This window comes from Neisseria sp. RH3002v2g, assembly GCF_014596425.2.
Classification (GTDB): domain Bacteria; phylum Pseudomonadota; class Gammaproteobacteria; order Burkholderiales; family Neisseriaceae; genus Neisseria.
In genome coordinates this window covers 1,726,321-2,187,693 of record NZ_CP110721.1, presented here as the reverse complement: position 1 = coordinate 2,187,693, position 461,373 = coordinate 1,726,321, and the positions used below count along the sequence as shown (strand labels likewise).

Annotated in this window: 421 protein-coding genes, 13 tRNA genes, 6 rRNA genes, 2 other RNA genes, 6 pseudogenes and 1 riboswitch (1 of these 449 only partly in view); of the genes and pseudogenes, 212 read left to right on the top strand and 236 right to left on the bottom strand. The window is 50.5% G+C overall.

Annotated elements, in window-relative coordinates:
- Positions 1-413 precede the first annotated feature (413 nt).
- The 24 genes from BBP27_RS10420 to murU all read left to right on the top strand — a co-directional run bounded on the left by BBP27_RS10420 (position 414) and on the right by murU (position 22,843).
- The gene (locus BBP27_RS10420) at positions 414-1,721 is read left to right on the top strand and encodes a nucleotide sugar dehydrogenase (RefSeq protein WP_036492804.1); all 1,308 of its coding nucleotides are present in this window, start codon (positions 414-416) and stop codon (positions 1,719-1,721) included.
- A gap of 168 nt (positions 1,722-1,889) precedes the next feature.
- A complete protein-coding gene (locus BBP27_RS10415) occupies positions 1,890-3,317 on the top strand; it encodes an oligosaccharide flippase family protein (RefSeq protein WP_188212272.1) in 1,428 nt (475 codons plus the stop codon).
- A gap of 42 nt (positions 3,318-3,359) precedes the next feature.
- Positions 3,360-4,670, top strand: a complete 1,311-nt coding sequence (locus BBP27_RS10410; protein WP_188212273.1) for an O-antigen ligase family protein — start codon at positions 3,360-3,362, stop codon at positions 4,668-4,670.
- A complete protein-coding gene (locus BBP27_RS10405) occupies positions 4,667-5,737 on the top strand; it encodes a glycosyltransferase family 4 protein (protein WP_070836776.1) in 1,071 nt (356 codons plus the stop codon). The genes BBP27_RS10410 and BBP27_RS10405 overlap by 4 nt, the downstream gene beginning before the upstream one ends.
- A gap of 13 nt (positions 5,738-5,750) precedes the next feature.
- Complete coding sequence (locus tag BBP27_RS10400) at positions 5,751-6,923, top strand: glycosyltransferase (protein ID WP_188212274.1); 1,173 nt, start codon at positions 5,751-5,753, stop codon at positions 6,921-6,923.
- Complete coding sequence (locus tag BBP27_RS10395; protein ID WP_036492790.1) at positions 6,916-7,533, top strand: sugar transferase; 618 nt, start codon at positions 6,916-6,918, stop codon at positions 7,531-7,533. The genes BBP27_RS10400 and BBP27_RS10395 overlap by 8 nt, the downstream gene beginning before the upstream one ends.
- A complete protein-coding gene (locus BBP27_RS10390) occupies positions 7,520-8,494 on the top strand; it encodes an ATP-grasp domain-containing protein (protein WP_188212275.1) in 975 nt (324 codons plus the stop codon). Before BBP27_RS10395 ends, BBP27_RS10390 begins: the two co-directional genes overlap by 14 nt.
- Entirely contained in the window at positions 8,487-9,179 is a 693-nt protein-coding gene (locus BBP27_RS10385; protein ID WP_036492784.1) for an HAD family hydrolase, read from the top strand. The genes BBP27_RS10390 and BBP27_RS10385 overlap by 8 nt, the downstream gene beginning before the upstream one ends.
- A 13-nt stretch (positions 9,180-9,192) precedes the next feature.
- On the top strand, positions 9,193-9,972 hold the full coding sequence (locus tag BBP27_RS10380; protein WP_049322614.1) for a methionyl-tRNA formyltransferase: 780 nt from the start codon (positions 9,193-9,195) through the stop codon (positions 9,970-9,972).
- On the top strand, positions 9,965-11,140 hold the full coding sequence (locus tag BBP27_RS10375; RefSeq protein ID WP_188212276.1) for a DegT/DnrJ/EryC1/StrS family aminotransferase: 1,176 nt from the start codon (positions 9,965-9,967) through the stop codon (positions 11,138-11,140). The genes BBP27_RS10380 and BBP27_RS10375 overlap by 8 nt, the downstream gene beginning before the upstream one ends.
- 111 nt (positions 11,141-11,251) lie before the next feature.
- Positions 11,252-13,153 carry a polysaccharide biosynthesis protein gene (locus tag BBP27_RS10370; RefSeq protein WP_188212277.1) on the top strand — a complete coding sequence of 634 codons (1,902 nt, stop codon included), beginning with the start codon at positions 11,252-11,254 and terminating at the stop codon, positions 13,151-13,153.
- Positions 13,154-13,196: 43 nt separating this feature from the next.
- A complete protein-coding gene (locus tag BBP27_RS10365; RefSeq protein ID WP_070836772.1) occupies positions 13,197-14,324 on the top strand; it encodes a polysaccharide export protein in 1,128 nt (375 codons plus the stop codon).
- 169 nt (positions 14,325-14,493) lie between these two features.
- Positions 14,494-14,943: a low molecular weight protein-tyrosine-phosphatase gene (locus BBP27_RS10360; protein ID WP_188212278.1), complete on the top strand. Its 450-nt coding sequence runs from the start codon at positions 14,494-14,496 to the stop codon at positions 14,941-14,943.
- A gap of 26 nt (positions 14,944-14,969) precedes the next feature.
- The gene (locus BBP27_RS10355) at positions 14,970-17,129 is read left to right on the top strand and encodes a polysaccharide biosynthesis tyrosine autokinase (protein WP_188212279.1); all 2,160 of its coding nucleotides are present in this window, start codon (positions 14,970-14,972) and stop codon (positions 17,127-17,129) included.
- A gap of 135 nt (positions 17,130-17,264) precedes the next feature.
- Positions 17,265-18,254 (top strand): NAD(P)H-dependent glycerol-3-phosphate dehydrogenase, encoded by a 990-nt coding sequence (locus tag BBP27_RS10350; protein WP_188212280.1) that lies wholly within the window; start codon positions 17,265-17,267, stop codon positions 18,252-18,254.
- A 74-nt stretch (positions 18,255-18,328) separates the two neighbouring features.
- A complete protein-coding gene (locus tag BBP27_RS10345) occupies positions 18,329-18,652 on the top strand; it encodes a hypothetical protein (RefSeq protein WP_036492772.1) in 324 nt (107 codons plus the stop codon).
- 11 nt (positions 18,653-18,663) lie between these two features.
- Positions 18,664-18,966, top strand: coding sequence for a cell division protein ZapA (locus BBP27_RS10340; protein ID WP_188212281.1), 303 nt, complete (start codon positions 18,664-18,666; stop codon positions 18,964-18,966).
- Positions 18,967-18,973: 7 nt separating this feature from the next.
- Positions 18,974-19,154, top strand: a non-coding RNA gene (ssrS, locus tag BBP27_RS10335) — 6S RNA.
- Positions 19,155-19,332: 178 nt separating this feature from the next.
- Positions 19,333-19,764, top strand: coding sequence for a 50S ribosomal protein L13 (rplM, locus tag BBP27_RS10330; RefSeq protein WP_003684605.1), 432 nt, complete (start codon positions 19,333-19,335; stop codon positions 19,762-19,764).
- A gap of 12 nt (positions 19,765-19,776) precedes the next feature.
- The gene (gene rpsI / locus BBP27_RS10325; protein WP_003681515.1) at positions 19,777-20,169 is read left to right on the top strand and encodes a 30S ribosomal protein S9; all 393 of its coding nucleotides are present in this window, start codon (positions 19,777-19,779) and stop codon (positions 20,167-20,169) included.
- Positions 20,170-20,261: 92 nt separating this feature from the next.
- Positions 20,262-20,771 carry a protein disulfide oxidoreductase gene (locus BBP27_RS10320; protein WP_188212282.1) on the top strand — a complete coding sequence of 170 codons (510 nt, stop codon included), beginning with the start codon at positions 20,262-20,264 and terminating at the stop codon, positions 20,769-20,771.
- Positions 20,772-21,111: 340 nt separating this feature from the next.
- Positions 21,112-21,549: a homoprotocatechuate degradation operon regulator HpaR gene (hpaR, locus tag BBP27_RS10315; RefSeq protein WP_003681518.1), complete on the top strand. Its 438-nt coding sequence runs from the start codon at positions 21,112-21,114 to the stop codon at positions 21,547-21,549.
- 10 nt (positions 21,550-21,559) lie between these two features.
- On the top strand, positions 21,560-22,060 hold the full coding sequence (gene hpaC, locus BBP27_RS10310; RefSeq protein ID WP_049322621.1) for a 4-hydroxyphenylacetate 3-monooxygenase, reductase component: 501 nt from the start codon (positions 21,560-21,562) through the stop codon (positions 22,058-22,060).
- 87 nt (positions 22,061-22,147) lie between these two features.
- A complete protein-coding gene (murU, locus tag BBP27_RS10305) occupies positions 22,148-22,843 on the top strand; it encodes an N-acetylmuramate alpha-1-phosphate uridylyltransferase MurU (protein ID WP_188212283.1) in 696 nt (231 codons plus the stop codon).
- Between the two features lie 89 nt (positions 22,844-22,932).
- Here murU and rarD read toward each other — a convergent pair whose 3' ends face one another.
- From rarD to BBP27_RS10280, 5 genes are all read right to left on the bottom strand, one after another.
- Positions 22,933-23,838, bottom strand: coding sequence for an EamA family transporter RarD (rarD, locus tag BBP27_RS10300; RefSeq protein WP_188212284.1), 906 nt, complete (start codon positions 23,836-23,838; stop codon positions 22,933-22,935).
- Positions 23,839-24,014: 176 nt separating this feature from the next.
- On the bottom strand, positions 24,015-25,085 hold the full coding sequence (tsaD, locus tag BBP27_RS10295) for a tRNA (adenosine(37)-N6)-threonylcarbamoyltransferase complex transferase subunit TsaD (RefSeq protein WP_188212285.1): 1,071 nt from the start codon (positions 25,083-25,085) through the stop codon (positions 24,015-24,017).
- Between the two features lie 99 nt (positions 25,086-25,184).
- A complete protein-coding gene (gene ccsB / locus BBP27_RS10290) occupies positions 25,185-26,372 on the bottom strand; it encodes a c-type cytochrome biogenesis protein CcsB (RefSeq protein WP_188212286.1) in 1,188 nt (395 codons plus the stop codon).
- Positions 26,365-28,317: a cytochrome c biogenesis protein ResB gene (locus BBP27_RS10285; protein WP_036492749.1), complete on the bottom strand. Its 1,953-nt coding sequence runs from the start codon at positions 28,315-28,317 to the stop codon at positions 26,365-26,367. The genes ccsB and BBP27_RS10285 overlap by 8 nt, the downstream gene beginning before the upstream one ends.
- A 268-nt stretch (positions 28,318-28,585) precedes the next feature.
- Positions 28,586-29,209 (bottom strand): c-type cytochrome, encoded by a 624-nt coding sequence (locus tag BBP27_RS10280; protein WP_004520892.1) that lies wholly within the window; start codon positions 29,207-29,209, stop codon positions 28,586-28,588.
- A gap of 215 nt (positions 29,210-29,424) precedes the next feature.
- Here BBP27_RS10280 and yihA point away from each other — a divergent pair, with 215 nt between their 5' ends.
- Both yihA and BBP27_RS10270 read left to right on the top strand, forming a co-directional pair.
- On the top strand, positions 29,425-30,066 hold the full coding sequence (gene yihA, locus BBP27_RS10275; RefSeq protein WP_049347869.1) for a ribosome biogenesis GTP-binding protein YihA/YsxC: 642 nt from the start codon (positions 29,425-29,427) through the stop codon (positions 30,064-30,066).
- Positions 30,067-30,410: 344 nt separating this feature from the next.
- Positions 30,411-30,872, top strand: a complete 462-nt coding sequence (locus BBP27_RS10270; protein WP_223168976.1) for a PepSY domain-containing protein — start codon at positions 30,411-30,413, stop codon at positions 30,870-30,872.
- Between the two features lie 104 nt (positions 30,873-30,976).
- Here BBP27_RS10270 and BBP27_RS10265 read toward each other — a convergent pair whose 3' ends face one another.
- Positions 30,977-31,195, bottom strand: a complete 219-nt coding sequence (locus BBP27_RS10265; RefSeq protein WP_036492735.1) for a hypothetical protein — start codon at positions 31,193-31,195, stop codon at positions 30,977-30,979.
- Positions 31,173-31,406 (bottom strand): RNA-binding S4 domain-containing protein, encoded by a 234-nt coding sequence (locus BBP27_RS10260; protein WP_188212338.1) that lies wholly within the window; start codon positions 31,404-31,406, stop codon positions 31,173-31,175. Before BBP27_RS10260 ends, BBP27_RS10265 begins: the two co-directional genes overlap by 23 nt.
- Before the next feature lie 165 nt (positions 31,407-31,571).
- On the opposite strand from BBP27_RS10260, the gene dnaE reads away from it, so the two are divergent.
- Positions 31,572-35,006, top strand: coding sequence for a DNA polymerase III subunit alpha (dnaE, locus tag BBP27_RS10255; RefSeq protein WP_188212288.1), 3,435 nt, complete (start codon positions 31,572-31,574; stop codon positions 35,004-35,006).
- Positions 35,007-35,276: 270 nt separating this feature from the next.
- On the opposite strand, the gene BBP27_RS10250 is transcribed toward dnaE, so the two are convergent.
- Positions 35,277-37,007, bottom strand: coding sequence for a potassium/proton antiporter (locus BBP27_RS10250; protein ID WP_223168977.1), 1,731 nt, complete (start codon positions 37,005-37,007; stop codon positions 35,277-35,279).
- A gap of 449 nt (positions 37,008-37,456) precedes the next feature.
- Positions 37,457-37,792, bottom strand: a complete 336-nt coding sequence (locus BBP27_RS10245; RefSeq protein WP_063068286.1) for a hypothetical protein — start codon at positions 37,790-37,792, stop codon at positions 37,457-37,459.
- A gap of 288 nt (positions 37,793-38,080) precedes the next feature.
- Between BBP27_RS10245 and BBP27_RS10240 the strand changes: the two genes are divergently transcribed.
- From BBP27_RS10240 to BBP27_RS10225, 4 genes are all read left to right on the top strand, one after another.
- Complete coding sequence (locus BBP27_RS10240; RefSeq protein ID WP_188212290.1) at positions 38,081-38,575, top strand: restriction endonuclease; 495 nt, start codon at positions 38,081-38,083, stop codon at positions 38,573-38,575.
- A 21-nt stretch (positions 38,576-38,596) separates the two neighbouring features.
- Positions 38,597-39,460 (top strand): mechanosensitive ion channel family protein, encoded by an 864-nt coding sequence (locus BBP27_RS10235; RefSeq protein ID WP_188212291.1) that lies wholly within the window; start codon positions 38,597-38,599, stop codon positions 39,458-39,460.
- Between the two features lie 71 nt (positions 39,461-39,531).
- Complete coding sequence (locus BBP27_RS10230) at positions 39,532-40,398, top strand: trafficking protein particle complex subunit (protein WP_070615877.1); 867 nt, start codon at positions 39,532-39,534, stop codon at positions 40,396-40,398.
- Positions 40,399-40,519: 121 nt separating this feature from the next.
- Positions 40,520-42,556 carry a M3 family metallopeptidase gene (locus BBP27_RS10225; protein ID WP_188212292.1) on the top strand — a complete coding sequence of 679 codons (2,037 nt, stop codon included), beginning with the start codon at positions 40,520-40,522 and terminating at the stop codon, positions 42,554-42,556.
- 360 nt (positions 42,557-42,916) lie between these two features.
- Here BBP27_RS10225 and BBP27_RS10220 read toward each other — a convergent pair whose 3' ends face one another.
- Positions 42,917-43,180, bottom strand: coding sequence for a hypothetical protein (locus BBP27_RS10220; RefSeq protein WP_188212293.1), 264 nt, complete (start codon positions 43,178-43,180; stop codon positions 42,917-42,919).
- A 234-nt stretch (positions 43,181-43,414) separates the two neighbouring features.
- Here BBP27_RS10220 and BBP27_RS10215 point away from each other — a divergent pair, with 234 nt between their 5' ends.
- On the top strand, positions 43,415-43,834 hold the full coding sequence (locus BBP27_RS10215) for a CopD family protein (protein WP_188212294.1): 420 nt from the start codon (positions 43,415-43,417) through the stop codon (positions 43,832-43,834).
- Positions 43,835-43,872: 38 nt separating this feature from the next.
- Positions 43,873-44,343 carry a CYTH domain-containing protein gene (locus tag BBP27_RS10210; protein WP_003681591.1) on the top strand — a complete coding sequence of 157 codons (471 nt, stop codon included), beginning with the start codon at positions 43,873-43,875 and terminating at the stop codon, positions 44,341-44,343.
- Between the two features lie 157 nt (positions 44,344-44,500).
- Here the strand turns inward: BBP27_RS10210 and ubiG are convergent, their stop codons facing one another.
- From ubiG to BBP27_RS10190, 4 genes are all read right to left on the bottom strand, one after another.
- The gene (gene ubiG / locus BBP27_RS10205) at positions 44,501-45,214 is read right to left on the bottom strand and encodes a bifunctional 2-polyprenyl-6-hydroxyphenol methylase/3-demethylubiquinol 3-O-methyltransferase UbiG (RefSeq protein ID WP_188212295.1); all 714 of its coding nucleotides are present in this window, start codon (positions 45,212-45,214) and stop codon (positions 44,501-44,503) included.
- A gap of 162 nt (positions 45,215-45,376) precedes the next feature.
- Positions 45,377-45,892: a c-type cytochrome gene (locus BBP27_RS10200; RefSeq protein WP_188212296.1), complete on the bottom strand. Its 516-nt coding sequence runs from the start codon at positions 45,890-45,892 to the stop codon at positions 45,377-45,379.
- A 463-nt stretch (positions 45,893-46,355) separates the two neighbouring features.
- Positions 46,356-46,628 (bottom strand): GIY-YIG nuclease family protein, encoded by a 273-nt coding sequence (locus BBP27_RS10195; protein WP_188212297.1) that lies wholly within the window; start codon positions 46,626-46,628, stop codon positions 46,356-46,358.
- Positions 46,625-47,515: a LysR family transcriptional regulator gene (locus tag BBP27_RS10190; RefSeq protein ID WP_188212298.1), complete on the bottom strand. Its 891-nt coding sequence runs from the start codon at positions 47,513-47,515 to the stop codon at positions 46,625-46,627. Before BBP27_RS10190 ends, BBP27_RS10195 begins: the two co-directional genes overlap by 4 nt.
- Before the next feature lie 119 nt (positions 47,516-47,634).
- Here BBP27_RS10190 and BBP27_RS10185 point away from each other — a divergent pair, with 119 nt between their 5' ends.
- The 4 genes from BBP27_RS10185 (at position 47,635) to BBP27_RS10170 (ending at position 53,412) form a co-directional block, all read left to right on the top strand.
- Entirely contained in the window at positions 47,635-48,291 is a 657-nt protein-coding gene (locus tag BBP27_RS10185) for an NAD(P)-dependent oxidoreductase (RefSeq protein ID WP_188212299.1), read from the top strand.
- A gap of 91 nt (positions 48,292-48,382) precedes the next feature.
- Entirely contained in the window at positions 48,383-49,747 is a 1,365-nt protein-coding gene (mnmE, locus tag BBP27_RS10180; RefSeq protein ID WP_188212300.1) for a tRNA uridine-5-carboxymethylaminomethyl(34) synthesis GTPase MnmE, read from the top strand.
- Positions 49,748-50,777: 1,030 nt separating this feature from the next.
- On the top strand, positions 50,778-52,580 hold the full coding sequence (locus tag BBP27_RS10175) for a DNA recombination protein RmuC (protein WP_188212301.1): 1,803 nt from the start codon (positions 50,778-50,780) through the stop codon (positions 52,578-52,580).
- A gap of 37 nt (positions 52,581-52,617) precedes the next feature.
- Positions 52,618-53,412 (top strand): glycosyltransferase family 8 protein, encoded by a 795-nt coding sequence (locus BBP27_RS10170; protein WP_188212302.1) that lies wholly within the window; start codon positions 52,618-52,620, stop codon positions 53,410-53,412.
- A 192-nt stretch (positions 53,413-53,604) separates the two neighbouring features.
- Here the strand turns inward: BBP27_RS10170 and dapD are convergent, their stop codons facing one another.
- From dapD to fur, 3 genes are all read right to left on the bottom strand, one after another.
- Positions 53,605-54,426, bottom strand: a complete 822-nt coding sequence (gene dapD / locus BBP27_RS10165; RefSeq protein ID WP_188212303.1) for a 2,3,4,5-tetrahydropyridine-2,6-dicarboxylate N-succinyltransferase — start codon at positions 54,424-54,426, stop codon at positions 53,605-53,607.
- A 262-nt stretch (positions 54,427-54,688) separates the two neighbouring features.
- The gene (gene aat, locus BBP27_RS10160; protein ID WP_188212304.1) at positions 54,689-55,435 is read right to left on the bottom strand and encodes a leucyl/phenylalanyl-tRNA--protein transferase; all 747 of its coding nucleotides are present in this window, start codon (positions 55,433-55,435) and stop codon (positions 54,689-54,691) included.
- Between the two features lie 77 nt (positions 55,436-55,512).
- On the bottom strand, positions 55,513-56,010 hold the full coding sequence (gene fur / locus BBP27_RS10155; protein ID WP_079453813.1) for a ferric iron uptake transcriptional regulator: 498 nt from the start codon (positions 56,008-56,010) through the stop codon (positions 55,513-55,515).
- Between the two features lie 151 nt (positions 56,011-56,161).
- Here fur and BBP27_RS10150 point away from each other — a divergent pair, with 151 nt between their 5' ends.
- From BBP27_RS10150 to gyrB, 4 genes are all read left to right on the top strand, one after another.
- A complete protein-coding gene (locus BBP27_RS10150; RefSeq protein WP_049333683.1) occupies positions 56,162-56,557 on the top strand; it encodes an outer membrane protein assembly factor BamE in 396 nt (131 codons plus the stop codon).
- Positions 56,558-56,566: 9 nt separating this feature from the next.
- On the top strand, positions 56,567-57,376 hold the full coding sequence (dapB, locus tag BBP27_RS10145) for a 4-hydroxy-tetrahydrodipicolinate reductase (protein ID WP_036492678.1): 810 nt from the start codon (positions 56,567-56,569) through the stop codon (positions 57,374-57,376).
- A gap of 89 nt (positions 57,377-57,465) precedes the next feature.
- Positions 57,466-58,353: a 50S ribosomal protein L11 methyltransferase gene (gene prmA, locus BBP27_RS10140; protein WP_188212305.1), complete on the top strand. Its 888-nt coding sequence runs from the start codon at positions 57,466-57,468 to the stop codon at positions 58,351-58,353.
- A 194-nt stretch (positions 58,354-58,547) separates the two neighbouring features.
- Positions 58,548-60,938 (top strand): DNA topoisomerase (ATP-hydrolyzing) subunit B, encoded by a 2,391-nt coding sequence (gene gyrB, locus BBP27_RS10135; protein ID WP_003749083.1) that lies wholly within the window; start codon positions 58,548-58,550, stop codon positions 60,936-60,938.
- An 82-nt stretch (positions 60,939-61,020) separates the two neighbouring features.
- Here gyrB and BBP27_RS10130 read toward each other — a convergent pair whose 3' ends face one another.
- A complete protein-coding gene (locus BBP27_RS10130) occupies positions 61,021-61,650 on the bottom strand; it encodes a hypothetical protein (protein WP_188212306.1) in 630 nt (209 codons plus the stop codon).
- Between the two features lie 115 nt (positions 61,651-61,765).
- Complete coding sequence (queA, locus tag BBP27_RS10125; RefSeq protein WP_188212307.1) at positions 61,766-62,794, bottom strand: tRNA preQ1(34) S-adenosylmethionine ribosyltransferase-isomerase QueA; 1,029 nt, start codon at positions 62,792-62,794, stop codon at positions 61,766-61,768.
- Positions 62,795-63,149: 355 nt separating this feature from the next.
- On the opposite strand from queA, the gene accB reads away from it, so the two are divergent.
- The 4 genes from accB (at position 63,150) to katA (ending at position 67,074) form a co-directional block, all read left to right on the top strand.
- Positions 63,150-63,611 carry an acetyl-CoA carboxylase biotin carboxyl carrier protein gene (gene accB, locus BBP27_RS10120; protein ID WP_188212308.1) on the top strand — a complete coding sequence of 154 codons (462 nt, stop codon included), beginning with the start codon at positions 63,150-63,152 and terminating at the stop codon, positions 63,609-63,611.
- A gap of 71 nt (positions 63,612-63,682) precedes the next feature.
- Positions 63,683-63,874 (top strand): YqaE/Pmp3 family membrane protein, encoded by a 192-nt coding sequence (locus tag BBP27_RS10115; RefSeq protein WP_003680299.1) that lies wholly within the window; start codon positions 63,683-63,685, stop codon positions 63,872-63,874.
- Between the two features lie 29 nt (positions 63,875-63,903).
- The gene (gene accC / locus BBP27_RS10110) at positions 63,904-65,265 is read left to right on the top strand and encodes an acetyl-CoA carboxylase biotin carboxylase subunit (RefSeq protein WP_188212309.1); all 1,362 of its coding nucleotides are present in this window, start codon (positions 63,904-63,906) and stop codon (positions 65,263-65,265) included.
- Positions 65,266-65,559: 294 nt separating this feature from the next.
- Positions 65,560-67,074: a catalase KatA gene (gene katA, locus BBP27_RS10105; protein ID WP_188212310.1), complete on the top strand. Its 1,515-nt coding sequence runs from the start codon at positions 65,560-65,562 to the stop codon at positions 67,072-67,074.
- A gap of 307 nt (positions 67,075-67,381) precedes the next feature.
- On the opposite strand, the gene groL is transcribed toward katA, so the two are convergent.
- On the bottom strand, positions 67,382-69,016 hold the full coding sequence (gene groL, locus BBP27_RS10100) for a chaperonin GroEL (protein ID WP_188212311.1): 1,635 nt from the start codon (positions 69,014-69,016) through the stop codon (positions 67,382-67,384).
- 99 nt (positions 69,017-69,115) lie between these two features.
- The gene (groES, locus tag BBP27_RS10095) at positions 69,116-69,403 is read right to left on the bottom strand and encodes a co-chaperone GroES (protein WP_003744509.1); all 288 of its coding nucleotides are present in this window, start codon (positions 69,401-69,403) and stop codon (positions 69,116-69,118) included.
- Positions 69,404-69,828: 425 nt separating this feature from the next.
- On the opposite strand from groES, the gene BBP27_RS10090 reads away from it, so the two are divergent.
- The 7 genes from BBP27_RS10090 to BBP27_RS10060 all read left to right on the top strand — a co-directional run bounded on the left by BBP27_RS10090 (position 69,829) and on the right by BBP27_RS10060 (position 78,563).
- Entirely contained in the window at positions 69,829-71,844 is a 2,016-nt protein-coding gene (locus BBP27_RS10090) for a TonB-dependent receptor plug domain-containing protein (RefSeq protein ID WP_188212312.1), read from the top strand.
- Positions 71,845-71,958: 114 nt separating this feature from the next.
- Positions 71,959-72,921, top strand: coding sequence for a siderophore ABC transporter substrate-binding protein (locus BBP27_RS10085; RefSeq protein ID WP_188212313.1), 963 nt, complete (start codon positions 71,959-71,961; stop codon positions 72,919-72,921).
- Between the two features lie 181 nt (positions 72,922-73,102).
- Positions 73,103-74,071: an ABC transporter permease gene (locus BBP27_RS10080; RefSeq protein WP_188212314.1), complete on the top strand. Its 969-nt coding sequence runs from the start codon at positions 73,103-73,105 to the stop codon at positions 74,069-74,071.
- A complete protein-coding gene (locus BBP27_RS10075) occupies positions 74,061-75,032 on the top strand; it encodes an iron chelate uptake ABC transporter family permease subunit (protein WP_070695157.1) in 972 nt (323 codons plus the stop codon). Before BBP27_RS10080 ends, BBP27_RS10075 begins: the two co-directional genes overlap by 11 nt.
- A gap of 129 nt (positions 75,033-75,161) precedes the next feature.
- Positions 75,162-77,027 carry an acyltransferase family protein gene (locus tag BBP27_RS10070; protein WP_188212315.1) on the top strand — a complete coding sequence of 622 codons (1,866 nt, stop codon included), beginning with the start codon at positions 75,162-75,164 and terminating at the stop codon, positions 77,025-77,027.
- Positions 77,028-77,092: 65 nt separating this feature from the next.
- Positions 77,093-77,719, top strand: coding sequence for an FmdE family protein (locus BBP27_RS10065; RefSeq protein WP_188212316.1), 627 nt, complete (start codon positions 77,093-77,095; stop codon positions 77,717-77,719).
- Positions 77,720-77,804: 85 nt separating this feature from the next.
- Positions 77,805-78,563, top strand: coding sequence for an iron ABC transporter ATP-binding protein (locus tag BBP27_RS10060; RefSeq protein ID WP_101756200.1), 759 nt, complete (start codon positions 77,805-77,807; stop codon positions 78,561-78,563).
- A 69-nt stretch (positions 78,564-78,632) separates the two neighbouring features.
- Here BBP27_RS10060 and BBP27_RS10055 read toward each other — a convergent pair whose 3' ends face one another.
- Together BBP27_RS10055 and BBP27_RS10050 are read right to left on the bottom strand one after the other, a co-directional pair.
- Positions 78,633-79,925, bottom strand: coding sequence for a valine--pyruvate transaminase (locus BBP27_RS10055; RefSeq protein ID WP_188212317.1), 1,293 nt, complete (start codon positions 79,923-79,925; stop codon positions 78,633-78,635).
- Between the two features lie 114 nt (positions 79,926-80,039).
- Positions 80,040-80,339, bottom strand: coding sequence for a porin (locus BBP27_RS10050; protein WP_188212318.1), 300 nt, complete (start codon positions 80,337-80,339; stop codon positions 80,040-80,042).
- Between the two features lie 95 nt (positions 80,340-80,434).
- Between BBP27_RS10050 and BBP27_RS10045 the strand changes: the two genes are divergently transcribed.
- The 4 genes from BBP27_RS10045 to BBP27_RS10030 all read left to right on the top strand — a co-directional run bounded on the left by BBP27_RS10045 (position 80,435) and on the right by BBP27_RS10030 (position 84,348).
- The gene (locus BBP27_RS10045; RefSeq protein WP_188212319.1) at positions 80,435-81,265 is read left to right on the top strand and encodes a carbon-nitrogen hydrolase family protein; all 831 of its coding nucleotides are present in this window, start codon (positions 80,435-80,437) and stop codon (positions 81,263-81,265) included.
- Positions 81,266-81,274: 9 nt separating this feature from the next.
- Positions 81,275-81,820: a crossover junction endodeoxyribonuclease RuvC gene (gene ruvC, locus BBP27_RS10040; protein ID WP_188212320.1), complete on the top strand. Its 546-nt coding sequence runs from the start codon at positions 81,275-81,277 to the stop codon at positions 81,818-81,820.
- 93 nt (positions 81,821-81,913) lie between these two features.
- Entirely contained in the window at positions 81,914-82,783 is an 870-nt protein-coding gene (locus BBP27_RS10035; protein WP_003749124.1) for a lipid A biosynthesis lauroyl acyltransferase, read from the top strand.
- 770 nt (positions 82,784-83,553) lie between these two features.
- Positions 83,554-84,348 (top strand): 3'-5' exonuclease, encoded by a 795-nt coding sequence (locus BBP27_RS10030; protein WP_003749126.1) that lies wholly within the window; start codon positions 83,554-83,556, stop codon positions 84,346-84,348.
- A gap of 85 nt (positions 84,349-84,433) precedes the next feature.
- Here BBP27_RS10030 and prmC read toward each other — a convergent pair whose 3' ends face one another.
- From prmC to tldD, 3 genes are read right to left on the bottom strand one after another with little or no spacing between them, the layout of a single operon-like run.
- Positions 84,434-85,246: a peptide chain release factor N(5)-glutamine methyltransferase gene (prmC, locus tag BBP27_RS10025; protein WP_188212339.1), complete on the bottom strand. Its 813-nt coding sequence runs from the start codon at positions 85,244-85,246 to the stop codon at positions 84,434-84,436.
- Positions 85,236-85,697 carry a hypothetical protein gene (locus BBP27_RS10020; protein ID WP_188212321.1) on the bottom strand — a complete coding sequence of 154 codons (462 nt, stop codon included), beginning with the start codon at positions 85,695-85,697 and terminating at the stop codon, positions 85,236-85,238. Before BBP27_RS10020 ends, prmC begins: the two co-directional genes overlap by 11 nt.
- 52 nt (positions 85,698-85,749) lie before the next feature.
- Positions 85,750-87,192: a metalloprotease TldD gene (tldD, locus tag BBP27_RS10015; RefSeq protein ID WP_188212322.1), complete on the bottom strand. Its 1,443-nt coding sequence runs from the start codon at positions 87,190-87,192 to the stop codon at positions 85,750-85,752.
- A 261-nt stretch (positions 87,193-87,453) separates the two neighbouring features.
- On the opposite strand from tldD, the pseudogene BBP27_RS10010 reads away from it, so the two are divergent.
- A pseudogene (locus tag BBP27_RS10010) lies at positions 87,454-87,965 on the top strand (DUF4189 domain-containing protein).
- Between the two features lie 376 nt (positions 87,966-88,341).
- Here the strand turns inward: BBP27_RS10010 and BBP27_RS10005 are convergent.
- The 6 genes from BBP27_RS10005 to BBP27_RS09980 form a co-directional block, all read right to left on the bottom strand.
- The gene (locus tag BBP27_RS10005; RefSeq protein WP_188212323.1) at positions 88,342-89,184 is read right to left on the bottom strand and encodes a cell division protein; all 843 of its coding nucleotides are present in this window, start codon (positions 89,182-89,184) and stop codon (positions 88,342-88,344) included.
- Between the two features lie 15 nt (positions 89,185-89,199).
- Positions 89,200-90,960, bottom strand: a complete 1,761-nt coding sequence (locus BBP27_RS10000; protein ID WP_188212324.1) for a bifunctional biotin--[acetyl-CoA-carboxylase] ligase/type III pantothenate kinase — start codon at positions 90,958-90,960, stop codon at positions 89,200-89,202.
- Positions 90,957-91,460: an adenylyltransferase/cytidyltransferase family protein gene (locus BBP27_RS09995; RefSeq protein WP_004520955.1), complete on the bottom strand. Its 504-nt coding sequence runs from the start codon at positions 91,458-91,460 to the stop codon at positions 90,957-90,959. Before BBP27_RS09995 ends, BBP27_RS10000 begins: the two co-directional genes overlap by 4 nt.
- 263 nt (positions 91,461-91,723) lie before the next feature.
- A tRNA-His gene (locus BBP27_RS09990) sits at positions 91,724-91,799 on the bottom strand.
- A 9-nt stretch (positions 91,800-91,808) separates the two neighbouring features.
- Positions 91,809-91,885: transfer RNA gene (locus tag BBP27_RS09985), tRNA-Arg, on the bottom strand.
- A gap of 27 nt (positions 91,886-91,912) precedes the next feature.
- Positions 91,913-91,990, bottom strand: a tRNA-Pro gene (locus tag BBP27_RS09980).
- A gap of 200 nt (positions 91,991-92,190) precedes the next feature.
- Between BBP27_RS09980 and folD the strand changes: the two genes are divergently transcribed.
- The 11 genes from folD (at position 92,191) to aroG (ending at position 103,559) form a co-directional block, all read left to right on the top strand.
- Entirely contained in the window at positions 92,191-93,042 is an 852-nt protein-coding gene (gene folD / locus BBP27_RS09975) for a bifunctional methylenetetrahydrofolate dehydrogenase/methenyltetrahydrofolate cyclohydrolase FolD (RefSeq protein WP_188212325.1), read from the top strand.
- A gap of 84 nt (positions 93,043-93,126) precedes the next feature.
- Positions 93,127-94,200 (top strand): AI-2E family transporter, encoded by a 1,074-nt coding sequence (locus tag BBP27_RS09970; protein WP_188212326.1) that lies wholly within the window; start codon positions 93,127-93,129, stop codon positions 94,198-94,200.
- A gap of 129 nt (positions 94,201-94,329) precedes the next feature.
- On the top strand, positions 94,330-95,571 hold the full coding sequence (locus tag BBP27_RS09965) for an aromatic amino acid transporter (protein ID WP_036492597.1): 1,242 nt from the start codon (positions 94,330-94,332) through the stop codon (positions 95,569-95,571).
- Positions 95,572-95,664: 93 nt separating this feature from the next.
- Complete coding sequence (locus BBP27_RS09960) at positions 95,665-96,117, top strand: DUF7832 domain-containing protein (RefSeq protein ID WP_003749149.1); 453 nt, start codon at positions 95,665-95,667, stop codon at positions 96,115-96,117.
- A gap of 11 nt (positions 96,118-96,128) precedes the next feature.
- Positions 96,129-96,707, top strand: coding sequence for a D-glycero-beta-D-manno-heptose 1,7-bisphosphate 7-phosphatase (gene gmhB / locus BBP27_RS09955; protein WP_003749152.1), 579 nt, complete (start codon positions 96,129-96,131; stop codon positions 96,705-96,707).
- Positions 96,708-96,782: 75 nt separating this feature from the next.
- A complete protein-coding gene (locus BBP27_RS09950) occupies positions 96,783-97,514 on the top strand; it encodes a lysophospholipid acyltransferase family protein (protein ID WP_188212327.1) in 732 nt (243 codons plus the stop codon).
- Positions 97,515-97,563: 49 nt separating this feature from the next.
- Positions 97,564-98,259 (top strand): M48 family metallopeptidase, encoded by a 696-nt coding sequence (locus BBP27_RS09945; RefSeq protein ID WP_188212328.1) that lies wholly within the window; start codon positions 97,564-97,566, stop codon positions 98,257-98,259.
- 172 nt (positions 98,260-98,431) lie between these two features.
- Positions 98,432-98,803, top strand: coding sequence for a hypothetical protein (locus BBP27_RS09940; RefSeq protein WP_070822032.1), 372 nt, complete (start codon positions 98,432-98,434; stop codon positions 98,801-98,803).
- 156 nt (positions 98,804-98,959) lie between these two features.
- Positions 98,960-100,435: a surface lipoprotein assembly modifier gene (locus BBP27_RS09935; protein ID WP_502887257.1), complete on the top strand. Its 1,476-nt coding sequence runs from the start codon at positions 98,960-98,962 to the stop codon at positions 100,433-100,435.
- A gap of 289 nt (positions 100,436-100,724) precedes the next feature.
- A complete protein-coding gene (locus BBP27_RS09930) occupies positions 100,725-102,221 on the top strand; it encodes a subtype B tannase (RefSeq protein ID WP_188212341.1) in 1,497 nt (498 codons plus the stop codon).
- Positions 102,222-102,515: 294 nt separating this feature from the next.
- The gene (aroG, locus tag BBP27_RS09925) at positions 102,516-103,559 is read left to right on the top strand and encodes a 3-deoxy-7-phosphoheptulonate synthase AroG (RefSeq protein ID WP_188212330.1); all 1,044 of its coding nucleotides are present in this window, start codon (positions 102,516-102,518) and stop codon (positions 103,557-103,559) included.
- A gap of 186 nt (positions 103,560-103,745) precedes the next feature.
- Here the strand turns inward: aroG and BBP27_RS09920 are convergent, their stop codons facing one another.
- Both BBP27_RS09920 and wrbA read right to left on the bottom strand, forming a co-directional pair.
- Entirely contained in the window at positions 103,746-105,923 is a 2,178-nt protein-coding gene (locus BBP27_RS09920; RefSeq protein WP_188212331.1) for a TonB-dependent siderophore receptor, read from the bottom strand.
- Positions 105,924-106,132: 209 nt separating this feature from the next.
- On the bottom strand, positions 106,133-106,738 hold the full coding sequence (gene wrbA, locus BBP27_RS09915) for an NAD(P)H:quinone oxidoreductase (protein ID WP_188212332.1): 606 nt from the start codon (positions 106,736-106,738) through the stop codon (positions 106,133-106,135).
- Positions 106,739-106,836: 98 nt separating this feature from the next.
- Between wrbA and BBP27_RS09910 the strand changes: the two genes are divergently transcribed.
- The 4 genes from BBP27_RS09910 to xth all read left to right on the top strand — a co-directional run bounded on the left by BBP27_RS09910 (position 106,837) and on the right by xth (position 111,540).
- Positions 106,837-108,039, top strand: a complete 1,203-nt coding sequence (locus BBP27_RS09910) for a YihY family inner membrane protein (protein WP_003749170.1) — start codon at positions 106,837-106,839, stop codon at positions 108,037-108,039.
- Between the two features lie 99 nt (positions 108,040-108,138).
- Complete coding sequence (locus BBP27_RS09905) at positions 108,139-109,920, top strand: extracellular solute-binding protein (protein ID WP_188212333.1); 1,782 nt, start codon at positions 108,139-108,141, stop codon at positions 109,918-109,920.
- A gap of 404 nt (positions 109,921-110,324) precedes the next feature.
- Positions 110,325-110,603 carry an ArsR/SmtB family transcription factor gene (locus BBP27_RS09900; protein WP_070625266.1) on the top strand — a complete coding sequence of 93 codons (279 nt, stop codon included), beginning with the start codon at positions 110,325-110,327 and terminating at the stop codon, positions 110,601-110,603.
- A gap of 166 nt (positions 110,604-110,769) precedes the next feature.
- Positions 110,770-111,540 (top strand): exodeoxyribonuclease III, encoded by a 771-nt coding sequence (gene xth, locus BBP27_RS09895; protein ID WP_188212334.1) that lies wholly within the window; start codon positions 110,770-110,772, stop codon positions 111,538-111,540.
- 453 nt (positions 111,541-111,993) lie between these two features.
- On the opposite strand, the gene BBP27_RS09890 is transcribed toward xth, so the two are convergent.
- The 11 genes from BBP27_RS09890 to BBP27_RS09840 form a co-directional block, all read right to left on the bottom strand.
- Positions 111,994-112,350: a hypothetical protein gene (locus BBP27_RS09890; protein WP_188212335.1), complete on the bottom strand. Its 357-nt coding sequence runs from the start codon at positions 112,348-112,350 to the stop codon at positions 111,994-111,996.
- Positions 112,351-112,366: 16 nt separating this feature from the next.
- A complete protein-coding gene (locus BBP27_RS09885) occupies positions 112,367-113,173 on the bottom strand; it encodes a hypothetical protein (RefSeq protein ID WP_188212336.1) in 807 nt (268 codons plus the stop codon).
- Positions 113,174-113,264: 91 nt separating this feature from the next.
- The gene (uvrB, locus tag BBP27_RS09880; protein WP_188212337.1) at positions 113,265-115,292 is read right to left on the bottom strand and encodes an excinuclease ABC subunit UvrB; all 2,028 of its coding nucleotides are present in this window, start codon (positions 115,290-115,292) and stop codon (positions 113,265-113,267) included.
- Positions 115,293-115,441: 149 nt separating this feature from the next.
- Positions 115,442-115,936, bottom strand: coding sequence for a type IV pilin protein (locus BBP27_RS09875; protein ID WP_081456519.1), 495 nt, complete (start codon positions 115,934-115,936; stop codon positions 115,442-115,444).
- A 178-nt stretch (positions 115,937-116,114) separates the two neighbouring features.
- The gene (locus BBP27_RS09870) at positions 116,115-116,402 is read right to left on the bottom strand and encodes a ComEA family DNA-binding protein (protein WP_188211820.1); all 288 of its coding nucleotides are present in this window, start codon (positions 116,400-116,402) and stop codon (positions 116,115-116,117) included.
- A gap of 380 nt (positions 116,403-116,782) precedes the next feature.
- Positions 116,783-116,896, bottom strand: a 5S ribosomal RNA gene (rrf, locus tag BBP27_RS09865).
- Between the two features lie 95 nt (positions 116,897-116,991).
- A 23S ribosomal RNA gene (locus BBP27_RS09860) occupies positions 116,992-119,880 on the bottom strand.
- A gap of 347 nt (positions 119,881-120,227) precedes the next feature.
- Positions 120,228-120,303 (bottom strand) — tRNA-Ala (locus BBP27_RS09855).
- A gap of 5 nt (positions 120,304-120,308) precedes the next feature.
- Positions 120,309-120,385, bottom strand: a tRNA-Ile gene (locus BBP27_RS09850).
- A gap of 105 nt (positions 120,386-120,490) precedes the next feature.
- Positions 120,491-122,031 (bottom strand): 16S ribosomal RNA (locus BBP27_RS09845).
- The 16S, 23S and 5S rRNA genes sit together here with 2 tRNA genes alongside, the layout of an rRNA operon.
- 450 nt (positions 122,032-122,481) lie before the next feature.
- Positions 122,482-123,294, bottom strand: a complete 813-nt coding sequence (locus BBP27_RS09840; RefSeq protein WP_003749434.1) for a cytochrome C assembly family protein — start codon at positions 123,292-123,294, stop codon at positions 122,482-122,484.
- A gap of 182 nt (positions 123,295-123,476) precedes the next feature.
- On the opposite strand from BBP27_RS09840, the gene ffh reads away from it, so the two are divergent.
- Entirely contained in the window at positions 123,477-124,847 is a 1,371-nt protein-coding gene (gene ffh / locus BBP27_RS09835) for a signal recognition particle protein (RefSeq protein ID WP_003684000.1), read from the top strand.
- Positions 124,848-125,014: 167 nt separating this feature from the next.
- Here the strand turns inward: ffh and BBP27_RS09830 are convergent, their stop codons facing one another.
- The 13 genes from BBP27_RS09830 to BBP27_RS09770 all read right to left on the bottom strand — a co-directional run bounded on the left by BBP27_RS09830 (position 125,015) and on the right by BBP27_RS09770 (position 136,166).
- Positions 125,015-125,710 carry a thiol:disulfide interchange protein DsbA/DsbL gene (locus BBP27_RS09830; RefSeq protein ID WP_188211551.1) on the bottom strand — a complete coding sequence of 232 codons (696 nt, stop codon included), beginning with the start codon at positions 125,708-125,710 and terminating at the stop codon, positions 125,015-125,017.
- A gap of 169 nt (positions 125,711-125,879) precedes the next feature.
- The gene (locus BBP27_RS09825; protein ID WP_188211550.1) at positions 125,880-127,991 is read right to left on the bottom strand and encodes a TonB-dependent receptor; all 2,112 of its coding nucleotides are present in this window, start codon (positions 127,989-127,991) and stop codon (positions 125,880-125,882) included.
- A gap of 159 nt (positions 127,992-128,150) precedes the next feature.
- The gene (locus BBP27_RS09820; RefSeq protein WP_188211549.1) at positions 128,151-128,684 is read right to left on the bottom strand and encodes an alpha/beta hydrolase; all 534 of its coding nucleotides are present in this window, start codon (positions 128,682-128,684) and stop codon (positions 128,151-128,153) included.
- Between the two features lie 10 nt (positions 128,685-128,694).
- Complete coding sequence (locus BBP27_RS09815) at positions 128,695-129,039, bottom strand: hypothetical protein (RefSeq protein ID WP_070608462.1); 345 nt, start codon at positions 129,037-129,039, stop codon at positions 128,695-128,697.
- The gene (locus BBP27_RS09810) at positions 129,026-129,805 is read right to left on the bottom strand and encodes an exodeoxyribonuclease III (RefSeq protein ID WP_003684015.1); all 780 of its coding nucleotides are present in this window, start codon (positions 129,803-129,805) and stop codon (positions 129,026-129,028) included. Before BBP27_RS09810 ends, BBP27_RS09815 begins: the two co-directional genes overlap by 14 nt.
- A 44-nt stretch (positions 129,806-129,849) precedes the next feature.
- The gene (gene argA / locus BBP27_RS09805; RefSeq protein ID WP_188211548.1) at positions 129,850-131,163 is read right to left on the bottom strand and encodes an amino-acid N-acetyltransferase; all 1,314 of its coding nucleotides are present in this window, start codon (positions 131,161-131,163) and stop codon (positions 129,850-129,852) included.
- The gene (locus BBP27_RS09800; protein WP_039862294.1) at positions 131,160-131,555 is read right to left on the bottom strand and encodes an MJ0042-type zinc finger domain-containing protein; all 396 of its coding nucleotides are present in this window, start codon (positions 131,553-131,555) and stop codon (positions 131,160-131,162) included. Before BBP27_RS09800 ends, argA begins: the two co-directional genes overlap by 4 nt.
- Before the next feature lie 99 nt (positions 131,556-131,654).
- Complete coding sequence (pyrE, locus tag BBP27_RS09795; protein WP_003682682.1) at positions 131,655-132,296, bottom strand: orotate phosphoribosyltransferase; 642 nt, start codon at positions 132,294-132,296, stop codon at positions 131,655-131,657.
- A 170-nt stretch (positions 132,297-132,466) separates the two neighbouring features.
- A complete protein-coding gene (gene rlmH, locus BBP27_RS09790) occupies positions 132,467-132,937 on the bottom strand; it encodes a 23S rRNA (pseudouridine(1915)-N(3))-methyltransferase RlmH (RefSeq protein ID WP_036493712.1) in 471 nt (156 codons plus the stop codon).
- A gap of 162 nt (positions 132,938-133,099) precedes the next feature.
- Positions 133,100-133,819, bottom strand: coding sequence for a UMP kinase (gene pyrH, locus BBP27_RS09785; protein ID WP_003708812.1), 720 nt, complete (start codon positions 133,817-133,819; stop codon positions 133,100-133,102).
- A 220-nt stretch (positions 133,820-134,039) separates the two neighbouring features.
- On the bottom strand, positions 134,040-134,894 hold the full coding sequence (tsf, locus tag BBP27_RS09780) for a translation elongation factor Ts (protein WP_002223203.1): 855 nt from the start codon (positions 134,892-134,894) through the stop codon (positions 134,040-134,042).
- Between the two features lie 123 nt (positions 134,895-135,017).
- Complete coding sequence (rpsB, locus tag BBP27_RS09775) at positions 135,018-135,746, bottom strand: 30S ribosomal protein S2 (protein ID WP_002230071.1); 729 nt, start codon at positions 135,744-135,746, stop codon at positions 135,018-135,020.
- 177 nt (positions 135,747-135,923) lie between these two features.
- A complete protein-coding gene (locus BBP27_RS09770; protein WP_070461230.1) occupies positions 135,924-136,166 on the bottom strand; it encodes a hypothetical protein in 243 nt (80 codons plus the stop codon).
- Between the two features lie 78 nt (positions 136,167-136,244).
- Between BBP27_RS09770 and BBP27_RS09765 the strand changes: the two genes are divergently transcribed.
- The gene (locus BBP27_RS09765) at positions 136,245-136,838 is read left to right on the top strand and encodes a 5-formyltetrahydrofolate cyclo-ligase (RefSeq protein WP_070461231.1); all 594 of its coding nucleotides are present in this window, start codon (positions 136,245-136,247) and stop codon (positions 136,836-136,838) included.
- 74 nt (positions 136,839-136,912) lie between these two features.
- On the opposite strand, the gene BBP27_RS09760 is transcribed toward BBP27_RS09765, so the two are convergent.
- The 3 genes from BBP27_RS09760 to amgK form a co-directional block, all read right to left on the bottom strand.
- Entirely contained in the window at positions 136,913-138,358 is a 1,446-nt protein-coding gene (locus BBP27_RS09760) for a KAP family P-loop NTPase fold protein (protein WP_070461232.1), read from the bottom strand.
- A 140-nt stretch (positions 138,359-138,498) separates the two neighbouring features.
- A complete protein-coding gene (mnmG, locus tag BBP27_RS09755; RefSeq protein WP_070461233.1) occupies positions 138,499-140,394 on the bottom strand; it encodes a tRNA uridine-5-carboxymethylaminomethyl(34) synthesis enzyme MnmG in 1,896 nt (631 codons plus the stop codon).
- Between the two features lie 84 nt (positions 140,395-140,478).
- Entirely contained in the window at positions 140,479-141,483 is a 1,005-nt protein-coding gene (amgK, locus tag BBP27_RS09750; RefSeq protein WP_188211547.1) for an N-acetylmuramate/N-acetylglucosamine kinase AmgK, read from the bottom strand.
- Between the two features lie 69 nt (positions 141,484-141,552).
- Here amgK and BBP27_RS09745 point away from each other — a divergent pair, with 69 nt between their 5' ends.
- The 3 genes from BBP27_RS09745 to BBP27_RS09735 all read left to right on the top strand — a co-directional run bounded on the left by BBP27_RS09745 (position 141,553) and on the right by BBP27_RS09735 (position 145,854).
- Positions 141,553-143,952 (top strand): LPS-assembly protein LptD, encoded by a 2,400-nt coding sequence (locus BBP27_RS09745; protein ID WP_349306393.1) that lies wholly within the window; start codon positions 141,553-141,555, stop codon positions 143,950-143,952.
- Complete coding sequence (locus BBP27_RS09740) at positions 143,949-144,938, top strand: peptidylprolyl isomerase (RefSeq protein ID WP_188211546.1); 990 nt, start codon at positions 143,949-143,951, stop codon at positions 144,936-144,938. Before BBP27_RS09745 ends, BBP27_RS09740 begins: the two co-directional genes overlap by 4 nt.
- A 106-nt stretch (positions 144,939-145,044) precedes the next feature.
- A complete protein-coding gene (locus BBP27_RS09735) occupies positions 145,045-145,854 on the top strand; it encodes an alpha/beta hydrolase (protein ID WP_188211545.1) in 810 nt (269 codons plus the stop codon).
- A gap of 156 nt (positions 145,855-146,010) precedes the next feature.
- Here BBP27_RS09735 and rsmI read toward each other — a convergent pair whose 3' ends face one another.
- A complete protein-coding gene (rsmI, locus tag BBP27_RS09730; RefSeq protein WP_188211544.1) occupies positions 146,011-146,889 on the bottom strand; it encodes a 16S rRNA (cytidine(1402)-2'-O)-methyltransferase in 879 nt (292 codons plus the stop codon).
- A gap of 65 nt (positions 146,890-146,954) precedes the next feature.
- On the opposite strand from rsmI, the gene BBP27_RS09725 reads away from it, so the two are divergent.
- The 6 genes from BBP27_RS09725 (at position 146,955) to BBP27_RS09700 (ending at position 150,802) form a co-directional block, all read left to right on the top strand.
- A complete protein-coding gene (locus BBP27_RS09725) occupies positions 146,955-147,302 on the top strand; it encodes a YraN family protein (protein WP_049322470.1) in 348 nt (115 codons plus the stop codon).
- 4 nt (positions 147,303-147,306) lie between these two features.
- Positions 147,307-147,900 (top strand): phosphoheptose isomerase, encoded by a 594-nt coding sequence (locus BBP27_RS09720; RefSeq protein ID WP_003749391.1) that lies wholly within the window; start codon positions 147,307-147,309, stop codon positions 147,898-147,900.
- A gap of 73 nt (positions 147,901-147,973) precedes the next feature.
- A complete protein-coding gene (locus tag BBP27_RS09715; RefSeq protein WP_036493677.1) occupies positions 147,974-148,585 on the top strand; it encodes a BON domain-containing protein in 612 nt (203 codons plus the stop codon).
- 67 nt (positions 148,586-148,652) lie between these two features.
- The gene (locus tag BBP27_RS09710) at positions 148,653-149,258 is read left to right on the top strand and encodes a prolipoprotein diacylglyceryl transferase (protein ID WP_188211543.1); all 606 of its coding nucleotides are present in this window, start codon (positions 148,653-148,655) and stop codon (positions 149,256-149,258) included.
- 63 nt (positions 149,259-149,321) lie between these two features.
- Entirely contained in the window at positions 149,322-150,101 is a 780-nt protein-coding gene (gene map, locus BBP27_RS09705) for a type I methionyl aminopeptidase (RefSeq protein WP_036493672.1), read from the top strand.
- Between the two features lie 404 nt (positions 150,102-150,505).
- Positions 150,506-150,802, top strand: a complete 297-nt coding sequence (locus BBP27_RS09700) for a helix-turn-helix domain-containing protein (RefSeq protein ID WP_003680641.1) — start codon at positions 150,506-150,508, stop codon at positions 150,800-150,802.
- A gap of 94 nt (positions 150,803-150,896) precedes the next feature.
- Here the strand turns inward: BBP27_RS09700 and BBP27_RS09695 are convergent, their stop codons facing one another.
- The 3 genes from BBP27_RS09695 to BBP27_RS09685 are packed head-to-tail and all read right to left on the bottom strand — an operon-like array spanning position 150,897 to position 153,285.
- Entirely contained in the window at positions 150,897-151,847 is a 951-nt protein-coding gene (locus BBP27_RS09695) for a YheT family hydrolase (protein ID WP_188211542.1), read from the bottom strand.
- Between the two features lie 11 nt (positions 151,848-151,858).
- A complete protein-coding gene (locus BBP27_RS09690; RefSeq protein ID WP_188211541.1) occupies positions 151,859-152,485 on the bottom strand; it encodes a phosphatase PAP2 family protein in 627 nt (208 codons plus the stop codon).
- Complete coding sequence (locus tag BBP27_RS09685) at positions 152,485-153,285, bottom strand: competence/damage-inducible protein A (RefSeq protein WP_188211540.1); 801 nt, start codon at positions 153,283-153,285, stop codon at positions 152,485-152,487. The genes BBP27_RS09690 and BBP27_RS09685 overlap by 1 nt, the downstream gene beginning before the upstream one ends.
- A gap of 109 nt (positions 153,286-153,394) precedes the next feature.
- Between BBP27_RS09685 and argG the strand changes: the two genes are divergently transcribed.
- From argG to BBP27_RS09660, 5 genes are all read left to right on the top strand, one after another.
- Complete coding sequence (gene argG / locus BBP27_RS09680) at positions 153,395-154,738, top strand: argininosuccinate synthase (protein WP_036493659.1); 1,344 nt, start codon at positions 153,395-153,397, stop codon at positions 154,736-154,738.
- Positions 154,739-154,781: 43 nt separating this feature from the next.
- Positions 154,782-154,997 carry a DUF4177 domain-containing protein gene (locus BBP27_RS09675; protein WP_036493650.1) on the top strand — a complete coding sequence of 72 codons (216 nt, stop codon included), beginning with the start codon at positions 154,782-154,784 and terminating at the stop codon, positions 154,995-154,997.
- 45 nt (positions 154,998-155,042) lie between these two features.
- Entirely contained in the window at positions 155,043-155,639 is a 597-nt protein-coding gene (locus tag BBP27_RS09670; protein ID WP_003749374.1) for a DUF4240 domain-containing protein, read from the top strand.
- A gap of 187 nt (positions 155,640-155,826) precedes the next feature.
- On the top strand, positions 155,827-156,276 hold the full coding sequence (locus BBP27_RS09665) for a DUF3290 domain-containing protein (protein WP_188211539.1): 450 nt from the start codon (positions 155,827-155,829) through the stop codon (positions 156,274-156,276).
- A gap of 14 nt (positions 156,277-156,290) precedes the next feature.
- Entirely contained in the window at positions 156,291-156,923 is a 633-nt protein-coding gene (locus tag BBP27_RS09660) for a DUF421 domain-containing protein (protein WP_188211538.1), read from the top strand.
- A gap of 71 nt (positions 156,924-156,994) precedes the next feature.
- Here the strand turns inward: BBP27_RS09660 and BBP27_RS09655 are convergent, their stop codons facing one another.
- From BBP27_RS09655 to BBP27_RS09645, 3 genes are all read right to left on the bottom strand, one after another.
- The gene (locus BBP27_RS09655; protein ID WP_188211537.1) at positions 156,995-157,366 is read right to left on the bottom strand and encodes a DUF488 domain-containing protein; all 372 of its coding nucleotides are present in this window, start codon (positions 157,364-157,366) and stop codon (positions 156,995-156,997) included.
- A 62-nt stretch (positions 157,367-157,428) separates the two neighbouring features.
- Positions 157,429-158,211 carry an indole-3-glycerol phosphate synthase TrpC gene (trpC, locus tag BBP27_RS09650; protein ID WP_188211536.1) on the bottom strand — a complete coding sequence of 261 codons (783 nt, stop codon included), beginning with the start codon at positions 158,209-158,211 and terminating at the stop codon, positions 157,429-157,431.
- Positions 158,212-158,352: 141 nt separating this feature from the next.
- Complete coding sequence (locus tag BBP27_RS09645; protein ID WP_188211535.1) at positions 158,353-159,825, bottom strand: malate:quinone oxidoreductase; 1,473 nt, start codon at positions 159,823-159,825, stop codon at positions 158,353-158,355.
- A gap of 431 nt (positions 159,826-160,256) precedes the next feature.
- Here BBP27_RS09645 and BBP27_RS09640 point away from each other — a divergent pair, with 431 nt between their 5' ends.
- The 3 genes from BBP27_RS09640 (at position 160,257) to BBP27_RS09630 (ending at position 162,301) form a co-directional block, all read left to right on the top strand.
- Positions 160,257-160,751, top strand: a complete 495-nt coding sequence (locus BBP27_RS09640; protein ID WP_188211534.1) for a hypothetical protein — start codon at positions 160,257-160,259, stop codon at positions 160,749-160,751.
- Between the two features lie 82 nt (positions 160,752-160,833).
- On the top strand, positions 160,834-161,463 hold the full coding sequence (rsmG, locus tag BBP27_RS09635) for a 16S rRNA (guanine(527)-N(7))-methyltransferase RsmG (RefSeq protein ID WP_188211533.1): 630 nt from the start codon (positions 160,834-160,836) through the stop codon (positions 161,461-161,463).
- A gap of 67 nt (positions 161,464-161,530) precedes the next feature.
- Positions 161,531-162,301 carry a ParA family protein gene (locus BBP27_RS09630; RefSeq protein WP_188211532.1) on the top strand — a complete coding sequence of 257 codons (771 nt, stop codon included), beginning with the start codon at positions 161,531-161,533 and terminating at the stop codon, positions 162,299-162,301.
- A 199-nt stretch (positions 162,302-162,500) separates the two neighbouring features.
- On the opposite strand, the gene BBP27_RS09625 is transcribed toward BBP27_RS09630, so the two are convergent.
- From BBP27_RS09625 to BBP27_RS09590, 8 genes are all read right to left on the bottom strand, one after another.
- Positions 162,501-163,178, bottom strand: a complete 678-nt coding sequence (locus BBP27_RS09625; RefSeq protein WP_188211531.1) for a hypothetical protein — start codon at positions 163,176-163,178, stop codon at positions 162,501-162,503.
- Positions 163,175-164,020 carry a GTPase domain-containing protein gene (locus tag BBP27_RS09620; RefSeq protein WP_265511124.1) on the bottom strand — a complete coding sequence of 282 codons (846 nt, stop codon included), beginning with the start codon at positions 164,018-164,020 and terminating at the stop codon, positions 163,175-163,177. The genes BBP27_RS09625 and BBP27_RS09620 overlap by 4 nt, the downstream gene beginning before the upstream one ends.
- Positions 164,021-164,253: 233 nt before the next feature.
- Positions 164,254-167,205: a DUF3418 domain-containing protein gene (locus tag BBP27_RS09615; RefSeq protein ID WP_188212386.1), complete on the bottom strand. Its 2,952-nt coding sequence runs from the start codon at positions 167,203-167,205 to the stop codon at positions 164,254-164,256.
- A gap of 65 nt (positions 167,206-167,270) precedes the next feature.
- On the bottom strand, positions 167,271-168,848 hold the full coding sequence (gene lpt3, locus BBP27_RS09610) for a lipooligosaccharide phosphoethanolamine transferase (protein WP_188212387.1): 1,578 nt from the start codon (positions 168,846-168,848) through the stop codon (positions 167,271-167,273).
- Positions 168,849-168,986: 138 nt separating this feature from the next.
- Positions 168,987-170,381, bottom strand: a complete 1,395-nt coding sequence (hrpA, locus tag BBP27_RS09605) for an ATP-dependent RNA helicase HrpA (RefSeq protein WP_188212388.1) — start codon at positions 170,379-170,381, stop codon at positions 168,987-168,989.
- 108 nt (positions 170,382-170,489) lie between these two features.
- Positions 170,490-170,876, bottom strand: coding sequence for a ribosome silencing factor (gene rsfS, locus BBP27_RS09600; RefSeq protein ID WP_188212389.1), 387 nt, complete (start codon positions 170,874-170,876; stop codon positions 170,490-170,492).
- Between the two features lie 58 nt (positions 170,877-170,934).
- Positions 170,935-171,540 carry a nicotinate-nucleotide adenylyltransferase gene (gene nadD / locus BBP27_RS09595; protein WP_188212390.1) on the bottom strand — a complete coding sequence of 202 codons (606 nt, stop codon included), beginning with the start codon at positions 171,538-171,540 and terminating at the stop codon, positions 170,935-170,937.
- An 18-nt stretch (positions 171,541-171,558) separates the two neighbouring features.
- Positions 171,559-172,143 carry a beta-class carbonic anhydrase gene (locus tag BBP27_RS09590; RefSeq protein ID WP_049322449.1) on the bottom strand — a complete coding sequence of 195 codons (585 nt, stop codon included), beginning with the start codon at positions 172,141-172,143 and terminating at the stop codon, positions 171,559-171,561.
- Between the two features lie 120 nt (positions 172,144-172,263).
- Here BBP27_RS09590 and BBP27_RS09585 point away from each other — a divergent pair, with 120 nt between their 5' ends.
- Together BBP27_RS09585 and BBP27_RS09580 are read left to right on the top strand one after the other, a co-directional pair.
- The gene (locus BBP27_RS09585; protein ID WP_049322448.1) at positions 172,264-173,154 is read left to right on the top strand and encodes an NUDIX hydrolase; all 891 of its coding nucleotides are present in this window, start codon (positions 172,264-172,266) and stop codon (positions 173,152-173,154) included.
- 15 nt (positions 173,155-173,169) lie between these two features.
- On the top strand, positions 173,170-174,111 hold the full coding sequence (locus BBP27_RS09580; protein ID WP_188212391.1) for an ABC transporter ATP-binding protein: 942 nt from the start codon (positions 173,170-173,172) through the stop codon (positions 174,109-174,111).
- A gap of 76 nt (positions 174,112-174,187) precedes the next feature.
- Here BBP27_RS09580 and BBP27_RS09575 read toward each other — a convergent pair whose 3' ends face one another.
- The 6 genes from BBP27_RS09575 to BBP27_RS09550 form a co-directional block, all read right to left on the bottom strand.
- Positions 174,188-174,760, bottom strand: coding sequence for a hypothetical protein (locus tag BBP27_RS09575; RefSeq protein ID WP_188212392.1), 573 nt, complete (start codon positions 174,758-174,760; stop codon positions 174,188-174,190).
- Positions 174,761-174,829: 69 nt separating this feature from the next.
- Positions 174,830-177,661: a valine--tRNA ligase gene (locus tag BBP27_RS09570; protein ID WP_188212393.1), complete on the bottom strand. Its 2,832-nt coding sequence runs from the start codon at positions 177,659-177,661 to the stop codon at positions 174,830-174,832.
- A gap of 96 nt (positions 177,662-177,757) precedes the next feature.
- Entirely contained in the window at positions 177,758-178,567 is an 810-nt protein-coding gene (zupT, locus tag BBP27_RS09565; RefSeq protein ID WP_002224778.1) for a zinc transporter ZupT, read from the bottom strand.
- Between the two features lie 180 nt (positions 178,568-178,747).
- A complete protein-coding gene (locus tag BBP27_RS09560) occupies positions 178,748-180,004 on the bottom strand; it encodes a D-amino acid dehydrogenase (RefSeq protein WP_188212394.1) in 1,257 nt (418 codons plus the stop codon).
- A gap of 81 nt (positions 180,005-180,085) precedes the next feature.
- Positions 180,086-181,477 (bottom strand): alanine/glycine:cation symporter family protein, encoded by a 1,392-nt coding sequence (locus BBP27_RS09555; RefSeq protein WP_049322442.1) that lies wholly within the window; start codon positions 181,475-181,477, stop codon positions 180,086-180,088.
- A gap of 304 nt (positions 181,478-181,781) precedes the next feature.
- A complete protein-coding gene (locus BBP27_RS09550) occupies positions 181,782-182,624 on the bottom strand; it encodes an ATP-grasp domain-containing protein (protein WP_188212395.1) in 843 nt (280 codons plus the stop codon).
- Between the two features lie 124 nt (positions 182,625-182,748).
- Between BBP27_RS09550 and BBP27_RS09545 the strand changes: the two genes are divergently transcribed.
- From BBP27_RS09545 to BBP27_RS09525, 5 genes are all read left to right on the top strand, one after another.
- The gene (locus BBP27_RS09545) at positions 182,749-183,984 is read left to right on the top strand and encodes an FAD-binding domain-containing protein (RefSeq protein WP_223168981.1); all 1,236 of its coding nucleotides are present in this window, start codon (positions 182,749-182,751) and stop codon (positions 183,982-183,984) included.
- Positions 183,985-184,131: 147 nt separating this feature from the next.
- On the top strand, positions 184,132-184,851 hold the full coding sequence (minC, locus tag BBP27_RS09540) for a septum site-determining protein MinC (protein WP_188212397.1): 720 nt from the start codon (positions 184,132-184,134) through the stop codon (positions 184,849-184,851).
- A 26-nt stretch (positions 184,852-184,877) separates the two neighbouring features.
- A complete protein-coding gene (gene minD, locus BBP27_RS09535; protein ID WP_188212398.1) occupies positions 184,878-185,693 on the top strand; it encodes a septum site-determining protein MinD in 816 nt (271 codons plus the stop codon).
- A gap of 3 nt (positions 185,694-185,696) precedes the next feature.
- Positions 185,697-185,960, top strand: coding sequence for a cell division topological specificity factor MinE (gene minE, locus BBP27_RS09530; protein WP_003680625.1), 264 nt, complete (start codon positions 185,697-185,699; stop codon positions 185,958-185,960).
- Positions 185,961-185,963: 3 nt separating this feature from the next.
- Positions 185,964-186,884 (top strand): hydrogen peroxide-inducible genes activator, encoded by a 921-nt coding sequence (locus BBP27_RS09525; protein ID WP_003749313.1) that lies wholly within the window; start codon positions 185,964-185,966, stop codon positions 186,882-186,884.
- Positions 186,885-186,947: 63 nt separating this feature from the next.
- Here BBP27_RS09525 and BBP27_RS09520 read toward each other — a convergent pair whose 3' ends face one another.
- Positions 186,948-187,160, bottom strand: coding sequence for a YMGG-like glycine zipper-containing protein (locus BBP27_RS09520; RefSeq protein ID WP_003684747.1), 213 nt, complete (start codon positions 187,158-187,160; stop codon positions 186,948-186,950).
- A 254-nt stretch (positions 187,161-187,414) separates the two neighbouring features.
- Here BBP27_RS09520 and BBP27_RS09515 point away from each other — a divergent pair, with 254 nt between their 5' ends.
- Together BBP27_RS09515 and BBP27_RS09510 are read left to right on the top strand one after the other, a co-directional pair.
- Positions 187,415-187,864 (top strand): CopD family copper resistance protein, encoded by a 450-nt coding sequence (locus tag BBP27_RS09515; RefSeq protein WP_128581381.1) that lies wholly within the window; start codon positions 187,415-187,417, stop codon positions 187,862-187,864.
- Positions 187,865-187,897: 33 nt separating this feature from the next.
- Positions 187,898-188,872 carry a TerC family protein gene (locus BBP27_RS09510; RefSeq protein WP_188212399.1) on the top strand — a complete coding sequence of 325 codons (975 nt, stop codon included), beginning with the start codon at positions 187,898-187,900 and terminating at the stop codon, positions 188,870-188,872.
- Between the two features lie 63 nt (positions 188,873-188,935).
- Here the strand turns inward: BBP27_RS09510 and BBP27_RS09505 are convergent, their stop codons facing one another.
- Positions 188,936-189,367 (bottom strand): Ag473 family lipoprotein, encoded by a 432-nt coding sequence (locus tag BBP27_RS09505; RefSeq protein WP_108700193.1) that lies wholly within the window; start codon positions 189,365-189,367, stop codon positions 188,936-188,938.
- 182 nt (positions 189,368-189,549) lie between these two features.
- Between BBP27_RS09505 and BBP27_RS09500 the strand changes: the two genes are divergently transcribed.
- From BBP27_RS09500 to cas2, 7 genes and pseudogenes are all read left to right on the top strand, one after another.
- A tRNA-Lys gene (locus BBP27_RS09500) sits at positions 189,550-189,625 on the top strand.
- 311 nt (positions 189,626-189,936) lie between these two features.
- Positions 189,937-191,379 (top strand): aldehyde dehydrogenase, encoded by a 1,443-nt coding sequence (aldA, locus tag BBP27_RS09495; RefSeq protein ID WP_188212400.1) that lies wholly within the window; start codon positions 189,937-189,939, stop codon positions 191,377-191,379.
- 179 nt (positions 191,380-191,558) lie between these two features.
- A complete protein-coding gene (lysS, locus tag BBP27_RS09490; RefSeq protein ID WP_049331866.1) occupies positions 191,559-193,070 on the top strand; it encodes a lysine--tRNA ligase in 1,512 nt (503 codons plus the stop codon).
- Between the two features lie 262 nt (positions 193,071-193,332).
- The gene (locus BBP27_RS09485; RefSeq protein ID WP_188212401.1) at positions 193,333-194,757 is read left to right on the top strand and encodes an alanine/glycine:cation symporter family protein; all 1,425 of its coding nucleotides are present in this window, start codon (positions 193,333-193,335) and stop codon (positions 194,755-194,757) included.
- A gap of 111 nt (positions 194,758-194,868) precedes the next feature.
- Positions 194,869-195,132 (top strand): annotated as a pseudogene (locus BBP27_RS09480) (type II CRISPR RNA-guided endonuclease Cas9); the annotation flags it as partial.
- A 236-nt stretch (positions 195,133-195,368) separates the two neighbouring features.
- Positions 195,369-196,283 carry a type II CRISPR-associated endonuclease Cas1 gene (cas1, locus tag BBP27_RS09475; RefSeq protein ID WP_188212402.1) on the top strand — a complete coding sequence of 305 codons (915 nt, stop codon included), beginning with the start codon at positions 195,369-195,371 and terminating at the stop codon, positions 196,281-196,283.
- Positions 196,276-196,602 (top strand): annotated as a pseudogene (cas2, locus tag BBP27_RS09470) (CRISPR-associated endonuclease Cas2). The gene cas1 and the pseudogene cas2 overlap by 8 nt, the downstream one beginning before the upstream one ends.
- A gap of 212 nt (positions 196,603-196,814) precedes the next feature.
- Here the strand turns inward: cas2 and rplQ are convergent.
- From rplQ to rsmD, 48 genes are all read right to left on the bottom strand, one after another.
- On the bottom strand, positions 196,815-197,189 hold the full coding sequence (gene rplQ / locus BBP27_RS09465; RefSeq protein ID WP_036493502.1) for a 50S ribosomal protein L17: 375 nt from the start codon (positions 197,187-197,189) through the stop codon (positions 196,815-196,817).
- A gap of 24 nt (positions 197,190-197,213) precedes the next feature.
- Positions 197,214-198,200, bottom strand: a complete 987-nt coding sequence (locus BBP27_RS09460; protein ID WP_003749298.1) for a DNA-directed RNA polymerase subunit alpha — start codon at positions 198,198-198,200, stop codon at positions 197,214-197,216.
- Between the two features lie 25 nt (positions 198,201-198,225).
- Positions 198,226-198,846: a 30S ribosomal protein S4 gene (gene rpsD / locus BBP27_RS09455; RefSeq protein ID WP_003749296.1), complete on the bottom strand. Its 621-nt coding sequence runs from the start codon at positions 198,844-198,846 to the stop codon at positions 198,226-198,228.
- 19 nt (positions 198,847-198,865) lie between these two features.
- Positions 198,866-199,261, bottom strand: a complete 396-nt coding sequence (rpsK, locus tag BBP27_RS09450) for a 30S ribosomal protein S11 (RefSeq protein WP_002216249.1) — start codon at positions 199,259-199,261, stop codon at positions 198,866-198,868.
- Positions 199,262-199,280: 19 nt separating this feature from the next.
- Positions 199,281-199,643 (bottom strand): 30S ribosomal protein S13, encoded by a 363-nt coding sequence (gene rpsM / locus BBP27_RS09445; protein WP_003749295.1) that lies wholly within the window; start codon positions 199,641-199,643, stop codon positions 199,281-199,283.
- 67 nt (positions 199,644-199,710) lie between these two features.
- Positions 199,711-199,824: a 50S ribosomal protein L36 gene (gene rpmJ, locus BBP27_RS09440; protein ID WP_003697674.1), complete on the bottom strand. Its 114-nt coding sequence runs from the start codon at positions 199,822-199,824 to the stop codon at positions 199,711-199,713.
- Positions 199,825-199,842: 18 nt separating this feature from the next.
- On the bottom strand, positions 199,843-200,061 hold the full coding sequence (gene infA, locus BBP27_RS09435; protein WP_003684714.1) for a translation initiation factor IF-1: 219 nt from the start codon (positions 200,059-200,061) through the stop codon (positions 199,843-199,845).
- A gap of 4 nt (positions 200,062-200,065) precedes the next feature.
- The gene (gene secY / locus BBP27_RS09430; protein WP_188212403.1) at positions 200,066-201,379 is read right to left on the bottom strand and encodes a preprotein translocase subunit SecY; all 1,314 of its coding nucleotides are present in this window, start codon (positions 201,377-201,379) and stop codon (positions 200,066-200,068) included.
- Positions 201,380-201,392: 13 nt separating this feature from the next.
- On the bottom strand, positions 201,393-201,827 hold the full coding sequence (gene rplO / locus BBP27_RS09425) for a 50S ribosomal protein L15 (protein WP_188212404.1): 435 nt from the start codon (positions 201,825-201,827) through the stop codon (positions 201,393-201,395).
- A 1-nt stretch (position 201,828) separates the two neighbouring features.
- The gene (gene rpmD, locus BBP27_RS09420) at positions 201,829-202,014 is read right to left on the bottom strand and encodes a 50S ribosomal protein L30 (RefSeq protein WP_003684808.1); all 186 of its coding nucleotides are present in this window, start codon (positions 202,012-202,014) and stop codon (positions 201,829-201,831) included.
- Positions 202,007-202,525, bottom strand: coding sequence for a 30S ribosomal protein S5 (gene rpsE / locus BBP27_RS09415; RefSeq protein ID WP_003684704.1), 519 nt, complete (start codon positions 202,523-202,525; stop codon positions 202,007-202,009). The genes rpmD and rpsE overlap by 8 nt, the downstream gene beginning before the upstream one ends.
- 17 nt (positions 202,526-202,542) lie before the next feature.
- Positions 202,543-202,896 (bottom strand): 50S ribosomal protein L18, encoded by a 354-nt coding sequence (gene rplR / locus BBP27_RS09410; RefSeq protein ID WP_003749287.1) that lies wholly within the window; start codon positions 202,894-202,896, stop codon positions 202,543-202,545.
- Between the two features lie 13 nt (positions 202,897-202,909).
- Positions 202,910-203,443 (bottom strand): 50S ribosomal protein L6, encoded by a 534-nt coding sequence (rplF, locus tag BBP27_RS09405; protein WP_003749285.1) that lies wholly within the window; start codon positions 203,441-203,443, stop codon positions 202,910-202,912.
- A gap of 13 nt (positions 203,444-203,456) precedes the next feature.
- Positions 203,457-203,849 carry a 30S ribosomal protein S8 gene (gene rpsH, locus BBP27_RS09400; protein WP_003749283.1) on the bottom strand — a complete coding sequence of 131 codons (393 nt, stop codon included), beginning with the start codon at positions 203,847-203,849 and terminating at the stop codon, positions 203,457-203,459.
- Positions 203,850-203,863: 14 nt separating this feature from the next.
- A complete protein-coding gene (gene rpsN / locus BBP27_RS09395; RefSeq protein WP_003684736.1) occupies positions 203,864-204,169 on the bottom strand; it encodes a 30S ribosomal protein S14 in 306 nt (101 codons plus the stop codon).
- A 2-nt stretch (positions 204,170-204,171) separates the two neighbouring features.
- Positions 204,172-204,711, bottom strand: coding sequence for a 50S ribosomal protein L5 (gene rplE, locus BBP27_RS09390; protein WP_003759725.1), 540 nt, complete (start codon positions 204,709-204,711; stop codon positions 204,172-204,174).
- Between the two features lie 9 nt (positions 204,712-204,720).
- A complete protein-coding gene (rplX, locus tag BBP27_RS09385; RefSeq protein WP_188212405.1) occupies positions 204,721-205,044 on the bottom strand; it encodes a 50S ribosomal protein L24 in 324 nt (107 codons plus the stop codon).
- An 11-nt stretch (positions 205,045-205,055) separates the two neighbouring features.
- Positions 205,056-205,424, bottom strand: coding sequence for a 50S ribosomal protein L14 (rplN, locus tag BBP27_RS09380; protein ID WP_002215434.1), 369 nt, complete (start codon positions 205,422-205,424; stop codon positions 205,056-205,058).
- 227 nt (positions 205,425-205,651) lie between these two features.
- Entirely contained in the window at positions 205,652-205,915 is a 264-nt protein-coding gene (gene rpsQ, locus BBP27_RS09375) for a 30S ribosomal protein S17 (protein WP_003749281.1), read from the bottom strand.
- Positions 205,915-206,106 carry a 50S ribosomal protein L29 gene (gene rpmC, locus BBP27_RS09370; protein WP_003684705.1) on the bottom strand — a complete coding sequence of 64 codons (192 nt, stop codon included), beginning with the start codon at positions 206,104-206,106 and terminating at the stop codon, positions 205,915-205,917. The genes rpsQ and rpmC overlap by 1 nt, the downstream gene beginning before the upstream one ends.
- Positions 206,106-206,522: a 50S ribosomal protein L16 gene (gene rplP / locus BBP27_RS09365; protein WP_003749279.1), complete on the bottom strand. Its 417-nt coding sequence runs from the start codon at positions 206,520-206,522 to the stop codon at positions 206,106-206,108. Before rplP ends, rpmC begins: the two co-directional genes overlap by 1 nt.
- Positions 206,506-207,198: a 30S ribosomal protein S3 gene (gene rpsC / locus BBP27_RS09360; RefSeq protein WP_036493507.1), complete on the bottom strand. Its 693-nt coding sequence runs from the start codon at positions 207,196-207,198 to the stop codon at positions 206,506-206,508. The genes rplP and rpsC overlap by 17 nt, the downstream gene beginning before the upstream one ends.
- A 9-nt stretch (positions 207,199-207,207) precedes the next feature.
- Positions 207,208-207,537 (bottom strand): 50S ribosomal protein L22, encoded by a 330-nt coding sequence (gene rplV, locus BBP27_RS09355; RefSeq protein ID WP_003749277.1) that lies wholly within the window; start codon positions 207,535-207,537, stop codon positions 207,208-207,210.
- An 8-nt stretch (positions 207,538-207,545) separates the two neighbouring features.
- Positions 207,546-207,824, bottom strand: coding sequence for a 30S ribosomal protein S19 (gene rpsS / locus BBP27_RS09350; protein ID WP_002215422.1), 279 nt, complete (start codon positions 207,822-207,824; stop codon positions 207,546-207,548).
- 5 nt (positions 207,825-207,829) lie between these two features.
- Positions 207,830-208,663: a 50S ribosomal protein L2 gene (gene rplB, locus BBP27_RS09345; protein ID WP_003684813.1), complete on the bottom strand. Its 834-nt coding sequence runs from the start codon at positions 208,661-208,663 to the stop codon at positions 207,830-207,832.
- Between the two features lie 5 nt (positions 208,664-208,668).
- Positions 208,669-208,983 (bottom strand): 50S ribosomal protein L23, encoded by a 315-nt coding sequence (rplW, locus tag BBP27_RS09340; RefSeq protein ID WP_188212406.1) that lies wholly within the window; start codon positions 208,981-208,983, stop codon positions 208,669-208,671.
- Positions 208,980-209,600, bottom strand: a complete 621-nt coding sequence (gene rplD / locus BBP27_RS09335; protein WP_003684798.1) for a 50S ribosomal protein L4 — start codon at positions 209,598-209,600, stop codon at positions 208,980-208,982. Before rplD ends, rplW begins: the two co-directional genes overlap by 4 nt.
- On the bottom strand, positions 209,600-210,244 hold the full coding sequence (rplC, locus tag BBP27_RS09330) for a 50S ribosomal protein L3 (RefSeq protein ID WP_003749272.1): 645 nt from the start codon (positions 210,242-210,244) through the stop codon (positions 209,600-209,602). Before rplC ends, rplD begins: the two co-directional genes overlap by 1 nt.
- A gap of 249 nt (positions 210,245-210,493) precedes the next feature.
- Complete coding sequence (rpsJ, locus tag BBP27_RS09325; protein ID WP_002642322.1) at positions 210,494-210,805, bottom strand: 30S ribosomal protein S10; 312 nt, start codon at positions 210,803-210,805, stop codon at positions 210,494-210,496.
- A gap of 17 nt (positions 210,806-210,822) precedes the next feature.
- Positions 210,823-212,007 (bottom strand): elongation factor Tu, encoded by a 1,185-nt coding sequence (tuf, locus tag BBP27_RS09320; protein ID WP_003684779.1) that lies wholly within the window; start codon positions 212,005-212,007, stop codon positions 210,823-210,825.
- 85 nt (positions 212,008-212,092) lie between these two features.
- Positions 212,093-214,198, bottom strand: a complete 2,106-nt coding sequence (fusA, locus tag BBP27_RS09315) for an elongation factor G (RefSeq protein WP_188212407.1) — start codon at positions 214,196-214,198, stop codon at positions 212,093-212,095.
- A gap of 18 nt (positions 214,199-214,216) precedes the next feature.
- Entirely contained in the window at positions 214,217-214,687 is a 471-nt protein-coding gene (rpsG, locus tag BBP27_RS09310) for a 30S ribosomal protein S7 (protein ID WP_002240962.1), read from the bottom strand.
- A 117-nt stretch (positions 214,688-214,804) separates the two neighbouring features.
- Positions 214,805-215,176: a 30S ribosomal protein S12 gene (gene rpsL, locus BBP27_RS09305; protein WP_002218431.1), complete on the bottom strand. Its 372-nt coding sequence runs from the start codon at positions 215,174-215,176 to the stop codon at positions 214,805-214,807.
- A 252-nt stretch (positions 215,177-215,428) separates the two neighbouring features.
- Positions 215,429-219,604, bottom strand: a complete 4,176-nt coding sequence (rpoC, locus tag BBP27_RS09300; protein WP_188212408.1) for a DNA-directed RNA polymerase subunit beta' — start codon at positions 219,602-219,604, stop codon at positions 215,429-215,431.
- Between the two features lie 155 nt (positions 219,605-219,759).
- Positions 219,760-223,938: a DNA-directed RNA polymerase subunit beta gene (gene rpoB / locus BBP27_RS09295; RefSeq protein WP_188212409.1), complete on the bottom strand. Its 4,179-nt coding sequence runs from the start codon at positions 223,936-223,938 to the stop codon at positions 219,760-219,762.
- Positions 223,939-224,127: 189 nt separating this feature from the next.
- Positions 224,128-224,499, bottom strand: coding sequence for a 50S ribosomal protein L7/L12 (rplL, locus tag BBP27_RS09290; RefSeq protein WP_003677916.1), 372 nt, complete (start codon positions 224,497-224,499; stop codon positions 224,128-224,130).
- Between the two features lie 57 nt (positions 224,500-224,556).
- Complete coding sequence (rplJ, locus tag BBP27_RS09285; RefSeq protein WP_003680699.1) at positions 224,557-225,057, bottom strand: 50S ribosomal protein L10; 501 nt, start codon at positions 225,055-225,057, stop codon at positions 224,557-224,559.
- A gap of 223 nt (positions 225,058-225,280) precedes the next feature.
- Entirely contained in the window at positions 225,281-225,976 is a 696-nt protein-coding gene (gene rplA, locus BBP27_RS09280; protein ID WP_188212410.1) for a 50S ribosomal protein L1, read from the bottom strand.
- Positions 225,976-226,410 (bottom strand): 50S ribosomal protein L11, encoded by a 435-nt coding sequence (rplK, locus tag BBP27_RS09275; protein ID WP_002220151.1) that lies wholly within the window; start codon positions 226,408-226,410, stop codon positions 225,976-225,978. Before rplK ends, rplA begins: the two co-directional genes overlap by 1 nt.
- A 105-nt stretch (positions 226,411-226,515) precedes the next feature.
- Positions 226,516-227,049, bottom strand: a complete 534-nt coding sequence (gene nusG, locus BBP27_RS09270) for a transcription termination/antitermination protein NusG (RefSeq protein ID WP_003749258.1) — start codon at positions 227,047-227,049, stop codon at positions 226,516-226,518.
- A gap of 2 nt (positions 227,050-227,051) precedes the next feature.
- On the bottom strand, positions 227,052-227,327 hold the full coding sequence (gene secE / locus BBP27_RS09265; protein ID WP_049323750.1) for a preprotein translocase subunit SecE: 276 nt from the start codon (positions 227,325-227,327) through the stop codon (positions 227,052-227,054).
- Positions 227,328-227,460: 133 nt separating this feature from the next.
- Positions 227,461-227,536: transfer RNA gene (locus tag BBP27_RS09260), tRNA-Trp, on the bottom strand.
- Between the two features lie 6 nt (positions 227,537-227,542).
- Positions 227,543-228,727: an elongation factor Tu gene (gene tuf / locus BBP27_RS09255; protein ID WP_003684779.1), complete on the bottom strand. Its 1,185-nt coding sequence runs from the start codon at positions 228,725-228,727 to the stop codon at positions 227,543-227,545.
- 48 nt (positions 228,728-228,775) lie between these two features.
- Positions 228,776-228,850: transfer RNA gene (locus BBP27_RS09250), tRNA-Thr, on the bottom strand.
- Positions 228,851-228,859: 9 nt separating this feature from the next.
- A tRNA-Gly gene (locus BBP27_RS09245) sits at positions 228,860-228,933 on the bottom strand.
- A 31-nt stretch (positions 228,934-228,964) separates the two neighbouring features.
- Positions 228,965-229,048, bottom strand: a tRNA-Tyr gene (locus BBP27_RS09240).
- A gap of 98 nt (positions 229,049-229,146) precedes the next feature.
- Positions 229,147-229,398 (bottom strand): YfhL family 4Fe-4S dicluster ferredoxin, encoded by a 252-nt coding sequence (locus BBP27_RS09235; RefSeq protein ID WP_003679513.1) that lies wholly within the window; start codon positions 229,396-229,398, stop codon positions 229,147-229,149.
- Positions 229,399-229,520: 122 nt separating this feature from the next.
- On the bottom strand, positions 229,521-230,093 hold the full coding sequence (rsmD, locus tag BBP27_RS09230) for a 16S rRNA (guanine(966)-N(2))-methyltransferase RsmD (RefSeq protein ID WP_188212411.1): 573 nt from the start codon (positions 230,091-230,093) through the stop codon (positions 229,521-229,523).
- 268 nt (positions 230,094-230,361) lie between these two features.
- On the opposite strand from rsmD, the gene BBP27_RS09225 reads away from it, so the two are divergent.
- Positions 230,362-231,057 (top strand): hypothetical protein, encoded by a 696-nt coding sequence (locus BBP27_RS09225; RefSeq protein ID WP_188212426.1) that lies wholly within the window; start codon positions 230,362-230,364, stop codon positions 231,055-231,057.
- A 74-nt stretch (positions 231,058-231,131) separates the two neighbouring features.
- On the opposite strand, the gene topA is transcribed toward BBP27_RS09225, so the two are convergent.
- From topA to def, 10 genes are all read right to left on the bottom strand, one after another.
- The gene (topA, locus tag BBP27_RS09220; RefSeq protein ID WP_188212412.1) at positions 231,132-233,438 is read right to left on the bottom strand and encodes a type I DNA topoisomerase; all 2,307 of its coding nucleotides are present in this window, start codon (positions 233,436-233,438) and stop codon (positions 231,132-231,134) included.
- A 79-nt stretch (positions 233,439-233,517) separates the two neighbouring features.
- Positions 233,518-233,973 carry a Smg family protein gene (locus BBP27_RS09215; protein WP_003749244.1) on the bottom strand — a complete coding sequence of 152 codons (456 nt, stop codon included), beginning with the start codon at positions 233,971-233,973 and terminating at the stop codon, positions 233,518-233,520.
- A gap of 24 nt (positions 233,974-233,997) precedes the next feature.
- Positions 233,998-235,188 (bottom strand): DNA-processing protein DprA, encoded by a 1,191-nt coding sequence (gene dprA, locus BBP27_RS09210; protein WP_188212413.1) that lies wholly within the window; start codon positions 235,186-235,188, stop codon positions 233,998-234,000.
- A 234-nt stretch (positions 235,189-235,422) separates the two neighbouring features.
- A complete protein-coding gene (locus tag BBP27_RS09205) occupies positions 235,423-236,697 on the bottom strand; it encodes a sigma-54-dependent transcriptional regulator (protein ID WP_188212414.1) in 1,275 nt (424 codons plus the stop codon).
- A complete protein-coding gene (locus tag BBP27_RS09200) occupies positions 236,684-238,810 on the bottom strand; it encodes a sensor histidine kinase (protein WP_188212415.1) in 2,127 nt (708 codons plus the stop codon). Before BBP27_RS09200 ends, BBP27_RS09205 begins: the two co-directional genes overlap by 14 nt.
- Before the next feature lie 3 nt (positions 238,811-238,813).
- The gene (locus tag BBP27_RS09195; protein ID WP_188212416.1) at positions 238,814-239,407 is read right to left on the bottom strand and encodes a DUF4390 domain-containing protein; all 594 of its coding nucleotides are present in this window, start codon (positions 239,405-239,407) and stop codon (positions 238,814-238,816) included.
- Positions 239,373-240,632: a 16S rRNA (cytosine(967)-C(5))-methyltransferase RsmB gene (gene rsmB, locus BBP27_RS09190; RefSeq protein WP_188212417.1), complete on the bottom strand. Its 1,260-nt coding sequence runs from the start codon at positions 240,630-240,632 to the stop codon at positions 239,373-239,375. Before rsmB ends, BBP27_RS09195 begins: the two co-directional genes overlap by 35 nt.
- Before the next feature lie 47 nt (positions 240,633-240,679).
- Entirely contained in the window at positions 240,680-241,198 is a 519-nt protein-coding gene (locus tag BBP27_RS09185; protein WP_188212418.1) for an O-acetyl-ADP-ribose deacetylase, read from the bottom strand.
- A 33-nt stretch (positions 241,199-241,231) separates the two neighbouring features.
- A complete protein-coding gene (fmt, locus tag BBP27_RS09180) occupies positions 241,232-242,158 on the bottom strand; it encodes a methionyl-tRNA formyltransferase (protein ID WP_188212419.1) in 927 nt (308 codons plus the stop codon).
- Positions 242,159-242,293: 135 nt separating this feature from the next.
- On the bottom strand, positions 242,294-242,797 hold the full coding sequence (gene def / locus BBP27_RS09175) for a peptide deformylase (RefSeq protein ID WP_003678675.1): 504 nt from the start codon (positions 242,795-242,797) through the stop codon (positions 242,294-242,296).
- A 234-nt stretch (positions 242,798-243,031) separates the two neighbouring features.
- Between def and BBP27_RS09170 the strand changes: the two genes are divergently transcribed.
- Positions 243,032-244,297 (top strand): LysM peptidoglycan-binding domain-containing protein, encoded by a 1,266-nt coding sequence (locus BBP27_RS09170; RefSeq protein ID WP_188212420.1) that lies wholly within the window; start codon positions 243,032-243,034, stop codon positions 244,295-244,297.
- A gap of 307 nt (positions 244,298-244,604) precedes the next feature.
- On the opposite strand, the gene BBP27_RS09165 is transcribed toward BBP27_RS09170, so the two are convergent.
- Together BBP27_RS09165 and pyk are read right to left on the bottom strand one after the other, a co-directional pair.
- Positions 244,605-246,020 carry an OmpP1/FadL family transporter gene (locus tag BBP27_RS09165; protein WP_188212421.1) on the bottom strand — a complete coding sequence of 472 codons (1,416 nt, stop codon included), beginning with the start codon at positions 246,018-246,020 and terminating at the stop codon, positions 244,605-244,607.
- Between the two features lie 176 nt (positions 246,021-246,196).
- The gene (gene pyk, locus BBP27_RS09160) at positions 246,197-247,669 is read right to left on the bottom strand and encodes a pyruvate kinase (protein ID WP_049322224.1); all 1,473 of its coding nucleotides are present in this window, start codon (positions 247,667-247,669) and stop codon (positions 246,197-246,199) included.
- A 221-nt stretch (positions 247,670-247,890) separates the two neighbouring features.
- Here pyk and BBP27_RS09155 point away from each other — a divergent pair, with 221 nt between their 5' ends.
- Positions 247,891-248,394 carry a hypothetical protein gene (locus tag BBP27_RS09155; RefSeq protein ID WP_188212422.1) on the top strand — a complete coding sequence of 168 codons (504 nt, stop codon included), beginning with the start codon at positions 247,891-247,893 and terminating at the stop codon, positions 248,392-248,394.
- Between the two features lie 66 nt (positions 248,395-248,460).
- On the opposite strand, the gene BBP27_RS09150 is transcribed toward BBP27_RS09155, so the two are convergent.
- The 16 genes from BBP27_RS09150 to BBP27_RS09075 all read right to left on the bottom strand — a co-directional run bounded on the left by BBP27_RS09150 (position 248,461) and on the right by BBP27_RS09075 (position 262,870).
- Entirely contained in the window at positions 248,461-248,586 is a 126-nt protein-coding gene (locus BBP27_RS09150; protein ID WP_265511080.1) for a hypothetical protein, read from the bottom strand.
- A gap of 23 nt (positions 248,587-248,609) precedes the next feature.
- The gene (locus tag BBP27_RS09145; RefSeq protein ID WP_188212423.1) at positions 248,610-249,473 is read right to left on the bottom strand and encodes a GNAT family N-acetyltransferase; all 864 of its coding nucleotides are present in this window, start codon (positions 249,471-249,473) and stop codon (positions 248,610-248,612) included.
- A 275-nt stretch (positions 249,474-249,748) separates the two neighbouring features.
- A complete protein-coding gene (locus BBP27_RS09140; protein WP_188212424.1) occupies positions 249,749-250,414 on the bottom strand; it encodes a DUF8453 domain-containing protein in 666 nt (221 codons plus the stop codon).
- 193 nt (positions 250,415-250,607) lie between these two features.
- A complete protein-coding gene (gene pyrI, locus BBP27_RS09135) occupies positions 250,608-251,066 on the bottom strand; it encodes an aspartate carbamoyltransferase regulatory subunit (protein ID WP_003749219.1) in 459 nt (152 codons plus the stop codon).
- Between the two features lie 10 nt (positions 251,067-251,076).
- Positions 251,077-251,997 (bottom strand): aspartate carbamoyltransferase, encoded by a 921-nt coding sequence (pyrB, locus tag BBP27_RS09130; RefSeq protein ID WP_003749217.1) that lies wholly within the window; start codon positions 251,995-251,997, stop codon positions 251,077-251,079.
- Positions 251,998-253,041: 1,044 nt separating this feature from the next.
- On the bottom strand, positions 253,042-253,536 hold the full coding sequence (locus BBP27_RS09125; RefSeq protein WP_265511079.1) for a type IV pilin protein: 495 nt from the start codon (positions 253,534-253,536) through the stop codon (positions 253,042-253,044).
- 178 nt (positions 253,537-253,714) lie between these two features.
- Complete coding sequence (locus tag BBP27_RS09120) at positions 253,715-254,002, bottom strand: ComEA family DNA-binding protein (protein WP_188211820.1); 288 nt, start codon at positions 254,000-254,002, stop codon at positions 253,715-253,717.
- A 380-nt stretch (positions 254,003-254,382) separates the two neighbouring features.
- Positions 254,383-254,496 (bottom strand): 5S ribosomal RNA (gene rrf / locus BBP27_RS09115).
- Positions 254,497-254,591: 95 nt separating this feature from the next.
- Positions 254,592-257,480: ribosomal RNA gene (locus BBP27_RS09110) — 23S ribosomal RNA — on the bottom strand.
- Positions 257,481-257,827: 347 nt separating this feature from the next.
- A tRNA-Ala gene (locus BBP27_RS09105) sits at positions 257,828-257,903 on the bottom strand.
- 5 nt (positions 257,904-257,908) lie between these two features.
- Positions 257,909-257,985 (bottom strand) — tRNA-Ile (locus tag BBP27_RS09100).
- 105 nt (positions 257,986-258,090) lie between these two features.
- Positions 258,091-259,631 (bottom strand): 16S ribosomal RNA (locus BBP27_RS09095).
- A 457-nt stretch (positions 259,632-260,088) separates the two neighbouring features.
- Complete coding sequence (dksA, locus tag BBP27_RS09090) at positions 260,089-260,505, bottom strand: RNA polymerase-binding protein DksA (RefSeq protein WP_003747644.1); 417 nt, start codon at positions 260,503-260,505, stop codon at positions 260,089-260,091.
- Between the two features lie 232 nt (positions 260,506-260,737).
- Positions 260,738-261,295, bottom strand: a complete 558-nt coding sequence (locus tag BBP27_RS09085; protein ID WP_188211797.1) for a YggT family protein — start codon at positions 261,293-261,295, stop codon at positions 260,738-260,740.
- 2 nt (positions 261,296-261,297) lie between these two features.
- A complete protein-coding gene (gene proC, locus BBP27_RS09080) occupies positions 261,298-262,095 on the bottom strand; it encodes a pyrroline-5-carboxylate reductase (protein ID WP_188211798.1) in 798 nt (265 codons plus the stop codon).
- 76 nt (positions 262,096-262,171) lie between these two features.
- On the bottom strand, positions 262,172-262,870 hold the full coding sequence (locus BBP27_RS09075; protein ID WP_188211799.1) for a YggS family pyridoxal phosphate-dependent enzyme: 699 nt from the start codon (positions 262,868-262,870) through the stop codon (positions 262,172-262,174).
- 117 nt (positions 262,871-262,987) lie between these two features.
- On the opposite strand from BBP27_RS09075, the gene BBP27_RS09070 reads away from it, so the two are divergent.
- The 3 genes from BBP27_RS09070 (at position 262,988) to yccS (ending at position 267,649) form a co-directional block, all read left to right on the top strand.
- Positions 262,988-264,034, top strand: coding sequence for a type IV pilus twitching motility protein PilT (locus tag BBP27_RS09070; RefSeq protein ID WP_003747652.1), 1,047 nt, complete (start codon positions 262,988-262,990; stop codon positions 264,032-264,034).
- Positions 264,035-264,120: 86 nt separating this feature from the next.
- Positions 264,121-265,350: a PilT/PilU family type 4a pilus ATPase gene (locus tag BBP27_RS09065; RefSeq protein WP_003747654.1), complete on the top strand. Its 1,230-nt coding sequence runs from the start codon at positions 264,121-264,123 to the stop codon at positions 265,348-265,350.
- A gap of 163 nt (positions 265,351-265,513) precedes the next feature.
- Complete coding sequence (gene yccS / locus BBP27_RS09060; protein WP_188211800.1) at positions 265,514-267,649, top strand: YccS family putative transporter; 2,136 nt, start codon at positions 265,514-265,516, stop codon at positions 267,647-267,649.
- 95 nt (positions 267,650-267,744) lie between these two features.
- On the opposite strand, the gene BBP27_RS09055 is transcribed toward yccS, so the two are convergent.
- Positions 267,745-268,923, bottom strand: coding sequence for a phosphoglycerate kinase (locus BBP27_RS09055; protein WP_036493913.1), 1,179 nt, complete (start codon positions 268,921-268,923; stop codon positions 267,745-267,747).
- Between the two features lie 195 nt (positions 268,924-269,118).
- Here BBP27_RS09055 and BBP27_RS09050 point away from each other — a divergent pair, with 195 nt between their 5' ends.
- From BBP27_RS09050 to BBP27_RS09040, 3 genes are all read left to right on the top strand, one after another.
- Positions 269,119-270,468: a M16 family metallopeptidase gene (locus BBP27_RS09050; protein WP_188211801.1), complete on the top strand. Its 1,350-nt coding sequence runs from the start codon at positions 269,119-269,121 to the stop codon at positions 270,466-270,468.
- A 58-nt stretch (positions 270,469-270,526) separates the two neighbouring features.
- Positions 270,527-271,825 carry a M16 family metallopeptidase gene (locus BBP27_RS09045; protein ID WP_188211802.1) on the top strand — a complete coding sequence of 433 codons (1,299 nt, stop codon included), beginning with the start codon at positions 270,527-270,529 and terminating at the stop codon, positions 271,823-271,825.
- A gap of 131 nt (positions 271,826-271,956) precedes the next feature.
- Positions 271,957-272,316, top strand: a complete 360-nt coding sequence (locus BBP27_RS09040) for a DUF2628 domain-containing protein (protein WP_188211803.1) — start codon at positions 271,957-271,959, stop codon at positions 272,314-272,316.
- Between the two features lie 78 nt (positions 272,317-272,394).
- Here BBP27_RS09040 and glmS read toward each other — a convergent pair whose 3' ends face one another.
- The 5 genes from glmS to BBP27_RS09015 form a co-directional block, all read right to left on the bottom strand.
- The gene (glmS, locus tag BBP27_RS09035; protein ID WP_049349140.1) at positions 272,395-274,233 is read right to left on the bottom strand and encodes a glutamine--fructose-6-phosphate transaminase (isomerizing); all 1,839 of its coding nucleotides are present in this window, start codon (positions 274,231-274,233) and stop codon (positions 272,395-272,397) included.
- 159 nt (positions 274,234-274,392) lie between these two features.
- Entirely contained in the window at positions 274,393-274,788 is a 396-nt protein-coding gene (locus BBP27_RS09030; RefSeq protein ID WP_223168930.1) for a hypothetical protein, read from the bottom strand.
- A 302-nt stretch (positions 274,789-275,090) separates the two neighbouring features.
- On the bottom strand, positions 275,091-276,464 hold the full coding sequence (gene glmU, locus BBP27_RS09025; RefSeq protein WP_188211804.1) for a bifunctional UDP-N-acetylglucosamine diphosphorylase/glucosamine-1-phosphate N-acetyltransferase GlmU: 1,374 nt from the start codon (positions 276,462-276,464) through the stop codon (positions 275,091-275,093).
- Between the two features lie 64 nt (positions 276,465-276,528).
- Positions 276,529-276,804, bottom strand: coding sequence for a membrane lipoprotein lipid attachment site-containing protein (locus tag BBP27_RS09020; protein WP_039861930.1), 276 nt, complete (start codon positions 276,802-276,804; stop codon positions 276,529-276,531).
- 61 nt (positions 276,805-276,865) lie between these two features.
- Complete coding sequence (locus BBP27_RS09015) at positions 276,866-277,513, bottom strand: pyrimidine 5'-nucleotidase (RefSeq protein ID WP_188211805.1); 648 nt, start codon at positions 277,511-277,513, stop codon at positions 276,866-276,868.
- Positions 277,514-277,577: 64 nt separating this feature from the next.
- Between BBP27_RS09015 and BBP27_RS09010 the strand changes: the two genes are divergently transcribed.
- From BBP27_RS09010 to BBP27_RS09000, 3 genes are all read left to right on the top strand, one after another.
- Positions 277,578-278,579: a thiamine ABC transporter substrate-binding protein gene (locus BBP27_RS09010; RefSeq protein WP_188211806.1), complete on the top strand. Its 1,002-nt coding sequence runs from the start codon at positions 277,578-277,580 to the stop codon at positions 278,577-278,579.
- 112 nt (positions 278,580-278,691) lie between these two features.
- On the top strand, positions 278,692-279,537 hold the full coding sequence (locus BBP27_RS09005) for a mechanosensitive ion channel family protein (protein WP_150537089.1): 846 nt from the start codon (positions 278,692-278,694) through the stop codon (positions 279,535-279,537).
- 76 nt (positions 279,538-279,613) lie between these two features.
- Positions 279,614-280,081, top strand: a complete 468-nt coding sequence (locus BBP27_RS09000) for a CinA family protein (protein ID WP_070504075.1) — start codon at positions 279,614-279,616, stop codon at positions 280,079-280,081.
- 78 nt (positions 280,082-280,159) lie between these two features.
- Here BBP27_RS09000 and efeB read toward each other — a convergent pair whose 3' ends face one another.
- The 3 genes from efeB to efeU form a co-directional block, all read right to left on the bottom strand.
- On the bottom strand, positions 280,160-281,425 hold the full coding sequence (gene efeB / locus BBP27_RS08995) for an iron uptake transporter deferrochelatase/peroxidase subunit (RefSeq protein WP_063068633.1): 1,266 nt from the start codon (positions 281,423-281,425) through the stop codon (positions 280,160-280,162).
- A 135-nt stretch (positions 281,426-281,560) separates the two neighbouring features.
- A complete protein-coding gene (gene efeO / locus BBP27_RS08990; RefSeq protein WP_049335642.1) occupies positions 281,561-282,727 on the bottom strand; it encodes an iron uptake system protein EfeO in 1,167 nt (388 codons plus the stop codon).
- A 12-nt stretch (positions 282,728-282,739) separates the two neighbouring features.
- Positions 282,740-283,564, bottom strand: coding sequence for an iron uptake transporter permease EfeU (gene efeU / locus BBP27_RS08985; RefSeq protein ID WP_036492490.1), 825 nt, complete (start codon positions 283,562-283,564; stop codon positions 282,740-282,742).
- A gap of 395 nt (positions 283,565-283,959) precedes the next feature.
- Between efeU and BBP27_RS08980 the strand changes: the two genes are divergently transcribed.
- From BBP27_RS08980 to BBP27_RS08970, 3 genes are all read left to right on the top strand, one after another.
- The gene (locus tag BBP27_RS08980; RefSeq protein WP_188211320.1) at positions 283,960-285,135 is read left to right on the top strand and encodes a cytochrome-c peroxidase; all 1,176 of its coding nucleotides are present in this window, start codon (positions 283,960-283,962) and stop codon (positions 285,133-285,135) included.
- Between the two features lie 139 nt (positions 285,136-285,274).
- A complete protein-coding gene (locus BBP27_RS08975; protein ID WP_188211359.1) occupies positions 285,275-285,604 on the top strand; it encodes an FKBP-type peptidyl-prolyl cis-trans isomerase in 330 nt (109 codons plus the stop codon).
- A gap of 125 nt (positions 285,605-285,729) precedes the next feature.
- A complete protein-coding gene (locus tag BBP27_RS08970; RefSeq protein WP_003686612.1) occupies positions 285,730-285,978 on the top strand; it encodes a BolA family protein in 249 nt (82 codons plus the stop codon).
- Positions 285,979-286,047: 69 nt separating this feature from the next.
- Here the strand turns inward: BBP27_RS08970 and BBP27_RS08965 are convergent, their stop codons facing one another.
- Both BBP27_RS08965 and bioH read right to left on the bottom strand, forming a co-directional pair.
- Positions 286,048-286,854 carry a class I SAM-dependent methyltransferase gene (locus tag BBP27_RS08965; RefSeq protein WP_188211321.1) on the bottom strand — a complete coding sequence of 269 codons (807 nt, stop codon included), beginning with the start codon at positions 286,852-286,854 and terminating at the stop codon, positions 286,048-286,050.
- A gap of 60 nt (positions 286,855-286,914) precedes the next feature.
- Positions 286,915-287,661, bottom strand: coding sequence for a pimeloyl-ACP methyl ester esterase BioH (bioH, locus tag BBP27_RS08960; protein WP_188211322.1), 747 nt, complete (start codon positions 287,659-287,661; stop codon positions 286,915-286,917).
- Between bioH and BBP27_RS08955 the strand changes: the two genes are divergently transcribed.
- From BBP27_RS08955 to rnpB, 7 genes are all read left to right on the top strand, one after another.
- Entirely contained in the window at positions 287,660-288,376 is a 717-nt protein-coding gene (locus BBP27_RS08955) for a ComFC family protein (RefSeq protein WP_049335652.1), read from the top strand. The two genes, bioH and BBP27_RS08955, sit on opposite strands and share 2 nt — an antisense overlap.
- Before the next feature lie 64 nt (positions 288,377-288,440).
- The gene (gene trmL / locus BBP27_RS08950; protein ID WP_049329344.1) at positions 288,441-288,905 is read left to right on the top strand and encodes a tRNA (uridine(34)/cytosine(34)/5-carboxymethylaminomethyluridine(34)-2'-O)-methyltransferase TrmL; all 465 of its coding nucleotides are present in this window, start codon (positions 288,441-288,443) and stop codon (positions 288,903-288,905) included.
- Between the two features lie 48 nt (positions 288,906-288,953).
- Complete coding sequence (locus BBP27_RS08945; RefSeq protein WP_188211323.1) at positions 288,954-289,673, top strand: septal ring lytic transglycosylase RlpA family protein; 720 nt, start codon at positions 288,954-288,956, stop codon at positions 289,671-289,673.
- 98 nt (positions 289,674-289,771) lie between these two features.
- Complete coding sequence (gene ruvA / locus BBP27_RS08940) at positions 289,772-290,356, top strand: Holliday junction branch migration protein RuvA (RefSeq protein ID WP_188211324.1); 585 nt, start codon at positions 289,772-289,774, stop codon at positions 290,354-290,356.
- Between the two features lie 13 nt (positions 290,357-290,369).
- Positions 290,370-290,603: a methionine-binding protein gene (locus tag BBP27_RS08935; RefSeq protein WP_070587853.1), complete on the top strand. Its 234-nt coding sequence runs from the start codon at positions 290,370-290,372 to the stop codon at positions 290,601-290,603.
- Positions 290,604-290,657: 54 nt separating this feature from the next.
- Positions 290,658-291,365: a hypothetical protein gene (locus tag BBP27_RS08930; protein WP_070587856.1), complete on the top strand. Its 708-nt coding sequence runs from the start codon at positions 290,658-290,660 to the stop codon at positions 291,363-291,365.
- Between the two features lie 53 nt (positions 291,366-291,418).
- Positions 291,419-291,780: RNase P RNA component class A (gene rnpB, locus BBP27_RS08925), an RNA gene on the top strand.
- Positions 291,781-291,887: 107 nt separating this feature from the next.
- On the opposite strand, the gene mltA is transcribed toward rnpB, so the two are convergent.
- The 4 genes and pseudogenes from mltA to BBP27_RS08905 form a co-directional block, all read right to left on the bottom strand.
- Positions 291,888-293,210 (bottom strand): murein transglycosylase A, encoded by a 1,323-nt coding sequence (gene mltA, locus BBP27_RS08920; RefSeq protein WP_070606572.1) that lies wholly within the window; start codon positions 293,208-293,210, stop codon positions 291,888-291,890.
- A gap of 91 nt (positions 293,211-293,301) precedes the next feature.
- A complete protein-coding gene (gene tet(M), locus BBP27_RS08915; RefSeq protein WP_063856397.1) occupies positions 293,302-295,221 on the bottom strand; it encodes a tetracycline resistance ribosomal protection protein Tet(M) in 1,920 nt (639 codons plus the stop codon).
- Positions 295,222-295,236: 15 nt separating this feature from the next.
- Positions 295,237-295,284: pseudogene (locus BBP27_RS10650) on the bottom strand (hypothetical protein); the annotation flags it as partial.
- A 276-nt stretch (positions 295,285-295,560) separates the two neighbouring features.
- The gene (locus BBP27_RS08905) at positions 295,561-296,133 is read right to left on the bottom strand and encodes an RDD family protein (protein ID WP_070587859.1); all 573 of its coding nucleotides are present in this window, start codon (positions 296,131-296,133) and stop codon (positions 295,561-295,563) included.
- Between the two features lie 240 nt (positions 296,134-296,373).
- Here BBP27_RS08905 and asd point away from each other — a divergent pair, with 240 nt between their 5' ends.
- Positions 296,374-297,489, top strand: a complete 1,116-nt coding sequence (gene asd, locus BBP27_RS08900) for an aspartate-semialdehyde dehydrogenase (RefSeq protein WP_049344926.1) — start codon at positions 296,374-296,376, stop codon at positions 297,487-297,489.
- A gap of 89 nt (positions 297,490-297,578) precedes the next feature.
- On the opposite strand, the gene BBP27_RS08895 is transcribed toward asd, so the two are convergent.
- Entirely contained in the window at positions 297,579-298,376 is a 798-nt protein-coding gene (locus BBP27_RS08895; protein ID WP_188211360.1) for a factor H-binding protein, read from the bottom strand.
- 196 nt (positions 298,377-298,572) lie between these two features.
- On the opposite strand from BBP27_RS08895, the gene BBP27_RS08890 reads away from it, so the two are divergent.
- Entirely contained in the window at positions 298,573-299,055 is a 483-nt protein-coding gene (locus BBP27_RS08890; RefSeq protein WP_188211325.1) for a dihydrofolate reductase, read from the top strand.
- 83 nt (positions 299,056-299,138) lie between these two features.
- On the opposite strand, the gene BBP27_RS08885 is transcribed toward BBP27_RS08890, so the two are convergent.
- Positions 299,139-299,405 carry a DUF3079 domain-containing protein gene (locus BBP27_RS08885; RefSeq protein ID WP_003686685.1) on the bottom strand — a complete coding sequence of 89 codons (267 nt, stop codon included), beginning with the start codon at positions 299,403-299,405 and terminating at the stop codon, positions 299,139-299,141.
- Positions 299,406-299,572: 167 nt separating this feature from the next.
- On the opposite strand from BBP27_RS08885, the gene BBP27_RS08880 reads away from it, so the two are divergent.
- On the top strand, positions 299,573-300,028 hold the full coding sequence (locus BBP27_RS08880; protein ID WP_188211326.1) for a GNAT family N-acetyltransferase: 456 nt from the start codon (positions 299,573-299,575) through the stop codon (positions 300,026-300,028).
- Positions 300,029-300,096: 68 nt separating this feature from the next.
- Here BBP27_RS08880 and dinG read toward each other — a convergent pair whose 3' ends face one another.
- Positions 300,097-302,247, bottom strand: coding sequence for an ATP-dependent DNA helicase DinG (gene dinG, locus BBP27_RS08875; protein WP_188211327.1), 2,151 nt, complete (start codon positions 302,245-302,247; stop codon positions 300,097-300,099).
- A gap of 164 nt (positions 302,248-302,411) precedes the next feature.
- Positions 302,412-302,630 (bottom strand): DUF2061 domain-containing protein, encoded by a 219-nt coding sequence (locus tag BBP27_RS08870; protein WP_070826381.1) that lies wholly within the window; start codon positions 302,628-302,630, stop codon positions 302,412-302,414.
- Positions 302,631-302,758: 128 nt separating this feature from the next.
- On the opposite strand from BBP27_RS08870, the gene BBP27_RS08865 reads away from it, so the two are divergent.
- A complete protein-coding gene (locus BBP27_RS08865; RefSeq protein ID WP_188211328.1) occupies positions 302,759-303,709 on the top strand; it encodes a D-2-hydroxyacid dehydrogenase in 951 nt (316 codons plus the stop codon).
- Between the two features lie 195 nt (positions 303,710-303,904).
- Here the strand turns inward: BBP27_RS08865 and gnd are convergent, their stop codons facing one another.
- Positions 303,905-305,353, bottom strand: a complete 1,449-nt coding sequence (gene gnd, locus BBP27_RS08860; RefSeq protein WP_188211329.1) for a decarboxylating NADP(+)-dependent phosphogluconate dehydrogenase — start codon at positions 305,351-305,353, stop codon at positions 303,905-303,907.
- Positions 305,354-305,835: 482 nt separating this feature from the next.
- Between gnd and ggt the strand changes: the two genes are divergently transcribed.
- On the top strand, positions 305,836-307,605 hold the full coding sequence (ggt, locus tag BBP27_RS08855; protein WP_188211330.1) for a gamma-glutamyltransferase: 1,770 nt from the start codon (positions 305,836-305,838) through the stop codon (positions 307,603-307,605).
- A gap of 237 nt (positions 307,606-307,842) precedes the next feature.
- On the opposite strand, the gene lpxC is transcribed toward ggt, so the two are convergent.
- Positions 307,843-308,757, bottom strand: coding sequence for a UDP-3-O-acyl-N-acetylglucosamine deacetylase (lpxC, locus tag BBP27_RS08850; RefSeq protein ID WP_049349184.1), 915 nt, complete (start codon positions 308,755-308,757; stop codon positions 307,843-307,845).
- Positions 308,758-309,407: 650 nt separating this feature from the next.
- On the opposite strand from lpxC, the gene gap reads away from it, so the two are divergent.
- A complete protein-coding gene (gene gap / locus BBP27_RS08845) occupies positions 309,408-310,412 on the top strand; it encodes a type I glyceraldehyde-3-phosphate dehydrogenase (RefSeq protein ID WP_003747744.1) in 1,005 nt (334 codons plus the stop codon).
- Positions 310,413-310,507: 95 nt separating this feature from the next.
- Here the strand turns inward: gap and tsaA are convergent, their stop codons facing one another.
- Positions 310,508-311,182, bottom strand: a complete 675-nt coding sequence (gene tsaA, locus BBP27_RS08840; protein ID WP_188211331.1) for a tRNA (N6-threonylcarbamoyladenosine(37)-N6)-methyltransferase TrmO — start codon at positions 311,180-311,182, stop codon at positions 310,508-310,510.
- Between the two features lie 170 nt (positions 311,183-311,352).
- On the opposite strand from tsaA, the gene BBP27_RS08835 reads away from it, so the two are divergent.
- The 5 genes from BBP27_RS08835 to BBP27_RS08815 all read left to right on the top strand — a co-directional run bounded on the left by BBP27_RS08835 (position 311,353) and on the right by BBP27_RS08815 (position 315,553).
- On the top strand, positions 311,353-311,988 hold the full coding sequence (locus BBP27_RS08835; protein WP_070624873.1) for a nicotinamidase: 636 nt from the start codon (positions 311,353-311,355) through the stop codon (positions 311,986-311,988).
- Positions 311,989-312,034: 46 nt separating this feature from the next.
- Entirely contained in the window at positions 312,035-313,003 is a 969-nt protein-coding gene (waaC, locus tag BBP27_RS08830; RefSeq protein ID WP_188211332.1) for a lipopolysaccharide heptosyltransferase I, read from the top strand.
- Between the two features lie 184 nt (positions 313,004-313,187).
- Positions 313,188-313,937: an electron transfer flavoprotein subunit beta/FixA family protein gene (locus BBP27_RS08825; RefSeq protein WP_003686610.1), complete on the top strand. Its 750-nt coding sequence runs from the start codon at positions 313,188-313,190 to the stop codon at positions 313,935-313,937.
- A 10-nt stretch (positions 313,938-313,947) separates the two neighbouring features.
- On the top strand, positions 313,948-314,880 hold the full coding sequence (locus BBP27_RS08820; protein WP_188211333.1) for an electron transfer flavoprotein subunit alpha/FixB family protein: 933 nt from the start codon (positions 313,948-313,950) through the stop codon (positions 314,878-314,880).
- 61 nt (positions 314,881-314,941) lie between these two features.
- Positions 314,942-315,553: an IMPACT family protein gene (locus tag BBP27_RS08815; protein WP_188211334.1), complete on the top strand. Its 612-nt coding sequence runs from the start codon at positions 314,942-314,944 to the stop codon at positions 315,551-315,553.
- A 54-nt stretch (positions 315,554-315,607) separates the two neighbouring features.
- Here BBP27_RS08815 and BBP27_RS08810 read toward each other — a convergent pair whose 3' ends face one another.
- Entirely contained in the window at positions 315,608-315,919 is a 312-nt protein-coding gene (locus tag BBP27_RS08810; RefSeq protein WP_049323009.1) for a DUF4298 domain-containing protein, read from the bottom strand.
- Positions 315,920-316,059: 140 nt separating this feature from the next.
- Between BBP27_RS08810 and purD the strand changes: the two genes are divergently transcribed.
- Together purD and BBP27_RS08800 are read left to right on the top strand one after the other, a co-directional pair.
- Positions 316,060-317,331: a phosphoribosylamine--glycine ligase gene (purD, locus tag BBP27_RS08805; RefSeq protein ID WP_188211335.1), complete on the top strand. Its 1,272-nt coding sequence runs from the start codon at positions 316,060-316,062 to the stop codon at positions 317,329-317,331.
- Between the two features lie 71 nt (positions 317,332-317,402).
- Positions 317,403-317,972 carry an L-threonylcarbamoyladenylate synthase gene (locus BBP27_RS08800; RefSeq protein WP_188211361.1) on the top strand — a complete coding sequence of 190 codons (570 nt, stop codon included), beginning with the start codon at positions 317,403-317,405 and terminating at the stop codon, positions 317,970-317,972.
- A gap of 333 nt (positions 317,973-318,305) precedes the next feature.
- On the opposite strand, the gene BBP27_RS08795 is transcribed toward BBP27_RS08800, so the two are convergent.
- Positions 318,306-318,746 (bottom strand): surface-adhesin E family protein, encoded by a 441-nt coding sequence (locus tag BBP27_RS08795; protein ID WP_049323011.1) that lies wholly within the window; start codon positions 318,744-318,746, stop codon positions 318,306-318,308.
- A gap of 210 nt (positions 318,747-318,956) precedes the next feature.
- On the opposite strand from BBP27_RS08795, the gene purB reads away from it, so the two are divergent.
- Complete coding sequence (gene purB, locus BBP27_RS08790) at positions 318,957-320,327, top strand: adenylosuccinate lyase (protein ID WP_036492421.1); 1,371 nt, start codon at positions 318,957-318,959, stop codon at positions 320,325-320,327.
- A 130-nt stretch (positions 320,328-320,457) separates the two neighbouring features.
- Here the strand turns inward: purB and msrAB are convergent, their stop codons facing one another.
- Entirely contained in the window at positions 320,458-322,026 is a 1,569-nt protein-coding gene (gene msrAB / locus BBP27_RS08785; protein WP_188211336.1) for a bifunctional peptide-methionine (S)-S-oxide reductase MsrA/peptide-methionine (R)-S-oxide reductase MsrB, read from the bottom strand.
- 145 nt (positions 322,027-322,171) lie between these two features.
- Here msrAB and ftsY point away from each other — a divergent pair, with 145 nt between their 5' ends.
- Positions 322,172-323,704: a signal recognition particle-docking protein FtsY gene (ftsY, locus tag BBP27_RS08780; RefSeq protein WP_188211337.1), complete on the top strand. Its 1,533-nt coding sequence runs from the start codon at positions 322,172-322,174 to the stop codon at positions 323,702-323,704.
- Positions 323,705-323,861: 157 nt separating this feature from the next.
- On the opposite strand, the gene BBP27_RS08775 is transcribed toward ftsY, so the two are convergent.
- From BBP27_RS08775 to BBP27_RS08755, 5 genes are all read right to left on the bottom strand, one after another.
- Entirely contained in the window at positions 323,862-324,758 is an 897-nt protein-coding gene (locus BBP27_RS08775; RefSeq protein ID WP_188211338.1) for a polyprenyl synthetase family protein, read from the bottom strand.
- Positions 324,742-324,969 carry an exodeoxyribonuclease VII small subunit gene (locus BBP27_RS08770; RefSeq protein ID WP_003681131.1) on the bottom strand — a complete coding sequence of 76 codons (228 nt, stop codon included), beginning with the start codon at positions 324,967-324,969 and terminating at the stop codon, positions 324,742-324,744. Before BBP27_RS08770 ends, BBP27_RS08775 begins: the two co-directional genes overlap by 17 nt.
- A 135-nt stretch (positions 324,970-325,104) precedes the next feature.
- Positions 325,105-326,961 (bottom strand): ribonuclease catalytic domain-containing protein, encoded by a 1,857-nt coding sequence (locus BBP27_RS08765; protein ID WP_188211339.1) that lies wholly within the window; start codon positions 326,959-326,961, stop codon positions 325,105-325,107.
- Between the two features lie 108 nt (positions 326,962-327,069).
- Positions 327,070-327,990, bottom strand: coding sequence for a patatin-like phospholipase family protein (locus BBP27_RS08760; protein ID WP_188211340.1), 921 nt, complete (start codon positions 327,988-327,990; stop codon positions 327,070-327,072).
- Positions 327,991-328,089: 99 nt separating this feature from the next.
- Positions 328,090-328,707, bottom strand: a complete 618-nt coding sequence (locus BBP27_RS08755) for a tellurite resistance TerB family protein (protein ID WP_188211341.1) — start codon at positions 328,705-328,707, stop codon at positions 328,090-328,092.
- Positions 328,708-328,858: 151 nt separating this feature from the next.
- Here BBP27_RS08755 and rsgA point away from each other — a divergent pair, with 151 nt between their 5' ends.
- Complete coding sequence (gene rsgA, locus BBP27_RS08750) at positions 328,859-329,725, top strand: ribosome small subunit-dependent GTPase A (protein WP_188211342.1); 867 nt, start codon at positions 328,859-328,861, stop codon at positions 329,723-329,725.
- Between the two features lie 108 nt (positions 329,726-329,833).
- Here rsgA and BBP27_RS08745 read toward each other — a convergent pair whose 3' ends face one another.
- The 6 genes from BBP27_RS08745 to BBP27_RS08720 all read right to left on the bottom strand — a co-directional run bounded on the left by BBP27_RS08745 (position 329,834) and on the right by BBP27_RS08720 (position 336,402).
- Positions 329,834-330,028: a hypothetical protein gene (locus BBP27_RS08745; RefSeq protein WP_049349216.1), complete on the bottom strand. Its 195-nt coding sequence runs from the start codon at positions 330,026-330,028 to the stop codon at positions 329,834-329,836.
- Positions 330,029-330,051: 23 nt separating this feature from the next.
- Positions 330,052-332,529: a methionine--tRNA ligase gene (gene metG, locus BBP27_RS08740; RefSeq protein ID WP_265511069.1), complete on the bottom strand. Its 2,478-nt coding sequence runs from the start codon at positions 332,527-332,529 to the stop codon at positions 330,052-330,054.
- A 127-nt stretch (positions 332,530-332,656) separates the two neighbouring features.
- Positions 332,657-333,910 (bottom strand): UDP-N-acetylglucosamine 1-carboxyvinyltransferase, encoded by a 1,254-nt coding sequence (gene murA / locus BBP27_RS08735; protein ID WP_049333045.1) that lies wholly within the window; start codon positions 333,908-333,910, stop codon positions 332,657-332,659.
- Positions 333,911-334,106: 196 nt separating this feature from the next.
- On the bottom strand, positions 334,107-335,024 hold the full coding sequence (gene ftsX, locus BBP27_RS08730) for a permease-like cell division protein FtsX (protein ID WP_188211343.1): 918 nt from the start codon (positions 335,022-335,024) through the stop codon (positions 334,107-334,109).
- Entirely contained in the window at positions 335,021-335,671 is a 651-nt protein-coding gene (gene ftsE, locus BBP27_RS08725) for a cell division ATP-binding protein FtsE (protein WP_004519169.1), read from the bottom strand. The genes ftsX and ftsE overlap by 4 nt, the downstream gene beginning before the upstream one ends.
- A gap of 248 nt (positions 335,672-335,919) precedes the next feature.
- On the bottom strand, positions 335,920-336,402 hold the full coding sequence (locus BBP27_RS08720) for a TlpA disulfide reductase family protein (RefSeq protein ID WP_188211344.1): 483 nt from the start codon (positions 336,400-336,402) through the stop codon (positions 335,920-335,922).
- Positions 336,403-336,571: 169 nt separating this feature from the next.
- On the opposite strand from BBP27_RS08720, the gene arsC reads away from it, so the two are divergent.
- Both arsC and BBP27_RS08710 read left to right on the top strand, forming a co-directional pair.
- Entirely contained in the window at positions 336,572-336,931 is a 360-nt protein-coding gene (gene arsC, locus BBP27_RS08715) for an arsenate reductase (glutaredoxin) (protein ID WP_049352482.1), read from the top strand.
- 25 nt (positions 336,932-336,956) lie between these two features.
- Positions 336,957-337,613, top strand: a complete 657-nt coding sequence (locus BBP27_RS08710; RefSeq protein WP_049352480.1) for a YdcF family protein — start codon at positions 336,957-336,959, stop codon at positions 337,611-337,613.
- Between the two features lie 70 nt (positions 337,614-337,683).
- Here the strand turns inward: BBP27_RS08710 and BBP27_RS08705 are convergent, their stop codons facing one another.
- Positions 337,684-337,941, bottom strand: coding sequence for a hypothetical protein (locus BBP27_RS08705; RefSeq protein ID WP_003686739.1), 258 nt, complete (start codon positions 337,939-337,941; stop codon positions 337,684-337,686).
- Between the two features lie 117 nt (positions 337,942-338,058).
- Positions 338,059-339,153 (bottom strand): ABC transporter substrate-binding protein, encoded by a 1,095-nt coding sequence (locus BBP27_RS08700; RefSeq protein ID WP_049352478.1) that lies wholly within the window; start codon positions 339,151-339,153, stop codon positions 338,059-338,061.
- Positions 339,154-339,316: 163 nt separating this feature from the next.
- On the opposite strand from BBP27_RS08700, the gene gltX reads away from it, so the two are divergent.
- The 10 genes from gltX (at position 339,317) to BBP27_RS08650 (ending at position 347,798) form a co-directional block, all read left to right on the top strand.
- Positions 339,317-340,711 (top strand): glutamate--tRNA ligase, encoded by a 1,395-nt coding sequence (gene gltX, locus BBP27_RS08695; RefSeq protein WP_188211345.1) that lies wholly within the window; start codon positions 339,317-339,319, stop codon positions 340,709-340,711.
- 272 nt (positions 340,712-340,983) lie between these two features.
- The gene (locus tag BBP27_RS08690) at positions 340,984-341,322 is read left to right on the top strand and encodes a hypothetical protein (RefSeq protein WP_049335715.1); all 339 of its coding nucleotides are present in this window, start codon (positions 340,984-340,986) and stop codon (positions 341,320-341,322) included.
- Between the two features lie 59 nt (positions 341,323-341,381).
- Entirely contained in the window at positions 341,382-341,717 is a 336-nt protein-coding gene (locus tag BBP27_RS08685) for a zinc ribbon domain-containing protein YjdM (RefSeq protein WP_108699916.1), read from the top strand.
- A gap of 216 nt (positions 341,718-341,933) precedes the next feature.
- A complete protein-coding gene (gene recQ / locus BBP27_RS08680; RefSeq protein WP_188211346.1) occupies positions 341,934-344,243 on the top strand; it encodes a DNA helicase RecQ in 2,310 nt (769 codons plus the stop codon).
- A gap of 223 nt (positions 344,244-344,466) precedes the next feature.
- The gene (locus BBP27_RS08675) at positions 344,467-344,916 is read left to right on the top strand and encodes an HvfX family Cu-binding RiPP maturation protein (protein ID WP_188211347.1); all 450 of its coding nucleotides are present in this window, start codon (positions 344,467-344,469) and stop codon (positions 344,914-344,916) included.
- Positions 344,917-345,012: 96 nt separating this feature from the next.
- Entirely contained in the window at positions 345,013-345,285 is a 273-nt protein-coding gene (locus BBP27_RS08670; RefSeq protein ID WP_049333024.1) for a hypothetical protein, read from the top strand.
- Between the two features lie 86 nt (positions 345,286-345,371).
- Positions 345,372-346,214, top strand: a complete 843-nt coding sequence (locus BBP27_RS08665; RefSeq protein ID WP_188211348.1) for an HvfB family MNIO-type RiPP peptide maturase — start codon at positions 345,372-345,374, stop codon at positions 346,212-346,214.
- The gene (locus tag BBP27_RS08660; RefSeq protein ID WP_188211349.1) at positions 346,204-346,890 is read left to right on the top strand and encodes an HvfC family RiPP maturation protein; all 687 of its coding nucleotides are present in this window, start codon (positions 346,204-346,206) and stop codon (positions 346,888-346,890) included. Before BBP27_RS08665 ends, BBP27_RS08660 begins: the two co-directional genes overlap by 11 nt.
- Before the next feature lie 143 nt (positions 346,891-347,033).
- A complete protein-coding gene (locus BBP27_RS08655) occupies positions 347,034-347,612 on the top strand; it encodes a sigma-70 family RNA polymerase sigma factor (protein WP_188211350.1) in 579 nt (192 codons plus the stop codon).
- A 12-nt stretch (positions 347,613-347,624) separates the two neighbouring features.
- Positions 347,625-347,798 (top strand): anti-sigma factor family protein, encoded by a 174-nt coding sequence (locus tag BBP27_RS08650; protein WP_049323681.1) that lies wholly within the window; start codon positions 347,625-347,627, stop codon positions 347,796-347,798.
- A 240-nt stretch (positions 347,799-348,038) separates the two neighbouring features.
- Here BBP27_RS08650 and BBP27_RS08645 read toward each other — a convergent pair whose 3' ends face one another.
- Both BBP27_RS08645 and BBP27_RS08640 read right to left on the bottom strand, forming a co-directional pair.
- Entirely contained in the window at positions 348,039-352,187 is a 4,149-nt protein-coding gene (locus BBP27_RS08645; RefSeq protein WP_188211351.1) for a translocation/assembly module TamB domain-containing protein, read from the bottom strand.
- Positions 352,188-352,265: 78 nt separating this feature from the next.
- Positions 352,266-354,107 (bottom strand): autotransporter assembly complex protein TamA, encoded by a 1,842-nt coding sequence (locus BBP27_RS08640; protein ID WP_188211352.1) that lies wholly within the window; start codon positions 354,105-354,107, stop codon positions 352,266-352,268.
- A gap of 449 nt (positions 354,108-354,556) precedes the next feature.
- Here BBP27_RS08640 and sstT point away from each other — a divergent pair, with 449 nt between their 5' ends.
- Positions 354,557-355,780 (top strand): serine/threonine transporter SstT, encoded by a 1,224-nt coding sequence (sstT, locus tag BBP27_RS08635; protein ID WP_188211353.1) that lies wholly within the window; start codon positions 354,557-354,559, stop codon positions 355,778-355,780.
- A gap of 229 nt (positions 355,781-356,009) precedes the next feature.
- The gene (locus tag BBP27_RS08630; protein WP_188211354.1) at positions 356,010-357,866 is read left to right on the top strand and encodes an ABC transporter ATP-binding protein; all 1,857 of its coding nucleotides are present in this window, start codon (positions 356,010-356,012) and stop codon (positions 357,864-357,866) included.
- 110 nt (positions 357,867-357,976) lie between these two features.
- Here the strand turns inward: BBP27_RS08630 and BBP27_RS08625 are convergent, their stop codons facing one another.
- Entirely contained in the window at positions 357,977-358,705 is a 729-nt protein-coding gene (locus BBP27_RS08625) for an LOG family protein (protein WP_188211355.1), read from the bottom strand.
- 140 nt (positions 358,706-358,845) lie between these two features.
- Between BBP27_RS08625 and truC the strand changes: the two genes are divergently transcribed.
- The 34 genes from truC to murJ all read left to right on the top strand — a co-directional run bounded on the left by truC (position 358,846) and on the right by murJ (position 393,921).
- Positions 358,846-359,562, top strand: coding sequence for a tRNA pseudouridine(65) synthase TruC (gene truC, locus BBP27_RS08620; RefSeq protein ID WP_188211356.1), 717 nt, complete (start codon positions 358,846-358,848; stop codon positions 359,560-359,562).
- A gap of 97 nt (positions 359,563-359,659) precedes the next feature.
- Positions 359,660-360,763 carry a peptide chain release factor 2 gene (gene prfB, locus BBP27_RS08615; protein WP_188211357.1) on the top strand — a complete coding sequence of 368 codons (1,104 nt, stop codon included), beginning with the start codon at positions 359,660-359,662 and terminating at the stop codon, positions 360,761-360,763.
- Between the two features lie 708 nt (positions 360,764-361,471).
- A complete protein-coding gene (locus BBP27_RS08610; protein WP_188211358.1) occupies positions 361,472-362,929 on the top strand; it encodes an oligopeptide:H+ symporter in 1,458 nt (485 codons plus the stop codon).
- A 325-nt stretch (positions 362,930-363,254) separates the two neighbouring features.
- On the top strand, positions 363,255-363,611 hold the full coding sequence (locus tag BBP27_RS08605) for an NADH-quinone oxidoreductase subunit A (protein ID WP_003708115.1): 357 nt from the start codon (positions 363,255-363,257) through the stop codon (positions 363,609-363,611).
- On the top strand, positions 363,602-364,084 hold the full coding sequence (locus tag BBP27_RS08600) for a NuoB/complex I 20 kDa subunit family protein (protein ID WP_002215610.1): 483 nt from the start codon (positions 363,602-363,604) through the stop codon (positions 364,082-364,084). The genes BBP27_RS08605 and BBP27_RS08600 overlap by 10 nt, the downstream gene beginning before the upstream one ends.
- Before the next feature lie 12 nt (positions 364,085-364,096).
- The gene (locus BBP27_RS08595) at positions 364,097-364,690 is read left to right on the top strand and encodes an NADH-quinone oxidoreductase subunit C (protein WP_188211758.1); all 594 of its coding nucleotides are present in this window, start codon (positions 364,097-364,099) and stop codon (positions 364,688-364,690) included.
- Positions 364,680-365,936, top strand: coding sequence for an NADH dehydrogenase (quinone) subunit D (gene nuoD / locus BBP27_RS08590; RefSeq protein WP_049332998.1), 1,257 nt, complete (start codon positions 364,680-364,682; stop codon positions 365,934-365,936). The genes BBP27_RS08595 and nuoD overlap by 11 nt, the downstream gene beginning before the upstream one ends.
- Positions 365,936-366,409, top strand: a complete 474-nt coding sequence (gene nuoE / locus BBP27_RS08585; RefSeq protein WP_049332996.1) for an NADH-quinone oxidoreductase subunit NuoE — start codon at positions 365,936-365,938, stop codon at positions 366,407-366,409. Before nuoD ends, nuoE begins: the two co-directional genes overlap by 1 nt.
- A 57-nt stretch (positions 366,410-366,466) precedes the next feature.
- A complete protein-coding gene (gene nuoF, locus BBP27_RS08580; RefSeq protein ID WP_188211757.1) occupies positions 366,467-367,762 on the top strand; it encodes an NADH-quinone oxidoreductase subunit NuoF in 1,296 nt (431 codons plus the stop codon).
- Between the two features lie 58 nt (positions 367,763-367,820).
- A complete protein-coding gene (gene nuoG / locus BBP27_RS08575; RefSeq protein ID WP_188211756.1) occupies positions 367,821-370,082 on the top strand; it encodes an NADH-quinone oxidoreductase subunit NuoG in 2,262 nt (753 codons plus the stop codon).
- A 2-nt stretch (positions 370,083-370,084) separates the two neighbouring features.
- Positions 370,085-371,161, top strand: coding sequence for an NADH-quinone oxidoreductase subunit NuoH (gene nuoH, locus BBP27_RS08570; protein WP_188211755.1), 1,077 nt, complete (start codon positions 370,085-370,087; stop codon positions 371,159-371,161).
- Positions 371,162-371,236: 75 nt separating this feature from the next.
- Positions 371,237-371,632, top strand: a complete 396-nt coding sequence (locus tag BBP27_RS08565; protein ID WP_003676990.1) for a GFA family protein — start codon at positions 371,237-371,239, stop codon at positions 371,630-371,632.
- A 55-nt stretch (positions 371,633-371,687) separates the two neighbouring features.
- A complete protein-coding gene (gene nuoI, locus BBP27_RS08560; protein WP_070837200.1) occupies positions 371,688-372,167 on the top strand; it encodes an NADH-quinone oxidoreductase subunit NuoI in 480 nt (159 codons plus the stop codon).
- Positions 372,168-372,178: 11 nt separating this feature from the next.
- Positions 372,179-372,850 (top strand): NADH-quinone oxidoreductase subunit J, encoded by a 672-nt coding sequence (locus tag BBP27_RS08555; RefSeq protein WP_003747879.1) that lies wholly within the window; start codon positions 372,179-372,181, stop codon positions 372,848-372,850.
- The gene (nuoK, locus tag BBP27_RS08550) at positions 372,847-373,152 is read left to right on the top strand and encodes an NADH-quinone oxidoreductase subunit NuoK (RefSeq protein WP_003747881.1); all 306 of its coding nucleotides are present in this window, start codon (positions 372,847-372,849) and stop codon (positions 373,150-373,152) included. Before BBP27_RS08555 ends, nuoK begins: the two co-directional genes overlap by 4 nt.
- A 2-nt stretch (positions 373,153-373,154) precedes the next feature.
- Positions 373,155-375,179, top strand: a complete 2,025-nt coding sequence (gene nuoL, locus BBP27_RS08545; RefSeq protein ID WP_188211754.1) for an NADH-quinone oxidoreductase subunit L — start codon at positions 373,155-373,157, stop codon at positions 375,177-375,179.
- A 70-nt stretch (positions 375,180-375,249) separates the two neighbouring features.
- Entirely contained in the window at positions 375,250-375,555 is a 306-nt protein-coding gene (locus BBP27_RS08540; protein ID WP_003747884.1) for a chorismate mutase, read from the top strand.
- Between the two features lie 76 nt (positions 375,556-375,631).
- Positions 375,632-375,952, top strand: a complete 321-nt coding sequence (locus BBP27_RS08535) for a cupin domain-containing protein (RefSeq protein WP_188211753.1) — start codon at positions 375,632-375,634, stop codon at positions 375,950-375,952.
- A gap of 178 nt (positions 375,953-376,130) precedes the next feature.
- Positions 376,131-377,627, top strand: coding sequence for an NADH-quinone oxidoreductase subunit M (locus BBP27_RS08530; RefSeq protein WP_003747888.1), 1,497 nt, complete (start codon positions 376,131-376,133; stop codon positions 377,625-377,627).
- 9 nt (positions 377,628-377,636) lie between these two features.
- Positions 377,637-379,079: an NADH-quinone oxidoreductase subunit NuoN gene (gene nuoN / locus BBP27_RS08525; protein ID WP_188211752.1), complete on the top strand. Its 1,443-nt coding sequence runs from the start codon at positions 377,637-377,639 to the stop codon at positions 379,077-379,079.
- A gap of 220 nt (positions 379,080-379,299) precedes the next feature.
- Positions 379,300-379,599, top strand: a complete 300-nt coding sequence (locus tag BBP27_RS08520) for a DUF2818 family protein (RefSeq protein WP_188211751.1) — start codon at positions 379,300-379,302, stop codon at positions 379,597-379,599.
- A gap of 181 nt (positions 379,600-379,780) precedes the next feature.
- Entirely contained in the window at positions 379,781-380,338 is a 558-nt protein-coding gene (frr, locus tag BBP27_RS08515; RefSeq protein ID WP_003747893.1) for a ribosome recycling factor, read from the top strand.
- Positions 380,339-380,395: 57 nt separating this feature from the next.
- Positions 380,396-381,142, top strand: coding sequence for an undecaprenyl pyrophosphate synthase (gene uppS / locus BBP27_RS08510; protein WP_188211750.1), 747 nt, complete (start codon positions 380,396-380,398; stop codon positions 381,140-381,142).
- 5 nt (positions 381,143-381,147) lie between these two features.
- Positions 381,148-381,942: a phosphatidate cytidylyltransferase gene (locus BBP27_RS08505; RefSeq protein WP_070606405.1), complete on the top strand. Its 795-nt coding sequence runs from the start codon at positions 381,148-381,150 to the stop codon at positions 381,940-381,942.
- A 33-nt stretch (positions 381,943-381,975) separates the two neighbouring features.
- A complete protein-coding gene (locus BBP27_RS08500) occupies positions 381,976-382,725 on the top strand; it encodes an SIMPL domain-containing protein (protein ID WP_003747899.1) in 750 nt (249 codons plus the stop codon).
- A 117-nt stretch (positions 382,726-382,842) separates the two neighbouring features.
- Positions 382,843-384,024 carry a 1-deoxy-D-xylulose-5-phosphate reductoisomerase gene (ispC, locus tag BBP27_RS08495; RefSeq protein WP_188211749.1) on the top strand — a complete coding sequence of 394 codons (1,182 nt, stop codon included), beginning with the start codon at positions 382,843-382,845 and terminating at the stop codon, positions 384,022-384,024.
- A 131-nt stretch (positions 384,025-384,155) separates the two neighbouring features.
- Entirely contained in the window at positions 384,156-385,496 is a 1,341-nt protein-coding gene (gene rseP, locus BBP27_RS08490; RefSeq protein WP_188211748.1) for an RIP metalloprotease RseP, read from the top strand.
- 3 nt (positions 385,497-385,499) lie between these two features.
- Entirely contained in the window at positions 385,500-387,902 is a 2,403-nt protein-coding gene (gene bamA, locus BBP27_RS08485) for an outer membrane protein assembly factor BamA (protein ID WP_188211747.1), read from the top strand.
- A 111-nt stretch (positions 387,903-388,013) separates the two neighbouring features.
- Positions 388,014-388,523, top strand: a complete 510-nt coding sequence (locus BBP27_RS08480; RefSeq protein ID WP_049349275.1) for an OmpH/Skp family outer membrane protein — start codon at positions 388,014-388,016, stop codon at positions 388,521-388,523.
- Between the two features lie 101 nt (positions 388,524-388,624).
- On the top strand, positions 388,625-389,665 hold the full coding sequence (gene lpxD / locus BBP27_RS08475; RefSeq protein WP_188211746.1) for a UDP-3-O-(3-hydroxymyristoyl)glucosamine N-acyltransferase: 1,041 nt from the start codon (positions 388,625-388,627) through the stop codon (positions 389,663-389,665).
- 73 nt (positions 389,666-389,738) lie between these two features.
- Complete coding sequence (gene fabZ / locus BBP27_RS08470; protein WP_003681704.1) at positions 389,739-390,188, top strand: 3-hydroxyacyl-ACP dehydratase FabZ; 450 nt, start codon at positions 389,739-389,741, stop codon at positions 390,186-390,188.
- Positions 390,189-390,262: 74 nt separating this feature from the next.
- Entirely contained in the window at positions 390,263-391,039 is a 777-nt protein-coding gene (lpxA, locus tag BBP27_RS08465; RefSeq protein ID WP_070822635.1) for an acyl-ACP--UDP-N-acetylglucosamine O-acyltransferase, read from the top strand.
- 158 nt (positions 391,040-391,197) lie between these two features.
- Positions 391,198-392,373 carry a lipid-A-disaccharide synthase gene (gene lpxB / locus BBP27_RS08460; RefSeq protein ID WP_188211745.1) on the top strand — a complete coding sequence of 392 codons (1,176 nt, stop codon included), beginning with the start codon at positions 391,198-391,200 and terminating at the stop codon, positions 392,371-392,373.
- A gap of 9 nt (positions 392,374-392,382) precedes the next feature.
- Positions 392,383-393,921, top strand: a complete 1,539-nt coding sequence (murJ, locus tag BBP27_RS08455) for a murein biosynthesis integral membrane protein MurJ (protein WP_188211744.1) — start codon at positions 392,383-392,385, stop codon at positions 393,919-393,921.
- A gap of 91 nt (positions 393,922-394,012) precedes the next feature.
- On the opposite strand, the gene thiC is transcribed toward murJ, so the two are convergent.
- Positions 394,013-395,902: a phosphomethylpyrimidine synthase ThiC gene (gene thiC, locus BBP27_RS08450; RefSeq protein WP_188211743.1), complete on the bottom strand. Its 1,890-nt coding sequence runs from the start codon at positions 395,900-395,902 to the stop codon at positions 394,013-394,015.
- A 93-nt stretch (positions 395,903-395,995) separates the two neighbouring features.
- Positions 395,996-396,095: riboswitch (TPP riboswitch) on the bottom strand.
- A gap of 109 nt (positions 396,096-396,204) precedes the next feature.
- On the opposite strand from thiC, the gene BBP27_RS08445 reads away from it, so the two are divergent.
- Positions 396,205-396,281: transfer RNA gene (locus BBP27_RS08445), tRNA-Met, on the top strand.
- Positions 396,282-396,593: 312 nt separating this feature from the next.
- Positions 396,594-396,773: an Arm DNA-binding domain-containing protein gene (locus BBP27_RS10630; protein WP_254324298.1), complete on the top strand. Its 180-nt coding sequence runs from the start codon at positions 396,594-396,596 to the stop codon at positions 396,771-396,773.
- A 66-nt stretch (positions 396,774-396,839) separates the two neighbouring features.
- Here BBP27_RS10630 and BBP27_RS08440 read toward each other — a convergent pair whose 3' ends face one another.
- Both BBP27_RS08440 and BBP27_RS08435 read right to left on the bottom strand, forming a co-directional pair.
- Complete coding sequence (locus BBP27_RS08440) at positions 396,840-398,330, bottom strand: hypothetical protein (RefSeq protein ID WP_188211742.1); 1,491 nt, start codon at positions 398,328-398,330, stop codon at positions 396,840-396,842.
- A gap of 16 nt (positions 398,331-398,346) precedes the next feature.
- Positions 398,347-400,023, bottom strand: coding sequence for a hypothetical protein (locus tag BBP27_RS08435; protein WP_265511065.1), 1,677 nt, complete (start codon positions 400,021-400,023; stop codon positions 398,347-398,349).
- A 708-nt stretch (positions 400,024-400,731) separates the two neighbouring features.
- On the opposite strand from BBP27_RS08435, the pseudogene BBP27_RS08430 reads away from it, so the two are divergent.
- Positions 400,732-400,957: pseudogene (locus tag BBP27_RS08430) on the top strand (IS5/IS1182 family transposase); the annotation flags it as partial.
- 243 nt (positions 400,958-401,200) lie between these two features.
- On the opposite strand, the gene BBP27_RS08425 reads toward BBP27_RS08430, so the two are convergent.
- Entirely contained in the window at positions 401,201-402,346 is a 1,146-nt protein-coding gene (locus tag BBP27_RS08425) for an FUSC family protein (RefSeq protein WP_188212266.1), read from the bottom strand.
- Between the two features lie 154 nt (positions 402,347-402,500).
- Here BBP27_RS08425 and rnhB point away from each other — a divergent pair, with 154 nt between their 5' ends.
- Positions 402,501-403,094 carry a ribonuclease HII gene (rnhB, locus tag BBP27_RS08420; protein ID WP_188212271.1) on the top strand — a complete coding sequence of 198 codons (594 nt, stop codon included), beginning with the start codon at positions 402,501-402,503 and terminating at the stop codon, positions 403,092-403,094.
- Positions 403,095-403,150: 56 nt separating this feature from the next.
- Here the strand turns inward: rnhB and BBP27_RS08415 are convergent, their stop codons facing one another.
- From BBP27_RS08415 to BBP27_RS08395, 5 genes are all read right to left on the bottom strand, one after another.
- Complete coding sequence (locus BBP27_RS08415) at positions 403,151-404,155, bottom strand: quinone-dependent dihydroorotate dehydrogenase (RefSeq protein ID WP_188212265.1); 1,005 nt, start codon at positions 404,153-404,155, stop codon at positions 403,151-403,153.
- Positions 404,156-404,230: 75 nt separating this feature from the next.
- Positions 404,231-407,398 carry a type I restriction endonuclease subunit R gene (locus BBP27_RS08410; RefSeq protein WP_188212264.1) on the bottom strand — a complete coding sequence of 1,056 codons (3,168 nt, stop codon included), beginning with the start codon at positions 407,396-407,398 and terminating at the stop codon, positions 404,231-404,233.
- An 89-nt stretch (positions 407,399-407,487) separates the two neighbouring features.
- Positions 407,488-408,330 (bottom strand): FRG domain-containing protein, encoded by an 843-nt coding sequence (locus BBP27_RS08405; RefSeq protein ID WP_188212263.1) that lies wholly within the window; start codon positions 408,328-408,330, stop codon positions 407,488-407,490.
- Entirely contained in the window at positions 408,306-409,706 is a 1,401-nt protein-coding gene (locus BBP27_RS08400) for a restriction endonuclease subunit S (protein ID WP_188212262.1), read from the bottom strand. The genes BBP27_RS08405 and BBP27_RS08400 overlap by 25 nt, the downstream gene beginning before the upstream one ends.
- Complete coding sequence (locus BBP27_RS08395) at positions 409,699-411,351, bottom strand: class I SAM-dependent DNA methyltransferase (protein WP_188212261.1); 1,653 nt, start codon at positions 411,349-411,351, stop codon at positions 409,699-409,701. The genes BBP27_RS08400 and BBP27_RS08395 overlap by 8 nt, the downstream gene beginning before the upstream one ends.
- Before the next feature lie 242 nt (positions 411,352-411,593).
- Here BBP27_RS08395 and BBP27_RS08390 point away from each other — a divergent pair, with 242 nt between their 5' ends.
- Positions 411,594-413,603: an OPT family oligopeptide transporter gene (locus BBP27_RS08390; RefSeq protein WP_188212260.1), complete on the top strand. Its 2,010-nt coding sequence runs from the start codon at positions 411,594-411,596 to the stop codon at positions 413,601-413,603.
- A 348-nt stretch (positions 413,604-413,951) separates the two neighbouring features.
- On the opposite strand, the gene waaA is transcribed toward BBP27_RS08390, so the two are convergent.
- From waaA to BBP27_RS08340, 10 genes are all read right to left on the bottom strand, one after another.
- Positions 413,952-415,214: a lipid IV(A) 3-deoxy-D-manno-octulosonic acid transferase gene (gene waaA, locus BBP27_RS08385; protein ID WP_188212259.1), complete on the bottom strand. Its 1,263-nt coding sequence runs from the start codon at positions 415,212-415,214 to the stop codon at positions 413,952-413,954.
- 138 nt (positions 415,215-415,352) lie between these two features.
- The gene (locus BBP27_RS08380; RefSeq protein WP_049323637.1) at positions 415,353-415,784 is read right to left on the bottom strand and encodes a plastocyanin/azurin family copper-binding protein; all 432 of its coding nucleotides are present in this window, start codon (positions 415,782-415,784) and stop codon (positions 415,353-415,355) included.
- A gap of 231 nt (positions 415,785-416,015) precedes the next feature.
- Positions 416,016-416,783, bottom strand: coding sequence for an ABC transporter ATP-binding protein (locus BBP27_RS08375; RefSeq protein ID WP_188212258.1), 768 nt, complete (start codon positions 416,781-416,783; stop codon positions 416,016-416,018).
- A 10-nt stretch (positions 416,784-416,793) separates the two neighbouring features.
- On the bottom strand, positions 416,794-417,840 hold the full coding sequence (locus tag BBP27_RS08370) for a FecCD family ABC transporter permease (protein ID WP_188212257.1): 1,047 nt from the start codon (positions 417,838-417,840) through the stop codon (positions 416,794-416,796).
- A 116-nt stretch (positions 417,841-417,956) separates the two neighbouring features.
- Positions 417,957-419,072 (bottom strand): ABC transporter substrate-binding protein, encoded by a 1,116-nt coding sequence (locus BBP27_RS08365; protein ID WP_188212256.1) that lies wholly within the window; start codon positions 419,070-419,072, stop codon positions 417,957-417,959.
- Between the two features lie 526 nt (positions 419,073-419,598).
- Positions 419,599-421,362, bottom strand: coding sequence for a phosphoenolpyruvate--protein phosphotransferase (ptsP, locus tag BBP27_RS08360; RefSeq protein ID WP_188212255.1), 1,764 nt, complete (start codon positions 421,360-421,362; stop codon positions 419,599-419,601).
- Positions 421,362-421,631, bottom strand: a complete 270-nt coding sequence (locus BBP27_RS08355; RefSeq protein WP_003683718.1) for an HPr family phosphocarrier protein — start codon at positions 421,629-421,631, stop codon at positions 421,362-421,364. Before BBP27_RS08355 ends, ptsP begins: the two co-directional genes overlap by 1 nt.
- A gap of 44 nt (positions 421,632-421,675) precedes the next feature.
- Complete coding sequence (locus BBP27_RS08350; protein WP_188212254.1) at positions 421,676-422,104, bottom strand: PTS sugar transporter subunit IIA; 429 nt, start codon at positions 422,102-422,104, stop codon at positions 421,676-421,678.
- A gap of 57 nt (positions 422,105-422,161) precedes the next feature.
- Positions 422,162-422,725, bottom strand: coding sequence for a hypoxanthine-guanine phosphoribosyltransferase (locus tag BBP27_RS08345; RefSeq protein WP_003747943.1), 564 nt, complete (start codon positions 422,723-422,725; stop codon positions 422,162-422,164).
- A 110-nt stretch (positions 422,726-422,835) separates the two neighbouring features.
- Positions 422,836-424,365, bottom strand: coding sequence for an ABC transporter permease (locus BBP27_RS08340; protein ID WP_188212253.1), 1,530 nt, complete (start codon positions 424,363-424,365; stop codon positions 422,836-422,838).
- 232 nt (positions 424,366-424,597) lie between these two features.
- On the opposite strand from BBP27_RS08340, the gene BBP27_RS08335 reads away from it, so the two are divergent.
- Together BBP27_RS08335 and pdxA are read left to right on the top strand one after the other, a co-directional pair.
- Entirely contained in the window at positions 424,598-425,128 is a 531-nt protein-coding gene (locus BBP27_RS08335; RefSeq protein WP_188212252.1) for a cytochrome b, read from the top strand.
- A 157-nt stretch (positions 425,129-425,285) separates the two neighbouring features.
- The gene (gene pdxA / locus BBP27_RS08330; RefSeq protein WP_188212251.1) at positions 425,286-426,290 is read left to right on the top strand and encodes a 4-hydroxythreonine-4-phosphate dehydrogenase PdxA; all 1,005 of its coding nucleotides are present in this window, start codon (positions 425,286-425,288) and stop codon (positions 426,288-426,290) included.
- A 191-nt stretch (positions 426,291-426,481) separates the two neighbouring features.
- On the opposite strand, the gene BBP27_RS08325 is transcribed toward pdxA, so the two are convergent.
- From BBP27_RS08325 to galE, 10 genes are all read right to left on the bottom strand, one after another.
- A complete protein-coding gene (locus tag BBP27_RS08325; protein ID WP_188212250.1) occupies positions 426,482-427,477 on the bottom strand; it encodes a S49 family peptidase in 996 nt (331 codons plus the stop codon).
- Positions 427,478-427,531: 54 nt separating this feature from the next.
- Entirely contained in the window at positions 427,532-428,554 is a 1,023-nt protein-coding gene (locus BBP27_RS08320; protein ID WP_188212249.1) for a lysozyme inhibitor LprI family protein, read from the bottom strand.
- A 105-nt stretch (positions 428,555-428,659) separates the two neighbouring features.
- Complete coding sequence (gltS, locus tag BBP27_RS08315; RefSeq protein ID WP_101755737.1) at positions 428,660-429,874, bottom strand: sodium/glutamate symporter; 1,215 nt, start codon at positions 429,872-429,874, stop codon at positions 428,660-428,662.
- Positions 429,875-430,090: 216 nt separating this feature from the next.
- Positions 430,091-431,497 (bottom strand): tetratricopeptide repeat protein, encoded by a 1,407-nt coding sequence (locus tag BBP27_RS08310; protein ID WP_188212270.1) that lies wholly within the window; start codon positions 431,495-431,497, stop codon positions 430,091-430,093.
- A 360-nt stretch (positions 431,498-431,857) separates the two neighbouring features.
- Positions 431,858-433,117: a capsule polysaccharide biogenesis protein gene (locus BBP27_RS08305; RefSeq protein ID WP_188212248.1), complete on the bottom strand. Its 1,260-nt coding sequence runs from the start codon at positions 433,115-433,117 to the stop codon at positions 431,858-431,860.
- Positions 433,118-433,253: 136 nt separating this feature from the next.
- Positions 433,254-435,368, bottom strand: a complete 2,115-nt coding sequence (locus BBP27_RS08300) for a capsule polysaccharide biogenesis protein (RefSeq protein ID WP_188212247.1) — start codon at positions 435,366-435,368, stop codon at positions 433,254-433,256.
- 35 nt (positions 435,369-435,403) lie between these two features.
- The gene (gene rfbC / locus BBP27_RS08295; RefSeq protein ID WP_185079641.1) at positions 435,404-435,943 is read right to left on the bottom strand and encodes a dTDP-4-dehydrorhamnose 3,5-epimerase; all 540 of its coding nucleotides are present in this window, start codon (positions 435,941-435,943) and stop codon (positions 435,404-435,406) included.
- 53 nt (positions 435,944-435,996) lie between these two features.
- Complete coding sequence (rfbA, locus tag BBP27_RS08290; RefSeq protein ID WP_188212246.1) at positions 435,997-436,863, bottom strand: glucose-1-phosphate thymidylyltransferase RfbA; 867 nt, start codon at positions 436,861-436,863, stop codon at positions 435,997-435,999.
- Positions 436,864-436,936: 73 nt separating this feature from the next.
- On the bottom strand, positions 436,937-438,004 hold the full coding sequence (gene rfbB / locus BBP27_RS08285) for a dTDP-glucose 4,6-dehydratase (RefSeq protein WP_188212245.1): 1,068 nt from the start codon (positions 438,002-438,004) through the stop codon (positions 436,937-436,939).
- 116 nt (positions 438,005-438,120) lie between these two features.
- Entirely contained in the window at positions 438,121-439,137 is a 1,017-nt protein-coding gene (galE, locus tag BBP27_RS08280) for a UDP-glucose 4-epimerase GalE (protein ID WP_188212244.1), read from the bottom strand.
- Positions 439,138-439,360: 223 nt separating this feature from the next.
- Between galE and BBP27_RS08275 the strand changes: the two genes are divergently transcribed.
- The 4 genes from BBP27_RS08275 to BBP27_RS08260 all read left to right on the top strand — a co-directional run bounded on the left by BBP27_RS08275 (position 439,361) and on the right by BBP27_RS08260 (position 443,541).
- Positions 439,361-439,591, top strand: a complete 231-nt coding sequence (locus tag BBP27_RS08275; RefSeq protein WP_003747973.1) for an acyl carrier protein — start codon at positions 439,361-439,363, stop codon at positions 439,589-439,591.
- Between the two features lie 3 nt (positions 439,592-439,594).
- On the top strand, positions 439,595-441,034 hold the full coding sequence (locus tag BBP27_RS08270) for an AMP-binding protein (protein WP_107737291.1): 1,440 nt from the start codon (positions 439,595-439,597) through the stop codon (positions 441,032-441,034).
- 1 nt (position 441,035) lies between these two features.
- Positions 441,036-442,406: an XcbB/CpsF family capsular polysaccharide biosynthesis protein gene (locus tag BBP27_RS08265; protein WP_049349324.1), complete on the top strand. Its 1,371-nt coding sequence runs from the start codon at positions 441,036-441,038 to the stop codon at positions 442,404-442,406.
- Positions 442,407-442,491: 85 nt separating this feature from the next.
- A complete protein-coding gene (locus BBP27_RS08260; RefSeq protein WP_070606302.1) occupies positions 442,492-443,541 on the top strand; it encodes an acyltransferase in 1,050 nt (349 codons plus the stop codon).
- Positions 443,542-443,613: 72 nt separating this feature from the next.
- Here BBP27_RS08260 and BBP27_RS08255 read toward each other — a convergent pair whose 3' ends face one another.
- Complete coding sequence (locus BBP27_RS08255) at positions 443,614-447,282, bottom strand: CDP-glycerol glycerophosphotransferase family protein (RefSeq protein WP_188212243.1); 3,669 nt, start codon at positions 447,280-447,282, stop codon at positions 443,614-443,616.
- Between the two features lie 17 nt (positions 447,283-447,299).
- Complete coding sequence (locus tag BBP27_RS08250; protein ID WP_188212242.1) at positions 447,300-448,403, bottom strand: stealth family protein; 1,104 nt, start codon at positions 448,401-448,403, stop codon at positions 447,300-447,302.
- Positions 448,404-448,521: 118 nt separating this feature from the next.
- Here BBP27_RS08250 and BBP27_RS08245 point away from each other — a divergent pair, with 118 nt between their 5' ends.
- The 6 genes from BBP27_RS08245 to BBP27_RS08220 all read left to right on the top strand — a co-directional run bounded on the left by BBP27_RS08245 (position 448,522) and on the right by BBP27_RS08220 (position 455,205).
- Positions 448,522-449,700, top strand: coding sequence for a polysaccharide biosynthesis/export family protein (locus BBP27_RS08245; protein WP_188212241.1), 1,179 nt, complete (start codon positions 448,522-448,524; stop codon positions 449,698-449,700).
- Between the two features lie 11 nt (positions 449,701-449,711).
- Complete coding sequence (locus BBP27_RS08240; protein WP_188212240.1) at positions 449,712-450,881, top strand: capsule biosynthesis protein; 1,170 nt, start codon at positions 449,712-449,714, stop codon at positions 450,879-450,881.
- Complete coding sequence (locus BBP27_RS08235) at positions 450,881-451,678, top strand: ABC transporter permease (RefSeq protein ID WP_070606293.1); 798 nt, start codon at positions 450,881-450,883, stop codon at positions 451,676-451,678. Before BBP27_RS08240 ends, BBP27_RS08235 begins: the two co-directional genes overlap by 1 nt.
- Positions 451,675-452,325 (top strand): ABC transporter ATP-binding protein, encoded by a 651-nt coding sequence (locus BBP27_RS08230; RefSeq protein ID WP_003747991.1) that lies wholly within the window; start codon positions 451,675-451,677, stop codon positions 452,323-452,325. Before BBP27_RS08235 ends, BBP27_RS08230 begins: the two co-directional genes overlap by 4 nt.
- Before the next feature lie 64 nt (positions 452,326-452,389).
- The gene (locus tag BBP27_RS08225; protein ID WP_188212239.1) at positions 452,390-454,663 is read left to right on the top strand and encodes a Tex family protein; all 2,274 of its coding nucleotides are present in this window, start codon (positions 452,390-452,392) and stop codon (positions 454,661-454,663) included.
- A gap of 200 nt (positions 454,664-454,863) precedes the next feature.
- Positions 454,864-455,205, top strand: a complete 342-nt coding sequence (locus BBP27_RS08220) for a hypothetical protein (protein ID WP_049329464.1) — start codon at positions 454,864-454,866, stop codon at positions 455,203-455,205.
- A 57-nt stretch (positions 455,206-455,262) separates the two neighbouring features.
- On the opposite strand, the pseudogene BBP27_RS08215 reads toward BBP27_RS08220, so the two are convergent.
- Positions 455,263-456,154: pseudogene (locus tag BBP27_RS08215) on the bottom strand (LysR family transcriptional regulator).
- A 129-nt stretch (positions 456,155-456,283) separates the two neighbouring features.
- Here BBP27_RS08215 and BBP27_RS08210 point away from each other — a divergent pair.
- Entirely contained in the window at positions 456,284-456,679 is a 396-nt protein-coding gene (locus tag BBP27_RS08210; RefSeq protein WP_188212238.1) for a DoxX family protein, read from the top strand.
- Positions 456,680-456,694: 15 nt separating this feature from the next.
- Positions 456,695-457,300, top strand: a complete 606-nt coding sequence (locus tag BBP27_RS08205) for a nitroreductase family protein (RefSeq protein ID WP_188212237.1) — start codon at positions 456,695-456,697, stop codon at positions 457,298-457,300.
- Between the two features lie 113 nt (positions 457,301-457,413).
- Here BBP27_RS08205 and cysS read toward each other — a convergent pair whose 3' ends face one another.
- The 3 genes from cysS to obgE form a co-directional block, all read right to left on the bottom strand.
- On the bottom strand, positions 457,414-458,835 hold the full coding sequence (cysS, locus tag BBP27_RS08200) for a cysteine--tRNA ligase (RefSeq protein WP_188212236.1): 1,422 nt from the start codon (positions 458,833-458,835) through the stop codon (positions 457,414-457,416).
- A gap of 681 nt (positions 458,836-459,516) precedes the next feature.
- The gene (locus tag BBP27_RS08195) at positions 459,517-460,566 is read right to left on the bottom strand and encodes an AAA family ATPase (RefSeq protein WP_188212235.1); all 1,050 of its coding nucleotides are present in this window, start codon (positions 460,564-460,566) and stop codon (positions 459,517-459,519) included.
- Positions 460,567-460,648: 82 nt separating this feature from the next.
- Positions 460,649-461,373: the 3' portion of a GTPase ObgE gene (gene obgE, locus BBP27_RS08190; protein WP_188212234.1), read on the bottom strand. The gene runs 430 nt beyond the window's last position; 725 of the gene's 1,155 nt are visible here — the last part of the coding sequence; its start codon lies beyond the right edge, outside the window; the stop codon is at positions 460,649-460,651.

Sequence of the window (461,373 nt, the reverse complement as noted above, 5' to 3'; positions counted from 1 at the left end):
TAATTAACCTGATTGTCAACAAAATTCTTTTTCTTCACGAAATAATAAACTTTTAAAATAAGTTAAGCCGAGAAAATTTATTAAAAGTTTTTATTCTAGAAGGGTTTTAAACGGCATAACCGACAGCTTGATTTCATGAACTAAGCATTTGACAGGAAAATATCCAAAATTAAAACATGTAGTTGCATAAAACCTTTTAAAATTAAATATTCGAAAATACCGTTTCCATACCTCAGAGGTCGTCTGAACGACCGTTAAACTTTTTTGATTGAGACGAATCTGATAAATGCTTATGATTTCGTCTGCTGGGATTATAAGTACGGTTTTGAGGCTTCACACGATACGGCAGCAGCAAACAACTCAGGCATCGGGCAAACACTCCCGATTTACTCATTCATTACACGAAAGACATCATGAAAAACATTACGATACAAAAATTTGCCGATAAGACCGCAAAAATCGGCATCGTCGGCTTAGGCTACGTTGGTTTACCACTGATGCTGCGCTATGTGGACATCGGTTACCAAGTTTTGGGTTTCGACATCGACAAAACCAAAGTCGACAAGCTCAACAAAGGCGAAAGCTACATCGAGCATATTCCTTCCGACAAAATTGCCGCCGCTTCAAACAGCCTGTTTGAAGCCACCACCGACTTCTCCCGCATCGGCGAAGTAGAAGCCGTGATTTTGTGCGTACCGACTCCGCTGAACAAATACCGCGAGCCGGACATGAGCTTCGTTATCGACACTACCGACGCGGTCAAACCTTACCTGCGCGCCGGTCAAGTGCTGTCTTTGGAATCCACCACCTACCCCGGTACTACCGAAGAAGAATTGCTGCCGCGCATGGAAGAAGGCGGCTTGAAAGTCGGTCAAGACGTGTTCTTGGTTTACTCTCCCGAGCGCGAAGACCCGGGTAACCCTAACTTCGAAACCCGTACCATCCCCAAAGTCATCGGCGGCCATACCCCTGCTTGTTTGGAAGTCGGCCTGGCACTGTACCAACCTGCCATCGATAAAGTTGTTCCGGTAAGCTCCACCAAAGCGGCCGAGCTGACCAAACTTCTGGAAAACATCCACCGCGCCGTAAATATCGGCCTGGTAAACGAGATGAAAATCGTTGCCGACAAAATGGGCATCGACATTCACGAAGTCATCAATGCCGCCGCAACCAAACCGTTCGGCTTCGTTGCTTATTACCCGGGCCCCGGCTTGGGCGGCCACTGTATCCCTATCGACCCGTTCTACCTGACTTGGAAAGCCCGCGAATACGGCGTAAACACCCGCTTCATCGAGCTGGCAGGCGAAGTGAACTCCCATATGCCCGACTACGTTATCGAAAAAGTCGGCCTGGCTTTGAACGACCACAACCGTTCCATCAAAGACAGCAAAATCTTGGTATTGGGTATCGCCTACAAGAAAAACGTGGACGATATGCGTGAAAGCCCGTCTGTGGAAGTGATGGACCGCCTGCACAAACTGGGCGCAGTGGTTTCCTACTCCGACCCGCACGTTCCAGAGTTCCCACACATCCCAGGCCACCACTACTTCGACTTGAAGAGTGAAGCGCTGACCCCTGAAACTGTCGCCCAATACGACTGCGTGGTTCTGACCACCGATCACGACAAATTCGACTATGACATGATTACCGAACATGCCAAACTGATTGTCGATACGCGTGGCAAATTCCCAGTGAAAAATCCTAAAGTCATCAAAGCATAATCTTGCTTCAGACGCATCCGGCTGCCTCCGGTTTCCCCGACCGGGACGGCGGCCGGTTTCCCAAGGCCATTTGTTTTTTCAGACGGCCTTGGGAAACCGGCAACGGTAAAACGCATCTCTTACGAAAAACGCTCAGCTCGAACTTCCGGCCGTCTGAAAACAAATAATATGAACGCGAAAAAAATCCTCGGCTACGCATTGGGCCCGATAGGAAGCGCCGCTTTCGGCCTGCTTTCCCTGCCGCTCATCTCATGGTACTTCCCTGCGGAAGACATCGGCCGTATCGTACTCTTGCAGACCATTGCCGGACTGAGCATCCTGTTGCTGGGCCTGGGGTTGGACCAATCCTATATTCGCGACTATTACGCCGTTAAAGACAAGGCCGCGCTGTTCAAATCCGTTTTTTTATCGCCATTGATTCTGACGGTGGCGGTTGTGGTTTTAGTATTGCTGATAAACGCATCATGGCCGTCTGAAATCATTTTCGACATCCCCAGCGCGAATTTGGGGATTCTCTTCCTGATTTTCTTGGCCACCACACTGATTATCCGTTTTTTAGCCTTGATTTTGCGGATGAAAGAGCAGGCATTAGCTTTTTCCGTCAGCCAACTTGCGCCGAAATTTTTGATTTTGGTGTTGGTTTTTGCCGTGATTGCTTCCAGCTTGCCCGCCAATACCACTTCGCTGGTTTTTGCCTACACCGCCGCCCAAGTGCTGACCGTTGCGCTGTTGATCTATCAACTGCGCCGAGACCTGCAAGCTGTTTCCCATGCGAAATGGTCGCCCGAGCTGCATCGGGACGGATTACGCTACGGCCTGCCGCTGGCATTCGGCAACTTGGCCTATTGGGGTTTGACTTCGATTGACCGTTTTGTCCTCAAGAATATCTCGGGCTTGGACGAGTTGGGTATTTATTCGATGGCAGTCAGCTTTGGCGCCGTCGCCTTGATTTTCCAAAGCGTGTTCTCCACCATTTGGGCGCCTTTGGTGTTCAAATGGGTGGAAGAAAAAACCAATCTGGACAAAATCGGCGACATCACGCTTTCCATGACCGTCCTTATCAGCGCAATGATTTGCCTCATCGGGATTTTCTCACCGATGGCGACTTGGATACTGCCGGAAAAATACACGCAGGTTCAATTTATCCTGCTCTCGTGTATGCTCTTCCCCCTGTTTTACACGCTGACCGAAGTCAGCGGCATCGGTTTGAACGTCGTCCGCTCGACTTGGCTGATTACCGCCATCAACATCGTTGCCTTTATCGCCAATACCGCCCTGCTCTATCTGCTGGTGCCGAAATTCGGTGCAAAAGGTGCAGCTATGGCCAGCGCAACGGCTTTTTGGCTGTTTTTCATCTTGAAAACCGAATTCTCTTCACGCCTGTGGCAGCCTTTGCCGCGCCTGAAGATTTATACCAACTCAACGCTCTGCCTGATAATCTGCCTTGCCTACACTTGGCTGGGTACGCGCGACAACTACATTTGGTTTGCGCTGGCATGGGCAGTGGGACTGGGTTTCCTGTTCCTAAAATACAAACACGCACTATTTGCCGCGACCGAAAAAATCAAAGCCAAATTAAACCGTTCGGCAAAATAGCCAACCTGAGATTCATGTCTCTACGATAACAACAGCACGACTATGAAAATAAAACGTCTGAACTTATACACTTACATCCTCTACATCATGCTCGCAGCCTATATGCTGGGGCCCGCGCTGTCCTTTAAGGTCGGCGTGCCGCGTATCGACAACCCCTTGACCCTGATATTTGTACTGCTTGGTTTTGTCGTATTTTTTCTGGAAAGCAAGCATATTCCGCGCAAGATTTTCGCTATGCTCTGCGCCCTGACTGCCATGTGCATCTGGCCTGCCATCCACATGGGCATTACGTCGCTGACGCCGACGCAGTACATGGATATTTTGTTTTTTATGGCGGTTCCGGCTTTCTTCTACTTGTTTTACCAAGTATTGAAGCGCGCCGACGACCCTTTGAGGACAATTCAGAAGTTCCTCGTCGTATTTACGCTGTTTATCGCCGTGCCGCCGTTTGCAGAGCTGGCCACCGGTATTCAGTTTGTGAGTGCCAGCGATGAGTTGGCCATTGACGAAGGTTCGCTCAAAGGCTTGTTCTTTAACCCGAACAACCTTGCCGCCACCGCAGTCTGCCTTGCGCCTGCCATTTTGTTTTTCTTCCAACTCCAAGGACGGAAACACAAAGAAAAACTGCTGGGCTGGGGCTTGTTCCTGCTGTTGGGCATGGCCATTTTCGCCAGCGTATCGCGTACCGCCATCGGCTGTTACCTGTTGATTTTGCTGGTTTATACGGCCTATCGCAAAAACGGTTTTATTACGGTCGGCGTAGCTGGTTTGCTGGCGTTGGTGTTGTCGATGATTCCGTCACGCGCGATTGCGGAATTTTTGCTCTCACTCAACGGCAACCAGTTTTTGGAACGCTTTTCCAGCCGCGTGTACCTCTTCCTGTACGACTTGGGCAGCGACAACTCCGTGTCCTACCGTCAGGAGATTTACAACTACTTTTGGAACAATCCGCCCCTGCTGCTGACCGGCTACGGTCCTAAAAACTTCCGCGAATATTTCGGCGGCCATTTGAGCGACAGCTTGGGCTTTGAAAACCCGCACAGCTTCATCATTGAGCTGTATTTGGGTTTCGGCATGATTTCCCTGCTCGGCTTTATTGCATTTGTGGCGTGTTATTTCCTCTACACCGCTTCAAACCGCGCAGTAACCGGCAAATCACGCGTTTTGGCTTGGGTTGCCTTAGGCATTTTCCTCCTGGCCGGTTTTATTCCGTCCACCATTTTGCGTATGCCGTTTATCTGGCTGCCCTGCCTGCTGATTTTTATTTACAGCGTATTTGTTGCGCCCAAGCTGAAAGATATGGCCACTTACGCATACAACGAAACACTATACGATACGAAGAAACCATCATGAAAATCATCCTGACTACCTCCATGTCCGGCCTCGGTGGCACTGAAAACGCCACTTTCCGCCTCGGCCGCCTGCTCAAACAACGCGGACACGATATCGTATTGGCCTCTTCAGACGGCCCTTTGATTCAGGAAGCGCAAGCATTGGGCATCCGTTGGCAGCCGATTGATTTTTACCAAGGCGGTCTTTTGGGTTACATCAAAGGCATGTTTGCCTACATGAAACTGCTGAAAAAAGAGAAACCTGATGTGATTCACTGCCAAATGGCGCGTATCGTTCCGGCCTGCGCCATTGCGGCCAAGTTTGCCTCGCCAAAAACCAAAGTGTTCTACCACGCGCGCGGCCTTGATCCGGAAACTTATCCGAAAATTGCCAAGCTTTTCGACAAGCTGGGCGTGTACATCATCGGCAACTGCAAACACGAACGCGAAAAACTCATCCGTTACGGTTTCCCTGCCAACCGCATCACCTACACTTACAACGCCCTGCACAAAGCGGATTACGTTCCTGAAAAAACAGTCAAAGACTATGTCCAACTGGGCACGCTTTCCCGTTTGGACACCGTCCGCGCCGTGCATCTGATGTTGGACATTCTCAAGAAAATGGTTGACCGCGGTATGCCTGTACGCCTCAACGTTGCAGGCATCGGCGAAGAAATGGACAACCTCAAAGCCCAAGCCAAACGTTTGGGCATCGAAGACAAAGTTACCTTCCTCGGCGGCGTCCGCGACTTGACCGGCTACTTCAAAGAAGTCGATATTTTGGTGAACACGCCTCATTGCGTAGGTGACCACGGCGCAGGCGTCGGCAACAATATTTTGGAAGCCGGCCTTTACGACACACCCGTCGTGACCTACAACATGGCGGGTATTTCCGAAATGGTCATCACCGGCCAAACCGGCTACTGCATTCCTTTCGGCGATGAAGAAGCATTTATCGAAGCCGTCGATACACTCATCAAGCATCCAGAGTTGCGCGGTCAAATGGGCAAAGCCCTGCACAAACACGTCGAAACTTTATGCTCCGACGACGAAATCTACCGCACCACCATGGCTGCGTACGAAATGTAAGGCCATCTGAAACATGAACATTACCATCGTCGCCCCTTATTGCTCGCTGCCGTCCGAGCCGCATTTCAACCGCTTCTGGTATCTTGCCGAGCTGTTGTCGCAGTCGCATGACGTATTGCTGATTACCAGCAATTTCAAACACTACGACAAATCTTTCAGACGGCCCGAAGATGCAAAGGCCGCCTCACAAGGCCGTCTGAAAGTGATGTTGTTGGAAGAAAGCGGATACAGCAAAAACGTGTCTTTAGGGCGCGTGACCAGTCATCACCGCTTCGTCAAACATTTTGAAAAATGGTTGGAAAACTGCCGTCCGGGCGAACAAGACGTCGTCTTTTCCGCCTATCCGCTGATTGCCACCAACCTGCTCTTGGGCAAACATAAAGCGCGTTTGGGCTACAAGCTGATTGTCGATGTGCAGGACGTATGGCCGGAGTCCTTCTCCTCGGTCGTACCGTTTTTGAAAAAAGTACCGCACAACCTGCTGCCCTTTGCTTCACGCGCCAACCAAGCCTACCGCTACGCCGACGCGCTGGTTGCCGTATCGCAGACTTATCTCGACCGCGCCAAAGAAGCCAATCCGAACGTACCCGGCGAAGTCGTCTATATCGGTGCCGACTTTCCCAAACTTGATGCCGCGCCTGCCAAAGATTTCGGCGACGACAAAACCCGATTCTTCTACTTGGGCACGCTCAGTTACAGCTATGACGTGGAAACCGTGTGCAAAGGCATTCGCAAGCTGTTGGATGCCGGCGAAAACGTCGAATTGCATATCATGGGCGGCGGCCCTGATTTAGACAGGCTCAAACAATATGCCTGCGACGGCATCAAATTCTACGGCTACATTCCTTACGCCGAAATGATGTCGGTCGCCAAAGGCTGCGACATTTCCGTCAACGCCATCCACTCTTACGCCATGCAGTCGATTACCAACAAACTGTCCGACTATATGGCTTTGCAAAAACCGATTCTGAATAGCCAGGTCAACGACGAAGTTGCCGAAGTCCTCACCCTGCTGCCGCATGCGAACTACCGTTCCGGCGATGTGGACAGCTTCGTTCAAGCCGCCAAAGATATTTTGAAGCGCAAAGACGATCCTGTTCAGTCCAAAGAAATCGTCCGCCGCTTCAAGCGCGACGTTGCCTATCAAAAAATCGTCAACCTGATTGAAAGATTAGCTCATGAATAAATTTTTCAAACGCCTGTTTGACATTGTTGCCTCCGCCTCGGGGCTGATTATCCTGTCGCCTGTGTTTTTGATTTTGGTGTACCTCATCCGCAAAAACTTAGGCTCGCCCGTGTTCTTCATCCAAGAGCGGCCGGGCAAGGATGGCAAGCCGTTTAAAATGATTAAATTCCGCTCCATGCGCGATGCAATCGATAAAGACGGCAACCCGCTACCGGACAGCGAACGCCTGACCGATTTCGGCAAAAAATTACGTGCCACCAGCTTGGACGAACTTCCTGAATTATGGAATGTCTTAAAAGGCGAGATGAGTTTGGTTGGCCCTCGTCCGCTGCTGATGCACTACCTGCCGTTGTACAACGACTTCCAAAACCGCCGCCACGAAATGAAACCGGGCGTAACCGGTTGGGCGCAAGTCAATGGCCGCAACGCCATTTCATGGGACGAAAAGTTCGCCCACGATGTTTGGTACATCGACCACTTCAGCTTCTGGCTGGATATTAAAATTTTGTTCCTGACGGTTAAAAAAGTCTTCGTCAAAGAAGGCATCTCAGCCGAAGGAGAAGCCACTATGCCTTATTTCACGGGTAATAAAACTGATGAAAAAAAATAACATACTGATTCTGTCGGCAGGCCGCCGCGTCGAATTGGTGCAGGACTTCCAAACCGAAGCCGCACGTTTTTCAGACGGCATCGGCGTGTTTGCCACTGACCTCAATCCCCACATGTCTTCAGCCTGTCATGTCGCCGACCGCGCTTTCAGCGTACCGCGCATCGACGCAGCCGAATACATCGACAACATTTTCGAACTGGCCAAACAACACAACATCGGCCTGATTGTGCCGACCATCGATACCGAACTGCTCAAGCTGGCCGAAGCACGCGACCGTTTTGAAGCCGAAGGAATACACATCGTCATTTCCGACGCCAAACTGATTACCCTGTGCCGCGACAAGCGCCTGACCGCAGGCCTGTTTGCACAATACGGCATCCGTTCGCCTGAAATTTACGAACGGGACAGCCTGGCCTTCCCGTGTTTTGCCAAGCCTTATGACGGCAGCCGCGCCATCGGTGCGAAAAAAATCAACACTCCGGCCGATCTGACCGCCGACATTGCCGAAGATCCGAAAATGATGTTCGCCCAATACATCGATATTGAAAATGCTTTTTCCGAGTTTACCGTCGATATGTATTACGACCGTCAAGGCCGTCTGAAATGCGCCATTCCTCGCGAACGTTTGGAAGTACGCACCGGCGAAGTCAGCAAAGGCGCGACCCGGCGCAATGCCCTGTATGAAGAGTTGGTTGAAAAAATGGCCGTATTGGAAGGCGCACGCGGCTGCATTACCGCTCAATTCTTCGTCAGCAAAACCGACAATACGACCTACGGCGTGGAAATCAACCCGCGTTTCGGCGGCGGTTTCCCACTGACCTACGCTGCAGGCGGCAACTATCCGGGCTGGCTGATTCAAGAATACATCGGCGGCCAAGACATTCCCTTCTCCAACGACTGGGAAAACAATTTAATCATGCTTCGTTATGATGCTAAGGTTTTGGTAAGAGAACATGATTAAGCCGGAAGAATCCGTCATCGTTTTTGACCTTGACGATACGCTTTACTCCGAACATGACTACAAATGCTCCGGAATACGGGCAGTTGTAGAAATGATTACGTCGCTTTATCCGCAATACAATGCCGGCGTACTATATGAAATTGCCGACAATAAAAGTAAAGACTGGCTCGACAATTTGTGTCATCATTGCAAATTAAACGAATCAGAGAAACAATCACTCTTGTGGCAATATCGACTGCATCGGCCTGCCATCCGACCCTATGTCGAACCGTCTTTTTTACGGAAGCTAATGCGCCCTTTTGCCGCACGCGCCCTGATTACAGACGGCCGCAGCCTGACACAGCGGTTGAAAATACAGGCCTTGGGCCTGACCGATTTGTTTGACGACATTTTGATTTCGGAAGCCATGCAATCGGAAAAGCCCGACGACAAGCGTTTCGTTTTCCTGCAAAACAAATATCCGGCCGCAAAACGTTTTATTTACATCGGCGACAACATCAAAAAAGATTTTGTCGCACCCAACAAACTGGGTTGGCTCTCCATAGGCATCATGCCTAAGCCGCACAATATTCATCAAGCCGAGCCCGAGCAATACGGCCGTGAATACCAGCCCACCCTTTGGATAAACACCCTGGAAGAATTGACTACACTGACAACTTCCGCCACCGAAAAAGCAAATGCATAAGGGACATTTCTCCATGAAAATCTTATTTATGGGTCGTAAACAGGTTTCCGCCAACCTGCTTCGTTTTTTGACCAAACAAGACCATATCGAAATCGTCGGCGTTTTGACCGACAGTCATCTGCAAGGCTCGCCGACCACGGCTGCCGCGCAGGAATTGGGCCTGCCCCTGTACACCTTCGATACGGCTTTGGAAGCAATGCGTGAAGGCCGTCTGAAATACGATTTGGGCTTGTCCGTCCTTTACTGGCGCAAGCTGCGTGATGAATTCCTGAGCATTCCGACTTTGGGCACGATCAACTTCCACCCTGCGCTGTTGCCCGAATACAAAGGCACAGGCGGCTACAACCTGGCCATCATGGACGAGCTGAACGAATGGGGCAACACCGCCCACTACGTCGATGCCTCCATCGATACCGGCGAAATCATCGAAGTGGACCGCTTCCCCATCGACGCCGAAACAGAAACCGCCCAATCGCTCGAACGCAAAACCATGCAGGCGCTGGAGCCGTTCGCACAACGCATCATCGCCCGCGCCATCGAGTCGAAAACCAAATTGCCGACCACGCCCAACATCGGCGGCCGCTACGTCAGCCGCGACGAAATGGAAGCCATGAAGCAAATCCTCGACGGCGACAATATCGAGAAGAAAATCCGCGCCTTCTGGTTCCCTCCTTACGACGGCGCATACGTCGAAATCAACGGTCAGAAATACACCCTGATCAACCGCCAACTGCTGGAAGAAATCGCCCCCAAAGGCTCAACCAGTCTTTTTGCAGGAAAAACAAATGCTTAATACATCACTCTCCCCATGGCCAAGCTTTACTCAAGAAGAAGCCGATGCCGTTTCCAAAGTCCTGCTGTCCAACAAAGTCAACTACTGGACAGGTACGGAATGTCGCGAATTTGAAAAAGAATTTGCTGCCTTTGTCGGCACGCAATACGCCGTCGCCCTTTCCAACGGTACGTTGGCTTTGGACGTAGCCCTCAAAGCAATGGGCATCGGCCAAGGCGATGATGTGATTGTCACTTCGCGCACCTTCTTGGCTTCCGCATCCTGCATCGTAACCGCCGGTGCCAATCCGGTTTTCGCCGATGTCGATTTGAACAGCCAAAACATCAGCGCCGAAACCATCAAAGCCGCACTGACGCCAAACACTAAAGCCATCATCGTGGTTCACCTTGCCGGCATGCCTGCCGAAATGGACGACATCATGGCGTTGGCCAAAGAACATAACTTGTGGGTTATCGAAGACTGCGCCCAAGCACACGGCGCGAAATACAAAGGCAAATCCGTCGGTTCTATCGGCCATGTCGGCGCATGGTCGTTCTGCCAAGACAAAATCATGACCACCGGCGGCGAAGGCGGCATGGTGACCACCAACGACAAAGAGCTGTGGAGCAAAATGTGGTCGTACAAAGACCACGGCAAAAGCTACGATGCCGTGTACCACCGCGAACACGCACCCGGTTTCCGCTGGCTGCACGAAAGCTTCGGTACCAACTGGCGCATGTTGGAAATGCAGGCGGTCATCGGCCGCATCCAGCTCAAACGCATGCCCGAATGGACGGCGCGCCGCCAAGAAAACGCTGCCAAACTGGCTGAAAGCTTGGGCAAATTCGCCAGCATCCGTTTGGTTAAAGTGGCTGACTACATCGAACACGCGCAATACAAGTTCTACGCCTTCGTCAAACCCGAACACCTGAAAGACGGCTGGACGCGCGACCGCATCGTCAGCGAACTAAACGCGCGCAAAGTCCCCTGCTATCAAGGCAGCTGCTCCGAAGTGTATTTGGAAAAAGCCTTTGACAACACGCCTTGGCGTCCGAAAGAGCGACTGAAAAACGCTGTCCAACTGGGCGACACCAGCCTGATGTTCTTGGTGCATCCGACCCTGACCGATGAAGAAATTGCGTTCTGCAAAGAAAACATAGAAGCCGTATTGACTGAAGCCACGGCATAATCATTTTCAGACGGCCTGCAACTTCAGGCCGTCTGAAAAAAGCAAAACAGCCTGCTTCAAACAATCCGTACCAAGCCACATTACAACACTCAGACACACGTAAAAAATAAAATGAACTTGGAAACCCTGCTGGCTCTGCCGCGCAATCTAAAAAAAACCTTCTTCGTCATTCACGATATCTTGATGATCTTCGTGGCGTTTTGGTTTGCCCAAAGCCTTAAAGTGCAATACTCCGACGAATGGTTGAGTATCGCCAACTGGCTGGCTTTCGGCAGCACCGCGTTGCTGACCATCATCCTTTTTATCCGTATCGGCCTCTACCGTGCCGTTACGCGCTTCGTCAGCGTCCGCGTCCTGACCGCCGCCGCATTCGGCAGCATTATTTCAGCGGTCTTGTTCTGCCTGACCACCCTGGTTTTTGAGCAAAAACTGCACCTTGCCCTGCCCATCGTCTATTTCTTGGTCTTGGTGGTCGGCGTAACCAGCTCGCGCATGATCCTGCGCGCGATTCTGACCGACCACCACCGCAAACAGATGACCCCCGTCATCATCTACGGCGCAGGCCAATCCGGCCGCCAATTGCTGGAAGCCATCAAACAGGTTAACGAATATTCGGCCATCGCCTTTGTCGATGACAACCCGAAAATCCAACGCACCGTCATCTATGACCTTGCCGTCTACAACCCCAATGAAATCCCGATGCTGATCAGCCGCTACGGCGTCCGCAAAATTCTGCTGGCGATTCCAAGTTCTACGCCTGAAGAACGCAAAGACATCATCCGCCGCCTCGAAGCATACAAATGCGAAGTCCTGACCATTCCGGGCATGAAGGATTTGGTGGACGGCAAAATCAGCGTCAGCTCATTGAAAAAAATCTCCGTGGTCGATTTGCTCGGCCGCGCCCCTGTGGCACCGCGCCCTGAATTGATGAGTGCCGACATCAGCGACAAAGTCGTGATGGTGACCGGCGCAGGCGGCTCTATCGGCTCCGAACTTTGCCGTCAAATTCTCAACTGCCGTCCGACCAAACTGTTGTTGTTTGAATTGTCCGAATTCGCCCTGTACAGCATAGACAAAGAATTGCGCGAAACCCAAGCCGCGCAAGGCAGCCAAGTCGAAGTCGTACCGCTTCTGGGTTCGGTTCAAAACAAAGAACGCCTCAGCAGCGTCATGAAGGCCTATCACGTCGATACCGTCTATCATGCCGCAGCCTATAAACACGTCCCTATGGTCGAATTCAACACCATCGAAGGCATTCAAAACAACGTGTTCGGCACACTCTGCTGCGCGCAGGCTGCCGTAGATGCGGGTGTTTCCACCTTTGTTTTGATTTCCACCGACAAAGCTGTCCGCCCGACCAATACCATGGGCGCCAGCAAACGTATGGCCGAACTCTGCCTGCAAGCCCTTGCCGCCGAGCCGGAACAAAAAACACGCTTCTGCATGGTGCGTTTCGGCAATGTATTGGGTTCGTCCGGCTCCGTTGTCCCGGTATTTGAAAAACAAATTGCCGAAGGCGGCCCGATTACCCTGACCCACCAAGACATTACCCGCTACTTCATGACCATTCCCGAAGCGGCGCAACTGGTTATCCAAGCCGGCGCAATGGGTAAAGGCGGCGACGTCTTCGTCCTCGACATGGGCGAATCCGTCAAAATCATCGACCTTGCCCGTCAAATGATTGTCCTCAGCGGCCTCAAAGTCAAAGACGAGCAACACCCGCACGGCGACATCGAAATCAAGATTACCGGCCTGCGCCCGGGCGAGAAACTTTATGAAGAATTGCTCATCGGCGACGAGGTGCAAAAAACCACTCATCCCCGGATTATGACCGCCAGTGAAGTAATGCTTCCATGGACGCAATTATCTGACATACTGTCGGAACTCCAAACCGCTTGTCTCCAAAGCGACCAAAACAGCCTGCGCCAGCTTCTGTTGCGCGCACCGACAGGCTTCGTACCTAAAGACGGTATCTGCGACTTGGTTTGGCAACAAAACAACAAGGCCGTCTGAACATTTTCAGACGGCCCGGACACCATACTGCAAGGACTACTACATGAAAAAAACGCTCTCCCTGCTTACTCTATTTGCACTGGCTGCCTGTAACAGCACGACAGTCATTCCCGGTTCGACCATCAAAACCCGAACCAAAACCATTGTTTACACCGACAACGACACCGCAGCCGATACCAACCTCGACAGCCGCGTTGCCGTTTACCCCATCACGCCCAACCTGATTGAAAAAATGCGTACGCCACCCGTACTTTCCCAAGCCAACCAAGGCTTGGAGCAAAGCAAAAGCGCTTACCGCTACCGCATCGGCAGCGGCGACGTCCTCAACATCATGGTTTGGGCGCACTCCGACCTCAACTCCCCCATCCAACAAAGCAACCCGCAAACCAACCAAGTCAGCCGCGGCGCCTGGGTGGATGAGGGCGGTTACATCACTTACCCGTTGGCAGGCAAAATTCAAGCCAAAGGCAAAACTTTGGACGAATTGCAAAACATCTTGACCAACCTTTTAAGACGCTACATCAAAAACCCTCAAGTCGCCATCAACGTTACCGAGTTCCGCTCGCAACGCGTTTCCGTTTCCGGCGCCATCAACCAAGCCGGCCAATTGCCGATTACCAATATCCCGATGACCATTTTGGATGCCATCAACCAAGCCGGCGGCGTTACCCAAAGCGCCGACACCCAGCACATCAAATGGACGCACAACGGCGTCGACCGCACCATTTCCCTGCAAAATATGCTGCAATACGGCGATATGTCGCAAAACCACCTCCTCAGCCATGGCGACATCGTTTACGTTCCTAACAGCAGCAACAACAAAATCTACATCATGGGCGAAGTCGGCAAACAAGCGACCCTGCCGATCGGCAACCACGGCCTCAACCTGACCCAAGCGCTCGGCGAAGTAGGCGGCATGAACCAAGCCTATGCGGATGCAACCGGCGTATTCGTGATCCGCCGCGTACCTGAAGATGCGGCCAAACCTATCCACATCTACCAGCTCAACCTGAAAGATGCGACCTCTTACGCACTGGGCAGCGAATTCAAACTGCGTTCCGAAGACACCGTTTACGTTACCTCCGCCCCGGTTACCCGTTGGAACCGCGTAATGTCACAAATTACCAACTCCATCAGCAACGTCAACACCCTCGACAATACGTTTAAATAAGCAGTGGTTCCTGCTGTCAGACCCCGTTTGACAGCAGGATACAAAATCACGCACAATCCGACCAAATTACATAAACGGCATATAAAAGCCGTACACACCGCACAAACGGAAAAGCAGTACCTTATAGTCTGACTCACGCTTTTTTCAGACCATAAACCGAAACAATATCATGTACCACAACATACTCATCGTCTGCCTAGGCAACATCTGCCGCTCCCCCACCGCAGAGCGGATTATGCAGAAAAAACTACCCGGTTACCGCATCAGCAGCGCCGGCATAAAAGCACTGGCAGGTAAGGATGCCAATTTCCAAGCCATCAAAACCGCACTCAAACACGGCGTTATCGTTGCAGGCCATACGGCACGCCAACTGACCGCCCAAATGTGCGAACAGGCCGATTTGATTCTCGTCATGGAACCCTGTCAAATCGACATGGTGGCCGACATCCATCCGCCGGCACGCAGCAAAACCATGCTGTTTGCCCAATGGTTGCCGAAGAAAACCGTACCTGACCCATACAAACAAAGCAGCGAAATGTTTGAAGCCGTTTTCGAACAGCTCAATGCTGCCGCAGACACTTGGAAAACCAAACTAAACGGAAAAACTCAACCGGTATAAAACTGGCATGAACAAGAAAGCAAGCAATGAAAAAAACGACCTACACACCTTATAGCGCAGACAACGACGAAATCGACTTCGGCCAACAGCTCCGCGTCATTTGGATGCACAAATACAAAATCCTCGCCGCCCTGCTTGCAGGCGGCATACTCGGCGCAGCCTTCAGCCTGGCATCCACCCCGCAATACCGCGCCGACGCCATGCTGGAAATCGAAACGCGGCAAAACCAAATCCTGACCGAAATCAACAGCATCTTCAACAACCAAACCACGCCGTCTGAAGCAGAAGTCGAGCTGGTTCAATCACGTCTGGTGCTGGGTAAAACCGTTGACGACCTCCAACTCGACCAAGAAGTCAAAGCCAAATACACGCCTGTTATCGGCAGCCTGATGCACAATCTCAGCGGCGACCCCGATCCCAAACTGACCGTCGGCAACTTTACCGTACAAGAAGAATGGTTCAACAAAACCTTCACGCTGACCGCCAAGAGCAACAAAGCCTATACTCTTACCCTGCCTGACAAACGCGTCGTCGAAGGCAAGGTCGGCGTACCTCTGAAAATCAACAATCAAACCACCCTCAAAATCGATCAAATCCTGGCTAATCCGGGTCAAGAATTTGCGTTGACCAAGTTCTCCCGCATCAGCGCCATCGAAAACATCCAAAACAAACTGGCGGTCATCAGCAAAGGTAAAACCAGCCCCATCATCAACCTTACCTTTACCGGCACCGACCCTAAACGCACCAGCGTCATCCTCAACAGCATTGCCGACAACTACGTTGCGCAAAACCGCGAACGTGACGTCCAAGTTGCATCCAGCGGTCTGGCCTTCATCAGTGAAGAATTACCACGCTTGAAAGAAACCTTGCAAGACGCTGAAAACAAACTCAATGCCTACCGTCAACAATCAGGCTCCCTCGACATTCCGCTCGAGTCCAAAGGCGCATTGGAAAGCCTGACCGGCATCGAGACCCAAATTACCCTGCTCAAAACCGAAGAAGCAGGTTTGGCCGAGCTGTACACGCCGGAACACCCTTCCTATAAAGCCGTATTGGACAAACTCTCCGTCCTCGAACGCGCCAAAAACAAAATCAACCAACAAATCGCCGAGTTGCCCAATACCCAACAAGAAGTCATCCGCCTGACCCGCGACGTAGAAACCAACCAAGCAACCTACGTCCAACTGTTGAGCAAACAACAAGAGCTCAACATCATGAAAGCCAGTGCGCAAGGCAATGTCCGCATCGTCGATTATGCCTACGTTCCTGAAAACCCGGTTGCACCGCGCAAAGCCGTCATCACGCTCCTGAGCGCACTTGCCGCAGGCTCGTTGACCGCTTTGTGGCTGATGATCCGCAACCGCATGAAAAACGGCATCACTTCATCCGAAGAAATCGAAAACCTTAATTTGGAAGTCGTCGCTCTTGTTCCGCACTCCAAAACCCAGCAAAAACGTGACTTCTTCAAAAACAAATTCAAGAAGACCGGCGGCCGTTCCAACTATCTGCTGGCCAGCGAAGACCGTACCGATACGGCCGTCGAAGCCATCCGCGCCCTGCGCACCAATATCTACTTCTCCATGCTGGACGCGCCCAACAACGTCCTCATGATTACTGGCGCCGCGCCTGAAGCAGGCAAGTCCTTTATCTCCGCCAACCTTGCCGCTGTAATGGCGCAGTCGGGCAAACGCGTCCTGCTTATCGATACCGATATGCGCAAAGGCTATCTTGACCGACTCTTCGGCCTTACCCCCGAGTTCGGCTTGTCCGACATCCTAAGCGGCAAAGCGGCTCCGGCCAAAGCCGTACAAGAGACCGGCATTGAAAACCTCCACCTCATCAGCAGCGGCAGCTATCCCAGCAATCCGTCTGAGCTTTTGATGGACAACCGCTTCAACGAGTTGCTCGCCCACGCGCGCCAACGCTACGACTACGTCATTTTGGACACGCCGCCCGTATTGGCCGTTACCGACGCCGTCATCATCGGCCAACATGCCGGCACCGTCCTGATGATCAGCCGTTATGCGCACACCCGTGCACGAGAGCTTGAGGCCAGTGTCGAACGCCTCAAACAAAACCACATCAACATCAAAGGTGTCGTCCTCAACGGCATGAAGCGCGAAGCCAACAACAGCTACGACTACTACGCCTACGATGCCTACCATTCCGGCAACAATAAATCATAAACCGAAGCAGGCCGTCTGAACTTTCAGACGGCCTGAGGCTTTTTAAACGGCACAAAATGTTTTTCACAAACGCCGCCCTTGCACCCCAAAGCCGTTTGTTTTAAAGTAAGCCCCGTTCCCATATGGAAGAGAAACATGAAAATTACCGTCATCGGCGCAGGTTCGTGGGGTACAGCTCTCGCGTTGCACTTTGCGCACCACAACAATGAAGTCGCCCTTTGGACACGCAATCCCGACCAAATCCGCACCCTGCAAGCAGACCGCGAAAACAAACGTGGCCTGCCCGGCTTCCCTTTCCCTGAGTCCCTGACCGTTTATGCCGATTTGGGTGAAGCGCTGAAAGACAGCCAACTTGCCCTGATCGTTACCTCCGTAGCCGGCCTCAGAAGCAGCGCCGAGCTGCTCAAACAGCATAACGCCGCCGACATTCCCGTTCTCGCAGCCTGCAAAGGTTTTGAACAAGATACCGGCCTTTTGACTTTCCAAGTACTGAAAGAAGTCCTGCCAAACAATAAAAAAATCGGCGTTCTCTCAGGCCCGAGCTTTGCCCAAGAACTGGCCGCCCAACTGCCTTGCGCCGTCGTACTTGCCTCCGAAAACAAAGAATGGGTGGAAGAAACCACCACCCAACTGAACACCAACGTAATGCGCCTGTACGGCAGCACCGACGTCATCGGCGTTGCCGTGGGCGGTGCCGTTAAAAACGTCATGGCGATTGCCACCGGCCTTTCAGACGGCCTCGAATACGGCCTCAATGCACGCGCAGCCCTAGTAACGCGCGGCCTTGCCGAAATCACCCGCCTTGCCATCGCCATGGGCGCGCAACCCAAAACCATGATGGGTTTGGCCGGCATCGGCGACCTTATCCTGACCTGTACCGGCGCACTCTCGCGCAACCGCCGTGTCGGCCTCGGCCTTGCAGAAGGCAAAGAATTGCATCAAGTACTTGTCGAAATCGGCCACGTTTCCGAAGGTGTCAGCACCATCGAAGAAGTCTTCAATACCGCCGCCAAATACCAAATCGATATGCCCATCACCCAAACCCTGCTGCAACTCATCCGCAAAGAAATGACCCCGCAGCAAGTTGTTGAACGACTGATGGAACGAAGCGCGCGCTTCGAATAAACGGTCGCGCCGTCTGCCATTCAGACGGCCTGACGCACAATATGACGGCCATCAGGCCGTCTGAAGGGAAACACATGAACCAATCACTGAACAATCTGGAAATCAACGTTTACCAACTTGTCCAAAAATTTGAAACGCTGGTTTCAGAAAACCGCCGTCTCAACGAAGAAATCGACAGACTCAAACTCGAGCAAGAGCAACAAAAACGCCAACACGACGCAGCCATTGACGAACTCAGCGAAGCCTTGCTGGTTCAAGTCGGCAAACTCAAAGAAGACCTGCAAAGCAAAATTGACAGCCTGACCGTCGAAAAAGAAAACTACCGCAACGCACTGGCCCAAAGTGCAGACCAAATCCGCAGCCTCATTGCCCGACTGCCCCAAGAAACACAACAATAAAAGGACGCCCCGTGAGTATCGAACAAGTCAATCTCGACATCATGAATGTCAACTTCACCATCAACACGCCGAGTGAAGAAAAAGCCACCCTGCTGCAAGCCGTTGAAATGCTCAACAAGAAAAGCGACGTGATTAAAGAAAGCGGCCGCATCGTCGGTACGGACAAAATCGTCGTCATGGCAGCCCTTAACGTCGTACACGACCTCTTGAAAACCACCCTCAACGATGATTTGGCAATCGGTGAATTTGAGCGTAAAATAACCGACATGAGCAACGCGTGCCAAAAAGCACTGGCGCGCTTGGAGCAAAACTAATTTCCCCTTTTCCCTGCGGTGTTCGCGAAGGCATATATTCCTTTGAACCAATACGTTCGCTTTAGGTTGCCGGGAGCTGTAGTGGGCGCGAGTGTCCGTTTATCGGACGCACCCGAAACTACCCGAGGTGACCGCCTTGTCAGCAAGGTTCAAGCGGATTCAGCCCAAACGGCACTCGTGGGGATTCCCTAAAAAAGCCATACCGAAAGGTGTGGCTTTCCCCTTTCCGAGTAAAGACTTTCGTAAAGATTTCCGGCCGTCTGAAAAAACCGCATATTCATGCATCAAACACGCTCAATTAAGATTGACAAAAACCAATCTCCTCTTTAAAATCCATAACTTTCTATATATATCTGGATTCCAACCATGAAAACCTTCTCTGCAAAACCCCATGAGGTGAAGCGCGAATGGTTCGTCATTGACGCAGAAGACAAAGTTCTGGGTCGTGTCGCAGCCGAAGTCGCACACCGTCTGCGCGGCAAACACAAACCCGAATACACCCCTCACGTTGATACCGGTGACTACATCATCGTCATCAATGCAGACAAACTGCGCGTGACCGGTGCTAAATTCGAAGACAAAAAATACTTCCGTCACTCTGGTTTCCCAGGCGGCATCTACGAGCGCACTTTCCGCGAAATGCAAGAGCAATTCCCTGGCCGCGCTTTGGAACAAGCCGTAAAAGGCATGTTGCCTAAAGGTCCTCTGGGCTACGCCATGATCAAAAAACTGAAAGTGTACGCCGGTGCCGAACACGGCCACGCTGCACAACAACCTAAAGTTTTGGAACTGAAATAATAAGGACACGACATGAACGGTAAATACTACTACGGCACAGGCCGCCGCAAAAGTTCAGTGGCTCGTGTATTCTTGACTAAAGGTACCGGCCAAATCATCGTAAACGGCCGTCCCGTTGACGAATTCTTCGCACGTGAAACCAGCCGCATGGTTGTACGTCAACCTCTGGTTCTGACTGAAAATGCCGAATCTTTCGACATCAAAGTTAACGTAACCGGCGGCGGCGAAACCGGTCAATCCGGCGCTATCCGTCACGGCATTACCCGCGCCCTGATCGACTTCGACGCAGCCCTGAAACCAGCTCTGTCTCAAGCAGGCTTCGTTACTCGCGATGCTCGTGAAGTTGAACGTAAAAAACCAGGTTTGCGCAAAGCACGTCGTGCAAAACAATTCTCCAAACGTTAATACGTTTTCAGAATCGAATCAAAAGCCTTGCTCTGCAAGGCTTTTTTCATTTATCAAATAAACAATCATTCAATCTTTTTCACGGCAAATACATGACGAAAACCCTGCTCCACTACGCCAAATCATTGCTTCAGGCCGCGATTATTTTCATCTTTCTCTCTTTGATTGTCGACTGGGTACGCAAACCCGACCAACCCTTACAATCAGCAGCGCAAACCCTCACGCTAACCAACGGACAAACCACCTCCCTCCAATCCTTCAGCCAGAACCGTGTTGCCGTTGTTTACTTCTGGGGTAGCTGGTGTGGTATTTGCTCGTACACATCGCCGACCATAGAAAAACTACATCAAGACAATATTCCGACTTTGGGCGTAGCCTTACGCTCTGGAAGCGACCATGATATTGCCCGCCATATGCAAGAAAACAATCTATCCTTTCCAAACGTCAACGATTCAGACGGCCTGATGGCCCAAAAATGGAATATCGCCGTTACACCGACCATTATCATATTAAAAGATGGAAAAATGATTCATCACACATCCGGACTTTCCAGCTACATCGGCTTAAAAATCAGAATTTACTTAGCAGACATCTTCGGCTAAATTCATTGAAAATCCACTAAAAATAGAAAATCCAAAGAATCATCTCCGCCGAATATATTTACCCTATTCCATTTCATAAATAAATAAACTATCTCTTTCCCGATAACATATGATTTTGTTGAGATTATAAAGAAAATAGACTAAGATATAACCATAAGAACAATTGGAAACATTATTATCAAAACAAACTGTTAGAGATCTTCATCTAATATTGTGGCCGTGATGCTTTTGTTCCCATAGACCCGGTTGCCGACGGCAGCCTTAAAACAGCAATATTCGCCTTTATTAATTTACCTCACGCTTCAACGGTTTGATTTTTGATAACCCCGGAGACTTAGTAATGCCCAACCAATCTAAACATGCATCTATCAATATCGGTCTGATTCAGGCAAGGGAAGCATTGATGACCCAATTCCGCCCTATTCTGAACCAAGCCAATATTACTGACCAGCAATGGCGTATCATCCGGCTCTTAGCGGAAAACGGCACACTCGACTTTCAAGATTTGGCCAATCAGGCCTGCATCCTCCGTCCCAGCCTGACCGGCATTCTGACCCGCTTGGAAAAAGCAGGTTTGGCCGTGCGCCTGAAGCCTTCCAACGACCAACGCCGCGTTTATCTGAAACTGACGCCCGAAGGCGAGAAACTCTATGAGTCCACCGGCGCATTGGTTGACGAGCGCTATGACGCAATTGAAAAAGTCCTTTCCAAAGAAAAAATGGCACAACTCAAAGAACTCTTGGCAGAGCTGGCAAAAATCGAACAGGCATTAAAATAAAGCGAGCCGGATGACAGATTCAACACACACACTCAAGAGATCCTTCCGAGATGCCATGGCCTCCTGTGCCGCCGGTGTACACGTTATCACGACAGACGGTGAAGCAGGGCGCTATGGCATTACCATGACTGCCGTCACTGCCGTTACCGACGAGCCGCCGACAGTCATGCTGTGCATCAACCGCCAATCCGCCATCATCCCCATCCTGCAGGGCAACCGCGATTTGTGTATCAACACGCTCAACGACAGCCAGCAGGATGTCGCCGAACACTTTGCTGGACTGACCGACCTCTCGCCCGAAGAACGCTTCGAATACCATATTTGGCATAGAGGGCAAACCGGACAGCTCGAAGTCGAAGGTGCGCTGGCGCACCTGCACGGCAGTATTGTCGATCAACGCGAAATCGGCACACATTACGTCTTTTTCGTTCAGATCAACGAAATCCGCAATACCGACGCACAAGCGCCGGCATTGTTGTATTTCCGTAGGCAATTCAAATCTTTGGCATAAATAAAGGTCTCAGGCCGTCTGAAACATCGGTTTCATTTTTTCAGACGGCCTGAGACTTTTTCTGTTTCACACATTATAGGCACACCCATGAAAGCAATGATATTGGCCGCCGGTCGCGGCGAGCGTATGCGCCCGCTGACCGACCACACGCCCAAACCTTTACTCGAAGTAGCAGGCACGCCGCTTATCGGCTGGCACTTACGCCGCCTGCGGCAGGCCGGATTTACTGAAATCGTCATCAACCATGCCTGGCTTGGCCAACAAATTGAAGACACCTTGAAAGACGGTGCGGACTACGGCGTGTGCATTGCCTATTCTCCCGAGCGTGCCGGAGGCCTGGAAACCGCCGGCGGCATTGCCACCGCCCTGCCGCTTTTGGGCAACGAGCCGTTTTTGGTCGTCAATGGCGACGTGTTGACCGACATTGATTTCCAAGCTGCACGACTGGCAGCCCAGCGCATACAGGAACACAACCTTCTTGCCCATTTGTGGCTGGTGGACAATCCGCCCCATCATCCCGAAGGCGACTTCGGCCTGCTTTCAGACGGCCTGGTATCCGCCTCATCCGCAGACGGCCAAGCCCTGACTTTCAGCGGCGTGGGCGTTTATCATCCTGCGCTTTTCAAAGATACTCCGGCACACCAGGCTGCCAAGCTTGCCCCTCTGTTGCGTCAAGCCATGAGCCAAAACCAAATCAGCGGCGAACACCATAACGGCCTTTGGTTGGACGTCGGTACAGTCGAGCGCCTGCAAGAAGCCGACCGTATCGCCCAAAGCTGGTAAAACAAAAGGGACGTATCCGATACGCCCCTTTTAATACTCAAGGCCGTCTGAAAACACTGATCAAACCATTTTCAGACGACCTCAATCCATCAATCAAATTTTGCCCATTTCTTTTCTTTCTTCATTCCCAACAGGCCATTGGCAATCATCACGCACAATCCCGACCAAATCAGTCCGTAGCCGATCAATGCGCCGCCCTGTACCGGCTCGTCCAGCCATACAATCGACACAATAAAAAGCAATACAGGCTCCAAATAGCTCAACATGCCGAACACTGCCACCGGCAACAACTGATTCGCCTTCAAATTCAAATGCATGGATATTGCACTATTAAAACCCAGCAACACAATAAAAAAGATTAAAACCGGTTTGGCCGCAATCATCGCCGGCGTATCCGTTGCCAGCACAATATACGCCAACGCAAACGGCGTAATCATCATCAAATCAAAGGTCAGCCCAATTAAGGAAGGCACGCCCAGCTTGCGGCGCAGCAGATAATAAAACGGATAAGTACCGAACACCCATACAGTCGTCCACGAAAACGCGCCCGACCGCACCAATTCGCATGCCACGCCTGCACACGCCAAGATTACCGCCACCCTCTGCAACCGGTTCAAACGCTCTTTAAACCAAATCCGTCCGCCCAGCATCATCGCCAAAGGAAACAGGAAATAACCCATGGCAATGTTTACCCCTTCTCCATTGACCGGCCCCCAAACAAACAGCCACAACTGGCTGGCAAATATCGGCGTCGGCAATACAATCAGCAGCCATCGTTTCCAATCCCGGCCAACGCCATAAGCAAAACGCATTGCCGCCTGCCAACCGTTGACCATGGTCATCAGCACGCACAAAGCCGACAGCATGGCAACCATGCGCCAGGCAAACACCTCCGTCCCCGTCATCGGCCGCATCCACATACCGTACAGAAACAGCATGGAAAACAACAAATTGGACGCTACCGCAGCCAGCAAACCTTTGGATAAATTCGTCATTTCAGACGGCCTTTTGCAATCAATCAAAGTTAATATTGTAAAAAAACGGATGAAAAAAATTACTCATCTTTTTGAATGAAGTTTTACCGCAAATATCTATTTCATTAAAGGCCGTCTGAAAACCATATTTTCAGGTTTTCAGACGGCCTTTCATTGCATCGAAGCAGTCTAATGCATCAACCCTGCTTCACAATATCCGACAGCGGCCAGCGCGGCTTGACATTGAATGCACCGACAGCCTGACGTTCGGCAAGACGCATCGCGCCGGCAAAGGCAATCATTGCGCCGTTATCGGTGCAATATGCCATCGGTGGGAAATAGACGTTGATTTTTTCTTCCTGCGGCTTAGGTTTGCCTTTTTCAGACGGCATTTTGACGGTCAAGCGCGAAAATTCATCGCGCAGTTTCCAGTTTGCACCCACACCGCCGGCAACCACCAAAGTTCTGAAACCGGTATCCAACAATGCTTTTTTGGCTTTAGCCGCCAACACATCGACTACCGCATCTTGGAAAGCGCGGCAAATGTTGTTGCGTGTTTGTTCCGGAATTTCATCGCAACCCGTTTCGGCGCGGACTTTTTCAACAGCAGTCAAAACGGCGGTTTTCAAACCGGAAAAGCTCATCTGCAAATCGTGTGAATGCAGCATGGGGCGTGGGAACGTGAAGGCATCAGGCGTGCCGAGTTTGGCCAACTCGGATAATTTGGCACCGCCGGGATAAGGCAGCCCCAACAGCTTGGCCGTTTTGTCGAACGCTTCGCCTGCTGCGTCGTCCACGCTTTCCCCCAGCAAGGTGTAATCACCGATACCGCGTACGGCCATAAATTGCGTATGTCCGCCCGACACCAGCAAAGCGACAAATGGAAATTCAGGCTTGTCGTCTGCCAACAAAGGCGAGAGCAAATGGCCTTCAAGATGGTGGACAGGGATAACGGGCTTGCCGATAGCAAATGCCAACGCATTGGCAAAGCCCGAACCGGCCAGCAATGCGCCGCCCAAGCCCGGGCCTTGCGTAAAGGCAACCGCGTCGATGTCGGTATAGCCTACGCCTGCTTCCTTCAAGCAACCTTGCGTCAACGGCACCACACGGCGGATATGGTCGCGGCTGGCCAATTCGGGGACAACGCCGCCGTATTCGGCGTGCATCGCCATTTGTGTGTGCAAATGATGCGCCAACAGGCCGCGCTCGGTGTCGTAGAGCGCAACGCCGGTTTCGTCGCAAGATGATTCAATTCCTAATACCAACATGGTTCGAGGCCGTCTGAAAAAATGATTAAAAACGATTCAGACGGCGTTTTCTCCGAAAACGGAAAAAGGCCGTCTGAAATAAAGTGCTGAATAAGCGGTTTACAAAGTGCCGTAAGAGTGCAGGCCGCTCAAGAACATATTCACGCCGATAAAGGCAAAGGCGGTAATGACCAGGCCGATGACCGCCCACCAAGCCAACACTTTGCCGCGCCAGCCTGCCACCAGCCGCAAATGCAACCAGACCGCGTAATTCAGCCAAACGATGAATGCCCAAGTTTCTTTCGGGTCCCAGCTCCAATAGCGGCCCCACGCATCGGCCGCCCACAATGCGCCGAGAATGGTGGCAATCGTGAAGAACAGGAAACCGACGGCAATCGCTTTGTACATGACTTCTTCAATGACTTGAGATTGCGGCAGCCATGATTTTTTGCCCGCATCTTCTTTTCTGAGCGCCAGCAGTTCGGCAATACCCAGCATGGCGGCGATACAGAATGCGCCGTAGCCGATAAAGTTGGCCGGAACGTGGATTTTCATCCACCAAGACTGCAAAGCAGGAATCAGCGGCTGAATGGTATGCGCCTCGCGTGAAACGCTGTACCACAAGACAAATCCGACCACAATCGCCATAAAGCTGAAGACAAAGCCACCCAGTTTTTGTACGGCAAAACGGCCTTCGTAGTAGAGGTACATCAGCGCCGTAATGACCAAGAACAAGATGAATACTTCATAAAGGTTGGAAACCGGAATATGGCCGGCATCGGGACGCAGCAGATAGCTTTCATGCCAGCGCACCAGCAGGCCGACAAAGCCCGCCATCGCGGAAACCCACGCAAACACGCTCCCCATGCCCAAAAGCGTATTGGTTGGCACATTCTTGCGCACCGCCGCTATCGCGCCGACGATATAGGCAAACAAGGCAAAGAATACAAACGCGCATTGCCACATAATCGCCGACTGGCTGCTTAGCAGGTATTTGAGCAGGAAGCCGTCTGCGCGTTTGATATCGCCGCCATACAAATCAACGGCAAAATACGCCAGGCACACGCCCACAGGGATAAACCAGCGCATCGGTTTGAAAAACCAACCCAGAAAAACGGCAATACCGGCACTCGCCCACAAAATCACCATTTCGTAGATGTCCATGTGCAGACCGACCTGGGTTTGGGCAATAAACGCACCGATGGCAATCAGCAGTGCGAATGCCCAGTCGAAGAGGTTGAGATTTCGGATAAATGATTTGTGTGTCAGAAGCTCATGCTCGGGCAAGGCCTGATGTTTGTTATTCATGGTTCAAATCCTTGGCAAGCTGCTGCAATTGCCGTGTGTGTTGCGGAAATTCTTTCTGCAAGTCGCGTTCGTTGCGGCTGGAAGACATGGCAAAACGGATACGGCCGTCTGAAAACAGCAGCCAAGCGCGTTTTTCACGAATATAGAACATAAACACCGTACCCAACACCAGCAATACCGAACCCAGATACACCAAGAATGCGCCCGGCGAACGGGTCATCTGCAATCCGGAAGAGCGCACTTCGGAATAGCCGTCCAATTGCAGCAACATCGGCGCAGGATACTCGGTCAAGCCAGTGTACGCGTCCATTGCATGCAGCAGGAAGCGGTTGCGCTTTTCGTCTTGCGGCCAAGCCGGCAGATTGTATGTACTGATCGTGTCTTCCAAAGCGGCATTCATCACACCATAGAGCATCTCGTAGAAATAGCCCTGCATTTTTTCCTGCTGGTCTTTGGGAATATTGGTGGTAACAAATTTGTCCAAAGCCAAATAGCCGCCTTTGGCAAAAATCGACAAAGTATTTTCCGCCGCCGCCATGAATTGCTCGCGGATTTCGGCGGGCGCGCCTTTGACGGCATTGGCAACGGTTTTACGGCGTGCCGCATCGTCTTTCAAATATTGGCGCAAAGCCATAAAGGTATCGATTTTACCGTTTTTATCCATCGGAATGCGCAACCAGCGGTATTGCTGCGCCAAGCCGCTGCGCGTGCCGGTAATGAAGAAATAGTCTTCATCTTGTTTCAGCGGCAACATATAGTTTTTATATTCGACCGCCTGCCCCGCTTTATCGCGGATACGGTAAACGATAGACGGGCCGATATTGGTGTATTTTTTGTCCTCCTGACGGACGGAGCGAACATCGTTGAGGGCGGATTTCAGGTTTTGCTCTTTTTCAGACGGCTCGCTCATGTCTTCGACGTTCATCGAAGTAAACTGGTCGAATTCCAGTTTATAAGAGGTCTTGCCCAAATCCAGCGGAAACTCGCGCATGGAAGTTGCTTTGAGTTTGACCGGAGTGCGGTCGGCATCGGCCAAATTCCACGCTTTAAACGTCAAGTCCGAGCCGCCGTCGGCGAAACTTGCCTGATAAACCGTAATACCATGCAGCGTCAAAGGATGGTTGACGCGGATGGTGTGTTCGCTGACTTTGCCGGTCGCCTTGTCCGTGACTTCCAAGTCGCTGGCGAAATCGCGCGGCATACCGGTATCGTAAAAGTCGATATGGAATTTCTTCAATTTGACGGAAAACGGCAAGTCTTGCACCAGCATGCCGTTATCCGCATTCAGAAACACTACGTCCGCGCTCTGCCCTTCCGAAATATTGACATTGCCCCTAAACGACAAATTGGACGCACCCAACACGCTTTCGGGCTTAAAGTCTTTGGCGTAAACCGCCGTATTGTCCGGCACGACCCGGCCGGTGAGCATACCGATTTTCAGCAGGATATTGCTGTCTATCAAACCGCCCAAACAAATCACAATCAGCGCAGCATGGGCAAAGATATAGCCCCATTTGTTCATTGCACCTTTTTTCGCCGCCACCAAAACCGAACCGTCTTCACGCGTAACGGTTTTGCAGCCGTAACCCTGCACTTCCAAATAACGTTGCGCGACTTCGGGCGTTACCTGTCCGTCTAAAACGATGGAATGGCGCATTGCCGCCAGCGATTTTTCCTTGGCGTTTTCACGGAAGGAACGAATCTCGCGCAAAAACGGCGGAACATTGCGAATCAGGCACAATCCGGTGGAAATCACCAAAAACATCATGATGACAACGAACCACGCCGAGGCGTACACGTCGTACAGGCCCAAAAAGCCGAAAATCTGCGACCAAAACGGGCCGAATTTCACCAAATAATCGACTTGCGGCTGGTTTTGTTGCAAGACCGTACCGATAATCGAAGCCACGCCCAACAGGCTGAGCAGGGCGACGGCAAAACGCATGGAGCTGAAAAAGGCAAACCACGGTCTGCGGATGAGTGGGACGGATGATGAAGATTTACTCATGTCTCAAATGTCGGCTTGGGGCAACCCGATCGATGGAACGGACTGCTATGACGTGTGATGCGAAAGGAAGAATACTGCATATTGCAGTAAAAATCTTGCCGTCGCTATTTGAAAAAACCAATCAGGCTTATCGGTTTATATTGGCTAAGGCCGTCTGAAGGGTTTTCAGACGGCCTGTATCAATAAACTCGTTTCAGAACGAAATTTAGTGCAAACCTTGAATAAAGTTGGCTACTGCGTTCAACTCTTCTTCGCTCAGGCGGTTGGCAATATCGGCCATAATGGCGTTTTTACGTTGGCCGGATTGGTAAGCTTTCATTTGCTCGACAACGTACGCTTTGTGTTGACCGCCCAAACGAGGGTAGGCTTGGATTTCAGTACCGCCGCCCGGGATACCTGCGCCGCTAGGACCATGGCAAGACATACATGCCGGCAGTTTTTTAGCGCTCAGGCCGCCGCGATAGATTTTCGCGCCCAGCTCCGGGTTTTCTTTAGGATTGGCTTCGCCCGGTTTGCCTTGTTGTTTGGCGTAGTAGGCGGCAGCGTCGCGGATGTCTTGTTCGGACAAGTTCATCACCATCGGTTTCATCACGCCGGCGGCACCATGCGAACGGGTACCGTCTTTGATGGCCATGGTTTGACCGTAGGTGTAGGCCGCGGCCTGACCTGCCAGTTTAGGATAAGTTGCGATACCGCTGTTACCATCGGCTGCGTGACACGCCGCACAGATAGTAGTCGCTACCTGTTTGCCTTTTTCAGCATCTGCTTTAGGGGCAGCGGAAACCGCACCGGCAGCCAATACCAAGGCCAATAAAGTCAATCGTTTCATGGAGTGCTCCTGATTACAGCATTGCGTACCGCGTCAATGCCTTTTTTATACTCAAATACCGGGGAATTTTCCCGATTAAAACCGATAATTCTATAAACGTGCTATTCTATACCAAGTTTACATTAAATTACTACTCAAATTACCAAACTGCTGCAACATAAATGCCCGATACAAATTATGATGTTGCAGTTTTGTTTCCATGTAAGGAAATACTGATGAACCTTTTTCAAAACGCCAAATTCTTTACGACGGTCAACCATCTGAAAGACCTGCCCGACACGCCGGCCGAGATTGCCTTTGTCGGCCGAAGCAATGCCGGCAAATCCAGCGCCATCAATACCTTAACCAATCATGTGCGCCTTGCCTATGTTTCCAAAACACCGGGCCGCACCCAACACATTAATTTCTTTGAGCTGGAAAACGGCAATTTCATGGTCGACTTGCCCGGCTACGGCTACGCGCAAGTACCGGAGGCCATCCGTGCGCACTGGGTCAAACTCTTGGGCGACTACCTGCAACAACGCCGCCAGCTGATCGGCCTGATTTTGATTATGGACTCGCGCCATCCGCTCAAGGCTTTAGACATTCAAATGCTGGACTTTTTCCACATTACCGGCCGTCCTGTGCATATCCTGCTGTCAAAAGCAGACAAGCTGTCTAAAAACGACCAGATTAAAACTTTGGCGGCGGTAAAAAAATCACTGAAACCCTACACCGAACGCCAAAAAATCAGCGTTCAACTGTTCTCCAGCCTGAAAAAGCAAGGTATGGACGAAGTCAATCAAGTGGTCGGCTCATGGTTTGACGCGCATCGCGAAGAAATCGAGAATTTTGCAGGAGAAACATCACCTGAATGATTGTAAAACAAGGAGGAATAAGATAAGTTGACCAACCGCAAATCTTATTCCGTCATTTGGTTTCTCAACATCGCGTTTACCATTTAATTCGGGGCATGTCTCACACATGCCCTTTTTTTCATCACGCTTTTTTGTTTTCACACGCAAACCACAATCTCCACCAAATATACCATCACAATATATCAGCAAGACCGTCTGAAAGCGCGGCTTCAATCTCCATTATTATTAAAGTGTTAATTTTAGTATTGCAACTAATTACACATCTTAGCATTTTGCTCATATTCAGCTAATTGTTGAGGCATAGAATGCATTCATCGTTCAACAACACAGTAGGAAAGAAAATCATGAAACGCATTAATGCTTTTATTTCAAAAAAACTCATCATTGCCGGTATTATTGCTTCAAGTTTGGGCGTTGCCGGTGCTGCGGGTGCCGTGGCTTTTAAAGAAGGCATGTTTGCGCAGGTTTCCGGTCAGCAAGCGGCAGCAACGGCAGTGGCGCAAGTTGGCGGCATGGCCAAAGATGTTGATTATAAATACAAACAGCATTTGGGTGGCCGTTATAAGGTGGAAATTTTAAAAGACGGGGTCGAATATGAGGCTCTGGTTGATGCTCAAAGCGGCAAAGTATTGGCGGTAGCGCAAGATAACGATCAAGACAAACGACACTTTGATAAGTATGATAAGCATCATAAACATGACAATGCTGAGCCCTCTTCATCGCAAAATACAGATTATCAGGCTCCTGCCGATGCTGCACCTGGCACACCTGAAAATGCAACCGCTTCCGAGGTAGCAAAATCTTAATTTATTTAAACTTTAAAAAAGCCAATGCCGTCTGAAACTTTCAGACGGCATTGGCTTTAATGCAGCATTGTTTGAAACACAGCTCCTATCAAGCCCAATCGTTTTCAGACGGCCTTTGCCTCATCTTCGCCATCAGTCCAACCCGCTTCTTTCAATTTCCGCTGTTGCGCATCATATCTAGCTTTTTCCGCCCAATACATTGTCTGGATACAGGCATCGCCGCACTCGCTGCCGCAACATTCCCACGACTCGGGACGGACGGGTTCGTCTAAAAGCGGCTCGCCCAAGATGGCTTCGGCCTTATTCTTCAGGGTCGTATCCATCGGCGATTTCCAAGCGCGCACCGTCAAACTCAATCACTTCGCCGCCGCGTATTTTGGCGGTTTTACGGGTTTCGGTTTCGCCGTTACGCAACACCAGCCCTTCGGCGATAAACGCTTTTGCCTGTCCGCCGCTTTCGACAAGACCGGCCAGTTTCAACAGGTCGCATAAGGCGATGTATTCGTTGTCTTCAAGATAGACGGTTGCTTCCATCATTTAATCCTTTTCAATAATGGCGATATTTTAACATGGCCGTCTGAAAGAAAGCCCACTTCTGTTTTATTTGCTTTATCCAACCCCATTACATTTGGTTTTCAGACGGCCTTTCGCTGCCAACCCTGCTACAATACGCCTTTTATTGTTCACGCCGATTTTGTCATGACCGAGCCGACCTACATCCCCCTGCGCCTGCATACCGAGTTTTCGATTACCGACGGTATGGTACGGATTAAAAAACTGATCGCCAAAGCGCAGGAATACGGTTTGCCTGCTTTGGGCATCAGCGATTTGATGAACGAATTCGGCTTGGTGAAATTCTATAAAGCCTGCCGCGGCGCAGGGATTAAGCCCATCGGGGCGGCGGATGTGTGGATAGGCAATCCGAATGCGCCCGACAAACCGTTTCGCGCCATGCTGATTATCCGCAACGATGCGGGCTATCTGCGCTTGAGCGAGCTTTTGACGGCGGCTTATGTCGGCAAAGACCGCAATATCCATCATGCGGAACTCAATCCCGAATGGCTGGAAAACGGCGACAACAGCGGCTTGATTTGTTTGAGCGGCGCGCATTACGGCGAAGTGGGTGTAAATCTCTTAAACGGCAATGAAGACGCGGCGCGTGCGGCGGCGTTGAAGTATGCGGCGTGGTTTCCCGATGCGTTTTATCTGGAGCTGCAACGCCTGCCCGAACGTCCCGAATGGGAGGCTTGCGTTTCGGGCAGCGTGAAGCTGGCGGAGGAATTGGGTTTGCCGGTGGTGGCGACGCATCCGACGCAGTTTATGAGCCGCGACGATTTCAACGCACACGAGGCGCGGGTGTGCATCGCGGGCGGCTGGGTGCTGACGGACAAAAAACGTCCGCGTGATTTTACGCCGAGCCAGTTTTTCATTCCGCCGGAAACGATGCTGGAGCGTTTCGCCGATTTGCCCGAGGCCCTAGAAAACACGGTGGAAATCGCCAAACGCTGTAATCTGCACATCATATTGGGCAAAAACTTCCTGCCGCTCTTCCCTACTCCCGACGGCCTGTCGCTGGATGATTATTTGGTGAAACTGTCCAACGAAGGTTTGCAGGAACGCATGGTTCAGCTTTATCCCGACGAGGCAGAGCGTGCGGCAAAAATGCCGGAATATCAGGAACGGCTGGATTTTGAGCTGAACATCATCATCCAGATGAAATTCCCCGGCTATTTCCTTATTGTACAAGACTTTATCAACTGGGCGAAAACGCACGGCTGTCCGGTGGGACCGGGACGCGGCTCGGGCGCGGGTTCGCTGGTGGCGTATTCGCTGAAAATTACCGACCTTGATCCGCTCAAATACGCGCTGCTGTTCGAACGTTTCTTAAACCCCGAACGCGTCTCCATGCCTGACTTCGATGTCGACTTCTGTCAGGCAAACCGCGGCCGCGTGATTGAATATGTCCGCGAAAAATACGGCGCGGATGCGGTAAGCCAGATTGTGACTTTCGGCACGATGTCGTCCAAAGCGGTGATCCGCGACGTAGGGCGCGTGCTGGAACTGCCGTTTATGCTGTGCGACAAACTGTCCAAGCTGATTCCGTTGGAAGCCAACAAACCCCTGAGTTTGGAAAAAGCCATGGAGGCCGAGCCACAGATTCAGGAATTGATCGAAGCAGAAGAAGCGGACGAACTGATTACGCTGGCGAAAAAGCTGGAAGATTTGACGCGCGGTTTGGGTATGCACGCGGGCGGCGTGTTGATTGCGCCGGGCAAGATTTCCGATTACAGCCCCGTGTATCAGGCGGACGAATCCGCCTCGCCCGTATCCATGTACGACAAGGGCGACGTGGAAGACGTGGGTTTGGTGAAGTTCGACTTTTTGGGTCTGCGCAACCTGACCATTATCGAAATGGCGCAGAACAACATTAAAAACACCACCGGCGATATTGTCGATGTCGGCAAAATCCCGCTGGACGACCAGGCCGCCTACCAAATCTTCCGCGATGCGAACACCACCGCCGTCTTCCAGTTCGAGTCGACCGGCATGAAAAAAATGCTGAAAACGGCGCACACCACCAAGTTTGAAGAACTCATCGCCTTCGTATCGCTCTACCGCCCCGGCCCGATGGACAACATCCCCGATTTCGTCGCTCGCATGAAGGGGCAGGAATTCCAATACATCCACCCGCTGCTCGAAGGCATCCTCGCGCCGACCTACGGCATTATGGTGTATCAGGAACAAGTGATGCAGGCGGCGCAGATTATCGGCGGCTACTCGCTCGGCGGCGCGGACTTGCTGCGCCGCGCCATGGGTAAGAAAAAGCCTGAAGAAATGGTGAAACACCGCGAAATCTTCGCCGAAGGCGCGGCAAAACAAGGCATTTCGCGCGAAAAATCCGACGAAATCTTCAACTACATGGAAAAATTCGCCGGCTACGGTTTCAATAAATCCCACGCCGCCGCCTACGCCCTGATTTCCTACCAGACCGCATGGCTCAAAGCCCATTACCCTGCTGAATTTATGGCGGCGACCATGTCGTCTGAATTGGACAACACCGACCAACTCAAGCATTTCTATGACGACTGCCGCGCCAACGGCATCGAGTTCCTGCCGCCCGACATCAACGAATCCGACTACCGCTTCACACCGTATCCGAACATGAAAATCCGCTACGCACTCGGCGCGATTAAAGGCACGGGCGAAGCCGCCGTCGAATCCATCATCGCCGCGCGGCAAAGCGGCGGCAAGTTTACCGGCCTGTTGGACTTCTGCGAGCGCGTCGGCAAAGAACACATGAACCGCCGCACCCTCGAAGCCCTGATACGCGGCGGCGCGTTCGACAGCATCGAACCCAACCGCGCCATGCTCTTGGCAAACATCGACCTCGCCATGAACAACGCCGACCAAAAAGCCGCCAACGCCAATCAGGGCGGGCTGTTTGACATGATGGAAGACGCCATCGAACCGGTGCAGCTCATCGATGCGCCCATGTGGAGCGAATCGGAAAAACTCGCCGAAGAAAAAACCGTCATCGGCTTTTACCTGTCCGGCCACCCGTTCGGCCCGTATGCCCAAGAAGTCCGCCAAATCGCCCCGACCAAATTAGGCCGTCTGAAACCGCAAGACAGCGTGCGCCTCGCCGGATTCGTTACCGCCGTGCGTACCATGATGGGCAAACGCGGCAAAATCGCCTTCGTCAGCCTCGAAGATTTGAGCGGGCAGATTGAAATCATGGTCAGCGGCCAGACGCTGGAAAACTGCGCCGACTACCTCAAGTCCGACCAAGTGCTGATTATCGAATCCAAAGTCAGCCGCGACGACTACGGCGGTGGCGACGGTCTGCGCATCATGGCAAACCAAGTCATGACCCTGCAAATGGCGCGCGAACGCTACGCCCGCAGCCTCAGCCTCGCCCTCGCCCCCGGCCACGACATCGAACGCCTCGCCGCCATCCTCACCGTCCACCGCCTGCCCGATACGGCGCACATCCCACTGCAACTGTCGTACAGCAACGGCAAAGCATCAGGCAAATTGAAAATTGCGCCCAAATGGATGGTAACGCCAAGCACTGCTTTGTTTGAAGAACTGGAAACACTGCTCGGCAGCAGGGCAGTCCGCGTGAATTGGTAACACTAAAGGCCGTCTGAAACCATACGTTCAGACGGCCTTTTTCAATTTCATTACAAAAGCTATTTTCCTTTATGATTTTTCTAGAATGAAAGTATTGCCATAAAATAAATACCCTGTAGTTTTAACAAATTCTATCCGGCGTATTCATTCCTAAATCAAAATATTGTGCCCAAACATAAGGCTATACCATCACTGCAATAAATGTTGCAAGCACCAATATACAAAAAATCTGTCGTCGTTTGGTTTTTTGTGTAGAAATCACGACATAGCCTAGCTTTCCCGACGTGGTACTTTCAACCCCATACTCTTCACGACACCGTTCTGATCGGTTTCTTTAACCGTCAATGAAAACCCGTCAACGACAATGCGGTCGCCCTCGACGGGCTGCGCGCTGCCTCCTCTGGATTGAAACCATTCGAGCAGGCTCATACCGGCTTCGCCGTCTTCCAGCTTCAACCCGTACGCCGCTGCCAAATCGCCGGTATTGACATACGGGTCGACGGCAAATTCGCCGAAGAAATTAAAATTTTCGCGCACATTCTGCCCGGTTTCACTGAAGTATTTCGCCATTTTGTCCACTTGGCTGTCAGGCAGGATATACCAAGCCGTATCGCCTTCCCTCAAAACCGTATCATTCTGCATTTCGATTTTCCGCCCGTCACGTATCAGCGCGAAACAGCGCAAGTCAAACGACTCCGAAATGGGGGTGACGGCATCGGGATGCTTGCCTTCCGCCTCAGATTCCTTCGTTACCTTAAAAGAAAACAAAGCCACGGCTTCGTGTTCCGACAGCCAAATGTCGTGCATTCCTTCCGGCTCGGGTTTGGGCGGCATGGCGACCTTGAGCAGACGCGCCATGACGGGTATCGTCGTTCCTTGAATCAGCAGGGAAAGTACGACGACGGCAAAGGCGACATTGAACAACAGTTCAGAATTCGGCACGCCCATGACCAAAGGCATCATCGCCAAAGAAATCGGTACTGCGCCGCGCAACCCGAGCCAACTGATGTAGGCTTTTTCACGCACACTGTATCCAAATTTCCACAAGCCGCTGAAAACGGCAAGCGGACGGGCGACCAGCATGAGGAATACGGCGATAACCAAGGCATCGACGCTTTTTTCCCAAACGCTGCTGGGCGTTACCAACAAACCCAGTACGACGAACAAAGTCGCCTGCGCCAGCCACGCCAGGCCATCCATCACACGCCAAACGTGTTCGGTTGCGCGGGTATGCTGGTTGCCGACGATAATCCCCGCCAGATAAACCGCCAAGAAGCCGCTGCCACCGATGGTATTGGTAAATGCGAATACCCACAGGCCGCCTGACACAATCATCAGCGCGTACAATCCTTCCGCAAGGTTCAGACGACGTACGAGTTTCGCCAACACCATTCCGCCCGCCCACCCCATCAGCAGGCCGAAGCCGATTTGGAGCAGCAGCATCCATAAAAACGCCAACACACCTGATTGTTCGGGGTTGGTAATCATGGTAATCAGGGCGGTAACTAAAAAAATCGCCATCGGATCGTTCGCACCGGATTCGATTTCCAAAGTCGCCTGCACCCTGTCATTCAGGCGCACGCCGCTGTGGCGCAGCAGGCTGAACACGGCCCCCGCATCGGTTGAGCCGACAATCGCCGCCATCAGTACACCGAATTTCCAATCCAAACCCAAATAGAACGTGGCGAACAATCCTAAAGGCAACACGGTGGCAAACACGCCCCATGTCGCTAATACCGCAGAAGGCTTCAATGCAATTCGGAAACTTGAAAGCTGGGTCCGCAACCCGCCATCAAGCAAAATGACGGCTAACGCAAGCTGGCTGATGACGTTGGCCAAAACGAAATTGTCAAAATCGATGCGCCCGATACCGTCCTCACCCGCCAACATTCCAACCGCCAGAAACACCAACAAAAGCGGCATCCCCAGCCTTGCCGACAAAGTGGTCGAAACCACGCTTAAAAACAATAACGCCCCGCCGAGCAAAAACAGATTGTTCATCCAGTCCACGTTGCAAAAGTCCTACCGTTAATAAAAACGAGGCGAAATTGTATCATAAAATCAATAAGATTTACTGAAGGCCTACCCATTATACAGAAATAAAAAACCGTCTGAAAGACGGCTTCGTTCATACAACAAACCGCTTTACCCAAACGGCTTTTTCTGCCAATAAAACTTACCCCTTCTCAGACGGCCTTATTGAATAGAGCAATTATCTGAAAAGCTTATTGCATAAAACCTTTGACTAATAAGGAAAGATAACCCATAACAAAGGGGAACGACAATGCCGAAACAATGCCAAGCACCCAGTAAATACATTGGTTCAGTACAGTTTTTGAGGCGGTAAGCCGCAGCAGTTTGAAATTTAGGGAAAACCAAGCAAAAGGGGGTGAAAATACACCCCCTTTCCCTACAGATGCCCCATATCAAAGGCCGTCTGAAAAACAGTTTTATTTAACGATTTCAACCGGGCCGTGGTCGTCGCAGTGATCTCCGTGTTGGTGATGCAGACGGCCGTTGACGATGTAGTCGACGTGATCGCCGTGCGGTACAGCTTCGTGGCCGCAACCTTCGCCGTGAATGTGGCCGTGGCAGGTATCAACCGGATGGCAGCCGTCAGGGTTGGTTTCATTGACGCTCAGAGCATGCTCGTCGTAGTGGCCGTTGTGCTCATGGTGCAGGTGGCCGTCGTGCAGATAATCGACGTGGCCTTCGTGTTTGATGGCAGTGTGGCCGCAGTTTGCGCCGTGAACGTGGTCATGATGTTCGTGGGTTTTACAGGTCATTTTTCTCTCCTAATGTTCAGTGAATGGCAATCTTTCTCGATTGATTATTCCATCTTATCTTTTTTTGATGCAACCGTAAAAAAATTTACAGTTATTAATATATTGTTACGATATATCATCTATTGATATATCAACCTATTTTGTTTTTCAGACGGCCTTTTATTTATCATTCATTTATTTTCAGCGGGTAATTTAACCCTTTCCGCCTATGTTGAATATCGAATTTTTCAGCCGTAACGGGTAATATTGAAACCAAGGGATGAATCCTTCAAACAAACAGGTACTGCAATGGGAAAGCAAGCCAGACTTTATATGGTTCGCAGCACGCAAGGTGCGCTTTATGATGTATTTTTTGAACGCGGTGTGGCGGCATTGGCCTGGCCTATGCTGGCCGAAGCGGCGGCCAAGGGTTTTGGCCGTGAGGAGCTGACGGATATTTACCGTTCGGCCGTGCCGGATGTGAAGTTGAGAACGGCGCAATCGGGTGCGGCTCAGATGTGGCGGTTTGTCAACGAGTTGGCCGATGGAGATGCCGTACTGACCTACTCGCCTGCCCTGCGCCGTTATCGGGTCGGCAGGATTACGGGCAGCGCGGTGCATTGTCCGCAATGGGACGATGAAAAAATGTCGCTGGTGCGGCCGGTTGAGTGGCTGGGCGAAGTGTGCCGCGACGATTTGAGTGTGGCGGCGCAACGGGCTTTGGGCAGCGTAGCAACTTTGTTTGCGGTATCGGAAGCGTGTGCGGCAGAAATTTTTGAACGCATGGGTTTTCAGACGGCCTAAGAAGGGAAAGGAAACAGGATTATGTGGAACACCATGCATGAATGGCTGAACGCTTTGCCTGTCAGTGAAGAAATCATCAAATCGGCATTGATGTCGGTATTGATGATTGTGGCCGTCATTGCCGGGCGCAGCATCTTGCTCTCGGCGCATTTTCGCAGCCATCCGGATTTGAGCATTGAAAACAAACGCCGCTCGCTGGTGTTCAGCCGCAACGTAACCATGTTGCTGATCCTGCTTGGGCTGGCGATGATTTGGGCGGCGCAGATTCAAACTTTGGCCTTGTCGATGTTTGCAGTGGCCGCGGCGATTGTGGTGGCAACCAAAGAGCTGATTATGTGTTTGTCCGGCAGCATCCTGCGCTCGGTAACCAAACAATACTCCATCGGCGACTACATCGAAATCAACGGCCTGCGCGGACGGGTGGTCGATATCAATATGCTGAACACGCTGATGATGCAAATCGGCCCTAATCCGTTGATCGGCCAGCTTTCCGGCAAAACGCTCTCGTTTCCCAACAGCCTGCTTTTGAGCCATACCGTACGCCGCGACAATATTTTGGGCAATTATGTGATTCATACGGTGGAAATCCCCGTGCCGATTCATTTGGATTCGGACGAAATCACAGGCCGTCTGAAAGCCGTGCTTGAGCCGTTGTGCGCGGCCTATGTTCCCGTTATCCAACAATATTTGGAAAACGTTCAAGCGCAAAAACTCTTTATTACCCCCGCCGCCCAGCCGCGCGTGTCCCGCGTGCCGCACGATGATAAGGTGTACCACATCATCGTACGCTTCGCCTCCCCCGTTTCCAAACGGCTGGAAATACAACAGGCCGTCTTAGACGAATTTTTGCGCACGCAATACCGACTGATCAACCAAACAAAATAGTACGGTGTGTTTATTGATACAATCAAATCCCTTACAATAATAAAGTTCACAATCAACAATAAGGAAAAGTCATGTTACCCGAATCAGCCCTTGCCGAAATGTACCCCGTCATTATGACCCCCAGCCATGACGGCAAATATTTCCACAACTACACCCTCTCGCTTCTGAACATCGTCCACACCAACGCCTCCCTCGGCCTGCCGCTGCAAGTAATGATGCAGCGCGGCGAAAGCCTGATTACGCGCGCGCGCAACAACTGCGTGGCCAAATTTTTGGAAAACAAAGAATGGACGCATTTATTCTGGATTGACTCCGACATCGGCTTCTCTCCCGACTCATTCTACCGCCTGCTCTTGGCCGATAAAGACGTTGTGGCCGGCGTTTATCCGCTCAAACGCGAAAACTGGCCCCAAGCAGGCCTTCCTGCCGGCATGACCCAAGCCGATTTCGAGCGCATGTACACTTCTTACACCGTCAATACCAACGACAAAAATGAAAACGGCGAAATCGTCCTGAAAGTCGATGAAGAAGGCTTTATGAAGGTTCATGACGCGCCAACCGGCTTCATGGTTATCAAGCGCAGCGTATTTGAAAAAATGATAGAGGCCTATCCCGAGTTGAACTACGTCTCCGACAGCGACTACAGCCCGGAAAACAAAGGCCTGCACTACCGCTTCTTCGACTGCATGGTCGATCCCGAAAGCAAACGCTACCTGTCCGAAGACTACACCTTCTGCCACCTTTGGCGACAAATCGGCGGCGAAGTGTACGTCGATGTACAATCCAACCTGACCCACCAAGGCGCAAAAGTGTATCACGGCTCGTTTGCCGAATCCCTGCAAACCAATGTTGCCAATGCGGTTTACGCCCCCGAAGGCACCACCATGCGCCTCGAACTGGCCGCCCCGTTGCACGCCAATCCGCGCGGTCCGGAATAAGGCTGACCGACAGGCAGGCAAAACACTTTAATTCTGCCTGTCTGCCACCATATAACGCCTATCGTTTTCTTTTCAGACGGCCCCAAGGCCGTCTGAAACCATCTTATTCAGGAGAAACCATATGAGCGACAACGTCCTGCTCCACTTGGGCGAAGAACCCCGTTTCGACCAAATCAAAACCGAAGACATCAAACCCGCCCTGCAAACCGCCATTACCGAAGCGCGCGAACAAATCGCCGCCATCAAAGCGCAAACGCACACCGACTGGGCAAACACTGTCGAAAAACTGACCGACATTACCGAACGCGTCGGCCGCATTTGGAGCGTGGTTTCCCATCTCAACTCCGTGGTCGATACGCCCGAATTGCGTGCCGCATACAACGAATTGATGCCAGAAATCACCATCTTCTTCACCGAAATCGGCCAAGACATCGAGTTGTACAACCGCTTTAAAATCATCAAAAACTCTGCCGAATTCGACACCCTCTCCCCGGCGCAGCAAACCAAGCTCAACCACGACTTGCGCGATTTCGTCCTCAGCGGTGCCGAATTGCCGCCCGAACAGCAGGCAGAACTGGCGCAACTGCAAACCGAAGGCGCGCAACTGGGTGCCAAATTCGCACAAAACATCCAAGACGCAACCGACGCTTTCGGCATTTACTTTGACGATGCCGCGCCGCTTGCCGGCATTCCCGAAGACTCCCTCGCCATGTTTGCCGCCGCCGCGCAAAGCGAAGGTAAAACAGGCTACAAAATCGGCCTGCAGATTCCGCACTACCTCGCCGTCATCCAATACGCCGACAACCGCGAACTGCGCGAACAAATCTACCGCGCCTACGTTACCCGCGCCAGCGAATTGTCCGACGACGGCAAATTCGACAATACGGCCAACATCGACCGTACCCTCGAAAACGCATTGAAAACCGCCAAACTGCTCGGTTTCAAAAACTACGCCGAGCTGTCGCTGGCAACCAAAATGGCCGACACGCCCGAACAGGTTTTAAACTTCCTGCACGACCTTGCCCGCCGCGCCAAACCGTTTGCCGAAAAAGACTTTGCCGAAATCAAGGCCTTTGCGCGCGAAAACCTGAATATCGAAGACCCGCAATCGTGGGATTTGAGCTACGCCGCCGAAAAACTGCGCCAAGCCAAATACGCCTTCAGCGAAGCCGAAGTGAAAAAATACTTCCCTATCAGCAAAGTATTGGCAGGCCTGTTTGCCCAAATCAAAAAACTCTACGGCATCGAGCTGGCTGAAAAAACTGTCCCCGTTTGGCACAAAGACGTGCGCTATTTCGAGCTGAAACAAGACGGCCAAACCATCGGCGGCGTTTACATGGACTTGTACGCACGCGAAGGCAAACGCGGCGGCGCATGGATGGACGGCTACAAAAGCCGCCGCCGTTTCGCCGACGGTACGCTGCAACTGCCGACCGCCTACCTCGTCTGCAACTTCACCCCGCCTGTAGGCGACAAAGAAGCGCGTTTGAGCCACGATGAAATCATCACCCTCTTCCACGAAACCGGCCACGGCCTGCACCACTTGTTGACCCAAGTTGACGAAGTGGGCGTATCCGGCATCAACGGCGTCGAGTGGGACGCAGTCGAGCTGCCCAGCCAATTCATGGAAAACTTCGTCTGGGAATACGACGTATTGGCGCAAATGTCCTCGCACGAAGAAACCGGCGCAGTATTGCCGAAAGAGCTGTTCGACAAAATGCACGCGGCTAAAAACTTCCAACGCGGTATGTTCCTCGTCCGTCAAATGGAATTTGCCCTCTTCGACATGGAAATCTACCATCAGGAAGATGAAGGCCGTCTGAAAGAATGGCCGCAAATCTTAGACAAAGTGCGTCAAGAAGTCGCCGTGACCCAACCGCCGGCATACAACCGCTTTGCCTTGAGCTTCAGCCACATCTTCGCTGGCGGCTACGCCGCAGGCTATTACAGCTACGCATGGGCGGAAGTTTTGAGCGCAGACGCTTACGCAGCGTTTGAAGAAAGCGACGACGTTGCCGAAACCGGCCGCCGCTTCTGGAAAGAAGTGCTGGCCGTCGGTGGTTCGCGCAGCGCAGCCGAATCCTTCAAAGCCTTCCGCGGCCGCGAACCAAGCCTGGATGCCCTGCTCCGCCACAGCGGTTTCGACAACGCAGCTTGATTTGAAAATCCGCCGTTTTAAACAGAACGGTTGCTGATTCAACACTAAAGGCCGTCTGAAATGTTTCAGACGGCCTTTTTATAATTAATTCAATATTTTCAGCAAAACAAATAAAACCATTCAGCCGATAAAACCACCCGGCGCGGAACGCCGCAGCGGTTGCCATGCTCAATATTTTCCCAATGCGGAAACCGCCCATAAAAACAGGGCATGTTCCCATGCCCTATCATTTGGATTTCAGACGGCCTTTCGGTTGTCAAAATTTATTAGGAACAATGAGCAAGCCCTATCCCTAACAAGACTTCGAGGAAACAGAAGTCCAGATTTCAAACTTCTATCTCCCCCGGCCCATCGCTCAAATCAATTTTTGCCCTTTTTATCGCCGGCTGCCAAACGCATATTGATAAATTCCATCATCAAATCTTTTTTCGTCCAGAAAAAGGTTTTCATTTTTTCCAAAGAATAGATTTTCCGAATCATCGCCGGCAATCCTGCGTGAACGATGGCCGCGACTTCGCCATTGGTTGTTTCGTTGTCCATGGCGGCTTTGAGGTTTAGATTGCGCGTATTCAAGTAGTCGCAAAGCGCTTTTCTGACGCTGCTGCTGATTTCAAATTGTTTCATGTTTTCCGTCCATAATGCTTTTATAGTTAAATAGCATAGGATTCTAGCAAGTTTTTTGCATTATGCATATCTCAATGTGTATATTATTGCGAAATTTACAATTTGGCTTTTGGGTAAAATCATGCCTGCAACACATTGTTGCGGCGCACCCTGTCGGATTGTTTTGACTATTTTGTTTCGGCTTGGGCCGTATTGCGGATAAAATAACGGTTTTAGGTGTTGAGGCCGTCTGAAATGTATTTGTGGTTTAAGCTGTTGCACATATTTTTTGTGATTTCTTGGTTTGCAGGACTGTTTTATCTGCCGCGGATTTATGTGAATCTGGCGCAATTGAAACCCGGCAGCGCGGAATATGTACGGCTGACGGATATGTCGCGGCGGCTGTACCGCTTTATGTCGCCTTTGGGCTGGGGAACGCTGATATTCGGTGCGGCCATCGGGTTTGTCAACAATTGGTGGGGCAACGGCTGGCTGGCGGTTAAATTATTGTGCGGCCTGCTGCTCTTGGCTTATCAGCTTTATTGCGGCCTGCTGCTGCGCCATTTTCAAAACGGCAGCAATGTGTATTCGCACCGCTGGTATCGGGTATTCAACGAACTCCCCGTTTTGATGATGGTGGCCGCGCTTTATATGGTGGTTTTCAAGCCGTTTTGATCTTCAGACGGCCTGTTTGGTAAATAAGGAAAGAATTCATGACGGTTGAAATCGAACGCCGCTTTTTGCTGGCGGATGACAGTTGGCGCGAAGCGGCAAGCGAGCCGCTGGTATTGCAACAGGGCTATTTGAGCGTGGAAAAAGAGCGCACCATCCGTGTGCGGATTATCGGTTCGCAAGCCTGGCTGACCCTGAAAGGCTATATTTCCGACATGACGCGCAGCGAGTTTGAATACGAAATCCCGCTGGCTCACGCGCAGGCGATGATGGCGGATATGTGCCCGTTTAAAATGGAAAAATACCGCTATCGTGTCGAATTTGAAGGCTTTGTGTATGAAATCGACGAATATTTCGGCGACAATGCGCCCTTGATTGTGGCGGAAATCGAATTGCCGTCTGAAGATACCGAGTTTCCCAAACCGTCTTGGCTGGGCAAGGAAATCACGGCAGACGGAAAATTCACCAATGCGTATTTGAGCAAACATCCGTATTCGTCTTGGACGGAATAAAGGCGACAACTGCACTACACATACAAAAAAGGCATGTATCGCACATGCCTTTTTTCTTTTCAGACGGCCTGATTTGCCTTACCGATATTTGCATCGAGCTGCTTTCGACATACCGTTTCAAATATCGGGCAAGTCCGTGTGTTTTATCCGTGTAGCCTTACGCCGGACGGCAGGCCACCATGTAGTTGACTTCGGTTGAGTCGCATAAGGAATAACGGCCGCTCAACAAATTGTAGGTCATGCCCTTGCTGCCGACGGTATCCAATCCGGCTTGGCGGCACATGCGCGCGAGTTCTGCCGGCGTGATGAATTTTTTCCAATCGTGTGTGCCTTTGGGGACGAATTTCAACAGATATTCCGCACCGACTATCAGATACAGATAAGATTTGGGATTGCGGTTGATGGTGGAAAAAAACACCATGCCGTCTGGTTTGACCAGTTTCGCGCAGGCTTGAACGATGGCGGCCGGATCGGGAACGTGTTCCATCATTTCCATACACGTTACCACATCGAAGCTGTGCGGCTGCTCGGCGGCGAGGTCTTCGACGCGGATGCAGCGGTAATCGATATTGGCAACGTGTTGAGCGGCCGCATGGGCAGCGGCGGTTTGCAGGGATTTTTCCGCCATATCTATGCCGGTAACGTGTTCTGCGCCGCGTTTGGCCATGCTTTCGGATAAAATACCGCCGCCGCAGCCTACATCCAGCACGCGTTTGCCTGCCAATCCGGCATAGCCGTCGATATAGTCGAGGCGCAAGGGGTTGATGTCATGCAGGGGCTTGAATTCGCCGTTTTTATCCCACCATTTGTCGGCGATTTGGCTGAACTTGGCGATTTCGCCGGCATCTACGTTGTCGTGTTGATTGCTCATGGTTTGCTCCTGCATAAAATCATTCGCCTGATTTTAGCCGATTGCGCTTCAAAATAAAATGTTTCAGACGGCCTTTGCCCGTTTATCGGCCCTATTTCAACTTTCATCCGCCTGCCCATAAAAAACGCACCTTGTGGCAAGGTGCGTTTCAATCGGCATGATTTAGAATTTAGCGCCGGATTCGTTGGCCATGTAGTCAACTGCGGCTTTCACTTCGTCGTCGCTCAAGCTGCTGTTGCCGCCTTTGGCAGGCATGGAATTAAAGCCTTCGAGGGCGTGTTTGTGCAAGGTGTCTTTGCCTTGTTTAATGCGAGGCGCCCAGTCTTCTTTTTTGCCTACGGCCGGAGCACCGGGAATCAAGCCGCCGTGGCATGCTTTACAGTTCGCTTCAAAAACGGCTTTGCCGTCCACTTTGGCGGATTCGGCAGGCTTGGCTTCAGCGGCAGGCGCTTCGGCTTTCTCTTCGGGCTTGGCAGCTTCCTCTGCTTTGCTGGCGGCGGCTTCAACCTTATCGGCTGCTTCTTGAGCGGCAGATGCAGTCGCATCGGCAGCAGAAGCGGCTTCGGTTTTCACTTCAGATGCAACGGCTTGAGCAGTCTCTTGTGTCTCCTGTTTAGCCTCTTGGGAACAAGCTGTCAAACCAGCCATCATCATTACGGCAATCAGTAATTTGTTCATGTTCTGTCTTTCCTTAATTTTATTTAAATCACTGTTTTATATAAACAGCTCAAAAATTCTAACACAGAAACTAATACTTTCGACCTACACTATAATAAATATTGGTATAAATCAGATTTTGTCACAAAAACTGAAAAACATATTGACACCACCTCTCTACTCGGATAGAAATTCACCCCATTTGTCATGAAGCGCGATAACTTTCATTTTATTGTTCAAGCAGTTACTCATCTTATTTTCAAAGTTTCTTTTAGAATTCAACTTTTTACCGACTTCTCCATGAATAGCGTCAACCTGAAAGCCATCCCCATCCCAACCAGGCCGTCCGAATCCCAATCAGGTTTCAGACGGCCTGTTTGAATCATGTTAATAAACATTTGCCGCTTGGCCATGCAAAAGACACCGGCAGGCTTACTTGTTTATAGAGGTTTTCATATTCCGACTACAATTTAATCCAATGCCATTAGCCTTTTGCCAAGGTTTCAGCTTCAGCCCACAAGCCCCGCTTCTGCTCCGCCGTCAATTTCTTAATCCCGATTTCCCGTTTCAGCGCCTCACTTTTAGTCAGGCCGTCTGAAACGATGCGCATCTCGACAGGCTTGTTCAAACGCGTGTATTTCGCGCCTTTTCCTGACAAATGCGCGGCAAAACGCTCTTGCGGACGGTTGCTGATGCCGCAATAAAACGCGCCGTTTTCGCACAAAATCAGGTAAACGCTCCAATTTTCCGCGCTCATAAATCCCTTTCCTTGGCAAAACTCTCAGTAAAAATGCGCACGGCAGCCTCGGTTTTGGCAGACTGCACACGATAAGGCGTGACCAAATAGAGGCTGACCGGCGGCAATGTCCATTCGGGTAAAACCACTTTCAGACGGCCTTGGGCAATTTTTTCCCGAACTTCGCCGCCCACTTGCAAAGACAAACCGAAACCGCTTTCGGTCAGGCTGCACACGGCGGCAAGATGCGTGCAGGCAATGCTGTCGGCAACGTCGAGGAAATAGCTTTCTTCACCATTTTGCAAGGTGGTGCGGACAGGTAAAAAATGCAGCCAGCGGTGCGCATGAAGCTGCGCGGGATGGGTAATGGGCGGATGACGGTCGAGATAATCGGGCGCGGCGCAAATGGTGTACGGCCAGGTAACGAGATGGCGCGCGACCAGATTAGGATCGTCCAAAGCACGGTCGCCGCCGCGTATGGCAATGTCGGTCTGATTGTGTTGCAGGTCGTCCAAAGTATCGCTGAAATTAAGGATAGGACGGATTTTAGGGAACTCGGTTTGCAATCTTGCAAACGCCGTCTGAAAAGCGCGGGAACCGATGACGCTGGAAGTCAGGGAAATCCGCAATTCGCCGACAGGTTCGGTTTTCAGATTGTCGATAACGGTACGCGTATCGGACAAGGTAGCGGCGAGGCGGCGGCAGTATTCGCCCAAGGCACGGCCGGCATCGGTGGGCGAAAGGCTGCGCGTGCTGCGGTTTAACAGCTTGATGCCGTGCAGGGTTTCGAGGCGGTTGATGTGCTGACTGACCGCCGACGGCGTCATGCCCAGCGCGGCAGCGGCGGCGTTCATGCTGCCGTGTTCGAGGACGGCGGCGAAAACGAGCAGGGGTTTAATGTCTTGCATTTCGACTGATTATGTAGTTCAACTTCACAATCATAACAGTAAAACAGGGATTATCAAGCGTTTCAGACGGCCTTACAATGCACTCATCTAATCAATCACATCCCAACAAGGAGTTAAACATGAAAATCGCAGTCATCGGCGCAACAGGTTATGTCGGCAACGCAGTCGTTCAAGAACTGGCAGGCCGCGGTCATGAAGTAACCGCTTTCGCCCGCAATACAGACAAAGTGTTCCAAGCGCAAAATATTGCCGCCGTCTCCGCAGATGTCAACGCGGCGGACTTCGCCGACAAACTGGCAGGCTTTGATGCCGTGGTCAGCGCGTTCAATCCCGGCTGGACCAATCCCAACATCGGCGCGGATTTTACACGCGGCGCAAACAGCATCGTCGAAGCGGCAAAAGCGGCGCAAGTGCCGTATCTCTTGATTGTCGGCGGCGCGGGCAGCCTGTATGTCGCGCCCGGTTTGCAAGTTATCGATACGCCCGATTTCCCGAAAGAAATTTACGACGGCGCCAATGCCGCACGCCATCTCTTGGCAGAACTCCTGCCGCGCCGCGACGTGAACTGGTCTTTCGTTTCCCCTCCGGCACGACTGGGCGCGGACGGCGGTTTCAACGAAGACAAAACCGGCAAATACCGCTTGGGCAAAGACGATTTGCTGATGGACGGTGAAATTCCGGCAGGCATCAGCGTGGCCGATTTAGCAGTCGCCATCGCCGACGATGCGGAAAACAAAGCGCATTTGTTTGAACGCTTTACCGTTGCCGCCGCTTAACCGCCTTCATTTAAAGGCCGTCTGAAATCCAAAGTTTCAGACGGCCTTTTGCTATAATACGCCCATTAAATTTACCTATACGCGAGTTCCCATGTCCGCATCCCAACCCACCATCGCCGCCATCGCCACCGCACCCGGACGCGGCGGCGTCGGCGTGATCCGTCTTTCCGGCAAAAACCTGCTGCCTTTGGCGCAAACTCTCAGCGGCGGTAAAACACCCAAACCGCGCACCGCGCTTTACACCGACTTTCTCGGCGGCGACGGACAGCCGATAGACAACGGCATCCTGCTCTACTTCGCCGCCCCCGCCAGCTTTACCGGCGAAGACGTGATTGAATTGCAGGGACACGGCGGCCCCGTCGTGATGGATATGCTGCTTTCGCGCTGCCTCGAACTGGGCGCGCGCATGGCGGAGCCGGGCGAATTTACCAAACGCGCCTTCCTCAACAACAAACTCGACCTTGCCCAAGCCGAAAGCGTCGCCGACCTCATCGACGCCTCCAGTAAGTCCGCCGCACGTATGGCGTTGCGTTCGCTCAAAGGCGCGTTTTCCCAACACATACACGAGCTGGTGGACGACCTTATTACCTTGCGGATGTTGGTCGAAGCTACGCTGGACTTCCCTGAAGAAGACATCGACTTTCTCGAAGCCGCCGACGCGCGCGGCAAGCTCCAAGCCCTGCAAGGTAGTCTGAAAACCGTCCTCGCCAGCGCGGAACAAGGCGCGATTTTGCGCGAAGGCATGAACGTCGTCCTCGTCGGCGCGCCCAACGTCGGCAAATCCAGCCTGCTCAACGCCTTGGCGGGCGACGACATCGCCATCGTAACCGACATCGCCGGCACCACCCGCGACACCGTGCGCGAACAAATCACCCTCGACGGCGTGCCCGTCCACATCATCGACACCGCCGGCCTGCGCGAAACCGACGACGTGGTCGAACAAATCGGCATCGAACGCAGCCGCAAAGCCGTCTCCGAAGCCGATGTCGCCCTGATTCTGATTGACCCGCGCGAAGGCGTAAACGCCAAAACCCAAGCCATTTTGAACAGCCTGCCCGAAGGTTTGAAAAAAATCGAAATCCACAACAAAGCCGACCTGACCGGCGAACCCGTCGCCGTCCGTTCAGACGGCCTCGCTCAAACCGGCGCAGACACCGTCATCAGCCTGTCCGCCAAAACCGGCGCGGGTCTTGACTTGCTCAAACACGCGCTCTTGCAGGAAGTCGGTTGGCAGGGTGAAAGCGAAAGCCTGTTCCTCGCCCGCAGCCGCCACCTCAACGCCTTGCACGAAGCCGAAGCCGAGCTGGAAAACGCCGCCCTCTGCGACAACAACCAAATCGAGCTTTTCGCCGAACACCTGCGCCTTGCCCAAAACGCGTGCAGCGAAATCACCGGCGAATTCACCGCTGACGATTTGCTGGGCGTGATTTTCTCGCGCTTCTGTATCGGCAAATAAAACGGTTTACCATCAAATACAAAGGCCGTCTGAATGTTCAGACGGCCTTTTTTATCACCAAAACAAGCTTAATTTCACTTGCATTTATTTATTGGCAGCTTCTGCCATATTTTTTGCGATATTGGTCGCACCCACTGTCAAACCGGACATGCCGATCAGAGAAGCCGCGGCCAATTTGATTAATGTTTTCATTCTGACTCTTTTCTGTGTATTAATTTGAGGAAGCGTTGTGTGTTTTTATTTGTCGGCATCAGCCATATTGTGGGCAATATTGGTTGCACCGACGGTCAGGCCGGACATGCCGATTAAAGAGGCTGCAGCCAGTTTGATTAAAGTTTTCATTGTTTGTCTCACTTTCTTGTCTGTCGGCCGAAAAACGGCCTAAGTTGCGTTTTCTAAGGTATTGTAATTGATTCGTTTATAATTGAATTATTTGTGTACAGCCGTTTCAATATTACGGGAGATACCGATAGCAGAAGCGGATATTCCGGACATACCGATTAAAGAAGCGGCAGCAAGCGTTATTAAATATCCCATTTTCATTAATCCTTTTTCATAGAAACAAAATGTTATTTAACAACATACACATTTTTTCATCGGCATCTGCGCTACCGACAGGGCGAATCATACCGTTTTAAATGTAAACTAATACAGCTTAATCGTAAATATATAGCGCAAAAATCAAACATACAGATATTTTTTGTTAATTTTCATTATTTTTTGAAAATGACACCGATGTCTTACCAAATGACACCGATGTCTTGATTACATACGCACTACAAACGTGTTTCATTCCCCCCATAAAATCGCGCCTTTTTTGTTGCAAAATTGCACTCTAAATAAAATATATTTTAAAATTCAATATCTTATAAATTTATATTTTTTACAACAAAAATATTCAATTAGTCAAAACCAATACCTTTGATAGCTTCTTTTAAAGAAAACACACGTTTCTAGCGCATATCCGACCATAAAATGCGTTGCAAATATATGATATAGTGAAACATTCCGCGTATTGACTATTTCCAGCATGAACACCACCCTAATCTTGACCGGCGCGGCCGCATTTTTTATCGGCGCGCTGTTTGCTTGGCTGATAACACGCTACCAAGCCCAAAGCCGACACTTTATTGTTTTGCAAGAATTGGCCGAAAGCCGCCGCCTGCATGAGTTTTCCGAACAGGTGCAGGCTCAAACTGCGGCGGATTTGGCGCAAAGCCGCCATACCGTGCAGGAATTGCAAGACGAATTGCAGGAGACAGGCAACCGCTTTGCCGCGGCCGAAAAACAAATTGCCTATCTGCAAGATTGCGAGGCCGAAGCCGAAGCTTTAAAACACGAATGTGCAAAATGGCAGCAAAGCGCGCAAAACCTGCAAATCAACAACGAACGCCTAAACACGCAGCTGGTTCAAGAGCAGGCCTTGAGTGCGGATAAAAATACGCTTTTGCAACAACAAGAAGCAGAAAAAGGCCGTCTGAAACAAGAATACGACATGCTGTTAGAGCAAAACCATGCGCTGCAAGTCCAAAACGAACGCCTCTCCACACAACTGGCGCAAGAAAAAGCCAATATCGACGACAAAAACAGCCTTTTACAGCAACAGGAAGCCGAAAAAGGCCGTCTGAAACAAGAATACGCTGCCCTTTTGGAGCAAAACCACGCGCTTCAAGTCCAAAACGAGCGCCTCAACACCCAATCGGAAAAAGACCGTCAGGCTGCCGAAGAAAAGCTGGCACTGCTGGCAGATGCGCGTAAAAACCTGAGCGACCAGTTCCAAAACCTCGCCAACACTATTTTGGAAGAGAAAAGCCGCCGCTTTACCGAACAAAACCACGACCATCTCCAACAACTGCTCAATCCGCTCAACGAACGCATACACGGCTTCAGCGAGCTGGTTCAGCAGACTTATGAAAAAGAAGCCAAAGAACGCCTGACCATCGAAAACGAGCTCAAACGCCTGCAAACCCTCAACACCCAGCTCCACCATGATGCCAAAGCGCTGACCACCGCGCTGACCGGCACGCAAAACAAAACCCAAGGCAACTGGGGCGAGATGATTTTGGAAAGCGTATTGGAAAACTCCGGCCTGCAAAAAGGCCGCGAATACATCGTCCAAGCTTCCAGCGTCCGCCATGAAGCAGACGGCACCCAACGCCGCCTTCAGCCCGACGTCCTCATCAATCTGCCCGACAACAAACAAATCGTCATCGACTCCAAAGTATCGCTGACCGCCTACGTCCGCTATACGCAAAGCACCGGCGCAGAAGCAGAACGCGAGCTTGCCAACCACGTCGCCAGCATCCGCGCCCACATCAAAAGCTTGGCAGCAAAAGATTACACCGACCTTGAAGGCGTCAAAACGCTGGACTTCGTCTTTATGTTCGTCCCTGTCGAACCGGCCTACCTCCTCGCCCTGCAACACGATCCGAACCTCTTCCAAGAGTGTTTTGACAAACGCATCATGCTGACCGGCCCCAGCACCCTGCTCGCCACCCTGCGGACCGTTGCCAACATCTGGCGCAACGAGCAGCAAAACCAAAACGCGCTGGCGATTGCCGAAGCAGGCAGTAAACTCTATGATAAATTTGTCGGCTTTGTCGAAAGCATGGACGGCATCAATAAAGCGCTCAGCCAGGCACAATCCCAGTTTCAGACGGCCTACAGCCGTTTGGTTTCCGGCAGGGGTAACCTCATCAGCAGCACTGAAAAACTGCGCAAATTGGGCATCAAAGCCGGCAAACAACTGCAACGGGATTTAGTAGAAAAGGCCGTATCGGAAACCGAAGACCATGCCGCTTTACCCACCACGCAAAATCAAGAAAATAACTGACCAACTCCAAAACATTGTAAAAAAGGGAATTTAACCAATGAGCAACATCACCATCGTCCTTGCCGCCGACACCGGCTACGCCGAGCAGGTTCATACCCTGATGAAATCCGTCTGTACGCACAATACAGGTGTCAATTTCTACCTTATGCATAACACTTTCAGGAAAGAATGGATTAACTATACCAACCAAAAACTCGCTGCCAGCGGCAACCGTCTGAATGACGTCAAAATCGAAATGGACTTCAGCCAATATCGCCGCCTGTCCCATATTTCGGATGCCGCATTTTTCCGCCTGATGATGCAGCACCTGCCCGTCGACCGCGCCCTTTATCTCGACAGCGATATGGTGGTTACCCAATCCCTGCACGATTTGTTCAACCTCGATATGCGCGGCTATCCCGTCGCCGCCGTACAAGATTCCTATCTCGCCCGTACCGATTGGAACCATCCGACCGGCCTGCACACCACGCCCTATTTCAATTCCGGCATGCTGCTGGCCGATTTGGGTCAATGGCGCAAACACAATATCGCAGCGCAACTGCTGCAAACCGCCGCCACCATTGATAAAGCCGTCCCCTATGGTGACCAATGCTTTCTAAACACCGTATTTCAAGAAAACTGGCTGCAACTAGAAGAATCTTGGAACTTCCAGACCGGCGCAGTCGAATATTTCCAAAAACGAAACCTCAGCGAAGTATTCCCCAAACCCGACACCGTTCCGCCCGTTATCCACTACACCACACGCGCCAAACCGTGGTTGTGCGATTATGGCGAGATTCCTTTTATCGAAATCTATTGGCAATACTATTGCTCCGACTGGCCGAAAGCATAATTTCAGGCAAAGCCCCTCTCCTTCGATGACTCTTAAACAACCCATCATTAAAAACAAAAGGCCGTCTGAAACGATTTCATACGGCCTTTAAGCCATAAAAAAACAGGCAGAATATTCTGCCTGTTTTGTGTTCAACACCGACCGTAAGGCAGGCTTTTCCACCCACCCTCAGCCGGCGTCATCGTTATCCGATTAAATACCACGCAACAATTCGTTCACGCTGGTTTTCGCACGGGTTTGCGCGTCCACGCGTTTGACGATAACTGCGCAGTAGAGGCTGTGGCTGCCGTCTTTGGAAGGCATACTGCCGGATACGACAACCGAACCTGCCGGTACGCGGCCTTGATAGATTTCGCCGGTAGTGCGGTCAAGGATTTTGGTGGATTGACCGATGAACACGCCCATAGAAATCACGCTGCCTTCTTCGACAATCACGCCTTCGACGATTTCGGAACGCGCGCCGATGAAGCAGTTGTCTTCAATAATGGTCGGGCTGGCTTGCAAGGGTTCGAGTACGCCGCCGATGCCGACGCCGCCGCTCAAGTGGACGTTTTTACCGATTTGCGCGCAAGAGCCGACAGTCGCCCAAGTATCGACCATCGCACCTTCGTCAACGTATGCGCCGATGTTGACATAAGAAGGCATCAACACGACATTTTTCGCTACAAAGCTGCCGCGGCGGGCAACCGCACCCGGAACTGCGCGGAAACCTGCGCTGCGGAATTCGTCTTCAGACCAATCGGCAAATTTAGTCGGCACTTTGTCAAAGTATTTGTTCACACCGTCGTTAAGGATTTCATTGTCCTGAATGCGGAAAGACAGCAATACGGCTTTTTTCGCCCATTCGTTGACTTTCCATTCGCCCACACCCAAACGCTCGGCAACGCGCAGTTTGCCGGAGTCGAGTTGATGAATGGTTTCCAAAACCGCTTCACGCACTTCCTGGGTAACGGTATTCGGATTGATTTCGGCACGGTTTTCAAAAGCCGTTTCAATGATGTTTTGCAAAGACATGTTGATTCCTTCAAGAGATCAGGGCCGTCTGAAACCTATTCAGGCCACCCTATTACAAATTTTTAACTCGTTATTTTGCCATGTAAAAGCGATTTCGTCAGCTATTAACATGATGAGCGCCGCGCGTTACACGGCCAGATTTCGGCTAAGCCAAGATTTTCAGACGGCCTGTTCAAGAGAATGGAATGACATTTATTTTCTAACTGATTTTCCAGCTAAGATATGCAAGCTGCCCATTCTGCCAACACGTCGTGCCGATAAATCAATCTTTGCCGCCAATCTTTTGCAGCAGATTTTCAGCCACCGCGCAGCATTCAATATTCCGCTTTAACGGTTTTGCGTTCCAATCCTTCAAGGCCGTCTGAAAGTCGGCAAAACCCATCAACTGCGAACCGAAACGGCGCATATGTTCGGTATCCTGCTGACAGTCTATCAGCGCAACGCCCAAATCCGCCAAAAACGGGACGGCGCGGGCAAACGCAATCTTGGACGCATCGGGACGCAAAGCAAACATCGACTCGCCATAAAACACGCAGCCGATTTGCACGCCGTAAAACCCGCCAGCCAACTGCATTTCGCCTTGTTCATCCGGTAGCCAACATTCAAACGAATGCGCATGCCCCTGATGGTGCAGCTTCAAATAGGCCGTCTGAAACGCAGGCTCTATCCACGTTCCGTCCTGTTCCGGACGCGGCACATCGGCACAATGGGCAATCACTTTTTCAAAACAGCGGTTGACCGTTACCCGATACGGCTTGTTGCGCAAAGTTTTGGCTAGCGATCGGCCGATATGCAGGCTTTCCGGCACAATCACGGCACGCGGCGCAACCGCATACCAAAAAAACCAACCGTCGCGGCTAAACCACGGAAAAATCCCCTGCCGATACGCCGACAACAGCCGCCCCGTATCCAAATCGCCGCTGACGCCGACCAAGCCGTCGCATTCGGCCAAAGCGTAAGACGGGTCGGGGAAACGATAATCCTGTGGCGCAAGTAAAGGAATCTTCATCGCAAAGCCCATAAAGTTTCAGACGGCCTCAAGCTGAAAATGCCCAAGGCCGTCTGAAAAATCAACATCCAAACTGATTAACGTTTGGTTTTGGTTTGGCAATCGCCGCATACGCCGTACATATACAGCGCGTGGTCGACGATGCGGTAGCCGTTTTCTTCGGCGATTTTGTCTTGCAGCGCTTCGATTTCCGGATTGTGGAATTCGGTTACTTCGCCGCATTTCACGCAGACGATGTGGTCGTGGTGGTCGCCTTTGTCCAATTCGTAAACTGCTTTGCCGGTTTCAAAATGGTGGCGTTGCAAAATGCCGGCCTGTTCAAACTGGGTCAGCACACGGTAAATCGTCGCCACGCCAATTTCCACACCCTCTTCCAACAGGATACGGTACACATCTTCCGCACTCAAATGCTCCTCGGCATGAGTTTCAAACAAGTCCAAAATTTTCAAACGCGGACCCGTAACTTTCAAACCACTGTCTTTCAATTGCGCAATGTTGCTGAATTTTTCCATAATATTCAATATCCCTGTAAGGTAATAACCGTTATAATACGCACTTTCCGCCCGTTTGCCCACTATTGGGCCGTTAAAGGACGGCAATCTGCCGCCGGTCTTGCAATTGAAAATCGGCGAAAAGAAAAATTAAGAAGATGATTATCGTTTGCTTTTTAAAAATATTCAAGCGATGATAAACATCTTTCCCGAAATGACACAGAAAGGTAAGCCCGTGAATAAAGCCTTATGCCTTGCCATCGCCGCTATTTTAGGTCTGGCCTCATGCAGTGCCGAGCGCGTATCCAACTTTCCATCCTACAAACTCAAAATCATTCAAGGTAACGAGCTCAATCCCCGCGCCGTGGTTTCCCTCCGCCAAGGTATGACCCGCGACCAAGTCCAACTGCTGCTCGGTACGCCGCTCCTGCGCGACGCCTTCCATGCCGACCGCTGGGATTACACTTTCAACACCAGCCGCAACGGCATCATCAAAGAACAAAGCAACCTGACCCTGTACTTTGAAAATGACGTCCTCGCACGCGCCGAAGGCGATGCCATTCAAAAATCCATCGAAGCGGTTCAAGCCGGACAAAACATCGTTCCGACCACCGAAACCAAGCCGCAATAAGGAAGCCCCATGAGCGCATTGAAAATCGCCATTGCCGGCGTCAACGGCCGCATGGGCCGCGTCTTGGTTGAAGCGGTCAACAACCATCCCGACACCGTCCTCTCCGGCGCACTCGAGCATTCTGGTTCGGAAGTATTGGGTTTGGATGCAGGCTTCGCCTCCGGCCTCAAAACCGGCGTTGCCATTTCAGACGACGTGGATGCCGTACTGGCTCAAAGCGATGTCCTCATCGACTTTACCCGCCCCGAGCCAACCCTGAAACACCTGCAAAAATGCGTGGAAAAAGGCGTCAACATCATCATCGGCACAACCGGTTTTGACGACGCAGGCAAAGCCGCCATCCAAGCCGCAGGCGAAAAAATAGGCGTTGTCTTCGCCGCCAACTTCAGCGTCGGCGTCAACCTCACCTTCCACATTCTCGACACCGTTGCCCGCGTGTTGAACGAAGGCTACGACATCGAAATCATCGAAGGCCACCACCGCCACAAAGTCGATGCCCCAAGCGGCACCGCGTTGCGTATGGGTGAAGTCATTGCCGACGCCCTCGGCCGCGACCTCAAAGAATGCGCCGTTTACGGCCGCGAAGGCCACACCGGCCCGCGCGATCCGTCCACCATCGGTTTTGCCACCGTCCGCGCAGGCGACATCGTCGGAGACCACACCGCACTCTTCGCCACCGACGGAGAACGCGTGGAAATTACCCACAAAGCCAGCAGCCGCATGACCTTCGCCGCCGGTGCCGTACGCGCCGCAGTTTGGGCAAACGGCAAAAAAGGCCTGTACGATATGCAAGACGTATTGGGTTTGAAAAACCGATAAACCCGCATCATCAGGTTTCATCCCTGACAAGGCCGTCTGAAAGCACAACGTCGATTTTCAGACGGCCTTATTAAAAAGAAAGCCCCACCATGTCCTATCAACAAATCACCATCAACGTCAACGATGCCGTCGCCGAACGCCTTGCCGACGCGCTGATGGAACACGGCGCATTGTCCGCCGCCATTGAAGATGCCTACGCCGGTACAGAAAACGAGCAGGCCATTTTCGGCGAGCCGGGCATGCCGACCGAGCAAATCTGGCAACAAAGCAAAGTCATCGCCCTTTTCGGCGAAAGCGACGACGCCGCTTCCATTATCGAAGCCGCCGCGCAAGAATGCGGTTTGAGCGATTTGAAATACACCGGCGAAATCCTTGAAGATCAAGACTGGGTACGCCTGACCCAAGCGCAATTCGACCCGATTCAAATTTCCGACCGCCTATGGATTACCCCGTCTTGGCACGAAGCACCCAACGGCAACGCCGTCAACCTGCAACTCGACCCGGGCCTTGCCTTCGGCACCGGCAGCCATCCGACCACCCGCCTCTGCCTCAAATGGCTCGACACGCAGCTCAAAGGCGGCGAAAGCGTATTGGACTACGGCTGCGGCTCCGGCATTTTGGCCATTGCCGCCCTCAAACTCGGCGCAGGTTCCGCCATCGGCGTAGACATTGACGAACAAGCTATCCGCGCCAGCAAAGACAATGCCGCACAAAACAACGTCGACGCGCAGTTCTACCTGCCGGACGGCCTGCCGCAAGGCCAATTTGATGTCGTTGTCGCCAACATTCTGGCCAATCCCCTGCGTATGCTCGGCGAAATGCTTGCCGCGCGTACCAAACAAGGCGGCCGCATTGTCTTGTCCGGCCTTTTGGACGAACAAGTCGAAGAACTCAGCGGCATTTACAGCCAATGGTTCGACATCGAGCCTGCCGAAATCGAAGAAGGCTGGGCGCGATTGAGCGGCGTCAAACGCTAAACCTGTTTTCCGATACAAAGGCCGTCTGAAATTTCATCTTTCAGACGGCCTTTTTGCACTTAAAACGCTGAATATTCCAGCAAAATCAGGTATAATTGCCTATTATTTTGACCTTTCGGAACACATCCGCCGCGCCCGTTTGACATTTCATTGCGCGCACGGAAAATTTCCTTGAAATTCAGCAAGAAAAGACCATGACTGACCAAAAACACGAAGAATACGGCGCCGACAGCATACAAGTGCTGGAAGGCTTGGAAGCGGTACGCAAACGCCCCGGTATGTATATCGGCGACACGCAGGACGGCAGCGGCCTGCACCACATGGTGTTCGAGGTGCTCGACAACGCCATTGACGAAGCGCTCGCCGGACATTGCGACAAAATCACCGTAACCATCCATGCCGACAATTCCGTCAGCGTGGCCGACAACGGCCGCGGCATGCCGACCGGCATCCATCCGAAAGAAGGCCGCTCCGCCGCCGAAGTCATCATGACCGTCTTGCACGCAGGCGGCAAATTCGACAACAACAGCTACAAAATCTCCGGCGGCCTGCACGGCGTAGGCGTCTCCGTCGTCAACGCACTGTCCGACTGGGTAACGCTGACCATCTACCGCGACGGCAAAGAACACTTCGTCCGCTTCGTACGCGGCGAAACCGAAGAGCCGTTGAAGGTTGTCGGCGATTCCGACAAAAAAGGCACGACCGTGCGCTTCCTCGCCAGCGCGGAAACCTTCGGCAATGTCGAATACAGCTTCGACATCCTCGCCAAACGCATCCGCGAACTTTCCTTCCTGAATAACGGCGTGGACATCGAACTGACCGACGAACGCGACGGCAAACACGAAAGCTTCGCCCTCTCCGGCGGCGTGGCCGGCTTCGTGCAATACATGAACCGTAAAAAAACACCGTTGCACGAAAAAATCTTCTACGCGTTCGGTGAAAAAGACGGCATGAGCGTCGAATGCGCGATGCAATGGAACGACAGCTACCAAGAAAGCGTGCAATGTTTCACCAACAACATTCCGCAACGCGACGGCGGTACGCACCTGACCGCATTGCGCCAAGTCATGACGCGCACCATCAACAACTATATCGAAGCCAACGAAGTGGCTAAAAAAGCCAAAGTGGAAACCGCCGGCGACGATATGCGCGAAGGCCTGACCTGCGTTTTGTCCGTCAAACTGCCCGATCCGAAATTCTCATCGCAAACCAAAGACAAACTGGTTTCCAGCGAAATCGGCCCCGTCGTCAACGAAGTCATCAACCAAGCCCTGACCGACTTCCTTGAAGAAAACCCGACCGAAGCCAAAATCATCACCAGCAAAATCGTCGATGCCGCCCGCGCGCGCGAAGCCGCACGCAAAGCACGCGAAATTACCCGCCGCAAAGGCGTGATGGACGGTTTGGGCCTGCCGGGCAAACTAGCCGACTGCCAAGAAAAAGACCCTGCCCTGTCCGAACTCTACCTCGTCGAGGGCGACTCCGCAGGCGGTTCCGCCATGCAGGGCCGCGACCGCAAATTCCAAGCGATTTTGCCGCTCAAAGGTAAAATTTTGAACGTCGAAAAAGCACGTTTTGAAAAAATGCTGGCCAGCCAAGAAGTCGCCACGCTGATTACCGCTCTAGGCGCTGGCATCGGCAAAGAAGAATTCAATGCCGAAAAACTGCGCTACCACCGCATCATCATCATGACCGATGCCGACGTGGACGGTGCGCACATCCGCACCCTGCTCCTGACCTTCTTCTACCGCCAAATGCCCGAGCTGGTCGAACGCGGCTACATCTACATCGCCCAGCCGCCTTTGTACAAAGCCAAATACGGCAAACAAGAGCGCTATCTCAAAGACGAATTGGAAAAAGACCAATGGCTGCTCGGTTTGGCCTTGGAAAAAGCCAAAATCGTTTCAGACGGCCGTACCATCGAAGGCGAAGAGCTTGCCAATACCGCCAAACAATTCCTGTTGGCCAAAACGGTTATCGAGCAAGAAAGCCGCATCATTGACGAACTCGTCCTGCACGCCATGTTGCACGCTTCGCCGGTCGACCTCAGCACGGCAGAAAGCGCAGACCGCGCCGTTGCCGAATTGAGTGGCCTCTTGGATGAAAAAGAAGTCGCGCTCGAACGCATCGAAGGCCACGAAGGACACCAGTTCATCAAAATCACACGCAAGCTGCACGGCAATGTGATGGTGAGCTACCTCGAGCCTAAGTTCCTCAACAGCAAAGCCTACCAAACCCTTACCCAAACCGCCGCCGCACTCAAAGGCATGGTCGGCAAAGGGGCGAAGCTCTACAAAGGCGACAACGAATACGACATCGACAGCTTTGAAGCCGCTTTGGACATCTTGATGAGCGTTGCCCAAAAAGGCATGTCCATCCAACGATACAAAGGCTTGGGCGAGATGAACCCGGAACAACTTTGGGAAACCACGATGGATCCTACCGTCCGCCGCCTCCTGAAAGTCCGCATCGAAGACGCCATCGCCGCCGACGAAGTGTTCGTCACCCTGATGGGAGACGAAGTCGAACCGCGCCGCGCCTTCATCGAAAACAACGCCCTGCTGGCACAAAACATTGACGCCTAAGCATGGAAAGATAAAAGGCCGTCTGAAAAACGATTTTCAGACGGCCTTTTTGTTTTTTTGTATTTTATTCACAATATTCTTTTTATAATCCAAAGTCCGATAACTTTTTGTTTTTACTTTCAAGTAAATCATGAATAAATTGCGGTTCTATTTCTAATAATGATTTTACAGTATCATGGATTTCCCAATACCGTTTACTTGGATAGTCAATAATATGCTGTAGATACTCCTTAACGAGTGGCACATACTCTATAAACTGCATTTTCGTGACCAGCCAAAACAACTCACTGATAGAAAAATCTGCCGATGATGCTTTACGAATAATTCTAGCCACAGGAGGAAAGATTTTCTGACGTGCATCATCACCTTTTTGCTGACTCTGATCTGCTTTAGATGCCCAGTAACTGATAAAAGCAGACAAGATATGCCGATCTGTATCATCATAACCATGTAAACGATGATCAATCATTCCCTCTGCCTCCCCTTTCTCAAACATCAAAACCAAAGTATCAAAGCCTTCATCAATACCCCAGTGAGCAAGCAGGCGCGCTGAATCAAATTGCAATACCTCATTTTCATTGGATAGCAATTCGATTAATCCATCTATCCTCTCTTGCGGCACATCCTCCAAGTCAAGCTCTTCAGGAATCGTCGTATAGTCCACATTTTCCGGTACGCTATACAGCAAAAAATCTATTTTTTTCTCATCCATTAATTTGACCCTTAGGCAACTTACTTAAGCCGCCTATTCTAGTAGAGCGTTCCAACTGATTCGGATTCGAGACAATCCAAATACCCCGTTTGAAACGCTCCAATCCGTTTCCGATTTATTCCGTTTTCCCCAAAATCATCGCATCGCCATAGCTGAAAAAGCGGTATTCCTGTGCCACCGCATGACGGTAAACGCTGCGGATATGCTCCATGCCCGAAAACGCGCTGACAAGCATCAGCAAGGTTGATTTGGGCAGGTGGAAATTGGTAATCAATCGGTCGGCAACATTGAAGCGGTAGCCCGGCGTAATGAAAATATCGGTATCGCCGCGACCGGCTTTCAAACGGCCTGTTTCGCGTGCGGCGGATTCCAAGGCGCGCATGGAGGTTGTGCCCACTGCCCACACTTTATTGCCACGCGCTTTGGCGGCTTCAACGGCGGCAACGGTCTCGGCCGGTACGTCAAACCACTCGCTGTGCATTTTGTGTTCTTCAATTTTATCGACGCGCACGGGTTGGAATGTGCCTGCTCCGACGTGCAGGGTTACTTCTGCAGTTTCTACGCCTTTGGCTTTCAGACGGCCCAATAATTCATCGGTAAAGTGCAAGCCTGCCGTCGGTGCGGCTACTGCGCCTTGATATTTGGCGTACACGGTCTGATAGCGGCTGTCGTCTTCATCATCGGCCGCGCGTTCGATATAAGGCGGCAAGGGCAGATGGCCGTTTTGCTCTAAAAGTTCGTAAACGGTTTGCTCGCCTTCAAATTTCAGGCAAAACAATTCTTCCGCGCGCTCCAGCATGACGGCGCGGATATCGCCTTCAAAAATCAATTCTGTACCCGGTTTCGGCGATTTGGACGAGCGGATATGCGCCAATGCGGTATGCGCGTCCAATACCCGTTCAATCAGGGCTTCGATTTTGCCGCCGCTGGCTTTTTGGCCAAACAGGCGCGCCTTCATCACTTTGGTATTGTTAAACACCAGCACATCGCCCGGTGCGACATAATCGGGTAAATCGCCGAAATGTTTGTCTTCAATCGGCAATGTAGGCAAGGCAACCAGAAGCCTGCTGCTGCCGCGCACTTTCGGAGGATGCTGGGCAATCAGTTTTTCGGGCAATTCAAAATCAAAATCGGAAATATCCATTGTCGTGCATAATTTAAAAAAACAGGCGCCATTATACGCGCAAAGTAGGTTTTCAGACGGCATGTTTTGTCGAAAAACCAATAAATTAGAATAAACGCTCTTGGGGGAATCACTTTTTAACGAAAATCAGCGTTCCTTTCTTTTTTCGCCGAAAAACGCCTTTTTTCTATCTTTTACTGGACATTTACCGACAAGTTCGGGAAAATAACCGGATTCATTTCTCAGGCTTCGCCCTGTTCCGACATTATTTAAACGCCGGATGGCAAACCTGGCCTCCGACGTCTCAGGAAATCATCTAAAACCACTGCGGCGCATACCCAATATGCACTTTATGCCGCGCTAAAAAGGAAAAGCAATGGATTTGCGTAAATTAAAAAAACTGATTGATTTGGTCGAAGAATCAGGCATTGCAGAAATTGAAGTTACCGAAGGCGAAGAAAAAGTCCGCATTACGCGCACCACTGCCGTCGCAGCGCCTATTTATGCTGCTCCGGCACCTGCCGCAGCCGCTCCGGTTGCCGCCCCTGTTGCTGCTGCTCCGGCCGCAGCCGCTCCAGCTGCCGCACCTGCCGCTCGCGATTTGTCCAACGCGCAAAAATCGCCTATGGTCGGTACGTTCTACCGCGCCCCCGGCCCGAACGCTGCCGCTTTCGTCGAAGTCGGCCAACAAGTCAAAGCCGGCGATACTTTGTGCATCATCGAAGCCATGAAACTGATGAACGAAATCGAAGCCGAGAAATCCGGTGTCGTTAAAGAAATTCTGGTTGAAAACGGTACTCCGGTCGAATACGGCGAGCCGCTCTTCATCATTGAATAATCCGTTTTTTCAGACGGCCTTTATCTTTAAGGCCGTCTGAAATTCCTTTTTCTGTTCATTAAGGACAAACCATGCGTCTGATTTTGGCTATTTTCTTGCCATGGCTTCAGTTTTTCACCATCGGCCGTCCGTTTGCAGGCATCATCTGTCTGATTCTGCAATGTACACTGGTTGGCTGGATACCGGCAGCCATGTGGTCGGTTTACGCCTTGAGCCAATACAAAACCGATCAAAAAATCCGCAACGCATTAGGCGGCCGCTGAGGCCGTCTGAACCATCCGGAAAGATTATCATGCTGAAAAAAGTATTGATCGCCAACCGGGGCGAAATCGCCCTGCGCGTCCTGCGTGCCTGCCGTGAAATGGGCATCGCCACCGTCGCCGTCCATTCCGAAGCCGACAAAGACAGCCTGCACGTCAAACTCGCCGACGAATCCGTGTGCATTGGCCCTGCCGCATCCGCACAAAGCTACCTCAACATTCCCGCCCTCATCGCAGCTGCCGAAGTAACCGAAGCCGACGGCATCCACCCGGGCTACGGTTTCCTCGCCGAAAACGCCAATTTTGCCGAACAAGTCGAACAATCTGGCTTTGTCTTCATCGGCCCGAAAGCCGACACCATCCGTCTGATGGGCGACAAAGTATCCGCCAAACACGCCATGATCGAAGCCGGCGTGCCTTGCGTTCCCGGCTCTGACGGCGCATTGCCGGACGACGGCGAAGAAATCCTCAAAATCGCCGATAAAGTCGGTTACCCCGTCATTATCAAAGCCTCCGGCGGCGGCGGCGGTCGCGGTATGCGCGTCGTCGAGAAAAAAGAAGACCTCCTCCAGTCTGTAGAAATGACCAAAGCCGAAGCAGGCGCGGCATTCGGCAACCCGATGGTTTACATGGAACGCTATCTGCAACGTCCGCGCCACGTCGAAATCCAAGTGATTGCCGACGAACACGGCAACGCCATCTACCTCGCCGAGCGCGACTGCTCCATGCAGCGCCGCCACCAAAAAGTCATCGAGGAAGCACCTGCTCCGTTCATCACTGAAGAAGAACGCGCCAAAATCGGCAAAGCCTGTGCCGACGCTTGCAAACGCATCGGTTATCGCGGCGCAGGTACGTTTGAATTCCTGTACGAAGACGGCGAATTCTTCTTTATCGAGATGAACACACGCGTTCAGGTTGAGCATCCGGTTACCGAGCTCATCACCGGCGTGGACATCGTCCAAGAGCAATTACGCATCGCATCCGGCCTGCCTTTGCAATACAAACAGGAAGACATCCAAGTCGAAGGCCACGCGTTTGAGTGCCGTATCAACGCCGAAGACCCGTACAACTTCATTCCAAGCCCGGGCCTGATTGAAAGCTGCCACCTGCCCGGCGGCTTCGGCGTCCGCGTTGACAGCCATATTTATCAAGGCTACCGCATCCCTCCTTACTACGACAGCCTGATCGGCAAAGTCTGTGTCGTCGGCAAAAACCGCGACCAAGCCATGGCCAAAATGCACGTAGCCCTCGATGAGCTGGCAATTACCGGCATCAAAACCAATACGCCGCTGCACCGTGACTTGTTCAGCGATCCGGGTTTCCAAAAAGGTGGTGTCAGCATCCACTACTTGGAACACTGGCTGGAAGAACGCAAAGCCAAACAGGCTAAATAATCCCTTGTTTTGACTAAAAATCAGGCCGTCTGAAACGCAAAATAAAGTTTCAGACGGCCTTTTTTATAACACCATCATTTATAAAAACAAACAATATTAGATTATTAATCAATAATATTTATTCTAAATCGGTTTCATAGTTCCAATAGTTAAAACCTTTCTGTATAGTTTGATTCATAGCTTAACGCAAACTATATTTAAATATCGATATTGAAAATTTATTATATTTGTATAGAAGCATTCCATCCTGGAAACCATTTCATCAACCTATAACACTTCACAAAGGAAATCACTATGTCTATCTCCAAATGCCCTGTTACCCACCTGACCATGAACAACGGCGCACCCGTTGCCGACAATCAAAACAGCCTGACCGCCGGTCCGCGCGGCCCTCTGCTGGCGCAGGATTTGTGGCTGAATGAAAAACTCGCCGACTTCGTGCGCGAAGTGATTCCCGAACGCCGTATGCACGCCAAAGGTTCGGGCGCGTTCGGTACGTTTACCGTGACGCATGACATCACAAAATACACCCGCGCTAAAATCTTCAGCGAAGTCGGCAAGAAAACCGAAATGTTCGCCCGTTTCACCACCGTGGCCGGCGAGCGCGGCGCAGCCGATGCGGAACGCGACATCCGCGGCTTTGCCTTGAAGTTCTATACCGAAGAAGGCAACTGGGATATGGTCGGCAACAACACGCCCGTGTTCTTCCTGCGTGACCCGCGCAAATTCCCCGACTTGAACAAAGCCGTCAAACGTGACCCGCGCACCAATATGCGTTCTGCCACAAACAACTGGGACTTCTGGACGCTGTTGCCCGAAGCCCTGCACCAAGTTACCATCGTCATGAGCGACCGCGGCATCCCCGCCAGCTACCGCCATATGCACGGTTTCGGTTCGCATACATACAGCTTCTGGAACGAAGCGGGCGAGCGTTTTTGGGTGAAATTCCATTTCCGCAGCCAGCAAGGCATTAAAAACCTGACCAACGAAGAAGCCGCAAAAATCATCGCCGACGACCGCGAAAGCCACCAGCGCGACCTGTACGAAGCCATCGAGCGCGGCGAGTTTCCGAAATGGACGATGTACATCCAAGTCATGCCTGAAGCCGATGCGGAAAAAGTGCCATATCATCCGTTTGACTTGACCAAAGTTTGGCCGAAAAAAGACTATCCGCTGATTGAAGTGGGCGAATTCGAGTTAAACCGCAATCCCGAAAACTTCTTCGCCGATGTGGAACAATCCGCCTTCGCACCGAGCAACCTGGTTCCCGGTATCGGCGCCAGCCCCGACAAAATGCTGCAAGCGCGTTTGTTCAATTACGCCGACGCGCAACGCTACCGCCTGGGGGTGAACTTCCGCCAAATTCCCGTCAACCGCCCGCGTTGCCCCGTCCACAGCAACCAGCGCGACGGACAAGGCCGTGCCGACGGCAACTACGGCAGCCTGCCGCACTACGAACCCAACAGCTTCGGCCAATGGCAACAACAACCCGACTTCGCCGAACCGCCTTTGAAAATCAGCGGCGACGCGGCGCACTGGGACTACCGACAAGACGATGACGACTACTTCAGCCAACCGCGCGCCTTGTTCAAGCTGATGAACGACGCGCAGAAACAGGCTTTGTTCGACAACACCGCCGCAGCCATGGGCGACGCCCCCGACTTCATCAAATACCGCCATATCCGCAACTGCTACCGTTGCGACCCGGCATACGGCGAAGGCGTAGCCAAAGCCCTTGGACTGACTGTCGAAGATGCCCAAGCCGCCCGTGCGACCGACCCGGCTTTAGGTCAACCTGGTTTACTGTAAGGAGGCATTATGTGGATAGAAATTGAAGAAATCTTGTCTCAAGCTGTCCGATACAGCCGTTCGAGCAAAAAGTAACGGTTTAGATCATTAAGCAGGCCGTCTGAAACGCAAAATAAAGTTTCAGACGGCCTTTTTTGATGATGAAGTTTATTTGATTGCTTCTGATTCAATGGAACTGGCTACCCTTATTTCTCCGTAAATCATGGCATGCCCTCTGCACCATCTCACGCCTCTACCGGCAAATAAAAAAAACCGCACGGCTGATTGCCGTGCGGTTTTGCTTTTTGTCTGAAGGTTTCAGACGGCCTTACATCATGCCGCCCATACCACCCATGCCGCCCATATCAGGCATAGCAGGTTTTTCTTCAGGGATTTCAGCGATCATGCAGTCTGTGGTCAGCATCAGGCCGGCGATAGATGCGGCGTGTTGCAGCGCGGAACGGGTTACTTTAGCAGGGTCGAGTACGCCCATTTCGATCATGTCGCCGTATTCGCCGGAGCCTGCGTTGTAACCGTAGTTGCCTTCGCCTTCCAACACTTTGTTTACAACCACGCTAGGTTCGCCGCCTGCGTTGGCAACGATTTGGCGCAGAGGAGACTCGACGGCGCGCAAGACGATTTGTACGCCTGCGTCTTGGTCGGCATTGCCGGTGTGCAGGTTTTCCAAAGCGGCACGGGCACGCAACAGGGCTACGCCGCCGCCTGCAACCACGCCTTCTTCAACGGCTGCGCGGGTAGCGTGCAGCGCGTCTTCCACGCGGTCTTTTTTCTCTTTCATTTCCACTTCGGTAGCGGCACCGACTTTGATGACTGCCACGCCGCCTGCCAATTTAGCCACGCGCTCTTGCAGTTTTTCTTTGTCGTATTCGCTGGTTGCGGTTTCGATTTGTTGGCGGATTTCGGCAACACGCGCTTCAATTTGGACTGCGTCGCCGAAGCCGTCGATGATGGTGGTGTTTTCTTTACCGATTTCGATGCGTTTGGCTTGACCCAAGTCGTCCAAAGTCGCTTTTTCCAGAGACAGGCCGACTTCTTCGGAAATCACCACGCCGCCGGTCAGGATGGCGATATCTTGCAACATGGCTTTGCGGCGGTCACCGAAGCCGGGGGCTTTAACGGCAACGGTTTTCAGGATGCCGCGGATGTTGTTCACGACCAAAGTCGCCAAGGCTTCGCCTTCTACGTCTTCAGCGATAATCAACAGCGGACGGCTGGCTTTGGCCACTTGTTCCAAAACAGGCAGCAGGTCGCGGATGTTGCTGATTTTTTTGTCGAACAACAACACAAACGGATTGTCCAAAGCAGCAATTTGTTTTTCAGCGTCGTTGATGAAGTAAGGAGACAGGTAGCCGCGATCGAATTGCATACCTTCAACCACGTCCAGCTCGTTTTCCAAAGATTTGCCGTCTTCAACGGTAATCACGCCTTCTTTGCCGACTTTTTCCATCGCTTCGGCGATAATTGCGCCGACTTGTTCGTCAGAGTTGGCAGAAATAGAGCCGACTTGGGCGATTTCTTTAGAAGTGTCGCAAGGTTTGGCGATGTTTTTCAGCTCGTCAACCAAAGCGGCAACGGCTTTGTCGATACCGCGTTTCAGGTCGGTCGGGTTCATGCCGGCGGTCACGTATTTCATGCCCTCGGCAACGATGGATTGCGCCAATACGGTTGCAGTAGTGGTACCGTCGCCGGCCACGTCGTTGGTTTTAGACGCCACTTCTTTCACCATTTGCGCGCCCATGTTTTCGAATTTGTCTTTCAATTCGATTTCTTTTGCAACAGACACGCCGTCTTTAGTGATGTGCGGGCCGCCGAAAGCGCGGTCGAGTACCACGTTGCGGCCTTTAGGGCCCAAAGTTACGCGTACGGCGTTTGCCAATACATTGACGCCGTTTACCATTTTTTGGCGAACTTCATTGCCGAATTGTACGTCTTTTGCTGCCATTTAAATTCTCCAAATCAATATTAAAAATCTGTTCGAGGCCGTCTGAAAACTTCCATGTTTGATTCAGACGGCCTTTGGTTCTGAAACTTAATTCAACAATTATTCAACGATACCGAAGATGTCTTCTTCACGCATTACCAACAGCTCTTCGCCGTCGGCTTTTACAGTTTGGCCGCTGTATTTGCCGAAGATCACTTTGTCGCCGACTTTGACATCCAGCGGACGGCGCGCACCGTCTTTACCGATTTTGCCCGCACCCACGGCGATCACTTCGCCCATGTCGGGTTTTTCAGCGGCCGCACCCGGCAAAACGATGCCAGAGGCGGTTTTTTCTTCAGCTTCCAAGCGTTTGACGACGACGCGGTCGTGTAAAGGACGGATAGTCATGTTTTATGCTCCGATAAATAGTTTGAAAACAATCATCTGCCTTCATCCGGCAGATACGGTTTGAAAAAGTAGGCGGCAAGTTTGTCGACAAACTTACCTGAACACAGCGACAAATTAGGGTTCGACCCGATAAATTCAAGAGAATAATGTAAAATTTTTCCATTTTAAGGCCGTCTGAAAACAGACACGATAATTTCACACCCTCTTTCCCTATTTTCCACGCCGGCCAAACTGGCAAATATTTTCAGACGGCCTTTTACCAAAAGCAAACGCCAAACGTCCCAATCAGAAAAAGACACTGTTTAAGTACAAACCTATGCACACCTTTACAAAATAATATCCTAACTTTAAAATAATAAATAGAAATTATTATTAATAAATATTTTTCACTGAAGAATTAAACTTATCCCGAAAAGGAAATTTCTATGACTTCACCCCTGTTCCGATTCAGCCTGCTTTCACTGGCACTCGCCGCCGGCTTTGCCCACGCGGAAGACGAAGCGAAAGAAAGCGTTACCCTTGATACTGTTACCGTCAAAGGTCAGGCTACAAGCGCCACACACCGTGTAACGACGAAACGTATGGAAGAAACGACTTCCACTGATTTAAAAGACGTATTGTTCAACGAGCCTTCTATCAGTTTCGGCGGTGGCAACGGTCAGTCGCAGTGGGTAACCATCCGCGGCATGGGGCAAGACCAAATAGACTATAAAGTTGACGATACTTACACCGACAGCCAGATTTTCCACCACAACGGCCGCTTTATGCTTGACCCTGCATTGGTAAAAGTCGTTGCCGTGCAAAAAGGTACAGGTTCGGCCTCCGCAGGTATCGGTGCAACCAGCGGTGCGATTGTTGCCGAAACGGTTGAAGCCAAAGATTTGCTGAGAGAAGGTCAAAACGTCGGTTTCAAAGTCAATGCCGGCATCAGCAGCAATAAAGGCTATTCTCGCGGCGCAAGCGTTTATGGTCAGGCAGGCGGTTTTGACGCTTTGGTTTCAGGCAATTTCGTACGCGACAAAGAATACACGGCAGGCAAAGGCTACCGTAATCTACTCGGAAGCGATAAGGTTTTGAACAGTGGATTGGGTTCACGCGGTTTGCTGGGCAAAATCGGCTATCGTTTTAACGAAGACAACCGCATTGAATTGAGCCACCGCCAAGAAAAACAATATGGAGAACGCGCCCTGCGCGAAGAGTTCGATTTCTCGCAAGTCTTCCAAACCGACCGCCGCACGGGTCAATACGTTTTGGATGCCAACGGCAACCGCATTCCGAATACCGCCAACAACGCGCCGCGTTACCGCACGCTGACCCAAGACACCACCAACTTGGAATTCAAAGGCGGAAACTTGGGCTTTATCGACAAAATCAAAGCCAATGTTTACCGTTTGAATACCAAACGTGATGAAGTCCCCAATCCAAATTATGAATTGGACGGCGAAGTACGGACATACGGAGCCAATCTGAATCTCGACAGCCGTCTATTTGACCGCCATACCCTGAAATACGGAGTAAACTGGCGCACTCAAAAAAGCAGCTCAAACGGAGAAAACAGCGAGAAGAAAAACGATGCCGGCGTATATGTAGAAGGCATTTGGGATTTCTCTCCGGTTACGCTGACCACAGGTTTGCGCTATGACCGTTGGAAAATGAAAACCAGCAGTAATACAGAAAATTCAGACGGCAACCTCAATCCAAGCATCGGGTTGGTTTATGACATTACTCCTGATTTCTCCATCAACACCAGCCTGAACTATGCAACCCGCAGCCCCCGCCTGTACGAAGCAGCTTTAGCAAACAACAGGCCGATTGTTTCATCGCCTGACTTGAAAGCAGAACGCTCGCGAAATGCAGAAATCGGCTTTAACTACCACTGGAATTCTGCCCTAACACTCTCCGGTAGCTATTTCCATCAGCAAATCAAAGATGTGCAGGCCATCCGTCAAGAAGGACGAAACTACGTCTGGTATAACGGCGGCAAGCTGAAAAACAGAGGTTACGAACTGAACGCCGCCTACCGCTGGAAAGGTCTGACTGCACGTGCAGGCGTAGCATACAGCAGACCGAAACTGAACGGCGATACAGCCGACATCGTGACAACTGCCATCCCGATGGGACGTACATGGACGACAGGTCTGTCTTACCAATTCGACAATCCAAACCTGGAAATCGGCTGGCGCGGACGTTATGTCCAAAATGCAGGCTATGCGCCGACCTCGCGCGGCTCTGACGTGGCTCTGAATGTCGTCCGTGCAGGCTACGGCGTCAACGATATCTTCGCCAACTGGAAACCGACAGGCAAAGACGACTTGAACGTCAACTTCTCCGTCAACAATGTCTTTGATAAAAACTACAAGCCGCACAGCCAGCGCGCAGGTGCCAGCGCCCTATCTGAACCAGGCCGCGATGTCCGCTTGAGCGTAAACTACCGCTTCTAAGCAATCAGCTTGAAAGGCCGTCTGAAAGCAGAAGTTTTCAGACGGCGTCTGGCTTTATAGTCCGATACAAGTTATCATTTCGATTTACTTTATTCCCGACCACGGAGAAACCCTATGTTACGTTTGACCGCTTTAGCCGTATGCTGCACCCTTGCTTTGGGTGCGTGTTCACCGAAAGATTCTGCGTCCAACCAAGCCCAAACTGCTTCCGCTTCTGCCGCCCAAACCGAAGGCGCAGGCCTGACCGTCAAAACGGCGCGCGGCGATGCGAAAGTGCCGCAAAATCCTGAACGCATCGCTGTTTACGATTTGGGCATGCTCGATACTTTAAACAAATTGGGTGTGAAAACCGGTTTGTCCATCGACAAAAACCTGCTGCCTTATTTGGACGAATATTTCAAAACGACCAAACCCGCCGGCACGCTGTTTGAGCCGGATTACGAAGCACTCAATGCCTACAAGCCGCAGCTCATCATCATCGGCAGCCGTGCAGCCAAGGCGTTTGACAAGTTGAACGAGATTGCGCCGACCATCGAAATGACCGCCGAAACTGCCAATCTGAAAGAAAGCTCAAAAGAGCGCATCGACGCGCTGGCGCAAATCTTCGGCAAACAGGCCGAAGCGGACAAGCTGAAAGCAGAAATCGACGCTTCGTTTGACGCGGCGAAAACTGCGGCACAAGGCAAAGGTAAGGGTTTGGTGGTATTGGTCAACGGCGGCAAGATGTCGGCTTTCGGCCCTTCTTCACGTTTGGGCGGTTGGCTGCATAAAGACATCGGCGTTCCCGCTGTCGATGAATCGATTAAAGAAGGCAGCCACGGCCAGCCTATCAGCTTTGAATACTTGAAAGAGAAAAATCCTGATTGGTTGTTCGTCCTTGACCGCGGCGCGGCCATCGGCGAAGAAGGCCAGGCGGCAAAAGATGTGTTGAACAATCCGCTGGTCGCTGAAACGAACGCCTGGAAAAAAGGACAGGTGGTTTACCTTGTTCCTGAAACCTATTTGGCGGCCGGCGGCGCGCAAGAATTGCTGAACGCTTCCAAACAGGTTGCCGACGCATTCAACGCGGCGAAATAGTTGTTTCGGCGGGCGGCAATGCCCACCCTTCCGTTTCACAGCATCCGGACGGCCTTTGCCCAAGCTGTATTTTGGTCATCAGGCCGTCTGAAACGGGCATTCTTGCCCGTTTGCTTCGTTATCTTTGAAAACGATACAACTACAAAATAATGCCTTTGTTTCTTTTACGACCTTATCGTTTATGTTTCACAAGCCCTTTTATTTGAACCTTATCAACGGCATCGCGCTTCTGATATTGTTTGCCGTCAGCCTGTCGGTCGGCGTGGCCCAATTCGACTGGTCCGCCCTGTTTTCGCTCTCCGACAGCCAACAGGTTATGTTCATCAGCCGCCTGCCGCGTACGTTTGCGATTGTGCTGACGGGCGCATCGATGGCCGTGGCCGGCATGATTATGCAAATTTTGATGCGCAACCGTTTTGTCGAGCCGTCGATGGTGGGCGCAAGCCAAAGCGCGGCTTTGGGTTTGCTGCTGATGACCCTGCTGCTTCCGGCTGCGCCGCTGCTGGCAAAAATGTCGGTTGCCGCCGTTGCCGCGCTGATCGGGATGCTGGTCTTTATGCTGCTGATCCGCCGCCTGCCGCCGACCGCGCAACTGATGGTGCCTTTGGTCGGGATTATTTTCGGCGGTGTGATTGAGGCGGTGGCCACCTTTATCGCGTATGAAAACGAAATGCTGCAAATGCTGGGCGTGTGGCAACAGGGCGATTTTTCCGGCGTATTGCTCGGGCGGTATGAGCTGTTGTGGGCAACGGGGATTTTGGCTTTGTTTGCCTATTTGATTGCCGACCAGCTGACGATTTTGGGTTTGGGCGAAACGGTAAGCGTGAATTTGGGGCTGAACCGGACGGCGATTCTGTGGTCGGGGCTGATTATTGTGGCGCTGATTACGTCCTTGGTGGTCGTGACGGTCGGCAATATTCCGTTTATCGGCTTGGTCGTGCCGAACATCATCAGCCGCCTGATGGGCGATAAACTGCGCCAAAGCCTGCCTGCAGTGGCCTTGCTGGGCGCGTCTTTGGTGTTGCTGTGCGATATTGTCGGACGCGTGATTGTGTTTCCGTTTGAAATTCCGGTCTCTACGGTTTTTGGCGTGATGGGGACGGCTTTGTTTTTGTGGCTTTTATTAAGGAAACCTGCTCATGCCGTCTGAAAAAAATATCGGTTTTATGGCAGGAAGCAGCCGTCCGTTGTGGGTCGCCTTTGCACTGTTGCTGGTTTCCTGCGTTCTGTTTATGACGCTCAACGTCAAAGGCGATTGGGACTTTGTCTTGCACCTGCGTCTGACCAAACTTGCCGCGTTGCTGATGGTCGCCTATGCGGTCGGCGTGTCCACTCAACTCTTCCAAACGCTGACCAATAATCCGATTCTGACCCCTTCGATTTTGGGTTTCGATTCGCTGTATGTGTTTTTACAGACCTTGCTGGTGTTTACGCTCGGTGGCGTGGGCTATGCTTCCCTGCCGTTGACGGGTAAATTCGGCTTTGAACTGGTCATCATGATGGGCGGCTCGCTGCTGCTGTTCTACACGCTCATCAAACAGGGCGGACGCGATTTGTCGCGTATGATTTTAATCGGCGTGATTTTCGGGATTTTGTTCCGCAGCCTGTCATCGTTGCTTTCGCGCATGATTGACCCCGAAGAATTTACCGCCGCGCAGGCGAATATGTTTGCCACCTTCAATACCGTCCACTCGGAATTGTTGGGCATCGGCGCAGTCGTATTGCTCATCAGCGCTGCCGTAATCTGGCGCGAACGCCACCGCCTCGACGTTTACCTGCTCGGCCGCAATCAGGCCATTAATTTGGGCATCAACTACACGCGCAATACCTTATGGCTGCTGCTCTGGATCGCCGCGCTGGTTGCGACCGCGACCGCCGTTGTCGGCCCGGTGAGCTTTTTCGGCCTGCTGGTGGCCGCGCTGGCCAACCATTTTTCCCCGTCGGTCAAACATTCCGTCCGCCTGCCGATGACTTTTTGTGTCGGCGGCATTCTGCTGGTCGGCGGGCAAACCATCTTCGAACACTTCCTCGGCATGCAGGCCGTATTGAGCGTGGTCGTCGAATTTGCAGGCGGCTTGGTATTTTTATATTTGGTGTTGAAAAAGAAATAAATTAAACGTGCCCAAACAGCTTCAGGCCGTCTGAAACCCGTGTTAAAAAATATTTAACCATTGAAATGAAACTAAATTTCTGACATGTACTCATAGTAAACATCACTAAATTTACTAAAATTACAAAAAATGAGTACGACATTAAAATACCGTCCCGACTTGGACGGCATCCGAGCTTTGGCCGTCTTGGCCGTTATTATTTTCCACATCGACGCCGCTTGGCTGCCCGGCGGCTTTCTCGGCGTGGATATGTTTTTCGTTTTGTCCGGCTATCTGATTACCACCATTATCAGCCGCGAAATGCAAAACGGCAGTTTTTCGTTTTTAGAGTTTTACAAACGCCGCGCGAAACGCATTTTGCCCGTTTTCTCCTGCGTATTGCTGTGTACAAGCTTGGCCGCCGCAATCTTTTTCTTGTCGTTTGACCTGCGCCAATACGTCAAATCGGCAGTGTTTGCGTTGCTGTTTTCGGCCAACCTGTTTTTTGCACGGCGCGGCGGTTATTTTGATGCCGATGCGGCGGAAAAACCTTTGCAACACATTTGGTCTTTATCGCTGGAAGAGCAGTTTTACTTTGTTTTTCCGGTTTTGCTGATTGCCTTTTTCCGCTTCAGCAAAGGACGCAGCATCCGCCAATTCATCCTTTTGCTGATTGTATTGAGCCTGCTGTCCGTCTTTTTGCCCACCTTCGGTATGGACCCTTATTTCCTGCCTTATGTGCGCGCATACGAGCTGCTGATCGGCGCGCTTTTTGCCTTTATTCCGCCCTCGCAAAACAACGACCGCTTCAGCACGCCTTTGGTCGGCTGGGCGATGATGGCGGTGATTGCCGCCATGTTGCTGCTTCCTTACGGCGTGTTGCCCGGTGAAGGTAATATCGAACGATTGCTGTGCTGTACGGCGGTCGGCGGCTTGATTTACTCAGGCAAAACCCTGCAAACGCAAAACGGCTTCAATACCGCCAAACTGTTGAGCCTCAAGCCTGTTGTGTTTATCGGTTTGATTTCCTATTCGCTGTATTTGTGGCATTGGGTGGTCTTGGCCGTTATGCGCTATGTTTACATGGACAACGCTTTACCGATGTCCGCGATTGTATTGGCCGTGGTGCTGATGTCGGGCTTGTCCGTTTTGTCCTATTACTTCGTCGAAACACCAGCGCGACGGATAAAGAATTTCACCACCCAAAAATTTATCGGGGTAATCGCCGCCTATTTCGCCCTGCTGATTCCCGCAGCTGGCTACCTGCTGACTGCCAAACCGGCCGCATACGAGGCAAACCTATATACGGTTGACGAAAGTAAAATCTGCGCGGATACCTTGACCAAAACCGACTGCGCCGTCGGTGCGGAAAACCAAAGCAGCAAAGTCCTGCTGATGGGCGACTCCCACGCCGCCCACCTGACGCCCTTTATCGATATAGTGGGCAAACGGGAAGGCTTTGCCGCCGACGTTATCTCGTCCAACAGCTGCGGCGTTGCCTTCGGCTTTATGTTGCCGCAAAGCGACCGCCGTGCCGACCGTTGCAACCCTTACAACCGCTTTATCGCACAAAAAGTTGAAAACTATCCGGTGGTCTTTATCTCGCAACGTTGGTTCCTGCATACCGAAAAGCCCGGTTTTACGGATTATTTCGGCAAAATGCTCGACACCCTGATTCAACAGGGCAAGCAGGTTTACGTCTTTGCTGACACGCCGATGAACGCGCAACTGCCCCTGCGCCATTACTACTTGAAACAACGCCTCGGCCTCAACATGCAATACGTTTCCGAGCATAAAAAAGCCGAAATCGCCCGCTCCGCCGAAGCCGACAAAACCATAGAAAACATTGTCAAACAGCGGCCTGCCGTGCATTGGGTCAACATCATGGGTCCGATTCCGGCAGATAAAACCATAGACGGCCTGCCGATATATTTCGACACCAACCACCTCAATACCCACGGTGCGACAAAACTGGCCGAAAAATTTATACAGGACAAACAAATACTCTTAAAATAACATCCATGCACAAGGCCGTCTGAATATTTCAGACGGCCTGGGCAAACCCGCAAAGGACAACTCTCATGACACAAGAACATTTCCCATCATTTTTTAACCAAGCCCCGACCATCACCGTCCAAGACGCATTGGCCGACTTCCTCGGTGCAGCCGAACACGGCATCCTCACTTACCACTACGCCGATGCCGTACGCCTGTGCGGCCACTCCTGCCCGACCGTCGCCGGTGCCTACCTGATGGTCATCAAAGGCCTGAAAGCCCTTTACGGCGAAGAGTTGCCGCAACGCGGCGACATCGAAGCCTTCATGCAGGGCGAGCGTGACGAAGGCACAACCGGCGTTACCGCTTCCGTTGTCCAACTCCTTACCGGCGCAGCACCCGAAACCGGCTTTGGCGGCGTAGGCCCTGCCGGACGCTTTGCCCGCCGCCATTTATTGTCCTTTGGTGCAGGCGAAATCAACGGCACACTCGCACTCCGCCGCCGCGATACCGGCAAAACCGTTGCCGTCAGCCTCAACGCCGCACTCCAACCCTTCGCGCCGCAAATGCGCGACATCATGCCCAAAGCCATCAGCGGTAGCGCAAGTGCCGACGAACTCAAACAATTCGGCGAGCTTTGGCAAGAACGTGTCCGCGCCTTCCTGATCGATCAAGCCGACAATCCCGAATTTGTGACTGTCAACGAAATCTAAACCACACCATACAGAAATAAAATTCAGACGGCCTCACGCTGAAAGGCCGTCTGAAACCCCAAGTTTTCCATACTCGAATCCGCCTATGATTACCATCCGCAACGTCAGCCACACCATCGGCAGCAACCCCATCCTCAACGACGTCAGCCTCGACATCCCCGAAGGCGGCATTACCGCGCTGATCGGCCCGAACGGCGCAGGCAAGTCCACCCTCCTCTCCTTTATGGCACGCCTGCAACCCTTGGTACACGGCGACATCAGCTACGCAGGCAAAGACATCAAAACCACCCCCACCGCCGAACTCGCCCGCACGCTCTCCATCCTTACCCAAGAAAACAGCATCATGAGCCGCATTACCGTGCGCGACCTGCTCATGTTCGGCCGCTATCCCTACCACCAAGGCAGGCCGTCTGAAACGGATAAAACCATCGTCGAAGAAGCACTCGCCGAGTTCCACCTGCAAGGCTTTGCCGACCGCTACCTGACCGAGCTTTCCGGCGGCCAACGCCAACGCGCCATGATTGCCATGGTGTTCTGCCAGCGCACCGACTACGTTTTACTGGACGAGCCGCTGAACAACCTCGACATGTATCATGCCCGCTCCCTCATGCAAATCCTGCGCCGGCTGACCGACGAACACAAGCGCACCACCGTCGTCGTCCTGCACGACATCAACCAGGCCGCCGCCTACGCCGACCACGTTGTCGCCATGAAAAACGGCCAAGTCGCCATGCAGGGTGCACCCAACGATATTTTTACCGCCGAAAACATCAAGTCCCTATTCGATATGGACGTCAACGTCCTCGATTACGAAGGCAAAAAACTGGTTATCCACCACGTTTGAATCCAATAAAAAAGGCCGTCTGAAACCAGATTCCCCACGTTTCAGACGGCCTTTGTCTATTCAAAAAATTTATTTTTTATCGTACAAACCGCGCACCACCCTGCCGATGGCGGCGATGCCTTTTTCCAGCGTTTCCGCGTCCTGCGCAATACTCATGCGGATGCACTCGTGCGCGTGCGGATAATCTTGCGTATCGATGCCGACAAAGAAATGCTCGCCCGGAATAATCAGCGTGCCTTCAGCCTTGAGCATTTCGTACAAGGTTTGCGACGAAACCGGCAGGTTTTCAAACCAGAGCCACAAGAAAATCGCACCTTCGGGCTTATGAATTTTTAACGGATACGCACCCAATTCGCGTTTGAGCAGGGAAACCGCCGTTTGCGCCTGCCGACGGTAAAACGGCTGAATCACTTGGTCGGCCAACTGTTTCAGACGGCCGTCGTTTAACAGCGGCGCCGCAATCGCCGCGCCGAAACGGGTTGGCGACAGGTTCACAATCGCATTCAAACTGCTGACGGCTTTGACCACTTCCGGCGCGGCGACAATAATGCCGGTACGCACGCCGGGCAGGCCGATTTTAGAAAGGCTGAAGCAGAGGATGATGTTTTCGTGCCAATTGAGCGTTACATCGCTGTAAATAATATTCGGGAACGGCATTCCATAAGCGTTGTCGATAATCAGCGGAATCCCATGTTCCTGCGCCAACGCGTCCAAACGCGCCATTTCGTCGTCGGTCAGCACATTGCCGGTCGGATTGGTCGGGCGCGAACAGCAAATCGCACCGATTTTGCCCGCTTTCAATTCAGGCAGGCTCTCCAGCGCGTCAAAGTCCACACGGTATTTAAAAAAGCCTGCTTCGCCTTCGTGTTCGACATTTTCGATTTTCGGCCTCACCGAAATAAAATGCTGCCCCTCGATATGCACATCGGCATAACCGATATATTCAGGCGCAAGCGGCAGCAAAATGGCTTTTTCAACCGTTTGGCTGTCTGAAAGATTGAATTTGCCGCCAAATAGGTTAAACAAATAGAAAAACGCGTTTTGCGAACCATTGGTCAGCGCGATATTGTCCGCCGTCAGGTTCCAGCCGTATTCACGGTTGAGAAACTCAGTCAAAGCCGCAATCAGCGCCGCATCGCCCTGCGGATTGGAATAATTGCCGATATTCTCAACCGCGTGTTCCGCCGCCAGTTTGGAAAACACATCGGCGAACACCGCATTGACTTCCGCAATCTTCGCCGGATTGCCGCCGCCAAGCATATTGACAGGCTTGTCGCTTTTGAGCGCGTCGCCCAAATCGTCCATCAATTGCAAAATGCCGCTGTGTTGCGTGAATTTTTCGCCGAATGCTGAAAACTGCATGGAAACTCCGTTGCTGGGTGTGTGGAAACAATAAACCGCTATTATAAGAACAAAGGCCGTCTGAAAACCAGTTATCCTGATTTTTCAGACGGCCTTTAGTATCCAATCTTTCCTTTAACGGCCAAAATTGTCTCGACGTTCGCGCCAGTCTTGGCGGATGGAGCCGCTTTTGCCGACCGGCGTGTCTTGTTCGACTTCCCAAATAAAATTCGTTCCGCCGCCTATCGGATGCGAGCCGCGCAAGCCGATGTGGCTGCCTTGGTCGGCAACGGCGGTGCTGCTGCGTGTTTGGCTGCCGAAACGGGTTTGCGAGGTTTCGATGCCGCTTTTGATGCTGCCGTAAAGCTGTACGTCGGCATGTGCGGCGAGTGCGGCGGTGGAAAGTGCGGCAGTGAGGAGAAGTTTCAAGTTCATGGTTTATCCTTTTTTTGGAGAGGAATTGTGAGGCGATTGTATCGGCCTTGTGCGTAAACAAGTTACAATTCTTGCAAAATCTGACAGGAGTTTTGATGATGCGCTCTTTACGCGCTGCCGCGGTGCAAATGGTGTCGTCCACCAACCCCGAAACCAATATTGCCACGATGAAACGCCTTGTTCGCGAGGCGGCCGAACAAGGGGCGGATTGGGTGTTGTTGCCCGAATATTGGCCGCTGATGGGCAAAAACGATACGGACAAGCTAGCATTTGCCGAGCCTTTGGACGATGGACGCGTTGGCGAAACTTACCACACCCGTTTTCAGACGGCCTTAAGCGAAACGGCAAGGGAATGCGGCGTGGTGTTGTTTGGCGGCACGGTTCCGCTGCAAAGCCCAAACGCTGGCAAGGTGATGAACACGATGCTTGTGTTTGACCGCGACGGCAACCGAATCGGGCTTTACCACAAAATGCACCTTTTCGGCTTTTCCGGTTTGGGCGAACGCTACGCCGAAGCCGATACGATACTGGCGGGCAGCGATGTGCCGAAGTTAAGCGTGGACGATATTCCTCTGGCGGCCGGTGTCTGCTACGATTTGCGCTTTCCTGAGTTTTTCCGCGCCCAGCAGCCGTTTGATGTTTTGCTGTTGCCGGCCGCGTTTACCCACACGACCGGCAAGGCGCATTGGGAATTGCTGCTGCGCGCCCGTGCGGTGGAAAACCAATGCTACGTCATCGCGTCGGCACAAGGCGGACTGCATGAAAGCGGCCGCCGCACATTCGGCCACAGTATGATTATCGACCCTTGGGGCGATGTGTTGGCGACGTTGCCCGAAGGCGAAGGCGTGATTTGTGCCGATTTGGATACCGCGCGCCTGCAAAGCGTGCGCACGCGCCTGCCTGCCCTGAAACACCGATTACTTTAAACACGCACTATGTCCCACTCCCAACCCACACGCATTCTCGGCATCGACCCCGGCAGCCGCGTGACCGGATTCGGCGTTATCGATGTCCACGGTCGCGAGCATCATTATGTTGCTTCCGGCTGTATCAAAACGCCGACCGGCGCGTCGCTTTCCGAACGCATCGCCGTGATTGTCCTCCATATCGACGAAATCATCCGCCACTATCAGCCGCATCAGGCGGCCATCGAACAAGTGTTTGTCAACGTTAACCCGGCCGCGACTTTGATGCTCGGTCAGGCGCGCGGTGCAGCGATTGCTGCTTTGGTCATGCACGATTTGCCCGTGTTTGAATACACCGCGCTTCAGGTCAAGCAGGCGGTGGTCGGCAAGGGCAAGGCCGCCAAAGAACAGGTACAGCATATGGTAGTCCAAATGCTTGCTCTTTCAGGCACGCCGCAAGCAGATGCCGCCGACGGACTCGCCGTCGCCCTCACCCACGCCCTGCGCAATCACGGATTGGCTTCGCAACTCAATCCCGACGGCCTGCAGGTCAAGCGCGGCCGTTTCCAATGGTAAGCCGACATTCAGACCGTCTGAAATCGTGTTCCAGCCCGTTTTCAGACGGCCTTTCGGTTATAATAGCCCTTTGCCCACATACAGCGAGCCTGCATGAAAGCCGCCTTCCTTTTTCTCTACCTCATCCGCCTGCTGCCTTTTTGCGTTTTGCACAAAATTGCCGACGCAATCGGTATTCTCGCCTATTACGCAGTCAAACCGCGCCGCAAAGTCGGCGAGGTCAACCTCAAAAAATGCTTTCCCGAGCTGAACGACAGCCAGCGCACTGCCCTGCTCAAACGCCATTTCCAACACATGGCCAAGCTGATGCTTGAATACGGCCTCTACTGGTACGCGCCTGCGGACAAACTGCGCTCGTTGGTGCGCTATCAAGACAAACACCATCTCGACGAAGCCCTCGCCGCCGGCGAAAAAGTCATCATCCTCTATCCGCACTTTACCGCATTTGAAATGGCGGTTTACACGCTCAATCAGGATGTACCGCTGACGAGTATGTATTCGCACCAAAAAAACAAAGCCCTGGACGAGCAAATCCTGAAAGGCCGCCACCGCTACAACAATGTTTTCCTGATCGGCCGCACAGAAGGCCTGCGCGCCATCATCAAGCACCTGCGCAAAAGCGATGCGCCCTTTCTTTATCTGCCCGACCAAGACTTTGGCCGCAACGATTCCATTTTCGTCAATTTCTTCGGCATTCAGACGGCCACGATTACCGGCCTCAGCCGTATCGCCGGCATGACCAAAGCCAAAATCATTCCCGCCATCCCCACGCGCGAAGCCGACAATACCGTAACCCTGCGCTTCTATCCGGCTTGGGACAATTTCCCGACCGAAAATGTCGAAGCCGACACCCAGCGCATGAACGACTTCATCGAAGAGCGGGTACGCGAGCATCCCGAACAATATTTCTGGCTGCACAAACGCTTCAAAACCCGTCCCGAAGGCGAAAGCAGCTTTTACTGACTACATAAAATTACAATTTAAGCATGAAAAAGCGGCAAAACCTTTCTTTTGCCACTTTTTCATTTTAATTGTATCAAACCCAATCTTGGCTTCAATTTCAAACAATCAAATCAAATTCCACTTTAAATGCTTTAAAAACAACTTTTTTCAAGGCAATTGAAACTTTCAAACAACCTTATATTTTTTCTCAAATAAAAAACGCCCCAGTCAATACCCTTTTCATTTATATGTTAAATTTAATTTCATTTAAAAACAAAATGTTATAAAATAACCTTTAAAATAAAACAAATTTTAATCATTCGAAATATGAAATTAAATTAAATTCAAAGCAAAAAATACAAAATAAACATCTAATTTTAAATTAATTATGAAATTTAATTGCAAAAATATGACAATAACTGCAATTTACACCAAACCAAACCTTCAGAAAAAAACACTTGGCAAACTGTAAAATTTCGCGTAAATTTCACTACATCAGATTACAAGACATTCAGACGGCCTCATCCGGTTTTAAATGTTTTTGTAAGCAGTTTTCTGATATTGCAAGCAATTGCAGTATTTTTAGAGGATTTCGGCGCAATGCCCGAAATGAAAGTTTACCGGTGCAGAGTTGAGCTGCATCTGTAAAGCCGCAGGTGAAAGCCTGTATTGTTTGTGAAGCGTAAATCTCTGATTTGAGGTATTGGGGCAATCCTGTGGGGGATTGCCTCTTTTTTTATCTGCGCCGTCATGCCACAATGGCATCATTCCTTATCCAACCCGATCACGCCATGACCCCGATACTCGCCTTCGACATCGAAACCATTCCCGACGTAAACGGCATCCGCCTGCTTTACGATTTGCCTGCCGATTTGCCCGACAACGAAGTTGTCCTGTTTGCCCAACAGCAACGCCGCGCCAAAACCGGCAGCGACTTTATGCAACACCATCTGCACCAAGTCGTCGCCATCTCCTGCTGTATGCGCTGGGGTCAGGACAAAATCCGCGTCAGCACCATCGGCGATCCCGAAGACAGCGAAGAAGTCATGATTGCCAAGTTTTTCGAGGTCATCGAAAACTATACGCCGCAACTCGTCAGCTGGAACGGCGGCGGTTTCGACCTGCCCGTCCTCCACTACCGCGCCCTGATACACGGCATCAGCGCCGCCCGATATTGGGACATGGGTGACGGCGACTTTGGCGACAGCCGCGACTTTAAGTGGAACAACTACATCAGCCGCTACCACACCCGCCATTGCGACCTGATGGATTTGCTCGCCCTCTACCAACCGCGTGCCAGCGTGCCTTTGGACGATATGGCCAAACTCTGCGGCTTTCCCGGCAAACTGGGCATGGACGGCAGCAAAGTTTGGGACGCTTATCATGCAGGCCGTCTGAAAGACATCCGCGACTATTGCGAAACCGATGCCGCCAATACCTACCTGATGTATATGCGCTTTCGCATGATGAGCGGCGCGCTCGATGCCGACGAATACGAAGTCGAAATCAAACGCATCAAACACTATCTGGCCGCACAAGCCGAAGAAAAACAACACTGGGCGGAGTTCGTTGCCGCTTGGCGTTAAACCAGGCCGTCTGAACAGACAAACCAAAAAACCAAAAGGGCGTGATCGACACGCCCTTTTTTTATATTCCGACAAACCATGCCCGCTAAGCAGGCAAACGCCCCAGCGTTATCCTGTCCAATCCTGCCAAATCCTGTTCGGTTGCCACTTCGGCAAAACCGTTCTCCAGCATAATGTTCCGCACCGCTTCGCCTTGGTCATAGCCGTGTTCAAACAGCAGCCAGCCGTTGGCTTTCAGGTATTTGGGGGCTTCTTGGGTAATGTGGCGGATATGGCTGAGGCCGTCTGAAAAGTCGGTCAACGCGTTTTGCGGTTCAAACCTCAAATCGCCTTGCGACAAATGTTCATCGCCATCCTCGATATACGGCGGATTGGAAACAATCACATCGTATCGGCCTTCAGACGGCCTGTCGGTATCAAACCACGAACCCTGCGCAAATTCGACTTTTGCGCCCAATTCGGCCGCATTTTGACGGGCAGTATCCAAAGCACCGACGCTGATGTCGGATGCGCGAACATCGGCATCAACGCATTCAAGCGCAATGGTTACGGCAATGGCGCCGCTGCCCGTTCCCAAATCCCACACACGGCCTTGCGGCGGCAAGCGTTTGAGCACGGCTTCCACCAAATGCTCGGTTTCAGGGCGTGGAATCAGCACATGCGGATTGACGGCAAAGCGTCGTCCGTAAAACTCGCGTTCGCCCAACAGATAGGCCATCGGCTCGCCTTTCAGACGGCGTTGCGTCAAAATCTCCAAGGTTTGCAGGGCAGAGTCTGCCAAATCATCCGTACCGCGTGTCACCAGCTGCGCGCGCGTGTAACCCAGCGCATATTGCAACAACATCCGCGCTTCATTTTTAGGCAGTACCGATTGGCGCAACCATTCATCAAGCGTCATTTTTCGTCCCATCTGCCAGCGTTGTGGCTTTTCTTTCCTTATTCTTTCCGGCAAACGTGCCGATGGTGGCAACCGCAAATGCGGCATACCACAAATAAAATCCAGCACCGTAACGCACAATATCCGATGTATTCCCTGCCTCATCGACGTGTACGGCTTTCACACTGAAAGCCACCAGCGCCAAGCCCCAAAGTGCCGCATGGACAGGCACGACCTTCTTCCGCAACGCCAGCAACACAATGGCCGCCAACCAAACATAATTCGCATAGGCCGCACAATACCTGATATCCAAAGAAGCAAATATCGACCCCAAAATCAAAACGGTTATACCCTTCATGCTTTCATGATTGCCCAAATAAAATGCAACATTGGACAAAGACGCTATCCAAAGGGCAACCGACACCAGCAACATCACTATGGGAAAACTTGATTTCCGATTCTCTTCCTGCATGGTTTTATCCTAATGTAAAAGGCCGTCTGAAACCTTTCAGACGGCCTGCCGTTTAAATTTCGCTACCACCGACAGTCAGTCCGGCATCAATCCTCAGGGTCGGTTGTCCGACGCCGACAGGAACGCTCTGCCCTTCTTTGCCGCAGACGCCGATGCCGCTATCGAGCGCGGAGTCGTTGCCTATCATGGAAACGTGTTTCAGCACTTCGGGGCCGTTGCCGATGATGGTTGCACCTTTGACAGGGTATTGCAACTTGCCGCCTTCCACCCACCACGCTTCGGATGCGCTGAACACAAACTTGCCGCTGGTAATGTCCACTTGTCCGCCGCCGAAATTGACGGCGTAAATGCCCTTGTCGATGGACGCGATGATTTCTTCCGGCTCATAGCCGCCGTTTTCCATAAAAGTATTGGTCATGCGCGGCATAGGCGCAGAAGCGTAACTTTCGCGGCGGCCGTTGCCGGTCGATTGCGTACCCATCAGGCGGGCGTTGGTCTCGTCCTGCATATAGCCGACCAAAATCCCGTCTTCAATCAATACCGTGCGGCGTGTTTCGTTGCCTTCGTCATCGATATTGAGCGAACCGCGTCTGTCAGCAATATCGCCTTGATCCACAACGGTCACACCTTTGGCGGCCACGCGCTCGCCGATACGGCCGGAGAAAACGCTGGTTTCTTTACGGTTGAAATCGCCTTCCAAACCATGTCCGACCGCCTCGTGCAGCAACACGCCCGGCCAACCGTTGCCCAAAACGACGGTCATCTCGCCGGCAGGCGCAGGACGGGATTCGAGGTTGGTCAGCGCTTGTTTGACGGCGGAATCGACAAACCGATGCACCAAATTTTCATCGAAATACGCCAAATCATAACGCCCGCCGCCGCCTGCGCTGCCCTGCTCGCGACGCTCGCCCTGCTTGGCGATGACGGTGACGTTCATGCGCACCATCGGGCGGATATCGGCAGCGTGTTTGCCGTCCAGACGGGCGATGTACACCATGTCGTATTCGCAGGTCAAACCGGCCATCACTTGCACGATACGCGGATCGGCGGCTTTGGCCAGCGTTTCAACTTTGTTCAACAGCGCAACTTTGGCAGCGGAATCAAGGCTAGAAATAGGGTCAATCGCCATGTGGACAGGCTTGCCGTAGGCAGGTGTCGGTACTTTGACGCTGGCTTCGCCGCCGGCCGCACCAATCACGCGAACTGCTTTGGCAGAGCGGTTGATCGAATCGATACACAGGCTGTCGGCGTAGGCAAAAGCAGTTTTATCGCCCGAAACGGCACGCACGCCCACGCCCTGATCAATTTGGAAGCTGCCCGATTTGACGATGCCTTCTTCCAAATGCCAGCTTTCATAGGCAGTGCGCTGACAATAGATGTCGGCATAATCGACATGGTTGGCGCCGATAATGCTCAGGCTTTGGGCGAGCAAATCGGGGGAAAGGTGGTTGGCTTCGAGCAAATCTCGCTGTACTGCGGCGTAGGTTTGTTGCATAATTTTTCAGACGGCCCGACAAGCAGGCAAAGTTAATTTGGCCTTGATTATACGGTATTTTATATGGCTTTGGATATGTTGATTGCTTGGGTTTATGAGTGATTGAAACAAATCAAAAGGCCGTCTGAAACATAGGAATATAGGGTTGAAATGTTTGCCTTGCCCTATTTCAACGTCAGCCGCGTAAAGAAGATAACAAATCATCGTATGATTGATGCAGCGGCAGACTGATAAAAATTCAAATAATAGATCGGACTTGAAATGAAAAAGTTACTTTTTGTATTGTTAGGACTGGCAAGTCTTAATGTTTGCGTTGCCAATCCTACCTATGATGCAACTAGGGGCGCATTACAAAATGACCCTGGTTTATGTCAATACGGATACAATCCTAACTGCGCGTCATCTCGTCAGCACCAACGGAACCAGCCTAAGGAAATTATCAACATCGATGTTCCTTCAAAATACGGTGCATGGGCAGCTAACCCTAAAACTGGTATATCAGGTGGGGCACTCGAAATGGATTCACTTGATGCTGCTAAAAGACAAGCGATTCAAACCTGTGAAGAAGGTGGAAGAAATAAACCGTGTAAAATTTATGCTTGGGTTCGAAATGGCTGTCTTGCCGTTGCCCAAGATCAAAATGGTACACTTTTTTTCGGATCAACTACCCCTGGTCTTGCTGAAGATGAAGCCTTAAAAAAATGCCAAAAAAAAATAGAAAAGCACAATGTAAAATTATTGCTCCAGAAGGCTGCTCTATGCCTAAATTCTAATAGACAAAGTGCCGTCTGTTGTTCAGACGGCCTTTTCAATCATGGCAAAGCTAATACTAAATTTTAATTTCCATACAAAACAATCTATTATAGAAAAATTCCTTATTTTTTTTAGTTTTGCTATTGATAATAGTTATTATTAGCGTATAATCAAAACCACTCGGAAGACGTCCTAATCCGAGCCATTAAACGACAGATTTTATCCCCCTCTTCCCCATTATCTCTTGATACTCGGAGTGCGCATATACGAAACATACCTGTTCCCCTTTATATCAGATACTCAAAACCGAAAAACATGAAACCCACTGCCGATACAGTGGGTTTCATGTTTTTTGGCGTTCGGTTTATCAGGCCGTCTGAAACCGAATAGACCTGATTATCGGCAGGTCTTCATGTTCAATTTGCCATAACGGCCGACAATGTTTCTGATGTCTTGGGCATCGTGCTCGTCGACCGCCATAAAGACCACGGTCATGCGCGCTACGCTCAAACCGGTATCGGGTGCGCTTCTGTCTTCCTGCTCAACAATGCGTGCGCCGCCGAAACCTGCGCTGGACAAGCGTGAAATCAAGACTTGGGCGGAAGAGCGGCTGCGTGTTACGTCAATGCTGATTTCGCCGTTGTGAATGCTGCCGCTAAAGCCGCGGCTGCCCAAAGCGTCAAGCTGGGCGGAAGTGTCGCCGTCGGCAGGCAAGACCACGCGGAAGGTTTTGGAAGAAGTCTCGCCACTGGATGCGCCGTTACGTTTTTCGATACTGCGGCTGGCCGCATGAGGCCATTTGCCCAATAGGCCTTTGATGCGGTGGTAATCGTCTTCGTCCATCACCACGGTGGCGCTGCTGGTACACAAGCGTTCCACGCCGGCCGCATCCATCTCTTCTTCGGCGGCGCGGCGTTCTTGCGCTTCTTTCTCGCGGCGCATTTTTTCTTTTTTCTCTTTCAACTGCTGCGCTTCTTGTTTTTTACGCAAGGCTTCTGCTTCTTCGGATTCGGGTTCGGCCATGATCAGGCCGTCTGATTCATCCGCCACCCAATCGAGCTGCGATGCCTGCTGCGGCTCGGCTTTGGGCGCGTCCAAAGAAGACGGGCGCAATAATTCGTGCGTGCCGCCTTCCAAGGCAGATTCGGGTTTGGCGGTTTTATGTTGTGTCCGATAGGCAACCATGCTGCCAAAAACAATGATGTTGAGTGCGACCAAGACCGCAAACAGCCATTTCATGATGCGTTTTCCTTTTTATTGTCCGTTGCGATGGGCAATCCAATGCAAGAGCCCGTGAATCACGAGATTATCGACGATTTTCACTTGATTGTCATGAACGAATGACTCCGGCAGCGCCTGCACGACTCTGGCCGCGCCGCCGCCCGTAATAATAATATCGACCGGTTTACCCTCGCCCGTTTTGTCTTTCAGACGGCCATGCATCATCATCAACGCGCCGCAAACGGCATCCATCATGCCGCTGGCAATGGCGTTCGGCGTTGTGGTTGGGAACGGATATACCTTGCCGATGGGGCGGTTGAGGTTGGCGGTCTTGAGCGCCATCGCCTCTTTCATCAAGTGGAAACCGGGCATGATGGTGCCGCCGAGATAATGATTGTCTTCCGTCAGCGCGTCGGTGGTTACGGCGGTGCCGCAGCTGACGACGACGCAGGCATTTTGCGTAAAGCGACGGCTGCCCAGCGCATTAAACCAACGGTCGGAGCCATGTTCTTCAGGACGGCGGTAATGGTTGCGGATACCCAAAGCCTGCGGCATGGAAGACAGCCATTCGACCGGACGGGTTAATTGTTCTTCCACCATCGCTTTTTTTACCGAACCGCACACGGCGCAACCGACAATCTTCACATCATCATCGGCAAATTGCAGCCATTCTTCGCCCAGCTGGGTCAAATCACGATACGGCGCGCGGCCGACTTCGGAAAATGTGCCGTTCTCTACCCACGCCCATTTCAACTGACTGTTGCCGCCGTCCAGCAGCAAAAAGCGTTCCGGCTTAGTCGCGGCAGGTTGCGCCGGACGATTATCCGGACGCAAGCTGATCTCGCCGCTGACAATGGTTTTCTCGCCATTGTCGGTCAACAAACGCAACGCGCCTTGCGCATCCACGCCTTTGACTACGCCTTCATGAACAATGCGCCCTTCTTGAAGCAGCAAGACCGGCCTGCCTGTGTCGCGGTTGGCGGCATCGTATTCGCCGACACATGACGCGAATCCGTTTTGCGCGTATTCGTTCAACAGCGCATCGAGTTGCGCCAATACCGCATTCAATAAGGTTTTGACGCTTACGCCCTGCTTAGAGGCCGTCTGAAACAATGCCTGTATGGAAGTGGCGTTTTCAACTTCTTTCGGCAATACAAAATTGATACCGATGCCGATGACGGCGACAGTCCTATTCTCTACCCGCGCCGTTTCAATCAAAATACCGGCCAATTTATCGTTGGCCACGACCAAATCGTTCGGCCACTTGATATTTACGTCCAAACCGATATCGGCAAGCGCGCGTCGGCAAGCCAATGCCACCACCAACGCCAGCGAACCCAGCTCATACTGCGGCTTGTCAAACGCCCAGCCCAAGCTGAACATCAGACATTCACCCTGTCGGTTGACCCAGCTTCGCCCTTGCCGTCCGCGTCCTTTGGTTTGGAAATGCGCCACGCACAAGGCCTTATGCGCCAAATCTGCCGACTGGCGCGCCAATGCCATGATTTCATCATTGCTGGACGAACATTCGTGTTTCAACTGCGCACGAAAACCCTGTTTTCCGGCCATTTGTTGCAGAGATTCTTCGGCAAACACAGCCAAAGGGCGCACCAAACGCCATTGCCCGTCGTGCTGGCGCAGCAAACCGCGGATATGGCCCGGCATCTGCTGCCAGAATCCGTTTAATTGTTGCGGCTTCATACCGACCACGCGCGCCAACTGAGAAACGTGTTGCGGCAGGCCGTCTGAAAGTGCGGCGAGCAAGGCCCAATGGCGGCTGTTCAAATCCGTCATTCGCCTCCTCCGGCTTCGCGAATTTTCGCCAACGTTTTGGTGGTCGAAGTCTGGTGTAAAAACGGAATCGAAAATACTTTGCCGCCACGCGCAAACGTCTCAGCCGCACCGACAATCTTATCCACAGGCCAGTCGCCGCCTTTAATCAATACATCAGGTTTGACCATTTCAATCAACGCAGCCGGCGTATCGTCATCAAACCATGTGACCAAATCCACGCTCGCCAATGCCGCTGCCACTGCCGCGCGGTTTTCCAAAGGATTAATCGGACGGTCGTCCCCTTTGCCCTGACGGCGCACCGAAGCATCGGTATTCAATGCCAACACCAAAGCCGCACCGGCCGATCGCGCCTGCGCCAGATACGTTACATGGCCCCTATGGAGAATATCGAAACAGCCGTTGGTAAACACCAGCGGACGGGGCAATGCCGCCAAACGCTCCGCCAGCTTTTCGGGCGGACAGATTTTGGATTCAAATTCTGGAGCTGGCCATTCGGACATGATGCGGTTCCTTTGGGAATGAAACAGAAAATAATCGGGGTATTATAAAGGATAACGGCGAAACGCCATAAAAAGATACCGAACGGTACAATATTCGGGCTTGACTGCGTATTCATCGGCATCTAGCAGACACCGAAGATGCCGTTTTTGCCGCTGCCATGATGGAACGGTTTGATGAACACTGTTTTTGAAAACCAATAAACTTGAATAAAATTCAGGGCATAAACGGAAAAAAGCCTGCATACAATATGCAGGCTTTCATCTGGGGTGGCTGATGGGGCTCGAACCCACGACAACTGGAATCACAATCCAGGGCTCTACCAACTGAGCTACAGCCACCGTAAAAATTGGCACGCCCGACAGGAATCGAACCTGTAACCCCCGACTTAGAAGGTCGGTGCTCTATCCGGTTGAGCTACGGGCGCTCATGCCGATTCGTGCTTAGAATTTTGTGGTCGGGGCGGTGGGATTCGAACTCACGACCCTCTGCTCCCAAAGCAGATGCGCTAACCGGGCTGCGCTACGCCCCGACTGAAGACCCGAACTATACAGACCCTTTTCAGCCCGGTCAACACTTACTTTGCTTTATTTTTCTATTTTTTATTTATCTTATTATTTTTAATCATTATTTATTTTTATGTTTCGTCATCGGGGTTACTCTTTTGTGTCAGGCCGTCTGAAAAATGCGATAATTTGAACGCAATATTTGTCCCTATTTAGAAGGAAAATCATGACTGCTCAACTTATAGACGGAAAAAAAATCTCCCAGCAACGTATCGAGGCGGTCGCGCAGGCGGTAAAGGCGCGCCAGGAAAAAGGTTTGCACACGCCTTGTTTGGCGGTGGTATTGGTCGGCGACGACCCTGCCAGCGCGGTTTATGTACGCAATAAAAAACTGGCCTGCCAAAAAAGCGGCATTGAATCGCGCTCTTACGAGCTGCCGTCTGAAACCACGCAAGACGATTTGTTGAAACTGGTGGACGAATTGAACGGCGATTCTGCCGTCGACGGTATTTTGGTGCAACTGCCGCTGCCGGCCCACATCGACAGCCAGGCAGTTTTGGAACGTATCGTGCCGCATAAAGATGTGGACGGCTTCCACCCTTACAACGTCGGCCGCCTGGTCGTCAAAATGCCGCTGATGCGCCCGTGCACACCCAAAGGTGTGATGACTTTGTTGGAAGCCTACGGCATCGACCCGAAAGGCAAAAAAGCCGTGATTGTCGGTGCGTCCAATATTGTCGGCCGCCCGCAGGCGTTGGAATTGCTGCTGTCCCGCGCGACGGTAACCATCTGCCACAGCGCCACGCAAAACCTTGCCGATGAAGTTGCCGCCGCCGATATTTTGGTGGTCGGCGTGGGCATTCCGAATTTTGTTAAAGGCGAATGGGTCAAACCCGGCGCCGTCGTTATCGATGTAGGCATCAACCGCTTGGACGACGGCAGCCTGTGCGGCGACGTGGAGTTTGACGTTGCCAAAGAACGCGCCTCCATGATTACGCCCGTTCCCGGCGGTGTCGGCCCGATGACGATTGCCACTTTGTTGGAAAACACGCTACACGCGGCCTCATTGCACGATTAACCGCCGTCATTAAATTAGGCCGTCTGAACATGGTTTTTCAGACGGCCTGACCTGTTTTTTGTTTTTTTACCTTATCGGCTTCACATGTCCTTACTCGCTTCCCACACCGACAACCCGACTTTCCGCAACGCTTCCTATATCCTGATGGGTTTGGCCTTGCTGATTGTCTTGCACTACCATCTGCTGCCGCTGCTGCTGTCGGTTATTCTGACCTATATCTTTATTACGCGCACCAACGGCGTCATCCTCAAGCTCCGCCGCCGTGTTTTACCGCGCAACACGCGGCTGCATAAATCGCTCAACGCGCACAATATCAACCTGATTTCCACCACGCTGACGCTGGCCATCGTGTTCAGCATCATTGCGATGATGTCTTTGGGCATTTACCACCTGATACACGGCGGCCACGTCGGCTTTATGCTGGCCAAGCTGGCGGCGATTTTGGAAGACACCAAAAACAGCCAAGACCTGCCTGCGGCCATTCTCAATATGCTGCCCAACAATATGGCCGAAATCAAAGCCTCGGCAATCAAGCTGATTGAAGAATACCGCGCCGCGCTGACCCGTATCAGTAAAAACAGCATCACGTCCTTCGTGTACATCCTCATTGGCATCATCATCGGCGCCATGCTCAGCTTCCACCGCCTGAAAATGCGTAAAAACCGCCGCAAAATGCCGCTGTTTAAAGCCGAATTGGTGCAACGCATCGTTACTTTTGAAACCAGCTTTGAACGCGTGTTCCTCGCCCAAGTTAAAATCTCGCTGATCGACACCTTCCTGACCGGCCTGTACCTTTACTTGGTTTTACCGCTGTTCGGCGTTGAGCTGCCGTTTAAAATGACTGTCCTGATCATCGCCTTTATCGTCGGCCTGATTCCGGTGGCGGGCAACCTGATTTCCAACACCATCATCATTATTTTGAGCCTCGGCGCATCGCTTTACGTCGCCCTCGCCTCGTTGGTTTTCCTCGTTGTCATCCACAAGCTCGAATATTTCCTCAACGCCAAAATCATCGGCTCGGAAATCGAATCCAGCGCATGGGAATTGCTGGTGGCGATGGTCGTCTTTGAACGCATTTTCGGCATCGGCGGCATCATTGTCGCGCCGGTTTATTACGCCTATTTGAAAAACGAATTGAAACTGCGAAAATTGATTTAATCAGTTGCATTTATACACATCAAAGGCCGTCTGAAAACGACAATCGGGTTTTCAGACGGCCTTCGCTTTACCTTTTCTTACACTTTACGGCATAATGACAACCACGCATTTCTAGAAGAAAGACAAACAATGTCAACCAAAACCCCATCCCTATTCGGCGGCGCGATGATTATCGCCGGTACGGTTATCGGCGCAGGCATGCTTGCCAATCCGACCGCCACGTCCGGCGTCTGGTTCGCCGGCTCGCTGGTCGTGTTGCTGTACACCTGGTTTTCCATGCTCTCCAGCGGCCTGATGATTTTGGAAGTCAACACCCATTATCCGCACGGCGCCAGCTTCGACACCATGGTCAAAGACCTGCTCGGCCCGGCTTGGAACATCATCAACGGCGTTGCCGTCGCTTTCGTTTTATACCTGCTCACCTACGCCTACATCTTCGTCGGCGGTGATTTAACCGCCAAAGGCATCGGCAGCGCGGTAGGCGGCGAAATTTCGCTCTCCGTCGGCCAACTCGTCTTCTTCGGCATCCTCGCCTTTTGCGTTTGGGCATCCGCTCGCTTGGTTGACCGTTTCACCAGCATCCTTATCGGTGGCATGGTATTGACCTTTATTTGGGCAACCGGCGGCCTGATTGCCGACGCCAAAATGCCTGTTTTGTTTGACACCCAAGCCCCGGCCGGCACCCACTACTGGATGTATGCCGCCACCGCCCTGCCCGTCTGCCTTGCGTCATTCGGCTTCCACGGCAACGTCTCCAGCCTGCTCAAATACTTCAAAGGCGACGCACCCAAAGTGGCCAAATCCCTGTGGGCAGGTACGCTGATTGCCTTGGTAATTTACGTCCTCTGGCAAATCGCCATCCAAGGCAACCTGCCGCGCAGCGAGTTCGCACCGGTTATCGCTGCAGAAGGCCAAGTTTCCGTCCTGATCGAAACGCTGTCCAAGTTCGCCCAAACTGGCAATATGGACAAAGTGTTGACCCTGTTCTCCTACATGGCGATCGCAACCTCCTTCCTCGGCGTAACGCTCGGCCTGTTCGACTACATCGCCGACATCTTCAAATGGAACGACAGCATCTCCGGCCGCACCAAAACCGCCGCGCTGACCTTCCTGCCACCCCTGATTTCCTGCCTGCTCTTCCCCACCGGCTTCGTTACCGCCATCGGCTACGTCGGCCTGGCCGCAACCATCTGGACAGGCATCATCCCGGCCATGCTGCTCTACCGCTCGCGCAAAAAATTCGGCGTCGGCAAAAACTACCAAGTTTACGGCGGATTCCGGCTGATGGTTTGGGTCTTCCTCTTCGGCGTCATCAACATTGCCGCCCAAATATTGAGCCAAATGGAGCTTGTTCCCGTATTTAAAGGTTAAATTCCCTTAAGGCCGTCTGAAACACCCTCTTTCAGACGGCCTAATTCATTATTTTCCGCTACAATACCCCCTTTCCCCCAACGAACCCTGTCCATGTACGACAATATCCGTTTCCACCTCGACGAAGACTATCCCGACCAGCTCCCGCCCGAAAACGCCGCCACCCACATCGGCATGTACTGGCAGTGGGCGGCAAAATCAGGCCTCGTCAACCCCGTCTGGCAAACCGCCCCCGAAACCGCGGCCGACTTCGCCGCCATGACCGCAGGCACAATCAGCGGACGGCACTTCCTGCTCAAACACATGGACGGCGCATTGACGGCGGACGACTTTACCGAACTCGGCCAACGGTTTACCGAGTTCTACTACACCGACGAAGAAGACGGCTACGGCGCATTTATGGAAGACTACGTCCTCGCCCTCGACACACCCTCGCTCGGCGGCTTCTACCACGTCAAAAACACCCCGGAAACCTTCGCCAAACTGACACCCGTTTTTCAGACGGCCTTTGAAAAATGGCAAAGCAGTTTGAAAGCAAAAAAATAAGGGCCCGAACCATGAAACTCATCATCCTCGACCGCGACGGCGTCATCAATCAAGACCGCGACGATTTCGTCAAATCCGTTGACGAATGGATTCCCATCGAAGGCAGCATGGATGCCATCGCCTTTTTAACGCAGGCAGGCTACACCATCGCCGTGGCCACCAACCAATCCGGTATCGGCCGCAAATACTTTACCGTGCAAGACCTGACCGAAATGCACGCGAAAATGCACCGCCTTGCCGTTCAAGCAGGCGGCACCATCGACGGCATATGGTTTTGCCCGCATACCGCCGTCGACAACTGCGAATGCCGCAAACCCAAACCCGGCATGATTCTCGACATCATCGAACGCTTCAAGGCCGATGCCGCCGAAACCTGGCTGGTCGGCGACAGCCTGCGCGACCTGCAGGCCATTGATGCCGCAGGCGGAAAATCTGCGCTCGTCCTAACCGGCAAAGGCAAAAAAACGCTGGCCCAACACGAACAAGACTTGCCCGAACACACCCAAATCTTCGACAACCTGCTCGCTTTCTCGCAATACATCATGCGCGAAAACACACAAATCGAAGAAACCGCGCAAGCCATCTTATAAACAAACAACAAGGCCGTCTGAAACCTGATCACACCGGCGTTCAGACGGCCTTCCAATGACAGACTATTTCCCGATATGCTGATTATCCGCAACCTGATTTACTGGTTCATCCTTTCCTCCAGCATTATTTTGCTGTTCCCCTTTATGCTGCTTGCCCTGCCCTTCCAAGGCGGCGCGCACAAAATGGCACAAGTTTGGGTACGCATCCTCAACTGGTCGCTCAAACACATCATCGGTTTGAACTACACCTTAAGCGGCGCAGAAAACATTCCTGACCGACCGGCCATCATTTGCGCCAAACACCAAAGCGGCTGGGAAACCCTCGCCCTACAAGAAATTTTTCCGCCGCAAGTCTATGTTGCCAAACGCGAACTTTTCAAAATCCCTTTCTTCGGCTGGGGCTTGAAACTGGTTAAAACCATCGGCATCGACCGCAGCAACAGCCGTGAAGCCAACAGGCAGTTGATAGAACAAGGCCTTGCGCGCAAAAACGAAGGCTATTGGATTACCATTTTCCCCGAAGGCACACGCCTGCCGCCCGGCGAAAAAGGCCGCTACAAGCTCGGCGGCGCGCGTATGGCCAAAATGTTTGAGATGGACATCGTCCCCATCGCGCTCAACAGCGGCGAGTTTTGGCCGCGAAATTCCTTCCTCAAATACCCCGGCACGGTCAGCGTCATCATCGGCAAACCCATTGCCTACGGCAGCGGCAACGAAGCCGAACTCATGGCTAAATGCGAGCAATGGATCGAAAGCCAGCAGCCCCTGATTACCGGACAAGGTCCGTTCGCGCCCCAAACCAAATAAATTATTCCATCGGGTGGGCCGCCATGCCCGCCCCTTTCCCTCAAACACCATGCCCCGCCTCCATACCCACACCCTTTCAGACGGCCTGACCATTCATATCCAGCTCAAACGCAGTGCCAAGAAAAACCTCATCTTGCGCCCCGTTTCCGCCGATACCGTCAGCATCAATATCCCACCGTTTGTGACCCAGCGCAACTTTACCCAATGGCTGAACGACAACGAGGCCATCCTGCGCCGCACCCTAAACAAAACACCGACCCAGCAAACACCCACCGATATGCTTCCCGAATGGATTTGGTATCAAGGCGTTCAGACGGCCTTGTCCGTCCACACGGCAAACCACATCCAAATCAGGCCGTCTGAAATCCTGTTGCCCGAAAAAGAAACCGCCGCCCAACTCACCCATTTGCGCCGCTTCCTGCACGAGCGTGCGCACGAATATCTACTGCCGCGCCTCGAAAGCCATATCCGAAACACCCGCCTGACCCCGAGTGCCATTTCCCTTTCCAACGCCAAAACCTTCTGGGGCGTTTGCCGCCACACCACCGGCATCCGCCTCAACTGGCGGCTTATCGGCGCGCCCGAATATGTCGCCGACTACGTCTGCCTGCACGAACTCGCGCACCTGCGCCACCCCGACCACAGCCCTGCGTTTTGGGCTCTGACCCGCTCGTTTACACCGCATGTCGATCAAGCCAAACAATGGCTGAAGGCACACGGCGGCGAATTGTTCCTTCTCGGCTAAGCCTTTACTTTCAGTATTTTTCTGCAAGCAAACACCAGCCCAAGGCAAAGAATCAACGCCCTCCAAACAAATCATGTAGCCGCGTGTAAAATCGAGTTTATCCGCTTGCCGCCCTACAGGCATGCCGATAAGATGATGTCGTTCTCCAAACCCTTTTCAGAAAGGAAAACCGATGACCAAAGCAAAATCGTTACTGGCCACCGGCATTTTGGCTCTTTTCTCCGCCACGGCATTCGCCTCCCCGCTGCCTTCCGAAATCTACCGTCCGGCAGGCGCACACACCATCAAAGCCGACCATCAAGGCGACGGCGAGTTTGAATACGAAGCCGAACTTTCCGGCCGACACAATTCCATTCCTTCCCTGGCCAAAAAAGTGATCGCCCACGCGCGCAGCAAAGGTTTCCATGTGGTCGAGTCCGAAATCAAACGCGACGATGCCGATCTAAAATTCAAACGCGGCAAACAAGAGCTGGACGTTTCCATCGAAGACAAAGGTCAAGGCCGCATCGAATACAAAGCCGATTTGGACCTGGACGAAAACTAAATCCAAACCGTAAACAAAGGCCGTCTGAAATCCCATCAGGTTTCAGACGGCCTTTTGTCGCATTGATCAGATAAAATGACCGTCGGTTTACAAAATTTCCGACTCAAAACATTGTACAATCTGCCCACTTATACCGATAACATCCCCAACATTGCCATGAAAAAACGTCTGCTCCTCCTCGCCATCCTTCCCCTTTCCCTTCACGCCGCCGATGTGTCGCCTGACGTAAAACCCGAGCTTCAAGTCAACACAGCCGAACCCCAACAGCCTGAAACGCACAACATCCCTGCCGAGCAGACAAACAGGCCGTCTGAAAAAATCATCAACGTCGATGCCGACACCCTGCTTGCCAACACCGAATTACTGGCACGCGCCATGTATTCCGCCGTCGTCGCCCACAACATCCCCGGCATCAAAGCCGTTTTGCCCATTTACGAACAATGGCCCAAACACGACCGCGCCATGGCACGCTATGCCAAAGGTTTGCTTGCCCAATCCGAAGGGCGCGCCGCCGAAGCCGTCGGCCATTACCGCCGCTTTATCGCCGAGCAGCCCGACGCTTCCGCCGTCCGCTGGCAGCTTGCAACCGCCTTATTTGAAGACAAACAAAACGAAGCCGCGGCCGACCAGTTCGACAAACTGCAAACCGAATCCCTCCCACCTGCCTTGCAAGAACGCATCGAAACCTACCGCAAAGCCCTGCGCGAACGCGACTCATGGCAATTCGACGCCGGCTTGAACATCACGCGCGAACAAAACATCAACCAAGCCCCTAGACAACGCCGTCTGGGCAACCACCTGAGCGACGAACAATGCCGCACCGTGCGCCTTGCCTATCCCGACGATGACTGCTTCCGAGGCTGGACATTCCCAGAACCCATCGATGCCACCGCCGTCCATTACCAAATCGGTGCAGAAAAAAAATGGTCGCTGCCCCGCGGCTTCTATGCCACGGCAGGCGCAGACCATTACGGCAAAATCTACCCCAAACACACCAACTACAACGACCTCACCACACGCTTCTCGGCAGGCATTGGCTATGCCGACCAGCGCAGCGATATCGGCATTACCCCGTTCCACGAACGCCGCTTCTACGGCAACGACCCCTACACCTACACCAACGGCGCACGCCTCCACTACAACCATTGGTGGCAACCCAAGCTGCAAACCCTCAGCGCATTTGAAGCAGGCCGTCTGAAAAACAGCCGCCGCGAACATTCCAACAATACCAGTCAACTGCTCAGTAACTCCATCGTGTACTACCGCAACGCGCGCCAATACTGGGTAGCCGGTATCGACCTCTACCGCGAACGCAACCGCGACGACAAAAGCGACAGCTTCAACCGCTACGCCCTGCGCACCACATGGGGACAAGAATGGCCCAAAGGCCTCTCCACCGTCCTACGCCTCAGCGCCGCCCAACGCCATTACCAAGCCCCCGGCTTCTTCAGCAACGAACAAAACCGCCGCGACAAAGAAGCCTCCGCCTCCCTGATCATATGGCACCGCGCCCTCCATTTCAAAGGCATCACCCCGCGCCTGACCATTGCCCACAACAAAACATGGAGCAACGACAAGTTCTACGAATACGGCAAAACCAAAATGTTTGTCGAACTGAGCAAAACATTCTGACAAGTAGAAACCAATCTGTGGATAAAACAAAAATGCCTGTCCTGCATACTGATTTACAAGACAGATTCAAACTTTTACAGATACCGGATAAATAGATCTTTTAAGGCATAATTTCTTATTAAATTCATATTTATCAAATAGATGAAATTTAAGCTCATATTACTTTACAATGTAACGTATAACACTACATAACGTTACAAAAAATCGGGCCGTCTAAAACCCGACTTGGCATTTCAGACGGCCTTGGTATTCGCTATCATATCCGCTCACCTCTTCAGAAAGTATGATGATGACCGCCCTAAACAAAATCCTCTTATCCGTTTCTATCGCGCTGGGATTAAGCGCCTGCGCTTCCGTCAAAACTGCAGACACCTACGACCTAGACTTTTCCAAACAAAAATACACCGAACAAAGCATCGAAGTGAACGGTCAAGCTGTCAAATTCCGCGCTTACGAAGGCGTGGTTTACGTCCGCAATCCTGTCGATACCCGTTACGAAATCATCAATATTTATGTACCCGAAGCCTATTACAACGGCGGCGAGATAGACGGTTTCAACGCCGAAACCGCACCGATTTTCCTGCCCAACCAAATCGGCGGCTATATGCCGGCCGAACCCGGCAAACCCGCTTTAGAAGGCAAACGCGGCGAGCCTGAAGACGGCCAAAAATCGCCCAACGCCGCCCTGGTTGCCCTCTCCAAAGGCTACGTCGTCGCATCCCCTGGCGCACGCGGCCGAACGGAATCCACCGGCAAAGCACCTGCAGCCATCGTTGATTTGAAAGCCGCCGTCCGTTACCTGAAAGCCAACGACAAAGTCATGCCCGGCAACGCCGAAAAAATCATTTCCAACGGCACAAGCGCAGGCGGAGCGATGTCCGCCCTCTTAGGCGCGACTGCCGACCAAAAAGATTACGAAAACCACCTCAAAGCCTTAGGCGCGGCAGACGGCAGCGACAAAGTTTTCGCCGTATCCGCCTACTGCCCGATTACCGATTTGGATCATGCCGATATGGCTTACGAATGGCAGTTCAACGGTATCAACGACTACAAAAAAATGAACATTTCCATGCTCGACTACCGCGTCAAACGCGAGCTGGTCGCAGGTACGCTAACCGATGACGAGAAAAAACTGTCCGACCTCCTCAAACCCCTATACCCCGCATACCTCAACAGCCTGAACCTGAAATCCCCAGAAGGCAAACCCCTGACACTGGACGCCCAAGGCAACGGCAGCTTTAAAAACCATATTGCCGGTTTACTTGCCAAATCCGCACAAGCCCAGCTTGATGCAGGCAAAGACCTGAGCGACCGTACTTGGCTGATCGTCCGCAAAGTCAAAGTCGTCTCCGTCGATTTCGATGCCTACGCCAAAGCCGCCGGCCGCCAAAAAACACCTCCGGCCTTTGACGGCGTAGATTTGAGCGCAGGCGAAAACCAACTCTTCGGCACCAATACCGTCGACAAACGCCACTTTACCGCGTTCTCCATGCAACACAACACCGCCGCCAACGCCGAAATCGCGGATGAAGAAACCATCAAAATCATGAACCCGCTCAACTACATCGGCAAACCGGGCGTAAACCTGCCGCAAAACTGGCGCATCCGCGTCGGCACCAACGACCGCGACACCTCACTGGCAATCTCCGCCGTCTTAGCCGCCAAACTGCAAAACAACGGTCAAACCGTCGACTACGCTCTGCCTTGGGATGTCGGCCACGGCGGCGATTATGACTTAGACGAACTGTTTGCCTGGATGAAACAAGTCAGCAGCGCTGCAAAATAAGCGTTCGCAATATAGATTGGGATAAGATTTGGTATCCCGTTTTAATTTAAAGAAAGGCCGTCTGAACCTTTTCAGACGGCCCATATTTTCGATAAACCCTCAATTTTTCCATTGTATAAACGAAATTTTATAACAGCATTAAATATCAATTTAAACAAATAAACTAATTTTAAATTCCATAAAATAATTAAAATAAAGAAATTTTAGAATAAAATTGCTAAAACAAAAAATCAAGCCTTGTTTAATTCTGCTAAAACCTGTAACCTGTATCAAAAATAAACAAGAGAGTCCATCATGTCCCAACACCACCCTACTGACGATATTAAAATTAAAGAAGTCAAAGAGTTATTACCTCCAATCGCGCATTTGTATGAGCTGCCTGTTACGTCTCAGGTTGCCAATTTGGTTTATAAAACACGTCATGAGATTTCGGATTTGGTTCACGGCCGCGACAACCGTTTGCTGGTCATCATCGGCCCATGCTCGATTCACGATACTAAGGCGGCGGTAGAATATGCGCAAAAATTGCTGCCCTTGCGCAAAAAATATGAGAAAGAGCTGCTGATTGTGATGCGCGTGTATTTTGAGAAACCGCGTACAACCGTTGGCTGGAAAGGCCTGATTAACGATCCGCACTTGGACGGTACGTTTGACATCAACTACGGCCTGCGCCAAGCGCGTCAGTTGTTGCTGACTTTAAACGAAATGGGCATGCCTGCTTCGACTGAATTCTTGGACATGATTACGCCGCAATACTACGCCGACCTGATTTCTTGGGGCGCGATTGGTGCGCGTACGACTGAAAGCCAGGTACACCGCGAATTGGCCAGCGGCCTCTCCTGCCCTGTCGGTTTTAAAAACGGTACGGACGGCAATCTGAAAATCGCCATCGACGCCATCGGCGCCGCCAATCATCCGCACCACTTCCTGTCTGTAACCAAAGCCGGTCATTCTGCGATTGTCCACACCAGCGGCAATCCTGACTGCCATGCGATTTTGCGTGGCGGTAAAGAGCCTAATTACAGCGCGGAACACGTTAAAGACGCGGTGGCGCAGCTTCAAAAAGCCGGCGTGAGCAGCAACCTGATGGTGGACTGCAGCCATGCCAACAGCCGTAAAGACTTCCGCAAACAAATGGACGTGGCGCGCGATGTTGCGGCGCAGCTGAAAACCGGTGAAAAACACATTATGGGCGTAATGGTGGAAAGCCACTTGGTTGAAGGTCGCCAAGACAAGCCTGAAGTTTACGGTCAAAGTATTACGGATGCCTGCATCGGTTGGGATACGACTGAAGAATTGCTGGCCCTGCTTGCCGAAGCGAAAGGTTACAAAGCGTAAGTGCGACATCATTAAAAAGACCGGATATATGCCGGTCTTTTTTGCGTCTGTCATTTTGATTTCTTTGCTCAAAATCCCGAGCAATTTTTAATCAGGTTTAACATCAAAACAATATGTTAGAAAATATTCAGGCCGTCTGAAAACCCGATCATTCAGGTTTTCAGACGGCCTCTCCTACTTTTTCAATTAAAACGTGTGTTTAACCGTTGCAGTCACACTACGCGGCGTGCCGTAGACATGAATATCCGGCATGGTGCGGTAGCGTTTGTTGAACACGTTTTCAAAGTCTAAACCGATGCGGGTGGATTTGCCGATTTTGTAATGCGCGGTCAAGTCCAGCGTGGCGTATGGGCGTTGGGTCAATGCAGCGGCGGCGGCCGGATTGATATCTGCCGGGTATTCGTCTAGCGTGTGGCTGCGGCTTTGCCAGTTGACGTTGGCACCCAGATTCAAACGGTCGGTTACGTCATACGCGGTAAAGAGTTTGAACAAGTGAACCGGATAAGACGGATGCAGTTGAACCCCTTCGCTGTCTTTGATTTTGGAACGTGCATAAGACGCATTCAGCAGCCATTTGTCACTCAGGCGGCCGCCGACAGAGAGCTCCACACCTTTTGTTGTAGTGTTGTCGGCTGCACGGTAGTATTCCTCGCCATTTGCGAATTTACCTGCGACAACGCCCAAATGGTCGCGTTTGTTCATAAAGACGGAAGCGGAAGCATTCAGACGGCCTTCAAACCATGAAGCTTTCAAACCGGTCTCGTAGGTTTTGCCGCGCTGCGGTTTGAGCGCTGCGCCGTCTTTGGTCAGGTAACGCACTTGCGGACGGAAAATGGTGGTGTAAGACGCATAGGCGGTCAGATTGTCTCCTATGTCGTAGGTTACGCCCAAATAAGGAATGAAAACGTTTTGTTTGTGGCTGCTGTGTGCGAATTTGTTACGGCTGGTGCTGTAACGGTAACGCCAATCCACAAAACGGCCGCCGCCGATAAAGGCGAGCTTGTCGGTCAGTTTGAAACGGGTCGAGCCGTAAACCGACAGGTTTTTCATGCGTGAAAAACCATCGCGCAGATACGGCATATCGGGTTTAGCGATGTTACCGTTAAAGAGGCGCAAGTCAGGAATCATCGATTCGCCTTCTTCATAGAAAGACAGGTTTTCTTTGTTGTCCTGATAGCTGATGCCGATATTGAACTCGTGCGAGCGGCCCAGCGCTGGATAATTGCCGTCCAAGGCCAGCGCAAAATTCTGATCGCGGTATTTGCTGCGGTCGCGGTCTGAAGTGAAAAGTGCAGAGTAATCGGGATTGATTTCAAATGTACCGGCAATGCCTGAAACGATGTCGTTTTTACCCGAAACATGGCTGTAATCGCCTGTCAGTTTCCAGCCGTTGTCAAACTCATGGCTGAGGGAAGTGAATACTTCGACACTGGTGTCTTTGCCGTATGCCCAGCGTGCGGAAGAATTGCTGCGTGGCGAAGATTCAAACGGTTTGAATCCGTCTTTACGATTACCTGCTGCGGTCAGATAGCTGAAACGCGAGCTGCCGGTATTGCGGAAACGGTGTATTTCCGTACCGAGGCGCCAGTGGGTTTGCGGCGTGAGGTCGTAAGACAGAATACCGTAGAACGTGTGATTGTGGCGCGATGTGTTCGGTAGGTAATCGCCGCCGTGGTCGCTGACCAAAATAGCGCGGCCGCGCAAGGTATTGTCGGCATTCAAAGGATGATTGGCATCAAGGACGAAACGGTAGTGGTTCCACGAACCGACACCGGCTTCCACGCTGATGGCTGGCTTGGCAGTCGGTTTTTTACGTTCCAACGCAACCGTACCGCCCGGCTCGCCCATACCGCCGTTGGACAAACCGCTTGCGCCGCGCACGACGACGACTTGTTCGTACAATGCGCTGTCCAGATTGTTGGTGCCGCGGCGGATGGCTTTACCGTCGTAAAGGAATTTGGGCGCACCGTCCACGGAAATGCTGTCAATCGCCTGACTGCGCGAAATAAATTGGCTGTGGCCGGAGACGTTGTTGCCCATTTTGCTGTGGAACACGCCTGGCGTTTGTTTCAACACGTCCTGCAAGGTATCCAAACCTTGGTCGTCCATTTGTTTTTCGGTAACGACGGACAAAGACTGCGGCGTTTCGCGCTGGGTCAGGCGGATGCCTGTCGCAGCGGAGGAAGCCGGAATGGTGTAGTTGGAAGTAGTCTGTTTTCCGACACCTTGGACGGTAACTGTCGGCAAATCGACATGTTCTTGCGGCTGGCTATTTTCTACTTCGGTTGCGAAAGAATACGCCGAACACAGCGCCAGACTGACGGCAAAGCTTAATTTGCCATAGGGAAATACGGGGAGTGACATAGCTTCTCCAGTTAGCTGATGTTTTAATTTGGTGGCAGATTCTATCAAAAAGATGTAGTCCGATGAAACTATGTTCTAATCACTATTTTCTAAGTAGTTCGTTTAATTCAAAATATTTATTTTTAATCTAGTCCTAATTAACTAAAAAGGCCGTCTGAAACCCATATCATCAGGTTTTCAGACGGCCTCAATCTTTTTATCACAAAAAATCAGTCTGCCAATTTTCGTGCCAATTCTGCCAAACGTTTACCTTGTGCAAAGGCAATGTCGTTCTCTTCGGCGGTCAATGCTGGCTTGCTGTCATGGCCGGAAATATGGCTTGCGCCGTAAGGCGTGCCGCCGCTTTGGGTATTGCTGAGCGCGGACTCGGTATAGGGAATGCCGCTGATGACCATGCCGTGGTGCAACAGGGGCAGCATCATGGTCAGCAAGGTGCTTTCTTGGCCGCCGTGCAGAGAAGATGTGCTGGTGAATACGGTGGCAGGTTTGCCGACGAGTTCTGCGCCGAGCCAAAGGGGAATGGTGCCGTCGATAAAGTATTTCATTGCGGCGGCCATATTGCCGAAACGTGTCGGGCTGCCAAGCGCGAGGCCGGCGCAATTTTTGAGGTCGTCGGCAGTCGCGTAGGGCGCGCCTTCGTCGGGAACGGCTTTTTCAACGGCTTCGCAAACGGTGGAAACTTTGGGCACGGTACGCAACACGGCTTCGCAACCGTCCACGCTTTCGATACCACGTGCGATTTGGCGGGCAAGGTTGCGCGTACTGCCGTTTTGGGAATAAAAGAGGACGAGGATTTTCAGGGGATTTGGGTTCATTTGGGGTTTCCGTTACAATGCTGTCAGGTTTCAGACGGCCTTTTGAATACTCGGGCCGTCTGAAAAGCAAAATTTCTATTCAAAAGTGGGAAAAGGTTATGCCGTTTTCGCAATGGTGGCAAGATTTTTTGAAAAGTAAGGGCGTGGCGTTTGCTTGGTTTGTCGTGCGCCGTTTTGATGACGAGCGTGTGCCGCAGGTGGCGGCAAGCATGACGTTTACGACGCTTTTGGCTTTGGTACCCGTGTTGACGGTGATGGTCGTCATCGCTTCGGCCTTCCCCGTTTTCGACCAATGGTCGGGGGAATTTGTCTCTTTTATCAACCGCACCATTGTGCCGCAGGGTGCGGATATGGTGTTTGACTACATCAATGCGTTCCGCGATAAGGCCACCAAGCTGACGGCCATCGGCAGTGTGATGTTGGTCGTAACCTCGCTGATGCTGATTCGGACGATAGACAATGCGTTCAACCGGATTTGGCGCGTCAATTCGCAACGGCCCTGGATGATGCAGTTTTTGGTGTATTGGGCGTTGCTGACGTTTGGGCCTTTGTCTTTGGGCGTGGGGCTGTCGGTCGTAATCGGCCAGGTGCAATTGGTGGGCGGCTCGGAATGGCTGAGGGTTATCACTGCGGTTTCATTTATTACGGTTCTGCTGTGGGGCTTGTACCGCTTTGTACCCAACCGTTTCGTACCGGCCAGCCATGCTTTGGTCGGCGCGGCCGTAACGGCGTTTTGCTTGGAAACAGCACGCTTTTTGTTCGCTTGGTACATGGGCAACTTTGACGGCTACAAATCGATTTACGGCGCATTTGCCGCGGTACCTTTTTTCCTGTTGTGGCTCAACCTGTTATGGACGCTGGTATTGGGCGGCGCGGTTTTGACCTCGTCCCTGTCCTACTGGCGCGGCGAAGCGTTCCGCCGCAGTCTGGATGCGCGCGGCCGATTTGACGATGTATTGAAAATCCTGCTGCTGCTCGATTCTGCCCAACAAAACGGCAAGGCATTGCCGGTGCAGGAGTTCAGACGGCATATCAATATGGGCTTTGACGAATTGGGCGAGCTTTTGGAAAAACTGGCGCGACACGGCTATGTCTATTCCGGCCGCCAAGGCTGGGTCTTGAAAACGGGGGCGGAATCCATCGATTTGGCGGAGCTGTTCAAACTCTTTGTCTACCGCCCGCAAACGCTCAACAAAGACAAGGTCAATCAAACGGTTGACCACATCATGCAGCCCTGCTTGGAAACCTTGAACATGACGCTTGCCGAGTTCGGCGCCCATACAAAAAAACAATCCTCTTAAACCTGATGCCGTCTGAAAGCAAAAATATCAAGTTTCAGACGGCCTTTGCTATAATCGGCACACTACTGAATACAATATTCAACCTACAAGGAAAAATAGATGAAAACACCAGCCCTACTCTCTCTGCTCGGTTTGATTCCATCTGCCGCCTTTGCCGCCCACGGCGTAGGCCTCGGCCAACCGCCCAAATATCCGGCCAACTTCACCGCTTTCGAATACGTCAACCCCAATGCCCCCAAAGGCGGCACGTTTACCACGCCTTTCCTCGGTGCTTTTGACACGCTCAACCCCTTTACCCTCAAAGGCAACCACGAATACGGCATCAGCATGCTGACACTCGACACCCTGACCGAGCAAAGCATGGACGAACCTTACGCTGTTTACGGCCTGATTGCCGAAGACATCGCCCTGGCGCCGGACGGCCTTTCCGTTACCTTCAAAATCAACCCCAAAGCCAAATTCCACAACGGCGACCCCGTTTTGGCCAAAGACGTTGCCGCTTCATTTAACATCCTGACCAAAGACAAAGCCGCCGCCCCCATGTACCACTTCTACTGGAGCGACGTGGCCAAAGTAGAAACGCCCAACGACCGCACCGTCGTGTTCCGCTTCAAGCAGCGCAACTCAGAATTGCACATGATTCTCGGCAGCCTGCCCGTCTTCTCGCATAAAAGCTATCCAAAAGGCCTGGCCGCCGCGCCCAACAGCCTGCCCATCGGCTCCGGCCCCTACCGCTTTGCCAAAGCCGAAAACGGCCGCATCAGCGAGTTTGTCCGCGACAAAAACTACTGGGCGCAAAACCTGCCCGTGCGCAAAGGCCGCTACAACTACGACCACATCCGCATCAAATACGTCAAAGACGAAGTTGTCCGCATCGAAGGGTTAAAAGGCGGCCAATATGACTTCGTACAAGAAAACGTCGCCCGCAACTGGGCGCGCGCCTACTCCGACGAAGTCCTCAAAAAACGCAACCTGTCCAAACACGAATGGCTGCAAAACAGCACCGCCGGCATGCAAGGCTTCGTCATCAATATGCGCCACAAGCCCTTGGACAATATTTACGTCCGCCGCGCCTTGATTGAAAGCTTCGACTACGAAAGCGTCAACAGCCGCATCTTCTACGGCGCATACCGCCGCACCGACAGTTTCTTCACCAACAGCACCATGGCCGCAACCGGCAAACCCGACCGTGCAGAAACCGCATTGCTCAAATCATTGGGCACCAAGCTGCCCGAGGGCGTATTGGATCAAGACGTCCCTATGCCACCGGTTACCGACCCCAAACTGGGCGTGCGCCCGAACCTGCTCAAAGCACGCGCCCTGCTTGAAAAAGGCGGCTACCAATACAAAAACGGCAAAGCAGTGGACAAACAAGGCAAACCGCTGACCTTTGAATTCCTCGCCCCAAGCAAAAACTACGAACGCATTACCGCTAAATGGCAGCGCGACCTCGCCAAAATCGGTATTACCATGAACGTGCGCACCGCCGATTCCGCCGTGTACCAAAAACGCATGAACGACTTCGATTTTGACGTAACCACCGGCTACTACGGCAACAGCGAAAGCCCCGGCAACGAGCAATACGACTACTTCAGCTGCGCCGCCGCCAAAACCGAAGGCAGCCGCAACCTATCCGGCGTCTGCCATCCCGCGGTTGAAAAACTGCTGGCCCATTTCAACAGCTTTACCAACCGCCAAGAGCTGCAAACCACCTCGCGCGCGCTTGACCGACTGATCCGCCACCAATACACCATCGTTCCAAACTGGTTCGCCGACCGCTACCGCGTCGTGTACCGTAACGATGTGGGCATTCCGTCCAAGCTGCCGAAATACTACGACCCCATCACCTTCGCCATGACCGCAGGCTGGAAGAAAAAGTAGTCGTATTTCGACAACACGCAAAGCGACTGACAAGCCCTTGACGCTTAGCCTTTGGCATAAAGACCCCATTATTCGTTTAAAACCAATTAATCCATCCAGACCAAATAACCGCAAAAGAAAAAACAACTTAAAGCCAAATCAAAGGCCGTCTGAAACACCCGCCAGCAAAATCATCTGCAACGGAACATTTCAGACGGCCTTTTCGTCTCTTTTCAATCCAGTTTCGTAACCGAAACAAAATATCAAAAATTAACAAAAAAATTGCAACACAATACCCTCAAAATTTACAAAACCGTGTACACTTCCAACTTAAGATTTTGAATTATAAGAATAATCGTAATAAGAACTACAATCATCTCAATTTAACCAACATCAAGCGTTCATATAATAAAAGGAACAAAAACATGGAAATCAAACGTCTGTCTACCATTCTCAAACTGATTGCCAACCCCGAACGCATGGCCATCCTTTTCCTGCTGCTGGACGGCGACCGCAGCATTACCGAACTGGCACAAGCACTCGGCTCCTCCCCGACCGGCATCGCCAACCACCTCGCACGCCTGCGCACCGAAGGCATCATCGATTTCACGCGCTACCACCGCATCATCGAATACCGCCTCATCTCTGAAGAAGCCGCCACCATCCTCAATACCCTGCGCACGCTCAAAGACCCAGCCGAATAAACAAATTATTCCACATCGCAACATCAAGGCCGTCTGAAACATCAGCTTTCAGACGGCCTGCCCTTTCAGCCCATATCGAAAAATAAACCAATCCGCTATACAATACCGCCCATGCCCACAGGCGCCATCCGCCGTCTTCCCACCCAACAGCACACACGGAAACATCATGAAAATCGCCACATGGAACGTCAATTCCCTCAACGTCCGCCTGCCCCAAGTACAAAACTGGCTGGCCGACCACCAAGCCGACATCCTCGCCTTACAAGAACTCAAACTCGACCAAGACAAATTCCCGGCCGCCGCCCTGCAAATGATGGGCTGGCACTGCGTCTGGAGCGGCCAAAAAACCTATAACGGCGTCGCCATCATCAGCCGCCACGAACCGCAAGACGTACATTGCGGCCTGCCCGCCCTCCCCGACGACCCACAACGCCGCGTCATCGCCGCCACCATCAACGGCGTGCGCGTCATCAACGTCTATTGCGTCAACGGCGAAGCCCTGGACAGCCCCAAATTCAAATACAAAGAACAATGGTTTGCCGCATTGACCGAGTTCGTCCGCGCCGAAATGGCCGTACACCCCAAACTCGTCCTGCTCGGCGACTTCAACATCGCCCCGGCCGATGCCGACTGCTACGACCCCGAAAAATGGCACGAAAAAATCCATTGTTCCTCCATCGAAAGACAATGGTTTAAAAACCTGCTCGACCTCGGCCTGACCGACAGCCTGCGAAAAATCCACCCCGAAGGCGCGTTCTACACCTGGTTCGACTACCGCGGCGCCATGTTCCAACGCAAACTCGGCCTGCGCATCGACCACATCCTCACCAGCACCGAACTCGCCGCCACCCTTACCGACGTCACCGTCGACCTAGAAACCCGCGCCCAAGAACGCCCCAGCGACCATGCGCCGGTAATCGCCGAGTTTGACTGCTAGGTTTTGAGTGAATAAACAATAAGACCGTCTGAAAACTAGATTTCAGACGGCCTTTATTCTAAAAGTTTTCAGACGACGTTTGAGATTGTCTAAAAGTTTGAAACAATGGTTTGAACACCAAAAAACGCGTGCGTGCGTACCGCACACACCCTACATCAGCTTAAAAATTTGTACCACCTGCAGATAGGGTGTGTGGCGTAGCCACGCACGCGGTTGGTCATGCAGGCTACAGCTTGCTAGAAACCCGCGCCCAAGAACGCCCCAGCGACCATGCACCGGTGATTGCTGACTTTGACTGTTAGATTTTAAAGCAATATAAACAATAAAGCCGTCTGAAAACTGGTTTTCAGACGGCCTTATTGCAAAAGGTTTTCAGACGATGTTTGAGGTTGTCTGAAAGTTTAAAACAATAGTTGAATGACAAAGAACGCGTGCGTGCGTACCGCACACACCCTACACCTCAGTTTTAAAGCCTGTGCCGCCGCAGGTAGGGTGTGTGGTGCAGCCACGCACGCGGTTGGTGGAGATGCAGGCTACGGCTTGCTTAAACACCGTCATTCCCGCGCAGGCGGGAATCCAGATCGTGGAACTTAGGCAACCTTTTTCCCCGACAGGTTTCCCGTGCCGCCCGGTATGGATTCCCGCCTGCGCGGGAATGACGGATTGAGGGCATTTGGAAGAAATAAAGAGAACAAGGCCGTCTGAAAATGGATTCACGGTTTTCAGACGACGTTTGAGGTCGTCTGAAAGTTTGAAGCAATGGCTTGAACGGCAAAAACCGCGTACATGCGTACCGCGCACCCTACTCATGCAGGCTACGACCTGCTTAATAACAGGTTACAAATGTTAATTCATCAATCACTATGTAATATTTGTTGTTTTGCGATACTCTTAAATCACCCAAATATAAAATATAAGAGCCAACTAAATCTTCTACCATATTTATCCTAAATCTATCAAAGAAACGCTGTTGAATCGTCGTTGGCAAACATAAGCTGACATCCTCACGCCCGCCAGAATTAAGCCAAATAGTGCCATCCTGTCCCGCACCAATATCAACAATTTGCCCCCAATATCCACAAATACGACCTATGCAATTTTGGTTAATTTCATTAAATGGGACAAAAAACTCGGATATAGTTTGATTTATAGTGCCAACTTCAATCATTTGTTCTGAAAAACGAAACGCTGGATTGATAATTAAGCTTCTTAATATAGTACTTAAACGACGATGGACTACTGCATTAGGACGATTACCATTTCCTCTGAATCGTACTCCTCTCCCTGCCCCATTTTCATTCATATCATCATCAATATGATTTACAGCTTCTGCTGCACCATAATTAAGGTCTAATACAATCCGCTGCCCATCATTATGCAAAACATCTTCATCATCATTTTCTCCATTGATCAATCTACTTAATGGAGCACTTTCAATACACTCATCATTATGAGGGCGAGCTCCAAAACAGGCAGCCTGCCCATTTCTAGCCGCTTTTCTAAAAAAAGCAGGAGCATGGCAAGTCGGACATTCAAGAAATCTCCTTAACTGGGAGATAGTTGCTATATCAAGTTGAGAAAATTGATACGCACTGTAAGTTTGGTTATTTATAGTACAAAAAGCATTATCCATCACAACTCCTCTAATTTATTTAGATTGAAAATCATCCGTATATAAATTGGACTATTTGCATAAATTTCAAGAATAATATCAAACTTATCCGTCACTCAGCCCCAAACAACAAATTCTCCTTAATCCCCCGAATCCTATCCCTTAGCACTGCCGCCTCTTCAAACTGCAAATCCCTAGCCGCCTGCTGCATGGCTTTTTCGAGTTTGGCGATTTCTTTAATCGCGTCTTCTTCGTTGTGAATCTCGCCGACTTTAACCTTGTTTTTGCCTTTCAGACGGCCTTTGCCGCCGTCTTCTTCGTGGTACACGCCGTCGATGATGTCTTTGACTTGTTTTTTAATCTGCTGCGGCACGATGCCGTGTTCTTCGTTGAATTTCATCTGTTTTTCGCGGCGGCGTTCGGTTTCGTCGATGGCGGCTTTCATGGAGTCGGTGATTTTGTCGGCGTACAGGATGGCGACGCCGTTCACGTTACGCGCGGCTCGGCCTATGGTTTGAATCAGGCTGCGGTGGGAGCGCAGGAAGCCTTCTTTGTCGGCGTCGAGGATGGCGACGAGGGAGACTTCGGGGATGTCCAAGCCTTCGCGCAAGAGATTGATGCCGACGAGTACGTCAAACAATCCGAGCCGCAAATCTCTAATGATTTCAACGCGCTCGACGGTGTCGATGTCGCTGTGCAGGTAGCGCACTTTGATGCCGAGTTCGCTGTAATAGTCGGTGAGTTGCTCCGCCATGCGTTTGGTGAGGGTGGTAACGAGCACGCGTTCGCCTTTTTGGATACGGTCGTTGATTTCGCTCATTAAATCATCAACTTGGGTAGCAACGGGACGGATGATGATTTGGGGATCGACCAGCCCTGTGGGACGGACGACTTGTTCGACCACTTGTCCGGCGTGTTCTTCTTCATATTTGGCGGGGGTGGCGGAAACGAAGACGGTTTGCGGCATGACTTTTTCAAATTCGTGGAATTTGAGCGGGCGGTTGTCGCGGGCGGAAGGCAGGCGGAAGCCGTAGTCGACGAGGTTTTGCTTGCGCGATGCGTCACCTTTGTACATGCCGCCGATTTGGGTAACGGTAACGTGGCTTTCGTCGATGAACATGATGGCGTTGTCGGGCAGGTAGTCCATCAGCGTGGGCGGTGGTTCGCCTTCTTTTTTGCCGGAGAAGTGGCGGGAGTAGTTTTCGATGCCTTTGCAGAAGCCCATTTCATAGAGCATTTCGAGGTCGAAGCGGGTGCGCTGTTCGATGCGTTGTTGTTCAACAGGGCGTTGTTCGCGGGCGAAAAATTCGATGCGTTCGCGTAGCTCTTCTTTGATAGACTCGCAGGCGCGCAATACGGTGTCGCGCGGGGTAACGTAGTGGCTGGACGGGAAGACGGTGTAGCGGCCGACGCGTTGGATAAGGCCGCCTGAAAGCGGGTCGAACATATCGAGACGGTCGATTTCGTCGTCGAACAGGCTGATGCGCAAGGCGTTTTCGGAGCTTTCGGCGGGGTACACGTCAATCACGTCGCCGCGCACGCGGAAGCTGCCGCGTTTGAAGTCCAAATCGCCGCGTTCGTACTGCATGGAAACGAGCGTGGCGATGATGTCGCGCTGCTCGATGGTGTCGCCTTCTTTGACGGACAACACCATTTGTTGGTATTCGGTCGGGTCGCCAATACCGTAAATGGCGGACACGGTGGCGACGATAATCACGTCGTCGCGCGTCATCAGGTTCTTGGTGGCGGAAAGGCGCATCTGTTCGATGTGTTCGTTAATCGCGCTGTCTTTTTCAATGAACAAGTCGCGGCTGGGCACATAGGCTTCGGGTTGGTAATAGTCGTAGTAGGAAACGAAATATTCCACCGCGTTTTCGGGGAAAAACTCGCGCATTTCGGCGTAGAGCTGGGCGGCAAGGGTTTTGTTGTGTGCCATGATGATAGCGGGTCGGCCGCTTTGAGCGATGACGTTCGCCATTGTATAGGTTTTGCCCGAACCGGTTACACCGAGCAGGGTTTGATAGGCAAGGCCGTCTGAAAGCCCTTCGAGCAGGCCGGCAATGGCTGTCGGCTGATCACCGGCGGGTGGGAAGGGCTGGTGGAGTTTAAACGGAGAATTGGGGTATTGGATGACTTCCATAAGACAGCCTGTTTTATGTTCAGGTAAAGAGAAGATTATAACAAAGGGCCGTCTGAAAATTGATAGTAACCAATCTAACAAGACTAAATTTCATCTCCTCTCTTTGCTACTTGAGGTTTATTCTGTTGAATCTCTCCTCTTCAATTCCCCTACCCCATAAAAGGCTTACACTCCGCATCATTACCCCTAAATATCTCCTCACCGTCCGTACAGCTACCCTTCCCCTTCATCTTCCCGCACACCACCGCCGTCAGCGACTCGTTCAAGCGCAGCACCCTCGGCTCTGCTTCCCTATCCAGCGCCACCGCCTTCAAGGTAAACTTACCCTCCAGGATACCTTTAGCCTGACCGCTCATCCTGATACAGAAACCGCCCGCCTCCTTCACCGGCAATTCCGGCCACTTCGTCGACGTCAGCTTAAAGCTACCCTTTTTCGCATAGAACTGCTCCATAAAGCGCGCATTTTCCAGCAGCGCGGCATGCGCCGCACGCAGGTTGGCCGAGCGGACCGATTCCCGATAGGCCGTAAAGGCAGCCGCCGCCAAGATCGAAACCAGCAGCATCACCACCAACAGCTGTACCAATGAGTAGCCCCTCTGCACAGTTGCCCCATTCCGTTTTCCGTCAAATGCTTTTAAGTACATATCTTTCTTCCCTTTATCTTTTATATCCCTATCCAATAGGCGTCCTATCCGTTTATCCCTTTACCCAATGGAATCCTCCCACTGGTTCAAGCTTCATCCCCGCCGCCCCAAACAAAGCCGCCCCGGGCCCAACCGGCAAACGGTTCGGCCGCAGGGCGGCATACAGGCAGAATCCGGCTTATTTTTTCACGGCAGGCTGGGCGGCCTTAGGCGCGGCAGAAGAAACCGTCGCCTCCGCCTTCAACTTGTTCAGCACCGCATCACCGATGCCCTTCACGTTTTTCAGCTCCTCCACCGATTTGAACGCACCGTTCTTCTGACGGTATTCCACAATCGCCTTCGCCTTAGCCGGGCCGATACCCGGCAATGCCTCCAGTTCCACAGAAGAGGCCGTATTGACGTTCACGGCAGCCAAAGAGAATGCCGTACACACGGCGGCAACTACACCAAATAAAAATTTCTTCATCAGGGTTTTCCTATAACGTGTTGGATTGAATCAACCGGGCCGTCTGCAGGACGGTTTTCCCCACCCCGCCGACACTGCCACACGACAGTAGAACACGGCCCTATTCCATATAAATGCATACGACATATTAACGCAAATACCGTTCGATTTCAAACATTCCAAACGGTTAACCATAACTTTCGGTACTTTTGTGCAAGAATAACAACAGGGTAAATATTTCCGATTCCAATACCAAGATGCACAAATACTCCATAAACACCGGCATATCACTATCCCAATGTGTGATCCCAACACCTGTTACCCCAATTCTGCCGCCAAACCGATAGAAACGACAGGCATGTAAAAAGCCCCCGACATCAGTCGGAGGCTTCGGAATGGGTGTTTGGCGGTGACCTACTTTCACATGGAAGAACCACACTATCATCGGCGCTGAGTCGTTTCACGGTCCTGTTCGGGATGGGAAGGCGTGGGACCAACTCGCTATGGCCGCCAAACTTAAACTGTTACAAATCGGTAAAGCCTTAATCAATTATTCGGTGATGACTGAATCAGTCAGTAAGCTTTTATTATTTGAAGTTCTTCAAATGATAGAGTCAAGCCTCACGAGCAATTAGTATGGGTTAGCTTCACGCGTTACCGCGCTTCCACACCCCACCTATCAACGTCCTGGTCTCGAACGACTCTTTAGTGTGGTTAAACCACAAGGGAAGTCTCATCTTCAGGCGAGTTTCGCGCTTAGATGCTTTCAGCGCTTATCTCTTCCGAACTTAGCTACCCGGCTATGCAACTGGCGTTACAACCGGTACACCAGAGGTTCGTCCACTCCGGTCCTCTCGTACTAGGAGCAGCCCCCGTCAAACTTCCAACGCCCACTGCAGATAGGGACCAAACTGTCTCACGACGTTTTAAACCCAGCTCACGTACCACTTTAAATGGCGAACAGCCATACCCTTGGGACCGACTACAGCCCCAGGATGTGATGAGCCGACATCGAGGTGCCAAACTCCGCCGTCGATATGAACTCTTGGGCGGAATCAGCCTGTTATCCCCGGAGTACCTTTTATCCGTTGAGCGATGGCCCTTCCATACAGAACCACCGGATCACTATGTCCTGCTTTCGCACCTGCTCGACTTGTCGGTCTCGCAGTTAAGCTACCTTTTGCCATTGCACTATCAGTCCGATTTCCGACCGGACCTAGGTAACCTTCGAACTCCTCCGTTACTCTTTGGGAGGAGACCGCCCCAGTCAAACTGCCTACCATGCACGGTCCCCGACCCGGATTACGGGTCTGGGTTAGAACCTCAAAGACACCAGGGTGGTATTTCAAGGACGGCTCCACAGAGACTGGCGTCTCTGCTTCAAAGCCTCCCACCTATCCTACACAAGTGACTTCAAAGTCCAATGCAAAGCTACAGTAAAGGTTCACGGGGTCTTTCCGTCTAGCAGCGGGTAGATTGCATCTTCACAACCACTTCAACTTCGCTGAGTCTCGGGAGGAGACAGTGTGGCCATCGTTACGCCATTCGTGCGGGTCGGAACTTACCCGACAAGGAATTTCGCTACCTTAGGACCGTTATAGTTACGGCCGCCGTTTACTGGGGCTTCGATCCGATGCTTGCACATCTTCAATTAACCTTCCAGCACCGGGCAGGCGTCACACCCTATACGTCCACTTTCGTGTTAGCAGAGTGCTGTGTTTTTAATAAACAGTCGCAGCCACCTATTCTCTGCGACCCTCCAGGGCTTACGGAGCAAGTCCTTAACCTTAGAGGGCATACCTTCTCCCGAAGTTACGGTATCAATTTGCCGAGTTCCTTCTCCCGAGTTCTCTCAAGCGCCTTAGAATTCTCATCCTGCCCACCTGTGTCGGTTTGCGGTACGGTTCGATTCAAACTGAAGCTTAGTGGCTTTTCCTGGAAGCGTGGTATCGGTTACTTCATGTCCGTAGACACTCGTCGTCACTTCTCGGTGTTAAGAAGACCCGGATTTGCCTAAGTCTTCCACCTACCGGCTTAAACAAGCTATTCCAACAGCTTGCTAACCTAACCTTCTCCGTCCCCACATCGCATTTGAATCAAGTACAGGAATATTAACCTGTTTCCCATCGACTACGCATTTCTGCCTCGCCTTAGGGGCCGACTCACCCTACGCCGATGAACGTTGCGTAGGAAACCTTGGGCTTTCGGCGAGCGGGCTTTTCACCCGCTTTATCGCTACTCATGTCAACATTCGCACTTCTGATACCTCCAGCACACTTTACAATGCACCTTCATCGGCCTACAGAACGCTCCCCTACCATGCCAGTAAACTGGCATCCGCAGCTTCGGTTATAGATTTGAGCCCCGTTACATCTTCCGCGCAGGACGACTCGACCAGTGAGCTATTACGCTTTCTTTAAATGATGGCTGCTTCTAAGCCAACATCCTGGCTGTCTGGGCCTTCCCACTTCGTTTACCACTTAATCTATCATTTGGGACCTTAGCTGGCGGTCTGGGTTGTTTCCCTCTTGACAACGGACGTTAGCACCCGCTGTCTGTCTCCCGAGGAACCACTTGATGGTATTCTTAGTTTGCCATGGGTTGGTAAGTTGCAATAACCCCCTAGCCATAACAGTGCTTTACCCCCATCAGTGTCTTGCTCGAGGCACTACCTAAATAGTTTTCGGGGAGAACCAGCTATCTCCGAGTTTGTTTAGCCTTTCACCCCTATCCACAGCTCATCCCCGCATTTTGCAACATGCGTGGGTTCGGTCCTCCAGTACCTGTTACGGCACCTTCAACCTGGCCATGGATAGATCACTCGGTTTCGGGTCTACACCCAGCAACTGTTCGCCCTATTAAGACTCGGTTTCCCTACGCCTCCCCTATTCGGTTAAGCTCGCTACTGAATGTAAGTCGTTGACCCATTATACAAAAGGTACGCAGTCACACCACAAGGGTGCTCCCACTGTTTGTATGCATCAGGTTTCAGGTTCTATTTCACTCCCCTCCCGGGGTTCTTTTCGCCTTTCCCTCACGGTACTGGTTCACTATCGGTCGATGATGAGTATTTAGCCTTGGAGGATGGTCCCCCCATATTCAGACAGGATTTCACGTGTCCCGCCCTACTTTTCGTACGCTTAGTACCACCATTGAGATTTCGAATACGGGACTATCACCCACTATGGTCAAGCTTCCCAGCTTGTTCTTCTATCTCGACAGTTATCACGTACAGGCTCCTCCGCGTTCGCTCGCCACTACTTGCGGAATCTCGGTTGATTTCTTTTCCTCCGGGTACTTAGATGGTTCAGTTCTCCGGGTTCGCTTCACTTATCCTATGTATTCAGATAAGGATACCTCCTAAGAGGTGGGTTTCCCCATTCGGACACCGCGGGATCATAGCTTTATTGCCAGCTCCCCCGCGCTTTTCGCAGGCTTACACGTCCTTCGTCGCCTATCATCGCCAAGGCATCCACCTGATGCACTTATTCACTTGACTCTATCATTTCAAGAACCTCTCTGACTTCGTTTACCTACCCGTTGACTAGGGAAGCAAACTTGAAATTCCTACTTTGATAAAGCTTACTGCTTGTTGTGTCTTAATCCTGCCTTTTGTGTTTCAGGATTAAGTCGATACAATCATCACCCAAATACTGTGTTTGTTTTCTTTTCTCTTGCGAGAGATTCTTTATCCTTTGCAAAGAATAAAAAATCAAAACAAACTCATTGTCTTTGTTTGTTGATTTCGGCTTTCCAATTTGTTAAAGATCGATGCGTCGATATTTCACTTCGCAAATCAAAATAAGCTGCTAAGTATAGCAGGCTTCCTTTGATTTGTAAAGTGCTTGGTGGAGGCAAACGGGATCGAACCGATGACCCCCTGCTTGCAAAGCAGGTGCTCTACCAACTGAGCTATGCCCCCGTTCTTGGTGGGTCTGGGAGGACTTGAACCTCCGACCCCACGCTTATCAAGCGTGTGCTCTAACCAGCTGAGCTACAAACCCGGATTCTCTTCTTAAGCGAATCTTGTCTTCACTCAAGCTTTTCTCTTCCGCATCTTTTACAGTTTACCGATAAGTGTGAATGCATCAGACCTCTTCTTTCTCTAGAAAGGAGGTGATCCAGCCGCAGGTTCCCCTACGGCTACCTTGTTACGACTTCACCCCAGTCATGAAGCATACCGTGGTAAGCGGGCTCCTTACGGTTACCCTACCTACTTCTGGTATCCCCCACTCCCATGGTGTGACGGGCGGTGTGTACAAGACCCGGGAACGTATTCACCGCAGTATGCTGACCTGCGATTACTAGCGATTCCGACTTCATGCACTCGAGTTGCAGAGTGCAATCCGGACTACGATCGGTTTTGTGAGATTGGCTCCACCTCGCGGCTTGGCTACCCTCTGTACCGACCATTGTATGACGTGTGAAGCCCTGGTCATAAGGGCCATGAGGACTTGACGTCATCCCCACCTTCCTCCGGCTTGTCACCGGCAGTCTCATTAGAGTGCCCAACTTAATGATGGCAACTAATGACAAGGGTTGCGCTCGTTGCGGGACTTAACCCAACATCTCACGACACGAGCTGACGACAGCCATGCAGCACCTGTGTTACGGCTCCCGAAGGCACTCCTCCGTCTCTGGAGGATTCCGTACATGTCAAGACCAGGTAAGGTTCTTCGCGTTGCATCGAATTAATCCACATCATCCACCGCTTGTGCGGGTCCCCGTCAATTCCTTTGAGTTTTAATCTTGCGACCGTACTCCCCAGGCGGTCAATTTCACGCGTTAGCTACGCTACTAAGCAATCAAGTTGCCCAACAGCTAATTGACATCGTTTAGGGCGTGGACTACCAGGGTATCTAATCCTGTTTGCTACCCACGCTTTCGAGCATGAACGTCAGTGTTATCCCAGGAGGCTGCCTTCGCCATCGGTATTCCTCCACATCTCTACGCATTTCACTGCTACACGTGGAATTCTACCTCCCTCTGACACACTCTAGTCACCCAGTTCAGAACGCAGTTCCCAGGTTGAGCCCGGGGATTTCACATCCTGCTTAAGTAACCGTCTGCGCTCGCTTTACGCCCAGTAATTCCGATTAACGCTCGCACCCTACGTATTACCGCGGCTGCTGGCACGTAGTTAGCCGGTGCTTATTCTTCAGGTACCGTCATCAACTGTCGGTATTAGCGACAGCCTTTTCTTCCCTGACAAAAGTCCTTTACAACCCGAAGGCCTTCTTCAGACACGCGGCATGGCTGGATCAGGCTTGCGCCCATTGTCCAAAATTCCCCACTGCTGCCTCCCGTAGGAGTCTGGGCCGTGTCTCAGTCCCAGTGTGGCGGATCATCCTCTCAGACCCGCTACTGATCGTCGCCTTGGTAGGCCTTTACCCCACCAACTAGCTAATCAGATATCGGCCGCTCGAATAACGCAAGGCCCGAAGGTCCCCTGCTTTCCTCCTCAGAGAATATGCGGTATTAGCTAATCTTTCGATTAGTTATCCCCCATTACTCGGTACGTTCCGATATATTACTCACCCGTTCGCCACTCGCCACCCAAGAAGCAAGCTTCTCTGTGCTGCCGTCCGACTTGCATGTGTAAAGCATGCCGCCAGCGTTCAATCTGAGCCAGGATCAAACTCTTATGTTCAATCTCTAACTTATAACTTCTGGTCTGCTTCAAAGAAACCGACAGGACAATGTCTAAAACATCATCTTGTCTGTCTTTCAAACAGTGTGAGGCCTAATGCACTCACACTTATCGGTAATCTGTTTTTTAAAGAGCGAATCGAATTATACAGTACATTTAGCAAATGTCAACTAAAATTATCGAAAATTTCAACCAACTGTGTTATACTGTCTGCTTCGTTTTCTTCACCGCGTCAGCGGCGAAGAACCGAACTATACGCCTCTCAACAAAACCAGTCAACACCTTTCGCAAAATTATTTCTAGAAATTTAACCACCCCCCTGTTTTAACAGGGTTTTTATTTTTCTAAAAACACCTCAAATCTTCCCTATTCACTTCCAAAATCCAACCCAATTCAATACTAAGGCCGTCTGAAAGAGTATTTCAGACGGCCTTTTTGTATGGTTTCTATTTATCCAATACGATGCAGGATAATTTCTAAGACAAATTTACTGCCTATATAGGCAAAAATCAGACTGACAAATCCGACAATGGTCCAAACTGCGGCTTTTTTACCTCGCCATGCGGTCATGCTGTGTTTCAACAATAATGCGCCATAAATCAGCCACGACATAATACTGAAGATGGTTTTATGCGTGAAGGTCATGGGTTTGCCGAAAACGGCTTCGGCAAAAAACGTACCGCTGATAACGGAATAGGTCAATAAAATGAAACCTGCCCAAATACCTTGGAACATGAGTTTCTCCAAACTCAATAAAGGTGGCAAGAAGCTGACCAATGCGGAAAAACGGCGTTTGTGCAGATTGCGGTTGATTAAAAGGATTAGGATGGCAAATAAGGTAACGATGCCAAACAATCCGTATGCGAGCAATGATGATGCAATGTGCGACAGCGGCAATAAGTCTACGATTTGACGGCCTGTGAAATCTCCCGGGAAAAGGAAACCCAGCAATAAGGTCAATGCGGCACAGGGATACAATAAGAGTTGCACACCGCGCAGACAATAAAAGAAGCTGCCTAAGCAGTACATCATCAGCATCAGCCAGACTATCAGGCTGAGTGAATAGCCGAAACCGGTAATCAATACCCTATCCTGCAATACAGGGAACATCAATGCTGCGCCATGTACCAATAATGCGCCGCTCAAAATCAGCAGCTCGGTTTTCAGCGGGTAAGACTTATTATTGTGCTTTTTATGTTGCAACCAGGAAAATGCGCCCAATCCGGCATACACCAGCATAAGGCAGATTAAGACAATCGGCATAAATATCTTTCTCAATAGAGGTGTGAACACTAGACGGACAGCCGGCAGGGTTTCAGACGGCCTTGGTGTGCGTATTTGTGTTCTTGAAGCATAACTTCGGACTATCGTGTAAAATAATCCGAATTTTATTTTAACAAAGAATGCCCTGTATTGGGCAGCTATTCTCATTATCAAGGATAAGTATGTTAGACAACCTGACCAACCGCTTCAGCAAGGTACTTAAAAATATTCGCGGCCAATCAACGCTGACAGAAGACAATATTAAAGAAGCCTTGCGCGAGGTTCGTCTTGCCCTGCTGGAAGCCGACGTTGCATTGCCCGTCGTTAAAGAATTCGTCAACACAGTCAAAGAACAGGCCCTTGGCCAAGAAGTCGTCGGCAGCCTGACACCTGACCAAGCCTTTATCGGCGTGGTCAACCAAGCCTTAGTCGAATTGATGGGCAAGGAAAACAAAACGCTGGATTTGTCGGTTTCACCGCCCGCCATTGTTTTGATGGCAGGTTTGCAAGGTGCCGGTAAGACAACAACCGTCGGCAAACTCGCCCGCCTGCTGAAAAACGATCAGAAGAAAAAAGTTTTGGTGGTATCCGCCGACGTTTACCGCCCTGCCGCGATTGAACAGCTGCGCCTGTTGGCCGAACAGGTCGGCGTGGACTTTTTCCCATCCGATACCAACCAAAAACCGGTTGAGATTGCGACTGCCGCCGTCGATTACGCCAAAAAACATTTTTACGATGTCTTGATGGTCGATACCGCCGGCCGTTTGGCAATCGATGAAGAGATGATGAACGAAATCAAAGCGCTTCATGCGGCGGTCAACCCGGTTGAAACTTTGTTCGTCATCGATGCCATGCTGGGTCAGGATGCAGTGAACACTGCTCAGGCATTTAATGAAGCCCTGCCGCTGACCGGCGTCGTATTGACCAAGATGGACGGTGATTCGCGCGGCGGTGCGGCATTGTCCGTACGCCATGTAACCGGCAAACCGATTAAATTTATCGGTGTCGGCGAGAAAATCAACGGCCTCGAGCCTTTCCATCCCGACCGTCTTGCCAGCCGTATCCTCGGCATGGGCGACGTATTAACCCTGATTGAAGACGTCCAAAAAGGTATTGATGAAGAAGCTGCCGCCAAAATGGCGAAAAAACTGCAAAAAGGTAAAGGCTTCGACCTCAACGACTTTAAAGAACAAATCCAGCAGATGCGCAATATGGGAGGCTTGGAAAACCTGATGTCGAAAATGCCGGGCGAACTGGGTCAAATATCGAAACAAATCCCCGAAGGTACGGCTGAAAAAGCGATGGGCAAAGTGGAAGCCATCATCAACTCGATGACCCCTAAAGAACGCGCCAACCCAGCCCTGCTCAAAGCCAGCCGCAAACGCCGTATTGCAATGGGTGCAGGTACGACCGTGCAGGAAGTGAACAAATTGCTCAAACAGTTTGAACAAATGCAACAGATGATGAAGATGTTCAGCGGCAACGGTTTGGGCAAACTGATGCGTTTGGCCAAAGGCATGAAGGGAATGAAAGGCATGTTCCCGGGTTTGTAAGCCGATTTAACCGAAAACGTCGCCTGAAAAATTTCAGACGGCGTTTTTGTTTTGTATTCTGATTAAAATCGTGAGGCTTTAAACAACCTTTTCTTTCTATAACGTCTAATATAAAAGGCCGTCTGAAATCCTATTTTCAGACGGCCTTTGCTTATTCAACCTTCAACTTATTGCGGCTTTTTCTGCTCTTCGCGTACTTTGTCCACCAGTTGGTCAATCGTGGTCATGCCGGACTGCCAGTCTTTAAATTCGACTTGGTATTTGCCGCCGACGATCACAGTCGGTGTGCCGCTGATTTGAAATTTATTGGTCAATTCTTCCATTTGAGCCGCACGCGCTTGGCTTTCAGGCGCTTCAAATGCAGCCAATACTTTTTTGCCGTCAAACGCGGTTTGCTCAGACAACCATTTTTTCAGGGTATCGGTATCGGCCAGATTGATTTTTTGATTAACCATCGCATCGAAAATATGGCTGTTGGCTTTATCTGATTCGCCAGCCATTTCCACTGCGGCGGCCAAACGAGCCAAAGGTTTCATTTCGTCGCCCCAAATCACATGCTCGCGACGCAGATAGGTATCGTCTTTGAACATTTTAGTGTGTTCGCTCAAAACCGGTTCCAAATGTGCGCAATGCGGGCAGAAGTAGCCGAAAAATTCCAATACTTCGACTTTGCCGGCCTGCTGTTGCGGGATAGGAGTGGACAACACAGTGTAGTTCACGCCTTCGGTCAATGGGGCTGGGGCTGCCGGAGCAGATGAGCTGCTTTGGGCGCTGTCTGCCGGAACGCTGGTTTCAGCCTGTTTGCCGCAAGCGGCCAATGCCAACAGGGTCAATGAAGTCAAAGCTAAAGTTTTCAGTTTCATAGGTATCTCTTTACATTCAAATCAATGGGCCGATTTTATGGCATTTTGTTGAAGGCGTGTTCAATTTGAGTGAAAAAATGTGTTTAGTTTTATTTCAGCCTTTATAAAGGCCGTCTGAAATATGGCTTAGATAATAGCCTTATTTTCAGACGGCCTTTGCCTGATTTCATCAGAAACGGTAATTTACCCGAGCAGTATAGCCGCGCGGATTACCCGGCATAGAGTCCGAACGCCAATATTTTTGATTGAGCAGATTGGCAGCGGCAAAGGTAACGTTAACATTTTTATGGTTCCAGCCGAGCATGGCATCAACTCGGGCAAAGCCTGGAAGCGTGGTCACTTCTTTATTTCTTGAGTCGTAGCCGTAGCGTTTGCCTGTACCGGTTACGCCGATTTCGCCGTAGAGGTTTTCAGTCGGCGTGTAACGGAAAAACAGGTTGCCGGTAACGTTACTGGTGTTGTCCAAATGGATGCCAACGCGGTTGGGATTTTCCTTGTCCTCAACCACTTTTGCCTGCATCACGCCCAACGATCCGCGCAGGTAGAGTTTTTTGGGGATGATTTGTCCGATGGCGGACAACTCCACGCCGCGCGAACGGTGTTTGCCGCCAACTGCCCAAGTGTAGGGATCATTTTGCGCGTCGGGGCGGTAGCGGATATTGAAGCGTTCGATTTGGTAGGCGGACAATGTGGTGCTGAGGCGGTCGTCCAGCCAACTGCTTTTGACGCCGGTTTCGTATTGGCGGGTGTACTCGGGGTCGGCGTTGAACACGGCGGCAGACGAAGTGTCGATGCTCAAATAGCCACTGCGTCCGCCATAAGGCGCGAAGCCTTTATTATACGAGGCGTAGAGCGTGTGGGCGGGCGTTACGTTCCACACTGCGCCGATGTTGGGGCTGAACGAGTGGCCGCTGTATTGGCGGCTGCTGCCGGTGAGTTTGTTTTCGGAATTGAAGGTGTATTTGTCGTAACGGCCGCCGAGGACGAATTTCAAGTCGGGCGTGGCTGAGAAGATATTTTGCACAAAGATGCCGTAGGAGTCGGCTTTGTGGCGGTTTTGGGTCAGAATAGGCTGCAATCTGCCCGAAGCCGGCCAGCTTGCGCGGTCGTATGGATCGATGGAGGCAGAAAAGGCACGGCTGTAACCTAATGTCGGGTTGCGGTGTTCGCGGCTGTAATCCATGCCTACGGTCAGGTGGTTTTCAAAACGGCCGATGTTGTAGTCGCCGTTGAGCGTGAAGTTGGATGACAGGGTTTTGTTGTCGGTCTGCTGCCAAGCGTAGTTGCGTTTGATTCGGCTGCCGTTTTCGCTGCCTGCATAGAAATGGTCGAAATCCTGCGCCGCCGTGCGGTGGGCGAGCTGCCATTGGGCGCGCCATTTGTCGTTGAAGGCGTATTCAAGGTCGGAACGCCAAACTTGCAGCTTGTCTTTGACAAAATCGTTTGGGTGGGCGAAACCCATGCGGTAAGGCAGTCCGAAGCGGTCGTACACGGACTTGGTCGGGCTGCGGTCGGGTGTGCGCTCCACATTGTCGTAGGTGTATTGCCCCGTCCATTTCAAGCCGTTGTCGAGTTTGACGGTAATGCTGGGTGAAACCATGACGTTTTTGCTGTCTATGCCGCTGCGGAACGAATTGGCACGCCCGACTTCGCCGGTGAGGCGGATGGCAACGTTTTTGTTCAGCACTTCGTTGATGTCCATATTCAGGCTGCGGTTTGCCCACGAGCCGTAAACTGCACCGATGTTGCGGCTTTGTTTGAAGTTGGCGTATTTGCTGACCATGTTGATGACGCCGCCGCCGTTGGTGCGGCCGTAAAGCACGGAAGACGGGCCTTTCAGGATTTCCACGCGCTCGATGTTGGCGGTGCTGCGGCGCACCTGACCGCTTTCGCGTACGCCGTCGCGGTAAATATCGGATGCGTCGGCTTGAAAACCGCGCAGGAAAATGCTTTCGCCGCGCATATCGTAAGCGGCGTCAATGCCAGCATTGCCTTCGAGGATGGAACTCAAATCGTTCGTGCCGTAATTTTTGTTTTTCTGGATATTGAGCGTATCGACGGTTTGCGGCGTTTCTTTAATAAGCTGTCCGTTGCGGGTAACGGCGGCTTCGTCGTAGTTGATGTAGCCTTTGAGGACGCTGGTATCGGACTGTCCGACCACGGAAACGGTAGGTAGCGTGGCGGTGTAATGTTCACCATTGTCCTGCGTATCGGCGGCAGCGACAGGGAAGGAAGCAATAATCAGCGTGGGTAATAAAGCTAAATGAAATGGTATTTGCATTTTTATACTCAATTTAACAAAACAACCGAATTATATTGCCTCATAAAAGAAATAAGAATAGTTTCTTTTAATTATATTTAACATGATATTTGTAAACAAAGGCCGTCTGAAACACATATCGGTTTCAGACGGCCTCTCTTCTTGATAAACCCTTCTAAACTATTTACTTAACAACATTTCCTGCATCAGCTTCATGCCCCATTGCCAGCCGCCGAGTGCGCTGTTTAACTGGCCGGAATGCGGCGATTGAAGCAGGCGTGCATGCCAGCGGTCGGCCTGTTCTTGCGCCCAATCGCGTGGCGTACCGTTTTTTTCGGCGATAACCAGCGCTGTACGGCAAGGGCAACGGACGCGTTGGAACGTATGGATTTCGTCCTCGGGAAAAGCTTCGGGACGCGGCGAGACCAAAATAATATTGGTCAGGCGTTTTTGCGTCATGATGTCGGCTTGGTACAGCCATGCCAAAAATGCGGACACGCCGGCACCATGAGCCACGACGGCAATATTTTTGCTCACAATATGGTCAAAGGCCGTCTGAATGGCGTGTTGCCATTCGGAAATGGTTTGCCGACTATCGGCTTCGGCAGTTTGAACAATCGGATAGCTGACCGCCCAGCGGTCTATCCACATTTCCGCTTCATCCGCATCGCGTATCAGAAACAGTGCCATTTCTTCGAGTTCGAAGCTCTGCATTTCAGACGGCCTATTTGAGTAAGTCGTTGAGTGTAAATGCAATCAGCAATGCGGCAGGCACGCTGAGGATGGCACAAGTCGCCAGACAAAGTACGATGTTGGCAACCAGCCGCCAGCCCTTCCAAGCAAAGCATTTGGCCGCAATCAGCAGGCAAGGCAGGGAAAACAGCAGCCATACCAACGCCCACGTCGGATTGGCCTTGGTCGGCGCAACCCAGCCGGACATCCGCGCCAGCATAAATACCGCCCACACCAGCATAGGCAATACAAATGCCGCCACGACCCACGCTGCGCCTACGCCGGTTTTGCCGTTTATATTCCAATCATATTTACCAAAAACCTTATTCGGCAACATAGTCATACTCCACAACTAAAGGGGCGTGATCTGAGAATTTTTCGTCTTTATAAACATGTGCGGAAACGGCTTTGGCGGCCAACTCCGGTGTAACCATCTGATAATCGATACGCCACCCGACATCTTTCGCATACGCTTGTCCGCGGTTGCTCCACCAGGTATAGCCCGGCACATCGGGATAAAGTGTGCGCCACATATCCGTCCAACCGAGCTTGTGAATAACCTTGCCTATCCATTCGCGCTCTTCAGGCAAGAAGCCCGAATTTTTCTGATTACCCTTCCAGTTTTTCAAGTCGATGTTTTGGTGGGCGATGTTCCAGTCGCCGCAGACGACGATGTCGCGTCCTTCGTTTTTCATGGCTTCGAGCATGGGATAGAACGCGTCCAAAAAGCGGTATTTCACTTGTTGGCGCTCTTCCGCGCTGCTGCCGCTGGGTAGATACAGCGAAATTACCGACAACTTGCCGAAATCGCAACGGACAAAACGGCCTTCCCTGTCAAATTCTTCAATGCCCATGCCGATTTGCACATTGTCGGGTTTGCGTTTGCTGTACACCGCCACGCCGCTATAGCCGCGCTTTTCGGCGCAATGCCAGTAGCCATGCATACCGTGCGGATTCTTCATATCGTCTGACAGGTCAGCCTCTTGAGCTTTCAGTTCCTGCACGCAGACAATGTCCGCGCCCGATGCGGCGATGTATTCGTAAAAACCTTTTTTATAGGCGGAGCGGATGCCGTTGACGTTGGCAGAGATGATTTTCAACATAAGATTTGAGTGATGTTTAAAAACGGATAATAGGATTGAAGTTCTCAGACGGCCTGCAAGTCATAAACAAATACTTTGGAATTGCGGCCGTTGGCATTGTATTCCTGCCGGCGTTCGGCAGGCAGGTCATCGGCCGAGGCCGTCTGAAAGCCCCGTTCGACAAACCATTCGCCCGTGTGCGTGGATAAGGCGAAAAGCGTTTTGATATTTAAGGCGCGCGCTTTTTGGAATAAATGTTCCAACAGCAATTCGCCGTAGCCGCCGTCGCGCGCTTCGGGTGACACCACCAGGCAGGCCAATTCGCCGCAATCAGGCTCGGAAAAGGTTTTCAGCGCCACGCAGCCGTAAATGTTTTGATCGTGTTCCAATACGGAAAAACTGGAAATATGGTTTTCCAAATACTCGCGGCTGCGGTGTAACAAGATGCCTTGTTCCGCCAGCGGACGGATTAAGGCGATGATGTGCGGAATGTCGTCGCTGCGTGCCTGACGGATGGAAACAAACGGCCCTCGGGCAATAGACGTACCGCTGCCCTCGCGGGTAAACAGCTCGCGCAACAGGCTGCCGTCTTCGCGGCCGTTGAGAATCTGCACCCGCGATACGCCGTTTTCCAGTGCGCACACTGCCGCATGGAGCAAATCAACCGGCACATCGGGATTGTCGCGCACCAACTCCTGCACTTCGCCGACAGACAACGTATTGGCCAACGAGCCGTCAGCGCGGCGGATACCCGCTTCTTCGGTCAGGAAAACCAGTTTCTCTGCCTGCAAAGCCATGGCCACTTCCTGCGCGGTTTCGCACATACTCAGATTGAAGGTTTTGCCGCTGTACGAATGTCCCAAAGGACTGATCAGCACCACCGCGCCGCCATCTAAGCGCAAACGGATCTCTTCCGCGTCGATTTTGCGGACGGTACCGGTATAGCCCATGTCCACGCCGTCGATAACGCCCAACGGACGGGCGGTAATAAAGTTGCCGCACGCGATAACCGGCGGCTTACTCCGTTGCTGTGCAGATACGCTGCTGAACAAAGCTGCTTCGACATCGCTGCGGATAATCCCCGCCACCTGCTTCACTTCCATCAGGGTCGCTTCATCGGTAATCCGTCGGCTGCCGCTGTATTTCGGAACAAAATTCCGACCCGAAGCCAATTTGTCGAGCAAATGCCGCGAACCGTGCACCAAGACCAAACGCAAGCCCAAGCTGGCCAACAGATTCAAATCTGCGGCCAAACGGATCAGGGTTTCGCCTTCCAACAGGCTGTCGGTCACGCCGACCACCATGGTTTTGCCGCGCAAATATTGAATATAGGGCGCGGCTTCGCGAAAGCTGGCAACAAAATGGGCGATGTTACTCATAGCAGGGCAAGATAAAAGAGTTGCATAATCAAAACCGTCAGCGCAATCAGCGATGCCAACGTCCAGTTGAAACCATCCTTGCGCGTTTTGACCGCCGCCTGCTCTTCCGCCTTGGGCTCTTCCTTGAGTGCGCTATTGAGCAAATCGGAAATTTCTTTGCGCGAGAGTTTGGAATGCTTGAGGATTTGCGCGCCGATGTTATGCACGAGGCGCACATCCGTTACCGCCACAGGCAGATGGGCCGGATCGGCCGGCAGGTTGCCCGACAGATAATCCTTGGCCTTAAACATCCCCGAACAACGCGTGCAGACCACAAAACCCTGCGCCACGTTCAACTGGGCATCTTTCACCCAATGCGGCGTTTTACAATGAGGACAAGAACAAGCAGGCATGAGTATTTTCCGTAAGTGTATTGAATCAAAAATATATTTTAGCCAATGTTTCAGGCCGTCTGAAAAACGTTTCAGACGACCTGAGCATGATGTTATGGTTTAAACCGCGCCGTAACGTTCGCGATAGGCTTTGACCGGCTCGAAGAAGCCGCCAAATTCGGCATTGTTTTGCAAGAGCGTGAACAAGTCGTTCAGGTTGGCAATCGAAACCACCGGCAGGCCGTATTGTTTTTCGACTTCCTGCACCGCCGACAATTCGCCCGTGCCTTTTTCCATGCGGTCGAGCGCAATGGCCACTGCAGCAGGCGTTGCGCCTTCGGCCTCAATCAGTTTGACCGACTCGCGCACGGATGTGCCGGCGGAAATCACATCATCGATAATCAGCACGCGGCCTTTCAAAGGCGCACCCACCAACACGCCGCCCTCGCCGTGGTCTTTGGCTTCTTTGCGGTTGTAGGCAAACGGTACGTTTACGCCTTTTTCCGCCAACATCATCGCTGTCGCCGCCGCCAAAATAATGCCTTTATAGGCTGGGCCGAACAGCATATCGAACTTCACGCCGCTGGCAATAATGGCCTCGGCGTAAAACTTCGCCAACTGCAAAGTCGATGCGCCGTCATTGAACAAACCGGCATTGAAAAAATAAGGCGACTGACGGCCGGCCTTGGTCGTAAATTCGCCGAATTTCAACACGTTTTGTGCCAAAGCGAATTTGAGGAAGTCTTGACGGAAATCGGACATTTGGGTTCTCCCGAAAGATGTTGATTTATCAAAGAAACGATTATAAAGGATTCATGCAGAAAAATCAGGCCGTCTGAAAAACGGGTTCGCCCCGCTTTAAACCGACTTGCCCTATTCCTTTTCAAACCGACAAGGCGGCATTGCCGTCTTATCACGGCAATCAAAGCGGATTATTCCCGATGATAAGGATGGTTGTGCAAAATCGAAACGGCGCGATAAAGCTGCTCGGTCAATAAAACGCGCACCATGCCGTGCGGCAGAGTCAGGCTGGAAAGGCGCATCATCATGTTTGCCTGCTGTTTCAAACGGTCGGTCATGCCGTCTGCGCCGCCGATAATAAAGCAGACGTGTTCGCCGTTTTGCTGCCAGCTTTTCAAATGTTGCGCCAATTCGACCGAAGTCGGCGCTTTGCCGCGTTCGTCCAATACCACCAAAAACGCGCCTTGCGGGATGGCTTCCAGCAGGCGTTTTTCTTCAGCCGCCATGCCCTGAGCCGCATTCACACCCGCGCCGCGTTTTTCCGGCTTGATTTCTTTCAGCGCATAATTGACATCGCGCCCGAAGCGTTTGGCGTACTCGCCGACGGCCTCATCGACCCAACGCGGCATTTTCGTGCCGACAGCCAAGACGGTGATATTCATGGGGTATCCTTTTACTATCGAATTGTCGGTTGGGCATTATGGTCAAGCAAGTTCTCAACCTTTTCAAACCATGAGCCAATGCCCACGCAACCGACTGAAAATAAAAGGCCGTCTGAAAGCCGAATGTATCCCGTTCGGCTGTTTCAGACGGCCTTTCAATGATTAGCAGTGAACCAGCGTACCTTCGTTTTCGCCGGTTACCACGCGTTTGAGCGAGCCTTCTTTGGCAATGCCGAAGACCACGATATTGAGTTTGCGTTCGCGGCAGAGGGCGAAGGCGGTGGCATCCATCACTTTGAGGTTTTTCAACAAGGCTTCGTCAAAAGTAATGGTTTCGTAGCGTGTTGCAGATGGGTCTTTTTTCGGGTCTGCGGTGTACACGCCGTCGACGTTGGTGGCTTTGAGCATCACGTCGCAGTTCATTTCCGCACCGCGCAATGCGGCGGCAGTGTCGGTCGTGAAGAATGGGTTACCAGTACCGGCGGCGAAAATCACGACTTTGCCTTCTTCCAAATATTGAATGGCTTTAGGACGGGCGTAAGTTTCAGCGATTTGCTGCATAGACAGTGCGGATTGAACACGCGCTTTGATGCCCAAGGTTTCAAATGCGTCTTTGAGTGCCAAGGCGTTCATCACGGTTGCCATCATGCCCATGTAGTCGGCAGTGGCGCGGTCCATGCTGCCTGCTTGTGCAGATACGCCGCGGAAAATGTTACCGCCGCCGACAACGATACCGACTTGCACGCCCATTCTCACGATTTCGGCAATTTCGCCGACAGTTTGAACGATGGTATCGTGATTGATGCCGAATGGATCAGAGCCCATCAGGGATTCGCCGGAGAGTTTCAGTAATACGCGTTTGTATTTGATTTGCTGTGTCATGGGATACCTTGCTTTCTTGAATGTCGTCGGTCGGGGGGCGGGCCGTCTGAATTTTCAAACGGTCGGAATATTAATGATAGGGTGTGTCGGTTTATTATTGTTTTGGTTTTCAGACAGCCTGAATATTCGGCCGTCTTAAATTAGGTACCGTAAACGGTTTTCTCAAAAAAAAGCACCCTGATTCGTTTGGAATCTAGGTGCTTTCTTTTTCATAAGTGCCTTACACTTTAGCAGCGGCAGCAACTTCAGCTGCGTAGTCAACAACGGCTTTCTCGATACCGTCGCCTACTTTGTAGCGTACGAAGCTAATCACTTCAGTGCCGTTTTCTTTAGCGAATTGGGCAACAGTTTGGTCAGGGTTCATCACGAACGCTTGGCCGTTCAGAGTGATTTCAGCCAAGAATTTACGGATACGACCTTCAACCATTTTAGCGGCGATGTCGGCAGGTTTGCCGGAAGCGATAGCTTGTTCAGTGTAGATGTGGCGTTCTTTTTCAACGGTTTCAGCATCTACTTCGGCTTCGCTTACGCATTGAGGTTTAGCGGCAACAATGTGCATACCGATTTTGCGTGCTACGTCTTCAGAGCCTTTGTACTCAACCAATACGCCTTCGGTAGCCAATGCACCGTGGATGTAGGCAACCAGTTGGTTAGCAGTGTCGATCACTTGGAAGCGGCGAACAGACATGTTCTCGCCCAATTTAGCGATGATGGCTTTGCGTTCTGCTTCAACCAGTTCGCTCAGTTCTTCAACAGAAGCCGGTTTTTTCTCGGCAGCAGTTTTCGCAACGAAGTTGGCAAATTCTACGAAGCCGGCGTCTTTAGCAACGAAGTCGGTTTCGCAGTTTACTTCAACTAATGCGCCGACATTGCCGTTGATCGCGTAAGCCAATACGCCTTCGGCAGCAGTACGGCCAGCCAGTTTACCGGCTTTCGCACCAGATTTAATACGCAGGATTTCTTCGGCTTTGTCGAAGTTGCCTTCAGCTTCAACCAAGGCTTTTTTGCATTCCATCATGCCCAGGCCGGTAGCGGCGCGCAGGTCGGCAACCATTTTTGCAGTAATTTCTGCCATTTTGAATCTCCTAGATTTTTGGGAACACGGCCATTGCCGTGTTTGGAAATAGTGGCCGTCTGAAACGGATTTCAGAACGGAATTTGAGAAAAGGGGCATAACGCCCCTCTTCTGTGTACCGAATTACTCGGCAGCAGCTTCTTGGGCAGCGGCTACAGTTTCTTGCAGCGCTTGGTTTTTGCCTTCCAAAACTGCGTCAGCGATGCCGCGGCAGTACAGGCGGATAGCTTTAGCGGAGTCATCGTTACCAGGGATAACGTATTTCACGCCGTCAGGGCTGTTGTTGGTATCGACTACAGCGATAACAGGGATGCCCAGTTTTTCAGCCTCAACCAGAGTACCTTTTTGGTAGCCGGTATCGATAACGAAAATCGCGTCAGGCAGGCCTTTCATGTTTTTGATACCGCCCAAAGAACGTTCCAGTTTTTCAACGTCGCGTTGCATTTCCAGAATTTCTTTTTTGTTGAAACCGCCTTCAGCAGCGTTTTCCAGGGCAGCAGTTTTTTCTTCCAGGCGTTTGATGGATTGCTTAACGGTTTTGTAGTTAGTCAGCATACCACCCAACCAGCGGTAATCAACGAAAGGCATACCGGCACGGGTAGCTTCTTCGCGGATGATGTCGCGGGCTTGGCGTTTGGTACCTACGAACAATACTGTACCTTTGTTGGCAACCAGACGGCGTACGGCTTCTTGCGCCTCTTGGAACATCGGCAGGGTTTTTTCCAAGTTTACGATATGGATTTTGTTGCGCGCACCGAAAATATATTGAGCCATTTTCGGGTTCCAGAAACGGGTTTGGTGACCGAAGTGAACACCGGCTTCAATCATCTGACGCATAGTAATTTGAGACATGTTATTTCCTTGAAAGGGTTAAAGAGCACACATTCAATCGCATAGAACTTGATAGGCGGCGCCTATTGTCAAGCACCCTTCGGCGAAAGTGGGCATAAGTTTTAAAAAATAAAAGAGTGTTTCCGAAATGGAAAACTGACGGATTATAGCGGATAAGAGGCCGTCTGAAAAGGGATTTTATACCTTTCCGTCCTGTTTTTCATCCGCCTGTACCGCCTTTTGGCGAGCCGCTTCAAACTCCGCCTGCTCCTGCCGTTTCATCAGGCGGTTGCGGCGGCGGATGGTCATGACGAAGACCGTGAACACAGTGGGCAACACTGCCCAAAAAACCAAATAAATCAACGCGCGCGCAATACTCGGCTGCGCGGCGGAAAACATCACGGCAACAAAAAGATAGCCGATGGCGACAATGTGCCACATCGTGTGCGTCCTGTTTGAATGTTAACAAAATCGTTATAATCGCAACATTCTACCGCAATCCCGAAAGGCCGTCTGAAAATGAGGAATCCCGAAAAATCGGCATTACGCAAACAGTTCCGCCGCGCACGCGCCCAAATGAGCGCAGACGAGCGCAACGCCGCCACCGAAACCATCAACCGCCTGCTCAAGCCCTACATCAAAAAAGGACGGAAAATCGGCGTGTATTGGCCGATGGGCAAGGAATTGCGATTGGACGGCTTTGTCCGTGCCGCACAAAAACGCGGCGCAAAACTCTACCTGCCCTATATCGAACCGAACACACGGCGGATGTGGTTTACCCCCTACCCTGCCGACGGCGCCAAACAAGAACGCAAACGCGGCCGCGCCAAATTGAGCGTCCCACAATTTACCGGCAAGAAAATCCGCGTCCACCAACTCAGCCTACTGCTGGTCCCCATCGTCGGCATCGATAAACGCGGCTACCGCCTCGGACAAGCCGGCGGCTATTACGACGCCACCCTCTCCGCCACGAAATACCGCCTGCAAACCCAAACCCTGGGCGTAGGCTTCGGCTGCCAACTGACCGACACACTGCCGACCGAACCCCACGACATCCCCCTAAACGGCTTTGTCTCCGAGCTTGGCGTATTGAAATTCAGACGGCCTCGATAGGACAATTATCGGTTTATTAAAATGATAAAAGGCCGTCTGAAACCTGATTTTTGGGTTTCAGACGGCCTTTTGTTTTATTGTGGCGTTTGTTCAAAACTGAGGACTTGAAAAGTATTTTTCAAAACAGATAAGCCCCAATTTATTGCTTCACTACCAAAATATCTATCTATCAGAGTCTGCCAATAGTGCTTTTCATTAAATTCTAGTAACGTAAAGCGAGGATCTTCGATTTTACTATTTAAAATTAGCATCACAGCAATCATATCTACTATTCCTTTAGGGTCATAAGGATCATCTAGCATATCTGGCCAAGATTGAAGATTAAACAATTGAGCAAATTCTCCAGCATCAGTTCGATTTTTATTGATATCATCCATTAACCTTGGATAAAAGCAGAAGATAAATACACCAACCACACGTAGATATAGGTGAAATGTTTTATTCCTAAACCCAAACCCATGACCCAAAGAGTGATACATCTCCAAAAATCGGACTAATCGTTCCGTCTCCCTAAGCGATAAATTATTCCGTTTAATCATTTCACTTATACAATCCACAACTCTATGCGCATTAAATAAGACCCCTTCTATATCACTACCTTTTATTAACCTCTTAAAATGATGAATTGAAACCAAAACTCGATCTTGCTCCGTTTGAGCCACAACCTGATCCGGCAAGGCAAAGCTATACTTCAAAAACTTATCTAAATATTTCTGCGCATCCACCTCTGCGCCATACCGATGATTAATCGCCGCGCACAGTTGCTTGGTATTCGTAACCAGCACGACTTTGACGTTTTCAATATCAAAGACATGCTTGATAACTTCCAGCATATCGACGGCGTAATCAGGGCGGCAACGGTCGAGTTCGTCGATAAACAGGATAATCGGTTTGCCCGCTGCCAATTCTTTTAGGCAGGCTTTAAGCGTTTCCAGATTTTTTTCTGCTTCAATTTGCTCTTTCAATAAGGCTTCGACGGTTGCATCAATAGTTGCATCAATGGAATGACTGGCAAGTGTGGTGGCAACACCAGCTACAGTTGCCGCAGCATTTTTTGCTTCTTGCCCATCATTTGTAATTTGGCTCATTCCCTCCTCTAAATCTTCCCATTTTTGCTTTAGGACATGACCAACCGCTGCTTTAGCAACGGTTTTCATCGCGAATCCTACTGCTCTTGCGACTTTCCTCGTAATATTTTTGCGCTGTTCAGACGGCTGCTCGCCAGTATCTTCAGGCGTACAGGCTTTGATGATTTCGGCAAGCAATGCCAGCAGAGGCTCTCCGCTGTGGTCTGAACGGAAGGCGTCAATATAGACGGGCTGATAATCGCGATGTTGCTCCTGCATAAGCCGAATCAGCTTTTTGCAAAATTCGGTTTTGCCCGTTCCCCAGCCACCGTCGATGACCATAGGGGAAAGGTCGATATCTGAGGTAAGCAGCCTGATGATGTTTTCGGCTATCGGCTTACGGTTAAATTCGTCATGTGTAGCAAAAGTTTTTTCTAAAGCTTGAGTTTCCATATTATCCCTTTGTCTGTCATAGGTTTTGTGTAACGTATTTTACTCTGTCATCAGTTTTTATGTTTTTATTCTTTTAAGTAATTAAAAATGATCAAAAAGGCCGTCTGAAACTTTCAGACGGCCTTTATTCGGATTAAACCTTACTTGGCATCTTTAAATCCACGTTTCAAATGCACCATCAGTAATGCGACGGCGGCAGGCGTTACGCCGGAGATGCGGCTGGCTTGGCCGACGGTTTCGGGTTTGTGCTGGTTGAGCTTTTGCTGCACTTCTGCCGACAAACCTTTGACTTTGCTGTAATCGATATCCTCGGGCAGCTTTAAGGTTTCGATGTCGCGGCGGCTGTCGATTTCTTCGTTTTGGCGGTCGATATAGCCTTGGTATTTGACTTGGATTTCGACTTGTTCGACCACGCTGTCGGCAAGTGCGGTTTCAGGTTGTGCGTCGGGCAGGGTCATCAGCGCGGCGTAGTCGAGGTTCGGGCGGCGCAGGAGGTCGTGCAGGTTGGCTTCGCGGCTGAGTTTTTGGCCGAATACGCGCAGCTGCTCTTCTTCGGCGAGTTTTTGCGGCGTGTACCACGTTGTTTTCAAACGTTGGATTTCGCGTTCGATGGCTTCGCGTTTTTCGTTGAACATGCGCCATTGTTCTTCACCCACCAAGCCGATTTTGTAGCCGTCTTCGGTCAGGCGCATGTCGGCGTTGTCTTCCCTGAGTTGCAGGCGGTATTCGGCGCGGCTGGTGAACATTCGGTAAGGCTCGTTCACACCTTTGGTGATGAGGTCGTCCACCAATACGCCGAGATAGGCTTGTTCGCGGCGCAGCAGGAGCGGGTCTTGTTCGCGGATGTATTGCACGGCATTTGCGCCAGCGAGCAAGCCTTGCGCGGCGGCTTCTTCGTAGCCGGTGGTGCCGTTGATTTGTCCGGCAAAGAAGAGGCCTTGGATGGTTTTGGTTTCAAGGCTGGCTTTGAGGTTGCGCGGATCGAAATAGTCGTATTCGATGGCATAACCAGGGCGCAGGATATGGGCGTTTTCGAGGCCTTTCATGCTGCGCACGAGGGCGATTTGGATGTCGAACGGCAGGCTGGTGGAGATACCGTTAGGATAGTATTCGTGCGTGGTCAGGCCTTCGGGTTCGAGGAAAATCTGATGGCTGTCTTTGTCGGCGAAGCGGTTGATTTTGTCTTCGATAGACGGACAATAACGCGGACCCACGCCTTCGATTTTGCCGGTAAACATCGGGCTGCGGTCGAAGCCTGAGCGGATGATGTCGTGAGTTTGCGTGTTGGTATGCGTAATCCAGCAGGACACTTGGCGCGGGTGCATATCGGCGCTACCGCGTACGGACATTACGGGAACGGGTGTGTCGCCGGGCTGTTCGGTCAGTTGGGAGAAGTCAATCGTGCGGCCGTCAATACGCGGCGGCGTGCCGGTTTTCAGACGGCCTTGAGGCAGGTTCAATTCGCGCAAACGGCCGCCCAAGGATTTGGCGGCGGGATCGCCGGCGCGGCCGCCTTCGTAGTTTTCCAAACCGATATGGATTTTGCCGGACAAAAACGTGCCGGCGGTCAACACGACGGCACGTGCTTTAAATTCCACGCCCATCGCGGTAACCACGCCGCTGATGCGTTCGCCGTCAAGCGTGACGTCTTCGACGGCTTGTTGGAAAAGGTCGAGGTTTTCTTGGTTTTCCAGCATTTCGCGGATAGCGGCTTTATATAGGATGCGGTCGGCCTGCGCGCGTGTGGCTCGCACTGCCGCGCCTTTGCTGGCGTTCAGACGGCGGAACTGGATGCCGGATTTGTCGGTGGCCAACGCCATCGCGCCGCCCAATGCGTCGAGTTCGCGCACAAGGTGGCCTTTGCCGATACCGCCGATGGAGGGGTTGCACGACATTTGACCGAGGGTTTCGATGTTGTGCGAAAGCAGCAGGGTTTGCGCACCCATGCGTGCGGCGGCAAGCGCGGCTTCGGTACCGGCATGGCCGCCGCCGACGACAATCACGTCGTAGGTTTTGGGGTAAATCATGTAAGTCATGTTTATGTGTTCTGTAAAGGTTTCAGACGGCCTTTTGTTGATCAGGCCGTCTGAAAAGTGGAATCAAATCTTGAAAAACCAAGCTTAGAAGGTATAGCCTGTTTCCAATTCATCATCGCCGACCAATTCGACCAGCAACGCATAAAGCGGCGCCAAATCGTTGTAACGGCGGGATACGCGGCGCAAATAGTTCAAGAAGCGCGGGATTTCCGGGCGGTATTTATCTTTGCCGTCGCGGTAGTACAGGCGGGCAAAAATACCGGCCACTTTCAAATGACGTTGTACGCCCATCCATTCAAACCAACGGTAGAACTCATCAAACTCGGCAGGCACGGGCAGCTGGGCAGCGCGTGCTTTTTCCCAGTAGCGGATGACCAAGTCCAATACAAATTCTTCTTCCCATTCGATAAACGCATCGCGCAGCAGCGACACCAAATCATAGGAAATCGGGCCGTAAAGCGCGTCTTGGAAGTCCAACACGCCCGGGCGGCCTTTTGCCAGCATCAGGTTGCGGACGATAAAGTCGCGGTGGACATACACTTTGGGTTGCGCCAACAGGGGCGGCAGCAGCGTATCGACGGTTTGCTGCCACAACTGGCGTTGCTTGAAGGTCAGCTCGCGGCCCAATTCTTTGGCCACAAACCATTCGGGGAACAAGTTAATCTCGCGCAGCATGACTTCGCGGTCGTATTCCGGCAGTTTGCCGGGTTGGCTGGCTTTTTGCAGCTCGATCAATTCGTCGATGGCTTCGAGCAGCAGGGCTTTGTGGGCGGTTTCGCTGTTTTCCTGATTCATGGCGGTCAGGAATGTGGTGTTGCCCAAATCGTTCAACACCATAAAGCCCAACGCTTCATTCACATGAAGCACTTGCGGCACATTGACCATATTAAACAGTTTTTGCACTTTCAAATAAGGCGCAACACTCATCTTCTCAGGAGGCGCGTCCATACAGATGACGGTTTGGCCGTCTGAAAACGTCGCGCGGAAATAGCGGCGGAAGTCGGCATCGGCTGCCGCAAAGCTCAATTCGAACGGCTGGTTCGGGTAAACAGACTCCAGCCAGTTTTGTAATTCGGTTTGTCGTTGCATAGCGGTATCGCAGAATTTCAGGTTACAATAACCGCTATTCTAACTGGCAAACCGATTTAAGGGGCGATTTTGGCTCGTTTATTTTCACTCAAACCCTTGGTACTCGCCTTAATTATGGGCTTTGGCGCAACAGCCGTGCGCGCGGAAGATGCTTCTGTTCCGCAGGCGGAAGACTATACCCCTGCCCACGCCGCTGAATCCAAACCGGCAAAAACAGGCCAAAGCGAAGCCGATCCGCTTTCTTTGGGCAGCACTTGTCTGTTTTGCGACCATGAAGATGCCAAGCCGGCCGAAACCGCCGAAATCAAACGCAGCGGCGAGCCTGCCCTGCCTGCCGATTACACCCGCATCAATGCCGATAAAATAGAAGGCCAGACCCAAGTCGGCGTCCGTGCCGAAGGCGACGTCATTGTCGAGCGCAATACCGATGTTCTCAACGCCGATTGGGCGCAATACGACCAAGCCGCCGATACCGTTACCGCCGGCGACCGCTTTACCCTGTATCAAAACGGTTCGACCGTATCCGGCGATCAATTGGTTTACAACCTCAAAGACCAAACCGGTTCCGGCACCGCCGTGCGCCTCAATACCGAACAAGGCGGCCGCCGCCTTCAAAGCGTCAGCGAAAAAGCCGAACTCAAAGGCAAAGGCCTCTACAAGCTCATCAACACCAAATTCAACACCTGTTCGCCCGGCGATGCCAGCTGGTATATCCAAGCGCAAAGCATCGAAGCCGATGAATCGACAGGCATCGGCGTGGCCAAACACGCTTCGCTGGTATTCGGCGGCGTCCCTGTCCTCTACACGCCTTGGGCAGACTTTCCCATCAACGGCAACCGCAAAAGCGGCCTGCTCGTTCCGACCATTGCCACAGGTTCAGACGGCCTTGAGCTGAGCCTACCCTACTATTTCAACCTTGCCCCAAATTTGGATGCCACCATCCGCCCGAGCATCATCAGCAAACGAGGTGTGCAACTGGGCGGCCAAGTCCGTTATCTGCAACCGAATTACAGCGGCGAAGTCGATGGCGACTGGATGCCGAACGACCAAAAAAGCGTCCACAACAACCGCTACCAGTTCAAATGGAAACACCAGCAGCAGCTGAACAGCAAAATCAGCGGCGGCATCAACTACAACCAAGTTTCCGACGACGATTACTACCGCGACTTCTACGGCCGTGAAGACATCGCACGCAACGTCAACCTCGACCGTCAGGCATGGCTCAATTACAGCGACAAACTGTTGGGCGGCAGCTTCGACGGCTCGTTGCGCGTACAAAAATATCAAACGCTTGCCAACCAAGACGGTTATAAAGACGAGCCTTATGCCATCATGCCCCGTCTGACCGGCCGTTGGCAAAGCCATCTCGGCAAAGCGCAACTCAACGTGTTCGGCCAATTCACCCGTTTTGACCACGATACCAAGCAAGACGGCAGCCGCGTGGTGCTCTACCCGAGCGTTAAATGGGACTTCCACAACCAATGGGGCTACATCCGGCCTAAAGTCGGCGTACACGCCACTTATTACAGCCTCAACAGCTTCAACGGCCAAAGCAGCCGCAATGTCAGCCGCGTCCTGCCGATCATCAACGTCGACAGCGGCCTGACTTTCGAGCGCAGGGCCCGTCTATTCGGCGGAGAATACCTGCAAACGCTCGAACCGCGCCTGTTTTACAACTACATTCCGACCAAGTCCCAAAACGACCTGCCCAATTTCGACAGCTCCGAAAACAGCTTTACCTATTCGCAGCTGTTCCGCGAAAACCTGTATTCCGGCAACGACCGTATCAATTCGGCCAACAGCCTGACGCTGGCCACACAAAGCCGCATCCTCAACCCCAACACCGGTGCGGAACTCTTCCGTGCAGGTATCGGCCAGAAGTTCTACTTCAAAAACGACAACGTCCTGCCTGACGGCAGCGTCAGCCGTTATCCGCGCAGCCAGTCCGACTGGGTAGCCTTTGCACACGGCAACATTACCCCGAGCATCCGCATCGACTTGGACATCCACTACAACCAAAACCAAAGCCGTGCCGAAAGCTACGCCGCAGGGATTGCCTACAACCCCGAACCCGGCAAAGTCTTAAGCGCTCGCTACAAATACGGACGCAACGAGCGCATCTATCTGCAAGCCAACGGCGACTATTTCTACGACAAACTCAGCCAAGTCGACCTTGCCGCCCAATGGCCGTTGAGCAAAAACCTATACGCCGTCGCCCGTTACAACTACGAAATCGAAGCCAAAAAACCGCTGGAAATGCTCATCGGTGCAGAATACAAAAGCAACTGCGGCTGCTGGAGCGCAAGCTTGGTCGGCCAACGCTATGTTACCGGCGAAAACAGCCACAAAAACGCCGTATTCTTCAACCTCCAACTCAAAGACTTGAGTAATATCGGCAACAACCCATTCGAAAAACTCCGCTTAGCCATTCCCGGTTACAGCAAAACCAACGAGGTAGTCAAACAATGAACTTCAAACCCCTGATTCTCGTCGCCGCACTCACTCTCGCAGTAGGCGCACACGCCGCCCCTAAAGCCAAAGCAAGCAAAGCGCGCGCAGCCAAAGCCCCTGCCGTCAGCGCCACCACCATGCCTGCCGTACAAAGCGGCGTACATCTTTCAGACAGCATTGCCGCAGTTGTCGACAACGAAGTCATTACCCACCGCCAAGTAGAACAAGCCGTAGCGCAAGCGCGTCAAACCATGCCGAAAGGCACACAAATGGACGCCAACGAGCTGCGCCAACAGGTTTTGGCCCAAATGATCAACCAATCCCTGATCCTCCAAGCCGGCAAACGCCGCAACATCCAAGCGACCGATAGCGAAATCGAAGCCGTCATCGCGCACAACCCCAACATCAAAAATCCGTCTGCCGCCGTCCGTCAAGACATCGCCGACAGCATTATTGTTGAAAAAGTGCGCCAACAGGCCATCATGCAAAACAGCCGCGTCAGCGACTCCGAAGTGGCACGCTACATCGAGCAGGCCAAACAACAAGGCATCACCCTGCCTGAAGCAGACCCTGTGCGCCAATACCATGCCCAACACATCCTCATTAAAGCCGACAACGACAATGCCGCCGTCGGCGCAGAAAGCACCATCCGCAAAATCTACTCACAAGCCCGCAGCGGCGCAGATTTCGGCAGTTTGGCACGCCAATACTCTCAAGACAGCAGCGCCGGCAACGGCGGTGATTTGGGCTGGTTTGCCGACGGCATGATGGTTGCCCCATTTGAAGAAGCCGTCCACAAACTCAAACCCGGCCAAATCAGCGCCCCTGTCCGCACCCAATTCGGCTGGCACATCATCAAGCTGAACGACGTCCGCGAAGCAGGTACGCCTGAAGAGCGCCAACAAAACGCCGTCCGCCAATACCTGTCCCAACAAAAAGCGCAACAGGCGACCACCAACCTCCTGCGCGAACTGCACAGCAGCTCCTACGTTGACGTACGCTAATCGCGCGTATTGTTAAAAAGGCATAAATCCGTACAATAAGGCCGTCTGAAAACCATTGTTCAGACGGCCTTTTCCCTTAAGCAACCATTGATTAAAGCACCCCATCATGTCCATCCGTCCCGACTGGCAAGCCGCCACCCTGCTGCAAGCCGAAGAAACCGCCCTTACTTCCGTCCACACCGGCCGCACTTACCGCATTCAAGCCGCGGCACTCGGCGAGCGTCCGGCAGGCGGCTATCCCGTACTGTATATTCTTGACGGGGACGCCTTTTTCCCCGCCATCCTCAATATGGCGCAATCCCTGCTCATCAACCCCATCACCAAAAGCCATGCCGCCTGTCTGATTGTCGGCATCGGCTACACCGGCGGCACCATCCGCGACTTAAGCCAACGCGCCCTCGACTACACGCCGCCGCTGCCCGACAACGCGTCCGAATCCGAACGCAAACAATACGGCCAAGCCGACCGCTTCAGCCGCTTTATCGACGACGAACTCTCCGCCCTGCTCGACGGCAAATACCGCATCGATACCCAAAACCAAGCCGTTTTCGGCCATTCGTTCGGCGCCTTGTACGGCCTCTATTCCCTGTTCACCCGCCCCGAACGCTTCCGCCATTATTTGCTGGTGTCGCCGTCTATCTGGTGGCAAGACCGCCGCGTACTCGATTGGCTGCCCGGCACATTGCCGCAAGGAATCGGCATCCGCCTCGGTGCAGGAGAACATGAAGGCAGAAACAACCGCCCCGACCAAACCAGCCGCGGCATGGTTGCACAAGCCAAAATCCTTGCCGGCACTTTGCACCATCTCGGCGCAGACGTCCGCTTTACCCTCTACCCCAACGCCAATCACGGCAACGCCCCGTTTTACGCCCTGACCGACTGCATCGAATATTTGCGCAGCGCATGGCAGCGTTGAAACAGGTTTGCCAAGCATTAAGGCCGTCTGAAACGCAAATACCAAAGCGTATTGAACCTATCGAATCAATTTGAAACCCTCTAAAATCCAATCAAAAAAGGCCGTCTGAAATCCATTGTTCAGACGGCCTTTGATATACGGTTTGCCAATCAGCCACTATCCCTGCTTTTTCCATTCTAAAGCCAAATCATACAGCGCCTTTTTATTCTCGCCGGTAATCTTGGCGGCAAGCTCGGCGGCTTGTTTGGTCGGCAACTCGGCCGCAAGGATTTTCATGGCGTTTTGCGCCGCTTCGGGCAAATCGCTGTGTTTCTCTTTCACGGCAGGGTGCAACACCAGCACCATCTCGCCGCGCGTTTGGTTGCTGTCGTTTTTAAGGGCGGCTTGAATTTCGGCAACCGTGCCGCTGAGGAAGGTTTCAAACGTTTTGGTGATTTCGCGCGCCAAAGTCAAACGGCGTTCGGGGAACTGCGCGGCCATATCCGCAAGGCTTGCTTCGATACGGTGCGGCGTTTCAAACATCACAATCGGAAAATCGGCTTCCACCCATTTGGCCAGTAGCTTTTGGCGTTCGCCGGCCTTAGGCGGCAGGAAACCGTTGAAGTAAAAATCAGATTCCGTCACCCCGGCCACGCTCAACGCCCCCATAACCGCGCTTGCGCCGACCACAGGCACCACTTTAAATCCGGCTTCGCGCACGCGGGCGGCAAGTTTCGCACCCGGATCGCACACCGCTGGCGTGCCCGCATCCGAAACTTGGGCAACGCTCAGGCCGTCTGAAAGATGGGCGATGATTTTATCGGCCATTTGCTGCTCGTTGTGTTCGCGCACGCTCACGAGTTTGCCCTGAATGCCGTACGCACTCAAAAGCTGGGCGGTAACACGGGTGTCCTCGGCGCAGATCATGTCGGCCTTTTGCAGGACGGCCAGCGCACGCAGCGTTATGTCGGCTAAATTGCCGATGGGTGTGGCGACAACGTATAATGTCTGTTTTTCGATGCTGTCGACGGCTTTTTGCAGGTGTTTTGTGTACATAGATTCAAGGCCGTCTGAAACGGCGTCTCTTTAAAAACAATAATTATATAACGGGTAAACTTTTCATGCGCTTAAACCACAAACAGGGGGCGGCGGCCGAAGATGCGGCACTGGCGTTCCTGCTGGGCAAAGGCTGCTCGCTGCTGGCACGGAACTGGCATTGCGCCTACGGCGAAATCGATTTAATCGTCAAAAACGGCGGTACGATTGTGTTTGTTGAAGTAAAATACCGCAAAAACCGAGGTTTCGGTGGTGCCGCATACAGCATCTCGCCGTCCAAATTATTGAAATTGCAACGAAGTGTAGAGTATTATCTGCAAAAGCACGGGTTAAACCATGCGCCCTGCCGCCTGGACGCGGTACTGATCGAGGGCGACGGCCCGCCCGAATGGATTCAAAATATTACAGGTTAACCTCATGACAACATTACAAGAACGCGTTTCCGCACATTTTGCCGAGAGCATCCGCGCCAAGCAGGAAGCTGAAAAAGTACTGGTCGAGCCGACCGCACAGGCCGCCGAGCTGATGCTGCAATGCCTGATGAACGACGGCAAAATCCTGGCCTGCGGCAACGGCGGTTCGGCTGCCGATGCGCAACACTTCGCCGCCGAAATGACCGGCCGTTTTGAAAAAGAGCGCATGGAATTGGCCGCTGTCGCGCTGACAACGGACACTTCCGCCCTGACCGCCATCGGCAACGACTACGGTTTCGACCACGTATTCAGCAAACAAGTGCGCGCGCTCGGACGTGCCGGCGACGTATTGGTCGGCATCTCCACCTCCGGCAATTCCGCCAATGTCATCGAAGCCATCAAAGCAGCACACGAACGCGACATGCACGTCATTGCCATGACCGGCCGCGACGGCGGAAAAATCGCCGCCATGCTCAAAGATACCGACGTTTTACTCAACGTCCCTTATCCGCGCACTGCCCGCATTCAGGAAAACCATATTTTGCTGATTCACGCCATGTGCGACTGCATCGACTCCGTCCTGCTTGAAGGCATGTAACCCTTTCTTTTCAGACGGCCCATCCCTTAAAGGCCGTCTGAACACCCACCCGTCCATACCCAAGGAAAAGGATATGAAGAATATCAAACGCTACGCCCTCCCCGTTCTGACAGCGACCCTCTTGAGCCTGAGTCTGAGCGGCTGCGTCGGCGCACTGATCGGCGGTGCTGCCGTCGGCACTAAATCCGCCGTCGACCGCCGCACCACCGGCGCGCAAACCGACGACAACGTTATGGCCCTGCGCGTCGAAACCACCGCACGCTCCTATCTGCGCCAAAACAACCAAGTCGAAGGTTACAAGCCCAAACTGAACGTTGTCGGTTACAACCGCCACCTGCTCCTGCTCGGCCAAGTGGCCACCGAAGGCGAAAAACAATTTGTTGAACGCATCGCCCGTTCCGAACAAGCTGCAGAAGGCGTGTACAACTACATTACCGTCGCCTCGCAAGCGCGTTCGCTCGGCGACGTGACCAACGACACCTGGGGCACATCCAAAGTCCGCGCCGCCCTGTTGGGCCTCAGCCCGGCTACCCAAGCACGCGTCAAAATCGTAACTTACGGCAACGTGACCTATGTCATGGGTATCCTCACGCCCGACGAACAAGCTCGCGTGACTCAAAAAGTCAGCACGACCGTCGGCGTACAAAAAGTCGTCACCCTCTATCAAAACTACGTTGCCAACTGATTCACAGGCAACCCGGGGCCGTCTGAATATTCAGACGGCCATTCCTCCAACTATTACCTGACCCATCATGTCAAAAAATAATAAAGCCCCTTTCCAACTTAAGCCCAAACACCTAATCCGCGCTTTATTCCTTGTCAGCTTTATCGCCGTCGCCGCCCTTGTCGCCGGCGTATTCAGCACCCTAAACTCCGGCAAAACCGCCCCCCCCGCAAAAAATCCGGCCGAACAAAACGACACACGCATTGAAGTTTGGCGTCCCAACGGCACAGTCGAACTTGAAACCGTCCAACCCGCCCAAGAAGGCGACGAAAAAACTGCTTCCGGCAACCCGGTTGTTCCCCAAACCGAAAAAAGCGACAAAGCCGAAGAAGGTACAAAAAACGACCGTCCTGCCGCACACCGCGGCAAACGCACAGAAAACAAACGCGCCGAAACCGACAAATCAGAAAAAACACAATCCGACAACAGCAGCCCTGCCGCTCAAAACACACCTCAAGCAGACAGCCAGCCGGTAGCAAACAAAGCCGCAGACAGCAAACCGGCCGCACAAGCAGCAGAAAACAAACCGGCAAAAGCCAAAGCCCCCGAGTCCAAACCGACTCCCAAAGCCGAGCCTGAGGCCAAACCACAAGCCAAACCGCGCAACAAAGACAATCTCGACAACCTGTTTTAAACAGACGGCACACCCGTCCCGTTCAGACGGCCCCCATGCCGTCTGAAACAAGAAGGAAACCTCATGGACAAAGTCATCATCAAAACCCCCGAAGAAATCGAAAAAATGCGCGAACTTGGCCGCTTGGTCGCCGAAGCCCTCGACTACATCGGCCAATTCGTCAAACCCGGCGTCACCACCAACGAAATCGACAAACTCGTTTACGATTACCACGTCAACGTTCAAGGCGGTTATCCCGCCCCCCTCAACTACGGCAACCCGCCCTACCCGAAATCCTGCTGTACCTCCGTCAACCACGTTATCTGCCACGGCATTCCCGATGACAAGCCGCTGAAAGAAGGCGACATCGTCAACATCGACCTGACCATTAAAAAAGACGGCTTCCACGGCGATTCCAGCCGCATGTTTACCGTCGGCAAAGTCTCCCCGATTGCCCAGCGCCTGATCGACGTGACCCACGCCTCCATGATGGCGGGTATCGAAGCAGTCAAACCCGGCGCCACCCTCGGCGATGTCGGCTATGCCTGCCAACAAGTTGCCGAAAATGCCGGCTACTCCGTAGTTCAAGAATTCTGCGGCCACGGCATCGGCCGCGGTTTCCACGAAGCGCCGCAAGTGGTCCACTACGGCCGCAAAGGTCAGGGCCTCGTCCTCAAACCGGGTATGATTTTTACCATCGAGCCGATGATCAACCAAGGCAAACGCCACCTGCGCATCCTGAACGACGGTTGGACAGTGGTCACCAAAGACCGCTCCCTTTCCGCCCAATGGGAACACGAAGTCTTGGTTACCGAAACCGGCTACGAAATCCTCACCATCAGCCCTGCCACCGGCAAGCCTTGAACTTGAAAAATTTTCAGGCCGTCTGAAAATACAGATTCAGACGACCTGAAATTTATCCGTTTTCTCGACCCGTCAAACCGAATAAATGCTCGAAATTAAGTTTTTACCCATAATGAATTGTTTAGTTATGTAAAAATTTGCCCACGCCATATTTAAGATAATCGCATAATTTAATGATTTATATGCCAAAAATTATACGAAATAATGAATTAAGAAATATTTACACAAATTATGGCAAACAGCGGCAAACTTCTTTCGAATATACTGTCTAATTATCTAGATCAGTCATTTGCAATACGCCCACATATCACCCCAAAAGCCTACAGGAAAAGGGATGCCGGCATTCTTGCAGACCCATTTTTATGCCTAGAGGCATGCAACAAATACCACAATAAGGAAGATTCATGAAATCGTTCGAAAAAATTGAAAACATCCGCGATATCCGTAAAAAACTCGGCCTGAACCAAATGGACTTCTGGAGCCGCATCGGTGTGACTCAGTCCGGTGGTTCCCGTTACGAATCCGGCCGCAATATGCCTAAACCTGTACGCGAATTGCTGCGTTTGGTACACATCGAGCGCGTAGATTTGGCTAAAGTAAACCGTGACGACTTGGCCGTTGCGTCCTTGCTGAAAAACCGCGACCCTGAGTTGTACGCTTCTCTGAAAAAAGAAGCCAAAGCCGACAACAAAGGCAAATAATCAAGCCATTCAAAAGGCCGTCTGAAATTCGTTTTCAGACGGCCTTTTTACTTTCTACACTCTAAGGGCGTGTCGCATATATGCCCTTTCTCCTTTACGGCTGATACTGTTTGAAATAGTCCAACACCGTTTGCGGTAGCCATTGCAGATTCAGACGGCCCCGATCGCGGCTGACGAAGCCGACATGACCGCCGTATGCCGGTTGCAGCAGCGTAACGGCCGAGGACACGTCCCGCCCGGTCGGCAGGGCTTCCGGCGGCAGGAAGGGGTCGTTGACGGCATTGAGCAGCAGCAACGGCGTATCCACGCCTTTCAGAAACGGCTTGCAGGAATTGCGGCAGTAGTAATCGTGGCGGTCGGCAAAACCGTGAAGCGGCGCGGTAAAACGGTCGTCAAAATCGCCAAGCGTTTTGCAGTTTTGCCGGCTCAAGGCCGTCTGAAACTGAGGAATCGCTCGGGCTTTCGGCAGCAGCGAATTCAAAAAATAGCGCGTGTAAATCAGTCGCGTCATGCCCTGATCAAAACGCGTACCGGCCGCTACGGCATCAACCGGTGCGGAAACGACGGCAGAAGCGCGCGGAACGGCATTGCTGCCCTGCTCGCCCAAATATTTGGCTAGGGCATTGCCCCCCAAAGAAACGCCGACGGCGTAAATGGTTGAATAGCGTCGGGCAAGCGTGTTGAGCATAAAGGCGATTTCGGGCGTATCGCCGAGGTGGTAGAACACGGGCGCGGTGTTTGCGATGCCGCCGCAACTGCGGAAATGGGCAACCACGCCGTTCCAACCGCGCTGCTGCACGGCTTTCATCAGCTCGACCGCGTAATGGCTCTCGCTGCTGCCTTCCAGTCCGTGAAACAAAACCACCAGCGGTGCATCGGGGTCGGCGCTGTCGACAAAATCGTAGGCAACTTGGGTTTTGCCGGTACTGTCGGGCAGAAGCTCGCGGCGGTAGTCGGGCGCTTTGCCTTGCAGCAACTTAGCAAACAGGGTGTCGGCATGGCCGTTTCTGAGCCAATAAGGCGTGTTAGGTGAACGTGTATTCATGATTATTTCTTCTATTTTTCAGACGGCCTGAAGATGAGCATATACACCAGCAAGGCAGTCAGCGTGCCGTTTGTCCAGCCTGCCCAAACATCGGTGGGATAATGTACGCCCAAATAAACACGTGAAAATCCGGTCAACAGGGCAAAGGCAATACCGGCCACCCAAGCGGCGCGACGGTAGCGCGTGCGGCGGCAAAGCAATATCAGCATGACGGCAATGGCGGCGGAAAACGTACTGTGGCCGCTGGGGAAGGAAAAATTGCTCTCTTCAATCAGACGCGGCCAAAGCAGCGGGCGTTCGCGGGCAAACCATACTTTCACAATCAGCATGTTCAAAGTCGGTACCAAGGCCGCCAACACGCAAAACAGTGCTTCGCGCTTCTTATCGGCGAAATACAGGGCGGCGGCGACTGCGCCGATCAGCGGCACGGCAATCGCGGTTTTGCCCAGATAGTGCAATACGGTAGCAATCGGGTCAAACCATGTTCCCGCGTGGGCATGGACGGCGTGCATCAGCAGCGGCTCGAAAGCAAAGCCGCCATATTGCGCCAGCCAAATGCCGATAACGAGGGTCGGCGGTAAAAACAGCAAAGAGGCAAAAGTCAGTGCGCGTCTGGATTGGGATGGGGATAAGTGCATTATTCCACCGTTTCTTTCAAAGTCGCGCCAATTGCCTGCAAACCCTGCAACGCATCTTCCCACGCAGCATCCAGCAAGCGGCAGGCCTCGCCTTCCGCCTTAATGCCGAACTCGATATGCGGCGGAATATAACGACCGTCTGGATCGGTACGGCCCACGGTGGGCAGGCTGTACGAACGGATACCGGCGTAGGTACGCTCAAGATGTTCCATAATCGGCGTAATGCGCGATTCGGGTTGGTCAAACACATACACGCTGCGGCTGCCGCGTTCGGTTTGATTGAAGCGGTCGGCGTAATAAGTTTCCAATACCCATTCGGCCATCGGGTGCGCCATCACGGGGAAACCGGGGAAGAAATAATGCCCGCGGATGGAAAATCCGGCGATGTTGTTAAACGGATTGGGCACCAATTCCGCGCCTTCGGGAAAATCCGCCATTTTCAGGCGTTGGGCGTGTTCCGGCGAATCGAGCGGCTCGTCGCGTTTCAAGGTTACGCCTTCGATAAACTTGGCGGCTTCAGGATGACGGACGACAGGCAAATCCAAAGCAGCCGCTGCGGCTTGGCGCGTGTGGTCGTCAGGTGTAGAGCCGATACCACCGGTAACGAAAGTCGGCAGGCCGTCTGAAAAACTGCGGCGCAGCTGTTTGACCAGCAAATCGGGCTCGTCAGGCAGATATTGCACCTGATTGAGCTTCAGCCCGCGCGATTCCAATAAAGATTTGAAAAAGGCGAAATGCTTGTCTTGGCGGCTGCCGTGCAGGATTTCATCGCCGATGATGATGAGGTTAAAAGCGTTCATGATGAGGTTTCTTTAATGCGGCCTTCCGAACATTCAGACGGCCTATTGCTGACAATGTATTCCATTTATAAGATAATGGTTTCAACTTTTCAAGTCTGGAGAAATTCCCATGAGCCAAAACCATACCATTTTACAAAATCTCCCCGTCGGCCAAAAAGTCGGCATCGCCTTCTCCGGCGGTCTTGATACCTCTGCCGCGCTGTTGTGGATGAAACTCAAAGGTGCGCTGCCTTATGCCTACACCGCCAACCTCGGCCAGCCCGACGAAGACGACTACAATGCCATTCCTAAAAAAGCGATGGAATACGGCGCAGAGAATGCTCGCCTGATCGACTGCCGCGCACAACTGGCACACGAAGGCATTGCCGCCATCCAATGCGGCGCGTTCCACGTTTCCACCGGCGGCATCGCCTATTTCAACACCACGCCTTTGGGCCGTGCCGTTACCGGCACCATGCTCGTTTCCGCCATGAAAGAAGACGATGTGAATATCTGGGGCGACGGCAGCACCTACAAAGGCAACGACATCGAGCGTTTCTACCGTTACGGCCTCTTGACCAATCCCGCGCTGAAAATCTACAAACCTTGGCTCGACCAACAATTTATCGACGAACTCGGTGGCCGCCACGAAATGAGCGAATTTCTGATTGCCAACGGCTTCAACTACAAAATGTCGGTGGAGAAAGCCTACTCCACCGACTCCAACATGCTGGGTGCCACCCACGAAGCCAAAGACTTGGAATTTCTCAACAGCGGCATCAAAATCGTTAAGCCTATCATGGGCGTTGCCTTCTGGGACGAAAACGTCGAAGTCAAACCCGAAGAAGTCAGCGTGCGCTTTGAAGAAGGCGTGCCGGTTGCATTAAACGGCAAAGAATACGCCGATCCTGTCGAACTCTTCCTCGAAGCCAACCGCATCGGCGGCCGTCACGGCTTGGGCATGAGCGACCAAATCGAAAACCGCATCATCGAAGCCAAATCGCGCGGCATCTACGAAGCCCCGGGCATGGCGTTGTTCCACATCGCCTACGAACGCTTGGTAACCGGTATCCACAACGAGGACACCATCGAACAATACCGCATCAACGGCCTGCGTCTCGGCCGCCTGCTCTACCAAGGCCGCTGGTTTGACAGCCAAGCCCTCATGTTGCGCGAAACCGCCCAACGCTGGGTTGCCAAAGCCATCACCGGCGAAGTTACCCTCGAACTGCGCCGCGGCAACGACTATTCGATTCTGAACACCGAATCGCCCAACCTGACCTACCAACCCGAACGCCTGAGCATGGAAAAAGTTGAAGACGCCGCATTCACCCCGCTCGACCGCATCGGCCAGCTCACCATGCGCAACCTCGACATCACCGATACCCGCGCCAAACTGGGTATTTACTCGCAAAGCGGTTTGTTGTCCTTGGGCGAAGGTTCAGTATTGCCGCAGTTGAACAATAAGGAGTAGAATCATGGGGGGCCTTAAGGCCCCCTTATTTTAAAGGAATAAAATGAAAGAATATAAAGCCGTCATTTATCAAGAGAACCTGCTTTCCAGCTTGATTTTCGGCAGTGCCAAAATCAATCCGGTCAAATTCAGCGATTTCCTCAACAGCCACGCTTCACAAGGTTGGAAGGTCGTTACCATGGAAAAAGACCAACGCCGCATGCTGCTGTTTTTCGTGCGTGAAGCCTACGTCGTCATTTTGGAAAAAGAACGTGTTTAAACTCGGCGTCTATGCCTGTCTCGGATTATTCGGAAGATTGGAGCCATGACAATCAACGATTTTTGGAACATCATTGATCAAGCACGTCCTGAATCTCGCAATATTGGAGAATTCAACCAAAACTTGAATCGGTTATTGGAATCTTTACCAGATGAGGATTTATTATATTTTGATTATTTCTTTAAGATGTACGAATGCACAATTATTGCCAGTCCCAATAGATTAATTTGGTCTGCGCTATCTTTGGTGTACGGTGGTAAGCATAAATACAATACTTATGGCTTCGCAGCTTGGCTGATTTTGCAAGGTAAAAGCCACTATCTTGCTGTTTTACACGATGCCGATCGGCTGGCTGATACTGAAGCTACTCAAAACTATTGCAGTGGTAACTTGAAGGGGCATGAGCATGAGTTTCCTGAACAACGTTACTTGGCAGGCAGAATATACAGCAAGAGAAACCGTATCGGTATTCGCGCATTCGAAAAAACTACCAAAGAATTCGCCCCAAAAGCCAACACAGAGTGGCAAAAAATCGAACAGCAAGAATTAAACTCTCCCACCTTTCAGTCCAATAGAAATTGGACACTGGAAGATCTTGCCGTGATACTACCCAATACCTATCAAAAATATATATGTGTATGAATGTACAATTAAATACATATCCGAAAAGAAAATGAAAGACGACGGATTTATCAACTGATACCGCTTCGGGAAACACCATGTGTGCTTTATCCGAAACCTTGACGCAACATCCTTGTTCAATAGACAAGGCCGTCTGAAATGTAAGTTTCAGACGGCCTGATTACCCCTCCCAAATTTATCAAATACCATGAAATTCTTTTCCCTCTTTTATCTTGAAAACCATATGTATTTCAACGACTACTTGAAATACATCCTGATTTTCGCCGCCATCGTCATCCTCCTGCTCGCCGTATCGCAATACCTGCGCCACCGCATGGACACCAAATACCGCGACCTGAGCATTATTGCGCTGCTGTTACTCATCCTCATCTGCGGCACGCAATATCTTTCGTACAGCGAGCGTCAAAACTTTGCCGCCGATACTTCGCGCATGGTGGGTTTTCTCAATGCCTTGATTGAAAACCAAAAAGTTGAAAAACAAGACATCATCGTCAACAGCACGCGCCTGTTCAACGGCATGATTATCGGCATTAAAAACCAATACTACGAAGTCCATTTCAATCAAGACTTCTCTGCCTACACGCTGACGCCCATCAATTTGGTCAACAACAATATCGAACTCATCGATAAAGAATAACAGGATACACACACATGGAAGCATACTCCCTGCTCGCCCTCAAACTGCTGATGGGTATTTTAGGTTTAATTTTGCAAATCAACCTCTTAGGTAAAGGCAACCTCGCGCCGACCTCCGCCATGGACCAAGTGCAAAACTATGTACTCGGCGGCATCATCGGCGGCGTGATTTACAGCGACAGCGTCGGCCTGCTGCAATTTTTTCTCGTGCTGATTTTGTGGACGCTGTTGGTCTTGAGCCTGAAATTCATCAAAAACCACAACCACTGGGTCAAATCCATCATTGACGGCAAATCCGTTTGGACCATCGTCAACGGCGAAGTCCAAGCAGAAGAATGTATGAAAAACGGCATCAGCGCGCACGACCTCATGTTCAAACTCCGCGCCGCCGGCATCTACGAAATCTCTGCCGTCAAACGTGCCGTGTTGGAACAAAACGGCCAGCTCGCCGTCATTAAGTACGGCGACGAAAGCCTGCGCTATCCGCTGATTACAGACGGCCAAGTCGACCCCGACATCCTCGAAATCATTAAGCGTGACGAAGAGTGGCTGAAACAAGAACTCGACCGCCTCCACCTTGAAGCCTCACAAGTCTATATCGGCGAATACATAGACGGAAAATTGGTGGCACACCCTTATCCTTCTTGATTTGAAAATAGCAGGCCGTCTGAAACCTTGATTTCAGACGGCCTTTTTGTATCCGGTGCAAATACTGTTTTTCAATCGCGATATTCAAACGTTGCGCCCAAAAATTGAGCCAGCGCGGAGACGTGGGAATGTCGGGGGTCTTTGACGGCGGTCAGCAACAAAATATTGCCATGCTGTTTTTCCAAATCCAGCAGCCGCTTGATGGCGGCCTGCTCGGCATCGCCTTGCAGCTCTTCGTGATAACGGCTGACAAAACCGTCAAAATTTTGAGCCGGATTTTCATGATACCAGCGGCGCAGGTTTGCACTGGGCGTAATGTCTTTCAGCCAAAGCGCCGTAGCGAAAACTTCTTTATGGACACCGCGCGGATAAAGGCGGTCGATAAAGACAGCAGCCTGTTCGGGATTGGGCTGATAAGCGTAAATGCGTTGTACGGTAAACATTTTTTCTCATCTCCAATGGATTCAGGCCGTCTGAAAATTCAGACGGCCTGATGTTTTTTAGTTTAGAACAGTTTTTTGACTTCGGCTTCGATGTCGTCGGCACGCATAAAGGTTTCGCCGATCAGGAAAGTATGCACGCCGTGGCCGCGCATGAAATCGACGTCTTCTTTGTTGCGGATGCCGCTTTCGGTAACAACGGTTTTGCCGTTTAATTCGGGCAAGAGGTCGAGGGTTTGTTGCAGGGTCACTTCAAACGTACGCAGGTTGCGGTTGTTGACGCCCCACAACGGCGTGGTCATGTTGCGGCATTTTTCCAGCTCGGACGCATTGTGCAATTCCAACAATACGGTCATGCCCAATTCGTGGGCAACGGCTTCAAAACGCTCAAGCTGCCCGGCTTCCAGTGTGGCGGCAATCAGGAGAATTGCATCCGCACCCCACGCGCGCGCCTGATAGATTTGGTATTCGTCGATGATGAAATCTTTACGCAAGACCGGCAGCGCCACGGCCGCACGCGCCTGTTTCAAATATTCGGGCGAGCCTTGGAAGTAAGGTTCGTCCGTCAACACGGACAAGCAGGCCGCGCCGGCTTTTTCATAGGCGGCGGCGATTTCGGCAGGATGAAAATCAGGGCGGATCAGGCCTTTGCTCGGGCTGGCTTTTTTGACTTCGGCAATAATGGCGGGCAGGTTTTGTGCGTGTTTTGCACGGATCGAGCCGATAAAGCTGCGAACCGGCACGGCTGCCTGCGCTTGGGCTTTGATGTCTTCCAAGGAAACTGCGGCTTTTTGGGCAGCCACTTCTTCTGCTTTGGTGGCAAGGATTTTGTTGAGAATATCGGTCATGGCGTTTTTCTACTGGGCTGATTTTCGGGTTTGAATCGTGCAACATGCCGTTGCCGATTAGGTTTCAGACGGCCTGAATGCCGTTATTTTAATGGTTTGAAAAAAGGCGGGCAAGAATGCCCGCCTTTGTGTTTGTTTCAATCAGTGGTGGATGCCCAAAACGGTCGCGTTGTGGCTGATGATTTCGTCTGCCAAAGACGGATTGTCGTTCAGCTTGATGCCGTAGCCGGGCACCAATTCTTTCAGACGGCCTGACCATGATTCGGCATGATCGGGGAAGCATTGGTGAACAAGTCTGATCATCAGCGGAACTGCTGTCGATGCACCGGGAGACGCACCCAGCAATGCGGCCAGCGAGCCGTCGGCATGGGCGACGATTTCGGTACCGAATTGGAGTACGCCGCCTTTTTTCGGGTCTTTTTTAATGATTTGTACGCGTTGACCGGCGGTAATCAGTTCCCAATCGTCAGGATTGGCTTCCGGATAATACTCTAAGAGCGAAGTGAAGCGTTCTTCTTTGGTTTTACGCAATTCGCCCAAGAGGTATTTGGTCAGCGGCATATTAGCCCAACCGGCGCGGAGCATAGGATAGAGGTTGTCCATGTGGATGGACATCGGCAAATCCATGAGCGAGCCTTGTTTGAGGAAGTTGGGACGGAAGCCTGCATACGGGCCGAACATCAAATGGCGTTGGCCGTCCACATTGCGGGTATCCAAATGCGGAACGGACATAGGGGGCGCGCCGACGGAGGCTTGGCCGTACACTTTGGCGTTGTGTTGCGCGGCCGTTTCGGGATTGCTGTTGCGGAAGAAGAGGCCGGAAACCGGAAAGCCGCCGTAGCCTTTGCCTTCGGGGATACCGGATTTTTGCAGCAGGGTCAGTGCGCCGCCGCCTGCGCCGAGGAAGACGAAACGGGTGCGGAGTGTCAACGGGTCGTCATCGTCTTTGGTGCTGCTGGTTTTCAGCACCCATGCGCCGTCCGATTCGCGGTTGAGGTCGTCGACATGGCGGTTGAATTTGATTTTTACACCTTTGTCGCTCAAGTATTTGACCATCTGGCGGGTCAGGCTGCCGAAATCGACGTCTGTGCCTTCGGCGGAGTAGTTGGCGGCGATGGATTGGTTTTCATCACGGCCGTTGATAACCAGCGGCGCCCATTCGGCGATTTTGGCGCGGTCGGTAGAAAACTCCATTTTTTCAAAGAGTTTTTGGTTTTTGAACACGTCGAAACGTTTTTGCAGATAATCGCAATGATCGGCGTTCATCACCAGCGACATGTGGGGGACGGAATTGATGAAAGAGCGGTCGGCCAGTTTTCCTTCTTCAACCAAACTCGCCCAAAACTGGCGGCTGATGTGGAATTGTTCGGCAATATTGAGGGCGCGGGTCGGATCGATCGTACCGTCGGCAGTCAGGGGGGCATAGTTCAATTCGCACAGGGCAGAGTGTCCCGTACCGGCGTTGTTCCATGCATTTGATGATTCCAACGCTACATCTTCCAAGCGTTCGATCAGGGTAATTTCCCAAGATGGTTCGAGCTCCTTGAGCAATACGCCCAAAGTGGCGCTCATAATGCCGCCGCCTACTAATACGACATCGGTTGCTTCAGCCATGGTTTTACTCCTACTAAAGTCAGGCATGGTTTGCCTTGTGGTTATCTATCATTATAAACAACTGATTTCAGAGGAATTGTTTTGTTTTTGTAGTGTGTGAAACTTTTTTGCCTGCTGAGTTTCCGAGCGTAAAGGGCGGGAGGCAGTTTCGGTTTGGGTTCCAGATTTCAGGTCTTTATAATATGTTATTGAGAATTTAGTAGATTTTACGGAGAAATGCAAAGATTTTCTGTTCGGTTCATATAAAAATAAGAGATTAGGCCGTCTGAAAACGTTTTCTTAACCTTTATCCGCCAAGGTTTGCCAAGAAAAAAGAATTTTTCATTTCTTTTTTAATTGACCGTTTTTGTCAGCAATTTCAGCGCTAACAAACGTGAATCAACCGCCAATCTGCTATCATTTCGACTTATCCCACAACAAGGCAAACTGCCATGTATCTGACACAAGAAAAACCCTACCGCCCCCTATTGGTCGCACTGATGTTCCTCACCCTGCCGCTGGCGATGATATTGCACAATATCGTGCAAATCGCCTTTTCAGACGGCCAAGGCCTGCTGGTCACGGTCAAAGACGGCGTGTGGGCATGGCAAAGCGGCTGGCAAGATTCCGTCGCATGGTTCGTCTGCGGCATGTTTGCCTTCCTCAACCTGCCGATTGCCGGCGGACTGACCAAGCTGGCGTATAAAAAAATGATGCGCCGGCATTCGCGTTACGCCATCTTCCTTGCCGGTGTCGCAGCGTGTGCCTCGGCGGCGGCAGGCTTGATTTTTGAAGCCATCTTAGGCAATGCCGCATTGGCAGGTATGCGCGGACAAGGCGTGTTCTACTACACCCTCTCCGTATGGATCATCGCCATGCTGACCCTGCCCAAACAGCTCACGCGCGCACCGGAACAGCCCATCGTCTTTCACAAGATGAAACGTTGATTCAACAGGCGCAAACATTTTCAGACGGCATGCTTTCCGTTACCATTACATCCAACGCGTTTTAGCCAATAAGGAATAACAAATGAATCAAGCGCAACAGCTCCGCGACGGCATACAGGCACTGGGTTTGGACATCGATGAAGCCAAACAGGCCAAACTGCTAGACTATGCCGCCCTGCTGCAAAAGTGGAACAAAACCTACAACCTAACCGCCCTGCGCGATCCCGCCCAAACCGTCAGCCACCACCTGCTCGACAGCCTGACCCTCTTGCCCTATATCGAACACGCCCAAACCATGCTCGACGTCGGCTCCGGCGGCGGACAGCCCGGCATACCCACCGCCATCTGCCGCCCCGACCTCGACATCACCCTCCTCGATGCCAACACCAAAAAAACCGCCTTTTTACAACAAGCCGTCATCGAACTCGGCCTTAAAAACGTCCGCGTCATCAGCGGCCGCGTAGAAGCCGCCGCCGACTGCCGCGCCGACGTCATCACCAGCCGCGCCTTTGCCGAACTCGCCGACTTCGTCAACTGGACCGAGCACCTTCTCAAAGACAGCGGCTACTGGGCGGCCATGAAAGGCGTATATCCGCAAGAAGAAATCGACAAACTGCCCGAAAGCGTCGCCGTCGAAAAAGTCGAAGCATTGCACGTCCCCCAACTCAATGCCGAACGCCATATCGTCATCATCCGCAAAAAGGCCGTCTGAAAACAACCCAAGCATACCGAATAACGGTACAATCCAGCCATCCACACTTAACACGACAGCAAAGCACATGAGCGCACAAATCCTCGCCGTCGCCAACCAAAAAGGCGGAGTCGGCAAAACCACCACCACCGTCAACCTAGCCGCCTCCCTAACCTCCAAAGGCCGCCGCGTCCTCGTCGTCGACCTCGACCCCCAAGGCAACGCCACCACAGGCAGCGGCATCAACAAAGCCACCATCGAAAACGGCGTTTACCAAGTCGTCCTCGGCGAAACCGACATCCCCAACGCCGTCGTACGCAGCAAAGAAGGCGGCTACGACGTATTGGGCGCCAACCGCACACTGGCCGGCGCAGAAGTCGAACTCGTCCAAGAAATCGCACGCGAAATCCGCCTCAAAAACGCCCTGCAGCTCGTTGCCGACGACTACGACTACGTCCTCATCGACTGCCCCCCGTCCCTGACCCTGCTCACCCTCAACGGCCTGGTCGCCGCCAACGGCGTCATCGTCCCCATGCTTTGCGAATACTATGCCCTCGAAGGCATTTCCGACTTAGTGGCCACCGTCCGCAAAATCCGCCAAGCCATCAACCCCGACCTCGACGTAACCGGCATCGTCCGCACCATGTACGACAGCCGCAGCCGCCTCGTCGTCGAAGTCAGCGAACAACTCAAACAACACTTCGGCAACCTGCTCTTCGACACCGTCATCCCCCGCAACATCCGCCTCGCCGAAGCTCCCAGCCACGGCCTCCCCGCCCTCGCCTACGACGCCCACGCCAAAGGCACACAGGCTTATCTCGACTTGGCCGATGAACTGATTGCACGGTTGGAAAAATAAACAGAAATATGAATATAAAAGGCCGTCTGAAAGTTGGGAAATACTTTCAGACGGCCTTTGGTTTGATTGGAAAGAATCTTTCTTAAAGACCGCGTGCGTGCGTACCGCACACGCCCTACGTATAAATTTCAAACTCTTTATGATTCATAGGTAGGGTGTGTGCCCAAAGGCACGCACGCGGTTGCAGGCTACGGCTTGCTTACAAAATATCTAATTTAAACAATTTAAAATATAAATAAATAGTTGTTATTGCAATTATTGCTAGGTAAACCCCCAAAACAAAAAACATCATTTTTTGTCTAATTTTGATATTTGCTTTATATTCAGAAGAATAGGTCTCCGCTTGATAAATTATTATTGAAATATACTCTTCCAAGCTGAATTTCATTTTTTCTTTAGTATTATATAATTGATTTTGGTAAGTTAAATCATGAATAATTTCTTGCTCTTCTTGAATAGCAAGATTTATCCAATACAATTCTTTTATTAAACGAAATATTTCTTCCGAATAATTATCGAATTGTCGTTGCATTCTTAGTCTCTGATTTGCTGTACAATATCCAGACCATATTAAAATCAAACTAGAAGGCTTTTCTTCCGTCTGTTTTTCATCATAAAGAATATCTGGATACTTTTCAGAAGAAAAAATTACATTGATGGGATTATCATTAGATTTATTAGAAAAAAACAATGAATTTATTTTAAGACTTTTATTAAATAACCCTGATATATATGCTGAATACAACTCCACCCCTTTTATCCTGTTGGCATATACTGCTAACGTATCTCTTCCTTTATAAGGAACTATTATTGCAAAAGAAGGGGATAAACTTTGTAATTCAATAGGTTGCATTCTTTCAAAATAAGGTATTTTCATTTTACACCTTCACAAATCTTATCAAGAATAACTGCAGAAGAAATTTTCTCATCGTAATCATTCTTATTAGTATACTCTATATATTCAGACTTATCTCCAAAATAATTTTTCCATTCCTTGTAAATATTTTTATAATTACTCTGCAAAGCCTCTTTACTTTTTTCAGCTGATTCACTCCAAAGATCTTTTTTGTTCACAATAAATAGACTTGGAATGCTTTTTTTATCATCATAATTTCCATCTACATTGTCTTTAATTTTTTCGATAAAATCCCTAACATCACTTTGTCGGCTCAAAACGATTTTTTTGGAACTATGAGATTCAGAGTGATCCACCATCAGAACAATAAAATTAGCTAGCTTCAATACTTGATAAGCATGATATATTTGCTCTCCGCTCATATCAATTAAACATAGAGCTTGATTCTTGTGTATTTTTATTCTTCCTTCAATATTCTGAGTTCTACTTTTAGCGAACCGCTCATGAAAAAAAGAATTGATTAAGGTAGTTTTCCCAACATTAGACAACCCAATAATAATAATTTTAGGTGTTAAATGAAGATTTTTAATTTCGTCTATATTTAAAATTTCTCCTTCTTTTATTTTTTTTATTTCTGAAAAAGGTTTTTTAATGATAATTAAAATAATTAATATGGCTAAAGGGAGTGAAAAAGCTGCTATCCACAAATGAAGGTTTTTAATGCCTAAAATAGTAGGAGTTGTCGTGCCGAGAGTGGCAATAAAGCTTATTATTCCAAATGGTATAAATATTATTCTAGAATATTTTTTTATTAAAATAATAAGTATTTTTATATATAAATTAAGTTTATTAAATTTTTTCATAAATATCTTTGTAATTCAAATAAACTAACTATATTAGTTTATGTGCAGGATTGTAAAATTTTTCTAAATATCATTCAGTTACTTATTCAGGTATGCACTAATTTCTAAAAATTGTTGTTAAATAATAAAAATTTTATTTCTGAATTAATTCATCATAAAAATTTTAAAAATTTATGTATATTATCATAATTTTATAGTTAAGGTAATTTCACCGCTATTATGTTGTTTCCAATCTACCTCAAAATTCCCCACTCCTTCAACAACCTCTTCACCGACACTGGATACGGCGTCTTTAATTCCTGCGCGAACAGCGACACCCTCAATTCTTCAATCATCCATTTAAACCCTGCAAGGCCGTCTGAAATGGGTTGTCCTTGTTTTACCAAGCTGTCGGTTTTCTCCTGCCACATTTGTTCCAGTTCTTGAATATCGGCTTCGCGGGCTGCGTCTCGTGCTGGGTTGCCGCTGTATTTTTCGAGGCGCAGGGTCATGGCTTTGAGGTAGATGGGGAGGCGCGGCCATTGTGCCCACGGGGTGCGGGTGGCGAAGCCGGCGGCGAGCAGGGTTTGCAGGCGTTGGCGCATGAGATGGGTCAATGGGTGTTTGCCGAGTTTGCTGTTGAGTTCGGCATAGGCGGCGGCGGTTTCCTGCAAGTAGCGGCTGAGGGCTTCTTTGACGGCGGGCAGGCGGCTGCGGGCGCGTTTGATTTGCTCTTTAAAGGCTTTTTCGTTGCGCGGCAGCTCGTCTTCGCCGATAAAGGCGCGGTCGCAGACGGCTTGGGTGAGGTCGTCGCGCAGGGTGTCGGCGTTGATGTGTTTGAGCAGCATGGCGGCTTGGGTAAAGCCTTGGATGCCTTTGTTCAGGTCTTTAACCTGCTCTTTTAATTGCAGCTTCATCAATTCGATTACGCCTTGACGGTGTGCCTGTTCGGCGGCTTCTGTGGTATCAAACAGGCGCAGGGCGATGCGGCCGTCTTTTTCTTTTTGCAGGCCGAGGTAGCCGGTGAGCTGTTGTTTGCCGCGTGCGAATTTGATGGATTCGGGCAGGGTGCCGATGTCCCATGCGGTAACGTTGTCGCGCTCGAATTCTTGGGTGTTGTCGCGGAAGGTGACGGCGGCGGCTTGGCCGAGCTGTTGTTGCAATTCGTGCAGTTTGCGGCCGCCGGCAAGCTCTTGTCCGCCGTCGTCGATAATGCGCAGATTCAGATAACAGTGTTCGGGCAATTCTTGCGCCACCCATGCGTCTTGGTCGATTTGCTCGAGAATCCGCATATTGCCGGCGCTTTTGGCGATAAAGTGCGCCAACTGGGGAATGATGGCCGCTTGGCGGTCGGGATTGCTTTCGAGGAATTTGGTGATGAAATCGGGTACGGGCACGCAAATGCGGCGGATTTGCTTCGGCAGTGCTTTAATCAGCAGCTGGATTTTTTCGCGCAACATACCGGGCACCAGCCATTCAAGCGACGGCGCGTGCAGGCGGTTGAGGACGGTCAGCGGCACGGTCATGGTCACACCGTCGAGCGGATGGTGCGGCTCGAAGCGGTAGGAAAGTTTGAACTTGCCGTCTGCGGTTTGCCAGAATTTGGGGAATTGCTCTTCGGTAATGTGCGCGGCGGCGTGTTGCATCAGATCGTCGCGGCTGAGGAACAGCAGGCGCGGATTGTCGCGCTCGGCGGTTTTGAGCCAGGCTTCAAAGGTACGGATATCGGCAAGGGGCAAAGGTTTCAGACGGCCTTTTTGGGATACGGGCTGCTTTTGGGGTTTGGGGTCGTCTGAAACATTTTGTCGGGTATGTGAACTCGGTTCACGCTCGCGGTTGTCCGTATCTTTGGAATCCGCGTGCGCGGCTTGCGCCACACGCCCTACGTTGCGCTGGTTTGCTTGCCCGTTTTGTCCGGCCGTCTTGTCCGACTGGGTTTGTCCGCCCTCTTCGCTTCCCCAAACGCCGCCTTTCGCGTCTTTCCATACCAGCTCGGGCAGGCGTTCGTTATAAAACGCGAACAGGGCTTCGTCATCGACCAATACGTCTTGCTTACGCGATTTGTGTTCGAGTTCGGTAATTTCTTTAATCAGCTTTTTATTGTGAACAAAAAAGGCCGTCTGAAGATTGCTTTCCTGTGCCACCAATGCGCCGCGGATAAAGATTTCGCGCGCTTCTTCGGGCGCAACTTTGCCGTAAGACACAGGGCGGCGCGGCAATACGGTCAGGCCGTAAAGCGTCACGCGTTCGCTGGCGACGACTTCGCCGCGTTTTTGTTCCCAGTGCGGCTCGAAATAGTGGTAGCGGACGAGGTGGGGCGCTTCCTGCTCTATCCATTCAGGCTGGATAACCGCGACGTCGCGCGCGTAAAGGCGCGTGGTCTCAACCAATTCTGCCGCCATCACCCATTTGGGTTTGGCTTTGAACAGGGCGGAGGCGGGGAAAAGGTGGAAGCGGCTGCCGCGCGCGCCGGTGTAGTCGTTGCCGTCGGGCGATTTCATGCCGACGTTGGCGATAAGACCGGTCAGCAGGGCGCGGTGGATTTGTTCGTAGCCGGCTTCTTTGGCGGCGCGGATTTGGGCGCGGTGTTGTTTTTTGTCCAGTTGTTTTTGTTTGAGCTTGGCCGCTAAATCTTGGTCACCTTGGCTTTCAGACGGCCTTAATTGTTCTTGGGAAGGAGGTTGTCTAAACGCGGCTTCTTTGGTGGTCAAACCCATTTCAATCGCGGTTTGGGCAAGCTGGTGGTGCAGCTCGCGCCATTCGCGCATCCGCAGGTGCGACAGGAAATATTGGCGGCACCATTGCACCAGCTGCTTGTTGGACAAGCCTTTATCACGCTCGCGCTGGAAACTGTCCCAAATATTCAGATAGGCAAGGAAGTCGGATTGCTTGTCGGTAAAGCGTTCATGCGCCTTGGCCGCGGCATCGCGCGCCTCCAGCGGCCGCTCGCGCGGGTCTTGAATCGACAGCGCGGACGCAATCACCAATATTTCCGCCATGCAGTCGTATTTCTTTGCCGCCAACAAAATGCGCGCGATTTTCGGGTCGATGGGCAGGCGCGCCATTTGTTCACCGAGTTTGGTCAGGCGGTAGCGCGTGTTGGCGCCGATATGGCCCGAACTGTTTTGCAGGCCATCTGAAACATTGACTGGGTTGGATCGGGCATCCGTGCCTGATCCGCGTACTTGGTTTTTCATATTTTGCATAGTCTTGTCGGTCGGGCATCTTCCCCGACATCATCTAAATTTGTCTTTATTGGTTTGCACGCCGCTTATTGCGGATAAACATATTCCGCCTTGCCGTCGCGAATGTTCAAGCTGCCTGCATCGCCTGTAATCAGGTTGCCCGTTACCGAGCCTTCACTACAACCTGAAACCGGCATATCGTAGCCCAGTGTGTGAATCAAAAACGTTGAAAGCTGCTGATGGAAGGCAATCTCGCAAGGTGTAAAAGCTTGGTTGGCAGCCTGTTGCACGGCCTTATCCGGGCTGTACAACACCAGCGGCACGAGATAGCTGTCGGGCTGCACCGTACCTTGATTGTAGGTATCTTGGCGCACATACTGGCCATGATCGGAGGTATAGGCAAACAGCCAGTTGCCGTCAGACTGCTTTTGCAGCTGCTCGAATACGGTTTGAATCATTTGGTCGGTTTTGTGGATGGTGTTGTCGTACTTGTCCACAATATTGGCCTCGCCGAATACTTTATCTTGAGGCTGCAACAATGCACCGTATGGGACGTGCGAACCGCGTTGGTGCAACACGATAAAATGCTTGCCCTGCTGCAAATTGATTTTGTCAAACAGCGGCAGCAGTTTCTCATCGGGCATATTGTCGCCGTTGCCGTAGCCAAGCTGCGTCGGCTGAATCAGATGGTCTATCCACTTTTTACCGATTAAGTTCAAAATCGCCATCTCGTTTTCCGCCTGCGCGCTGTAAAAATACGTTTCATAGCCCTGCTCTTTGGCAAGACGGAACATATTGGTATCGCCGCTGCTGATTTGCTCATAGCCGTTGGCATGCGGTATCGCATTGAAAAAGCTGGGCAGGGACACAGCCGTCATCAAAGCGGCAGAATAGCTTTGTTTTACAATCGGCTTGAATTCCGCTTGCGACAGCTGGGTCAAAAACGGCGAAGTTTCGCGCCCGTAGCCAAACAGTTTCAAATGCGCCGCGCTTTCACTTTCGCCCATAATCAGGACGATATTTTGAACACTGCCCTGCCCGATTTTGCTTGGCGCAGGCTGTTTGAACACAGGAATCTTGCTTAAATCAAACAACTGATACGGCAACACGCGCCCGACAAAATAGCCGAAGCTGAAATAATTGGCTTTAATGCGGCTGTATGTCGGTTTGGGCGAAATACCGTGTTCCTGCGTCGTACTGAATGAACGTCCAAAAATCAGCAACATCGCTGCAATAAACACAATATCGGCGGCAAAATGCGTCTTACGGCGAAATTTGGCAAGACTGCAAAACAGCACGACTTCCAACACACCCCACACCACAGGCAGCCACAACTTATCCAACATCGATGCGCCCGCGCTGCCGACTTCGGTAACCTCCTTCAGCATCAGCCAATAATTGATGCCCGTCATCCAGCTTTGATAAACCGCATAATGCACATTATTGGCAATGATGCTGAACGCAAAAAACACCGCAATCAACAAACGCGTCGCCTTATAACGCGCAAACAGATACAGCGCAGCAATCACAAATGTCAGCGCAAACGTTTCCGCCATTTTCGCAGCCGGTAAGGTTTCAATCCCGAATACAAAGCGATAGGCAATTTCGCTGGCAGTCAGTAAAGACGAATACAAAACAAGCGTGAGGAAAGATTTTTTCATCATTAATATTTCACAATAAAAAATTTACCGATTGAGTGTTAAAACCCAATATTCCCTTTTCAATAGTTTTTAGTTTCTCAATAATTTAGGCCGTCTGAAAATGAAACATAGCCTACCATTTGATTAAGAAAACTTTTATTTTCAGACGGCCTCCACCGCACCCAATTCCAGCAATACCTGAAAACCGTCATTGATATACCGCGAATCGGGCATTTCTAAAAACGGAAATGCCGCTACGTCGCCCAGGTTCAGCGATGCCATGCGCAGGATGACGGCGGCGAGGTTGCTGCGGACGATTTCGGGGTCGGTGAATTCGGGGCGGCTGTTGAAATCTTCTTCTGAAAACAGTCGGATACACACGCCTGCGGAGACGCGGCCGCAACGGCCGGAGCGTTGGCGGGCGGCGGCTTGGGAAATTTTTTCGACATGAAGCTGCTCTACTTTCGCCCGTGCGGAATAGCGTTTGACGCGCGCGAGACCGGTGTCGATGACGTATTTGATGCCAGGCACGGTGAGCGAGGTTTCAGCGACGTTGGTTGCCAGCACAATGCGGCGTTTTGCGCCGGAGGGGTGAAAGATTTTGTGCTGCTCGGCGTGCGACAGGCGTGCGAACAGGGGCAGGATTTCGTCGTTGCGGCGCAGCGTGGATTTGCGCAAGGCTTCAGCGGCTTCGCGGATTTCGCGTTCGCCCGGCAGGAATACCAAAATATCGCCTTCGCCATATCGCGCCAATTCGTCGGCTGCATCGACAATCGCGTCGGTCAGCTCGACTTCTGCCTCGTCTTCATCTTTGCTGGTCAGCGGTCGGTAGAGGATTTCGACGGGATAGGTGCGTCCGCTTACTTCTAAAACGGGCGCGCCGTTGAAGTGTTGGGAGAAGCGTTCTGCGTCTATGGTTGCCGAGGTGATGATGACTTTTAAATCGGGGCGGCGCGGCAGGAGTTGTTTCAGGTAGCCCAAGAGGAAGTCGATGTTCAGGCTGCGTTCGTGCGCTTCGTCGATGATAATCGTGTCGTAGGCGGCGAGATAACGGTCGGTCTGGGTTTCCGCCAACAGGATGCCGTCGGTCATCAGCTTGACGCAGGCATCGCGTGAAGTATGGTCGGTAAAGCGCACTTTATAGCCGACCGCGCTGCCGATTTCGGATTTCAGCTCTTCGGCAATCCGCTCCGCCACCGAACGCGCGGCCAAACGGCGCGGCTGGGTATGCCCGATCAAACCCGCCGCCCCGCGTCCGAGTTCTAAACAAATCTTGGGCAACTGCGTGGTTTTGCCCGAACCGGTTTCGCCGCAGATAATCGTTACCTGATTCTCGGCAATGGCTTTTTTGATTTCGTCGAGTTTTTCGTGAACGGGCAGCGTGTTGTCGAACTCAGGTTTGGGCAATGCTGCCAAACGCTTCAAAAAAATTTCGTGCGATTTTTTGTATTTTTCCTCAACCTTGGCCAAGCCGCCGTATTTTTTTGGGTTTTTAAAGGCGGATTGCAGAAAATGGCGGTCTTTGGAGAGAGTTTGGGCGAAATCGGGTTGCGGCATGATGGTGCAATGAATTAAATAATGTGAAAAGAATGGAATTATAGCAAAAGGCCGTCTGAAACTTGCTTGCTTTCAAGTTTCAGACGGCCTTTGTATGGATAAACCGTTTTAGTCGGCGGCGTGCCAAGGTTTTTGCATACCGGCGTGGAAACTCGGTTTTTCTCCGCCCCACAATGTGTCGATGTCGTAGAAGTCGCGCACGGCAGGGAGCATGACGTGGACAACGAGGTCGCCTGCGTCAACAAGCGTCCATTCGCCGCTGTCGCCTTCGGTGCTGAGGATTTCAAAACCGGCTTCTTTCAAATCGACGGCAACGTTGTTCGCCAGTGCTTTGACTTGGCGTGTGCTGTCGCCGCTGGAAATAATCATGCGAGCGAACAGGGAGGTTTTGTCTTGGGTTTCCAAAACAGAGATGTCTTTGGCTTTGATGTCTTCGAGGGCGTTTACGGCCACTTCGACCATTTTTTGCAGGTCTTGCAATTCTTGTTCGTTCATTGTTTTCCTAGTTGAAATGTTTTCAGACGGCATTATAGCTTATCTGCCTGAATAAACGCTATTTTTCATAGAGTTTGTGTTGGCGGATGTATTGGGCGACGGGTTGCGGCAGGCCGTCTGAATGGTGCGTTTTGGCGAGATTGGCACGGATTTGGGTGGAGCTGGTATTGTGCAGCGGCGCGTTGAGGATGCGGACGCTGCCGTTTTGCAGGGCTTCGCCGAACCATGCGTGCAATTCGCGCGGGGTTTTGTTGAGGTTGTCGCCTTGGCGCATGGCGATGGCGATATGGGTCTGGCGCACGAGGGTTTGCCATTTTTTCCATGTGTGCAGCTGCATCAGGCTGTCACTGCCCATCAGCCACCACAGTTGCGCGCCGGGAAACTGCTGGCGGAAGATTTGGACGGTGTCAAATGTATAGGTCGCGCCGTCGCGGACGATGTCGCAGTCGCTGGCGGCGAATTTCGGCTCGTCGGCGATGGCGAGTTCGACCATATTGAGGCGCTCTTGTGCCGGCGTGCGCGTGCTGTCTTTGTGGTACGGGTCGCCTGCCGGCAGGAAGACGACAAGGTCCAAACCGATTTCGTCGGCGAAGGCGCGGGCGATGTGGAGGTGGCCGTTGTGAATGGGGTCAAACGTGCCGCCGAATAATCCGATGTTTTTCATTTCGTGGTGGTGTCTGCGTTAGATGTTTTGGCCGTCTGAAGCAGGCAGGCTGCCGTCAACAATCAGGTTGAGCTTGCCTGTGGTCGGATGGATGACCAGGCCGTGGATGGCGATGTTGTCGGGCATCAGCGGATGTTTGCGAATCAGCTCGACGGTATGGCGCACGCTGTCTTCGACGTTGTCAAAACCGGTCAGCCAGCCGTCCAAATCGATACCGGCATTGCGCAGGGTTTCGATGCGGTCGTCGGGGATATTGCTGTCGTGTACGCGTTGGAGGAACTCTTCGGCGTGTAATCCGCGCATACCGCAGTCATGGTGGGCAATGACCATGATTTCTTTGACTTTGAGTTCAAATACGGCCACCAACAAACTGCGCATCACCGAACCCCAAGGATGGGTCACCAGCGCACCGGCGTTTTTGATGAGCTTGGCGTCACCGTTTTTCAAGCCCAACGCATTGGGCAGCAGCTCGATAATGCGTGCGTCCATGCAGGAAAGGATGGCCAGCTCGCGGCCGGGGTATTTGTTGGTAAAGTATTTTTCGTATTCGCCCGTTTCGACGAAATGTTGGTTATAGGCGAGGATTTCGCTCAATTCGCTCATGATGTGCTCGTTTCGGATGGTTTACTCTATTATAGCGTTTTTCGGGTAGTGCGGTTGTTTTGCAAATTCGCCGTAAACGGCTAAAATCGACGTATCTTTAGTTCTTTTGGAGGATGCGCCATGTCTCAGTCTTTCCGTTTTGAACAGGTATTCGCGTCCGATGTCCACGACGCATTGTGGGATTGGGCGCAAACCAGCTATGGCGCATCCGACGATTGGTGCATTCTGTATCTCAACAGCCTGCCTTTAGGCCGTCTGAACCCGTTATGGCGCGAACGCCTCGGGCAAGATTGGACAGGCAGGCAGTCGACCCTTTCAGACGGCCTGAATTTGGAAACCGACAGCTGGGCTCAGATAGGCGACAGTTTGCAAACGCTGGCGCAACAGTGGCGCGATTGCGGTTGGCTCAAAGGTTGGCGCGGTGAAAAGTTCGACATCTGCGACCAGTCGGGCAAGCCTTTATGTGCACTCGAACGCGCCGCCTTCCGCCCGTTCGGCCTGATGAGTCAGGCAGTGCATTTGAACGGATTGGTCGAAACAGAAGACGGTTTGCGCTTTTGGATAGGCCGCCGCAGTCCGCACAAAGCCGTTGATCCGAACAAACTCGACAACCTGACCGGCGGCGGCATCAGCAGCGGCGAGATACCGTCTGAAGCCGTCTGCCGCGAGGGCGAAGAAGAAGCCGGCATTCCCGCTTCGTTAACCCCCCATATCCGACCGACCGCCCAAATATATAGTTTGCGCCCGGTTAATCGCGGTGTCCATAACGAAATCCTGTATATTTTCGACATCGTCCTGCCCGAAGACTTCCAACCCGCCAACCAAGACGGCGAAGTTGCCGGTTTTGAACTGATGGACATCCCCACCCTGCTCGATGCCATGTTGTGCGGACACATGATGCACGATGCCCAGCTGGTCACGATCGAAGCCTGCCGTCGATACGGCCTGATCGACCCCAAACATCCGCTGTCCGCATGGCTCGACAGCATCCGTTGCCGACCCCATTTTTAAAGGCCGTCTGAAACCATGTTGCAACTCAAAAACATCAACAAACGCTTCGGCAGCAAAACCGTTGCCCAAGACATCAACCTAAACGTCGAAGCAGGCAAAATCCTCGCCGTACTCGGCCGATCCGGCTGCGGCAAATCCACCCTGCTCAAAACCATCGTCGGCCTGGTGCGTCCCGACAGCGGCGAAATCTGGCTCAACGGCGACAACATCACCGACATGCCGTCTGAAAAACGCAATATCTCGCTGATGTTTCAAGACTACGCCCTTTTGCCGCATTTAACCGCCCTCGACAACGTCGGCTTCGGCCTCAAAATGCGCCGTCTGCCCAAAGCCGAAATCGAAGAACAATCCATGCAAGCCTTGCGCGACATCGGTTTGGAACACGAAGCGCAACGCAAACCCGAAAGCCTCTCCGGCGGCGAACAGCAACGCCTCGCCCTCGCACGCGCCCTCATCACGCGCCCGTCGCTGTTGCTCTTGGACGAAGCCTTCTCCAGCCTCGACACCCACCTGCGCCACCACCTGCGCACCCTGACCGCCGAACGCATCCGCAGTCAAAACATCCCCGCCATCCTCGTCACCCACTCCGCCGAGGAAGCCTGCACCATGGCCGACACCATCGCCATCATGCACGAAGGCCGCATCCTCCAACACGGCACACCGGAAACCCTTATCCGCCGCCCCGTCAACGCCCAAGCCGCCCTGCTGCTCGGTTTGGCCAACACCGACGACACACGCTACATCCCCCAACACGCCATCCGATTCGACCCGAACGGCATGGCCGTCCGCATCAGCGAAGCCGTCCCCCTCGCCGAAGGCACACGCCTCACCCTCGCCCATCCGCAATACGGCGATTTGATTTGGTACCCCCACGCCAACCACGACACGGACAAACCGCAAACCGGACAGGAAATCCGCATCAGCGTGGATGAAGGTCAAATTGTTTGGTTTGATTGAATTTGATGGATTGAGAAAAAGAAAAAGGCCGTCTGAAATTTAAGCTTCAGACGGCCTTTGTTATTATCAAGAACAATTAAGAGACCTCGTGTATAGTCACACAAGGGATGCCTGCAAATTCAGCAATTTTCTTGCACAAGCTGCTAGATGACACTTTGCCGACATCCGGGAAAACAACAGCAAAATCGGAATATGCCATATCGGCATAAGTGGTATTCGACGGTAAAAAGCAATAATACAAATCTTCAGTTCCGCAAACAGAACAAGTGAGATGGCCACCTTCGTCATCAAAATCAAACGAAGGCAATAGGTCTTCTATATCCATCTCTTCACCTCGAGCATAATGTTGACTGCAATGCGGACAAACAAGCTCGCCTTCTCCAAAGTTTTCCAAAGCAGTGAACAGCGTCGGCTCATCTTCAATCTGAAAGTAGATGCCGTGGGAATATTGGGCATTTTTTTCACCTAAAAATTCAATAATTCCTTTATTGGTAAACGTATAACCTAGTTCTCCATAATAAAAAACTTCTTGCAACTCAGGATAAATCCAACCTTGCTCCAGCATATAATTTCGGATCTGTTCTGCAAGCTCCTTTTTTTTCTCCCCTACGGGAGATACAGGAACTATATAGTAGCGATGTTCAGACATTATTTTCCTTTCTTAAAAGAGGCCGTCTGAAAAAACATTCTTCAGACGGCCTTGTCTATTCAATCAAAATCAGTCTTTCAACTTCGCCAACTGAGTTTGAACTTTCGCCATTTTGTCTTCCAATTCCGCCAAATCGGCTTTGTCTTTTTCCACCAGATGCGCAGGGGCTTTTTCGGTGTAGCCGGGTTTGGAGAGTTTGGCATTGAGTTTGTCCAAAGCTTTTTGCAGCTTCTCGGCTTCTTTGCTCAAACGGGCGGTTTCGGCGGCTTTGTCGATTTCGACTTTCAGCATCAGGCGCGCGCCGTTGCAGACGGCGACAGGTGCGTCTTCTGCTTCGGGCAGGCTGTCCACCAGCTTGGCTTCGGTCAGTCGGGTCAGCGACGGCAGATATTTGAGCAGGCCTTCGAGTTCTGCGCTGCCTTCGACGAAGAGTGGTGCTTTGACGTTTGGCGCGATACCCATTTCGCCGCGCAGTTTGCGCACTTCTTCCACCAAGTCTTTCAATGCGGCCATTTTGTCGAAGGCCGTCTGAACGATTTGTTCTTTATCGGCTTGCGGATAGGCGGCCAACATGATGCTGTCGGCGGTTTTGGCATTCGCCAGAGGCGCAACGACCTGCCACAGCTCTTCGGTAATGAACGGCATGATTGGGTGCAGCAGGCGCAGGATGGTTTCGAGTACGCGCACGAGGGTGCGGCGTGTGGTGCGCTGGGTTGTCGGGCAGCCGGTTTGGATTTGCACTTTTGCCAGCTCGATGTACCAGTCGCAATATTCGTTCCACACAAATTCGTACAGCGTTTGTGCGGCAAGGTCGAAGCGGTAGGTTTCAAAGGCTTCGGCAACGGCGGCTTCGGCTTGTTGCAGTTTGCCGATAATCCATTGGTCGGCGAAGGTAAACGCCAACGGCTGCATTTCGTCTTGACCGCAGTCTTTGTCTTCGGTGTTCATCAACACGAAGTTGGTGGCATTCCACAATTTATTGCAGAAGTTGCGGTAACCTTCGGCGCGTTTGAAGTCGAAGTTGACGCTGCGACCGAGGCTGGCGTAGCTTGCCATGGTGAAGCGCAATGCGTCCGCGCCCATGCTCGGAATGCCTTCGGGGAAGAGTTTTTTGGTTGCTTCTTCCACTTTCGGCGCGGTTTCGGGTTTGCGCAGGCCGGTGGTACGTTTTACCAGCAGTTTTTCCAAGTCGATGCCGTCAATCAAATCCACAGGGTCGATGACGTTGCCTTCGGATTTGGACATTTTTTTGCCTTCGTGGTCGCGCACGATGCCGTGGATGTACACGTCTTTAAACGGTACTTTGCCGGTGAAGTGGGTGGTCATCATAATCATGCGCGCCACCCAGAAGAAGATGATTTCGTAGCCGGTGACCAAGACATTGGACGGCAGGAAGGCTTTGAGTTCGTCGGTTTCAGACGGCCAGCCGAGTGTGGAGAATGGTACAAGCGCGGAAGAGAACCATGTGTCCAATACGTCTTCTTCGCGAGTCAAACCGGTTTTGCCGGCTTGTTTTTCGGCTTCTTCCTGATTGCGGGCAACATACACATTACCTTCATTGTCGTACCATGCAGGGATTTGATGACCCCACCACAGTTGGCGTGAGATACACCAGTCTTGGATGTTGTTCATCCATTGGTTGTAGGTGTTGACCCAGTTTTCAGGGATAAAGCGCACTGCGCCGCTGTCAACGGCTTTTTTGGCTTTATCGGCCAGGCTCAAGCCTTTGAATTCGCTGTCAGGCTCGCCGCCGTTTGGCGTGGCGGACATGGCGACAAACCATTGGTTGGTCAACATCGGCTCAATCACGGAACCGGTGCGGTCGCCTTTCGGCGTCATCAGCGTGTGCGGTTTGATTTCGACCAAGAAACCTTGTTCCTGCAAATCGGCAACCATTTGTTTGCGCGCGGCGAAGCGGTCCAAGCCTGCATATTTTTCAGGCAGGGCAAAACCTTGTTGCGCTTCGCCTTTGAAATTGAACACTTCGGCGTTTGCCAGCACTTTGGCTTCCAAATCGAACACATTAATCAGGCGCGTGTCGTGGCGTTTACCGACTTCATAGTCGTTGAAGTCGTGTGCAGGCGTGATTTTCACGCAACCGGTGCCAAAATCTTTTTCAACGTATTCGTCAGCAATCACGGGGATGGTGCGGCCGGTCAGCGGCAGGATCAATTCTTTGCCGATCAAGTGGGTGTAACGTTCGTCTTCGGGATTGACGGCAACGGCAACGTCGCCCAGCAGCGTTTCGGGACGGGTGGTCGCCACGATAACGGCTTCGGCAGGATTGTCCGCCAGCGGATAGCGGATGTGCCACATAGAGCCTTGTTCTTCCACGCTTTCCACTTCCAAATCCGATACCGCCGTGCCGAGCACGGGATCCCAGTTCACCAAGCGTTTGCCGCGGTAAATCAAGCCTTGCTCATACAGGCGCACGAACACTTCGGTAACGGTTTCGGCACGCACGCCGTCCATCGTGAAATACTCGCGCGTCCAATCGGCAGAGCAGCCCACGCGGCGCATCTGCTGCGTAATCGTGCCGCCAGAAACTTCTTTCCATTCCCACACTTTTTCCAAGAATTTTTCGCGGCCCAAGTCATGACGGGACACATTTTGCGCGGCAAGCTGACGCTCGACCACGATTTGCGTGGCGATGCCCGCGTGGTCGGTGCCGGGAATCCAAGCGGTGTTGCAGCCTTTCATGCGGTAGTAGCGGGTCAGGCCGTCCATGATGGTTTGGTTGAAGGCATGGCCCATGTGCAGCGTGCCGGTTACATTGGGCGGCGGCAGTTGGATGGAGAAAGACGGTTTCGTCAAATCCATATCAGGCTGGAAATAGCCCTGCTCTTCCCAGTTTTGATAATGTTTGGATTCGATTTCGGCTGGATTGTATTTGTCTAACATGATGGAACTTTGTGAAATTAAGGTTATTTTTGATGTGCGGATTATAACGCAAAAAGGCCGTCTGAATCATTTCAGACGGCCTTTGGCATACGGGTTTTAAAAATGGAACAATACCAGGCTGACGGCAATCACCGCCATACCCGTTGTCAGGCCGTAAACAGTTTCGTGGCCGTCTGAATAGCGTTTGGCGGCCGGCAGCAGCTCGTCCAACGCCAAAAACACCATCACGCCGGCTATCACGCCGAACACCGAACCAAACACAGCAGGCGACAAAAACGGCTGCAAAACCAAATAGCCCAAAGCCGCCCCCAAAGGCTCGGCCAAACCGGATAACAGACACGCCCATACCGTTTTTTTACGGCTTCGGGTGGCAAAATAAACCGGCGCGGCGATGGAAATGCCCTCCGGAATATTATGGATGGCAATCGCCAAGGCTAAAGGCATCCCGACCGCCGGATTTTCCAAGGTGGCAAAAAATGTCGCCAAACCTTCGGGGAAATTGTGCGCCGTAATCGCAAACGCCGCCATCATGCCGACTCGCGCGATATGGCGGCGTTTGCTTTCTTGAAACGACGGGTCTTGCGCATCTAAAGTTTCATGCGGGTTCGGCACCAGGCGGTCGATCAGCGCAATGCCGCCCATACCGGCCAAAAATGCCATGGTCGCCGCCGCAAACGCGTGGTCTTTATCATAAATTTCAGCGAACGCCTCGCTGGATTTGCTGAAAATCTCCGTCAGGGAAACATACACCATCGCACCGCCGGCAAATGCCAAACCAAACGATAACACGCGCGGATTGGGCGTTTTGGAAAACATCACCAAACCGCTGCCTAATACGGTAAACAAACCGGCGGCCAACGTGATGGAAAAGGCAACGGCTAAATTGGACATCGAAAAATCGGGCATGAGAAAACCTGCGCTAAAAGCTGGGACAGGTTCAGACTAACACTTTTTAATGCATATGATAATAATTATTATTTATTTTATTGATTGGACGCAATACTCATAAAGCTAAGGGCCGTCTGAAAAATATTTTTCAGACGGCCTTTAAGTTTGAAATATCACCAAACCTTATCGCTTTCCAGCTTAAGCCTGATAGCGCGATAGGCTCAAGTCGTCGCTGCGGATTTCAGTGTCTTTGCCGCTCACGATATCGGCGGTCAATTTTGCCGAACCCAGCGACATGGTCCAGCCTAAAGTTCCGTGACCGGTATTCAGGAATAGGTTTTCAAAACGGGTGCGGCCGATTAACGGCGTGCTGTCGGGCGTCATCGGTCTGAGGCCGCTCCAGAACAATGCCTGATTCAAGTCGCCGCCTTCGGGGAACAAATCGTTGACGACCAAAGCCAATGTTTCGCGGCGTTTTTCGGGCAGTTTGATTTCGTAGCCCGATAATTCCGCCATGCCGCCGACGCGGATTCTGTTGTCGAATCGTGTGATGGCGACTTTGTAGCTTTCGTCCAAAACGGTGGACACCGGCGCGCCGTCGGAATTTGTGACCGGCAGGGTCAAGGAATAGCCTTTGACGGGGTAAATGGGCAGATTGAGGTCCAACTGCGCCAAAACCGTCCTGCTGAAGCAGCCGAGCGCGCAGACGAAGGCATCTGCTTCAAACCGTTCCGTTTCGGTTTCCACTGCACTGATGCGCTGGCCGTTGTGGTCGATGCGGCGGATGGTTTGGTTGAAATAAAACTGTACGCCCTTCTCCTGACACAATTTGTATAGGTTTTCAGTGAAGAGATGGCAGTCGCCGGTCGCATCCGCCGGCAGGTGCAGGCCGCCGGCAATTTTGGCGGTAACGCGCGCCAACGCAGGCTCGAATTCTGCGCATTCTTCGGGTTTCAGACGACGGTAGGGCACGCCGTAGCGTTCCAAAACGGCAATGTCTTGTTCTGCTGCTTCGACTTCTTTGACCTGGCGGAAAATCTGCAACGTCCCTTTTTTGCGTCCTTCAAAATTCATGCCAGTTTGCGCTTCAAAACGGCGGAACATTTCTCGGCTGTATTCGGAAATCCTGACCATGCGCTCTTTATTGATTTGATAGCGCGCTGCCGTGCAGTTTTGCAGCATTTGCCACAGCCATTCGATTTGATACAGGCTGCCGTCGGGGCGAAACAGCAAAGGCGGATGGCTTTTAAACAGCCATTTCAGCGCTTTGGTCGGGATGCCGGATGCAGCCCAGGGCGTGGTATAGCCGTAAGAGAGCTGGCCTGCGTTGGCAAAACTGGTTTCCATCGCCACGCCCTCGGCGCGGTCGATGACCGTTACTTCATGTCCTGCCTCTGCCAGATACCACGCGGAAGATACGCCTGCCACGCCGGCACCTAAAACAAGCACTTTCATTTTTCTCCTCCTCTGACTTTTTTCAAAACAAACTTTATCTATCGGGCCGTCTGAATGTTCAGATTCAGACGGCCTTGGACATCAATGCGGCAATTCGCCGTTTTTGATTTTTTGTTTGAAGTCTCGCGTTTCATTGACGATGACTTTCGCCATCAACAAAAGCGCAATCAGGTTGGGCAATGCCATCAAGCCGTTGAACGTATCCGAAGCCAGCCACACCAAATCAAGGCTCAACACGGTACCCAGCATGACGGAAGAGACGTAACCCACGCGGTAGAGGGCGGCAAAGCGTTCGCCGAAGACGTACACCGCGCATTTCTCGCCGTAATAACACCAGCCAAGAATGGTTGAGTAGGCAAAGAAAATCAGGCCAATGGTAACAATCCAGCCGCCGATGCCGGGCAGCATTTTTTGGAACGTGACGGTTGTCAACGCCGCGCCGCTCAATTCAGGTTTGACAAACTCGCCGCCTGCGCCGAGCAGACCCATGACCAACACGATACCGGTAATCGAGCAGACAACGATGGTGTCCAAAAACGTACCGGTCATGGAAACCAATGCCTGACGGACGGGATGGTCGGTTTTCGCAGCAGCGGCGGCAATCGGCGCAGAACCCATGCCCGCCTCGTTGGAGAACACACCGCGCGCCACGCCGTAGCGGATGACCGTGCCGATGGCGCCGCCGGCCACGGCCTGTGCGCTAAACGCATCGGAGAAAATCAGTTTGACGGCAGGCATCAGTGCGTCAGAATTCACGACAATAATGGAAATACCGCCCACTACATAAAACACGGCCATGGCAGGCACGATAAAGGACGCGGCTTTGGCGATGCCCTTAATGCCGCCCAAAAGCACAATGGCCGTTAATACGGTCAATATCACGCCGGTGTAGGCAGGTTCGACGCCGAAGCTGGTTTGCACTGCCTGCGCAACCGAGTTGGACTGCACCGAGCTGCCGATACCGAATGAAGCGAATGTGCCGAACAGCGCAAATGCGACGGCCATCCATTTCCAGTTTTTGCCCAAGCCTTTTTCGATGTAATACATCGGGCCGCCGGACATCTCACCTTTGGAGTTGGTCACACGGTATTTCACCGCCAACACGCCCTCGCCGTATTTGGTGGCCATGCCGAAAATAGCGGTCATCCACATCCAAAATACCGCGCCCGGGCCGCCGGTTACCACCGCAGTCGCCACACCGGCAATATTGCCCGTACCGATGGTGGCCGACAGCGCGGTCATCAACGCTGCAAAATGGGAAATATCGCCTTCGTGGTCTTCGCCGTCTTCATGCTTCTTTGACGGCACAAACGCCTGTTTCAGTGCATAACCCAGCATGGTGAACTGCAAGCCTTTCAGCAAAACGGTCAGCAAAATGCCCGTACCGACCAGCAGCATCAACATAATAGGCCCCCAGACCCAGCCGCTGATGGTTTCAAAAAAGGCTTTGAGATTGTCTAAAAGCAATTGCATGGTTTTTCTCCTTTGTCTGTTTTATTTTTTTAAAACACCACTTTTTTGTAGCGTCCTGTAATTTCAGCACAGAATGTTTAAGATTACAACATATTTATTTTCAAAAGCTTTTCGTATTTTTACCCTAAATAAAACCTAATCGACACCAAGAAAATTGTTTACAATCCAGAGCAGGCCAAGACCCCAGCCCAATTAAAATGACAAATAAAAGCACGCTTTAAAACATCTTCCTGCCAACTGTTTAAAAAAATTCAGGCCGTCTGAAAAAAGTCTTTCAGACGGCCTGAATGTGCGTGCCGCAATCCTATTCCAGCAACCCGGCCAACACTCGGGCAAAGCGTTCCGTCGCGCCTTCGCTGGTGTGCAGGTACAGGGCAGGTTCGATGAGTTCCAACTCATTAAGCAGGAAGGTATCGCCAATCAGTGTACCGTCCACGCGGGCGTAAACCGGCATTTGCGGCAAGGCAGCCAGTACGTCTTGTGCGGCACGGACGGCAAACTCGGGCGGCTCGATACCGAACACCGACACGCCATAGGCCGAGTTGGCGCGCCATTCGCCTTGGGGCGGCTGACGGCGCACGGCATGGCTGAATGCGCCGTTAAAAAACACCAGCGAGGTTTCGCCCGCCGTTTCGATTTCGCGGATATACGGTTGAACCATCATACCTTGCGGATAATCCGCCATATCCACTTCCAATGCCTCCGCACAAACTTTGACCACGCCTTTGCCGCTCTGACCGAATGCGGGCTTGATGACTGCTTCCGTCCAGCCTTGTTGGTTCAGAATATCGGCCAATTTGTCTTTGTGCGCGGGAACGAACACGCTGGGAATCACTTGCGCGCCGCGTACCGCCAAATCGCACAAATAAGTCTTTTCCATATTCCAAGCCATCAATTCGGGCGGATTGATAAAACGCTGCCCCGCCTGCCCGGCATGCTCCAGCCATTGGCGGAAGGCTTCGGGTTCGGCGGCATAATCCCATGCGCACAAAGGTAGCAAAAACGGCGCGGACGGATGGTTTTGCCACGTATCAAATACGGTTTTCACACCCATGGTTTCCAAATGCGCCGCCAATGTTTTCAGGTTGTCCGACGGTTCGGGATAGGTTTGGCAGGTAATGAGTGCCAAAACGGTTTGCTCGGTCATGGTTGCATCTCGTTGCTAAAACCAAAATTATATAGCGAAATCAAACCAAAAGATTTTTCAGACGGCCTGATACATAAGGCCGATTCTGATAAAATGGTTTCCCCTTTTCCGTCGGAACATGCTCATGAAATCTGCCCACGTCCTTGTCTGGTTCCGCCGCAACCTCCGCCTGCACGACAATGCCGCGCTTAATGCCGCCGTTGCAAGCGGTTTGCCCATCGCCTGCGTCTGGGGCAGCCAAAGGCCGTCTGAACACCACAATCTGCGTCAAAGCCTGTTCCATTATCAAGCCGCGCAAGAGCTGCATACCCGTCTGGCGGCACACCATATTCCCTTATATGCCGTCGCTTCCGACGAAGACCTCCTCCCCTTGGCCGCTTCGCTCCATGCCCATACCGTCATCACTGACGAAGCCTACACCGAAGCCGAAATCCGCCAAGACAACCTCCTCTGGCACAATTTCGACCGCGCAGGCATTGCCCTGCAACACGCCAACGACCGCGGTATCTTGGCCAAAGCCCCCCTCATGGATGCCAACGGCCTGCCCTACACCGATTTTACCGCCTATAAACAAGCATGGTTGCAGGCTTATTCAGAACAAAGGCCGTCTGAAACCGAATTGCCTGTTCAAACTGGGCAAAACGTTCCACTGTTTCCAGCCCATACCGGCGCAGTATTGCCTGCCTATCAACAGGGCGGCGAAACCGCGGCCTTAACGCAATGGCACGCGTTCAAACAGAATTTGGTTCACTACCCGATTACCCAAAACTTTCCGGCACGAAAAAACACCAGCCTCCTCAATGCCTACCTGTCCGCAGGCTGCATTTCACCGCGCCTGCTGGCCGCCGAAAGCTTGGCAAACCGACATTTCGAGTGGCTGGACAAGCTTATTTTCCGCGACTACTGCTACCAGCTCGCCTACCACCGCCGACTACCCGAAACAACCGATGCCGCCCCGGTGCGCGAATACTGGCGCAACGGCCGAACCGGCGTACCCGTCATCGACGCCTCCATCCGCAGCCTCGAAGCCACCGGCCACTTACACCCCGTTCTCCAGCAGCTGTGCGCCCACTATTTCTGCCACGCCCTCAACCTCGACCCCAACCAAGGCATCGCGTGGACAGCCTCCGTCCAAACCGGCACCGACCCTGCGCTCAACCAAGCCAACTGGCACCTTGCCGCCCAAGACACGACCACCGTCCGCTATGCCCACCGTTCGCACCAAATCGACCCCGATGGCAGCTACATCCGCAGTTACCTCCCCGAATTGGCACACCTGCCGTCTACCCTCATTCACACACCGTGGGCGGCCGCCGATGACATCGACACACACGGCTACCCCTTCCCCAAGGCCGTCTGAAACAGAGCTTCACACCAAAAAACCACACTAAACACAACTAAAAAACGCCCAAACAAAATATTTTGGTTTCAGACGGCCAAACAGATTGAATAGCCAAGATTTACACGGTAAACTTACATCATTAAAAAATTTTATTATTTCATTACAATGAAACCCGCATTCGACATAAAAACGTCACGTTTGGACGTCTTATCCATCCATCTGCACACCGCAGATCTAACCGAATTGGAAGAATTCCTGCGCCAACTGGCAGGCCAGTCCCAAGACGAATTCGTTCCCTTCATTTTAGACGTACAAGATTTCGACCATCCCGAATCCATCGATTTGGGCGGCATGATTTCCCTGTTTGCCCGTTACGGCATGCAAATCTTAGGGCTGCACCACACCAGCGACACATGGGCGGCGGCGGCGGCGCGTTACCACTTGGTCTTCAAACAAGGCAACGCCACCCAGTCAGCCGACACACAGGCAGCGCCCACCCCGCGCCAAGCCCCGCAGCCGCAAGACGTACAAGCCACCGTCATCAACAATCCGACCGTATTGGTCAGCACGCCCGTGCGTACCGGCCAGCAGGTGTACGCTGAAAACGGCGACCTCATCGTTACCGGCATCGTCAGCCAAGGTGCAGAACTTATCGCCGACGGCAACATCCATATTTACGCCCCCATGCGCGGCAGAGCGTTGGCCGGAGCAAAAGGCAACACCAACGCGCGCATCTTCATCCATTCCATGCAGGCCGAGTTAGTCTCCGTTGCCGGCATCTACCGCAACTTCGAGCAAGACCTGCCCGAGCATCTGCACAAAAAACCCGTACAAGTATCATTGCAAGACAACCGACTGGTTATCAGCGCAATCGACGCCGAATAAACATCAGTACTTAAAAAGGAAATATCGTGTCCAAAATCATCGTAGTAACTTCAGGTAAAGGCGGCGTAGGCAAGACCACTACCAGCGCCAGCATCGCAACCGGCCTGGCCCTGCGCGGCCACAAAACCGCCGTGATCGACTTCGACGTCGGTTTGCGCAACCTCGACCTGATTATGGGTTGCGAACGCCGCGTCGTGTATGACCTCATCAACGTCATCCAAGGCGAAGCCACACTCAACCAAGCCCTGATTAAAGACAAAAACTGCGAAAACCTCTACATCCTGCCCGCCTCGCAAACCCGCGACAAAGACGCGTTGACCCGCGACGGCGTGGACAAAGTGATGCAAGAGCTGTCCAGCAAAAAAATGGGCTTCGAGTTCATTATCTGCGACTCCCCTGCCGGTATCGAACAAGGCGCACTGATGGCGCTCTACTTTGCCGACGAAGCCATCATCACCACCAATCCGGAAGTATCCAGCGTCCGCGACTCCGACCGCATCTTGGGCATTTTGCAAAGCAAATCCCGCAAAGCCGAACAAGGCGGCACAGTTAAAGAGCACCTGCTGATTACCCGCTACTCCCCAGAGCGCGTGGCCAAAGGCGAAATGTTGTCGGTACAAGACATCTGCGACATCTTGCGCATCCCGTTGATCGGCGTGATTCCCGAATCACAAAACGTCCTGCAAGCTTCCAACGCCGGCGAACCTGTCATCCATCAAGACAATGCCGCCGCAGCCGAAGCCTACAAAGACGTTATTGCCCGCCTCTTGGGTGAAAACCGCGAAATGCGTTTCCTTGAAGCCGAGAAAAAAGGTTTCTTAAAACGACTGTTCGGAGGTTAATACATGTCACTGCTCGATATGCTGTTCGGCAGAAAGCCGAAAACCGCCACCGTCGCGCGCGACCGCCTGCAAATCATCATCGCGCAAGAACGCGCACAAGAAGGCCAAGCTCCGGATTATCTGCCGACCTTGCGCAAAGAGCTGCTGGAAGTCCTGTCCAAATACGTCAACGTATCATTGGACGACATCCGCATCTCCCAAGAGAAACAAGATGGCTTGGACGTTCTTGAGCTGAACATCACCCTGCCGGAACAAAAAAAGGCTTAACACATGACCTTGACCGAATTGCGTTACATCGTAGCCGTCGCACAAGAACGTCACTTCGGACGTGCCGCACGACGCTGCTTTGTCAGCCAGCCCACCCTCTCCATCGCCATCAAAAAGCTGGAGGAAGAGCTGTCGGTATCCCTGTTCGACCGTAGCAGCAACGACATCATCACGACCGAAGCGGGCGAGCGCATTGTCGCCCAAGCCCGCCGGGTTCTGGAAGAAGCAGAACTCATCAAGCACCTTGCCAATGAAGAGCAAAACGAATTGGAAGGCGCGTTCAAACTCGGCCTGATTTTTACCGTTGCCCCCTACCTTCTGCCCAAGCTCATTACTGCGCTGCGTGAAACCGCGCCGAAAATGCCGCTGATGCTGGAAGAGAACTATACCCACATCCTGACCGAGTCGCTCAAACGCGGCGATGTCGATGCAATCGTCGTTGCCGAACCGTTCCAAGAGCCGGGCATCGTAACCGAGCCTCTATATGACGAACCTTTCTTCGTCATCGTTCCCAAAGGACATCACTTTGAAGAACTCGATGCCGTTACGCCTCAACTTTTGAGCGAAGAACAAGTGTTACTGCTGTCCGAAGGCAACTGTATGCGCGACCAAGTGTTGGCAAGCTGTTCCGAATTGGCTTCCAAGCAAAAAATCCAGGGCTTGACCAATACCCTGCAAGGCAGCTCCATCAACACCATCCGCCACATGGTTGCCAGCGGCCTGGCCATCAGCGTCATGCCGGCTACCGCATTGACCGAAAACGACCACATGCTTTTCAGCATTATCCCGTTTGAAGGCACTGCACCGCACCGCCGTGTCGTTTTGGCTTATCGCCGCAACTTTGTCCGTCCGAAAGCACTGACTGCGTTGCGCACTGCCATTTTGCAATCGCAACTGACCGGTGTAACGTTCGTCAACGAATAAACCGCAAAACAAAAGGCCGTCTGAACATTCAGACGGCCTTTTTATTTTTAACCGAATAAAGGATTAGTAGCGGGTATGAACTTGACTGCCGATAACGCCACCCAAAGCCGCGCCACCCAAGGTAGAGCCGGTATCGCCACCAATCAAATTACCTGCCACGCCGCCCAATACCGCACCAGCAGCAGTGTTGCGTTGGGTTTGAGTCATATTGGCACACGCGCCCAAAGAAGCGGCCAGCATGATCAAGGTCACAGTTTTTGCAAAAGTTTTCTTCATGGTTTGATTCTCCATCAGGGGTTAAGCTTTATATGGAACAGTATGGCACAACCTTTCATTAATATATTTTCTGATAAGTAAAGACAGATTAAACTAAGATAACGCTCTTGATGAACGGTTAAATGCAAAAACAAACGGCAATTCCAAAAGAATATTTATAAATTTTAATATATTTGGCATAAAATTGCGCATACATCAACCGCATTTGGTAGTGATACAATGACGACTTGTCTGAATTACCGGAAACACCCGTCATGAGTATCTACGCACTGGCACACATCATCCACGTTTATTGCGCGATTGCCTTTGTCGGCGGCGTATTTTTCGAAATGCTGGTCCTCTCCGTTTTACACACCGGCCGCGTTTCACGCGAATCGCGCCGCGAAGTCGAGCGTGCCATGTCCCATCGTGCCGTCCGCGTGATGCCGCCTGTCGTCATCACCCTGTTCATCAGCGGCATCGTGATGGTGTACAACCGCTACCTGCCGATACTGCACCACCCATTCGACAGCTCCTTCGGCATCATGCTGAGCATCAAAATCCTGTTGGCAGTAAGCGTTTTGGTACATTTTGCCATCGCCGTCGTCAAAATGGCACGGCACACCCTCACCGTCGGCTGGTCGAAATACATACACGCCGTCGTATTCAGCCATATGCTGTTTATCGTCTTTTTTGCCAAAGCAATGTTCTACCTGTCTTGGTAAACCTTACCCCTCCCCCGCACACAAGGATTGTTTATGACCCAATACCCGTCCGTCGGCTCGCCGATGTTTTACGGCATCTTCTTTATTGCCGTCTTAATCATGATTGCCATCGATATGGTGTCGCTGAAAAAAAACGGCGCCCACAAAGTCAGCATCAAAGAAGCCCTCGCTTGGAGCGGCATTTGGGTAGCCGTATCCTGCGCATTTGCCGGCTGGCTCTATTTCGAACTGGCGGGCAACCCGGCTTACGGTGCTGTTGTCGCCAAAGAAAAAATCCTCGAATTCTTCACCGGCTATGTGCTCGAAAAATCCCTCGCCGTCGACAACATCTTCGTTTTCCTGATGATTTTCGGCTATTTCAAAGTCGAACCCAAATTCCAACACCGCGTCCTGCTCTATGGCGTATTCGGCGCCATCGTCCTGCGCGCCATCATGATTTTCATCGGCGCGGCACTGGTACAGCAATTCGAATGGATTCTCTACCTTTTCGGCGCATTCCTGCTCTATACCGGCATTCACATGATGAAGCCCGAAGCCGAAGCTGAAGAAGACCTTTCCCAAAACAAAATCCTGACCCTACTCAAAAAAGTCATCCCGACCAGCCAACAGTTTGACGGTGAAAAATTCTTTACCATCGAGAACGGCAAACGCATCGCTACACCGCTTTTACTGGTATTGATTATGATCGAATTGAGCGACGTCATCTTCGCCGTGGACAGCATCCCCGCTATTTTTGCCGTAACCACCGACCCTTTCATCGTCCTCACTTCCAACATTTTTGCCATCTTGGGCCTGCGTGCCATGTACTTCTTACTGGCAGACTTTGCCGAACGCTTTATTTTCCTCAAATACGGCTTGGCTTTCGTATTGAGCTTTATCGGCATCAAGATGCTGATTATGCACTGGGTGCATATCCCGATTTCCATTTCCCTGTCCGTCGTCTTCGGCGCACTGGGCGCGTCCATCCTGACTTCTTTGGTGTACACGCGTCAGCAAGAGAAAAAATAATCTGCCAATATAAAAAGGCCGTCTGAACATTTCAGACGGCCTTTTCAAATATCAAACACCAGCTTATTTAGCAGCGTCTTTCAATTTGTCGGCAGCTTCTTGAGTCACATCGGCTGCTTTACCCAAAGCATCTTTAGCCGCATCTTTGGCAGCATCTTTAGCTTCACCCACAGCAGCTTTTGCATCGTCCAAGGCTTTGTCGCTGGCTTCTTTAGCACCATCGATGGCTTTACCGGTAGTTTCTTTAGCATCGGAAATTGCTTTCTCCGCAGTTTCCTTCGCATCGGCACCGGCTTCTTTAGCGTCAGAAACAGCCTGTTCAGCAGCGCCTTTAGCTTCGGAAGAAGCAGCATCGGCAGCAGAAGCCGCGTGTTCGGCAGCAGCGTTCACATCAGAAGCAACGGCAGAAGCCGCTTCTTGAGTTTCCTGTTTCGCCTCTTGAGAACAAGCAGCCAAACCAGCCACCATCATCGCAGCAATCAATAATTTTTTCATGTTGTATATCCTTTGGTCTAAAAAATATCCATCAGAACTGACAGATTAGAGAATCATAACATAATTAATACTCGAAAAAGGGAGAATTAACGCCAAATAACAGCTGGTTTACGTTTTTTGAAAAAAATTTCAAAAAAACAGTTGACGAAAAGAAACAATCTCCCTATAATGCACAGCTTATCGGGTCGTTAGCTCAGTCGGTAGAGCAGCGGACTTTTAATCCGTTGGTCGAGCGTTCGAATCGCTCACGACCCACCAAATATGAAAACCTGCTTTGAAAAAAGCAGGTTTTTTTTATATTCTCCATCAAGCCTTTCTTCACTTGATACCTTTCTCATCATCAAAATCAAGCAATATCCGAGCTTTGTCACAATGCTGTTATGGATGCAACTCAAGGCATCACACCAGCACCAACCTCTTGAATCAATCAAACCCAACTCCCCCACCCAACATCTTTTTCTAAAAACTTCCAAATACCTACCATCAACCCATGCCAAATCCTCTTGTATGCCAGACAATTTAGGCATAGACTAAAACTACATCCAACTACAACAACAGGAGAAGGTTTGATGAAACAACTGTCTATGTATATCAACGGCCGCTTTGAAACCGACTTTAACGGTACATGGCGTGATGTATTGAATCCGGCAACCGAAGAAGTCATCGCGCGTGAGCCTAAAGGTGGAAAAGCCGATGTTGATCGTGCCGTTGCCGCGGCCAGAGATGCGCAAACTACATGGGAGCGTTTGCCTGCCGTTGAGCGCGGCGCATACCTGCGCAAAATTGCCCAAGGCATCCGCGAACGTGCCGACGAGCTGACCGACACCATTGTCGCCGAAGGCGGCAAAACCAAAGATTTGGCACGCATAGAAGTTATGTTCACTGCCGATTATCTCGACTACCAAGCCGAATGGGCGCGCCGTTATGAAGGTGAAATCATCCAGAGCGACCGCCCGCGTGAAAATATTTTATTGTTCAAACGTCCTTTGGGCGTAATCGCCGGCATTTTGCCGTGGAATTTCCCCTTCTTCCTGATCGCCCGCAAAATGGGCCCGGCTTTGGTAACAGGTAACACCATCGTCGTCAAACCAAGCAGCGTCACCCCGATCAACTGCCACATCTTTGCTGAAATCGTTCACGCTTCAGGCTTACCGGCTGGCGTATTCAACGTCGTCAACGGCCCGGGTGCGGAAATCGGCAATGCCTTGGCATCACATCCGCAAGTCGACATGGTCAGCCTGACCGGTTCTGTAGAAGCAGGCCGCCAAGTGATGGAAGCCGCCGCCGCCAACATCACCAAAGTCTCACTGGAACTGGGCGGCAAAGCCCCTGCCATCGTTTTGAAAGACGCGGATTTGGACTTGGCAGTGAAATCCATCTTGGCTTCACGCGTCGGCAACACCGGCCAAATCTGCAACTGCGCCGAGCGCGTGTATGTCCACAGCAGCCTGAAAGACGCGTTCATTGAAAAAATGACTGCCGCCATGAAAGGCGTGCGCTACGGCAACCCGGCCGAAGCCGAACCCGGCGCGCTGGAAATGGGCCCGCTGATTGAAGAGCGCGCCGTCAAAGCCGTTGCCGAAAAAGTCGAACGCGCCGTCAAACAAGGTGCGACACTGGTCTGCGGCGGCAAACGTGCCGACGGCAAAGGCTACTTCTTCGAACCTACCCTGCTGACCGATACCGACAACAGCATGGACATCATGAAAGAAGAAACCTTCGGCCCAGTCCTGCCGGTTGCCACTTTCGACACACTCGACCAAGTCATCGCTTTGGCAAACGACAGCGAGTTCGGCCTGACCAGCTCCGTCTATACCACCAATCTGAATGAAGCCTTCTACGTCACCCGCCGCCTGCGTTTCGGCGAAACCTACATCAACCGCGAAAACTTCGAAGCCATGCAGGGCTTCCATGCCGGTTGGAAAAAATCAGGTATCGGCGGCGCCGACGGTAAACACGGTTTGGAAGAATATCTGCAAACCCAAGTTGTTTATTTGGAAACCGATATCTAACCACCGATACCGCCCCTCATGAAGCAAAAGGCCGTCTGAAACTGATTTTTCAAGTTTCAGACGGCCTTTCTGCCTTTATAGAAAAAAATACCGACATCGCGTAAAATAGAGCCAATTTTTCACTTTATGCAGGCCGTCTGAACACTTGGGCAGCCTGACTTATTTTTCCGGAAAACATCATGAGCGAACAAAACAATCCTCAAATCGAGCCGCAGTTGGACGAAAACCAAATCATCGCCCTGCGCCGCGAAAAACTGCACAACATCCGCAAAGAACGCAACGCTTACCCTAACGATTTCAAACGCGACAGCTTTGCCGCCGACCTGCATACCCAATACGGCGAAATCAGCAAAGAAGAACTCGACCCGCAAGGCATTCCCGTCAAAGTGGCCGGCCGTATGATGCTCAAACGCCAAATGGGCAAAGCCAGCTTCGCCACCATTCAAGACGTGACCGGTCAAATCCAACTTTATCTGAACAACAAAGGCGTGAGCCAAGAAGTCTTGGACGACTTCAACCACTGGGACTTGGGCGACATCGTCGGCGCGGAAGGTACTTTGTTCAAAACCAACCACGGCGAATTGACTGTGCGCGTGTCCAACATCCGCCTGCTGTCCAAATCCCTGCGCCCTCTGCCGGACAAACACAAAGGCTTGAGCGATCAGGAAACCAAATACCGCCAACGCTACGTCGATTTGATTGCCAACGAAGAATCGCGCAATACGTTTATCAAACGCAGCCAAATCATCCAATCCGTGCGCAATTTCATGGTGAACGAGCATTATCTCGAAGTCGAAACCCCGATGATGCACCCGATTCCGGGCGGCGCGACGGCGAAACCCTTCGTTACCCACCACAACGCTTTGGACATTCCGCTGTACCTGCGCATCGCTCCCGAGCTGTATCTGAAACGCTTGGTGGTCGGCGGTTTGGAGCGCGTGTTTGAAATCAACCGCAGCTTCCGCAACGAAGGCATGTCCGTGCGCCACAACCCTGAATTCACCATGATCGAATTCTACGAAGCCTTCTCCGACTACGAGCGCATGATGCAGATGGCGGAAGACATCATCCGCAACGCTTCCCGCGCGGTAAACGGCACGGCAAAAATCAGCTACAACGGTAAAGAAGTCGATTTGGAAAGCCCGTTTGAACGCCTGACCATTCTCGAAGCCATCAAAAAATACAATCCGCACTACACCGACGAGCAGTTAAATGATGAAGAATGGCTGAAAAAAGAAATCGTCAAGCACGGCGAAAGCCTGCCGCCGTCCCCCGGCATCGGCAGCCTGCAACTGGCCCTGTTTGAAGGTTGCGCCGAGGGTAAACTGTGGAACCCGACTTTCATTATCGACTACCCTGTCGAAGTGTCGCCATTGGCACGCGCATCCGACAGCAAACCGGGTTTAACCGAACGCTTCGAGCTTTTCGTTGTCGGCCGTGAGCTGGCAAACGGCTATTCCGAGTTGAACGATCCGGAAGACCAAGCCGAACGCTTCAAAGCGCAAGTGGCACAAAAAGACGCCGGCGACGACGAAGCCATGCACTACGATGCCGACTACATCCGCGCGATGGAATTCGGCCTGCCGCCGACAGGCGGTTGCGGTATCGGCATCGACCGCTTGGTAATGTTGCTGACCGATTCGCAAACCATCCGCGACGTGATTCTGTTCCCGCAAATGCGTCCCGAATAACACATTGAAATAAAATCAAGGCCGTCTGAAAACAAGACTCTGTTTTCAGACGGCCTTTTTGTTCAAATATGTAAAACGGCAGAATTCAAATCGATAAATCCTTTACACCATAATAATAAAATTCCATGATAATCAAAAAGATAATATAAAAAAGAATATGTAAACGTTTTTCAGTTTGTTGACAGTCTGCTAGAATACATCCAGTTACAGACAGCCTCCACACACAGGCCGTCTGAAAATGCAAAAACTCTGAAAGGTTTGTATGGATCAATTTTTCGAACAGCTTCACGGCTGGGTAAACGCCATCAACGACCCAATGTGGTCGGGGTTGGTATATATGCTTTTAGGCGCAGGTCTCTTTTTCACCGTTACCACCGGTTTTGTACAATTCCGCCTCTTCGGCCGCAGTATCAAAGAAATGTTGGGCGGTCGCAAACAAGGTGATGATCCGCACGGAATCACACCGTTCCAAGCATTCGTTACCGGCTTGGCCAGCCGCGTAGGCGTGGGCAACATCGCCGGCGTGGCGATTGCCATCAAACTCGGCGGGCCGGGCGCGGTATTCTGGATGTGGGTAACCGCCTTAATCGGCATGAGTTCGGCGTTTGTCGAATCTTCACTGGCCCAACTCTTTAAAGTCCGGGACTACGACAACCACCACTTCCGCGGCGGTCCTGCCTACTACATAACTCAAGGCCTGGGACAAAAATGGCTGGGCATTTTGTTCGCCCTGAGCCTGATTTTCTGTTTCGGCTTTGTATTTGAAGCCGTACAGACCAATACCATCGCCGATACCACCAAAGCGGCATGGGGCTGGGATCAACACTATGTCGGTGTCGCCCTGGTCATTCTGACTGCCCCGATTATCTTCGGCGGTATCCGTCGCGTATCTAAAGCCGCGGAAATTATCGTTCCGCTGATGGCGGTTTTATATCTCGTCATAGCACTCTTCATCATTGCTACCAATATTTCCCTGATTCCTGGCGTGTTCGGTCAGATTTTCTCCAACGCGTTCAACTTTGATTCGGCTGCAGGCGGTTTCCTCGGCGGTCTGATTTCGACCACCATGATGCAGGGTATCAAACGCGGCCTGTATTCCAATGAGGCGGGTATGGGTTCCGCGCCGAACGCCGCAGCCGCAGCCGAAGTAAAACACCCCGTCTCCCAAGGCATGATTCAAATGCTGGGCGTTTTCGTCGATACCATCATCGTCTGCTCATGCACCGCCTTTATCGTCTTGACCTATCAACAGCCTTACGGCGACCTGAGCGGTGCGGCGCTGACCCAAGCGGCAATCGTCAGCCAGGTAGGCGAATGGGGAGCGGGCTTCCTTGCTGCCATCCTGTTTATGTTTGCCTTTTCAACCGTTATCGGCAACTATGCCTATGCCGAGTCCAACGTCCAATTCATCAAGAGCCATTGGCTGGTTACCGCCGTTTTCCGTATGCTGGTTTTGGCATGGGTCTACTTCGGTGCAGTTGCCAACGTACCCTTGGTATGGGATATGGCAGACATGGCCATGGGCATCATGGCATGGATTAACCTCGTTGCCATCCTGCTCCTGTCCCCACTTGCCTTCCTGCTGTTGAAAGACTACACAGCCAAGCTGAAAATGGGCAAAGACCCAGAGTTCAAACTCTCTGAACACCCTGGCTTGAAACGCAAAATCAAATCCGATATCTGGTAAAACCAAAGGCCGTCTGAAATTTCAGACGGCCTTTTTAATCCCTGCCATTTAGGCAAAACGATGCCCCTTAAAGCAGAAGCCTTAAGGGGCAGAGCGTTGCGGCACATCTTTTCAGACGGCCTTAAAGAAGGTATCGAAACCCTGCTGATGACGCAACGCCCTGCCTTGTCAGGCGATGCTGTTCAAAAAATGTTGGGGCATTGCACCTTCGAACCAACAGAGCCGAAAGCCGCTAAAAACACCTACACAGCCGAACGTTTCATCTGGCTGACCAAGCTGAACAACCTGCGTATTTTAGAGCAAGGCAGCGAGCGGCCATTGACTGATTCTGAGCGTTCTATACTTATGGACGAGCCGTATAAAAAAGTTGACTTATAGCGGCGATTGATATTCGTACACATGATACGGATAGCACCAAAGGGAAAAACTGCATTTTCCAAAGTGTTGGTGTCAAAACCGCCCTTTCATTCCAAAAATACCAAATCGACGAACTGGGCAAAGAAATCAGACCATGCCGTCTGAAAAAACGCCCGCCTGTGCGTTAAATTAATCCATCCCTGTTTCAGACGGCCTGAAGCAGGGATTTTTTATATAAAAATAAGGGGAAAAACATGACTTGGCGCAGCCTGCTTATTCAAAACGGCGGCAAACTATCCTTGCAGCGCCGGCAACTGCTGATTCAACAAAACGGCGAGTCCCACACCGTACCATTAGAAGACATCGCCGTAATCATCATCGAAAACCGCGAAACCCTGATTACCGCCCCGCTTCTATCGGCCTTAGCCGAACATGGTGCAACCCTGCTGACATGTGACGAGCAGTTCCTCCCCTGCGGACAATGGCTGCCTTATGCCCAATATCACCGCCAACTTAAAATCCTCAAGCTGCAACTGAATATAAGCGAACCCTTAAAAAAGCAACTCTGGCAACATATCGTCCGCCAAAAGATCCTAAATCAAGCATTTGTCGCAGACGAAACAGGCAATGATCTTGCAGCCAAACGGCTGCGCACTTTGGCAGTCGAAGTCCGTTCAGGCGATACAGGAAACCGTGAAGCCCAAGCTGCCGCCCTCTATTTCCAAGCCATATTTGGAGAAAAGTTTACCCGTAATGGCAACAACGCCGTCAATGCCGCATTGAACTACAACTATGCCGTACTCCGTGCAGCAGTTGCACGTGCCCTGACCTTATATGGCTGGTTGCCTGCATTAGGCTTGTTTCATAGAAGCGAACTGAATCCATTCAATCTCGCCGATGACTTTATCGAACCCTTGCGTCCATTAGCTGACTTGGTCGTTATACATATGCACGAACAAGGCCGTCTGAAAACTGAACTGACACCCAACATAAAACAAAACCTTATCAAAACCCTTCACTGTCAAATCAGCATCGAACGGCAACATTTCAGTACCTTGGCTGCCATCGACAAAATGATTTCTTCATTTCAAGCCAGCGTAACTAACAAAAACGCCAAACAGCTGGAACTGCCTGAAATCTTGCCATTGAAAGAATACCAATATGAGTGAGGCTAAATTTATGAGGATTATCGTCTTCTTCGACCTACCGGTTACCACAGCGGCCAAGCGGAAAGCCGCCAATCAATTCCGCCAGTTCCTATTAAAAGATGGATACCAAATGCTCCAACTTTCCGTATACAGCCGTATTGTCAAAGGTCGAGATTCGTTGTAAAAACACCACAATAGACTATGTGCAAACCTACCTCAAGAAGGTTCAATCCGCTGTTTGGAAGTAACGGAAAAGCAATTTGCCACCATGAAACTGCTGTTGGGAGAGCTGAAAACCCAAGAAAAAAGGGTCAATTCAGACCAACTATTATTATTTTAAAGCCACTTTTTTAGTCAAAATAAAACGGGAAACCCTTATAGAATAAGGATTTCCCGTTGAGGTATTGTAGCACTGCGAAATGAGAAAGGGAGCTACAACTATATCCACCGCATTGAATGAAACAATAAAATTGTAGCGTTGCAAAATAAAATAGAGACTTCCTAAATGAAAAAAGCACTACCTAAAAAGGCAGTGCTTTCATATCAATTTGCTTATTCAGCAGAATCAGCTGCTTTATCAACCAATTCAACCAATGCCAAAGGAGCATTGTCACCTTTACGGAAACCGTATTTCAGTACACGAACATAGCCGCCGTTACGAGCAGCAAAGCGTGGACCCAATTCGTCAAACAATTTAACTACAACATCACGATCGCGAGTGCGGTTAAAAGCCAAACGACGGTTTGCCAAAGATGGTTTTTTACCCAAAGTAATCAAGGGTTCAACTACGCGGCGCAATTCTTTTGCTTTAGGCAAAGTTGTCACGATGGTTTCGTGAGTCAACAAGGAATTCGCCATATTGCGCAGCATCGCAGCGCGGTGGCTGCTAGTACGGTTTAATTTGCGGTTGCCATTACGATGACGCATGTCATTATCCTTTAATCTTCAAACTTACGGCTTTTCTAAGCCTACAGGCGGCCAAGCTTCTAATTTAGAACCTAATGTCAGACCTTTAGAGGCCAACACTTCTTTGATCTCATTCAAAGATTTACGACCCAAATTAGGGGTCTTGAGAAGCTCAGTTTCAGTACGTTGAATCAAATCGCCAATATAGTAAATATCTTCAGCTTTCAGACAATTAGCTGAACGTACGGTTAATTCCAAATCATCCACAGGACGCAGCAAGATAGGATCGATAGGAGGCGCTTTTTCTTCAACCTCTTCAACCGGAGTACCTTGCAGATCTGCAAAAATAGACATTTGGTCAATTAAGATACGTGCGGCACTACGTACAGCTTCTTCTGGATCAATAGAACCATTGGTTTCAATATCCAAAACCAATTTATCCAAATCCGTACGTTGCTCTACGCGTGCAGGTTCAACTTCAAAGCTAACACGACTGATGGGCGAAAAGCTCGCATCCAACTGAATCGCACCAATCTGTTTGTTCTCATCACGCAATACGCGACGACCTGAAACAGATTGATAACCACGACCTTGCTCTACTTTAATTTCCATGTCGATTTGACCATTGTCGGACAAGTGGCAAATAACATGTTCAGGATTGATGATTTCCACATCATGTGGCAAATCAATATCACCGGCTACAACAGCACCGGCACCTGCTTTTTTCAAAGTCAACTGAACTTGATTACGACCGTGAAGCTTAAATACGATACCTTTGATATTCAAGAGAACGTCAACAACATCCTCTTGAACACCATCAATAGTAGAGTATTCGTGCAATACGCCAGAAATAACTACTTCAGTTGGGGCAAAGCCATTCATGGATGACAGTAAGATACGACGCAAAGCATTACCTAAAGTATGACCAAAACCACGCTCAAATGGCTGCATAGACACCTTAGCTCGAGTAGAAGACAAGGTATCTACATCGATTTGACGAGGTTTCAAAAATTCGGTTGTGCTATTTTGCATTTAACTGTCCCTCATTGAGCTAGCATTATTTAGAGTAGAACTCTACCACCAGCTGTTCATTAATATCGCCAGACAATTCTGAGCGATCCGGCATATTTTTGAATACACCTTCCAATTTGTCGGCATCAACAGATACCCAGCTTGGCAAGCCAATTTGAGTAGCCAAGCTCAATGCCTCTTGGATACGTACTTGTTTCTTAGCTTTTTCACGAACAGCTACAACATCGCCTGCTTTAACTTGGAAAGAAGGGATATTAACAACCTGACCGTTTACAACGATAGCTTTATGAGAAACCAATTGACGTGCTTCAGCGCGGGTAGAGCCAAAACCCATACGATAAACGACATTGTCCAAACGGGACTCCAGCAATTGCAACAGCAATTCACCGGTAGAACCTTTACGACGATCAGCTTCCGCAAAATAACGACGGAATTGGCGTTCTAACACGCCATAAATACGACGGATTTTTTGTTTTTCACGCAATTGCAAACCGTAGTCTGACAAACGTGGTTTTTTCGCACCGTGCTGACCAGGTGCAGAATCCATTTTACATTTTGAATCCAAAGAGCGACGTGCGCTCTTCAAAAACAGATCCGTACCTTCGCGACGTGCTAATTTACATTTAGGGCCAATATAACGTGCCATGTTTTAAATCACTCCAATATTAAATACGACGTTTTTTAGGCGGACGGCAACCGTTATGAGGCAACGGGGTAACGTCAGTAATGCTGGTAATCTTGAAACCAAGAGCGTTTAAAGCACGTACAGAAGATTCGCGACCAGGGCCAGGGCCTTTAATGCGGACTTCTAAATTTTTAACGCCATACTCTTGGGCAACTTTACCAGCTGCTTCTGCTGCAACTTGTGCTGCAAATGGTGTACTTTTACGAGAACCTTTAAAACCAGCGCCGCCAGAGGTAGCCCAAGACAATGCATTGCCTTGACGGTCAGTGATTGTAATGATGGTATTGTTGAAAGATGCATGAACGTGCACAATACCTTCGCTTACGGTTTTACGTACTTTTTTACGTACACGCGAAGCTGTGTTTGCTTTAGCCATTAATCAAATTCCTTAAAATTTATTTCTTACCGGCAATCGCTTTGCGCGGACCTTTACGGGTACGGGCATTTGTGCGAGTGCGTTGACCACGACAAGGCAAGCCACGACGATGACGGAAGCCACGATAGCAACCCATATCCATCAGTCGTTTAATGCTCATCGTTACTTCACGACGCAAATCACCTTCAACTTCATATTTAGCAACTTGCTCACGCAAAGCGTCTAATTGAGCCTCGTCCAAATCTTTTGCTTTAGTAGTCGGAGCAATATTTGCTGCCTCACAAATCAATTTAGCACGAGTCGCACCAATACCATAAATAGCCTGAAGGCCAATTACGATATGGGCATTATTAGGGATATTTACCCCTGCAATACGAGCCATATTTTTTCCTTTTTAGGGCAAAGTATGTCACTATACCACAAAATCAAGAGTTAAGAAAACTAACTTCTTAGCCTTGACGTTGTTTGTGACGTGGGTCAGTACAAATTACGCGAACTACACGATTACGACGAATAATCTTGCAATTGCGACAAATTTTCTTTACAGAAGGTTGTACACGCATTTTATTTCCTTTTATCGTTTATCTTGCTCGGAAAACAATCCGAGCACGGGTTAAATCATAAGGAGTTAGTTCAACTGTTACCTTATCACCTGGAGAAATACGGATATAGTGCATTCGCATTTTTCCAGAGATATGACCAAGTACTACATGATCATTTTCCAGTTTTACTTTAAACGTTGCATTGGGCAAAGTCTCAAGGATTTCACCCTGCATCTGTATGGTATCTTCTTTAGCCATAAGCCTACTTACGTGATAAAGATTTCATATCTGGACGACTCATCAAATCTTCATACTGACTACTCATTACGTAGGAATTGATTTGCGTCCTAAAATCCATTGTAACGACAACCAAGATAAGCAAAGACGTTCCGCCTAAATAGAAAGGCACATTCAATGCTGTCGTTAAAAATTCAGGTATCAGACAGATTGTAGTGATATACAAAGCACCAAATAATGTCAGTCTCAGTACCACTTTTTCCAAATATCTAGAAGTTTGCTCACCTGGGCGAATACCAGGTACAAATGCACCACTTTTCTTCAAATTCTCAGCCATTTCTTTAGGGCTAAATACTAAAGCAGTATAGAAATAGCAGAAGAAGATAATAGTTGTTGCAAATAATACAATATACAAAGGCTGCCCATGTTGCAGCATTGCAGCAACCTTGTGAAGAATAGAATTCGTACTATTTGAACCAAACCAACCTAAAAGAGTAGATGGAAAGAGAATAATACTGGAAGCAAAAATAGGAGGAATAACACCGGCCATATTTAGCTTGAACGGCATATGAATGCTTTGTCCTGGCATCATTCCAGAGCCAAATTGCCTTTTAGCATAATGCACAGGAACCTTACGCTGAGCACTTTCAAAATATACTACAGCATAGATCAACAGCAAAATACCAATAACAATGGATATTGCCATTAACATACTCATAGAGCCTTGTTCAGTCAAAGTCAACAACCGAACAATACCAGATGGAATACCCGATATAATGCCTGCTGTAATGATCAAAGAAATACCATTACCAATACCACGCTCGGTAATTTGCTCCCCTAACCACATCAGAAACATAGTACCAGTAACCAAACAGACTACTGTAGAAATATAAAACTCAAGCGCAGTCGTTACAACAACACCTTGTTTATAGACAGATGATGCAGCCCAAAAGCTTTGCAATACAGCCAATAATACCGTCCCATACCTAGTATATTTCGTAATTATTTTCCTACCAGCCTCACCTTCCTTCTTCAAAGCTTTTAAAGAAGGAACAATCTCAGAAGCAAGCTGAACAATAATCGATGCCGAAATATAAGGCATGATACCAATTGCAAATATACTAAAGCGCTCCAACGAACCACCCGAGAACATATTTAACATTCCGAATATACCGTCACGAGCGCCTTCGAATAATTTAGCTAACGCAACAGCATCTACGCCCGGTACCGGTATATGACCACCAATACGGAAAACGACTAAAGCACCTAAAAGGAACACTAGGCGTTTTTTCAGATCACCAAATTTGGATAATCCTGATAAAGATTGTTGATTAGCCACTGTAGTACAAGCCTTATTCTTCTACTTTACCACCGGCAGCTTCAATAGCAGCTTTAGCACCTTTAGTAGCTTTTACACCTTTCAAGGTAACTGCTTTTGAGATTTCACCAGAAGCAATAACTTTTACATTAGAAGCAGTTGCAGGAATCAGACCAGCTTGTTTAAGAACCAAGACATCAATCTCGCTCACAGCAATCAGATTTAATTCACTCAAACGAACTTCAGCATTAGCGGCAGCAGTCAAAGATTTGAAACCACGTTTCGGCAGACGGCGTTGCAAAGGCATTTGACCGCCTTCAAAACCAACCTTGTGGAAGCCACCAGAACGGCTTTTTTGACCTTTATGACCACGACCACCTGTCTTACCCAAGCCGCTACCAATACCACGGCCTACACGACGACTAGCGTGAGTAGCACCCTCAGCAGGTTGAATAGTATTCAAAAACATATTAAGACTCCACTTTCAACAAGTAGCTGATTTTATTGATCATACCACGGTTTTCAGGGGTATCCAAAACCTCTACAGTATGTTCACGGCGGCGCAAACCTAAACCGCGAGCACATGCACGATGAGATTCAATTGTACCGATCAGGCTCTTAACCAATGTAACTTTAATCTTTTTTTGCTCAGTCATGGTTAGCTCCCAAAATATCTTCCACTGTCAAGCCACGTTTTGCAGCAATATCAGCAGGGGTATACAGTTTAGACAAACCGTCTAATGTAGCGCGTACAATATTGTAAGGATTAGTAGAACCATGTACTTTAGCTGAAATGTTATGGATACCCATAGCATCAAATACTAAACGCATTGGACCACCAGCTTTCACACCGCTACCTTCTTTAGCAGGTTGCATAAATACCTTAGTAGCACCATGACGACCAATAACCTCATGATGAATAGTACCGTTTTTCAAAGGTACTTTAATCATAGAGCGACGAGCTTGATCCATTGCTTTTTGAACAGCAACAGGTACTTCTTTTGATTTACCTTTGCCCATACCGATGCGACCATCACCATCACCAACAACAGTCAGTGCAGAGAAAGCCATGATACGGCCACCTTTAACTACTTTAGTCACGCGATTAACTGCGACCATCTTTTCAATCAGGCCGTCACCGCGTTCTTCAATTTCATGTTTTGCCATCTGAAAGTCTCCAAATATTAGAAGCTTAAACCATTTTCACGTGCAGCTTCAGCCAAAGCTTTCACACGACCGTGATATTGGAAACCTGAACGGTCAAAAGCAACTTTTTCAACACCTACTGCTTTAGCTTTTTCAGCAATACGCTTACCAACTACAGCTGCTGCTTCAACGTTGCTACCTGATTTCAGGCTACTACGTACTTCAGCTTCCAATGTAGAGGCTTGAGCCAATACTTTATCACCTTCAGCACTAATTACTTGAGCATAAATATGATTATTGCTGCGGAACACACATAATCTTACCATTTTCAAGTCCGCAATACGCGCACGGGTTTTGCGTGCACGACGGAGTCGGGTTGTATGTTTATCCATTAGTGAACCTCAATTATTTTTTCTTGGCTTCTTTCATCACTACTACTTCACCTACATAACGAACACCTTTGCCTTTATAAGGTTCAGGAGAACGGAATGCACGAATTTCAGCAGCGACTTGGCCAACCACTTGTTTATCTGCACCAGTCAAAACGATTTCTGTTTGGCTAGGAGTTTGAACAGAAACACCTTCAGGCATTTCATATACGATTGGATGAGAGAAACCCAAAGATAAGTTCAAAACTTTGCCTTGCGCTTGGGCACGATAACCCACACCAATCAATTGAAGTTTTTTCTCAAAACCTTCAGAAACACCCTTAACCATGTTATTAACCAATGCACGAGCAGTACCAGACATAGCATTAGCCTGTTTACTGTCATTTTTTGCAGCAAAAGTCAATTTACCATCGTTTAGTTCAATAGCAACATCGGAATGCAAAGGAAAGGACAATTCGCCATGTTTACCTTTGATTACCAATGCATCTGTTCCGAATTTTACTTCTACACCAGCAGGAACAGTCACTGGGTTTTTTGCGACGCGTGACATTTACATTTCTCCACTAGGCTACGATGCACAACAACTCACCACCAACACCCTCAGAACGGGCTTTGCGATCAGTCATCACACCTTTAGAAGTACTAACAATAGCAACACCCAAGCCATTCATTACGCTAGGGATCTCGCTTGATGCTTTGTAAATACGCAAACCAGGACGTGAAACGCGTTTAATTTGCTCAATCACAGGGCGACCTGCATAGTATTTCAATTGAATTTCCAATACCGGTTTTGCATCAGCAGAAACCGTAAAATCCTCGATATAGCCTTCATCTTTCAGAACTTTTGCAATTGCACATTTCAATTTTGAAGAAGGCATGGCAACAGTTGCTTTATTAGCACGTTGCGCATTGCGAATACGAGTCAACATATCGGAAATAGGATCATGCATACTCATTATTTATACTCCTATTACCAGCTAGCTTTAACAACACCAGGAATCTCGCCACGCATAGCGATTTCACGGATTTTAATACGACCCAAACCAAATTTACGGAAAGTGCCACGAGGACGACCTGTTAAAGCACAACGACGACGTTGACGTACAGGTGCTGCATTACGAGGAATGGATTGAAATTTCAAACGTGCTTCAAAGCGTTCTTCTTCAGTCGCATTAGCATCATTAATAACAGCGAAAATTGCCTCACGTTTAGCTGCAAACTTCTTCGCCAATGCTTGACGTTTCAGCTCACGATTAATAAGTGCTTTCTTAGCCATGATTATCCTTTAAACGGAAACTTGAACAGTGACAACAAAGCTTTCGCTTCTTCATCAGTTTTTGCAGTAGTTGTAATAGTAATATTCAAACCACGCAAAGCATCAATCTTATCGTATTCAATTTCCGGGAAAATAATTTGCTCACGAACGCCCATATTGTAATTGCCACGACCATCAAATGATTTACCGCTTACACCGCGGAAGTCACGTACGCGAGGCAATGCAATAGTAATCAAACGATCTAAGAATTCAAACATTTGATCACGACGCAATGTTACTTTGCAACCAACTGGATAATTATCACGGATTTTGAAACCTGCGATAGATTTACGAGCAACAGTAACAACTGGTTTTTGACCAGCAATTTTCTCTAAATCAGAAACAGCGTGCTCCATAACTTTTTTATCAGCAACAGCTTCACCCACACCCATATTCAAGGTGATTTTCTCAATACGTGGAACTTCCATTACTGATTTATAGCCAAATTGTTTAATCAATTCAGGAACAACTGTATCTTTATAAAACTCTCTCAAACGAGCCATGTTATCTCCTTATGCTCCAATGATAGAGCCATTTGATTTGAAGAAACGAACGCGTTTAACTTTGCCTTCATTTTCAATCAGCTTAATACCAACACGGTCTGCTTTATTAGTTTCCGGATTCAGGATTGCAATATTAGAAATATCCAAAGGCATTGCTTTAGTAACAATGCCACCCTCAATACCACGCATTGGATTAGGTTTTTGATGGCGTTTTACAACATTCACACCCTCAACAACAACTTTATTACCCAACACTCGAACTACTTGACCTTGCTTACCTTTATCTTTTCCGGTAATCACTACAACCTGATCGCCTTTAATGATTTTATTCATCGCGCTATTCCTTATAATACTTCAGGCGCCAATGAAACGATTTTCATAAATCGCTCAGTACGCAATTCACGGGTTACCGGGCCAAAAATACGAGTACCCAGAGGTTCAAGTTTATTATTTAATAACACAGCGGCGTTGTTATCAAATTTAATTAGCGCACCATCAGGACGACGCACACCCTTAGCAGTACGAACAACTACTGCATTGTATACATCACCTTTTTTGACACGACCACGTGGGGCTGCATCTTTAACTGCAACTTTAATAATATCGCCAACAGAAGCGTAGCGACGCTTAGATCCGCCTAATACCTTGATACACATCACGCGACGCGCACCAGAGTTATCAGCCACATCTAAGATGGTCTGCATTTGAATCATATTAGTACCTTTAAATTAACCAACTTAATTTACCACTTTCATATAACTCGCACCTTACTTTAAGCTGCTTATTAAATGAAACCATCACGGTTCTAGTAAACCAGTCTTGGATCCCGAAGGGAGAGAAACTTCCATAAGAAGCTGGAAGATAAGAAACGAAGTTTACACGCAAATTAATTTTGCTGCAAGACTTCGTTTCTTATTAAGCTGCATTACTGTATTTTAAATCAAACAGTACGTGCTTTCTCAACCAATTCTTTGACAACCCAAGACTTGGTTTTTGACAAAGGACGAGATTCCTCGATTACCACTACGTCACCGATGCCATATTGATTGCTTTCATCATGTGCATGGATTTTAGTTGATAAACGAATGATTTTACCGTACAGAGGGTGTTTAACTTTACGCTCAACCAATACTGTAACAGTTTTGTCCATTTTGTCGCTTACCACTTTGCCTTGCAAAGTACGAACATTTTTAGCTTCGCTCATTACTTAGCACCTTTTTCAGTTAAAATGGTTTTAATACGAGCAATATCGCGACGTACACGTTTCAACTCGCTAGATTTACCCAACTGACCGGTTGCATTTTGCATGCGCAAGCCAAACTGAGCTTTCAACAAGTCCAACAAATCAGAGTTTAATTGCTCAATAGATTTGTCTTTCAATTCATTTGCTTTCATTATTGACCCACCTGTCTTACCACAAAGGTTGTAGGAATAGGCAATTTGGCAGCGGCCAATTCAAATGCTTCACGAGCCAAAGACTCAGGAACACCGTCCATTTCGTACAATACTTTGCCTGGTTTAATTTCAGCAATGTAATATTCCACATTACCTTTACCGCCACCCATACGAACTTGGATAGGTTTCTCAGTAATTGGTTTATCAGGGAATACACGAATCCAAATACGACCGCCACGTTTGATATGACGAGTCATGGTACGACGAGCAGCTTCGATTTGGCGGGCAGTCAAACGACCACGACCTACGGCTTTCAAACCGAACTCACCGAAACTTACTTTGTTACCGCGAGTAGCAATACCGGTGTTACGACCTTTTTGTTGCTTGCGATATTTCAGTCTAGTTGGCTGCAGCATTACGTCCACCTGCCTTTCTTTGTTTCTTCTCATGCTCAGGTTTAGCAGATTTAATATTACCTTCTGTATAAACCCAAACTTTCAGACCCAGTACACCGTAAGTAGTGTGCGCTTCGCTAGTTGCATAATCTACATTCGCACGCAAAGTATGCAAAGGCACACGACCTTCACGGTACCATTCGCTACGAGCAATATCTGCACCATTCAGACGGCCTGAAGTCATGATCTTGATGCCTTTAGCACCAGAACGCATTGCATTTTGCATTGCACGTTTCATGGCGCGTCGGAATTGAACACGTTTTTCAAGTTGCTGGGCAATACCATCAGCAATGATTTGTGCATCCAATTCAGGACGACGGATCTCTTCAATATTTACATGAACAGGCACACCCATCAGGGCTTGCAAGTCACGTTTCAAGATTTCGATATCCTCGCCTTTTTTACCAATAACCACACCTGGACGAGCAGAGTGAATGGTAATACGTGCAGATTTAGCAGGACGTTCGATTACTACGCGACCAACTGAAGCATTTGCCAATTTTTTGCGCAAGTAATTACGAACATCAATATCTTGTTTCAAAACGGTTGAAAAGTCTGTGCTTTTAGCAAACCATTTTGAAGCCCAGTCTTTAGTTACCGCCAGGCGAAAGCCTGTAGGGTTAATCTTTTGTCCCATAGCTTTTCCTTAGTTGCCCACTGTCACATTAATATGACAAGTTTGTTTCTCGATGCGGTTACCGCGACCTTTGGCACGAGCTTGGAAACGTTTCAAGCTTGGGCCTTTGTCAACAAAGATAGTTACCACTTTCAGTTCGTCAATGTCAGCACCATTGTTGTGCTCGGCATTGGCGATTGCTGATTCCAATACTTTTTTAATCAGCTCAGCACCTTTTTTAGGGCTGAATGCCAAGATATTCAAAGCTTGGGCAACGTCTTTACCACGAATCAAATCAGCTACCAAGCGAGCCTTTTGAGCTGAAATACGGGCATTTTTATGTTGTGCACTTACTCTCATGATTCACCTTATTTCTTTTTAGCCTTTTTATCGGCCAAGTGGCCTTTAAAGGTACGGGTCAATGAGAACTCACCTAATTTATGACCAACCATGTTGTCACTGATAAACACAGGCACGTGAGTGCGACCGTTGTGTACAGCGATAGTCAGACCAATGAAATCAGGCAAAATGGTAGAACGACGTGACCAAGTTTTAATTGGGCGTTTGTCGTTGCTTGCACGAGCAGCATCTACTTTTTTCAGCAAATGCAGGTCTACATATGGGCCTTTTTTTAATGAACGAGCCATACTAATTAACCTTTATTTGAGTAACGACGACGAACAATCATGTTATCCGTGCGTTTGTTATTACGAGTGCGGTAGCCCTTAGCAGGAGTACCCCATGGGCTAACCGGTTCGCGAGCTTCACCAGTACGGCCTTCACCACCACCATGTGGGTGATCGACAGGGTTCATGACAACACCACGAACGGTCGGACGAATACCACGCCAGCGGTTAGCACCAGCTTTGCCAATTTTTTTCAGGCTTTGTTCTTCGTTACCAACCTCACCGATAGTTGCACGGCAATTTACACTAATTTTGCGCACTTCACCAGAACGCAAACGAACTTGAGCATAAGCACCTTCTTTTGCAAGCAATACCGCAGAAGCACCAGCTGAACGGGCAATTTGTGCACCTTTACCTGGTTTCATTTCGATACAGTGAATAGTTGTACCAACTGGAATATTGCGAATCGGCAGAGTGTTACCTACTTTGATAGCAGCTTCAGCACCGGAAACCAATACTGCGCCGGCTTGAATACCACGAGGAGCAATGATGTAGCGACGCTCACCATCTGCATAGCACAACAATGCGATAAATGCAGTACGGTTAGGGTCATACTCGATACGCTCTACTTTTGCAGGGATACCGTCTTTGTTACGTTTAAAATCTACAACACGGTAATGGTGTTTATGACCACCACCTTTATGGCGGGTAGTGATATGACCATTGTTGTTACGACCGGCAGTAGAATTTTTCTTTTCCAACAGAGGTGCATAAGGTGCACCTTTGTGCAAACCTTCTGTTACCACGCGAACCATGCCGCGACGGCCTGCAGAGGTCGGCTTCATTTTAACGATTGCCATTTTGTTTATTCCTTATCTGCAGCTGCAGCAGCGGCTTCCAAATCCAACTCTTGACCGGCAGCCAGGCTTACGTAAGCCTTTTTAACATCGCTGCGACGACCTAAAGTGCGACCAAAACGTTTAATTTTACCTCTAATGGTAACAGTAGTAACGTCTGCAACTTGAACACCGAACAGCAACTCAACTGCTGCTTTAATTTCAGATTTGGTTGCATTTGCCAAAACTTTAAACGTCATTTGGTTACGTTTTTCAGCCAATACGTTGCTTTTTTCAGAAACGATAGGTGCCAAGATTACTTGAGTCAAACGTTGTTGATTCATACCCATTGCTCCTCTAATTGTGCAACTGCATCTTTAGTGATAACGACTTTTTTGTAACGCAGCAAGCTGTAAGGATCAACTTGTTGGGCTTCCAAAACCAATACGTTAGGCAAGTTGCGTGAAGCCAAGTAAACATTCTCGTCGAGCTGTTTAGTTACAAACAGAACTTGCTCCAAACCCAAGTTTTTCACTTGTTCGGCAAAAACTTTAGTTTTAGGAGTTTCAGCAGTCAATGCTTCGATTGCAAACAAACGTTCGTCACGAGCCAATTGGGACAAAATAGTCGCCATACCGGCACGGTACATTTTACGGTTCACTTTTTGAGTAAAGTTTTCGTCAGGTTTGTTTGGGAATGCACGACCACCTTTACGCCACAGCGGAGAAGAAGTCATACCGGAACGAGCACGGCCGGTACCTTTTTGGCGCCATGGTTTTTTAGTAGAGTGATTTACTTCGGCACGAGTTTTTTGAGCACGGTTGCCAGAACGGGCATTTGCCAAGTAAGCAGTAACCAGTTGGTGAACCAGAGCTTCATTGTATTCGCGAGCAAACAAAGCATCAGAAACAGCCAAGCTGCCAGATACTTGTCCTTTAGCGTCAATTACTTTCAATTCCATTACGCACCTACTTTCACGCTAGGACGAACCACGACGTCGCTGTTAACCGAACCCGGAACAGCACCTTTAACCAACAAGAGTTGGCGTTCAGCATCAACACGTACAACTTCCAATTTTTGAACAGTTGCTTTAGTGTTACCGTATTGACCTGCCATACGTTTACCGGGGAACACTCGACCAGGGTCTTGTGCCATACCGATAGAACCAGGAACACGGTGTGAACGGGAGTTACCGTGGGAAGTGCGTTGAGCACCGAAGTTGTGACGTTTGATCGTACCAGAGAAACCTTTACCTTTAGAGGTGCCGGTTACATCCACTAATTGACCAACTTCAAACATGGAAACAGTAATTTCATCACCGGCTTTCAATTCAGCCAGCTTCTCTTCAGTCAAAGCAAATTCAACCAAACCACGACCGGCTTCAACACCTGCTTTCGCAAAGTGACCAGCTTCAGCTTTGTTGACACGATTAGCTTTTTTCTGACCAAAGGTAACTTGTACAGCAGTGTAGCCGTCAGTATCTTTGGATTTTACTTGTGTAACGCGGTTGGCAGACATATCCAAAACAGTTACCGGAACAGAAACACCCTGTTCGTCGAACACGCGAGTCATACCAACTTTGCGTCCAACCAGACCTAAAGTCATGATTATTTTCCTTTTTAAGTAAAGGGGCGGGCTACGATTGGCCTGCCTTTCAGACAAAGTTAAACTTGATACGGATGTACCAAGTCCGCCATTATAATTGACAACTCAAAGAAATATCAACAAAAATTTCAATTTAACTTCTTAAGCCCCTCTTTTTTTCTGACGAATACTACAAAATATCAGAAATTTTCAGACGGCCTAAGAATTTTATAAAAAACCGAACAGCTAAGCTGTTCGGTTTTCCAGTTCTTATTGAACTTTAATTTCTACATCTACACCTGCTGGAAGATCCAGTTTCATCAGTGCATCAGTAGTTTTATCAGTCCAGTCCACAATGTCCATCAGACGCAAGTGGGTGCGGATTTCCAATTGTTCACGAGAAGTTTTGTTCACGTGAGGAGAACGCAAAATGTTGAAACGTTCAATTTTAGTTGGCAAAGGGATCGGACCTTTAACAACGGCACCAGTGCGTTTAGCAGTTTCAACGATTTCTTGCGCAGAACGGTCAATCAGACTGTAGTCATAAGCTTTTAGGCGGATACGGATTTTTTGGTTTGCCATTTATCAATATCCCTCAATTAAGCGATGATAGAAGAAACCACACCTGCACCTACGGTACGGCCACCTTCGCGAATCGCAAAGCGCAGACCTTCTTCCATAGCGATAGGTGCAATCAGTTCTACAGTAATGGTTACGTTCTCACCCGGCATTACCATTTCTACGCCTTCTTCCAAAGTAACTGCACCAGTTACGTCGGTAGTACGGAAGTAGAATTGTGGACGGTAGTTAGCGAAGAATGGAGTGTGACGGCCACCCTCTTCTTTGCTCAGTACGTATACTTCTGCTTTGAATTTGGTGTGAGGAGTGATAGTACCCGGTTTAGCCAATACTTGACCACGCTCTACGTCTTCACGTTTAGTACCACGCAGCAATACGCCTACGTTGTCACCTGCTTGACCTTCGTCCAGCAGTTTGCGGAACATTTCAACACCGGTACAAGTGGTTTTTTGGGTTTCTTTCAGACCTACGATTTCGATCTCGTCACCAACGTGGATGATACCGCGCTCTACACGACCGGTTACTACTGTACCACGGCCAGAGATAGAGAATACGTCTTCGATAGGCAACAAGAAAGGTTTGTCCACAGCACGCTCAGGTGTTGGGATGTAGCTGTCCAAAGCAGCAGCCAGTTCGAAGATTTTTTCTTCGTAAGCAGCATCACCTTCCAAAGCTTTCAATGCAGAACCTTGTACGATTGGGCAATCGTCGCCTGGGAAGTCGTAGCTTGACAGCAGGTCACGGATTTCCATTTCAACCAGTTCCAACAGCTCGGCATCGTCAACCATGTCGCATTTGTTCATGAACACGATGATGTAAGGTACGCCTACTTGACGAGCCAACAGGATGTGTTCGCGAGTTTGCGGCATAGGACCGTCAGCTGCGGAACATACCAAGATAGCGCCGTCCATTTGGGCAGCACCGGTAATCATGTTTTTAACGTAGTCGGCGTGGCCCGGGCAGTCTACGTGTGCGTAGTGACGGGTTTCGGTTTCGTATTCTACGTGTGAGGTATTAATGGTAATACCGCGGGCTTTTTCTTCAGGAGCGTTATCGATTTGGTCGTAAGCTTTTGCAGCGCCACCGAATTTTTTAGCCAAAATAGTAGTCAATGCAGCAGTCAGAGTGGTTTTACCATGGTCAACGTGACCGATAGTACCAACGTTTACGTGCGGTTTGCTACGTTCAAATTTTTCCTTAGCCATGAGCTAATTCCTTTACATATAAAGATCGATTAAAGAACAATGGCCGTCTGAAAATTTATTTTCAGTTTCAGACGGCCTTTTCTGATTAGCCTTTACGGGCTTCAGTTACAGCAGCAGCTACGTGAGCAGGAGCTTCAGCGTATTTTTTGAACTCCATGGAGTAAGTAGCACGGCCTTGGGTTGCAGAACGCAGGTCGGTTGAGTAACCGAACATTTCTGCCAGAGGTACTTCGGCACGAACTTTCTTACCGCCGATACCATCATCATCCATACCCAATACAACACCACGGCGACGATTCAAGTCACCCATTACGTCACCCATGTATTCTTCAGGTGTTTCCACCTCAACTGCCATGATTGGTTCCAGCAGAGCTGGATTGGCTTTACGCATACCTTCTTTGAAAGCTTGAGACGCAGCTAATTCGAAGGCCAGTTGAGAGGAGTCAACGTCGTGTGAAGAACCGAAGATCAGACGCACACGTACATCAACTACTGGGTAACCGGCAACGATACCGTTAGGCAAAGTATCGCGAATACCTTTATCGACAGACGGAATAAATTCGCGAGGAATCACACCACCTTTAATTTCGTCGATAAATTCGTAGCCTGCACCACCTGGTTCCATAGGTTCCATTTTGATCACAACGTGACCGTATTGACCTTTACCACCAGATTGTTTGGCGTGTTTGTATTCAGCTTCAACTTCTTTGCGGATGGTTTCACGGTAAGCTACTTGAGGTGCACCGATATTTGCTTCCACGCCGAATTCGCGTTTCATACGGTCAACAATAATTTCCAAGTGCAGCTCACCCATACCGGAAATAATGGTTTGACCGGATTCTTCGTCTGTACGAACGCGGAAAGAAGGGTCTTCTTTCGCCAGACGGTTCAGGGCAATACCCATTTTCTCCTGGTCGGCTTTGGTTTTCGGCTCAACGGCAATGTGAATTACCGGCTCAGGGAATTCCATGCGTTCCAAGATGATTGGTGCACTTTCTGCACACAAGGTTTCACCAGTAGTAACGTCTTTCAGACCGATAGCGGCTGCGATGTCGCCAGCGCGTACTTCTTCAATTTCAGTACGGTCTGCAGCAGTCATTTGCACCAAGCGACCGATACGTTCGCGAGTGCCTTTTACAGAGTTCAATACGGTATCACCGGATTTCACCACACCAGAGTAAACTCGGATGAAAGTCAGCTGACCAACATATTTGTCGTTCAACATTTTGAACGCCAATGCAGAGAATTTCTCTTCATCACTGGCTTGACGGCTGTCAGCTTCTTCAGTGTTAGGGTTAACACCTTGAACTGGAGGAATGTCGGTAGGAGCAGGCAGCAATTCTACAACTGCGTCCAACATACGTTGAACACCTTTGTTTTTAAATGCTGAACCGCACAACATTGGTTGAATTTCGCCGGCCAAAGTACGTTGACGCAATGCGCCTACGATTTCTTCTTCAGTCAGCTCATCACCGCCCAAGTATTTGTCCATCAATTCTTCGCTGGCCTCTGCTGCGGCTTCAATCATGTTTTGACGCCATTCTTCGGCAGTCTCAACCAATTCAGCAGGAATTTCGCCATAGGTAAAGGTTGTACCTTTATCGGCTTCATTCCAAATGATGGATTTCATTTTCAACAGGTCAACAACACCGCTGAAGCTGTCTTCCGCACCAACCGGAATCACGATAGGTACAGGGTTTGCGCGCAAACGAGTTTTCATTTGCTCAACAACGCGGAAGAAGTTGGCACCTTGACGGTCCATTTTGTTTACAAATGCCAAGCGAGGTACTTGGTATTTGTTAGCTTGACGCCATACGGTTTCAGATTGAGGTTGAACACCGCCTACTGCACAGTAAACCATTACTGCGCCGTCCAATACACGCATAGAACGCTCTACCTCTACGGTGAAGTCAACGTGTCCCGGGGTGTCGATGATGTTAAAACGGTGCTCAGGGAACTGTTTCGCCATACCGGACCAATAAGAAGTCACAGCAGCAGAAGTAATGGTAATACCACGCTCTTGCTCTTGTTCCATGTAGTCGGTAGTAGCCGCGCCGTCATGCACTTCGCCCAATTTATGAGTCAAACCTGTATAGAACAAAATACGTTCTGTTGTGGTTGTTTTACCCGCGTCAATATGGGCAGAAATACCGATATTGCGATACAGGCTGATAGGGGTCTTACGAGCCATTTTGTTAGCCTTTCGATATTAGAAACGGAAGTGAGAGAATGCTTTGTTAGCTTCAGCCATGCGATGTACTTCTTCACGTTTTTTCAACGCACCGCCACGACCTTCAGCAGCATCAATCAATTCGCCTGCCAAACGCAGGTCCATGGATTTCTCACCACGTTTACGGGCCGCATCGCGAACCCAGCGCATTGCAAGAGCCAGACGGCGTGAAGGACGAACTTCAACAGGAACTTGGTAGTTTGCACCACCTACACGGCGGCTTTTCACTTCCACGATAGGTTTGGCGTTTGCAATGGCTTCGTTAAATACTTCGATTGCTACTTTGCCGGTTTTTTTCTCAATTTGCTCCAGCGCACCGTAAACGATACGCTCTGCAACAGATTTTTTACCGTCAATCATCAATACGTTCATGAATTTAGTCAGCTCAACGCTGCCGAATTTTGGATCTGGCAGTACGTCGCGCTTAGGGACTTCTCTACGTCTTGGCATTTTAATTTCCTTTAGTCTATTCAGTTGGGTTTATTCCCATGAATACCCAATCAAGTATTCACTTACTCGGCCGTTGTTCAGCTTAGGCGGCCGACGTGCCTATTTGAGTCCCGATACTTATTTAGGACGCTTAGCACCGTATTTAGAACGGGCTTGTTTACGGTCTTTAACACCTGCAGTATCCAAAGAACCGCGTACAGTGTGGTAACGTACACCTGGCAAGTCTTTTACACGACCGCCGCGGATCAATACGACGCTGTGCTCTTGCAGGTTATGGCCTTCACCACCAATGTATGAAATGACTTCAAAACCGTTGGTCAGGCGAACTTTACATACTTTACGCAATGCAGAGTTAGGTTTTTTAGGGGTAGTTGTGTATACACGGGTACATACGCCGCGTTTTTGCGGGCAAGCTTCCAGTGCAGGCACTTTGTTTACGTACACGGGCTTTTGACGGCCTTTGCGTACCAATTGGTTAATAGTTGGCATATTTTCTCGTCCTGTTGAGTTAAATACTTGCCGACACCATGTCGACAAGATTGGAATTATATTTTTATTGCAAGGGTTTAGTCAAGCAAATGACTGATAAAGTTTAGTGTTTTTCTATTTATCTTTAAATTTTGGAAACAGTGGCCGTCTGAAAGATTCAGACGGCCTCGCTCTCTACCCTATCTAAGCCCTCTTATAAAATAAAACCGCAAGACTGGCTTGCGGTTTTATTTTCACGAAAGTCCTTCCGGATTATTCGTCTGAGGCTTCGATTTCAGAAGCTTCTTGATCGGCTTGATGCCATTGCTGGTGACGGCTACGGTGGTAGGTCAAACCTGTACCGGCAGGAATCAATCGACCGACAATCACGTTCTCTTTCAAACCGCGCAGCTCGTCTTGTTTGCCCATAATAGCGGCCTCGGTCAAGACGCGGGTTGTTTCTTGGAACGATGCCGCAGAAATGAAGCTGTCGGTAGACAAGGAAGCTTTGGTAATACCCAACAACACATTTTCATAACGTGCCGGCTCTTTGCCTTCAGCGATGGCTTTCTCATTGGCAAGCATCACATCGCTACGCTCAACTTGTTCACCGGTAATAAACTCTGTATCACCAGCATCCACAATGTTCACACGGCGCAGCATTTGACGGATGATGACTTCGATGTGTTTATCGGAAATCTTCACACCTTGCAGGCGGTAAACCTCTTGTACCTCTTGAACAATGTAGCGAGCCAATGCTTCGATACCTTGCAGACGCAGAATGTCATGCGGATCTACGGCACCGTCCACGATGGTTTCACCGCGGTTTACCACTTGACCGTCGTGTACCAAAATCTGTTTCTCTTTAGAAATCAGCGTTTCGTATGCCACACCGTCTACGTCGGTAATAATCAGACGCTGTTTACCTTTGGTTTCTTTACCGAAGGAAACGGTACCGGTAATTTCAGCCAACATGCCGGCATCTTTCGGCACGCGTGCTTCAAACAACTCAGCAACGCGTGGCAGACCACCGGTAATATCGCGGGTTTTAGAAGACGCTTGAGGAATACGCGCCAGCACATCACCCTTACCGACTTCCTGACCTTCACGGACAGTAATCACTGCACCGACCGGGAACGCCATAGAAACCGGCGTAGTCGTACCTGGGATACAGATTTCCAAACCGTTCTCATCCAACAATTTGACAGTCGGACGCAACAGTTTGGAAGCACCGGAGGAGCGACGTTTGCCGTCGATGACCACCAAAGTGGACAAACCGGTTACATCATCGGTCTGTTTCGCAACGGTTACACCCTCTTCTACGTTTTCGAATTTCACCAAACCTGCATGTTCGGTAATCATCGGACGGGTATGCGGATCCCAAGTTGCCAAAGTTTGACCGGCTTTAATGGCTTCGCCGTCTTGTACCAACAGGATTGCACCGTAAGGTACTTTGTGGCGTTCACGTTCACGGCCGATTTCATCGTGAATCACGACTTCACAAGAGCGGCCAATGACAACCAATTCGCCTTTGTTATTGGCAACGTAACGCATTTGGCTGCTGAAACGAGCTGTACCGTTGGATTTGGCTTCCACTTGGCTGGCAGCAGCCGCACGAGATGCTGCACCACCGATGTGGAACGTACGCATGGTCAGCTGAGTACCTGGTTCGCCAATAGATTGTGCAGCAATGACACCTACAGCCTCACCGGCGTTAACCAGTTTACCGCGCGCCAAGTCGCGGCCATAACAGTGTGCACACAAACCATGACGGGTTTTACAAGTAATTGGCGTACGGACTTTAACCTCGTCAACACCAGATTGGTCAATGATATCGACTAATTTCTCAGTCAGCAGTGTACCTGCCTCAACCAATGTTTCTCCTGTTGAAGGATCAACAACATCTGATGCTGTAACACGACCTAAAATACGATCGCGCAACGCTTCAATTACGTCACCGCCTTGTACTACTGCTTTCATGACAAAGCCGTCTGAAGTACCGCAATCGTCTTCAACAACAACCAAGTCTTGAGTTACGTCTACCAGACGACGGGTCAGGTAACCGGAGTTTGCCGTTTTCAACGCGGTATCCGCCAAACCCTTACGCGCACCGTGGGTCGCAATAAAGTATTGCAATACAGTCAAACCTTCGCGGAAGTTAGAGGTAATCGGCGTTTCGATAATGGAGCCGTCAGGTTTGGCCATCAAACCACGCATACCGGACAACTGTTTAATCTGAGCCGCAGAACCACGGGCACCAGAGTCGGCCATCATGTAAATAGAGTTGAAGGACTCTTGATCAACTTCGTTGCCGTCACGGTCGATGACTTTTTGCTTGGACAGATTATCCATCATTGCTTTAGCGATTTTATCGCCGGCACGACCCCAAATATCGACTACTTTGTTGTAGCGTTCGCCATTGGTCACCAAACCTTGACGGTATTGGTCTTCAATTTCTTTAACTTCGGCATTAGCCTCAGCCAGCAAGGCTGCTTTTTCTTTCGGAATTTCCATATCGTCAACCGCAATGGAAATACCGCCTTTAGCCGCAAAACCGAAACCGGTATACATCAAGTGGTCGGCGAAAATAACTGTTTCACGCAGGCCGCACAGACGGAACGATGCGTTAATCAGTTTAGAAATTTCTTTTTTCTTCAGCGCTTTGTTGATGTATTCAAACGGCAGGCCTTTAGGCAGGATTTCGCTCAGCAATGCGCGGCCGACTGTTGTTTCGTAACGGTTAACAACAGGTTCAAACTCACCTGCTTCGTTTTTCACCCATTCGCGCAGGCGTACGGTAATTTTCGTACCCAACTCAACCTGTTTGGTATGGTATGCACGATGTACTTCTTTCACATCGGCAAACAGGCTGCCTTCGCCTTTGGCATTGATACGGTCGCGGGTCATGTAGTACAGACCCAATACGATGTCTTGGGAAGGTACAATGATTGGTTCGCCGTTGGCTGGAGACAATACGTTGTTTGAAGCCAGCATCAAAGTGCGCGCTTCCATTTGTGCTTCCAAGCTCAATGGAACGTGTACGGCCATTTGGTCACCGTCAAAGTCGGCGTTAAATGCGGCACATACTAACGGATGCAACTGAATCGCTTTACCTTCGATCAGGATGGGTTCGAACGCTTGAATACCCAAACGGTGCAGGGTTGGCGCACGGTTCAGCATAATCGGATGTTCGCGGATCACTTCTTCCAAGATATCCCATACTTCAGGTACTTCTTGCTCTACCAATTTTTTCGCAGCTTTAACGGTAGAGGCCAAACCTTGTTTTTCCAATTTATGGAAAATGAACGGTTTGAACAATTCCAAAGCCATTTTCTTCGGCAGACCACATTGGTGCAGACGCAGGTATGGACCTACGGTAATCACGGAACGACCGGAGTAGTCCACACGTTTACCCAGCAGGTTTTGACGGAAACGACCGCCCTTACCTTTAATCATGTCGGCCAACGATTTCAGCGGACGTTTGTTGGCACCAGTCATGGCTTTACCGCGACGGCCGTTATCCAACAGCGAGTCAACCGCTTCTTGCAACATACGTTTTTCATTGCGGACGATGATGTCAGGCGCATGCAGTTCCAGCAGACGTTTCAGACGGTTGTTACGGTTGATGACGCGACGGTATAAATCGTTCAAATCAGAAGTGGCAAAACGACCGCCATCCAATGGAACCAACGGACGCAAATCAGGTGGCAATACCGGCAGCACATCCATAATCATCCACTCCAGTTTCATACCGGAACGATGGAAGGCTTCCAACACTTTCAAGCGTTTGGCAATTTTTTTGATTTTGGTGTCAGAACCGGTAGATTCCAGCTCTTGACGCAGGATTTCGATTTCGCCGGCAATATCCAGGGTGCGCAGCAATTCGCGGATACCTTCCGCACCCATTTTGGCATCAAAGTCGTCGCCGTATTCGTCCAGCTTGTTGTAGTAATCGTCTTCAGTCAGCAATTGACGGCGTTGTAACGGAGTCATGCCGGGATCGGTCACCACGAATGCTTCAAAGTACAATACGCGTTCGATATCACGCAACGTCATGTCCAATACCATACCCAGGCGGGAAGGCAGGGATTTTAAGAACCAGATGTGGGCAACAGGTGCAGCCAATTCGATATGGCCCATGCGTTCGCGGCGCACTTTGGACAGGGTAACTTCTACACCACATTTTTCACAGGTTACGCCTTTAAATTTCAAGCGTTTGTACTTACCGCACAAACATTCATAGTCTTTAACTGGGCCAAAGATTTTGGCGCAGAATAAACCGTCGCGCTCTGGTTTGAACGTACGGTAGTTGATGGTTTCAGGTTTTTTAACTTCGCCATAAGACCATGAGCGGATGGTTTCGGGAGAGGCAATACCGATTTTGATGGCATCAAACTCTTCTTCCATGCCGGCGGTTTGCAACGGATTAAATAAGTTCAACAAATTCATTTTTGCTCCTTGAAGGAAGTATTTTTACCGCGTGGCGGATTTTCGATATTGGAAACGGTACTTTTGATTTCAGACGGCCTAAATGCCGATTGCTTCATTCTTATTTTGAAATCATTTTTTCAGACGACCTTAAAAGGCCGTCTGAAAACTTCTGTTTAGTAGCGTTCCAAATCGATATCCAAGCCCAGTGAGCGAATCTCTTTAACCAATACGTTAAAGGATTCAGGCATACCGGCATCGATTTTGTGTTCGCCTTTGACGATGTTTTCGTACATTTTGGTACGACCGTTCACGTCGTCCGACTTCACTGTCAGCATCTCTTGCAACGTGTATGCTGCACCGTATGCTTCCAGCGCCCAAACCTCCATCTCACCGAAACGTTGGCCACCGAACTGGGCTTTACCGCCCAGAGGTTGTTGGGTAACCAGACTGTACGGACCGGTAGAACGGGCATGCATTTTTTCATCAACCAAGTGGTGCAGTTTCAGATAGTGCATCACACCGACTGTTACCTTGCGGTCAAACGGTTCGCCAGAGCGTCCGTCATACAGCGTGATTTGGGTTTTGCTGTCGTTAAAGCCCAATTTTTCAACTTCTGGATCGTCACTTGGATAAGCCAAGTTCAACATTTCGCGGATTTCAGACTCTTTCGCACCGTCAAACACTGGGGATGCGAAAGATGCGCCTTTACGCAAGTTAGAAGCCAATTCGATGATTTCTTCATCTGTCAGGCTGTCTAAATCTTCTTTCTTACCGCTGCTGTTGTAGAGTTTGTTCAAGAACTCGCGCAACTCGCTGGCTTTGCGTTGCTCTTTCAGCATACGGTCGATACGCTCGCCGATACCTTTTGCCGCCCAACCCAAGTGAACTTCCAAAATCTGACCGATGTTCATACGGGAAGGTACGCCCAACGGGTTCAGTACGATGTCTACCGGACGTCCGTCAGCCATGTAAGGCATGTCTTCCACCGGCAGAATGCGTGATACCACACCTTTGTTACCGTGGCGACCCGCCATTTTGTCACCGGCTTGCAGACGGCGTTTGATGGCGATAAATACTTTCACCATTTTTTGTACGCCCGGTTGCAGCTCGTCGCCTTGAGTCAGTTTTTTCTTCTTAATCTCATACAACTCGTCCGCTTCTTCGCGTTTTTGTTGCAGGCTCAATTTAATCAGTTCCAACTGTTTAGCCAAATCTTCGTCAGCCAGGCGGATATCGAACCAATCATGTTTGCTGGACAGGCTTGCCAGATATTCAGTAGTAATCTCGCTGCCTTTAGCCAGCTTCATCGGCCCGCCGTTGGCTTTTTGGCCGACAATCATGCGCTCAATACGGTCAAATGCATCGTTATCAAAAATACGCAACTGGTCGCTCAAGTCTTGACGGTAACGTTTCAGCTCGGAATCAATAATGGATTGGGCACGTTTGTCGCGTTGGATACCTTCACGGGTAAAGACTTGAACGTCGATAACGGTACCGCTCATACCGGTAGGCATACGCAATGAAGTATCTTTTACATCAGACGCTTTTTCACCGAAGATGGCGCGCAACAGTTTTTCTTCAGGAGTCAGTTGGGTTTCGCCTTTAGGCGTTACTTTACCTACCAAGACGTCACCAGCTTCCACTTCTGCACCGATGTAAACAATACCGGATTCATCCAAACGGTTTTGCATACGTTCGGACAAGTTCGGAATATCGCGGGTGATATCTTCCGCACCCAGCTTGGTATCACGGGCAACAACGTTCAATTCCTCAATGTGAATCGAAGTATAGCGGTCGTCTGCAGCCACTTTTTCAGAAATCAGAATCGAGTCTTCGTAGTTGTAACCGTTCCACGGCATAAAGGCGATGGTCATGTTTTGACCCAGAGCCAATTCGCCCAAATCAGTGGAAGCACCATCGGCAATCAAATCGCCGCGTTGCAAAACATCGCCTGCTTTGACAGCCGGACGTTGGTTGATGTTGGTAGATTGGTTGGAACGGGTAAATTTAACCAAGTTGTAAATATCGACACCCACTTCACCGGCAGTCGCCTCATCGTCATGGACACGAATCACAACACGGTTGGCATCAACATACTCAACCACACCGCCGCGGCGGGCAACGATTGCAGTAGCAGAGTCAACGGCAACAGAACGCTCAATACCGGTACCAACCATCGGTTTCTCAGGGCGCAGGCACGGTACGGCCTGACGTTGCATGTTGGCACCCATCAATGCACGGTTCGCGTCATCATGCTCCAAGAATGGAATCAGAGATGCCGCTACAGATACCACTTGACCAGTTGCCACGTCCATATATTGGACACGATCAGGCGTTGCCATAATGGTTTCGCCTTTTTCACGACAAGTGACTAAATCGCCAATCAAATTGCCGTCTTTGTCCAAATCAGCATTCGCCTGTGCAATCACATAGCGGCCTTCTTCGATGGCAGACAAGTAATCGATTTCCTCGGTTACTTTACCGTCGATAACGCGGCGGTAAGGAGTTTCCAAGAAACCATAATCATTGGTGCGCGCATAAACGGACAATGAGTTGATCAAACCAATGTTCGGACCTTCAGGTGTTTCAATAGGACATACACGGCCATAGTGGGTCGGATGTACGTCTCGCACCTCAAAGCCTGCACGTTCACGGGTCAAACCACCCGGGCCCAATGCAGACACACGGCGTTTATGGGTTACTTCAGACAATGGGTTGGTCTGATCCATAAACTGGCTCAATTGGCTAGAACCGAAGAATTCTTTAATCGCAGCAGAAACAGGTTTCGCATTAATCAAGTCATGCGGCATCAAGTTCTCAGATTCTGCTTGATTCAAACGTTCTTTAACGGCACGTTCCACACGAGCCAAACCACTGCGGAATTGGTTTTCTGTCAACTCACCTACGGAACGAACGCGACGGTTGCCCAAGTGGTCAATATCATCTACTTCGCCATGACCATTACGCAATTCAACCAATGTGGCAATGGAAACTACAATGTCTTCTACGCTCAGAACGTAACCGCCTTTTTCAGCTGCGCCAGCCAAAGTCTCATTCAATAGACGGCCATACCAAGAGTTTTGTTGTGCTTCGGACAATTTTTGCTCGTATGTGCGCGTATTAAATTTCATACGGCCTACACGAGACAAGTCATAGCTGTCTTCACTGAAGAATAAACGGTTGAAGAGCTGCTCGACAGCTTCTTCGGTAGGTGGTTCGCCAGGGCGCATCATGCGGTAAATTGCTACACGCGCAGCTTGTTGGTCGGCTGTTTCATCTGTACGCAGAGTGCTGGAAATATAACCGCCCTGATCCAATTCATTGATGTACAGGGTAGTAATTTCTTTTACGCCGTTAATATCAAGTTTGGCCAACAGCTCTTCTGTGATTTCATCGTTAGCAGAAGCCAATACTTCGCCGGTTTCCGGATCAATCAGATCAGTAGCCAATGCTTTACCCAACAGGCTTTCTGGTTCTACATCCAGTCGAGTCAAGCCTGCATTGGTAATATCACGGATATTTTTCGCAGTAATACGTTTACCTTTGGCAACCAATACATTGCCTTCTTTATCCAAGATATCAACTTTGGCAGTTTCGCCTTTCAGACGGCTTGCAACCAGATCTGTTTGAACACCGTTTGAAGACAAATAGAAAGTTTCTTTGTCATAGAAAATATCCAAGATTTGTTCATTGTTGTAGCCCAAAGCTTTCAACAAAATCGTAACCGGCATTTTACGGCGACGGTCGATACGGAAATACAGCAAATCTTTTGGATCAAATTCGAAATCCAACCATGAACCACGGTAAGGAATAATACGAGCAGAGAACAACAGCTTACCGGAAGAATGAGTTTTACCACGGTCATGCTCAAAGAACACACCTGGAGAACGGTGCAACTGGGAAACAATTACACGCTCTGTACCATTGATGACAAAAGAGCCACTTGGCGTCATCAATGGGATTTCGCCCATATATACTTCATTTTCACGAACTTCTTTTACAGTCGGTTTAGATGCTTCTTTATCCAAAATCACCAAACGGATACGTGCACGCAATGGAGCCGCATAAGTAATACCGCGCAATTGACATTCAGGAATATCGAACAAAGGTTCGCCCAATGTGTAATGCACAAACTCCAATCGCGCATAACCATTATGGCTCACAATCGGGAAAATAGAATTGAATGCTGCTTGCAGACCATCATCAGTACGTTGGTCAAAAGCGTTTTCCAGCTGCAAAAATTTCGCATAAGAATCAATTTGGGTTGCCAGCAGGAAAGGAACATCCAAGACATTCTCTCGCTTTGCAAAACTCTTACGGATACGTTTTTTCTCGGTAAACGAATAGCTCATATACACTCCGAAAAGCAATTTTAAATAATAGGCCGTCTGAAACAACGGCATGCATCAACCTGATATTTACATTTATTTGCAATGGTTTTATCAAGACTATGCAAATAAATGTAAACAATGCCTGATGCTTATTTTAAGAAGCAAAATAAGGCTGGCAGAAAACTGCCAGCCTTCACAGGAAGCATTAAATTATTTGATTTCGACTTTAGCGCCGGCTTCTTCCAGTTGTTTTTGGATGTCTTCAGCTTCAGCTTTAGAAACACCTTCTTTCAGAGTTTTAGGTGCACCGTCAACGATGTCTTTAGCTTCTTTCAGACCCAAGCCAGTGATAGCGCGGACAACTTTAATCACGCCAACTTTTTGATCACCAGCAGAAGCCAATACTACGTCAAATTCAGTTTTTTCTTCAGCAGCAGCTGCACCAGCACCTGCAGGACCTGCAACTGCAACAGCAGCAGCAGAAACGCCAAATTTCTCTTCAAAAGCTTTAACCAGGTCGTTCAATTCCATTACGGTCAAAGAACCAACGGCTTCCAAAATGTCTTCTTTAGTAATAGCCATGCTATTTTACTCCAAATATTGTATTAAAAAATAATTGATTAAATGAAACAAAATCGATTAAGCGGCTTCTTCGCCGGCTTTTTTCTCTGCCAAAGCAGCCAAACCACGTGCAAAGCCTGATACAGGAGCTTGCATAACGAACAACAGTTTGGACAACAGCTCTTCGCGGCTTGGAATAGAAGCCAACTCAGCAACCTGAGCAGGATTCATCACTTCGCCATTGTAAGAACCGGCTTTAACGATGATTTTGTCATCTTTTTTCGCGAATTGGTGCAGCACTTTAGCAGCAGCAACAGCATCTTCAGAAGCAGCGTAAACCAATGGACCAACCATTTGATCGGCCAAACCTGCGAATGAAGTACCCTCTACTGCGCGACGAGCCAGAGTATTTTTCAGAACGCGCAAGTAAACGCCTTCTTTACGTGCATTCGCACGAAGCTCAGTCATGCTGGAAACACTGATACCGCGATATTCAGCGACTACGAGAGTTTGAGCGTTAGCAATTGCTGCGCTAATTTCCTCTACGGCCACTTTCTTGGTTTCAATATTGAGACTCAAGGTCTACCTCCCACTGTTTATAAACAGGATACCGAAATGATATCCCACCAGCGCGGTAACCTAAAAAGACATCTTACAAGCAATCTTGCAATGTGTTTCAGGACTACCGTCTGCGTAGGGCAGTTACGATTAAATCTTACGATCCCTACGGTCTTGGACATCTACTTAATTTTAAGTAGCCCAAATTCAGGCAACCCAGAAAGCCGGATCACCTGAAAATTTCTTAGTTGTTCACGCTTGCAGTATCAACGCGAACACCCAAACCCATAGTGCTGGATACAGCAACTTTTTTCAGGTACTGACCTTTAGCAGCAGCAGGTTTGGCTTTAACGATAGCATCCAGCAACGCATTGAAGTTTTCTTTCAAGTCAGCTTCAGCGAAAGAAGCACGACCGATAGTTGCATGAACGATACCGGCTTTATCTGTACGGTATTGTACTTGACCTGCTTTTGCATTTTTAACTGCTTCAGCAACGTTAGGAGTAACAGTACCTACTTTAGGGTTTGGCATCAGACCACGAGGCCCCAAGATGGTACCCAATTGACCAACGATACGCATTGCATCAGGAGAAGCAATAACAACGTCAAAGTTCAGGTTACCAGCTTTGATTTCAGCAGCCAGATCTTCAAAACCGACGATATCTGCACCCGCTTCTTTAGCAGCATCTGCATTTGCACCTTGTGTAAATACAGCTACGCGAGCTGTTTTACCGGTACCTTTAGGCAGAACGACTGAACCACGGATAACTTGGTCAGATTTACGAGGATCAACGCCCAAGTTGAAAGATACGTCAACAGACTCGTCAAATTTAGCGGTAGCAGCTTTTTTAACCAAAGCAATTGCTTCGTCGATTGCGTACAGTTTGTTAGCTTCAACAGAAGAGCGAAGAGCTTTCAAGCGTTTAGATACTTTAGCCATTATACAACACCCTCCACGTCCAAGCCCATTGAGCGAGCAGAACCTGCGATAGTACGAACAGCCGCATCTAAGTCAGCAGCAGTCAAATCAGGCTCTTTAGTTTTAGCAATTTCTTCCAACTGAGCACGGGTCAATTTACCCACTTTGTTAGTCAGAGGATTAGAACTACCTTTTTGCAGACCAGCAGCTTTTTTCAACAAGATAGAAGCTGGTGGAGTTTTCATCACAAATGTGAATGATTTATCTGCAAATGCAGTAATCACGACTGGAATTGGCAAACCAGGTTCCATACCTTGGGTTGCAGCATTAAATGCTTTACAGAATTCCATGATGTTCAAACCACGTTGACCCAAAGCTGGACCAACTGGGGGAGATGGATTGGCTTTACCTGCAGGAATTTGCAGTTTAATGTAGCCGATAATTTTCTTTGCCACTTAAAGGACTCCTAAAAACGGGTATAACGCGGAACCATTCCGCTTCCCAAACAGAATTCGCGATTATATCCGCTTAAAAAAAATTTTTCAAGCGAATTAAACCACTTAAATCTTTTCAACCTGACCGAACTCTAATTCAACTGGTGTTTCGCGACCAAAAATCTGAACTGAAACACGCAGTCTATTACGTTCGTAATTAACTTCATCAACAATACCGTTAAAATCAGCAAATGGGCCTTCGTTTACTCGAACTTGCTGACCAACTTCAAACTCAACTTTTGGTTTTGGCTTCTCAACACCTGTTTTAGCTTGTTGCAAAATAGCATCTGCATCTTTTTGAGAAATTGGGATCGGGCGATTTCCACTACCGCCTACAAAACCATTTACTCGAGGAGTGCTCTTAACCAAATGCCACGAGTCATCAGTCATTTCCATTTCGACCAATACATAGCCTGGATAGAATTTACGCTCACTGATGGTTTTTCGACCATTCTTGATATCTACTACTTCCTCGACGGGCACAAGAATCTGACCGAAATAATCTTCCATGTTTTCACGAGCAATACGCTCTTTCAATGTTTTTTGGACATTTTTTTCAAAACCGGAATAGGCCTGCACCACATACCAACGCTTTGACATCTTTACCCTTTCCTATTTAATAAAACATCAAAAAACAACCATGAAATAATTGTATCTGCCACATAAATGAAGGCTGCTAAAATCGCAACAAAGATAATTACAAATACAGTCATTTTGACCGCCTCATCCCGACTCGGCCAAACCACTTTCTTGAACTCGGTCCAAGAGCTCTTAAAATATGCAAACAGACCTTCTTTCTTTTCAGGAGCTGGTTTACTGCTTACCACTACTTCCTTTTTCTGATGGCCTTCTTTGTGTCCAGACGGATGTTCTGTCATCTTTACTCACTTATCAATGCCCCACCTACCATCCATTTTAGATGGCGACATTAATCCATATAATTAATTCTAGATAATCTTAAAACTTAAGTACAAAAAAATTAACCGGCACAAGGCCGGTTAATTTTTTATTTGGCAGGCCAAGAGGGTCTCGAACCCCCAACCCTCGGTTTTGGAGACCGATACTCTACCAATTGAGCTATTGGCCTCTAAACTTAAGCGATGATAGAAGAAACCACACCTGCACCTACGGTACGGCCACCTTCGCGAATCGCAAAGCGCAGACCTTCTTCCATAGCGATAGGTGCAATCAGTTCTACAGTAATGGTTACGTTCTCACCCGGCATTACCATTTCTACGCCTTCTTCCAAAGTAACTGCACCAGTTACGTCGGTAGTACGGAAGTAGAATTGTGGACGGTAGTTAGCGAAGAATGGAGTGTGACGGCCACCCTCTTCTTTGCTCAGTACGTATACTTCTGCTTTGAATTTGGTGTGAGGAGTGATAGTACCCGGTTTAGCCAATACTTGACCACGCTCTACGTCTTCACGTTTAGTACCACGCAGCAATACGCCTACGTTGTCACCTGCTTGACCTTCGTCCAGCAGTTTGCGGAACATTTCAACACCGGTACAAGTGGTTTTTTGGGTTTCTTTCAGACCTACGATTTCGATCTCGTCACCAACGTGGATGATACCGCGCTCTACACGACCGGTTACTACTGTACCACGGCCAGAGATAGAGAATACGTCTTCGATAGGCAACAAGAAAGGTTTGTCCACAGCACGCTCAGGTGTTGGGATGTAGCTGTCCAAAGCAGCAGCCAGTTCGAAGATTTTTTCTTCGTAAGCAGCATCACCTTCCAAAGCTTTCAATGCAGAACCTTGTACGATTGGGCAATCGTCGCCTGGGAAGTCGTAGCTTGACAGCAGGTCACGGATTTCCATTTCAACCAGTTCCAACAGCTCGGCATCGTCAACCATGTCGCATTTGTTCATGAACACGATGATGTAAGGTACGCCTACTTGACGAGCCAACAGGATGTGTTCGCGAGTTTGCGGCATAGGACCGTCAGCTGCGGAACATACCAAGATAGCGCCGTCCATTTGGGCAGCACCGGTAATCATGTTTTTAACGTAGTCGGCGTGGCCCGGGCAGTCTACGTGTGCGTAGTGACGGGTTTCGGTTTCGTATTCTACATGTGAGGTATTAATGGTAATACCGCGGGCTTTTTCTTCAGGAGCGTTATCGATTTGGTCGTAAGCTTTTGCAGCGCCACCGAATTTTTTAGCCAAAATAGTAGTCAATGCAGCAGTCAGAGTGGTTTTACCATGGTCAACGTGACCGATAGTACCAACGTTTACGTGCGGTTTGCTACGTTCAAATTTTTCCTTAGCCATGGCAATATCCTATAATCTAAGCTTTTGAAAGAAAGGGTAATAATGAGATGGTGCCCATGGGCAGATTTGAACTGCCGACCTCTCCCTTACCAAGGGAGTGCTCTACCCCTGAGCTACATGGGCGAAATTGTTTGGAGCGGGTGAAGGGAATCGAACCCTCACCGTAAGCTTGGAAGGCTTCTGCTCTACCATTGAGCTACACCCGCATACTCACTATTTGCTCCAAGTAAGAATTTTTGGTGGAGGGAGAAGGATTCGAACCTTCGAAGCTCACGCAACAGATTTACAGTCTGCCCCCTTTGACCGCTCGGGAATCCCTCCAAAAGAGAACGCTAGTTTATTTGCAACTCAGATTTCCGTCAAGATTTTTTTTCACTTATTTCTTTAAAAATATCCAAGCTTTTGCTTTTAAACACTATTTATTTAAACTGAATGATTTTTTCGTACTTAGCCATCAGTTCTTCGTGCGTTTCAGGATGCTCTTCATCGATCAAGATACAGTCGACAGGACATACCTGTTGGCACTGCGGCTCATCGTAATGGCCCACACATTGCGTACACAAATTTGGATTGATTTCGTAAATTTCTTCACCTTGCGAAATGGCATCATTAGGGCATTCCGGTTCGCACACATCGCAGTTAATGCACTCATCTGTAATAAAGAGCGACATTTCTATTTCCTTTTTTCTTAAATTATCAAAACCGATTGGGCGCGGATTATAGCACAAATGACGTCGGAACAATTCGTTTGAAAGAATGTTTTACACCTTGGGAATGATTCTCAAATTCCATACTATTCAGCAACTTGCGAATAGAGCAATAATTCAAACTTACTCATTCCCGCCTTTCCTTCCCGATAAATTTCCAGCCAATCCGGTTTTTCAGGCAGCTTCCCTGCTTCAATATAGACCATCGCCTCATTTTTCAAGTGGCTTTGCAATCGGATAAACAAATTTTGCCAATCTTCCCATGCAAACGGCGGATCAAGGAACACGACATCAAATTTTTCAGACGGCCTTGTCAAATAAGCCATGCCGTCTGAACACACGATTTCCACCTGTTTCAAACCTAATTCACGGATATTTTTCTGAAGTGTTTGTACAGTTTGGCGGTGGTTATCGACCATTACCACTTTTGCCGCATGACGAGAAGCAGCCTCCATTCCCAAAGCACCACTACCGCTGAATAAATCCAATACTGTTTTGCCGGTTAAATCCTGACCCAACCAGTTAAACAGTTTTTCACGCACGCTGTCAGGTGTCGGACGCAAACCATCTGCGGACAGAAAAGTTAACTTTCGTCCCCTACATTGCCCGCCAATGATGCGTACTTGATTGGTGTGTTTGGAATGTTTGTTATTTGCCATAATTTTTTAAAAGATGCCGGGTTTTCAGACGGCCTCAATTATATAGTGAAACTGCTATCAAACCGTATTTCGATCTCTGCTTTTAGAGACCACAAGGTCGTCTGAAAAATTTTTCAGACGACCTTGTGGTTTTGAATTTGACGACATGAAATATTGAACTGCGTTTCACCGTGTGAAGTATGTTTTCAACTTAAACATAAAACTAGATAAATTACATTTGCTTATTTATAATGAGTAGTCATTTTTGAAACATTAATGTAAGACTACTATCATGTCAGATCTGAATCTCAGTAACAGTATATTTCAAGGTTACAACGACAAACATGGCTTAATGATTTGTGGGTATGAATGGGGTTGGAGTAAAGCCGATGAGGCTGCTTATGTAGCAGGTGAATACAAACTCCCTGAAAACAAAATCGACCATACATTTGCCAATAAATCCCTCTATTACGGTGAGCAGGCAAAAAAGTGGCGTTACGACAATACGATAAAAAATTGGTTTGAAATGTGGGGACACCCCTTAGACGAAAATGGATTGGGCGGTGCATTTGAAAAATCCCTGGTACAAACCAACTGGGCAGCCACTCAGGGCAACAAAATCGACAATCCAAACAAATTTCTCCAGCCTGAACACGTCGATAATTTTCTCTACCACATTGAGAAACTACGCCCTAAATTGATTCTCTTCATGGGAAGTAATCTGACAAATTATCTTAATCGCGCAAATGTATTGCCGCGCTTTGAGCAGCTTGTCGGAAAACAAACTCAACCGCTACGAGTAGTACAAAAAGATTTTAGCGGTACACGTTTCAAAATCAGATTCCAATCGTTTGAAAATTGCGAAGTCGTCTGCCTGCCCCACCCTAGTGCCAGCCGCGGTCTATCTTACGATTACATAGCCTTATTTGAACCAGAAATGAACCGTATTTTATCGGACTTTAAAACGACACGCGGATTTAAATAAAACAATCACAGAAAAGCAAAGGTCGTCTGAAATTTTTTCAGACGACCTTTTCTCTTTAAACCAACCTACTTTCATCATTCTTTCGGTGCAGGCGGTTCAATCTGTTCTTTCCAGCCGCATTCTTTTTGCGGGCAGACTTTTTCCACGCCCCAGCGTTTGGTGGTTTTGATGGTTAAAACCGGCCAATGGCAGTTCGGACACTCTTCGGCGACGGGCGGGTTCCAAGTGGCGTAGTTACAATCCGGATAGGTACTGCAACTGTAAAACAGTTTGCCGTAGCGGGATTTGCGCTCGACGAGGTTGCCTTTTTTGCATTGCGGGCATTGGACGCCGGTATCTTTCGGTTTTTCCAGCGGCTCGACGTGTTTGCATTTCGGATAGTTGGCGCAGCCGATGAATTTGCTGCCGGTGCGGCTGTATTTGTACACTAGGCGACCGCCGCATTTGGGGCATTCACGTCCGTCAAGTTCGGCTTGCTCGGCTTCGGCTTTGGCGATGCGTTCGGCGGCTTCTTCGGCGGTTTCGTTAACGTTGCGCGTGTAGCTGCATTCGGGATAACCGGCACACGCAACAAAACGACCCATTTTGCCGAATTTGATTTGCAACTTGTGTTCGCCGCATTTCGGACAGGTTTCATCGAGTTCCTGCGTGGTAAATTTGGCGCGTTCGATACCCTCTTTTTCTTCCACTTGCTTGATAAATGGCTTCCAGAATTTGTCCATCACAGGGATCCATTGGCGTTTGCCGTTGGCAATTTCGTCAAGCTGGTCTTCGAGTTTGGCGGTGAAGTGGTAATCGACATATTGGGCGAAGTGTTCGGTCAGGAATTTATTGACGATGTCGCCTGTGTCGGTGGGCATGAAGCGTTTTTGCTCAAGGGTAACGTATTCGCGGTCTTTGAGCGTGGAAATAATGCTGGCGTAGGTCGATGGGCGGCCAATGCCGTATTCTTCGAGGGCTTTAACCAGTGTGGCTTCGTTGTAGCGCGGCGGAGGGGTAGTGAAGTGTTGTTCGCCGTAGAGTTTGTCCACGGGCAGTTTATCGCCCTCGCTCATTTCGGGCAGTTTTTTGCTGTCTTCGCCTTCTTCATCGTCGCTGCTTTCTTCGTAAACGCTGAGGAAGCCTGCGAAGGTTTGCACTTGTCCGGTTACGCGGAATACGCCCTTGCCGACGGTAATATCGACGGTGGTTTGGTCGAATTTGGCGGGCGTCATCTGACAGGCGACGGTACGCTGCCAAATCATTTGATAGAGTTTGAACTGGTCTGCGCTCAGGAAGGGTTTGACGCTTTCAGGCGTGCGGTACACGGAAGTCGGACGGATCGCTTCGTGGGCTTCTTGGGCGTTTTTGGATTTGGTTTTGTATTGTTTGGCGGCACTTGGCAGATATTCTTTGCCGATTTTGTTTTCGATGTAATGGCGGATTTCGGTTAACGCTTCATCAGCCAAATTCACGCTGTCGGTACGCATATAGGTAATCAGACCGATGGCGCCCTGCCCTACGTCTATACCTTCATAAAGCTGTTGGGCGGTACGCATGGTGCGGTCGGTGGTGAAGCCAAGTTTACGCACGGCATCCTGCTGCATGGTGGATGTGGTGAACGGCGCGGCGGGATTGCGGCTGCGCTTTTTCTTTTCGATGGCGGTAACGACGGCCTCTTTACCTTCGAGTTCTTTCAACACGTCGGCTTGCGCGGCTTCGTTCGGCAGGTCGAATTGTTCGAGTTTCGCGCCGTTGTATTGGGCGAGTTTGGCGGTGAACTTGCTGCGGCCTTTGTGGCTGTCGAGATGCACCGTCCAATATTCCTGCGCTTCAAACGCGCGGATTTCGTTTTCGCGTTCGCAAATCAAACGCAGGGCGGGACTTTGCACGCGGCCCGCGCTCAAACCGCGGCGGATTTTTTTCCATAACAATGGCGAGAGGTTGAAACCGACCAGATAGTCCAAAGCGCGGCGGGCTTGTTGCGCATCAACCAAATCCATTTCGATTTCACGCGGATGGGCGACGGCATCGAGTACGGCGTTTTTGGTGATTTCGTGGAACACGACACGCTGCGGCTTGATGTTTTTCAGGCCGCGTTTGGATTTGAGGATTTCCAAAAGATGCCAGGAAATGGCTTCGCCTTCCCTATCCGGGTCGGTTGCGAGGTAGATGTTTTCGGCTTCTTTGGCCCCTGCGACGATGGCATCGACGTGTTTGCTGTTGCGACTGATCAGCTGATACTTCATGGCAAAGCCGTTGTCGGGATCGACTGCTCCGCTTTTGGGTACCAAGTCGCGGACATGACCGTAAGACGCTAAGATTTCAAAATCACCGCCCAGATATTTCTTCAGGGTTTTGGCTTTGGACGGGGATTCGACGATTAATAGGTTTTTCGCCATTGTTGTTCTCTTTTGGATGTATTGGGTTTATGTTTCAGACGGCCTTTTATCATTTTGTTCAGGCCGTCTGAAAAAAGGTTTAGTGCATCACGTTTTGTCCGGTCAACGCACTCATCAAGTCGTCGCCAATCAGGACGGGCAACTCGCTCTTGTGCATCCACAACACCAGCAATACCAATACTTTGGCGGTATCGAGGGTGATTTCGTCCGATGGAATGTGCATCAGGGCGTGAATGACGATTTCGCGTTGCTCATAAGTAATTGCGTGTTCGGCAACCAGATACTGCATCAAGCCCATGACTTCCTGCGGCAGGTTTTCAGCTTCCTCCCGGCAGAATACGCGCAGGGAATCGCTGTTAAACGGCTCGGCATAGAATTCGGACGTATTGAACAAGACTTCCATCATCATCAATGTATTGCCGATTTCCGTAGCGTCAAAACCTGCATCTTCCAAGAGGCGACCCAAATCCTCCGGAGGCGGACAATTGTCGAAATCTTGGAAGTGTTCGATTAAATAGGCAATGACTTCGGTCATGCTGGTTCCTCAAATATAGATAATTTATGCTTTGATACGCTGATAACGGCCGCCCGGCAAGGCGGCGACGATACCGTCAAGTTCATATTCCAAAAGCTGTGCGTATACGTCTGCCGCTGCCGTATTGGTTTGTTGCGCCAAAATATCGGGGTGTATCGGGTCGTAACCCATTGCCTCCAATAAAGCGCTTGTCGATGGGGCGGCAGGAGGGTTTTCAGACGGCCTTGGCGGTTCATCCGCTATTGTTTTGGGTTGCAGACGTTTGGTTTGGTCGTTTTTGGGTTTTACCGTCTTATTTATAGAATATGATGGAACAGGCGTATTTTGCAATAGCTGCGGACATTCGTGAAGAATATCGTCCAAACATTCCACCAATTTTGCCCCGTCTTTAATCAGCTTGTGGCAGCCTTTGCTGTGCGGATTGTCTATCGAACCGGGCACCGCCATCACTTCGCGCCCCATCTCCGCCGCCAGCTTGGCAGTAATCAACGAGCCGGATTCCAATGCCGCTTCGACCACCAATGTCAGCTGCGACAATGCGGCAATCAGACGGTTGCGGCGCGGAAAGTTGCCTGCAAACGGACGCGTGTCCAAAGGGAACTCGCTGACAATCAATCCTTTTTCAGCGATTTCATAAGCAAGGTTTTTATTGGACGGCGGGTAAATGCGGTCTATACCGGTTCCCCAGACGGCGATGGTGCCACCATCTGCCTGCAATGCGCCCTGATGGGCGGCAGTATCGATACCCGAAGCCATACCCGATACGACGGGAATGCCTTTTTCGCTTAACGCCCTGCCGAAATCTTTGGCAATCCGCATTGCCTGCGGCGTGGCATGGCGGCTGCCGACAATTGCGGCAGAAGGCGTGTGCAACAACTCTGCATTGCCGCGTAAAAACAAAACCGGCGGCGCGGTAATGCCTTGCGTCAGCATTTCGGGGAAATCATCATCTTGCAGCAGCAACAGACGGCAACCGTCCTGCATTTCCCATTGTAAAGCGGCTTCGGCAGACTGCTGCGCCAAAGCCCGTTTGTCCGCATTGCGCCACGATTCGGCCGCCTGTTTATGGCGTACCAGGGCGGCAATTTTTTCTGCCGGCGCACTCAAGGCAGCTTGTGCACTACCGAATTGCTGCAACAGCACCAAAAAACTTTCTGCGCCGATATAGGGCGTAAATGCCAGTTGCAACCAAGCAAAACGCTCGTTTTCCGTCATCAATCTGTTCCCTTTTCGTAATGGTTTTCAGACGGCCTGAAGTAAATAAAGGCCGTCTGAAAATTTTATTGGTATAAAACTTTTGTCGGCCCAAAATGCAAAACAACAATGCCGGGCCATATCATTATTCTTTATCAAATATTGCTTATCCAAGCAAACCGTCAAATGACGATGCCGTCTGAAAAACCTGATGGCTTTCAGACGGCCTCTTTTGTGTTTGAACCGATATTGCGCTTATTCTTCGGATTTGTCGGCGCTGCGGCGCGATACGCTGATACCGAGTTGTTTGAGTTTGCGGTAAAGGTGCGTACGCTCCAAACCGACCTTTTGCGCCACACGGCTCATATTTTGGCCTTCTTGGGCAATGTGGTACTCAAAGTAACGGCGCTCGACTTCTTCCCTCAATTCGCGCAAAGGCATATTGAAATTGAAGCCACCGATGATTTCTGTCGCCGTTGCATTTTCCTTCTGACCCAAAGCCGCGGCAACGGCCTGATCGTCCACTTCTTTGCCGTCCGATTCCAACATGATGTTTTTCACCGTTTCGGCAAGCTGGTCGTAATTGCCCGGCCAATCGTATTGGCGCAAAACCACCAACGCGCTGTCGCTGAATTTTACCGGCTGGATTTTTTGACTTTCGGCCAAATCGGTCATGATGCGGTTGATTAAAAAGACGATGTCGTCCGGCTGGCTGCGCAAAGAAGGGATATTGATACGCTCTTTCAACAGCTCCGCCAGTCGGCCTGCAACGACGTCATCGGCGCTCTCGCCGCGCTTAAAGCCGCATGAAGCAATCACACGGACATTGTAGCGGTCGGCTTTCTCCAGCAAGAAAGCGATGCCGTTTTGGATGTTTTTGCTGTAACGGGCAATATCGCCGACATACAAAATACCGCCCGATGCTTTTTGCAACAGCTCCAACGGCGTATCGACAATGTGTTCGACACGGTCGGTTGCCACCCAAGGCGTACTGCTTTTGTGCAGATAGCGGGCGACAATCTCAAACGGCGAGCCTGCCTCACCGGCCAACAACAGCGGGCGGTTGTGTTTAGCGGCCGCTTCAATGCTGCCGTTCATTTCTTGAATGACGGGGCTGTTGCCCAGTTTGTCCAAAGTCATGCCGGAGGCCGTCTGAACTTCGCCATGTTTCAAGGCGCGTTCTACTGCGGACAAGAGTTTTTGCAGGGCAATCGGTTTTTCCAGAAAATCGAGCGCGCCGATTTTGGTGGCTTCAACCGCGGTGTCGATGCTGGCATGGCCGCTCATCATGACCACGGGCATATTGAGTTGGCCGTTTTTCGCCCACTCTTTCAACAAAGTGATGCCGTCGCAATCGGGCATCCAAATGTCCAGCAATACCATGGCCGGACGCGTTTGGTAACGCAATTGGCGCGCTTCTTCGGCATTTTCGGCCAAAGTAACGGTATAGCCTTCGTCTTGAAGGATTTCGGAGAGCAGGTCGCGGATGCCTACTTCATCATCTACAATCAAAATATCACTGCTTCGCATAAGTTTCTGCCATTTCCGGTAAAGCTATTTTGACGCACGCGCCGCCGCTGTTCTGATTGCTCAGGCTGATGCGGCCGCCATGCTCCTCGATAATTTTTTTCACAACGGGCAAACCCAGCCCCGTTCCTGTCGGTTTGTCGGTAACGTACGGCTCAAAAGCATTGTGCAGCATTTCTTTGCTGAAACTTTTGCCGTTGTTGCAGACGGTCAGGAAAACCTGTCCGCCTTCGCGTCCTGTTTCGATGTTTACTTGCGGCGCTTCGTCCGACTCCGCCGCTTCTGCGGCATTCTTAAATAGGTTATGCAACACTTGGCGCATGGCCGTCGTATCGGCGGCAATCGGCAGGGCGTCAGCGCTAAGCCGTGCATTAAATTTGCACGCGCCGGCCTCATATAATACCAATACTTCCGACACCAAACCGTTTAAATCTTGTTTTTCTAAATTCAGCGACGGCGCACGCGCATAATTGCGGAATGCTTCGACCATTTCTTTCAGCGCGGCAACCTGTTTGACGATGGTATCGGTTGAACGGCTGAGGATTTGGGCGTCTTGCTCGTCAAGTTTATCATGCAATTTCCATGCCAATCTCTCGGCGGAAAGCTGGATGGGCGTGAGCGGATTGCGGATTTCGTGCGCCAAACGTTTCGCCACTTCGCCCCATGCGGCCTCTTTTTGCGCGCGTATCAAGACGGTAATGTCGTCAATCACCATCACCACGCCGTTATCGTTGTCTTCCGGCAGGATGGTGGCTTTGCCCAACAAGATTCGGGCATCGTCGGGCGCGGCATATTCGACTTGGACGGGTTTGTCGCTGTCGGCGGTTTCATTGATGGCGGCAAACACATCGGCCAACAGGGTTTGCTGCGGCGATTTGCCGTGCCATTGATGCCAGTTGCTGCCCCACAAAGACACCAGCGAAACGCCCAAAATCTGTTCGGCGGCTTTATTAAAGGTTTTCAGACGGCCGTCGGCATCCAAAGTAATCACGCCTGTGGTCAAACTTTCCAACACGCATTCCAAATAATGGCGAGCGGCTTCTTCGCGCAAACGGTTGCGCTCGTCCGCCTCTTTGGCAATCGCCAATTGCTCGGTCATGTGGTTGAACAATTGGGTCAAACGGCCGAACTCGTCATTGCGGAATACCGGCCGGGTCTGGCTGAAGTCGCCCTGAGCCACCGCCCGCGCGCCCTCTGCCAACGACAACACCGGCGCCACAAAACGGCGGGCAAAATACAAAGCCATCACCAACGCCAAAAAGATGGCCAACAATGTCGCGACCAACAGCGTGGACAGGAAAAAGGTTTGCAGGCCTTTTTTGGTATAACTCAGCTCGGCGTATTTGGCACGGGCCGCTTCAATCAGCGTCGCGTCTTGAGCAACATCTTTCGGAATCGGCTGACGGAAAAACAACGCATAATCCTGATTTTTATGCGTACCGATCAGCATCCAGCCTTGAGCATACAGCACGCCGCCGATGTTTTCCAAACTGCGTACCGAGCCGGTCTGCTCCAGCTGCTCCCATCCTTCTTTGTTGAGCGTCGGTTGATTCAGTTTCAGGGGATTGATGCTTTTCTCGACTTTATGGGTGGTCGCGTTATAAAGCGCCAGCTGGGCAAATTCGGAAGTAGGCGCGGATTGGGCCAGCGTTTGCCCCAAGTTGCCGTCTAGCGAAGCGGCGCTGATTAAGTCGATTTGCACCGGCGTGGCGTTGCTGACCGCGTTGTCCACCGCCAAGTTCAGCGCGGATTTGCTCAAGTTTAAGCTGCGCTCCAATGCCTCATGGGTATCGTTGCCAAACCAAGAATTAATCGTGCCGTTAATAAACTGGGCGGAAATACCGAACAAAAACACGCCCGGCAATACGGCAACCAAGGTAAACATCCCCGACAGCCGACGCGCAATCTGCGAACCGAACACGCTTTTGCTATTGTCGCGCATCAAAAGCACGACATAGCGCACCAACACCGCGGCCAACACCAGCAACAGCAAGCCGCACAAGGCGACAATCCACCAGAAATAATCGGACAATACGTTGCTGCTGCCCGTTGCAACAGTCAGGCCGTACAACAAAACTACGGCAAATACGGCGGCAATCAGGAGAAAGCGGCGCATGGTTTACTCCTGTACGACCGACAAGGATTTCCAACCCGAATCCAAATGCCAGTTTTTAGACGTCAGGGCATTGATTTGGAACGGTTTGGGCAGCTTGGCGGTTGTCAGCAGCAGGCGGATTTCAGCCTTCGTGTCTTTGGCGGCCACATCACTCAGCGCACCCTTGGACAAAACCTTCCAATTCGCGACCGCGCCCACTGCGCGCAAGGCAGCTTCAAGCGTGTCGTACTCGGTAGAAAACGTACCGACGGCAACGCGATAGCGGTTGGTCAGCGGATGGAAGGATAATTTATATTGAATCGTGCTGTCGTTGTTGAGCAGCTGGTCGAACTTGAATTTATAAGACGCCACGGACGGCGCCGACAGCTGCCAACTTAAATTGAAATGCAGGGGGACGCCCTGTTTGAGTGCTTCTTTGAGCTGATCGGGCAGGTCGGTGCGGAAACGGCTGCTGACGGAAAGCTGTCCGGCATGGGTCAGCTTTGCCTCAGCACGGGTCGCACTGATGCCCTCGCCCGCCGCGTTCAGCGACACGGCAAGCAAGAGCGGTACAATCAGCGTTTTACTGCTTTTTAATAAGCGCGTAATAAAAGCCATCTTGATGTTTGTTCGGTAAAAGCACATGCGATTCGATTAGCTCGGCATCGGCATGGCGGTTAAGGAATTTTTGCAATTGACCGTCGTTTTCTTCGACAAAGACCGAGCAGGTAGCCAGCAACATCCTGCCGTTTTTCGTCAGGGTCTGCCACAGCGCGTCTAATAATGCTTCCTGTTGGCGTGCGGTTTTGACGGCATCGGTCGGTCGGCGCAGCCATTTGACGTCGGGATTGCGCCGCGCCACACCCGAAGCGGTACACGGCACATCGGCCAAAACAGCGTCAAAGGCCTTGCCATCATACCATGCCGCCAAGTCCTGCGCATCGGCACAAGCCAAAGAGGCCGTCTGAAAGCCTAAACGGTCAAGATTGCTCTTCACCCTGTTCAGACGGCCTTCGTCTATATCCAAAGCAGTAACATGACAATCTGCCAGTTCCAAGATATGGCCTGTCTTACCGCCCGGCGCCGCACAGGCATCGAGGATGCGTTCGCCGTCTTTCGGGTTCAACAAATAGGCAGCACGTTGCGCACCAAAATCCTGCACAGACACCAGGCCATCTGAAAAACCGGGCAGGCGGCTTACCGGCACGGCTTCTTCCAACATCACGGCGTATTCGTCCAATGCCCTGGCCAAAATACCTTCCGCGGCCAGTTTTTCCAAATAGCTTTCAGCATTGCCGTGTCGGCGGTTGACGCGCAAAGTCATCGGCGGATGCGATTGCAGCGCGGTGGTGATGTTGTGCCAATGTTTCGGATAATGGTTTTTCAAGTAAGCCACCCACCACAACGGCAAATTGTGTTTCGCCACATCGTCTTTTTTGCAGGAAGCCGCGAGCTTGTCGCGTTCACGCAAAAAGCGGCGCAAAATCGCATTGGCAAACGAGCGGAACTGGCCGCGGCCGATTTTGGCAATGCTTTCCACCGCCTCATTGACCACGGCATGAGGCGCGTTGCGCGTGTAATGCAGTTGGTACATCGCCGCCAAAAGCAGGCTTTCTAGCTGCGGATTGTCAATCGGCTTCTTCAGCATTTGCCCAAGCATATATTTCAAACTGCCCAAATAACGTTGGCAACCGTAGGCAATATCCTGCAAGGCGCCGTTTTCCTGCGCCGTCAGCTGCGGATACGCCGCGCGGATTTCCGCCAAAACATCCTGAAGATTGCGCCCTTCGGCAACCGCGGCAACGCTGTCGGCGGCCAGTTTTTGGGCGAGGGACATACTCATATTTTTGCTTTCTGATTCATAATTTGATTTCAAGTGTTCGGAGGATCTCAGACGGCTTGTTCGGCAGCCAGCAATGTCCGATAATATTCGGCATCTGTTTTGGAAAAACAGCAAAAGATGATTTTTTCCACTGCCGGACATTGCGGCAGGGTTTGCTTCAAACTCTCCAAAGCGATACGCGCGGCGGCTTCGGCCGGGAAGCGGTACACACCGGTGCTGATGCACGGAAAGGCGATGCTGTGAAGATCGTGTTTCTGGGCAAGCAGCAAGGAATTGGCATAGGATTGTGCCAATTTGGCCTCTTCATTTTGTTTTCCGCCAAACCATACCGGCCCGACCGTATGAATGACAAAACGCGCAGGCAAACGGTAGCCTTTAGTTATTTTGGCTTCGCCTGTGCGGCAACCGCCCAAAGTGCGGCACTCCTCCAGCAGCTCTTTGCCCGCGGCGCGGTGTATCGCACCGTCCACGCCGCCACCGCCCAACAACGATGAATTGGCAGCATTGACAATCGCATCGACTGCCAATCGGGTAATATCGCCCTCGACCACTTCAAAAACAGCCATTGTTTTCTTTCCTCTACGTTGGTTTCCAGCCTGTTACAAAACCGTTCCGACTTCAATCGTCCGGCCTGCCGCAAATGCCTGTATGCTCATGCGTTTGCTGCCGGAAGGCTGCAATTCGGTGATGTTCAGCGCGTTTTCACCGCACGCCACCAGCAGGCCGTCTGAAGTGCAAGACAACACCTCGCCTGCCTTACCCTGTTTGGCCACGACTTCGGCACGCCAGATTTTCATCGGTTTGCCTTGATACTCGACCCACGCGGCAGGAACGGGGTTAAAGGCGCGGATTTTGCGCTCGATAATGTCCGCGCTTTCGTTCCAATCGATACGCGCCTCTTCTTTGCTTAATTTTTGGGCGTAGGTAACGCCTTCTTCAGGCTGTTTGACCGCGTTCAGACGGCCTTCCGCCTGCAAACGCTGCAAGTTGGCCACAATCGCTTCCGCACCCAAACCCATCAGCGCGTCATGCACTTCGTTGGCGGTATCTGTAGGCTGGATGGCGTAGCGGTGTTCGCTGACCACAGCGCCGGTGTCCAAGCCGATGTCCATCTGCATGATGCACACGCCGGTTTCTGCGTCGCCGGCTTCAATCGCACGTTGAATCGGCGCCGCGCCGCGCCAACGGGGCAGCAGCGAGGCGTGGATATTGAGGCAGCCGTGTTTGGGCGTATCCAACACTTCCTGCGGCAAAATCAAGCCATACGCGGCCACCACCATCACATCCGCGCCCGTATCTTTGAGCATTTGCAAGGCTTCGGCGTTATTGCGCAACTTTTCCGGCTGCGCCACGGTCAAACCCAATTCCAAGGCAGCCTGTTTGACCGGCGATGCGGTCAACTGCATGCCGCGGCCTTTGGGGCGGTCGGGCTGGGTCAACACCAGCGGAATTTCAAAACCTGCGGCGGCGATGGCTTTCAAGGCGGCGGCGGCAAAATCGGGCGTACCGGCAAAGATGACTTTCATGTTGTGTCCTTGTGGAAATGGTTTGAATGGGCGCGTTGGGTAAACTGTTTCAGCTGAAAAGGCCGTCTGAAAGATTGAAAACCGAAGTCTGCCTTCTGTTTTGTCTTTTCAGACGGCCTTTAAACGATGCTTAGGTCAGATGGTGTGTTTCTGACGTTTTTTCAGTTTGGTTTTGATGCGGCCTTGTTTCAGCTGCGACAGGTGTTCGACAAACACGATGCCCATCAGGTGGTCCAATTCGTGCTGCACACAGATTGCCAACAGTCCATCTGCTTCCAGCGTGAATTTCTCGCCTTTTTCGTTCAAAGCCTCGACTTTGACGCGCTCGGCACGGGTTACGGTATCGTAAATGCCCGGCACGGACAGGCAGCCTTCTTCATAAGTCGTCTCGCCGTCTTTTTCGACAATGACGGGGTTGATGAACACGCGCGGCTCGCTGCGGTCTTCGGTCAAATCCATCACGACGATGCGCTCGTGTACGTCGACCTGAGTGGCCGCCAAGCCGATACCGCGTGCTTCGTACATGGTTTCAAACATATCGGCAACCAATGTCTGGATGCGCTCGTCAATTTTCTCAACAGGTTTGGCGACCGTGTGCAAACGCTCGTCAGGGTATTGGAGGATGTTCAGTAAAGCCATAATATTCTCGTTTTATAAAGCTGATGTGTGATTTTCATACAGATTTGGTTTCCGCCGCCACAATCTCCTGCCATGACAGCAACATTCAATGCTAAAATAACGCCGAAAAATGTTAAGATAGCGCGACAGAGGCCGTTCGTTATCGTATTGATGGATGGGCGGCAGTTTCGCAAACTCCGACCTTCTCTGTTTATCATCTGAAGACAAACCAAACCGATTTCAAGGGGAACGGTTATGCAACAACGTATTATAACCCTGCTTTGCATGGCAGGCATGGCTATTTCTGCCCACACTCAGGCAGCTTCTTTAAAAATCCGCCCCAATGCGCCGCAACGCTACGTCGTTAAAAACGGCGATACCTTGTGGGGCATTTCCGGCAAATACCTGTACAGCCCATGGCAGTGGAACCGCCTTTGGGGCGCCAACCGCAGCGCCATCCGCAATCCGCATCTGATCTATCCGGGTCAGGTGTTGGTTTTACGCTACGTCAACGGCCAGCCACGACTGGGTTTTGAACACGCTCAAACCCGTTCAGACGGCATTCCCGTGATCAAACTGCATCCGCGCGTACGCGAAACTTCCGGCTACGGTATTCCGACCGTCAACGTCAATCTCTACCGTATGTTCATGAAACATCCGCAGATTATCGCTCCGGAAGAAACCGCCAACGCACCGCGCCTGATTGCAGGCCCCGACAACCGCGTCCTCTACACCCAAGGCAACCGCGTGTACGCATACGGCCTGACCGAACCCGGCCGCTACCTGACCTACCGCGTCAATAAAAACATCACCGATCCGGAAACCGGCAAATTCCTCGGCCAAGAAGTCGTGTTCAGCGGCATCGCCAACACGCTGCCTTACACCGACTCCGCCTTGGAAAACCGTACCCGCGCTTCTGACGAAAAACTCAAAAGCAACGAGTATTACACCCAAGTCAACAAAGTCATGAAGCTGCGCACCCAGTCCGCTCAACCTTTGGTTATCGAAGAAGCCGTTTCCGAAATCCGCAAAGACGACTATCTGCTGAAACTGCCCGAAGGCCTCGACAGTTTCAATGTTATGCCTCACGCCCCTGCCCGTCCGATTCAGGCCAAAGTCGTTTCCATCTTCGACGGCGTGGGCGAAGCCGGCCAGTTCCAAACCATTACTTTGGATAAAGGCGAACTCGACGGCCTGGACAAAGGCACGGTGGTCAGCCTCTACAAACGCGGCCGCCAAGTCCGTGTCAATCTGTCCAATAACCTGATTCGCAAGCCGAAAGACAAAGATACGGTTGAATTGGTTTCCATTCCGGCGGAAGAAATCGGTTTGGCAATGGTGTACCGCACATCCGACCATCTGGCCTCCGCCATTATTTTGGAAAGCCTGAACAGCGTTTCCATCGGCGATACCGCCTCCGAGCCCGGCCGCGATTTGGACAACATGGCCGATGAAAAAACCATGGACAAACCGGCCGAAGACGAACAAGAAAGAGAAATCGAACTGGAAGTCCGCAGCTGATTGAGCTTTCTTAGCAGCCATCTGACAAATAAAGGCCGTCTGAAAACCTGTTTTTCAGACGGCCTTTTGATTTCCGCCCATTAAATAAAATTGGTAACGCGTTGTTTAAAGCGCAAACACCATCTCATTTCTCCAGCCTTTAATCGGCTGCCCTTTTTCTATCGTCTTCCCGTTCTGCCATTCCAATCAGCAATATGGAAAGCCCAACACGCTATTTATTGCCTATTGATTGTTCCATCTGTTCCTGCCAATTAAAAAGGCCGTCTGAAATCTTCAGACGGCCTTTTTATCCACCACTCAAATCCGATTATTTGAATTTGTAAGTGTATTGCAAGCCCAAGATATCCGCTTTGTTTTTGAAGCGGGCAGAGGATGCACCGCGGCTGTCCACGTCGTTGCCGCTGGCTTTGCCGGTGCGGTAAACCGTGTCATTGATGTGGATATGGCTGTACGCCGCATCGATCACATGTTTTTTACCCAGTTGATATTTAGCACCAACGGAGAACCAGATACGGTTGCCGTCAGGCAGGCTGTTCATGCGGTCTTCAGCACTTTTAACCGGTGATTTGTCGAAAGCGATACCGGCACGCAGTTGCAATGGTTCGGTAACTTGGTAAGAGCCGCCGAATGCAACTTTATAAGTGTTGCGCCAGTTAGGCGTAATGACGGTACGGTCGGATTTGCCGTTGACAACGTTTTTGGTATTTTCAAACACCAGCTCGGCTTTGTTGAAGCGGCTGTGGCGCGTCCAAGTCACATCGCCGAACAAATTGGTTTTGTCTGTAGCGCGGTACATACCGTGAACAGACAAAGACTCAGGCGTAACGATTTTGACGCTGGCTTTTTCGTTCGGCACATAACCGCGTGCAGCCATTGCACCCAAATCCCAAGCACGTTTTGCATATGCGCCGTCCGCTTCCCAATCGGCAGTGCCTTTCAGCGTATGCGATACTTTGGAACGATAGTTCACACCCACGCGTGCGCGGTCGTTGATGTCCCACATCCACGCCAGTTGGTAGCCGAAGCCCCAATCGTGGCCTTTTACATCGGCATGACCGTCAGCTTTGCCGGTCGCATCGACAGCAACGGGACGGCCTGCTTGACGGGAAGCCAAGCCGCTGGCCAATTGGCTGATGGCGCCGGAAGCGTCCCAGTCGGAGTATTTGCGCAATTCGGCTTTGGAATATTGGGCAATCAAACCGGCACCGACGGTGTGTTGCTCATTCAGTTTCCATGCGACTACCGGCTCGATAGCGATGGTGGTCAAACCCAGTTTGTTGATGTTGTGGCGCAATACTGAATCTTTTTCATATTCGGTTGCAGAGCCGAAGGGAACGTACACGCCCAAACCCAAAGTGACATCGTCGCTGGCTTTGTACGCGCCATAGATGTGCGGAGCAACGGTGGTTTCGGTAATTTTGCCGCTGGTCGAGCCGCTGACATCGGCACCCGTACGGAAGTGTTTTGCAGATTCCGCTTCATAGTGAATGCTTGGAAAAACGATATTGGCATTGACGGAAATTTGGCTGCTGTCGATTTTGCTCAAACCGGCCGGGTTGTAGAAAATGGTTGATGCATCGGCGGCTTCGGCGGCGGCGGCGTTGGCCGTGCCTTGTGCATTAACGGATTGTGTGCCGAAGTGGTAGCCGGAGGCTTGGACGGCGGTAGATAACAGTGCTGCGCTTAAAATAAATGCTGTTTTTTTCAGATTGAAATGAATCATTTTGGTTTACCGTGAAAGTAGCGGACAAAGAAAAAGGCCGTCTGAAACGTCCTTTATTGATTTAGTATAGGCACTCAATTCTATACTACATCATTATTTTTGCCTAATCTTTTCTTTTTTTACACAAAAAAAGCAGGCTAAAACAGCCTGCTCTTCCAATCATCGGATCACTGCAATTATTTGACCTGCAACACTTCCAGCGTATTGGTCGAACCGGATTCGCGCATTTTCGAACCGCTGGTGATGATGTATTGGTCGCCGCTTTGGAGGATTTTGTGTTCTACCAACATGGCTTCCACTTCGTTCAGCGCGGTATCATGGTCGGTACTGGTGGCCAAAATCAACGGACGCACGCCGCGGTACATCGCCATGCGGCGTTGCGCTGAAACACTCGGCGTCAGGGCAAAAATCGGCAGGGTGATGTTGTGGCGGCTGACTTCGAAGGCGGTCGAACCGCTTTCAGTCAGGGCAACAATGGCTTTGGCGTGAACTGCGCGCGCCACGCTGACCGCACCGCCGGCAATCGCCAAGTTGGTGCTGACGGCTTCGGGATACTCAACCTGTTCGGCAACGCCGTTGAGCGAATCTTGTTCTTTTTCCGCAGCCGCACAAATAATCGCCATTTGGCTGACGGTTTCAAACGGATACGCGCCGACGGCGGTTTCGGCGGAACACATCACTGCATCGGTACCGTCCAATACCGCGTTGGCCACGTCGCTGACTTCCGCGCGGGTCGGTACGGGGTTGGTGATCATGGATTCCATCATTTGGGTTGCGGTAATGCTGAAGCGGCGCAACTCACGGGCACGGCGGATCATGCGTTTTTGCAGGGCGGGGACGGCTGCGTGTCCGACTTCAACCGCCAAGTCGCCGCGGGCAACCATAATACCGTCGCTGGCAAGGATGATTTCGTCCAGGTTTTCAATGGCTTCTACGCGCTCGATTTTGGAAACCAAACCGGGGCGTACGGCAGTGCTGCCTTTCATTTCTTCTTCGACTTTGGCGCGTGCGATGTGCAAATCTTCGGCAGATTTCACAAAGCTGATGGCCAAGTAGTCGCAACCGATGGCAATCGCGGTTTTCAAGTCGCGGAAGTCTTTTTCGGTCAACGCTCCGGCAGACAGGCCGCCGCCGCGTTTGTTGATACCTTTGTTACTTTTCAGCACATGGCTGTTTTCTACCCTTGTAATAATCTTACTTCCTTCAACCGCTTCAACGGTCAAAGTCAACAGGCCGTCGTCCAGCCACAAAACATCGCCGGCAGCGACGTCATTGGGCAAATCGCGGTAGTCCAGGCCAACCGCTTCGCGTGTGCCTTCGCCTTCAAGTGCGGCATCAAGAACCAGCGTTTCGCCTTTGTTCAATTCGATGCTGCCGCCGGCAATTTTGCCCACGCGGATTTTAGGCCCTTGCAAGTCGGCCAGAATGGCGATTTCCTGACCTGCACGTTTCGCGGCTTCGCGTACGATACGGGCATTTTCTTCATGAAACTCCGGCGTACCGTGGCTGAAATTGAAACGGACGACATTAAGGCCGCCGACACGGATCATGTCTTCCAACAATTGTACATTGTTGCTGCCCGGACCCAGTGTGGCGACAATTTTGGTATTGTGGCTGATACGGGTTAAATCACGTTGCAATTGGCTCATGTAAACGTCCTTTCCTGTTGATTTCACGTTTGATAATGAAGAGGATTGTACTCTTAATGCAATAATGTTGGCGTAAAATTACATCATTTTCTGACTTAAACTAAATTTATTTTTGCATTAACCTACTTTCCTATCGGATACAATATACCCTCACGTCGTCATGTTTAATTTTCAGACGGCCTCACTCATCCGAATAGAATACTGAAATATCCGACCGATCTATGAAACGTTTTCTGACTCCTCTGCCCATCGGCATCGTTTTGGCCGACCTGATATACGGTTTCGTCCTGAATGTGATGCAAGGCTTAAACTTGCAACAAACTGCATCCAACCAGTCCGGCACGCTTTCCGTTACGCCCGACATCGCCTTCAACAGCCTGCAAATCGTCGCCAACGGCGGCATGGTCTGCATCATCGGCTTCGGTTTGATTGTTTTGTTCCAACTCAACCGCGCCGTATTACGCCGACAAATCCTGCCCATCGGTATTTTCCGAACCCTCGGTCTGTTGGCTGTTTTGGCATTCAGCATTTCGTCTTTGTGGGAATGGTTGCATGCCGCTTTGTCGCTGCTTTCCGGCCGCAATGTTTTAAACTTCAGCAACCCGCGTTATCTGGTTACCGCAGCCTGCATGCCCATTATTGCTTTCTTGTGCATCTTGCGCCTGTACAATTGGTATCGCCTGCATCGGACTGTTGCCACCGACGATGCCTCCGCTACCCTCTAATCAAGCTGCAAAAAAGGCCGTCTGAAACAAAAAAAACTATTTCAGACGGCCTTGTCATTATATGCCTCAACGTTGATGGCTGGTTTCTACACCGGCCTTAATCTCACCATACATTTGCGAGCTGCCTCCGCTGCCTGATGCGCAAGCCGCCAAACTCAGTGCCAAAACAGCCGTAGTCAAAATCTTCAACATGGGATTCCCTCTTTTTACAACCATTATTTCGGATCGCAACGGAAATGGTACGCACAAATTTCAAATCCGTTTTTGAAGTAGAGACGATGCGCATCTGCACGGTCATGGTTCACATGGACATTCAGATGGATTTTGGTCGCACCCGTTTCCGCACCGATTTTGCGTACTTCTTCCAACAAGCGTGAAGCATAGCCTTTTTGGCGGCATTGAGGCATGGTTACGATGTCGTCAATATGGATGTGGTAACCGCTGGCCAAATTGTACGCGGCATGGAAACCGCATACGGCTACGGCATTTTGTTTGCCTTCTTCAAAAATGCCCAGCAGGCGGTAGCCGGTTTTACGCTGATGCTCGTTGATTTGTTCGACAAAACGGTGAATATCGGTCAAAGAAGAACGCAGAATGCTCAATGCCGCAAAAGCGGTCGCAGTTTCTTCCGGCGGAATTTCACGCAATACGCCGACCACAGGCGCGGCAGCTTGAGGCTCGGACTGGGTATCGGCCGCTTCCTCACGCTCGGCGGCGTGTTTTTCTTCAATCGCCTGCGCCAACAAAACGCGCTCGACCGGCACTTCGCCCTGCTGTTTGCTTTCCTGCTCTTTGAGTAAGGCTTTGCAGTCAATCACGCGCAAATCATTATCCGCTGCAAAATCCATCAAGAAACGGAACATTTGCGGATTGTCTTCTTCCAGTTTTTTATCGACTGCCACGCAACGGACATTATCCACCAAAATCGGGCGCACCCAATTCGAATAGGAAAGACGGTTGTCTTTGGTGAAGGAAGACAAAATACCGCACAGGCGCTCCGCCCAGTCGCTTGGTCGGAAAATCTTGCCTTTGCTGGTCGTACCATGGATCACAACTTCATAAGGATTACACACTAACATAAGCAGCTTCCTGAGAATAAATGGCTGAAGGAATATTTCGCCAGTGCCAACATCAGAAAAAGTTCCGATACATAGCAACAGATTATTGAAAAAATATCAGTAAGGTTTTGAAATACGACAATGATGAGACGGCTTGCCGATCCTGACAATCCGTTTCGAATTCTTTGATTATTATACCCGATACGCCTCTTTTTCTTCAAAAATCATTTGAAAAATAACAACAGGCCGTCTGAAAACAAGTATTTCGGTTTCAGACGGCCTGCATATTTTGAATATCAATACAACAATTTCTTGCGGGGCTTTTGCTCGCCACTGGATCTAATTTCTAACAAATTGAAATTCAATATGCTCAAATCCAAAACGCTTTCAGAAGTGCATTGATCGCCAAAGGCATTTTCATAAGTGGCTTTCAGTTTCAACACGCCGCCAAATGTTTGGTCCGGCAATTCGGCAGCCAGCGCCAACATGCTTGCAAACACGCCGCCATACAATTCGCCCGATGCCAGCATATCCACGCCGCCGGAAAACATCTCCAAGCGCATAACCGCATCGGCAACCAGCTTGCTCGGCAAGTGATCCGGCAAAGGTTCTGCCTCAAAGCGCACATTCTTCGCCAAGCCCTTACCGCTATTGCGGACAACCAAAACCAATAAATCCGTTTGCCCGTCAGAACGCTGCAATGTCGCATGTAAAACCGGATGAATGCTCTCTTTTTGAATCAGCTGCTCACGGTGCAACATCTTGCTTTTGGCTTTGGATCGCGCAGAGACGACGGCCCAAATCAACCAAACCAATGCAACGGCAGAAATGGCTGTAACCAAAAGGGGAAGATTGGCCAAATAGGCTTGCTGATTAAACCAAACTTGTGCGGCTAAAAATCCGGCAAAGAAAATTAAGACGTATAAAATTGGGGCAAACCGGCTTTGTATGGATGAGTGCATGAGTTTTCCTACATTTCGTATCATGTTATTAAAAAATAATGCCTTTCGGGCGAATAATGTCATCAACCCGGAAGGCATTATTTTAACGTAATTTTAACGCAACTTGGCTTAATATCTTGCTTTTTATCATCTAATGTATCAAGCAAACAACTCAAATTTCGCAGCCGTGTCTTCAGACGGCCTGAGATTTTTATCAAGCTTCGGCAACCGAATCACGCGAGAAGGTTTTTTCGCAATAATGACATTTCAAACGCGTCTGCCCATGATGTGAGCGGACATAAAAACGGCTGATGACCGGCTCGCCATGACTGGCGCAATTGGTATTCGGACAGCGGAATACCTCCGAAATTTCATCCGGCAATGATAAATGCTGTTTCTCAACGACCTTAAACCGATCGATTTTGTTGACCACTGCTTCAGGGGCAAATAAAGCCAAACGGTTTGCTGCATTGGCATCCAACCATACGCCGCTGATTTTAATAATGTCTTTGCTGCCCTGCGTCTTGCTGGGCAAATTGAAGCCAACCGTTACTGCATTGCCATAATGCAACAGCTTGAACTGCCTTAAAATGGCCAAGCCTTTACCGGCAGGAATATGGTCAATGACCGTACCTTGTTCAATCGCTTCCACGCTGAGTTTTGAGTTTTCCATCTTTCGCTCCTTAAACTTCTTCGTTCAATACCAAAGACAAAATTGCCATCCGTGCATACACACCGTTGGTTGCCTGTTCAAAATAATAGGCATGAGGTGTTTTATCCACATTCGGATGAATTTCATCTACCCTCGGTAAAGGATGCAAGACGCGCAAATTGGATTTGGCATTTGCCAGCATTGACGCATCAAGATTGAATTTACCCTGGATTTTGGCAAATTCCTGCTCATCAAAACGTTCGCGCTGAACGCGGGTCATGTACAAAATATCCGCCCATTCGACCGCTTCTTCCAAGCCGGGCAAAATTTGATAAGGGCAACCGGCCTCTTCCAGCTCTTCAGTGATATAGTCCGGCATCGCCAAGCTGGGAGGGGAAACAAACGCAAATTCACAACCCCAACGCTTCAGCGCCTGACATAATGAATGTACCGTACGGCCATATTTTAAATCACCGGCCATCGCAATCTTCAAATTGCTCAAACTGCCCTGTGTTTCATAAATCGTGACCAAATCCAAAAGCGTCTGACTCGGATGTTGGTTGGTACCATCGCCGGCATTAATCACGGGCACGCTCGAAAACTCGGCCGCCACACGGGCCGCACCGTCTTTCGGGTGTCGCTGAATAATCGCATCCGTATAGCTGGAAATAATCCTCGCAGTATCCGCAAGCGTTTCACCCTTTTTCGCACTGGTATTCGCGCCATCGGAAAAACCGATAACTTTCCCACCCAAACGCTGTACCGCCGTTTCAAAAGACAAACGCGTACGGGTGGACGGTTCAAAAAAGCACGAACCAATCAACTTACCTTCAAGCAAATCTTCACGAGGCTGCTTTTTCAACTTCAAGGCCGTCTGAAGCAGCAATTCAAGCTGCTCCGTCGTCAAATCTGAAATTGAAATAATATGTTGCCGATAAAGCGGATTAGGCATGACCATTCCTTCCCATAAAAAACCCGCAAAGCGGGCGTTTCAAGCAAACCGATTCCATCGTTGTCCGGCATGATTCCCACCGGACAGTCTCAACCATGTTTCTACCACACCCATGAAATCTCCCGCATTATCGCATATTTAACAGACGACTGCTTCTATCAAGTTTTCAGACGGCCTAAGACCTTTGCAAAAAATCTTTCATTCTCAACAGCCAAAATTCAAATACAGGGATTTGACAGTTTCCTTTTATCTTCACAATACTCGCATCTTGTAGGAGCAAATAAGCGCAAGTAAGCTGTTAACCACTTCAACGATTCAAACATATCGCTTTCGAATAGCGTTGCACATCCATGTTGCCTAAAGCAAATTAAGTTCACAGCCTGATTTACAGTGAAACGTAACAAAGCTTTGTTCAACTACATAACGGGTTTTTCAACAAATATTCGGTTGTATTTGATTTGCGTTTCCGTCGATGAGTTGTTGCAAAGGGCTTTTCAATAATGCAGGTCTGTAGCTGATGTTTTTCTAGGTGCCATCTGTTTTGCTGCCGTAGCCTTTGATCGAGCATTCTGCCATACCTTATCTCGTCGACATTGAAGGAGTGATGTGCAGTTTCTCAATATAGCCTTTCAAAATAGATACAGATATATGTTTGCTGTATCAACCAGCTTTCTACCCTGCAGACAATGCTATCTTTGCTTGGTGTAATTTGTCTGCAGCCTTTATCTTTTATTGTCCTTACCCATGACCGCTCGGGCCGTCTGAATAATGTTGCATCAATAACTTAAACTACCGATTTCTCTACTTTTAAACTTTTCCGCTCCGTTTACAGTTAATTCCCAATAGTTATGACCAGGGCATTACCTTCCGACGGCTGGTTGCAGTGTCAACATAAGGTACTGGATTTGAAATATTCAGTTCGTCAAAATAATAAAACAGGTTAAGACAATAATACTGTACTCGAGGTTGAGATCAGCCTACCCAAAGACGTGCCCGCGCACGTCCTTTTTTCTTTATCCGCCTCCCCCCTTTTCGATCAGATTTCTACCCCATAAAAGGCTTACACTCCGCATCATTACCCCTAAATATCTCCTCGCCGTCCGCACAGCTGCCCGTCCCCTTCATCTTCCCGCACACCACCGCCGTCAGCGACTCGTTCAAGCGCAGCACCCTCGGCTCCGCCTCCCTGTCCAGCGCCACCGCCTTCAAAGTAAACTTACCCTCCAGAATCCCCTTAGCCTGACCGCTCATCCTGATACAGAAACCGCCCGCCTCCTTCACCGGCAATTCCGGCCACTTCGTCGACGTCAGCTTAAAGCTGCCCTTTTTCGTGTAGAACTGCTCCATAAAGCGCGCATTTTCCAGCAGCGCGGCATGCGCCGCACGCAGGTTGGCCGAGCGGACCGATTCCCGATAGGCCGTAAAGGCAGCCGCCGCCAAGATCGAAACCAGCAGCATCACCACCAACAGCTGTACCAATGAGTAGCCCCTCTGCACAGTTGCCCCATTCCGTTTTCCGTCAAATGCTTTTAAGTACATATCTTTCTTCCCTTTATCTTTTATATCCCTATCCAATAGGCGTCCTATCCGTTTATCCCTTTACCCAATGGAATCCTCCCACTGGTTCAAGCTTCATCCCCGCCGCCCCAAACAAAGCCGCCCCGGGCCCAACCGGCAAACGGTTCGGCCGCAGGGCGGCATACAGGCAGAATCCGGCTTATTTTTTCACGGCAGGCTGGGCGGCCTTAGGCGCGGCAGAAGAAACCGTCGCCTCCGCCTTCAACTTGTTCAGCACCGCATCACCGATGCCCTTCACGTTTTTCAGCTCCTCCACCGATTTGAACGCACCGTTCTTCTGACGGTATTCCACAATCGCCTTCGCCTTAGCCGGGCCGATACCCGGCAATGCCTCCAGTTCCACAGAAGAGGCCGTATTGACGTTCACGGCAGCCAAAGAGAATGCCGTACACACGGCGGCAACTACACCAAATAAAAATTTCTTCATCAGGGTTTTCCTATAACGTGTTGGATTGAATCAACCGGGCCGTCTGCAGGACGGTTTTCCCCACCCCGCCGACACTGCCACACGACAGTAGAACACGGCCCTATTCCATATAAATGCATACGACATATTAACGCAAATACCGTTCGATTTCAAACATTCCAAACGGTTAACCATAACTTTCGGTACTTTTGTGCAAGAATAACAACAGGGTAAATATTTCCGATTCCAATACCAAGATGCACAAATACTCCATAAACACCGGCATATCACTATCCCAATGTGTGATCCCAACACCTGTTACCCCAATTCTGCCGCCAAACCGATAGAAACGACAGGCATGTAAAAAGCCCCCGACATCAGTCGGAGGCTTCGGAATGGGTGTTTGGCGGTGACCTACTTTCACATGGAAGAACCACACTATCATCGGCGCTGAGTCGTTTCACGGTCCTGTTCGGGATGGGAAGGCGTGGGACCAACTCGCTATGGCCGCCAAACTTAAACTGTTACAAATCGGTAAAGCCTTAATCAATTATTCGGTGATGACTGAATCAGTCAGTAAGCTTTTATTATTTGAAGTTCTTCAAATGATAGAGTCAAGCCTCACGAGCAATTAGTATGGGTTAGCTTCACGCGTTACCGCGCTTCCACACCCCACCTATCAACGTCCTGGTCTCGAACGACTCTTTAGTGTGGTTAAACCACAAGGGAAGTCTCATCTTCAGGCGAGTTTCGCGCTTAGATGCTTTCAGCGCTTATCTCTTCCGAACTTAGCTACCCGGCTATGCAACTGGCGTTACAACCGGTACACCAGAGGTTCGTCCACTCCGGTCCTCTCGTACTAGGAGCAGCCCCCGTCAAACTTCCAACGCCCACTGCAGATAGGGACCAAACTGTCTCACGACGTTTTAAACCCAGCTCACGTACCACTTTAAATGGCGAACAGCCATACCCTTGGGACCGACTACAGCCCCAGGATGTGATGAGCCGACATCGAGGTGCCAAACTCCGCCGTCGATATGAACTCTTGGGCGGAATCAGCCTGTTATCCCCGGAGTACCTTTTATCCGTTGAGCGATGGCCCTTCCATACAGAACCACCGGATCACTATGTCCTGCTTTCGCACCTGCTCGACTTGTCGGTCTCGCAGTTAAGCTACCTTTTGCCATTGCACTATCAGTCCGATTTCCGACCGGACCTAGGTAACCTTCGAACTCCTCCGTTACTCTTTGGGAGGAGACCGCCCCAGTCAAACTGCCTACCATGCACGGTCCCCGACCCGGATTACGGGTCTGGGTTAGAACCTCAAAGACACCAGGGTGGTATTTCAAGGACGGCTCCACAGAGACTGGCGTCTCTGCTTCAAAGCCTCCCACCTATCCTACACAAGTGACTTCAAAGTCCAATGCAAAGCTACAGTAAAGGTTCACGGGGTCTTTCCGTCTAGCAGCGGGTAGATTGCATCTTCACAACCACTTCAACTTCGCTGAGTCTCGGGAGGAGACAGTGTGGCCATCGTTACGCCATTCGTGCGGGTCGGAACTTACCCGACAAGGAATTTCGCTACCTTAGGACCGTTATAGTTACGGCCGCCGTTTACTGGGGCTTCGATCCGATGCTTGCACATCTTCAATTAACCTTCCAGCACCGGGCAGGCGTCACACCCTATACGTCCACTTTCGTGTTAGCAGAGTGCTGTGTTTTTAATAAACAGTCGCAGCCACCTATTCTCTGCGACCCTCCAGGGCTTACGGAGCAAGTCCTTAACCTTAGAGGGCATACCTTCTCCCGAAGTTACGGTATCAATTTGCCGAGTTCCTTCTCCCGAGTTCTCTCAAGCGCCTTAGAATTCTCATCCTGCCCACCTGTGTCGGTTTGCGGTACGGTTCGATTCAAACTGAAGCTTAGTGGCTTTTCCTGGAAGCGTGGTATCGGTTACTTCATGTCCGTAGACACTCGTCGTCACTTCTCGGTGTTAAGAAGACCCGGATTTGCCTAAGTCTTCCACCTACCGGCTTAAACAAGCTATTCCAACAGCTTGCTAACCTAACCTTCTCCGTCCCCACATCGCATTTGAATCAAGTACAGGAATATTAACCTGTTTCCCATCGACTACGCATTTCTGCCTCGCCTTAGGGGCCGACTCACCCTACGCCGATGAACGTTGCGTAGGAAACCTTGGGCTTTCGGCGAGCGGGCTTTTCACCCGCTTTATCGCTACTCATGTCAACATTCGCACTTCTGATACCTCCAGCACACTTTACAATGCACCTTCATCGGCCTACAGAACGCTCCCCTACCATGCCAGTAAACTGGCATCCGCAGCTTCGGTTATAGATTTGAGCCCCGTTACATCTTCCGCGCAGGACGACTCGACCAGTGAGCTATTACGCTTTCTTTAAATGATGGCTGCTTCTAAGCCAACATCCTGGCTGTCTGGGCCTTCCCACTTCGTTTACCACTTAATCTATCATTTGGGACCTTAGCTGGCGGTCTGGGTTGTTTCCCTCTTGACAACGGACGTTAGCACCCGCTGTCTGTCTCCCGAGGAACCACTTGATGGTATTCTTAGTTTGCCATGGGTTGGTAAGTTGCAATAACCCCCTAGCCATAACAGTGCTTTACCCCCATCAGTGTCTTGCTCGAGGCACTACCTAAATAGTTTTCGGGGAGAACCAGCTATCTCCGAGTTTGTTTAGCCTTTCACCCCTATCCACAGCTCATCCCCGCATTTTGCAACATGCGTGGGTTCGGTCCTCCAGTACCTGTTACGGCACCTTCAACCTGGCCATGGATAGATCACTCGGTTTCGGGTCTACACCCAGCAACTGTTCGCCCTATTAAGACTCGGTTTCCCTACGCCTCCCCTATTCGGTTAAGCTCGCTACTGAATGTAAGTCGTTGACCCATTATACAAAAGGTACGCAGTCACACCACAAGGGTGCTCCCACTGTTTGTATGCATCAGGTTTCAGGTTCTATTTCACTCCCCTCCCGGGGTTCTTTTCGCCTTTCCCTCACGGTACTGGTTCACTATCGGTCGATGATGAGTATTTAGCCTTGGAGGATGGTCCCCCCATATTCAGACAGGATTTCACGTGTCCCGCCCTACTTTTCGTACGCTTAGTACCACCATTGAGATTTCGAATACGGGACTATCACCCACTATGGTCAAGCTTCCCAGCTTGTTCTTCTATCTCGACAGTTATCACGTACAGGCTCCTCCGCGTTCGCTCGCCACTACTTGCGGAATCTCGGTTGATTTCTTTTCCTCCGGGTACTTAGATGGTTCAGTTCTCCGGGTTCGCTTCACTTATCCTATGTATTCAGATAAGGATACCTCCTAAGAGGTGGGTTTCCCCATTCGGACACCGCGGGATCATAGCTTTATTGCCAGCTCCCCCGCGCTTTTCGCAGGCTTACACGTCCTTCGTCGCCTATCATCGCCAAGGCATCCACCTGATGCACTTATTCACTTGACTCTATCATTTCAAGAACCTCTCTGACTTCGTTTACCTACCCGTTGACTAGGGAAGCAAACTTGAAATTCCTACTTTGATAAAGCTTACTGCTTGTTGTGTCTTAATCCTGCCTTTTGTGTTTCAGGATTAAGTCGATACAATCATCACCCAAATACTGTGTTTGTTTTCTTTTCTCTTGCGAGAGATTCTTTATCCTTTGCAAAGAATAAAAAATCAAAACAAACTCATTGTCTTTGTTTGTTGATTTCGGCTTTCCAATTTGTTAAAGATCGATGCGTCGATATTTCACTTCGCAAATCAAAATAAGCTGCTAAGTATAGCAGGCTTCCTTTGATTTGTAAAGTGCTTGGTGGAGGCAAACGGGATCGAACCGATGACCCCCTGCTTGCAAAGCAGGTGCTCTACCAACTGAGCTATGCCCCCGTTCTTGGTGGGTCTGGGAGGACTTGAACCTCCGACCCCACGCTTATCAAGCGTGTGCTCTAACCAGCTGAGCTACAAACCCGGATTCTCTTCTTAAGCGAATCTTGTCTTCACTCAAGCTTTTCTCTTCCGCATCTTTTACAGTTTACCGATAAGTGTGAATGCATCAGACCTCTTCTTTCTCTAGAAAGGAGGTGATCCAGCCGCAGGTTCCCCTACGGCTACCTTGTTACGACTTCACCCCAGTCATGAAGCATACCGTGGTAAGCGGGCTCCTTACGGTTACCCTACCTACTTCTGGTATCCCCCACTCCCATGGTGTGACGGGCGGTGTGTACAAGACCCGGGAACGTATTCACCGCAGTATGCTGACCTGCGATTACTAGCGATTCCGACTTCATGCACTCGAGTTGCAGAGTGCAATCCGGACTACGATCGGTTTTGTGAGATTGGCTCCACCTCGCGGCTTGGCTACCCTCTGTACCGACCATTGTATGACGTGTGAAGCCCTGGTCATAAGGGCCATGAGGACTTGACGTCATCCCCACCTTCCTCCGGCTTGTCACCGGCAGTCTCATTAGAGTGCCCAACTTAATGATGGCAACTAATGACAAGGGTTGCGCTCGTTGCGGGACTTAACCCAACATCTCACGACACGAGCTGACGACAGCCATGCAGCACCTGTGTTACGGCTCCCGAAGGCACTCCTCCGTCTCTGGAGGATTCCGTACATGTCAAGACCAGGTAAGGTTCTTCGCGTTGCATCGAATTAATCCACATCATCCACCGCTTGTGCGGGTCCCCGTCAATTCCTTTGAGTTTTAATCTTGCGACCGTACTCCCCAGGCGGTCAATTTCACGCGTTAGCTACGCTACTAAGCAATCAAGTTGCCCAACAGCTAATTGACATCGTTTAGGGCGTGGACTACCAGGGTATCTAATCCTGTTTGCTACCCACGCTTTCGAGCATGAACGTCAGTGTTATCCCAGGAGGCTGCCTTCGCCATCGGTATTCCTCCACATCTCTACGCATTTCACTGCTACACGTGGAATTCTACCTCCCTCTGACACACTCTAGTCACCCAGTTCAGAACGCAGTTCCCAGGTTGAGCCCGGGGATTTCACATCCTGCTTAAGTAACCGTCTGCGCTCGCTTTACGCCCAGTAATTCCGATTAACGCTCGCACCCTACGTATTACCGCGGCTGCTGGCACGTAGTTAGCCGGTGCTTATTCTTCAGGTACCGTCATCAACTGTCGGTATTAGCGACAGCCTTTTCTTCCCTGACAAAAGTCCTTTACAACCCGAAGGCCTTCTTCAGACACGCGGCATGGCTGGATCAGGCTTGCGCCCATTGTCCAAAATTCCCCACTGCTGCCTCCCGTAGGAGTCTGGGCCGTGTCTCAGTCCCAGTGTGGCGGATCATCCTCTCAGACCCGCTACTGATCGTCGCCTTGGTAGGCCTTTACCCCACCAACTAGCTAATCAGATATCGGCCGCTCGAATAACGCAAGGCCCGAAGGTCCCCTGCTTTCCTCCTCAGAGAATATGCGGTATTAGCTAATCTTTCGATTAGTTATCCCCCATTACTCGGTACGTTCCGATATATTACTCACCCGTTCGCCACTCGCCACCCAAGAAGCAAGCTTCTCTGTGCTGCCGTCCGACTTGCATGTGTAAAGCATGCCGCCAGCGTTCAATCTGAGCCAGGATCAAACTCTTATGTTCAATCTCTAACTTATAACTTCTGGTCTGCTTCAAAGAAACCGACAGGACAATGTCTAAAACATCATCTTGTCTGTCTTTCAAACAGTGTGAGGCCTAATGCACTCACACTTATCGGTAATCTGTTTTTTAAAGAGCGAATCGAATTATACAGTACATTTAGCAAATGTCAACTAAAATTATCGAAAATTTCAACCAACTGTGTTATACTGTCTGCTTCGTTTTCTTCACCGCGTCAGCGGCGAAGAACCGAACTATACGCCTCTCAACAAAACCAGTCAACACCTTTCGCAAAATTATTTCTAGAAATTTAACCACCCCCCTGTTTTAACAGGGTTTTTATTTTTCTAAAAACACCTCAAATCTTCCCTATTCACTTCCAAAATCCAACCCGATTCAATACTAAGGCCGTCTGAAATTTTGGTTTCAGACGGCCTTTTTGAGGTTTTATGTCTATATTTTAGTCGGCAAACTGTTTTTTCATTCGTTCGCGTCGCTCTTGCGCTTCTACGGACAGTGTCGCGGTCGGACGTGCCAGCAGGCGTTTGAGGCCGATGGGTTCACCGGTATCGGCACAGAAACCGTAATCGCCTTCGTCAATGCTGCGGATGGTTGCTTGTACTTTACTGAGAAGTTTACGCTCGCGGTCGCGGGTGCGCAGTTCTAAAGCGTATTCTTCTTCTTGGGTAGCGCGGTCGGCAGGATCGGGGGCGGATTCGTGCTCTTGGAGATGACCGGTAGTGGTGTTTGCATTTTCAATCAGCTCTTCTTGCATTTTAACCAGTAGTTCGCGGAAGAAGGCCAATTGGTCGCTGTTCATGTAGTCCTCTTCAGGACCATCCCAGTTTAAAATATCTTGTTCTGTCAGCTTTGCCATGGTGTCTGCTTTCGGTTTATGTTAATGATTTGGATGCTACGGGTTTGCTTTTATTGGGTTTTCTTGAATTTCCGTTTTGGAAATTGGGCGAATCATATCATGTTTTACCTATTCATTTGTTCTTTATATTTCGATTTGCACTTTTTTGCACTACCTTACACCTAAATGTATTAAAGCGCTTTTTAGGACGTTGTATTTTTGGTCGTTAATACCTACTGCGCTTTCAGACAGCCTATTGAAGCAACCATAGGTTGGTTTGCTGGATAAGCTGGGGAAACCATCGGGCCAGCCACAACCATAATAAGAGTGCCAACAAACTGCCTGAAAAATCGTATCGTCCTACGCGTAAAAAGGAAAACGGTTTGAGCAATGGTTGCAGGATTCGTTCGATGGCATAAGTCAACGGCGAATAGCGGCCCTGTATGCTGGACACCATTCTGATAATCAGAGCGATAAGTAATGTATAGGCTGCGGCTTTCAGCATATGGAGTGCGGCAAACCAGAAGTTTGCCAGAATCAGCTTATTGCTGATGGATAATGCCGGCGAGATGAAAATAATGGAGGTACAGGCAAGGTAATACACCAGAAAACCTGCGGGCAGGCAGTACCAATCGGTTTTCTCGCCGGATGGAAATGCTTTTTGCCAAGGTTTGGTCAGCCAGCCTGTTGCCTGTATGCTGAATTTGAGCAGGGGGTGTTCTGCTGCCAATCCTGCGTATCGGAGCAAAAAGCGCGTGATACACAGGATTGCAATAGCGTCTGCCAATAATAGGAGCAAGTCGCCGCGCATGTTCAGACGGCCTTGTATTGTTGCGCCATTTCTTGCGAACGTTTAACGCAGGCTTCTACGCCCTGTTCGATGGCCTCGGCAACGTGACGGGCTTTGAAGGTTTCGATGGCTTCGTGTGTCGTGCCGCCTTTAGAAGTTACGTTTTGCTGTAATTGTGCGAATGCTTCGCCGGTTTGTTCGGCCAAAGCCACTGCGCCTTTAAATGTGGCGAGGCTCAGTTCGCGTGCGTCTTGTTCGTTGAAACCTTGTGCCAAAGCCGCGTTTTGGAGCGCGCCCAACAGATAGAAAACATATGCGGGGCCGCTGCCGCTGATGCCGGTAATATTGTGGAGTTGCTCTTCTTCGTTCAACCAAACGGTCGTGCCGACAGAACGCATGATGCTGTCTGCGGCTGCGCGGTCGGTTTCTGAAACGCTTGCATCGGCAAACATACCGGATACGCCCAAACCGATTTTGGCCGGCGTATTGGGCATGATACGTACGATACGGCGCGTGCCGCCCAGATAATGGCTGAGGGTATTGATGGATAAACCAGCCGCTACGGACAACACCAGCGTGCCATTCAAACGAATGTTTTGACAGGCTGCCTGCATGTCTTGCGGTTTGACAGCGAGAATGAGGACATCGTCCGCGCTCAATTCGGGCAGGTTTTCAGAAGTGGCTACGCCTAATTCTTGAACCAGTTGCTCTCGTCTCTCAGCGCCGCGTTCGACAATATGGACACGATAGCCGTCTTGTTTGACCAAACCGCCTGCAATGGCAGTCGCCATATTGCCGCCGCCGAGAAAATAGATATTCATAATATATGTCACTCCTTTGTGATATCGATCAGGCCGTCTGAAACTGCTGTCTGTCCTGTTCAGACGGCCATTAATTTTACGCTTGAGGATAATGCCGCTTGCCGAAAATCGCGCTGCCGATGCGGACATGGGTTGCGCCGCATTCTACCGCGATTGGCATATCGCCGGACATACCCATAGACAAAACATCTGCCTCGACACCTGCCGCGTTCAACTCAGCCAACAGCCGTTGCATGGTGTGAAACTGGCTGCGCAACTCATCGTCGCTGCTGTCGGCCTTGGCCACACACATCAATCCGCGCACTTGAATATTCGGCAACTTGGCCACTTCAAGGGCCAGCCCGACCGCTTCATCGGGCGCCACGCCGTGTTTTGCCTCTTCAGCGGCAATGTTCACTTCAATGCACACCTGCAACGGCGGCATTTCAGACGGCCTTTGTTCGCTCAAGCGCCGCGCCGTTTTCAGACGGCCTACCGTATGCACCCAATGTGCACGCTCGGCCACAAATTTGGTTTTATTAGACTGCACATCACCGATAACGTGCCAAACAATATCCGATAAATCGGCCAGCGTTTCCGTTTTTTCAAACCATTCCTGAATATAGTTCTCGCCGAAATCGCGCTGACCGGCCGCATACACTTCGCGGATATCGTCTGCCGGAAATGTCTTACTGACCGCCACCAGCTTTACCGCATCCGCAGGCCGTCCGGCAGCCTCTGCCGCCTGTTCAACCGCCCGGCATACGTCCCGATAGTTTTGTTGCAATACCGACATGGTTTTCTCCTTTAACCCGTTCATCACTCGGCATTTTGAAAATTTTACTTGGTCGAACGGGTTTATCTATTTAAAATAAAGCGATTTTATTATTCTAAACCAAAACAAGGCCACATTATGCAGATTACCGACTTACTCGCGTTCGGCGTGAAAAACAAAGCCTCCGACCTCCATTTGAGTTCGGGCATTTCCCCTATGATACGCGTACACGGCGACATCCGCCGCATCAACCTGCCCGAGATGAGCCCGGAAGAAGTCGGCACCATGATTACCTCGGTCATGAACGACCACCAGCGCAAGCTCTATCAACAGGATTTTGAAGTCGATTTCTCATTTGAGCTGCCCAATGTTGCCCGTTTCCGCGTCAACGCCTTTATGACCGAACGCGGCCCGGCCGCCGTATTCCGTACCATTCCGAGCACCGTCCTGACGCTGGAAGAATTGCGTGCGCCGCGCATTTTCCAAAAAATTGCCGAAAATCCGCGCGGTTTGGTCTTGGTAACCGGCCCGACCGGTTCGGGTAAATCCACCACGCTGGCAGCGATGGTCAACTACATCAACGAAACCCAACCGGCCCACATTCTGACCATCGAAGACCCGATTGAGTTCGTCCATCAAAGCAAAAAAGCGCTCATCAACCAACGCGAGCTGCATCAGCACACCCACAGTTTCACCAACGCCCTGCGTTCCGCCCTGCGCGAAGACCCCGACGTGATTTTGATCGGTGAGATGCGCGACCCTGAAACCATCTCCCTCGCCCTGACCGCCGCCGAAACCGGCCACTTGGTTTTCGGCACGCTGCACACGACCGGCGCCGCCAAAACCATCGACCGTATTGTCGACGTATTCCCAGCCGGCGAAAAAGAAATCGTGCGTTCCATGTTATCCGAGTCCTTGCGCGCCATCATTTCCCAAACCCTGCTGAAAACCCGCGACGGCAACGGCCGCGTCGCCGCGCACGAAATCCTGATTTCCACACCGGCCGTGCGCAACCTCATCCGCGAGAACAAAATCGCCCAAATCAACGCCGCCCTCCAAACCGGTCAGGCCCACGGTATGCAAACCCTCGATCAAGCCCTGCAAACCCTTGTCCGCCAAGGCACCATCAGCCCCGAGATGGCACGCAGCAAAGCGCAAAACATCGAAAACCTCTCTGTTTTCTAAACCATCCTCAGGCCGTCTGAATCCCATCATCCCGTTTTCAGACGGCCTTTGAGCCTGACCGAATACCCGTTTTAAAGAGAATCATCATGAGCGACCTCGCCCCTCTGCACGACCTGTTAAGCGAAATGGTGCAAGCCTACTCACAAAAAAACCAAGCACCGCACATCCCCACCCCGGCCGAAATCGGCACGCATCTTCACCCCCTGCTCGACCGCATGTGTGAAGAGGCTGAAAAACGCAACGCCTCCGACATCTTCATCAGCGCAGGCTTTCCCCCTGCCATCAAAGTCGGCGGCACCCTCACGCCCATGCCCCACAAAGCACTGACCGGCGCGGACACCGCCGCCATCGCCGAATCCACCATGAACCCCGACCAGCTTGAAGCCTTCAATCGCGACTGGGAAATCAACTATTCCGTCCAATCGCGCAGCAACACGCGCTACCGCGTCAACGCCTACCACGAGCAAGGCCGCGTAGGCATGGTATTGCGCCGCGTCAGCCAAGACATTCCCGAGATGAAGACCCTCGGTTTGCCCGAAAAGCTCCAAGAGCTTGCACTCGCGCCGCGCGGCCTGCTGATCCTCGCCGGCCCGACCGGTTCGGGTAAATCCACCACCATGGCCTCCATGCTCAACTACCGCAACCAAAAGCTGCCCGGCCATATCGTTACCATCGAAGACCCCATCGAGTTTATCTACAAACCTTGCCGCAGCATCTTCACCCAGCGCGAAATCGGCATCGATACCGACAACTGGAAAACCGCCGTTCAAAGCGCCATGCGTCAAGCACCCGACGTCGTCTGTATCGGCGAAGTCCGCAGCGAAGAAAGCATGGAATACGCCCTCCAACTGGCTCAAACCGGCCATCTGTGCGTTTTCACCATCCACGCCAGCACAGCCTCCCAAACCATCGAGCGCATCATCAACTTCTATCCGGAAGACCGCCGCCAACAGGTCTTGATGGATTTGGCGTTGAACCTCGTCGGCATCATCGGCCAACGCCTCGTCGTCAAGAAAAACCGCCAACGCACGGCCGTTACCGACCTCCTGCTCAACACTCCGGCCATGCAGGACCTGATTTTCAAAGGCGAATTGCTGGAAATCCGCGACCTGATGGCACGCTCCGGCAGCAACGGCATGCAGACGTTCGACCAGAATCTCTTCAATCTCTACGCACAAGGCCAAATCGAACTCAGCGAAGCCCTGCGCCAAGCGGTATCCGCCAACGATTTGCGCCTGCGCATTCAAATGCACGACGAGGGCAACAATACCGAGCGTCTCTACGACCGCATCAGCGACCTCAACCTGATGACCTGATGACGCAGGCCAAACAAGGCCGTCTGAACAGATGTGGAAACGAAATCAAGCATTTCGCCGTATCCGTTCAGACGGCCTTATCTCATTTAAAGCATTCTGAAACCGACTGAAAATCCTGTTAAAATCCAATCATTCATCTCATAACAAATAAAACAACCCAACCATGAACACCCCGCCGCTCAAACCTCTGATCATTGCCTCCCTACCCGTCTTCGCCAGCGTATTCATCGCCGCCACCCTCGTTTGGCACTTTAACACCCCCAAACTCGCCATGCCCTTCGTACTCGGCATTATTGCCGGCGGTTTGGTCGATTTGGACAACCGCCTCACAGGCCGTCTGATAAACATCGTTATCACCGTCGCCCTGTTTACCCTCTCCTCACTGCTTGCCCAAAGCACCATCGGCACAGGCGTTCCCTTCATCTTGGCCATGACCCTGATGACTTTCGGCTTCACCATCCTCGGCACCATCGGCCTCAAATACCGCACCATCGCTTTCGGTGCGCTCGCCGTCGCCACCTACACCACGCTGACCTACACCCCCGAAAGCTACTGGCTGACCAATCCCGTCATGATTCTGCTGGGCACAGTCCTATACAGCGTCAACACCCTGATCTTCCAAATCATCCTGCCCCACCGCCCCGTCCAAGAAACCGTTGCCAACGCCTACGACGCACTCAGCAACTACTTCGATGCCAAAGCCGACTTTTTCGACCCCGACGAAGCCGCATGGTTGGGCAACCGCCAAATCGACCTGGCCATGAGCAACACCGGCGTGATTACCGCCTTCAACCAATGCCGTGCCGCACTTTTCTACCGATTACGCGGTCAACACCGCCATCCGCGCACCGCCAAAATGCTGCGCTACTACCTCAGCGCGCAAGACATGCACGAACGCATCAGCTCCGCCCACGTCGATTACAGCGAAATGGCCGAGCAGCTCAAAAACACCGACCTCATCTTCCGCATCCGCCGCCTGCTCGAAATGCAGGGTCAGGCGTGCCGGAACATTGCCGCCACCCTACGCAACAACAAACCCTACGCATACAGCAAACGCCTCGGCCGCGCCATGGAAGGCTGCCGCCAATCCCTCGGCCATTTTGCCGAAACCCACGCCGACAATGCCAACCTCCACAATATCCGCCGGCTGCTCGACAATCTCAGCAGCGTCGATTACCAACTGCGGCAACTGCAAAACGACGCGTCCCTTGCCGAAAACGACAACACCGACACCCGCATCGCCGCCCTTGAAAACACCAAGTTCCGCAACATCGGCGAGACCGTCCTCAGCCAGCTCAATTTCGAATCCGGCGTCTTCCGCCATGCCACCCGTCTCTCCATCGTCGTGGCCGCGGCCTGCATCATTGTCGAAATCCTTCATCTCAACCTCGGCTACTGGATTCTACTGACCGCCCTTTTCGTCTGCCAACCCAACTACACCGCCACCAAAAGCCGCGTGTACCAACGTATCGCCGGTACAATTCTCGGCGTGATTGTCGGTTCGCTCGTTCCCTACTTCACCCCGTCCGTTGAAACCAAACTCTGGATTGTCATCGCTAGCACCACCCTGTTTTTCATCACCCGAAGCTACAAATACAGCTTCTCCACCTTCTTCATCACCATCCAAGCCCTGACCAGCCTCTCGCTTGCCGGTTTGGACGTGTACCACGCCATGCCCATCCGCATCATCGACACCATCGTCGGTTCCGTTATCGCATGGGCCGCCGCCACTTACCTCTGGCCCGATTGGCGTTACCTCACCCTCAGCCACACCGCCGCCCAGACCATCACTGCCAACGGCCGCTATCTCGACGCCATCCTCGACCAGCTGCAAAACGGCAGCCGCGACGATGTCGACTACCGCCTCACCCGACGCCAAGCCCACGAAAGCACCGCCGCCCTCAGCAGCACCTTATCCGACATGAGCAGCAACCCGAAAAAATACCAAGACCGCCTGCAAGACGGTTTTACCCTGCTCAAAACCAGCTATGCACTGACCGGCCACATTTCCGCGCTCGGCGCATACCGCGACCAGGTTCATCACGACGGCAGCGATACCTTCGCCCCATATGCCCGCCTGACCCACCACATCGCCGAGTTGCTGACCCAAATGCCCCAAACCGACCCCGAGGCTTTTGAAACGGCCATGACCCAAATCCGTCAGGAATTTGCCGAGCTTGAACAAAACACACAAGCGCAGCAAGACCACATCCTCAAACACCAGCTTGACCTCATCATCCGCCAGCTTACACCGTGTTATCAGGCATTGCACAGACAGTCGGATACGCAAACCGCCTAAACCGATAACACATTTCAACAAAATAAATAAGGCCGTCTGAAACCTGATTTCCAGATTTCAGACGGCCTTTATTCAGCCATCGATATTAAAACCGATTACGCGCCGCGTTTTTCCAAAGCAGCAACGGCAGGCAACTCTTTGCCTTCCAAGAATTCGAGGAACGCGCCGCCGCCGGTGGAGATGTAGCTAATTTGATCGGTTACGCCGAATTTGGCAATCGCCGCCAAAGTGTCGCCGCCGCCGGCAATCGAGAACGCATCGCTTTGGGCAATCGCTTCGGCCAATACTTTGGTACCGCCGGCAAATTGGTCAAATTCAAACACGCCGACCGGGCCGTTCCATACGACAGTGCCTGCAGCTTTGAGCAACTCGGCCAAAGCAGCGGCGGATTTCGGGCCGATGTCCAAAATCATGTCGTCTTCGGCAACGTCGGCAATGTCTTTCACCACAGCTTCCGCATCGGCGGCAAAGGCTTTAGCGACAACCACATCAGTCGGCAGCGGTACGGAGCCGCCTTTTGCCGCCATTTTCGCCATGATTTTTTTGGATTCTTCCACCAAATCGTGTTCGGCCAAAGATTTGCCGATGGCCTTGCCTTCTGCCAACAGGAAGGTATTGGCAATGCCGCCGCCGACGATGAGTTGGTCGACTTTGTCGGCCAAAGATTCGAGGATGGTCAGCTTGGTGGACACTTTGCTGCCGGCAACGATGGCAACCATCGGATGAGCCGGTTGTTTCAGGGCTTTGCCCAAAGCGTCGAGTTCGCCCGCCATCAATACGCCGGCGCAGGCAACCGGTGCGGCTTGGGCAACGGCTTCAGTCGAAGCTTGGGCGCGGTGGGCGGTACCGAATGCGTCGTTAACGAACACATCGCACAAAGAAGCGTAGGCTTTGCCCAGCTCCAAGTCGTTTTTCTTCTCACCTTTGTTGATGCGCACGTTTTGCAGCATCACGACATCACCGGCGTTCAAAGTCGGTTTGTTTTCACGCCAGTCGTTCAATACTTTCACGTCTTTGCCCAACAGTTTGCCCAAATGCGCGGCAACAGGCGCTACATCGTCTTCAGGATGGAATTCGCCTTCGGTCGGACGGCCGAGGTGGGTCATCACGATCACAGACGCGCCGTTGTCCAAGCAGTATTTGATGGATGCGAGCGAAGCGCGGATACGGGTGTCGTCGCTGATGTTGCCGTCTTTAAACGGTACGTTCATATCGGCGCGGATCAGAACGGTTTTGCCTTGAACATTTTGTTCGGTCAGTTTCAAAAATGCCATGATGATTCCTTTGTGATGGTTGGGAACGGGAATGTTTGGGATTATCCGCGAATGAGGCGCGACGGTAAAGATTGGCAACGGCCGCGCTTGATGTGAATCAGCAGATAAAGCCGCAGGCCGTCTGAAACATTCGGCCAATCTTTGCAGATTTTCCGCTATACTTTGGCGATTGATTTTCATTTTACGGATTGAACCATGTTACGCCGAATTGCTTTAATGCTTGCCTTCGCGCTGCCTGCCGCTTCATGGGCGCAGACGCTTTCTGAAACCCTGCCCAACGGTCTGAAAATCATCGTCAAAGAAGACCACCGCGCGCCAGTGGCCGTTTCGCAGATTTGGTACAAAATCGGCAGCGTGGATGAAAAACCGGGCAAAAGCGGCCTGAGCCACGCTTTGGAACACATGATGTTTAAAGGCACAAAAGACGTTCCCTCCGGCGAGTTCAACCGCCGTGTGTCCGAGCTGGGCGGACAAAACAATGCCTACACCAACCGAAATGAAACGGTCTATTACGAAAACGTCGCCGCCGCCAACCTGCCCGAGATTCTGAAGCTCGAAGCCGACCGCATGCACAACCTCAACTTCAGCGACAAAGAATTCCTCAACGAGATGAACGTCATCCGCGAAGAACGCCGCCAGCGCACGGAAGACACGGCCGACGGCAAAATGTGGGAGCAAACCTATCTTGCCGCCTTTACCCAACCGTCCATGCGCGCCTCCGTCATCGGCTACATGAAAGATTTGCACACCCTCAAAGCCGACGACCTGCGCGCGTGGTACAAACAATATTACGCGCCTAACAATGCCGTATTGGTCATTGTCGGCGATGTCGATGCCAAACAAACGCTTCAGACGGCCGCCAAACTCTTTGGCGATATTCCGGCCAAAGCCCAGCCGCCGCGCAACAAACTCAATACCGAACCCTATTTGCGCAAGCCTGTTACAGTCAAAGCCACTTCTCCGGTTACACACCAGCCGCTGATTGCCATCAACTTCCGTGTGCCGAAACTCCAAAAACTCGATGACACGATGCCTTTTGCCCTCGATATCCTCTCCGATATTTTGGCAGGCAACGCATCCAGCCGTTTTGACAAAAACCTCGTACGCGGCAAGCAAACCGCATTGAGTGCAGGAACGCATTACGACATCATCAGCCGTGAAATGCCGCTGTTCAGCGTAATAGCCATGCCTGCCGAAGGCGTGAAAGCCGATACCTTGATTACCCAATTGCGTCAAGAAATCAAAGACATTGCCGACAACGGCGTTTCAGAAGAAGAATTGCAGCGCGTCAAAACCCAAGCAGCGGTCAGCGAAATCTACGCCAAAGACTCCATGTCTTCCCAAGCCTCCATGATGGGCCGCCTCGAAGCGCGCGGTTTCCAATATACCGACGAACAAGAAATCCACCGCCGCCTACAGGCCGTCAGCGCGCAAGAAGTACAGGCCGCAGCCCGGATGTTGACCGACGAGCGCATGAGTACCGTCATCATCGAGCCGCAAAAACCTGCCGCCGCACCAAGCAAAAAAGCTGCCAAACGCCGATAAACATCAGGCCGTCTGAAAGCCCATACCCTTTCAGACGGCCCTAACAGAAAGCCACAACATGAAACCCACCCTGCTCGCCCTTGCCCTACTCCTGCCCTTAAGCGTCCAAGCCGCCACCGACATCCAACGCTGGCGCAACCGCGACGGTACCCAAATCCTCCTTGTCGAACGCCACGAAAACCCCATCATCGACCTTGAAGTCAGCTTCAAGGGCGCAGGCAGCGTCGCCAATCCGGACGGCAAAAGCCAAGTTGCCGAATTTACCGCCGCCCTCCTGACCGACGGCACCCAAGAGCTGGACGAAGAAGCCTTCAATGCCGAAGCCGACAACATCGGCGCACAAATCAGCAGCGACAGCAATGCCGAGAGCGCGTCCGCAGGCTTCCGCAGCCTCAGCAAAGCCGACATCCGCAACAAAGCCGCCAACTTGCTCAACCACTCGCTGACCCGTCCGCGCTTTGACGAAGCCGTTTTCCGCCGCCGTCAAACCCAATCCATCACCGGCTTGCAACAACAAGAAACCACCCCCGACTATACCGCCACGCGCGAACTGACCAAACTCATCTACCCGAAACACCCCTACGGCAGCGGCGCAAACATAACCGTTGACAGCCTCAAACGAGTTAGTCTGGACGACATCCGCGCCTTCCACCGCACCCACTACGGCAAAGACAACGCCATCGTTGCCATCGTCGGCGACCTCAACCGCAAACAGGCAGAGCAACTGGTCGATCGCGTCCTCAAAGACCTGCCGGCCAAAGCCACCGCAACCCACACCATCCCGCCCGTTCCCAAACAAACCACCCAACGCCGCGACATCCCCTTTGCCGGCACACAAGCACAAGTCCTGCTCGGCACCTCTCTCATCAAACGCCACGACCCCGACTACTATGCCCTCGTTGCCGGCAACTACATCCTCGGCGGCGGCGGTTTTGACAGCCGCCTCATGAAAGTTTTGCGCGACCAACACGGCTACACCTACGGCGTATACAGCAGCCTTGCCCCGGCGACAGAAGAAGGCACGTTTGCCGTTTCCTACTCCACCCAAAAGAAAAACACCAAAGCCTCACTGGCCGATACCCAAGCCGTCATCGAACAGTTTATCGCCGAAGGCCCGACCGAAGCCGAACTGAAACAGGCCAAAGCCAACATCGTCGGCAGCTTCCCCCTGCGCTACGACTCCAACGACAAACTGCTCAACTACCTGAGCCTGATCGGCCTCTACGACCTGCCCAACGACTACTTGGAAGCCTACCCCAAAGCCATCAACAGCCTGACCGTCGAACAAGTCCGCGACGCATGGCAACGCCGCGTCAAATTCAAAGACCTCAACACCGTCGTTGTCGGTGCAGAATAAAACGCTTTAAAACAACAGGCCGTCTGAAAGATTTTTCAGACGGCCTATTTTCCTAATTATTCAAATTATTTATGTTATCGTGATACAATCACTTGTTTTTTCAATTTTTGATCGTAAAAGGAATATATTTTATGAAAACTTACAAAATATTCAAAAATCCGACAGGTCAATATGAAGCTGTCAAACAAGGTTGGTCTTGGCCTGCATTTTTCTTTGGCGGCATCTGGGCATGCGTGAAAAAAATATGGGGTTTGGGTATCGGAATCTTTGTTGTATTTATAATTTTGAATTTAATCGCCGGTGACAATCCGGCCATGGGAAGCCTTGTCAGCGCACTTGGCTTCGGTGTAGGCATTGTACTTGGCTTACAAGGCAACAAATTGCGTGAAGGAAATCTGAAAAAACGCGGCTATCAAGAAGCACCTAAAGTCATTCAGGCCAATAACCCGGAAGCTGCTGTCGCACAATACATTTCTGAATACGAAAAATAAATCGGATTCTTAAAATAAAAAAGCCGTCTGAAACCTTGAAACAGGTTTCAGACGGCTTTTTTTTAACCGGTTTATTGCTTATTCAACCGTTACCGATTTAGCCAAGTTGCGCGGTTTGTCCACGTCTGTACCGCGTGCGAGGGCGGCGTGGTAAGACAGGAGCTGCACGGGGATGGTATGCACAATCGGCGAGAGTACGCCGACGTGGCGTGGGGCGCGGATGACGTGCACGCCTTCGGTGGCATTGAAGTTGCTGTCGAGGTCGGCGAAGACGAAGAGTTCGCCGCCGCGTGCGCCGACTTCCTGCATGTTGGCTTTCACTTTGTCCAACAGGCTGTCGTTCGGGGCAATCACGACAACGGGCATGTTCTCGTCCACCAAGGCCAACGGGCCGTGTTTCAGCTCACCCGCAGGATACGCTTCGGCGTGGATATAGGTAATCTCTTTCAGCTTCAATGCGCCTTCAAGGGCGATTGGGAAGTGGATGCCGCGGCCCAGGAAGAGTGCGCTGGTTTTCTTGGCAAATTTTTGCGCCCAAGCGGCGATTTGCGGCTCAAGATTGAGAACGTGCTGAATACTGCCCGGCAGTTGGCGCAGTTCCTCGACGTATTCACGCGCTTGTTCGTCAGAAACCAGGCCGCGCTGTTTGCCCAAGGTAACGGCCAGGCCGAACAGTACAACCAGTTGGGTCGTGAACGCTTTGGTAGAGGCAACGCCGATTTCTGCGCCGGCGCGTGTGTACAGTACCAATTCGCTTTCACGCGGCAAGGCGGATTCCATCACGTTACAGATAGACAGGCTGTGTTTGTGTCCCAAGGATTGCGCGTATTTCAGGGCTTCCATGGTGTCCAGGGTTTCGCCGGATTGGGAAATGGTGATGACCAATTGTTTCGGATCGGCAATCACGTCGCGGTAGCGGTATTCGCTGGCGATTTCCACGTCGGTCGGTACTTTGGCGATGGATTCGAGCCAGTATTTGGCGGTCAGCGCGGCATAGTAGGACGTGCCGCAGGCAAGGATTTTGATGCTGTGGATATCGTCGAACACTTCGCGGGCGTTCGCGCCGAAGTTTTCGGGTTCGAAGCCGCCGTCAAGGAAGACTTCGGCGGTATCGGCGATGGCGCGGGGTTGCTCGTGGATTTCTTTTTGCATGAAGTGGCTGTATGGGCCCAACTCCAAAGAAGCCAGAGACAATTCGGATACTTTAACCGCGCGTTCGGTTTGCGCACCGGTTTTGTCGAGCAGTTTTTCGATACCGTTTGCGTTCAGCAGGGCAATGTCGCCGTCTTCCAAGTAGGCGATGCGGCGGGTAAAGGCAATCACGGCGGATACGTCGGAAGCGATGAAGGTTTCTTGGTCGCCCAAGGCCACCAACAGCGGGCAGCCCATGCGCGCAACAACCATTTCTTCAGGGTTGTCTTGTGCGATAACGGCAATGGCGTATGCGCCGTGGAAACGGGCAGTCGCAGCTTGGACGGCTTCAAACAGTTTGCCGCCGTTTTGTGTGTATTCGTGGTTGACGCTGTGGGCGATGACTTCGGTATCGGTTTGCGATTCGAAGGTGTAACCCAAAGCTTGCAGGCGTTCGCGTTCGGCTTCGAAGTTTTCGATGATGCCGTTGTGGACAACCGCAATCATGCCGCCGGAAATATGGGGGTGGGCGTTAGGCTCGGTTACACCGCCGTGGGTTGCCCAACGGGTATGGCCGATGCCGATGTGTCCGAACACGCCTTTTTCGCGTGCGGCGTCCTCCATCAGCTGCACACGGCCGACACGGCGGACGCGTTTGATTTTGCCGTCCATGTTTACGGCAATACCTGACGAATCATAGCCTCGGTATTCAAGGCGTTTGAGACCGTCGGTCAGAAAATCGACTACATTGTGATTGGCGCGAATAGCACCTACGATACCGCACATATAAGTTCCTTAGTATCAAAAGTTTGAAAAAATCTACGCCACTGACTTTCAGACGGCATAGGGGATTACTTCTGTCAATTTATAAATAATTCTTAATAAGAATAAATACCTACCGCAAGGTAAAATATATTTTTAAAAATATTCCTTACTTTAAATTTATTATTTTACTAAAATAAATTCATTGCCTTTTTTATATTTTTTATTATTCATCGTATTGTATTCAATGATTTTATTATTTTTTATAATAAAATAACTTCTATTATCATCATATTGGGGGCAAGATTTATACCAATTATTTCCCTCATCAGAACAATAGCTTAAAAATAGTTTATTGCCCTTCACATATCCTTTTAATTTTCCACTTCCTCCGCTACCTGTCGAAATTCCTTCATTCCATACTCCTGTAACTAAATTACCCTTCTGTTTAAGAACCAATTCTTTTCCGCCCACAGTATCTCCAACCTGATCAGTATATGACCAAGTGCCAGAAAAAGATGAAGCGTGAGCATATGACATCAATGGAATTAACAAAAGAAATAAAATATATTTTTTCATTTTTTACTCTCTAAATATTCAGTATGTATCATTTTTTACTGTTTACGAATAATCCTATACTCATTTTCTCCGACTTTACCTGTCCTCGTGTATAAATTATTTCTGTAATAGACAATATCCACTTAACTGATCCGTTTAATCATATCTGCATTAATTTTCTTACTCTGAATAACGCTTAAATAAAACTAACCCAATGTCCCCCCATAATTAAAGTTGCTAATGTTAACGATATATAAATCTTTCTTACCTTCAGACGGCCTGTTGTTTCTCAAGGCCGTCTGAAAATAAATAAAAGGCCGGTTTTACTTCTTATCGCCTTTTTCCGGACGCACCCAGCCTTCGATGACGGTTTGGCGTGAACGGGCGAGGACGAGTTTGCCGTCTTCGACGTTTTTGGTAATTGCGCTGCCTGCGCCTGTCGTCACTTTGTTACCCAACGTTACGGGGGCGATTAAGACGCAGTTTGAACCGATACGCACTTCGTCGCCGATGACGGTTTTGTGTTTGTTCACGCCGTCGTAGTTGGCGATGATCGTGCCTGCTCCGAAGTTGGTTTTGCTGCCGATTTCGGCATCACCGATGTAGGTGAGGTGGTTGGCTTTGGTGCCGTTGCCGATGGTGGCGTTTTTGACTTCGACGAAGTTGCCGATGTGTACGTCGTCGGCCAGTTTGGCTTGCGGACGCAGGCGGGCGTATGGGCCGATTTGGTTGTTTTCGCCGACTTCGCAACCTTCAAAATGAGAGAATGGGGCGATTTTGGTGTTGGCACCGATTTTGGCGTTTTTGATCACGCAGTTGGCACCGATTTCGACGTTGTCGCCGAGTTCGACTTCGCCTTCGATGACGACGTTGACGTCAATCACGACATCTTGTCCGTGTTTCAGACGGCCTCGTAAATCAAAACGCGCCGGATCGCGCAGGGTGATGCCTGCTTTGAGCAATTCTTGCGCCTGTTCGGTTTGGAAAATGCGCTCGAGTTCGGCCAGTTGGAGTTTGTTGTTCACGCCGGCGGCCAGATGGGAGGCGCGCACTTGGACGGGATGAACTTTAATACCGTCGGCAACGGCTTTGGCGATGAGGTCGGTCAGATAGTATTCGCCTTGGGCATTGTTGCTGGAAAGGCTGTTCAACCAAGCTTCGAGTTTGGCGTTGGGCAGAACCAAAATGCCGGTGTTGATTTCTTTTACGGCTTTTTGGGCGGCATCGGCGTCTTTTTCTTCGACAATGGCGGTTACGTTGCCGTTGCTGTCGCGGATGATGCGGCCCAAGCCTGTAGGGTCGTTGGGCACGTCGGTCAACAGGCCGACTTCGTTGCCTGCGGCTTCGAGCAGGGTTTCGAGGGTGGCGGCGTCAATTAGGGGAACGTCGCCGTACAACACCAGCGTGCGGCCTTCGGCAGACAGGTGCGGCAGGGCAGTTTTGACGGCGTGGCCAGTGCCGAGCTGTTCGGTTTGTTCAACCCAAACGACATCGCGTTTGACGGTGTCCAAGACTTGGTCTTTGCCGTGGCCGATGACGACGCAGATGTTTTGGGGATTCAGGGAGGCGGCGGTGTCGATAACGCGCTCAACCATGGGAAGGCCGCCGATGCGGTGCAGCACTTTGGGCATTTTGGAGTACATGCGCGTGCCTTTGCCAGCGGCGAGGATGACGATATTTAAAGCTGTCTGAGCCATGATACGGTTTCCGTTGTCGTTGTTTGAGGCCGTCTGAAAAGTTCAGACGGCCTTGGGGATATTGTTATTCGGTTGCTGGCTGTTGGTTGGCAAATTGCGGTTTTTGCCAGTTTTGGCCGCGTTCAGCGTGTTCCGCTTGATTGGATTGGACAGCGCGGCGCTCTGGGCGGAACTGGTTGTAATTCATGTTTTTAGAATAAGTACCGTCCTGATAAACAATGGGTGTGCCGGTAGCATATTTTTGGCGTACGGCGGTACGGCCGGATTCGTTGGTGTAGGTTTCCCAAGAGCAACCGGCCAAAACGGCGGCGGCGGTCAGGATTAAAGCGAGTTTACGCATGATGTTGTCCTTGTTTTTAAATGTCGGCAATACCGTGTATTGTACTTGATTTTTAAAAATTTCATGGCAGGTTTTGTGCAAAATCAAGCAAGCCCTGCATATCTTTCGCTATGCCGTCGGCAAATGGCAACGGATGGGCTTTTTCGCCGTACCAAACGGTCTTCATGCCCAAGGCTTTGGCTTGGTGCAGATTGTCGGCGCTGTCGTCCACCATGATGCACTGTTCGGGATTAACGCCCAACAGGCGGCAGACGTTGAGATAGGCTTGGGGATTGGGTTTGTAGAGCAGGCCGAAGTCATCCGTGCCGAACAAGCCGTCAAAATGCGCTTCCAAGCCCAACGCTTGAACCAATGCGCGGACATAAAACGAAGGCCCGTTGGAAAATACGGCTTTTCGCCCTTTCAGACGGCCTAAAACGTCATCAGTTCCATCCATACCCTCCACCTTTGCCAAAATTTGCTTAAGCGGGTGACTTTCACGCAAAAATTCATCGATATCGACTTCGGGATGGTGGATTTGCAAACCGGCAAGCGTCGCGCCGTATCGGTGCCAATAATCTTGGCGCAGATGGGAGGCGGCTTCTTCGGAAAGTTTCAGACGGCCTGCCATGTATTCGGTCATGGCGCGGTTGATAATGTAGAAAATGCCGGCTTCGGCATTGTGCAAAGTATTGTCGAGGTCAAACAGCCAAACGGAAGAATGATTCATATCGTGCCTTGATATGCAGATTTTGTTATGATATTTCGTATTTTACCCGTACAAAGGAAAGAGAATGAAACTGAAATTGTCCTCCTTGGCCCTATTGCTGGCTTCGGCAAACCTGTACGCCCAAACCGAAGTGCGTTTGGCCGTGCACAAATCCTTCAGCCTGCCCCAATCCGTCATCGCGCAATTTGAAAAAGCCAACGATGCCAAAGTGTTCGTCATTAAGGCAGGCAGCGGCAACGAAATGCTCAACAAACTGATTTTGAGCAAGGCCAACCCGATTGCCGATGCGGTTTACGGTTTGGACAACGCCAACATCGGCAAAGCCAAAGCCGCCGGCATCCTCGCCGCCAACCAACCCAAATCCGCGCCCGTAACCGCTTCCCTGCCCGATGCGCTGGCTGTTGATTACGCCTATGTCGCCATCAACTACGACAAAAAATGGTTTGAACAGAAAAAACTGCCCCTGCCGCAAACCCTGCAAGATCTGACCAAACCGGAATATAAAAACCTTCTGGTAACCCCGTCTCCCGCCACATCCTCGCCCGGCCTCTCCTTCCTCTTGGCCAACATCGGCGGCATGGGTGAAGAAGGCGCGTTCAAATGGTGGGCGCAAATGCGCCAAAACGGCGTGAAAGTTGCCAAAGGCTGGAGCGAAGCCTACTACACCGACTTTACCCAAAACGGCGGCGCCTATCCCCTCGTGGTCAGCTATGCCACCAGCCCGGCGGCCGAAGTCCACTACTCCAAAGGCAAATACAGCACCCCGCCCACCGGCAACCTCTTCCTCAAAGGCGGCACATTCCGCCAAGTTGAAGGCGCGGCCGTTTTGAAAGGCGCAAAACAACCCGAGCTGGCAGCCAAACTGGTGAGCTGGCTGCAAAGCGGCGAAGTGCAAAAAGCCCTGCCTGCCGAAATGTGGGTCTATCCGGCTGCCAAAAACACGTCGCTGCCCAAAGTATTCGAGTTTGCCCAAACCCCGAAACACAGCGATTCCCCCAACCGCGCCGACATCAACACCAAACAAAAACAATGGGTGAGCCGTTGGAGCAAAACTGTTTTACGTTAAACCGAAAAACTTAAAAACACATCAAGGCCGTCTGAAAAACAAATCATTAGTTTTTCAGACGGCCTTGTTTTACAATAACCTTTTAAACAATTTCACACGCATACACACAATCATGAATTTCGATCTTCAAGTCCTCTCTTCGTTCTCCGGCTGGGAACAACTCGCCCAAACCGGCATGTCTTTCGGTACCAACCTGCTGGCCGCCTTAGCCATCTTCTTTATCGGCCGCTGGATCGCCACACGCTTGGTAACACTGATGAAAGCTGCGCTGACACGCGCCAAAGTCGATAAAACACTGGTCAGCTTCCTCGGCAACGTCGCCAACATCGGCCTGCTGATCCTCGTCATCATCGCCGCACTGGGCAAACTCGGCATCCCGACCACTTCCGTAACCGCCCTGATCGGCGGCGCAGGCTTGGCCGTGGCTTTGTCATTGAAAGACCAACTGTCCAACTTTGCCGCCGGTGCGCTGATTATCCTGTTCCGTCCGTTTCAAGTCGGCGATTACATCAAAGTCAATGGCCTTGAAGGCTTCGTCCGCGAAATCAAAATGGTGCAGACCTCATTGAGCACACCCGACAACGAAGAAATCATCCTGCCCAACAGCGTGGTCATGAGCAACAGCATCGTCAACCGCTCCTCCCTGTCCCTCTGCCGCGCCCAAGTCGTGGTCGGCGTCGATTACGCCTGTGATTTAAAAGTTGCCAAAGACGCCGTATTGCGTGCCGCGACTGAAAATCCCCTGTGCGTCCAAACCGAAGACAAACCGGCTGTCGCCTACATTACCAACCTTGGCGACAGTGCCATCGAAATTACCCTTTGGGCGTGGACGCAAGAAGAAAATCTCGGCCCGTTCCGATTCGCCCTGAACGAGCAAGTGGTTGAAAACCTGCGTGCCGCCAACATCAACATCCCATTCCCACAATGTGATGTCCACCTCATTCAGCCGAAAGCCTGATTTCAGCTTTCAGGCCGTCTGAAACCCGGCGGGTCAAACGCCCGCCCCATTCCACCCTTTTCCATAAGGAGCCGCCATGTCCCATCTGCAAACCATCGCCGAACACCTGACCAGCCGCCGCCAAACCGTTACCTGCGCCGAGTCCTGCACCGGCGGCCTGCTTGCAGGTGCGCTGACTTCCATTCCCGGCAGCTCGCAATGGTTTCATCAAAGCTTCGTCACATACAGCAACCAAGCCAAACAAGACCGCCTCGGCGTCATGCCCGATACCTTGCTGAAACACGGTGCGGTCAGCCGCGAGACCGTCTATGAAATGGCTCGCGGCGCAAAAGCCGTCGCGCAGGCAGATTACGCCTTGAGTATTTCCGGCATCGCCGGCCCTGGCGGCGGCAGCGCGGCCAAACCGGTCGGCACAGTCTGGTTTGGCCTGGCCACGCCCGAAGGCTCGTTTGAGCAAACCGCGCTATTCACAGGCGATCGCGAAGCAGTAAGGGCGCAAGCCGTCGAATACGCATTGGCTTTCTTGGCGGAACATTTAGTTTGATAGAAAAAACTCAGGCCGTCTGAAATCTGGAAATCAGGTTTCAGACGGCCTTTTTATCTATTCAAACCATCGGCGGATTTATACGCCCAAAAGCTCTTTGCCGAGGAAGCTGCCTTTTTCGACACCCGGCAGGACGAAGAAATAGCCGCCGCCAAACGGGCTGATGTATTCCTCCAGCGGCTCGCCGTTGAGCAGGTTTTGCACGAAGATGAAGCCGTCGGCAAGGTTGGCCTGATAGCAGATGAACACCAAGCCGACATCGAGCTGGCCGTTGGCGGCGAGGCCGCGCGAGTAGTTGAAGGCGCGGCGGTAGAGCAGGTGTTTTTTCATAAACTCGGGATCGCGCGGATTGGCAAGGCGCATATGACTGTCTTTGGGCGTGATTTTGCCGTCTGGGTCTTTGGCAAAATCGGCGGTGTCGCCCTCTTTTTTACCGTCCATGGGCGCACCGCTGTATTTGCGCCGGCCGAAAATATCGGTTTGTTCCTGCATTGGGGTGCGGTCCCAAAATTCGACAAAGTGGCGGATGAGGCGGACGGCCTGATAGCTGCCGTTTTTCGTCCATGCTGGTTCGTCCAAGCTGTTGGCGGCAACACCTGTCCACAGGACTTGATCGGCGACTTTGGGATCTTCGACTTTGGGATTGCCGGAGCCGTCACGGAAACCTAAAAGATTGCGCGCGGCAATGGCGCCGGGTTCGGCTTTAGGGAGCCAACCGTCTATGCTCCAACGGATCACGGCAAACTGGGCGGTATTTTTAATGATGTCGCGCAGGGCGGCTTGGCAGGTTTCGGGGGAGAATGCGCAAATTTGCAGGCTGAGGTCGCCGTCGCACCAAGATTTTTGGAGTTTGTCGTTGGGGAAGTCGCGCATTTCTTGCAAGTGTTTCGGCTTTTTGTCTTTGAGGCCGAAGCGGTCGTCAAAGAGGCTGCTGCCGACGCCGACGGTAACCGTCAGCCCGTCGGGGCGGAATTGTTTGCCGAGGATGCCGCTGCCTGCAGGCGGGAGTTTGTCGTCGCCGTCTTGGTATTCGCCGCCTTGGGTGAGGAATTCGATGCGGGCGGTCAGGGCGCGGAACAGGTTTTCAAGTTGTTTGGCGTCTTTGGCGGTAACGTCAAAGGCACACATGATGCCGAAGAGCTGGTGTGGCGTAACGATGCCTGCCTGATGCTCGCCATAACACGGATAGGCCAGCTCGGAATGTTGGTTGTTTTGGGTTTCGGCGGCGGCTTCGCCTTGTTTTTTACCGGCAAAATAACCGGCAACGCCGATGGCGCCGGCGGCAAGGGCAGTTTTGAAAAGGGTTCGTTTTTCGGGTTGTGCCGGTTGTTTGTTTTGGCTCATGGTCTGCTCCTTGGCAGGGAACGGAAAGATTGCAATCGTATGAAGTAAGGTTGGTTTTCAAGCATATTTTGTGTGGACGACAATAAGATTCAGACGACCTTTCAATATCCAAAGGCCGTCTGAAAACGCGTTATCTTATTTCAAACCCAAAATGCCGCGCAGTTTGGCCAAGTCTTCTGCCAAGGCATTAATCGGCGCCTGCAGGGCTTTGCGGTCTTCTTCGCTCAATTTGTCGTACAGCTCGAAACCGTTCGGGGTTTTGTATTTCGCCAAAATGTCTTCAACCTGTTTGAAGTTGGCATCGGTTTTTTCCAACAACGCTTTGTCTTTGGCTTCGATCAGTGGACGGAACAAATCAACGATTTTTTTGGAGCCTTCCACATTGGCTTGGAAGTCGCTCAAGTCGGTATGGCTGTAACGGTCTTCTTCGCCGCTGATTTTGCTGCCGGCCACTTCTTCAATCAGTTCGGACGCGCCGCCGACCACCTTACCCGGAGGAAACGCCAATGCGTCGATTTCTTTTTGCAGTGCTTCGACATCGGTCATCAGTTTGGCTGCAATTTCCTTCACGCCGGATACGTCTTTTTCTACCCAAAGGGCGTGTTCGATACGGTGGAAGCCGGTAAATCCGGCATCTTTCGCACCGTCTTTGAAGTCGTCTTCACGCGCATCGATGACGGGGTCGAGTTCGCTGAAAAGCTCGGCAATCGGTTCGATACGTTCGTAATGGACGCGGGTGGCGGCAAACAGGGATTTGGCCTTTTCAATGTCGCCGGCTTTAACGGCTTCGGTAAAGGTTTTGGTTTTCGCCACCAGCTCTTTAACCTCGCCTTGAACGTAAGCTTTATAGTCGGCGAGCGGTTGGGACAGTTTTTCCAAATCCGCTTCGTTGGCAGTGTCTTTGAAGCCGCTGTCGGTAACAATCAGCTTACCGCGCGGATTTGTCAACAGGCCGCAAGTCATTTCGTATTCGCCCGGCAGTAGGGTAACGGTCATTTTGTCGGATAAACCCGGGGCGATGTTTTCACGCTCGTCCACCACCATCACGCCTTTCAGGATTTCCCATTCCAGCTTGCGGCCGCTGTCGTTTTTAATGTTGAACACGACTTGGCCGCTGGGGACGGTCAATTCCATCGGTTCGCAGGCAGTATCGTTCACACCGATATTGACCGAACCGTCGGCATTGGCGGCAGCGGATGCGCCTGAAGCGGCAGGCGCGGCTTTTTCGGCTTCAGGCGGCTGACACGCGGTCAAACCCAGAGCCAGCATTACAGACAAAGCAGTCAGATTGAATTTTTTCATTTTACTTCCTTCTTATTTAGTTAACGTTTTTGCTGGCGCACTGCCGCGCAAAAACCAAATCATGACGGGAACCAGATACAGCAGCCAAATCAGGACTTCGCCTTCGGTCGGGTGGTCGGTATAGCCGAAGAAACCGCCGAGCAGCACGCCTAAAGGGCTGTCTTCATGCAAATATTTCGATGTGTCGAAAGCAATATCCTGCATCACATTCCATACGCCGGCCTCATGCAGCGCGCGAAATGAACCGGCCAACAGACCGGCCGCTACCACAATCAAAAACGCGCCCGTCCAACGGAAAAACTTCGCCAAGTTCAGGCGCATACCGCCCTGATAAATCAGCGTACCGATGACAACCGCCACCAACAGACCCAACACCGCGCCTATCGGCATAGACCACGTCGGGCTTTGCTGGAACACGGCCAGCAGGAAAAACACACTCTCCAAACCTTCGCGCGCCACAGCCAAAAACGCCATGCCGACCAAGGCCCAACCCTGGCCGCTGCCGCGGTTTAAGGCCGACTGAACAGAATCCTGAAGATGCTGTTTCATCGAACGCGCGGCCTTCTTCATCCACAAAATCATGTACGTCAGCATCGCCACAGCCACCAGGCCGATGGCGCCGACCACCAATTCCTGTTCTTTTTGCGGAATCTCGCCGGTAGCGGAATGAATGCCGTAACCAATACCCAAACACATGACCGAAGCCAAAAACACGCCCAGCCAAACCTTCGGCATCAGCTCGCTGTGTCCCGACTGTTTCAAAAAACTGGCAACAATGCCGACGATCAGGGCGGCTTCGATGCCCTCGCGCAGCATAATCAATAAAGCAATCAGCATAAAAAACTCTAAAGTGAAATGTTCATTTGTTAACGCATTTATAACGCTTTATGCTTAATAACGCAAATTATTTTTATTTTTTAATAACCCCATATTTATTAAGATTTTTTAAAATAAAATAACGGACGTAATCAATAAAAACTAAAAGGCCGTCTGAATAAGGCCGTCTGAATTTTATTTTTTCAGACGGCCTTAATTTATCTAAGCAATTGTAAATAAATAATAAAAAAGTTCCATAGTATAAATTTCCCTATCAGTGATATTTTCAGAATTTATCAAATTTAAAAGGTTGATTTACAACAAAAATTAAAACCGCCTTATCTTTTATAGTTGGCATATTGCTGGTGCAATCAGCAATCCATGACATAACAAACGCATAACAAAGGAACCCTCCTATGCCACGTTTAAAACTCCACCAAATCGCTTTGGCTTTGGCCGTTTCTGCCACGCTGACCGCCTGCGGCGAGAAAACGGCTCAAACAACCGAAACCCCTCAAGCGGCTTCTGCCGCGAGCGCTGCCGATGCTGCCGCAAGCACCGCCGCCGTTTCGGCCCCTCAAAATTCCGCCGATGTTTCTGCCGAAGACAAAGCCCTGTTGGAACGCGCACAAGCCGTGTTCAAACCTTTGCCTGATGCGGCCGAAATGCAAAAAATCCGTCCGTTTACCGAAGAGCAGGTCAAACTCGGCCAACAACTTTGGTACGAAACCCGCCTGTCCAAAGGCAATACCGTCAGCTGTAACTCCTGCCACAACTTGGCAACGGCCGGCGTGGACAACATGCCGACCAGCGCGGGCCACAAAAGCCAATTCGGCGCCCGTAACCCCCCGACTGCCCTGAATGCCGCCTTGTTGGGCAGCCAATTCTGGGACGGCCGTGCCGCCGATGTGGAAGAACAAGCCGGCGGCCCATTGCTCAACCCGGTTGAAATGGCCAACGCGACCGAAGCCGATGCCGCCGCCAAAATCGCCGGTATCCCTGAATACCAAGAAAAATTCAAAGCCGCATTCCCTGAAGACGGCGCGGTTTCCTTCAAAAACATCACCACCGCATTGGGCGCGTTTGAACGTACCCTGCTGACCCCGACCCGTTGGGACGACTACCTCAAAGGCAACGTATCGGCCCTGAGCGAACAAGAACGCAAAGGCGTACGCGCATTTATGGACAACGGCTGTATGTCCTGCCACAGCGGCGTCAACTTGGGCGGTACCATGTTCCAAAAATTCGGTTTGGTGGACGGTCCTTACTGGAAACACATCGACGATCCTAAACACGACAAAGGCCGTGCGGACGTAACCAAAAAAGCCGAAGACGAATTCTTCTTCCGCGTTCCAGGCTTGAGAAACGTTGAACGCACCTACCCATACTTCCACAACGGCAGCGTTTGGGAATTGGATAAAGCCGTCAACATCATGGCGAAAGCGCAATTGGGTAAAACCTTGGCTCCGGAAGACACTGAAAACATCGTTGCCTTCTTGAAAGCCCTTTCCGGCAATGTTCCGGAGTCTGCCCGAACCATGCCTGAGCTGCCCGTCTCCCACGATGTCAAATCCCGACCTGACAACAAATAAGGGTTAGCATAAAACAAAGGCCGTCTGAAAATCCGTTTCAGACGGCCTTTTTGCTGCCGGCCATATGGGCGGCTTTGTTTCACGATTGCGCACAATATGGTAATCTTGAGCCGATTTTCACCATACATCCGAAAGGAACATCATGAACCTGATTATTGAAGACTTGCAAGAAGGCCACGGCAAAGAAGCCGTCAAAGGCAAAGAAATCACCGTACATTACACCGGCTGGTTGGAAGACGGTACCAAATTCGACTCCAGCCTCGACCGCCGTCAACCGCTGACCATCACCCTGGGCGTCGGCCAAGTGATTAAAGGTTGGGACGAAGGCTTCGGCGGCATGAAAGAAGGCGGCAAACGCAAGCTGACCATTCCTTCCGAAATGGGCTACGGCGCACACGGTGCCGGCGGCGTGATTCCTCCGCACGCGACTTTGATTTTTGAAGTCGAGCTGCTGAAAGTGTACGAATAAGCATTTGACGCTTCCAAAGGCCGAGGCCGTCTGAAACCCGAAGTTTGGTTTTTCAGACGGCCTGTTTTTATCAAGATTCGGTATAATGCCTGTTTTACAAACAAACCATTTCCCAAGGAACCCTCATGCTTTTACCCGAACAAGTCAAAACCCTGATTGAAGGCGTTACCCCTTGCGAACACGTCGAAGTCGAAGGCGACGGCCATCACTTCTTCGCCGTAATCGTTTCCTCTTCCTTTGAAGGCAAAGCCCGCCTCGCCCGCCACCGCCTGATTAAAGACGGCCTCAAGCCGCAACTCGAAAGCAACGAATTGCACGCGCTGTCGATTTCCGTTGCCGCTACGCCGGCCGAATGGGCGGCCAAACAGGCTTAATTCGGAATCAAATAAAAGGCCGTCTGAAAACTTTTCAGACGGCCTTTTTGCATTTAAACCCAAGCAGCCTCAGCTTCCGGCCTGCATCTGTTTTTTCGGGAAAAACTGCACCACGTTTTCCCCTTGCGGCAACACCAATTTCTTCACGGCATGGCCGTACACGGTTTCAAGCGTGATGTTCAGACGGCCTTCGTTGGCAAAAATCTTATCCACAGCTTCCTTGGCCGCCTGCGGATTGCTGAACTTCAACGCGTTCCACAATCCCAAGGTTTCCATGTCCTGCCAAAACGTCCCGGCTTTTTTATAGCTCAACTCAAGCTTGGCCGTGTCGGTTACCGGATCGTAAAAGCCGTTGTCGGCGAGCATATCGCCTAAGTCGTGCATATCAATCAGCGTGGGCGCTTCGCATTCGATGCCTTCATGGTTCAGACGGCCTGTCAGCTCGGTCAGGCTGTCGCGGCCAAAGTGCGTGAAAAACAATAATCCGTCGGTTTTCAAGGCTGCGGCCCAGTTTTTCAATACCGGCAAAATATTGTCGGCGCGGCTGAGGCTGAGGTTGGCCCACAACATATCGGCGGATGATTCAGGCAGCGGCGCGGTCAGGGCTTGGCAATGTTGCGGAATGGTTTTGCCGGTCAGCTTCTGCCAGAAACCGCCTTTGCGCGCGGCAGCGGCGGTTTTCAAAAAGTCGGCATTCGGATCGTATTCTTCAAACACGGCGTCGGGATAACGCGCGGCCAGCAGGCTGCGGCTGATGTCGGCATCGGCACCAATCAGCATGATGCGTTTGGGTGCATTGCGGACCAGCTGTAGGCGCTCGTCGGTGTCTTGGGCGAGATGGCGGTGAATTTGCCAGCGTTTGTCTTGTTCGGTCATGGTGGGTCGTGTCAGCGGGCTTTGCCCGACAATATTCTGTTTTTATGGTTGAAGGCTGTTTCAGACGGCCTTTTCGACAAAATTGCGGTAGGTTTCGGCAAATTCGTCGGCATGGCTTAAAAAGGGCGCGTGTGCGGCTTTGTCGATAAGGACCAGCTCGCTGTTGCTCAAATGGCGGTGTAAATATTCGCCCATGCGCGGCGGCGTAATGGCGTCTTTCTGTCCAAACACCAGCAATGACGGCGTTTGAATCAGCGGCAACAGCGGACGCGCGTCGGCATGGTTGACCGCTTCAAGCGCGGCCTGCAGGGCGGAAGGCGTGCCGCAGCGTGCCAAATCGGGCAGCACCCGGTTTAAGATTTCGCCGGAATGGGGCGTGTGCAGCAGTTGCAGTTGTAGAAACTGCTTAATATGTTTGGCATAATCCTGCTGGAATGCGCCGACCATCTTGCCCAAGGCAGGTTGCGCCAAGCCTTCGGGATAATCCGTGTCGGCAGTCAATCGGGCAAAACTTGCCGTCAGGCAGAGCGATCGGATTTTGTCGGGATAAAGCGCGGTCAGATACAGGGCAACCAATCCGCCCAGCGACCAGCCGAGAATGTGTGCCGGCGTGTCGATTTGTCCGGCGAAGGTTTCGGCAACGGCGGCAATATCAAACGGCTCGGTAAAAGGCGCATCGCCGTGTCCGGGCAAATCAAGCGCGCGGACGTCCCAACCGGCAGGCAGGCGCGGTATCAAATCGTCGAATACATGGCGGTTCGCCGCCCAACCGTGTATCAGATAAACTTTTTTGGCGGAGTGTGGCATGAATGTTCTTTCTTGGTGGCGCAATTTGAAACGGCTCAATGCGCGACGTTGCGTATTATGCCACGATTCCGTTTCAGACGGCCTTTGCCGAGGCTGCGCAAACGATTTGACGGAATATTTTATCGACGCGGCACAAAGTTGCCCTTTGTGTTTCCGCCATGTCGCGGGCGGGGCAGTGTGCGGCGGTTGTCAGAAAAAGCCGCCCGCATTTGATAGAATGTGGGCCTCGCTGTATTACGAACCGCCCGTCAGCAGCATGATACGCGAGCTGAAACACTTGGCCGACTTGGGCATGAGCCGTCCGTTGGCGGATTTGATGTGCCAAAACGCACCGGACTGGCTGGCGGCGGAACACTTCGATTTCGTCCTGCCCATGCCTTTGAGCAAAGAGCGGCGGCTCAAGCGCGGATTCAACCAAAGCGAGGCGTTGACGGATATTTTGGCAAAACGCTACGGCTGGACGCTGCTGTCGCGACACGCGGTTTTCAGACGGCATGGCGAGCCGCAAAGTACGCTGAAAAGCGACGAACGTCGGCGAAATATCAAGAATGCATTTAAAATCAAAGCCGAATTGCCGAAGGCGTGTAATATTCTGTTAATTGACGATGTCTTTACCACCGGCTCGACTTTGGACGAATTGGCGAAAACGCTGAAAAAATCAGGCGCAGGTAAGATTTTTTGCTGGAGTTTGGCGCGGCCGCCAATGAAAAAATAGCTTAAAGTTTTTGACACCCATGGAACATTTCGGCATTATGCCACTCTATAAGTGATTGATTTATATGTTTACCATAGTTTTGTACCAACCCGAAATCCCGCCCAATACGGGCAATATCATCCGCCTGTGCGCCAATACCGGTGCCGATTTGCACTTGGTCAAGCCGCTTGGGTTTCCGCTGGATTCGTCCAAAATGAAACGCGCGGGTTTGGATTATCACGAGTTTGCCAAACTGACGGTACATGAGAATTTCGAAGACTGCCTCAAGGCCCTTGAAGGCCGCCGCATTTTCGCGCTGACCACCAAAGGCTCTACCCGCCCCGACGAAGTTTCCTTCCGCGAAGGCGACGTGTTGCTGTTTGGTCCCGAAACACGTGGCCTGCCTGCCGAAGTTCTCGACAGCCTGCCTGCCGGACAAAAAATCCGCCTGCCGATGATGCCCGACAGCAGGAGCATGAATCTTTCCAATACCGTCGCCGTTATTCTGTTTGAAGCATGGCGACAAAACGGTTTCGCAGGCGGCGTATAACAGGCCGTCTGAAACCGCTGCGTTATCAACTCAAGAACGGAACCCGTTTTGACTTTTACCAAAAAAACCCTCCTTTCCTTAGCCGCCACCACCATCGGCGTCCTTTCCATCAATGCCGCCGTCGCTGACAGCGTGGTTCGAGTCGAAAAACTGCATCCTTCTGCCAACCGCAGTTACAAAGTTGCCGGCAAACGCTACACGCCGCTGACCAAAGTTTCCTCTTTCAGCCAAACCGGCAAAGCCTCATGGTACGGCAACCAATTCCACGGCCGTAAAACTTCCAGCGGCGAGCGTTACAATATGAACGCCCTCTCCGCCGCCCACAAAACCCTCCCTATTCCCAGCTACGCACGCGTGACCAATATGCAAAACGGCAAAAGCGTCATCGTCCGTGTCAACGACCGCGGCCCTTTCCACGGCAACCGCGTCATCGATGTTTCCAAAGCCGCCGCCCAACAATTAGGTTTCATCAACCAAGGCACGGCCAATGTCAAAGTTGAGCAGATCATCCCCGGCCAAACCGCCGCTCAAACCATTATTTCCCCAAACAACAAAGAATTTTTTGTTGATTTGAAATCCTTCGGTACCCAACGCGAAGCGCAGGCCTATTTGAACCAAGCCGCACAAAGCCTGCCGTCAGACAGCAAAATCATGCTTGAAAAACGCAACTACGAATACGTTGTCAAAATGGGTCCGTTCAGCAGCCAAGAACGTGCCGCCGAAGCAGGCGAACGCGCCCGTCATCTGAACCTGGCATCCGCCATCTGATTTCGTCCGCGTTACCGCTGAAGTTTGATACAATACAAGGCCGTCTGAAACCCGATTGCAAGGTTTCAGACGGCCTTTTTTAATCACAGGGGAACACCATGATCAGCAGGCTTACAGGCAAATTGATTGAGAAAAATCCGCCGCAGGTCGTTATCGACGTCAACGGCGTCGGTTATGAAGCCGACGTTTCCATGCAGACTTTCTACAACCTGCCCCCCGTTGGCGAAACCGTCCATCTCTACACCCAGCTTGTCGTCCGCGAAGACGCGCATTTGCTGTTTGGTTTCGCCTCAGCCGAGGAACGCGCCACCTTCCGCCAACTGGTCAAAGTCAGCGGCATCGGTGCCAAAACCGCATTGGGCATTTTGTCTGCCATGAATGCCGACGAGCTGGCGCAAGCCATCGCCGAAGAAGACGTCAAACGCCTCTCCTCCGCCCCCGGCATCGGCAAGAAAACCGCCGAACGCATGGTGTTAGAACTGCGCGGCAAACTCGTGTCCCATACCGTTTCAGACGGCCTGTTTGTCTCTGATGCCGTTGCCGACGAAAGCCAAGACATCATCAACACCCTGCTTGCCCTCGGTTATAACGAACGCGAAGCCAAAGCCGCCACCAAAGGCATTCCCAAAGGCACGGAAGTCGGCGAAGGCGTACGCTTGGCCTTGAAAAACCTGCTCAAATAAGGCCGTCTGAAACATGAAGGCATTGGCCCTGAGCATCACCCTCTTTCTAAGCGCATGCATCTATACCGAGACCCCGTATGGACGCACCGCCGTCTTAGACCTGCCCGTCCACTCGCAAACCACCGTCAACAAAACCGTGACCATCAACGCCCCGCCCGGGACGACCGTCATCTATCAAGACAGCAAACCCGTCCGCAATTACCCGGCCTATCCCGTTTATCCCCGCCGGGTTTATCGTTATCGATAAACAACGCTGACCGTTTGAAACCATAGGTTCAGACGGCCTGTTGAGAGACCAACCATGAAATACATCCTTCCCCTGCTTTTACTCCTGAGCGCCTGCACACCGGACACCAAGACCACGGATGCCGCATCCGCCCCCAAAACACACGGCTTTGCACACCGCCTGACCGAAGGCGAAAAACTGCTGACCCAAGCCCTCATCAAACAAGACCTCGCCGCCTACTTCAAACACGAAACCGGCGGCGCATTTGCCGAACAAGCCCCCTTATTCTCGGCCCAACAACTTGCCGAACAGAAAAACATCCCTAAAAACGATGCCATCGGCGTTTACGGCAAAATCATCAAAACCCAAGGCCGCACCGCCTGGCTGCAAACCGACAAGCAAACCCTCAAACTCGATTTGGCCGAACCGTTGCAAGAAGCTCAAGGCGAAGTTACCCTTGTCTGCCAACACGAAAACACCGCATTCCAAGACTGCCAAACAGAAGAAAACTTCGCCCGACGCTTTACAGAACAAATTTTCTCGGCGGTCGAGTCCGGACGCGTATCCGCCCAAACAGACGCACCGGCCGAAGAAATCATGGCCGGCCGCCTCATTCCGTTTTTAAGTGCCGCCAGCGACTTTACCGGCAACTTCAAAGCCTGCGCCACCACCATGACCGAATACTGCACCAGCCGCCTGGCACGCGAAATGCCCGAATCCGCAGTTCGCAAAAAAGCACAGGAATTGGGTTTGACCGAAATAGCATTTAAAAAGAAAAAATAAATATTTAGGCCGTCTGAACCCTATGGCGGCTGTGTTATAATCCGCACCTCATACAGGTCGGACAGACAGTCGCCGCGTATCGCGTAAGGCATACGGGGAGGAAAGTCCGGGCTCCACAGAGCAGAATGCCGGCTAACGGCCGGGCGCGGCAACGCGACGGAAAGTGGAACAGAAAGCAATACCGCCGATGATTGCCTTCGGGCAAAACAGGTAAGGGTGAAAAGGTGCGGTAAGAGCGCACCGTGCATTTGGTAACAAAGCGCAGCAGGCTAAACCCCATTCGGAGCAAGACCAAACAGAACGCGATGACGCTGCTCGCCGAGCGTTCGGGTAGGTTGCTTGAGCACACCAGCAATGATGTGCCTAGAGGAATGACTGTCCGCGACAGAACCCGGCTTACCGTCCGAGCTGTATGTCCCCATACCGCGGCAGGTTTTTAAAACCTGCCGCATTTTTATCGAAATAAAAAGGCCGTCTGAAACCTGAATCTTGGTTTCAGACGGCCTTTTTTAAAACCGCCGTTTATGGGCGGTATTCCGGTTTCATGCCGTTGGGCAGGAGCTGCCATACATAGCCGGTAGTTTTCATTTTGCCGGCCACTTCGCCTGCCTCGTCGCCATAGCCCCAGAAATAATCCACACGGACCGCGCCTTTAATCGCGCTGCCGGTGTCTTGCGCCATAATCAGGCGGTTGAGGGCTTTTTTGGTGATCGGATGGGCAGTGGCGACAAATAATGGTGTGCCAAGCGTGATGTAGTGACGGTCGATGGCACCGGCGTATTCGCCCATCAACGGCGTACCCAATGCGCCCACCGGGCCGGAATCGCCGCTGCCGGTCAGCTCGCGGAAGAAGACGTAGCTTGGATTTTGTCCCAAAACTTCGGCAAGGCGGCCGGGGTTTTGCTTCATATAGGCCTTGATGCCCTGCATGCTGGTCTGACCCAGCGGCAGATAGCCTTTGTCCGCCATATAGCGGCCGATGGAAACATACGGATGTTCGTTTTTATCGGCAAATCCGACACGGATGTATTTGCCGGACGGCGTTTTCAGACGGCCTGAACCTTGAATGTGCATAAAGAAAAGTTCGACCGGATCATCTGCGTAACCCAAAATCGGCGCTTTGCCGTTAAGCGCGCCGCCGTTGATTTGGCTGCGGGTGTAGTAAGGAACGAAACGGCTGCCTTCAAAACGGCCTTTCAGCGCGGTGCTGCGTGCTGTAATCGGGAATCTGGACAAGTCGGCCGTGTATGCGCCGCTGTTGTCGATGACGCCGCTGTTTGGGCCGGTTTGGCGGATGCGGACGGTGGCTTTGCTGCCCCTCAAGTTTGCAGCCAGCGGAACGGAAACAAAATCGTTCGGAATGCCGTAAATAGGGAAACGGGATTGGCTCGTGGATTTGTCGTCGCCGCGCAGGACCGGTTCGTAATAACCGGTAATGGTGCCGGCAGGATTGCCGCCGTTATCGACGCGCCATGCGGTGAAATAGCGCTCGAAAAAGTGCTTGGCTTGGAAATGGTGCACCGGTGTTTGCATGGCCTGGATACAAACGTCCTGCCAGCCTTGGCGGTTTTTAAGTTTTTCACAGCCTAAACGGAAAGATTGCAGGCTTTTGGTAAAGTGTTGGAGGTCCCAGTGCGGCAATTCGTTGTAGGAAACTACGGTGTAGTTTGCTCCTCCCCCGCTCACTGTCGTACCGACGGGATCGGGCGTACCGGTGGGGCGGTCAGGGCCTTTGATAACGCTGGTGTCGGTTTCGGGGAGGTTTTTAATGCTTTTGCTCGGACAGGCGGCAAGAATGGCCGCGGCAATGCTGACGAGCGTAATGCGGTACAAATGTTTTTTCATGAAATCAATAGCGTGTCGAAAGGCCGTCTGAAAGCGATTTTTCAGACGGCCTATGTTGGAAAGTGCTGATTTTACATAAACATAAAATACACTAAGTTATTTTATTGAACATATATCGTACTTTATCTATCCGACTATTTGGACGACGGGGCTGGCAAACAGGTTCACCGGTAGTAACATGGTACCCTTTTAACTCTGTTAAACAAACACTACGTCCATTTGTAAAGAAAGTTAAATCACTACGATATTCTTGAATACACCGAGCAGGGATTTCTCCACTAAGAATGACCTCATTATTTTTCAATTGAGTGTCTACGATGTTCGCACAATATTTAGGAGCATCGTTGTATGCTCGTGAAAGATATTCCTGTGGCGCATAAATTTTAAAACTAAGATATGGCTCTAACAATTCTGTTCCAGCTTTTTTTAAGACTTGTTCCAATACAATAGGAGCAAGCATCCGAAAATCTGCTGGGGTACTAACAGGGCTATAGTATAAGCCATACTTAAAACAGATTTTACAATCCGTCACATTCCAACCATATAATCCTTGTTCGCAACCATAGCGTATCCCTTCCATAACTGCATTTTGAAATGATTGATTTAAGTATCCAAGAGAAACCGAGCTCTCATACTGCATTCCACTTCCCAACGGAAGCGGTGATACAGATAAACCAATGGAAGCCCAGAAAGGATTTGGCGGCACTTCGATGTGAATGGTATATTCTGCATTTTTTAACGGTCTCTCCATATAAATGACTGTAGGCTCTTTTAGTTCTATCTCCACATGATACTTTTCTTGCAACAGTGCACTAATCACTTCCATTTGTACTTTCCCTAAGAAAGAAAGTATGATTTCATGTGTCGCAGAATCCACATAATATCGCAGAAGCGGGTCACTGTCGGAGATTTCTAAAAGTGCATCAAGTAACATTTCCCTTTGTTGAGGTTTGCTCGGTTCAACAGTCGTTTGCAGCAGAGGGAGGGGATTTTCAATTCTCTCTCTCTGTGGCAATAGCTTTGTATCTCCAAGAACACTATTTAACTTCAAAAACTCATTCTGCAAAATAACAATTTCCCCGGAATAAGCCTTATCGATTTTACATAATTCACCATTTATTGAAGTATACATTTCTGTAATTTTTATTTTTTCCTTTTCCGATATTCTAACCGAATCTCGCAAATGCAGTACGCCACTATAAAGACGTATATATGCAAGACGCTGTCTTTTTTCCGAATACTCAATTTTGAAAACTTTTCCGCAAAGTTCAGACTGACCTCGATGTGTTGATGAATAAAATTTATTCGTAATCACTTCTATAAGGTTATCAATCCCTATATTGTTTTTTGCACTTCCGTGATAAACAGGGAACAGGGAACAATTATGAAATCTTATGCTTTCCTCTTGTTCGAGTTCTAATGCTTCCAATAATTTCCCAGACGTATATTTCTCCAAAAGGTAATCATTTCCTTCTATTACCATATCCCATTGTTCAGATTCGGTAAAGTTCATTACACGCATATTAGGATGCAGTTCTACCTTCTGTTTGATTACAATTTCGGCAGAAAGTTTCTCTTTAATATCCTGATAAACCGTTGATAAATCAATTCCATTTTGGTCAATCTTATTGATAAAAAAGATTGTGGGAATCCCCATTTTCCTAAGTGCATGAAATAATATACGAGTTTGTGCTTGTACGCCATCTTTTGCAGAAATCAGTAGAATTGCCCCATCTAAAACTGATAATGAACGATATACTTCTGCTAAGAAATCCATATGTCCTGGCGTGTCTATGATGTTCACCTTCGTATTTTCCCACTGAAAAGAGGTTATTCCTGTCTGAATTGTAATTCCTCTCTGACGTTCTAAAAGCGTATTATCCGTCCTCGTTGTACCTTTGTCCACGCTTCCTAATTCTGTAATCGCTCCACTGTTATATAATAAGCTTTCTGTTAAGGTAGTTTTTCCTGCATCAACATGAGCTAAAACTCCAATATTAATAATTTTCATGTGATTTTCCTCCATTCAAAAACCCAAAAGGGCATAAAAATCCCAGTGATAAATACTTTTATCACTGGGATTTTTATGCATAACCATAGGTATACAAAGCATACAGATATTCTCTGGATACTTTAGAATCACATGATAAAGGTATTCTTAAACTGGGTACAAAAAACTAAGCCCTCCTAAAAAAGGACATCTAATTATTTGTTCCCGCTATCAAATTGACAGTTTATTTAAGAATACCTTGCCGCATATTTATTAACTCCTTTTAAATAGTCACTTAAATAATAGCACGTAAGAGCATATTTGTAAAGGAATCTCCAATTTTTTATCAAAAAAAGCGATTTATCGGCGCGGCGGCAATTTGACGACAACCGTATCGGCCAGCATATCGTAGAGCGTGCGGCGGTCGCGTTTGACGGAAAAGAGCATGATGAAGTTGATGAAGGCTATAAGCAGAGAAATCAGGTTTCCACCCGTGTCACTTATTGCCAACGATACAATAGTTACCACAACACCAACAGCAAGCGCCCAAACAACTTCGCGGATTAAAACTGTTCCTTCAAAACCTGGATTATTCCCGTCACTTTTTAACACGCGGATGCCCATAATTTTTTTACCTAAAGACTGACCGTCCCGGCTCATGTAATACAGTTGGAAGATACCGAAAACCAAATAAACAGCCAAAGAAATAAAAAATGTTATGGCAAAATATTCAGGGGTATTAGAAAGAGAAGACTCCGAAACTAATTCTTTGCTTTCATCTAAAGTGAAAACTACCATCACAATGAATGGCAACCATATCAAAAAAGTAAACAGATTATTCAACAAATATGCCGCAACCCTCGCCCCCGGCGAAGCAATATGGACATCTACTATTTCTGTTTGGGGCAAATCCGACAAATTGATTTTGCTCATTTAATCTTCCTCTGTACCATTAATGAAATGCAATTTCATTGCCATCTTAACCTATTTTCCTATCATTCTAAAAATTTTCGATAAAAACCTTTACATTTTCCGCAGACGGCGTTAAAACGTTTGTTTTCCCCTTTTTTATAGTGGGTTAACAAAAATCTGAACAAAGCGGCAGGCGATGCCGTTCCGATTTTTGTTAATGCACTATAAACTTATCCGGATTTTCTTTGTAAGGAGTAACACATGAAAGTAGGTTTTGTCGGCTGGCGCGGTATGGTCGGCTCTGTTTTGATGCAGCGTATGAAAGAAGAAAACGACTTCGCCCATATTCCCGAAGCGTTTTTCTTTACCACTTCCAACGTCGGCGGTGCTGCCCCTGATTTCGGTCAGGCGGCCAAAACATTGTTGGATGCCAACGATGTTGCCAAATTGGCAAAAATGGACATCATCGTTACCTGTCAGGGCGGCGATTACACCAAATCCGTGTTCCAACCCCTGCGCGACAGCGGCTGGAACGGATACTGGGTTGACGCGGCTTCTTCCCTGCGCATGAAAGACGACGCGATTATCGTCCTCGACCCGGTCAACCGCAACGTCATCGACAACGGCCTCAAAAACGGCGTGAAAAACTACATCGGCGGCAACTGCACCGTTTCCCTGATGCTGATGGCTTTGGGCGGCCTGTTCCAAAACGATTTGGTCGAATGGGCAACCAGCATGACCTACCAAGCCGCTTCCGGCGCGGGTGCGAAAAACATGCGCGAACTCATCAGCGGCATGGGCGCGATTCACGCCCAAGTGGCAGACGAGCTTGCCGACCCTTCCAGCGCGATCCTCGACATCGACCGCAAAGTGTCCGATTTCCTGCGCAGCGAAGACTATCCGAAAGCCAACTTCGGCGTACCGCTCGCCGGCAGCCTGATTCCTTGGATTGACGTGGATTTGGGTAATGGCCAGTCCAAAGAAGAATGGAAGGGCGGCGTGGAAACCAACAAAATCCTCGGCCGCAGCGACAATCCGACCGTAATCGACGGCTTGTGCGTGCGCATCGGTTCTATGCGCTGCCACAGCCAAGCCATTACCCTGAAGCTGAAAAAAGACCTGCCTGTTTCTGAAATCGAAGCGATTTTGGCAGGCGCGAACGACTGGGTGAAAGTCATCCCCAACGAAAAAGAAGCCAGCATCCACGAGCTGACTCCTGCCAAAGTTACCGGCACGCTGTCTGTTCCTGTTGGCCGTATCCGCAAACTGGAGATGGGCGGCGAATACATCAGCGCGTTCACTGTCGGCGACCAACTCTTGTGGGGCGCTGCCGAACCGTTGCGCCGCGTATTGCGCATTATCTTGGGCAGCCTGTAATTTAGGTTGGCATGAAAAAAGCAACGGTTTGGGCCGTTGCTTTTTTTGTCACAATAAGGCCGTCTGAAATGTTCAGACGGCCTTATTTCCTATTCTTTCTTACCGGCCAAACCGATTTCTTTGGTAGAGTCGCCAACTTTGATTTGCGCCTTACCGGCAATTTCTTCAGCCTGCGAGCCGAAGAGTTTCAAATCATAACGGCCGTTTTCGATACCGTTCAAACTGGTTTTACCGCTGATGGCGGCTTTGCCATTGTTATTGGCAATACCTGCGGCAAGCAGGTCGACATTATTGTAGGAGGCCATGCTGCTAATTTTGCCGTAACCTTGTTTTTTATCGAAATCAACGGTGTATTTCAGACGGCCGCTGCGGTCGTCGCCGTTAAACGCGATCCCCGAATACTGATAGCTGCCTTGTTTGGGCAAATTGCGATACGCAGTTTCATCGCCTTGGACTTCGCCGACGGTGAATGTGTATGTATCAAGGTTTTGCAGCTTGCCTGCGTCATCGGCTTTTTGTTTGGTGTAACGCGCAGCAACAGTGGAATAATTTTGTTTATACACTTGGAAGTCGCCCGTTTCCAAAGTAATGACTTGGCCGTTTACCTTAATTTTTTGGGCGTAGTCGTAAGAAGATACTTTATCGGTTTTCAAAAAGCCGGTATCGAGTTTGCCGCCTTTTTGCAGGGTTTGCGTTTTACCGTTGGCCGTCAGATCCAACATACCGTTTTCAGGGACGGATTCGTTCAATTCAACGGACAACATGCCTTTCGGATGCGGATTGAGCGGCTCGGTAACGGCATTTGACAAGCCGCTTGTTGCGCCGCCGCAGGCAGCCAACATCAAAGACAGGGAAGCCGTCAAAGCAGAAATGCGGAGGGTTCTCATCATTTTTTCCTTTCCTTTTTATTTGGTATGATATTTATTATATCCCTAAAAAAATGAACAATAAATGATTTTTGTCAAAATTAAGTATTTTGAATATTGATTTTATAAATATTGAAACATTTTTAAAATATCGGGTATTCAGTCTATTCAAAGTCCCTTCCGCTATAATCATTTTATTTTGCAAACGGATTTCATTATGCCGAAAATCACCCTTATCGCCGCCTATGCCGCTCGCCGCTGTATCGGCATCAACAACACCATGCCTTGGCATTTGCCCGAGGATTTTGCCTTTTTCAAATCCTACACCACCGGCAAACCCGTCATTATGGGCCGCAAAACATGGGAGTCGCTGCCGCGCAAACCTCTGCCCGGCCGTCAAAATATCGTCATCACCCGCCAAGATTATCAGGCCGAAGGCGCGCAAACGGCGGCTTCTTTAAAAGATGCGCTGGCTTTGTGTCAGGGGGTTGAAGAAGTCATCATCATGGGCGGTGCGCAAATTTATGCACAAGCCCTGCCGATTGCCACCGATTTGCGTTTGACCGAAGTCGGTTTGGATGTGGACGGCGATGCGTTTTTTCCTGAGTTTTCCACAGAAACATGGCAAGAAGCCTCTCGGGAAAACCATGTTTCCGCCAAAGGCATCGAATACGCGTTTGTGCATTATGTGAAGGCATAATCCGACAACACAAAGGCCGTCTGAAACCCTGTTTTCAGGTTTCAGACGGCCTTTTTTTATCTCTTTTATTTACGGCATACCGTTTAAGCCGTTTTGTTTTTCAAAGGCAGTTTGATATGCGGTTTGGCCGGCTTGGGCGCTTCTTTCAGTCCAAGTTCGATTTGCTGCTCTTCGCTCAACAAATTGCTCCAGTCGCCTTTTTTATACCAGTCGCGGCCGTCCAACTCGATGGGGTGTTGGATGCGTTCGCAACCGTTGCCGCATTGCAAATCGTCTTCTTTGCAGTATTTGTCGCAACCCCAGCAGATACGTTCGGGATTTTTCGGAAAAATGGGAAATTTCTTGGCCATGATGTTCTTCTTTTGTTTGTGTGCGGTATGGGCAGAATTATAAGTGATTTGAATGGGACTGGCGGCGGGTTTATCGTGTTTTACGCTGATTTTTTAAGATGTGTTAACCTTTCAGACGGCCTATACTGTAAAAACTATCCCTATTCGGTACAACAAGAGGACCCAATATGAACATATGCCGTCTGAAGCCTGAGTTTGTCGAGCCTTTATCCCTCGCGCTGTTTGAGGAATGGCACGATTTTGCGCCGTGGTCGTCTCTGGACAAAATCCGTGCGTATTACGCGCAATGCCTCGATGGGGATAACTTGCCGCTGGCGTTTGCGGCTGTGGATAAGGAAGGGCGGCTGATGGGTTCGGCGGCATTGAAGCGGTTTGATATGGCGTGTTTTCCCGAATACGAATATTGGCTGGGCGATGTGTTCGTTTTACCGCAATTTCGCGGTTTGGGCGTAGGCAGGCAGCTGGTTTCGTTTTGTCTGGATAAAGCACGCGAACTGGGTTTGCCGCATCTGTTCCTCTATACGCCGGATGTGCAGGCTGTGTATGAAAAGTTCGGCTGGAAAGAAATCACACAGACTTGGCACAACGGGGAAACCGTATCCGTCATGAAATTGGATTTATAGCTTAAAAAGAATAAAAGGCCGTCTGAACATTTGGTTTCAGACGGCCTTTTATTTTAAATTATCCACAACTACCCTATCCGCTTAAACGGCGGCAGACAGGCCAATAATTGCTGGCCGTAGCGTTGCGTTTTGACGCGGTTGTCGAGGATGGTCACGCGGCCGTAATCCTGTTCGGTACGGATAAGGCGGCCGACGGCTTGGATCAGTTTGATGCTGGCTTCAGGCACCGTAATTTCAATAAAGGGATTGCCGCCGCGTTGTTCAATCCAGCGGTTTTGGGTTTTCTCGATGGGGTTGTCCGGCATGGCAAACGGCAGCTTGGCGATAATGACTTGCACGCAGGCCGCACCGGGCAGGTCGAGGCCTTCGGCAAAACTGTCGAGGCCGAAAATAATGCTGGCTTTGCCTTCGGCAATGGCTTGATGATGCCTTTGTAAAAGAATGGCCTTGGGCAACTCGCCCTGCACAAGCAGAAGCGGCAAATATTCGTCAGGCAGGCGCAAGGCAACGTCCTGCATTTGCTTGCGCGAGGAAAACAATACCAGCGTGCCGATGGCTTCAACCGGCGAAACCAGCTTCGGCAACCATTCGACAATGGCGGCCGTGTGCGCATCAGGGTCTTTCGGGCTGGCATGAACCGGCGGAATATACAGCTCGCCTTGCGCATCGAAATTAAACGGGCTTTCCAAAGCGAGCGTGGTGGTTTCGGGCAGCCATAATAGGCCGGTTTGACGCAAAATCAGGTTGAAGCTGCCGAGCGATTGCAGGGTGGCCGAAGTCAACACCGCGCCTGCCGCGCGCCGCCACAGGCTGTTGGCAAGGTGGGATGCGCTGCTGATGGGGCTGGCGTTGAAAATATAGTCGTTTTTGTCATCGGCACGGCGGGTTATCCATTTCGCCAACGGCTCTTCGCCCTCAATGGGAACGGTGGAGAGTAAATCCCAAACCGCGCTGATTTGTTCGATACGGGCGATAAAAAGGCCGAACTCGCTGGTCAGGCGGTCGATGAGCGCGCCGTCCTGTTCTTTTTCGCGGCGTGCGGCGGAAAGCGCATCGTTCAGGCCGATAACATGTTTGAGCAGGCTGCGCGCAGCAATGGCCGTATTGGAAACCGTGGTTTCAAGGCCTTCGGGGATTTTGCCGTCTTCCCACAGCCAAGTCGGTTCGTTTTGTTTCCGCCTGTCGTTTTCAGACGACCCCAGACTTAAAGACGGCTCTTCCGCCAAATGGAACTGCCATTCGTGCAGGCTGTCGAGCAAGGATGTGGCAGCTTCGTCGGCAAGGTTGGCAAGTTCGGCTTTATCGGTCAGCGCAGCAATTTTGCCGGTAAGCTGCGGCAGTTTTTCCAGCGTCCAAACGGCAATATTCCATGAATGTTCGGCGGCAAAACGGCTGAGGGCTTTTTTGGGCAGGTGGTGCGCTTCGTCTATGCAATAGAAACTGTTTTCGGGCGCAGGCAGAATCACGCCGCCGCCCATGCTGATGTCGGCAAGCAGAAGATCGTGATTGGCAACGACGACATCGACGGTTTCCAAAACATCGCGCGCCAGATAAAACGGGCATTCCGGACGGTTGGGACAGGCGGATTTCAGGCAGCCGTGGCGGTCGTTGGTCACTTTAAGCCAAATCGCGTCATCGATTTTTTCCGGCCAAGTGTCGCGGTCGCCATTAAAGCGGCGGGCGGAAAATTCATCGGCAATGTCGCGCAGCAGGTTCAATTCTTCCGGCTTGGGTTTGCTGTCCCACAACACTTCCGGCGCTTCAAAACCAAGCAGGTTTTGCTGGGCATTGTTTTGCGTCAGTTGATAGAGTTTGTAAGGGCAAAGATAACGGCCGCGCCCCTTGGCAAGCGCAAAAGTCAGCTCCAAACCGCTTTTTTCGACCAGAAACGGCAAATCACGGTCAACCAACTGTTCCTGCAAGGCCACCGTCGCGCTGCTGACGATCAACCGTTTGCCGCGCGTCTGCGCCATGATGCCGCCGGCCAAAAGGTAGGCCAATGATTTACCCACACCGGTCGGCCCTTCGATCACGGCAATGCTCTCACCCTCGCGTTTGGGCGCTTCTTCGCCTTCTTCACGCGTCAACGTCCGCGAAAAAGCGTTGGCAATCGCCGCAATCATTTCCCGCTGCGAAGCTCGCGGACGGAAACCGGGCAGGTTTTTGCCGATGTTTTGGTAATGGTCGCGGATGGCGTTTTTTTCTAAATCGGTGAGCATTGAGGCCGTCTGAATGGGTTTGCAAGAATAGCGTATTTTAGCATTTTTACCTTCATGAAGCCTTCGTAAAGTCTTACTCTATTTTAGGGTTTGGCATTTTGATGGCGATGGCCGAACCGAAAAAACATAATCGGTTTTAATCAAGCAAAAGGCCGTCTGAAACTTTAGCCGCACTGATGCAGAGGCACCCACAATTTTTGTTTTTCGGATTTGTTTTTCTCGTAGCGGTTCCACGCTTTTTCGTGAAAATAAAAGACAACGGTATTGACGATGGGTTCGACCAAAGCCACCGCGCTGGAAACGCCGATACTGCCGGTCAGAATATAGGCGACACTAAATGCAACGCTGAAATGCAAAATAGCAAATGTAATGGTTTTAATCATTTTGTTTTCCTGATACATTGATGTTTTAATAGCTACATAATAATTATTATCAACTAACGCGTATATTTTAAATCCTTTATCCTTATTTAGATTTTATAAATCGATATTTTATTTTTGATAGGAATTTTATGAATTCGCTCCAAATTGTCGTCCTTGACCGCGATACCCTCGTCAACCGCCCGTTTGACTTTGATTTTCCACATACATTGAGCAGCTACGGCACAACCGAAGCGCACGAAACGCTGGCGCGTATCCGCGGTGCAGACATTGTGATTACCAACAAAGTCGTGATTTCCGCCCAAGCCTTTGCCGAAAATCCACAACTCAAGCTGGTTGCCGTTACCGCGACAGGCGTCAACAATGTGGACGTTGAGGCCGCCAAACAAAACGGCACGGCAGTGTGCAATATCCGCGCTTACGGCAATGAATCCGTGGCGGAACACGCGTTTATGATGATGATTACCCTGATGCGCAACCTGCCTGCCTATCAGCGCGATGTTGCGGCAGGCTTGTGGGAAAACTCGCCGTTTTTCTGTCACCTCGGCGCACCGATGCGCGATTTAAACGGTAAAACGCTGGCGATTTTCGGTCGCGGCAATATCGGTAAAACGCTGGCAACTTATGCACAGGCTTTCAAAATGAATGTCGTGTTCGCCGAACATAAAAATGCCCAAAGCGTCCGCGACGGCTATGTTTCCTTTGACGAAGCCATCCGCTCCGCCGATGTCGTGTCGCTTAATTGTCCGCTCACGCCGCAAACGGCAAACATGATAGGCGAAGCCGAATTGCAACAAATGAAACCCGGCGCCATCCTCATCAACTGCGGGCGCGGCGGCTTGGTCGATGAAGCCGCTTTGGTTGCGGCGTTGAAATACGGCCAAATCGGCGGGGCAGGTTTTGACGTATTGACACAAGAGCCGCCGCGCGACGGCAACCCTCTGCTGAAAGCCCGACTGCCCAACCTCATCGTCACGCCACACATCGCATGGGCAAGCCAAGAGGCCGCCAACCGCCTGTTTGACATCCTTTTGGACAACATCAACCACTTCGTGGCCGGCAATCCGCAAAATCTGGTTTAATCTATGGAAAACCTGTTGATAAGGTTGTGAACAATTTTAAAGGCCGTCTGAGATATTCAGACGGCCTTTATTAATCTTTATTTATTTCATAAAGTTATCTATCAAATACTTTAAATCGTTTCATTCTTCATTGTGGATAACCCTATAAAAAGGCCGTCTGAAATACTCAGACGGCCTTTTGTTTGTCCAGGCAAATTAAATATCGTATGTGGTTGAAGCGGTATCGCCGCCCTTACCTGTCCAGTTGGTGTGGAAGAATTCACCGCGCGGTTTATCGGTACGCTCGTAGGTGTGCGCGCCGAAGTAGTCGCGTTGCGCTTGCAGCAGATTGGCCGGCAGACGCTCAGAAGTGTAGCCGTCAAGGAAGGTAATGGCGGAAGCCATGCAAGGCATCGGAATACCGCACTCGATCGCTTTGGCCACCACTTTACGCCATGCAGGCAGACAGGTTTCCAATACGCCTTTGAAATAAGGATCGGAACCCAAGAAGACCAAATCAGGATTGGCTTCGTATGCGTCGCGGATGTTGCCCAAGAAGGCGCTGCGGATAATGCAGCCTTCGCGCCACAAGAGGGCGGTGTTGCCGTAATTCAATGCCCAATCGTTGTTTTCACTGGCTTCGCGGATCAACATAAAGCCTTGTGCATAAGAGATGATTTTGGATGCCAACAGGGCTTGGCGCAACGCATCCACCCATGCGGCTTTGTCGCCTTCAATCGGGGTAATAGTTTTACCAAACAGGCTGTTTGCTTGGACGCGTTGGTCTTTGAACGCAGAAACGCAACGTGCAAACACGGCTTCGGAAATCAGTGTCAGCGGAATACCCAAATCGAGGGCGTTAATGCCGGTCCATTTGCCCGTGCCTTTTTGACCGGCAGTATCAAGGATTTTTTCGACCAAAGGTTCGCCGTTTTCATCTTTATAGCCCAAAATCGCGGCGGTGATTTCAATCAGGTAGGAATCCAGCTCGGTTTTATTCCACTCGTTGAAGATTTGGTGCATTTCGTCATAAGACAGGCCTAAGCCGTCTTTCATGAATTGGTAGGCTTCGCAAATCAACTGCATATCGCCGTATTCGATGCCGTTGTGCACCATTTTGACGAAATGGCCCGCGCCGTCGCGGCCGACCCAGTCGCAGCAGGGTTCGCCTTGCGGGGTTTTGGCGGAGATGGCTTGGAAAATCGGTTTGACGGCAGGCCATGCGGCTTCGTCGCCGCCGGGCATGATGGACGGGCCGTGACGCGCGCCTTCTTCGCCGCCGGAAACGCCCGCGCCGATAAAGCGGATGCCTTTTGCCGCCAGCTCGTGCGTACGGCGGGTGGAATCAGGATAGTTGGCGTTGCCGCCGTCAATAATGATGTCGCCTTCGTCCAAAAGCGGAACAAGTTGTTCGATAAAATCGTCCACGACAGAACCAGCGCGTACCATCATCATGATTTTGCGTGGTTTTTCTAATTTATCAACCAGATCTTGCAGTGAATATGCGCCGATAATATTGGTATTTTTGGCTGCGCCGTTTAAAAAATCATCTACTTTGCTGGTCGTACGGTTGTATGCGACAACTTTAAAGCCGTTGTCGTTCATGTTGAGAATCAGGTTTTGCCCCATTACGGCAAGGCCGATTACGCCAATGTCGCCTTTCATTTCGTGAAACTCCGTTATTGATTAATTTTATCAAGCGTAACTCTAGCTGATTTACACGTTTTTAACAATCCTTAACTTTTTAATTTTTTGAAAAGATGCCTTTACGTTTCAGACGGCCTTTGCCTTTGGGAAAACAAACTATAAATAAGATTTTAAATAATAAATAGAAGATGATATTGAGTGTTGCCACACCTTGTTGATAACTTTGATTAAAACAAATTTTCAAATACTTAGCTGATATTTTTTGATGAGGATAAAGTATGGCCGGTCTTGTTTGCATATGTGGGTAAAAATTTTCTGCTGCTTCATTCTGTGGATAAATTTTCGCCTGTGCACAATCCTAGCTTTTTTATACTTCTCCAATCGGAACTGATTGAGTAGGGAAATAGTCAAATGGTTTTTTATTTCTGAATATTTTCATATTTCCTCTTGTTCAAGTTGGGAAAAGGCCGTCTGAAAATATTTAAATTAATGGAGTGAATATGAAATTTTCCTTTAGTATTAAATTGTTATCTATTTTGGTCTTGGCTGCTTGTGCGCAACAGCCGGTTCAAAAGCCTCAAGTTGCCCTGCCCTCCGTATCTGTGGATAACCATGCGCCGGAACAAGGAACGGGGCTGACCGAGCAAAAATTGATCCGCGCCAAGCATTATATGGCGGCGTCTGCCAATCCGTTGGCGACCGAGGCGGGATACGAGGTTTTGAAACGCGGCGGCAGCGCGATAGATGCGATGATCGCCATGCAGACGACCTTGGGGCTGACCGAGCCGCAGTCTTCCGGTTTGGGCGGCGGCGCGTTTCTGGTGTATTGGGACAATAAGGCGAAAAAACTGACGACGTTTGATGCCCGAGAAACGGCGCCGAAAGCGGCAACGCCGGCGCTTTTTTTGGATGAAAACGGCAAACCGATGGGCTTTATGAAAGCTGTTGTTGGCGGCCGTTCGGTCGGTGTGCCGGGGATTCCGAAGCTGCTGGAAGATGTCCATAAGCGTTACGGCAAATTGCCGTGGGCAAGCCTGTTTGACAAACCGATTGCTTTGGCGGAACAAGGCTTTACCGTTTCACCACGCATGGCGAAATCCATCGAGCAGAATCTTGAGTCTTTGAAACGTTATCCGCAAACCGCCGCGTATTTCCTGCCCGACGGCAAGCCTTTGGCAGCGGGAACGGTGTTGAAAAACCCTGAATTTGCGCGTTCCGTACGCCTGTTGGCGGAAAAAGGCAGCGCGCCGTTTTATCAGGGCGCGCAGGCGCAGAATATTGTTCGTGCCGTTACCGGTGCTGTGGATAATCCTGGCAAAATCAGCATGGCGGATTTGAAAAACTATCAAGTTATCGAGCGTAAGCCGGTTTGTGCGCCGTATCGTGAATATGAAGTTTGCGGCATGGGCGCGCCAAGTTCCGGCGCAATCGCTTTGGGGCAGATTTTGGGCGTATTGCAAAATCAGGATATGAAGGCGTTGGGATCGGAAAATATCCACAGTTGGCGCTGGATAGGCGATGCGTCGCGGATTGCGTTTGCCGACCGTGATTATTATGTAGGCGATCCCAAGTTTGTGAATGTTCCGACCCGTGCCCTGATTTCTCAGGCTTATTTGAAACCGCGCGCCGAAGAAATCCGCAAGGCTGACAAGGCATTGGAAACTATTCAGGCAGGCAAGTTCGGCAAGGCATACGCGCAGGGCATGGCGGTCGAGCTGCCGTCCACCAGCCATTTGGTGGTTGTGGATAAAGACGGCAACGTCGTGTCGATGACGACTTCGATTGAAAACGCGTTTGGCTCGGGACTAATGGCAAACGGCTATCTGCTCAACAATGAATTGACCGATTTTGCTTTCAACCCTGTCGGCGCAGACGGTAAAACGGTAGCCAACAGCGTGGCGGGCGGCAAGCGGCCGCGTTCTTCGATGGCGCCGACCATTGTAATGAAAGACGGCAAGCCTTATCTGGCAGTCGGTTCGCCCGGCGGCAGCCGCATTATCGGTTTCGTCGCCAAAACGCTGGTGGCGCATATCGATTGGGGCATGGACATTCAGGCGGCAATCTCTCTGCCGAATATGCTCAATCGCGGCAGCCAGTATGAAATCGAAGAAAAAACCGCAGCGGCGGACAAAGCGCCTGCATTGGAAAAACTGGGCTACAAAGTCCAAATCCGCGATTTGAATTCCGGCGTACAAGGCATTGTGATCGGCAAAGACGGTTTGCTCGGCGGCGCCGACCCGCGTCGCGAAGGCAAGGTCATGGGCGATTGATTTTGTCGGTTTGACATGAAAAAGGCCGTCTGAAACCTAGTTGTTCAGACGGCCTTTTAGTTTGGGAAAAAATATGGATAAGATGTGTATAAGAATAACGTTAAATTTTAATATTTTTATTTTTCAATAAGATAAAAAGAATGAATATGTGGATAATTAATTGTGGAAAATAATATGATTTAGGCCGTCTGAACCTTTCAGACGGCCTTCTCATTGGAATGCTTTATCTATTTTTTATCAGGCTGCCGGCAGCTCGTGAAAAGCGGTGGGCAATTCTTCGTCATCAGCAAACTCAACCCATTCGTAAGCCGTTTCGTCTGCCAAAACGGCACGTAACAGCGCATTATTGATGGCATGACCTGATTTGTAACCTTCAAATGCGCCGATAATCGGATGGCCGACAATGTACAAATCGCCGATGGCATCCAGGATTTTGTGGCGGACAAATTCATCGGGATAGCGCAAACCTTCCGGATTCAAAACGTCCATGTCGTCAATCACGATAGCGTTGTTCAAATTGCCGCCCAGTCCGAGATTATGGGCACGCATCATTTCCACTTCGTGCATAAAGCCGAAGGTACGGGCGCGGGCAATTTCATCGATATAGGATTTTCCTGCAAAATCAATCTCAAAAGTAGGTGCGCTGCGATTGAATACAGGATGGTCGAATTCGATGGTTAAAGTAACTTTAAAGCCGTCGTAAGGCGTAAAGCGCACCCATTTGCCGGTTTCTTTGATTTCAACGGGTTTGAGGATTCTTAAAAAACGTTTTTGGGCTTTTTGATCGACAACGCCTGCATCTTGTAAAAGGTAAATAAACGGCAGGCTGGAGCCGTCCATAATCGGAATTTCAGGCGCGTTCAATTCAATCAAGGCATTGTCGATGCCGTAGGCAGACAGAGCCGACATAATGTGTTCAATCGTACCGATGCGCACGCCTTTATCGGTAACGATGGTTGAAGAGAGGCGGGTATCGTTGATCAAATAAGGATTCAATTGGATGACTTCGCCCATTTCTCCACTCAAATCAGTACGGCGGAACGAAATACCGCTGTTTTCTTCGGCAGGATGCAAAGTCAGAGCGACCCTTTCGCCCGAATGCAGGCCAACGCCGGTAACGCTTACTGATTTGGCTAAAGTCCGTTGCAGCATAATTGCTTCCTTTTAAAAAGTCTGATGGTCAAATGATACGTTAAAAAGGAAAAAACAAGCCATCATTTTTAATAGTATTTGCCAATATGGACGTTTTGCAGGGATGAACTTCACGTTTTGAATTATCCACAAGGGCGTGTGAAATTGAAGTGGGTAATTTAGTTTTTATCCACAGGTAAATAGAGAAACTAAGATTTTATCCTTTTTTATTCCGACATTCAGTTGGGGTTTGCCTCAAAGATAAAAAGTGATTATTGGATTGGTTTTAAAGAAAAATATTCTGTTATCCACAAAGGATTAGGACCATCATCAAAATCATCGTTTTAAAAATTTAAATACTATGATTTGAAGAAAGGACTGTGCTATCAGCACAAAAACGGCAAAATACAGAAAAATAGAACTAAATTTATGAAAATCATAAACTTATAAAAAAACTAAGATGAAAAAATGAAATTCATGAAATAAAATACCAAAAACCAGGATTATTTAGACAAATACGATATTTTCCTACAAGCAAGAATTTCACGTTTTATTTATTTAAATCAAACATTTTAAAAGTAATTACATGTAATTCTAGAAAGTAATTTTATTTCAGGATACAATGGCCTCACTGAGAAATTTTTCCCATTCCATCTAATAGGAGTAGCAAAATGAGTATTAAAGTAGCGATTAATGGTTTTGGCCGTATCGGTCGTCTGGCATTGCGTCAAATTGAAAAAGCCCAAGGTATCGAAGTCGTTGCTGTTAACGACTTGACTCCTGCCGACATGTTGTTGCACCTCTTCAAATACGACAGTACCCAAGGCCGCTTTGAAGGCTCTGCCGAGTTGAAAGACGATGCTATCGTTGTTAACGGCAAAGAAATCAAAGTATTTGCCAATCCTAATCCTGAAGAATTGCCTTGGGGCGAGCTGGGTGTGGACGTCGTCCTCGAATGTACCGGTTTCTTTACCAATAAAACCAAAGCGGAAGCCCATATCCGTGCCGGTGCGCGCAAAGTTGTGATTTCGGCTCCCGGCGGCAATGATGTGAAAACCGTTGTATACGGCGTAAACCAAGATATTTTGGACGGCAGCGAAACTGTCATCTCTGCTGCTTCTTGTACGACTAACTGCCTGGCTCCTATGGCTGCGGTATTGCAAAAAGAATTCGGTATTGTCGAAGGTTTGATGACCACCATCCACGCCTATACCGGCGACCAAAACACCCTTGATGCGCCACACCGCAAAGGCGACTTCCGCCGCGCCCGTGCCGCTGCCTTGAATATCGTACCGAACAGCACCGGTGCCGCTAAAGCCATCGGCTTGGTTATCCCTGAATTGAACGGTAAACTTGATGGTTCTGCCCAACGCGTTCCCGTAGCTACCGGCTCTTTGACCGAACTGGTTTCTGTTCTTGAGCGTCCTGTGACCAAAGAAGAAATCAATGCTGCGATGAAAGCTGCCGCCAGCGAGTCTTACGGTTACACTGAAGATCAAATCGTTTCTTCCGACGTCATCGGTATTGAATACGGCTCACTCTTCGATGCCACTCAAACCCGCGTGATGACCGTAGGCGACAAACAATTGGTGAAAACCGTTGCTTGGTACGACAATGAAATGTCTTACACTTGCCAATTGGTTCGTACCTTGGAATTCTTTGCCAGCAAAATCTAAAGGATAACAGGCTGAATCAATCAGTCTGTGGATAACTCAAAGGCCGTCTGAACATTTCAGACGGCCTTTTGTTTGTAGAAAGATTCAATTTGTAATCAGATTTTGGATAGTTTAATCACTGTGGCACATTTGTTTTCTATCCTAAACTGCACTTCATAATCCGCAATATTCATTACATAAATCCGTTCGGGAATATCTTGGTAGGCAGGACGGGGATCTTGGGCAATGCTTTGCTCAATAAGATGTTTTTCTTCTGTGGATAAATGTTCCGCAAGCGTACTTTCTGCCCAGACTACGCTCAATTCTTCAGGTTTGCCGCTGACAAAGCCCGATGATGCGTCTGGTTTGGATTCGACAAACGGGATGTAGGGTTTGATATCCACTACCGGAGTACCGTCCAACAGGTCTGCGCCGCTGCAATAAATGTGGACAGGTTTGCCTGTTTCGATGCGTTCGAGTTTCAGCAGGGATAAGCCGAGATGATTGGGGCGGTGCGGGCTGCGCGTGGCAAATACGCCCATTTTTTGTTTGCCTCCAAGCCGTGGCGGACGCACCATTTGCGCCCAACCTTCATCCAATACGGCGTGGAAAATAAAACTTATCCACACGTAGTCGAAATCTTCCAATCCCCGAACGCTGTCTGCGGTAAATTCAGGAGAGAGTTCAATGCAAATTTCTGCTGCAGGAACCAAACCGGGTTGGCGGGCAATGCCGAATTTTTGCTTGTAGGGGGAATGAACGGTTGCAATAGGCGTAATCGAATAGGACATAATTTGTGGATAAATATACTGTGCAAATTGTCATCATATCACAGATGTTTTCCCACATTTTGCAGTCGTAATTTGTTATAATACAAAGCATTTATTCCAAATGTCCGAACATTGGCAATAAATGCAAAATTTAAATTATTTAAAATAAAATCAATAGGTTATATTAATCCATGATTGTTTCTATCGATGTAGATGCACAAAAAACGTTTACACCTTTGTGCCCGAAAGAATTGCCTGTTGCCGAAGGTCATCTGATTGCGGATGAACTCAATGCCCAAGCTGCATTGGCGGATTTGCGCGTGATGACGAAAGATGCACATCATGCCGCAGCAAAATGGCTTGTGGATAATCCTGTTGATATGTTGAAACCGACGGGTTTGCCCGATGCGGATTTGACTTGGGTGGCGCATGCGATGGTTGGAACATATGGCTATGAATTGTTGGATGGCCTGCCTTCAGCTAAAGAATACGATTATTGCGTTTGGAAAGGCGTTGATCCTGAATTGCATCCTTACGGCGCATGTTTTCACGATATTGAAGAAAAGCTCAGTACAGGTTTGATCGAATGGTTGCGCTGTCAAAATGCAGATACAGTTATTGTCGGCGGTTTGGCAACGGATTATTGTGTGAAGACAACAGTTTTACAGTTGCTTAAAGGCGGGGCTTGGAAAGTCATCGTCAATCAGGCGGCTTGTCGCGGCATTGCTCCGGAAACGGTTGAATCCGCATGGCAGGAAATGCGTTCCGCCGGAGCAGTTGTTTTAGAAAACGCCGAAGAAATAAAAAAATACATTAATAATCAATAAAATATATTTTAAATCCTATTGTTTCACGTGAAACATCTTTCAAAATATGAAGATTTTACTTGTCCGCTTGTCCAGTATGGGCGATTTAATTCATACGTTGCCCGCAGTTGAAGATTTGGCGCGACAATGTCCTGAGGTAGAGCTCCATTGGCTGTGTGAGGCAGGGTTTGCAGATATTGCCCGCTTACATCCTTTTGTCAAAAAAGTTCATGTAATGAAATGGCGGCAATGGCACAAACACCTTTTGCAGGCTGAAACGTGGCGTGAAATAGGCCGTCTGAAAACGGATTTACAGGCTGAATCTTTTGATTTTGTTTTAGATAGTCAGGGACTGATTAAAAGCGCATGCTTTGCCAAAATGGCGAAATCCCCTACTTACGGTTTGGATAAACACAGCGCGCGTGAAAGTTTGGCTGCCCTTGCATACGGTAAAACATTTGCCGTGCCGAAAGGTAAAAATGCGGTTTGGCGAAACCGTGAGTTATTCGCCCAAGTTTTTGGTTATACAATGCCTGAAACGCAGGTATTTGGTTTGTCGGTTCCTGAATCAGGCCGTCTGAAAAATGTGCAATCCCCCTATTACGTTGCTTTACATGCAACCAGTCGCGACAGTAAATTATGGCCTATAGAACACTGGCGTGCATTATTGAAAAAGTTGAATGAAGAACAACAATGCACCGTATATCTGCCGTGGGGAAATGAAACCGAAAAAATGCGTGCCGAACAGATTGCAAGCGATTTACCGTTTGCTTTCGTCTGCGACAAAATGAATTTATTACAGGCCGCATTTTTATTGAAAAACGCAGTAGGTATTATTGGCGTAGATACCGGATTGCTGCATCTTGCCAATGCGTTGGAAAAGCCTGTTGTAGGAATTTATACAGATACAGATCCGGCTAAGACCGGCGTTCAAGTTTCGGCTTATGCGAAAAATTTAGGCGGTATTGCTCAAATTCCCAATGTTGACGAGGTCTATCAAACCTTGATGGATTGTGTTGCAGCATACGGTAAATAATTGCTGGGGAGTTGTATTTATTTTCTGAGTAAATGCTTTAGAAATGATATAATTCCGCTCTATTTGCCAAGATTTATATAAGTTTGGTTTTGTCATGTTGGTGAAAACTAAATTGGATTTTATATAAAGAATGTATCAAAAGCAGTATGCTTGATTTGATGGACATTCTTTTTAGGAGAATTGAATGAAAGCACTGGTCGCAGTAAAGCGCGTAGTGGACTATAACGTCAAAGTTCGTGTGAAAGCCGATGGTTCCGATGTGGATATCGGTAATGTCAAAATGTCGATGAACCCGTTTGATGAAATTGCGGTAGAAGAAGCTGTCCGTTTGAAAGAAGCCGGAAAAGTAAGCGAGATTGTTGCTGTTTCTCTTGGCGAGAAAAAATGCGAAGAGACGTTGCGTACTGCTTTGGCGATGGGTGCCGACCGTGCGGTTCATGTTGAGACTGATGCGAAGTTGGAGCCTTTAGCCGTTGCAAAATTGCTGAAAGCTGTTGCGGATAAAGAAAATCCGCAAATTTTACTGCTGGGCAAACAGGCAATTGACGATGATGCCAACCAAGTTGCCCAAATGCTGGCTGCGTTGTTGAATGCGGCTCAAGGTACTTTTGCATCAAAAGTGCAAATTGAAGGCGAAGAAGCATTGGTAACCCGCGAAATTGACGGCGGCGAAGAAACTGTTGCGTTGAAGCTGCCTGCGGTGATCAGTGCGGATTTGCGTTTGAACGAACCACGCTTTGTCAAACTTCCTAATATCATGGCGGCAAAGAAAAAACCTTTGGAAAAATTAAGTCCTGCCGATTTGGCTGTGGATATTTCTCCGCGTTTAAATACCGTGAAATTTGCCGAACCTAAAGCACGTCAAGCCGGTGTGAAAGTGGCTGATGTTGCCGAGTTGGTTGAAAAGCTGAAAAACGAAGCCAAAGTGATCTAAGGAGTATGAAATGAGCGTATTGATTATCGCGGAACATAATAACCAACATTTGAATCCTGCCACTTTGCATGCGGTAACGGCTGCCGCCAAATTAGGCAATGTAGATTTATTGGTTGCCGGCAGTAATGCTGCTGCGGTGGTTGAAGAGGTAAAACAGGTTGCCGGCGTAGCGAAAGTTTTGGTAGCCGATGCGCCCTATTACGCTGAAGGTTTGGCAGAAGAATTGGCGCCTTTGGTTGTTAAACTGGCTGCGGATTACCGCTATGTGGCTGCGACTGCAACTGCGTTTGGTAAAAATCTGTTGCCCCGAGTAGCTGCCCTGTTGGATGTGCCACAAGTTTCGGATTTAACCGAAGTTGTGGATAACTCGACATTTGTCCGTCCGATTTATGCCGGTAATGCATTTGAAACCGTTCAATCCAATTCTGAAAAACTGGTGCTGACTTTCCGTGCGACAGCATTTGATGCTGCCGGACAAGGCGGTAATGCAGAAGTGGTTAATGTTGAGGCAACACCTGCTCAAAACCTGAGCCGTTTCGTAAACCGTCAACTTTCCCAATCTGACCGCCCTGAATTGACTCAGGCAAAAGTGATTGTTTCCGGTGGCCGTGCATTGGGCAGTGCTGAAAAATTCAATGAAGTGTTGACTCCTTTGGCTGATGTTTTGGGTGCGGCGATTGGTGCATCCCGTGCGGCAGTGGATGCCGAGTATGCGCCAAACGATGCCCAAGTGGGTCAAACCGGTAAAGTGGTTGCGCCGCAACTGTACTTCGCTATCGGTATTTCCGGTGCTATCCAACACGTTGCCGGTATGCAAGACAGTAAAGTAATTGTTGCCATCAACAAAGATGCTGATGCGCCTATTTTCAATGTGGCAGACTACGGCTTGGTTGGTGATTTGTTTGAAGTTGTGCCTCAACTGACAGAAGCACTGAAAAACTAATGTTTCACGTGAAACGTTCAGACGGCCTTTGTTATAAAAGGCCGTCTGAAAATATTTCGGCATGATTACGACCTATAAAACCATTACCACACCGACACAGACTGAATTTAAAGATAAAGGCAGCCGCTTCATCGCATATGCCTATCCGATCCGCACGTTGGCTGATGTGAAGAAATATCTCGACCCATTAAAGGAAGAGCATCACAAAGCACGACATTGGTGCTACGCCTACCGATTGGGTGTGGATGGAATGCAGTTTCGCGCAAATGATGATGGAGAACCGTCCGGGAGTGCTGGCCGCCCTATTCTGGGGCAGATTGATTCTGTCGGCGTAACGGATGTGTTGGTTGTGGTTGTGCGTTATTTTGGCGGTACGCTATTAGGCGTTCCCGGTTTGATTCATGCCTATAAGGAATCAACGGCTCAGGCACTGGCGATAGCTGAAGTTGTTGAAAAAAATGTTGAAAAAACGGTTTGGTTGAAATGTGAATATCCTGTTTTGAATGAGGCGATACGGATTGCCAAACAATATCAGGCCGATATTGTGGAACAGGATTTGCAGCTGGATTGTAAGTTGACAGTAAAAATAGCGCTGGCCGATTATGAAGCCTGTATTGCCGCCTGGAAAAATACGCGCCAAATTGAAGTAAATACTGAGAAGCCGTTTGAATAAAAGGTCGTCTGAACATATTTGATCAATCAAAAGTTTCAGACGGCCTTTGATGTTTTAGCCTTGGTATCTGTCTAAAGCATTTACGCTTGAGCGCAAGTGTTCCCAAGCCAGTTGATGAAATTCCCCCAGTGCGTTCCATAGGGCATCTTCGCTCATAATGCTGTATTCGCCCTGTGTACGCAAATCAACATCTGCACCTTCTTCAATGGCTTGATGACACGTTTGGTATTCGTTGGTATAGAATTCATCCATGTCCTGCATGAGGCTTGCAGCATGTTTCCAGCGGGCGATATCTGCCTCTAGTTGAGGCAGTAATTCGCACCATTCGCGGTATTTGCTTTGAATTTCGTCAATACGCTTTTGCATGATTTTCCTTTCGTTGTTTGAAATTAGAGTATGGTTGTCTTGGTGCAATATTATTCTTAATTTGAAACAGCTATACAAGATGGAACAATAATTCCATCGATTGAATTTAATTGACAACATCTATTCTTCAAGGAGACGGTATGAAATTGCTCGTTATTGGTAATGGTGGACGTGAACACGCACTGGCTTGGAAATTGGCACAGTCGTCTAAAGTAGAAACTGTCTTTGTTGCACCTGGTAATGCCGGAACGGCAATTGAACCTAAACTTCAGAATATCGCATTAACGGCGCATCAAGATTTGATTGATTTTTGCCGTAATGAAAATATTGCCTTTACCGTAGTCGGTCCTGAAGCGCCTTTGGCTGCAGGTGTGGTCAATGACTTCCGTGCTGCCGGATTGAAGATTTTTGGCCCGACTCAATATGCGGCCCAGCTGGAGAGCTCAAAGGATTTTGCTAAAGCGTTTATGGCAAAATATAACATTCCAACCGCGCAATACCAAACCTTTGAAAATGCCGATGCAGCACATGATTACGTCAACCGAAAAGGTGCGCCGATTGTTATTAAAGCGGATGGTTTGGCTGCCGGTAAGGGCGTGATTGTTGCCATGACTTTGGATGAAGCCCATGCCGCTATTGACGATATGTTGTTGGGTAACAAAATGGGTAATGCAGGCGCGCGCGTCGTGATTGAAGATTTCCTGCAAGGCGAGGAAGCAAGCTTTATCGTTATGGTGGACGGCAATCATGTTTTGCCGATGGCGACCAGTCAAGACCATAAACGTCTGTTGGATGACGACAAAGGCCCTAATACCGGCGGTATGGGTGCATACAGCCCTGCTCCGGTGGTAACGCCTGATGTGTACGAGCGTGCGATGAATGAAATTATTTTGCCGACTGTGGCCGGTATGAAAGCAGAAGGTCATGAATTTACCGGCTTTTTATATGCGGGCTTGATGATTGATAAAAATGGTGCGCCTTATACCATCGAATTTAACTGCCGTTTCGGTGACCCTGAAACCCAGCCGATTATGAGCCGTTTGAATAGCGATTTGGTGGATTTGGTTGAAGCGGCAATCGACGGCAAACTGGATAGTGTTACCGCCGAATGGAATCCGCAGACTGCCGTAGGCGTGGTGTTGGCCGCACAAAACTATCCTGACTCTCCGAAAAAAGGCGATGTGATCTCCGGCTTGGATAAGGCTAATCAAATTGGTAAAGTTTTCCATGCCGGTACTGCAACGAATGAAAAAGGCGAAGTGGTAACCAACGGCGGCCGAGTGTTGTGTGTCGTCGGTTTGGGCGATGATGTTGCACAAGCTAAAAGCAAGGCTTATGAGGCATTGGAAACCATCCGTTTTGACGGTATGCAATACCGTAAAGACATTGCCGATAAAGCCATCAACCGTTAATAATGAATAGAAATAGGCCGTCTGAACACAGATTGTCCGACAATCGCAGTTTCAGACGGCTTTGGTATATGATGATATTCCCTAGAGTTTTATCGGCTGCAGCCCAACGCAGGTTGCAGGCGCATCTTAAAAAAGGTGGTTTGGTCGCCTATCCTACCGAGTCTTGCTATGGCTTGGGTTGTATCCCTACTTTGCCCAAAGCACTCAATCAACTGATTCATCTGAAAAAACGACCGCAACACAAAGGCATGATTGTCATTGGCCATAGCTTGGAACAGTTGCAACCTTTGCTGCAAAGGCCGTCTGAAAATATCCAAACCATGCTGCATGAAGCATGGCCGGCTCCGAAGACTTTTTTATTGCCGGCCGGCAAAAAAGTATTGCCCTCATTGCGTGGGAAAAGACGCAGTAAATTGGCTGTCAGGGTTCCTGCGCATGCAGGTGCAAGGCGTTTGTGTCAGGTTTTGGAAATGCCTTTAGTCTCTACTTCATGCAATCGCGCAGGCAAACGGGCGTGCAAAACGGAAAGGGAAGTCAGAAGACAGTTTGGCAGGAAAGTATGGGTTGTAGGCGGATTGATAGGTAAGCAGAAAACGCCCAGCCAGATTATTGACGGAGAAACAGGAGTAAGGCTGCGTTAAAGAAGGGTTGTATTATCAAAGGAAAGGTATTCATTTAGAGAAGCAAATTTTTTCCAAAAGATTGGAATACCTATGTGAAAAGCATTTAGCGCAGATTCAGTTTGATACATAGTAGTCTAGAGGATAAAGCAGTATTTTATGAAAGAATGCAGCAAATTTTGAGCGTAAATGAATCACTGTAATAAATTATTTTTGAATAAACAAAATTTGTGGATAAATTTGAAGATAAATTTCCATAAAAATATAAAAAGGCCGTCTGAAACTTGATATTCAAAGCATTCAGACGGCCTTTTAAATATTTAAACTGTGGGTAACTTTGTGAATAAGTGTGGATTAAAGCTTATGTCCGCACACCGTTTCGTATTGTTTTTCAGTAATCGTGCCGCTCATGACGCTCATTGGGCGGATGCTGGTCGGTGTATAGCTTTGGTTGGAAATCACCCGGCCGTGTTCGTCCATCAGTTGCAGTGCTGCCAAGCGATAGGTTTTGTTTGAGCAATGAATTTCCCAGCTGCCGATAGCCGTTTTATAGGCAGGTGTGTTGACGAAACGTTCCTCTTTCAGTTTGGAAACGGTTTTTTTATCGCGGAAAGTAACCAGCGCGCCATTTCTTTTAATGCTGCTTTTATCAATGGCCACTTTGATATTGCCTTCAGAGATGGTGCCGATGTTGGTCCAGCTGCCACCGCCGCTCGATGTGGTGGTTGTTTCACAGGCACTCAACATCAAAGCCGCAAATACGGTTGCAGCTAGGGAAAAACGTTTGATATTCATAAAACCTCATTATTTACAGAAAGTCAGCCGATATTATCCGTGAAGATGGCATATATCGTAAATCGATTTTGCAAAGTTGAACCTCTGAAAAGAATTTTATGAAAAATACGCTGAAAAGGCCGTCTGAAACCTGTCTTTCAGACGGCCTTGAAGTGTAAAATCATGTATAATTGCAAACAATTTGGTTTTCATCCCATAGGAAGATCCGACATGATTAACCCTATCGCTGCACTTTCCCCATTAGATGGCCGCTACGCCAAATCCGTTGAAGCATTGCGTCCGATTTTTTCCGAATACGGCCTGATGCGTGCGCGTGTCAAAGTTGAATTAAACTGGCTCAAAGCCCTTGCCGCCGAGCCTAAGATTGCAGAAGTTCCTGCTTTCAGCGATTTTACGCTTGCCGAAATCGACAAAGTGATCGAAAACTTCTCGCTTGAAGATGCCGCCGCCGTCAAAGCCATTGAGGCGACCACCAATCACGACGTCAAAGCCATCGAGTATTGGCTTAAAGAACGATTCTCCGGCGTGCCTGAAGTGGCTGCTGCCAGCGAGTTCATCCACTTTGCCTGCACCAGCGAAGACATCAACAACCTGTCCCACGCTTTGATGCTGCAAGAAGCGCGTGAGACTGTTTTGCTGCCGAAACTGGCCGAAATCATCGAAAAACTGACCGGCATGGCGCATGAGTTGGCTGCCGTCCCTATGATGAGCCGCACGCATGGCCAGCCTGCTACACCAAGCACATTGGGTAAAGAAATCGCCAATGTCGTGTACCGCCTGCAACGCCAGTTTAAAAACCTGCAAGCGCAAGAGTTCCTCGGCAAAATCAACGGCGCAGTCGGCAACTACAATGCCCATATGGTCGCTTATCCCGATGTGGATTGGGAAACCCATTGCCGCAACTTTGTCGAAATCAGCCTCGGCCTGACCTTCAACCCCTACACTATTCAAATCGAGCCGCACGACTATATGGCGGAATTCTTCCAAGCCATCAGCCGTGTCAACACGATTCTGATCGACTTCAACCGCGACGTTTGGGGCTATATTTCTTTGGGTTACTTCAAACAAAAAGTCAAAGCAGGCGAAGTCGGTTCTTCCACCATGCCGCACAAAGTCAACCCAATCGACTTTGAAAATTCCGAAGGCAACCTCGGTATGGCCAATGCCGTATTGGGCTTTTTGTCCGAAAAACTGCCGATTTCCCGTTGGCAGCGCGACCTGACCGATAGCACCGTATTGCGCAATATGGGCGTAGGCGTGGGCTATACCGTATTGGGCTTTGCCGCTCATCTGCGTGGTCTGAACAAGCTTGAGCCGAATCCTGCCGCCCTTGCTGCCGATTTGGACGCTACTTGGGAGCTATTGGCTGAGCCGATTCAAACCGTAATGCGTCGTTACGGTGTGGCCAATCCTTACGAGAAGCTAAAAGACCTGACACGCGGTAAAGACGGCATTACGCCTGAAGTGTTGAAACTCTTTATCGAATCGTTGGAAATTCCGGCAGAAGCCAAAGCCAAATTGCTTGAGCTGACCCCTGCGTTGTATGTGGGCAAAGCCGAAGAGTTGGCAAAACGAATTTAAAAGGCTTTTGTAGGGCATACTTTCTTAATTATTGAGATTTTTTGATAAATAAGAAACCAACCCTCTACATCCGACAAATCAAAAAGGCCGTCTGAAATTTTTTTCAGACGGCCTTTTTCGATTCAAACCGTTATTTCACTTTGCCCTTCAACGTGCCGTAGCCGGCAGCGTCCATTTCTTCCAAAGGAATAAATTTCAAACTTGCGCCGTTGATGCAATAGCGCAGGCCGCCTTTATCTTTTGGGCCGTCGGGGAAGACGTGTCCCAAGTGCGAATCGGCGGCATGGCTGCGCACTTCGGTGCGGCGCATGTTGTAGCTGAAATCGTCGTGTTCGGTAACGGCGGCGGCGTTAATCGGGCGGGTGAAGCTTGGCCAGCCGCAGCCGGAATCGAATTTGTCGGCAGAGCTGAACAGGGGTTCGCCGCTGACGACGTCCACATAAATGCCGGGCTTAAACAGATGGTCGTATTCGTGGCTGAAGGCGTATTCGGTCGCGCTTTTTTGGGTCACTTGGTATTGCTCTTCGGTCAGGATGCGTTTGAGTTCGGCATCGCTGGGTTTTTTATACGTTGCCGCGTCGAAGCCTTTGCTTTGCAGGGCGGCTTTGGTTTTGCCCGGCAGCGGTTCGTCGGCTTTGCGGATGTCGATGTGGCAGTAGCCGTTGGGGTTTTTAATCAGGTAGTCCTGATGGTATTCCTCGGCGTCGTAGAAGTTTTGCAGCGGCTCGTTTTCGACGACGAGGGGCTGTTGGTATTTTTGCTGCTCGCGTTTGAGCGCGGCGGCGATGACGGCTTTTTCGGCAGGGTCGGTGTAGTACACGCCGCTGCGGTATTGCGTGCCGGTGTCGTTGCCTTGTTTGTTGAGGCTGGTCGGGTCAACGACGCGGAAATAGTATTGCAGGATGTCGTCTAGGCTGAGTTTGTCGGCATCGTAGGTGACTTTGACGGTCTCGGCATGGCCCGTGTTGCGGTAGGACACATCTTCGTAGCTTGGGTTTTCCGTTTTGCCGTTGGCATAGCCGGATACTGCGTCCACCACGCCGTCTATGCGTTGGAAATAGGCTTCCAAGCCCCAGAAGCAGCCGCCGGCGAGGTAGATGGTGCGCGTGTTCATGATTGCTGAATCCTTTTTCTGTGTGTCGGGTTTGTAGAACGAGTTTTTCAGACGGCCTAAATCGGCATTCGGGTCGCGGATTAACGCCAATGCCTGCGCTTCGTTGATACTGCCTTTGACGATGCGCTGCACGTCGCCGTCTTTACCGATTAACGCCCACGAGGGGTAAACACTGATATTCAGGCTTTGGGCGATGGTGCCGCCGTTGTCGGTAACGACGGGCAGATTGGGATAATTCAAACCGGCATACCATTTTTGAAAGTCGCCGTCTTTTTTCTCGTGCAGAAAACCGGGCGAGGCAACGGTAATCAGATTGGCAGAACTGAATTTTGTATCTTGCGCCCATTTTTCGGTTTGTCCCAGTTCGGACAAACACAAAGGACACCAACTTGCCCAAAATTTAATCAGGGTTGGTTTGTCTTTTTTCAGATAAACACTGGCAGGGCGGTTGTCAGGAGTTTTCAACGAGGACAATGCCTGCGGTACAGTTGCGGCTTCGGTATCCATCATTTTGGATGAGCAGGCACCCAGCGCAAGCAGGCAGCCGAACTTGGCACAAAGGGAAAAGAAGGTACGGGGTTTCATCTCTATGTTTCCTGTATGGATGGTTTGTCTCGTTAGACGTTGGAAATGCCAAAACCTGACAACCTTGATTTTCAGACGACCTTGCCACGTAAAATACGCTACAATACTCCCTATTTCAAGTTTCTAAAATTAAAAGGAAAATTTAATGTTCAGCTTCTTCCGTCGCAAGAAAAAACAGGAAACTCCGGCTCCTGAGGAGGCTCAAGTTCAGGAAACCGCAGCAAAAGTAGAATCTGAAGTTGCTCAAGTAGTTGAAAATATTAAAGAAGATGCCGAATCTTTAACGGAAAGCGTCAAAGGGCATGTTGAATCAGTTGTTGAATCGGCTGTTGAAACTGTCAGCGAAACCGTCGAGCAGGTTTGGGAGGCTTTGACCGAAATGCCGTCTGAAACAGTTGAAAAAGTAGAAGAACACGTTGAAGCGGCAAAAGAAGCGGCTGTTGAAACCGTCAGCGAAGCTGTTGAGCAGGTTCAAGAAACCGTTGCCGAGATGCCGTCTGAAGCGGCCGATGCTGTTGAGGAAGTAGCGGAACAGGCTGAAGCAGTAAAAGAATCGGCCGTTGAAACCGTCAGCGAGGCTGTTGAACAGATTCAAGAAACCGTTGCCGAGATGCCGTCTGAAGTGGCTGAAGCTGTTGAGGAAGCAGTAGAACAGGCCGAAGCGGTCAAAGAAGAAGCTGTTGAGGCAGTTAGCGAAGCTGGCGAGCAAGTTCAAGAAGCTGTTGCGGAAACACCGGCTGAAGCCCCTACTCCGGTAGAAGAACCCAAGCTCGGTTGGGCTGCGCGTTTGAAACAAGGCTTGACCAAATCACGCGACAAAATGGCAAAATCATTGGCCGGCGTGTTCGGTGGCGGACAAATCGACGAGGATTTGTACGAAGAGCTGGAAACCGTGCTGATTACCAGCGATATGGGCATGGAAGCTACCGAATACTTGATGAAAGACGTGCGCGACCGTGTCAGCCTTAAAGGCCTCAAAGACGGCAACGAATTGCGCGGTGCGCTGAAAGATGCGCTGTACGATTTGATTAAGCCTCTGGAGAAGCCTTTGGTCTTACCGGAAACCAAGGAGCCTTTCGTGATTATGCTTGCCGGTATCAACGGCGCAGGCAAAACCACATCTATCGGCAAATTGGCCAAATACTTCCAAGCGCAGGGCAAATCTGTGCTGCTGGCGGCAGGCGATACTTTCCGTGCCGCCGCGCGTGAGCAGCTTCAAGCTTGGGGCGAGCGCAACAATGTAACCGTGATTTCGCAAACTACGGGTGATTCCGCTGCCGTTTGCTTCGATGCCGTCCAAGCCGCGAAGGCGCGCGGGATCGACATCGTGCTGGCCGATACTGCCGGCCGCCTGCCGACGCAGCTTCATTTGATGGAAGAAATCAAAAAAGTGAAACGCGTGCTGCAAAAAGCCATGCCTGATGCGCCACATGAAATCATCGTCGTGCTTGATGCCAACATCGGTCAAAACGCCGTCAACCAAGTGAAAGCCTTTGACGAAGCGCTGGGTCTGACCGGCCTTATCGTGACCAAGCTAGACGGTACGGCCAAAGGCGGTATCCTTGCCGCGCTTGCCTCCGACCGCCCTGTTCCTGTCCGCTACATCGGCGTAGGCGAAGGCATCGACGATTTGCGTCCGTTTAATGCCAAAGCGTTTGTGGATGCCCTATTGGATTAAACGGACAGGCTGAGGCTTGTCAACGCAGTTTGCGGGGGATTTCTGAGCCGTATTTTGAAAGACTCAGCATTCGGTTGATACCAGCCAAACAGGCTGTTAAAAAGGCCGTCTGAAACCTAAAATCAGGTTTCAGACGGCCTTTATTTTATTTGCAGGTTTAGTTTTTCCGTGCGGTAACAAACTCGGCCAGTTGGCGCAGGCGCAGGGCTTTGTCGCCGAATGGCTCGATCAGGGCAACGGCTTCTGCAATCAGCGTTTCTGCATAAGTACGCGCGGCGTGCAGGCCCATCAGTTTGACGTAGGTCGGTTTGTCGTTGTCCGAGTCTTTGCCGGCGGTTTTGCCCAAGGTGGCGGTATCGGCTTCGCAGTCCAATACATCGTCGATCACTTGGAAAGCCAGGCCTAATTTGGCGGCGTAGTGGTCTAAGGTTTGGATTTGCGCCGGTGTTAAGTCCGGGCAGGAAAGTGCGCCTAAGGCCACGGCCGCGCGGATGAGTGCGCCGGTTTTGAGGCTGTGCATCTGTTCCAATTCAGCCTGATTCATGGCTTTGCCGACATTGGCAAGGTCGATGGCTTGTCCGCCCGCCATGCCGAGGCTGCCGGACGCCTGGGCCAGCGTGGACAACATGGCAAGCTGGCGTTCGGCAGACAGGCCTGTCGGACGGCTCAGTACATCAAAGGCTTGGGTTTGCAGCGCATCGCCGACCAAAAGGGCGGTTGCTTCATCGTATTGCACATGGCAGGTCGGTTTGCCGCGGCGCAGGCTGTCGTTGTCCATCGCCGGCATATCGTCGTGAACCAGCGAATAGACGTGCACCATTTCGATGGCCGCCATCGCCTGCTTGACGGCATTTTGGTTTGCTTCGCCCAATTCGGACGCGGCAAGCACCAAGAGCGGGCGCAGCCGTTTGCCGCCGCCGAGGGTAACGTAACGCATGGCTTCGTGCAGCGTGTGCGGCACTTGGCTTTCAGATGGCAAGAAATGCGCCAGCAGCAATTCGGTTTGCGCTTGGGCTTTTTGCTGCCATGTTTTGAGTTCATTCGCCGGGTTCAAGGTTCAACTCCTTCAGTTCGCCGGCATCCAAGACTTGCAGTTTCTGCTCGACTTCCGCCAATTTGGTTTGGCAGTATCTGACCAATTCGTTGCCTTCCTGATAGGCGGCCAAAGCGTCTTCCAGCGGCATTTCGCTGCTTTGCATGGCCTGGGTCAGGGTTTCGAGGCGGGATAAGGCTTCTTCAAAGGATTGGGGGGCGTTTTTTTTCATGGTTTGAAATGATGGGCAGAAAAGGGGAATTGTAGCATTTTTAGATGATTAAGGCCGTCTGAACAGGGGTGAAAACGAAATCAAAGATTTCTGTTTCTTTGTTCAGACGGCCTTTTTTCAAACGGAATAACGTTATTAGCTCGGTAAAACGGCTTTTTGATAGTTGAGCGCGATAAACTGCTTCTCGGCATCCAATTCAGTGATTTTGAACAATGCCTGCGATTTGGGCAGCGCGTCAAACGGAATACCGGTCGCGCGCGTTACCAGCGGCAGACCTTCAATGCGGACGAGGTCTTCTTTGAGGATGGTGGCCGTCAGCTCGCTCGTGCCTTGCTGTTGCAGATAGACGAGGCTCCAGTAGGCTTCCATTTGGCGTTGGAAGTCGGCATAGGCTGTATAGGCGGCATCGAAGTCGCGCAGCGCGGCGAAAAGCTCGGCATTGCTGTTTTGATACAGCGGCTCGGCAGTGTCGTCGATCAGGCTGATCAGCTGCTTTTGGTTGATGTAGTCGGCGGCGCGGCGCAGCGGCGAGGTAAACCAGCCGTAATGCTGCACGCCCATGCCGATGTGCGGCTCGGATTTGGTGCTCATACGCACTTTGCCTGCCGGTTGGACGCGGAAAAGGCCGGGCAGCTCGTTTTCGTCCAGCATTTGCGCCCAAGTGCTGTTGGCAAGAATCATCATCTCGCTGACCAGCGTATCAATGGGCGAACCGCGTTCGCGGCGGACGACGGATACGTTGCCTTCCTCATCCAATTCGATGCTGTAATCGTATTGCGGCGCACGGTCGGGCTCGTATTTGCCGCGCGCTTTTTGCAGGGCGATGGCAAATTGATAGAACCAAATCAGGTCTTGATGGTGGGCGAACATCATTTCGCCGGCTTCGTCCAAGCCGGTTTCGGCGTTGAAATGCGGCTCGATGGTCTGAATGCGCAGGTTTTCAGCGATGTTGACTGCTTCGATTTTGCAGGTTGGCGCGCCGACGTTGAACTCGTTGTCCACATCGAAATAAATGCTAATGGAAGGGCGGTATGCGCCTGCATCAAGGCTGAACGCGGCAATCCAGTTTTCGGGCAACATGGTGATTTTGCCGCCGGGGAAATAAACCGTGCTTAAGCGTTCCATGATGTTTTTTTCCATTTTGTCGCCTGGTTTAATGGCAAGCGACGGTGCGGCGATGTGGATACCGACGCGTTTCATGCCATTGCCCAAGTCGGTCAGGCTCAAGGCATCGTCCACTTCGGTGGTCGATTCGTCGTCAATGGAAAAGGCGGTAATGTCAGCCTTGGGCAAGTCGGGCATTTCAGGAAGCGGAAGGTCGGGGAAGCCTGTTCCTTTGGGGAAATATTTGATTTCAAACCCATCTTGCAGGTATTGGGGAATGGACGTAATGCCGCCCGTTTTTTTCGCCAGTTCGTAGGCGGAGATTTTCAGCTCGTCGGCGGCTTTGGTAAAGGCTTTGTAGGTCAGCGACTGCTTGTCGGGCGCGTGTAAGATGGTTTTCAAATCCGCCGCGATTTCAGACGGCATCTCGCCGCGTTTCAAGGCTTCCGCCCAAGCGTCGATTTGCGCGTCTTGCTGTTTTTTGCGTTCGATGGCGGCAAGTGCCTGTTTCAAAGTTTCTTCAGGCGCGGCTTTGAACACGCCTTTGGCTTTTTTGTAGAAATACATCGGCGCGGCGTAGAGTGCAATCAAAGTCGCCGCCAGCTCGGTTTTGGTCGGCGCATGGCCGTAATATTCTTCGGCAATCGCCTCGGCGGAAAATTCTTCTTCGCCGCATACTTCCCACAATAAATCGGTGTCGATGTCCGCCGCCTGCGCCTGCGCGTTCTCCAAAAATGCCGCCATATCGCCGTCAAACTCAGCAAAGACGTTGTTTGCCTTCACTTTGGTGCGTTTGCCGTGTTGGGTATCGACTTGGTAGGTGGCGTCGTTTTTTTGGACGATGGAGGCAACTTTGAATTGGCCGGACTCTTCGTAAAAGATATTCATTTTTTTAGGATTTTATGATTTGTAGGAAACGCGTGATTTTAGCAGATTTGCACAAGAAAGGCCGTCTGAAAAACATACTTTCAGACGGCCTGTTCAAATGGCGGATGATTAATACTGATATGCCGCCAGTTTGCGTTTGATTTCAGGCAGGGCGGCGCGTGCGGCCTGTTCGCCCAGTTGGATGGCGCGTTGTTTTTGGTCGAAACCGCCAACCGAACCCAGCTCTAAAACCTGAGGTTTGATGACCACATTGGCTTGGCCCAATTCTTGGTGTAAGGCGGTTTGGCTCATTACGTTGAAGGTTTGGTCAAGATAGGAGAACATACCTTGGCTGACGTTTTTGGCCGGACGGGCGGAAATATCGACGGCAATGATGAAGTTTGCGCCCAGTTTTTTCGCCGCGCTGACCGGTACGGGCTGCGACAGGCCGCCATCTACATATTTGCGGCTGCCGATAACGACAGGTTGGAACACGTTCGGAATCGAAGCAGAAGCGCGGACGGCTTGTCCGGCATTACCTACGTTAAATACCACCGGTTTGCCGCTTTCAAAATCGGTCGCAACGGCGGCAAATTTGATGGGAAACTGCTGCATCGGACGGTTGCCGACTTTGCGGTTGATGTAGTTTTGCAGTTTTTCGCCTTTGATGAAGCCGCTGGTGGACAAGGTCAAATCTACCAAATCGGTTTTACCCAAAATTTCCGCTTCCAATTCGAGGCGGTCGGGCGACATTCCCGAAGCGTACATACTGCCGACAATCGAGCCTGCGGATGTGCCGGTAACGATTTTGATCGGAATATTGTTTTCTTTCAAAACCTTAATAATCCCGATATGGGCAAAGCCTTTGGACGCGCCGCCGCCCAAAGCCAGCGCAACCGTGGCTTTCGGTTTGGGTGCAGTATGCGAAACCGTATTTTGACCCTGCGCAGAAGGTTTGGATTGCGGCGCGTTGCCGCTCGGACAGGCGGCCAATACCAAGACGGACGAAGCGGCTAAAAACGTTTTGAATGTGGAAAAAAGTTTATTCATGTTCAGACAGCCTTTAATATGTCGAAAGGGTTATTTTACTCTGAAATTAAGTCGAAAGGCCGTCTGAAATCAGGATTCAGACGGCCTTGTAAATCCAGCTTAAGCCAATTCGAGCTGTTTTTCCAAGCTTTCGACCAGCTGGTCGTCCAAATTCAATGCTTGGGACAAACGGCTCAGGAACACGATTTCCTTGCGCGACAAGTCCGCGCAGACCAATCGGGCCGCCAGATAAGTTTCGGCTGCCAAAGCCTCGTCATTGCCGACAGAAGCGGCAATTTGCTCGATGGAGGCCGGTTGCGCATATTCAGCCTGCAACCATGCCGCCGTTTCCGCATCGCTGCCGCTTTCACGCTCAATGGCCGCGCGTTCCGCATCATCAATCAGGCCGTCTGAAGCCGCCGCCGCAATCATTGTTTGCAAAATCACACGGCTGTGGTTTTCACCAATCAGGCCGGCAGGTTGGAACGCACTTTGCGGCAATTCGTCCTGTTGCTGGTTTTGTTTCCAGTTTTGATAGCCTTTATAAGCCAGAAAACCCAAAGCGGCGACCGAGCCGGCCTTGACCAGCTTCTTTGCGTTTTTCTTTTTCAACAGCATCGATGCCAAAGCACCCGTCAGCGCGCCGCCGCCGAAAGAATTGAGCGGGCTTTCCGCCACCGCTTTGCCGCCTTTTTGGGCCGCACCCAAAATCTGATTGAGCAACTGACTGAAATCCATAAAAAAATCTCCTGAAAACCAATACATTGCAAATATAGAGTAGAAACACCCAAAAACCAAGCCAAAGAAAGTTAAAAGGTGCAAACAAGTTTTCAGACGGCCATAGCCGACTTTCGGTACAATCACACCATTCCAAACAATAAATCCCATCATGACCGATACCGCCCAAATCATTACCAGCTATGGCCGCCGCTATATTGTCCGCACCCCCGACGGCCAAACATATGACGCCACCACCCGCAAAAAACGCGTCGATTTCGCCTGCGGCGACCAAGTCCGCATCAGCCCCATCAACGGCGAACAAGTCGTGATTGAAGACTATCTCCCGCGCGAAAGCCTGCTCTACCGCCAAGACGCGTGGAAAACCAAACTGATTGCCGCCAACGTTACCCAACTGCTCATCGTAACCGCCGCCAGCCCCTCACCCAGCGAAGCCCTGTTGCAACGCGCCCTCCTCGCAGCCGAAGCGGCCGGCATTAACGCCGTCATCGTCCTCAATAAAGCCGACCTCCCCGAAGCCGCCCAATGGCGCGAGAAACTCAAATTCTACGAAACCCTCGGCTACCCCGTGGTTGAAACCAACGCATTAGAAAACGCCGACATCCTGCGTCCCATTTTAGAAGGGCAAACCAACATCCTGCTCGGACAAAGCGGCATGGGCAAGTCCACCCTGACCAATGCCCTACTCGGCAACCAAGCCGCCCGAACTGGCGATATTTCCACTGCGCTCGACTCCGGCAAACACACCACCACCCACGCCCAACTGTACGATTTAAACGCAGAAACCCGACTCATCGATTCCCCCGGCCTGCAAGAATTCGGCCTGCACCATCTCCAAGCCGCCGATTTATTGCAATACTTCCCCGACCTGCGCCACCTCATCGGACAGTGCCGTTTCCACAACTGCACCCACCGTGCCGAACCCGGCTGCGCCGTCAAAGCCGCTGCCGAATCAGGCGAAGCCAAACCCGAGCGTATCGAATTTCTGCAACGCGTTACCGATGAATTATTGAAATAAAGTTTTAACGGAAATAAGCGTTTGGATAAATAAAAAGGCCGTCTGAAAAATTCAGACGGCCTTTTGTTGAAGCATAACCAAATTTACCTTTCAACCGGTATCGCTACCTTAGCGGGAAAGAGAAGGTGCTTTTCGTGGCGGATTGATCATGAGAAGCACGGCTTCTTCAATTTGTTTGTCCTCCCGATCATGGAGTTCTACCGGAAACTTCAGACGCAACACTGTAACAATAGCGCCAACCGATAAGCCTGCATCATGAAGCAACTCAATTTCTTTAAGTACCGGTGCGGAAAGGTTTAACATGGTTTCTCCTTAAGATTTGATACTTAGCCCACTTTATCCCCGGGCTGTGCGCCTGCGTCAACGTCGAGGAGCTTCAGTTTGCCCTCTGCCGTGGCGGCGGAGAGGATCATGCCTTCGGATACGCCGAATTTTGCCATTTTGCGCGGGGCGAAGTTGGCGACGGCAATGACCATGCGGCCGTTCAATTCGGCAGGATTTGGGTAAGACGCGGCGATGCCGGAGAAGATGATGCGTTTTTCAAAACCGAAATCGAGGTCGAATTTCAGGAGTTTGGTGCTGCCTTCGACGGCTTCGCAGTTCAATACTTTGGCGACGCGCATATCGATTTTCATGAAGTCGTCAAAGCTGGCCTGTTCGGCGACTTTTTCGTATTTGCTCTCTTCGGTGGCAGGCGCGGCTGCGGCGGTGATGCTTTGTTTGTTGGCTTCGATCAAATCGTCCACTTGTTTTTGCTCCACTCGTTGCATGAGGTGTTCGTATTTATTGATGGCGTGTTCGCCCAGGGTTTCGCGTGTGTTTGCCCAAGTGATGGCTTCCAAATTCAGGAATTTGGCGGCGTTTTCGGCCACTTTCGGCAATACAGGGGCGAGGTAGGCGGTCAACATGGTAAAGGCGTTGATGAGCTCGCTGCATAGGTAATGCTGTACATCATTTAAAGAAAACATATTAATATAATATTCAGCAATATTATCAATATCTTGATTGATTCCTTCTTCGAATTCTTGCTGTGTTAATCCAAAAAGTCTGCTTTCATTTTTAGGATTATAACCTAAGACATCATTAGTGAATTTCCGAGTAGAAAGTCCTTTCTTATACATTTCATATAATTTGGCAACTGACAGCTTTTGCTGAGTTTCATTAATTGCTTTTCTAATTACTAAATTTTGATTTGAATACTCTTTTTTGTAGTTAAAGAATAAATGTTGTGCTGTTTCTGGCAACGCATCTACAAACTCTTCAATTTTCTTATTTTTTGCCTTGGAAAATCCAACTTGTGAATATACTTCTTCAATAAATAAAGCGTCAGCTTGATTTAGAATGCTTAGTTGCTTATCTAATAATTGCTTAAAGCCAAATTTTGCATAATTTGCAAAAGTCCACGGTTTGTTGGCATCGACGTATTCGTTCACGGTGTCTGCCAATGCCATGATGTCGCGCAGGGCGCGGGCGTATTCGCGGTTTTCGTATTGCTCGGCAATGATGTCGCTTTCGGCAGCGAGTTTTGCCAGCAATGCGCTGCCTGAAACGTCTTTCAGACGGCCTTCAAAGCGTTTGGCGATAAAACCTGAAGCACGGGCGGCGATGTTGACGTATTTGCCGACGAGGTCGCTGTTGACGCGGCTGATAAAGTCTTGCAGGTTCAAATCGATGTCTTCGATTTTGCTGTTGAGTTTGGCGGCGATGTAGTAGCGCATCCACTCGGGGTTTAGGCCTTGTTCCAAATAGGATTTGGCGGTGATAAACGTGCCGCGCGATTTGGACATTTTTTGTCCGTCTACGGTCAAAAAGCCGTGTGCGTACACGCCGGTCGGGGCGCGGTGGCCGGAGAAATGCAGCATGGCGGGCCAGAACAGGGCGTGGAAATAGAGGATGTCTTTGCCGATGAAGTGGTACATCTCGGTTTGGCTGTCGGCTTTGAAGTATTCGTCAAAATCGATGCCGATGCGGTCGCACAGGTTTTTAAACGACGCCATGTAGCCGACGGGCGCGTCCAGCCAGACGTAGAAGTATTTGCCCGCCGCGTCGGGGATTTCGAAACCGAAATACGGCGCGTCGCGGGAAATGTCCCAGTCGGACAGGGTGGTTTCTTCGCCTTCGCCCAGCCATTCTTTCATTTTGTTGAGGGCTTCGGCTTGCAGATGGGGCTTGCCGTCGTGCGGATTGTTGCCGGAAGTCCATGCTTTGAGGAAGTCGGCGCATTCGCCCAGTTTGAAGAAGAAGTGTTCGGATTCGCGCAATTCGGGTTTGGCACCGGATACGGCGGAATACGGGTTAATCAGTTCGGTCGGGGAATAGGTCGTGCCGCAGACTTCGCAGTTGTCGCCGTATTGGTCTTGGGCGTGGCATTTCGGGCATTCGCCTTTGACGAAGCGGTCGGGCAGGAACATTTGTTTTTCGGGGTCGAAAAGCTGCTCGATGACGCGGCTCTCAATCTTGCCGTTGGCTTTCAGCGCGCGGTAGATGTCTTGGGAAAACTGTTTGTTTTCAGGGGAATGGGTGCTGTAATAATTGTCGTAGCCGATGCCGAAACCGGTAAAGTCGGCGAGGTGCTCTTCGCGCACTTTGGCAATCATGTCTTCAGGCGCAATGCCTTGTTTTTGCGCGGCAAGCATCACGGGCGTGCCGTGGGTGTCGTCGGCGCAGCAGTAGTAGCATTCGTGGCCGCGCAGTTTTTGGAAGCGTACCCAAACGTCGGTTTGGATGTGTTCGACCATGTGGCCGAGGTGGATGCTGCCATTGGCATACGGCAGCGCGGAAGTGACAAGGATTTTGCGTGTCATGGTTTGTGCTTTTAAAAACAATGGATAAAGATGTTGGGAATTATACCGCAAAACAATACGCAAAGGCCGTCTGAAACCCGATTGCCGGTGTTTCAGACGGCCTTTTATTTATCGGCTGCGTATGGAATCAACCGCGTACACGTTCGATTTTTGCGCCTACGCCGCCGAGTTTTTTCTCGATGTATTCATAGCCGCGGTCTAGGTGGTAGATGCGTTCGACGATGGTTTCGCCATCTGCGACCAAACCGGCCATGACGAGGCTGGCGGAGGCGCGCAGGTCAGTTGCCATCACGACGGCGCCGGAGAGTTTCTCTACGCCTTTGATGTAGGCGGTGTTGCCTTCGGTGGTGATGTCTGCGCCCATGCGGTTGAGTTCGGGAACGTGCATGAAGCGGTTTTCAAAAATGGTTTCCACCACGCGGCTGCTGCCTTCGGCAATGGCGTTCATGGCCATAAACTGCGCCTGCATGTCGGTTGGGAAGCCTGGGTGGACGACGGTGCGGATGTCCACGGCTTTCGGGCGTTGTTGCATGTCGATGGAAATCCAGTTGTCGCCTGCTTCGATGATGGCGCCTGCTTCGGTCAGTTTGTCCAATACGACTTCCATGGTTTTGGGAGCAGCATTGCGCAGGACGACTTTGCCGCCGGTCATGGCGACGGCGCAGAGGAAGGTACCGGCTTCGATACGGTCGGGAACGACGCTGTGTTCGCAGCCGTGCAGCTCTTTTACGCCTTCGATGGTCATGGTTGCTGTACCGATGCCGCTGATTTTTGCGCCCATTTTGACGAGGCATTCAGCCAAATCGACGACTTCGGGTTCGATGGCGCAGTTTTCGAGGATGGTGGTGCCTTCGGCGAGTGTGGCCGCCATCAGCAGGTTTTCGGTACCGCCTACGGTCACGACGTCCATGGTGACACGCGTGCCTTTCAGACGGCCTTTGGCTTTGACGTAACCGTGTTCGATGGTGATTTCCGCCCCCATGGTTTCGAGGCCTTTGAGGTGTTGGTCAACCGGACGCGAACCGATGGCGCAACCGCCGGGCAGGCTGACTTGGGCTTCGCCGAAGCGGGCGAGGGTCGGGCCTAAAACCAAGATGGATGCGCGCATGGTTTTTACCAGCTCGTAAGGTGCGCAGGTGTTGTTGACGGTGCCGCCGTTGATTTCAAATTCGGAGATGTTGTCGGTCAAAACGCGTGCGCCCATGCCTTGCAGCAGTTTTTGGGTGGTTTTGACGTCGGCGAGCATGGGTACGTTTTTTAAGCGTAAAGTGCCGGAAGTCAACAGACCGGCACACATCAGCGGCAGGGCGGCATTTTTTGCGCCGGATACGATGATTTCGCCGTTGAGGGGGCCGTTGGCAGAGATTTTGAGTTTGTCCACAGGATGTCTTTCGTTATTTGTCTGCACAGCTTATGCCGCACAAATGAAATGAGATGAATAATAAACCATCAATTATAAGGGATTATGCCCTTGCTGTTAGATTTGGCAGTATTAAATTTTCACAAGGTTTGTTTAAGTTGCGAAAGGATAAGATTTCAGGCCGTCTGAATGGTTCAGACGGCCTGTTTGCCAAGGCTTATTTTTTGGCTTTGAAGCCTAAGAGGTGTTGCGTGGTGGCCAGCCATGCGCCGAATACGCCCAGCGCGATGACGAAGCCAAATACCAGCGACACTTCGCTAAATGTGAAGAAACGCCAGCCGATGTTCAGACCGTAGGGTTTGAAAATCGCGTCCACCAGCGGCCGAACTTCGACCAGCAGCCAGGCCGACAAGCCCAAGCTGACGGCGGCGGAGAAAATACTCTGCCACATTGCCTGATAAAGGAAAGGGCGGCGGATGAAGGAAGCAGGCGCACCCAACAGCTTGGTGATTTCCAACTCTTCCTTGCGGCTGAGGATTTGCAGGCGGATGGTGTTGTGTGCCACCAAGACAAAGGCCATGCCCAAAGTCAGCGAGAGGAACCACAAAATCTTGCGGATAAATTCGTTAATACGATAAAGGGTCTGTACCCATTCGGTATCCATGGTTGCCGATTCGACGCGTGGCAGTTTGGTAATGTCTTTATAGATGGCCTGCATCTGATCCGGAGAAGTGGCAGGGTCGGGCGTAACGATAAAGACATCGGGCAACGGGTTGCCATCGAGCATGGAAACGAGGTTTTGGTCGAGATTGGTCTGCAATTCTTCCAAACCTTCCTGCTTGCTGATAAAGCGGACTTTATCGATACGGCTGTCGCGTTGGAGCAGGTTTTTCACCGTATCGGCATCAGAACTTGCCGCATCGGTGTCCATATAAACCGTAATCTGCGGCGACTCGTTGAGTTTGCCCAATACGCTTTGTCCGCTTTGGATGCCCAAATACATGAACAGCGGTAAGGTCATGGCAACGGCAAGCATGAGCAGGGTCAGCAACGTGCCGATGGGTTGGCGCAGAAGCTCTTTGAGCGCGGCGCGCGCCGATTCGACGTGTAGCGAGATGTAATGAATCATGCTCATGCGAGGCGTCCTTTCTGCAGGCGCAAGACGCGGTGGCCGTAATCTGCCATCAGCGTTTCATCGTGCGCGGCAACAATAACGGTCGTGCCTGCTTCATGGAAGGTTTTAAACAATTCCATAATATCCAGCGCATAGGCGCGGTCGAGGCTGGCGGACGGCTCGTCGGCAATCAGCAGGCTGGGTTGGTGAACCACTGCGCGCGCGATGCACAAACGCTGTTGTTCGCCGCCGGACAAAGTGATGGGCATATCGTTTTCACGGCCTTTCAAGCCGACTTTCTCAATCGCAATACGCGCGCGCTCTTCCGCTTTGCGCGGCTGGTAGCCGCCAATCCGCAAAGGCAGGATAACGTTTTGCAAGACATTGCGGTCGTAGAGGATTTTGTGGTCTTGGAAGACAATGCCGATATGTTGGCGCATAAAGCCGATCTGATTGTCGCTCAAGGTGCCGAGGTCTTGGTTGTTGAACCAAACCTTGCCTTTGGTAGGCTTGGTAATGCCTGAAATCAGCTTCAAAATGGTGGATTTGCCCGAGCCCGAATGGCCGGCGATAAAAATCATCTCACCTTTGTTAATCTGGAAACTGACATTTTTCAGGGCTTCGAAACCGCCGGGATAGGTTTTGGAAACTTGTTCGAAACGGATCATGGGTTTTCCTGAAAATAGGGATTCAGGCGGCCGGCGTCATCGATAGGGCAACATGCCGTCTGAAAAAATGGGGATATTCACAGATTATAAATATTTCGGCTGCTTTTTGATAGTGAAACCCCGGTTCTGCCGGCGGATACACTGCCGGTTTGCAACACAAAACAACATGGTTTGAAAAAAGGCCGTCTGAACGATTGGGTTTCAGACGGCCTCGGTATCAGCGTAGGTTAAGCACCTTATCCGCTGTTTTATTTACATTTGGTTTTGGCTAAATTCACGGCGGCGGTCAGGCTTTTTTCGTTGACTTCGCCGGTGATGGTTTGTTTGTAACCGCATTTCGGCGCTTCGACGACAGTGAAAGGCAATACGCCGACGTTGTTGCCGTGGGCTTTCATGAAGTTGCGGCTGTTGGCGCCGGTATAACGCCAAATCGGGTAGCTGACCGGCGTTTGTTTCAGGAATTTGCCGATATTGTCGGTCGTATCCAGTGCGATGCCGACCATATCGACGCTGCCTTTTTTCTGCGCTTTGTACCATGCGGACATGGCAGGCATTTCTTTACGGCAGGGGCCGCACCAGGTTGCCCAAAGGTTGACCACGCGCACGGGGGCTTTGAGCGATTCCAGGCTTTGCGGTTTGTTGTCCTGCCAACCTGCTGTTTCATCGGCGGCAAGGGCCGGTACAGCGGTAAAAACGGTGGCGGACAAAAGAAGGGCGGTTAAGGCTTTCATGGTTGTATCCTTGAGGTTGCCAATCGAAATTGGGTTTATTGTAAAACGGTTTGGTGGGTATGCCTACCGATTCATATCAAGATATCAGGTAAAAAGTTTGAGTAAAAATCAGTTGCAGACGATAATAACCGCCATCATTGAATGATTTTGCAATAATACGGAGAATTTCATGCCATCTGAATTCACACTCTATCACAACCCGCGTTGCAGCAAATCGCGTGCCGCGCTGGCTTTGCTCGAAGAAAAAGGCGTTGCCGCCGATGTAGTCAAATATCTGGATACCGCGCCTGATTTGGCGACTTTGCAGGATATGTTTGCCAAACTCAGCATCGAATCGGTGCGCGGCATGATGCGCACGAAAGACGATTTGTACAAAGAATTGGGTTTGGACAATCCCGATTTGGACAATGCCGCCCTGCTTCAGGCAATCGTCGAACACCCTGCCCTGCTCGAGCGTCCCGTTTTGGTAACGCCTACGCGCGCAGCCATCGGCCGTCCGTTGGAAAACATTGCCGCCCTACTCGGCTGACGGGGTTGGATAAGGCTGTCTGAAGATGATTTCCCTGCTTAAAAGCCGCAATGGCCTGCGATATTACCTGTTTCGCGGCCTTGCTTTGAGCGTTTTGCTGGTGTGCGGTATTTTTTTGACCGGCACATGGCAGATTTACCGGACAGGTTTGCAAACCTTGCCGAAGGACGCTCATGCCGATGCGGCGGTGGTGTTGGGTGCGGCGGCGTGGGACAAACGCCCGTCGCCGGTATTCCGTGAGCGCATCAACCACGCCATTACGCTCTACCAAAGCCATCGGGTCGGTAAAATCATTTTCACCGGCGGGACACCCAAAAAAGGATTTATGACCGAAGCCGAAGTGGGGCGCCGATACGCGCTCAAGCAGGGCATACCGGCGCACAATATCCTGTTTGAAAACACGTCGCGCAACACTTACGAAAACCTGCGCAATATCGTCCCCATCATGCACGCCAACGGAGTCGGCAGCATTATCGTTGTCAGCGACCCGTATCATTTGGCGCGTGCCGAAGAAATGGCCGCCGATTTGGGCTTGTCAGATGCGCAGTTCTCCGCCACCCCGACCACGCGCTTTGATGAGCGCAGCAAGAAAGCCAAGTTTCTGATGCAGGAGAGCTATTCTTTGTTTCTCTACCGTATCGGCAAATGGAGCGATGCCGTTTGGAATTGGATAGGTGGTTGAGCCTTCGGTAATCCATGTAAAAGGCCGTCTGAATCCTTTTAGGTTTCAGACGGCCTAAATGTATGCTTACTTATTGATATTGATTTGCAGCTATACTGCCAAAAATGACTACAGCCAGCACCAGATAAATTGCCATTACGATGGCAAACAGAATCAAGGCAGCCTTGAAATAATTGGCTTTATTCGGATTGGTGTTTGAGCTGAATGCCCACACAAGCATCATGATCAGATTGACCAGCGGAATCATCATAATCAAGTTTGTTAGCAACCATTCTTTGACGCTTACAACAGGAGCCTGCTGATGGCCGATTTGGTTTTGTCCGTTCATACGTACCCAGTAATTTTGTTGAAAGAACAGTAATTATACTCATTAAATCTTTATCGGCATAGCATGCTCAGGCCGTCTGAATCTTCAGACGGCCTGAGCCTATGATTTTTGCAGCCGCTATTTCAATTGGATGTAAAACGTACCGTCCGGCACGACGGGCAGGTATTTGCGGTAGAAGTCCAGATAGGTCTTGTTTGGGTCTATGTCGGCAAACTGCTGCGGATACAGGGTTTTGGCGATAAATTGCGCGCTGGCCAAATCGGCGAGCGAGCGGGAGGCGGTGTGGTAGATGCCGTAAACGCGTTTGTTTTTGACGGCAGGAATGTCTGCCCAGCCTTTGCGTTTGACAAATCCGGCCAGGCGGCGTTGCGCATCGGCCTGGCTGATGCCTATGCCCATCGCCATAATGTCAGGCTTGTCTTTATGGCCGTTTTCCGTCCCCGAAATGACGATGACGTCGGGTTTGGCCGTCAGGAATTTTTCAGGGTTTATCGGTCCCCAGTTTTTAATGTAAGGCGCGGCGATATTGTTGCCGCCTGCTGTGTCGGCAATCGCGCCCCACATATCTTTGCCGAAGGTGTAGCTGTATTCGGACGGGCCTTTATCGCCGAACTCGATATAGATTTTCGGTTTGGACTGCTTGGCGCGTGCGACGCGTTTTTGGATGTCGGCAATGCCTCGGGCGTATTCGGCGGCAATTTTTTGGGCGCGCGCCTGCGTACCGTTGAGTTCGCCGAAAATTTCCGCACTGCGCGTGTGCCGCGCGACGGTTTCGGCGTTGAAATCGACCACGACGACGGGTATGCCTGCCGCTTTAATGCGCGGCAGATGGGTGGCGATGGCCTTATACTGCCAGTCGGCCAGAATCAATACGTCCGGCTTGAGCGCGAGCGTTTTCTCCAGTGAAAACGTGCCGGTGTTGATGTTGCCGATGTCCGCAATGTTTTGCAGCGTAGGCAGCTTCTGTTTGAACATCGCCCAGCTGCCGGGATTGAATTTCTCCCAAAACTCACGCGAAATGCCGATGACGTTTTTAAATTTGTCCGCGCCCGTTACCGCGATATAGTCGGGATAGTAAAACGCCAAAACCGCGCGTTTGACAGGGACATCGACTTTGACTTCGCGTCCCAATACATCTTTGATAGTTTTGATTTCGGCTTGGGCAAAAAGGGGCAGGAGGGCGAGGGCGGCAAATAAAGCGCGTTTGTTCATGAGCGGATCCTTTAAAAGAAATAATTATCATTATATTTGATTTGTTTTCAGGAGAAAAGTCCCAGACGGTCCTTCTGCGCCAACATTATTTTCAGACGGCCTTACATTGTTTAAACCACGCCGAAAAAGTAAAATACCTGTTTTCAAAGACTTTGGAGCCATCATGACCGTCAAAACCCGTTTCGCCCCCAGCCCCACCGGCTACCTGCACATCGGCGGCGTACGCACCGCCTTGTTTTCATGGGCGTTTGCCCGCCATCATAAAGGCGAGTTCCTATTGCGTATCGAAGACACCGACTTGGCGCGCTCTACTGCCGAATCTGTCAACATCATTCTCGACGGCATGAAATGGGTCGGCCTGGACTACGACAACGCCGACAACGTCGTTTACCAAACCCGCCGTTTCGACCGCTATAAAGAAGTCATCGCCGAACTTTTAGAAAAAGGCCATGCCTACTACTGCTATTGCAGCAAAGAAGAGCTGGAAGCCATGCGCGAGAAAGCCGAAAAAGAAGGCACGGCGACGTACGACCGCCGCTGGCGTCCGGAAGAAGGCAAAACCCTGCCAGAAATCCCTGCTGACGTGCAACCCGTTGTCCGTTTCAAAACGCCTTTGGACGGCGTGACCAAATGGACGGATTTGGTCAAAGGCGAAATCTCCATTCCCAATGAAGCGCTTGACGACCTGATTATCGCCCGCGCCGACGGCACGCCGACCTACAACTTCTGCGTCGTGGTGGACGACTACGACATGGGCGTTACCCACGTTATCCGCGGCGACGACCATGTGAACAACACCCCGAAACAAATCAACATCTTAAAAGCCATCGGAGCAAACCTGCCCGAATACGGCCACCTGCCCATGATTCTTAACGAACAAGGCAAAAAAATCTCCAAACGCAGTGGCGATACCGTTGCCATTACCGATTTTGGCGCAATGGGCATCCTGCCCGAAGCCATGCTCAACTATTTGGCACGCTTGGGCTGGGCGCACGGCGACGACGAATTCTTCACAATGGAACAATTCATTGAATGGTTTGATTTGAAAGACGTTTCCCCGTCTCCAAGCCGTATGGACTTGAAGAAACTCTACTGGATCAACGGCGAACACATCAAAATCACGCCCAACGAAAAACTGGCCGAACTCGTTAAACCCCGCCTCGCCCTGCGCGATATCCATGAAACCAGCAAGCCTGCTTTGGAAGATGTGTTGGCATTGGTCAAAGACCGCGCCCAAGACCTGAACACCCTCGCCGACGAGTGCCTCTACTTCTACGTCAAACAAACGCCTGCCGAAGCAGATGTGCAGAAACACTGGGACGATGAAGCCGCCGCCCGTATGCTGCGCTTTGCCGAACGCCTCGAAGGGCTGGAAGACTGGAACGCCGAAGCCATCCACGACCTCTTCAAACCCTTCTGCGACGAAGAAGGCATCAAAATGGGCAAACTCGGCATGCCCCTGCGCCTCGCGGTCTGCGGTACGGCGAAAACCCCAAGCGTCGATGCCGTATTGGCATTAATCGGCAAAGAAGAAGTGTTGAAACGGATTCGTTCGTAAGGCATGAATGATAAAAGGCCGTCTGAAATGTTTCAGACGGCCTTTTCTAATAAAACCAGAAAATAATGGAATAAGGCGGAGAATATGAGAAAATAATAGCTGCCTGTCACAACATTTGATTGAATTAACTTTTATCGGCGGCCTGAATGTCCGGATTGGATAAAATAAACCATCAAGAACAAAGACCAACAAGCATATTTATGTAAACTTGGCAGCTGAAAAATCGGCTCTGCGCTTTACTTTACAAATCAAACAACTTTAAAGGAAAACCCATGAAAAAAACCTTACTTGCCCTGATGATGTTATCTGCCGCCGCGGCGTATGCCGGTGAGGCGGAAGACCGTTTGCTGTCCGTTCAATCGGTTTACCGTGCCGCTTTGCATGAGCAAAACAGCAACGACAGCAAAATCATTTCCCTGCAAAGCGATTTGGAAAGCGCGCAGCGCCGTTTGCAGGCTGCGCAATCCGATATTGACCGTTTGAAAGGCGAAATTCAGACGGCCTTGGCTCAGAAAGAGCAGCAAAATGCCAAGCTGCAACAAGCCGGTCAGATGTTGGATGCGGCGTGGAATGCCGTTTACGGCATAGGCGGCAGCAAGGCGAATCAATAATTTAGACATTGTATTATTTGCGTTTTACGCTTCTTTTATCATATTTATAAGGAAACCTCATGTCTCTACCTCCCTGCCCGAAATGCCACTCCGAATACACTTACGAAGACGGTGCCCAATACGTTTGCCCTGAGTGCGCCCATGAGTGGAACGAGGCCGATGCTGTGGCTGCAAGCGATGATGCCTTGGAAGTCAAAGATGCCAACGGCGCGGTATTGCAAGATGGCGATGCGGTTGTTTTGATTAAAGATTTGAAAGTCAAAGGCAGCTCTATGGTCATCAAGCAAGGCACCAAAGTCAAAGGCATCCGCCTGCAAGAGGGCGACCACAATATCGGTTGTAAAATCGATGGCAGCGCGATGAACTTGAAATCTGAGTTCGTCAAAAAAGCCTAAAGATTTTATTTTTGAAAGGCCGTCTGAAATCCGAAGAGTAGGATTCAGACGGCCTTCATTTATTTCATTCAAGATAAAATAAATGCTTATTTAAAATTGAATGAGTTTTATAAATTTGAATTTCAGGCCGTCTGAAAAAGCGGCGGCAAAATGTTCCGCACATACGCGGGTGCAAAACCGTTAAAATAACGCTTTCCCCTATTCTACGGAACCATTATGCCTCAGCCGACCGCCAAACAGATTTTGCACGAAGTATTCGGTTATCCCGAATTTCGTGGCAAGCAGGAGGCTATTGTCAATGCTTTGGCCGGCGGCGAGAGTTTGATGGTGCTGATGCCGACAGGCGGGGGCAAGTCTTTGTGTTACCAGATTCCGGCGCTGATGCGCGAAGGCGTGGCGGTTGTCGTATCGCCGCTGATTGCGCTGATGAACGACCAAGTGGCCAGCCTGCATGTGGCCGGGATTGAAGCGGCGGCAGTCAACAGCAGCACATCGGCGGATGAGGCGCACGAGATTGCCGACAAGCTTGCCCAAGGCCGTCTGAAACTGCTTTATGTCGCGCCGGAACGCTTGGTTACCGACCGCTTTTTGCGTTTTCTCGACCAACAAACCGTCAGCCTGTTTGCCATTGATGAGGCACATTGCGTCAGCCAATGGGGACACGATTTCCGCCCCGAATATCAACAGCTCGGCATGCTTGCCGAACGCTATCCGAATGTCCCGCGCATCGCCCTGACCGCTACCGCCGATGCGGCCACGCGCGCCGACATCAAGCATTATCTGCACTTGGACAATGCGCCCGAATTTATTTCCAGCTTTGACCGCCCGAATATTTATTATCAGGTTATCGAAAAAAATAATGGCAAAAAACAATTGCTGGATTTCATCCGCAAGCAGATGCATGGGCAAAGCGGCATTGTGTATTGCTTAAGCCGCAAAAAAGTCGAGGATGTGGCGCAGTTTTTGTGTGAAAACGGCTTGGAGGCGATTCCGTATCATGCCGGTTTGAGCATGGACGTGCGCGAGGAAAACCAACGCCGCTTTACGCATGAAGACAATATTATTGTGGTGGCGACCGTGGCGTTCGGCATGGGCATAGACAAACCTGACGTGCGCTTTGTCGCCCATCTCGATATGCCCCAAAGTGTCGAACATTTCTATCAGGAATCGGGGCGAGCCGGCCGGGACGGGCTGCCTGCCGTGAGCTGGCTGTGTTACGGCTTGAACGATTGGGTGTTGCTGCGAGAACGGATTGCCGAAGGCAACAGCGACGAAGTGCAAAAGCAAATCGAAATGCAAAAACTCGATGCCATGCTTTCCGTCTGCGAAACCGCCGCCTGCCGCCGCGTACTGCTGCTCAAACATTTCGGAGAAGAATCTGAACCCTGCGGCCATTGCGACAACTGCCTGCATCCGCCCGTGCGGTTTGACGGCACGGTGTTGGTGCAAAAATTACTCAGCTGCGTGTACCGCGCCGGACAACGTTTTGCCGCCGGTTACATCACCAACCTTTTGCGCGGTAAAAGCGACGATTGGATACAGCGCAACGGCCATGACAAGTTATCCACATTCGGCATCGGCAGCGAACAGACCGACAAGGAATGGCGCAGCGTCATCCGCCAGTGCATCAGCCTGGGCTATCTCACTGTCAACGTCGAGCAACATCAAGCCCTGCAGCTGACCGAAGCGGCCAAAAAAGTCCTCAAGGGCGAAACCGAAGTCATGTTGCGCCCCCTGCGCCGCGAAAAAACGGCCACCCAAAAGCCGAAAGACGATTGGTTGCGTACCGAGCGCGAAGAGCGTTTGTGGCAGGCATTGCGCCAATGGCGGCAACAACGCGCCCGGGCAGAGGAAGTGCCGGCCTATGTGGTTTGCGGCGACAAAACCCTGCGCGATATTGTCGAAAAAATGCCCCGAAGTTTGGAAGATTTGCATCAAATCTACGGCTTGGGCGAGGCGAAAATCAATAAATTCGGTTTGGAGATACTCGACGTTTGCGAAACGGCCGAAGCCGGTACGGTTTCCACAGACAGCGCACAAGTTATCCACAGCTTGGGCGAGCGCGAACAGGCCTTAAAACAGGCTTTGGAAACTTGGCGCGAGCAGCAGGCAAGTGCCGATCAAGTCACACTGGGAACGGTATTCTCCAACGAAAGCATGGACGACTTACTGACCAATACGCCTGCCGAACCCATCGACCTTTTGGGCGTGTATAAACTCGGTGAAAAACGCATCGAACAATACGGCGAGGGCATTTTAAACATCTGCCGCCCGTTTTCAGACGGCCTGAGCGAAGAGGACAAACGCAAACGCCGCTTGATGCGCCGCCTGCTTCAGTGGAACATCGATACTGCCCGCCATGAAGGCCTCGAAGCCTATCAGATATGCAGCAAAGTTACCCTGCGCGCCATTGCCGCCCGACGGCCGCAAGATTTGGCGGAACTGGCGGAAATCCACGGCATGAATGAGGAGAAAACCGACAAATACGGCGCGGAAATTGTCGAATTGTGCAAACAAGCGGATTAATGGATTGCGATTATCATTAAAGGCCGTCTGAAACCCAATCAAGCATGGTGTTTCAGACGGCCTTTTTGAATTTTTAATCTTTATAAAACAATGAATAAGAAAATATCTTCATTTATTTTGTCAGTTTTTTAAAGCTGCCGCGTCTAAACAGGCATGAAAAATGGGATGGTGCCGATGGATTTTTCGTCCCATCCCATTCGACACACATCGATTAGGAAAATAAATGAACACCTCATCCAACCTCTCTTGGCAGGCCGCTTTCGGTTTGTTGATGCTCAGGCTTTTTGCCGCGTATGAATTTCTTGAGTCCGGCCTGGAAAAATGGAACGGGGAAAACTGGTTTGCAGAAATAAACAGTCAATTTCCCTTTCCGTTCAATTGGTTGTCGGATACGGTCAACTGGAATTTGGCCATGTGGGCGGAACTGGTTTTGCCTGCGCTGCTTATTGTCGGCTTGGCAACGCGGCTGTCTGCATTGGGATTGATGGTCGTAACGGCTGTCGCATGGTCTGCGGTACATGCCGGCTTGGGTTACAATGTGTGCGACAACGGTTATAAAATGGCACTGATTTATTTGGTGGTTTTATTTCCTGTCCTATTGCAGGGCGCTGGCCGTCTGTCTTTGGATGCCCTGCTGAAGAAACGCTGTTGCCGCATCAAGCATTTTCTTTAAGGATTATCTTTAAGGATTAATGGTCGCGGGCCGACTTTAAATGCCCGATATTATCTCTTGATTTATTTAAACCCATATTTTAAAAAGGAAGTTGAAATGAAAAAAAATGTAGCTGCTGCTTTGGCCGGTGCACTGTCCCTGTCTTTGGCTGCCGGTGTTGTTGCCGCTGATAAAGCCGCTAGCGACGTGGCCGTTGAGAAAACTGTTAAAGCTGCCGAAGGTACTTGCGGCGCGGCTGCCAAAGCTGGTGAAGGTTCTTGTGGCGCAGCCATGAAAAAAGCACACGCCAAAAAAGGCAAAGCATCTAAAGCCAAAGCTGCCAAAGTAGTAGAAGGCAAATGCGGCGAAGGTAAATGCGGTTCTAAATAATCCTGCAACATACCTTTAACAAAGTCGCATTTTACAAACGAAAATGCGACTTTGTCGTTCATACGGCACCATAACAGGACATCACCATGATTCAACACGCAGGCTTGGGCTACCGCCGCGACTTGGCGGAAGACTTCCTCTCGCTTTCAGACGACAGCCCGATACGCTTTATCGAAGCCGCCCCCGAAAACTGGCTGAAAATGGGCGGCAGGGCGCGCAAACAATTTGACCGCGTGGCGGAACGGCTGCCGTTGGCGTTGCACGGATTATCCATGTCGCTGGGCGGACAAGCCTCGCTGGATACCGCCTTGATAGACGGAATCAAAGAAATGATGCGCCGTTATGACTGCACGTTTTTCTCCGATCATTTGAGCTACTGCCATGATGGTGGTCATCTTTACGATTTGTTGCCGCTGCCTTTCACTGAAGAAATGGTGCAACATACCGCGCGCCGTATCCGCGAAGTGCAGGATCGGTTGGGCTGCCGCATTGCCGTAGAAAACACGTCCTACTACCTGCATTCTCCGCTTGCCGAAATGAACGAAGTCGAGTTCCTTAACGCGGTTGCCCGTGAAGCCGACTGCGGCATTCATTTGGACGTGAACAATATTTACGTCAACGCCGTCAATCACGGACTGTTGTCGCCTGAAGCCTTTTTAGAAAATGTGGATGCAGGGCGCGTGTGCTATATCCATATTGCCGGGCATGATGTGGAAACGCCGGAATTGTTGATTGATACGCATGGCGCGGCGGTTTTACCGACCGTTTGGGATTTGCTCGAACTTGCCTATGCCAAACTGCCGACGATTCCGCCCACCCTGTTGGAACGCGATTTCAATTTCCCGCCTTTTGCCGAACTCGAAGCCGAAGTTGCCAAAATCGCCGAATATCAAACGCGTGCCGGAAAGGAATACCGCTGTGCAGCCTGAAACCTCCGCCCAATACCAACACCGCTTTGCCCAAGCCATACGCGAAGGCAAAGCCGCAGACGGACTACCGCAAGAGCGCCTGAATGTCTATATCCGCCTGATACGCAACAATATTCACAGCTTTATCGACCGCTGTTATACAGAAACGCTGCAATACTTTGACAGCGAAGAATGGGGCCGTCTGAAAGAAGGTTTCGTCCGCGACGCGCGCGCCCAAACGCCCTATTTTCAAGAAATTCCCGGCGAGTTCCTCCAATACTGCCAAAGCCTGCCGCTTTCAGACGACCTTTTGGCACTGATGGACTTTGAACACTCCCAGCTGCTTGCCGAAACCGCTCAAACTGACAGCGAAGCCTCGTCCGCCGATTCAGATGATTTGGCGCACACCCTTTCTCCCGCCGCCTTTGTGCGCCGTTATCAGTATGATGTGACCGACGAATTACAGGAGGCGGAAACTGCTGTTTTGGTGTGGCGCGATAAGGAAGACGACGTGATGTATCAAACGCTCAACGATTTCGACGCCTTATTGCTGGAAACACTGGCAGAAACGCCCACTTCTCTAAACGGCCTGCAAACCATGCTGGCAGAGTTCATGCCGTCTGAAAACGCTTGGCAGGACGCATTAAGGCAGAAATGGACGGATTGGCTGGAACAGGGCATTTTGGTTGCGGCATAAATCAAGGCCGTCTGAAAATAGGTGCAGTCGGTTTCGGCGAAACAAAAATACTACTGAAATCGTTTATAGATTCAATCGCATGCTCTTGCCGTATCAGCGTAAAATCAGAAGCATATTGATCATTCATTTCATACTGATACATTATGGCCCTACCCGAACTGACCGATGCCGAGCTTGCCGAATCCCGCAAACTGCTGCTGCGCTTTGCCCATATCCAGCTGCCCGACCGCCCCGATTTGGCGGAAGACCTCGTCCAGGAAACCATGCTTTCCGCCTACCGCGCGGCCGAAGGTTTCAAAGGAGATGCACAAGTGAGTAGCTGGCTGTTTGCAATCTTAAAAAACAAAATTACCGACTGCCTGCGCCAAATCGGGCGGCAACGCCAAGTTTTCGTCACGCGCGACGAGGAAGCCTTGGATGAAGCTTTTGAAGGACATTTTGCCGCCGACGGGCATTGGACGGACGAAGGTCAGCCTCAGGGTTGGGACTCGCCCGAAGCCAGTTTGCACAATAAAGAGTTCTATCAAGTTTTGCAGACCTGCCTCTACCATCTGCCGGAAAACACCGCCCGCGTGTTTACCATGAAAGAGATTCTCGGCTTTTCAAGCGATGAAATCCGCGAGCAATGCGGCATCAGCCATGCCAACTACCACACCATCATGCACCGCGCGCGCGAAACCTTGCGCCAGTGTCTGCAAATCAAATGGTTCTCCCATGTCTGACAGGAAAATGCCATGAAAAAATGCCGCAAAATAACCGATCTGATTTCCAAACAGCAAGACCAAGTGCGTCTCAGTCTTTTTAACCGCATTGCCCTTGCCGTCCACCTGTCGCTCTGTCCCCGTTGCCGCGAATATAAGAAACAGCTCGAATTAATCAGCAACGCCATGCACAAGATGTTTCGATGATTCAAAAAAGGCCGTCTAAAACCTACCCCTGTCAGTTTCAGACGGCCTTTTTGTGTCCGCTTGATTTATCGCTAATCTTGAATAAGCCGTGGCTGGCCGCCCACTTTTTTAGTTGCCTTTATTTTCAAACTTGCGCCGTTGGCCTTTGTCTATTTGAAGCATGGGAGAAAGATTCTAATACGGTAGAACAAGATAAAGGCCGTCTGAAAGATGAATTTCAGACGGCCTTTTTCACGGCTTTTAGTGTTGTTCTTCCGGCTCGGGTTCGTCTTTGCCGAACCAGTTGTCAAAGCGGATGGTGTATTTCAATTCGCCGCCGGATGAGCGTGTGCCGATGCGGGCAATGGCTTGGATGGCGCGGGTCAGTTGGTACACGAGTTTGACGGATTGTTCGGCGCTGGAGATGCCGTATTCGTAACCTACGTAGAGGTTGTTGGTGAGCTGTTTGCCGACGGTCAGGACTTGTTCGGCAGGGTTGAGCTCGCCGGTTTGGGCGTTGCGGCTGCGTTTGCTGGTAAAGCCCAAATCATCCACGAGGCCGATGCGGTCGTTGACTTGGCCGGCAAGCAGTGCGCTGGCGGCCGCAGAGAGCGTGGCATTGTCGCCGTCGCTGCCGCTGCTGGCACGGTTGAGGATGAGCCAGGAGAGTTTGTCTTTTTCACTCATGGCTTCTTTGGCAACCAGGGTTACGCGCGGATTGCTGAGGCTGCCGAGGACTTCGACACCTGCGCCGACTGGGGAGAGGCGGCGTTCGGCACGGATGTTGAGGTTTGGATTCGATAGCGGGCCGACGAAGGAAACCGATCCTTTGGTGATGTCGAGGTCTTGGCCGTAGGCTTTGTAGCGGCCTTTGACAACGCGCACGGTACCGACGCCTTGGACGGTTTCGCCCGGACGTGATGTGATGGCCAGTTTGCCGCCGATGGTAACGTCTGCGCCGTAGCCGACAAAACGGACATTGTCGTTGATGTTCAAGACAAGGTTCAGATTAATCGGCGTGGTGGCCGTTGCTTCTTTTTTGGTTTCGCCCAGTACAACCACGTCGTCATCGAGGGTCGGCATGGAGGATTTTTGCGAACCAAACCTGCCGTAGTCGGTGTTGAGCGTGCCGTTGAGCGATACGCCTTTTTCCGGATTGTAGAGGACTTTGGCCGCACCGGAGAGCTGCAGTTGGCGGTTTGGACGCGAGAGGGTGCGGTATTTGTCGAAGACGATGTCCACGTCGACATCGGGGTTGGCGTTGGCAAGGTTGACCGCGCCTTTGAGCTCAATCGTGCCGCCACGGTGGAATTTGAGGCTGTCGATTACCCATTTTTGACCCTGCAGGCGCGAACGCAATACGCCGTTGTCGAGAATCAGGCCTTGGGTTTGATGGCGGTAATAGAGGTTGTCGCCGTTAATCTGGCCGCTCAGTTGCGGATCGTTCAGACGGCCTGCCAAGCTGACGGCGGCGTTCAGACGGCCTTTGAGGGTTTGGCCGACGGGCAGGAAGTTGCGGAAGACTTCGAGGTTGGCGACGTTCAGGTTGAGTTTGCCGCTCAGGGGGGCGGTATCGAAGCTGGTGCCTTGACCGATGTTGACGGTACCGTCGGCCCGGCCGTAATTGGTTTGGAGGTCGAGGTTGCTGTTGACGGTAGGTGAACCGAGTCGGCCGCCGATGGTGGCAGTCGCGTTCAGACGGCCTGCAATGCCTTGGGCTGTGGCCGGCATAAAGGATTTGAGCGAGCCCAAATCGGGAACGCTGATATTGACCTTGCCGCTGACAGGGGCGTTGTTGATGTTGTTGCCGAACTGTTGGGCGATGCCGAGCGTGCCGTCAACTTTGCCGAAACGGGTGTTGCCTTCCAGCGTGCTGTCGATGCGGCCGTTTTGGAAATGGGTGCGCAGGGCGAGTGCGGAAAGTCCCAAAGGCTGTTTGTTTTTCGGGTCTTTATTCGGCAGGATGATGTCGCCGCTTTGTCGGCTGATGTTGAGGAAGCCGCGCGCGTTTTGACTGTACGCCAAATCCCAGTCGCCGCCCAAGACGAGGTTGTGTTCGATGGGCGGGGTGTAGAAGTTGTGCAACTCGGTAATGTGCAGATTTTGTGCGCTGCCTTTGCTGGTAATGCCGGCTTTTTTGTCCCAAACGAAATTTTGCAGGTTGAGGCTGCCGCCCATGGCCGCCCAGCGTGCGCTGCTGAGGGAAACGCGTTCACTGCCGGCTTCGAGGTTGAGGCGGTTTTGCAGTTTGAGGTTGAACGCGCCGTTGATGTCGAGCGTGTCAACCGTGCCTTTCCATTGGGTTTGGTCTTTGTTGAGGCCGCCGGTGGCGTCGAGGTCGAGCTTATAGCGTTTGTTGTCCACAGCCATATTGCTGTTGCCGCGGATGTGGTGGTGCGAACCGGTGCCGCTGATGAGCAGGTTGACGTTGTCGATCATGGCCGCACCGCCGGAGACGGCGATGTGTTCGCCTTTAATATCGGCACTCAGCGGACGGTTGGTGTCGGGCGAACCTTTGAGCTTGAAGTCGAGGGTGCGGATGTTGACGGTATCGGCGACTTTGAAGTTGCGCGCTTCGCCGTTCAAATCGGCTTCAAGGGTTTTGAGGCCGTCTGAAAAGCTGCCTGAGATGTAGCCGCGCGCGTTGAGCAGGCCGCCCAAGCCGAAGCCGAAACGCGACAAATCGGGGGCGGTAATGTTGAGATTGAGGCGGTCGCCTTTTTTGCCGAAGCTGCCGTTGGTTTTAATGACGTTGCTGCCGAGGGTCAGGTCGGTCAGGGCGCGCGAGAGGTGTTTGTTTTCATAGGCAACGTCGGCTTTGCCGCTGAGCGGAACGCCGTTGAGCGTACTCGGTGCAAACTGCATTTTGCCGGCGAATTTTTCTTGCGCCAGTATGCCGGTCAAGTTGATGTTGCCGTTGACGCTGCCTTGCGGAAGCTGCGGATCGATGCGCGCAGGGTTGAAGGCTTTGCTGACGATATCCAGTTGCAGTTTGCGGTCTTTGAAGAGTTCGAGCGAGCCTTTGGCGTTGAGTTCGCCACCGTTTTGCGGAACCAGACGGACTTTGTCAAGCTTGAGTGTGCGCTGGCCGAGCTGTTTGTCGGTTTGGAAAAACAGCATGCCGTCTGTGCGCGCGAATCCGCTGTCGAGATTCCAGTTGACGACGGGGGAGGAGGTTTCGCCTTTGACATCGATACTGCCGTTCAGACGGCCTGCGATGTTTTGACGGACAAAGTCGTCTGCGCCGGTATTGTTGATGCCCAGTGCGAGTTTGAGCTGGTCTTGGGCGGTGTCGATAGAGCCGGATACATCGATACTGCCGTCTTTGAGCAGGCCGACGCCGATGTCTTCGATTTTGACCGTGCCTTTGTCGTCGACGATGAATTCGCCGAGGATGCGTTTGACGGGGATATGGTTTTCATCGGCAAAACCGGCTTGGTCGTTTTCCAAGTCTATCGAGCCTTCCAGCGCAACGCCGTCTGTAAAGGACGGAATGGTGGTGGCGTCGAAATTCAGACGTGCTTTGGGCAGGGTGGGCAGGAAGGCCTGCGGATTGATGTTGGAACCTTTAACCAGGATTTCGCCGACGGTTTCGTTGAGGCTGTCGGCGAATGGGTGGATGGTGGATTTGGCAGACAAATGAACGTTGTCGCCGTCGAGCAGCAGGTCGGTGTACACGTCTTGCAGGCTGCCCCACAGGCGCACCGTGCCGTGTATGGTTTCGCCCTCAAGCTGGCCTTTGGTGTAGATGGCGGTATTGAGGACGTAAGGTTTGTTCAAACCGAGTACCACCGCGCCTGTCGAGCTGCTCCAGGGCGTATCGGCGGTTTTGATGTGGAGGCGGTGTTCTTTTTTGTCGTAATGATAGGCCGCGTGCAGATGGTCGAGATAGACGGTCTGCTTGTCAAAACGCTTGCCCACGCTGATTTTGCCGGTTTCCAAACGGTCGAGATAGGCGGTAACGGGCAAGTCTATGCTGTCGGGCAGGCCTTTTGACGGCTCTTCTTCTTTGGGCGGCGTGCGCTTGGTCACGATGGCGATGTCGCCGGCCACGACTTCGGTAATATGCAAAGACGGACGGAACAGCTCGGACGGTTTCCAATCAAAGCGGAAGCTGCTGATTTTGATGTCCGCACCGTCTGTTTCAATCAACCATTTATCGCCTTCAAAACCTTCAATCAGCGTGCCTTTCAGCGTATCCGAAGAGATTTTGACGCCGAACCATGACGGAATTTTGTACAAACCGAAACGCAAACCCGATTCCGTACCGACCAGCCAGCCGATCGCGCCAGCGGAAACGGTCAATACGCCCAAGGCGGACAGGACAAAGCCGCGCAACAGGCGTTTTTTGCGCTTTGGCGGGGCGGGCTGTTGTTCAGAAGGCGTGGAAGTGTTTGCAGTATCGGTCATGATATTTTTCTGTTTGTCTGTTGTTCAGACGGCCTGGAATGGCTGAGGCCGTCTGAAAAAATGGATGGTGTATGTTTGTTAAAACCTTGTGCCTAAGCTGATGTGCCAGCGGATTTTTTTGTCGTGGTGGCCGTAGGCAATGTCGAAGGAGAACGGCGCAACCGGGCTGAACCAGCGCACACCCAAGCCGGTACCGTGTTTTAAGGTCATGTGTTTGAAGTTGCTTGCCGCGTCGCCGACATCGTGGAAGATGGCGCCGGAGAAGCTTTTGGTGACCGGAAATTGATATTCGAGGCTGCCGACCACCAAGGCGCGTTGCGGCAGGACGGAGCCGTTGGGGCCGGCCAAACCGATGCTGTCGAGTTCGTAACCGCGTACGGAAGTCGCGCCGCCGGTGCGGAACATCAGGCTGGAAGGCACTTCTTCGCCTTCGCGGGCGTAAACGTAGCCTGCCTGCCCGCGGACGATGAAGGTGCCGATTTTTTTGTTTTCAGGTGTGAAGAAATAGCCTGCCCGTGCTGTAGCGCGCGCCATTTGGGTGGAGGAGAGGAATTTGCCCAAGGTCGAGCCGATTTTGCCGTCGAGGTAATAGCCGTTTTGAGGATGCAGCTCGGTTTCGATGCTTTGCCGTTTCCATGAGGCGGTCAGCATGGTGGCATGGCTTCGGCCCAAATCGTAGCTGGTGTCGGGGACTTTGCGGTCTTCGGTAATGAATTCGAGGCCGAAGCGGGCATCGATATTGTTACGGTCGCGGACATACCAAATGCCGCTGGACAGGGCGCGTTTTTCAAGGTTTTGCGTGGTCGAGCGGTTGTAGGAAACGTTGCTTGTCCAGTAGTTGCCGCGGTTGTTGCGCGGCTGGCTGATACCGGCGGCCAGCGTGGTTTCGTATTTGTCCATGTCCCAAACAACCGAGCCGATGTAGCCTTTGTTGAAGAGGTTGTAATAGTCGTAGGCGATGCGGCCGCCGATTCCGTATTCGGAGTCGTAGCGGATACCGGTTTCCAGTTTGTGGCGTTTGACTTCGGTCACGTTGATTTTGACGGGGACGCGGTCGCCTTGCAGTTGGTCGAAGTCGGCCTGTACGGACGCGCCGGAATAGTGGCCGTTTTGCTCAAGCGCTTGTTGCAGGTCGAGTATTTTGTCCAAGTCGTAAGGCGAACCGGGTTGGAAGCGCGCCATGCCGGAAACCACGCTCTCAGGGTAGCGGCGCGTGCCGGTGATTTGGAACTCGCCGAAGTAAATCGGGCGGTTGCTCTCCACGATGACGTTTAAGTCGGCCTTTTGGGTATTGGGATTGATGGTGGCTTGGGTGGTAGTGAGTTTCGCCAAAGGGTATTTTTTGCGTGTTACCGCGCTGAGGACGGAGGTTTTACTCGCATTCCAGCCGTCTTGGTCGAAGTTTTCGCCAATGGGCTGCTGCCAGTTTTCCATCGCATTTTGGTAGTACTCGGCCAGGTTTTCGTCATTCAATACGTCGCCGAGGATGGCCACGCTGACGTTGTCGACTTTGGTGCGCGGGCCGGGGGTGACGTTGACGGTATAGCTCTCGCCGTGGTCTTGAATATTGACGTTGCTGTTGAAGTAGCCTTTGGTCCGGAGCATGGTTTTGACGTTGTCGGGCGCCTCTTCGGCGAGGAAGCCGACCTGCTCTTTATCCAGCTCTTCTTCCTGCTGCTGGGTAATCAGCGGCAGGTATTCTTCAAGCATTTCTTTGATTTCGCTGTCTTGGGTGTCGATTTTGACGGGGAATTTGGGCTTGAGTTTGCCTGTTTGGTCGTCTTTGGGCTGCTTGGGCATTTCGGATTCGGGAACGGCCTCGTAGTCTTCCGCTTTGGGAACGGAAGTATCTACTGCCAACGCGTGTCCGTAGGCGAGCGCCAATGATGCAAATAAAACAGGGTAGGTCAGTTTGGTCATGATGTGTGTTCGACAGCGACAATTCTTCAGTTTGTGGATTTTAACATTATTTCTGCAAGCTTTCAGGCTATGGATATAAACGGAAATTTAGCGCGATAACGTTGCAAAATGCGGCTTAAGGGCGGATTTTAATTTGTTTCTATCTGATTGTAATATTTATGTTTTTGTATTTTGACTGATGAAGTTACCTTTGTATTCGGCCTTATGGCGCAGATTTCAGGCCGTCTGAAAGCAAGATATAGAGAAGTAAAGCAACGGTATGGGCATACTTTAAAGTAGGGTTTGAGTAGGTTTTACCGTATTTTTGGCATAAAATGCCAACTATGTCATAAATGTTAAATTTTAATGCTGTTTTTGTGAGGTGTGCATGAAAACCTCGCCGACAAATGATTTTTTATTTTAGAATGTAAGACTTTTTTAACATATCTTTAAATTGTGAAGGAACGGATATGGCAAGTGGCAATCCGCTTTTGAACGCGCTCAATCGCGTCAGCCTGGTGGCACAAATCGCCATCGGCTTGGTTTTAGGTATTCTTGTAGGTGCATTTTCGCCGCAAGTCGGTATCAGCGCAGGACTGCTGGGCAGCCTGTTTGTCGGTGCGCTTAAGGCTATCGCGCCGATTTTGGTATTTGTTTTGGTGACTGCCGCCATTGCGCAACACCAAAAAGGCAATCAGGCCCACATCAAACCGATTTTGATTTTGTATATTTTCGGTACGTTTGCTGCGGCTGTGGTGGCAGTCATTGCCAGTATGGCATTCCCGACCACGCTGATTCTGCGTACGGCCGGCGATGTATCCGTTGCGCCGCCTTCCGGCATTGTCGAAGTGTTGAAAACGCTGCTGATGAATTTGGTGGCCAACCCGATTAACGCGCTGGCCAATGCCAACTATATCGGCATTTTGGCTTGGGCTTTGGTATTGGGCGCGGCTTTGCGCCATCACGGTTCGGATACGACCCGCCAAGTGGCCGCCGACTTGGCCGACACCGTTTCGACCGTTGTGAAATGGATTATCCGTTTTGCGCCGCTGGGTATTTTCGGCTTGGTGTCTTCTACTATTGCGGAAACCGGTTTTGAAGCGCTTGCCGGCTATATGCAGCTGTTGGCCGTATTGCTCGGCTGTATGTTGTTTATTGCGTTGGTGGTCAACCCGATTATTGTGTGGTCGCAAATCCGCAGCAATCCTTTCCCGTTGGTGTTTACCTGCCTGCGCGAAAGCGGCGTGTATGCCTTCTTTACCCGTTCTTCCGCCGCCAACATCCCTGTGAACATGGCATTGGCGAAAAAACTGGGTCTGCACGAAGACACTTACTCTATCTCCATTCCATTGGGTGCAACCATCAATATGGCCGGTGCGGCCATCACCATTACCGTTTTGGCGATGGCTGCGGCGCACACGCAAGGCATTACGGTTGACTTCGCCACTGCCCTGCTGCTGAGCCTGGTGGCAACTGTCAGCGCGTGCGGTGCATCCGGTGTGGCCGGTGGCTCATTGTTGCTGATTCCTTTGGCGTGCAGCCTGTTCGGTATCGATAACGATGTGGCCATGCAGGTGGTTGCCGTCGGCTTCATTATCGGCGTGATTCAAGACTCTGCAGAAACTGCGTTAAACTCTTCCACCGACGTTTTGTTTACTGCCGCTGCCGATTTGGGCCGTCAACGTAAAGAGTAATTTTTAAGGGCAACCTAAATCCAGCAAAGGCCGTCTGAAAAGTTTCAGACGGCCTTTGTTTTGGGCAAAGAAAAGGAAAATTTTTAGATGGTCAAGCCGATAGATTGGTTTGATCGGACTGACGGTATCCGCTGTCATCAGTTAGATTTTTCCCGTAAAATACAGTCTTGAATGTATTTGAACACCTCTTTTCAGACGGCCTGACCGTCTTATCACATTTGCAAAAACAATGATTAAAAAAATATTCTCATGGTTCGAGTCCCGCATCGACCCTTATCCCGAAGCCGCTCCGAAAACGCCAGAAAAAGGGTTGTGGCGGTTTATTTGGAGCAACATTGAAGGCGTGCGCAAATGGATTGCCGTGTTGGCTGTGTTTACGGTCGGCGTCGGCATTATGGAAGCCTTGATGTTCCAGTTTATGGGCAAGGTGGTCGACTGGCTCGGCGCTTATACGCCGCAAACGCTTTTTGTTGAAAAAGGCCATGCATTAATCGGCATGATGGCCATGGTGGCATTTTTTGCCGTTTGGACCTTTTTTGCTTCCAATGTACGCCTGCAAACCCTGCAAGGCGTGTTCCCCATGCGCCTGCGCTGGAATTTCCACCGCCTGATGCTGGGTCAGAGCCTGGGCTTTTATCAGGACGAGTTTGCCGGCCGCGTGTCCGCCAAAGTCATGCAAACCGCGCTGGCGCTGCGTGATGTGGTGATGACCGTTGCCGATATGGTTGTGTATGTGTTGGTGTACTTCATCACTTCCGGCGTGATTCTGTCCTCATTCGATGCCTGGCTTATCGTGCCGTTTATCTGCTGGATGATTGGATTCGCGATGATTATGCGTTTCCTGATTCCCAAACTCGGCAGAACCGCTGCGCGTCAGGCCGATGCGCGCTCGCTGATGACCGGCCGCATTACCGATGCCTACTCCAATATCGCCACCGTCAAACTCTTCTCCCACGGCGCACGCGAGGCCGCTTATGCCAAACAGTCGATGGAAGAGTTTATGGTAACCGTCCATGCCCAAATGCGTTTGGCAACGCTGCTGCACACCTGCAGCTTTATCGTCAACAGTTCGCTGACCGTCGGCACAACCGCCTTGGGTATTTGGCTTTGGTATCACGGCCAAGTCGGCGTGGGCGCGGTCGCCACCGCCACGGCCATGGCATTGCGTGTGAACGGTTTGTCGCAATACATCATGTGGGAATCCGCCCGATTGTTTGAAAACATCGGTACCGTCAACGACGGCATGGCCACCCTGTCCAAACCCCACACCATCCTCGATAAGCCGCAAGCCCTGCCGCTGAAAGTTACCCGGGGCGAAATCAAGTTTGAACACGTCGATTTCTCCTACGAAGCAGGCAAACCGCTCCTCAACGGCTTTAACCTGAACATCAAACCCGGCGAAAAAGTCGGCTTGATCGGCCGCAGCGGCGCAGGCAAATCCACCATCGTTAACCTGCTCCTGCGCTTTTACGAACCGCAAAGCGGCACGATTTCGATCGACGGTCAAAACGTGGACAGCGTTACCCAAGAAAGTCTGCGCGCCCAAATCGGTTTGGTAACGCAAGACACTTCTCTGCTGCACCGCTCCGTGCGCGACAACATTATCTACGGCCGCCCCGACGCCACAGACGCCGAAATGATTTCCGCCGCCGAACGCGCCGAAGCCGCCGATTTCATCCCTAACCTTTCCGACGCCAAAGGCCGGCGCGGTTATGACGCACACGTCGGCGAACGCGGCGTGAAACTTTCCGGCGGCCAGCGCCAGCGCATCGCCATCGCCCGCGTCATGCTTAAAGACGCGCCGATTCTGTTGCTTGACGAAGCCACCAGCGCGCTCGACTCCGAAGTCGAAGCCGCCATCCAAGAAAGCCTCGATAAAATGATGGAAGGCAAAACCGTGATTGCCATCGCCCACCGCCTCTCCACCATCGCCGCGATGGACCGCCTCATCGTCTTGGACAAAGGCCGCATCATTGAAGAAGGCAGCCATGCCGAGCTCCTCGAGAAACAAGGCTTGTATGCCAAACTTTGGGCGCACCAAAGCGGCGGCTTCTTGAGTGAGCATGTCGAGTGGGAAAACAATTAAACGCTTTGAAAGAAGATAACAGGCCGTCTGAAAACATTTTCAGACGGCCTTTATTCATGAAGCAAAGGGCAGGCGGGATAACTGCTTTTTCAGTTGAAACCTTAGTTTTTTTACAACCCCAGCGACCAAGCATTTTGGTGTTCGGACAAGTCTTCCAAGCGGTTTTCGTAATGGGCGAAGATTTCTTCGATAATTTCGTCTTCGTCGTCGATGACGCGGATCAGGTTCAAGTCTTCTTCCAGAATCAGGTTTCTGCCCAGCAACTGCTCGCGTATCCAGTCCAACAATCCCGCCCAAAATGCTTTGCCCACTAAGATAATCGGGCGGTCGGGCGTTTTGCCGGTTTGCACCAAGGTCAGGCTTTCAAACAATTCGTCCAACGTGCCGAAACCGCCGGGCATGACGACATATGCCACAGCGTGTTTGACGAACATGACTTTGCGAGGGAAGAAGTGTTGGAATTTAATCGACAAATCCTGATACGGATTGGCTTTTTGCTCGTGCGGCAACACGATATTCAACCCCACCGCCGGACTTGCGCCTGCAAACGCGCCTTTGTTGGCTGCTTCCATAATGCCCGACCCGCCGCCGGAAATGACGGAAAATCCGGCATCCGATAGTTTGCGGGCCAAGCGCAATGTGAACTCGTAGTCGGGATGGTTTTCGGGCGTACGCGCGCTGCCGTAAATGCTGACGGCCGGTTGAATGGCGCGCAATTCTTCGCCGGCTTCGACAAATTCGGAAATAATCTTCAATACATGATACGACTCGCGCGCCTGAATATCGCGGCGGGTTTCGTCGGGCAGCATGGGTTTGGGCAGTTTTTTGAGCAGGCTCACGGCTTTTCCTTCGTGTTTTTATGTGCCGTATTGTAACCCGAAAGGGGCGGGCCGTCTGAAAGTTGGGTTTCGGCGGCAAGTGTGCCTGCCACATTTTCAAAAGCCCGTTACAATATCTGCTTTTATTCAACTGCTCCGCCATGCTCGATATTATCCACCGCGACAGCCGCACCATTGCCGTCAACAAACCTGCCGGAATGCTGGTGCACCGAAGCTGGTTAGACAAACACGAAACCCGTTTTGCCGTGCAGACCCTGCGCGACCAAATCGGGCAGCACGTCTATCCCGTCCATCGCCTTGACCGCCCGACTTCCGGCGTCTTGCTGTTTGCACTTGATACGGAAGCCGCACGGTTATTGACGCAGCAGTTTGAAAACAAAACCATCGAAAAAACCTATTGGGCGATTGTCCGCGGCCATCTGCCTTCAGACGGCCTGATTGATTACGCCCTCAAATATATGCCCGACAAAATCGCCGAAGCGCAGACCGAAGCCACATTGCAGGAAGCGCAAACTACCTACCGCTGTCTGGCACAAACCGAGTTGCCGTTCCAATCCGCCCTGCGTTATCCGACTTCGCGTTATTCGTGGGCCGAACTCACGCCGCACACCGGCCGCAAACACCAACTCCGCCGCCATATGAAACACATTTTCCACCCCATTGTCGGCGACACCAACTACGGCGATTTGCGCCAAAACCATGCCGTTGCCGAATATATCAGCACGCAACGCCTGATGTTGCACGCGCGAAGCCTCAGTTTTCAAAGCATAGAAGACGGCAGCCGGATGACCGTACAAGCGCCGATAGACAACGACTGGCGGCTCTGGATGGAAAAATTTAAAACCGAGGCCGTCTGAAAACCCCAACCGCACATTTTCAGACGGCCCGGTCATGGAAAAAAACAGGCAAATCCCTTACAATACGCCCCTAAAATTTTGAAAGAACACAAGAATCATGGAAGCCGAAGTAATCAACCAGCTTAACAACACCCTAAACGACTTGGAGAAGCGCAGCGAAGACATCCGCGTCTATATGGACTATCAAGGCAAAAAAGACCGCCTTGAAGAAGTCGTCGGCCTCTCCGAAGACCCGGAACTCTGGAACGACCCCAAACGCGCCCAAGAAATCGGCAAAGAGCGCAAAATCCTCGAAGGCATCGTGGTGACGCTCGACAACATCGCCACAGGTATCGAAGACAACCGTATGCTGATTGAAATGGCCGTCGAAGAAAACGACGAAGAAGGTTTTGCCGCCGTGCAGGAAGATGTGGCCGGTTTGGAAAAACAAATGGCCGACCTCGAATTCAAACGAATGTTCAACCAGCCTGCCGACCCGAACAACTGCTTTATCGACATCACCGCAGGCGCGGGCGGTACCGAAGCCGAAGACTGGGCGGGCATGCTGTTCCGCATGTACAGCCGCTACGCCGAGCGCAAAGGCTTCAAAATCGAAATCCTTGAAGAAGACGACGGCGAAATCGCGGGCATCAACCGCGCCACCATCCGCGTGGAAGGTGAATACGCCTACGGCCTGCTGCGTACCGAAACCGGCGTTCACCGCTTGGTGCGCTACTCGCCGTTTGACTCGAACAACAAACGCCATACATCGTTCTCGTCCGTGTTTGTTTACCCTGAAATCGACGATTCCATCGAAATCGAAATCAACCCGGCCGATTTGCGCATCGATACCTACCGTGCATCCGGTGCCGGCGGTCAGCACATTAACAAAACCGACTCCGCCGTGCGTATTACCCACGAGCCGACAGGGATTGTGGTGCAATGTCAAAACGACCGCTCGCAACACGCCAACAAAGCCGCTGCGATGGAAATGTTGAAATCCAAACTGTACGAATTGGAAATGCGCAAACGCAACGAAGAGAAACAGGCATTGGAAGACGGCAAGTCCGATGTGGGTTGGGGCAGCCAAATCCGTTCGTACGTCTTGGACTCCTCACGTATCAAAGACTTGCGTACAGGCTACGAAGTCGGCAATACCAAAGCCGTATTGGACGGCGACTTGGACGGCTTCATCGAAGCCAGCCTGAAACAAGGCGTATAAACCGTAAGAGATAAACAGGCCGTCTGAAAGATTTCAGACGGCCTGTTTGTTAGTAACTATACCTACGACTACTGAAAAAATTAAATTGAAAAAAAATCTAAATCTATAAAATATAGAAACGGAAATAAAAGTCCGTGTATCTGAAAACTTAAGTATAGAATGGAGCAATAATGGCAAATAATCAGACAGGCAACAGTAACCCAAACTGGCCAAGCAAAACAGGTAATCCGTCAGGCGGCGGACGTGGTAACAATCCCCCGTCAGGTAGCGGAAAATCTGGTGGGGGCAAAAAATAAACAATTTCTTTAAGCCCTACTTTTTTAAGTAGGGCTTTATTTTATCTGTTATTTGTATCACATAGTTTTCAGGCAGCCTGAAACTACTCTAAAGTCTTATCAGCCTAAATGGAATACCGAACGCAGTAAATATATCCGTTTTCGGCCACATGAAAAATACAATATAGAAAATCTAAAAATTAATGGGTTTTTGAATATGTAGGGCATGACGGAGATGGCCGCGATATCTTTGTTATGTAGCTATTGAGTTCTTTTTAGATACGAATCTTAAATCTTTCTGTAAAAATATGCTTTTTAATGTTTTGCAAATGCAAAGATTGGCGGTAATATATAGTTTCTATAAAAATGATTGGTAGGTGCAATAGGCCGTCTGAAGCCTGATCCTGTCCGATATATTAGGAGAACTTATTAAATGTCCGGTCAAAAGCTGTCTTCTGCCGAGAAAACTTTCTTCGGCCATCCTTTGCAATTATCCACCCTATTCCATATTGAGCTGTGGGAGCGTTTTTCCTTCTACGGTATGCAGGGCATCCTGCTGATTTATCTGTATTACACCGCTAATCAAGGCGGTTTGGGTATGGATAAAGCCTTGGCCGGCGGCATTGTCGGCGCGTACGGCGGCAGCGTTTACCTGTCCACCATTCTCGGTGCGTGGTTGGCCGACCGCATTTGGGGTGCGGAGCGTACCCTGTTTATCGCCGGCATCGTCGTGATGACCGGCCATATTTTATTGGCGATCGTACCGGGTTTGATGGGATTGCTGCTGGGCTTGGTGTTTATTGCGCTGGGCAGCGGCGGCGTGAAATCGTCTGCCGGTTCGATGGTCGGTTCTTTGTATGAACGGGAAGACTTGCGCGAATTGCGTGATGCCGGTTTCTCTATTTTCTATATTTCCATCAATATCGGCGGCTTCTTAGGCCCGTTGTTGACCGGTATTTTGCAAGACAGGATGGGTTTCCATTACGGTTTCGGCGCGGCGGCCGTCGGCATGGCATTCGGCCTGCTGTGGTATTCGCGCGGCCGTAAAAACCTGCCGCATACGCCGGTTCCCAATCCGTTGCGTCCTGAAAAGGTGCAGACCGCCATGGCTGTCGGCGTGTTGCTGGTTTTGGTGTTGGGCAGCGTGATTGCTTCCGGCGCACTCACCCTTGAAAACTTCTCCCGCTGGCTCTTGGGCGTGGTTATCGTTACCGTCGTCGCTTATTTCGCGCGCCTGTTGGGCAGCAGCCACGTTGAAGCGGCCAATAAACGCTATATTGTGGCCTATATTCCGCTGTTTTTGACCATTTGTATGTTCTGGGCGGTTTGGTTTCAGGTGTACACCGTTGCGACGGTCTATTTTGATGAAACGGTGGACCGTACTTTCTTCGGCTTTACCGTGCCTGTTTCATGGAAAGATTCAATACAGGCCATGTGGGTGGTCCTCTTTTCCGGCGTGATGGCGGCGGTGTGGACGAAAATGGGCAAACGCCAACCTAAAACGCCGTTGAAGTTTGCACTGGCCATGTTGGTAACCGGCGTCTCTTATTTGAGTTTCATTCCGTATATTTCATCCGGAACCCCGATGCCGATTATCGTGTTTATGCTGGTGTTGCTGGCGATTACGATAGGCGAGCTGATGCTGTCGCCGATTTCGCTGTCGTTTTCTACCAAAATCGCACCGAGCATGTTTAAAACACAAATGGTTGCTTTGAATTTCTTGGCATTGTCCATCGGCTTTACCTTGGGCGGAGTGTTGTTTAAAGACTACTACAATGCTCAGTCGCCATTGGACTTCTACTGGATGCTGGCCACCATCGGCGCGGTAACCTGCGGTATCCTGTTGGTACTCGCCCCGGTATTGAACCGCATGCTCAAAGGTGTCGATTGATTTTTCCATTTAAATGGATGTGATGTACGCAGGCCGTCTGAAAATAATCTATTTCAGACGGCCTCATGTTTGATTGGGAATTGGAAAGAGGGCGGATTCGGGGCATAAATCGGATAGGCGGAGAATCCGAATGAAATGATACATGATTAAACTGAAATTAAAATTTGGAAATATTAAATACAAATAAGAATTGTTCTCATAACTTTATTGAATTTATTGAGGTTTTTTTGCTGATTTGCTGATATTTACCTTTAAATGGCTTTTGAAATTCGATAAAATGGTAATCTATTTTTAAGATTTGTCTGTCAACCAGTTAGGTACGACCATGTTGGCCAGTTACTTTCCCGTCCTCGTATTCATCCTCGTCGGCCTTGCGGCCGGCGTGCTGTTTATCCTACTCGGCACGATTTTAGGCCCGAAACGCCACTACGCCGAAAAAGACGCGCCTTACGAATGCGGTTTCGAAGCCTTTGAAAACGCAAGGATGAAGTTCGACGTGCGCTATTACCTCGTCGCCATCCTCTTCATCCTGTTTGATTTGGAGGTTGCGTTCATGTTGCCGTGGGCTGTCGTGTTCAAAGATTTGGGCGCATACGGTTTCTGGTCTATGCTGGTGTTTATCGTCGTTCTGACGGTAGGCTTTATTTACGAATGGAAAAAAGGTGCGCTGGAATGGGAATAGAAGGCGTTTTGAAAAAAGGTTTCATCACCACCAGCGCGGATACGGTGTTGAACTATATGCGTACCGGTTCATTGTGGCCGGTTACTTTCGGCTTGGCCTGCTGCGCCGTGGAAATGATGCATGCGGGTATGGCGCGTTATGACCTTGACCGTTTCGGCATCATTTTCCGTCCGTCCCCCCGTCAGGCCGACCTGATGATTGTGGCGGGTACGCTGACCAACAAAATGGCGCCCGCCCTGCGCCGCGTATACGACCAGCTCGCAGAGCCGCGCTGGGTATTGTCTATGGGCTCGTGTGCCAACGGCGGTGGCTATTATCACTATTCTTATTCTGTTGTGCGCGGTGCCGACCGCGTCGTGCCGGTAGACGTTTATGTGCCGGGTTGTCCGCCGACTGCGGAAGCCTTGATTTACGGCCTGATTCAACTCCAACAAAAAATCAAGCGCACTTCCACCATCGCGCGTGACGAGTAAGGAGAGGACGATATGGCAAGCATTCAAAACTTATACGAGACCGTCATCGGCGTGCTTGGTGATCAGGCAAGCAAAGTCATTTCAGCTTTGGGCGAGATTACCGTCGAGTGTCTGCCCGAACACTATATTTCAGTCATGACCGCATTGCGCGACCATGAAGATTTGCATTTCGAGCTTCTGGTTGACTTGTGCGGTGTCGATTACAGCACTTACAAGAACGAAGTATGGCAGGGCAAGCGCTTTGCCGTCGTCAGTCAGCTGCTTTCCGTTAAAAACAATCAACGCATCCGCGTACGCGTCTGGGTTTCAGACGACGACTTCCCCGTAGTCGAATCCGTAGTCGATATTTACAACAGCGCGGATTGGTACGAACGCGAAGCCTTCGATATGTACGGCATCATGTTCAACAACCACCCGGATTTGCGCCGCATCCTGACCGATTACGGCTTTGTCGGACATCCGTTCCGCAAAGACTTCCCGATTTCCGGCTATGTAGAAATGCGTTACGACGAAGAGCAAAAACGCGTGATTTACCAACCTGTTACCATTGAGCCGCGCGAGATCACGCCGCGTATCGTCCGTGAGGAGAACTACGGTGGCCAATAAATTAAGAAACTACACCATCAACTTCGGCCCGCAACACCCTGCGGCGCACGGCGTATTGCGTATGATTTTGGAGTTGGAGGGCGAAACCATCGTCCGTGCCGACCCGCATATCGGCCTCCTGCACCGCGGTACTGAAAAATTGGCTGAAACCAAAACCTACCTGCAAGCCCTGCCCTATATGGACCGTTTGGACTACGTTTCCATGATGGTCAATGAGCAGGCGTATTGTTTGGCAGTAGAAAAACTTGCCGGTATCGATGTACCTATCCGCGCCCAGTATATTCGCGTGATGTTTGCCGAAGTAACACGCATCCTCAATCACCTGATGGGCATCGGTTCGCACGCCTTCGACATCGGTGCGATGACCGCCATCCTTTACGCCTTCCGCGACCGCGAAGAGCTGATGGACTTGTACGAAGCCGTGTCCGGCGCGCGTATGCACGCGGCCTACTTCCGTCCTGGCGGCGTTTACCGCGACCTGCCCGACTTCATGCCCAAATACGAGAGCAGCAAATTCCGCAACGCCAAAGTATTGAAGCAGCTCAACGAATCCCGCGAAGGTACCATGCTCGACTTTATCGATGCCTTCTGCGAACGTTTCCCGAAAAACATCGACACACTCGAAACCCTCCTGACCGACAACCGTATTTGGAAACAGCGTACCGTCGGCATCGGCGTTGTCACCCCTGAGCGCGCCATGCAAAAAGGCTTTACCGGCGTGATGTTGCGCGGTTCCGGCGTGGAATGGGACGTGCGTAAGACACAGCCTTACGAAGTATACGACAAAATGGATTTCGACATCCCCGTCGGCGTCAACGGCGACTGCTACGACCGTTACCTCTGCCGTATGGAAGAAATGCGTCAATCCGTACGCATCATCAAACAATGTTCCGAGTGGTTGCGTGTCAATCCGGGTCCGGTCATTACCACCAACCACAAATTTGCTCCGCCCAAACGTACCGAAATGAAAACAGGTATGGAAGACCTGATTCACCATTTCAAACTCTTTACCGAGGGTATGCACGTTCCCGAGGGCGAGACCTACACCGCTGTCGAACATCCGAAAGGCGAGTTCGGCGTTTACATCATTTCAGACGGCGCAAACAAACCCTACCGCCTGAAAATCCGCGCACCCGGCTTCGCCCACCTGCAAGGCATGGACGAAATGGCAAAAGGCCACATGCTGGCCGACGTCGTTGCCATCATTGGTACGCAGGACATCGTATTCGGGGAGGTTGACCGATAATGTTATCCGCAGAATCCTTAAAACAAATTGACATCGAGTTGGCAAAATATCCTGCCGACCAACGCCGCTCCGCGATTATGGGCGCATTGCGTATCGCCCAAACCGAAAAAGGCTGGCTTGCTCCCGAGACCATTGCCTTTGTCGCAGACTATATCGGCATCTCGCCTGCACAAGCCTACGAAGTCGCTACTTTCTACAATATGTACGACCTTGAGCCTGTCGGCAAATACAAACTGACCGTTTGTACCAACCTGCCCTGCGCCCTGCGCGGCGGTATGGCAACCGGCGAATACCTCAAACAAAAACTCGGTATCGGCTACGGCGAAACCACACCCGACGGCAAATTTACCCTTGTCGAAGGCGAATGCATGGGTGCATGTGGCGACGCTCCGGTTATGCTGGTCAACAACCACAGCATGTGCAGCTTTATGACCGAAGAAGCGATTGACAAGAAACTTGCCGAACTGAAATAAAAGGCCGTCTGAAAACAACGGCTGCAACCGATACGAAAACGAACAGGCACACCAAAAATGGCTATTTACCAATCAGGCGTGATTTTTGACCAAGTGGATACCGCCAATCCCGATTGCTGGACATTGGACGAATACGTCAAACGTGGCGGTTATACCGCCCTGCGTAAAATCCTGTCCGAAAACATTTCGCAAACCGATGTGATTGACGAAGTCAAAACCTCCGGCTTGCGCGGTCGTGGCGGTGCAGGCTTCCCGACCGGTTTGAAATGGAGCTTTATGCCCCGTTCCTTCCCCGGCGAAAAATACGTCGTCTGCAACACCGACGAAGGCGAACCGGGTACGTTCAAAGACCGCGATATTATCATGTTCAACCCCCATGCCCTGATTGAAGGCATGATTATCGCCGGCTACGCGATGGGCGCGAAAGCGGGCTACAACTACATTCACGGCGAAATTTTCGAAGGTTATCAACGTTTTGAAGCTGCACTCGACCAAGCGCGCGCGGCGGGTTTTTTGGGTAAAAATATTTTAGGTTCGGACTTCGAATTCGAACTCTTCGCCCACCACGGCTACGGCGCATACATTTGCGGCGAAGAAACCGCATTGCTCGAATCGCTGGAAGGCAAAAAAGGCCAGCCGCGCTTCAAACCGCCGTTCCCCGCCTCGTTTGGCCTGTACGGCAAGCCGACCACCATCAACAATACCGAAACCTTCGCCTCCGTACCCTTTATCGTCCGCGACGGCGGTCAGACGTTTGCCGACAAAGGCATTCCGAACGCCGGCGGTACCAAACTGTTTTGCATCTCCGGCCACGTTGAGCGTCCGGGCAACTATGAAGTGCCGTTAGGCACGCCGTTTGCCGAAATCCTGAAAATGGCGGGAGGTATGCGCGGCGGCAAAAAACTCAAAGCCGTTATCCCCGGCGGTTCGTCCGCCCCCGTATTGCCTGCCGACATCATGATGCAGACCAATATGGACTACGACTCGATTTCCAAAGCCGGCTCCATGCTCGGTTCCGGCGCGATTATCGTGATGGACGAAGACGTGTGCATGGTCAAAGCCCTCGAACGCTTGAGCTACTTCTACTACGACGAGTCTTGCGGCCAATGCACCCCGTGCCGCGAAGGTACCGGCTGGCTCTACCGCATCGTCCACCGCATCGTAGAAGGCAAAGGCCGCATGGAAGACTTAGATTTGTTGGATTCCGTCGGCAACCAAATGGCAGGCCGCACCATCTGCGCCCTTGCCGATGCCGCTGTCTTCCCAGTCCGCAGCTTTACCAAGCATTTCCGTGATGAGTTTGTGCATTACATCGAACACGGCGGACCGATGAAACCGAATAAGTGGTGCTAAGTTTTCAGACGGCCTCTAAAAGAATTATTTATTAAATACCCGTAACTAGGAACGAACCATGTTACAAATCGAAATCGACGGCAAACAGGTATCTGTGGAGCAGGGCGCGACGGTAATTGAAGCCGCGCACAAGCTCGGTACTTATATCCCGCATTTCTGTTACCACAAAAAACTCTCCATCGCCGCCAACTGCCGTATGTGTTTGGTGGACGTGGAAAAAGCCCCCAAACCGCTGCCCGCCTGCGCTACGCCGGTAACGGACGGCATGATTGTGCGCACGCATTCGGCAAAAGCCCGTGAGGCGCAGGAAGGCGTGATGGAGTTCCTGCTCATCAACCATCCGCTTGATTGTCCGACCTGCGACCAAGGCGGCGAATGCCAGTTGCAGGATTTGGCGATGGGCTACGGTAAAACCACCAGCCGTTATACCGAAGAAAAACGTTCCGTCGTCGGCAAAGACATGGGTCCTTTGGTTTCTGCCGAGGAAATGAGCCGTTGTATCCACTGTACCCGTTGCGTTCGTTTCACTGAAGAAATCGCCGGCGTGCAAGAAATCGCTATGGCCAACCGCGGCGAACACTCCGAAATCATGCCTTTTATCGGCAAAGCAGTGGAAACCGAATTGTCAGGCAACGTCATCGATTTGTGTCCTGTCGGCGCATTGACCAGCAAACCGTTCCGCTTCAACGCGCGTACTTGGGAATTGAACCGCCGCAAATCCGTTTCCGCCCATGACGCTTTGGGCAGCAACCTGATTGTGCAGACCAAAGACCATACCGTCCGCCGCGTGTTGCCGTTGGAAAACGAAGCCATCAACGAATGCTGGCTGTCCGACCGCGACCGTTTCGCCTACGAAGGCCTGTATCACGAAAGCCGTCTGAAAAACCCGAAAATCAAACAGGGCGGCGAGTGGATGGACGTGGATTGGAAAACCGCGTTGGAATATGTCCGCAGCGCGATTGAATGTATCGCCAAAGACGGTAACCAAAACCAAGTCGGCATTTGGGCCAATCCGATGAATACGGTTGAAGAGCTGTATCTGGCCAAAAAACTTGCCGACGGCTTGGGTGTTAAAAACTTTGCAACCCGTTTGCGCCAACAAGACAAACGTCTTTCAGACGGCTTTAAAGGTGCGCAATGGTTGGGGCAAAGCATCGAATCTTTGGCTGACAACGATGCCGTATTGGTAGTCGGTGCGAACTTGCGCAAAGAACAGCCGCTCCTGACCGCCCGCCTGCGCCGCGCCGCCAAAGACCGTATGGCCTTGAGCGTATTGGCCAGCAGTAAAGAAGAATTGTTTATGCCGCTTCTGTCTCAAGAAGCCGTACATCCCGACGAGTGGGCAGGCCGTCTGAAAAACCTGTCTGCCAATGCGGAACACGCCGTTACCGCCAGCCTGAAAAACGCTGAAAAAGCAGCGGTGATTTTGGGTGCGGAAGTGCAAAACCATTCTGATTACGCCGCCATTTATGCCGCCGCGCAAGAGCTGGCAGACGCAACCGGCGCGGTGCTGGGTATTTTGCCGCAAGCCGCCAACAGCGTTGGTGCGGATGTCTTGGGCGTGAACTCCGGCGAGAGCGTTGCCGAAATGGCAAATGCGCCGAAACAGGCAGTCTTGCTACTCAACATCGAGCCTGAAATCGATACGGTTGACGGTGCAAAAGCCGTAGCCGCGTTGAAACAGGCGAAAAGCGTGATGGCGTTTACACCGTTTGTCAGCGAAACGCTGCTGGATGTGTGCGACGTATTGTTGCCAATTGCGCCGTTTACTGAAACCTCAGGCAGCTTCATCAATATGGAAGGCCGTCTGCAATCCTTCCATGGCGTGGTACAAGGCTTCGGCGATTCGCGTCCGATGTGGAAAGTATTGCGCGTATTGGGCAACCTGTTTGACCTGAAAGGTTTTGAATACCATGATACCGCTGCGATTCTGAAAGATGCGCTGGATGCAGAAAGTCTGCCGTCCAAACTGGACAACCGCAGCACATGGACAGGGGAGGGCGTTCAGACGGCCTCAGACCGCCTCGTCCGTGTCGGCGGCGTCGGTATTTATCATACTGATTCTATCGTGCGCCGTTCCGCACCGTTGCAAGAAACCAGCCATGCCGCCGTGCCTGCCGCGCGTGTAAATCCGAACACATTGGCACGCTTGGGCCTGCAAGACGGACAAACCGCTGTTGCCAAACAAAACGGCGCAAGCGTATCGGTTGCCGTCAAAGCCGATGCCGGTTTGCCTGAAAACGTGGTGCATCTGCCGCTGCATACCGAAAATGCCGCGCTGGGTGCGTTGATGGACACTATTGAACTGGCGGGAGCTTGATCATGCAAGAATGGTTCCAAAACCTCTTTGCCGCAACGCTCGGTCTGGGCGATTTGGGTATCACCGTAGGCTTGGTGGTATCCGTCATCGTCAAAATCGTGATTATCCTGATTCCGCTGATTCTGACCGTTGCCTACCTGACATATTTCGAACGTAAAGTCATCGGCTTTATGCAGCTTCGCGTCGGCCCGAACGTAACCGGCCCGTGGGGTCTGATTCAGCCGTTTGCCGACGTGTTCAAACTCTTGTTTAAAGAGGTAACCCGTCCGAAGCTGTCAAACAAAGCCTTGTTCTACATCGGCCCGATTATGTCGCTCGCCCCGTCTTTTGCGGCTTGGGCGGTGATTCCGTTCAACAAAGAATGGGTGCTGACCAATATCAATATCGGTCTTTTGTACATCCTGATGATTACTTCGCTGTCGGTTTACGGCGTGATCATTGCGGGCTGGGCTTCCAACTCCAAATATTCGTTCTTGGGTGCAATGCGTGCTTCCGCGCAAAGCATTTCCTACGAGATTGCCATGAGTGCCGCGCTGGTGTGCGTTGTGATGGTATCGGGCAGCATGAACTTCTCCGACATCGTTGCCGCACAAGCCAAAGGTATTGCCGGCGGTTCAGTATTCTCGTGGAACTGGCTGCCGCTCTTCCCCATCTTCATCGTCTATCTGATTTCCGCCGTTGCTGAAACCAACCGCGCGCCGTTTGACGTGGCAGAGGGTGAATCTGAAATCGTTGCCGGCCACCACGTTGAATACTCCGGCTTCGCATTCGCGCTATTCTTCCTTGCCGAATACATTTTCATGATCCTGATTGCCGCGCTGACATCGCTGATGTTCCTCGGCGGCTGGTTGTCTCCGTTCCCGCAAAGCTGGGGCTTTATCGGTACGCCTTCCGCATTCTGGATGTTCGTGAAAATGGCGGCAGTGTTGTACTGGTACCTGTGGATCCGTGCAACTTTCCCACGCTACCGTTACGACCAAATCATGCGTTTGGGCTGGAAAGTGCTGATTCCGATTGGCTTCACCTACATCGTGATTTTGGGCGTGTGGATGATTTCACCGCTGAATTTGTGGAAATAGGGCAGGGAGGCCGTCTGAAAGTTTTCAGGTAGCCTGAACCCCAAATTTTTAACCGTTTCAAACCGAGAGAAACCGATGAAAGCTCAATGCCTGTGCGGCGCAGTATCACTGGAAACCGCCGAAAACCGCGAACTCCACGCCTGCCATTGCGGGAAATGCCGCACATGGGGCAGCGGCGCGTCTTTTACTTTGGCCGCCCGGTCGCCCGAAATCACAGGCAGCGAGCACATCGCGCATTATCAGTCGTCCGAATGGGCGCAACGCTGTTTTTGCAAACACTGCGGCACACACCTGTTTGTGCAGGTTGGCAACGATTATTACATCAACGCCGGGCTGTTTGCCGACAACGCGGGCTTTGAAACTACCTCACAAATCTTTATTGATTGCAAAGCTCCGTATTATGACTTGGCCAACGATACCCCGAAGCTGACCGAAGCCGAGTTTTTAGAAATGGTGGGCGCGGCAGGTTAAAAAAACCGCTTTCAGACGGCCTGTAAACAGAACAATCCGAAAAGAGCATCCGAAAATGGCTAACTTAGTAAAAACCTTTCTGCTTGGCGAATTGGTAAAAGGCTTGGGCGTAACGCTCAAAAACTTTTTTGCCCGCAAAGACACAATTTATTTCCCCGAAGAGAAAACGCCGCAATCCGTGCGTTTCCGCGGCCTGCACGCGCAACGCCGTTATCCGAACGGCGAAGAGCGCTGTATTGCGTGTAAATTGTGTGAGGCAGTTTGTCCGGCAATGGCGATTAACATCGAATCGGAAGAACGCGAAGACGGCACCCGCCGCACCAAGCGTTACGACATCGACCTGACCAAGTGCATCTTCTGCGGTTTCTGCGAAGAGGCCTGCCCGACCGATGCGATTGTGGAAACCCATATTTTTGAATATCACGGCGAGAAAAAAGGCGACTTGCACATGACCAAGCCGATTCTTTTGGCCATTGGCGACAAATACGAACCCGAAATCGCCAAACGCAAAGCCGCTGACGCGCCGTATCGTTAAGGAGCAGACGAATGACTTTTTCCGCGATTCTGTTCTATATCCTTGCCGCCATCGTTTTGTACGGTGCGGTTCGTACCGTTACTGCTAAAAACCCCGTGCATGCCGCTTTGCATCTGGTGCTGACCTTCTGCGTGAGCGCGATGATTTGGATGCTGATGCAGGCCGAATTCTTGGGCGTGACGCTGGTGGTGGTTTACGTCGGCGCCGTGATGGTGTTGTTCCTGTTCGTCGTGATGATGCTGAATATCGACATCGAAGCCATGCGCGCCGGTTTCTGGCGTCATGCGCCGGTTGCCGGCGTGGTCGGCACATTGTTGGCGGTTGCTCTGATCCTGATTTTGGTCAACCCGAAAACCGACCTTGCCGCATTTGGTCTGATGAAAGACATTCCGGCCGATTACAACAATATCCGTGATTTGGGCAGCCGTATTTATACTGACTACCTGTTGCCGTTTGAGTTGGCGGCGGTATTGCTGCTGTTGGGTATGGTGGCCGCGATTGCGCTGGTTCACCGCAAAACTTTCAATCCGAAACGTATGGACCCTGCAGACCAAGTTAAAGTACGCGCCGATCAAGGCCGTATGCGCTTGGTGAAAATGGAAGCGGTCAAACCGCAAGTCGAATCTGCCGAAGAAAGCGAAGTTTCAGACGGCCTCAAGCCGGAAGGGGAGGGCAAAGCATGATTACCTTGACGCATTATTTGGTATTGGGTGCGCTCCTGTTCGGTATCAGCGCAATGGGTATCTTTATGAACCGCAAAAACGTGCTGGTATTGCTGATGTCCATCGAGCTGATGCTCTTGGCGGTGAACTTCAACTTTATCGCTTTCTCCCAATATTTGGGCGATACTGCCGGACAGATTTTCGTATTCTTCGTACTGACCGTTGCCGCTGCTGAATCTGCCATCGGTTTGGCAATTATGGTGCTGGTGTACCGTAACAGAAAAACAATCAACGTTGCCGATTTGGATGAGTTGAAAGGGTAATCATGAACGACATGACTTTATATTTGGTAATTGCCCTTGTGCCTTTGGCAGGCTCGCTGATTGCGGGTTTGTTCGGTAACAAAATCGGACGTGCCGGCGCGCATACCGTAACAATACTTGGTGTGGCGGTGTCTGCCGTGCTGTCGGCTTATGTGCTGTGGGGATTCCTCAATGGCAGCCGTACCAAGTTTGACGAGAACGTTTATACCTGGCTGACAATGGGCGGCTTGGATTTCTCCGTCGGCTTCTTGGTCGATACGATGACGGCGATGATGATGGTCGTAGTAACCGGCGTGTCGTTGATGGTGCATATCTATACCATCGGCTATATGCACGATGAAAAAGTCGGCTACCAACGCTTCTTCAGCTATATTTCTTTGTTTACTTTCAGCATGTTGATGCTGATTATGAGCAACAACTTCATCCAGCTCTTCTTTGGCTGGGAGGCTGTGGGTTTGGTGTCGTACCTTTTGATTGGTTTCTATTTCAAACGTCCGAGCGCAACATTTGCCAACCTGAAAGCCTTTTTGATTAACCGTGTCGGCGACTTCGGCTTTTTGCTCGGTATCGGCTTGGTGCTTGCCTATTTCGGTGGCAGCCTGCGCTATCAAGATGTATTCGCTTATCTGCCTAATGTTCAGACGGCCACCATCCAGCTTTTCCCCGGTGTGGAATGGTCTTTGATTACCGTAACCTGTTTGCTGTTGTTTGTGGGCGCGATGGGTAAATCGGCTCAGTTCCCGCTGCACGTCTGGCTGCCCGATTCGATGGAAGGCCCGACGCCGATTTCCGCATTGATTCACGCCGCAACCATGGTTACTGCCGGTCTGTTCATGGTATCGCGTATGTCGCCGATTTATGAGATGAGCAGCACTGCGCTGTCTGTCATTATGGTAATCGGTGCGATTACTGCCCTGTTTATGGGTTTCTTGGGCGTGATTCAAAACGACATCAAACGTGTGGTTGCGTATTCTACCTTGTCGCAACTGGGCTATATGACCGTGGCTCTGGGCGCGTCTGCCTATTCCGTGGCGATGTTCCATGTGATGACCCACGCTTTCTTTAAAGCCTTGTTGTTTTTGGCGGCGGGTAGCGCAATTATCGGTATGCACCATGACCAAGATATGCGCCACATGGGCAATCTGAAAAAATACATGCCGATTACTTGGCTGACCATGCTGATCGGTAACTTGTCGCTGATTGGTACGCCGTTCTTCTCCGGCTTCTACTCCAAAGATTCGATTATCGAAGCAGCGAAATACAGCACCCTGCCGGGCAGCGGATTTGCCTATTTCGCCGTCCTTGCCAGCGTTTTTGTTACCGCGTTTTACGCGTTCCGCCAATACTTTATGGTATTCCACGGCGAAGAAAAATGGCGCAGCCTGCCTGAACATCATGACGATCATCATGGTGAAGAGCATCACGGCTTGGGCAAAAACGACAATCCGCACGAAAGCCCGCTGGTTGTTACTCTGCCTTTGATTTTGCTTGCCATTCCGTCCATCATCATCGGCTATGTTGCCATCGAGCCTATGCTTTACGGCGATTTCTTCAAAGACGTGATTTTCGTTAATGCCGACGCGCATCCGACCATGCACATCATGAAGGAAGAGTTCCACGGCGCATTGGCAATGGTGTCGCACAGCCTGCATTCGCCTGTACTCTACCTTGCTATCGCAGGCGTGTTGAGCGCATGGCTCTTGTACGTCAAACTGCCGCACCTGCCTGCGAAAATTGCACAGGCGTTCCGTCCGATTTACGTTTTGTTTGAAAACAAATACTACCTCGACGCCCTGTATTTCAATGTTTTCGCCAAAGGCACGCGCGCATTGGGTACTTTCTTTTGGAAAGTCGGCGATACCGCCATTATCGACAACGGCATCGTCAATGGCTCTGCCAAACTGGTCGGTGCGATTGCCGCGCAGGTACGCAAAGTCCAAACCGGCTTCATCTATACCTATGCCGCCGCTATGGTATTCGGCGTATTGGTACTGCTCGGCATGACCTTCTGGGGATTGTTCCGATAAAAGCGGGATTTCAGACGGCCTGTCTATAGTTTGTGTATAGGGCCGTCTGAAAAAGAAAATTTGAGCAACAATGATTGAAGATAAATTACCGCAAACCCTGGACGAAGTCCGTGAAGCCATCGATGGTTTGGATAAGGGATTAATCGAATTACTCGCCCGCCGGCAGAAATTGGTACGGCAGGCTGGTCGTCTGAAACCTAAAAACGATGTGCAGGCGGTTTCCGCGCCCGAACGGGTGGCTCAAGTGATTGCCTCTCGCCGCGCTTATGCCGAAAAGGCCGGTTTGTCGCCCGAAGTAGCAGAAGCAGTTTGGCGCAGCATGATTGATGCGTTCATTAAACTTGAGATGGACACCAACCGTACCGACGGAGCGTAGTCAAAATCTTCGGATAACGGTTTTGACAAGAAAAATAGGGAAGAGGCCGTCTGAAATATAAAGGCGAGAAAAAACCATGTCGGACACACAAATCATCTGCTCTGCCGAATTTACCGCTTCCCGCGCATGGGGCGCACTCGACATCGCCAATATGAACGGCATCACCGTGCGCCTGCACTGGACGAACCAGCCCTACACATGGCACATCAACGACGGCGAGGAAGTGTTTGCCGTGATGGATGGCGAAGTTGAGATGCACTACCGAGAAAACGGCGAAGAACACATCGTTCGTTTAAAAAGCGGAGATATCTTCTATGCAGGAATCGGCACGGAACACGTCGCCCATCCGTGCGGCGAAGTGCGGATTTTGGTGATTGAGAAAGAGGACAGTGTTTGAGGCCGTCTGAAAAGAAGGTTTGAGACAGCAACAGAATAAGAGAATGACGGCAGATATACATTTTTCTTGATTTTGCCGTACACAAAATACACAATCTTTTTCAGACGGCCTCCCGAAATGTCGTCTGGAAACCAACCCATACAACTATATTTTTTATTTTAACCACAGGTTAACCACTATGTTTTCCAACTACCTACTCAGCTTGGCAATATGGATACCCATCGCCGCAGGTGTGCTGGTTTTGGCGACCGGTAAGGACAGCCGTGCGCCACTGGCGCGTGTGCTTGCCTTCATGGGTGCGCTTGCCGGTTTCTTGGTAACGCTGCCCCTGTTTACCGGTTTCGACCGTTTGAGCGGCGGCTATCAATTTACCGAGTTCCACGAGTGGATTCCGCTGCTGAAAATCAACTACGCATTGGGCGTGGACGGTATTTCAGTGCTCTTTATCATCTTAAATGCGTTTATTACGCTGTTGGTGGTATTGGCCGGTTGGGAAGTCATTCAGAAACGTCCGGCGCAGTATATGGCCGCTTTCCTGATTATGTCGGGTTTGATTAACGGTGCGTTTGCCGCGCAGGATGCGATTCTGTTTTATGTGTTCTTCGAGGGTATGCTGATTCCGCTGTACTTGATTATCGGTGTATGGGGCGGTCCGCGCCGCGTCTATGCGTCGGTCAAGCTCTTCCTCTATACGCTGATGGGTTCGCTTTTGATGCTGGTTGCCATGGTTTACCTGTACTATCAGACAGGCAGCTTCTCTATTGTCGATTTCCAAAACATCAAACAGATTCCGTTGGGCGTGCAACAGCTTTTGTTTGCGGCATTCTTCCTGTCATTCGCCGTAAAAGTGCCGATGTTCCCTGTGCACACTTGGTTGCCGGATGCCCACGTTGAAGCGCCGACCGGCGGTTCGATGGTGTTGGCGGCCATTACGCTGAAGCTGGGTGCGTATGGTTTCTTGCGCTTTATCCTGCCGATTATGCCGGATGCGGCACGCTATTTTGCCCCTGTGATCATCGTATTGAGCCTGATTGCCGTGATTTACATCGGTATGGTGGCTTTGGTGCAAACCGATATGAAAAAACTGGTGGCATACTCTTCCATCAGCCACATGGGTTTTGTCACTTTGGGTATGTTCCTGTTTGTGAACGGTCAACTGAATGACTGGGCATTGAAAGGTGCAATCGTTCAAATGATTTCCCACGGTTTTGTGTCTGCCGCGATGTTTATGTGTATCGGCGTGATGTACGACCGCCTGCATACCCGCAATATTGCCGACTATGGCGGCGTGGTCAATGTGATGCCTAAGTTTGCGGCGTTTATGATGTTGTTCGGTATGGCCAATGCCGGTCTGCCTGCGACTTCCGGCTTCGTGGGCGAGTTTATGGTGATTATGGGCGCGGTTAAAGTGAATTTCTGGGTAGGCGCGTTGGCCGCCATGACCTTGATTTACGGTGCGTCTTATACCCTGTGGATGTACAAACGCGTTATTTTTGGTGCGATCCACAATCCGCACGTTGCCGAAATGAAAGACATCAATTGCCGCGAATTTGCGATTTTGGCGATTTTGGCGGTTGCTGTTTTGGGCATGGGTCTGTATCCGCAAGCGTTTATCGAAGTGGTGCATCAAGCGGCAAACGATTTGATTGCCCATGTGGCACAAAGCAAGATTTGAGGTGTGTAAATGAACTGGTCTGATTTGAATTTAATGCCCGCCATGCCCGAAATCGTGCTGCTTGCGCTATTGGGTGTCGTATTGCTGGCAGACTTGTGGATTTGCGATAAAAACCGCTATCTGACCCATCTGATGAGTTTGGGAACGGTCATCATCGTGGCCGTTACCCAGTTGGCGGTATGGGAGCAGGGCAGTGTCGATGCCTTTCACGGTATGTATATTGCAGACGGCATGTCCCGTTTGGCAAAACTGGTGCTGTATGCGCTGACGTTTGGTCTGTTTATTTACAGTAAACCGTACAACCAAGACCGCCAAATTTTTAAAGGCGAGTTTTACACCCTGTCGCTGTTTGCCCTGTTGGGTATGAGCGTCATGGTCAGCGCGGCACATTTCCTGACTGCGTATATCGGTTTGGAATTGTTGTCTTTGTCGCTGTACGCCATGATTGCCCTACGCCGCGATTCCGGCCGCTCTGCCGAGGCTGCGCTAAAATATTTCGTATTGGGCGCGTTGGCCTCCGGTTTGCTGCTCTATGGTATTTCCATGGTTTACGGCGCCACCGGTTCTCTTGATTTTGCTTCCGTCTTGGCTTCTGCTTTCAATGAGCAGGCCAATGAATGGTTGTTGAAATTGGGTATGGTATTTATCGTAGTTGCCATTGCATTTAAATTGGGTGCGGTTCCATTCCATATGTGGGTACCCGACGTGTACGATGGCGCGCCGACATCCGTTGCCGCCTTTGTGGGTACGGCTCCGAAAATTGCCGCCGTTGTCTTCGCGTTCCGTATCCTTGTTACCGGCATGGGTACAGTACATTCAGACTGGGCGCCGATGTTGGCCATCCTTGCCGTTGCTTCTTTGGTGGTCGGTAACCTTGCCGCCATCATGCAAACCAATATCAAACGTATGCTTGCCTACTCCACCGTATCGCACATGGGCTTTATCCTGTTGGCGTTTATGGCAGGCGCAGTCGGCTTTACTGCAGGTCTGTACTACGCCATTACCTATGCTTTGATGGCGGCAGTCAGCTTCGGCGTTTTGATGGTATTGTCCACCAAAGACATTGAATGTGAAAACATCAAAGACCTCGCAGGCCTTAACCAACGCCATGCATGGTTTGCCTTCCTGATGCTGCTGTCCATGTTCTCCATGGCGGGTATTCCGCCGCTGATGGGTTTTTACGCCAAATTCGGCGTGATTATGGCGCTCTTGAAGCAAGGCCATGTTTGGTTGTCCGTATTTGCCGTCATCATGTCGCTGATTGGTGCGTTCTACTACCTGCGCGTGGTCAAAGTCATCTACTTCGATGCGCCTGACCATGACCAGCCGGTCGGCAGCAACTATGCCGCCAAATTTGTCCTGACGGTCAATGCCTTCCTGCTGCTCCTGTGGGGCATCATGCCGCAAACCGTTATCGACTGGTGTGCCAAAGCATTGATAAATACCCTGTAAGCTTCAAACAAAACCAACGGCGGCTGTTCCAAAGTCGCCGTTTTTGTTAGGATTCGCATTCGGATGAAATATACCCAAAGGTCAGACGGCCTCAAGCCTTTGAACAATCATCAAGCGGGTATCATCAAGATATTGAATATTCCACGGATAATAATGGGCAAGAATGCCCATTTAACATGTTAAAATCACACGCAGGCCGTCTGAAAACAGAAAGACCATCATGACCGCATCCATGTACATTCTTTTGCTGTTGGCACTTATCTTTGCCAACGTACCATTTATTACCACCAAATTCTTCGGCATCGTCGCCCTGAAACGCAAACATATCGGCCATCACTTGATCGAATTGCTGGCAGGTTTCCTTCTTACCGCAATTCTCGCCTATATTCTCGAATCGCGCGCCGGTGCCGTGCATGCCCAAGATTGGGAGTTTTACGCGACCGTGGTTTGCCTCTACCTGATTTTTGCTTTTCCATGCTTTGTATGGCGTTACTTTTGGAATGAGCGAAATAGAGAGTAGGAATCGGATTTGAATAGGGAAAAGGCCGTCTGAAAGATTTTCAGACGGCCTTTATTTTGTTTGATGTTAAATATCGGTTAGAAAACAAGGCTGTTGGGGCGTAAAGCCTTGTCGTGAGGGCGGTTTAACGGTACTATTCTCGGTTAATCCTGTTTTATTCCTATGAAATTGAAAGTATAAGATGATTAATGATATTCAAAAGACAGCTGAAGGCAAAATGCAGCGTTCTCTGGAAGTATTGAAAGAAAACTTGGCTAAGGTGCGTACCGGCCGTGCGCATACCGGCCTGCTTGACCAAGTGGAAGTGGAATACTGGGGCAGCATGGTGCCTGTGAGCCAAGTGGCGAACGTGACGCTTTTGGATGCGCGTACGATTGGTGTGAAACCTTTTGAGAGCAATATGGCTTCAAAAGTCGAGAAAGCGATCCGTGATTCTAACTTGGGCCTGAACCCTGCTTCTGTCGGCGATTTGATCCGTGTCCCTATGCCTATGCTGACTGAGGAACGCCGTAAAGATTTGATCAAAGTGGTACGCGGCGAGGCGGAAGAGGGCCGTGTGTCTATCCGCAATGTGCGCCGTGATGCAAACGACCACATCAAAAAATTGTTGAAAGACAAAGAAATTTCTGAAGATGAAGCCCGCCGTGGTGAGGAAGCGGTTCAGAAATTGACCGACAAATACATTGCTGAGGCAGACAAGCTCTTGGCGGCCAAAGAAGAAGATTTGATGGCGATTTAATCCTGTGTGCAAACCGTTCAGACGGCCTTTGGACGGTTTGCTCCCTGAAAGGCAGACATGAAAAGCAGTACGCAGACGATTTTGGAACACTCTGCCATCCCCCGACATATTGCCGTGATTATGGACGGCAACGGACGTTGGGCAAAGAAGCGTTTTCTTCCCCGTGTGATGGGGCATAAGCGCGGCTTGGATGCGCTGGAGAACATGGTGAAGCATTGTGCTGAACTAGGTGTGCGGTATTTGACCGTGTTTGCTTTTTCGACTGAAAACTGGCGACGCCCCGAGGAAGAGGTTTCTTTTCTGATGGGGCTGTTTTTGCAGGCTTTGCAAAAGCAGGTGCGCCGTTTGCACGACAACAATATGCGCTTGAGAGTCATCGGCAGCCGTGAGCGGTTTAATGCTGAAATCCTGAAGGGGATTGAGGCGGCAGAGGCGTTGACGGCAAACAATACCGGTTTGACTTTGAGCATTGCCGCCGATTATGGCGGCCGCTGGGATATTTTGCAGGCGGCAAATCAGGTGATTGCCGAGGGTGCAACAGAGATTACGGAAGAGGCGTTGTCGCGCTATTTGATGTTGGGCGATGCACCCGAGCCGGATTTGTTTATCCGCACCGGCGGCGAGACGCGCATCAGTAATTTCCTGCTGTGGCAGATGGCGTACGCGGAATTGTATTTTACGGATACGCTGTGGCCTGATTTTAATGAGAAATCGTTGAACGAGGCGATTGCTTCGTTCCAAAAACGGGAACGCCGCTTCGGGCGGACTTCCGAACAGCTGCCGCTTGAGCAGCAACGGGGTTGAGAATTATGTTGAGACAACGGATTTTAACGGCGCTGTGGCTCTTGCCGCTGATGCTGGTCATGCTGTTTTATGCACCTATGTGGCTGTGGGCGGCGTTTTGCGGCCTGATTGCTATGTTGGTTTTGTGGGAATATGCCCGCATGAGCGGCTTGGACAAGCTGAAAATCAATCATTATTTGGCGTCAACGCTGGTGTTCGGTGTGATTGCCTATGCCGGCGGTTGGCAGTTGCCCAATTTGGTTTGGTGTGTCGTATTGGCGTTTTGGCTGATTGTCATGCCTTGGTGGCTGAAAGCGAAATGGAAGCTAAACGGCGGCTGGCAGGCTTACACGGTCGGTTGGTTGTTGGTGATGCCGTTTTGGTTCGCACTGGTTTACCTGCGCCCTCAGCCTGAAGACGCGCTGTCTTTATTGGCGATTATGGGCTTGGTGTGGGTGGCCGATATTGGCGCGTATTTCTGTGGCAAGTCGTTTGGCAAGCGTAAAATTGCGCCGACCATCAGTCCGGGTAAAAGCTGGGAAGGTGCGATCGGCGGCGCATTGTGCGTTGCCGTGTACATGACCATCGTATGGAAAGCCGGTTGGCTGGCTTTTGAAGCCGGTTGGTTCAAAACGATTTTGATCGGCTTGATTCTGACTGTGGTCAGCGTGTGCGGCGATTTGCTGGAAAGCTGGCTCAAACGTGCGGCCGGTATCAAAGACAGCAGCAATCTGCTGCCGGGACATGGCGGCGTGTTCGACCGTGTGGACAGCCTGATTGCCGTTATCAGCATTTATGCCGCCTTTGTATATTTGTTTTAAACCGCCTGTCTCACGTTGTTGAGGGAGCTGATTATGTCCGAACAAAAACAGATTTCATCTTTATCGATTTTGGGCGTATTGTTGGCACTGGGATTGATGGCTGCGGCGTTTATTTTGGGCGTGCAGTTTAAGAATCTGCGCCAACCGGGGACGATTACCGTAAAAGGTTTGGCGGAGAAAAACTTCCAATCCGACAGCGCGACGTGGAATACGGGCGTGAACGCGCACGGCGAGAGCTATCAGGAAGTTTTGGATTTGCTGACGGCAAGACGCAAGAAGTTGTCTAAGTTTTTGGGCGAGCAAGGCTTTACGGCGGCTGAAATGAAAGTGGGCCTGCCCGAAGTGTCGCGCGTTTTCAATGAAACCCGCGACGAACTGGGCAATGTAACCCGCACGCCCAACGGCTACGACGGCGACCTCAATATTGTGGTCAACACCAAAAAACTGGACAAAATCCAAGCCGCCCAGCGCGCCATTTTGAATTTCCGTGCGCAAAACGAATTTATCCGCTTCGACAATCCGCAATATTTGCTGGGCAATTTGGAAACCATCAAACGCGATTTGATCACGCAGGCGACTGAGGATGCGCAGAAACGCGCGGCCGAATTTGCCAAAACCGGCGGCGGCAAAGTGGGCGCCATGCGTTCTGCTTCACAAGGCTCGTTCAACATCTATGCCGACACCGGCAGCAGTGAGGACGACGAGTACGGTGGTTCTTACGATAAAAGCACCGTCGGCAAACAAGTCCGACTGGTTGTTACCATCGAATACGGCATTGAGTAATTCTTTCAGACGGCCTGTTTAGCCGGGAGGTAAAAGGCCGTCTGAAAATTGGAAACGGCAAAGAAATCTATTTCAAACACAATGAATACCGTTTGCACAGCACACAAAGAACACACCATGACACAACAAGTTCTGACCATATTAGGCAGTACCGGCAGCATAGGCGAAAGCACTTTGGACGTTGTTTCCCGCCATCCCGAAAAATTCCGCGTGTTCGCGCTGGCAGGGCATAGGCAGGTGGACAAGCTGGCGGCACAATGCAAACAGTTCCGCCCGGAATATGCCGTTGTTGGCGATGCCGGCCATGCCGCCGAGCTGGAAAAGAAACTCAAACAAGAAGGCATCGATACGCAGGTTTTATATGGTGCTCAAGCCCTGATTGATGTGGCTTCGGCCGATGAAGTCAGTGGCGTGATGTGTGCCATTGTCGGCGCGGCCGGTCTGCCGTCGGCTTTGGCCGCCGCTCAAAAGGGCAAAACCATTTATCTGGCCAACAAAGAAACGCTGGTGGTTTCCGGCGCATTGTTCATGGAAACCGCCCGTCAAAACGGCGCCACCGTCTTGCCGATTGACAGCGAACACAACGCCATCTTCCAAGTATTGCCAAGGGATTACACAGGCCGTCTGAATGAGCACGGCATCAATTCGATTATCCTGACTGCATCGGGCGGGCCCTTCCTTAACACCGATTTAAGTACATTTGACAGCATTACGCCCGAGCAGGCGGTCAAGCATCCGAATTGGAGCATGGGTCGCAAAATTTCCGTCGATTCCGCGTCAATGATGAATAAGGGCTTGGAATTGATTGAGGCGCATTGGCTGTTTAACTGTCCGCCGGAAAAACTGGAAGTCGTCATCCATCCGCAATCCGTGATACACAGCATGGTGCGTTATCGCGATGGTTCGGTATTGGCGCAGTTGGGCAATCCCGATATGCGTACGCCGATTGCTTATTGCTTGGGTCTGCCCGAACGTATCGATTCCGGCGTGGGCCAGTTGGATTTCGGCGCATTGTCCGCGTTGACCTTTCAAAAGCCTGACTTTGACCGTTTCCCATGTTTGAAACTTGCCTATCAGGCCATGAATGCAGGCGGCGCCGCGCCTTGCGTATTGAACGCCGCAAACGAAGTTGCCGTGGCCGCTTTTTTAGATAAACGCATCAAGTTTACCGATATTGCCCAAGTCGTTGCCCACTGCCTTGCCCAAGATTTTTCAGACGGCCATCATGATATTGAAAGCCTGCTGGCGCAAGACGCGCAAACACGCAGACAGGCAGAAGCCTTTATCGGTAAATATTAAAGTTTCAATGACAGGCCGTCTGAAACGCCAACCGCTTGGCATTTAGGCAGACAAAATGGAACAACTGCCTTTATAATCGGTTTTCAGACGGCCTTATCCGTTGATTATCACATTCCACTCAGGGGATTTTTTTGCAAACCTTTTTAGCCTTTATCGTCGCCATTCTGATTTTGGTCAGCCTGCATGAGTTCGGACACTATATTGTTGCCCGCTGGTGCGGCGTTAAAGTCGTGCGCTTTTCCGTCGGCTTCGGTAAGCCCTTTTTCACCCGAAAACGCGGCGATACCGAGTGGTGTCTTGCCCCGATTCCGCTGGGCGGTTACGTTAAAATGGTCGATACGCGCGAAGGCGAGGTGGCAGAAGCAGATTTACCCTACGCCTTTGACAAACAGCATCCGGCCAAGCGCATCGCCATTGTCGCCGCCGGCCCTTTGACCAATTTGATTTTGGCCGTTTTGCTTTACGGTTTGAGCTTTTCTTTCGGCGTAACCGAGTTGCGCCCCTATGTCGGCATGGTCGAGCCTGCCAGTATTGCCGCCAAAGCAGGTTTTCAGGCAGGCGATAAGATTGTATCGGTCAACGGAATCGCCGTTAAAGACTGGAGCGATGCGCAAACCGAGATGGTGTTGAACCTTGAAGCCGGTCCTGTAAAAGTCGCTGTTCAGACGGCCTCAAATACCCAAGTCGTCCGCATAATTGATGCCGCCGGCACGCCTGAAGCAGGTAAAGTTGCGAAAAACCAAGGCAACATCGGCCTTTTGCCTTTTAGAATTACTAACCGCATCGGCAAAGTCTTGGCTGATAGTCCGGCCGAAAAAGCAGGCTTGAAGGAAAACGACAAACTGCTGACCGCCGATGGGAAGCCCATCGAAAGCTGGCAGGCATGGACGGAACTCTTCCGCGCCAGCCCCGGCCAACGAATCGAACTGACTTACGAGCGCGACGGCAAAGTGCTGGCAACCGCTATCCGGCCGGACAGCGTCGAGCAGTCAGCAGGCGTGCTGGTCGGTAGAGCCGGGCTTGCCGCCCAGGCGGATAAAGAGTGGGATAAAACCATCCGCTACCGTTATACGCCTTCCGTTGCCCAAGCCTTTGAATTGGGTTGGAACAAAACCGTCAACTATTCATGGACGACCCTCAAGTTTTTCGGAAAACTGGTTACAGGCAATGCCTCTTTGAACCATATTTCCGGCCCCCTGACCATTGCCGATGTCGCCGGACAGTCCGCCAAACTCGGATTGCAGAGCTACCTCGAATTTCTGGCCTTGGTCAGCATCAGCTTAGGCGTATTGAACCTTTTGCCCGTACCCGTTTTAGACGGCGGACATTTGGTCTTCTATACCGCCGAATGGATACGCGGAAAGCCTTTGAGCGAGCGCATACAGGCAGTCGGCCTGCGCTTCGGACTGGCAGCCATGCTTTTGATGATGGCTGTGGCTTTCTTTAATGACATCAACCGTTTGTTTGGATAATTTATGAAACTGAACCAGATTGCTTCCGCTTTAATGGTATTGAGCCTGTCGCCAATGGCATTGGCTGACTTTACCATTCAGGACATCCGCGTCGAAGGCCTGCAACGCACCGAGCCGAGTACCGTCTTCAACTACCTGCCCGTTAAAGTCGGTGATAATTTCAATGATGCGCGCAGTGAAGAAATCATCAAAAAACTCTACGCAACCGGTTTCTTTGACGACGTACGCGTCGAGACCATGGATAATCAAGTCCTGCTGACCGTGATTGAGCGTCCGACCATCAGCTCGCTCAATATTACCGGCGCGAAAATGCTGCAAAACGATGCCATCAAGAAAAACCTTGAAGCCTTCGGTTTGGCGCAATCCCAATACTTCAACCAAGCAACACTGAACCAAGCCGTCGCCGGTTTGAAAGAAGAGTATTTGAGCCGCGGCAAACAGTCGGTCAAAATCACGCCGACCGTCACCAAACTCGCCCGCAACCGCGTGTCTATCGACATTGCCATCGAAGAGGGCAAATCTACCAAGATTACCGATATTTCCTTTGAAGGCAACGAAGTTTATTCCGACCGCCGCCTGCTGAAACAAATGTCCCTGAGCGAAGGCGGCATGTGGACTTGGGTGACCAAGAGCAACCAGTTCAATGAGCAAAAATTTGCTCAGGACATGGAAAAAATCACCAATTACTACCAAAACAACGGCTACTTCAACTTCCGTATTTTGGATACCGACATCCAAACCAACGAAGACAAAACCAAGCAGACCATTAAAGTAACCGTCAGCGAAGGCGACCGCTTCCGCTGGGGCAATGTACGCATCGAAGGCGATACGCTGGAAGTGCCGAAAGAAGATTTGGAAAAACTGCTGACCATGAAGCCGGGTAAATGGTACGAGCGCGCGCAAATGTCCAATTCGCTCGAAGCCATTCAAAACCGCATGGGTCAGGCAGGTTACGCATTCAGCGAAATCAATGTCCAACCGATTCCCAATGCCGAAACGCATACCGTTGATTTTGTGCTGACCGTTCAACCGGGCCGCAAAATCTATGTAAACGAAATCAACATTACCGGCAACAACAAAACCCGCGACGAAGTTATCCGCCGCGAGTTGCGCCAAATGGAATCGGCGCCTTACGATTCTGCCAAACTGCAACGTTCCAAAGAGCGCGTTGAGTTGTTGGGCTACTTCGACAACGTTCAATTTGATGCCGTTCCTGTGGCCAATACCCCCGACCAAGTTGACCTGAACATGAGCCTGACCGAACGTTCGACCGGCTCGCTCGACTTGAGCGCAGGTTGGGTTCAGGATACCGGTTTGGTAATGTCTGCCGGCGTGGCTCAGGACAACCTGTTTGGTACGGGTAAATCCGTTGCCCTGCGCGCGTCCCGCAGTAAAACCACAGTAAACGGCTCGTTGTCGTTTACCGACCCATACTTCACACCGGACGGCGTAAGCTTGGGTTACGATATTTACGGCAAGACTTACGACCCGCGTAAAGCTTCTTCCAGCGCGAAACAATATAAAACCACGACTTTCGGCGGTGGTTTGCGTATCGGTATTCCGGTTACCGAATATGACCGTGTGAACTTCGGCCTAGCCGCAGAGCGTCTGACCGTGAACACCTATAAAGGCGCGCCTAAACGCTATGCCGACTTTATCAACCAATACGGTAAAGGCAACGGCAACGGCGTGGGTAACTTCAAAGGTTGGTTGTACAAAGGCACCATCGGCTGGGGCCGTAACAAAACCGACAATGCCTTGTGGCCGACCCGCGGTTACCTGACCGGCGTAAACGGTGAAATCGCACTGCCGGGCAGCGACCTGCAATACTATACCCTGACCCATAACCAAACTTGGTTCTTCCCGTTGAGCAAAGATTTCACATTGATGCTGGGTGGCGAAGTCGGTTATGGCAACGGCTACGGCAAAACCAAAACCATGCCGTTCTTTGAAAACTTCTACGGCGGCGGCTTAGGCTCCGTCCGCGGCTTTGAAAGCGGTACGCTGGGCCCGAAAGTCTATGACGAATACGGCGAGAAAATCAGCTACGGCGGTAACAAAAAAGCTAACGTTTCCGCAGAGTTGCTCTTCCCGATGCCGGGCATTAAAGACTCGCGTACCGTCCGTCTGAGCTTGTTTGCCGATGCAGGCAGCGTGTGGGACGACAAAACTTACAACGACAGCAGCAGCAATACTTATTACACCAATGGCGCGCTCCAAAACGTGTACGGCGTAGGCAAAACGCACAAATCGACATTCAAAAACGAATTGCGTTACTCTGCCGGTGCAGCCGTGACCTGGCTCTCTCCGCTGGGTCCGATGAAGTTCAGTTATGCTTATCCGATTAAGAAAAAAGAAGGCGACGAAATCCAACGCTTCCAATTCCAACTCGGTACGACATTCTGATGATGTTTAGGCCGTCTGAAACCGGGTTTGTCCGTTTCAGACGGCCTCATGGCAGATTGGCGGCAAGCTTATTGCCAACCGCCCGTCTGTTTTCAAGCAAGGATTTTTATCATGAGTAAAATAGCCGACACCCTCCGTGTCCTCGCCGTAGCCCTGCCGGGTTTCGTGCTGTTGCCGCAAGCGGCGGCGGATGGCGTACAGAAAATCGGTTTTATCAATACCGAGCGCGTTTATCAGGAATCCAAGCAGGCACAAAGCATTCAGACGACTTTGGAAAAAGAGTTCAAAAGCCGTCAAACCGCCTTGCAAAAGCTGCAGCAGGAAGGCGAGGCTCTGGAGCGAAAACTGAGCGGCGACAAGCTCAGCGACAGCCAAAGGGAAGCGGAAACCCAAAAGTGGCGCAATCTGGTACAAAAATTCCGCAAGGAGCAGGCCGAGTTGGCTGAAGACTACAATCTGCGCCGCAATGAAGAATTCGCCGCGCTCCAGCAAAATGCCAACCGCGTCATCGTCGATTTGGCCAAACGCGAAGGTTACGACTTCATCTTGCAGGACGTGATTTACGTCAACGGCCGCTACGACATTACCGACAGCGTTATCAAAGCCTTAAACGCACACTGACCCTGCTCGGCAGCGAATGTAACCATACAGACAAACCTAAGGCCGTCTGAAACCCAAACCGGCAACTTTCAGACGGCCTGACATCTTGACGGCAGATTATCATGACTTCACAAGCATACACCCTGTCCCAAATCGTTTCCCAACTCGGTGGCGAATGGAAAGGCGAAGACATCGCCATTACCGCCGTCCGTCCGTTGGATCAGGCGCAGGCGGAACACATCAGCTTTTTGGCCAACCCGAAATACAAAGCCGAAGTACACGACAGCAAGGCAGGCGCAGTGATTGTGTCGCCGAAAGCCGCAGACGAATTTGCAGGCCGCAACCTGATTGTGGCTGCCGACCCTTATCTTTATTTTGCCAAAGTGGCACGATTATTCTCGCCGATTGTCAAAGCTCAGGGCGGCGTACATCCGACCGCCGTTGTCGAGGCAAGCGCCAAAGTACCGGCAAGCTGCGAAATCGGCGCAAATGCCTATATCGGCGCGAATGCCGTATTGGGCAAAGGCTGCCGTATTTTGGCCAATGCCGTTGTCCAACACGATTGCACGTTGGGCGATGAAGTCGTGCTGCATCCCAACGCCGTCATCTATTACGGCTGCACGTTGGGCAACCGTGTTGAAATCCACAGTGGCGCCGTCATCGGTGCGGACGGTTTCGGCTTGGCCTTTGCCGGCGATTCATGGTTTAAAATTCCGCAAACAGGCGCAGTCACGCTGGGCGATGATGTGGAAATCGGTTCGAACACCAACATCGACCGCGGCGCAATGAGCGACACGACCGTCGGCAACGGCACCAAAATCGACAATCAAGTCCAAATCGGCCACAACTGCAAAATCGGTTCGCACACCGTTATCGCCGCCAAAACCGGCATTTCCGGCAGCGTCACCATCGGCAATTATTGCATTATCGGCGGCGGCGTCGGCACGGTCGGACACATCGAAATCGCCGATAAAACCACCATCGGCGGCGGCACATCCGTTACCCACAGCATTACCGAAAGCGGCCAGCATTTGGCCGGTATTTTCCCGATGTCGGGCTACAAAGACTGGGCGCGCAATGCCGTTTATATCCACCGTTTGAGCGAAATGAACAAACGCCTCAAAACGCTGGAAAAACAGCTTGCCGACAGCGACGAAGCCTAAAGGCGGCGCAAACAGTCCGCGCCCCGCATCCGAATACGTTTAAACCCAATACAAACAAGGAAAGACGAACATCATGGACGTACAACTCCCGATCGAAGCCAAAGACATTCAAAAACTTATCCCACACCGTTATCCGTTTTTGCAACTCGACCGCATTACTGCGTTCGAACCGATGAAAACCCTGACTGCGATTAAAAACGTCACCATGAACGAGCCGCAGTTCCAAGGCCACTTTCCCGACCTGCCAGTGATGCCTGGCGTGTTGATTATCGAAGCTATGGCGCAAGCGTGCGGCACACTGGCCATCCTCAGCGAAGGCGGCCGCAAAGAAAACGAATTCTTCTTTTTCGCCGGTATCGACGACGCCCGTTTCAAACGCCAAGTCATCCCCGGCGACCAACTGGTTTTTGAAGTCGAGCTGTTGACCAACAAACGCGGTATCGGCAAATTCAACGCCGTTGCCAAAGTTGATGGCCAAGTTGCCGTTGAAGCCGTGATTATGTGCGCCAAACGCGTGGTGTAAGAATGGGACAGGCCGTCTGAACGTTCAGACGGCATCTTGCAGGCAATACCTGTATCAGACAGCAAGGAAACAGCATGACCCTTATCCATCCGACCGCCGTCATCGACCCCAAAGCCGAACTCGACTCCAGCGTCAAAGTCGGCCCGTACAGCATCATCGGCCCCAATGTGCAAATCGGTGCGAATACTGAAATCGGTCCGCACGCCGTCATCAACGGCCATACGACCATCGGTGAAAACAACCGCATTTTCCAATTTGCCAGCCTTGGCGAAATTCCGCAGGACAAAAAATACCGCGACGAGCCGACCAAGCTGATTATCGGCAACGGCAACACCATCCGCGAATTTACGACGTTCAACCTCGGTACGGTTACCGGCATCGGCGAAACCCGTATCGGCGACGACAACTGGATTATGGCCTACTGCCACCTCGCCCATGACTGCGTGGTCGGCAACCATACCATCTTCGCTAACAACGCCTCACTCGCAGGCCACGTTACCATCGGCGACTACGTCGTCTTGGGCGGCTACACGCTGGTGTTCCAATTCTGCCAAATCGGCGATTACGCCATGACCGCGTTTGCCGCCGGCGTACACAAAGACGTACCGCCGTACTTCATGGCCGCAGGCTACCGTGCCGAACCGGCCGGCCTCAACAGCGAAGGTATGCGCCGCAACGGTTTCACCGCCGAACAGATTGCCTCCGTCAAAGATGCGTATAAAACCATTTACCATCGCGGCATTCCGTTTGAAGAAGCCAAGGCAGAGATTCTGAAACGCGCCGAAACCCAAAGCGAATTGGCGGTATTTAAAGACTTTTTTGCACAATCCACACGCGGCATTATCCGTTGATGGATGGATTGAAGGCCGTCTGAAACTTTTTCAGACGGCCTTTGGATTGCAAAAATCCGAGCAGTAGGGCAGGTTTCCTGTCTGTTTACCGCAGATGCCGTCTGAAAACGGGTGGGCAAATGTCTGCCCAAAATCTTTTAGCTTTTAAACCTCAACACATGAATTCCAATCCTTCCCCCCTTATCGCCATCAGCGTCGGCGAAGCTTCCGGCGACTTGCTCGGCGCACATTTAATCCGTGCCATTAAGGCGCGTTGCCCGAATGCGCGGTTTACCGGCATCGGCGGCGAGCGCATGAAGGCGGAGGGTTTCGAGAGTTTGTACGATCAGGAAAAGCTGGCGGTGCGCGGTTTTGTTGAGGTCATCAAACGTCTGCCGCAGATTTTGAAAATCCGTAAAGGGCTGGTGAACGATTTAATCCGCCTCAAGCCGGATGTGTTTATCGGCATCGATGCGCCGGACTTTAATCTCGGCGTGGCGGAAAAACTCAAGCAGGCAGGCATTCATACCATTCATTACGTCAGCCCGTCGGTTTGGGCGTGGCGGCGCGAACGGGTCAATAAAATCGTGCATCAGGTCAACCGCGTGTTGTGCCTGTTTCCGATGGAGCCCCAGCTTTATATCGATGCCGGCGGCAAGGCCGAATTTGTCGGCCATCCGATGGCGCAAACCATGCCGGTGGAAGCGGATAGGGCGGCGGCACGGCAGAAGCTTGGCGTGCCTGCGGACGTGCCCGTGTTTGCCATCTTGCCCGGCAGCCGCGTGAGTGAAATCGATTACATGGCGGCGGTGTTTTTTCAGACGGCCTTATTGCTGCTGAAACGTTATCCGCAGGCACAGTTTTTGCTGCCTGTGGCAACGGCCGCAACGCGCAAACGCATTAGCGAAATTTTGGCGAAACCTGAGTTCTCCACCCTTCCCATCACGTTGACCGACAAGCAGTCGGATACGGTTTGCACTGCTGCCGACGTGGTATTGGTTACCAGCGGTACGGCGACTTTGGAAGTGGCTTTGTGCAAGCGGCCTATGGTCATCAGCTACAAAATTTCGCCGTTGACTTATGCGTATGTGAAAAACAAAATCAAAGTGCCGCATGTCGGTTTGCCCAATATTCTGTTGGGTAAAGCCGCCGTTCCCGAGCTGCTGCAACACGATGCCGTCCCTGAAAAACTGGCGCAGGCCGTGGCAGACTGGTATGACCGCCCTGAAGCCGTGGCCGCGTTGGAACAGGATTTTCACGCCTTGCATCTGTTGTTGAAAAAAGATACGGCGGCATTGGCGGCGGCGGCAGTATTGGAGGAAGCCGGATTTTCAGACGGCCTGAAAGACAATTAAGGAAAATACATGAATTTATTGGGAGCCTTGGCCAAGGTTGGCAGCCTGACGATGGTGTCGCGCATTTTGGGCTTTGTGCGCGATACGATTATCGCCCGTGCGTTTGGTGCAGGCATGGCGACGGATGCGTTTTTTGTCGCGTTCAAACTGCCCAACCTATTGCGGCGCGTGTTCGCAGAGGGCGCGTTTGCCCAAGCCTTCGTGCCGATTTTGGCGGAATACAAAGAAACCCGTTCGCCCGAAGCCACGCAGGCGTTTGTGCGTCATGTGGCCGGTATGTTGTCGTTTGTGTTGGTCATCGTTACCGCGCTGGGCATCCTCGTCGCGCCGTGGGTGATTTATGTTTCCGCGCCCGGTTTTGCCAAAGATGCCGATAAGTTTCAGCTCTCCATCGACCTGCTGCGGGTAACGTTTCCTTATATTTTATTGATTTCACTATCCTCTTTTGTCGGTTCGATACTTAATTCCTATCATAAATTCGGCATTCCCGCCTTTACGCCGACATTTTTGAACATCTCCTTTATCGTCTTTTCCCTGTTTTTCATACCGTATTTTGATCCGCCTGTTATGGCGTTGGCGTGGGCAGTATTTGTCGGCGGCGTGTTGCAGCTGGTGTTCCAACTGCCTTGGTTGGCGAAACTGGGCTTCTTGAAAATGCCCAAACTCAGCTTTAAAGACGCAGCGGTCAACCGTGTGATGAAACAGATGGGGCCGGCTATTTTGGGCGTGAGCGTGGCGCAGATTTCCTTGGTCATTAACACCATCTTCGCCTCATTTTTGCAGTCCGGCAGCGTGTCATGGATGTATTACGCCGACCGACTGATGGAATTGCCGACCGGCGTTTTGGGCGTGGCACTCGGCACGATTTTGCTGCCTACCTTGTCCAAACACGCAGCCAGTCAGGATACCGAGCAGTTTTCCGGCCTACTCGACTGGGGTTTGCGCCTGTGTATGCTGCTGACCCTGCCTGCCGCTGTCGGCCTTGCCGTGTTGTCTTTCCCTCTGGTTACGACCTTGTTCATGTACCGTGAATTTACTCTGCACGATGCGCAAATGACCCAATATGCGCTGATTGCCTATTCCTTCGGCTTGATCGGTCTGATTATGATTAAAGTGTTGGCGCCCGGCTTCTACGCGCGTCAAAACATCAAAACTCCTGTTAAAGTCGCTATTTTCACGCTAATTTGCACGCAGTTGATGAACCTCGCCTTCATTTCGCCGCTCAAACACGTCGGCCTGTCCCTCGCTATCGGTTTGGGCGCGTGTCTGAATGCAGGTTTGCTGTTTTTCCTTTTGCGCAAACACGGCATCTACCGCCCCGGCAAAGGTTGGGCAGCGTTTTTGGTCAAAATGGCCATCTCTTTGGTCGTCATGGGCGGCGGTTTGTGGCTGGCGCAATCTTATCTGCCGTTTGAATGGGTGCACGTCGGCGGCTTTAAAAAAGCAGGCCAACTCTGCGTCCTGATTGCCTTGGGCGGCGGCCTCTACTTCGTTTCCCTCGCCGCGCTCGGCTTCCGTCCGCACCATTTCCGCAGGGTGGAAAAATAAGCAGCCGTAGGGCGTATGTGCTTAGCTTAAAGACTATTCGCTAAAAAGGCCGTCTGAAACATTTTCAGACGGCCTTTTCTTGTTTTATGTTTTAGCTGTAAAGCTTCGCCCCTTTTTTGACGAACTCAATCGCTTTTTCTTCCATGCCCTGCCGTTGGGCTTTTTGCTTGTCGGCGTAGTTGCGCACTTCCTGCGTGATTTTCATCGAGCAGAATTTAGGGCCGCACATCGAGCAGAAGTGGGCGATTTTTGCGCCTTCGGCGGGCAGGGTTTCGTCGTGGAAGCTTTCGGCGCGTTCGGGGTCGAGGCTTAAGCGGAATTGGTCGCGCCAGCGGAATTCGAAACGCGCCTTGCTCAGGGCGTTGTCGCGTAATTGTGCACCTGGCCAGCCTTTGGCGAGGTCGGCGGCGTGGGCGGCGAGTTTGTAGGTGATGATGCCGGTGCGCACATCTTCTTTGTCGGGTAGGCCGAGATGCTCTTTCGGAGTAACGTAGCAGAGCATGGCTGTGCCGTACCAGCCGATGTTGGTCGCGCCTATGCCCGAGGTGATGTGGTCGTAGCCAGGGGCGATGTCGGTAACGAGCGGGCCGAGGGTGTAGAAAGGCGCTTCAAAGCAGTGCTGCAGCTCTTCGGTCATGTTTTCTTTGACGCGTTGCAACGGTACATGGCCGGGGCCTTCGATCATGACTTGGACGTCGTGTTCCCATGCTTTGGCGGTCAATTCGCCCAAGGTGTGCAGTTCGGCGAATTGGGATTCGTCGTTGGCATCGGCAATGCAACCGGGGCGCAGGCCGTCGCCGAGGCTGAACGATACGTCGTAGGCTTTCATGATTTCGCAGATTTCGTCGAAATGCGTGTAGAGGAAGTTTTCCTGATGGTGGGCGAGGCACCATTTTGCCATGATGGAACCGCCGCGCGATACGATGCCGGTGAGGCGGTTGGCCGTCATCGGCACATAGCGCAGCAACACGCCTGCGTGCAGGGTGAAATAGTCCACGCCTTGTTCTGCCTGCTCGATTAAGGTGTCGCGCACCAAATCCCAAGTCAGGTCTTCGGCGATGCCGCCGGTTTTTTCCAAAGCCTGATAGATGGGCACCGTACCGATGGGGACGGGCGCGTTGCGGATAATCCATTCGCGCGTTTCGTGGATGTGTGCGCCTGTGGACAAATCCATAATCGTGTCTGCACCCCAACGCAGCGACCATACCATTTTTTCGACTTCTTCGGTCAGGCTTGAGGTTACGGCGGAGTTGCCCAAGTTGCCGTTGATTTTGACGCGGAAGTTGCGGCCGATAATCATTGGTTCGAGTTCGGGGTGGTTGATGTTGGCAGGGATAATCGCGCGTCCGGCGGCGATTTCTTGGCGCACAAATTCGGGCGTGATTTGGTCGGGGTGGGTCGGGATATTCGCGCCGAAACTTTGCCCTGCGTGTTGTTTCAAGAGTTTGGCGTATTCAGGCCGTCTGAAAAGCTCATCCAACTTCATGCGTTCGCGTATGGCGACAAACTCCATTTCGGGCGTAATGATGCCTTGTCGGGCGTAGTGAAGCTGGGTTACGTTTCGGCCTGCTTTGGCGCGGCGCGGACGGGTGATTTGGTTGAAGCGCAGATGGGCGGTTTTCGGGTCGTGCGCGCGTTCGGTGCCGTATTCGCTGGAGAGCTTGGGCAGGATTTCGGTGTCGCCGCGTTCGTCCAGCCATGCAGTGCGGACGTGCGGCAACCCTTGTTTCAAGTCGATATGCGCCGCCGGATCGCCGTATGCGCCGCTGGTGTCGTACACCGGAATTGGCGGATTGGCTTCCGTACCTTGCGCCGTGTAGGTGTCGTCCTGACGGATTTCGCGCAAAGGCACGCGGATGTCGTCGCGGCTGCCTCGCAGATATACACGTTCGGAGTTGGGATATTGGAAGCGGATGCTGATGTCTTCGCTCAAGTCGGAAAGACGGCGCGCCTCATCACCGGTTTTTTTAGCGGTAGTCATAAAAATTGCTCCTGTTTCTCGGTTATGAAATGGAAACAGGAGCATTGCTTTTTTTCAGACGGCCTTGCGGATATCTTCAATCGACCGTCTAAAATCACATTTGCCGAAACTCCCCACGCAGGTATTATCCTGTTCGGGTGTAAAGGGTATTTCTCAGCCGCTCGGTTTGAAAGCAGCACCCCTGTTTCTTTATTAACGAAAATTAAACCACGCGGCCGGTTTTTTGTAAAGCAACGTTTGGATATTTTCTGTCAAAAACGCTTGACAGCGATTCCGTTTTTCCGTATAGTTACAACTTCTGACGCGGGATGGAGCAGCATGGTAGCTCGTCGGGCTCATAACCCGAAGGTCGTAGGTTCGAATCCTGCTCCCGCAACCACATACTAAAAAGACCGCTTGTATAGCGGTCTTTTTTCATATCTATATCGTCCAATAAAGTCTGAAAAACTTATTAATTTCAATCTGTTGTATTTTTGCGATTATTTCCACCATTCAATTTAGTCTAGCAGTGTCTGCTAAAGTCCAAAACTGTTGTTGGTACATTTGTTGGTACATTTCCTTTGCTACCATTTTTGTACCAACACGAAATCAGAAAGGTATAGAAATGAACGCACTGTCAGAAGCGAGAATTCGACACGCTGAAACTCCAACCACCATTAAAAAACTATCAGATGGTTAAGGCCTAGTACTTTTGCTGCATCCCAACGGCAGCAAATACTGGCGATTTAACTATCGCTTCAATAAAAAGCAGAAAACTTTGGCTATTGGGAAATATCCTAATGAGCCCTTTGCAAAATCTTCTAAATGTCTTGGTGAGGATTCTGCAAAGGTCTTCAAGTGTAAGGCAAAAAAGCTTTGCTTCGTAGTTTGAAATTAGAAGCCTAAAGGAAAAAATAAAGGCATATACGTATCGCGCATATGCCTTTATTTTTTATATCTAAATAGTTGCTAATAATCGTTTGTATTCACTGTCTAAATATTGATTGGCGACGGCATGATCTATTGAGCCTTCAGCAAACCATGATGGAATTTCTTTTAAAGCAATTGTACCTAAACGTATCCATGCAATGAAATTAGTATGAGTTAAGAATACGATTGGATTCGTTCCTGAACGAATACCGGCGTCAACAGCATCACATATACATAGTGTCCCATGTGCAATTAGTAGCATTCGACGTAATTCTGGATTGTTTGCACTCGGAATACAATTTTTCCAGTCCTCCTTATGAAAGAATCTACGCTTCACAACCCATATTAAACGTGTCAATAATTCAGTGACTAAAACAGGGATAGCTAGTGCAATACCATGACGAAAATCATAGCCTTCTTGGAAAACGCGTACAGCAATAGTAGCAAATGTTTGTTTGTCTTTCCCAAATTCACCAAATTCGCAAAATTGCAACATTGAATAGAATGGGATCGGAATACCAGATCCGCGCCCTGTTCCTCCTCTTGCTCCACTAGAGCCTGCAGCATCAGAGAACAAATGTCCTAGCCAGTTACAAAAACCACTGAATATTTTAGCTGGAACAGTATTACCCTTTAATTCAAAAGAAGTTCCAGTTGTAGAATATTCTGTTGTATCAATAGTAATAATTTTTCCTTGGTCTACAAAACTAGCTGTATTGGTAAATTGGTTTAGAATAGAAAAAAATAACCCTAACAAATCAGGTGAATGGCCTAAACTTTTAATATGGTGATTTTTTGTAGTCATTTTGAATTGATTGCCAACATCCGCAGAATGACGATGGTCGTAGTTAATAGCGAATTTTTTTTCTAAAAAACCAATTGCCTTATTGACACTTTCTTCTTTCCCTTCTTTCACAGTCCAGCCATTTAGTTTTGCAAACTTCTTAACAGCTTGATCAGTTAGATCATCTGCAAATTTTGTTAAATACCCCTGGCCTGGTGCTCCAACCAGGAAAATATCGATTAGGCCACCAATTAAGCCACAAGTACCCGCAAGCATATAATCGTATTTATCGCAATTTGCACCTTTAATCGAAAATTCATCCTTAACCCATTTTTCAAATTGCAATCTTTCGGTATCGGTCAAAAGATTGTTAAATGTATTTTCATCAAATTGAATTTGATGTGTATGAGCATAATTTTCAATATTAGATAAATAAGCTTCCCAATTATCTGCCATATCAATAGATTGCAGTTCATTCAATACTGAATATTTAGGTTGGTATTCTTGGTAAGTGTTAACTTCTATAAATGTTAATTCATCTTCTTCACAAACAAATTGAACGTTATTTTGTTCAATTTGTTTTAATTGATTAAATAAATTATCTAACTCAGTAGTTGAGTTTTCAATATCTTGATTTATACTAGTTATGTTAGATTGTATTTCTCCTAATTGTACAGTAGCCTGCCTTAACTGATGTTTTTGTACAGTTAAGGCTCGGGCTTGGTTGTTGTACATAGGGGCTAGTTTTTTATTAACCACCAAACAAACCTTTCACTTTATTTTTTATTACTGAAGTTGCGTCAAAATAACCAATAGCCTCGAAAGCAGCGGCTAAATGCTCAACATCATTTTGAGAAATATCTTTTTTTACTCTCAATTTTATAATTGTTTCTTTTTGTTCGCTCTTCGTATTAATCATTTCTACTTCTTCATATTTATCACGAATAAAGTTGAAATACTCTTTTTTGGTAGGCTCTGAAGTTAATTGACGTAATTTTTCCTCATCTAAGTATTGGGCACAGCGAATTTTAGTAACATTCTTTTGCACATTTTCATTTCGCTCATTCAGCACATGACCTGATAATGTAAGTTGTTGTAAATATAAAGTAAGATGTCGAATTTTTTCATTCAATCCATCTTGATTGCTCATAGTTTTATTAAGTTCTTTAGTGACATAATTGATATCTTCAATTAGCTGGGCAATGGTCTTTTGAGTTAAACGAATAACCATGTTTAGCATTAGTTCACGTTTTTTGGATTTACTAATTTCATCGGCACCTGTTAATTTACGTATACCTACGTGTGCAGCAACACCTATAAGAACAGCAACGCCAATGCCAGTAACCATCCCAGATAGACCAAATACCCCACCTAAGCCTAATGCTGATAAGCCCGAAGTAATACCAGCAGCAGATAACCCCATCACAGAACCTGAAAGATAGATAGCTGCAATAGGGACACCAACAGCGGCAGCTTTTGAGGAAACATCTTTCAGTAATGTTGTAATTTCATCATCGCTCAACTCGTCATTCAAAATCTTCCTATCAGTGTTTATAGTAGATAAGATAATATTGATGTCATCATTTGATACTTCAAATAAATGACGATTATTATTCAGGAAATCAAAACCTTTGATAGATTCATCTGTAATATCTCCATCGATTCCAGTGGTGGAAATATAAGTGTTAATTAAGTCTTTAACTAAGGAAATATGAATATTTTTGATTTGTCCACCGGGTTCATTTTCTGCAATGGTAGATAACAATACTTCCAATGGTTGTAAAGTATCTAGGTTACACATATAAGAACGTATGATTGAACGAGATTCAGGTTGTAAATTGATCCTGGACATGAGAACAAAAATTTCTGCTAACTCTTTTTCATCAATTATGTTGTCATTAGCAAAAGCCATATTCGCAATACATTGAACATAAGCGGTTTTTAATTTTTCTGGCATATCCTCAATAGGAACAAGCTGTTGTTCATCCTTAAATTCAAATTGTGTTTCATCTGTTACAACTTTGCTAAAAATATCAACAAAAGCATGATAATTAAAGCTGTGCAATAATGATTTCAGAACAATTCTTTTCCCTTCTTTGGATGTAATAAGTACCTGAGTTTCTATCTTATTCTTTGCGGCATCTTTAACTATTTCTTGCAATTTAACAGATTCAATATTCTCATATTGAATTGATTGAGGGTCAGAAAAATCTTCTTTTAAAATTAATTGTTCGCCTGTAAATAATAGACCAGTTTTACAACTTCCAAACACTGTATTGTCATATATGGCAACTACATTATTGTGAGATCCTGGATATTTAAAGGAAGAAATGGCATTGTTTAATTTTTTTTCTTCAATATCAGGAGCTATATGTGTTTTTTCAGAGATTCTTTTTAAATTGTCGCGCAGGTATTCATTGATATTCATGATGTTTTCCATTAATAGAATTGATTGGTAATTAGATTTATAATAATAAAATTAGTTTTCAAAAATGAATTTTCTACTCTAGCATCTCCTATATTTTCGTATCGTAGTTTCAAGGACTTTTTGAGAATCATCCAGATTACATATTATACAATATCCAGTTAGCCTGAGTAATAGAGATTAAATATTCCCCTAACTTACTCCAAATAACTTGGTTTTCTTCGGCATAGTCGTGTTTTAATTAAATAATGTCTTTTGGGCGCGTGAATCGCTTAAAACATAGTTTTGGTATCAATAATATCCTGTTGTAGGATAGGTTCCTGTATGATGTAAGTTATGTGGAGTCGATTCTTCTTCGCCAATTATTAGAGAATTATAATTTCGACGATTTGCCAAAGTAGGTTTTTTTCTTTTGAAATAAACTTGGTGATCACCAATCGTGTTACAAATCACTTTCGTGCCTATATGCTTATTTATAGTGTAAAGAAGGGAAATATCATTCAGATGATCCTATTACTTCTTTTAACTTAATAAATTGTTGTAATACAAAATTTGATATAGGTGGATAGAGGTTCTTAATTTTTTCCGAGCGTACTTTCACATTTTCTTTTGGGATAAACCAAATTCTATTTTCGAAATCAATTAAAGGCTACGACAGCATGGGAAACCACAATATTTGAAAGTACATTGATTACAAGACAACATCATATCAAGACCTACCGCAACTGCCTGTTGATGGAAGCGCAAACGAAACGTAACCAATTTTGTCGAAAACCTGTTATGTGGTCGAACAAAGTTTTGGGATACTATCCGTAAATTCTTCCATGTCTGAGTGGCCTATTTGGGGCTGAGCAAAGTAAGTGCGCAAAGCTATCTGAAGGCAATGTGTTTAAACTTGTTGAAAGCAGCCAACGGGCTAATTGTGCCTGTTGCCGCCGAAAATGGGTTCCTGGTTACGGGGTATCCGGTAAGAAAAAAGGGGATATTTGGCACGAAAACAGCCGACAACCTGTGTTTGTGTTTCGGTTGTTGGAAGAAGGGACTATTTTGCAAAGGTATCTACCATATTTTGTTATGGCCTAAAGGCCGTCTGAACCATGGGGTTTCAGACAGCCTTTTTTATTGGCCGGTGTCATCGGCGGCTAATTCGCTTTTGTCTTTTATTTTGAATTTGTGTTTTTCAGACGGCCTCTTCCGATTTGGGCTTGTTGTCGTTGCGCAGGTGTTCTTTCAGGCGTTGCAATTCTTTTTTGTCCAACCATTTATTGCGCGAACGTTGCAACAGGATCACCAATGCGGCGATTTCGTTACGCATATTGGTGCTGAGCCAGAGGAAGCCTTGCCAGTCGTAATGCAGGCGGGCGGCCGGTTTGCTTAGTTCGGCATTGAGCGAAGTATCGATGCGGATGCGGCGGGCGTAGTGGCCTTTGATGAGGCGGACGGTCAGGCGCAGTTCGCGTTGGAGTTGGTTGAAGTGGCGGTCGAGCAGGCGGATTTCGTTTTCGTTGAGCGTGGGCGCACGCAGTTTGGCAGCGGTGGTCAGGAGCAGCTCGGTGGTGTTGACGATTTTGCGGTGGGCATGCTGCATGGCTTCCATCATATTGTTGCTGATGTGGCTTTCGCCGGATGTAGCGGCCAGATGGCTGCGGCTTTTGACCATGCGGGCGTTGATTTGGCGCATTTTAATCATGTTTTGTTCCAAACGCTCGCGCGTCATGCGCTTGCCGTTGCTGATTTCGGCAATCATTTTGGCGCAGTCGGTGAGGTTGTCGGCAAGCATGAAGCGCCACATGAGCGTGGAGCGCAGGGGCAGGAGCTTGGCGGCGGCAATGGCGATGGCGGCACCAATCAAAACGTTCATGGCGCGCATCAGGCCGCTGTCGAGCCAGTGGTGGCTGCTGTCGCCGATGAGCATGCACATGGTCAAACCGGCAAGCATGGCGACATAACCATTTTTGCCGACCGCAGACCAACCGGCCACTGCGCTGGCGGCACCGATAATCAGATAGAAGAAAACGCCGTCTTGCAAATAATGCTGGTTCAACCATAAAACGGCCAAACCGACGCCCAAACCGATGGCCGTGCCGAGCATGCGTTCGACCGCTTTGGAGTAAATCGCGCCTTGGAATTGCAGCATGCCGAGGACGACAAAGACGGTCATGCCGATCCACTCGCCGTGTTGCAGATGGAAGACTTTGGCCAAGAGGGTGGAGAATACGATCGCCAAGCCGAGGCGGAAGGCGTGGATATGGCGGCGATAGCGGTAGCGTTCGTAGGCGTTGAGCCAGCGTTCGGAAAAATGAAGGCGTTCGGATTGGGCAGGCATGTTGTAAGACGTATCGGTATGTGGGGATGTAAATTATAACTGATTGGTAAAGCAGATGAAATTTGAACTGATCCCCAACGGTTTGAACTATTGCAGAATTTCTCTGCCGCAAGCGGATATAATGGCGGCTTTGAATCAGACAGGCGGTGAAGAAATGGCGACGGTTTTAAGCGCAGGCGTGGACGAGGCGGGGCGCGGCCCTTTGGTCGGCAGCGTATTTGCGGCGGCAGTGATTTTGCCGGAACATTTTGACCTGCCGGGTTTGACCGACTCAAAAAAACTGAGCGAAAAAAAGCGCGATATGTTGGCGCAGATGATTAAGGAACAGGCGGTTGCGTGGAGCATTGCCTTTGCCGACCCCGACGAAATCTTGAGACTGAACATCTTGCACGCAACCATGGCTGCGATGAAGCGCGCCATCGAGGGGCTGTCGGTCGCGCCCGACAAAGTGTGGATAGACGGCAACCGCGTGCCGAAAGATTTGAATGTTCCTGCCGAAGCCGTGGTCAACGGCGACAGCAAAATCATCGAAATTTCCGCCGCTTCGGTTTTGGCCAAAACCGCGCGCGACGCGGAAATGTATGAATTGGCGAAACGCTATCCGCAATACGGGTTTGACCGCCACAAAGGTTATGGCACGGTGCAACATTTGGCCGCATTGAAACAATACGGCGTCTTGCCGGAACACCGCCGCGATTTCGCACCGGTCAAAACCTTATTGGCACAAGGCAATCTGTTTGAAGAATGAAAGCACATCAAAAGGCCGTCTGAAAGATTTCAGGCGGCCTTGTTTTTGGAAAAGTATTATTTCAACGCAGCCAAACACTCTTTAATCAACTCAGGGCCGCGATAAATCAAACCGCTGTACACCTGAACCGCACTGGCGCCCAAGCGGATTTTTTCTGCCGCGTCCTCGCCGTTCATAATGCCGCCGACGCCGATAATCGGCAGCTTGCCGTCAATGCGTTCTGCTAAAAGTTTCAACACCTGATTGCTTTTCTCACGCACGGGCAAACCGCTCAAGCCGCCTTGTTCGCCTGCGAGCGGATGACTGCCCAAGCTGGATTTGTCGATGGTCGTGTTGGTGGCGATGATGCCGTCCATTTCCACGGATTTGACCACATGGGCGATGTCGTCGATTTGCGCTTCGTCCAAATCCGGCGCGATTTTAACCGCCAGCGGCACATATTTGCCATGCGCAGCCGCCAGTTGCGCCTGTTTGTTTTTCAAGGCTTCCAACAATGCGCTCAATTCGTCGCCGCCCTGCAAGGCGCGCAGGTTTTTCGTATTGGGGGAGGAAATATTGACCGTGATGTAGCTCGCGTGGGCGTAGGCTTTTTCCAGGCAAATCAGATAATCGTCGGCCGCGTTTTCAATCGGCGTAACGGCATTTTTACCGATGTTGATGCCCAAAATGCCTTTAAAGCGGCTGTTTTCAATGTTACGGATCATCGCATCGATGCCGTGGTTGTTGAAACCCATGCGGTTGATGATGCCTTGGTGTTCGGGAACGCGGAAAAGGCGCGGCTGCGGATTGCCCGGCTGCGGCTTGGGCGTTACCGTGCCGATTTCGACAAAGCCGAAACCCAACGCGGCAAACGCATCGATGCACTCGCCGTTTTTGTCCAAACCCGCCGCCAAGCCGACCGGATTGGGCAGCTGCAAACCCATCAGCTCGGTTGGCCGGGTGTGGCTGTCCACTTTGGGCAGCAGGCCGAGTTTTTCGGCGGTACACAAACTGTTGAGCGTGAAATGATGGGCCTTTTCAGCATCGAAACGGAACAGGATGGGGCGGACGAGTGAATACATGGCGGCGGCTTTCTGAACGGTTGATGAATTTGGCGTTATTTTACCTGAAACCGTCAAACTGCCCCAAATCCTACGCTATGCCTCACTCAGTAATTCTTCGGCTACTTCCTCCGCTTGCTTAATCACATAGCTCACGGCTTCTTCCTGTTTATCAGGCGGGTATTTATAACGCTGTAAAGCTCGTTTCACGAGAATACGCATTTTGGCGCGTACGCCTTCTTTGTATTGCCAGTCGATGGTAACCGAGCGTCTTAAAGTATCGGTAATTTCTTTGGCAAGTTTGCTCAATACTTCATCGCCCATCAGCTCTCGGGCGCTTTGGTTTTGGGCTAGGGCTTCGTAGAAAGCGAGTTCTTCTTTTTTCAGCCCCAGCTTTTCACCTAAAGCTAAGCGTTCTTGGAAGTCTTGGCTCATTTTGAAAAGCTCATCCAAAATTTCTACCACGCTTAAATTATGGTTGTGGTATTGATTTAGGGCTTCTTTTAAACGCTGCTCGAAGTCTTTTTGCAAGGTGAGGTTTGCGCCTGATTTGGCTTTGATTTCGCTTGCTAAATAACGCTCCACCGCGCTGACCCATAAGTTCTTGGTCGGGCTGTTTTTAATGGTCTGCAAAAACTCTTCAGAAAGTAGATTGATTTGAGGCTGCGGTTTTTCCAGCAGATCAAACAAATCAATCACGCCTTCGGAATAGACGGCTTGATTGACCAATTTTTTCAATAAAATCTGTCTTTCATTAGAACCCGTACCATTTTGTTTGCTCTTCGTGAGAATCGAGCGAACGGCATCATAAAAAGCAATTTCTTGGCTGTATGGCTCAACTTCAGCCAATGCGCCGCATAGCATATAGCCTTTTTTCACCAATCCTGCCGCTTTCAAAAAGGCTTTTTTGCGCGGCTCGGTTTCTTTTTTATTAAACCAATGTTGCTCGTGCGCTTTGCCATCAAACGGTAATTGATCGAGGCTTAAAATATGGTTGGCGGCAAAACGAATTGCCATCAAAAGATCATGCGGATTATCTTTTTCTAAGGCCGTCTGAACATCAAAGGTTTTCCCTTCAACCGGCGTTGCAAACAGGCTACGGATAAATTCCAAATGCTCTTTCATTTTAAAGAACACATCAATTACGTTATCCGTCAGCTTGCCCTTGCCTTGCGAATTGGTGTATTGCTGGGTTGCTTCTTTGAGTTTTTCGGCAATACCGACATAATCCACAATCAAGCCGCCATTTTCTCGGCTTTTATTGCGGAATACACGGTTAACCCGCGCAATTGCCTGCATCAGGTTATGCCCCTGCATCGGCTTGTCGATATACATCGTATTACAACAAGGCGCATCAAAGCCCGTCAGCCACATATCGCGCACAATCACCACTTTCAGCGGATCGTTCGGGTCTTTAAAACGGCGTTCCAGCGTTTGTTTGTCCTGTTTACTGTAAACGTGTTTCTGCATTTCCGGCGCATCGGAAGCCGAACCCGTCATCACAATTTTAATCACCCCTTCGTTAATATTGTCCGAATGCCATTCAGGACGCAGTTTGATGATTTCATTGTATAAGTCCACGCAAATCTGACGGCTGGAAACCACCATCATCGCTTTGCTGTCGACGACTTCATTGCGTTTGGCAAAATGCTGCACAAAATCCGCGGCTAAATCAGCCAGACGGGCTTGCGAACCCAGCAATTTTTCCTGCAAACGCAGGGCAGGGGATTGCTCCTCTTCTAGCAAATCATCAATTTCTTTGAATAGCTCATCGTGTTCTTTTTCGTTTAAGCGGATTTGGCGCGCTTCATACACAATCGGCACGGTTGCGCCGTCTTCCACCGCATCTTGCAAGTCATAAATCGACACATAACGCCCGAAAACATCTTGCGTGTCTTTATCTTCTAGGCTAATCGGCGTGCCGGTAAAACCGATAAACGAAGCATTAGGCAGCGCATCGCGCAAATAGCGGGCGTAGCCTGCCTGAAATTTGCCTTTATGCAATTTTTGCGTAAACCCATATTGACTGCGGTGTGCCTCATCGCTGATTACAATAATATTGCTGCGCTCATTTAAAACGGGGAAGTGGCTTTCTTTCTTATTTAGGGCGAATTTCTGAATCGTCGTAAAAAACACGCCGCCGACTTCATTTTGCGCGAGCAGTTGGCGCAGTTGGTCGCGGTCTTCCACTTGTTGCGGCGTTTGTTTGATTAAATCTTTGCCTGAAGAAAAGGTTTGGAAAAGCTGACCGTCCAAATCGTTGCGGTCGGTAACCACCACAATCGTCGGATTTTTTAATTCAGGCTGCGCAAGCAGTTTGCCGGCATAAAACAACATGGAAATCGATTTACCCGAACCCTGCGTATGCCACATCACACCAATACGGCGGTCGCCTTTTTCCGAAGTTGCAAAAAGCGTGGAATCTACCGCTTCATTTACGCCGTAATATTGATGGTACGCCGCGATTTTTTTGATGGTTTTACCGCTGGAATCCCGCTCAAATAAGACGAAATAGCGGATATAGTCCAATAAATCTTCAGGTTTCAGCAAGCCATTGAGCAGGCTTTGCAATTCATCGTCAAAATATAAGCGCGCGCTTTTATTTTTTTCATCAACCACTTTCCACGGTGTAAAGCGTTGGAAATCTGCAGAAAGCGAACCCAAACGTGCGGCTATGCCGTCTGAAATAATCAAGGCTTGGTTGTAAACAAACAGCTCGGCAATTTCATCTTTATAGGTTTCAAACTGATTAAACGCCTGCAACAAATCCGCCGATTCACGCAGCGGATTTTTCAGCTCAAATACCACCAAGGGCAGACCATTTACAAAGCCGATAATATCAGGAATCCGTTTGCCCCCTTTACGGCTGCGGATTTCCAACTGATTGACGGCAACAAAGCGGTTGTTCTTCACATGCTCAAAATCCACCAAGCGCGCCATCTCGATTTTTTGCTCACCGTTTGCCTGATATTCCACCCGCACGCCATCACGCAACAGTTTATAAAACGCCTGATTACGCACCACCAAGTCGCCAATATCGCTTTTCGTCGCCGATTTGACCACAGAATCAACCGCACTTTCAGGCAGCTGCGGATTAAACTTACGCACCGCTTCACGCAGTTGCTCAACAAAGACCACACCGCTCAAATCGCCACGGGCAAACTCGCCTTCATGAACAGGCAAGTCTTTACCATAGCGATATTCCCAACCGAGGGATTGCAGGCGTTTAAGGGTGAGTTGTTCGATGTCGTTTTCATTGAGCATGATGAGTTCCTTAGTGTATTGGGCTTAAATCCCTTTTAACCTCTCTTTTACGAAAGAGGGGATTGCAGTATTATAAAACTACTTAATATTTAACTATTCTCCAAGAGGATATCTACAATAGCCTTATCAATACCAACCTCGCATGCTTTCATTTTTCCTAATAAATCAGGATAAATGGTATAAGGATCTATATTGATACTAGCTAAAAAATTTAAAGCATCCGTTCTTAATTTGCTAGAAATTAAATATTTACTAATGAATGGGACACCTTTTCCTAAGTATTCCGGTCGAGTATGTGATGCCAATTCTTCTAGGCGATAAGATGGTAGTTTAGTAAATACTCCATTTTGAGCATTTATCCTTGCACCAATTTTTATTTTGGGCGTAATGATGACATCCTGTTCTGGAGGGAGAAAGTCGTTTAATTGATATATTACACGATATTTTTCTTGTTCTGATTCTAAGTCCTCAAAGGCGAAATAAAGTGCAACAAAGAATGAGTGAGACCAATCTAATAATGGTGTTTTTAGATGATAATGTCGTCCAAAGGCCCAAATGTCATTATCAGTTAACTCCATAGGTAAAGAATAAAATCCATCAATACTTTGTTCTAATAAAACTTTCCTACACTCTTTTAGATATATTTCTTGTATTTTTTCAAAGTTTCTTTGAACGTAATTCTTACCAAAAATATCAGTTAAATAACGTTCTAGTGTTGATGATAGTCTATAACTTTCTTTGCTATGTCCTCTAAAATATTTTAAATAGGAGTGATTTTCTCTCGATGTAGTTCTAGTTTTAAACACTGGTGGTGTTTCATCATCAAATTCATATTCAAAATTTTTAATGAACGTTTTTAACTCATCTAAGGTTTCTATTACGCAAAGGATTTCAATTTCATCGGAGTCTATATTTCTTTTTGAGTTTTCCATTTTATAAATTCTCCATTTAATAATTTAGGTAATAACAAATCCCTAGTATCTTTCAATACATCAATTTCAGACAGAAGCTGTTTTCTTTTTTCAAATAAAGAAGAAGCATATTTCTGGTGTAATTCAAGTAATTTAAAATCGGGTACTAATAAAGAAATTTGTTTCAAATGTGTAGGTCCAAAGTTACGCTGGGCAGAACCTGAAGCTCGAGTTTCCAATTCATGTTGTAATTGATTCTCAACAAAACCAGCAATGAAGCCTAATGTACTTTTATTTTTAATAGGACGGAAACGGATAACACTTGTATTGAGTGATAAAGGCAAATGTTCCTTCCTAACAAAAGCAAATCGTCCTAATGTTCCAGATGTCGAAACAACAATATCGTCTTCTTCAAGTTGGAAGTGTTTATATTTTCCAAAAGCTTCTTCCTTCGTGATTTTATTTGCGGTTGTTAATGTCAAGTCTCCATTCTGGATGCAGCGAATATTGATAAACTTGATACCATCTTCTTCATCTGTATATTGCCAATTACGAATGCCAGGCCCTTCAAGGAAATCAATGATTTCAGGTAGTGGTTTAACCTCCCACCCCTTCGGCACTTCAACCCCATCAACTTCCACCATTTCACACGGAAACGCTTTGGCGGTTTCGGCTAATTCGGCGTAGCGGTCAGGCTCGGCTTGTGAAAGTGAGGTCAGTTCTTCGGGTGTTTTTCCGCTGATTGCCTGCATGGCTGCCAGTTCTGCTTGTTCAAGGCTAAGGCCGTCTGAAAGGGCTTGGACTTTGGCACGTACGGGATCGAAATCGACAAACCAGCTTTTAAACAGGGCTTGGGCGATTTGTTCCAAGGTTTGGTTGATTTGGGTGTTGAGTTGGATTTTGTCATCAAAACTTCCCAAATTTTTCGCAATTCCTTTTTGAGTACCTAAATCAGGATACGAAATTTGAATATGTTCAAAAGTATCTCTTGTAATTGTGTCAAAAACTGCACCATGAGTTTTTTGTTTTAATTCTGATATATTATTTTTTAAAAAATAATATAAAAAACCATTATCAATAATTCCTTCTTTACCGTTTAATCCATAACAAGATTGATTAAATGCCATGGGAACAGATAATTGAGCCAAACAACCGACAGTTCCTCTAGCAGAAATAATTAAATGATCTTTATCTAATAACTTAGTACTACTTTTCTGCAATCCTAATTCTGTAATATGCTCAATAGAGTCATTAACATATCTAAAATCATTATTAAAATCTGCAACAGATAACCAAGGAATATCACCATTCCAATATTTATTTTCACTTCTTTTTGGTGTTCCACCACCAATAATTTCAATGACATCGGATAATTTGCTTGTCGTCCAATTACTCATACCCCAATCCCCCTAAATTCTTCTTAATCTCCGCTTCCAATTCCGCACTTTTCGCAAATTGTTCCTTCAAAAGAGCGGTCAGATTTTGCATTTTTTCTGCAAATGGTACGCCGTCGTCTTCTTGTTCTGCGGTGCCGACATAGCGTCCCGGTGTGAGGACGAAGTCGTTGTCTTTAATCTCTTCTAACGTAGCGGATTTGCAGAAAGCGGCTTGGTCTTCATAGCCGTCTGATTTTTGCCAAGTGTGGAGGGTGTCGGCAATTTTGGCGATGTCGTCAGCGGTGAAATCACGCAATACGCGGTCTTTCATGTAGCCGACTTGGCGGGCGTCGATAAACAATACTTCGCCTTTGCGCTTTTTGTTGCGGTTTAAAAACCAAATACAGGCGGGGATTTGGGTGTTGGTGAAGAGCTGGCCAGGCAGGGCAACCATACATTCGACCAAGTCGGCATTGATGATGGCTTTGCGGATTTCGCCTTCGTTGTTGGTTTGGCTACTCATGGAGCCGTTGGCAAGCAATAATGCCATTTTGCCGTTGGGCGAGAGGTGGTAAATCATGTGTTGCAGCCAAGCGAAGTTGGCGTTGCCTTTGGGCGGGGTGCCGTATGCCCAACGTGGGTCGTCGGCCAGGGATTCGCTCCACCAATCGCTGATGTTGAATGGCGGGTTTGCCATGATGAAATCCATCTTTTTGTCGATGTGCTGCGGCTGGGTGAAGCTGTCGGCGTTGTGTTTGCCGAAGTCGTAATCAATGCCGCGGATGGCCATGTTCATGGCAGCGAGTTTCCAGGTGGTGGGGTTGAATTCTTGCCCGTAGATGGAAACGTTGTTGATGTTGCCTTGATGGGCGGTGATAAAGCGTTCGGTTTGCACGAAAAAGCCGCCGCTGCCCATAGCCGGGTCATATACGCGGCCGGAGTATGGCTCGAGCATTTCGACAATCAGGGAAACAATGGATTTCGGCGTGAAATATTGCCCGCCGCGTTTGCCTTCGGCTTGGGCAAAGCGACCGAGGAAGTATTCGTAAACGTGGCCGAGAATGTCTTTTGCGCCTAAATGTACGGGCTCGCCGTTGTAAGTCGGGCGGGTAAAGTGGGTATCGGAGAAGAGGATAATCAGTCCGCGCAGGGTGTCTTCGTTTACGGCATAGCCGCTAATGCGTTGGAGTACGCCTTTGAGTTTTTCGTTGTCTTTTTCAATGGCATCAAAGGCATCGTCAATCAGTTTGGCCACGCCGGAAAATTTCCCTCCCCAAGGCAGCTCTGCGCCGATGTTTAAGATGGAAACGGCTTTAATCTCGTCCCAACGGGCTTGCTGCGGCACCCAGAACACATTGTCGGCGGTGTAGTAGTCGCGGTTTTCCAGTTCGACGGTTAAGGCTTCTTGATATTCTTCGTCTGTATCGTAAAAAGTGCGGTCAAGATAGAGTGGATTTTCGGGGTCGCTCAGCTCCGCCTGAATTTTGGCTTGTTGATGGGTGAAGCTGTCGGAGATGTATTTCAGGAAAATGAGGCCGAGTACGATGTGTTTGTAATTGGCGGCATCAAGCTGCTGGCGCAGTTTATCGGCAGATGACCAAAGTTTTTCATCTAGATCGTTTAGGAAGGCTTGTTCAAGCGCATGATTTGCACCAGTCTGTCTCATATCTTAATCCTTGATATAGTTATTTTGAAAACAATAATTTAATTTTGATTGAAAATTTTCGTAATCTTGGGATTATAGTGGTTCTATATAGTAATGTCATTGATTGTTGTGCCGCTTTTGCGTGTAATCGGATAGTTCATTACAATGGCAATAAGACGGTTGTTTTTCAGACGGCCTTTGTGTGGCACAAGGCCGTCTGAAAAGTTTCCGGTTCGATTGTTTACCTGAAAAGGAATATTTTTATGAAACAGGCGGTTGATCCTTATGCGAGTTTCCGTGAGCTGACGCTGCGGGGGATGATACTCGGTGCGTTGATTACGGTGATTTTTACGGCATCCAATGTGTATTTGGGCTTGAAGGTGGGCCTGACTTTTGCGTCTTCGATTCCGGCTGCGGTGATTTCGATGGCGGTTTTGAAGTTTTTTAAAGGCAGCAATATTCTGGAAAATAATATGGTGCAGACTCAGGCTTCGGCCGCGGGTACGCTCTCCAGTATTATTTTTATTCTGCCGGGTTTGCTGATGGCCGGTTATTGGGCGGGCTTCCCGTTTTGGCAGACAACGCTGCTGTGTATGTCCGGCGGTATTTTGGGCGTGATTTTCACTGTGCCTTTGCGTTATGCGATGGTGGTGAAGAGCGATTTGCCTTATCCGGAAGGCGTGGCGGCGGCCGAGATTTTGAAGGTCGGCGACCATGATGCGGACAAACAGGAAGGCGGCAGCGGTATCAAGGAGTTGATGTCGGGCGGCGCTCTGGCCGGTTTGATGAGCTTCTGCGCAAGCGGTTTGCGCGTGGTGGCGGACAGCGCGAGCTTTTGGTTTAAAGGCGGCGCGTCGGTGTTTCAAGTGCCGATGGGCTTTTCGCTGGCTTTGCTGGGCGCGGGCTATCTGGTCGGCCTGACCGGCGGTATCGCGATTTTGCTGGGTATTTCGATTGCCTGGGGCGTGGCCGTGCCTTATCTGTCGGCGCATATTCCGCAACCTGCCGATATGGAGATGATTCCTTTTGCGATGTCTTTGTGGAAGGAAAAAGTCCGTTTTATCGGCGCGGGTACGATCGGTATCGCGGCTATTTGGACGCTGTTGACTTTGATGAAACCGATGGTCGAGGGTATGCGCCTGTCTTTCCGCAATTTCGGCGGCGCGCAGATGACCGAGCGCACGGAACAGGATTTGTCGCCTAAGGCGATGATTGCCTGGGTATTGGCGATGATGCTGGTGTTGGGCGTGTCCTTCTTCCACTTTATCGGCGACTCGCATATTTCCGGCGGTTTGGCTTGGCTGTTGGTGGTCGTATGTACGTTGCTGGCTTCGATTATCGGCTTTTTGGTGGCCGCGGCTTGCGGTTATATGGCCGGTTTGGTCGGTTCGTCTTCCAGCCCGATTTCGGGTGTGGGCATCGTCTCTATCGTTATCATTTCGCTGGTGTTGCTGCTGGTCGGCGAATCCGGCGGCTTGATGGCGGACGAGGCAAACCGCAAATTCCTGCTGGCGTTGACGCTGTTTTGCGGTGCGTCTGTAATTTGTGTGGCTTCGATTTCCAATGACAACCTGCAGGATTTGAAAACGGGTTATCTGGTAAAGGCAACGCCTTGGAAACAGCAGGTTGCGTTGATTGTCGGCTGCGTTGTCGGTGCTGTGGTGATTTCGCCTGTGTTGGAGCTTTTGTATGAAGCCTACGGCTTTACCGGCGCGATGCCGCGTGAAGGCATGGATGCGGCCCAAGCCCTTGCCGCGCCTCAGGCAACTTTGATGACCACCATCGCCCAAGGTATTTTCTCGCACAATTTGCAATGGGATTATATTTTCACCGGCGTGGGCATCGGCGTGGCGTTGATTGCGGTCGATTTCACATTGCGCAAATCTTCCGGCGGCAAGCGTGCTTTGCCGGTATTGGCCGTGGGCATGGGCATTTACCTGCCGCCGTCTGTGAATATGCCGATTGTAATCGGCGCGGTATTGGCGGCGGTGTTGAAATCCGTCATCGCCCGCCGTCAGGAAAACCGTGAAGGCCGTCTGAAAAATGCGGAACGTATCGGTACGCTGTTTTCCGCCGGTTTGATTGTCGGCGAGAGCCTGATCGGTGTGATTATGGCGTTTATCATCGCCTTCTCCGTAACCAACGGCGGTTCGGATGCACCTTTGGCCCTGAACCTGGAAAACTGGGATACGGCCGCCAAATGGCTGGGCTTGGCGTTTTTTGTCTTCGGTATGTTCGTGTTTGCACGCCGCGTGTTGAAAGCAGGACGTTAAGTTTGTAGGTTGAGAAAAGGCCGTCTGAAACCCAAAACGTTGGGGTTTCAGACGGCCTTTTCAGTGGAAATTTGTTTGGAATGATTTTAGGAAGTTTGGATATAATTGTTGCGGGGCTAGGTAGTGAAACAGCCCCATGGCAGTGGGGCTGTTTTATTTGAACCTCCCTAGAAAGGAGAGTTTCAACATGAAACGAACCAAGCCGAAAGGTCGTTCATGGCTGAGACTGCGGACAGTCGTTAGGATTATCTTAACCCTGTTCCTGCTCTTAGTCAATTAAACGGCTGAAAACAAAAAACTGTTTTTCAGTTTCCGCCTGTTTGTCATGAACGGGCGGTTTTTTATTGTTTAACGCTGGTTCAAACAATCGGCAATCGCTTTGGCAATTTTGGCACTGGCGCCTTGGTGTTGCGAAATGAATTGCTCGGTGTGGCTGATCAGCTGTTGGCGCAGCGTTTCGTCGTCGAGGTATTGGCGCGTGGTTCTGTACCAGGCTTCGGCGGTTTCGACGCGGACGGCGGCTTTGGCTTCGACTGCGCCTTTGCAGGCTTGGGCGAAGTTGTAGTTGGAGTAGCCGAAGAGGGTGGGGACGCGGCAGGCGATGGGTTCGATGATGTTTTGGCAGCCGGCATCGACGAGGCTGCCGCCGACGAAGGCAATGTCTGCGCTGAGGTAGTAGGCGGCAAGCTCACCCATGCTGTCGCCTATCCAAACTTGTGTGTCGGGGGAAACGGGTTGTCCGTCGCTGCGTTTTTGCACGGTATAACCAAGCGATTTGGCGGTATCGTAGGCCGTCTGGAAATTTTCAGGGTGGCGCGGGACGATGACCAGCAAGGCATTGCCGCGGTAGCCCTGCCATGCTTTGAGGAGCAGCTCGACTTCGTCTGTGCCTTTGTACACGCGCGTGCTGGCACAGACGACGACGGCTCGTGCGCCGATGCGTTCTTTAAAGGCGGCGGCAAGCGGACGCAGGTCGTCGGGGGGCGCGATGTCGTATTTGGTGTTACCGCAGACGTGGACGTTGGACGCGCCGATGAGGTGCAGGCGTTCGGCATCGGCGGCGGTTTGGGCAAAGCAGCCGGAGAGGGTCTGCATGGCTGGCTCGACCAGCTTGCGGATTTTGAGGTAGCCGCGTTGGGATTTTTCGGAGAGGCGCGCGTTGGCCAGAAAGAGGGGAATGCCTGCTTTTTGGCAGCCGTGCATCAGGTTGGGCCAGATTTCGGTTTCCATCAAAATGCCGCAGATGGGGCGGTGTTCGGCTAAAAACCGGGCGACCCATTCGGATTTGTCGTAGGGCAGGTAACGGCATTGCGCATCGGGGAACAGGGATTGCGCGGTGGCGCGGCCGGTCGGCGTCATTTGGGTAATCAGAAACGGCGAGTCGGGAAAATGGCGGCGCAATGCCTGCACCAAAGGCTCGGCCGCACGCGTTTCGCCGACGGATACGGCGTGTATCCAAATCGGGCGTTGCACGGGATTGGGATACGCCTGCCCGAAACGCTCGTCCCAATGCTCGAGATAGGCTGGGGATTTGAGGGCGCGGCGGCGCAGGTGGCGGCGGATCAGGAAGGGGGCGAGGTGCCACAGCGTGGCGTAAAGGCGGCGTATCATGCTTACGGGTCTTGTGTCGGAATAGGCCTATTTTATCGGAAACTGAAACGGAAGATATAGCTTTGATGCGTGTTTTACGCAAAGGAAACAGGCCGTCTGAAAGGTTTCAGACGGCCTTTAATGCAGGCATAAACGCTTTTACTTCACTTGTGCCATGTATTTTTTCAGACGGCCTTTGCTTTGCATGGCGCGGTTTTCCATTTCATCGACAACGGCTTGCGCTTTGGCTTTGTTCACCGGTTTGCCGACCTGAATCACGCCGCTCATGTTCATCATGCGGTGCGGCGGGCAGGTGTAGACGTACACGCCTTCTTTGTCGAGTTTGAGGGTGAAGTCTTTGCCGTCTTCGGAGAGGAAGTCGGCAACGCCGTCGGGCAGGGCTTTGCTTTGCACCCAGTGGCCGCTGTTGGTGGCTTTGAAGGTTACGGTGTCGCCGACTTTAGCGTTGACGTAGCCGGGTTCGAACACCATGCTGCCGTCTTTGCCGTTGTCGAGCATTTTGACTTCGTGGTTGGCGGCGTATGCGCTAAGGGAAGCGGTCAGCATGAGGAGGAAGAGGGATTTTTTCATGGGGAAAGTCCTTTCTAAGGATAAAAAATAGAGATCGGGCTGATGGGGCGAAGAGATAAGCCTTGGGCTTACCGCCCTCTCCCTAACCCTCTCCCGCGGGAGAGGGGGTAAGTTGCAGGGAGTTCGCAGATCGGATGTTCAAATCCGACATTTCAGAAGCGGATTGTTGATTGTCAACCGTCGTCATCCTCGCGCGGGCGGGAATCCATTGGAATGACGGCGGCGGTTAAGTTACGCACTCTTCCGCATCGGGCGGATAACGGGCAGGCCTTTGCTGTCGTACAAAAGCTCGATGTCCACTTTGTACAGTCTGCCTATCATGTCCGCCTGCAACACGTCCTGCGGCGCGCCCTGCGCCTGTACTTTGCCTTCGCCGAGCAGAATCACGCCGTCTGAAAACTGCGCGGCGAGGCTCAAATCGTGCAAGACCATCAGCGTAACCAGATTGTGTTCGTGCGTGTATTGCACCACGCGTTCTAAAAGATTGAGTTGATGGTGCATATCCAGTGCGCTGACCGGTTCGTCCAGCATCAGGATTTCGGGGCGGCGCAGCATGACTTGGGCAAACATCACAAGCTGCCGCTGTCCGCCGGAAAGCCGCATGACGTCGCGGTGCGCCAGATGGCCGATGCCCAGCTCCGCCATGATACTTGCGGCTTCGTGCAGCAGTTCGTCGCCGACGTGCATGTGCAGTGCGTCCATGCGGCCGAGCAACACGACTTCCAGTGCGGTCAGCGAGGCTTCGGCGGCGGTGTCCTGCGGCATATAGCCTATGCGTTTGCGCCAGCTTTGCAGGTGGATTTTGCTCAACGCTTCGTCGCCGTAGCGGATGGTGCCTTTGTGCGCCACTTCGCCGAAAATCGTTTTCATCAGCGAGGATTTGCCCGTGCCGTTCGGGCCGAGCACGGAATAGACTTTGCCTTGTTCCAGTGTCAAATCGATATTGTCGGCGACCACATAATCGCCGCACCGGATGTGTACGTTTTCAAGTTTCAACATTTCAGACGGCCTATCGTTTCGTTAATACAATCCAGAAGAAGAACGGCACGCCGACAAACGACGTAACGATGCCCACCGGAAACAGCGCGCCGGGGATAATCACCTTGGACAACACGCTGGCGACCGATAAAAACGCCGCCCCCGCCAGCATCGCGCCGGGCAGGAAGAAACGCTGGTCTTCGCCCAAAAGAATCCGCGCCACATGAGGGGCAACCAAGCCGATAAAGCCGATCACACCGACAAAACTGATTGCCGTCGCCGTCATCACCGCCACCAACACCAGCGTTTTCAGGCGCAAAAATTGCAGATTGATGCCCAGCCCAACGGCGCGTTCTTCGCCCAAGCGCAACGCGGTCAGCTTCCACACGTCGCGCGAAAGCAGAAACACGCATACCGCCGTAACCGCTGCCGTAACCGCGACAGTCTCCCAAGTTGCCTTGGTCAGGCTGCCGAACAGCCAAAACAGAATCTGCTGCGAAATCTCAGGCGCGGCGATAAACTGAATCAGCGACAGAATCGACTGAAACAGAAACAAAAGCGCAATCCCCACCAGCACCAGCATCGCCGAGTTGAAGCGGCGCGCCGAAGCAAACAGGAACAAGATGCCCGAAGCCAGCATGGTCATCACAAATGCGCCGATGGGGACGGCAACCGTTTCAGGCAGCCCGAAACCGCCGAACGCAATCACCACCGACGCGCCCAAGCCCGCCGCCGCCGCCAAACCCAGCGTATAAGGGCTGGCCATCGGGTTGTTCAAGAGCGTCTGAATCTCCGCCCCGCCGACGCCTAAAGCCGCACCGACCACCAGCGCCATCACCGCAATCGGCAGGCGCAAATCCATCACAATCAGACGGTTCATTTCATCGACTTCGGGTTTGCCCAGCAAAACATTGACCACTTCGCCGACAGGCAGCGTGTCCGTCATCGCCGGGCCGGTGGCGATGTCGAATAAGAAGCTGACTGCCGCGATGATTAAAAACATCAACACAATCAACCAACGCTTGCCTTCCAACTTGCGCTGGTTTTTCACAATCTCGGCGACAACCGAATCATTCATGTTTCAAACCTTTAAAAAAGAATGTTGATAAAGGGGAGAACGGGTTTGCCTTTTTCTTCCGCAAAAATTTCAGACGGCCTTCCGATTTAAAAGGCCGTCTGAAAATCTAAACTACCTTATTGTCCTTTTGGATAGAGGTAGAACGTGCCGCTCGGTACGACCGGCAGGTTTTGGCGGTAGAAGTCCAGATAGGTTTTCTCAGGGTTGAAATCCTTAAACAACTGCGGATAAATCGCTTTGGCCATAAACTGAATCGACGCGCTGTCGGACAGCGTGCGCGAGTTGGCATGGTAGGCGGCGTAGAGGCGGTTGTTTTTAATCGCAGGCAGGTTGGCCCAACCGGCGCGTTTGGCAAAACCGGCCAAGCGTTTTTCCGCTTCGGCTTTCGGAATGCCCCAGCCCATCACCATGGCGGCAGGGTTTTTCTTCAATTCGGTTTCACGGCCGGTAATCACGATGACGTCGGGTTTGGCGGCGAGGACTTTTTCAGGATTGATCGGGCCGTAGAATTCGACCGAAGAAGCGGCGATATTGTTACCGCCGACCAGCGTCGCCATCGAACCCCACATGCTCTTGCCGAAGGTTACGCTGTGTTCGGCAGGGCCTTTGTTGCCGAACTCGACATAGACTTTAGGCTTGGGCAGGTTGGCTTTTTGCACGCGCGCCTGGATGGTGTCGGCAACGCGTTTGTAATCCGCCGCCAGTTTGTCGGCTTTTTGCTGCTGGCCGGTCAATGTGCCGATGAGTTTGGTCGATTGAACGTGTTTGGCCACCGTTTGCGCGTTGTAGTCCAACACGACGATGGGGATGCCGGCTTTGTTGATGCGGTCGAGATCGGAACCCAGAGCCTTGTATTGCCATTCGGCCAAAACCAGCAAATCGGGTTTCAACGCCAATACTTTCTCAATCGAGAAAGTGCCGACTTCCACTTCGCCCACGTCGGTCAGCTGATTCAGTTTAGGCACGGCTTTGCTGAATGCCGCCCAGCTTGGTGGCGCCCAGTCGGCCCAAACTGCTTTGGAGAAGCCGACAACGTTGTCCAACGCGGTTTTACCGCCGATGGCCATGTAGTCTTGGTAGTAGAAGCCCAAAACCACGCGCTTGGCAGGCAGGTCGACGGTTACCTTACGGCCGACGGTATCGGTCAGCTGAACGGGTTTGGCAAAAGCCGATACGGAGCCGACGGATAAAGCGGCGGCGGCAATCAAAGCAGAAAGTTGCGTAAATCTCATGAGTCATTCCTTCAAAATATGATGATAATTACTATCTTTTTATAAATTTACAAGGTATTGAATCTTTTTTCAAGTGAATGTAGGGATAGACATATTTCGGAATAAAAAGTTGCATCATTAAAACGAAGGGATAGTGTTGATATAGGGCTTGGGTGTACTGAAGACCTAGTAAAAAGGACGAGTATGGTGTGCCTAAATCCATAGTGGGCAGTAGCTGAAATGGATAGGCAAAGGGTTTTTTATTGCAAAAAATAAAAGGTATCCGGTTGAATACAGCAGGCCGTCTGAAACCTTGCGATTCGGGGTTCAGACGGCCTTTGGTGTGGGCATAAAAGTTTTATTTCACTTGCGCCCTATATTTTTCAGACGGCCTGTAAGCAGTGTTTGGGAAAAGTGAAAAAGGTTGGTTTTTGAAATGGCGAAATAGGAAAGGCTTGAGGGGAATCGGGTGTCAACCCAAAATGGGAAAAAATAAAAAGGGCGTGTTCAATACGCCCTTGTGTCGGTTTCGGATATTTTGCGAATTTCAGACGGCCTTGTCTTCGTTCTGCTCGCTTTGGTTGAGGATTTTAATCAGTTTCTCGGCTTTTTCCGGGTCTTCGCAGCGCAGGATTTTGGCGGCATCGTTTTCAAGATGGCCGGTGTGGCTGTGCAGGATGATGTTTTTAACCGAAAGCAGGTTGTTAGGGTTCATGGAGAATCGGCGTAAGCCCATGCCGAGTAACAGTCGAGTGAAGACGGTATCGCCGGCCATTTCGCCGCAGATGGACACGCCTTTTTCCATACGGTTTGCGGTGCGGATGATGTGTTGCAGCGTTTTGAGGACGGCAGGGTGGCCGGGTTGGTAGAGGTGGCTGACGCTGTCGTCGCCGCGGTCGACCGACAGGAGGTATTGAATCAGGTCGTTGGTGCCGATGGAAACGAAGTCGACGAGCTTGAGGATGCTGCCGACGGTCATGGCGGCGGACGGGATTTCGATCATGCAGCCGATGCTGACCGGGCCGAAGGTTTCGCCGCGCTCGGTCAGTTGGCGTTGGGCCGTGTCCAGATGGATAAGGCATTGGCGCACTTCGGAAATGGATGTAATCATCGGCCACATCATGCGCACGGGGCCGTGGGCGGTGGCGCGGAGGATGGCGCGCATTTGGGTGCGGAACATGACCGGCTCGGCGAGACACAAACGGATGCCGGTCAGGCCGAGCGCGGGGTTGAGGCTGCCGTTGGGCGTGCTGTTTTGGCCGAACCAGCGCGGATTTTTATCGACACCCAAATCGACGGTGCGGACGGTGATGCTTTTGCCTTTCATCTTTTTCACAATCGCGCTGTACACTTCGTATTGCTCGTCTTCAGACGGCATGGTGTCGCGATTGAGATAAAGAAATTCGCTGCGGAACAAGCCGACGCCGTCTGCGCCGAAGTTGTGCAGGGCTTTGATGTCTTCGGCGGATTCGATGTTGGCGAGCAACTCAATGTTGATGCCGTCGGCCGTGGTGGCAGCGGTTTTTTTGATTTTGTTGAGTTCGCGCTTGTGGCTGCGGTATTCGCGGGCGAGGCGGCGGTATTCGTTGAGGACGACTTCGTCGGGATCGATGATGAGGACGCCGTTGATGCCGTCGACGATGACGATTTCGTTTTCGGTGATGAGTTTGCGGGCGTTGTGCAGGCCGATGACGGACGGGATGTCGAGGCTGCGGCCTAAGATGGCGGTGTGGCTGGTCGGGCCGCCGGCATCGGTTACGAAGGCGGTAATGTGCTGCTCTTTGAACAATACGGTATCGGCAGGCGAGAGGTCGTGCGCGATGAGGACGGTGTCGTCAAACAGGTTGCCGGCGAGGTTGATTTCGTTGCTTTGGCCGACAAGGTTGTTGTGGATGCGGCGGACGACTTGGAGCATGTCCTGTTTGCGTTCGCGCAGGTAGTCGTCGTCGATGCTGTCGAACTGGGCGGCGAGCTTGTCGCTTTGTTGTTTCAATGCCCATTCGGCGTTGATTTTCTGCTCGCGCAAAATGTCGATGGGTTCGCGCGAGAGGGTAACGTCGGTCAGCAGCATCAGGTGTAGGGAAATGAACGCGCCCAATTCGGTCGGGGCGTTTTCGGGAATCGCGCCGCGCAGCTGTTCCAGTTCTTTGCGCGTGGCTTTGATGGCGTTGTCGAAACGGGCGACTTCGGCCTCGAGTTTGTCGGGATCGATGTCATATTGGGGAACTTCCGCCGCGCCGCGCGTGATGAGGTGGGCGTGGCCGATGGCGATGCCTTTGCCTGCGGCCACACCGTGTAGGACGATGCTCATTATTCGCCCTCGCCGAAGTAGTCGTTGATGAGGTCGGTCAACGCCTGCATGGCGGCGGCTTCGTCTGCGCCTTCTGTTTCCAGCTCAATCACGGTGCCTTTGGCGGCGGCCAGCATCATCAGACCCATGATGCTTTTGCCGTTGACGCGGTTACCGTTTTTGGTAACCCAGACTTCGCTTTGGAATTGGGAGGCGGTTTGGGTGAATTTGCTGGAGGCGCGCGCGTGCAGGCCGAGTTTGTTGATGATTTCGATTTCTTGTTTGAGCATGGATGTCCCCTAAATGTTCGTAAAGTGAATGTTTTCAGACGGCCTTAGCCGTGTTCTTTGCACACCAGGTCTTCGGGTGCGGATGTAATGGCGAAAATGCCCCGGATGGCGGCTTCTTTGACGGTTTCGGTGAAGTCGGAGAGGTTTTCGGCTTGTGATGAGTATTGGATGGCTTTAATCATCATCGGGGCGTTGAGGCCGGTCAGGATGGCGGATTTGTTTTCGCGCACCAGCCGGCGTGCGGCGTTGCACGGGGTGGCGCCGAAGATGTCGGTCATGATCAGTACGCCGCGGTTGTCGGGAAATTCCTGCAAGGCGGCGATGGCGTTGTTGATGATGTCGTTTTGGTCTTCATTGGGCTGAACGCCGAGAATACGGACGTTTTCGGGAAAGCCGTTGGGGAAGAAATGGTGGGTCAGCCCTTGGTAGGCTTCGCCTATGGTTTCGTGCGTGATGATAAGCAGGCCGATCATGATGTGTTCCTAGTGTTGGTTTGAGGCCGTCTGAAAACCTTTCAGACGGCCTTGGTTTTATTTGTTGTTTAAGGCGTAGATTTCGCCGAGGTTGCGCCAGCAGCCGGCGGCATCCATGCCGTAGCCGAAGACGTAGCGGTTGGGCACGTCCAAACCGATATAGTCGGCTTGGGTCGGTTTTTCTTTGTCGATCAGCTTGTTGGCAAATACGGCCGCACGGCAGCTCGCCGCGCCCATTTCCAACAGTTTTTCCTGAATGGCGGCCATGGTGTGGCCTTCGTCCAGGATGTCGTCCAAAACGACGACATGACGGCCTTTGATTTGCTCGGGGTCGGGCATGCGTTTCCAGTTGAACGCGCCGCCTGCGAGTTTGTCGCCGTAGCGGGAAACGTGGACGTAGTCAAAGTCCAGAGGGAAGCGCAACAGCGGCAGCAGCTGTCCTGTAAACACCACCGCACCACCCATGACAGGCAGCAGCAGGGGGTATTTGTCGGCCAAGTCGCGGGTAATGTCGTCGGCAACTTTTTGCAAGGCCGCGCGGCATTGTTCTTGGTCAAACAGCAAGTCGGCATTGTCCAGCATGGCTTGGGTTTCAAGGCGTTTGGTTTCTAAGTCGGTCATGATAGGTCGTGTTGGGTACGGTTAAAAACAAATTATATAGCGGATTCAATCAATTTTCGATACAGGCCGCAATGGCGCATGGGAAGGGAGGAAATTGAAACCGAACGCGTTCAGACGGCCTTTTGTCCTTCTGCTTCGTCCACCAGCAAAAATGCCGCCAAAGCCAAAGCGGTCAATACGGCCGTCAACACCATCGCCCGTCCGTAATTGTCCGCACCGGCGCGCCCGAGATAATCGTAAATCAAGGTGGTCAGCGTCTGCCATTCGGGGCGCGACAGGAACAATGTGGCCGCAAATTCGCCGATACACGTTGCCGAAGCCAAGGTCAGGCCGCGCCGTAAGGCCGGTTTCAATAAAGGCGCGGTTACATAACAGGCCGTCTGAAAACCGTTTGCGCCCATGGTGCGCGCCGCCGCCGCGTAATCTTTGGGCAAACCGTCCCATGCGGCCAATACGTCTTTGGCCACAAACGGATACGCCAACAACGCATAAGTCGCCGTCAGCAGCCACAGCGAAGCCGTCCATTGCGGATAGAGCAGCAATACGCCAAACGCGATGCACACGGGCGACACCATAAACGGCAAAAACATCAGCGCGCGCAACCACGCCATTTGCCGTGCCGCCGCCGCATACAGCACGCCCAAAACCGTCGCCGCCGCCACCGCTGCCGCAGAGAAACGGATCGTGTTCCACACTGCCGCCCACGTTTGCGCTTCCAGCAAAACCGCCCACGAAGAGCCTGCCGTTGCCGCCTTGAGCCACACCGCCGCCAAAGGCAGCAGACAGCACAGCACCAATATGGCCAATACCGTTGCCGTCAGCCATTTTTCCCAAGCCCGTACCGGCGCGCGCGGAGGCAAAGGCGAGACTGATTTATCCACCGCCACGCGCTTACTCCAATACGCATACAAACCGCCGGCCGCCGCCGTAGCCGCCAGCACCAGCCACACCAATACCGACGCACGCACCATGTCCAACTCGTACGCCACCAGCCGGTAGATTTCCACTTCCACCGTTGCAAAACGCTCGCCGCCGAGCAGCAAGGCCAGCCCGAAGCCTGAAAAACAATATAAAAACACCAGGCACGCGCCGCCGGCGACCCATGCACGCACCACCGGCCATTCGACCCAGACAAACCGCCGCCACGCGTCCGCGCCCAACGATTGCGCCGAGAGCAACCGCGCCTGCGGCACACGCACAAATCCCTGATACGCCGAGCGCACCAAAACCGGCAGGTTGAAAAACACATTGCCGTAAATCAGCAGCCACGGCGTGTCCTGCCAACCGGACGCCAGTATGCCGTGTGCGCCAAACAAGGCCAGCACGCCCATGCCCGCTACCAAAGTCGGCATCACAAAAGGCAGCATCAACAGGCGCAAAACCATACGCCGTCCGGCAAAATTCATTCGCGCCAGCACCCACGCCGCAGGCACGCCCAAAGCCGTGACCAAGACGCAGGTCAAAACCGCCTGCGCCACCGTCCAGCCCAAGCGCAGGCGCATATAGTCATCAGCCACCACTTCCGTCCAAGCACCCTCGCCGTCGTAAAACGCCAGCGACAGCAAAGGCGCGGCCACCATGACCGCCAAGAAACCCAAAGGCAGCAGCAACAGCGCACACCGCCGAATCCAAACCTGCATCGATGCGTACCCGAGAATAAAAACGCCTATTTTAGCCCGAGTTCGGCATAGAAGGTGGTATTCCTGCCCTTGTTTTCAGACGGCCTGTACAGCCTGACGGATAAAACTGATGTTTATTCAAAATTTTCAAATATTTACGAAATATCTTCAAAAAGGCAACAAAATTGGTTGGGCATTTTTGATACAATCCGCCGCTTCAAAAAATCAAATAAATCAAAAACAAGGAAACATTATGACCACTACACGCCCCCAAACCTACGATGCCGTCGCGCGCGCATTGCACTGGCTGACCGTACTCGGTTTCATCGGCATCCTGACCACCATCGCCATCTGGACCATTTATGACGGCGAAGAATGGGTCGGCGCACTCTTCGGCGTGCACAAATCCATCGGTTTCATCACGCTGCTGGTGATTATCGTGCGCATTGTTTGGGCCTTGCTCAATGCATCCAAACGTCCTGCCGCCGACAGCTTTGCCGCCAAAGCCGGCCACCTTGCCCTTTACGTCCTCATGCTTGCCGTTCCCGTTATCGGCATGATCCGCCAATACGGTAGCGGCCGCGGCCCGTTGAAAGTATTCGGCGTCCAAGTGATGCAGGGTTCGCCTGAAAAAATCGAATGGATGGCCAACCTCGGCAATATGGCGCATGGCAAACTCGGCTGGCTGCTCTTCGCGCTGGTCGCCGGCCACATCGCCATGGTCGTCGTCCACCGCATTCAAGGCCACGACGTTTTGTACCGCATGATCGGCCGCCGTTCTTAAGTATAAAACGGTAAACAGACAAGGCCGTCTGAACACAGTTTGACCAAGCAAAAACTGTTTTCAGACGGCCTTTTTGTATTTGTGTTAATCTGCAAAAATAGGGCAGGCATTTTGCCTGACTGTTGTCTAAATACTGTAAACCATACCGAGAAACACCATGACTGCTCCCATTCTCGCCATCACTTCCGGCGAACCGGCCGGCATCGGCCCCGACATCTGCCTTGATTTGGCTTTCGCCGATCTTCCTTGCCGCCCCGTTGTTTTGTGCGATAAAAACCTGTTGGCGCAAAGGGCCGAACAGCTCGGCAAATCCGTTATCCTGCGCGATTTTCAAGCCCAAGCGGCCGATCCGTTGCACAAGTGCGAACTCGAAGTCCTGCATATTCCCTTAGATGCCGAGTGTCGGGCAGGCGAACTCAATCCTGCCAATGCCGCGTATGTCCTCCGGCTGCTGGATACGGCGTATCAAGGCATTTCAGACGGCCTGTTTGCCGGTATGGTGACCGCGCCGCTGCACAAAGGCATCATCAACGATGCACACGTAGGCAACGGCTTTTTCAGCGGCCACACCGAATACCTCGCCGAAAAAAGCCATACCGAACAAGTCGTCATGATGTTGACCGGCGGCGGCCTGCGCGTGGCGTTGGTGACCACCCATCTGCCGCTGAAAGACATTTCCGCCGCCATCACGAAGCCTTTAATCGAGTCGGTTGTCCGCATTCTTGAACACGACCTGCGCCATAAGTTCGGCATAGCCAAACCGGTCATCCTCGTTACCGGCCTCAATCCCCACGCCGGCGAAGGCGGCCATTTGGGACACGAAGAAATCGACACCATTATTCCGGCGCTTCATGCCTTGCAGGCCGAAGGCATAGACGCACGCGGCCCTTATCCGGCCGATACCGTGTTCCAACCCTTCCTGCTTAAAGATGCCGATGCCGTCCTCGCCATGTATCACGACCAGGGCCTGCCGGTGCTCAAATACGCCGGTTTCGGCGAAGGCGTGAACATTACCCTCGGCCTGCCCTTTATCCGCACCTCCGTCGATCATGGCACGGCCTTGAATTTGGCAGGCACGGGCAAAGCCGATTCCGGCAGCCTGATGACCGCCGTCCGCGCCGCGCTCGATATGGCGCACAATATGCAGAAACAGGCCGTCTGAAGCGTGGAGGTTTGATCGTTTGTCGGCGTAAAGTGTTCCTGTAAGAGCATCATCAGGAAATATTTATCTGCCGATTTGATAAAGCCAATGAGTGTTTGGACAATAATCAGCGTTTTATTGTAAAAACCATATCAAAAGGCCGTCTGAAACCCCGATGTTTAGGGTTTCAGACGGCCTTTGAGTTTTTTGGTTTACCAAATTTCAGACAAAGTTTCTTTGACTTTGGCCTTCACTTCCGCACCGAAGCGGCGGCTGAGCATTTTGCTGAAATCGTCTTGCGGCGTGTAGTTGACCAGCTCGGGGGCTTTGACGACATCGCGGGCGACGCTGTAAATGCTGCCGAAGTCGTCAATCAGGCCGACCTGTTTGGCTTCTTTGCCGGTGTAAATACGGCCGCTGAAAACGTCGGGATACTGTTTGTCTTTCAACCTTGCGCCGCGGCCGAGTTTGACGGCTTTGATGAATTCTTGGTGGATATCGCCCAACATGGTTTCCCAGATTTGGGTTTGCGCTGGGGTTTCAGGCGTGAAAGGGTCGCCCATGCCTTTGTTGCTGCCGGCGGTTTTCAGACGGCGTTTGACACCGGCTTTGTCCATCAGGCCGGTGAAGTCGAAACCGCCGCCGATCACGCCGATGCTGCCGACAATGCTGGAAGGGTCGGCGTAAATTTTGTCGGCTGCGGCGGCAATGTAGTAGCAGCCGGAAGCGCACATGTCTTCGGCAACGAGGTAAACAGGGATGTTTTTGTGTTCGGCTTTGAGGCGGCGGACTTCGTTAAAGGCCGTGTTGGACACGACAGGCGAACCGCCGGGGCTGTTGGCGCGGATGATGATGGCTTTGGCGTTGCCGTTTTCGTAGGCGGCTTCCATGCTGTCGCGCAGGATTTGGACTTGGTCGTCGATGTCGTTGCCGATTTCGCCGGTCAGGTCGATAACGGCGGTGTGTTCGCTGCGGGCTTGGACCGACGAGGTTTTTCCTTCTTCTTCCGCAAGGCCGAAAATCAGGCTGAGGAAGATGAGGACGGCGACGCCGCGCCAGATGTTGCGCCAAATGCGGGCGCGGCGTTGTTCTTGGTAGGCGGCGAGGAGGACTTCGCGCAGGGTGTTGCGCTCCCAGTTGTCGACGGGGGTGGAGGCTGAAGAGGGTGTGTTTTGGGCATCGCCTTCACGGTGGATTCGGTATTGCATGATGTGATGTGCTTTCGTGCAGGCCGTCTGAATGTTCAGACGGCCTTATCGGTTTTAGTTGATGGAATAGCCGCGCAGGTATTGCGTGCGTTCGCGGGTCATGCGGGTTTCACACTGCAGGCGCAGGTATTCTGCTTGTGCAGCGTTGTCTGCGGACGCGGCGGCTTGTTGGCAGTTGAGTTTTTTGCTTTGAATCCAGGCGCGTTGTTCGCCGAGGATTTGTTGTTTGACGTCGCTGTCCAAGCCGCCCCAGAGGTCGTTGATTTCACCGTCCGCCTGACGGTTTTGCGCGCGCGCGTTGTCAAGTTCGCTTTGGCTGAGGCCGGGCGGCTCGTTGCGTTGGGTTTCATGGTCGGGGCGCAGGACTTCGTAATCTGAATCGTCGCCGTCATCGGTCAGGCCGGCAGCCTGGCTGGCGGCGTTGTTTTCAAGGATGTCTTGCGGATTGAGGGTGGGCGGTTCTTCCGTGTTTTGGTTTTGCAGCAGTTTGATGGCCTGCTCTTTGGACACGGGTTTGCCGTCTATCATGACGATGCTTTTCACGCCGTAGGGCAGCAGGGTGGCGGAAAGGGTTTGCGCGGTGGAACTCAGGGTATTGTCTTCGAAAACCGGTTTGCCGTCTTTGTCGGGGGTGTAGAGCAGGGTGGTGCTGAACGTGTTGTTTTCAAAGGTCAGGTTGCTGCCCATCAGTTTTTGTTCGAGCATGTCGGCCAACGGGGTGCTGCCGTAAATCAGCGGGCTGTTGTCTATGGCCGTTTTGAGGATGGTGTCGGGAATACGGATTTTGAGGTTGGCGCGGCAGATGGCTTTGCCGTCGTCTTCGGTTTCTTTGGGGTCTTCAAGCAGGGTTTCTAATTCGAGGCCGGCGGCGATGATTTTGTCGGCATCGACGAATTGGCGGTTGTCATTGCGGGCGAAGGAACGTGCTTGTTGTTTGAGGGTGTCTTCGATGGTGGTACGGATGTTTTGCAGTGTGGCCGGTTGGGCGCAATCAAGTGCGGCTTTGGGCTCTTCTTTGCTGCATGCGGCAAGCAGAATTGTGCTTAAAATCAATACGGAAGCGGTTTTTTTGTACATGTGTACTCCTGAAGGTGACGGCCTTTCAGACGGCCTGACGTACCTATCATAGCAAAAGCACTTGCAGCAAGTAAATGCGGCAAGTGCTTTTCTATGTCGGACGTATCAGCCTTTGATGACGCTGACGAAGCCGGAGAGGATGGCGGCGTTGAGCAGGTCAACGAAGAACGCACCTACCATAGGCACAATCAGGAAGGCTTTGTGCGAAGGGCCGAAAGTTTGGGTAATGGACTGCATGTTGGCAACGGCAGTCGGGGTAGCGCCCAAACCGAAACCGCAGTGGCCGGCTGCCAAGACGGCGGAGTCGTAGTCGCGGCCCATGAAGACGTAGGTAACGAAGGTTGCGTACAGAATCATCACGACGGTTTGTACGGCCAGGATGATGGTTACCGGGCCTGCCAGACCGGTCAATTCCCACAGTTTCAGGTTCAGAAGAGCCATGGCGAGGAAGAGCGACAGGGAGGCGTTACCGAATACGTCGATGGCGCGGTCGAACATATTGACTTTGAAGGTTGCAGTCAGGACGTTGCGGATAACCACGCCGGCAAACAGACACCATACGAATTTAGGCAGGTCGAAGAAGGCTTTGTCGTAGCCGTCGACGATTTCGGCAAAAGCCAAACATGCGGCAAACATCGCGAGTGTTTCGACAGCGGAGTCAGCCGTAATCAGACGGGTACGTTGTGCTTTTTCGAAGACGTCGTCGGTTTGATCGTTGTCAACTGGTTTTTTGTTTGTTTCCAGAGGTTTGCGACCCATTTTGTTGATCAGGCGACGGGCAACGGGACCGCCGATTAGGCCGCCGAATACCAGGCCGAAGGTGGCGGAAGCCATACCCAAGCCGGTTGCGCCGGTCAGGCCGAATTTGCTTTCAAAGTCAGGACCCCATGCGCCGGCTGTACCGTGACCGCCGGTCAGGGTAATCGAACCGGTAATCAGGCCGATCAGCGGATCCAGACCCAATGCGCTTGCCAAGCCGACACCGACGAAGTTTTGGACGATGATGAATGCACCCACCACGGCGGTAAAGATGACCAAAGGCAGGCCGCCCGCTTTCAAACGGGTGAAGTCCGCGCTCAAACCGATGGATGTAAAGAAGATGAGCATGAACGCATCTTGCAGCGGTTTTTCAAATTTGAAGCTGACGCCGTAGGCTTCGTGCAGGGCGAACAGGACGATAGCGGCAACCAAACCGCCGGCGACCGGCTCGGGAATATTGAAGTCTCGTAAGAATTTGATTTTTTGAACCAGAAATTTACCAACCAGCAACACGAGCGTGGCGGCAATCAGTGTGTAATAACTGTTGAATTCCCATTCCATGTTGTTTCACCTCCTAGAAATGTTTTTCCGAGTATCCGTTTCTTTCCGGATGCAGTGTGTTTCAACGCTTGGCGTTATCCGCCGAGTGTTATGGTATTGATGCGCGGACAAGGTGTTTCTGGAAAGAAATGGAAACGATGGCTTGTCCGTGAAAAATAACTGGCAAATATTAGGGGAATAGTTAAAGATTGTCAAAAAATGCGTGTGTAAATCTTTTCAGACGGCCTTTTCCCCGATGGCATGATGCGCTTCGCGGCGCCATTGTTCCAATAGGGATGTTAATAACCCGGCCGAGGTATGCCCGTTGCCGATGGCGGCCTGCAGCCAGTAGCAGGCAGTCGGAACATGGCAGCTTACACCTTGCCCGTGATAGTAAAAACAGGCGAGGTGGTATTGGGCGGAAGGGTGGTTTTGTTCGGCTGCGATGGCGTACCAGTGGGCGGCAGCCCGAGGGTCTTGCGCCGTGCCGAGGCCGTAATGGTAGATGCGGCCCAAGGCTGCCGCCGCATTTTTATGATGGAACTCGGCCGCTTCCATGTAATTTTTGCGCGCGGCATTGTAGTCGGCAGGACGGCCGATGGCGTGGGCTTGTGCTTCCGCCAAACGGTATGCGGTCTCGGTTTGTTGTTGTTGCAGGGCGGCTGTTTTGATTTGTTCGTATTGTTGCGGATGGTACAGCGCGGCATCGCTGATAAGTTTTTGTGCAGCGGCGGCAGAACCCAGCGCGGCGGCACGGTGGTAGTAATCGTGCGCGACATGGTTGTCGGCTTTGATGCCGAGGCCGTAGCGGTAGAGGTCGCCCATGATTTTCAGGGCTTCGGGATGGTTTTTCTCGGCGGCGGCTTTGGCGTAGCGTGCTGCTTGGAACGGGTCTCGTTCGGAAAGTTCGCCGGTCAGGGCGTATTGGGCCAGCTTGGCTTGAGCTTCCGCTTGTTCCTTGTCGGCGGCACGGCGATACCATTCCAAGGCTTCGGGTCGTCGTTGGGCGGCAAGAAGGTCGGCCAGCAGGGTTTGTGCGGCGGTGTGGCCGGCTTGCGCGGCTTGTTCGAGGTATTGTTCGGCTTGTGCGTGGTCGGGGCTGATGCCTGTGCCGTAGAAGTAGATTTGACCGAGTTGCCAACAGGCGGCAGTCACGCCGAGGGCGGCCGCTTTTTCGTATTGTTCGATGGCTGTCGCAACGTCGCCTTGGCGTTGATGATGGCGCGCCAGATGGTAATACGCGGGCGCGGCATATCGGGCGGCGGCAAGCTCCGCCCAGTAGAGCGATTGTGGGTCGTTGCGTTGCGCGTGGTAACGCATGAGGATTAATTGGGCTTCTGAGTGCCCCTGCTCACCCAGCCAGGCATATTCGTTGAGGAGCTGTCCGGTCGGGGTGCCGTTGTGTTCGCGCTGTTGCAGCAGGGAGAAGAGTGCTTTGGGATGGCGTTGGGCCGCGGCGGCTTCCAGCCATGGAAGTGCCTGCTCCGGTTGGCCGTTTTGCAGCAGATGGTTGCCCAATACGAAAGCAGCTTCCGCATAACCTTGCTCTGCCGCCTGTTGCAACAGGGGCAGGGCTTGGGCGGTATGGGATTGTTCCAAAAGGGCGGCGGCTTGCCGGTAGAGGATTTCAGGAGCGGCGGTCATGGTTTGCGGGCGGATAAAGTGGAAGACGGGTGCTGCGTCATATAGGCGGCGATGCCGGTCGATGGCTTTGTAAAAAATAGGGTTCGGCACAGTTTTGCAGTTGCCTTAGCGGCCTGCCTTTAAAGATGTTTGGCTTGTTGTATTATTTTCCTGGGAAAACATCTCTATTCAGTGCGTTACAAAGCTTTCGGCTTGAGTCGGCATGCGTTCATGACAGCTTGGTTATTATACTGTTTTTGTAATTTATTGTTAATGATAAATGCGGTTTTTTATGGTTTGTTTACATGACGGCGGCTAGGGTGTTGATTGTTTCAGGCCGTCTGAAATGTTTTTCAGACGGCCTGAATTATTTTTGCTAAGTCAGGTTGTCGGAGTGGAAGGGGCAGAGGTTTTTTTGTCGGGGAAAAACACCTGGCTGTAGAAGTTGCCGTTAATTTGGGTTACGTTGAGGTGGTACATACGGTAGGCATGGAACAGGTCGCTGTCAGGCGGCGTCGGATGATTCCAAAACTCTGCCAAGGTATTTTGGTCGGTTATGCCGGGAATGTCGTAATGGGCGCGGCCGAGGACTTTGACTGGCATGTTGTGGATCAAGCCGGACAGGCCGCTGGTGCTGTTGATGGTAACCATGCCGAGGCCGTGACGCAGGAAAACGGGCAGGGGGACATCATGGACGTAAGTGATACGGCCTTTGAGTTTGGGGTGTTTTTTGATAAAGCGTTTGATGTCGCGCGAGTAGTCGATAAAGCCGCGGTCCATCGGATGATGCTTGATGATGAGGTTGGTATCGGCAGGCGCGTGCGCGGCAAAGGAGGCCAAAACATGGAGCAGGAAGCTGCGGACGCTGGAAAAGTCGCAATGGATGCGGACTTGGCTGTCGTTGAATACCTGCAGGGGAACAATAAAAAATTTGCCGTATTTGCCCGCCTCCACGCGTTTGGCGATTTGGATGTCTTCAATATAGTAGTTCAAACGCTTGAGGATGGAGATTGACCACAGTTTGAGGTAATGGCCTGCATTGGATGCGCGGTGGTGGATGTAGTTCGGGTACTTGTTCGGATTGCGGAACAATTCAATATAGTAACGGACGGCGTTTTTGGCCATGGGCGTAAACCCGCCGCGTACCGGTGTCGGCGCTTTGTATTCTTGCTGGGCCAGTTTGGGGAATTGTTCCAGAAAAAAGTCGGCACGGCGCGGCAACGGAGAAAATGCGTTGACGCCGTCTTTTTCTAATGTGATGTAATAGGGGCGGAAATAGCCTTCTTCAAATGCCCAGAAACTGGCTTGGTTTTCGTTTGCAATTCGTTTGGCCAGGAGATGGTAGGGACGTGTGTCTCCAAAGCAGACAACGGCTTGGATGTGATGTTGAACGATGTATTTTTGCAAAAATTCAGGAAAGGTATCGTAGCTGTCGTTAAAAGCAACGGTATGCGCTTGAGTAGGCGGATAAAAATAGTCGTCGCCTGCATTAAAGTTGAATTTATGCACGGTTTTGCCATTTGCGGTCAGCCAGTCGGCGAGGCGCTGAAAAAAATCGCCGACAGGACCTTGAAGCAGCAGGATGTTTTCTGCGCTTTCAAGTAAGTTTTGCAGGTTGTTTTGGAAGACGGGCTGTTTCATGTCGCAATGTGATTTTGTTTTTTGTGTAATAGTTTTGGGTTGAACTTTTAAGCATACGCCAAGCGTATTAACGATGCAAAAGCAATGATGCTGCAATTGAAGCCGGTTTATGACGCATTGTTAATTTTGATGGCATTTATTTAAAAGATCGATATAGTTGTTTGATTTTACCTAATTTTTTGGCAAAGTACCCACGATGTAATCCGTTGTTGTTTTTTTGCATATTTTTTTGTCGTATCAGGATTTGGGCTGCAGTTTCCGCATTGATGGCCTGATGGGTTTCGGGGTGGATGTAGTCGGGATAGTGGATGAGCGTGCCGGCGATCAGCTGCCAAAGCTCAAGCCTGCGGCTGCGGCGCGGAATGGGGAGCAGATCTTGGGTAAGCCCCCAACCTGCGTAAAAAGGCAGGCCGTAGCAGCTGACTTTTTTGCCGCGCAACAGGGCTTCAAAACCGGTCAGCGAAGTCATGGTGTGAACTTCGTCTGCGTATTGGAGACAAGTCAGGATGTCGGCTTGTTCGGCGGTTTGGTCAGCATATCGTGCCGTATCTTCAGGGGAGATATGGCCGATGCGGTTACCGCTGACTACATCGGGATGCGGTTTGTAGATGATATAGGCATCGGGATTGCGTTCGCGTACGGTACGGAGCAAATCCAGATTGCGGTAGATTTGGGGCGAACCGTAGCGGATAGACGCATCGTCTTCAACCTGACCGGGAACGAGGATTACGGTTTTGTCGGTTGATGGGGCGGTAAAGTCCGAGCTGCCGACGTTGTATTTGCTGATGTGGTTTTCGGTCAGCATTTTTTGCAGCTTTAAGGCCGTCTGAAAGTCTTGATCGTCAAAGTCTTGGTTTTGCAGGATGTGTTCAAGACGGGACGGGGTTTCGGCGTTGAAATAAATGCCCATATCGTCGGTAACGAGCGACAGCGGCGGGACTAAATTAGAACCAAGCCCGACCGAGCGGATAAAGCCGTCTTCCATACGCAGCAGGGGGATGTGGTGTTGTTCGGCAAAACGAACGATGGCCTCTTTGCCGTTGCCCCAGGCAAGGATGCGTGCATTGTCGGACAGTTTGACCCCGGCCAGTTTTTGGGTGGAGGAGATAAATTTCAGACGGCATGAAGGTACGTTAAAGAACGGTTTGGCAACCGCGCGTTTCCACAAAGACATGCCGACGCAATACAACTCGCCACGCAATTTGTCGTTTTTGCGTTTGACCGTCGCTAGATAGTCGATGACATCAAAGAGGCTGCCTGCTTCGCCGGTATTGGGGTTGAGGTAGCGGCTGTATTGCAGATAGGCTGCGGCGAAGAGCTGCAGTAAGTTGCGGGGGACGCGGCGTTGGGTTTGGACAAGGCGGTTGATTTCAGGATGGCGGTCGTCGCTTACGCCCCATCCGGCATACCACGGCAGGCCGAAGGTGGTCAGCGGTTTGCCGCATAAAAGCGCCTCAAAACCCATTTGCGAGGTAACGCAATAAACTTTATCGACGTTTTGCAACAAAGAAATCGGATTGATGTCTTCTGCCAAAAGATGGACGCGGTGTTGCTGCGCCAGCCGGGTCAGATAGCCTTGTTTTTTGCCGCACAAAACATCGGGATGGGTTTTGACCCAGATATCGGCTTGCGGGTTTTCATTCAAGGCCGTCTGAAACATCAGTTCAAACGTAGAGGCGTCTGCGCCGCCATACTGGATGGCCATATCGCCGAAGGTTTGGTCGATGATGAGGACGGTTTCGGGCTTGGATGGGGAACGTAAAGGATGATCGTCTGAAAGTTCGGGCGCGTGGTTGTATTTGGATAGATGATGTCTCAGGATGAAATCCATCGCCTGCTGAGCCTGAGCCAAGGTTTCAGACGGCATGGTATCGGCGGCGAAAATCAGTTGTTCCAAACGCGAAGGACGGGTGGTGTCGTAGTAGATGCCGAGGTCGTCATAGACGATGGAATAGGGTGGATAACCAGCGACACCGAGTCCGAGCGAGCGTAAAAAGCCGTCTTCCAACGCAATAAAGGGAAGCTGGTGTTCAGCGGCGAAAGCACGCGCTTTGTGTGTTGTCGGGCGCAAACCCCAGCCGACAACAGCCTCCGCTCCTTTTCCGTCTTTGCAGATATGAAATTCAGGCAATAGGGTGGAGAGATGGGGGATTTTGCGGATGCCGCGAGAGGGGATGTAGGCGTTTTTCACAATGCGTTTTCGTCGATTATTGTTATTAATGGATTGTAGGCCGTCTGAAAAGAGGAACATTCTTTCAGACGGCCTGAATTATTTTTTAAAACTTTTTAAAACGTGACGGCTTCGGCCAATACTTTGCCTGCCAAGTCTTTAGGCGACAGGTTCGGCTCACCTTGTAGCGGCCAGTCGATGCCGACGGTCGGATCATTCCAAATCAGCGAGTGTTCGGCTTTGGGGTTGTAATAATCCGTGCATTTATAGACGAACTCGGCTTCGTCGCTCAGTACATAGAAGCCGTGAGCGAAACCTTCGGGTACCCACAGTTGGCGTTTGTTTTCTGCGGACAAGATCTCGCCTACCCATTTGCCGAATGTGGGGGAGTCTTTACGCATATCGACGGCTACGTCGAATACTTCGCCGACAACCACGCGCACGAGTTTGCCTTGTGTGTTCTCAGTTTGATAGTGCAGGCCGCGCAATACGCCTTTGCTGGATTTGGAGTGGTTTCCCTGCACGAAGGTGCGGTCGCAGACTTGGGTTTTGAACCACTCGTCGCGGAAGGTTTCCATAAAAAAGCCGCGCGCATCGCCGAAGACTTGCGGCTCAAGCAGTTTTACGTCAGGAATGGCGGTATCAATGATGTTCATCGTTTTATCTTTCATCTAAAGGCCGTCTGAAAAGTTTCAGACGGCCTCAAACATTATTTTTTTAACAGGCGCAGCAAATATTGGCCGTATTGGTTTTTCGCCATCGGGCGCGCCAGTTCTTCCAGTTTTTCATCGGAAAGCCAAGCGTTGCGCCAAGCGATTTCTTCCAGGCAGGCGATTTGCAGGTCTTGGATGTTTTGCACGGTTTGCACGAATGAAGCGGCTTCGTGCAGGCTTTCGTGAGTGCCGGTGTCCAGCCATGCGAAACCGCGTCCTAACAGTTGCACCGACAATGAACCGTCTTCCAAATACATTTGGTTGAGATCGGAAATTTCCAATTCGCCGCGGGCGGACGGCTTGATTTGTTTGGCGAACTTGACGACGCGTTGGTCGTAGAAGTACAAGCCGGTTACCGCCCAATCGGATTTGGGCTGTTGCGGTTTCTCTTCGATAGACAGGGCGTTGAAGTTTTCGTCAAATTCAACCACGCCGAAACGCTCGGGGTCTTTGACCTGATAACCGAATACGGTTGCGCCGTGGGTCTTGGCGGCGGCCTGTTTCAATGTTTGCGTAAACGATTGGCCGTAGAAAATATTGTCGCCCAAAACCAAGCAAACATTGTCGTTGCCAATAAATTCTTCACCGATGATAAATGCCTGTGCCAAGCCATCCGGACTGGGTTGCACGGCATAACTGATGGAAATGCCGAAATCGCTGCCGTCGCCGAGCAGGCGTTTGAAAGAGGCGTTGTCTTCAGGCGTGGTAATCACCAAAATATCGCGGATTCCTGCCAGCATCAATACGGACAGGGGATAGTAAATCATGGGCTTGTCGTACACGGGCAGCAGCTGTTTGGATACGCCGCGCGTGATGGGGTAGAGGCGTGTGCCGCTGCCGCCGGCAAGGATAATGCCTTTCATGGGTTTTCTCCTGAGTAGTGTGTGTTTGCGTGATTTTCAGACGGCCTAATATGGAAACAGGCCGTCTGAAAACTTATTTTCCGGTGCCTAAACGCTCTAAACGATAGCTGCCATTCAATACGTTTTGCCACCAGGTTTTGTTGTCCAAATACCATTGCACTGTTTTGCGGATGCCGGATTCGAACGTTTCCTGCGGTTTCCAGCCCAGCTCCCTGCCGATTTTGGCAGCGTCGATGGCATAGCGCACGTCATGGCCGGGGCGGTCTTGTACGAAGGTAATCAAATCTTCATAACGCGCCACGCCTGCAGGTTTTTCGGGAACGAGTTCTTCCAACAGGGCGCAGATGGTTTTGACGACTTCGATATTGGCTTTTTCATTGTGTCCGCCGATATTGTAGGTCTCGCCGACGACGCCTTTGGTAACAACCTGATACAGCGCGCGCGCGTGGTCTTCGACAAACAGCCAGTCGCGGATTTGCATACCGTCGCCGTACACAGGCAACGGTTTGCCGTCGAGCGCGTTCAGAATCATCAAAGGAATGAGTTTTTCCGGGAAGTGGTATGGACCGTAGTTGTTGGAGCAGTTGGTTACGATGGTCGGCAAACCGTAAGTACGCAGCCATGCGCGGACGAGATGGTCGCTGGACGCTTTAGAGGCAGAGTAGGGGCTGGACGGCGCGTAGGGCGTGGTTTCGGTAAACAAATCGTCCGTGCCGTGCAAATCGCCATAGACTTCATCGGTGGAAATATGGTGGAAGCGGAAGGCTTCGCGCTTTTTAGACGGCATTTGTTGCCAGTAGGCGCGTGCCGCTTCAAGCAGATTGAATGTGCCGACGATATTGGTTTGGATAAACTCGCCTGCCGAATCGATAGAGCGGTCGACATGGCTTTCCGCAGCCAAGTGCATCACGGCATCAGGCTGGTGTTGTGCAAACACGCGGTCAAGTTCGGCGCGGTTGCAAATATCCACTTGCTCAAAAGCATAGCGAGGATTATCGGCTACCTCGGTCAAAGATTCCAAATTGCCGGCATAAGTCAGCTTATCGACATTGACGACAGAGTCTTGGGTGTTTTGGATAATATGACGGACAACGGCAGAACCGATAAAGCCAGCGCCGCCGGTAACAAGGATTTTTTTCATAAGTTTCAGAGGATAGTCAAAATAATATAAATGGATTATAGCAGACAGAATGTGTGTTTTTCAGATAAAGAGGCCGTCTGAAAACATCTCTTTCAGACGGCCTGTATCAGGTCAACTTAATCATCGTAGCCATTTGGGTTGTTGCTGACCCAACGCCATGAGTCTTCCATCATCTGTGCCAAATCACGCTTGGTTTCCCAACCGGTCTGCGCTTTGGTGTAGGCGGGATCGGCGTAGAAACAGGCTAAATCGCCATCGCGACGCGGTTTGATTTGGAACGGAATGGTCAAACCGGATGCCGCCTCAAAGGCACGAATGATTTCTAAAACCGAATAAGCACGTCCCGAACCCAAATTAAACAGGTGTACGCCCGAAACATCACTTTTCGCCTGCATCGCCGCCACATGGCCTTCCGCCAAATCCATCACATGGATATAGTCGCGCATACCCGTACCATCGGGAGTAGGGTAGTCGTCGCCGAAAACCGACAATTGCGGCAGCTTGCCTGAAGCCACTTGGCAGATATAAGGCAGCAGATTGTTTGGGATACCGTTTGGCTGCTCGCCGATCAAACCGCTTTCATGCGCACCGATAGGGTTGAAATAACGCAACAAAATTACACTCCAGCGCGGATCGGCCTTTTGGATATCCGTCAAAATGCGCTCCACCATAGACTTAGACGTGCCGTAAGGGCTGGTCGTATCCCCCGGTTGCATATCTTCCGTATAAGGTACTTTGCCCGGATCGCCGTAAACCGTAGCCGATGAGCTGAACACAATCTTAAATACACCGGCACGCGCCATTTCTTCAGCCAAAACCAAGCTGCCCGACACATTGTTGTCATAGTATTTCATTGGCTCGGCCATGCTTTCACCGACTGCCTTCAAGCCGGCAAAATGAATGACGGCATCAATATCGTGTTCGGCAAAGATTTGACGTAACACTTCACGATCACGGATATCCCCTTGGTAAAAAGGCACAGATTTGCCGGTAATCTTTTCCAAGCGCGGGAGGATGTTGGCAGACGAATTGCACAAATTGTCCAAAATCACAGCATTAAAGCCTGATTTCAGCAGGGAAACAACGGTATGGGAGCCGATGAAGCCGGTACCGCCGGTGATAAGAATAGTCATTGTTTTTCCTTAATTAAAATTGTGTTTGTGGAAGTCGTGAAACCGGTTGGCTGAAAATACAAACGCTTTCAGATAACCTGGTGTAAATGTTGCCAAAGAGGGATTGCTTTATTTGGATATTGTATATTTAGTTACCTGAAAAGTAAAAAAATATGGGATAATCACAGTGTTATGCACAGGGTGCAAAGCGTTATCATTTCAATTTCAATAAAAGGATCTTACCATGTCAGTATCTAACGAAGTTTTGGCGTTGATTTCACAAGTTGCACAAAAACAAGTATCAGCAAATGAAGAATTGTTGTCTACAGGACTTATTGATTCCGTGAGCGCAATGGATTTGGTTATGGCCATCAAACAAAAATTTGATGTTGATTTGCCGTTTGAGCAATTGGTTGATATTTTGGCAAACTCAGCCAATATCATTCAATATGTTGAAAATAATTACAAAGGCTAAATCATGAAACAATTAAATGAATTCCAAAATCTTGATGATTTTTTGGAATACCGTTTCAGCCAAACTTCGGGAAAAGCGTTAGTTAATGATACTCAGGAATGTTCTTGGGAAGAGTTGCGTGTAAAAATAGCCACATTTATCGAGGCTTACAAAAGCATAGCAGATATTACCAAAAACATTCCTTTGGTGTTGCACGGCCATAAAGAAATTGATTTTGCAGTGGCAATTTATGCCTGCTTATTGAACAAAATCCCTTTTATTCCGGTGGATAGTATTTATCCTGAAAGCCGTCTGAACAATATCTGCCAACTGTCGAAAGCACGTTTTGTGTACCGTTCGGCAACGCAAACTTTTGAAAAGCAGACTGACGAAGAAGTAGAGCTGGCTGAAAAAGATTTGGCTTACATCATGTTTACTTCAGGAACAACCGGCGCACCTAAGGGTGTGCAAATCGGTCGTGAAGCTGTATTCAACCTGATGAAGTGGATGAAAGAGCAGCTTAATTTAGCCGCACCTAATGTATTCATGAATCAGGCTCCGTTTGCGTTTGATTTGTCAATGTACGAAATCTTTGGCAACTTGGCTTACGGTGGTTGTATTGTCATGAACAGTCGTGATGCTATTTCTAATCCTGCCACCTGGATTGATTTTTTGGCCAAACAACAAATTACTACTTGGGTTTCCACGCCTTCTTTTGCCATGCAGCAGCTGCTTAACCCTAAATGTAGTCAGGCTACTTTACCGAGTTTGAAAGAATTTTTGTTCTGTGGCGAAAAACTTGGCAAACCAGTAGTAAATATGATTTTTCAAAAATTTCCCGGTGTCCGTGTTATCAATACCTATGGTCCGACTGAGGCTACTGTAGCAACAACTTACGTTGATATTACACCTGATATGCTGGCGGCAGAAGAAGAGTTGCCTGTAGGCGTTGCCGTGCTTAATTCCAAATTAGAGATTGTTGACGAAGAGATTTGGATTAGCGGTAACCATGTGATGCGTGGCTATCTGAACAACGAAACTGAAAATGCCAAACGTTTGGTAGTCCACAGTGCCGATAACCGCACTTATAAAACAGGTGACTACGGTTTTGAAAAAAATGGATTGTTCTATGTACAAGGCCGTAAAGACGAGCAGATTAAGCTCAATGGCTACCGTATCGAACTTTCAGAAATTGAAGAAAAAATCCTTAACCTTAAGGAATTTGCCTTTGATAATGTGGCAGTAGTGGCTTTGAAACGCAACACAGGCGCAGTATTGCGTTTGGTGTGTTTCTATACAGCCAAGCAAAGTGCAGATACTCAGGCGATCAAAGACGCATTAGTACAAAATTTACCGTCTTACATGATGCCGTCTGAATTTATTCACATTGATGAAATTCCAGTCAGCACCAACCACAAAACCGACAAAAAAGCATTGTTGGAAAAATATCAACAGGGTTTATAAAATGGATTTATATAAAATTCAGCAAAACATCTTACGAAAAGCCAAGATTGATCCTCAAAAGGTTAACGCTTGGATTTATAACAATCAAAGTATAGTGTTCGATTTTCTGTTGAACGACTATTTTGTCAGCGTCAGTTATACGGCAGTAGGTCAAACTTTTAACTTTATTGAGCGTAATAAGAGCAAAGTTTCTAAGATTTCCGGCTTCCATAAATTTCTGAAATATATTTCAGAAGTTTATGGAAGTTACCCACAATCGGTTAATCAAGAAAAGACAGTATTGTCTTTTAAATTTGCTGAAGCCGATTGGGCAAAAATCGAGGATAAATTTAGTGAGATTTTAGAAGTTACTTCCATTTATCTTGGCAGCGAACTGTGCTACATCCTGAATGTTGAAAAAAATAAAGGCATTAATTTAGCCGAGTATTTGGATAAGCCGGAAGTTGAATACATTGGTGTTAAAGGCGACAGTAATGAGTTTTTCCTAAGCTATGCTCGGAATCATGGTCTGAGTGATTATGTTTATGAGCTAAATAATAGAGGCTTTTTAGCTGTTGAACACAAAATGGGTGTAAGTGTGTTCCGTCGTGTGAACAAGCACAGTTATAAAGATCTTTTGGCTTATTTCCCAGACTCTTTCCATGAGTTGGAGAATGTCATTTATACTGTTGAAGCACCGAAAGTATTGAGTGCCAACAAGAAAAACCTATTGGTGTTGTTCTCTTATACCAATAAGAGCAATGAGAATATGGTTGACCGTTATTATAGCCACCCATTTCCATTTATCAGCAACAGCATTATGCCAAATACTTATATCATCCGTATGGCTGATGTATCGGACGCGTTTGGCAGTCACGGTTTGAATACAAAGTTTGATGAAAATATCGAAGATAATATCCAGCGTTTCATTAAGAGCCTGATGAATATTTATGGCGTAGATAAGAAAAACGTAGTCATTTGCGGTGCATCATCAGGCGGTACAGGAGCGGTATATCACGGCTTAATTGGTGGGTACAAAACCTTTGCAATCGACCCATTTTTGGGCAACCATAAATACTATGGTGGCAAAGATCCATTGTATCTGCATTCTATCCGTACGCCGATTTTGGAGACTTTCAAAAAGCTACCAGATGTAATTGATCATAACCTTGAAAATCAAGTGGTCATTTCATCGGCTAAGGTATCAGAGTTTTATCCGGATATTAAAGAGTTGAAAGAAGCATTGCCTACAGTTGTATTATGTGAATTTGACTTTGAAAAAATTCAAAAGCACATAGATTTTTCAGGCAACACAGTATTCTTGTCCAATACCATTATCAATAATTTGCTGTTGGATATCCATATCACTGATTCGGACATTAATCTGAACTAAATGCGAAGTAAATAGACAGTAAGTTTTAAATTTACTGTCTATTTTTTTAAGATTTGAACCATATTTATCATGTTTGGGGAATGTAATGGTAGATAAAACGACTGAAGAATTTCAGCAAGAAATTCTTAAAAATATCAAATTAAAAAATACGTCTGTTGATATTTATTATCAGCAGAATGTGTACTGCAATTTCAAATCTGACCGTGAAACACCATTTTCTGTCAGTTTAAATTTAGATTGGCAGAAGATTTTCCTGTTTTATCGTAATAAAAGTGAGATAGATAATATCGGAGAAATGTTTCCAAACTTCAGTTTATCTAAGCAGGATGGGGATAATGTATACATTTATGATGTCAGTGCTTTGGATTTTGCCCAAACCTGTGCGGTCTTTATCAAATTGGCCGAACGTGCGGAACAATATTTTTCTGAACGGCCAGTAGTTAACAGCCGCAAAAAAGAAGTGATGTCAGGTAATTATATCGACACCTCTGGAAATAAAATTACTGCACCTGATAATCTGCGAAACTGTCATTTCCAATTTCTAGGAGGAGGTGGGAATGAAGTTGTTATCCACCCTAATGCAAACTTGCGTAATGTATTTTTAGAATTTTTAGGCAAGGACAGCAAAGTCTATATTGGAGAAAATGTTTCTATGCAAGGCCAATGGTGTTTGGGAGTAGGCTGTACGATTAACATCGGTAGTAAAACTACCAGTACCAATCCGGTTTATATTACTGTTGCCGAACATACAACCTTGTCCATTGGTGAAGATTGTATGTTTGCCACTAATAATCAAATCCGTACTGATGATGCACACCCAATTTATGATGTTCATACTGGAAAACGTTTAAATGTTTCTAAAGACGTTACTATTGGAGACAGAGTGTGGGTAGCCTATGGCGCAACAATTTGGGGTGGTACAAAGATTGGTAGCGGTAGTATTGTTGGTGCATTTTCGGTAGTGAAAAAACATTTTCCTAATAACTGCGTTATTGCAGGCGTGCCGGCTAAAGTCATACGCAAAGATGTATTTTGGGAACGTAATAATGTTTTATATACAGATATAGATGAAGGTAAGGATTTGGCAGAAATGAATCATGTTACCTATATCAATTCAACAGTAGAACTTGATTAGTGCATCTAACTAGTAAAGGCCGTCTGAAAACATAAAAGTTTTCAGACGGCCTTTTTTAAGATAAGACAGAGATTACTCTAAACAAGCCAATTGTTTTTTCAGACACTCAGCCTGTAATGCCTTGTCACCTTTAGCTTCGGCTATTTCGGCTGCCAGTTTCCAATATGCTGCTGTGTCTTGTAGAGAGAGACTGTCAAAATAACGTTGTGCTGCCTGATGGTTTTTCAGACGGCATAAAGCAGTTGTATAAAGATACATCGTTTCCGGTGAGGCTTGTGCAAAATCAGCCAATATTTTGGTGACAGACTCCCAATCTTGGTTTTGGGCAAGTTTTTCAGCTTCATACAAGGCCAAAGACGGATTCTCAGGATATTTTTGGCGCAGTTGAGCCAATAGATATCTTTCGCCGTCAGTGTTACCGGAAGCGTACATTTTTTTCAGATAATCGACTGTTAAATCTTCAGGAATTAAGAGCAGATTTTCTTCAAAGGCACGGTTAAGCTGGGTAAATAGTTTTTCAGAATCACCGCGTAATTTCGCCAGTCTTGCAATCGCGATACGGCAACTTGGATCATTCTGAGTATGGTTTTCAAAAGCAACCAAAAACTGATGCGCGCCTTGTAAGTTACCAAGTTTCATGCAGAGGTAAGAAGCCAACAGCTCGGGTTTGAGATAGCCTTTTTGGCGATCGTCCAAGCTATCAATATACGTTTTCAGTAAAGCCAATGCTACAAAATAATTCTGCTCCGATAGCTTTTGTGCTACGGTCAACAAAGGTTGATATGAATCGGGTAAGTCTGTACCTATCCGGGCAAACAGTTTTTCAGACGGCCTTTTTGCTTGGTGAAACGAGGCTGCAAGTAATGCGATAAGTAAATCATTTTGCGTTCCTATATGCTCGTTTTCAGCAAAAAATTCCGCCCCTTTAACGGCATTACCGATATATAAATCCATTTTCGCATGCCAGTAACCTGCGGTATCGGGATAATCAGGTAACAGGTTTTGCAAAGTACCAAACTGGTTGCTCTCAAATAAAGCGTTCAGATAACGATGGCGATAATCAGCTGTTTCTTCCGCATTCAGACGGCCTGTATCAAGCAGAGTTTGGATACGGGTTGCTGCCAAGTCCCATGCATGATGATTCTCTGCTTGGGTAATCATATTCTGAATAATAGGCAGATTATCTGTAGTGTCAGGTTGGTCAAGTGCTGTAATAGACTGATAGACACGCTCACAATTATTCGAATCCCTAAATTGGAATGTCTTATCAATGCGTGTTTGATACAAATCTGGTACTTTAGCTTGGTTTTCTACTAGATCTTTTAATGCTGCCAGAAGTTCTGTTTCATTATAAGCAACTGCACCAAAACCATCTCGGTTATAGTCAAAATAACCTTTTTGATAGGTGTGATTTCCACTGGAGAATACTTCATCATAATCAAATTGATAATACAAAATAGCTTTATTCAAGTAGGCTACATCAAATGCAACAGATGAATAGTCTGTAATCAAGATGCTAGTATTTTGGAAGACGGATTGGATGTTACCTTCTGAATAGCTATAGATTTTAATAAAGTCAGGCACAGTGAACTCATCCATGTATTCCTGAATACTTGGATGTGGTGCAAAGACGATTTGATAACCTTGATCATTCAGTTCTTTTAATATGGCGTGATTCATGAAACCATGCCAATGTTTGGCATAGTTAGTTTTCATGAAATTAGGGTTTCTTGTTCGTTCTGTACCTGAAATATATGTGCCTACAATAGAGCTACGCCATGTTGGCATAATTAAAATCTGTTTAGATTCAGTATTGTTATTGATAAGTAAACGGTCATAACGAGGGAAACCTGTCAGTTTAACTTCTTTTTTACCAAATTTATAAGCAGTCGTGTTGTCCACAATAGAATGGTATTCTGGATTTGTCGCTGTAACGAAACAAGCAATTTTTTTGGTATTTAACCAACCTGATAAATCATCTTTCGTAATGCCATGTTGTAAAAAGACGTAGTCTTTATCTAATAGGGAATTATCTTTGAAATAATGTGTGATATATCCATCAACATGACTACTGATGATTTTTTCGCAGTCTTTTAATTTACTCTCAAATGCAGATGAGCCAAATTCAAGCAAATTAAACCCATCTTGTTCGAGCCTTTTCCAATCAGAGGAGGTTTTTTTCAGGGCAAAATAAATATCTTGTTCTGGATGATTTTCACTAATATAACGATATAAGTGTTCTGCATTATCATCGGCCTGATTGTCCCTATCCATTAAAATCCAGGCATTCGATTTAACCGTGGATTTTTGTTTGAATGAAGTGAATACTGTTTCGATTGGTAGTTTGTCAAATTGTTTTCCTGAGAATGTTAATTTAGCTCTTTTACCGGCTAGAAAAAGTTCTAAATCGCCCATGTCGTGACAAGGAAGCCATGTTCGGTATTCTTTAGTGTATAAACTGCCTAGAAAGTCATAGACAACTTCTTTTTGGTATTTAGGGAATATTTCCTTACCATTGATTACCCATTGTTCAACAATTGGAAAATTTGAAAAATATTTCACCAAAATCTGTTTCTTTTTCAAATCAAAATCTTCAATATAGGCAATTTGATTCTTAGGTGCCGTATTTTTAAATAAACCGAGCAGAGCTACTTTTTGGAAAAACCATGTCCCTGCTAAATTAAAGCGAAGAATTGTTGCTTCATCAATATATGAAAACATTTCATGTAATAAGGCAACGAAATGTTTTTTTTGCTCTTCACTTAGGTGTGACAATGCTGCAGGTTTGTTTACGATACGGCCAAAATACCAGATGATATGGTATAGGACGATTCTTTGAATATGCTCAGGGACTTCTCCAAATTTCATTTTGGCTGTTTTTAAAATTTCAATACAGCCTTTTTCAATTACCCTAGAAAATAGTAATGGATTGTTCCATGCTCCATCTAACGTGGACGAACCATCAGAACGTTTTCGATAAAAATAACTGATTTTTGACAGAAAAGCAGCATTAGTTGAGGCATCAGTATTTAGAATATAATCAGTAACAAATTTTGCATCTTCAAAGCTAGGTTTCATCGCCTCATCAAAATAAATATGTGCATTACGGATATTATCAATTTTGAAAAAAGCAGTACTTGCAGATAATTGTAGGTGATCTTTTAGATTAGATAATGGAAAGACAACATCCCCTTTAGCAAAACGGTATTTTAAGGGGTGTGTATCTTTCACCATGTCTTTATCTTCAAAGTAGAATACTAATGGGCAACCTACTATGCTAATGTTGGCATTATTACTTAAGAAGTTATCTGTCTTGTAGAAGTAATCAGAAGAAACAAAATCATCTGGATCTATGAATGTTACCCATTCGGTTTCAACATGTTGTAAACCCAGATTGCGTGCCGAGGCCTGGCCGCCATTTTCTTTGTAAAAATAATGGATATTTTGGGGAAACTTGGCTTGCCATCGTTTGATGATTTCTGCCGAATGGTCGGTTGACCCATCATCTACTAGAATGATTTGAATGTGTTTTTTGAAATTCAAGCTTTGTTTGACGATGCTGTCAAAGTATTCATCAAGGTATTTTTCGACGTTATAAACGGCTGAAACGATTGTAAATTGATTATTACCTTCGTATTTTAAGGGAAGGTATTTTTTGAGTTTCATTACGCGTTTGGCGTACATGTCGCGGAAAAAGAGTTTAGGATCTCGTAAGAGCTTCCGAAATTTTTTATTGTTCATTTTTTGACCTTTTATTTTTATTTGATTTTGAAGTAATTTTCCAGCATTTGAATCAGTTTGTCCTGGTAGTTTTCAATCTGTTGCTGGCTGTGAAAATCGTTGGCACAAAAAGAGTGTGGCTGCCGCCCATTTTTTTTATTTTCCAAGAGCTTGATATATTGGGCAGGCGCTTTGTTGGAGCGGATATTAAAATAATAACATATTTCATTACCTACTGTAGATTTCCTGTTTAAAAACATCAGCCAAGGTACGAGGAAGGTGGCAAGGTTGAGATCGTGGTTAGAACGGAAACGGTTGGATAAAAAGGCTTCAATCTCAGTACGGTAGTGCTGCCAAGCAAATTGAAAGCTGCTTTTATGCAGTGGGATATAGGTGTGTACTAACGGACGGTCGATTTGGCAGTCGTAGTGTTGTTGTAATAGTGCGATACAGTTTTTTGAGGCGGAAAGAGTTGGTGTGTCAGTTCCTCTTTCGGACATTTGTTTTAGGCTTTTGTCTGCAATAAAAAGTGAAGCAATCCCGTTGGCGTGAAAAAAATGTTCCTTGGGTAATGGTCGGGCAACAAATACATCATCGTTAAAATAGATGAAGTGTTCATTTAGATTGGGAATGTTGTGCAGGTGTGCTTCGATTACATGCGAATTGAAGGTGGGCAGGTATTGCGGGTCAATGATTTGACTGTGATCTATTATACTGACATTGGGATAGTCGGCAGGATTGAGCCAGTCGGGGCGTTGGTTATCGGTAATGATGTAGATATGGTTGACCCACGGCAGGAAGGTACGCACGCTGTGAAGTGAATAGTAAAGTTCGTTGTGGTTGCTGAAACGGGCTTCGTCATTATTGTGAAGTGCGTTTTGTTCGGCGGTAGGGCTATATTGGCGGCGACGTTGCTGCCATTTGGGATCTTGGTTATTTACCCATGTGAAAACGACATCAACTTTAATAGGGGGAAGGTCGATACTATTTTCAAGTTCGGCTAAATACAGGCTGTTGTCGATAATGACCGGTTCGTCAGGCTCTGTTGTACGCTGTTCGGCGTTACGGACAGGGTATCTTTTATTGAGATAGTCGCGGAAGAATACACCTGGTTGTCGAATCAGTTTTTTAAGTTTCCTCATGACGGTATTCGCTGTAATGTGATGTTTTTGATGTTTATGTCAGGTTTTCAGACGGCCTAATATTTCATCAGGTGTTATAATGGTCGTGCTTAATTAAAAGTATAGTGAGATTTAATCAATGTTGAAAGCAGAATGTCTTACCCGCAGGGGCATGTTATTGTTGTGTGTCAGCCTGTTAGCCGCATGCTCTTCTCTTCCTAATTCCGGCCCAAGTACACGAAATGTTGTTGCTTTGGGGCAACAGCCGGCTACAGCCGAAGTGCCGGAGGTGGAATTGATTGATGTGAATGGCGCGGTGGCTCAGTCACTATATCAAGCGCAAGTTAATCAGTCATTTGCTCAGTTGGGCGATGGTACATCATCAATAGGGGCTATCAATATAGGCGATGTGCTGGACATTACGATTTGGGAAGCTCCTCCGGCTGTGTTGTTCGGTGGGGCTTTGTCGTCTACTGGTTCGGGTAATGCGCAGCAAACGAAGCTGCCAGAACAGATGGTCAGCTCTGCAGGTACGATTTCTGTGCCGTTTATCGGCGATGTGTCTGTCCTTGGTAAAACACCGGTTCAGGTGCAAAACATTATTAAAGGCCGTCTGAAAAAAATGGCGAACCAGCCGCAGGTAATGGTGCGCATGGTGCAAAACAATGCGGCGAATGTATCGGTTATCCGTGCGGGCAACAGTGTGCGTATGCCTTTGACGGCTGCAGGCGAGCGTGTGTTGGATGCGGTGGCTGCGGTGGGCGGTTCGACTGCGAATGTTCAGGATACGAACGTACAGCTGACACGTGGCAATGTTGTCAGAACGATTGCTTTGGAAGACTTGGTGGCGCATCCGCGTCAAAATATTTTGTTGCGCCGCGGGGATGTGGTCACAATGATTACTAATCCGAGCACATTTACTTCTATGGGTGCGGTCGGTCATACGCAGCAGATTGGTTTCTCTGTGAAGGGCTTGTCTTTGGCTGAGGCTGTGGGACGTATGGGCGGTCTGCAGGATTATCGTGCAGATGCGCGCGGTGTATTTGTATTCCGTTATGCGCCTTTATCCGAGCTGCCTCCCGAGAAACAATCTAAATGGGTTGAAAAGGGTTATGGCGATCGTGCGGAGATTCCTGTGGTCTACCGTTTGAACCTGGCAGATGCGAATTCTATGTTTTGGATGCAGCGTTTCCCTGTGAAGGATAAGGACGTGGTGTACGTATCGAATGCGCCGATGGCTGAAGTACGCAAGTTCTTGTCATTTGTGTTCTCGCCTGTGGTTAGCGGTGCGAACAGTATTAATAATTTAGTGAACTAATGGGGAAAATAATGTCTGAGCAAGTTTCTGCAAATGTGGATGTGAAACCGGAACAACCGGTTCCCGAAAAGAAAAAGGCCAAAAAGTCTTGGTTGCGTAAGATTAATCCGTTGCTTTGGGTAACGGTTATCGTGCCGACTTTGTGTTCCGGTGTGTATTACGGACTATTTGCTTCTGATCAGTTCACATCCCAGTCCAGCTTTGTGGTGCGTTCTCCTAAAAGCCAATCGTCTTTGAACGGCTTGGGCGCTATTTTGCAGGGGTCTGGTTTCTCTCGTGCACAAGACGATATTTATACCGTGCAGGAATATATGCAGTCGCGTTCGGCTTTGGACGCGTTGCGTAAGAAAATGCCCGTTCGTGATTTTTATGAAAAAGAAGGCGACATTTTCAGCCGTTTTAATGGTTTTGGCCTGCGTGGCGAGGATGAAGCGTTTTATCAATACTACCGCGATAAGGTATCCATCCATTTTGACTCTGTCTCAGGCATTTCTAATTTGAGCGTTACATCTTTCAATGCCGGTGAATCTCAAAAGATCAATGATGCTTTGCTCAAACAGGGCGAGGTATTGATCAACCAGCTGAACGAACGTGCTCGTCAGGATACGATTCGTTATGCTCAAGAAGTGGTCAATTCGGCTGAAGAAAAAGTTAAAGAAGCTTCTGCCCAATTAACAAAATTCCGTGTGTCCAACGGTATTTTCGACTTGAAGGCGCAATCTGATGTGCAAATGGGTTTGGTATCTAAATTGCAAGACGAGTTGATTGTCATTCAAACCCAGCTGGATCAGGTAAAAGCTGTTACGCCTGAAAACCCGCAAATTCCAGGTTTGATTGCGCGTGAGAAGAGCTTGCGTAAAGAAATTTCGCAACAAATGAAAGCGATTTCCGGCGGTGGCGAGGGTTCGTTGTCCAATCAGGCGGCGGAATATCAACGCGTGTATTTGGAAAATGAATTGGCTGAGAAACAATTGGCTGCGGCGATGACTTCTTTGGAAAGTGCAAAAGCGGAAGCGGATCGTCAGCAATTGTATTTGGAAGTGATTTCCCAGCCGAACAAACCTGACTTGGCACATGAGCCAAACCGTTTGTACAACATCGTGGCAACGTTTGTCATCGGTTTGATTGTCTATGGCATTGCCGTGTTGCTGACGGCAAGTATCCGTGAGCATAAAAACTGATGAAAGAGCTACATAAAACATCGTTTTTGGAGTCGCTGCTTATTCAAAAAAGGGTAATCGGCGCACTCTTAATGCGTGAAATTATTACTCGCTACGGTCGTAATAACATTGGTTTTTTGTGGTTGTTTGTCGAACCTTTGCTGCTGACTTTGGTTATGGTGTTGATGTGGAAATTTTTCCGCATGCACAACGTGTCAGCTTTGAATATCGTGGCATTCACGCTGACAGGCTATCCGATGATGATGATGTGGCGTAATGCTTCTAATCGTGCCATCGGTTCGATTGCGGCCAATACAAGCTTGCTGTATCACCGAAATGTACGCGTTTTGGATACCATTTTTGCGCGTATGTTGTTGGAGATTGCCGGCGCCACCATTGCGCAGGTCGTGATTATGTTCGCATTGGTCATCATCGGTTGGATTGATGTACCGGCAGATATTTTCTATATGTTGTTGGCTTGGCTTTTGATGGCAATGTTTGCCGTTGGATTGGGGCTGGTCATTTGTTCGGTGGCGTTTCACTTTGAACCGTTTGGTAAGGTTTGGAGTACCATCAGTTTTGTGATGATGCCTTTATCCGGCGTGTTTTTCTTCGTACACAACCTGCCTCAGCAGTTGCAACACTATGTGCTGATGATTCCGATGGTGCATGGTACAGAAATGTTCCGTGCCGGATATTTTGGCGACAGCGTCACGACTTACGAAAATCCTTGGTATATTTTGTTGTGTAATTTAGTTTTGCTGCTGCTTGGTTTGGCGATGGTGGCGAGATTCAGCAAAGGGGTTGAGCCGCAATGATTTCAGTTGAACACGTTTCCAAACGGTATCTGACCCGCCAAGGTTGGCGGACAGTCTTGCACGATATCAACTTCAAAATGGAGAAGGGCGAGAAAATCGGTATTCTCGGCCGCAACGGTGCAGGTAAATCGACGCTTATCCGTTTGATCAGCGGCGTTGAGCCGCCGACCACGGGTGAAATCAAGCGGACGATGAGTATTTCTTGGCCTTTGGCATTCTCCGGAGCGTTTCAGGGCAGTCTGACCGGTATGGACAATTTGCGTTTCATCTGCCGGATTTACAATGTCGATATCGATTATGTGAAGAACTTTACCGAAGAGTTTTCCGAGCTGGGTCAGTATCTTTACGAGCCGGTTAAGCGTTATTCTTCAGGTATGAAGGCGCGTTTGGCATTTGCTTTGTCGTTGGCGGTAGAGTTTGACTGCTATCTGATTGACGAAGTGATTGCAGTGGGCGACTCGCGCTTTGCCGATAAATGTAAGTATGAGTTGTTTGAAAAGCGCAAAGACCGTTCCATCATTTTGGTGTCACACAGCCACAGCGCCATGAAGCAATATTGCGATAATGCGATGGTGCTGGAAAAAGGGCATATGTACCAGTTTGAAGATATGGACAAAGCCTACGAATATTATAATTCGCTGCCTTAAAGCGATTGTTTTTTAAATCAGGCCGTCTGAAATTTCAGACGGCCTGTCCGTTGGAATTCTATTGATGAACATTACTCAAATTCTCTCCCAAGAACTCTCCGCCACCGCCACGCAAATCACCGCCGCCGTCGAGCTTTTAGACGACGGCGCGACCGTGCCGTTTATCGCGCGTTACCGTAAAGAAGTCACAGGCGGGCTGGACGACACGCAGCTGCGTCAGCTTGCCGAGCGGCTGCAATACCTGCGCGAGTTGGAAGAGCGCAAAGCCGTTGTTTTAAAAAGCATTGAAGAGCAAGGCAAGCTTTCAGACGACCTCAGGGCGCAAATTGAAGCCGCCGACAACAAAACCGCGCTGGAAGACCTGTATCTGCCTTACAAGCCCAAACGCCGCACCAAAGCGCAAATCGCGCGCGAACACGGTTTGCAGCCGCTGGCAGACATGTTGCTTGCCGAGCAGCCGCAGGATGTTGAAGCCGCCGCACAGGGCTACCTAAACGAAAACGTCCCCGACACCAAAGCCGCGTTGGACGGCGCGCGTGCAATTCTGATGGAGCAGTTTGCCGAAGACGCGGAACTCATCGGCACGCTGCGCGACAAGCTGTGGAACGAAGCCGAAATCCACGCGCAAGTCGTTGAAGGTAAAGAAACCGAAGGCGAAAAATTCAGCGATTATTTCGACCACCGCGAACCTATTCGCACCATGCCCAGCCACCGCGCGCTGGCGGTTTTGCGCGGCCGCAACGAAGGCATTTTGAACATCGCGCTCAAATACCAGCCCGACGACACGCCGATTACCCAGCAAAGCGAATACGAGCAAATCATCGCCCGCCGTTTCAAGGTTTCAGACGGCCACAAATGGCTACGCGACACCGTGCGTCTGACTTGGCGCGCGAAAATCTTTTTATCGTTGGAACTTGAAGCCCTAAATCGTTTGAAAGAAGCCGCCGACACCGATGCGATTACCGTGTTCGCCCGTAATCTCAAAGACTTGTTGCTTGCTGCGCCTGCCGGACGACTGACGACTTTGGGCCTCGACCCCGGCTACAAGAACGGCGTGAAATGCGCCGTGGTGGACGACACGGGCAAGCTGCTGGATACGGTCATCGTCTATTTGCACCAAGAAAACAATATGTTGGCAACGCTGTCGCGCCTGATTAAGCAGCATGACGTGAAACTTATCGCCATCGGCAACGGCACCGCCAGCCGTGAAACCGACAAAATTGCGGGTGAACTGGTGCGTGAAATGTCGAAAATGGGGCTGCACAAAATCGTCGTTTCCGAAGCCGGCGCGTCGATTTATTCCGCGTCCGAACTGGCGGCGCGCGAGTTCCCCGACTTGGACGTTTCCCTGCGCAGCGCAGTGTCCATTGCCCGCAGGCTGCAAGACCCGCTCGCCGAGCTGGTCAAAATTGACCCCAAATCCATCGGCGTGGGTCAGTATCAGCACGACGTGAACCAAAGCCAGCTCGCCAAATCGCTGGACGCGGTGGTCGAAGACTGCGTGAACGCCGTCGGCGTGGACGTGAACACCGCGTCCGCCCCGCTCTTGGCGCGGATTTCCGGTTTGAATCAAACCCTTGCCCAAAACATCGTCGCCTACCGCGATGAAAACGGCGCGTTCGACAGCCGCAAAAAATTGCTGAAAGTGCCGCGTTTGGGCGAAAAAACCTTCGAGCAGGCGGCGGGCTTTTTGCGGATTAACGGCGGCAAAGAGCCGCTGGACGCGAGCGCCGTCCACCCCGAAGCCTATCCCATCGTCGCCAAAATGCTGGCGCAACAAGGCATTACCGCCGCCGAACTCATCGGCAACCGCGAGCGCGTGAAGCAAATCAAAGCGTCCGACTTCACCGACGAACGCTTCGGCCTACCGACCATTCTGGACATCCTGTCCGAGCTGGAAAAACCCGGCCGTGACCCGCGCGGCGAGTTTCAGACGGCCTCATTCGCCGAAGGCATCCACGAAATCAGCGACTTGCAAGTCGGCATGATACTCGAAGGCGTGGTCTCCAACGTTGCCAACTTCGGCGCATTCGTGGACATCGGCGTCCATCAGGACGGCCTGGTGCACATCTCCGCCCTGTCCAACAAGTTCGTCCAAGACCCGCGCGAAGTCGTGAAAGCCGGCGACGTGGTGAAAGTGAAAGTGCTGGAAGTCGACGCCGCCAGAAAACGCATCGCGCTGACTATGCGGCTGGATGACGAGGCGGGCGGCGCAACCAAGGGCAACAGGTCGTCTGAAAGCAAACACTCCGAACGCCGCGACCGCAAACCCCAACGCAACGACCGCGCCCCGACCAATTCGGCAATGGCGGATGCGTTTGCGAAGTTGAAGCGGTAAGGTAGAAAACCAATTGAAGGTCGTCTGAGAAATGATGTTCAGACGGCCTTTATTGTATGGGGTGGATTAGATAATTGATGGAGTGGATATAGTGATGCGTCTATTGAATATTACCGATACATTTTGTAGTAGGTACATGCAAACAAGCGTATAGTTCCAAATATTACAAACCCATCATCACAACCTTAGGAGTTCAAACCATGAAACCTGTTTTGTTTGCCGCGCTGATTTCCTGTTTCTCCGTTGCGGCTTATGCGGCTTGTACCGACAGCCAGCAGCAGTGCGTGATTTATAAAAACGGCAACGTCGCGACAGAAGGCGGCTGTACAGTCAATAAGTGTCAGAATGCCGATGCGCAAGTGTTGAAATGGAAGCTGAAAAACGGTAAAGGCGTAACCGTGGAAATCGGTAAAAACGGTAAGGTTTTGGTGAACAAGAAACCGGGTGCGAAAGCGAACAACAGCAATGCGTCAGGCATGGGTTTGACATGCTATGCCGCCGATGCGGACAAACGTGAACAGTTCTGCTCGACCAATTATTGATTGGATTGTTGCTTTGATTAAAGGCCGTCTGAAAAGTGTTTCAGACGGCCTTGATGTTTATCCTTCCGATATTTTTTCATTGAAGAAGTTGATAAAGCTGCGCACTTTCGCGCTGAGAAAGGCCCTGTCGACATAGGTGGCGTTCAGTTGGTCTGTCCAGATGGTGTAATCGGGCAGGAGTTGGACCAATGTGCCGTCCTTCAATTCCTGCTGAACCGCCCAAAGGGGCTGATAGCCTATGCCTGCGCCTGCTTTAATCAGCTCGCGTATCATCAGCGTGTTGTCGCTGCGGATAACGGGGGAGAGATGGAGAATGACTTTTTCTCCGGTGTGGCAGTGGGTAATTTCCCAGTTTTGTTGACTGGTATAGGAAGGCAGGATGGCTTGGTGCTGCATGACGGCTTCGGGCGTATCGGGTGTGCCGTGCCGGGCAAGATAGTCGGGGGCGGCAAGCAGGACGAATTCGATTTTGGCCAGCGGTTTGACGATCAGCGAAGGGGAGGGAGTTTTGGAAACGCGCAAGGCGAGGTCGAAACCTTCGGCAATGAGGTCGATATGGCGGTTGTCGAGGACGAGGTCAAGCGTGACTTTGGGATAACGCTGGCGGTATTCGGCCAACCATGCGCTCATATTGCCACCTGCAAACCACAGGGGCATGGTAACGCGCAACATACCTTGCGGCGTGTCGGTGCCGCCTGCCGCTTTTTGGGCGGCGGTGTCCAAGGTATCCAGCGCGTAGCTGCATTGGCGGTAGTATTCTTCGCCTGCTTCGGTTAGGTGGAGATTACGGCTGTTGCGGTGTAAGAGCTTGGCTTGAATGGTGTTTTCCAGATGGCTGACGTGTTTGCTGGCCATGGAGGTGGAGATATTGAGCTGATCGGCAGCACGGGTAAAACTGCCGCTTTGAACAACTTGGCGGAAAACTTTCTAGGCTGAATAGGGTGTCCATGATTTCTTATTAGGAAACGTTGTATCAATAATTCGAGTATATATCTCTTACTGGGAATTATCTATACTGTACTTATTGAAATTGCTCCCTACCTCTTTCAGGTAGTCATTTAAGATAAGGATTATTAAGATGTCAGCCCTCAAATCATTTCAACCTGTTGTATTGTCTGTCTTGCGCATTGTGACGGCGTATCTGTTTTTGCTGCACGGTACGGCCAAGTTTTTCAGTTTTCCGATGTCCATGGGCGGAGCGCCCGAAGGCTTGATGCTGGTGGCCGGTATTTTGGAAATTGTCGGCGGTATCTTATTGATATTGGGCCTGTTTACGCGTCCGGCCGCGTTTGTTTTGTCCGGTCAGATGGCAGCCGCCTACTTTATGGCGCACGCGTCTTCTGGTAATGTTTTGTTTCCATTGGCCAACCAGGGTGAATCTGCCGTTTTGTTCTGCTTCGTGTTTTTGTACCTGGCAGTAGCCGGCGGCGGAGCGTGGGCTTTGGATAGCGTTTTTGGTAAAGATAAAGATTAATTTAAGGAAAAGATCATGACTTATTCTGTTTTGCAACAAGCTGCTGAAACCCGTCGTTCTATCTATGCATTGAACAACACCCTGCCTCTTTCAAATGAGGAAGTAACCAAAATCATCGAACACGCCGTTTTGCATACGCCGTCTTCTTTCAATTCGCAATCTGCCCGAGTGGTCGTATTGTTTGGCGAAGAACATGCCAAAGTGTGGCATTTTGTCGAAGAAGCTTTGCGTGCAATTGTCCCTGCCGAGCAGTTTGAAGCCACTGCGCAAAAACTGAACTTGTTTAAAGCAGGTGCAGCGACAGTTTTGTTCTTTGAAGATCAAGATGTTGTCAAAGGCTTGCAAGAGCAGTTCCCATCTTATGCGGCCAATTTCCCGATCTGGGCGGATCAGGCAAATGCCATGGTGCAATATGCCGTTTGGACAACATTGGCGGCTGCCGGTATCGGCGCCAATCTGCAACACTACAATCCGCTGCCTGATGCGGCCATTGCCAAAGAATGGAACCTGCCGGAAAGCTGGTTGTTGCGTGCGCAAATGGTGATTGGCGGTATCGCGGCTCCAGCCGGCGAAAAAACCTTCCAACCAATCGAAGGCCGTCTGAAAGTATTCGGTGCATAAATGAAATGATGTTTTCAACAAAGGGCGCGATGTTTGCGCCCTTTTTGAAATAGCAAAATTAAAAAGGCCGTCTGAAAAACAGTTTCAGACGGCCTTTTATCTATGTCATGAAATCAACCGCGGCGCCAAGTTGTACCGCCGGCGTTGTCTTCCAGAATGATTTTGTGTTCGTTCAGAAGGTCGCGGATGCGGTCGGACTCCGCCCAGTTTTTATCTGCGCGCGCCTGTTTGCGCCGGGCGATTAAGTCTTCGATTTCTTCGTTGGACAGGCCGTCTGAAACAGCGCCGCCTTGCAGGAACTCGGTCGGATCGCGTTGCAACAGGCCGATGATGCCGCCCAAGGCTTTCAGGCAGCCGGCGAGGTGTGCATCATTGGTTTTGTTCACTTCGCCTGCCAGCTCGAATAGTACGGCAACGGCTTCGACCGTGCCGAAATCGTCGTTCATGGCGGCGTAGAAGCGGCGGGTGTAGTCGTTGGCGTTTTCAGATAAATCAAACTCAGCCGCTGGTGTGTTTTTCAAGGTGGTGTACAGGCGTGTCAGCGCACCTTTGGCATCGTCCAAATGCGCGTCGGAGTAATTCAGCGGGCTGCGGTAGTGGGCGCGCAGGATGAAGAAACGCACGACTTCGGGGTCGTATTGTTTCAACACTTCGCGGATGGTGAAAAAGTTGCCCAACGATTTGGACATTTTTTCGCCGTCCACGCGGATGAAGCCGTTGTGCAGCCAGTATTTGACATGGCTGGCAATGCTTTGACCGTGGTGGGTTTGCGCGTGGTCGTGGCCGCAGGTATGCCCTGTCGCGCCGACACTTTGGGCGATTTCGTTTTCATGGTGCGGGAATTGCAAATCCGCACCGCCGCCGTGGATGTCGAAAGTATCGCCGAACAGGTTTTCACTCATGGCGGAGCATTCGATGTGCCACCCCGGACGACCATTGCCCCACGGGCTCTCCCATGCCGGTTCGCCTGCTTTGGCGGCTTTCCACAACACAAAATCAAGCGGATCACGTTTGAAACCGTCCACTTCCACACGTTCGCCTGCGCGCAGGTCGTCCAACGATTTGCCCGATAATTGGCCGTAAGCGGCAAACTCGCGCACGGCGTAGTAAACGTCGCCGTTTGCAGCAGGATATGCCTTGCCGTTTTGAATCAGGGTTTCAATCATGGCAATCATTTGCGGAATGTTTTCCGTCGCCTTCGGCTCAATATCCGGACGCAACACGCCCAAAGCATCGGCATCTTCGTGCATAGCCTGAATGAAACGCGCGGTCAGTTCGCCGATGGTCTCGCCGTTCTCAGCCGCACGGGCAATGATTTTGTCGTCGATGTCGGTGATATTACGCACATAAGTAAGCGGATAGCCGCACTCGCGCAACCAACGGGCAATCATGTCGAACACAACCATCACACGGGCATGGCCTAAGTGGCAGTAGTCGTAAACAGTCATGCCGCAAACGTACATACGCACGTTTTTAGGGTCGATGGGGGAAAAGGGTTCTTTTTGACGGGTAAGGGTGTTGTAGATGGTGGTCATGGGATTATGGATTGATCTTTGTTGCTCGGATGATAATTTCTGTTCTGTTCCTATAGATACGGACCAAGGAACATTACGTAGTTGCGGATTATTAATATGGTTGATATTTGTGAAAATTGGTTCTGCATAACAATTCTCAAATGTTTTTGTAAACTTTGATGTTTTAAACTTAACTTTTAATGAGGCTATATCTAATGAAGAAGGAGAAAGTTTGCTTATACTAGGCATTTCAATATGAAGAACTATTTTTATTTCGTTGCAATTTAAAGCTGAGTGAGCAAAATCTTTTTCCTCCTGCTTTTCTGCTTTAAATTTAGCGGAAACCAATCCTGCCAATGAATCTCGAATTTTTCTTGCGATTAAATATGGTAGGTCAGATAATTTTTCATCTATTGATTGAGAATTTGGCTCAAACTCAAGTTGGTAATAATCTTTGATTTCAATTAGCCAAAGTGTCGATTCATGAAGAGCTATTATATCTACACCTGAGCTGCCACTATCGTTATCCACACTTTGATCTATCCCATTTTTCCCTTTTTCATTTGTATCAATTTTGTTACGTAAATTACAACTGTTCTGAAAAATTTCATAATGTTCCCAATTATCATATTTGGTAGCACGGTAATCTTCAGGAAAAGTAAGAGTTAATCTCTTTTCTTTGATTATGGTCATAGCCTAACCTCAAATATTCAGATACCTGTCTGCCTGCATAATGCTTTCATCTAACAATATCAATGTATCCAAATCATTAATGCTGTCCCCTTGTTCTACTTTTGTTCCATCATCGGAAGCAACCAATGAGAAAAAACGTACAGGTAAATTTGTTTTATTTTCAAAATTCAAAAGTTCCAATTCTCTCAATAGGAATAAAGAGTGTGTCGCAATAAAGACTTGAATGCCTTGTTGAGATAAAGACCAAATAATACGGGCAGCCACTTTGATCAATTTAGGATTCAGATTAGCTTCCGGTTCATCCCAAAATAGATAGCCTTTATCTAGCAATGCCCCTGTTGCGATTAACCGGGCAATCATGACAAATTTCCGCAAACCCTCTGCTACCAAAGGTGCTTCAATCTTACCGCCCGTGTTTGTCAGTGATAGATAAAATCTTCCTTGTTCTTCAGATACTTTTCCTCCCATTGCGTTCTCAATAGGTTCGAGCAATTCTCGAATTTTTGTTTCTCTGGGGCCTTTGGCGAGTGGGTGATTTAATTGCGTACAAGTATCAAACCAAGTTTCTTCAAAAGGGATGCTTTGGCTTTGATATAAGGAAATGAACCAAGGGCAAAGTGTAATTAATTCGCGGCTGGGTAAGAAGATAGGTGTCGGAGTATATTCATTTTCTTTCAATCCGATGCTTTGAACATTGACTTGCGATGATGAGTTACTGGAAAAATTCAGACTACTATGCGTAGTACCGTTTTGCAGTTTTAAAACGATTTCCGTACGCCCTCGCCCCTGCAAACGTTTGCTCAACCTGCCCAAGGAATCGGGACGGAAAACATTCAGTAATTTATCGGCAAAACTTTTTTGCAATTCTGTTTTCAGTAATCTGTTTTTGGTGTTAGATGTTACTTCTAGCAGGCTGTATAAAATTTTTAACAAATGTGTTTTGCCACAACCGTTTTCGGCAACAATAACATTGAGATTTTCAGAAAATTCAAAAGTATCGTTTGGAAGAACGGTAAAGTTTGTCAACTCAAGCGACTGGATATATTGGTTAGATGACATTTTTAATCCATTTCAATCTTGCTTTAAAATTGTTTTAGACAACCTTTTGTAGAACAAATATCGTCTGAAACCCTTTCTTTTTTCACTCCGGCTTAAACACACCAGTATCCGTTTTAGGCTGCTGCTCAGTAATTTCGGCTTTTGCGGCTGCCTGTTCCGCTTCGGCTTTCTCAGCTTCGATGCGTTTTTTTTCGGTCAGGTATTGGTTGATTTGGTGTACCAATTCCTGCGTGCCTTGGTGGGTCAGGGCGCTGATTTGGAAGAGGCGCGGGGTTTCTATGTCGAATTGGAAGCGGTCGTCTGGTTTGGGGTAATCCCAGCCGATGGCTTCTAGGAAGGCAGCGGTACGCGTTTGGGCTTCTTCTTCATCGAGCATATCGAGTTTGTTTAGCACCAGCCAGCGAGGTTTGTCGTAGAGTTCTTCGTCGTATTTGCGCAATTCGTTGATGATGGCGAGGGCTTCTTCGGCGGGGTTGACGGTTTCGTCGAAGGGCGCCAAATCGACGACGTGCAGCAGCAGGCCGGTGCGCGATAGGTGTTTGAGGAAGCGGTGGCCGAGGCCTGCGCCTTCTGCCGCGCCTTCAATCAGGCCGGGGATGTCTGCCATGACAAAGCTGTGGTTTTCGTCAATGCGCACGACGCCTAAATTCGGATGCAGGGTGGTGAAGGGGTAGTTGGCGATTTTGGGGCGTGCGGCGGAGACGGCGGTAATCAGGGTGGATTTGCCGGCGTTGGGCATGCCTAATAAGCCGACATCGGCGAGGACTTTAAGCTCGAGTTGCAGGGAACGGGTTTCGCCTTCTTCGC

Bases quoted from the DNA above. Each gene is read 5' to 3' on its own strand.
- rnhB (WP_188212271.1), top strand. From the start codon at position 402,501: ATGGCGACGGTTTTAAGCGCAGGCGTGGACGAGGCGGGGCGCGGCCCT.
- cysS (WP_188212236.1), bottom strand. From the start codon at position 458,835: ATGACCACCATCTACAACACCCTTACCCGTCAAAAAGAACCCTTTTCC.
- BBP27_RS08810 (WP_049323009.1), bottom strand. From the start codon at position 315,919: ATGCAAAAGCGTATTGACGAAATTCAAAGCAAATACCGCGAATGGTGC.
- prmC (WP_188212339.1), bottom strand. From the start codon at position 85,246: ATGACGCTTGATGAATGGTTGCGCCAATCGGTACTGCCTAAAAATGAA.
- BBP27_RS09715 (WP_036493677.1), top strand. From the start codon at position 147,974: ATGAAGAATATCAAACGCTACGCCCTCCCCGTTCTGACAGCGACCCTC.
- BBP27_RS09460 (WP_003749298.1), bottom strand. From the start codon at position 198,200: ATGCAAAATAGCACAACCGAATTTTTGAAACCTCGTCAAATCGATGTA.
- lysS (WP_049331866.1), top strand. From the start codon at position 191,559: ATGAGCGAACAAAACAATCCTCAAATCGAGCCGCAGTTGGACGAAAAC.
- gmhB (WP_003749152.1), top strand. From the start codon at position 96,129: ATGAAACTCATCATCCTCGACCGCGACGGCGTCATCAATCAAGACCGC.
- hpaC (WP_049322621.1), top strand. From the start codon at position 21,560: ATGACAGATTCAACACACACACTCAAGAGATCCTTCCGAGATGCCATG.
- BBP27_RS10270 (WP_223168976.1), top strand. From the start codon at position 30,411: ATGAAACGCATTAATGCTTTTATTTCAAAAAAACTCATCATTGCCGGT.
- BBP27_RS09050 (WP_188211801.1), top strand. From the start codon at position 269,119: ATGTTACGCCGAATTGCTTTAATGCTTGCCTTCGCGCTGCCTGCCGCT.
- pyrH (WP_003708812.1), bottom strand. From the start codon at position 133,819: ATGACACAGCAAATCAAATACAAACGCGTATTACTGAAACTCTCCGGC.
- BBP27_RS09735 (WP_188211545.1), top strand. From the start codon at position 145,045: ATGTCCATCCGTCCCGACTGGCAAGCCGCCACCCTGCTGCAAGCCGAA.
- BBP27_RS08500 (WP_003747899.1), top strand. From the start codon at position 381,976: ATGTCCGAACAAAAACAGATTTCATCTTTATCGATTTTGGGCGTATTG.
- BBP27_RS08720 (WP_188211344.1), bottom strand. From the start codon at position 336,402: ATGAAAGCCTTAACCGCCCTTCTTTTGTCCGCCACCGTTTTTACCGCT.
- BBP27_RS10170 (WP_188212302.1), top strand. From the start codon at position 52,618: ATGAGCAACATCACCATCGTCCTTGCCGCCGACACCGGCTACGCCGAG.
- pdxA (WP_188212251.1), top strand. From the start codon at position 425,286: ATGACTGCTCCCATTCTCGCCATCACTTCCGGCGAACCGGCCGGCATC.
- rpsG (WP_002240962.1), bottom strand. From the start codon at position 214,687: ATGCCAAGACGTAGAGAAGTCCCTAAGCGCGACGTACTGCCAGATCCA.
- proC (WP_188211798.1), bottom strand. From the start codon at position 262,095: ATGAATATCTATTTTCTCGGCGGCGGCAATATGGCGACTGCCATTGCA.
- BBP27_RS09830 (WP_188211551.1), bottom strand. From the start codon at position 125,710: ATGAAACTGAAAACTTTAGCTTTGACTTCATTGACCCTGTTGGCATTG.
- fusA (WP_188212407.1), bottom strand. From the start codon at position 214,198: ATGGCTCGTAAGACCCCTATCAGCCTGTATCGCAATATCGGTATTTCT.
- BBP27_RS08595 (WP_188211758.1), top strand. From the start codon at position 364,097: ATGGCAAGCATTCAAAACTTATACGAGACCGTCATCGGCGTGCTTGGT.
- BBP27_RS08305 (WP_188212248.1), bottom strand. From the start codon at position 433,117: ATGAAACAGCCCGTCTTCCAAAACAACCTGCAAAACTTACTTGAAAGC.
- ccsB (WP_188212286.1), bottom strand. From the start codon at position 26,372: ATGAATAACAAACATCAGGCCTTGCCCGAGCATGAGCTTCTGACACAC.
- BBP27_RS08320 (WP_188212249.1), bottom strand. From the start codon at position 428,554: ATGTACAAAAAAACCGCTTCCGTATTGATTTTAAGCACAATTCTGCTT.
- BBP27_RS10070 (WP_188212315.1), top strand. From the start codon at position 75,162: ATGAGTACGACATTAAAATACCGTCCCGACTTGGACGGCATCCGAGCT.
- BBP27_RS09145 (WP_188212423.1), bottom strand. From the start codon at position 249,473: ATGTTAGTGTGTAATCCTTATGAAGTTGTGATCCATGGTACGACCAGC.
- katA (WP_188212310.1), top strand. From the start codon at position 65,560: ATGTCTATCTCCAAATGCCCTGTTACCCACCTGACCATGAACAACGGC.
- nuoG (WP_188211756.1), top strand. From the start codon at position 367,821: ATGTTACAAATCGAAATCGACGGCAAACAGGTATCTGTGGAGCAGGGC.
- BBP27_RS08540 (WP_003747884.1), top strand. From the start codon at position 375,250: ATGATTGAAGATAAATTACCGCAAACCCTGGACGAAGTCCGTGAAGCC.
- BBP27_RS10200 (WP_188212296.1), bottom strand. From the start codon at position 45,892: ATGAACAAATTACTGATTGCCGTAATGATGATGGCTGGTTTGACAGCT.
- BBP27_RS09545 (WP_223168981.1), top strand. From the start codon at position 182,749: ATGAAATCTGCCCACGTCCTTGTCTGGTTCCGCCGCAACCTCCGCCTG.
- rplW (WP_188212406.1), bottom strand. From the start codon at position 208,983: ATGAATCAACAACGTTTGACTCAAGTAATCTTGGCACCTATCGTTTCT.
- gltS (WP_101755737.1), bottom strand. From the start codon at position 429,874: ATGGAATGGGAATTCAACAGTTATTACACACTGATTGCCGCCACGCTC.
- BBP27_RS10390 (WP_188212275.1), top strand. From the start codon at position 7,520: ATGAAAAAAAATAACATACTGATTCTGTCGGCAGGCCGCCGCGTCGAA.
- mnmG (WP_070461233.1), bottom strand. From the start codon at position 140,394: ATGACTTACATGATTTACCCCAAAACCTACGACGTGATTGTCGTCGGC.
- BBP27_RS09590 (WP_049322449.1), bottom strand. From the start codon at position 172,143: ATGAGCGAATTGAGCGAAATCCTCGCCTATAACCAACATTTCGTCGAA.
- BBP27_RS08345 (WP_003747943.1), bottom strand. From the start codon at position 422,725: ATGACCGACTTAGAAACCAAACGCCTTGAAACCCAAGCCATGCTGGAC.
- ggt (WP_188211330.1), top strand. From the start codon at position 305,836: ATGAAATTTTCCTTTAGTATTAAATTGTTATCTATTTTGGTCTTGGCT.
- gap (WP_003747744.1), top strand. From the start codon at position 309,408: ATGAGTATTAAAGTAGCGATTAATGGTTTTGGCCGTATCGGTCGTCTG.
- frr (WP_003747893.1), top strand. From the start codon at position 379,781: ATGATTAATGATATTCAAAAGACAGCTGAAGGCAAAATGCAGCGTTCT.
- BBP27_RS08255 (WP_188212243.1), bottom strand. From the start codon at position 447,282: ATGAACAATAAAAAATTTCGGAAGCTCTTACGAGATCCTAAACTCTTT.
- BBP27_RS09185 (WP_188212418.1), bottom strand. From the start codon at position 241,198: ATGGCTGTTTTTGAAGTGGTCGAGGGCGATATTACCCGATTGGCAGTC.
- yccS (WP_188211800.1), top strand. From the start codon at position 265,514: ATGAACACCCCGCCGCTCAAACCTCTGATCATTGCCTCCCTACCCGTC.
- nadD (WP_188212390.1), bottom strand. From the start codon at position 171,540: ATGAAAAACATCGGATTATTCGGCGGCACGTTTGACCCCATTCACAAC.
- BBP27_RS08770 (WP_003681131.1), bottom strand. From the start codon at position 324,969: ATGAAAAAAAACGCCCCCCAATCCTTTGAAGAAGCCTTATCCCGCCTC.
- BBP27_RS09010 (WP_188211806.1), top strand. From the start codon at position 277,578: ATGAAACTGAAATTGTCCTCCTTGGCCCTATTGCTGGCTTCGGCAAAC.
- BBP27_RS09515 (WP_128581381.1), top strand. From the start codon at position 187,415: ATGAGTATCTACGCACTGGCACACATCATCCACGTTTATTGCGCGATT.
- BBP27_RS09935 (WP_502887257.1), top strand. From the start codon at position 98,960: ATGAAAAAACGTCTGCTCCTCCTCGCCATCCTTCCCCTTTCCCTTCAC.
- amgK (WP_188211547.1), bottom strand. From the start codon at position 141,483: ATGCAACGACAAACCGAATTACAAAACTGGCTGGAGTCTGTTTACCCG.
- lpt3 (WP_188212387.1), bottom strand. From the start codon at position 168,848: ATGATGAAAAAATCTTTCCTCACGCTTGTTTTGTATTCGTCTTTACTG.
- BBP27_RS08395 (WP_188212261.1), bottom strand. From the start codon at position 411,351: ATGAGACAGACTGGTGCAAATCATGCGCTTGAACAAGCCTTCCTAAAC.
- BBP27_RS08240 (WP_188212240.1), top strand. From the start codon at position 449,712: ATGTCTGAGCAAGTTTCTGCAAATGTGGATGTGAAACCGGAACAACCG.
- BBP27_RS10210 (WP_003681591.1), top strand. From the start codon at position 43,873: ATGACGGTTGAAATCGAACGCCGCTTTTTGCTGGCGGATGACAGTTGG.
- mnmE (WP_188212300.1), top strand. From the start codon at position 48,383: ATGTCCGCATCCCAACCCACCATCGCCGCCATCGCCACCGCACCCGGA.
- BBP27_RS10060 (WP_101756200.1), top strand. From the start codon at position 77,805: ATGATTACCATCCGCAACGTCAGCCACACCATCGGCAGCAACCCCATC.
- BBP27_RS10260 (WP_188212338.1), bottom strand. From the start codon at position 31,406: ATGGAAGCAACCGTCTATCTTGAAGACAACGAATACATCGCCTTATGC.
- BBP27_RS10420 (WP_036492804.1), top strand. From the start codon at position 414: ATGAAAAACATTACGATACAAAAATTTGCCGATAAGACCGCAAAAATC.
- trmL (WP_049329344.1), top strand. From the start codon at position 288,441: ATGTTTACCATAGTTTTGTACCAACCCGAAATCCCGCCCAATACGGGC.
- BBP27_RS10220 (WP_188212293.1), bottom strand. From the start codon at position 43,180: ATGAAACAATTTGAAATCAGCAGCAGCGTCAGAAAAGCGCTTTGCGAC.
- BBP27_RS09940 (WP_070822032.1), top strand. From the start codon at position 98,432: ATGACCAAAGCAAAATCGTTACTGGCCACCGGCATTTTGGCTCTTTTC.
- purB (WP_036492421.1), top strand. From the start codon at position 318,957: ATGATTAACCCTATCGCTGCACTTTCCCCATTAGATGGCCGCTACGCC.
- BBP27_RS08670 (WP_049333024.1), top strand. From the start codon at position 345,013: ATGAAAAAAAATGTAGCTGCTGCTTTGGCCGGTGCACTGTCCCTGTCT.
- BBP27_RS08505 (WP_070606405.1), top strand. From the start codon at position 381,148: ATGTTGAGACAACGGATTTTAACGGCGCTGTGGCTCTTGCCGCTGATG.
- dapB (WP_036492678.1), top strand. From the start codon at position 56,567: ATGAGCGCATTGAAAATCGCCATTGCCGGCGTCAACGGCCGCATGGGC.
- BBP27_RS08480 (WP_049349275.1), top strand. From the start codon at position 388,014: ATGAGTAAAATAGCCGACACCCTCCGTGTCCTCGCCGTAGCCCTGCCG.
- rpsS (WP_002215422.1), bottom strand. From the start codon at position 207,824: ATGGCTCGTTCATTAAAAAAAGGCCCATATGTAGACCTGCATTTGCTG.
- BBP27_RS10000 (WP_188212324.1), bottom strand. From the start codon at position 90,960: ATGACGGATTTGAACAGCCGCCATTGGGCCTTGCTCGCCGCACTTTCA.
- BBP27_RS09900 (WP_070625266.1), top strand. From the start codon at position 110,325: ATGGAAATCAAACGTCTGTCTACCATTCTCAAACTGATTGCCAACCCC.
- BBP27_RS09820 (WP_188211549.1), bottom strand. From the start codon at position 128,684: ATGCAGAGCTTCGAACTCGAAGAAATGGCACTGTTTCTGATACGCGAT.
- BBP27_RS09195 (WP_188212416.1), bottom strand. From the start codon at position 239,407: ATGGCTTTTATTACGCGCTTATTAAAAAGCAGTAAAACGCTGATTGTA.
- BBP27_RS08270 (WP_107737291.1), top strand. From the start codon at position 439,595: ATGAAACAATTAAATGAATTCCAAAATCTTGATGATTTTTTGGAATAC.
- BBP27_RS08405 (WP_188212263.1), bottom strand. From the start codon at position 408,330: ATGGAAAACTCAAAAAGAAATATAGACTCCGATGAAATTGAAATCCTT.
- BBP27_RS08890 (WP_188211325.1), top strand. From the start codon at position 298,573: ATGCCGAAAATCACCCTTATCGCCGCCTATGCCGCTCGCCGCTGTATC.
- argA (WP_188211548.1), bottom strand. From the start codon at position 131,163: ATGAGTAACATCGCCCATTTTGTTGCCAGCTTTCGCGAAGCCGCGCCC.
- wrbA (WP_188212332.1), bottom strand. From the start codon at position 106,738: ATGAACCCAAATCCCCTGAAAATCCTCGTCCTCTTTTATTCCCAAAAC.
- BBP27_RS08535 (WP_188211753.1), top strand. From the start codon at position 375,632: ATGTCGGACACACAAATCATCTGCTCTGCCGAATTTACCGCTTCCCGC.
- rfbC (WP_185079641.1), bottom strand. From the start codon at position 435,943: ATGAACATCATTGATACCGCCATTCCTGACGTAAAACTGCTTGAGCCG.
- BBP27_RS08220 (WP_049329464.1), top strand. From the start codon at position 454,864: ATGAAACCTGTTTTGTTTGCCGCGCTGATTTCCTGTTTCTCCGTTGCG.
- rpsI (WP_003681515.1), top strand. From the start codon at position 19,777: ATGAACGGTAAATACTACTACGGCACAGGCCGCCGCAAAAGTTCAGTG.
- BBP27_RS10350 (WP_188212280.1), top strand. From the start codon at position 17,265: ATGAAAATTACCGTCATCGGCGCAGGTTCGTGGGGTACAGCTCTCGCG.
- BBP27_RS08340 (WP_188212253.1), bottom strand. From the start codon at position 424,365: ATGCAGGTTTGGATTCGGCGGTGTGCGCTGTTGCTGCTGCCTTTGGGT.
- aat (WP_188212304.1), bottom strand. From the start codon at position 55,435: ATGAAGATTCCTTTACTTGCGCCACAGGATTATCGTTTCCCCGACCCG.
- rplX (WP_188212405.1), bottom strand. From the start codon at position 205,044: ATGAATAAAATCATTAAAGGCGATCAGGTTGTAGTGATTACCGGAAAA.
- BBP27_RS08665 (WP_188211348.1), top strand. From the start codon at position 345,372: ATGATTCAACACGCAGGCTTGGGCTACCGCCGCGACTTGGCGGAAGAC.
- BBP27_RS09960 (WP_003749149.1), top strand. From the start codon at position 95,665: ATGTACGACAATATCCGTTTCCACCTCGACGAAGACTATCCCGACCAG.
- rplB (WP_003684813.1), bottom strand. From the start codon at position 208,663: ATGGCAATCGTTAAAATGAAGCCGACCTCTGCAGGCCGTCGCGGCATG.
- BBP27_RS08755 (WP_188211341.1), bottom strand. From the start codon at position 328,707: ATGGATTTCAGTCAGTTGCTCAATCAGATTTTGGGTGCGGCCCAAAAA.
- rsgA (WP_188211342.1), top strand. From the start codon at position 328,859: ATGACCGATACCGCCCAAATCATTACCAGCTATGGCCGCCGCTATATT.
- recQ (WP_188211346.1), top strand. From the start codon at position 341,934: ATGCCTCAGCCGACCGCCAAACAGATTTTGCACGAAGTATTCGGTTAT.
- rplC (WP_003749272.1), bottom strand. From the start codon at position 210,244: ATGACTTTAGGTCTGGTTGGACGCAAAGTTGGTATGACTCGCGTGTTC.
- queA (WP_188212307.1), bottom strand. From the start codon at position 62,794: ATGGATATTTCCGATTTTGATTTTGAATTGCCCGAAAAACTGATTGCC.
- BBP27_RS08815 (WP_188211334.1), top strand. From the start codon at position 314,942: ATGATTACGACCTATAAAACCATTACCACACCGACACAGACTGAATTT.
- BBP27_RS10090 (WP_188212312.1), top strand. From the start codon at position 69,829: ATGACTTCACCCCTGTTCCGATTCAGCCTGCTTTCACTGGCACTCGCC.
- BBP27_RS09045 (WP_188211802.1), top strand. From the start codon at position 270,527: ATGAAACCCACCCTGCTCGCCCTTGCCCTACTCCTGCCCTTAAGCGTC.
- BBP27_RS09670 (WP_003749374.1), top strand. From the start codon at position 155,043: ATGACAATCAACGATTTTTGGAACATCATTGATCAAGCACGTCCTGAA.
- ispC (WP_188211749.1), top strand. From the start codon at position 382,843: ATGACACAACAAGTTCTGACCATATTAGGCAGTACCGGCAGCATAGGC.
- BBP27_RS10345 (WP_036492772.1), top strand. From the start codon at position 18,329: ATGAACCAATCACTGAACAATCTGGAAATCAACGTTTACCAACTTGTC.
- BBP27_RS10380 (WP_049322614.1), top strand. From the start codon at position 9,193: ATGAAAATCTTATTTATGGGTCGTAAACAGGTTTCCGCCAACCTGCTT.
- BBP27_RS08825 (WP_003686610.1), top strand. From the start codon at position 313,188: ATGAAAGCACTGGTCGCAGTAAAGCGCGTAGTGGACTATAACGTCAAA.
- BBP27_RS08690 (WP_049335715.1), top strand. From the start codon at position 340,984: ATGAAAAAAACCTTACTTGCCCTGATGATGTTATCTGCCGCCGCGGCG.
- rsmB (WP_188212417.1), bottom strand. From the start codon at position 240,632: ATGAGTATGTCCCTCGCCCAAAAACTGGCCGCCGACAGCGTTGCCGCG.
- BBP27_RS09055 (WP_036493913.1), bottom strand. From the start codon at position 268,923: ATGGCATTTTTGAAACTGACCGAACAAAATGTTCAAGGCAAAACCGTT.
- BBP27_RS10400 (WP_188212274.1), top strand. From the start codon at position 5,751: ATGAACATTACCATCGTCGCCCCTTATTGCTCGCTGCCGTCCGAGCCG.
- BBP27_RS08565 (WP_003676990.1), top strand. From the start codon at position 371,237: ATGAAAGCTCAATGCCTGTGCGGCGCAGTATCACTGGAAACCGCCGAA.
- BBP27_RS09920 (WP_188212331.1), bottom strand. From the start codon at position 105,923: ATGTCACTCCCCGTATTTCCCTATGGCAAATTAAGCTTTGCCGTCAGT.
- nuoI (WP_070837200.1), top strand. From the start codon at position 371,688: ATGGCTAACTTAGTAAAAACCTTTCTGCTTGGCGAATTGGTAAAAGGC.
- lpxA (WP_070822635.1), top strand. From the start codon at position 390,263: ATGACCCTTATCCATCCGACCGCCGTCATCGACCCCAAAGCCGAACTC.
- BBP27_RS09995 (WP_004520955.1), bottom strand. From the start codon at position 91,460: ATGTCCGAATGGCCAGCTCCAGAATTTGAATCCAAAATCTGTCCGCCC.
- BBP27_RS08765 (WP_188211339.1), bottom strand. From the start codon at position 326,961: ATGAATATCTTTTACGAAGAGTCCGGCCAATTCAAAGTTGCCTCCATC.
- BBP27_RS10085 (WP_188212313.1), top strand. From the start codon at position 71,959: ATGTTACGTTTGACCGCTTTAGCCGTATGCTGCACCCTTGCTTTGGGT.
- BBP27_RS10365 (WP_070836772.1), top strand. From the start codon at position 13,197: ATGAAAAAAACGCTCTCCCTGCTTACTCTATTTGCACTGGCTGCCTGT.
- infA (WP_003684714.1), bottom strand. From the start codon at position 200,061: ATGGCTAAAGAAGATACCATACAGATGCAGGGTGAAATCCTTGAGACT.
- rplO (WP_188212404.1), bottom strand. From the start codon at position 201,827: ATGTTTTTGAATACTATTCAACCTGCTGAGGGTGCTACTCACGCTAGT.
- BBP27_RS09520 (WP_003684747.1), bottom strand. From the start codon at position 187,160: ATGAAGAAAACTTTTGCAAAAACTGTGACCTTGATCATGCTGGCCGCT.
- efeU (WP_036492490.1), bottom strand. From the start codon at position 283,564: ATGCTGATTGCTTTATTGATTATGCTGCGCGAGGGCATCGAAGCCGCC.
- BBP27_RS10055 (WP_188212317.1), bottom strand. From the start codon at position 79,925: ATGCAGTTTTCAGCATTCGGCGAAAAATTCACGCAACACAGCGGCATT.
- BBP27_RS08250 (WP_188212242.1), bottom strand. From the start codon at position 448,403: ATGAGGAAACTTAAAAAACTGATTCGACAACCAGGTGTATTCTTCCGC.
- pyrE (WP_003682682.1), bottom strand. From the start codon at position 132,296: ATGTCCGATTTCCGTCAAGACTTCCTCAAATTCGCTTTGGCACAAAAC.
- glmS (WP_049349140.1), bottom strand. From the start codon at position 274,233: ATGTGCGGTATCGTAGGTGCTATTCGCGCCAATCACAATGTAGTCGAT.
- BBP27_RS10030 (WP_003749126.1), top strand. From the start codon at position 83,554: ATGACCCCGATACTCGCCTTCGACATCGAAACCATTCCCGACGTAAAC.
- BBP27_RS08370 (WP_188212257.1), bottom strand. From the start codon at position 417,840: ATGAATGATTCGGTTGTCGCCGAGATTGTGAAAAACCAGCGCAAGTTG.
- BBP27_RS10080 (WP_188212314.1), top strand. From the start codon at position 73,103: ATGTTTCACAAGCCCTTTTATTTGAACCTTATCAACGGCATCGCGCTT.
- tuf (WP_003684779.1), bottom strand. From the start codon at position 228,727: ATGGCTAAGGAAAAATTTGAACGTAGCAAACCGCACGTAAACGTTGGT.
- BBP27_RS09525 (WP_003749313.1), top strand. From the start codon at position 185,964: ATGACCTTGACCGAATTGCGTTACATCGTAGCCGTCGCACAAGAACGT.
- ftsX (WP_188211343.1), bottom strand. From the start codon at position 335,024: ATGAGCATGATTCATTACATCTCGCTACACGTCGAATCGGCGCGCGCC.
- BBP27_RS08400 (WP_188212262.1), bottom strand. From the start codon at position 409,706: ATGAGTAATTGGACGACAAGCAAATTATCCGATGTCATTGAAATTATT.
- minE (WP_003680625.1), top strand. From the start codon at position 185,697: ATGTCACTGCTCGATATGCTGTTCGGCAGAAAGCCGAAAACCGCCACC.
- gnd (WP_188211329.1), bottom strand. From the start codon at position 305,353: ATGAAAGGCGACATTGGCGTAATCGGCCTTGCCGTAATGGGGCAAAAC.
- prmA (WP_188212305.1), top strand. From the start codon at position 57,466: ATGTCCTATCAACAAATCACCATCAACGTCAACGATGCCGTCGCCGAA.
- BBP27_RS10385 (WP_036492784.1), top strand. From the start codon at position 8,487: ATGATTAAGCCGGAAGAATCCGTCATCGTTTTTGACCTTGACGATACG.
- rplV (WP_003749277.1), bottom strand. From the start codon at position 207,537: ATGAGAGTAAGTGCACAACATAAAAATGCCCGTATTTCAGCTCAAAAG.
- hrpA (WP_188212388.1), bottom strand. From the start codon at position 170,381: ATGCCGCAACCCGATTTCGCCCAAACTCTCTCCAAAGACCGCCATTTT.
- rpsH (WP_003749283.1), bottom strand. From the start codon at position 203,849: ATGAGTATGCATGATCCTATTTCCGATATGTTGACTCGTATTCGCAAT.
- BBP27_RS08965 (WP_188211321.1), bottom strand. From the start codon at position 286,854: ATGACCGAACAAGACAAACGCTGGCAAATTCACCGCCATCTCGCCCAA.
- BBP27_RS10130 (WP_188212306.1), bottom strand. From the start codon at position 61,650: ATGGATGAGAAAAAAATAGATTTTTTGCTGTATAGCGTACCGGAAAAT.
- ruvA (WP_188211324.1), top strand. From the start codon at position 289,772: ATGATCAGCAGGCTTACAGGCAAATTGATTGAGAAAAATCCGCCGCAG.
- lpxC (WP_049349184.1), bottom strand. From the start codon at position 308,757: ATGCTGCAACGGACTTTAGCCAAATCAGTAAGCGTTACCGGCGTTGGC.
- rpoB (WP_188212409.1), bottom strand. From the start codon at position 223,938: ATGAGCTATTCGTTTACCGAGAAAAAACGTATCCGTAAGAGTTTTGCA.
- BBP27_RS08225 (WP_188212239.1), top strand. From the start codon at position 452,390: ATGAACATTACTCAAATTCTCTCCCAAGAACTCTCCGCCACCGCCACG.
- BBP27_RS09075 (WP_188211799.1), bottom strand. From the start codon at position 262,870: ATGTCGGTATTGCAACAAAACTATCGGGACGTATGCCGGGCGGTTGAA.
- BBP27_RS09765 (WP_070461231.1), top strand. From the start codon at position 136,245: ATGAGGAATCCCGAAAAATCGGCATTACGCAAACAGTTCCGCCGCGCA.
- BBP27_RS09140 (WP_188212424.1), bottom strand. From the start codon at position 250,414: ATGCACTCATCCATACAAAGCCGGTTTGCCCCAATTTTATACGTCTTA.
- BBP27_RS09695 (WP_188211542.1), bottom strand. From the start codon at position 151,847: ATGAATACACGTTCACCTAACACGCCTTATTGGCTCAGAAACGGCCAT.
- BBP27_RS09640 (WP_188211534.1), top strand. From the start codon at position 160,257: ATGTATCTGACACAAGAAAAACCCTACCGCCCCCTATTGGTCGCACTG.
- BBP27_RS08610 (WP_188211358.1), top strand. From the start codon at position 361,472: ATGTCCGGTCAAAAGCTGTCTTCTGCCGAGAAAACTTTCTTCGGCCAT.
- BBP27_RS09825 (WP_188211550.1), bottom strand. From the start codon at position 127,991: ATGCAAATACCATTTCATTTAGCTTTATTACCCACGCTGATTATTGCT.
- BBP27_RS09485 (WP_188212401.1), top strand. From the start codon at position 193,333: ATGGATCAATTTTTCGAACAGCTTCACGGCTGGGTAAACGCCATCAAC.
- BBP27_RS08390 (WP_188212260.1), top strand. From the start codon at position 411,594: ATGAAACAGGCGGTTGATCCTTATGCGAGTTTCCGTGAGCTGACGCTG.
- BBP27_RS09810 (WP_003684015.1), bottom strand. From the start codon at position 129,805: ATGTTGAAAATCATCTCTGCCAACGTCAACGGCATCCGCTCCGCCTAT.
- BBP27_RS08530 (WP_003747888.1), top strand. From the start codon at position 376,131: ATGTTTTCCAACTACCTACTCAGCTTGGCAATATGGATACCCATCGCC.
- BBP27_RS08675 (WP_188211347.1), top strand. From the start codon at position 344,467: ATGAACACCTCATCCAACCTCTCTTGGCAGGCCGCTTTCGGTTTGTTG.
- waaA (WP_188212259.1), bottom strand. From the start codon at position 415,214: ATGATACGCCGCCTTTACGCCACGCTGTGGCACCTCGCCCCCTTCCTG.
- BBP27_RS09005 (WP_150537089.1), top strand. From the start codon at position 278,692: ATGAATTTCGATCTTCAAGTCCTCTCTTCGTTCTCCGGCTGGGAACAA.
- BBP27_RS09770 (WP_070461230.1), bottom strand. From the start codon at position 136,166: ATGTGGCACATTGTCGCCATCGGCTATCTTTTTGTTGCCGTGATGTTT.
- rlmH (WP_036493712.1), bottom strand. From the start codon at position 132,937: ATGAATATCACCGTCTTGGCTGTCGGCACGAAAATGCCGCGTTGGGTC.
- BBP27_RS09070 (WP_003747652.1), top strand. From the start codon at position 262,988: ATGCAGATTACCGACTTACTCGCGTTCGGCGTGAAAAACAAAGCCTCC.
- pyrB (WP_003749217.1), bottom strand. From the start codon at position 251,997: ATGCCTAATCCGCTTTATCGGCAACATATTATTTCAATTTCAGATTTG.
- BBP27_RS10285 (WP_036492749.1), bottom strand. From the start codon at position 28,317: ATGCGTTTTGCCGTCGCCCTGCTCAGCCTGTTGGGCGTGGCTTCGATT.
- rplM (WP_003684605.1), top strand. From the start codon at position 19,333: ATGAAAACCTTCTCTGCAAAACCCCATGAGGTGAAGCGCGAATGGTTC.
- truC (WP_188211356.1), top strand. From the start codon at position 358,846: ATGCTCGATATTATCCACCGCGACAGCCGCACCATTGCCGTCAACAAA.
- BBP27_RS08970 (WP_003686612.1), top strand. From the start codon at position 285,730: ATGCTTTTACCCGAACAAGTCAAAACCCTGATTGAAGGCGTTACCCCT.
- rpsJ (WP_002642322.1), bottom strand. From the start codon at position 210,805: ATGGCAAACCAAAAAATCCGTATCCGCCTAAAAGCTTATGACTACAGT.
- efeB (WP_063068633.1), bottom strand. From the start codon at position 281,425: ATGAGCCAAAACAAACAACCGGCACAACCCGAAAAACGAACCCTTTTC.
- nuoF (WP_188211757.1), top strand. From the start codon at position 366,467: ATGGCTATTTACCAATCAGGCGTGATTTTTGACCAAGTGGATACCGCC.
- murJ (WP_188211744.1), top strand. From the start codon at position 392,383: ATGAATTTATTGGGAGCCTTGGCCAAGGTTGGCAGCCTGACGATGGTG.
- BBP27_RS09065 (WP_003747654.1), top strand. From the start codon at position 264,121: ATGAGCGACCTCGCCCCTCTGCACGACCTGTTAAGCGAAATGGTGCAA.
- BBP27_RS08935 (WP_070587853.1), top strand. From the start codon at position 290,370: ATGAAGGCATTGGCCCTGAGCATCACCCTCTTTCTAAGCGCATGCATC.
- secE (WP_049323750.1), bottom strand. From the start codon at position 227,327: ATGACAGAACATCCGTCTGGACACAAAGAAGGCCATCAGAAAAAGGAA.
- ftsE (WP_004519169.1), bottom strand. From the start codon at position 335,671: ATGATCCGTTTCGAACAAGTTTCCAAAACCTATCCCGGCGGTTTCGAA.
- BBP27_RS10235 (WP_188212291.1), top strand. From the start codon at position 38,597: ATGTGGAACACCATGCATGAATGGCTGAACGCTTTGCCTGTCAGTGAA.
- BBP27_RS08685 (WP_108699916.1), top strand. From the start codon at position 341,382: ATGTCTCTACCTCCCTGCCCGAAATGCCACTCCGAATACACTTACGAA.
- BBP27_RS10355 (WP_188212279.1), top strand. From the start codon at position 14,970: ATGAAAAAAACGACCTACACACCTTATAGCGCAGACAACGACGAAATC.
- arsC (WP_049352482.1), top strand. From the start codon at position 336,572: ATGCCATCTGAATTCACACTCTATCACAACCCGCGTTGCAGCAAATCG.
- glmU (WP_188211804.1), bottom strand. From the start codon at position 276,464: ATGGCTCAGACAGCTTTAAATATCGTCATCCTCGCCGCTGGCAAAGGC.
- dnaE (WP_188212288.1), top strand. From the start codon at position 31,572: ATGACCGAGCCGACCTACATCCCCCTGCGCCTGCATACCGAGTTTTCG.
- BBP27_RS08895 (WP_188211360.1), bottom strand. From the start codon at position 298,376: ATGAGAACCCTCCGCATTTCTGCTTTGACGGCTTCCCTGTCTTTGATG.
- BBP27_RS08380 (WP_049323637.1), bottom strand. From the start codon at position 415,784: ATGAAAAAATCCCTCTTCCTCCTCATGCTGACCGCTTCCCTTAGCGCA.
- BBP27_RS09555 (WP_049322442.1), bottom strand. From the start codon at position 181,477: ATGCAATTGCTTTTAGACAATCTCAAAGCCTTTTTTGAAACCATCAGC.
- accC (WP_188212309.1), top strand. From the start codon at position 63,904: ATGCTGAAAAAAGTATTGATCGCCAACCGGGGCGAAATCGCCCTGCGC.
- BBP27_RS10280 (WP_004520892.1), bottom strand. From the start codon at position 29,209: ATGAAACGATTGACTTTATTGGCCTTGGTATTGGCTGCCGGTGCGGTT.
- BBP27_RS09205 (WP_188212414.1), bottom strand. From the start codon at position 236,697: ATGCGAAGCAGTGATATTTTGATTGTAGATGATGAAGTAGGCATCCGC.
- rpoC (WP_188212408.1), bottom strand. From the start codon at position 219,604: ATGAATTTGTTGAACTTATTTAATCCGTTGCAAACCGCCGGCATGGAA.
- BBP27_RS09685 (WP_188211540.1), bottom strand. From the start codon at position 153,285: ATGAACGCTTTTAACCTCATCATCATCGGCGATGAAATCCTGCACGGC.
- rplL (WP_003677916.1), bottom strand. From the start codon at position 224,499: ATGGCTATTACTAAAGAAGACATTTTGGAAGCCGTTGGTTCTTTGACC.
- rsmG (WP_188211533.1), top strand. From the start codon at position 160,834: ATGAATCAAGCGCAACAGCTCCGCGACGGCATACAGGCACTGGGTTTG.
- BBP27_RS08435 (WP_265511065.1), bottom strand. From the start codon at position 400,023: ATGAATATCAATGAATACCTGCGCGACAATTTAAAAAGAATCTCTGAA.
- rpmC (WP_003684705.1), bottom strand. From the start codon at position 206,106: ATGAAAGCAAATGAATTGAAAGACAAATCTATTGAGCAATTAAACTCT.
- BBP27_RS09015 (WP_188211805.1), bottom strand. From the start codon at position 277,513: ATGAATCATTCTTCCGTTTGGCTGTTTGACCTCGACAATACTTTGCAC.
- BBP27_RS08980 (WP_188211320.1), top strand. From the start codon at position 283,960: ATGCCACGTTTAAAACTCCACCAAATCGCTTTGGCTTTGGCCGTTTCT.
- rpsQ (WP_003749281.1), bottom strand. From the start codon at position 205,915: ATGAGCGAAGCTAAAAATGTTCGTACTTTGCAAGGCAAAGTGGTAAGC.
- efeO (WP_049335642.1), bottom strand. From the start codon at position 282,727: ATGAAAAAATTCAATCTGACTGCTTTGTCTGTAATGCTGGCTCTGGGT.
- BBP27_RS08905 (WP_070587859.1), bottom strand. From the start codon at position 296,133: ATGAGCAAAATCAATTTGTCGGATTTGCCCCAAACAGAAATAGTAGAT.
- BBP27_RS09125 (WP_265511079.1), bottom strand. From the start codon at position 253,536: ATGTACTTAAAAGCATTTGACGGAAAACGGAATGGGGCAACTGTGCAG.
- waaC (WP_188211332.1), top strand. From the start codon at position 312,035: ATGAAGATTTTACTTGTCCGCTTGTCCAGTATGGGCGATTTAATTCAT.
- BBP27_RS10115 (WP_003680299.1), top strand. From the start codon at position 63,683: ATGCGTCTGATTTTGGCTATTTTCTTGCCATGGCTTCAGTTTTTCACC.
- BBP27_RS09905 (WP_188212333.1), top strand. From the start codon at position 108,139: ATGAAAACACCAGCCCTACTCTCTCTGCTCGGTTTGATTCCATCTGCC.
- BBP27_RS09030 (WP_223168930.1), bottom strand. From the start codon at position 274,788: ATGAAAAAATATATTTTATTTCTTTTGTTAATTCCATTGATGTCATAT.
- rplP (WP_003749279.1), bottom strand. From the start codon at position 206,522: ATGCTGCAGCCAACTAGACTGAAATATCGCAAGCAACAAAAAGGTCGT.
- rpsM (WP_003749295.1), bottom strand. From the start codon at position 199,643: ATGGCTCGTATTGCAGGGGTAAATATCCCTAATAATGCCCATATCGTA.
- BBP27_RS10250 (WP_223168977.1), bottom strand. From the start codon at position 37,007: ATGAACAATCTGTTTTTGCTCGGCGGGGCGTTATTGTTTTTAAGCGTG.
- BBP27_RS08710 (WP_049352480.1), top strand. From the start codon at position 336,957: ATGATTTCCCTGCTTAAAAGCCGCAATGGCCTGCGATATTACCTGTTT.
- BBP27_RS08800 (WP_188211361.1), top strand. From the start codon at position 317,403: ATGATATTCCCTAGAGTTTTATCGGCTGCAGCCCAACGCAGGTTGCAG.
- thiC (WP_188211743.1), bottom strand. From the start codon at position 395,902: ATGACTACCGCTAAAAAAACCGGTGATGAGGCGCGCCGTCTTTCCGAC.
- BBP27_RS09665 (WP_188211539.1), top strand. From the start codon at position 155,827: ATGAAATTCTTTTCCCTCTTTTATCTTGAAAACCATATGTATTTCAAC.
- zupT (WP_002224778.1), bottom strand. From the start codon at position 178,567: ATGCCCGATTTTTCGATGTCCAATTTAGCCGTTGCCTTTTCCATCACG.
- BBP27_RS08210 (WP_188212238.1), top strand. From the start codon at position 456,284: ATGTCAGCCCTCAAATCATTTCAACCTGTTGTATTGTCTGTCTTGCGC.
- BBP27_RS09575 (WP_188212392.1), bottom strand. From the start codon at position 174,760: ATGTCTGAACATCGCTACTATATAGTTCCTGTATCTCCCGTAGGGGAG.
- BBP27_RS09815 (WP_070608462.1), bottom strand. From the start codon at position 129,039: ATGTTGCCGAATAAGGTTTTTGGTAAATATGATTGGAATATAAACGGC.
- BBP27_RS09890 (WP_188212335.1), bottom strand. From the start codon at position 112,350: ATGAGTAGGGTGCGCGGTACGCATGTACGCGGTTTTTGCCGTTCAAGC.
- BBP27_RS08300 (WP_188212247.1), bottom strand. From the start codon at position 435,368: ATGTTCCTCTTTTCAGACGGCCTACAATCCATTAATAACAATAATCGA.
- BBP27_RS09570 (WP_188212393.1), bottom strand. From the start codon at position 177,661: ATGTTAGACAAATACAATCCAGCCGAAATCGAATCCAAACATTATCAA.
- BBP27_RS10045 (WP_188212319.1), top strand. From the start codon at position 80,435: ATGATGCGCTCTTTACGCGCTGCCGCGGTGCAAATGGTGTCGTCCACC.
- BBP27_RS10395 (WP_036492790.1), top strand. From the start codon at position 6,916: ATGAATAAATTTTTCAAACGCCTGTTTGACATTGTTGCCTCCGCCTCG.
- prfB (WP_188211357.1), top strand. From the start codon at position 359,660: ATGGAAGCCGAAGTAATCAACCAGCTTAACAACACCCTAAACGACTTG.
- dprA (WP_188212413.1), bottom strand. From the start codon at position 235,188: ATGACGGAAAACGAGCGTTTTGCTTGGTTGCAACTGGCATTTACGCCC.
- BBP27_RS09660 (WP_188211538.1), top strand. From the start codon at position 156,291: ATGGAAGCATACTCCCTGCTCGCCCTCAAACTGCTGATGGGTATTTTA.
- BBP27_RS08930 (WP_070587856.1), top strand. From the start codon at position 290,658: ATGAAATACATCCTTCCCCTGCTTTTACTCCTGAGCGCCTGCACACCG.
- BBP27_RS08555 (WP_003747879.1), top strand. From the start codon at position 372,179: ATGACTTTTTCCGCGATTCTGTTCTATATCCTTGCCGCCATCGTTTTG.
- bioH (WP_188211322.1), bottom strand. From the start codon at position 287,661: ATGCCACACTCCGCCAAAAAAGTTTATCTGATACACGGTTGGGCGGCG.
- fmt (WP_188212419.1), bottom strand. From the start codon at position 242,158: ATGAAAGTCATCTTTGCCGGTACGCCCGATTTTGCCGCCGCCGCCTTG.
- BBP27_RS09630 (WP_188211532.1), top strand. From the start codon at position 161,531: ATGAGCGCACAAATCCTCGCCGTCGCCAACCAAAAAGGCGGAGTCGGC.
- gyrB (WP_003749083.1), top strand. From the start codon at position 58,548: ATGACTGACCAAAAACACGAAGAATACGGCGCCGACAGCATACAAGTG.
- BBP27_RS09120 (WP_188211820.1), bottom strand. From the start codon at position 254,002: ATGAAGAAATTTTTATTTGGTGTAGTTGCCGCCGTGTGTACGGCATTC.
- BBP27_RS09675 (WP_036493650.1), top strand. From the start codon at position 154,782: ATGAAAGAATATAAAGCCGTCATTTATCAAGAGAACCTGCTTTCCAGC.
- trpC (WP_188211536.1), bottom strand. From the start codon at position 158,211: ATGACCGATATTCTCAACAAAATCCTTGCCACCAAAGCAGAAGAAGTG.
- BBP27_RS09645 (WP_188211535.1), bottom strand. From the start codon at position 159,825: ATGGCTGAAGCAACCGATGTCGTATTAGTAGGCGGCGGCATTATGAGC.
- rsmI (WP_188211544.1), bottom strand. From the start codon at position 146,889: ATGTACACAAAACACCTGCAAAAAGCCGTCGACAGCATCGAAAAACAG.
- asd (WP_049344926.1), top strand. From the start codon at position 296,374: ATGAAAGTAGGTTTTGTCGGCTGGCGCGGTATGGTCGGCTCTGTTTTG.
- BBP27_RS10230 (WP_070615877.1), top strand. From the start codon at position 39,532: ATGTTACCCGAATCAGCCCTTGCCGAAATGTACCCCGTCATTATGACC.
- BBP27_RS08865 (WP_188211328.1), top strand. From the start codon at position 302,759: ATGAATTCGCTCCAAATTGTCGTCCTTGACCGCGATACCCTCGTCAAC.
- BBP27_RS08630 (WP_188211354.1), top strand. From the start codon at position 356,010: ATGATTAAAAAAATATTCTCATGGTTCGAGTCCCGCATCGACCCTTAT.
- BBP27_RS10265 (WP_036492735.1), bottom strand. From the start codon at position 31,195: ATGGATACGACCCTGAAGAATAAGGCCGAAGCCATCTTGGGCGAGCCG.
- BBP27_RS09760 (WP_070461232.1), bottom strand. From the start codon at position 138,358: ATGGAAACTCAAGCTTTAGAAAAAACTTTTGCTACACATGACGAATTT.
- BBP27_RS09020 (WP_039861930.1), bottom strand. From the start codon at position 276,804: ATGCGTAAACTCGCTTTAATCCTGACCGCCGCCGCCGTTTTGGCCGGT.
- nuoL (WP_188211754.1), top strand. From the start codon at position 373,155: ATGAACGACATGACTTTATATTTGGTAATTGCCCTTGTGCCTTTGGCA.
- BBP27_RS10075 (WP_070695157.1), top strand. From the start codon at position 74,061: ATGCCGTCTGAAAAAAATATCGGTTTTATGGCAGGAAGCAGCCGTCCG.
- rpmD (WP_003684808.1), bottom strand. From the start codon at position 202,014: ATGACTGAGCAAAAAAAGATTAAAGTTACATTGGTTAAGAGCCTGATC.
- BBP27_RS09585 (WP_049322448.1), top strand. From the start codon at position 172,264: ATGTCTCAGTCTTTCCGTTTTGAACAGGTATTCGCGTCCGATGTCCAC.
- BBP27_RS09165 (WP_188212421.1), bottom strand. From the start codon at position 246,020: ATGATTCATTTCAATCTGAAAAAAACAGCATTTATTTTAAGCGCAGCA.
- BBP27_RS08310 (WP_188212270.1), bottom strand. From the start codon at position 431,497: ATGACCGCCGCTCCTGAAATCCTCTACCGGCAAGCCGCCGCCCTTTTG.
- BBP27_RS10215 (WP_188212294.1), top strand. From the start codon at position 43,415: ATGTATTTGTGGTTTAAGCTGTTGCACATATTTTTTGTGATTTCTTGG.
- cas1 (WP_188212402.1), top strand. From the start codon at position 195,369: ATGACTTGGCGCAGCCTGCTTATTCAAAACGGCGGCAAACTATCCTTG.
- BBP27_RS10005 (WP_188212323.1), bottom strand. From the start codon at position 89,184: ATGAAATGGCTGTTTGCGGTCTTGGTCGCACTCAACATCATTGTTTTT.
- BBP27_RS10405 (WP_070836776.1), top strand. From the start codon at position 4,667: ATGAAAATCATCCTGACTACCTCCATGTCCGGCCTCGGTGGCACTGAA.
- dksA (WP_003747644.1), bottom strand. From the start codon at position 260,505: ATGGCAAAGCTGACAGAACAAGATATTTTAAACTGGGATGGTCCTGAA.
- BBP27_RS09720 (WP_003749391.1), top strand. From the start codon at position 147,307: ATGACAACATTACAAGAACGCGTTTCCGCACATTTTGCCGAGAGCATC.
- tuf (WP_003684779.1), bottom strand. From the start codon at position 212,007: ATGGCTAAGGAAAAATTTGAACGTAGCAAACCGCACGTAAACGTTGGT.
- nuoH (WP_188211755.1), top strand. From the start codon at position 370,085: ATGCAAGAATGGTTCCAAAACCTCTTTGCCGCAACGCTCGGTCTGGGC.
- BBP27_RS08205 (WP_188212237.1), top strand. From the start codon at position 456,695: ATGACTTATTCTGTTTTGCAACAAGCTGCTGAAACCCGTCGTTCTATC.
- BBP27_RS09625 (WP_188211531.1), bottom strand. From the start codon at position 163,178: ATGAAAATACCTTATTTTGAAAGAATGCAACCTATTGAATTACAAAGT.
- rplD (WP_003684798.1), bottom strand. From the start codon at position 209,600: ATGGAATTGAAAGTAATTGACGCTAAAGGACAAGTATCTGGCAGCTTG.
- metG (WP_265511069.1), bottom strand. From the start codon at position 332,529: ATGACACGCAAAATCCTTGTCACTTCCGCGCTGCCGTATGCCAATGGC.
- BBP27_RS10375 (WP_188212276.1), top strand. From the start codon at position 9,965: ATGCTTAATACATCACTCTCCCCATGGCCAAGCTTTACTCAAGAAGAA.
- tsf (WP_002223203.1), bottom strand. From the start codon at position 134,894: ATGGCAGAAATTACTGCAAAAATGGTTGCCGACCTGCGCGCCGCTACC.
- BBP27_RS08605 (WP_003708115.1), top strand. From the start codon at position 363,255: ATGTTGGCCAGTTACTTTCCCGTCCTCGTATTCATCCTCGTCGGCCTT.
- topA (WP_188212412.1), bottom strand. From the start codon at position 233,438: ATGGCGAAAAACCTATTAATCGTCGAATCCCCGTCCAAAGCCAAAACC.
- ruvC (WP_188212320.1), top strand. From the start codon at position 81,275: ATGTCCCACTCCCAACCCACACGCATTCTCGGCATCGACCCCGGCAGC.
- BBP27_RS10370 (WP_188212277.1), top strand. From the start codon at position 11,252: ATGAACTTGGAAACCCTGCTGGCTCTGCCGCGCAATCTAAAAAAAACC.
- BBP27_RS08350 (WP_188212254.1), bottom strand. From the start codon at position 422,104: ATGATCGGCCTGCTTATCATCACGCACGAAACCATAGGCGAAGCCTAC.
- BBP27_RS08955 (WP_049335652.1), top strand. From the start codon at position 287,660: ATGAATGTTCTTTCTTGGTGGCGCAATTTGAAACGGCTCAATGCGCGA.
- pyrI (WP_003749219.1), bottom strand. From the start codon at position 251,066: ATGGAAAACTCAAAACTCAGCGTGGAAGCGATTGAACAAGGTACGGTC.
- rfbA (WP_188212246.1), bottom strand. From the start codon at position 436,863: ATGAAAGGCATTATCCTTGCCGGCGGCAGCGGCACACGCCTCTACCCC.
- ffh (WP_003684000.1), top strand. From the start codon at position 123,477: ATGTTAGACAACCTGACCAACCGCTTCAGCAAGGTACTTAAAAATATT.
- uppS (WP_188211750.1), top strand. From the start codon at position 380,396: ATGAAAAGCAGTACGCAGACGATTTTGGAACACTCTGCCATCCCCCGA.
- tsaD (WP_188212285.1), bottom strand. From the start codon at position 25,085: ATGTTGGTATTAGGAATTGAATCATCTTGCGACGAAACCGGCGTTGCG.
- rpsL (WP_002218431.1), bottom strand. From the start codon at position 215,176: ATGCCAACTATTAACCAATTGGTACGCAAAGGCCGTCAAAAGCCCGTG.
- BBP27_RS08355 (WP_003683718.1), bottom strand. From the start codon at position 421,631: ATGCTCAAACAAGAAATCGAAATCATCAACAAACTCGGCCTGCACGCG.
- rpsE (WP_003684704.1), bottom strand. From the start codon at position 202,525: ATGGCAAAACATGAAATTGAAGAACGCGGTGACGGCCTGATTGAAAAG.
- lpxB (WP_188211745.1), top strand. From the start codon at position 391,198: ATGAATTCCAATCCTTCCCCCCTTATCGCCATCAGCGTCGGCGAAGCT.
- groES (WP_003744509.1), bottom strand. From the start codon at position 69,403: ATGACTATCCGTCCTTTACACGACCGCGTCGTCGTCAAACGCTTGGAA.
- BBP27_RS08325 (WP_188212250.1), bottom strand. From the start codon at position 427,477: ATGCAATACCGAATCCACCGTGAAGGCGATGCCCAAAACACACCCTCT.
- BBP27_RS08880 (WP_188211326.1), top strand. From the start codon at position 299,573: ATGAACATATGCCGTCTGAAGCCTGAGTTTGTCGAGCCTTTATCCCTC.
- ubiG (WP_188212295.1), bottom strand. From the start codon at position 45,214: ATGAGCAATCAACACGACAACGTAGATGCCGGCGAAATCGCCAAGTTC.
- ftsY (WP_188211337.1), top strand. From the start codon at position 322,172: ATGTTCAGCTTCTTCCGTCGCAAGAAAAAACAGGAAACTCCGGCTCCT.
- BBP27_RS10185 (WP_188212299.1), top strand. From the start codon at position 47,635: ATGAAAATCGCAGTCATCGGCGCAACAGGTTATGTCGGCAACGCAGTC.
- rplF (WP_003749285.1), bottom strand. From the start codon at position 203,443: ATGTCACGCGTCGCAAAAAACCCAGTGACTGTTCCTGCTGGTGTAGAA.
- BBP27_RS09150 (WP_265511080.1), bottom strand. From the start codon at position 248,586: ATGTTGAAGATTTTGACTACGGCTGTTTTGGCACTGAGTTTGGCGGCT.
- rplE (WP_003759725.1), bottom strand. From the start codon at position 204,711: ATGGCTCGTTTGAGAGAGTTTTATAAAGATACAGTTGTTCCTGAATTG.
- rpsN (WP_003684736.1), bottom strand. From the start codon at position 204,169: ATGGCTAAGAAAGCACTTATTAATCGTGAGCTGAAACGTCAAGCATTG.
- rplN (WP_002215434.1), bottom strand. From the start codon at position 205,424: ATGATTCAAATGCAGACCATCTTAGATGTGGCTGATAACTCTGGTGCG.
- BBP27_RS09950 (WP_188212327.1), top strand. From the start codon at position 96,783: ATGCTGATTATCCGCAACCTGATTTACTGGTTCATCCTTTCCTCCAGC.
- rpsK (WP_002216249.1), bottom strand. From the start codon at position 199,261: ATGGCTAAAGCAAACACAGCTTCGCGTGTACGTAAAAAAGTACGTAAA.
- BBP27_RS10240 (WP_188212290.1), top strand. From the start codon at position 38,081: ATGGGAAAGCAAGCCAGACTTTATATGGTTCGCAGCACGCAAGGTGCG.
- BBP27_RS09170 (WP_188212420.1), top strand. From the start codon at position 243,032: ATGCAACAACGTATTATAACCCTGCTTTGCATGGCAGGCATGGCTATT.
- BBP27_RS08760 (WP_188211340.1), bottom strand. From the start codon at position 327,990: ATGAATAAACTTTTTTCCACATTCAAAACGTTTTTAGCCGCTTCGTCC.
- minC (WP_188212397.1), top strand. From the start codon at position 184,132: ATGAAACCCGCATTCGACATAAAAACGTCACGTTTGGACGTCTTATCC.
- xth (WP_188212334.1), top strand. From the start codon at position 110,770: ATGAAAATCGCCACATGGAACGTCAATTCCCTCAACGTCCGCCTGCCC.
- rpsB (WP_002230071.1), bottom strand. From the start codon at position 135,746: ATGTCTCAAATTACTATGCGTCAGATGATTGAAGCCGGTGTTCACTTC.
- BBP27_RS09725 (WP_049322470.1), top strand. From the start codon at position 146,955: ATGCGCTTAAACCACAAACAGGGGGCGGCGGCCGAAGATGCGGCACTG.
- BBP27_RS08795 (WP_049323011.1), bottom strand. From the start codon at position 318,746: ATGAATATCAAACGTTTTTCCCTAGCTGCAACCGTATTTGCGGCTTTG.
- tsaA (WP_188211331.1), bottom strand. From the start codon at position 311,182: ATGTCCTATTCGATTACGCCTATTGCAACCGTTCATTCCCCCTACAAG.
- lpxD (WP_188211746.1), top strand. From the start codon at position 388,625: ATGACTTCACAAGCATACACCCTGTCCCAAATCGTTTCCCAACTCGGT.
- BBP27_RS09965 (WP_036492597.1), top strand. From the start codon at position 94,330: ATGTCAACCAAAACCCCATCCCTATTCGGCGGCGCGATGATTATCGCC.
- nuoK (WP_003747881.1), top strand. From the start codon at position 372,847: ATGATTACCTTGACGCATTATTTGGTATTGGGTGCGCTCCTGTTCGGT.
- nusG (WP_003749258.1), bottom strand. From the start codon at position 227,049: ATGTCAAAGCGTTGGTATGTGGTGCAGGCCTATTCCGGTTTTGAAAAA.
- BBP27_RS10360 (WP_188212278.1), top strand. From the start codon at position 14,494: ATGTACCACAACATACTCATCGTCTGCCTAGGCAACATCTGCCGCTCC.
- hpaR (WP_003681518.1), top strand. From the start codon at position 21,112: ATGCCCAACCAATCTAAACATGCATCTATCAATATCGGTCTGATTCAG.
- rplA (WP_188212410.1), bottom strand. From the start codon at position 225,976: ATGGCTAAAGTATCTAAACGCTTGAAAGCTCTTCGCTCTTCTGTTGAA.
- BBP27_RS09550 (WP_188212395.1), bottom strand. From the start codon at position 182,624: ATGACCGAGCAAACCGTTTTGGCACTCATTACCTGCCAAACCTATCCC.
- BBP27_RS08600 (WP_002215610.1), top strand. From the start codon at position 363,602: ATGGGAATAGAAGGCGTTTTGAAAAAAGGTTTCATCACCACCAGCGCG.
- BBP27_RS08650 (WP_049323681.1), top strand. From the start codon at position 347,625: ATGAAAAAATGCCGCAAAATAACCGATCTGATTTCCAAACAGCAAGAC.
- BBP27_RS09000 (WP_070504075.1), top strand. From the start codon at position 279,614: ATGTCCCATCTGCAAACCATCGCCGAACACCTGACCAGCCGCCGCCAA.
- BBP27_RS09200 (WP_188212415.1), bottom strand. From the start codon at position 238,810: ATGCGCCGCTTTCTCCTGATTGCCGCCGTATTTGCCGTAGTTTTGTTG.
- BBP27_RS09740 (WP_188211546.1), top strand. From the start codon at position 143,949: ATGAACTTCAAACCCCTGATTCTCGTCGCCGCACTCACTCTCGCAGTA.
- BBP27_RS10175 (WP_188212301.1), top strand. From the start codon at position 50,778: ATGAACACCACCCTAATCTTGACCGGCGCGGCCGCATTTTTTATCGGC.
- rsfS (WP_188212389.1), bottom strand. From the start codon at position 170,876: ATGAACGAACAAGAATTGCAAGACCTGCAAAAAATGGTCGAAGTGGCC.
- rplQ (WP_036493502.1), bottom strand. From the start codon at position 197,189: ATGCGTCATCGTAATGGCAACCGCAAATTAAACCGTACTAGCAGCCAC.
- BBP27_RS08260 (WP_070606302.1), top strand. From the start codon at position 442,492: ATGGTAGATAAAACGACTGAAGAATTTCAGCAAGAAATTCTTAAAAAT.
- BBP27_RS08640 (WP_188211352.1), bottom strand. From the start codon at position 354,107: ATGACCAAACTGACCTACCCTGTTTTATTTGCATCATTGGCGCTCGCC.
- BBP27_RS09235 (WP_003679513.1), bottom strand. From the start codon at position 229,398: ATGTCGCTCTTTATTACAGATGAGTGCATTAACTGCGATGTGTGCGAA.
- BBP27_RS08335 (WP_188212252.1), top strand. From the start codon at position 424,598: ATGACCACTACACGCCCCCAAACCTACGATGCCGTCGCGCGCGCATTG.
- folD (WP_188212325.1), top strand. From the start codon at position 92,191: ATGACTGCTCAACTTATAGACGGAAAAAAAATCTCCCAGCAACGTATC.
- BBP27_RS09700 (WP_003680641.1), top strand. From the start codon at position 150,506: ATGAAATCGTTCGAAAAAATTGAAAACATCCGCGATATCCGTAAAAAA.
- BBP27_RS08820 (WP_188211333.1), top strand. From the start codon at position 313,948: ATGAGCGTATTGATTATCGCGGAACATAATAACCAACATTTGAATCCT.
- BBP27_RS09930 (WP_188212341.1), top strand. From the start codon at position 100,725: ATGACCGCCCTAAACAAAATCCTCTTATCCGTTTCTATCGCGCTGGGA.
- BBP27_RS09870 (WP_188211820.1), bottom strand. From the start codon at position 116,402: ATGAAGAAATTTTTATTTGGTGTAGTTGCCGCCGTGTGTACGGCATTC.
- murU (WP_188212283.1), top strand. From the start codon at position 22,148: ATGAAAGCAATGATATTGGCCGCCGGTCGCGGCGAGCGTATGCGCCCG.
- aroG (WP_188212330.1), top strand. From the start codon at position 102,516: ATGTCCCAACACCACCCTACTGACGATATTAAAATTAAAGAAGTCAAA.
- BBP27_RS10415 (WP_188212272.1), top strand. From the start codon at position 1,890: ATGAACGCGAAAAAAATCCTCGGCTACGCATTGGGCCCGATAGGAAGC.
- BBP27_RS08705 (WP_003686739.1), bottom strand. From the start codon at position 337,941: ATGAACGGACAAAACCAAATCGGCCATCAGCAGGCTCCTGTTGTAAGC.
- dinG (WP_188211327.1), bottom strand. From the start codon at position 302,247: ATGCTCACCGATTTAGAAAAAAACGCCATCCGCGACCATTACCAAAAC.
- nuoN (WP_188211752.1), top strand. From the start codon at position 377,637: ATGAACTGGTCTGATTTGAATTTAATGCCCGCCATGCCCGAAATCGTG.
- tldD (WP_188212322.1), bottom strand. From the start codon at position 87,192: ATGCAACAAACCTACGCCGCAGTACAGCGAGATTTGCTCGAAGCCAAC.
- BBP27_RS09155 (WP_188212422.1), top strand. From the start codon at position 247,891: ATGAAACGTTTTCTGACTCCTCTGCCCATCGGCATCGTTTTGGCCGAC.
- BBP27_RS09615 (WP_188212386.1), bottom strand. From the start codon at position 167,205: ATGCAAAATATGAAAAACCAAGTACGCGGATCAGGCACGGATGCCCGA.
- nuoE (WP_049332996.1), top strand. From the start codon at position 365,936: ATGTTATCCGCAGAATCCTTAAAACAAATTGACATCGAGTTGGCAAAA.
- BBP27_RS10225 (WP_188212292.1), top strand. From the start codon at position 40,520: ATGAGCGACAACGTCCTGCTCCACTTGGGCGAAGAACCCCGTTTCGAC.
- accB (WP_188212308.1), top strand. From the start codon at position 63,150: ATGGATTTGCGTAAATTAAAAAAACTGATTGATTTGGTCGAAGAATCA.
- map (WP_036493672.1), top strand. From the start codon at position 149,322: ATGGACAAAGTCATCATCAAAACCCCCGAAGAAATCGAAAAAATGCGC.
- BBP27_RS10035 (WP_003749124.1), top strand. From the start codon at position 81,914: ATGAAAGCCGCCTTCCTTTTTCTCTACCTCATCCGCCTGCTGCCTTTT.
- pyk (WP_049322224.1), bottom strand. From the start codon at position 247,669: ATGAGCCAATTGCAACGTGATTTAACCCGTATCAGCCACAATACCAAA.
- BBP27_RS08835 (WP_070624873.1), top strand. From the start codon at position 311,353: ATGATTGTTTCTATCGATGTAGATGCACAAAAAACGTTTACACCTTTG.
- BBP27_RS10190 (WP_188212298.1), bottom strand. From the start codon at position 47,515: ATGCAAGACATTAAACCCCTGCTCGTTTTCGCCGCCGTCCTCGAACAC.
- BBP27_RS09945 (WP_188212328.1), top strand. From the start codon at position 97,564: ATGCCCCGCCTCCATACCCACACCCTTTCAGACGGCCTGACCATTCAT.
- BBP27_RS08275 (WP_003747973.1), top strand. From the start codon at position 439,361: ATGTCAGTATCTAACGAAGTTTTGGCGTTGATTTCACAAGTTGCACAA.
- BBP27_RS09510 (WP_188212399.1), top strand. From the start codon at position 187,898: ATGACCCAATACCCGTCCGTCGGCTCGCCGATGTTTTACGGCATCTTC.
- BBP27_RS10065 (WP_188212316.1), top strand. From the start codon at position 77,093: ATGACACAAGAACATTTCCCATCATTTTTTAACCAAGCCCCGACCATC.
- rarD (WP_188212284.1), bottom strand. From the start codon at position 23,838: ATGACGAATTTATCCAAAGGTTTGCTGGCTGCGGTAGCGTCCAATTTG.
- BBP27_RS08245 (WP_188212241.1), top strand. From the start codon at position 448,522: ATGTTGAAAGCAGAATGTCTTACCCGCAGGGGCATGTTATTGTTGTGT.
- BBP27_RS08520 (WP_188211751.1), top strand. From the start codon at position 379,300: ATGACCGCATCCATGTACATTCTTTTGCTGTTGGCACTTATCTTTGCC.
- BBP27_RS09215 (WP_003749244.1), bottom strand. From the start codon at position 233,973: ATGACCGAAGTCATTGCCTATTTAATCGAACACTTCCAAGATTTCGAC.
- BBP27_RS09710 (WP_188211543.1), top strand. From the start codon at position 148,653: ATGTCAAAAAATAATAAAGCCCCTTTCCAACTTAAGCCCAAACACCTA.
- ptsP (WP_188212255.1), bottom strand. From the start codon at position 421,362: ATGAGCATCGTCCTACACGGTGTGGCCGCAGGCAAAGGCATCGCCATC.
- BBP27_RS08870 (WP_070826381.1), bottom strand. From the start codon at position 302,630: ATGATTAAAACCATTACATTTGCTATTTTGCATTTCAGCGTTGCATTT.
- BBP27_RS10320 (WP_188212282.1), top strand. From the start codon at position 20,262: ATGACGAAAACCCTGCTCCACTACGCCAAATCATTGCTTCAGGCCGCG.
- BBP27_RS09560 (WP_188212394.1), bottom strand. From the start codon at position 180,004: ATGAAAGTGCTTGTTTTAGGTGCCGGCGTGGCAGGCGTATCTTCCGCG.
- BBP27_RS08375 (WP_188212258.1), bottom strand. From the start codon at position 416,783: ATGTTGAAACTTGAAAACGTACACATCCGGTGCGGCGATTATGTGGTC.
- galE (WP_188212244.1), bottom strand. From the start codon at position 439,137: ATGACTATTCTTATCACCGGCGGTACCGGCTTCATCGGCTCCCATACC.
- BBP27_RS08655 (WP_188211350.1), top strand. From the start codon at position 347,034: ATGGCCCTACCCGAACTGACCGATGCCGAGCTTGCCGAATCCCGCAAA.
- BBP27_RS08745 (WP_049349216.1), bottom strand. From the start codon at position 330,028: ATGTTAAACCTTTCCGCACCGGTACTTAAAGAAATTGAGTTGCTTCAT.
- fabZ (WP_003681704.1), top strand. From the start codon at position 389,739: ATGGACGTACAACTCCCGATCGAAGCCAAAGACATTCAAAAACTTATC.
- BBP27_RS09875 (WP_081456519.1), bottom strand. From the start codon at position 115,936: ATGTACTTAAAAGCATTTGACGGAAAACGGAATGGGGCAACTGTGCAG.
- purD (WP_188211335.1), top strand. From the start codon at position 316,060: ATGAAATTGCTCGTTATTGGTAATGGTGGACGTGAACACGCACTGGCT.
- rpsD (WP_003749296.1), bottom strand. From the start codon at position 198,846: ATGGCACGTTATATTGGCCCTAAATGTAAATTAGCACGTCGCGAAGGT.
- groL (WP_188212311.1), bottom strand. From the start codon at position 69,016: ATGGCAGCAAAAGACGTACAATTCGGCAATGAAGTTCGCCAAAAAATG.
- BBP27_RS10195 (WP_188212297.1), bottom strand. From the start codon at position 46,628: ATGAGCGCGGAAAATTGGAGCGTTTACCTGATTTTGTGCGAAAACGGC.
- BBP27_RS08230 (WP_003747991.1), top strand. From the start codon at position 451,675: ATGATTTCAGTTGAACACGTTTCCAAACGGTATCTGACCCGCCAAGGT.
- rplR (WP_003749287.1), bottom strand. From the start codon at position 202,896: ATGGATAAACATACAACCCGACTCCGTCGTGCACGCAAAACCCGTGCG.
- BBP27_RS08700 (WP_049352478.1), bottom strand. From the start codon at position 339,153: ATGAACAAACGCGCTTTATTTGCCGCCCTCGCCCTCCTGCCCCTTTTT.
- BBP27_RS08265 (WP_049349324.1), top strand. From the start codon at position 441,036: ATGGATTTATATAAAATTCAGCAAAACATCTTACGAAAAGCCAAGATT.
- BBP27_RS09620 (WP_265511124.1), bottom strand. From the start codon at position 164,020: ATGAAAAAATTTAATAAACTTAATTTATATATAAAAATACTTATTATT.
- argG (WP_036493659.1), top strand. From the start codon at position 153,395: ATGAGCCAAAACCATACCATTTTACAAAATCTCCCCGTCGGCCAAAAA.
- sstT (WP_188211353.1), top strand. From the start codon at position 354,557: ATGGCAAGTGGCAATCCGCTTTTGAACGCGCTCAATCGCGTCAGCCTG.
- BBP27_RS09970 (WP_188212326.1), top strand. From the start codon at position 93,127: ATGTCCTTACTCGCTTCCCACACCGACAACCCGACTTTCCGCAACGCT.
- BBP27_RS10410 (WP_188212273.1), top strand. From the start codon at position 3,360: ATGAAAATAAAACGTCTGAACTTATACACTTACATCCTCTACATCATG.
- BBP27_RS09690 (WP_188211541.1), bottom strand. From the start codon at position 152,485: ATGCACTTATCCCCATCCCAATCCAGACGCGCACTGACTTTTGCCTCT.
- BBP27_RS08440 (WP_188211742.1), bottom strand. From the start codon at position 398,330: ATGTACAACAACCAAGCCCGAGCCTTAACTGTACAAAAACATCAGTTA.
- BBP27_RS08415 (WP_188212265.1), bottom strand. From the start codon at position 404,155: ATGTATTCACTCGTCCGCCCCATCCTGTTCCGTTTCGATGCTGAAAAG.
- uvrB (WP_188212337.1), bottom strand. From the start codon at position 115,292: ATGGAAGTCATCCAATACCCCAATTCTCCGTTTAAACTCCACCAGCCC.
- BBP27_RS08195 (WP_188212235.1), bottom strand. From the start codon at position 460,566: ATGTCATCTAACCAATATATCCAGTCGCTTGAGTTGACAAACTTTACC.
- gltX (WP_188211345.1), top strand. From the start codon at position 339,317: ATGACCGTCAAAACCCGTTTCGCCCCCAGCCCCACCGGCTACCTGCAC.
- rfbB (WP_188212245.1), bottom strand. From the start codon at position 438,004: ATGAAAAAAATCCTTGTTACCGGCGGCGCTGGCTTTATCGGTTCTGCC.
- aldA (WP_188212400.1), top strand. From the start codon at position 189,937: ATGAAACAACTGTCTATGTATATCAACGGCCGCTTTGAAACCGACTTT.
- BBP27_RS09840 (WP_003749434.1), bottom strand. From the start codon at position 123,294: ATGCCGATTGTCTTAATCTGCCTTATGCTGGTGTATGCCGGATTGGGC.
- BBP27_RS09910 (WP_003749170.1), top strand. From the start codon at position 106,837: ATGCCGTTTTCGCAATGGTGGCAAGATTTTTTGAAAAGTAAGGGCGTG.
- BBP27_RS09885 (WP_188212336.1), bottom strand. From the start codon at position 113,173: ATGGATAATGCTTTTTGTACTATAAATAACCAAACTTACAGTGCGTAT.
- BBP27_RS09505 (WP_108700193.1), bottom strand. From the start codon at position 189,367: ATGAAAAAATTATTGATTGCTGCGATGATGGTGGCTGGTTTGGCTGCT.
- BBP27_RS10050 (WP_188212318.1), bottom strand. From the start codon at position 80,339: ATGAACTTGAAACTTCTCCTCACTGCCGCACTTTCCACCGCCGCACTC.
- rsmD (WP_188212411.1), bottom strand. From the start codon at position 230,093: ATGGCAAATAACAAACATTCCAAACACACCAATCAAGTACGCATCATT.
- BBP27_RS08365 (WP_188212256.1), bottom strand. From the start codon at position 419,072: ATGAGATTTACGCAACTTTCTGCTTTGATTGCCGCCGCCGCTTTATCC.
- BBP27_RS09800 (WP_039862294.1), bottom strand. From the start codon at position 131,555: ATGCCTGCTTGTTCTTGTCCTCATTGTAAAACGCCGCATTGGGTGAAA.
- mltA (WP_070606572.1), bottom strand. From the start codon at position 293,210: ATGAAAAAACATTTGTACCGCATTACGCTCGTCAGCATTGCCGCGGCC.
- BBP27_RS10020 (WP_188212321.1), bottom strand. From the start codon at position 85,697: ATGCAGGAAGAGAATCGGAAATCAAGTTTTCCCATAGTGATGTTGCTG.
- BBP27_RS08235 (WP_070606293.1), top strand. From the start codon at position 450,881: ATGAAAGAGCTACATAAAACATCGTTTTTGGAGTCGCTGCTTATTCAA.
- BBP27_RS08410 (WP_188212264.1), bottom strand. From the start codon at position 407,398: ATGCTCAATGAAAACGACATCGAACAACTCACCCTTAAACGCCTGCAA.
- BBP27_RS09580 (WP_188212391.1), top strand. From the start codon at position 173,170: ATGTTGCAACTCAAAAACATCAACAAACGCTTCGGCAGCAAAACCGTT.
- BBP27_RS08425 (WP_188212266.1), bottom strand. From the start codon at position 402,346: ATGCCTGCCCAATCCGAACGCCTTCATTTTTCCGAACGCTGGCTCAAC.
- msrAB (WP_188211336.1), bottom strand. From the start codon at position 322,026: ATGAAACCCCGTACCTTCTTTTCCCTTTGTGCCAAGTTCGGCTGCCTG.
- bamA (WP_188211747.1), top strand. From the start codon at position 385,500: ATGAAACTGAACCAGATTGCTTCCGCTTTAATGGTATTGAGCCTGTCG.
- rpsC (WP_036493507.1), bottom strand. From the start codon at position 207,198: ATGGGACAAAAGATTAACCCTACAGGCTTTCGCCTGGCGGTAACTAAA.
- BBP27_RS08645 (WP_188211351.1), bottom strand. From the start codon at position 352,187: ATGACCGATACTGCAAACACTTCCACGCCTTCTGAACAACAGCCCGCC.
- yihA (WP_049347869.1), top strand. From the start codon at position 29,425: ATGAACCTTTTTCAAAACGCCAAATTCTTTACGACGGTCAACCATCTG.
- BBP27_RS10245 (WP_063068286.1), bottom strand. From the start codon at position 37,792: ATGACCTGTAAAACCCACGAACATCATGACCACGTTCACGGCGCAAAC.
- dapD (WP_188212303.1), bottom strand. From the start codon at position 54,426: ATGTCTTTGCAAAACATCATTGAAACGGCTTTTGAAAACCGTGCCGAA.
- BBP27_RS09655 (WP_188211537.1), bottom strand. From the start codon at position 157,366: ATGTTTACCGTACAACGCATTTACGCTTATCAGCCCAATCCCGAACAG.
- BBP27_RS09040 (WP_188211803.1), top strand. From the start codon at position 271,957: ATGAAAACTTACAAAATATTCAAAAATCCGACAGGTCAATATGAAGCT.
- rpmJ (WP_003697674.1), bottom strand. From the start codon at position 199,824: ATGCGTGTACAACCTTCTGTAAAGAAAATTTGTCGCAATTGCAAGATT.
- BBP27_RS09085 (WP_188211797.1), bottom strand. From the start codon at position 261,295: ATGCGCGGCGACTTGCTCCTATTATTGGCAGACGCTATTGCAATCCTG.
- BBP27_RS08885 (WP_003686685.1), bottom strand. From the start codon at position 299,405: ATGGCCAAGAAATTTCCCATTTTTCCGAAAAATCCCGAACGTATCTGC.
- def (WP_003678675.1), bottom strand. From the start codon at position 242,797: ATGGCTTTACTGAACATCCTCCAATACCCTGACGAGCGTTTGCACACG.